General features: G+C 62.1%; 376 protein-coding genes, 5 tRNA genes and 28 pseudogenes (1 of these 409 cut by a window edge). 206 read left to right on the top strand and 203 right to left on the bottom strand.

Going from position 1 to position 461,373, the window contains the following annotated elements; genetic code table 11:
• Positions 1-5 precede the first annotated feature (5 nt).
• The 6 genes and pseudogenes from JFV30_RS18580 to ctlX all read right to left on the bottom strand — a co-directional run bounded on the left by JFV30_RS18580 (position 6) and on the right by ctlX (position 5,435).
• Complete coding sequence (locus JFV30_RS18580) at positions 6-851, bottom strand: ABC transporter ATP-binding protein (RefSeq protein WP_207201882.1); 846 nt, start codon at positions 849-851, stop codon at positions 6-8.
• A gap of 3 nt (positions 852-854) precedes the next feature.
• Complete coding sequence (locus tag JFV30_RS18575) at positions 855-1,568, bottom strand: ABC transporter permease (protein ID WP_010166736.1); 714 nt, start codon at positions 1,566-1,568, stop codon at positions 855-857.
• Entirely contained in the window at positions 1,565-2,266 is a 702-nt protein-coding gene (locus tag JFV30_RS18570) for an ABC transporter permease (protein ID WP_201124860.1), read from the bottom strand. The genes JFV30_RS18575 and JFV30_RS18570 overlap by 4 nt, the downstream gene beginning before the upstream one ends.
• A 138-nt stretch (positions 2,267-2,404) precedes the next feature.
• Positions 2,405-3,184, bottom strand: a complete 780-nt coding sequence (locus tag JFV30_RS18565) for an ABC transporter substrate-binding protein (RefSeq protein WP_010166754.1) — start codon at positions 3,182-3,184, stop codon at positions 2,405-2,407.
• 267 nt (positions 3,185-3,451) lie between these two features.
• Positions 3,452-4,497 (bottom strand): annotated as a pseudogene (locus tag JFV30_RS18560) (ornithine cyclodeaminase).
• 11 nt (positions 4,498-4,508) lie between these two features.
• A complete protein-coding gene (gene ctlX, locus JFV30_RS18555; RefSeq protein WP_010166758.1) occupies positions 4,509-5,435 on the bottom strand; it encodes a citrulline utilization hydrolase CtlX in 927 nt (308 codons plus the stop codon).
• A gap of 285 nt (positions 5,436-5,720) precedes the next feature.
• Here ctlX and JFV30_RS18550 point away from each other — a divergent pair, with 285 nt between their 5' ends.
• Entirely contained in the window at positions 5,721-6,617 is an 897-nt protein-coding gene (locus tag JFV30_RS18550; RefSeq protein ID WP_201124859.1) for a GNAT family acetyltransferase, read from the top strand.
• A 77-nt stretch (positions 6,618-6,694) separates the two neighbouring features.
• Here the strand turns inward: JFV30_RS18550 and JFV30_RS18545 are convergent.
• The 5 genes and pseudogenes from JFV30_RS18545 to JFV30_RS18525 all read right to left on the bottom strand — a co-directional run bounded on the left by JFV30_RS18545 (position 6,695) and on the right by JFV30_RS18525 (position 12,777).
• Positions 6,695-7,713 (bottom strand): annotated as a pseudogene (locus tag JFV30_RS18545) (branched-chain amino acid aminotransferase).
• Positions 7,714-7,817: 104 nt separating this feature from the next.
• The gene (gene lpdA / locus JFV30_RS18540; RefSeq protein WP_201124858.1) at positions 7,818-9,197 is read right to left on the bottom strand and encodes a dihydrolipoyl dehydrogenase; all 1,380 of its coding nucleotides are present in this window, start codon (positions 9,195-9,197) and stop codon (positions 7,818-7,820) included.
• Positions 9,198-9,200: 3 nt separating this feature from the next.
• Positions 9,201-10,481, bottom strand: a complete 1,281-nt coding sequence (locus JFV30_RS18535; protein ID WP_201124857.1) for a dihydrolipoamide acetyltransferase family protein — start codon at positions 10,479-10,481, stop codon at positions 9,201-9,203.
• The gene (locus JFV30_RS18530) at positions 10,482-11,540 is read right to left on the bottom strand and encodes an alpha-ketoacid dehydrogenase subunit beta (RefSeq protein ID WP_010166768.1); all 1,059 of its coding nucleotides are present in this window, start codon (positions 11,538-11,540) and stop codon (positions 10,482-10,484) included. It abuts the gene before it with no gap.
• 1 nt (position 11,541) lies between these two features.
• Positions 11,542-12,777 (bottom strand): 3-methyl-2-oxobutanoate dehydrogenase (2-methylpropanoyl-transferring) subunit alpha, encoded by a 1,236-nt coding sequence (locus JFV30_RS18525; RefSeq protein WP_010166769.1) that lies wholly within the window; start codon positions 12,775-12,777, stop codon positions 11,542-11,544.
• 195 nt (positions 12,778-12,972) lie between these two features.
• Between JFV30_RS18525 and bkdR the strand changes: the two genes are divergently transcribed.
• Complete coding sequence (gene bkdR / locus JFV30_RS18520) at positions 12,973-13,458, top strand: Bkd operon transcriptional regulator BkdR (RefSeq protein WP_003212855.1); 486 nt, start codon at positions 12,973-12,975, stop codon at positions 13,456-13,458.
• Between the two features lie 136 nt (positions 13,459-13,594).
• On the opposite strand, the gene JFV30_RS18515 is transcribed toward bkdR, so the two are convergent.
• Positions 13,595-14,458, bottom strand: coding sequence for an MBL fold metallo-hydrolase (locus JFV30_RS18515; RefSeq protein ID WP_201124856.1), 864 nt, complete (start codon positions 14,456-14,458; stop codon positions 13,595-13,597).
• Positions 14,459-14,544: 86 nt separating this feature from the next.
• Here JFV30_RS18515 and JFV30_RS18510 point away from each other — a divergent pair, with 86 nt between their 5' ends.
• The 6 genes from JFV30_RS18510 (at position 14,545) to JFV30_RS18485 (ending at position 22,000) form a co-directional block, all read left to right on the top strand.
• Positions 14,545-14,880 carry an ArsR/SmtB family transcription factor gene (locus tag JFV30_RS18510; RefSeq protein WP_010166774.1) on the top strand — a complete coding sequence of 112 codons (336 nt, stop codon included), beginning with the start codon at positions 14,545-14,547 and terminating at the stop codon, positions 14,878-14,880.
• A 52-nt stretch (positions 14,881-14,932) separates the two neighbouring features.
• Positions 14,933-16,177, top strand: a complete 1,245-nt coding sequence (locus JFV30_RS18505; protein WP_201124855.1) for an FAD/NAD(P)-binding oxidoreductase — start codon at positions 14,933-14,935, stop codon at positions 16,175-16,177.
• Positions 16,178-16,186: 9 nt separating this feature from the next.
• On the top strand, positions 16,187-16,993 hold the full coding sequence (locus JFV30_RS18500) for a sulfite exporter TauE/SafE family protein (protein ID WP_201124854.1): 807 nt from the start codon (positions 16,187-16,189) through the stop codon (positions 16,991-16,993).
• An 87-nt stretch (positions 16,994-17,080) separates the two neighbouring features.
• Positions 17,081-18,559 (top strand): DASS family sodium-coupled anion symporter, encoded by a 1,479-nt coding sequence (locus tag JFV30_RS18495; RefSeq protein ID WP_010166777.1) that lies wholly within the window; start codon positions 17,081-17,083, stop codon positions 18,557-18,559.
• Between the two features lie 640 nt (positions 18,560-19,199).
• Entirely contained in the window at positions 19,200-20,858 is a 1,659-nt protein-coding gene (locus tag JFV30_RS18490; RefSeq protein WP_010166787.1) for an MFS transporter, read from the top strand.
• Complete coding sequence (locus JFV30_RS18485; protein WP_201124853.1) at positions 20,855-22,000, top strand: HlyD family secretion protein; 1,146 nt, start codon at positions 20,855-20,857, stop codon at positions 21,998-22,000. Before JFV30_RS18490 ends, JFV30_RS18485 begins: the two co-directional genes overlap by 4 nt.
• Positions 22,001-22,151: 151 nt before the next feature.
• Here the strand turns inward: JFV30_RS18485 and JFV30_RS18480 are convergent, their stop codons facing one another.
• The 10 genes from JFV30_RS18480 to JFV30_RS18435 form a co-directional block, all read right to left on the bottom strand.
• Complete coding sequence (locus JFV30_RS18480) at positions 22,152-23,012, bottom strand: aldose 1-epimerase (protein WP_201124852.1); 861 nt, start codon at positions 23,010-23,012, stop codon at positions 22,152-22,154.
• Positions 23,013-23,108: 96 nt separating this feature from the next.
• Entirely contained in the window at positions 23,109-24,389 is a 1,281-nt protein-coding gene (locus JFV30_RS18475) for a TRAP transporter large permease (protein WP_201124851.1), read from the bottom strand.
• Positions 24,390-24,917 (bottom strand): TRAP transporter small permease, encoded by a 528-nt coding sequence (locus JFV30_RS18470; RefSeq protein WP_201124850.1) that lies wholly within the window; start codon positions 24,915-24,917, stop codon positions 24,390-24,392. It lies immediately after the preceding gene.
• A gap of 67 nt (positions 24,918-24,984) precedes the next feature.
• Positions 24,985-25,956 carry a TRAP transporter substrate-binding protein gene (locus tag JFV30_RS18465; RefSeq protein ID WP_201124849.1) on the bottom strand — a complete coding sequence of 324 codons (972 nt, stop codon included), beginning with the start codon at positions 25,954-25,956 and terminating at the stop codon, positions 24,985-24,987.
• Positions 25,957-26,007: 51 nt separating this feature from the next.
• Positions 26,008-26,883, bottom strand: coding sequence for an SMP-30/gluconolactonase/LRE family protein (locus JFV30_RS18460; protein ID WP_201124848.1), 876 nt, complete (start codon positions 26,881-26,883; stop codon positions 26,008-26,010).
• 30 nt (positions 26,884-26,913) lie between these two features.
• Positions 26,914-27,735: an NAD-dependent epimerase/dehydratase family protein gene (locus tag JFV30_RS18455; protein WP_010166800.1), complete on the bottom strand. Its 822-nt coding sequence runs from the start codon at positions 27,733-27,735 to the stop codon at positions 26,914-26,916.
• Between the two features lie 269 nt (positions 27,736-28,004).
• Positions 28,005-29,273: an OprD family outer membrane porin gene (locus JFV30_RS18450; RefSeq protein WP_201124847.1), complete on the bottom strand. Its 1,269-nt coding sequence runs from the start codon at positions 29,271-29,273 to the stop codon at positions 28,005-28,007.
• Positions 29,274-29,521: 248 nt separating this feature from the next.
• The gene (gene copD, locus JFV30_RS18445) at positions 29,522-30,379 is read right to left on the bottom strand and encodes a copper homeostasis membrane protein CopD (protein ID WP_201124846.1); all 858 of its coding nucleotides are present in this window, start codon (positions 30,377-30,379) and stop codon (positions 29,522-29,524) included.
• A 3-nt stretch (positions 30,380-30,382) separates the two neighbouring features.
• Positions 30,383-30,748, bottom strand: a complete 366-nt coding sequence (copC, locus tag JFV30_RS18440) for a copper homeostasis periplasmic binding protein CopC (protein ID WP_201124845.1) — start codon at positions 30,746-30,748, stop codon at positions 30,383-30,385.
• Between the two features lie 23 nt (positions 30,749-30,771).
• Positions 30,772-31,215 carry a GNAT family N-acetyltransferase gene (locus JFV30_RS18435; RefSeq protein ID WP_169389173.1) on the bottom strand — a complete coding sequence of 148 codons (444 nt, stop codon included), beginning with the start codon at positions 31,213-31,215 and terminating at the stop codon, positions 30,772-30,774.
• A 142-nt stretch (positions 31,216-31,357) separates the two neighbouring features.
• On the opposite strand from JFV30_RS18435, the gene JFV30_RS18430 reads away from it, so the two are divergent.
• Positions 31,358-31,978 carry a TetR/AcrR family transcriptional regulator gene (locus JFV30_RS18430; protein ID WP_003207828.1) on the top strand — a complete coding sequence of 207 codons (621 nt, stop codon included), beginning with the start codon at positions 31,358-31,360 and terminating at the stop codon, positions 31,976-31,978.
• Between the two features lie 104 nt (positions 31,979-32,082).
• On the opposite strand, the gene preA is transcribed toward JFV30_RS18430, so the two are convergent.
• The 3 genes from preA to hydA form a co-directional block, all read right to left on the bottom strand.
• Entirely contained in the window at positions 32,083-33,357 is a 1,275-nt protein-coding gene (gene preA / locus JFV30_RS18425) for an NAD-dependent dihydropyrimidine dehydrogenase subunit PreA (protein ID WP_201124844.1), read from the bottom strand.
• Positions 33,357-34,724: an FAD-dependent oxidoreductase gene (locus JFV30_RS18420; protein ID WP_201124843.1), complete on the bottom strand. Its 1,368-nt coding sequence runs from the start codon at positions 34,722-34,724 to the stop codon at positions 33,357-33,359. Before JFV30_RS18420 ends, preA begins: the two co-directional genes overlap by 1 nt.
• Positions 34,725-34,887: 163 nt before the next feature.
• A complete protein-coding gene (hydA, locus tag JFV30_RS18415) occupies positions 34,888-36,327 on the bottom strand; it encodes a dihydropyrimidinase (RefSeq protein WP_010166811.1) in 1,440 nt (479 codons plus the stop codon).
• Positions 36,328-36,928: 601 nt separating this feature from the next.
• Between hydA and JFV30_RS18410 the strand changes: the two genes are divergently transcribed.
• Positions 36,929-38,416, top strand: a complete 1,488-nt coding sequence (locus JFV30_RS18410; RefSeq protein ID WP_201124842.1) for an NCS1 family nucleobase:cation symporter-1 — start codon at positions 36,929-36,931, stop codon at positions 38,414-38,416.
• Between the two features lie 143 nt (positions 38,417-38,559).
• Positions 38,560-39,843: a Zn-dependent hydrolase gene (locus JFV30_RS18405; RefSeq protein ID WP_201124841.1), complete on the top strand. Its 1,284-nt coding sequence runs from the start codon at positions 38,560-38,562 to the stop codon at positions 39,841-39,843.
• 139 nt (positions 39,844-39,982) lie between these two features.
• Here the strand turns inward: JFV30_RS18405 and JFV30_RS18400 are convergent, their stop codons facing one another.
• The 3 genes and pseudogenes from JFV30_RS18400 to JFV30_RS18390 all read right to left on the bottom strand — a co-directional run bounded on the left by JFV30_RS18400 (position 39,983) and on the right by JFV30_RS18390 (position 45,761).
• Positions 39,983-41,401 (bottom strand): efflux transporter outer membrane subunit, encoded by a 1,419-nt coding sequence (locus JFV30_RS18400; protein WP_201124840.1) that lies wholly within the window; start codon positions 41,399-41,401, stop codon positions 39,983-39,985.
• Entirely contained in the window at positions 41,385-42,551 is a 1,167-nt protein-coding gene (locus JFV30_RS18395; RefSeq protein WP_201124839.1) for an efflux RND transporter periplasmic adaptor subunit, read from the bottom strand. The genes JFV30_RS18400 and JFV30_RS18395 overlap by 17 nt, the downstream gene beginning before the upstream one ends.
• Positions 42,541-45,761 (bottom strand): annotated as a pseudogene (locus tag JFV30_RS18390) (efflux RND transporter permease subunit). Before JFV30_RS18390 ends, JFV30_RS18395 begins: the two are co-directional and overlap by 11 nt.
• A 216-nt stretch (positions 45,762-45,977) precedes the next feature.
• Between JFV30_RS18390 and JFV30_RS18385 the strand changes: the two are divergent.
• The gene (locus tag JFV30_RS18385) at positions 45,978-46,388 is read left to right on the top strand and encodes a PA0061/PA0062 family lipoprotein (RefSeq protein ID WP_010166823.1); all 411 of its coding nucleotides are present in this window, start codon (positions 45,978-45,980) and stop codon (positions 46,386-46,388) included.
• Between the two features lie 4 nt (positions 46,389-46,392).
• On the opposite strand, the gene JFV30_RS18380 is transcribed toward JFV30_RS18385, so the two are convergent.
• Positions 46,393-46,554, bottom strand: a complete 162-nt coding sequence (locus tag JFV30_RS18380) for a hypothetical protein (protein WP_201124838.1) — start codon at positions 46,552-46,554, stop codon at positions 46,393-46,395.
• Between the two features lie 263 nt (positions 46,555-46,817).
• Here JFV30_RS18380 and JFV30_RS18375 point away from each other — a divergent pair, with 263 nt between their 5' ends.
• Positions 46,818-47,447: a peptidase C39 family protein gene (locus JFV30_RS18375; protein ID WP_201124837.1), complete on the top strand. Its 630-nt coding sequence runs from the start codon at positions 46,818-46,820 to the stop codon at positions 47,445-47,447.
• A 45-nt stretch (positions 47,448-47,492) separates the two neighbouring features.
• Here JFV30_RS18375 and pbpG read toward each other — a convergent pair whose 3' ends face one another.
• Positions 47,493-48,425: a D-alanyl-D-alanine endopeptidase gene (gene pbpG / locus JFV30_RS18370; RefSeq protein ID WP_029615757.1), complete on the bottom strand. Its 933-nt coding sequence runs from the start codon at positions 48,423-48,425 to the stop codon at positions 47,493-47,495.
• A gap of 208 nt (positions 48,426-48,633) precedes the next feature.
• Complete coding sequence (gene folD / locus JFV30_RS18365) at positions 48,634-49,488, bottom strand: bifunctional methylenetetrahydrofolate dehydrogenase/methenyltetrahydrofolate cyclohydrolase FolD (protein ID WP_010166832.1); 855 nt, start codon at positions 49,486-49,488, stop codon at positions 48,634-48,636.
• A 230-nt stretch (positions 49,489-49,718) separates the two neighbouring features.
• Between folD and JFV30_RS18360 the strand changes: the two genes are divergently transcribed.
• From JFV30_RS18360 to JFV30_RS18310, 11 genes are all read left to right on the top strand, one after another.
• Positions 49,719-49,795, top strand: a tRNA-Arg gene (locus tag JFV30_RS18360).
• 32 nt (positions 49,796-49,827) lie between these two features.
• Positions 49,828-49,903 (top strand) — tRNA-His (locus JFV30_RS18355).
• 53 nt (positions 49,904-49,956) lie between these two features.
• Positions 49,957-50,041, top strand: a tRNA-Leu gene (locus tag JFV30_RS18350).
• Positions 50,042-50,122: 81 nt separating this feature from the next.
• Positions 50,123-50,198 (top strand) — tRNA-His (locus JFV30_RS18345).
• Between the two features lie 403 nt (positions 50,199-50,601).
• Positions 50,602-51,912 (top strand): trigger factor, encoded by a 1,311-nt coding sequence (tig, locus tag JFV30_RS18340; protein ID WP_169389165.1) that lies wholly within the window; start codon positions 50,602-50,604, stop codon positions 51,910-51,912.
• Between the two features lie 92 nt (positions 51,913-52,004).
• Entirely contained in the window at positions 52,005-52,640 is a 636-nt protein-coding gene (clpP, locus tag JFV30_RS18335; RefSeq protein ID WP_003174822.1) for an ATP-dependent Clp endopeptidase proteolytic subunit ClpP, read from the top strand.
• Positions 52,641-52,752: 112 nt separating this feature from the next.
• Positions 52,753-54,036 (top strand): ATP-dependent Clp protease ATP-binding subunit ClpX, encoded by a 1,284-nt coding sequence (gene clpX, locus JFV30_RS18330; protein ID WP_003207856.1) that lies wholly within the window; start codon positions 52,753-52,755, stop codon positions 54,034-54,036.
• 151 nt (positions 54,037-54,187) lie between these two features.
• The gene (lon, locus tag JFV30_RS18325) at positions 54,188-56,584 is read left to right on the top strand and encodes an endopeptidase La (protein ID WP_201124836.1); all 2,397 of its coding nucleotides are present in this window, start codon (positions 54,188-54,190) and stop codon (positions 56,582-56,584) included.
• A gap of 146 nt (positions 56,585-56,730) precedes the next feature.
• Complete coding sequence (locus JFV30_RS18320; protein WP_003174819.1) at positions 56,731-57,003, top strand: HU family DNA-binding protein; 273 nt, start codon at positions 56,731-56,733, stop codon at positions 57,001-57,003.
• 230 nt (positions 57,004-57,233) lie between these two features.
• Entirely contained in the window at positions 57,234-59,108 is a 1,875-nt protein-coding gene (locus JFV30_RS18315) for a SurA N-terminal domain-containing protein (protein ID WP_201124835.1), read from the top strand.
• A gap of 264 nt (positions 59,109-59,372) precedes the next feature.
• Positions 59,373-59,768, top strand: coding sequence for an adenylate kinase (locus tag JFV30_RS18310; protein ID WP_342215124.1), 396 nt, complete (start codon positions 59,373-59,375; stop codon positions 59,766-59,768).
• 1 nt (position 59,769) lies between these two features.
• Here JFV30_RS18310 and nhaA read toward each other — a convergent pair whose 3' ends face one another.
• The gene (nhaA, locus tag JFV30_RS18305; RefSeq protein ID WP_169389162.1) at positions 59,770-61,104 is read right to left on the bottom strand and encodes a Na+/H+ antiporter NhaA; all 1,335 of its coding nucleotides are present in this window, start codon (positions 61,102-61,104) and stop codon (positions 59,770-59,772) included.
• Between the two features lie 116 nt (positions 61,105-61,220).
• The gene (locus JFV30_RS18300; RefSeq protein WP_201124834.1) at positions 61,221-62,399 is read right to left on the bottom strand and encodes an MFS transporter; all 1,179 of its coding nucleotides are present in this window, start codon (positions 62,397-62,399) and stop codon (positions 61,221-61,223) included.
• A gap of 127 nt (positions 62,400-62,526) precedes the next feature.
• Between JFV30_RS18300 and JFV30_RS18295 the strand changes: the two genes are divergently transcribed.
• Both JFV30_RS18295 and JFV30_RS18290 read left to right on the top strand, forming a co-directional pair.
• Positions 62,527-63,426, top strand: a complete 900-nt coding sequence (locus tag JFV30_RS18295; RefSeq protein ID WP_010166856.1) for a LysR family transcriptional regulator — start codon at positions 62,527-62,529, stop codon at positions 63,424-63,426.
• 89 nt (positions 63,427-63,515) lie between these two features.
• Complete coding sequence (locus tag JFV30_RS18290; RefSeq protein WP_010166859.1) at positions 63,516-64,346, top strand: DUF2242 domain-containing protein; 831 nt, start codon at positions 63,516-63,518, stop codon at positions 64,344-64,346.
• Here JFV30_RS18290 and aceE read toward each other — a convergent pair whose 3' ends face one another.
• Positions 64,347-67,016, bottom strand: a complete 2,670-nt coding sequence (aceE, locus tag JFV30_RS18285) for a pyruvate dehydrogenase (acetyl-transferring), homodimeric type (RefSeq protein ID WP_201124833.1) — start codon at positions 67,014-67,016, stop codon at positions 64,347-64,349.
• A 145-nt stretch (positions 67,017-67,161) separates the two neighbouring features.
• Here aceE and JFV30_RS18280 point away from each other — a divergent pair, with 145 nt between their 5' ends.
• Positions 67,162-67,632 carry a MarR family winged helix-turn-helix transcriptional regulator gene (locus tag JFV30_RS18280; RefSeq protein ID WP_010166862.1) on the top strand — a complete coding sequence of 157 codons (471 nt, stop codon included), beginning with the start codon at positions 67,162-67,164 and terminating at the stop codon, positions 67,630-67,632.
• Positions 67,633-67,810: 178 nt separating this feature from the next.
• Here the strand turns inward: JFV30_RS18280 and JFV30_RS18275 are convergent, their stop codons facing one another.
• The 3 genes from JFV30_RS18275 to JFV30_RS18265 form a co-directional block, all read right to left on the bottom strand.
• Positions 67,811-68,800, bottom strand: coding sequence for a transketolase-like TK C-terminal-containing protein (locus JFV30_RS18275; RefSeq protein ID WP_201124832.1), 990 nt, complete (start codon positions 68,798-68,800; stop codon positions 67,811-67,813).
• 330 nt (positions 68,801-69,130) lie between these two features.
• A complete protein-coding gene (locus JFV30_RS18270; protein WP_201124831.1) occupies positions 69,131-70,165 on the bottom strand; it encodes an AraC family transcriptional regulator in 1,035 nt (344 codons plus the stop codon).
• 4 nt (positions 70,166-70,169) lie between these two features.
• Positions 70,170-71,300 (bottom strand): carbon-nitrogen hydrolase family protein, encoded by a 1,131-nt coding sequence (locus tag JFV30_RS18265; protein WP_201124830.1) that lies wholly within the window; start codon positions 71,298-71,300, stop codon positions 70,170-70,172.
• A gap of 211 nt (positions 71,301-71,511) precedes the next feature.
• Here JFV30_RS18265 and JFV30_RS18260 point away from each other — a divergent pair, with 211 nt between their 5' ends.
• Positions 71,512-73,551, top strand: a complete 2,040-nt coding sequence (locus JFV30_RS18260; protein WP_169389152.1) for an NADPH-dependent 2,4-dienoyl-CoA reductase — start codon at positions 71,512-71,514, stop codon at positions 73,549-73,551.
• Between the two features lie 56 nt (positions 73,552-73,607).
• On the top strand, positions 73,608-74,507 hold the full coding sequence (locus JFV30_RS18255; protein ID WP_201124829.1) for a 1-aminocyclopropane-1-carboxylate deaminase/D-cysteine desulfhydrase: 900 nt from the start codon (positions 73,608-73,610) through the stop codon (positions 74,505-74,507).
• A gap of 183 nt (positions 74,508-74,690) precedes the next feature.
• On the opposite strand, the gene JFV30_RS18250 is transcribed toward JFV30_RS18255, so the two are convergent.
• From JFV30_RS18250 to JFV30_RS18240, 3 genes are all read right to left on the bottom strand, one after another.
• A complete protein-coding gene (locus JFV30_RS18250; protein WP_010166885.1) occupies positions 74,691-75,251 on the bottom strand; it encodes a cytochrome b in 561 nt (186 codons plus the stop codon).
• A 123-nt stretch (positions 75,252-75,374) separates the two neighbouring features.
• Entirely contained in the window at positions 75,375-76,202 is an 828-nt protein-coding gene (gene phnX / locus JFV30_RS18245; RefSeq protein WP_010166887.1) for a phosphonoacetaldehyde hydrolase, read from the bottom strand.
• Positions 76,203-76,229: 27 nt separating this feature from the next.
• On the bottom strand, positions 76,230-77,339 hold the full coding sequence (locus JFV30_RS18240; RefSeq protein WP_201124828.1) for a 2-aminoethylphosphonate--pyruvate transaminase: 1,110 nt from the start codon (positions 77,337-77,339) through the stop codon (positions 76,230-76,232).
• A gap of 112 nt (positions 77,340-77,451) precedes the next feature.
• On the opposite strand from JFV30_RS18240, the gene JFV30_RS18235 reads away from it, so the two are divergent.
• On the top strand, positions 77,452-78,309 hold the full coding sequence (locus tag JFV30_RS18235) for a LysR substrate-binding domain-containing protein (protein WP_010166892.1): 858 nt from the start codon (positions 77,452-77,454) through the stop codon (positions 78,307-78,309).
• Positions 78,310-78,435: 126 nt separating this feature from the next.
• Here JFV30_RS18235 and JFV30_RS18230 read toward each other — a convergent pair.
• Positions 78,436-79,307 (bottom strand): annotated as a pseudogene (locus JFV30_RS18230) (LysR substrate-binding domain-containing protein).
• 266 nt (positions 79,308-79,573) lie between these two features.
• On the opposite strand from JFV30_RS18230, the gene JFV30_RS18225 reads away from it, so the two are divergent.
• Together JFV30_RS18225 and JFV30_RS18220 are read left to right on the top strand one after the other, a co-directional pair.
• Positions 79,574-80,887, top strand: coding sequence for an MFS transporter (locus JFV30_RS18225; protein WP_201124827.1), 1,314 nt, complete (start codon positions 79,574-79,576; stop codon positions 80,885-80,887).
• A 110-nt stretch (positions 80,888-80,997) separates the two neighbouring features.
• Complete coding sequence (locus JFV30_RS18220; RefSeq protein WP_010166897.1) at positions 80,998-81,705, top strand: YebC/PmpR family DNA-binding transcriptional regulator; 708 nt, start codon at positions 80,998-81,000, stop codon at positions 81,703-81,705.
• A 125-nt stretch (positions 81,706-81,830) separates the two neighbouring features.
• Here JFV30_RS18220 and JFV30_RS18215 read toward each other — a convergent pair whose 3' ends face one another.
• Together JFV30_RS18215 and zapE are read right to left on the bottom strand one after the other, a co-directional pair.
• Positions 81,831-83,153: a leucine-rich repeat-containing protein kinase family protein gene (locus JFV30_RS18215; RefSeq protein ID WP_201124826.1), complete on the bottom strand. Its 1,323-nt coding sequence runs from the start codon at positions 83,151-83,153 to the stop codon at positions 81,831-81,833.
• A 10-nt stretch (positions 83,154-83,163) separates the two neighbouring features.
• Positions 83,164-84,279, bottom strand: a complete 1,116-nt coding sequence (gene zapE, locus JFV30_RS18210) for a cell division protein ZapE (protein ID WP_201124825.1) — start codon at positions 84,277-84,279, stop codon at positions 83,164-83,166.
• A 221-nt stretch (positions 84,280-84,500) separates the two neighbouring features.
• On the opposite strand from zapE, the gene JFV30_RS18205 reads away from it, so the two are divergent.
• From JFV30_RS18205 to JFV30_RS18175, 7 genes and pseudogenes are all read left to right on the top strand, one after another.
• Complete coding sequence (locus JFV30_RS18205) at positions 84,501-85,001, top strand: Csu type fimbrial protein (protein ID WP_446739861.1); 501 nt, start codon at positions 84,501-84,503, stop codon at positions 84,999-85,001.
• Positions 84,995-85,540: a Csu type fimbrial protein gene (locus JFV30_RS18200; protein ID WP_201124824.1), complete on the top strand. Its 546-nt coding sequence runs from the start codon at positions 84,995-84,997 to the stop codon at positions 85,538-85,540. The genes JFV30_RS18205 and JFV30_RS18200 overlap by 7 nt, the downstream gene beginning before the upstream one ends.
• An 18-nt stretch (positions 85,541-85,558) precedes the next feature.
• Positions 85,559-86,095, top strand: a complete 537-nt coding sequence (locus JFV30_RS18195) for a Csu type fimbrial protein (protein WP_201124823.1) — start codon at positions 85,559-85,561, stop codon at positions 86,093-86,095.
• 4 nt (positions 86,096-86,099) lie between these two features.
• The gene (locus JFV30_RS18190) at positions 86,100-86,600 is read left to right on the top strand and encodes a Csu type fimbrial protein (RefSeq protein WP_010166908.1); all 501 of its coding nucleotides are present in this window, start codon (positions 86,100-86,102) and stop codon (positions 86,598-86,600) included.
• 26 nt (positions 86,601-86,626) lie between these two features.
• A complete protein-coding gene (locus JFV30_RS18185) occupies positions 86,627-87,412 on the top strand; it encodes a fimbrial biogenesis chaperone (RefSeq protein WP_010166910.1) in 786 nt (261 codons plus the stop codon).
• A gap of 41 nt (positions 87,413-87,453) precedes the next feature.
• Positions 87,454-89,847 (top strand): fimbria/pilus outer membrane usher protein, encoded by a 2,394-nt coding sequence (locus tag JFV30_RS18180; RefSeq protein ID WP_201124822.1) that lies wholly within the window; start codon positions 87,454-87,456, stop codon positions 89,845-89,847.
• 82 nt (positions 89,848-89,929) lie between these two features.
• Positions 89,930-90,846: pseudogene (locus JFV30_RS18175) on the top strand (Csu type fimbrial protein).
• On the opposite strand, the gene JFV30_RS18170 reads toward JFV30_RS18175, so the two are convergent.
• Both JFV30_RS18170 and JFV30_RS18165 read right to left on the bottom strand, forming a co-directional pair.
• Complete coding sequence (locus JFV30_RS18170) at positions 90,843-91,595, bottom strand: anti-sigma factor family protein (RefSeq protein ID WP_201124821.1); 753 nt, start codon at positions 91,593-91,595, stop codon at positions 90,843-90,845. The pseudogene JFV30_RS18175 and the gene JFV30_RS18170 sit on opposite strands and share 4 nt — an antisense overlap.
• Positions 91,592-92,098: an RNA polymerase sigma factor gene (locus JFV30_RS18165; RefSeq protein WP_010166918.1), complete on the bottom strand. Its 507-nt coding sequence runs from the start codon at positions 92,096-92,098 to the stop codon at positions 91,592-91,594. The genes JFV30_RS18170 and JFV30_RS18165 overlap by 4 nt, the downstream gene beginning before the upstream one ends.
• 171 nt (positions 92,099-92,269) lie before the next feature.
• On the opposite strand from JFV30_RS18165, the gene JFV30_RS18160 reads away from it, so the two are divergent.
• Positions 92,270-93,352 (top strand): catalase family peroxidase, encoded by a 1,083-nt coding sequence (locus tag JFV30_RS18160; RefSeq protein ID WP_201124820.1) that lies wholly within the window; start codon positions 92,270-92,272, stop codon positions 93,350-93,352.
• Complete coding sequence (locus JFV30_RS18155; protein ID WP_010166924.1) at positions 93,349-93,888, top strand: cytochrome b; 540 nt, start codon at positions 93,349-93,351, stop codon at positions 93,886-93,888. Before JFV30_RS18160 ends, JFV30_RS18155 begins: the two co-directional genes overlap by 4 nt.
• Before the next feature lie 51 nt (positions 93,889-93,939).
• Here JFV30_RS18155 and JFV30_RS18150 read toward each other — a convergent pair whose 3' ends face one another.
• Together JFV30_RS18150 and JFV30_RS18145 are read right to left on the bottom strand one after the other, a co-directional pair.
• Complete coding sequence (locus JFV30_RS18150) at positions 93,940-95,091, bottom strand: M14 family metallopeptidase (RefSeq protein ID WP_201124819.1); 1,152 nt, start codon at positions 95,089-95,091, stop codon at positions 93,940-93,942.
• Between the two features lie 467 nt (positions 95,092-95,558).
• Positions 95,559-95,921: a DUF6124 family protein gene (locus tag JFV30_RS18145; protein WP_201124818.1), complete on the bottom strand. Its 363-nt coding sequence runs from the start codon at positions 95,919-95,921 to the stop codon at positions 95,559-95,561.
• 129 nt (positions 95,922-96,050) lie between these two features.
• Here JFV30_RS18145 and JFV30_RS18140 point away from each other — a divergent pair, with 129 nt between their 5' ends.
• Positions 96,051-96,698 carry a LexA family protein gene (locus JFV30_RS18140; protein WP_201124817.1) on the top strand — a complete coding sequence of 216 codons (648 nt, stop codon included), beginning with the start codon at positions 96,051-96,053 and terminating at the stop codon, positions 96,696-96,698.
• On the opposite strand, the gene JFV30_RS18135 is transcribed toward JFV30_RS18140, so the two are convergent.
• The 4 genes from JFV30_RS18135 to JFV30_RS18120 are packed head-to-tail and all read right to left on the bottom strand — an operon-like array spanning position 96,695 to position 102,236.
• Entirely contained in the window at positions 96,695-98,632 is a 1,938-nt protein-coding gene (locus JFV30_RS18135) for an acetyl/propionyl/methylcrotonyl-CoA carboxylase subunit alpha (protein ID WP_201124816.1), read from the bottom strand. The genes JFV30_RS18140 and JFV30_RS18135 overlap by 4 nt on opposite strands.
• Positions 98,629-99,435, bottom strand: a complete 807-nt coding sequence (locus tag JFV30_RS18130) for a gamma-carboxygeranoyl-CoA hydratase (protein WP_201124815.1) — start codon at positions 99,433-99,435, stop codon at positions 98,629-98,631. The genes JFV30_RS18135 and JFV30_RS18130 overlap by 4 nt, the downstream gene beginning before the upstream one ends.
• Positions 99,436-99,450: 15 nt before the next feature.
• The gene (locus JFV30_RS18125; RefSeq protein WP_010166936.1) at positions 99,451-101,058 is read right to left on the bottom strand and encodes a carboxyl transferase domain-containing protein; all 1,608 of its coding nucleotides are present in this window, start codon (positions 101,056-101,058) and stop codon (positions 99,451-99,453) included.
• Between the two features lie 14 nt (positions 101,059-101,072).
• Entirely contained in the window at positions 101,073-102,236 is a 1,164-nt protein-coding gene (locus JFV30_RS18120; RefSeq protein WP_003212472.1) for an isovaleryl-CoA dehydrogenase, read from the bottom strand.
• A gap of 145 nt (positions 102,237-102,381) precedes the next feature.
• On the opposite strand from JFV30_RS18120, the gene JFV30_RS18115 reads away from it, so the two are divergent.
• Positions 102,382-104,043, top strand: a complete 1,662-nt coding sequence (locus tag JFV30_RS18115) for an AMP-binding protein (protein ID WP_201124814.1) — start codon at positions 102,382-102,384, stop codon at positions 104,041-104,043.
• Positions 104,044-105,390: 1,347 nt separating this feature from the next.
• Here the strand turns inward: JFV30_RS18115 and JFV30_RS18110 are convergent.
• The 3 genes from JFV30_RS18110 to JFV30_RS18100 all read right to left on the bottom strand — a co-directional run bounded on the left by JFV30_RS18110 (position 105,391) and on the right by JFV30_RS18100 (position 107,704).
• Positions 105,391-106,290, bottom strand: coding sequence for a hydroxymethylglutaryl-CoA lyase (locus JFV30_RS18110; protein ID WP_201124813.1), 900 nt, complete (start codon positions 106,288-106,290; stop codon positions 105,391-105,393).
• Between the two features lie 12 nt (positions 106,291-106,302).
• The gene (locus JFV30_RS18105) at positions 106,303-106,701 is read right to left on the bottom strand and encodes a MerR family transcriptional regulator (protein ID WP_010166953.1); all 399 of its coding nucleotides are present in this window, start codon (positions 106,699-106,701) and stop codon (positions 106,303-106,305) included.
• Between the two features lie 67 nt (positions 106,702-106,768).
• Positions 106,769-107,704, bottom strand: a complete 936-nt coding sequence (locus tag JFV30_RS18100; RefSeq protein WP_010166954.1) for a LysR family transcriptional regulator — start codon at positions 107,702-107,704, stop codon at positions 106,769-106,771.
• 150 nt (positions 107,705-107,854) lie between these two features.
• On the opposite strand from JFV30_RS18100, the pseudogene JFV30_RS18095 reads away from it, so the two are divergent.
• Positions 107,855-109,083 (top strand): annotated as a pseudogene (locus tag JFV30_RS18095) (acyl-CoA dehydrogenase).
• 114 nt (positions 109,084-109,197) lie between these two features.
• Here JFV30_RS18095 and JFV30_RS18090 read toward each other — a convergent pair.
• Together JFV30_RS18090 and xthA are read right to left on the bottom strand one after the other, a co-directional pair.
• Entirely contained in the window at positions 109,198-110,538 is a 1,341-nt protein-coding gene (locus JFV30_RS18090; protein ID WP_201124812.1) for a substrate-binding domain-containing protein, read from the bottom strand.
• 97 nt (positions 110,539-110,635) lie between these two features.
• Complete coding sequence (gene xthA / locus JFV30_RS18085; protein WP_010166961.1) at positions 110,636-111,448, bottom strand: exodeoxyribonuclease III; 813 nt, start codon at positions 111,446-111,448, stop codon at positions 110,636-110,638.
• A 179-nt stretch (positions 111,449-111,627) separates the two neighbouring features.
• Between xthA and JFV30_RS18080 the strand changes: the two genes are divergently transcribed.
• From JFV30_RS18080 to JFV30_RS18050, 7 genes and pseudogenes are all read left to right on the top strand, one after another.
• Complete coding sequence (locus tag JFV30_RS18080; RefSeq protein WP_010166963.1) at positions 111,628-112,278, top strand: GNAT family N-acetyltransferase; 651 nt, start codon at positions 111,628-111,630, stop codon at positions 112,276-112,278.
• A 64-nt stretch (positions 112,279-112,342) separates the two neighbouring features.
• Positions 112,343-114,069: pseudogene (locus tag JFV30_RS18075) on the top strand (autotransporter assembly complex protein TamA).
• A complete protein-coding gene (locus tag JFV30_RS18070; protein ID WP_201124811.1) occupies positions 114,069-117,752 on the top strand; it encodes a translocation/assembly module TamB domain-containing protein in 3,684 nt (1,227 codons plus the stop codon). Before JFV30_RS18075 ends, JFV30_RS18070 begins: the two are co-directional and overlap by 1 nt.
• 145 nt (positions 117,753-117,897) lie before the next feature.
• Positions 117,898-118,371: a MarR family winged helix-turn-helix transcriptional regulator gene (locus JFV30_RS18065; protein WP_010166969.1), complete on the top strand. Its 474-nt coding sequence runs from the start codon at positions 117,898-117,900 to the stop codon at positions 118,369-118,371.
• Positions 118,368-119,831: an efflux transporter outer membrane subunit gene (locus JFV30_RS18060; protein ID WP_201124810.1), complete on the top strand. Its 1,464-nt coding sequence runs from the start codon at positions 118,368-118,370 to the stop codon at positions 119,829-119,831. Before JFV30_RS18065 ends, JFV30_RS18060 begins: the two co-directional genes overlap by 4 nt.
• 15 nt (positions 119,832-119,846) lie before the next feature.
• Entirely contained in the window at positions 119,847-121,064 is a 1,218-nt protein-coding gene (locus JFV30_RS18055; protein WP_201124809.1) for an HlyD family secretion protein, read from the top strand.
• 64 nt (positions 121,065-121,128) lie between these two features.
• Positions 121,129-122,660, top strand: a pseudogene (locus JFV30_RS18050) (DHA2 family efflux MFS transporter permease subunit).
• Between the two features lie 133 nt (positions 122,661-122,793).
• Here JFV30_RS18050 and lpxH read toward each other — a convergent pair.
• Together lpxH and JFV30_RS18040 are read right to left on the bottom strand one after the other, a co-directional pair.
• Positions 122,794-123,543 carry a UDP-2,3-diacylglucosamine diphosphatase gene (gene lpxH / locus JFV30_RS18045; RefSeq protein WP_201124808.1) on the bottom strand — a complete coding sequence of 250 codons (750 nt, stop codon included), beginning with the start codon at positions 123,541-123,543 and terminating at the stop codon, positions 122,794-122,796.
• Complete coding sequence (locus JFV30_RS18040) at positions 123,540-124,043, bottom strand: peptidylprolyl isomerase (RefSeq protein ID WP_010166979.1); 504 nt, start codon at positions 124,041-124,043, stop codon at positions 123,540-123,542. The genes lpxH and JFV30_RS18040 overlap by 4 nt, the downstream gene beginning before the upstream one ends.
• Positions 124,044-124,289: 246 nt before the next feature.
• Between JFV30_RS18040 and JFV30_RS18035 the strand changes: the two genes are divergently transcribed.
• The gene (locus tag JFV30_RS18035) at positions 124,290-125,990 is read left to right on the top strand and encodes a glutamine--tRNA ligase/YqeY domain fusion protein (RefSeq protein ID WP_010166981.1); all 1,701 of its coding nucleotides are present in this window, start codon (positions 124,290-124,292) and stop codon (positions 125,988-125,990) included.
• A gap of 18 nt (positions 125,991-126,008) precedes the next feature.
• Entirely contained in the window at positions 126,009-127,397 is a 1,389-nt protein-coding gene (gene cysS, locus JFV30_RS18030; protein ID WP_201124807.1) for a cysteine--tRNA ligase, read from the top strand.
• Positions 127,398-127,706: 309 nt separating this feature from the next.
• Here the strand turns inward: cysS and JFV30_RS18025 are convergent, their stop codons facing one another.
• Complete coding sequence (locus JFV30_RS18025; protein ID WP_201124806.1) at positions 127,707-128,258, bottom strand: dihydrofolate reductase family protein; 552 nt, start codon at positions 128,256-128,258, stop codon at positions 127,707-127,709.
• 161 nt (positions 128,259-128,419) lie between these two features.
• Between JFV30_RS18025 and lepB the strand changes: the two genes are divergently transcribed.
• Positions 128,420-129,088: a signal peptidase I gene (gene lepB / locus JFV30_RS18020; RefSeq protein ID WP_201124805.1), complete on the top strand. Its 669-nt coding sequence runs from the start codon at positions 128,420-128,422 to the stop codon at positions 129,086-129,088.
• 53 nt (positions 129,089-129,141) lie between these two features.
• Here the strand turns inward: lepB and JFV30_RS18015 are convergent, their stop codons facing one another.
• From JFV30_RS18015 to JFV30_RS17975, 9 genes are all read right to left on the bottom strand, one after another.
• A complete protein-coding gene (locus tag JFV30_RS18015) occupies positions 129,142-130,065 on the bottom strand; it encodes a sel1 repeat family protein (RefSeq protein ID WP_201124804.1) in 924 nt (307 codons plus the stop codon).
• A gap of 75 nt (positions 130,066-130,140) precedes the next feature.
• Positions 130,141-131,079 (bottom strand): alpha/beta hydrolase, encoded by a 939-nt coding sequence (locus tag JFV30_RS18010; RefSeq protein WP_201124803.1) that lies wholly within the window; start codon positions 131,077-131,079, stop codon positions 130,141-130,143.
• A 105-nt stretch (positions 131,080-131,184) separates the two neighbouring features.
• Positions 131,185-131,553 (bottom strand): Na+/H+ antiporter subunit G, encoded by a 369-nt coding sequence (locus JFV30_RS18005; protein ID WP_010166994.1) that lies wholly within the window; start codon positions 131,551-131,553, stop codon positions 131,185-131,187.
• Complete coding sequence (locus JFV30_RS18000) at positions 131,550-131,828, bottom strand: K+/H+ antiporter subunit F (RefSeq protein ID WP_003211751.1); 279 nt, start codon at positions 131,826-131,828, stop codon at positions 131,550-131,552. Before JFV30_RS18000 ends, JFV30_RS18005 begins: the two co-directional genes overlap by 4 nt.
• The gene (locus JFV30_RS17995; protein ID WP_010167000.1) at positions 131,825-132,313 is read right to left on the bottom strand and encodes a Na+/H+ antiporter subunit E; all 489 of its coding nucleotides are present in this window, start codon (positions 132,311-132,313) and stop codon (positions 131,825-131,827) included. The genes JFV30_RS18000 and JFV30_RS17995 overlap by 4 nt, the downstream gene beginning before the upstream one ends.
• Positions 132,310-133,992 carry a monovalent cation/H+ antiporter subunit D gene (locus JFV30_RS17990; protein WP_010167002.1) on the bottom strand — a complete coding sequence of 561 codons (1,683 nt, stop codon included), beginning with the start codon at positions 133,990-133,992 and terminating at the stop codon, positions 132,310-132,312. The genes JFV30_RS17995 and JFV30_RS17990 overlap by 4 nt, the downstream gene beginning before the upstream one ends.
• A complete protein-coding gene (locus tag JFV30_RS17985) occupies positions 133,989-134,333 on the bottom strand; it encodes a Na+/H+ antiporter subunit C (RefSeq protein ID WP_003192163.1) in 345 nt (114 codons plus the stop codon). Before JFV30_RS17985 ends, JFV30_RS17990 begins: the two co-directional genes overlap by 4 nt.
• Positions 134,333-137,254: a monovalent cation/H+ antiporter subunit A gene (locus JFV30_RS17980; RefSeq protein ID WP_201124802.1), complete on the bottom strand. Its 2,922-nt coding sequence runs from the start codon at positions 137,252-137,254 to the stop codon at positions 134,333-134,335. Before JFV30_RS17980 ends, JFV30_RS17985 begins: the two co-directional genes overlap by 1 nt.
• Before the next feature lie 139 nt (positions 137,255-137,393).
• Positions 137,394-138,314, bottom strand: a complete 921-nt coding sequence (locus JFV30_RS17975) for a DMT family transporter (RefSeq protein WP_201124801.1) — start codon at positions 138,312-138,314, stop codon at positions 137,394-137,396.
• Positions 138,315-138,406: 92 nt separating this feature from the next.
• Here JFV30_RS17975 and JFV30_RS17970 point away from each other — a divergent pair, with 92 nt between their 5' ends.
• The 6 genes from JFV30_RS17970 (at position 138,407) to JFV30_RS17945 (ending at position 144,280) form a co-directional block, all read left to right on the top strand.
• Positions 138,407-138,970, top strand: a complete 564-nt coding sequence (locus JFV30_RS17970) for a helix-turn-helix domain-containing protein (protein WP_201124800.1) — start codon at positions 138,407-138,409, stop codon at positions 138,968-138,970.
• A gap of 154 nt (positions 138,971-139,124) precedes the next feature.
• Positions 139,125-140,321 (top strand): SfnB family sulfur acquisition oxidoreductase, encoded by a 1,197-nt coding sequence (locus tag JFV30_RS17965; protein ID WP_010167018.1) that lies wholly within the window; start codon positions 139,125-139,127, stop codon positions 140,319-140,321.
• Between the two features lie 12 nt (positions 140,322-140,333).
• Entirely contained in the window at positions 140,334-140,660 is a 327-nt protein-coding gene (locus tag JFV30_RS17960) for an acyl-CoA dehydrogenase (RefSeq protein WP_169389123.1), read from the top strand.
• Entirely contained in the window at positions 140,660-142,039 is a 1,380-nt protein-coding gene (locus tag JFV30_RS17955; protein ID WP_169389122.1) for an LLM class flavin-dependent oxidoreductase, read from the top strand. Before JFV30_RS17960 ends, JFV30_RS17955 begins: the two co-directional genes overlap by 1 nt.
• 120 nt (positions 142,040-142,159) lie before the next feature.
• Entirely contained in the window at positions 142,160-142,747 is a 588-nt protein-coding gene (locus JFV30_RS17950; protein ID WP_201124799.1) for an AMP-binding protein, read from the top strand.
• 114 nt (positions 142,748-142,861) lie between these two features.
• On the top strand, positions 142,862-144,280 hold the full coding sequence (locus JFV30_RS17945; protein ID WP_201124798.1) for an FAD/NAD(P)-binding protein: 1,419 nt from the start codon (positions 142,862-142,864) through the stop codon (positions 144,278-144,280).
• 104 nt (positions 144,281-144,384) lie between these two features.
• Here the strand turns inward: JFV30_RS17945 and JFV30_RS17940 are convergent, their stop codons facing one another.
• From JFV30_RS17940 to JFV30_RS17925, 4 genes are read right to left on the bottom strand one after another with little or no spacing between them, the layout of a single operon-like run.
• Complete coding sequence (locus JFV30_RS17940; protein ID WP_201124797.1) at positions 144,385-145,650, bottom strand: efflux RND transporter periplasmic adaptor subunit; 1,266 nt, start codon at positions 145,648-145,650, stop codon at positions 144,385-144,387.
• Positions 145,640-147,121 (bottom strand): TolC family protein, encoded by a 1,482-nt coding sequence (locus JFV30_RS17935; RefSeq protein WP_010167030.1) that lies wholly within the window; start codon positions 147,119-147,121, stop codon positions 145,640-145,642. The genes JFV30_RS17940 and JFV30_RS17935 overlap by 11 nt, the downstream gene beginning before the upstream one ends.
• Positions 147,114-148,313 carry an ABC transporter permease gene (locus tag JFV30_RS17930; protein WP_201124796.1) on the bottom strand — a complete coding sequence of 400 codons (1,200 nt, stop codon included), beginning with the start codon at positions 148,311-148,313 and terminating at the stop codon, positions 147,114-147,116. The genes JFV30_RS17935 and JFV30_RS17930 overlap by 8 nt, the downstream gene beginning before the upstream one ends.
• Positions 148,310-149,017: an ABC transporter ATP-binding protein gene (locus JFV30_RS17925; RefSeq protein ID WP_029615767.1), complete on the bottom strand. Its 708-nt coding sequence runs from the start codon at positions 149,015-149,017 to the stop codon at positions 148,310-148,312. The genes JFV30_RS17930 and JFV30_RS17925 overlap by 4 nt, the downstream gene beginning before the upstream one ends.
• 363 nt (positions 149,018-149,380) lie before the next feature.
• Here JFV30_RS17925 and JFV30_RS17920 point away from each other — a divergent pair, with 363 nt between their 5' ends.
• The gene (locus JFV30_RS17920; protein WP_003211721.1) at positions 149,381-150,133 is read left to right on the top strand and encodes a TetR/AcrR family transcriptional regulator; all 753 of its coding nucleotides are present in this window, start codon (positions 149,381-149,383) and stop codon (positions 150,131-150,133) included.
• Positions 150,134-150,494: 361 nt separating this feature from the next.
• On the top strand, positions 150,495-154,367 hold the full coding sequence (locus tag JFV30_RS17915) for a hypothetical protein (protein ID WP_201124795.1): 3,873 nt from the start codon (positions 150,495-150,497) through the stop codon (positions 154,365-154,367).
• Between the two features lie 29 nt (positions 154,368-154,396).
• On the opposite strand, the gene JFV30_RS17910 is transcribed toward JFV30_RS17915, so the two are convergent.
• Complete coding sequence (locus tag JFV30_RS17910) at positions 154,397-155,251, bottom strand: alpha/beta fold hydrolase (RefSeq protein ID WP_201124794.1); 855 nt, start codon at positions 155,249-155,251, stop codon at positions 154,397-154,399.
• A gap of 105 nt (positions 155,252-155,356) precedes the next feature.
• Here JFV30_RS17910 and JFV30_RS17905 point away from each other — a divergent pair, with 105 nt between their 5' ends.
• Positions 155,357-156,220 carry a LysR family transcriptional regulator gene (locus tag JFV30_RS17905; protein ID WP_201124793.1) on the top strand — a complete coding sequence of 288 codons (864 nt, stop codon included), beginning with the start codon at positions 155,357-155,359 and terminating at the stop codon, positions 156,218-156,220.
• On the opposite strand, the gene JFV30_RS17900 is transcribed toward JFV30_RS17905, so the two are convergent.
• The 3 genes and pseudogenes from JFV30_RS17900 to JFV30_RS17890 form a co-directional block, all read right to left on the bottom strand.
• On the bottom strand, positions 156,221-157,282 hold the full coding sequence (locus JFV30_RS17900; RefSeq protein WP_010167040.1) for an FUSC family protein: 1,062 nt from the start codon (positions 157,280-157,282) through the stop codon (positions 156,221-156,223). It lies immediately after the preceding gene.
• A 164-nt stretch (positions 157,283-157,446) separates the two neighbouring features.
• Positions 157,447-159,071: pseudogene (locus tag JFV30_RS17895) on the bottom strand (NADP-dependent glyceraldehyde-3-phosphate dehydrogenase).
• A gap of 78 nt (positions 159,072-159,149) precedes the next feature.
• The gene (locus tag JFV30_RS17890) at positions 159,150-159,341 is read right to left on the bottom strand and encodes a hypothetical protein (RefSeq protein WP_201124792.1); all 192 of its coding nucleotides are present in this window, start codon (positions 159,339-159,341) and stop codon (positions 159,150-159,152) included.
• Positions 159,342-159,343: 2 nt separating this feature from the next.
• On the opposite strand from JFV30_RS17890, the gene JFV30_RS17885 reads away from it, so the two are divergent.
• Positions 159,344-159,571: an ArsR family transcriptional regulator gene (locus JFV30_RS17885; protein ID WP_201124791.1), complete on the top strand. Its 228-nt coding sequence runs from the start codon at positions 159,344-159,346 to the stop codon at positions 159,569-159,571.
• 28 nt (positions 159,572-159,599) lie between these two features.
• Positions 159,600-160,465: pseudogene (locus JFV30_RS17880) on the top strand (Dyp-type peroxidase).
• Between the two features lie 855 nt (positions 160,466-161,320).
• On the opposite strand, the pseudogene sodC reads toward JFV30_RS17880, so the two are convergent.
• The 4 genes and pseudogenes from sodC to JFV30_RS17865 all read right to left on the bottom strand — a co-directional run bounded on the left by sodC (position 161,321) and on the right by JFV30_RS17865 (position 165,700).
• Positions 161,321-161,841 (bottom strand): annotated as a pseudogene (sodC, locus tag JFV30_RS17875) (superoxide dismutase [Cu-Zn] SodC).
• A gap of 116 nt (positions 161,842-161,957) precedes the next feature.
• Positions 161,958-162,410 carry a winged helix-turn-helix domain-containing protein gene (locus JFV30_RS17870; RefSeq protein WP_201124790.1) on the bottom strand — a complete coding sequence of 151 codons (453 nt, stop codon included), beginning with the start codon at positions 162,408-162,410 and terminating at the stop codon, positions 161,958-161,960.
• Positions 162,411-162,482: 72 nt separating this feature from the next.
• The gene (locus JFV30_RS33285; RefSeq protein ID WP_242487108.1) at positions 162,483-162,779 is read right to left on the bottom strand and encodes a hypothetical protein; all 297 of its coding nucleotides are present in this window, start codon (positions 162,777-162,779) and stop codon (positions 162,483-162,485) included.
• Between the two features lie 26 nt (positions 162,780-162,805).
• Positions 162,806-165,700, bottom strand: a complete 2,895-nt coding sequence (locus tag JFV30_RS17865) for a type III effector HrpK domain-containing protein (RefSeq protein ID WP_242487107.1) — start codon at positions 165,698-165,700, stop codon at positions 162,806-162,808.
• A gap of 563 nt (positions 165,701-166,263) precedes the next feature.
• Between JFV30_RS17865 and JFV30_RS17860 the strand changes: the two genes are divergently transcribed.
• The 7 genes and pseudogenes from JFV30_RS17860 (at position 166,264) to JFV30_RS17830 (ending at position 171,967) form a co-directional block, all read left to right on the top strand.
• A complete protein-coding gene (locus JFV30_RS17860; RefSeq protein WP_003207273.1) occupies positions 166,264-166,425 on the top strand; it encodes a hypothetical protein in 162 nt (53 codons plus the stop codon).
• A gap of 125 nt (positions 166,426-166,550) precedes the next feature.
• Positions 166,551-167,443: pseudogene (locus JFV30_RS17855) on the top strand (SctD/MshK family protein).
• A 28-nt stretch (positions 167,444-167,471) separates the two neighbouring features.
• Positions 167,472-167,828 (top strand): hypothetical protein, encoded by a 357-nt coding sequence (locus JFV30_RS17850; RefSeq protein ID WP_010167059.1) that lies wholly within the window; start codon positions 167,472-167,474, stop codon positions 167,826-167,828.
• The gene (locus JFV30_RS17845; RefSeq protein ID WP_169389111.1) at positions 167,828-168,163 is read left to right on the top strand and encodes a tetratricopeptide repeat protein; all 336 of its coding nucleotides are present in this window, start codon (positions 167,828-167,830) and stop codon (positions 168,161-168,163) included. The genes JFV30_RS17850 and JFV30_RS17845 overlap by 1 nt, the downstream gene beginning before the upstream one ends.
• A pseudogene (gene sctV, locus JFV30_RS17840) lies at positions 168,160-170,297 on the top strand (type III secretion system export apparatus subunit SctV). Before JFV30_RS17845 ends, sctV begins: the two are co-directional and overlap by 4 nt.
• Positions 170,287-171,572, top strand: a pseudogene (locus JFV30_RS17835) (type II and III secretion system protein family protein). The pseudogenes sctV and JFV30_RS17835 overlap by 11 nt, the downstream one beginning before the upstream one ends.
• 14 nt (positions 171,573-171,586) lie before the next feature.
• Entirely contained in the window at positions 171,587-171,967 is a 381-nt protein-coding gene (locus JFV30_RS17830) for a hypothetical protein (protein ID WP_169389109.1), read from the top strand.
• 473 nt (positions 171,968-172,440) lie between these two features.
• Here the strand turns inward: JFV30_RS17830 and JFV30_RS17825 are convergent, their stop codons facing one another.
• Positions 172,441-173,205, bottom strand: coding sequence for a tetratricopeptide repeat protein (locus tag JFV30_RS17825; RefSeq protein ID WP_201124789.1), 765 nt, complete (start codon positions 173,203-173,205; stop codon positions 172,441-172,443).
• Positions 173,206-173,253: 48 nt separating this feature from the next.
• Here JFV30_RS17825 and JFV30_RS17820 point away from each other — a divergent pair, with 48 nt between their 5' ends.
• The 14 genes from JFV30_RS17820 (at position 173,254) to JFV30_RS17755 (ending at position 182,764) form a co-directional block, all read left to right on the top strand.
• Entirely contained in the window at positions 173,254-173,820 is a 567-nt protein-coding gene (locus JFV30_RS17820) for a type III secretion protein (RefSeq protein ID WP_201124788.1), read from the top strand.
• A 31-nt stretch (positions 173,821-173,851) separates the two neighbouring features.
• Positions 173,852-174,082, top strand: a complete 231-nt coding sequence (locus JFV30_RS17815; RefSeq protein WP_003208330.1) for a hypothetical protein — start codon at positions 173,852-173,854, stop codon at positions 174,080-174,082.
• Between the two features lie 9 nt (positions 174,083-174,091).
• A complete protein-coding gene (locus JFV30_RS17810; protein WP_169389107.1) occupies positions 174,092-174,529 on the top strand; it encodes a hypothetical protein in 438 nt (145 codons plus the stop codon).
• A gap of 4 nt (positions 174,530-174,533) precedes the next feature.
• Positions 174,534-175,316, top strand: a complete 783-nt coding sequence (sctJ, locus tag JFV30_RS17805) for a type III secretion system inner membrane ring lipoprotein SctJ (protein WP_201124787.1) — start codon at positions 174,534-174,536, stop codon at positions 175,314-175,316.
• Positions 175,313-175,930 carry a type III secretion protein gene (locus JFV30_RS17800; protein WP_201124786.1) on the top strand — a complete coding sequence of 206 codons (618 nt, stop codon included), beginning with the start codon at positions 175,313-175,315 and terminating at the stop codon, positions 175,928-175,930. Before sctJ ends, JFV30_RS17800 begins: the two co-directional genes overlap by 4 nt.
• A complete protein-coding gene (locus JFV30_RS17795) occupies positions 175,923-176,501 on the top strand; it encodes a FliH/SctL family protein (RefSeq protein WP_201124785.1) in 579 nt (192 codons plus the stop codon). Before JFV30_RS17800 ends, JFV30_RS17795 begins: the two co-directional genes overlap by 8 nt.
• A complete protein-coding gene (locus JFV30_RS17790; RefSeq protein ID WP_201124784.1) occupies positions 176,498-177,820 on the top strand; it encodes a FliI/YscN family ATPase in 1,323 nt (440 codons plus the stop codon). Before JFV30_RS17795 ends, JFV30_RS17790 begins: the two co-directional genes overlap by 4 nt.
• Before the next feature lie 16 nt (positions 177,821-177,836).
• A complete protein-coding gene (locus JFV30_RS17785) occupies positions 177,837-178,286 on the top strand; it encodes a hypothetical protein (RefSeq protein WP_201124783.1) in 450 nt (149 codons plus the stop codon).
• Positions 178,283-179,284: a type III secretion system cytoplasmic ring protein SctQ gene (gene sctQ / locus JFV30_RS17780; RefSeq protein ID WP_201124782.1), complete on the top strand. Its 1,002-nt coding sequence runs from the start codon at positions 178,283-178,285 to the stop codon at positions 179,282-179,284. The genes JFV30_RS17785 and sctQ overlap by 4 nt, the downstream gene beginning before the upstream one ends.
• Positions 179,281-179,934, top strand: a complete 654-nt coding sequence (gene sctR / locus JFV30_RS17775) for a type III secretion system export apparatus subunit SctR (RefSeq protein WP_003208316.1) — start codon at positions 179,281-179,283, stop codon at positions 179,932-179,934. The genes sctQ and sctR overlap by 4 nt, the downstream gene beginning before the upstream one ends.
• 10 nt (positions 179,935-179,944) lie before the next feature.
• Complete coding sequence (locus JFV30_RS17770; protein ID WP_010167085.1) at positions 179,945-180,214, top strand: EscS/YscS/HrcS family type III secretion system export apparatus protein; 270 nt, start codon at positions 179,945-179,947, stop codon at positions 180,212-180,214.
• 6 nt (positions 180,215-180,220) lie between these two features.
• Positions 180,221-181,033, top strand: a complete 813-nt coding sequence (gene sctT / locus JFV30_RS17765; protein WP_003208312.1) for a type III secretion system export apparatus subunit SctT — start codon at positions 180,221-180,223, stop codon at positions 181,031-181,033.
• 3 nt (positions 181,034-181,036) lie between these two features.
• Positions 181,037-182,083: an EscU/YscU/HrcU family type III secretion system export apparatus switch protein gene (locus JFV30_RS17760; protein WP_169389100.1), complete on the top strand. Its 1,047-nt coding sequence runs from the start codon at positions 181,037-181,039 to the stop codon at positions 182,081-182,083.
• 222 nt (positions 182,084-182,305) lie between these two features.
• Positions 182,306-182,764, top strand: coding sequence for an REP-associated tyrosine transposase (locus tag JFV30_RS17755; protein WP_010167089.1), 459 nt, complete (start codon positions 182,306-182,308; stop codon positions 182,762-182,764).
• Between the two features lie 381 nt (positions 182,765-183,145).
• Here JFV30_RS17755 and JFV30_RS33280 read toward each other — a convergent pair whose 3' ends face one another.
• From JFV30_RS33280 to JFV30_RS17695, 13 genes and pseudogenes are all read right to left on the bottom strand, one after another.
• Positions 183,146-184,390 (bottom strand): hypothetical protein, encoded by a 1,245-nt coding sequence (locus JFV30_RS33280; protein WP_242487106.1) that lies wholly within the window; start codon positions 184,388-184,390, stop codon positions 183,146-183,148.
• A complete protein-coding gene (locus JFV30_RS33275; protein WP_242487105.1) occupies positions 184,387-186,615 on the bottom strand; it encodes a hypothetical protein in 2,229 nt (742 codons plus the stop codon). Before JFV30_RS33275 ends, JFV30_RS33280 begins: the two co-directional genes overlap by 4 nt.
• 107 nt (positions 186,616-186,722) lie before the next feature.
• On the bottom strand, positions 186,723-187,454 hold the full coding sequence (locus tag JFV30_RS17745; RefSeq protein WP_201124781.1) for a UTRA domain-containing protein: 732 nt from the start codon (positions 187,452-187,454) through the stop codon (positions 186,723-186,725).
• An 82-nt stretch (positions 187,455-187,536) separates the two neighbouring features.
• Positions 187,537-188,910 (bottom strand): LLM class flavin-dependent oxidoreductase, encoded by a 1,374-nt coding sequence (locus JFV30_RS17740; protein WP_201124780.1) that lies wholly within the window; start codon positions 188,908-188,910, stop codon positions 187,537-187,539.
• Between the two features lie 25 nt (positions 188,911-188,935).
• Positions 188,936-189,766: an amino acid ABC transporter permease gene (locus JFV30_RS17735; RefSeq protein WP_201124779.1), complete on the bottom strand. Its 831-nt coding sequence runs from the start codon at positions 189,764-189,766 to the stop codon at positions 188,936-188,938.
• Positions 189,763-190,581 (bottom strand): ABC transporter substrate-binding protein, encoded by an 819-nt coding sequence (locus tag JFV30_RS17730; RefSeq protein WP_201124778.1) that lies wholly within the window; start codon positions 190,579-190,581, stop codon positions 189,763-189,765. The genes JFV30_RS17735 and JFV30_RS17730 overlap by 4 nt, the downstream gene beginning before the upstream one ends.
• Positions 190,582-190,720: 139 nt before the next feature.
• Positions 190,721-191,302 (bottom strand): nicotinamide riboside transporter PnuC, encoded by a 582-nt coding sequence (gene pnuC / locus JFV30_RS17725; protein WP_201124777.1) that lies wholly within the window; start codon positions 191,300-191,302, stop codon positions 190,721-190,723.
• Positions 191,303-191,317: 15 nt separating this feature from the next.
• Positions 191,318-192,154 carry a 5'-nucleotidase, lipoprotein e(P4) family gene (locus tag JFV30_RS17720; protein WP_201124776.1) on the bottom strand — a complete coding sequence of 279 codons (837 nt, stop codon included), beginning with the start codon at positions 192,152-192,154 and terminating at the stop codon, positions 191,318-191,320.
• 12 nt (positions 192,155-192,166) lie between these two features.
• Positions 192,167-194,313, bottom strand: a pseudogene (locus JFV30_RS17715) (TonB-dependent siderophore receptor).
• Positions 194,314-194,439: 126 nt separating this feature from the next.
• A complete protein-coding gene (locus JFV30_RS17710; RefSeq protein ID WP_201124775.1) occupies positions 194,440-195,312 on the bottom strand; it encodes a sulfurtransferase in 873 nt (290 codons plus the stop codon).
• Positions 195,309-196,427, bottom strand: coding sequence for a phosphotransferase (locus JFV30_RS17705; RefSeq protein ID WP_201124774.1), 1,119 nt, complete (start codon positions 196,425-196,427; stop codon positions 195,309-195,311). The genes JFV30_RS17710 and JFV30_RS17705 overlap by 4 nt, the downstream gene beginning before the upstream one ends.
• Positions 196,424-197,344, bottom strand: coding sequence for an ABC transporter substrate-binding protein (locus tag JFV30_RS17700; RefSeq protein WP_010167111.1), 921 nt, complete (start codon positions 197,342-197,344; stop codon positions 196,424-196,426). Before JFV30_RS17700 ends, JFV30_RS17705 begins: the two co-directional genes overlap by 4 nt.
• Before the next feature lie 119 nt (positions 197,345-197,463).
• Complete coding sequence (locus JFV30_RS17695) at positions 197,464-198,681, bottom strand: MFS transporter (protein ID WP_201124773.1); 1,218 nt, start codon at positions 198,679-198,681, stop codon at positions 197,464-197,466.
• A gap of 98 nt (positions 198,682-198,779) precedes the next feature.
• Between JFV30_RS17695 and JFV30_RS17690 the strand changes: the two genes are divergently transcribed.
• Entirely contained in the window at positions 198,780-199,721 is a 942-nt protein-coding gene (locus JFV30_RS17690) for a LysR family transcriptional regulator (RefSeq protein WP_201124772.1), read from the top strand.
• Here JFV30_RS17690 and JFV30_RS17685 read toward each other — a convergent pair.
• The gene (locus tag JFV30_RS17685) at positions 199,718-200,923 is read right to left on the bottom strand and encodes a DUF1835 domain-containing protein (protein ID WP_201124771.1); all 1,206 of its coding nucleotides are present in this window, start codon (positions 200,921-200,923) and stop codon (positions 199,718-199,720) included. The genes JFV30_RS17690 and JFV30_RS17685 overlap by 4 nt on opposite strands.
• 193 nt (positions 200,924-201,116) lie before the next feature.
• Between JFV30_RS17685 and JFV30_RS17680 the strand changes: the two genes are divergently transcribed.
• From JFV30_RS17680 to JFV30_RS17670, 3 genes are all read left to right on the top strand, one after another.
• Positions 201,117-201,581, top strand: a complete 465-nt coding sequence (locus tag JFV30_RS17680; RefSeq protein WP_201124770.1) for a metallophosphoesterase family protein — start codon at positions 201,117-201,119, stop codon at positions 201,579-201,581.
• A gap of 198 nt (positions 201,582-201,779) precedes the next feature.
• On the top strand, positions 201,780-202,457 hold the full coding sequence (locus JFV30_RS17675) for an ABC transporter ATP-binding protein (RefSeq protein ID WP_201124769.1): 678 nt from the start codon (positions 201,780-201,782) through the stop codon (positions 202,455-202,457).
• Positions 202,454-203,248, top strand: a complete 795-nt coding sequence (locus JFV30_RS17670) for an ABC transporter permease (RefSeq protein WP_010167123.1) — start codon at positions 202,454-202,456, stop codon at positions 203,246-203,248. Before JFV30_RS17675 ends, JFV30_RS17670 begins: the two co-directional genes overlap by 4 nt.
• A gap of 444 nt (positions 203,249-203,692) precedes the next feature.
• Here JFV30_RS17670 and JFV30_RS17665 read toward each other — a convergent pair whose 3' ends face one another.
• The 3 genes from JFV30_RS17665 to JFV30_RS17655 are packed head-to-tail and all read right to left on the bottom strand — an operon-like array spanning position 203,693 to position 206,898.
• Complete coding sequence (locus JFV30_RS17665; protein ID WP_201124768.1) at positions 203,693-204,739, bottom strand: L-idonate 5-dehydrogenase; 1,047 nt, start codon at positions 204,737-204,739, stop codon at positions 203,693-203,695.
• Positions 204,740-204,752: 13 nt separating this feature from the next.
• Complete coding sequence (locus JFV30_RS17660; protein ID WP_010167132.1) at positions 204,753-205,526, bottom strand: glucose 1-dehydrogenase; 774 nt, start codon at positions 205,524-205,526, stop codon at positions 204,753-204,755.
• Positions 205,527-205,545: 19 nt separating this feature from the next.
• Entirely contained in the window at positions 205,546-206,898 is a 1,353-nt protein-coding gene (locus tag JFV30_RS17655; protein ID WP_201124767.1) for a GntP family permease, read from the bottom strand.
• Between the two features lie 141 nt (positions 206,899-207,039).
• Between JFV30_RS17655 and JFV30_RS17650 the strand changes: the two genes are divergently transcribed.
• The 6 genes from JFV30_RS17650 to JFV30_RS17625 all read left to right on the top strand — a co-directional run bounded on the left by JFV30_RS17650 (position 207,040) and on the right by JFV30_RS17625 (position 213,108).
• Positions 207,040-207,912 (top strand): LysR family transcriptional regulator, encoded by an 873-nt coding sequence (locus tag JFV30_RS17650; RefSeq protein WP_201124766.1) that lies wholly within the window; start codon positions 207,040-207,042, stop codon positions 207,910-207,912.
• A 124-nt stretch (positions 207,913-208,036) separates the two neighbouring features.
• Positions 208,037-208,657 (top strand): glutathione S-transferase family protein, encoded by a 621-nt coding sequence (locus tag JFV30_RS17645; RefSeq protein ID WP_201124765.1) that lies wholly within the window; start codon positions 208,037-208,039, stop codon positions 208,655-208,657.
• Between the two features lie 188 nt (positions 208,658-208,845).
• Entirely contained in the window at positions 208,846-209,766 is a 921-nt protein-coding gene (locus JFV30_RS17640; protein WP_201124764.1) for a LysR family transcriptional regulator, read from the top strand.
• Positions 209,766-210,665, top strand: a complete 900-nt coding sequence (locus JFV30_RS17635; RefSeq protein WP_201124763.1) for a LysR family transcriptional regulator — start codon at positions 209,766-209,768, stop codon at positions 210,663-210,665. The genes JFV30_RS17640 and JFV30_RS17635 overlap by 1 nt, the downstream gene beginning before the upstream one ends.
• 2 nt (positions 210,666-210,667) lie before the next feature.
• Positions 210,668-211,633 (top strand): pyridoxamine 5'-phosphate oxidase family protein, encoded by a 966-nt coding sequence (locus JFV30_RS17630; protein WP_201124762.1) that lies wholly within the window; start codon positions 210,668-210,670, stop codon positions 211,631-211,633.
• Between the two features lie 134 nt (positions 211,634-211,767).
• Complete coding sequence (locus tag JFV30_RS17625; protein WP_201124761.1) at positions 211,768-213,108, top strand: PQQ-dependent sugar dehydrogenase; 1,341 nt, start codon at positions 211,768-211,770, stop codon at positions 213,106-213,108.
• Positions 213,109-213,992: 884 nt separating this feature from the next.
• Here JFV30_RS17625 and JFV30_RS17620 read toward each other — a convergent pair.
• Positions 213,993-215,362, bottom strand: a pseudogene (locus JFV30_RS17620) (efflux transporter outer membrane subunit); the annotation flags it as partial.
• Entirely contained in the window at positions 215,362-216,156 is a 795-nt protein-coding gene (locus JFV30_RS17615) for a helix-turn-helix transcriptional regulator (protein WP_201124760.1), read from the bottom strand. The pseudogene JFV30_RS17620 and the gene JFV30_RS17615, both read right to left, overlap by 1 nt.
• 500 nt (positions 216,157-216,656) lie before the next feature.
• On the opposite strand from JFV30_RS17615, the pseudogene JFV30_RS17610 reads away from it, so the two are divergent.
• The 5 genes and pseudogenes from JFV30_RS17610 to JFV30_RS17590 all read left to right on the top strand — a co-directional run bounded on the left by JFV30_RS17610 (position 216,657) and on the right by JFV30_RS17590 (position 252,256).
• A pseudogene (locus JFV30_RS17610) lies at positions 216,657-222,922 on the top strand (amino acid adenylation domain-containing protein).
• 1,055 nt (positions 222,923-223,977) lie between these two features.
• Positions 223,978-236,898 carry a non-ribosomal peptide synthetase gene (locus JFV30_RS17605; RefSeq protein ID WP_201124759.1) on the top strand — a complete coding sequence of 4,307 codons (12,921 nt, stop codon included), beginning with the start codon at positions 223,978-223,980 and terminating at the stop codon, positions 236,896-236,898.
• Entirely contained in the window at positions 236,895-248,312 is an 11,418-nt protein-coding gene (locus JFV30_RS17600) for a non-ribosomal peptide synthetase (RefSeq protein ID WP_201124758.1), read from the top strand. Before JFV30_RS17605 ends, JFV30_RS17600 begins: the two co-directional genes overlap by 4 nt.
• Positions 248,313-249,143: 831 nt before the next feature.
• Positions 249,144-250,298, top strand: a complete 1,155-nt coding sequence (macA, locus tag JFV30_RS17595) for a macrolide transporter subunit MacA (protein WP_201124757.1) — start codon at positions 249,144-249,146, stop codon at positions 250,296-250,298.
• Positions 250,298-252,256, top strand: a complete 1,959-nt coding sequence (locus JFV30_RS17590) for a MacB family efflux pump subunit (RefSeq protein ID WP_201124756.1) — start codon at positions 250,298-250,300, stop codon at positions 252,254-252,256. Before macA ends, JFV30_RS17590 begins: the two co-directional genes overlap by 1 nt.
• 60 nt (positions 252,257-252,316) lie before the next feature.
• On the opposite strand, the gene JFV30_RS17585 is transcribed toward JFV30_RS17590, so the two are convergent.
• Both JFV30_RS17585 and JFV30_RS17580 read right to left on the bottom strand, forming a co-directional pair.
• Complete coding sequence (locus JFV30_RS17585) at positions 252,317-253,018, bottom strand: helix-turn-helix transcriptional regulator (protein ID WP_201124755.1); 702 nt, start codon at positions 253,016-253,018, stop codon at positions 252,317-252,319.
• 185 nt (positions 253,019-253,203) lie between these two features.
• A complete protein-coding gene (locus tag JFV30_RS17580) occupies positions 253,204-254,448 on the bottom strand; it encodes a methionine gamma-lyase (protein ID WP_201124754.1) in 1,245 nt (414 codons plus the stop codon).
• A 124-nt stretch (positions 254,449-254,572) separates the two neighbouring features.
• On the opposite strand from JFV30_RS17580, the gene JFV30_RS17575 reads away from it, so the two are divergent.
• From JFV30_RS17575 to JFV30_RS17540, 8 genes are all read left to right on the top strand, one after another.
• Entirely contained in the window at positions 254,573-255,043 is a 471-nt protein-coding gene (locus JFV30_RS17575) for an Lrp/AsnC family transcriptional regulator (RefSeq protein WP_169389073.1), read from the top strand.
• A gap of 927 nt (positions 255,044-255,970) precedes the next feature.
• Positions 255,971-257,200, top strand: a complete 1,230-nt coding sequence (fmdA, locus tag JFV30_RS17570) for a formamidase (protein ID WP_201124753.1) — start codon at positions 255,971-255,973, stop codon at positions 257,198-257,200.
• 2 nt (positions 257,201-257,202) lie between these two features.
• Complete coding sequence (locus tag JFV30_RS17565; protein WP_201124752.1) at positions 257,203-257,550, top strand: FmdB family zinc ribbon protein; 348 nt, start codon at positions 257,203-257,205, stop codon at positions 257,548-257,550.
• 15 nt (positions 257,551-257,565) lie between these two features.
• The gene (locus JFV30_RS17560) at positions 257,566-258,609 is read left to right on the top strand and encodes an aliphatic amidase (protein ID WP_201124751.1); all 1,044 of its coding nucleotides are present in this window, start codon (positions 257,566-257,568) and stop codon (positions 258,607-258,609) included.
• Between the two features lie 3 nt (positions 258,610-258,612).
• Positions 258,613-259,569, top strand: coding sequence for an AAA family ATPase (locus tag JFV30_RS17555; protein WP_169389071.1), 957 nt, complete (start codon positions 258,613-258,615; stop codon positions 259,567-259,569).
• A 50-nt stretch (positions 259,570-259,619) separates the two neighbouring features.
• Positions 259,620-260,183, top strand: coding sequence for a DUF2239 family protein (locus JFV30_RS17550; RefSeq protein ID WP_201124750.1), 564 nt, complete (start codon positions 259,620-259,622; stop codon positions 260,181-260,183).
• A gap of 22 nt (positions 260,184-260,205) precedes the next feature.
• Positions 260,206-261,561, top strand: coding sequence for an MATE family efflux transporter (locus JFV30_RS17545; RefSeq protein ID WP_201124749.1), 1,356 nt, complete (start codon positions 260,206-260,208; stop codon positions 261,559-261,561).
• Between the two features lie 161 nt (positions 261,562-261,722).
• On the top strand, positions 261,723-262,748 hold the full coding sequence (locus tag JFV30_RS17540; RefSeq protein WP_201124748.1) for a hypothetical protein: 1,026 nt from the start codon (positions 261,723-261,725) through the stop codon (positions 262,746-262,748).
• 93 nt (positions 262,749-262,841) lie between these two features.
• Here the strand turns inward: JFV30_RS17540 and JFV30_RS17535 are convergent.
• A pseudogene (locus JFV30_RS17535) lies at positions 262,842-263,617 on the bottom strand (AraC family transcriptional regulator).
• Between the two features lie 116 nt (positions 263,618-263,733).
• Here JFV30_RS17535 and JFV30_RS17530 point away from each other — a divergent pair.
• Positions 263,734-264,618, top strand: coding sequence for an EamA family transporter (locus tag JFV30_RS17530; protein ID WP_201124747.1), 885 nt, complete (start codon positions 263,734-263,736; stop codon positions 264,616-264,618).
• On the opposite strand, the gene JFV30_RS17525 is transcribed toward JFV30_RS17530, so the two are convergent.
• The 14 genes from JFV30_RS17525 to JFV30_RS17465 all read right to left on the bottom strand — a co-directional run bounded on the left by JFV30_RS17525 (position 264,596) and on the right by JFV30_RS17465 (position 278,004).
• A complete protein-coding gene (locus JFV30_RS17525; protein WP_201124746.1) occupies positions 264,596-265,153 on the bottom strand; it encodes a GNAT family N-acetyltransferase in 558 nt (185 codons plus the stop codon). The genes JFV30_RS17530 and JFV30_RS17525 overlap by 23 nt on opposite strands.
• 63 nt (positions 265,154-265,216) lie before the next feature.
• Positions 265,217-265,705, bottom strand: coding sequence for an Lrp/AsnC family transcriptional regulator (locus tag JFV30_RS17520; protein ID WP_201124745.1), 489 nt, complete (start codon positions 265,703-265,705; stop codon positions 265,217-265,219).
• A gap of 165 nt (positions 265,706-265,870) precedes the next feature.
• The gene (locus tag JFV30_RS17515) at positions 265,871-267,256 is read right to left on the bottom strand and encodes an aspartate aminotransferase family protein (protein WP_201124744.1); all 1,386 of its coding nucleotides are present in this window, start codon (positions 267,254-267,256) and stop codon (positions 265,871-265,873) included.
• Entirely contained in the window at positions 267,253-268,740 is a 1,488-nt protein-coding gene (locus JFV30_RS17510) for an NAD-dependent succinate-semialdehyde dehydrogenase (RefSeq protein ID WP_201124743.1), read from the bottom strand. The genes JFV30_RS17515 and JFV30_RS17510 overlap by 4 nt, the downstream gene beginning before the upstream one ends.
• Positions 268,741-268,965: 225 nt before the next feature.
• Positions 268,966-269,991 (bottom strand): glycine betaine/L-proline ABC transporter substrate-binding protein ProX, encoded by a 1,026-nt coding sequence (gene proX / locus JFV30_RS17505; RefSeq protein WP_201124742.1) that lies wholly within the window; start codon positions 269,989-269,991, stop codon positions 268,966-268,968.
• A 72-nt stretch (positions 269,992-270,063) separates the two neighbouring features.
• Entirely contained in the window at positions 270,064-270,960 is an 897-nt protein-coding gene (locus JFV30_RS17500) for an ABC transporter permease (protein ID WP_029615998.1), read from the bottom strand.
• Positions 270,953-271,438, bottom strand: a complete 486-nt coding sequence (locus JFV30_RS33270) for a CBS domain-containing protein (RefSeq protein WP_274610280.1) — start codon at positions 271,436-271,438, stop codon at positions 270,953-270,955. Before JFV30_RS33270 ends, JFV30_RS17500 begins: the two co-directional genes overlap by 8 nt.
• Positions 271,439-271,461: 23 nt before the next feature.
• Positions 271,462-272,148 (bottom strand): ATP-binding cassette domain-containing protein, encoded by a 687-nt coding sequence (locus JFV30_RS33265; RefSeq protein ID WP_342215123.1) that lies wholly within the window; start codon positions 272,146-272,148, stop codon positions 271,462-271,464.
• 179 nt (positions 272,149-272,327) lie between these two features.
• The gene (locus JFV30_RS17490; protein WP_201124741.1) at positions 272,328-272,723 is read right to left on the bottom strand and encodes a carboxymuconolactone decarboxylase family protein; all 396 of its coding nucleotides are present in this window, start codon (positions 272,721-272,723) and stop codon (positions 272,328-272,330) included.
• Positions 272,716-273,528 (bottom strand): alpha/beta fold hydrolase, encoded by an 813-nt coding sequence (locus JFV30_RS17485; protein WP_201124740.1) that lies wholly within the window; start codon positions 273,526-273,528, stop codon positions 272,716-272,718. The genes JFV30_RS17490 and JFV30_RS17485 overlap by 8 nt, the downstream gene beginning before the upstream one ends.
• Positions 273,528-274,604, bottom strand: coding sequence for an LLM class flavin-dependent oxidoreductase (locus tag JFV30_RS17480; protein ID WP_201124739.1), 1,077 nt, complete (start codon positions 274,602-274,604; stop codon positions 273,528-273,530). The genes JFV30_RS17485 and JFV30_RS17480 overlap by 1 nt, the downstream gene beginning before the upstream one ends.
• A gap of 18 nt (positions 274,605-274,622) precedes the next feature.
• Complete coding sequence (locus JFV30_RS17475) at positions 274,623-276,134, bottom strand: aldehyde dehydrogenase (RefSeq protein WP_201124738.1); 1,512 nt, start codon at positions 276,132-276,134, stop codon at positions 274,623-274,625.
• 22 nt (positions 276,135-276,156) lie between these two features.
• Positions 276,157-277,104: a flavin reductase family protein gene (locus JFV30_RS17470; protein WP_201124737.1), complete on the bottom strand. Its 948-nt coding sequence runs from the start codon at positions 277,102-277,104 to the stop codon at positions 276,157-276,159.
• A gap of 300 nt (positions 277,105-277,404) precedes the next feature.
• Positions 277,405-278,004, bottom strand: a complete 600-nt coding sequence (locus JFV30_RS17465; protein ID WP_010172856.1) for an amino acid synthesis family protein — start codon at positions 278,002-278,004, stop codon at positions 277,405-277,407.
• Between the two features lie 189 nt (positions 278,005-278,193).
• Between JFV30_RS17465 and JFV30_RS17460 the strand changes: the two genes are divergently transcribed.
• From JFV30_RS17460 to JFV30_RS17425, 8 genes are all read left to right on the top strand, one after another.
• Positions 278,194-279,942 carry a helix-turn-helix domain-containing protein gene (locus tag JFV30_RS17460; protein ID WP_201124736.1) on the top strand — a complete coding sequence of 583 codons (1,749 nt, stop codon included), beginning with the start codon at positions 278,194-278,196 and terminating at the stop codon, positions 279,940-279,942.
• 67 nt (positions 279,943-280,009) lie between these two features.
• A complete protein-coding gene (locus JFV30_RS17455) occupies positions 280,010-280,510 on the top strand; it encodes a sigma-70 family RNA polymerase sigma factor (protein WP_201124735.1) in 501 nt (166 codons plus the stop codon).
• A 32-nt stretch (positions 280,511-280,542) separates the two neighbouring features.
• On the top strand, positions 280,543-281,517 hold the full coding sequence (locus JFV30_RS17450) for a FecR family protein (protein WP_201126216.1): 975 nt from the start codon (positions 280,543-280,545) through the stop codon (positions 281,515-281,517).
• 96 nt (positions 281,518-281,613) lie between these two features.
• On the top strand, positions 281,614-284,019 hold the full coding sequence (locus JFV30_RS17445; RefSeq protein ID WP_201124734.1) for a TonB-dependent siderophore receptor: 2,406 nt from the start codon (positions 281,614-281,616) through the stop codon (positions 284,017-284,019).
• A gap of 216 nt (positions 284,020-284,235) precedes the next feature.
• A complete protein-coding gene (locus tag JFV30_RS33260) occupies positions 284,236-285,216 on the top strand; it encodes a type III secretion protein (protein WP_242487104.1) in 981 nt (326 codons plus the stop codon).
• Between the two features lie 95 nt (positions 285,217-285,311).
• The gene (locus JFV30_RS17435; RefSeq protein WP_242487103.1) at positions 285,312-285,638 is read left to right on the top strand and encodes a hypothetical protein; all 327 of its coding nucleotides are present in this window, start codon (positions 285,312-285,314) and stop codon (positions 285,636-285,638) included.
• Positions 285,639-285,799: 161 nt separating this feature from the next.
• Positions 285,800-286,147: a hypothetical protein gene (locus JFV30_RS17430; protein ID WP_201124733.1), complete on the top strand. Its 348-nt coding sequence runs from the start codon at positions 285,800-285,802 to the stop codon at positions 286,145-286,147.
• Positions 286,137-286,751 carry a type III secretion effector protein gene (locus JFV30_RS17425; RefSeq protein ID WP_201124732.1) on the top strand — a complete coding sequence of 205 codons (615 nt, stop codon included), beginning with the start codon at positions 286,137-286,139 and terminating at the stop codon, positions 286,749-286,751. Before JFV30_RS17430 ends, JFV30_RS17425 begins: the two co-directional genes overlap by 11 nt.
• Before the next feature lie 45 nt (positions 286,752-286,796).
• Here JFV30_RS17425 and JFV30_RS17420 read toward each other — a convergent pair.
• The 8 genes and pseudogenes from JFV30_RS17420 to JFV30_RS17385 form a co-directional block, all read right to left on the bottom strand.
• Positions 286,797-287,947, bottom strand: a pseudogene (locus tag JFV30_RS17420) (MFS transporter).
• A gap of 285 nt (positions 287,948-288,232) precedes the next feature.
• Positions 288,233-289,456, bottom strand: a complete 1,224-nt coding sequence (locus JFV30_RS17415) for a sugar MFS transporter (protein ID WP_201124731.1) — start codon at positions 289,454-289,456, stop codon at positions 288,233-288,235.
• A 51-nt stretch (positions 289,457-289,507) separates the two neighbouring features.
• On the bottom strand, positions 289,508-289,855 hold the full coding sequence (locus tag JFV30_RS17410) for an L-rhamnose mutarotase (RefSeq protein WP_201124730.1): 348 nt from the start codon (positions 289,853-289,855) through the stop codon (positions 289,508-289,510).
• Positions 289,852-290,625, bottom strand: coding sequence for an SDR family oxidoreductase (locus tag JFV30_RS17405; protein ID WP_169389049.1), 774 nt, complete (start codon positions 290,623-290,625; stop codon positions 289,852-289,854). Before JFV30_RS17405 ends, JFV30_RS17410 begins: the two co-directional genes overlap by 4 nt.
• A complete protein-coding gene (locus JFV30_RS17400) occupies positions 290,622-291,482 on the bottom strand; it encodes an amidohydrolase family protein (protein ID WP_201124729.1) in 861 nt (286 codons plus the stop codon). Before JFV30_RS17400 ends, JFV30_RS17405 begins: the two co-directional genes overlap by 4 nt.
• Positions 291,483-291,519: 37 nt before the next feature.
• Positions 291,520-292,797, bottom strand: coding sequence for an L-fuconate dehydratase (locus JFV30_RS17395; protein WP_201124728.1), 1,278 nt, complete (start codon positions 292,795-292,797; stop codon positions 291,520-291,522).
• Positions 292,798-292,817: 20 nt separating this feature from the next.
• Positions 292,818-293,663 carry a fumarylacetoacetate hydrolase family protein gene (locus JFV30_RS17390; protein WP_201124727.1) on the bottom strand — a complete coding sequence of 282 codons (846 nt, stop codon included), beginning with the start codon at positions 293,661-293,663 and terminating at the stop codon, positions 292,818-292,820.
• 29 nt (positions 293,664-293,692) lie between these two features.
• Positions 293,693-294,433, bottom strand: coding sequence for an SDR family oxidoreductase (locus JFV30_RS17385; protein ID WP_201124726.1), 741 nt, complete (start codon positions 294,431-294,433; stop codon positions 293,693-293,695).
• A 234-nt stretch (positions 294,434-294,667) separates the two neighbouring features.
• On the opposite strand from JFV30_RS17385, the gene JFV30_RS17380 reads away from it, so the two are divergent.
• From JFV30_RS17380 to JFV30_RS17355, 6 genes and pseudogenes are all read left to right on the top strand, one after another.
• A complete protein-coding gene (locus JFV30_RS17380) occupies positions 294,668-295,429 on the top strand; it encodes a FadR/GntR family transcriptional regulator (protein ID WP_177090069.1) in 762 nt (253 codons plus the stop codon).
• Positions 295,426-296,415 (top strand): diaminopimelate epimerase, encoded by a 990-nt coding sequence (locus JFV30_RS17375; protein WP_201124725.1) that lies wholly within the window; start codon positions 295,426-295,428, stop codon positions 296,413-296,415. The genes JFV30_RS17380 and JFV30_RS17375 overlap by 4 nt, the downstream gene beginning before the upstream one ends.
• Positions 296,416-296,724: 309 nt before the next feature.
• Positions 296,725-298,767: a type VI secretion system tip protein TssI/VgrG gene (tssI, locus tag JFV30_RS17370; protein WP_201124724.1), complete on the top strand. Its 2,043-nt coding sequence runs from the start codon at positions 296,725-296,727 to the stop codon at positions 298,765-298,767.
• A pseudogene (locus JFV30_RS17365) lies at positions 298,767-299,608 on the top strand (DUF4123 domain-containing protein). Before tssI ends, JFV30_RS17365 begins: the two are co-directional and overlap by 1 nt.
• Positions 299,601-300,395: a hypothetical protein gene (locus tag JFV30_RS17360; RefSeq protein WP_201124723.1), complete on the top strand. Its 795-nt coding sequence runs from the start codon at positions 299,601-299,603 to the stop codon at positions 300,393-300,395. The pseudogene JFV30_RS17365 and the gene JFV30_RS17360 overlap by 8 nt, the downstream one beginning before the upstream one ends.
• 12 nt (positions 300,396-300,407) lie before the next feature.
• Positions 300,408-302,558 (top strand): lipase family protein, encoded by a 2,151-nt coding sequence (locus tag JFV30_RS17355; RefSeq protein ID WP_201124722.1) that lies wholly within the window; start codon positions 300,408-300,410, stop codon positions 302,556-302,558.
• Between the two features lie 2 nt (positions 302,559-302,560).
• On the opposite strand, the gene codA is transcribed toward JFV30_RS17355, so the two are convergent.
• The 7 genes from codA to JFV30_RS17320 all read right to left on the bottom strand — a co-directional run bounded on the left by codA (position 302,561) and on the right by JFV30_RS17320 (position 309,184).
• The gene (gene codA / locus JFV30_RS17350; RefSeq protein ID WP_201124721.1) at positions 302,561-303,796 is read right to left on the bottom strand and encodes a cytosine deaminase; all 1,236 of its coding nucleotides are present in this window, start codon (positions 303,794-303,796) and stop codon (positions 302,561-302,563) included.
• A 27-nt stretch (positions 303,797-303,823) separates the two neighbouring features.
• Entirely contained in the window at positions 303,824-305,041 is a 1,218-nt protein-coding gene (locus JFV30_RS17345) for a PucR family transcriptional regulator (protein WP_010172802.1), read from the bottom strand.
• The gene (codB, locus tag JFV30_RS17340) at positions 305,038-306,306 is read right to left on the bottom strand and encodes a cytosine permease (RefSeq protein WP_201124720.1); all 1,269 of its coding nucleotides are present in this window, start codon (positions 306,304-306,306) and stop codon (positions 305,038-305,040) included. The genes JFV30_RS17345 and codB overlap by 4 nt, the downstream gene beginning before the upstream one ends.
• A 202-nt stretch (positions 306,307-306,508) precedes the next feature.
• The gene (locus tag JFV30_RS17335) at positions 306,509-307,132 is read right to left on the bottom strand and encodes an NUDIX hydrolase (RefSeq protein ID WP_201124719.1); all 624 of its coding nucleotides are present in this window, start codon (positions 307,130-307,132) and stop codon (positions 306,509-306,511) included.
• Positions 307,133-307,142: 10 nt separating this feature from the next.
• A complete protein-coding gene (locus JFV30_RS17330) occupies positions 307,143-307,595 on the bottom strand; it encodes a GNAT family N-acetyltransferase (RefSeq protein WP_201124718.1) in 453 nt (150 codons plus the stop codon).
• 75 nt (positions 307,596-307,670) lie between these two features.
• Complete coding sequence (queD, locus tag JFV30_RS17325; protein ID WP_003190259.1) at positions 307,671-308,027, bottom strand: 6-carboxytetrahydropterin synthase QueD; 357 nt, start codon at positions 308,025-308,027, stop codon at positions 307,671-307,673.
• A 77-nt stretch (positions 308,028-308,104) separates the two neighbouring features.
• A complete protein-coding gene (locus tag JFV30_RS17320; protein WP_201124717.1) occupies positions 308,105-309,184 on the bottom strand; it encodes a patatin-like phospholipase family protein in 1,080 nt (359 codons plus the stop codon).
• 159 nt (positions 309,185-309,343) lie between these two features.
• Between JFV30_RS17320 and JFV30_RS17315 the strand changes: the two genes are divergently transcribed.
• The 4 genes from JFV30_RS17315 to JFV30_RS17300 are packed head-to-tail and all read left to right on the top strand — an operon-like array spanning position 309,344 to position 311,956.
• Positions 309,344-309,652 (top strand): PepSY domain-containing protein, encoded by a 309-nt coding sequence (locus JFV30_RS17315; protein WP_008432789.1) that lies wholly within the window; start codon positions 309,344-309,346, stop codon positions 309,650-309,652.
• Complete coding sequence (locus tag JFV30_RS17310) at positions 309,652-309,975, top strand: PepSY domain-containing protein (RefSeq protein ID WP_010172783.1); 324 nt, start codon at positions 309,652-309,654, stop codon at positions 309,973-309,975. The genes JFV30_RS17315 and JFV30_RS17310 overlap by 1 nt, the downstream gene beginning before the upstream one ends.
• Entirely contained in the window at positions 309,975-310,643 is a 669-nt protein-coding gene (locus tag JFV30_RS17305; RefSeq protein ID WP_017476155.1) for a response regulator transcription factor, read from the top strand. The genes JFV30_RS17310 and JFV30_RS17305 overlap by 1 nt, the downstream gene beginning before the upstream one ends.
• Positions 310,640-311,956, top strand: coding sequence for a sensor histidine kinase (locus JFV30_RS17300; RefSeq protein WP_201124716.1), 1,317 nt, complete (start codon positions 310,640-310,642; stop codon positions 311,954-311,956). The genes JFV30_RS17305 and JFV30_RS17300 overlap by 4 nt, the downstream gene beginning before the upstream one ends.
• A gap of 42 nt (positions 311,957-311,998) precedes the next feature.
• Here JFV30_RS17300 and JFV30_RS17295 read toward each other — a convergent pair whose 3' ends face one another.
• On the bottom strand, positions 311,999-314,146 hold the full coding sequence (locus tag JFV30_RS17295) for a methyl-accepting chemotaxis protein (RefSeq protein ID WP_201124715.1): 2,148 nt from the start codon (positions 314,144-314,146) through the stop codon (positions 311,999-312,001).
• A gap of 250 nt (positions 314,147-314,396) precedes the next feature.
• Between JFV30_RS17295 and JFV30_RS17290 the strand changes: the two genes are divergently transcribed.
• The 3 genes from JFV30_RS17290 (at position 314,397) to JFV30_RS33680 (ending at position 317,464) form a co-directional block, all read left to right on the top strand.
• A complete protein-coding gene (locus tag JFV30_RS17290; protein WP_169389406.1) occupies positions 314,397-315,716 on the top strand; it encodes a Na+/H+ antiporter family protein in 1,320 nt (439 codons plus the stop codon).
• 69 nt (positions 315,717-315,785) lie between these two features.
• Entirely contained in the window at positions 315,786-316,892 is a 1,107-nt protein-coding gene (locus JFV30_RS17285) for a cache domain-containing protein (protein ID WP_446739860.1), read from the top strand.
• Positions 316,856-317,464, top strand: a complete 609-nt coding sequence (locus JFV30_RS33680) for a methyl-accepting chemotaxis protein (RefSeq protein WP_446739859.1) — start codon at positions 316,856-316,858, stop codon at positions 317,462-317,464. Before JFV30_RS17285 ends, JFV30_RS33680 begins: the two co-directional genes overlap by 37 nt.
• 59 nt (positions 317,465-317,523) lie before the next feature.
• On the opposite strand, the gene JFV30_RS17280 is transcribed toward JFV30_RS33680, so the two are convergent.
• The 24 genes and pseudogenes from JFV30_RS17280 to JFV30_RS17165 all read right to left on the bottom strand — a co-directional run bounded on the left by JFV30_RS17280 (position 317,524) and on the right by JFV30_RS17165 (position 346,066).
• Positions 317,524-317,793, bottom strand: coding sequence for a helix-turn-helix domain-containing protein (locus tag JFV30_RS17280; RefSeq protein WP_201126213.1), 270 nt, complete (start codon positions 317,791-317,793; stop codon positions 317,524-317,526).
• 97 nt (positions 317,794-317,890) lie between these two features.
• Positions 317,891-319,354, bottom strand: coding sequence for an NADH-quinone oxidoreductase subunit NuoN (gene nuoN / locus JFV30_RS17275; protein WP_010172761.1), 1,464 nt, complete (start codon positions 319,352-319,354; stop codon positions 317,891-317,893).
• 7 nt (positions 319,355-319,361) lie between these two features.
• Positions 319,362-320,894 (bottom strand): NADH-quinone oxidoreductase subunit M, encoded by a 1,533-nt coding sequence (nuoM, locus tag JFV30_RS17270; RefSeq protein WP_010172759.1) that lies wholly within the window; start codon positions 320,892-320,894, stop codon positions 319,362-319,364.
• A 49-nt stretch (positions 320,895-320,943) separates the two neighbouring features.
• Complete coding sequence (nuoL, locus tag JFV30_RS17265; RefSeq protein ID WP_003219559.1) at positions 320,944-322,797, bottom strand: NADH-quinone oxidoreductase subunit L; 1,854 nt, start codon at positions 322,795-322,797, stop codon at positions 320,944-320,946.
• Positions 322,794-323,102 (bottom strand): NADH-quinone oxidoreductase subunit NuoK, encoded by a 309-nt coding sequence (gene nuoK, locus JFV30_RS17260; protein WP_003219560.1) that lies wholly within the window; start codon positions 323,100-323,102, stop codon positions 322,794-322,796. Before nuoK ends, nuoL begins: the two co-directional genes overlap by 4 nt.
• A gap of 2 nt (positions 323,103-323,104) precedes the next feature.
• Positions 323,105-323,608, bottom strand: coding sequence for an NADH-quinone oxidoreductase subunit J (gene nuoJ, locus JFV30_RS17255; RefSeq protein ID WP_003219561.1), 504 nt, complete (start codon positions 323,606-323,608; stop codon positions 323,105-323,107).
• A gap of 9 nt (positions 323,609-323,617) precedes the next feature.
• Complete coding sequence (gene nuoI, locus JFV30_RS17250) at positions 323,618-324,166, bottom strand: NADH-quinone oxidoreductase subunit NuoI (protein ID WP_003174725.1); 549 nt, start codon at positions 324,164-324,166, stop codon at positions 323,618-323,620.
• An 11-nt stretch (positions 324,167-324,177) separates the two neighbouring features.
• Positions 324,178-325,185, bottom strand: coding sequence for an NADH-quinone oxidoreductase subunit NuoH (nuoH, locus tag JFV30_RS17245; protein WP_201124714.1), 1,008 nt, complete (start codon positions 325,183-325,185; stop codon positions 324,178-324,180).
• Entirely contained in the window at positions 325,182-327,896 is a 2,715-nt protein-coding gene (gene nuoG / locus JFV30_RS17240) for an NADH-quinone oxidoreductase subunit NuoG (protein WP_201124713.1), read from the bottom strand. The genes nuoH and nuoG overlap by 4 nt, the downstream gene beginning before the upstream one ends.
• 135 nt (positions 327,897-328,031) lie before the next feature.
• Complete coding sequence (gene nuoF, locus JFV30_RS17235) at positions 328,032-329,387, bottom strand: NADH-quinone oxidoreductase subunit NuoF (RefSeq protein ID WP_010172750.1); 1,356 nt, start codon at positions 329,385-329,387, stop codon at positions 328,032-328,034.
• On the bottom strand, positions 329,384-329,881 hold the full coding sequence (gene nuoE, locus JFV30_RS17230) for an NADH-quinone oxidoreductase subunit NuoE (protein WP_003219568.1): 498 nt from the start codon (positions 329,879-329,881) through the stop codon (positions 329,384-329,386). Before nuoE ends, nuoF begins: the two co-directional genes overlap by 4 nt.
• A 2-nt stretch (positions 329,882-329,883) precedes the next feature.
• Complete coding sequence (gene nuoC / locus JFV30_RS17225; protein WP_003219570.1) at positions 329,884-331,668, bottom strand: NADH-quinone oxidoreductase subunit C/D; 1,785 nt, start codon at positions 331,666-331,668, stop codon at positions 329,884-329,886.
• Positions 331,669-331,740: 72 nt separating this feature from the next.
• On the bottom strand, positions 331,741-332,415 hold the full coding sequence (locus JFV30_RS17220) for a NuoB/complex I 20 kDa subunit family protein (protein ID WP_003219572.1): 675 nt from the start codon (positions 332,413-332,415) through the stop codon (positions 331,741-331,743).
• Between the two features lie 10 nt (positions 332,416-332,425).
• Complete coding sequence (locus tag JFV30_RS17215; protein WP_003219575.1) at positions 332,426-332,839, bottom strand: NADH-quinone oxidoreductase subunit A; 414 nt, start codon at positions 332,837-332,839, stop codon at positions 332,426-332,428.
• A gap of 1,352 nt (positions 332,840-334,191) precedes the next feature.
• Entirely contained in the window at positions 334,192-335,517 is a 1,326-nt protein-coding gene (gene aceA / locus JFV30_RS17210) for an isocitrate lyase (RefSeq protein ID WP_003219577.1), read from the bottom strand.
• A gap of 493 nt (positions 335,518-336,010) precedes the next feature.
• Positions 336,011-336,748 (bottom strand): secretin N-terminal domain-containing protein, encoded by a 738-nt coding sequence (locus JFV30_RS17205; RefSeq protein WP_201124712.1) that lies wholly within the window; start codon positions 336,746-336,748, stop codon positions 336,011-336,013.
• A 222-nt stretch (positions 336,749-336,970) separates the two neighbouring features.
• Positions 336,971-337,393, bottom strand: coding sequence for a GNAT family N-acetyltransferase (locus JFV30_RS17200; RefSeq protein WP_010172719.1), 423 nt, complete (start codon positions 337,391-337,393; stop codon positions 336,971-336,973).
• Positions 337,386-338,552 (bottom strand): ribosomal protein uL16 3-hydroxylase, encoded by a 1,167-nt coding sequence (locus JFV30_RS17195; RefSeq protein WP_003219582.1) that lies wholly within the window; start codon positions 338,550-338,552, stop codon positions 337,386-337,388. The genes JFV30_RS17200 and JFV30_RS17195 overlap by 8 nt, the downstream gene beginning before the upstream one ends.
• Before the next feature lie 84 nt (positions 338,553-338,636).
• A complete protein-coding gene (gene purB, locus JFV30_RS17190; protein ID WP_201124711.1) occupies positions 338,637-340,007 on the bottom strand; it encodes an adenylosuccinate lyase in 1,371 nt (456 codons plus the stop codon).
• Between the two features lie 124 nt (positions 340,008-340,131).
• Positions 340,132-340,755, bottom strand: a complete 624-nt coding sequence (gene hflD, locus JFV30_RS17185) for a high frequency lysogenization protein HflD (RefSeq protein ID WP_010172715.1) — start codon at positions 340,753-340,755, stop codon at positions 340,132-340,134.
• Positions 340,752-341,875 (bottom strand): annotated as a pseudogene (gene mnmA, locus JFV30_RS17180) (tRNA 2-thiouridine(34) synthase MnmA). Before mnmA ends, hflD begins: the two are co-directional and overlap by 4 nt.
• A 59-nt stretch (positions 341,876-341,934) precedes the next feature.
• A complete protein-coding gene (locus JFV30_RS17175) occupies positions 341,935-342,381 on the bottom strand; it encodes an NUDIX hydrolase (RefSeq protein WP_169389031.1) in 447 nt (148 codons plus the stop codon).
• A gap of 69 nt (positions 342,382-342,450) precedes the next feature.
• Complete coding sequence (locus JFV30_RS17170; protein ID WP_201124709.1) at positions 342,451-343,668, bottom strand: serine hydrolase domain-containing protein; 1,218 nt, start codon at positions 343,666-343,668, stop codon at positions 342,451-342,453.
• A gap of 172 nt (positions 343,669-343,840) precedes the next feature.
• Positions 343,841-346,066, bottom strand: a complete 2,226-nt coding sequence (locus JFV30_RS17165; RefSeq protein WP_201124708.1) for an NADP-dependent isocitrate dehydrogenase — start codon at positions 346,064-346,066, stop codon at positions 343,841-343,843.
• Positions 346,067-346,560: 494 nt separating this feature from the next.
• On the opposite strand from JFV30_RS17165, the gene icd reads away from it, so the two are divergent.
• Positions 346,561-347,817, top strand: coding sequence for an NADP-dependent isocitrate dehydrogenase (gene icd / locus JFV30_RS17160; RefSeq protein ID WP_010172708.1), 1,257 nt, complete (start codon positions 346,561-346,563; stop codon positions 347,815-347,817).
• A 45-nt stretch (positions 347,818-347,862) separates the two neighbouring features.
• On the opposite strand, the gene cspD is transcribed toward icd, so the two are convergent.
• Positions 347,863-348,147 carry a cold shock domain-containing protein CspD gene (cspD, locus tag JFV30_RS17155; protein ID WP_201124707.1) on the bottom strand — a complete coding sequence of 95 codons (285 nt, stop codon included), beginning with the start codon at positions 348,145-348,147 and terminating at the stop codon, positions 347,863-347,865.
• 224 nt (positions 348,148-348,371) lie between these two features.
• Here cspD and clpS point away from each other — a divergent pair, with 224 nt between their 5' ends.
• Positions 348,372-348,740, top strand: coding sequence for an ATP-dependent Clp protease adapter ClpS (clpS, locus tag JFV30_RS17150; RefSeq protein ID WP_003219604.1), 369 nt, complete (start codon positions 348,372-348,374; stop codon positions 348,738-348,740).
• Positions 348,741-348,769: 29 nt separating this feature from the next.
• Positions 348,770-351,040: an ATP-dependent Clp protease ATP-binding subunit ClpA gene (clpA, locus tag JFV30_RS17145; RefSeq protein WP_010172706.1), complete on the top strand. Its 2,271-nt coding sequence runs from the start codon at positions 348,770-348,772 to the stop codon at positions 351,038-351,040.
• A gap of 258 nt (positions 351,041-351,298) precedes the next feature.
• Here clpA and infA read toward each other — a convergent pair whose 3' ends face one another.
• From infA to aat, 3 genes are all read right to left on the bottom strand, one after another.
• Positions 351,299-351,517 carry a translation initiation factor IF-1 gene (infA, locus tag JFV30_RS17140; RefSeq protein ID WP_002553999.1) on the bottom strand — a complete coding sequence of 73 codons (219 nt, stop codon included), beginning with the start codon at positions 351,515-351,517 and terminating at the stop codon, positions 351,299-351,301.
• Positions 351,518-351,617: 100 nt separating this feature from the next.
• Complete coding sequence (locus JFV30_RS17135; protein ID WP_201124706.1) at positions 351,618-352,325, bottom strand: arginyltransferase; 708 nt, start codon at positions 352,323-352,325, stop codon at positions 351,618-351,620.
• Positions 352,326-352,380: 55 nt separating this feature from the next.
• On the bottom strand, positions 352,381-353,061 hold the full coding sequence (aat, locus tag JFV30_RS17130) for a leucyl/phenylalanyl-tRNA--protein transferase (protein ID WP_201124705.1): 681 nt from the start codon (positions 353,059-353,061) through the stop codon (positions 352,381-352,383).
• Positions 353,062-353,547: 486 nt separating this feature from the next.
• On the opposite strand from aat, the gene JFV30_RS17125 reads away from it, so the two are divergent.
• The 6 genes from JFV30_RS17125 to cysG are packed head-to-tail and all read left to right on the top strand — an operon-like array spanning position 353,548 to position 361,053.
• Positions 353,548-355,956 (top strand): DNA translocase FtsK, encoded by a 2,409-nt coding sequence (locus tag JFV30_RS17125; protein ID WP_010172485.1) that lies wholly within the window; start codon positions 353,548-353,550, stop codon positions 355,954-355,956.
• A 57-nt stretch (positions 355,957-356,013) separates the two neighbouring features.
• On the top strand, positions 356,014-356,637 hold the full coding sequence (gene lolA, locus JFV30_RS17120) for an outer membrane lipoprotein chaperone LolA (protein ID WP_010172483.1): 624 nt from the start codon (positions 356,014-356,016) through the stop codon (positions 356,635-356,637).
• 27 nt (positions 356,638-356,664) lie between these two features.
• Entirely contained in the window at positions 356,665-357,987 is a 1,323-nt protein-coding gene (locus JFV30_RS17115; protein ID WP_010172481.1) for a replication-associated recombination protein A, read from the top strand.
• On the top strand, positions 357,987-358,361 hold the full coding sequence (crcB, locus tag JFV30_RS17110; RefSeq protein WP_010172479.1) for a fluoride efflux transporter CrcB: 375 nt from the start codon (positions 357,987-357,989) through the stop codon (positions 358,359-358,361). Before JFV30_RS17115 ends, crcB begins: the two co-directional genes overlap by 1 nt.
• Positions 358,362-358,377: 16 nt before the next feature.
• Positions 358,378-359,658 (top strand): serine--tRNA ligase, encoded by a 1,281-nt coding sequence (gene serS, locus JFV30_RS17105; protein ID WP_201124704.1) that lies wholly within the window; start codon positions 358,378-358,380, stop codon positions 359,656-359,658.
• Positions 359,659-361,053, top strand: coding sequence for a siroheme synthase CysG (gene cysG / locus JFV30_RS17100; protein WP_201124703.1), 1,395 nt, complete (start codon positions 359,659-359,661; stop codon positions 361,051-361,053). It abuts the gene before it with no gap.
• A 107-nt stretch (positions 361,054-361,160) separates the two neighbouring features.
• Here the strand turns inward: cysG and JFV30_RS17095 are convergent, their stop codons facing one another.
• The 7 genes from JFV30_RS17095 to JFV30_RS17065 form a co-directional block, all read right to left on the bottom strand.
• Positions 361,161-362,156, bottom strand: coding sequence for a glutathione S-transferase family protein (locus JFV30_RS17095; protein ID WP_201124702.1), 996 nt, complete (start codon positions 362,154-362,156; stop codon positions 361,161-361,163).
• Between the two features lie 88 nt (positions 362,157-362,244).
• Complete coding sequence (locus tag JFV30_RS17090; protein WP_010172471.1) at positions 362,245-363,246, bottom strand: glycosyl transferase family protein; 1,002 nt, start codon at positions 363,244-363,246, stop codon at positions 362,245-362,247.
• Positions 363,243-363,578 carry a TusE/DsrC/DsvC family sulfur relay protein gene (locus JFV30_RS17085; RefSeq protein WP_201124701.1) on the bottom strand — a complete coding sequence of 112 codons (336 nt, stop codon included), beginning with the start codon at positions 363,576-363,578 and terminating at the stop codon, positions 363,243-363,245. The genes JFV30_RS17090 and JFV30_RS17085 overlap by 4 nt, the downstream gene beginning before the upstream one ends.
• Positions 363,575-363,868, bottom strand: a complete 294-nt coding sequence (gene tusB, locus JFV30_RS17080; RefSeq protein WP_010172468.1) for a sulfurtransferase complex subunit TusB — start codon at positions 363,866-363,868, stop codon at positions 363,575-363,577. Before tusB ends, JFV30_RS17085 begins: the two co-directional genes overlap by 4 nt.
• A complete protein-coding gene (gene tusC, locus JFV30_RS17075; RefSeq protein WP_201124700.1) occupies positions 363,868-364,218 on the bottom strand; it encodes a sulfurtransferase complex subunit TusC in 351 nt (116 codons plus the stop codon). Before tusC ends, tusB begins: the two co-directional genes overlap by 1 nt.
• A gap of 1 nt (position 364,219) precedes the next feature.
• Positions 364,220-364,612: a sulfurtransferase complex subunit TusD gene (gene tusD, locus JFV30_RS17070; protein WP_201124699.1), complete on the bottom strand. Its 393-nt coding sequence runs from the start codon at positions 364,610-364,612 to the stop codon at positions 364,220-364,222.
• Between the two features lie 89 nt (positions 364,613-364,701).
• Positions 364,702-365,373, bottom strand: a complete 672-nt coding sequence (locus tag JFV30_RS17065; RefSeq protein WP_169389020.1) for a Bax inhibitor-1/YccA family protein — start codon at positions 365,371-365,373, stop codon at positions 364,702-364,704.
• A 152-nt stretch (positions 365,374-365,525) separates the two neighbouring features.
• Between JFV30_RS17065 and JFV30_RS17060 the strand changes: the two genes are divergently transcribed.
• The 3 genes from JFV30_RS17060 to JFV30_RS17050 all read left to right on the top strand — a co-directional run bounded on the left by JFV30_RS17060 (position 365,526) and on the right by JFV30_RS17050 (position 366,460).
• Positions 365,526-365,616: transfer RNA gene (locus JFV30_RS17060), tRNA-Ser, on the top strand.
• A 225-nt stretch (positions 365,617-365,841) separates the two neighbouring features.
• Positions 365,842-366,048, top strand: a complete 207-nt coding sequence (locus JFV30_RS17055; RefSeq protein WP_010172460.1) for a hypothetical protein — start codon at positions 365,842-365,844, stop codon at positions 366,046-366,048.
• Positions 366,049-366,145: 97 nt separating this feature from the next.
• Positions 366,146-366,460, top strand: a complete 315-nt coding sequence (locus JFV30_RS17050; RefSeq protein ID WP_201124698.1) for a hypothetical protein — start codon at positions 366,146-366,148, stop codon at positions 366,458-366,460.
• 216 nt (positions 366,461-366,676) lie between these two features.
• On the opposite strand, the gene JFV30_RS17045 is transcribed toward JFV30_RS17050, so the two are convergent.
• Together JFV30_RS17045 and JFV30_RS17040 are read right to left on the bottom strand one after the other, a co-directional pair.
• A complete protein-coding gene (locus tag JFV30_RS17045; protein WP_201124697.1) occupies positions 366,677-368,005 on the bottom strand; it encodes an OprD family porin in 1,329 nt (442 codons plus the stop codon).
• A 148-nt stretch (positions 368,006-368,153) separates the two neighbouring features.
• Positions 368,154-368,399: a hypothetical protein gene (locus tag JFV30_RS17040; RefSeq protein ID WP_201124696.1), complete on the bottom strand. Its 246-nt coding sequence runs from the start codon at positions 368,397-368,399 to the stop codon at positions 368,154-368,156.
• A 244-nt stretch (positions 368,400-368,643) separates the two neighbouring features.
• Here JFV30_RS17040 and JFV30_RS17035 point away from each other — a divergent pair, with 244 nt between their 5' ends.
• The 3 genes from JFV30_RS17035 (at position 368,644) to JFV30_RS17030 (ending at position 370,165) form a co-directional block, all read left to right on the top strand.
• On the top strand, positions 368,644-368,970 hold the full coding sequence (locus JFV30_RS17035; RefSeq protein WP_010172451.1) for a DUF3592 domain-containing protein: 327 nt from the start codon (positions 368,644-368,646) through the stop codon (positions 368,968-368,970).
• Positions 368,971-369,070: 100 nt separating this feature from the next.
• Positions 369,071-369,268, top strand: coding sequence for a hypothetical protein (locus JFV30_RS33255; RefSeq protein ID WP_010172449.1), 198 nt, complete (start codon positions 369,071-369,073; stop codon positions 369,266-369,268).
• Positions 369,269-369,415: 147 nt separating this feature from the next.
• Complete coding sequence (locus tag JFV30_RS17030) at positions 369,416-370,165, top strand: hypothetical protein (protein ID WP_201124695.1); 750 nt, start codon at positions 369,416-369,418, stop codon at positions 370,163-370,165.
• A 12-nt stretch (positions 370,166-370,177) separates the two neighbouring features.
• Here JFV30_RS17030 and JFV30_RS17025 read toward each other — a convergent pair whose 3' ends face one another.
• From JFV30_RS17025 to xylA, 4 genes and pseudogenes are all read right to left on the bottom strand, one after another.
• A complete protein-coding gene (locus JFV30_RS17025) occupies positions 370,178-371,314 on the bottom strand; it encodes a sugar ABC transporter permease (RefSeq protein ID WP_010172446.1) in 1,137 nt (378 codons plus the stop codon).
• Positions 371,315-372,874 carry a D-xylose ABC transporter ATP-binding protein gene (gene xylG, locus JFV30_RS17020; RefSeq protein WP_201124694.1) on the bottom strand — a complete coding sequence of 520 codons (1,560 nt, stop codon included), beginning with the start codon at positions 372,872-372,874 and terminating at the stop codon, positions 371,315-371,317.
• A gap of 80 nt (positions 372,875-372,954) precedes the next feature.
• Complete coding sequence (gene xylF, locus JFV30_RS17015) at positions 372,955-373,956, bottom strand: D-xylose ABC transporter substrate-binding protein (RefSeq protein WP_169389012.1); 1,002 nt, start codon at positions 373,954-373,956, stop codon at positions 372,955-372,957.
• An 81-nt stretch (positions 373,957-374,037) separates the two neighbouring features.
• Positions 374,038-375,353, bottom strand: a pseudogene (gene xylA / locus JFV30_RS17010) (xylose isomerase).
• 153 nt (positions 375,354-375,506) lie between these two features.
• Between xylA and JFV30_RS17005 the strand changes: the two are divergent.
• From JFV30_RS17005 to JFV30_RS16995, 3 genes are all read left to right on the top strand, one after another.
• Positions 375,507-376,718, top strand: coding sequence for a substrate-binding domain-containing protein (locus tag JFV30_RS17005; RefSeq protein ID WP_201124693.1), 1,212 nt, complete (start codon positions 375,507-375,509; stop codon positions 376,716-376,718).
• Positions 376,719-376,772: 54 nt separating this feature from the next.
• Entirely contained in the window at positions 376,773-378,923 is a 2,151-nt protein-coding gene (locus tag JFV30_RS17000) for a phosphocholine-specific phospholipase C (RefSeq protein ID WP_201124692.1), read from the top strand.
• Positions 378,924-379,044: 121 nt separating this feature from the next.
• A complete protein-coding gene (locus JFV30_RS16995) occupies positions 379,045-379,332 on the top strand; it encodes a hypothetical protein (RefSeq protein WP_201124691.1) in 288 nt (95 codons plus the stop codon).
• A 22-nt stretch (positions 379,333-379,354) separates the two neighbouring features.
• Here JFV30_RS16995 and JFV30_RS16990 read toward each other — a convergent pair whose 3' ends face one another.
• Entirely contained in the window at positions 379,355-381,070 is a 1,716-nt protein-coding gene (locus JFV30_RS16990; RefSeq protein WP_201124690.1) for an amidase, read from the bottom strand.
• A 151-nt stretch (positions 381,071-381,221) separates the two neighbouring features.
• On the opposite strand from JFV30_RS16990, the gene JFV30_RS16985 reads away from it, so the two are divergent.
• Both JFV30_RS16985 and JFV30_RS16980 read left to right on the top strand, forming a co-directional pair.
• Positions 381,222-381,527, top strand: coding sequence for a putative quinol monooxygenase (locus JFV30_RS16985; protein WP_010172430.1), 306 nt, complete (start codon positions 381,222-381,224; stop codon positions 381,525-381,527).
• 86 nt (positions 381,528-381,613) lie between these two features.
• Positions 381,614-381,868, top strand: a complete 255-nt coding sequence (locus JFV30_RS16980) for a hypothetical protein (RefSeq protein WP_010172429.1) — start codon at positions 381,614-381,616, stop codon at positions 381,866-381,868.
• Positions 381,869-381,882: 14 nt separating this feature from the next.
• Here JFV30_RS16980 and JFV30_RS16975 read toward each other — a convergent pair whose 3' ends face one another.
• Positions 381,883-382,683, bottom strand: a complete 801-nt coding sequence (locus tag JFV30_RS16975) for an SDR family NAD(P)-dependent oxidoreductase (RefSeq protein WP_201124689.1) — start codon at positions 382,681-382,683, stop codon at positions 381,883-381,885.
• Between the two features lie 120 nt (positions 382,684-382,803).
• Between JFV30_RS16975 and JFV30_RS16970 the strand changes: the two genes are divergently transcribed.
• Positions 382,804-383,328 carry a MarR family winged helix-turn-helix transcriptional regulator gene (locus JFV30_RS16970; RefSeq protein ID WP_201124688.1) on the top strand — a complete coding sequence of 175 codons (525 nt, stop codon included), beginning with the start codon at positions 382,804-382,806 and terminating at the stop codon, positions 383,326-383,328.
• Between the two features lie 74 nt (positions 383,329-383,402).
• Positions 383,403-384,731 carry an LLM class flavin-dependent oxidoreductase gene (locus tag JFV30_RS16965; RefSeq protein WP_201124687.1) on the top strand — a complete coding sequence of 443 codons (1,329 nt, stop codon included), beginning with the start codon at positions 383,403-383,405 and terminating at the stop codon, positions 384,729-384,731.
• Between the two features lie 262 nt (positions 384,732-384,993).
• On the opposite strand, the gene JFV30_RS33525 is transcribed toward JFV30_RS16965, so the two are convergent.
• From JFV30_RS33525 to JFV30_RS16950, 3 genes are read right to left on the bottom strand one after another with little or no spacing between them, the layout of a single operon-like run.
• On the bottom strand, positions 384,994-385,515 hold the full coding sequence (locus JFV30_RS33525; protein WP_201124686.1) for a hypothetical protein: 522 nt from the start codon (positions 385,513-385,515) through the stop codon (positions 384,994-384,996).
• A gap of 60 nt (positions 385,516-385,575) precedes the next feature.
• The gene (locus tag JFV30_RS16955) at positions 385,576-386,214 is read right to left on the bottom strand and encodes a helix-turn-helix domain-containing protein (RefSeq protein WP_010172420.1); all 639 of its coding nucleotides are present in this window, start codon (positions 386,212-386,214) and stop codon (positions 385,576-385,578) included.
• Positions 386,215-386,218: 4 nt separating this feature from the next.
• The gene (locus JFV30_RS16950) at positions 386,219-386,377 is read right to left on the bottom strand and encodes a hypothetical protein (protein WP_201124685.1); all 159 of its coding nucleotides are present in this window, start codon (positions 386,375-386,377) and stop codon (positions 386,219-386,221) included.
• A gap of 216 nt (positions 386,378-386,593) precedes the next feature.
• On the opposite strand from JFV30_RS16950, the gene JFV30_RS16945 reads away from it, so the two are divergent.
• On the top strand, positions 386,594-388,741 hold the full coding sequence (locus JFV30_RS16945) for a TonB-dependent receptor family protein (RefSeq protein ID WP_201124684.1): 2,148 nt from the start codon (positions 386,594-386,596) through the stop codon (positions 388,739-388,741).
• Here JFV30_RS16945 and JFV30_RS16940 read toward each other — a convergent pair.
• On the bottom strand, positions 388,738-389,037 hold the full coding sequence (locus tag JFV30_RS16940; protein WP_169389003.1) for a DUF7693 family protein: 300 nt from the start codon (positions 389,035-389,037) through the stop codon (positions 388,738-388,740). The two genes, JFV30_RS16945 and JFV30_RS16940, sit on opposite strands and share 4 nt — an antisense overlap.
• A 375-nt stretch (positions 389,038-389,412) precedes the next feature.
• Here JFV30_RS16940 and JFV30_RS16935 point away from each other — a divergent pair, with 375 nt between their 5' ends.
• From JFV30_RS16935 to JFV30_RS16920, 4 genes and pseudogenes are all read left to right on the top strand, one after another.
• Positions 389,413-390,258 carry a DNA/RNA non-specific endonuclease gene (locus JFV30_RS16935; RefSeq protein ID WP_010172413.1) on the top strand — a complete coding sequence of 282 codons (846 nt, stop codon included), beginning with the start codon at positions 389,413-389,415 and terminating at the stop codon, positions 390,256-390,258.
• Positions 390,259-390,504: 246 nt separating this feature from the next.
• Positions 390,505-391,050, top strand: coding sequence for a sigma-70 family RNA polymerase sigma factor (locus tag JFV30_RS16930; protein ID WP_201124683.1), 546 nt, complete (start codon positions 390,505-390,507; stop codon positions 391,048-391,050).
• Positions 391,047-391,991 carry a FecR domain-containing protein gene (locus JFV30_RS16925; protein ID WP_201124682.1) on the top strand — a complete coding sequence of 315 codons (945 nt, stop codon included), beginning with the start codon at positions 391,047-391,049 and terminating at the stop codon, positions 391,989-391,991. Before JFV30_RS16930 ends, JFV30_RS16925 begins: the two co-directional genes overlap by 4 nt.
• A 90-nt stretch (positions 391,992-392,081) precedes the next feature.
• Positions 392,082-394,570: pseudogene (locus JFV30_RS16920) on the top strand (TonB-dependent siderophore receptor).
• 69 nt (positions 394,571-394,639) lie between these two features.
• Here JFV30_RS16920 and pdxR read toward each other — a convergent pair.
• Together pdxR and JFV30_RS16910 are read right to left on the bottom strand one after the other, a co-directional pair.
• A pseudogene (pdxR, locus tag JFV30_RS16915) lies at positions 394,640-396,051 on the bottom strand (MocR-like pyridoxine biosynthesis transcription factor PdxR).
• Between the two features lie 17 nt (positions 396,052-396,068).
• Positions 396,069-396,671, bottom strand: coding sequence for an FMN-dependent NADH-azoreductase (locus JFV30_RS16910; RefSeq protein WP_201124681.1), 603 nt, complete (start codon positions 396,669-396,671; stop codon positions 396,069-396,071).
• Positions 396,672-396,866: 195 nt separating this feature from the next.
• On the opposite strand from JFV30_RS16910, the gene JFV30_RS16905 reads away from it, so the two are divergent.
• The 3 genes from JFV30_RS16905 to JFV30_RS16895 all read left to right on the top strand — a co-directional run bounded on the left by JFV30_RS16905 (position 396,867) and on the right by JFV30_RS16895 (position 398,463).
• Positions 396,867-397,313, top strand: coding sequence for a carboxymuconolactone decarboxylase family protein (locus JFV30_RS16905; protein ID WP_029615984.1), 447 nt, complete (start codon positions 396,867-396,869; stop codon positions 397,311-397,313).
• A gap of 76 nt (positions 397,314-397,389) precedes the next feature.
• Entirely contained in the window at positions 397,390-397,710 is a 321-nt protein-coding gene (locus JFV30_RS16900) for a DMT family transporter (protein ID WP_169388998.1), read from the top strand.
• Between the two features lie 114 nt (positions 397,711-397,824).
• Positions 397,825-398,463: a hypothetical protein gene (locus JFV30_RS16895; RefSeq protein ID WP_010172397.1), complete on the top strand. Its 639-nt coding sequence runs from the start codon at positions 397,825-397,827 to the stop codon at positions 398,461-398,463.
• Positions 398,464-398,528: 65 nt separating this feature from the next.
• On the opposite strand, the gene JFV30_RS16890 is transcribed toward JFV30_RS16895, so the two are convergent.
• Positions 398,529-399,074: a hypothetical protein gene (locus JFV30_RS16890; protein WP_010172395.1), complete on the bottom strand. Its 546-nt coding sequence runs from the start codon at positions 399,072-399,074 to the stop codon at positions 398,529-398,531.
• Between the two features lie 213 nt (positions 399,075-399,287).
• Between JFV30_RS16890 and JFV30_RS16885 the strand changes: the two genes are divergently transcribed.
• Positions 399,288-399,617: a hypothetical protein gene (locus JFV30_RS16885; protein WP_029615983.1), complete on the top strand. Its 330-nt coding sequence runs from the start codon at positions 399,288-399,290 to the stop codon at positions 399,615-399,617.
• A 3-nt stretch (positions 399,618-399,620) separates the two neighbouring features.
• On the opposite strand, the gene JFV30_RS16880 is transcribed toward JFV30_RS16885, so the two are convergent.
• Positions 399,621-400,172: a DUF4262 domain-containing protein gene (locus tag JFV30_RS16880; protein WP_201124680.1), complete on the bottom strand. Its 552-nt coding sequence runs from the start codon at positions 400,170-400,172 to the stop codon at positions 399,621-399,623.
• A 172-nt stretch (positions 400,173-400,344) separates the two neighbouring features.
• On the opposite strand from JFV30_RS16880, the gene JFV30_RS16875 reads away from it, so the two are divergent.
• The 4 genes from JFV30_RS16875 (at position 400,345) to JFV30_RS16860 (ending at position 402,778) form a co-directional block, all read left to right on the top strand.
• Entirely contained in the window at positions 400,345-401,040 is a 696-nt protein-coding gene (locus JFV30_RS16875; protein WP_201124679.1) for a fumarylacetoacetate hydrolase family protein, read from the top strand.
• 36 nt (positions 401,041-401,076) lie between these two features.
• Positions 401,077-401,976: a helix-turn-helix transcriptional regulator gene (locus tag JFV30_RS16870; RefSeq protein ID WP_010172387.1), complete on the top strand. Its 900-nt coding sequence runs from the start codon at positions 401,077-401,079 to the stop codon at positions 401,974-401,976.
• A 90-nt stretch (positions 401,977-402,066) separates the two neighbouring features.
• Positions 402,067-402,513 carry a GNAT family N-acetyltransferase gene (locus tag JFV30_RS16865; RefSeq protein WP_201124678.1) on the top strand — a complete coding sequence of 149 codons (447 nt, stop codon included), beginning with the start codon at positions 402,067-402,069 and terminating at the stop codon, positions 402,511-402,513.
• 4 nt (positions 402,514-402,517) lie between these two features.
• Positions 402,518-402,778 (top strand): hypothetical protein, encoded by a 261-nt coding sequence (locus JFV30_RS16860; protein WP_169388995.1) that lies wholly within the window; start codon positions 402,518-402,520, stop codon positions 402,776-402,778.
• A 286-nt stretch (positions 402,779-403,064) separates the two neighbouring features.
• On the opposite strand, the gene JFV30_RS16855 is transcribed toward JFV30_RS16860, so the two are convergent.
• Positions 403,065-404,009, bottom strand: a complete 945-nt coding sequence (locus JFV30_RS16855; protein ID WP_010172383.1) for a sensor domain-containing diguanylate cyclase — start codon at positions 404,007-404,009, stop codon at positions 403,065-403,067.
• A gap of 243 nt (positions 404,010-404,252) precedes the next feature.
• Between JFV30_RS16855 and JFV30_RS16850 the strand changes: the two genes are divergently transcribed.
• Complete coding sequence (locus tag JFV30_RS16850) at positions 404,253-404,501, top strand: DUF1652 domain-containing protein (protein WP_010172381.1); 249 nt, start codon at positions 404,253-404,255, stop codon at positions 404,499-404,501.
• Between the two features lie 4 nt (positions 404,502-404,505).
• Here the strand turns inward: JFV30_RS16850 and JFV30_RS16845 are convergent, their stop codons facing one another.
• Positions 404,506-404,649, bottom strand: a complete 144-nt coding sequence (locus JFV30_RS16845; protein ID WP_166742173.1) for a hypothetical protein — start codon at positions 404,647-404,649, stop codon at positions 404,506-404,508.
• A gap of 269 nt (positions 404,650-404,918) precedes the next feature.
• Between JFV30_RS16845 and JFV30_RS16840 the strand changes: the two genes are divergently transcribed.
• The 5 genes and pseudogenes from JFV30_RS16840 to JFV30_RS16820 all read left to right on the top strand — a co-directional run bounded on the left by JFV30_RS16840 (position 404,919) and on the right by JFV30_RS16820 (position 407,067).
• Positions 404,919-405,239, top strand: a complete 321-nt coding sequence (locus JFV30_RS16840; protein WP_010172379.1) for a YXWGXW repeat-containing protein — start codon at positions 404,919-404,921, stop codon at positions 405,237-405,239.
• Positions 405,240-405,286: 47 nt separating this feature from the next.
• Positions 405,287-405,868 carry an RNA polymerase sigma factor gene (locus JFV30_RS16835; RefSeq protein WP_201124677.1) on the top strand — a complete coding sequence of 194 codons (582 nt, stop codon included), beginning with the start codon at positions 405,287-405,289 and terminating at the stop codon, positions 405,866-405,868.
• On the top strand, positions 405,865-406,296 hold the full coding sequence (locus tag JFV30_RS16830) for a hypothetical protein (RefSeq protein ID WP_201124676.1): 432 nt from the start codon (positions 405,865-405,867) through the stop codon (positions 406,294-406,296). The genes JFV30_RS16835 and JFV30_RS16830 overlap by 4 nt, the downstream gene beginning before the upstream one ends.
• A pseudogene (locus JFV30_RS16825) lies at positions 406,293-406,760 on the top strand (periplasmic heavy metal sensor); the annotation flags it as partial. The gene JFV30_RS16830 and the pseudogene JFV30_RS16825, both read left to right, overlap by 4 nt.
• A 97-nt stretch (positions 406,761-406,857) precedes the next feature.
• Positions 406,858-407,067 carry a YXWGXW repeat-containing protein gene (locus tag JFV30_RS16820; protein ID WP_201124675.1) on the top strand — a complete coding sequence of 70 codons (210 nt, stop codon included), beginning with the start codon at positions 406,858-406,860 and terminating at the stop codon, positions 407,065-407,067.
• A 217-nt stretch (positions 407,068-407,284) separates the two neighbouring features.
• On the opposite strand, the gene JFV30_RS16815 is transcribed toward JFV30_RS16820, so the two are convergent.
• Complete coding sequence (locus JFV30_RS16815; protein ID WP_201124674.1) at positions 407,285-408,184, bottom strand: LysR family transcriptional regulator; 900 nt, start codon at positions 408,182-408,184, stop codon at positions 407,285-407,287.
• Positions 408,185-408,290: 106 nt separating this feature from the next.
• Here JFV30_RS16815 and JFV30_RS16810 point away from each other — a divergent pair, with 106 nt between their 5' ends.
• From JFV30_RS16810 to JFV30_RS16755, 12 genes are all read left to right on the top strand, one after another.
• Positions 408,291-409,154: a VOC family protein gene (locus JFV30_RS16810; protein WP_201124673.1), complete on the top strand. Its 864-nt coding sequence runs from the start codon at positions 408,291-408,293 to the stop codon at positions 409,152-409,154.
• A complete protein-coding gene (locus JFV30_RS16805) occupies positions 409,151-409,855 on the top strand; it encodes a class II aldolase/adducin family protein (RefSeq protein ID WP_201124672.1) in 705 nt (234 codons plus the stop codon). Before JFV30_RS16810 ends, JFV30_RS16805 begins: the two co-directional genes overlap by 4 nt.
• Complete coding sequence (locus JFV30_RS16800) at positions 409,852-411,309, top strand: 2-hydroxymuconic semialdehyde dehydrogenase (RefSeq protein ID WP_201124671.1); 1,458 nt, start codon at positions 409,852-409,854, stop codon at positions 411,307-411,309. The genes JFV30_RS16805 and JFV30_RS16800 overlap by 4 nt, the downstream gene beginning before the upstream one ends.
• Before the next feature lie 8 nt (positions 411,310-411,317).
• Positions 411,318-412,094, top strand: a complete 777-nt coding sequence (gene dmpE / locus JFV30_RS16795) for a 2-oxopent-4-enoate hydratase (protein ID WP_201124670.1) — start codon at positions 411,318-411,320, stop codon at positions 412,092-412,094.
• Positions 412,095-412,105: 11 nt separating this feature from the next.
• Positions 412,106-412,906, top strand: coding sequence for a 2-oxo-3-hexenedioate decarboxylase (dmpH, locus tag JFV30_RS16790; protein WP_201124669.1), 801 nt, complete (start codon positions 412,106-412,108; stop codon positions 412,904-412,906).
• Positions 412,907-412,916: 10 nt separating this feature from the next.
• Positions 412,917-413,108 carry a tautomerase family protein gene (locus tag JFV30_RS16785; RefSeq protein WP_177089653.1) on the top strand — a complete coding sequence of 64 codons (192 nt, stop codon included), beginning with the start codon at positions 412,917-412,919 and terminating at the stop codon, positions 413,106-413,108.
• Between the two features lie 27 nt (positions 413,109-413,135).
• Complete coding sequence (locus JFV30_RS16780) at positions 413,136-414,047, top strand: acetaldehyde dehydrogenase (acetylating) (protein ID WP_342215165.1); 912 nt, start codon at positions 413,136-413,138, stop codon at positions 414,045-414,047.
• Between the two features lie 10 nt (positions 414,048-414,057).
• The gene (dmpG, locus tag JFV30_RS16775) at positions 414,058-415,077 is read left to right on the top strand and encodes a 4-hydroxy-2-oxovalerate aldolase (RefSeq protein ID WP_201124667.1); all 1,020 of its coding nucleotides are present in this window, start codon (positions 414,058-414,060) and stop codon (positions 415,075-415,077) included.
• A 233-nt stretch (positions 415,078-415,310) separates the two neighbouring features.
• Positions 415,311-416,660: an MFS transporter gene (locus tag JFV30_RS16770; protein ID WP_201124666.1), complete on the top strand. Its 1,350-nt coding sequence runs from the start codon at positions 415,311-415,313 to the stop codon at positions 416,658-416,660.
• A gap of 147 nt (positions 416,661-416,807) precedes the next feature.
• Positions 416,808-418,157 carry an OprD family porin gene (locus JFV30_RS16765; protein ID WP_201124665.1) on the top strand — a complete coding sequence of 450 codons (1,350 nt, stop codon included), beginning with the start codon at positions 416,808-416,810 and terminating at the stop codon, positions 418,155-418,157.
• Between the two features lie 10 nt (positions 418,158-418,167).
• Positions 418,168-419,118 carry a PDR/VanB family oxidoreductase gene (locus tag JFV30_RS16760; RefSeq protein WP_201124664.1) on the top strand — a complete coding sequence of 317 codons (951 nt, stop codon included), beginning with the start codon at positions 418,168-418,170 and terminating at the stop codon, positions 419,116-419,118.
• A 12-nt stretch (positions 419,119-419,130) separates the two neighbouring features.
• Positions 419,131-420,180: an aromatic ring-hydroxylating dioxygenase subunit alpha gene (locus JFV30_RS16755; protein ID WP_201124663.1), complete on the top strand. Its 1,050-nt coding sequence runs from the start codon at positions 419,131-419,133 to the stop codon at positions 420,178-420,180.
• On the opposite strand, the gene JFV30_RS16750 is transcribed toward JFV30_RS16755, so the two are convergent.
• Positions 420,143-421,042 (bottom strand): LysR substrate-binding domain-containing protein, encoded by a 900-nt coding sequence (locus tag JFV30_RS16750; protein ID WP_201124662.1) that lies wholly within the window; start codon positions 421,040-421,042, stop codon positions 420,143-420,145. The two genes, JFV30_RS16755 and JFV30_RS16750, sit on opposite strands and share 38 nt — an antisense overlap.
• Positions 421,043-421,160: 118 nt before the next feature.
• On the opposite strand from JFV30_RS16750, the gene JFV30_RS16745 reads away from it, so the two are divergent.
• From JFV30_RS16745 to JFV30_RS16735, 3 genes are read left to right on the top strand one after another with little or no spacing between them, the layout of a single operon-like run.
• Positions 421,161-422,165, top strand: coding sequence for an aldo/keto reductase (locus JFV30_RS16745; RefSeq protein ID WP_201124661.1), 1,005 nt, complete (start codon positions 421,161-421,163; stop codon positions 422,163-422,165).
• Positions 422,166-422,182: 17 nt separating this feature from the next.
• The gene (locus tag JFV30_RS16740) at positions 422,183-422,980 is read left to right on the top strand and encodes an SDR family NAD(P)-dependent oxidoreductase (protein WP_207201878.1); all 798 of its coding nucleotides are present in this window, start codon (positions 422,183-422,185) and stop codon (positions 422,978-422,980) included.
• 29 nt (positions 422,981-423,009) lie between these two features.
• Positions 423,010-423,426 carry an SRPBCC family protein gene (locus JFV30_RS16735; RefSeq protein ID WP_169388989.1) on the top strand — a complete coding sequence of 139 codons (417 nt, stop codon included), beginning with the start codon at positions 423,010-423,012 and terminating at the stop codon, positions 423,424-423,426.
• Between the two features lie 232 nt (positions 423,427-423,658).
• On the opposite strand, the gene JFV30_RS16730 is transcribed toward JFV30_RS16735, so the two are convergent.
• Together JFV30_RS16730 and JFV30_RS16725 are read right to left on the bottom strand one after the other, a co-directional pair.
• Entirely contained in the window at positions 423,659-425,056 is a 1,398-nt protein-coding gene (locus JFV30_RS16730; protein ID WP_010172362.1) for a sensor histidine kinase, read from the bottom strand.
• Positions 425,034-425,717, bottom strand: coding sequence for a response regulator transcription factor (locus JFV30_RS16725; RefSeq protein ID WP_003219726.1), 684 nt, complete (start codon positions 425,715-425,717; stop codon positions 425,034-425,036). The genes JFV30_RS16730 and JFV30_RS16725 overlap by 23 nt, the downstream gene beginning before the upstream one ends.
• Before the next feature lie 368 nt (positions 425,718-426,085).
• Between JFV30_RS16725 and JFV30_RS16720 the strand changes: the two are divergent.
• The 5 genes and pseudogenes from JFV30_RS16720 to JFV30_RS16700 all read left to right on the top strand — a co-directional run bounded on the left by JFV30_RS16720 (position 426,086) and on the right by JFV30_RS16700 (position 433,251).
• Positions 426,086-427,005: pseudogene (locus JFV30_RS16720) on the top strand (hypothetical protein).
• Positions 427,006-427,197: 192 nt separating this feature from the next.
• Entirely contained in the window at positions 427,198-427,545 is a 348-nt protein-coding gene (locus JFV30_RS16715; RefSeq protein WP_010172354.1) for a hypothetical protein, read from the top strand.
• A gap of 96 nt (positions 427,546-427,641) precedes the next feature.
• On the top strand, positions 427,642-428,880 hold the full coding sequence (locus tag JFV30_RS16710) for a TolC family protein (protein WP_201124660.1): 1,239 nt from the start codon (positions 427,642-427,644) through the stop codon (positions 428,878-428,880).
• Positions 428,873-430,141, top strand: a complete 1,269-nt coding sequence (locus JFV30_RS16705) for an efflux RND transporter periplasmic adaptor subunit (protein WP_201124659.1) — start codon at positions 428,873-428,875, stop codon at positions 430,139-430,141. Before JFV30_RS16710 ends, JFV30_RS16705 begins: the two co-directional genes overlap by 8 nt.
• On the top strand, positions 430,138-433,251 hold the full coding sequence (locus tag JFV30_RS16700) for an efflux RND transporter permease subunit (protein ID WP_201124658.1): 3,114 nt from the start codon (positions 430,138-430,140) through the stop codon (positions 433,249-433,251). Before JFV30_RS16705 ends, JFV30_RS16700 begins: the two co-directional genes overlap by 4 nt.
• Before the next feature lie 144 nt (positions 433,252-433,395).
• Here the strand turns inward: JFV30_RS16700 and JFV30_RS16695 are convergent, their stop codons facing one another.
• A complete protein-coding gene (locus JFV30_RS16695; RefSeq protein WP_201124657.1) occupies positions 433,396-434,511 on the bottom strand; it encodes a Gfo/Idh/MocA family protein in 1,116 nt (371 codons plus the stop codon).
• A 308-nt stretch (positions 434,512-434,819) separates the two neighbouring features.
• Between JFV30_RS16695 and JFV30_RS16690 the strand changes: the two genes are divergently transcribed.
• The 5 genes from JFV30_RS16690 to JFV30_RS16670 all read left to right on the top strand — a co-directional run bounded on the left by JFV30_RS16690 (position 434,820) and on the right by JFV30_RS16670 (position 440,179).
• Positions 434,820-435,860, top strand: a complete 1,041-nt coding sequence (locus JFV30_RS16690; RefSeq protein ID WP_010172346.1) for a WD40/YVTN/BNR-like repeat-containing protein — start codon at positions 434,820-434,822, stop codon at positions 435,858-435,860.
• Positions 435,861-435,875: 15 nt separating this feature from the next.
• Positions 435,876-438,251 carry an efflux RND transporter permease subunit gene (locus JFV30_RS16685; protein WP_010172344.1) on the top strand — a complete coding sequence of 792 codons (2,376 nt, stop codon included), beginning with the start codon at positions 435,876-435,878 and terminating at the stop codon, positions 438,249-438,251.
• A gap of 118 nt (positions 438,252-438,369) precedes the next feature.
• Positions 438,370-438,666, top strand: coding sequence for a DUF5629 family protein (locus JFV30_RS16680; protein ID WP_201124656.1), 297 nt, complete (start codon positions 438,370-438,372; stop codon positions 438,664-438,666).
• Positions 438,653-439,828 (top strand): lactonase family protein, encoded by a 1,176-nt coding sequence (locus JFV30_RS16675; protein WP_010172340.1) that lies wholly within the window; start codon positions 438,653-438,655, stop codon positions 439,826-439,828. Before JFV30_RS16680 ends, JFV30_RS16675 begins: the two co-directional genes overlap by 14 nt.
• Positions 439,829-439,984: 156 nt before the next feature.
• Positions 439,985-440,179: a hypothetical protein gene (locus JFV30_RS16670; RefSeq protein ID WP_201126272.1), complete on the top strand. Its 195-nt coding sequence runs from the start codon at positions 439,985-439,987 to the stop codon at positions 440,177-440,179.
• 118 nt (positions 440,180-440,297) lie between these two features.
• On the opposite strand, the gene JFV30_RS16665 is transcribed toward JFV30_RS16670, so the two are convergent.
• From JFV30_RS16665 to trhP, 4 genes and pseudogenes are all read right to left on the bottom strand, one after another.
• Positions 440,298-440,891, bottom strand: coding sequence for a glutathione S-transferase N-terminal domain-containing protein (locus JFV30_RS16665; protein ID WP_201124655.1), 594 nt, complete (start codon positions 440,889-440,891; stop codon positions 440,298-440,300).
• Positions 440,888-444,525, bottom strand: a pseudogene (locus JFV30_RS16660) (AAA family ATPase). The gene JFV30_RS16665 and the pseudogene JFV30_RS16660 overlap by 4 nt, the downstream one beginning before the upstream one ends.
• Positions 444,522-445,762: pseudogene (locus JFV30_RS16655) on the bottom strand (exonuclease SbcCD subunit D C-terminal domain-containing protein). The pseudogenes JFV30_RS16660 and JFV30_RS16655 overlap by 4 nt, the downstream one beginning before the upstream one ends.
• Before the next feature lie 258 nt (positions 445,763-446,020).
• The gene (gene trhP, locus JFV30_RS16650) at positions 446,021-447,340 is read right to left on the bottom strand and encodes a prephenate-dependent tRNA uridine(34) hydroxylase TrhP (protein ID WP_201124654.1); all 1,320 of its coding nucleotides are present in this window, start codon (positions 447,338-447,340) and stop codon (positions 446,021-446,023) included.
• A gap of 150 nt (positions 447,341-447,490) precedes the next feature.
• On the opposite strand from trhP, the gene JFV30_RS16645 reads away from it, so the two are divergent.
• Positions 447,491-448,552, top strand: coding sequence for an AI-2E family transporter (locus JFV30_RS16645; RefSeq protein ID WP_201124653.1), 1,062 nt, complete (start codon positions 447,491-447,493; stop codon positions 448,550-448,552).
• On the opposite strand, the gene JFV30_RS16640 is transcribed toward JFV30_RS16645, so the two are convergent.
• The 3 genes from JFV30_RS16640 to JFV30_RS16630 all read right to left on the bottom strand — a co-directional run bounded on the left by JFV30_RS16640 (position 448,549) and on the right by JFV30_RS16630 (position 449,609).
• Positions 448,549-448,728, bottom strand: a complete 180-nt coding sequence (locus JFV30_RS16640) for a hypothetical protein (protein ID WP_201124652.1) — start codon at positions 448,726-448,728, stop codon at positions 448,549-448,551. The genes JFV30_RS16645 and JFV30_RS16640 overlap by 4 nt on opposite strands.
• 100 nt (positions 448,729-448,828) lie before the next feature.
• Positions 448,829-449,023, bottom strand: a complete 195-nt coding sequence (locus JFV30_RS16635) for a hypothetical protein (RefSeq protein WP_010172323.1) — start codon at positions 449,021-449,023, stop codon at positions 448,829-448,831.
• A 232-nt stretch (positions 449,024-449,255) separates the two neighbouring features.
• On the bottom strand, positions 449,256-449,609 hold the full coding sequence (locus JFV30_RS16630; RefSeq protein ID WP_201124651.1) for a hypothetical protein: 354 nt from the start codon (positions 449,607-449,609) through the stop codon (positions 449,256-449,258).
• A 241-nt stretch (positions 449,610-449,850) separates the two neighbouring features.
• On the opposite strand from JFV30_RS16630, the gene JFV30_RS16625 reads away from it, so the two are divergent.
• A complete protein-coding gene (locus JFV30_RS16625) occupies positions 449,851-450,669 on the top strand; it encodes a shikimate 5-dehydrogenase (protein ID WP_201124650.1) in 819 nt (272 codons plus the stop codon).
• A 113-nt stretch (positions 450,670-450,782) separates the two neighbouring features.
• On the opposite strand, the gene JFV30_RS16620 is transcribed toward JFV30_RS16625, so the two are convergent.
• Positions 450,783-451,430, bottom strand: coding sequence for a YceH family protein (locus tag JFV30_RS16620; protein ID WP_003211232.1), 648 nt, complete (start codon positions 451,428-451,430; stop codon positions 450,783-450,785).
• 126 nt (positions 451,431-451,556) lie between these two features.
• Here JFV30_RS16620 and JFV30_RS16615 point away from each other — a divergent pair, with 126 nt between their 5' ends.
• Positions 451,557-452,066, top strand: a complete 510-nt coding sequence (locus JFV30_RS16615) for a DUF1993 domain-containing protein (protein ID WP_010172314.1) — start codon at positions 451,557-451,559, stop codon at positions 452,064-452,066.
• A 71-nt stretch (positions 452,067-452,137) separates the two neighbouring features.
• On the opposite strand, the gene sstT is transcribed toward JFV30_RS16615, so the two are convergent.
• Positions 452,138-453,358: a serine/threonine transporter SstT gene (sstT, locus tag JFV30_RS16610; RefSeq protein WP_201124649.1), complete on the bottom strand. Its 1,221-nt coding sequence runs from the start codon at positions 453,356-453,358 to the stop codon at positions 452,138-452,140.
• A gap of 215 nt (positions 453,359-453,573) precedes the next feature.
• Between sstT and JFV30_RS16605 the strand changes: the two genes are divergently transcribed.
• Entirely contained in the window at positions 453,574-454,728 is a 1,155-nt protein-coding gene (locus JFV30_RS16605; protein ID WP_169388975.1) for an MFS transporter, read from the top strand.
• A 4-nt stretch (positions 454,729-454,732) separates the two neighbouring features.
• Here the strand turns inward: JFV30_RS16605 and nhaR are convergent, their stop codons facing one another.
• The gene (gene nhaR, locus JFV30_RS16600; protein WP_201124648.1) at positions 454,733-455,635 is read right to left on the bottom strand and encodes a transcriptional activator NhaR; all 903 of its coding nucleotides are present in this window, start codon (positions 455,633-455,635) and stop codon (positions 454,733-454,735) included.
• Between the two features lie 134 nt (positions 455,636-455,769).
• Between nhaR and JFV30_RS16595 the strand changes: the two genes are divergently transcribed.
• The 4 genes from JFV30_RS16595 to mnmH all read left to right on the top strand — a co-directional run bounded on the left by JFV30_RS16595 (position 455,770) and on the right by mnmH (position 459,030).
• Positions 455,770-456,033: a hypothetical protein gene (locus JFV30_RS16595; protein ID WP_010172306.1), complete on the top strand. Its 264-nt coding sequence runs from the start codon at positions 455,770-455,772 to the stop codon at positions 456,031-456,033.
• Between the two features lie 28 nt (positions 456,034-456,061).
• Positions 456,062-456,808 (top strand): TerC family protein, encoded by a 747-nt coding sequence (locus JFV30_RS16590; RefSeq protein ID WP_010172304.1) that lies wholly within the window; start codon positions 456,062-456,064, stop codon positions 456,806-456,808.
• Between the two features lie 84 nt (positions 456,809-456,892).
• The gene (gene selD / locus JFV30_RS16585) at positions 456,893-457,927 is read left to right on the top strand and encodes a selenide, water dikinase SelD (protein WP_201124647.1); all 1,035 of its coding nucleotides are present in this window, start codon (positions 456,893-456,895) and stop codon (positions 457,925-457,927) included.
• Positions 457,927-459,030 carry a tRNA 2-selenouridine(34) synthase MnmH gene (mnmH, locus tag JFV30_RS16580; protein ID WP_201124646.1) on the top strand — a complete coding sequence of 368 codons (1,104 nt, stop codon included), beginning with the start codon at positions 457,927-457,929 and terminating at the stop codon, positions 459,028-459,030. Before selD ends, mnmH begins: the two co-directional genes overlap by 1 nt.
• Positions 459,031-459,158: 128 nt before the next feature.
• Here the strand turns inward: mnmH and JFV30_RS16575 are convergent, their stop codons facing one another.
• Both JFV30_RS16575 and JFV30_RS16570 read right to left on the bottom strand, forming a co-directional pair.
• Entirely contained in the window at positions 459,159-460,214 is a 1,056-nt protein-coding gene (locus JFV30_RS16575; RefSeq protein WP_201124645.1) for a permease, read from the bottom strand.
• 50 nt (positions 460,215-460,264) lie between these two features.
• On the bottom strand, positions 460,265-460,966 hold the full coding sequence (locus JFV30_RS16570) for a histidine phosphatase family protein (RefSeq protein ID WP_201124644.1): 702 nt from the start codon (positions 460,964-460,966) through the stop codon (positions 460,265-460,267).
• 242 nt (positions 460,967-461,208) lie between these two features.
• Here JFV30_RS16570 and JFV30_RS16565 point away from each other — a divergent pair, with 242 nt between their 5' ends.
• On the top strand, positions 461,209-461,373 hold the beginning of the coding sequence (locus tag JFV30_RS16565; protein ID WP_201124643.1) for a glutathione S-transferase N-terminal domain-containing protein. The gene runs 534 nt beyond the window's last position; only the first 165 of its 699 coding nucleotides appear in the window; its start codon is at positions 461,209-461,211; the stop codon falls past the right edge of the window.

Raw genomic sequence — 461,373 nt, 5'->3', positions numbered from 1 at the left:
GGTGTTCACTTCAATCGGTTGGAAAGAAATTGCTGCAAGCGTTCGCTGTTCGGCTGGTCGAGGATTTCGGCTCCGCCTTGCTCCTCGACACGGCCCTGGTGCAGAAACAGCACTTGGCTGGACACCTGCCGGGCAAAGCCCATTTCGTGGGTGACCATGAGCATGGTACGACCTTCCTCAGCCAACGTCTGTATGACTTTAAGGACTTCTCCTACAAGTTCAGGGTCGAGGGCCGAGGTGGGTTCGTCGAACAGAATGATCTCCGGTTCCATCGCCAGGGCGCGGGCGATGGCGACGCGCTGTTGCTGGCCGCCGGAGAGGAATGCCGGGTATTGATCCGCCACCCGGCCCGGCAGGCCGACCTTGTCGAGGTACATCCGTGCGCGTTTTTCTGCCTCGGCGGCGCTCACCCCCAGCACGCGGCGCGGGGCCATGGTGATGTTTTCCAGCACGGTCATGTGGCTCCACAGGTTGAAGTGCTGGAACACCATGGCCAGGCGGGTGCGCAGGTTCTGTAATTGCGCCTGATGCGGCGCGCGGGTGCCGGCGCGGCCTTGCTGCATTTCGATGCTGATGCCGTCCAGGGTGATGACCCCGGCGTCCGGCTGTTCGAGGAAGTTGATGCAGCGCAGCATCGTGCTTTTGCCGGAGCCGCTGGCGCCGATCAGGCTGATCACGTCGCCATTACGCGCGTTCAGCGAGACGCCCTTGAGCACCTCATGCTCACCATAGCGTTTGTGCAGGCCTTCGACCTGGAGTTTGACGTTGGCGTTCTCGGCCACGGCAACCGGTTTGGCGGCAGGGCGTACATCGGTGGGATAAGTGGCCAGGGCCTGCGCGGACTGATTCATGGGTTAGCCTCGGGTAGGAACAAGAAAGCGCATCCAGCGACGTTCGGCCAGTCGAAACAGGCCCACCAGTGCAAAGGACAGCAGCATGTACAACAGGGCCGCGATGCCAAAGGCCTGGAACGTCAGGAACGTTTCGGCGTTGGCGTCGCGGGCCACCTTGAGGATGTCGGCGATGGTGGCGGTGAACGCCAGGGAGGTGGCGTGCAGCATCAGGATCATTTCGTTGCTGTAGGCCGGCAGCGCACGACGCAGTGCGGCGGGTACCACCACAAACAGGTTCAGGCGCCAGCCGTGCAGGCCGTAGGCCTTGGCCGCTTCGATTTCGCCGTGGGGAATGTTGCGGATCGCCCCGGCAAAGATTTCCACGGTGTAGGCGCAGGTGTTCAGCACAAACGCCAGCAGCGTGCAGTTCAATGCATTGCGGAAAAACTGGTTGAGCAGGGCGTTGTCCTGCACCACCTCCAGGCCGTAGAGGCCGGTGTAACAAATCAGCAACTGGATATACAGCGGCGTGCCGCGAAACAGGTAGGTGTAGACCTCCACCGGCCAGCGAATCCAGAAGTGCTCCGACACTCGTGCGATGGCCAGCGGGATCGACAGGAAGAAGCCCAGTACCACCGAGATAATGAACAGCCACAGGGTCATCGCCACCCCGGAAAAGCCGTTGCCGTCGGTGAACAGGTAGGCCAGGCCGTATTGCTGGATCAGTTCGATCATCGCGCCATCCCCTTGATGCCGACGTTGTAGCGCCGTTCCAGGCGTTTGAAGATGCGGTTGGAGAGCGTGGTGATCACCAGGTACACCAGGCCCGCGAGGATCAGGAAGTACAGCGGGTCGTTGGTGGTCTTGCCGGCGTTTTGCGCGGCCTTGACCAGGTCCGACAGACCGATGATCGACACCAGTGCCGTGGACTTGAGCAGCACCAGCCAGTTATTGCCCAGGCCCGGCAGGGCAAAGCGCATCAGCTGCGGGAACAGCACCAGGTGAAAGCGCTGCCAGCGGCTGAGGCCGTAGGCGGTCGCGGCTTCCAGTTGGCCGGCCGGCACGCTGAGAATCGCCCCGCGAAAGTTCTCGGTGAAATACGCCCCGTAGATAAAACCGAGGGTGATGACACCGGCGGTGAACGGGTCGATTTCGAAGTAGGCCCAGCCGAGCATTTCGCTCAGGTCGTTCAGCCACAGTTGCAGGCTGTAGAAAATCAGCAGGATCAGCACCAGGTCCGGCACGCTGCGAATCAGCGTGGTGTAGAGCGTGGCCGGAACCCGCAGCAGCTTGACGCTGGACAGCTTGGCACCGGCGGCGATCAGTCCCAGGGACAGGCTCAGCACCAGCGCCAGGAACGCCAGCTTGACCGTCATCCAGGCACCCTGAGCCAGCAACGGGCCGAAGCCTTGCAAGTTGAGGAATTCATTCATGGAGGGGGGATCTCGATGGGGCGCAGACATTTACTGTGGGAGCTGGCTTGCCTGCGATGGCGGTGGGGCGGTTGGCATATGTGTGCCTGAACCACCGCCATCGCGGGCAAGCCAGCTCCCACAGGGGCTGAGTGGCCGTTACTCGTTGTAGATATCCTGATCGCCGAAGTATTTCTTCTGGATCTGTGCGTAGGTGCCATCGGCCTGGACAGCGGCGATGCCCTTGTTGATCAGTTCCACCAGGTCCTTGTCGTTCTTGCGCAGGCCCATGGCGATGTCGAGCGGCAGGGTCGGGTCCTTGAAGGCCGGGCCGGTCTTGAAGTCGGCGCCTTCAGGTTTGGACAGGAAGTTGAGCTGGGCTTCAAGCTTGTCGGTCAGGGTGGCGTCGAGGCGACCGTTTTGCAGGTCGGCGTAGTTCTGCTCCTGAGACTGGTACGCCTTGATCTGCGCGCCAAGTTTTGCCAGGTGCGCACGGGCATAGGCCTCTTGCAGCGAGCCTTGCAGCACGCCGACCTGTTTGCCTTTGAGGGATTCGGGGGTGTCGCCGAAGTCGGCGCTTTTGCGGGTGATCACCGAGGTCGGGCTGAGGAACAGCCGATCGCTGAAGTCGATGACTTTCTGGCGGGCCGGGGTCACGGCCATGGAAGACATGATGGCGTCGAACTTGCGCGCGCGCAGGGCCGGGATCATGCCGTCGAATTCGTTGTGGACCCACACGCATTTGACTTCAAGCTTGGCGCAGATGGCGTTGCCCAGGTCGATGTCGAAGCCTTGCAGGCTGCCGTCGGCGGCGACCGATTCAAACGGTGGGTATTCGGGGAAGACCCCAAAGCGGATTTCTTTCCATTCCTGAGCCTGGGCAGCCGTGGCGGCCAATGGCAGGAGCAGCGCAGCGAAAAGTGATCGGAGCGGAGTCATGTGTATTCCCTATATTTTGTAATTGATGTCAGGGCAGTAGAAAGTTGAAAGCTAAGGCGAGCTGGCTTTTGTGGCGAGGGATGTTTCTTGCCAGAGAGAATGCTTCAAGATGGTGCGTTTTTTGTGTCGTTTACCCCTGCCGCGGCGGGCGGAATGTGCTGTTAAAACGCGGGCCACAGCGGAAACGGCTGCGGCACCCGCTAAATCGGCTTGTCAGTCGACTTTTTCCGGGCTGCCCCTCACGCAAAGCGGCAGCCCAGAGCGGTCTCAGGCGCGCTTTTTCTGCTGTGCCACCGGTGCCTGGGCCAGGCGGGCAAACAGGTCCTTGGGGTCGGCGAGGTCCGGCACCAGTTCCAGTTCGCTGCCCACGTCCAGCGCCTTGGCCACGTCCAGCACGTAACGCAGGGCGGAGTAGTCTTCGATGGCAAAACCCACCGAGTCGAACAGGGTGACCTGGCGCGCATTTTCGCGGCCCGGGGCCTGGCCGTTGATCACTTGCCACAGCTCGGTGACCGGCGAATCTTCCGGCATGTGCTGGATCTCGCCTTCAATGCGGCTTTGCGGTTCGTACTCGACGATCACCCGCGCACGTTCGACGATTCGTCGGTCCAGCTCGGTCTTGCCCGGGCAGTCGCCGCCCACGGCATTGAGGTGCATGCCCGGCTCGATCATCTCGTCCGTCAGGATGGTGGCGTAGGCCTTGTCGGCGGTCACGGTGGTGACGATATCGGCGCCTTTCACCGCTTCGGCCACGCTGCCCGCCAGGATTACCTTGATCGCCGGGAAGGCTTTCAGGTTGGCGGCCAGCTTGGCGGTGGCCTTGGCGTCGATGTCGAACAGGCGGATTTCATTGATGCCCAGCATGGCGTGGAAGGCCAGGGCCTGGAACTCGCTCTGGGAGCCGTTGCCGATCAGCGCCATGCTGCGGCTGTTGTCCCGGGCCAGGTAGCGCGCTACCAGCGCCGAGGTGGCGGCGGTGCGGATCGCGGTGGTCAGGGTCATTTCGGCCAGCAGCACCGGTTTGCCGGTGTCCACATCGCCCAGGGCGCCGAAGGCCATGACGGTGAGCATGCCGCTCTGGGTGTTTTTCGGGTGGCCGTTCACGTATTTGAAGGCGTACAGCGACGCGTCGGACACCGGCATCAGCTCGATCACGCCCTCGGGGAGTGGTTGGCCAGGCGTGCGCATTTTTCAAAGTCCTGCCAGCGCAGATAGTCGGCGCGGATGTACTCGGCCATCTCGGTGATGCAGGTTTGCAGGCCTTTTTGCGAAACCAGGTAGCTCAAGTCGTTGACGTCGATATAGCGGGTCATGGGAAGACTCCTTATTGAAATGAGGGGCGGGCGGGCAGGTGCACTTCCGCCAACATGCAGCGGGCACTGCCGCCGCCGATGCGTTCGATGTTGTCGATGTTCACCACCACCGGCCGGGTATGGCGTTCCACGTGCTGGCGCTGGGCCGGTTTAAGCGAGCCCCAGGCGCTGGCCGACATCACCAGCAGCGGCTGGCCATCGCGGTCATGGACTTCCAGCATGTTGCCGGCGAAGGCTTCCAGCTGGTCGAAGTCCAGGGCGACGATGTCTTTGCCGGTGTCGCGCAGGGAACGTTCCAGGGCCTGGCGCTCGTGGTCGTCGGGCAGGGCTTGCAGGCACACCACAGAGAGGTCGCGGCCGACGCTCATCATCACGTTGCTGTGGTAGATCGGCGCCTGGTGGCGGTCGACGGCGTGGAACACGCAGACCTGGTAGTCCAGACGTTCGGCGAACTGGCGCAGGGCATCCTGATGGGTACGCCCGGAGTGGCAGGCGTAGCTGATGCGGTGCTGGCGGTCGAGGACCATGCTGCCGGTGCCTTCCAGGAACATGTTCTGTTGTTCGAGGTGGCTGAAGTCGATGGTGTTGTGGATCGCAAAGCGTTGCTCCAGCACTTGCAGCACGCCTTTGTCGCGTTCCAGTCGTCGGTTCTGGCCTTCCATCGGGTAGAGCACCAGGCTGCCGTCGGCGTGGCTGCTCCACCAGTTGTTGGGGAAAATCGAATCCGGGGTGTGAGGGGCGGGGGTGTCTTGAACCACCAGCACTTCCACGCCGTGGTGGCGCAGGGTGTCGACGTAGCCGTCGAACTCTTCCAGCGCTTTCTGCTGTGCGGCCACCGGGTCGAGGGGCGCGCGCTGGAAGCGGTTGTTGATCGCGGTGTCCGGGTTAAAGGCGAAGTGCGCCGGGCGGATCATCAGGACAGTGTTGGTGGTTTGCATGGGGGCACGGGTCCATGGGGTTGGGCAGTGAGGCTATTTTGTGCGGTGTGAAGGAAGAATCCCGGCTGAAGTGAGGGGGTGGCTCAGCCGGGAAAGCTGAAAAGTGGGGTGGGGCAGCCGAATCGGCTGTGGAGGTGAGTGGAGATCAAAATGTGGGAGCGGGCTTGCTCGCGAAAGCGGTGGGTCAGTTAATAAATTCGGTGGCTGATACACCGCCTTCGCGAGCAAGCCCGCTCCCACATTGGTATTGTGTTGCCTGAGGTTTTTTGTCTGGATGGAGAAACCATGCCCACTGAAGTTCGTCTCGCCCAAACCACCGATGCCGAGGGCATCAGCCAGGTCATCCTGGCGGCCCTGCATGACAGCAACGCCCGGGATTACCCGGCTGATGTGATTGCGCGGGTGGCGAGCAACTTTACCCCCGAGGCTGTGGTGGGATTGCTCGGGCGTCGAACGGTGCTGGTGGCCATCCAGGATGAGGTGATCGTGGCCACTGCCGCGCTGGATGCCAATGTGGTGCGCTCGGTGTTCGTCAATCCGGCGCTGCAAGGGCAGGGCATCGGGCGCTTGCTGATGATTGAGATCGAGTTGCGCGCCCGCGAAGCCGGGGTGACCTCGCTGCATGTGCCGTCTTCCCTGACCGCCGAGCCGTTCTACACCAAGCTGGGTTTTCACACGGTGCGCGATGTCTATCACGGCAATGAGCGCACGCTGGTAATGGAGAAGGCGTTGTCATCCCGCCATCCCATCGGCGCCTATCGCGACCGTGCGCATCGGGCGCAGGTGGTGGCGTTGTGGCAGGCGGCGTTTGGTTATGACGCGGCGCATAACCTGCCGGGCCTGGCGATCGACAAGAAGTTGGCGGTCAACGATGGGTTGTTCTTCGTGGCCACCGACAAGAAGGCGGTGATCGGCACCATCCTCGCGGGCTACGATGGGCATCGTGGCTGGCTGTATTCGGTGGCAGTGCACAACGACTATCGCCGCCAGGGCCTGGGCGCCTCGCTGGTGCGGCATGCGGAGCAGGCGTTGACCGCCTTGGGCTGTATGAAGATCAACCTGCAGATCACCAGCGGCAATGACGCGGTGATGGGGTTTTATGAGGCGCTGGGTTATGGCGCCGAGCCGAGGATCAGCATGGGCAAGAAGATCCTGGAAAATATTCCGATGGATAAGGCCTGAAGCTCGATTTTCCAAACGCTGGAAACAAAATGTGGGAGCGGGCAAGCCCGCTCCCACATTTTGTTTTGCGGTGTTGCTTAGACCTTGACGATCCAGCCCGCAGGCGCTTCGACGTCGCCGGACTGTACGCCAGTCAGCTCTTTGTAGAGCTTCTGGGTGACCGGGCCGACTTCTTTTTCGCTGTAGAACACGTGCAGCTTGTCTTTGTACTCGATGCCGCCGATCGGGGTGATCACGGCCGCGGTACCGCAGGCGCCGGCTTCCTTGAAGTCCGACAGCTTGTCGATCAGCACGTCGCCTTCAACCACTTCCAGGCCCAGGCGCGATTTGGCCAGCTCGATCAGCGACAGGCGGGTGATGCCTGGCAACACCGACGGCGAGTTCGGGGTGACGAACTTGTTGTCGTGGGTGATCCCGAAGAAGTTGGCCGAGCCGACTTCTTCGATTTTCGAGTGAGTGGCCGGGTCGAGGTAGATGCAGTCGGCGAAGTTGGCTTTTTGGCCAGGGAGCCGGGCATCAGGCTGGCAGCGTAGTTGCCACCGACCTTGGCCGCGCCGGTGCCGTTTGGCGCCGCACGGTCGTAACCGGAGATCAGGAAGTTGTGCGGGGTCAGGCCGCCCTTGAAGTAGGCGCCTACCGGGATGCAGAAGATCGAGAAGATGAACTCCGGCGCGGTGCGCACGCCGATGTTGTCACCGGTGCCGATCACGAACGGGCGCAGGTACAGCGCGCCGCCGGTGCCGTACGGCGGGATGAAACGTTCGTTGGCGCGGACCACTTCCTTGCAGGCTTCGATAAAGGCGTCGGTCGGCACTTGCGGCATCAGCAGGCGGCCACAGCTGCGCTGCATGCGCGCGGCGTTCTGGTCCGGGCGGAACAGGTTGATCGAGCCGTCCTTGCAGCGGTAGGCCTTGAGGCCTTCAAAGCATTGCTGGCCGTAGTGCAGGGCGGTGGAGCCCTCGCTGATGTGCAGCACGTTGTCGTCGGTCAGGGTGCCTTTTTGCCACTCGCCGTCCTTCCAGGTCTGGAGGAAACGCTTGTCGGTCTTGATGTAGTCAAAACCCAGCTTGTCCCAATTGATGCTTTCGTTACCCATGACACCCTCTATCTTTTGTCAACCGCCTGGTCGAAGGCAGGCTTATGGTTTATTTCTGGATGGGCGCAACAATACTTCATTAGCGGGGGGATTCGCATCCCCCTTCACATGTGTAATGCATGCCCCAGGGCCCGCAGCGCCGCTTCCTGTACCGCTTCGCCGAGGGTCGGATGGGCGTGGATGGTGCCCGCCACGTCTTCCAGGCGCGAACCCATTTCCAGGCTCAGGCCAAAGGCCGTGGACAGTTCCGAGACGCCAACGCCCACCGCCTGCCAGCCGACGATCAGGTGATTGTCGCGGCGCGCCACCACCCGTACGAAGCCGGTTTTCGACTCCAGGGTCATGGCCCGGCCATTGGCGGCGAACGGGAAGCTCGACACGATGCAGTCCAGCCCGGCGGCCTTGGCCTCGTCCGGGGTCTTGCCGACCACCACCAGTTCCGGGTCGGTGAAGCACACCGCCGGGATCGCTGCCGGGTTGAATTCGCGGGTTTTACCGCTGATCAGTTCGGCAACCATTTCGCCCTGGGCCATGGCGCGGTGGGCGAGCATCGGTTCACCACTCAGGTCGCCGATCGCCCACACATTGCGCATGCTGGTCTGGCAGCGGCTGTCGATCCTGATCGCCGAGCCGTTCATGTCCAGGTTCAAGGCTTCAAGGTTCCAGCCCTGGGTGTTGGGTTTGCGACCAACGGCAACCAACACCTGGTCGGTTTCCAGCGACAGCGTCTCGCCGCTGGGGTCACGCACTTGCAGGGTGTTGTGCTCAAAACCGGTGACGCTGTGTTTCAGGAACACCTTCACACCGAGTTGCTTCAGGGACTCGGCCACCGGCTGGGTCAGTTCGGCGTCGTAGGCCGGCAGGATCCGGTCCTGCGCCTCGACCACGCTGACCTCGGCGCCGAGCTTGCGATAGGCAATCCCCAGCTCCAGGCCGATGTAGCCGCCGCCCACCACGATCAGGCGTTTCGGAATGCGTTTCGGCGCCAGGGCTTCGGTGGAGGAGATGATCGGCCCGCCAATTGGCAGCATCGGCAGGTTGACGCTTTTCGAACCGGCGGCCAGCACCAGGTGCTCGCACTGGATGCGTTGGTCGCCGACGTCTACGGTCTTGCCATCGACGACCTTGGCCCAGCCTTGAATGACCTGCACCTTGTGTTTCTTCAGCAGCGCCGCAACGCCGGTGGTCAGGCGGTCGACGATGCCGTCTTTCCATTCCACGCTTTTGCCGATGTTCAGGGTCGGCACATCGACTTCGATGCCCAACGGTGAACCCAGGCTGTGGTGCACGGTTTGCTGGAACTGTTCGGCTACATGGATCAGCGCCTTCGATGGAATGCAGCCGATGTTCAGGCAGGTGCCGCCCAGGGACAGGCCTTCCACGAGGATGGTCGGGATGCCCAGTTGGCCAGCGCGAATCGCCGCCACATAACCGCCAGGCCCGCCGCCGATAATCAGCAGCGTGGTGTGCAATGTTTGAGACATGGGTTACTCCAGGAACAGGCTGGCGGGTTGTTCGAGCAGGCCACGGATGGCCTGGATGAATTGCGCCGCGTCCATGCCATCGACCACCCGGTGATCGAAGGAGCTGGAGAGGTTCATCATCTTGCGAATCACGATCTGGCCCTTGATCACCATCGGCCGTTCGACGATCCGGTTGACCCCCACGATGGCCACTTCCGGCAGGTTCAGCACCGGTGTGCTGACAATCCCGCCCAAGGCGCCAAGGCTGGTCAGGGTAATGCTCGAACCCGACAGCTCATCGCGGCTGGCCTTGCCATTGCGCGCCGCACTCGCCAGACGATTGATTTCTTGCGCCGTGCCCCACAGGTTGCGGGCTTCGGCGTGACGCACCACCGGCACCATCAGGCCGACATCGCTCTGGGTGGCGACGCCCACATGCACCGCGCCGAGGCGGGTGATCACCTGGGCTTCGTCGTCATAACGCGCGTTGATCTGCGGGAAGTCCCGCAACGCCACGACCATGGCCCGTACCAGGAACGGCAACAGGGTCAGCTTGCCGCGGGTGGCGCCGTGTTTCTCGTTGAGGTGCACCCGCAACTCGTCGAGGGCGGTGACGTCGATCTCTTCCACATAGCTGAAATGCGCCGCACGCCGGGTGGCGTCCTGCATGCGCTGGGCGATCTTGCGGCGCATGCCGATCACCGGGATTTGCTGCTCGTCGTTGCGTTCGGCGTACGGGTTGGAGGCCGCGGAGTTTTTCGCCGGACCCTGGAGCAAGTAAGCGTCCAGATCTTCATGCAGAATCCGGCCGGCCGGGCCGGAACCCTGCACCAGTCGTAGCTGGATGCCAGCATCCAGCGCATGTTTGCGCACGGCCGGGGAGGCCAGCGGACGGTCATCGGCCTCGCGGGCCACTGGGGCTTGTGCCGCCACCGCAGGCCTGGCGGCCGGTTTGGGCTCAACCACGGGCGCGGCCTTGGCTTCAACTTTTTGAGCCGGTGCAGGCGCAGGCGCGACGTCTTCAACCACCGCCGACAACGCCGACTCCCGGGTATTGCCCGCGCCTTCCACTTCGATACTGATCAGGATACTGCCCACCGCCATGACTTCGCCGGGCTCGCCGCCGAGGGAAATCACCTTGCCGTGCACCGGCGAAGGAATGTCCACCATGGCCTTGTCGGTCATCACATCCGCCAGCACCTGGTCTTCTACTACCAGGTCGCCGACCTTGACGTGCCACACCGACAATTCAACTTCTGCGATGCCTTCGCCGATGTCCGGCATCTTGATAACGTGCGTGCCCATTCAGACCTCCATAACCCGATGCAAAGCCGCGCCCACTCGGGTCGGGCCAGGGAAATACGCCCACTCTTGCGCGTGGGGATACGGGGTATCCCAGCCGGTAACGCGCTCGATCGGCGCTTCCAGGTAGTGGAAGCAATGCTCCTGCACCAGCGCCACCAGCTCGGCGCCGAACCCGCAGGTACGGGTGGCTTCGTGAACGATTACGCAGCGACGGGTTTTCTTCACGGAGTTGACGATGGTTTCCAGGTCCAGCGGCCACAGGCTGCGCAGGTCGATGACTTCGGCATCGATGCCGGTTTCTTCAGCGGCGACTTGTGACACATACACGGTGGTGCCGTAGGTGAGGATGGTCACGTCCTTGCCCGGGCGGGCGATGGCGGCCACATCCAGCGGCACGGTGTAGTAACCGTCCGGCACTTGCGCTTGGGGGTGCTTGGACCACGGGGTTACCGGGCGGTCGTGGTGGCCGTCGAACGGGCCGTTATACAGGCGCTTGGGTTCGAGAAAGATCACCGGGTCATCGTTTTCGATGGAGGCGATCAGCAGGCCCTTGGCGTCGTAAGGGTTGGACGGCATCACTGTGCGCAGGCCGCAGACCTGGGTGAACACCGCTTCAATACTCTGGCTGTGGGTCTGGCCGCCGTAGATACCGCCGCCGCAGGGCATGCGCATGGTCAACGGTGCGGTGAACTGGCCGGCCGAGCGATAACGCAGGCGGGCGGCTTCGGAAATGATCTGGTCGGTCGCCGGGTATACGTAGTCGGCGAACTGAATCTCGGCCACCGGGCGCAGGCCGTAGGCGCCCATGCCGACCGCCACGCCGACGATGCCGCTTTCGGAGATCGGTGCGTCGAACACCCGCGAGGTGCCGTACTTGTTCTGCAAGCCTTCGGTGCAACGGAACACGCCGCCGAAGTAACCGACGTCCTGGCCGAACACCACCACGTTGTCGTCTCGCTCAAGCATCACATCCATGGCCGAGCGCAAGGCCTGGATCATGGTCATGGTCGTGGTGGTCATGGCGGTTTCCAGCTGGATATTGTTGTTGTGATCGTTCATGTCAGATCCCCAACTCTTGACGCTGGCGCTTCAAGTGCTCCGGCATCTCTTTATAAACGTCTTCGAACATGGTCGCGGCGCTTGGAATCTGGCCACCGGCCAGGGTGCCGTACTGTTCGGCTTCTTTCTGGGCCTTGAGCACTTCGGCTTCAAGCTCGGCACTGACCGCCGCGTGCTCCTCTTCGGACCACTGGCCAATCTTGATCAGGTGCTGCTTGAGGCGGGCAATCGGGTCGCCCAGCGGGAAGTGGCTCCAGTCGTCGGCGGGACGGTATTTGGACGGGTCATCGGAGGTGGAGTGCGGGCCGGCGCGGTAGGTCACCCACTCGATCAGGGTCGGCCCCAGGTTGCGGCGGGCGCGTTCGGCGGCCCAGGCAGAGGCGGCGTACACCGCGACAAAATCGTTGCCGTCCACCCGCAGGGAAGCGATGCCGCAACCTACGCCGCGTCCGGCAAAGGTCGTGGCTTCACCGCCGGCGATGGCCTGGAAGGTGGAGATCGCCCACTGGTTGTTTACGACGTTGAGGATCACCGGCGCCCGGTACACATGGGCGAAGGTGAGGGCGGTGTGGAAGTCGGATTCGGCGGTGGCACCGTCGCCGATCCAGGCCGAGGCAATCTTGGTATCGCCCTTGATGGCCGAGGCCATGCCCCAGCCCACGCCTTGTACGAATTGGGTGGCGAGGTTGCCGGAAATGGTGAAGAAACCGAAGTCTTTTACCGAGTACATGATGGGCAACTGGCGGCCCTTGAGCGGATCACGCTCGTTGGACAGCAGTTGGCAGATCAGGTCTACCAGCGGCACTTCCCGGGCCATCAGGATGCTTTGCTGGCGGTAGGTGGGGAAGCACATGTCGTCGATGTTCAAAGCCAGGGCCTGAGCGCTGCCGATGGCTTCTTCGCCAAGGCTTTGCATGTAGAACGACATCTTTTTCTGACGCTGGGCGACCACCATGCGGTTGTCGAAGATTCGCGTCTTGAGCATGGCGCGCATGCCCTTGCGCAGAATCTCGACGGGCACACCTTCGGCCCATGGGCCCAGGGCCTGGCCCTGATCGTCGAGCACGCGAATCAGGCCCTTGGCCAGGTCGGCGGTGTCGGCGGGTTCTACGTCAATTGGGGGTTTGCGCACGGTGCCTGCGTCAGTCAGGCGCAGGTAGGTAAAGTCGGTCTTGCAGCCTGGGCGGCCCGAGGGTTCGGGGACGTGCAGGCGCAGTGGTTCATACTGCTGAGTCATGGCTTTCTACGCTCTATCTTGTGAATTTCTTGTAGTGGGCGCGGTAGCTGACAGTCCTTCTTCGGGTAGAAGAAATCTTGTCCTACAACAATCATAGGCTCGGCTCAGGAGAATATTTATCTCTGTTTCGTTGCGTTGGAGATCATTTGGGGATAAAAAAACTGCATAAACATAATAAACAGGTGGTTTTGTCTCATGCGCAAACTGGACCGTATCGATATCGGCATTCTGAACGCCCTTCAGGAGAACGCCCGCATCACCAACGCCGACCTGGCCCGCTCGGTCAACCTGTCGCCCACGCCGTGTTTCAACCGGGTCAAGGCCATGGAAGAACTGGGGTTGATACGCGACCAGGTGACGCTGCTGGACGCCGACCTGCTGGGGCTGCACGTCAATGTGTTCATCCATGTCAGCCTGGAAAAACAGAACGAACTGGCGTTGCAGCAGTTTGAAGGGGCGATTTCGGATCGCCCCGAAGTGATGGAGTGCTACCTGATGGCCGGCGACCCCGACTACCTGATTCGGGTGCTGGTGCCGACCATCCAGTCTCTGGAGCGCTTCATGATGGACTTCCTGACCAAAGTCCCGGGTGTCGCCAACATCCGCTCCAGTTTTGCCCTCAAGCAGGTGCGCTACAAGACGGCACTGCCGCTGCCGGCCAACGGCATCAATCTCGGTTAGTACACCCTGTTCATAAACAACACAGCCCAACTGTGGGAGCCGGGCTTGCCCGCGATGGCGGAGTATCAGCCACCCGATGCGCTGTCTGACACACCGCTATCGCAGGCAAGCCAGCTCCCACAATTGGCAGTGCATTTCAAAGTTGGTTGAGCGGAATCTTCAGGTACACCACACCGTTTTCTTCCGCCGGCGGCATCACGCCGGCCCGCACATTCACCTGAATCGCCGGCAGCAACAACGTCGGCATGCCCAACCCGGCATCCCGCGTGGTGCGCATTGCTACAAACGCCGCCTCATCCACCCCGTCATGCACATGAATATTGCCCGCCCGTTGTTCAGCCACCGTGGTCAGGCACTTGGCTGCGCGGCCTTCGGGCGGATAGTCATGGCACACATAAAGGCGGGTGTCAGGCGGGAAGGCCAACAGCTTGCGCATCGACCCATAGAGCTGGCGCGCATCCCCACCGGGAAAGTCGCAGCGGGCCGTTCCCACATCCGGCATGAACAGCGTGTCGCCCACCAGAATCAACTGGTCATCGATCAGGTAAGCCATGTCCGCCGGCGTATGCCCCGGCACGTGCAGCGCCTGGGCCTTCAGCGTGCCGATTTGAAAAACCTCATCCGGCGCAAACAGATGGTCGAACTGCGACCCGTCCACCCGAAACTCCGGCTCCAGGTTGAACAGGTTCTTGAACACCCCCTGCACCTTGCTGATGGACTCGCCAATCGCGATCTTGCCCCCCAGCTGTCGGCGCAGGTAAGGCGCCGCCGACAGGTGATCCGCATGGGCGTGGGTCTCCAGCAGCCACTGCACCTGCAAGCCGTGCTCGCGCACGAACGCGATCACCTGGTCCGCCTGGCCGGTGCCGGTGCGTCCGGAGGCCGGGTCGTAATTGAGCACCGAATCAACGATGGCGCAGGGGCCACCGTCCGTTTCATAGACGACGTAGGTGTAGGTCGACGACGCCTCGTCCAGAAAGGATTGAATCAACGCTGGCATGACGGTTGTCCCAAATAAGTAGTTACAATCACTTTACGTTTACACATAATGTTTTGAGCTTAAGTGACAGAGAGAGCCACACGCAAATGGAATCGAACCTGAGTGAAGGCGAAGTCGCGCAATTGCGTGCCTCCGCGTCCAAGGCCTGCGCCTTGCTCAAGGCCCTGGCCAATGAAGACCGGCTGTTGATTCTCTGCCAGTTGACCCAGGGTGAACGCAATGTCGGCGAATTGGAAACCATGACCGGCGTGCGCCAACCCACCCTGTCGCAACAGTTGGGCATCCTGCGGGACGAAGGGTTGGTGGCCACCCGTCGGGAAGGCAAATACATTTTCTACGGGCTGGCCAGCCACGAAGTGATTCAAGTGATGAAGACGCTGTCCGGCCTGTACTGCGGCGCAGTGATAAAAAGCTGGGCGTGACGCCGTACGGCAACGACCCTTGTGTGCACTTTTAAACGAAAGGCCATAGACCATGAACGACCAACACTGGGGACCTACCATCAGTGGCGATATCGTTGTCATCGGTGGCGGCTCGGCAGGCATCGGCCTGCTGGCCAGCCTGCTCAAGCGCGACCCGCACCTGAACATCATCCTGATCGAACCCAGCGACCATCACTACTACCAGCCGGCCTGGACCCTGGTCGGCGGTGGCGCGTATGACGTGACCAAGACCGTGCGGCCCATGGCCGACGTGCTGCCCAACGGCGTCACCTGGATCCAGGCAGCGGTCAGCGAATTGCTGCCCGAGGAGCACACCCTGGTGCTCGACAGCGGCCAGCGCGTCACCTGGAAAAACCTCATCGTGTGCCCGGGCCTGCGCCTGGCCTGGGAAAAGATCGAAGGCCTGCCGGAAACCCTCGGCCAACATGGCGTGACGTCCAACTACAGCTACGAGCACGCCGCCTACACCTGGCAACTGGTGCAGCAACTCAAGCACGGCAAGGCGCTCTTTACCCAACCGGCCATGCCGATCAAATGCGCCGGCGCCCCGCAAAAGGCCCTGTACCTGTCCTGCGATCACTGGCTCAGGCAGGGTGACCTGAAAAACATCAAGGTCGAATTCAACCTGGCCGGCGCTGCCTTGTTTGGCGTGCCGACCTTCGTTCCGCCGCTGATGAAGTACGTTGAAAAGTACTCGGCGCAGCTGGCATTCAACGCCAACCTGATCAAGGTTGACGGCCCGGCGCGCAAAGCCTGGTTTGAAATCAAGGACGCCGAAGGCAACGTGCGGGTCGAAGAGAAAACCTTCGACCTGCTGCACGTCGTCCCACCGCAAGTCTCCCCGGACTTTATCCGCCAGAGCCCTTTGGCCGATGCTGCCGGCTGGTGCGAAGTGAATCCCCAGAGCCTGCAACACCTGCGCTACCCGCACATCTTCGGCCTGGGCGATGTGTGCTCCACCACCAACGCCAAGACCGCCGCCGCGGTGCGCAAGCAAATCGTGGTGGTGGCGGAAAACCTGCTGGCCCTGCGCAAACAGGCGCCGATGCCCCTCAAATACGACGGCTACGGGTCCTGCCCGTTGACGGTGGAGAAGGGCAAGGTGGTGCTGGCCGAGTTCGGTTATGGCGGCAAGCTGCTGCCGACGTTCCCCCTCGACCCGACCGTGGCGCGGCGTTCGGCGTGGTTCCTCAAGGCGAGTTTCCTGCCGTGGTTCTACTGGAACGGCATGCTCAAGGGCCGCGAGTGGCTGACCCGTCTGGCCAAGGTGGATTGAGGCAACCCTATGCTGCTGGCAAGTGTTCTGGGCGTGTTGATGGGGTTGGTGATGGGCTTGACCGGTGCCGGAGGCGGCATTCTTGGCGTTCCGGCGCTGGTGTTGGGGCTGGGGTTGACCATGACCCAGGCCGCGCCCGTGTCGCTGTTCGCGGTGGGTGCCGCCGCCGCCGTGGGGGCCCTGGATGGGTTGCGCCATGGCCTGGTGCGTTACCGCGCGGCGCTGCTGATTGCGCTGCTCGGCGCGCTGTTTTCGCCGCTGGGGGTGTTCTTCGCCCATCAGATGCCGGAGAAGGTCCTGATGGGCCTGTTCAGTGCGCTGATGGTGCTGGTGGCCTGGCGCATGTTGCAGCGAGAGAAGCTGGAGGCCGGCCCGAGTGACCACGGCGCCGCGTCCTGGGGCCAGAAGAACTGCATGCTCGACCAACAGACCGGGCGCTTTTCCTGGACGGCCAAGTGCACCGCCACCCTGGCGGCACTGGGCGCGGTAACCGGCGCGGTATCGGGCTTGCTCGGTGTGGGCGGCGGCTTTCTGATCGTGCCGGCGTTCAAGCAACTGACCGACGTGCAAATGCGCGGCATCGTCGCCACCTCCTTGATGGTGATCAGCCTGATCTCGTTGATCGGCGTGATCGGCGCGTTTCACGCCGGGGTCAGTATCGAGCCGATGGGCTGGGTGTTTATCGGTTCGAGCATTGTCGGCATGTTGGCGGGCCGGCGCCTGTGCTCGGTGATCAAGGCGCGCACCCTGCAGGTGGGTTTTGCCACCCTGTGCGTGCTGGTGGCGGTGGGCATGCTGTGGCGGGCGGCCTTCTAAGCGGTCGGCACCTTGATACCCGTCAACACCCGTCGTGACGCTTTGCCTCATGCTGTCGGCCTGATTTAAAGGCCGACGGAGAACCCCATGAGCGCCCCCGCAACACCTGCTGCTTCTTTCAAGTTGCCCTTGGGCCTGGTCGTCGGCGTGCTGGTGATGGTCGGCGTGCTGCTGTTGCCCCTGCCGGCCGACTTGCCGGTGGCCGGGCACCGAATGCTGGCGATCCTCGCGTTTGCCGTGGTGGTGTGGATCACCGAAGCGGTCTCCTACGAGGCCAGCGCGATCATGATCACCTCCCTGATGGCGTTTTTGCTCGGCACTGCGCCGTCGCTGCAAGACCCCACGCACCTGATCGGTTCCAGCCCGGCCATCAGCATGGCGTTGACCGGGTTTTCCAACCCCGCCTTGGCCCTGGTAGCCGGCGCGCTGTTTATCGCAGCGGCCATGACCCATACCGGTCTTGATCGGCGCATCGCGCTGGTCACGCTGACCCGCGTGGGGACCAGCACCCGGGGCATTCTTGTCGGGGCCATTGCCGTGACCATCCTCCTCAGCCTGGTGGTGCCCAGCGCGACGGCTCGCAGCGCGTGTGTGGTGCCGATCATGATGGGGGTGATCGCCGCGTTTGGCGTGGACAAACGCTCCAATATCGCGGCCGGGATCATGATCGTCGTGGCCCAGGGCACCAGCATCTGGAACGTTGGCATCCAGACGGCGGCGGCGCAGAACCTGCTGACCGTCGGCTTCATGGACAAAATGCTGGGGCAGCGCGTGTCGTGGATCGACTGGTTGATCGCCGGTGCGCCGTGGGCGCTGATCATGTCGGCGGTGTTGTTGTTCCTGGTGCTGAAGCTGTTGCCGCCGGAAAGTGACAGCATTCCCGGCGGCAAGGAGGCGGTGGCGCAGTCGCTGGTGGACATCGGGCCGATGACCGGCCCGCAGAAGCGCTTGCTGACGGTGTCGGTGTTGCTGTTGTTGGCCTGGGCCACGGAAGGGCGGTTGCACAGCTTTGATACGACCTCGACGACGTATGCCGGGTTGGTGTTTTTGCTGATGCCGGGGATTGGGGTGATGACCTGGAAGGATGTGCAGTCGCGGATTCCGTGGGGCACGGTGATTGTGTTTGGTGTGGGTATCAGCCTGGGGACGGCGTTGCTCACGACGCAGGCGGGGCAGTGGTTGGGGTCGCAGGTGGTGGCGCACACCGGCCTGGATCAGGTAGGGCCGCTGGGGGTGTTTGCGATTCTGGGGGCGTTCCTGATCGTGATTCACCTGGGGTTTGCCAGCGCGACGGCGTTGACCTCGGCGCTGTTGCCGATTTTGATTGCGGTGTTGCAGACGTTGCCCGGGGAGTTCAGTCGCCTGGGGATGACCATGCTGCTGGGGTTTGTGATGAGCTACGGGTTTATCCTGCCGATCAACGCCCCGCAGAATATGGTGTGTTTGGGGACCGGGACGTTCACGGCGCGGCAGTTTGCCAAGGTCGGGATTCTGGTGACGTTGATTGGGTATGGGTTGATGTTGGTGTTTGCGGCTACGTATTGGAGTTGGTTGGGGTGGATTTGAGTGGGGGGGCGGTGTACATATCCGTTAGTTGGGTAACGGCGGCTTATGGTTTCGCTCTTACAGCGAGTCACTTTGCAAAAGCGGCAAAGTAACCAAAGCGCTCTGCCCCGCCTGTCGGCACCTCGCCTAGGCTCGGTGTTCCCTCACTCCGGCATTGCTCCGCGGGCCGCCGCGACGGGGCGTCCCTGCCCCGTCGCGGCTAAACCGGCGTCCTGCCGGTTTACCCGCTCCTCAATACCTACGTTCGGCCTCGGGCTTATTGGGGCAGTCAGATCAAGATCAAAAGCAAGAGCACAGCGGCCTACAGGCCGGCTTGAGTGGTAGAAGCCAGAGCAAAAGCCAAAGCGAAAACCAAATCTGAAACTGCTGCAGCTCTGCTTTTCTGTGGGAGCTGGCTTGCCTGCGATGCAGACAACTCGGTCTTTCAGGTACACCGAGGCGATGCTATCGCAGGCAAGCCAGCTCCCACATTTGACTGTGCCCGCTGTAAGAGCGGAACCAATAGCCGCCCTGACCGCAGCAACGGATATACACACCCACCAAACCCCCTCCCAAGATGGCAAGATGAACCGGACTCAGGTTAACTACTCTCTGAGTAAGGGTTTCACCGGCCTTGCACGTCGGTCATCAAGGTCACTGAATGGACAAATACACCCCCCACACCTGGCAGCCCCACGAACGCCCGAGCCTGCCGGGCTCGCCGTCGACGCCGCTGCATTCCACCCGCAAACGCTGGGCCTACGCCCTGGTCGGCGTGCTGGTGGCAATCACCGGCGGCCTCGGCAACTCGCTGGTGATCGCCAACCTGGTGTACCTGCAAGGCGCCTTGGGCGCTACTACCGCAGAAATGGCCTGGCTCCCCGCCGCCTATGTCATGACCAACGTCTCCATGAACCTGTTGCTGGTCAAATTCCGCCAGCAATTCGGCCTGCGTGCCTTCACCGAAGTGTTCCTGGTGCTTTACGCCCTGGTCACCTTCGGCCACCTGTTCGTCAACGACCTCAGCTCGGCCATCGCCGTACGGGCCGCCCACGGCATGGTGGGCGCCGCCCTCAGTTCCCTGGGCCTGTACTACATGATCCAGGCATTCCCCGCAAAATGGCGAATGAAAGCCCTGGTTCTCGGCCTGGGCACCGCACAGCTCGCGTTGCCCCTGGCCCGGTTATTCTCCGAAGACCTGCTGCAAATCGCCGAATGGCGCGGCCTGTACCTGTTCGAACTGGGCATGGCCCTGACCTGCCTGGGCTGCGTGTTTCTGCTCAAGCTGCCCCCGGGCGATCGCTTCAAGACCTTCGAAAAGCTCGACTTCCTCACCTTCGCGATCCTCGCCACGGGTGTCGCCTTGCTCTGCGCCGTGCTGTCCCTGGGCCGTATCGACTGGTGGCTGGAAGCACCGTGGATCGGCATCGCCTCCGCCTGCTCGCTGGTGCTGATCATGGCCGGCCTGGCCATTGAGCATAACCGCGCCAATCCGTTGCTGATGACCCGCTGGCTGGGCAGCGGGGCGATGATTCGCCTCGCGCTGGCGGTGATCCTGATTCGCATGGTGCTCTCGGAACAGTCCACCGGCGCCGTGGGCTTCATGCAGATGCTGAACATGAGCAACGAGCAGATGCGCACGCTGTATTGGGTGATGCTGGCGGGGGCGATTGCCGGCCTGGCCGTCAGCGCGCTGACCATCAACCCGGCGCATTTGCTGATGCCGCTGATCATTTCCCTGGCCTTCATGGCCGTGGGCTCGGTGATGGACAGTTTCTCCAGCAACCTCACGCGCCCGCAAAACATGTACATCAGCCAGTTCCTGCTAGGCTTTGGCGGCACGTTCTTCCTTGGGCCGACCATGGTGTTGGGCACGAAGAACGTGCTGACCAACCCCAGGAACCTGGTGAGTTTTTCGGTGCTGTTCGGGATCTGCCAGAACCTCGGCGGCCTGATCGGCGCGGCATTGCTGGGCACGTTTCAGATCGTGCGGGAGAAATTCCATTCCAGCATGATCGTCGAACACCTGACCTTGCTCGACCCGCGTGTGGCCGCGCGGGTGGCCAGCGGCGGCTCGGCCTATGGCGGGGTGATTGCCGACCCCGAGTTGCGTAACCTGATGGGCATTCGCAGCCTGGCCACGGCGGCCACCCGCGAGGCGAATGTGATGGCCTACAACGATGTGTTCATGCTGATCGCGATCATCGCCATCCTCACCATGATCTGGATTTTTATCCGCAGCCTCTGGCTGATGAGTACCACTAAAGCTGCCGCCAGTGCAGCGCCTCCCGTTCAACCCAGCGGCGCACTTTCTTCATGACCGAACCGACGACGACCACCACCAACGCCATCGCTTCCACGCCGGAAGGCACCGCACCGCCGAGCATGCCGGCCACCGAACCGCGCTCCTTGCGGGTGCGCATCATCTCCTCGATGGGCTTTGCCGCGATTGCGATTGTCGGCGTGCTGATCGTGCTTTACGCCTGGCAACTGCCGCCCTTCAGCAGTGCCGTGGAAACCACCGAGAACGCCCTGGTGCGTGGCCAGGTGACGATTATCGGGCCGCAGCTCAGCGGCTATGTGTATGAGGTGCCGGTGACGGACTTCCAGTACGTCAAGGCCGGGGATTTGCTGGTGCGCCTCGATGACCGCATCTACAGGCAGCGCCTCGACCAGGCCCTGGCCCAATTGGCGGTGCAGCAGGCGTCCCTTGCCAATGTGGTGCAGCAGCGCAACAGTGCCGAGGCTACCATCCAGCTGCGCCAGGCGGCCTTGATGGACAGCCAGGCCCAGGCCCGCAAAAGCACCGCGGATTTGCGCCGCAACGAAGAATTGATCAGCGACGGATCGGTGTCCAGGCGCGAGCTGGACGTGACTCGCGCCGCCAATGCGCAGACCATTGCGGCCGTGGCCCAGGCCCAGGCCAGCCTGGAAATCGCCCGGCAGGATTTGCAGACGGTGATCGTCAATCGCGGCTCGCTGGAGGCGGCGGTGGCCAGCGCGGATGCGGCGGTGGAACTGGCGCGCATCGACCTGTCGAACACCCGGATCATCGCCCCGCGTGACGGGCAACTGGGGCAGATTGGCGTGCGCCTCGGGGCCTACGTCAACAGCGGTGCGCAGTTGATGGCGCTGGTGCCGAACCAGCTGTGGGTGATCGCCAACATGAAAGAAACCCAGATGGACAACGTGCAGGTCGGCCAGCCGGTGACCTTCACGGTGGATGCCCTCAACCACCGCAAGTTTCACGGCACGGTGCAGCGCATTTCACCGGGCACCGGGTCGGAATTCAGCTTGTTGCAGGCGGATAACGCGACCGGCAACTTCGTGAAGATCGCCCAGCGCGTGCCGGTGCGGATCACCGTGGACCCGGGCCAGGAGCAGAGTGAGCGGCTGCGGCCGGGGTTGTCGGTGGTGGTGAGTATCGACACGGCGGGGCGTTTAAAAAACACCCCTCCCTGACACGCCGAAAGTCTCCATTGTGGAATGCATTCGATGTAGGAGCTGGCTTGTCGGGTCGCCGCATCGCTGCGATGGCATCACCTCGGTGTACCTGAAAGACCGGGTTGCCCGCATCGCAGGCAAGCCAGCTCCTACATGGGTGTGTGTGTGGTTAGAGGGGGCTGTATTGCAGGCTGAAACCCAGTTCTGCCGACTGTCCTTGCTCCAGCAACTTCAGCCCCGGCCTGCCCGGCAGGTGATGGGCATTCACCGGATGACTCACCGGCTCGAAGCAGAAAAAATCCAGCCCCGGCGGGCAATACAGCAGGTAGTAGTCGCTGCCGGTGGCCTGGCATTCCAGGGTGTAACCCAGGTCTGGCTGCTGGATCAGGCAATGCCCGTCCCATTGGCAAAAACCGTTATCCACCAGCGTCTCGGGCAACAACTTCAGCCGTTGGAAATCCCACTCGATGGGCACGGTAGCGAGCTCCGTCGGCAGTTTCGTTGCGTCACTCATCCACACCTGCGAAGCCTTGGCCTGCAACTGCGTTCCCGGCCTGCGGGGCAGATACGGATGCAATCCAAGCCCGTGCCACGCGGCTTTTTCCGCCAGGTGCGTGACGCGCAGGGTGATGCTCAACCGGCCGTCCCTCAACTGAAAGCGCTGCTCGGCGCGATACGCAAACGGTATGGTGCTGTCCAGTTGCAGCACCGCCTCGTCTGTCGACTGACGGACCACTTGCCACGCCTGTTGCCAGGCACTGCCATGAATCGGCAACGGGTCCAGCGGGCTGTTGGGCTCAAGGGCCAGCCATCCGGCAGGGTTAACAAAGCCACCCTCGGCCACCCGGTTTGACCAGGGTGCCAGCGGGAAGCACCCCAGCTTGCCCGGCAGGCCGCTGGCCAACGCCTGTTGATCGGTGTGGCGCAGCAAGGGCTGGCCGCTGCTGCGCACGGTCCAGTTGACGATACTCCCGCCGAACGCTGGCGAGAGCGTCAGGTGGGTCAGGTTGTCTTCGAGTTCAAGCATCATGAGTGTCAGCAGACCTATTGGATGATGAATGCTTCTGTGGCAGGTGAGCGTGTTGTGGTGAGGGAGCAAGCTCCCTCGCTACACACAGTGTGGGGCTTATAGCACCAACCCCGGCAACCACAACGACAACGCCGGAATGTAGGTCACGGCCATCAGCACCAGGAACAGCACGCCATAAAACGGCAGCAATGCCTTCACGGTCTTCTCGATGCTGACCTTGCCCACCGCCGCCCCCACAAACAGTACCGCGCCCACCGGCGGGGTGATCAGGCCGATCCCCAGGTTCACCAGCATGATCATGCCGAAGTGCACCGGGTCGACGCCAATGCCCAGGACCACCGGCAGCAAAATCGGCGTGAGGATCAGAATCAGCGGCGCCATGTCCATCACCGTGCCCAGCAACAGTAGCATGGCGTTGATGCACATCAGGATCACGTAACGGTTGTCCGAGAGGGTCAGGAACATCGTGGTGATCTTCGCCGGGATCTGCATCAGGGTCATGATGTAGCCGAAGCTGGCGGCGAACGCGATCAGGATCATCACGATGGAAATGGTGCGCACCGTGCGGTGCATCAGCTTGGGCAACTCGCTCCACTTGTAGTCGCGGTAGATGAACATGGTCACGAAGAACGCCCACAGCACCGCAATCGCCGCCGACTCGGTGGCGGTGAAGATGCCCGACAGAATCCCGCCGAGGATGATCACCATGGCCATCAGGCCCCACAGGGCTTCGGCACAGATTTTCAGCGCCTGTTTCAGGGGGATCACTTCGCCTTTGGGGTAGTTGCGCTTTTTCGCGAAGATCAGGCACAGCACCATCAGGCAGGCGCTCATCAGCAGGCCCGGAACCACGCCAGCCATGAACAGCGAGGCGATGGATACCGTGCCGCCAGCCGCCAGGGAATAGAGCACCGAGTTGTGGCTGGGTGGCGTCAGCAACGCCTGCACCGAGCCGCTCACGGTGACGGCGGTGGCGAATTCGCGGGGATACCCCTGGCGTTCCATTTCCGGAATCAGCACCGAACCCACGGAGGCGGTATCGGCCACCGACGAGCCGGAGATCGCCCCGAAAAACGTCGAGGCCATGATGTTCACCAGGGACAAGCCGCCACGCACAAACCCCACCAGCACCCCGGCAAACGCCACCAGCCGGCGCGACATGCCGCCCTCGGCCATGATCGCCCCGGCCAGCACGAAGAACGGGATCGCCATCAGCGAAAATTTGTTCACCCCGCCGGCCACCTGAATCATCAGGGCCTGGAACGGAATGTCGATCCACCACGCGCCGATCAGCGCAGAAAGCCCCAGGGCATAAGCTACCGGCATGCCGATCAGGATCAAAGCGATAAAGCTGCCCAACAGAATCAATGCGTCCATTCAGGCAGCCCCTTCACTTTCTTCAACCAGGTCGAAGCGCACGACCCGACGGTTGCTCTGGTCACCGAGCAGGAGTTTTTCCAGCACAAAAATCAGCGTGAGCAAGCCGCCAATCGGGATCGGCATATAGGTGATGCCCACCCGCAAGGTCGGCATGGCGCTCATGAACTGGTTCCAGGTGGACAGGCACAACTTGGTGCCCCAGATCGCCATGAACAGGCAGATGGTGCCCATCAACAGTTGCGAGGCGATGCCAACGACTTTGCGTTGGCCCGGTGGCAGGCGGTCGGTGACCATGGCCACCGACATGTGCGCCCCGGCGCGGTAACTGGCGGCGGCGCCGACAAAGGTGAACACCAGCATCAGCAGGATGGCGGTGGGCTCCGGCCAGCTTGAGCCGGTGCCGAGCACGTAACGGGCGAAGATGCCCCAGGGGATGATCAGGGCGACACCGAGAACGGCGAGGCCGGCGACCCAGATGCAGCTCATGTAAATGCGGTCGTTGATGCGCAGCAGTAAATTCTTCATGGCGTTCACCGTGACCGGGCGCGTCGGTGCTGACCGCGCCGGGCCTTTTCTATAAGGGGAGGGCGGGTTACTCGACGGCTTCGATGCGCTTGATCAGGTCGGCGTAAGGCGCGCCGTACTTGTCGCGGATCGAGGCGGTGGCCTCATAGAACGGTTTTTTGTCGATGTCGATGAACTCCACACCGGCGGCCTTGAGTTTGGCTTCACTGCTGGCGGACTTGGCGTCCCACAGTTCACGCTCCTGGATCTGCGCGGCCTTGGCGGTGTTTTTCACCAGCACCTGTTGCTCGGGGGTGAGCTTGTTCCAGGTGATTTTCGACATCACGATGGGCTCGGGCAGGATAAGGTGGCCGGTGAGGCTGTAGAACTTGGCGTTCTGGTAGTGGTTGTGTTCCAGCAGGGTGGGCGGGTTGTTTTCCGCGCCATCGATCACCCCGGTCTGCAGGGCACTGAAGATCTCGCCGGTGTCCATGGCAATGCCGTTGCCGCCCATGGCGTTGATGGTTTCGATGAAGATCGGGTTGCCCTGCACGCGGATCTTCATGCCCTTGAGGTCTTCGATCTTGCGCACTGGTTTCTTGGTGTAGATGTTGCGCGTGCCGCCGTCCATCCAGGCGAGGGCCACCAGGTTGAATTCCGAGTCGGTGATCTTGGCGAGGATCTCATCACCAATCTCACCGTCGATGACCTTGCGCATGTGCACCTGGTCACGGAACACGAACGGCATGTTGAACACGTTCACGTCCGGCACCACCGGCCCGACGATGCCGAGGCTGACCCGGGCCATCTGGATTGCGCCGACCTGGGCCTGCTCGACCACTTCCTTTTCCGAACCCAGCACGCCGCCGGGGAACATCTTGAAGGTCAGGCCGCCCTTGCTTTCAGCGACCAGGGTTTTACCCAGTTGTTCTTCGGCTACCACGGTGGGATAGCCGGCGGGGTGGATGTCGGCGAATTTGATTTCCAGCGCGTGGGCGGCGCTGCCGAGGGTAAAAGCGAACGGGAGTGCAGCGGCGAGCAAGGTGCGTTTGAAGTCCATGGGGTGTCTCTCCAGTCTTGTTATTGTTTTGTTCAAGGCACAGCGATGCAGCTAGAGGATGAAGCTGGGTTCCGGCATTCCTTGTACGCCAGGGTTGAGGGCGAAGACGCCGCCGGCGAGGGAGTGCGGGCTGTGATCGTCGCGGATCGAGGTGACGAACAGGGTGTCCATCCGGCTGCCGCCGAAGGCGCACATGGTGGGTTTTTTTACCGGTACGGCCAGGGAACGGTCGAGGCGACCGTCGGGGGTAAAACGGTGCACCAGCCCGGCGTCGTTGGCACAGATCCAGTAGCAACCTTCGGCGTCCACGGCAGCACCGTCGGGGCGGCCGAGGAACTGGTGCATGTCCACAAACAACCGGCGGTTGGACGGCGTGCCGCTGTCGATGTCGTAGTCGAAGGCCCAGATGTGCTGGATCAGCGGGTGTGAATCCGAGAGGTACATCGTGCGCCCGTCGGGGCTGAAGGCCAGGCCGTTGGGCGTGATGAAACCGTTGAGTGCGGTGTGCACGGGCTGGCCGTGCTCAACGCGGTACAGGGCGCCTTCGGCAGCATTGGCGCCCATGTTGAGCACCATGCTGCCGGCCCAGAACCGGCCCTGGCGATCACAGCGGCCGTCGTTCAGGCGCATGTCCGGGCGGGCGTGCTCGACGTTGGCCAGGAGCGCAGTGTCGAGCCTGCCGTCGTTGTGGGGCGTCAGCTGGAAAAAGCCGGTCTCCATGCCTGCGACCCAATTGCCTGCGTCGGTACGCGCGATGCAGGCGAGCATCTGTTGGGTTTTCCAGGCCTGCACCTGGCCGCTGGCGGCGCTCCAGCGTTGCAGTTCGCCGTTGGGAATATCCACCCAGTACAGGGCGTTTTCCCTGGGCACCCACACCGGGCATTCACCCACCGCGTTGCGGGCGTCGACAATCAGTTCTGCTTGCATGGCCACTCATTCCCTTGGGTTGGTCTGTGGTCAGTCGCCGAACGGGCCGGCCGCACAAAACGCGCCGCCCTGGTAGACCCGCGCCGGGTCGTCGGCCGCGGGCAGCGGTTGGGCTTCCACCTGTTTGCGGAACACTTCGGAGCTGTCACGCGGAGTGAACCCCAGGTGCGCGGCGAAGCGGTTGTCCCACCACACATCGAGGTTGTCCGACATGCCGTACACCACGGTGTGGCCGACGTTCGGTGTGTACAGCGAGCGTTCGAGCAATTGGGTCAGGTCGTCGAAGCTCAGCCAGGTGTGCATCATCCGGCGGTTCTGGGGTTCCGGAAACGAGGAGCCGATACGGATGCTGACGGTTTCGATGCCATAGCGGTCGAAGTAGAAACTGGCCATGTCCTCGCCATAGGACTTGGACAGGCCGTAGTAACTGTCCGGGCGGCGGGGGGAGTGGGCGTCGAGGGCTTCGTCCTGCTTATAGAAGCCGATCACGTGGTTGGAGCTGGCGAAGATCACCCGCTTGACCCCGTGACGGCGGGCGGCTTCATAGATGTGGAAAATCCCGCAGATGTTCGCACCCAGCACTTCCTCGAAGGAGCGCTCCACCGACACGCCGCCGAAATGCAGGATCGCGTCGACGCCTTCCACCAGTTGGTGCACCGCTTGTTTGTCGGACAGATCGCAAGGCAATACTTCTTCGCTGTCATCAGTGGCCGGGGCCATGTCGGCGATATCCGACAGGCGTAGCACCTTGGCGTAAGGGCGCAGCCGTTCGCGCAAGACTTTGCCCAGGCCACCGGCGGCGCCGGTGAGCAGCAAGCGGTTGAACGGGGTAGGAGCGGTTGTGGTGGTCATGGTGGTCCCGTTATTGTTGTAGGTTGTCGTATGACTAATCCGAAGTATCGTTAGGCTTTCCTACACTTGTCAACGCGCTATTGGTCGAAGTTGATAGAGGGTCATCGCTTCCTGTGGCGAGGGAGCTTGCTCCCGCTGGGGTGCGCAGCAGCCCCAAAATCCTGGGAGCGCTTCGCACTCCAGCGGGAGCAAGCTCCCTCGCCACAGCAAGCTCCCTCACTACAGCCAGCTCCCTCGCCACAAGAGCCTTTCCTGTTGTGTGTAAACCGCTATAGCAACGACAGCGGGTAACTGATGAATATCCGGTTTTCATCAAACTCGTTGGTACTGAAATCCCGGCGCATCGTTGCGTTGCGCCAGCGCACATTCAGGTCCTTCAGCGCACCGCTCTGCACGGTGTAGGCCAGTTCCGACTCACGGCCCCATTCCTTGCCATTGGTGATCGCCCCGGTGTGCACGTTATCGCCGCTGATGTAGCGGTTCATCATGGTCAGCCCGGGAATGCCCAGTACCACGAAGTTGAAGTCGTGCCGCACCTGCCAGGATTTCTCCTTGGCGTTGTCGTAGCTCGCGTTATAGCTGTCGTTGGCCAGGGTGCCGCCGCTGGTGCCGTTGACCCGCATCCAGGCGCTGTCGCCGGTGAGTTTCTGCAGGCCGATATAGAAGCTGTTGCCTTTGTATTTGGCCGAAAGCAGGGCGAACGCGGTTTTGTTGTCGAGGTCGCCGGCCAGGGCCTTGCCGTCTTCCTTGCCGGTGAAATAACCGAGGTTGGCGCCCAGGGTCCAGTCGCCCACGGGCTGGCTGTGGGTCAGGTTGAAATACTGTTGCTGGTAGATGTCGCTGAGTTCGGCGTACCACACGCCTACCTGGGTGCGTTTGTCGTTGAAGGTGTATTCGCCGCCGCCGAAGTTGAACCGGTCGGAGGTGAACGCGGCTTTGCCGTTGAGGAACATGTCATCCATGCTCGCGTCGTTGCGCGGGCTGTTGCCGCGGAACTGGCCGCCGTACAGGGTCAGGCCGGCAATCTCGCTGGAAGTGACCTGGCCGCCACGGAAGGTTTGCGGCAGCGAGCGGCCGTCATCCGAACGCAGGATCGGCAGCACCGGCATCCATTCGCCGACTTTCAATTCGGTCTTCGACAACCGGGTTTTCAGCGCCACGCCCAGGCGGCCGAAATTGTCGGCGGGGCGGCCATCGCTGCCGGTCGGCAACAACTGGGTACCGGCGGTGCCTTTGCCACCATCGAGTTTCTGCGAGTACAGGCCCAGCACGTCCAGGCCGAAACCGACGGTGCCCTGGGTGAAGCCGGACTTGGCGTCGAGGATAAAACTTTGCGTCCACTCTTCGGCCTTGGCCTGCGGGTGAGCGGCGTTGGTGAAGTTGCGGTTGAAGTAAGCGTTGCGCAGGTTGAGCGTGGCTTTGGCGTCGTCGATGAAGCCTTCTGCCGAGGCGGTAACGGGGAGGGTGAAGGCCAGGCTGCTCAAACCGATGGCGGCGAAGCGGGTGGTGCAGGAGAAATGGCGGACGTGTTGGCTCACAGTGACGCTCCCTTGTCTTTTGTTGTTTTTATTTTTTGTTATACGTTGTCGTACAACATTGGGGGCGATATTTGCGGGGTTTCAGGGGGTTGTCAATCGAAAGTTATACGATGACTTTGGTCGCGCCACCGATCAAATGTAGGAGCCGGCTTGCCTGCGATGGCATCACCTCGGTGTACCTGAAAGACCGAGTTGCCTGTATCGCAGGCAAGCCAGCTCCCACATTGAGCGTGCCCGGGCTATTTTTTTCAGCCGTTCAGAACCATGGGCGGCAAGGTGCCAAGCAACGAAACGGCGGCTACCGCTGAAACACCTAGTAACAGTTCCAGCCTCACGCTGGCCTTCAACGCTGGCAGTCGCTGCTCACAGTTATGGATCCGCAGGCGGTTCAACAGCGCCAGCGCGAGCATGCCGAATACCAGTAGTACCTTGATCAGCAGGATCAGGGCGAACCCGCTGAACAATGGCGTTGGCCAGAACTGCCCGGTGAGGACGCGCACGTTGATCAGGCCGGTCACCAGCAATCCCGTGACCAGGCCATAACCGACGCCGCTGAAGCGCTGCAGGATCGGCTCCAACGGATAGCGGGACGATTGCCTGAGGATCAACACCAGCATGAGCAAGCCACCCAGCCAGGCACCGACGCACACCAGGTGCACCACTTGGTTGAGGATCAGCAATTGCCCGGCCAGGCCATTGAGCATGGCGCCATGGCCCACCGGTGCGAGCGTCGCCAGCAACAATGCGCAGAGCGGCAGGCGCACCGCCTTCCACGGCGTCATCAGGGCGAGCACCAGCAGCACGTTCAGCACCAGGTGCCAGGTCCAGACCTGGCCGAAAAAGGTTTTACCCAGCACCAACTGCACCGTCGACCACTCCAGCGCGCCCAGCCCGACACCGGCCATGCTCGCGCTGATCAACAGCAGCCACGCCACCCCCGACACCAGTGCCAGCCACGCCAACCCTTGGGTGATGCGCAACAGGTGGCGGTCCAGCAGCGGTTGCGGCCCCGCGCCCAGCAACCAGGGCCTGAACACACAGGCCCCGAACATCAACAGCACCACGATGAAATGCAGGAAGCGGCACAGCACCAGCAGGGTGGCCATGGATTATTGGCCGACCTTGAAGCTGTATTCACCGTTGCTCTTGTGGGTATCCACCGAGACGGCGTTCCACACCACTTTGTAGGTGCCGGCGGCCAACGGTGCGGCCGGTGTCACCACCAGCACTTTCTTGTCGGCGTCCGGGGTTTCCAGGCCTTTGATCGCCACTTCAGTGCCGTCCTTGCTCAGGGACACCTTGGTGAAGGTCGCTTCAACGCCTTCGGAGAAGGTCAGGCGCAGGTCCTTGGGGGCGGTGACGCTGCTGTCGGCGGCAGGCTCCGCGCTTTTCAGGTGGGCGTGGGCAAACGCGGCCGAGGCGCCCAGCAGGGAGGCGAGCAGGGCGACGGTGGTGAGGGTCTTCTTGATCAACATTGTTCAATACCTTCAGGTGAGAGTCAGTCGTTCGGTAGAGCCATGTGCAACAAGGGGAAGGGCTTGCCTTCGCCGTCGACGGGCGAGCGGCCGGTCCGGGTAAAACCATAGTGCAGGTAGAAACCCACGGCTTGTGGATTCTGTTCGTTCACATCCACCCGCAGGGTGTCGTGGCGGGCACGCACAAAGTCCAGCAACTGGCGGCCGATGCCCTGGCCGCGTCGGCTCGGGTCGATAAACAGCATCTCTACGTTATTGCCGCCGGTGCCGACAAAGCCGGCAATGCCCTGGGCGTCTTCGTACACCCACACTTCAAGTGCGGGCATCGGCAGGTAGCAGTCGCGCACCAGGGGCAGCAGGCGCTGGATGTCGTCTTCGCTGAGAAAGTCGTGGGTGGCGCGCACCGAGCGTTCCCACAGTGCGCCAAGCACCGGGTCGTCGCACGCGTCTCGCTGTCGGATAGTCATGGAGAGGATCCTTCGAGGGGATGGCGATGCTAACCAATCCGGTTTCCACGGGGAAGGTTCTTGTACGAAGTTTCACAGTGGCGTGTCGCGCGGACTGGAGCGGATGGTAGTCTTGATGCCATGTTGTTGTCAGGGAGCCCGTATGGGCAATCACAAGATCGGTATTCGTCGGGTCAACGTCGAAAAGATTCTGCTGGCGGCTGAAAAGGTCTTCGCCGAGAAGGGTTATGGCAGCACCGCCATGGCCGACATCGCTGAAGAAGTGCAGCTGCCGCGCTCCAACCTGCATTACTACTTCAGCACCAAGAGCGAGCTGTACAGCGCGGTATTGTTCGACCTGCTGGAAGTGTGGAAGCAGGACGCCTTGTGCTTCGAGATGTTCGATGACCCACGGGTAGTGCTCAGCAGCTACATCCGCGCCAAGATGCAGCACTCCCGCAGCCGGCCTTACGGTTCGAAAGTCTGGGCGAATGAAATCATCCACGGCGCGCCGACCCTCGGTGAGGCGCTGGACGTGAGCCTGTACGACTGGGCCAAGATGAAGGAAGCGAAGATTCGCCAGTGGGTGGAAGACAAACGCATCCTGCCAGTGGAACCGTCGAGCCTGCTGTATATGATCTGGGCCTCGACCCAGCACTACGCCGACTTTGATCATCAGGTGAAAATCCTGAATGACCATCAGCCGTTGTCGGACATGCAGTTTGAGCGGGCGGTGCAGACGGTGACGAGTGTGATCCTGCGGGGGATCGGGTTGGAGCCTTGAGCCTTATCGTGACATTGAGGGCCTCATCGCAGGCAAGCCAGCTCCCACAGGGGAATGCATTCCAAGTGTGGGAGCTGGCTTGCCTGCGATAGCGATCTAAAGGCCTACACCGCTTCCCGGTAGGGATTGCGCGGATCCTGCGTCCAGTTCAAAAACGGCTTCCCGGTGTCCACCGGCACCATTTCGATACAGTCCGCCACCGGGCAGGTGATCTGGCACAGGTTGCACCCCACGCACTCATCATCAATCACCTCGTACTTATGCGTTCCATCCGCCTGCTTCAAGCTGGCGATCGCCTGGTGCGATGTGTCTTCACAGGCAATATGGCAGCGCCCGCAGCCAATACAGGCTTCCTGATCGATCTTGGCGATCACCTGATAGTTGATATCCAGGTACTTCCAATCCGTCGTATTGCCCACCGCCCGCCCGGAAAACTCCTGCAGGCTGCTGTAGCCCTGGCTGTCCATCCACCGCGACAGCCCGTCCTTCATCTCTTCGACGATCCGAAACCCGTGCAGCATCGCCGCCGTGCACACCTGCACCGCGCCGCAGCCCAGCGCGACGAACTCCGCCGCATCGCGCCAGCTGCCGATCCCGCCAATCCCGCAGATCGGCAAGCCTTGTGTCTGCGGGTCCCGGGCAATCTCCGCCACCATGTTCAAGGCAATCGGTTTCACCGCCGAGCCGCAGTAGCCACCGTGAGTGCTTTGGGTGCCGACCATTGGCAGGGCGACCATGCGCTCCAGGTCGACACTGGTGATGGAGTTGATGGTGTTGATCAGCGATACCGCATCCGCACCGCCGCGATACGCCGCCCGGGCCGCCACGCGAATGTCGGTGATGTTTGGCGTGAGCTTGACGATCACCGGCAGCGAGCAATAGGTCTTGCACCAGCGGGTCACCTGTTCCACGTACTCCGGCACCTGGCCCACCGCTGCGCCCATGCCGCGTTCCGGCATGCCGTGGGGGCAGCCGAAGTTCAGCTCGATACCGTCGCAACCGGTGGCTTCCACCAGCGGCAGGATGTGTTTCCACGACTCTTCAACGCACGGCACCATCAGCGACACGATCAGCGCGCGGTCGGGCCAGTCCTTTTTCACCTGGGTGATTTCCCGCAGGTTGATCTCCAGGGAACGGTCGGTGATCAGCTCGATGTTGTTGATGCCGAGCACTTCACGGTTGGCGCCAAAGTGCGCCGAGTAACGCGACGAGACGTTGACCGCGGCCGGGTCTTCGCCGAGGGTTTTCCAGACCACGCCGCCCCAGCCGGCTTCAAAGGCGCGGACCACGTTGTAGGCCTTGTCGGTGGGCGGCGCGGAGGCCAGCCAGAATGGATTGGGGGCTTTGATGCCGGCGAACACAATCGAGAGATCGGCCATTACGCAGCCTCCACATTCAGCATGAGTTGGGCGTGCATGGCTTCAGCGGCCAGCTTGCCGTGTTGCACGGCCTGGACGGTGAGGTCCTGGCCGAGGCTGACGCAATCGCCACCGGCATACACACCGGGGATGCTGGTGCGCAGCTGTTCGTTGACGAAGATACGATCGCCCTGGCGTTGCAGTTGGTGCGCCAGCGGGTCGTGCAGCGCCGCGTCATCGAAGCCCTGGCCGATGGCCTTGAAGATCGCGTCGGCGGCCAGTTCGAAGGTCTCGCCGGTGGCTTGCAGGCGGCCATCCACCAGGCGGGTGCGGGCGAAACGCATGCCGCGCACATGGCCCTGATCGTCGAGCAGCACCTCTTCGGGCTGGGCCCAGGTCAGCAGGCGAACCTGGTTGGCTTTGGCGATGTCCTGTTCGTGGCCAGTGGCGCCCATTTCGGTCAGGCCACGGCGGTACACCAGATTCACGTCACGGGCACCGAGGCGGGCCATTTGCACGGCCATGTCGATAGCGGTGTTGCCGGCGCCGAGGACGATGCAGCGGTCGGCCAGGGGCAGTTGGCTGAGGTCATCGGCCTGGCGCAGTTCGCGGATGTAGTCGGTGGCGGCGAGCAGGCCGGGCGCATCTTCGTGAGGCAGGCCGAGCTGTTTGCTGGCGGCCAGGCCGAGGCCAAGGAACACCGCATCGAATTGCTGGTGCAACTCGCTCAAGGTCAGGTTGTCGCCCAGGCGCTGGCCGTGGCGGATTTCAATGCCGCCGATTTGCAGGAGGAAATCCAGTTCCTTTTGCGCGAAGTCATCCACCAGTTTGTACTTGGCGATCCCGTATTCATTCAGGCCACCGGCTTTTTCCCGGGCTTCGAAAATCACCACGTCGTGACCGTGCAGGGCGCTGCGATGGGCGCAGGACAACCCCGCAGGCCCGGCGCCGACCACGGCGATGCGCTTGCCGGTGGGCGCGGCGCGCTGGAACGGGTGCTCGCTGAAGTGCGCGTTGTCCACGGCGTAACGCTGCAGCAGGCCAATCAGCACCGGGGCGCATTCTTCGGCGTTGTTGCGCACACAGGCTTGCTGGCAAAGGATTTCCGTCGGGCAGACCCGGGCGCAACTGCCGCCGAGGATATTCGCCGAGAGGATTTTCTGCGCGGCGCCCTGGACGTTTTCGGTGTGGATATTGCGGATGAACGAGGGGATATCGATCTCGCTGGGGCATGCGTTAACGCACGGTGCGTCGTAGCAGTAGAGGCAGCGCGAGGCTTCCAGTTGGGCTTGCCGGGCATTGAGCGGCGGCGCCAGGTCGGTGAAATGCGCGGCGAGTGCGGCCGCATCTTCAGGGGGGTGTGGAAGATGGTTCAGGGTCTGGATCACGGTATTGGCCTCACGGTTTTTGAGGTGCTGCCTCTGGTGGGCAGTGGTTTTTTTTATTGCCTGTACCGGCCTCATCGCAGGCAAGCCAGCTCCCACATTTGGAAGTATTCACCGCTCAAAAATGTGGGAGCCGGGCTTGCCCGCGATAGGCCGAAGGCCGCTTTCAGCGTTTCACAGCAACCGGCCTGGAACGCTCCGCCCGCTTGCTCAACTGCTCAAACACCGCCGGATACGCCGGCCGTTCGATGTACCGCCCCGCACCACGCTCGGCGCGCAAATCCCCATCGGCCCAGACCAGCTTGCCCTGGCTGATGGTGTGGCTTGGCACGCCGCGTACGGTCTTGCCTTCGAAGATGTTGAAGTCGACTTTCTGATGGTGAGTCTTCGCCGAAATGGTCCGGGTGCCTGCCGGATCCCACAGCACCAGGTCGGCATCGGCACCCACGCGAATCGCGCCTTTGCGCGGGTACAGGTTGAAGATCTTTGCGGTGTTGGTCGACGTCAGTGCCACAAACTCCTGCATCGACAAACGCCCGGTGTTCACGCCTTCGTCCCACAGCAGCGCCATGCGGTCTTCGATACCGGCGGTGCCATTGGGAATCTTGCTGAAGTCATCACGCCCGGCGGCTTTTTGCTCGGCGCAGAAGCAGCAATGGTCAGTGGCGGTGGTGTGCAGGTTGCCCGATTGCAGGCCGTGCCACAGCGCCTCCTGATGCCCGCGCGGGCGGAAGGGCGGGCTCATAACGTAGCCGGCAGCGGTCTGCCAGTCGGGGTGTTGATACACGCTGTCGTCCAGCAACAAATGCCCGGCCAAGACTTCGCCGTACACCGGCTGGCCCTTGCTGCGGGCGTAGGTGATTTCATCCAGCGCTTCCTGGGTAGACACGTGCACCAGGTACAGCGGCGTGCCGATGGTTTCGGCAATCCGGATCGCCCGGCTGGCGGCTTCGCCTTCCACTTGCGAAGGCCGCGACAAGGGATGCGCTTCAGGCCCGGTAATGCCCTGGGCCATCAGCTTGCGTTGGAGGTGGTACACCAGCTCGCCGTTTTCGGCATGTACCGTCGGCACCGCGCCCAGCTCCAGGCAGCGCTCGAAGCTCGCCACCAGGGTGTCGTCGGCGGCCATGATCGCGTTCTTGTAGGCCATGAAGTGCTTGAAGCTGTTGATGCCGTGGTGGCTGACCAGCTCGGCCATTTCCTCGCGGACCTGCTCGCTCCACCAGGTAATGGCCACGTGAAAACCGTAGTCCGACGCCGACTTCTCGGCCCAGCCGCGCCACTGATGGAAAGCTTCCAGCAGGGATTGCTGCGGGTTGGGAATCACAAAGTCGATGATCGACGTGGTGCCGCCCGCCAACCCGGCGGCCGTGCCACTGAAAAAGTCTTCACTGGCCACGGTGCCCATGAAGGGCAATTGCATATGGGTATGGGGATCGATGCCGCCGGGCATCAGGTATTGACCGCTGCCGTCGAGTATCTCGGTGCCGGCGGGAATATCCAGATCAGTGCCAATGGCGCGGATTAGACCGTCTGCGCATAAAACATCGGCTCGGTAACTTTCATCATGGGTAATAACGGTAGCGCCACGGATCAACAGCGACATGTCGAGTTCCTCACAGGCTTGACCGGCTTGTGCCAGTTCTAAGTGTTGTAATGCATCGCGCCGCTGGAGCGTTAATTCCTGTCAGCGGTGACAGGAATAGAAACTAGCCCGAGTTTTTCGAATGAGCAAGAATATTTTTCATAAGCTTATATCGGTATTAACTTATTGAATTTAAATGATAAAAAATCAAAATCACCAAAATGTAGCGACCTCTCACCATTTTGACGCACTTGACAGGTTCCCAATATGAGCAACATTTCTTATTGCAAATCAGACGCTTGAGACATGCCTCTTGACGGGGCCGGTAAATAAAAATAATTGTGTTGCACCAGATTGAGTCCTGAGGGTTCGGACAACTTCTGCGTTATTTGGCCTGAGTAACGCTGAAAGTAACGAAGGGCTTTTCGGTCGAGACAATAAAGCTGATAAACATCAGCGAGTTATATAAGCGGTGCGGGCGAGGTAACGGTTTACGGCACGGTTATTGAGTGCGGTGGCGGTTGGCCGGGTCCCGGATGTCATGTTGTCAACGAGGTACTCCGGCCATCCTGTGCGTGTCACGGGATGAGCAAAAATAATTCGAAAAAACCGTGGAGCGGCCATGCAACAGAACAGATCGCAAGTCATTCAGCGCAACGGGCTGTACGAACTCGACGCCGGCCCCGACGTCCTCGACAGCCCTCGCTACAACCACGACATGGCACCGACCAAGGTGCGCGAACGCACCTGGAACAAGTGGCACATCACCGCGCTGTGGATCGGCATGTCGGTCTGCGTGCCGACCTACACCCTGGGCGGCGTGCTCACCGCGTACTTCGGGTTGTCGGTGGGCGAGGCGCTGATGGCGATCTTGCTGGCCAATATCGTGGTGCTGATCCCGCTGACCCTTAACGCCTTTCCCGGTACCAAGTACGGCATTCCGTTTCCGGTATTGCTGCGCTCGTCCTTCGGGGTGCTGGGCTCCAACGTGCCGTGCCTGATCCGCGCGCTGGTGGCGTGCGGCTGGTTTGGCATCCAGACGATGTTTGGCGGACTGGCGATTCACCTGTTCCTGGGCTCGATTTTCGAGGGCTGGAAATCCCTCGGCGGCACCGGTGAAGTGATCGGCTTCATGATCTTCTGGACGCTGAACCTGTGGGTGGTGTTGCGCGGCGCCGAGTCGATCAAATGGCTGGAAACCTTGTCGGCACCGCTGCTGGTAGCGGTCGGCATCGGCCTGCTGGTATGGGCCTTGCCCAACGTCTCGCTGACCGAACTGATGGCGATCCCGCCCAAGCGTCCCGAAGGCGCGAGCCTCACGGGCTACTTCATGGCGGGCCTGACCGCGATGGTGGGTTTCTGGGCCACCTTATCGTTGAACATTCCCGACTTCAGCCGCTACGCCAAAAGTCAGAAAGACCAGATACTCGGGCAGATTTTCGGCCTGCCGCTGACCATGTTCCTGTTCGCCGCCCTCGGCGTGATCATGACCGCCGCCTCGGTGAAACTGGTGGGCGTCAGCGTCTCCGACCCGGTGACCCTGATCGGCCATATCCAGAGCCCGGTGTGGGTGGCCGTGGCGATGGCGCTGATCATCATCGCCACCTTGTCCACCAACACCGCGGCGAACATCGTCTCGCCCACCAACGACTTCCAGAACATCGCGCCCAAGCTGATCAATCGCACCACGGCGGTGGTATTGACGGGCCTGGTAGGCCTCGCATTGATGGCCCATGAACTGCTGAAAAAACTCGGGCTGATCATCTCCGACGTGAGCCTGGAAACCGTGTATTCCAACTGGTTGCTGGGTTACTCAAGCCTGCTGGGGCCGATAGCCGGGATCATGGTGGTGGACTATTTCATCATCAAGAAACAGCAACTGGACCTCGCGGGGTTGTACCGCGATGACGTGTACCCGGCGTGGAACTGGCATGGCTTCCTGGCCTTCGGCGTGCCGGTGGTGCTGACGCTGTTGTCGCTGGGCAGCGACGCATTCAGCTGGTTCTACAGCTACGGCTGGTTCACCGGTTCGGTGTTGGGCGGGTTGTTGTATTACGGCCTGTGCATGAAGCGCGGCGCCCGCGTAGTCGCCGTAAAAACACCTTTGTGAACACGGTCAATGTGGGAGCTGGCTTGCCTGCGATGGCATCGACCCGGTGTAACTGAAAGACCGAGTCGCCCGCATCGCAGGCAAGCCAGCTCCCACAGTTGACCGAGTCGATTCATATAAAAAAGTAGCCTGAGGAGATCCCCATGAACGCTGCCGCAGACGTTCTGCAATCCACCCATCAGCACATCAACCGCGACCGTTTGTGGCTGTCCCTGATGGAACTCGCCAAGCTCGGCGCTACGCCCAAAGGCGGTGTCTGCCGCCTGGCCCTTACCGACCTTGATCGCCAGGCCCGGGACCTGTTTGTGAAGTGGTGCGAGGAGGCTGGCTGCACCGTGACCATCGATGGCGTGGGCAATATCTTCGCCCGCCGGCCGGGGCGCAATCCCAAATTGCCGCCGGTGATGACCGGCAGCCATATCGACACCCAGCCCACCGGTGGCAAGTTTGATGGGTGTTTTGGTGTGCTGGCGGGCGTTGAGGTGTTGCGCACCCTCAACGACCTTAAGGTGGAAACCGAGGCGCCGCTGGAAGTGGTGGTGTGGACCAACGAAGAGGGCTCGCGCTTTCCGCCCTGCATGATGGGCTCCGGCGTGTTTGCCGAGAAATTTACCCTGGCAGACACGCTCGCCAAGACCGACGCCGACGGTGTAACCGTGGGTGACGCGCTGAATGCCATTGGCTACGCCGGCTCCCGGCCGGTGAGCGGGCACAAGGTGGGCGCGTATTTCGAAGCGCATATCGAGCAAGGCCCGATTCTTGAGGATGAAAAGAAAACCATTGGCGTGGTGCTGGGCGCCCTCGGCCAGAAATGGTTCGACCTGAAACTGCGCGGCGTCGAGGCCCACGCAGGACCGACGCCGATGCACCTGCGTAAGGATGCGTTGGTAGGTGCCGCTGCTGTGGTCGCCGCCGTCAATGCGGCCGCGCTGGGCCATCAGCCTCACGCCTGCGGCACCGTCGGTTGCCTGCAAGCCTATCCGGGTTCACGCAACGTGATTCCCGGCGAAGTGCGCATGACCCTGGACTTCCGTCATCTGGAACCGGCGCGCCTGGATTCGATGATTGACCAGGTGCGCAAGGTGATCGACGACACGTGCGCCAAGCACGGCCTGACGTTCGAGATGACACCCACCGCCGACTTCCCGCCGCTGTACTTCGACAAAGGCTGCGTGGATGCCGTGCGTGATGCGGCCAATGGTCTGGGGCTGTCGAACATGGACATTGTGAGCGGGGCAGGGCATGACGCGATTTTCGTCGCAGAACTGGGCCCGGCGGGGATGATCTTTGTGCCGTGCGAAGGCGGCATCAGCCATAACGAAATCGAGAACGCAGCGCCCGATGATTTGGCGGCGGGGTGTGCGGTGTTGTTGAGGGCGATGGTGGCGGCGTCGGTGGCGATTGCCGGCGGCAAACTGGCTGCCTGAGTACGTTCAGTCACTGCTATAAAATGTGGGAGGGGCTTGCTCCCGAAGGCGGTGTATCAGCCAGCACATCTGGTACTGACCCACCGCCTTCGGGAGCAAGCCCTCCCACATTTGAGCTAGGGTGTTCGTGAAATGGGTATCAGGCGTCAGGCTTCCAGCCGCCACCCAGCGCCGTCACCAAACCCACACTCGCTTGCAATTGCCGCGTCTGCACCGCCTGCAACGTCCTCTGCGCCTGCAAGGCCGCCGTCTGCGCCGTCACCACATCCAGGTAACTCACCGCACCCGCCTGATAACTGTTCATCGCCAGCGCCTGCGTGTGCTCGGCCGCATTCGCAGCGGCCTGTTCATCCATCGCTTCCTGCTGCAAATCACGCAATTGCCCAAGGTTGTCTTCCACCTCACGCACTGCCCGCAAAACCTGGCTACGGTAATGCGCCGAAGCCTCTTCAAACTCCGCCTTGGCCTGGCGTTCATTGGCACTCAACCGCCCGCCATCAAAGATCGGCAAGTTGACCAGCGGCCCCAGCGCCCAATACCGATTGGCCGCCGAGAACAAGTTGCCCACGCCCTGGGTCTGCCCGCCAATCAAGCCGGTCAAACTGAAGTCCGGGTACCACGCGGCCTTCGCCACGCCGATATTCGCGTTGGCCGCAAACACTCGTCGTTCCGCCGCCGCAATATCGGGGCGACGTTGCAGCAGGTGGCTTGGCAGCTGTTGTGGTATTCCCGGCAACGCGATCAGTTGCGTGCTCGGCGGCAGTTGGAATTCGCTGGCGGAGACGCCTACCAACTCCCCAATCGCATGCTCGGTGAGATTGCGCTGGCCACGCACGTCATCCAGCTGCGCCTCGGCTTCAGCCAGCTGGTTCTGTGCGCGGGTCAGGTCGAGTTCCGAGGCGATCTGCCCTTCGTACCGGCTGCGGGTCAGTTGCAACGCCTGGCCAAAATCGTCCAGGGAGCTGCTAAGGATCCGGCTCTGGGCATCCAGCCCGTTGAGCTGCACGTACAGCGTCGCCAACTGATGCTGCAGGCTCAGGCGTGCCACCGCCAAATCGTCCCCGGAGGCTTGTGCCTGTGCGTCACCCGCGGCCACCTGGTTGCGGATTTTGCCCCACAGATCCAGATCAAAACTCAGCGCAAAACCGGCCGTGTTGCTGTTGTACACCGAAGGCTGGGTATCACCCCGCAGCGGCCGGCTGTCTGATTGCCGCTGGCGCAACGGTTGTGCGCTGGCGGTGATTTGCGGGAACAACCCGGCATGCAGTTGGCTGGCGTAGGCCTGGGACGCATCGAAATGCGCCAGCGCCGCTGCGAGGTCCGGGTTGGCCTTGAGCAGTTGTTCCTGCAGGTCGTTCAGGCGCTGGTCCTGGTACAGCTGCCACCACTTCGGCGCCAGTTGGTCGGACGGCTGCGCGCTGTGCCACGGGCCGTCGCTGGTCTGTTCGCGGTACTTGGCCGGCAGGTCCAGGGTCGGTGCCTTGTAGGTGGGCGCCAGCGAGCAACCGTGCAGTGCTACCAATACCAGGGCCGCGAGGGGTTTAAGCCTTGGGCGCATGGGCACCTCCGGCGTCGGCCATTTGCACGGCGTCGCCTTCGCGCAACGCATCGGGCGGGTTGTCGACCACGCGGTCGGCGGGTTTCAGGCCCTGGTCGATCACCAGGCGTTCGCCCAGGTCGAGGCCGATGTGGATGTCTTGCAGGTGCACGTGATTCTTCGCATCCAGTACCGCGACCTGGGTGCCTTCGGCGCGGAAGATCAATGCGCTGGCCGGGATGCTCACGCCATGGGTATCGGCCGGGATGGCCAGGGTGGCTTCGGCGTAGTCGCCGGGCAGCAATTTGCCGTCCGGGTTGTCGGCTACGAACTGCGCAAGCAAGGTGCCGGAGCGACGGTCGATGGCGGTGGAATCGCCCATCAGCTTCGCGCTGAAGTGTTCGCCGGGATGCTCGGGTACCGTCAGTTGTGCGGCGAGCCCCGGATGAATCACCGCCGCATAGTTCTGCGGCACCGGTACGTAGAGGCGCAGTTGGTGGGTGTCGGCGATGTCGAACAGCTCCGGGTCGGTGTCACTGTCGGCCTTGATCAGTTGGCCGATATCGGTGTTGCGCGCGGTGATCACACCGGCGAACGGTGCGCGGATGGTCTTGTAGTCTTCCAGCGCCGAGAGCCGTGCATAGTCAGCTTCGGCAGCCTGGGCGTTGGCCTTGGCGGCCAGGGCATTCGAGGTTTTTTCATCGGCCTCCTGGCGCGAAACCGAATGGCTGTCCAGCAGGTTTTTCCAGCGGGTGGCGGTGGTTTCCGCCAGGCGTGCGTTGGCCTGTTCCTGCACCATGCGAGCGTGGGTTTGCGCCACTTGCTGGTCGAGGTCTGGGCTGTCGATTTCGGCGAGGATCTGCCCGGCCTTGACCTGGCTGCCGATGTCGACTTTCCAGTCTTTCAGGTAACCGCTGACCCGTGCATGAATCGGTGCCTTGCTCCAGGCTTCGAGGTGCGCGGGCAGGCGCAGGGTGTCGCCGGCCGCGTTCTGTTTGGGCTGGAATACCAGCACTTGCGGGACAGCGGCGGTTTCAGTCCAGGCGGTGACGGATTTCTCATGCATCGTACGGGCGTGCAGGCCGTTGGCGACCAACAGGGCGGCCAGTGTCAGGCCGCCGACACCCATGAGCATCAGACGCTTGCGCGAGGGTTTGTGATCAGACGACATGTGGGGTTTCTCCAGCAGCAGCGCGAATAGGGTGACGACCGTGGACCAGACTGAAGACCACGGGTACAAACAGCAAAGTGGCAGTGGTGGCGAGGATCAGGCCGCCGATCACGGCACGTCCCAGCGGCGCGTTTTGTTCTTCGGACAAGGCCAGCGGCAGCATGCCGATGATCATCGCCAGGGCGGTCATGCACACCGGGCGGAAGCGTGTGTAGCCAGCCTCCAGTGCCGCCTTGAGGGCATCGCCATGTTCGGCCAGGCGCTCTCGGCAGAAGCTCACCACCAAAATCGAGTTGGCGGTGGCCACGCCCATACAGAGGATGGCCCCCGTGAGTGCAGGTACCGACAATGAGGTGCCGCTGAGGAACAGCATCCACACGATGCCCGCGAGGGCCGCCGGCAGCGCGGTGATGATCACGAACGGGTCGGTCCAGGACTGGAAGTTGACCACGATCAGCAGGTAGATCAACACCACCGCACCGAGCAGGCCAAAGCTCAAACCGTTGAACGCTTCATGCAGCGCATCGATCTGCCCGTGCAGGCTGATGGTCGCGCCTTTGGGGCGCATCGGGGCCATGTCATTCAGCACCTTTTGCACGTCGCTGGCGACGCCGCCAAGGTCGCGGCCTTGCACGTTGGCGTACAGGTCCAGGGTCGGCTCGATGTTGTAGTGGGTCACCACCGCCGGGCTTTGCACGCGGGAGATCGTCGCCACGCCGCCGAGGATCTGCGACTGGCCATCGGCACCGGTCACCGGCAGCGCTTCCAGGGACGGCAGGCTGTCGAGGCGGTATTGCGGCGTTGCAGCCACGATCGAATACGACACGCCGTTGGCCGGGTTGAGCCAGAAGGTCGGTGCCGTTTGCGAACTGCCGGCCAGGGACGCAACCATGCTGTTGGTCACGTCACGCTCGGTAATGCCCAGGCCGTTGGCGCGCATCCGGTCCACGTTGACTTGCAGCGACGGGTAGCCGGTGGACTGCTGGATTCGCAGGTCGGCAATGCCCGGTATGTGCTTCAGGCGACGTTCCAGTTCGATGGCGTAGGCGCGGTTTTCCTCATCGCTGCGCCCGGAGATTTTCACGTCCAGTGGCGCCGGCGAGCCGAAGTTGAGGATCTGGCTGCTGATGTCTGCCGGGAGGAATGCGAACTGGCTGCCGGGGAAACTTTCGGGCAGCGCTTCACGCAGTTTTTTCACGTAGTCGGCAGTCGGTGCATGGTCTTTTTCAGGGTGACCTGGATGTCACCGTCCTGTGGGCCGATGGTGCCGCTGCTGCTGTAGGCCATGTCGATGCCGCTCAGCGGGATGCCGATGTTGTCGACGATGGTGTCCAGCTCGTCTGCCGGAACGATCTCGCGAATCCGCGCTTCAATCCGGTCAAACGCCGCAGCGCTTTCTTCGATCCGCGTACCCAGCGGCAAGCGCACGTGCAGGGCCATGGCGCCGGCGTCGGTGGCCGGAAAGAAGTCCTGGCCCAGGCTTGGCAACAGCAGGAACGAGGCGAGGATGCACGCCAGGAACCCCACGATGAACCGCTTGCGTGCGCCCAGGGCGAGGGTCAGCAGGCTGTGGTAAACGTCCCGCAGGTTGGAGAAGTGACGCTCGAAACCCTGCTGGAAATTCAGCACCGATTGCAGCACGGCGTTGCGTTGGGGTTTGTGCTGGTCGCCCTCGTGGTGGTTGATGAATGCATCTTCCGGGTGATGACCTTCGCCTTGCTCCGGCACATGAGGCTTGAGCAGGAACATCGCCAGGGTCGGCACCAGTGTCCGTGAGAGGATGAACGAACTGGCCATGGCGAAAATCACCGCCAGCGCCATCGGGCGGAACAGGTAGCCGGCGATGCCTTGCAGCATGAACATCGGCACAAACACGATGCAGATACACAGCAGGGACACGAACGCCGGGCCGACGATTTGCTTGGCGCCGTCGAGGATCGCGTCCTTCACCGCCTTGCCTTGTTCCAGGTGCCAGTTGATGTTTTCGATGGTCACCGTGGCGTCATCCACCAGGATCCCCACCGCCAACGCCAGCCCGCCGAGGGTCATGACGTTGAGGGTCTGCCCGGTGGCCGCCAGCAGCGCGATGGCCGACAGCACCGCGAGGGGAATCGAGGCGGCGATGATGATGGTCGAGCGCCAGCTGCCGAGGAACAGCAGGATCATCGCACTGGTCAGCAGGGCCGCGATGATGCCTTCCTGGGCCACGCTGCCCACCGACTGTTTGACGAACACCGAGGCATCGCCCAGCAGTGAGGTCTTCAGCGAAGGCGGCAGGGTTTCATTGATGCGCGGCAGCATCTGGCGGATGCCGTCGATGATCGACAGGGTGGAGATGCTGCCGTTTTTCAGGGCTGGCATCAGCACGGCACGGTGGCCGTCGACGCGCACGATGTTGGTCTGCGGCGGCGAGCCGTCACGCACGTGAGCCACCTGGCCGATGGTGATGATTGCGCCGTCGACCGTCTTGATCGGCAGGTCGTTGAGCTCATCAATCGCCTTGGGGCTGTTGTTGAGCAAAATCGTGTATTCGTTGGGGCCGAGTTTGGCGGTACCCACGGGGATGATCTGGTTCTGCAAGGCCAGGGCGTTGCCCACGTCTTGCGCCGACAGACCTTTGGCGGCCAGCGCCTGCGGGTCGAGGTCGAGGGTGATCTGGCGTTGCTTGCCGCCCATCGGGGTTGGCATGGCCAGGCCGGGGAGGGCACTGAGCGGCAGGCGGATGTTGTTCTGCACCAGGTCGCGGATCTTCGCTTCCGACAGGCTTGGGCTGGAGAATGCCATCTGCAGGATCGGCACCGTGGAGGCGCTGTAGTTGAGGATCAGCGGTGGGGTGATGCCCGGTGGCATCTGCTTGAGTACGGTTTGTGACACCGCTGTTACCTGAGCATTGGCGGTGCGGATATCCACGCCGGGCTGGAAGAAAATCTTCACGATGCCCATGCCGGGTAACGACTGCGATTCAATGTGTTCGATGTCGTTGACGGTGGTACTCAGGGAGCGTTCGTAGGTGTAGATCACGCGACCGGCCATGGCGTCCGGAGACAGGCCGTTGTACTGCCAGACCACCGCGACTACGGGGATGCCAATGTCGGGAAATACGTCGGTGGGGGTACGCAAGGCCGCCATGGGCCCAATGATGCAGATGAAAATTGCCAGCACGATAAACGTGTAGGGCTTGAGCAGTGCGGTCTTTACCAGCCCGAGCATGCCGTAACCTCCAAAGGAGTGGGATTGCAAACGCTCGCAGTCTTGACGGACCCACCTAACACGCACCTTTCAGCCAGGTGAAGGAAGATTTAGTTAACGGCTGAAGATCCTTTCATATGTATTCATTTGTTCAATAATGGTGACAGTACCAAGCTGGATACCGATCGAACGGAAGTCGTTTTGTCCGTTCACTCTTTATCCATTTGGAGTTCTGCCATGTCTCTTAAACCCTTGTTGTTGATCCCGGCCTTGAGTGCGGTCCTGCTGTTGTCGGCGTGCGCCGGCCCGATTCCGAAAGCGGACCCGAGCGAAGCCTGGATCGGCCTGCAAGAAGAGGCGCCCAACGACCTGATGGCCGAGCGGGTAGACGGGAAAAACATTGATGATGGCCGCTACTTCGAAGTGAAACCCGGCGCCCATCGCCTGGATGTCACCTTGTTTGAAGAAGAGGCGGGGGATGACAACCAGCAGGATTGTCGCGGGCATGTTACCTACGGCAACTTCAAGGCCGGCGAGCATTACACCCTGGTGGAATCCAGCCTCGGTACCACGGTACGCGCCGAGTTGAAGGACAGCCACGGCAAGGAATTGGCGCAGACGGAAGACTTCAGCTGCATGCCCGGCTAAGGCGTCAGGCGTGGTGCCCGGCGGGTTTGTGCAGCTTGCCGGGTGCTGCGGTTTTTACTTGAGGGTGATGGTGGCGACGGGTTACGCGCATCACGCCCCAGAGCATGGCGGCGGCGACGGCCAGCCAGCCACAGATCAAAAGCAGAATCGTTGTTGTCAGGCTCATAAGTGCCTCCTTTCGCCCGGTACAGGGCACACACTGTCTTCTCAATGGACAGTCTAGCTATCCGCAGGTTGCCTGCTATTGACCAATGGTCGTGTGCGTCCAACTTGTTTGCTCTATGGCGGGCCTTTTACTGCGGTACAAGGCTATACCCGCGCTCAAGAGCGTCCTATGATCAGGGCCCACGTCGGCCGTTGATCAAGTGAGTGACGAAGTTGCGGTTTCCCTCGAACATTAAAACCTCCTGGTGGGTCGCAGCCTGTTTCATGGGGCTGGCAGCCTGCTCCTCGCACCCAAAGCCCACGAGCATCCCGGGCCTGCCGGAGAGCGTCGAGCTCAAGGGCGTGCCGGCGTTTCGCGGTGAGACTTACCTCGGTGGCCCGGCTGCTCTGGCCAGCATGCTGTCTCAACAAGGCATTGTGATTACACCGGGCTTGCTGGATAAGCCGCTGCATTTGCCGGGCGCCGAGGCAGACCTTGAGCGCAACATGCAGGTGCTGGCCCGTGAATACGGGATGCTGGTGTACCCGCTGGACGACCAGTTGCCGGCGATGCTGGCGCAGGTCGCGGCCGGGTACCCGGTGATGGCGCGTATCACCCAGGGTTCGACCTTCTGGGCGGGGCCGCGGTATGTCGTGGTGGTGGGCTACAACAAGCAGAAGAGCATGGTGCTGCTGCGGTCGGGGTTGGCGCGTCGCATGCCCATGGACTTCAGCGCCTTTGAGTCGGCGTGGAAAGACGGCGGCAAGTGGGCCGTGCTGATTCAGCGGCCTACCCAGTTGCCGGTCAAGGTCGACGCCCAGCGCTGGCAGCAGGCGGCCAGCGCCACGGCCCAGGCGGGCCAGGAACAGGCAGCGGCCCAGGCGGTCAAGACTCTGGCCAGTCAGGCCAAATAAAAAACGGCGCTCAAGGGCGCCGTTTTTTATGCCGCTATTTACCTGTCAGCGGGACTCGGTCACCTGGACATTTGCCCGTGGGCGGTTCTTCAGGTTCTTGTCAGCCTTGTAGCGCAACGCCACGTCTGGCACGGAGCCGCTCTTGCCAGTCTCGACCCAGCTGCGGATACGGCTGGCATCGGCAAAGTGGGTGAATTTGCCGAAGGCGTCGAGGATCACCAGCGACACCGGGCGATTGCCCATGCTGGTGACCAGCACCAGGCAGTGGCCGGCCTGGTTGGTGAAGCCGGTCTTGGTCAACTTGATGTCCCAGTTGGCGCGGTTGATCAAGTGGTCGGTGTTGGAGAAGCCCAGGGTGTAGTTGGGTTTGCGGAACGAGACGGTCTTTTCCTTGGTGGTACTCAACTGGCTGAGCATCGGGTATTTGCGTGCGGCGGCCAGCAGCTTGCTCAGGTCGCGGGCGGTGGAGACGTTGTGGATCGACAGGCCGGTAGGTTCAACATAATGGGTGCTGGTCATGCCCAGCGCCTTGGCCTTGGCGTTCATCGCCGCGATAAACGCCGGGTAACCGCCCGGGTAGTGGTGGGCCAGGCTGGCGGCGGCACGGTTTTCCGAGGACATGAGGGCAATCAGCAGCATCTCTTTGCGCGGCATCTCGCTGCCGATCTTGACCCGGGAGAACACGCCTTTCATCTCCGGCGTGTCCTTGATGTTGATGTCGATGTATTCATCCATGTTCTGCTTGGCTTCCAGCACGATCAGGCCGGTCATCAGTTTGCTCACTGAGGCGATCGGCACGATGACATCCGGGTTGCTGGCATAGATGACCTTGTTGGTCTGCAGGTCCACCACCATTGCACTGCCGGAGGCGATGTGCAGGGTGGACATGTCGCGGGGGGCGATCGTGGTTTCGCTTGCGCTCGCGAAGGTGCCTGTAAATGCAAAAAATAGGCTGACAATGGAAAGATGAATTTTCACGCGGATGAACTCGCTAAAAAAGTAGGGATATACCGTTCTGCACGGACTTTCTGATAAATGCCGTTACATTTTAGGAGTATGGATCAGAAACTGTCGAATGTTCTTCTGAAAACAGATGAAACCCCTTAAAAACAAAGAAAAAAGTACTTTTTATCCGGCCAATAAAAAGCCCTGCGATAAGGCAGGGCTTTTTCAGAGCGGCTGGTTATTAGCTGTGCAGGGTTTCGGCTGCGTACAGGGTATTTTCCAGCAGGCAGGCGCGGGTCATCGGGCCAACGCCACCCGGTACCGGGGTGATCCAGCCGGCACGGGGCAGGGCGGTTTCGTACACCACGTCGCCCACCAGCTTGCCGTCGTCCTGGCGGTTGATGCCCACGTCGATCACGATGGCGCCTTCCTTGATCCATTCACCCTTGACCAGGCCCGGCTTGCCGGCGGCAACCACCACCAGGTCGGCGCGGCCGACGTGGCCGGCCAGGTCCTTGGTGAAGCGGTGGGTGACCGTCACGGTGCAGCCGGCCAGCAACAGTTCCATGGCCATCGGGCGCCCGACGATGTTGGATGCGCCCACGACTACGGCATCCAGGCCGTACAGATCGACGCCAGTGCTTTCCAGCAGGGTCATGATGCCCTTCGGGGTGCACGGGCGCAGCAGCGGGATGCGCTGTGCCAGGCGGCCGACGTTATAAGGGTGGAAACCGTCGACGTCTTTGTCCGGGCGGATGCGTTCGAGTAATTTGGACGCGTCCAGGTGCTCGGGCAACGGCAGCTGCAGCAGGATGCCGTCGATGGCCGGATCGTCGTTGAGGCTGTCGATCAGGTCGGTGAGGGCTTGCTGGGTGGTGTCTTCAGCCAAGTCGTAGGCTTTGGAAATAAAGCCGACCTCTTCACAGTCTTTACGCTTGTGCGAGACATAAACCTGAGAGGCAGGATCGCTGCCGACCAGGATCACCGCGAGGCCCGGCGTGCGCAGGCCTTGTTGGCTGCGCTCGGCGACTCGTTTGGCGATCTGCTGGCGCAGGCTGGCGGCGATTGATTTGCCGTCGATAAGTTGTGCAGTCATTACGCGTGATTAACCATCGAGAGGGGGAAGAAAAGTGCGCGCATTCTCGCATGCCATGGCGTGAGGGCAAAGGCGCTTGGTCTGCAAATTCCCCTAACCCCTTAAATAAAATGAATTTTTTATAAAAAGGATTTGACGGGTTTCGGGTCCATCTATACTATTCGTCGCACTTGTCGGGCACAGCCTAGCACTGGTTAGTTTGTAATCCTCCAAGAGTACAGATTAATAAGGCGCCCGTAGCTCAGCTGGATAGAGCATCCGCCTTCTAAGCGGATGGTCGCAGGTTCGAGTCCTGCCGGGTGCGCCATTAGGCAGCTTTGGCACAAGTAGCGCAATATGGTGGGCGTAGCTCAGTTGGTAGAGCACGGGATTGTGACTCCCGTTGTCGAGGGTTCGATCCCCTTCGTCCACCCCATATTCAAAGGGCGCCAGATTAACAGTCTGGCGCCTTTGCTTTAAGAGCTTCATGCGGATGTGGTGGAATTGGTAGACACACTGGATTTAGGTTCCAGCGCCGCGAGGCGTAAGAGTTCGAGTCTCTTCATCCGCACCAAATAAGTTTCGTGAAGGCCTGCTGGTCATCGCGAGGCTCAACAAATAGCCGTTTTGACAGGCTTTTTGGTCACGCAATATGGTGGGCGTAGCTCAGTTGGTAGAGCACGGGATTGTGACTCCCGTTGTCGAGGGTTCGATCCCCTTCGTCCACCCCATATTTCGAAAGGCGCCAGATTAATAGTCTGGCGCCTTTTTTGTTTCAGCGGTTTGAAGTTTCAACGCGGTCGCAGGTGCTGGGCTGCAAGGGCAGGGCGTTTCGTCGTATTTATGTTGCTCGATGATGCCGCGCTGCCCGCCGGCCTTGCTCGCAGGGTCGGTTGTCAGGGAGATGATCGGCAGCCGCTTCTATATATAGAAGGGTTGGCGCAGAGCCCTGGCGTGATGGGATGTATTTGCTACCGGGGCGAGGTGCATTCGTGCATTCGCACCTATAAATTGCCTGCTGCTTTTTTACCCGTTTTCAGTAGGGTGACTTCTTGAGTTTGACCCACTAGAATGCATGCCCTTGATTCTGGGGTCGGAAACGGCCGGCTAACGTCTGTGCAACGAGGAATATCCATGCAAGTTTCTGTTGAAAATACTTCTGCTCTTGAGCGCCGCATGAGCATCACCGTGCCGGCTGAGCGCATCGAGACTCAGGTCAACAAGCGTCTGCAGCAGACTGCCCAAAAGGCCAAGATTGCCGGCTTCCGTCCGGGCAAAGTGCCAATGAGCGTGATTCGTCAGCGTTATGAAGCTGATGCGCGCCAGGAAGCAGTAGGCGACGTCATCCAGTCTTCCTTCTACGAAGCTGTGGTTGAGCAGAAGCTGAACCCGGCCGGCGCTCCTTCGGTTGAGCCGAAAGTGCTGGAAAAAGGCAAGGACCTGGAATACATCGCAACCTTCGAAGTGTTCCCGGAGTTCACCGTTGCCGGTTTCGAATCCATCGCTATCGAGCGCCTGAGCGCTGAAGTGGCTGATTCGGACCTGGACAACATGCTGGAAATCCTGCGCAAGCAGAACACCCGTTTTGAAGTGGCCGATCGTGCTGCCCAGAACGAAGACCAGCTGAACATCGATTTCGTTGGCAAGGTAGACGGCGAAGCCTTCGCTGGCGGCTCCGCCAAGGGCACTCAGCTGGTGCTGGGTTCCAACCGCATGATCCCTGGTTTTGAAGACGGCCTGGTTGGCGCCAAAGCCGGCGAAGAGCGCGTTCTGAACCTGACTTTCCCGGCTGACTATCAGAACCTGGACCTGGCTGGCAAAACCGCCGAGTTCACCGTGACCGTCAACACCGTTTCCGAGCCTAAGCTGCCAGAACTGAACGAAGAATTCTTCAACCAGTTCGGCATCAAGGAAACCGGTATCGAAGGTTTCCGCACCGAAGTTCGCAAGAACATGGAGCGTGAACTGCGTCAGGCCATCAAATCCAAGGTCAAGAACCAGGTGATGGACGGTCTGCTGGCTGCCAACCCGATCGAAGTGCCTAAGGCCCTGCTGTCCAACGAAGTTGATCGTCTGCGCGTGCAGGCTGTTCAGCAGTTCGGTGGCAACATCAAGCCTGACCAACTGCCGGCCGAGCTGTTCGAAGAACAAGCCAAGCGCCGCGTTGTGCTGGGTCTGATCGTGGCTGAAGTGGTCAAGCAATTCGACCTCAAGCCTGACGAAACCCGCGTTCGCGAAATGATCCAGGAAATGGCTTCGGCCTATCAGGAGCCTGAGGCTGTTGTGTCCTGGTACTACAAGAACGACCAGCAGCTGAACGAAGTGCGTTCGGTTGTGCTGGAAGAGCAAGTTGTGGATACTGTTCTGCAGAAGGCTAAGGTGACCGATAAAGCGGTCTCTTACGAAGAAGCAGTCAAGCCGGCTGAAGCAGCACAAGCCGACTGATCGCTCAACTCGTTTGAAAATACACCCATAAGCCAGCCTCGCGCTGGCTTATGCGTATTCAAGACATGACTATTTGGGAGTAACTGCAGAGCATGTTCCGTAATTCGTATATTCAGCAGAACTCTGATATCCAGGCCGCTGGCGGCCTGGTCCCGATGGTTGTCGAGCAATCTGCTCGTGGCGAACGCGCCTATGACATCTACTCGCGCCTGCTCAAGGAGCGAGTGATCTTTCTGGTTGGTCCGGTAGAGGACTACATGGCCAACCTGATCTGTGCGCAGCTGCTGTTCCTTGAAGCGGAAAACCCGGACAAGGACATCCATCTCTACATCAACTCCCCGGGCGGCTCGGTAACGGCTGGCATGTCGATCTACGACACCATGCAGTTCATCAAGCCGAACGTATCGACCACCTGTATCGGTCAGGCGTGCAGCATGGGTGCTTTCCTGCTGACCGCTGGTGCTGAGGGCAAGCGTTACTGCCTGCCGAACTCACGCGTGATGATTCACCAGCCACTGGGCGGTTTCCAGGGCCAGGCATCGGACATCGAAATCCATGCCAAGGAAATCCTCTTCATTCGTGAGCGTCTCAACACGCTGATGGCCAAACATAGCGGGCACACCCTGGAAGAGATCGAGCGCGACACCAACCGTGACAATTTCATGAGCGCCGAAGCCGCACGTGAATACGGGTTGATCGACGCAGTGATCGAAAAGCGCCCCGCTTAATATAAGCAGCTCAAAATAGGGCTGGTCGGCAGGTCCGACCACCAGTGGGCTTGAAAAAGCCCTCAATAGCCTTCATCTTGTGTTGCAAGCCTATCGGATTTGGATCGAACGAATGACTGACACCCGCAACGGCGAGGACAACGGCAAGCTGCTCTATTGCTCCTTCTGTGGCAAAAGCCAGCATGAAGTACGCAAGTTGATTGCCGGCCCCTCGGTGTTTATCTGCGACGAGTGCGTCGACCTGTGCAATGACATCATCCGTGAGGAGGTGCAGGAAGCCCAGGCCGAAAGCAGCGCGCATAAATTGCCTTCGCCTAAAGAAATCAGCGGCATCCTTGATCAGTATGTGATTGGTCAAGAGCGTGCAAAGAAGGTTCTGGCCGTAGCGGTGTACAACCACTACAAGCGTCTGAACCAGCGTGACAAGAAAAGTGACGATGTCGAGCTCGGCAAAAGTAACATCTTGCTGATCGGTCCTACAGGTTCGGGTAAAACCCTGCTTGCAGAAACCCTGGCTCGCCTGCTGAACGTTCCCTTCACCATCGCCGACGCAACCACGCTTACCGAGGCCGGTTACGTAGGTGAAGACGTCGAGAACATCATTCAGAAGCTGCTGCAGAAATGCGATTACGACGTGGAAAAGGCCCAGATGGGCATTGTCTACATCGATGAAATCGACAAGATTTCGCGCAAATCCGACAACCCGTCGATCACCCGGGACGTTTCCGGTGAAGGCGTGCAGCAAGCGCTGTTGAAACTGATCGAAGGTACTGTTGCTTCCGTACCGCCACAAGGCGGCCGCAAGCATCCACAGCAGGAATTCCTTCAGGTTGATACGCGCAACATCCTGTTCATCTGTGGCGGTGCGTTCTCCGGTCTGGAAAAGGTTATTCAAAACCGTTCCACCCGTGGCGGCATTGGCTTCAGTGCAGAAGTACGCAGCAAGGAAGAAGGCAAGAAGGTCGGTGAATCGCTGCGTGAAGTCGAGCCTGACGATTTGGTCAAGTTCGGTCTGATCCCGGAATTCGTTGGCCGTCTGCCGGTCCTGGCGACGTTGGACGAGCTGGATGAGGCTGCGTTGATGCAGATCCTCACCGAGCCGAAAAACGCCCTGACCAAGCAATACGCCAAGTTGTTCGAGATGGAAGGTGTGGACCTCGAGTTCCGTGCTGACGCGCTCAAATCGGTGGCCAAGCGGGCGCTGGAGCGCAAGACCGGCGCCCGTGGTTTGCGCTCGATCCTCGAAGGCGTACTGCTCGACACCATGTACGAAATCCCCTCGCAGTCCGAGGTGAGTAAAGTGGTGATCGACGAAAGCGTTATAGAAGGCAAGTCCAAGCCACTGTATATCTACGAAAACAGTGAGCCGGCTGCCAAGGCTGCGCCAGACGCGTAAGCGTTGCACCGCCGAGCTGTACAAAATAAAGGGGCCTTCAGGGGCCCCTTTGTTTTTACTGCGTTTAACTGATGCCATTACGCTTGTTTTTTTTGCAGGCAGCCCCCATCTTGGTTTCAAGCTTACTTTCATCTGTCATAGAGGCGAAATCATGAAGACAACCATCGAATTGCCTCTCCTGCCGTTGCGTGATGTCGTCGTCTATCCGCACATGGTTATCCCGCTGTTCGTGGGGCGCGAGAAGTCTATCGAAGCCCTCGAGGCCGCGATGACGGGCGACAAGCAGATCCTGCTGCTGGCCCAGAGAAATCCTGCTGACGATGATCCAGGCGAAGATGCCCTGTATCGCGTTGGTACCGTTGCAACTGTCCTGCAACTGCTCAAGCTGCCTGATGGCACCGTCAAGGTGCTGGTGGAAGGTGAGCAGCGCGGTGCGGTCGAACGCTTCATGGAAGTGGACGGCCATCTGCGTGCCGAAGTGGCGCTGATCGACGAAGTCGACGCCCCTGAGCGCGAATCTGAAGTGTTTGTTCGCAGCCTGCTGTCCCAGTTCGAGCAATACGTGCAACTGGGCAAGAAAGTCCCTGCAGAAGTCCTCTCTTCCCTCAACAGCATTGATGAGCCAAGCCGCCTGGTCGATACCATGGCCGCGCACATGGCGCTGAAGATCGAGCAGAAGCAGGACATTCTCGAAATCATCGATTTGTCTGCCCGGGTCGAACACGTCCTGGCGCTGCTGGATGCCGAAATCGACCTGCTGCAGGTTGAGAAGCGCATCCGTGGCCGTGTCAAAAAGCAAATGGAGCGCAGCCAGCGCGAGTACTACCTGAATGAGCAGATGAAGGCCATTCAGAAAGAGCTGGGTGACAGCGAGGAAGGCCATAACGAAATCGAAGAGCTGAAAAAGCGCATCGATGCCGCCGGCCTGCCGAAAGACGCCATGACCAAAGCCACTGCCGAGCTGAACAAGCTCAAGCAAATGTCACCGATGTCGGCCGAAGCCACTGTGGTTCGTTCCTATATCGACTGGCTGGTGCAGGTGCCGTGGAAGGCCCAGACCAAAGTGCGTCTGGACCTGGCCCGTGCCGAAGACATTCTGGATGCCGATCACTACGGGCTCGAAGAAGTTAAAGAACGTATCCTCGAATACCTCGCCGTGCAAAAGCGCGTGAAGAAGATTCGCGGTCCGGTTTTGTGCCTGGTCGGTCCTCCTGGTGTAGGTAAAACCTCCCTGGCGGAGTCGATTGCCCACGCAACCAACCGTAAATTCGTGCGCATGGCCTTGGGTGGTGTGCGTGATGAAGCGGAAATTCGTGGTCATCGCCGGACTTACATCGGTTCGATGCCAGGAAGATTGATTCAAAAGATGACAAAGGTGGGTGTGCGCAACCCGCTGTTCCTGCTCGATGAAATCGACAAAATGGGCAGCGACATGCGTGGCGATCCGGCCTCTGCGTTGCTGGAAGTGCTCGACCCCGAGCAGAACCACAATTTCAACGACCATTACCTGGAAGTCGACTACGACCTGTCCGATGTAATGTTCCTGTGCACCTCCAACTCGATGAATATTCCGCCAGCCCTGCTGGACCGGATGGAGGTGATTCGTCTGCCGGGTTACACCGAGGACGAGAAGATCAACATCGCCGTCAAATACCTCTCGCCCAAGCAGATTGCGGCCAATGGCCTGAAAAAAGGCGAGATCGAATTTGATGCCGACGCGATCCGCGACATCATTCGTTTCTACACCCGCGAGGCCGGTGTACGGGGCCTTGAGCGTCAACTGGCGAAGATCTGCCGCAAGGCGGTGAAGGAACATGCGCTGGAAAAACGCTTCTCGGTGAAGGTCACTGCCGACCTGCTGGAACACTTCCTGGGCGTGCGTAAATTCCGTTACGGCCTGGCTGAGCAGCAGGACCAGGTGGGTCAGGTCACAGGCCTGGCGTGGACCCAGGTGGGCGGCGAATTGCTGACCATTGAGGCCGCGGTTATTCCGGGCAAGGGGCAATTGATCAAGACCGGTTCCCTGGGTGACGTGATGGTCGAATCCATCACTGCCGCGCAGACCGTGGTGCGCAGCCGCGCCAAGAGCCTGGGGATCCCCCTGGACTTCCACGAGAAGCACGACACTCACATCCACATGCCGGAAGGGGCGACCCCGAAAGACGGCCCTAGCGCTGGCGTAGGCATGTGCACGGCACTGGTATCAGCCCTGACCGGCATTCCGGTGCGCGCCGATGTGGCCATGACCGGGGAAATTACCCTGCGTGGCCAGGTACTGGCCATTGGTGGCCTCAAAGAGAAATTGCTGGCTGCACACCGGGGTGGTATCAAGACCGTGATCATTCCTGAAGAGAATGTTCGCGACTTGAAGGAGATTCCTGACAATATCAAGCAGGATCTGCAGATTAAACCGGTTAAATGGATTGACGAGGTCCTGCAAATTGCGCTGCAATACGCGCCGGAGCCCTTGCCAGATGTGGCTCCGGAGATAGTCGCGAAGGACGAAAAACGCGAGACTGACTCTAAGGAAAGAATTAGCACGCATTAATACGTTTAAGCCTGGGGGCTTCCTTGACAGCTTTTTAGAGCCCTTGTTATAAAGCGGCTCTTAAGTGTCTGTAGGCCATTCAGCACTGATTTTTGCTTTCACCAAAAAACTTAGAATCATACTCAATAGATATAAGGGGACTTAGAGTGAACAAGTCGGAACTGATTGATGCTATCGCTGCATCTGCTGATATCCCGAAAGCCGCTGCTGGCCGTGCGCTGGACGCAGTAATCGAATCCGTCACTGGCGCTCTCAAGGCCGGCGACTCTGTGGTACTGGTTGGTTTCGGTACTTTCTCTGTGACCGATCGTCCAGCTCGCACTGGCCGTAACCCACAGACTGGCAAGGCTCTGCAAATCGCCGCTGCCAAAAAACCAGGTTTCAAAGCCGGTAAAGCCCTGAAAGAAGCGGTTAACTAAGCTTCGTTCAAGCCTTACCCATCCGGGTCGGACGCAGGTCTGGCCTGGCAGCGGAGCGGCAGCTGACCCAAGTATCCATCGGGTCGCCACGCCGGGGGTGTGGGTTCAAACCCCCGTCCGCTCCGCCAGTTACGAGAAGGCGCATCCTCGGATGCGCCTTTCTTCTATCCGGACTCTACCCACGCTCCACGGTTGCCTAATTTTGAAGTTCAACCGTTTCTGGGGGACGCATGCTGCAGAATATCAGGGACAATTCACAAGGCTGGATTGCCAAGACCATTATCGGGATCATCGTCGCATTGATGGCGTTCACCGGTATCGAGGCTATTTTTCAGGCTTCGACCAACAACAAGCAGGACGTGGCCAAGGTCAACGGTGAAGAAATCACCCAAAGCGAACTGGGCCAGGCCGTCGACATGCAACGTCGTCAGCTGATGCAACAGCTGGGCAAGGACTTCGATGCTTCCTTGCTGGACGAAAAGCTGCTGCGCGACGCCGCCCTCAAAGGCCTGATCGATCGTAAGCTGCTGCTGCAAGGCGCGGCCGATTCGAAATTCGCTTTCTCCGAAGCTGCGCTGGATCAAGTGATCCTGCAGACACCGGAATTCCAGGTGGATGGCCAGTTCAACGCCGAGCGTTTCGACCAGGTGATCCGTCAGCTGGGCTACAGCCGTATGCAATTCCGTCAGATGCTGAGCCAGGAAATGCTGATCGGCCAGGTTCGTGCAGGCATTGCCGGCAGCGGTTTTGTCACCGATGCCGAAGTACTGGCGTTCGCCCGTCTGGAAAAACAGACCCGCGATTTCGCCACCGTCAGCGTCAAGGCCAACCCTGCGGCGGTGAAACTCACCGACGACGAGGTCAAGGCTTACTACGACCAGCACGCCAAAGAGTTCATGACTCCGGACCAGGTGGTCATCGACTACCTCGAGTTGAAGAAGGCTTCCTTCTTCGACCAGGTCGCGGTCAAGGACGATGAGCTGCAAGCCCTCTATCAGAAAGAAACCGCCAACCTCGCTGAACAGCGTCGTGCGGCGCACATCCTGATTGAAGTCAACGACAAGACAACGGACGAGCAGGCCAAGGCCAAGATCGAAGAGATCCAGGCACGCCTGGCCAAGGGCGAGAAGTTTGAAGCCCTGGCGAAAGAGTTCTCCCAGGATCCGGGTTCGGCGAACAACGGCGGTGACCTCGGTTTCGCGAGTCCTGGCGTCTACGACCCAGCCTTCGAAACAGCGCTGTATGCGTTGAACAAGGACCAGGTCTCGGCACCGGTGCGTTCTAGCTTCGGCTGGCACCTGATCAAGCTGTTGGGCGTTGAAGCACCGGAAGTGCCATCGTTCGCCAGCCTGAAAGACAAGCTGACCCGCGAGCTCAAGACCCAACAGGTTGAACAGCGTTTCGTCGATGCGACCAAACAGCTGGAAGACGCTGCATTCGAAGCTTCCGACCTGGCCCAGCCGGCGTCGGACCTGAAGCTGACCGTGCACACCTCTGCGCCGTTTGGCCGTGAAGGTGGCGAAGGTATCGCCGCAAACCGTGCCGTGGTCACCGCTGCATTCAGCCCTGAGGTACTGGATGAAGGTGCCAACAGCACCGCCATCGAGCTGGATCCGGAAACCATCGTGGTGCTGCGTGCCAAAGAGCACTTGAAGCCAACCCAGCTGCCGCTGGAAAGCGTTGCCACTGCCATCCGCGCCCAGTTGACCAAGGAGCGCGCAAGCGCTGCGGCGAAGACTCACGCGGACGAGCTGATTGCCAGCCTGCGTGATGGCAAGACACCGCTGAACCAGCCGGTTGATGGCCAGGCCTGGAAAGTCACCGAAGCGGCCACCCGTGGCCAGGAAGGTGTCGAGCCAGCGGTGCTGCAAGCCCTGTTCCGCATGCCAAAGCCTGCGGCCAAGGACAAGCCGACCTTCACCAGCGTGACCCTGCCAGACGGTAGCCTGATGATCGTGCGCTTGAACGCGGTCAACGAAGCGGCTGCACCGACCGATGACGAGAAGGCTCAGTACCGCCGCTTCCTCGCGTCCCGTGTCGGCCAGCAAGACTTCGCCGCCTATCGCAAGCAGTTGGAAACCAAGGCTGAGATCAAGAAGTTCTGATCTCGTTACCGCCTGAATGAAAAGACCCCGGCCTGAAGAGGCCGGGGTCTTTTTTTTACGTAGTATTCAGATACGTAGTCCAGGAGGCCAAACAGTGAGCAAACGGATTTATATCAGCGGGGCTTCGGGCGCAGGCGTGAGCACGTTGGGCGGCGCCTTGGCTGACAGGCTTAACCTGCCGCATGTGGATGTCGATGATTACTACTGGTACCCAACGGATCCTCCCTTTGAGAAATCACGCCCCCTGAAGAACGGGTCGCGCTGTTGACTCAAGCGCTGGCAGGCGGCCCTTGGGTGCTGTCCGGATCAATGGACGGCTGGGGCGCCGAGGTGATTCAAGAGGCGGACCTGGTGGTGTTCGTCGATACGCCAACGGCACTGCGAATAGAGCGCTTGAAGTCGCGGGAGTTGCAACGGTTCGGCACGCGGATCTTGCCGGGCGGGGATATGCACGAGAACCATCAGAAGTTTCTCATATGGGCCGAGAGCTATGAGGCGGGCAACCGGGCCGGGCGCAGCCGGCCCAGGCATGAGCGGTGGCTCAAGCAACTGACGACACCGGCCATTCGATTAAACGGGGAAATCGCGGTCGCCGAGAGTGTGACAAAGGTCGTCGCCGCGATTTCCGGTTTGACTCAACAGCCGTCAACCCACGATTGAGTCAGCGCGCAAACTTGAGCTTGCCCCAACTCAGGCCAATCACGGCGGCGAGGGACGACGCCGTCAGCACACTCAGCTTGGCAGCCGACAGCAGCGTCGGGTCGGAGAAGGCCAGCGACGAGATGAAGATCGACATGGTGAAACCAATTCCCGCCAGCAGGCCCACCAGGGCGACGCCGTTCCAGGTCACGCCCTCCGGCAATTGGCAGATGTTCAGTTTCACCAACGCCACGCTCGCCAGCATCACACCCAGCGGCTTGCCGAGCACCAGCGCCAGTATCACGCCCATGAATACGCCGTGGGGCAGCGGGTCGTCCAGGTTGAACCCCTGCAGGCTCACCCCTGCGTTCGCCAGGGCAAACAGTGGCATGACGCCAAAGGCCACCCACGGGTGCAAGCCCGCTTGAATACGTTGCACCGGCGGCAGCATTTCCCGCTGGGCCTGTCTCAGTTGCTTTAATGGTTTGGCGACTTGATGGGCACTTTCAGCCGATTGCGAAAGCCGCTCCATCAGCTCGTTGAACGTGCGCCCGATGGTGTCCAGAGGGCGTTCCCGGGTGGGCCTGGACGTGACGGGTGTCATCAGGCCCAGCATCACGCCGGCAAGCGTAGGATGCACACCGGTCTTGAGCAGGCCAAACCAGACAATCGCCCCCGGCAACAGGTACACAACCGCCTTGCCAATGCCCATCCGCTGAAAAATCAGCACCAGCGCCAGCCCGCAGGCCGCAATCACCAGGCCCATGTAGTCCAGGCTGGCGGTATAGAAAATCGCGATGATCAGGATGGCGACGATGTCATCAATGATCGCCAGCGCCAGCAGCAGGATGCGCACGCCGGCGGGGATGGATTTACCCAACAGCGCCAGCACACCCACGGCAAATGCAATGTCGGTGGCAGTGGGTACCGCCCAACCGCTGGCCGCTACGGTGCCATGGTTGAGCAGGGTGTAAATCAGCGCCGGCATCAGCACGCCACCCAGCGCAGCACCCAGGGGCAAGGTGGCCAGCTTCAGGTTGGCGAGTGCGCCGTCCCTGATCTCCTGGCGAATCTCGGCGCCCACCACCAGGAAGAAGATGGTCATCAGCCCGTCGTTCACCAGGAAGTGCAATGAGCGCGAGACGGTGAAGTCCCCCAGCCCGATGGTGAGTGGGGTGTTCCAGAAGTGTTCGTAGGAATCGGCAACGGGGCTGTTGGCCCAGATCAGCGCGATGATCGCCGCCAGCAGCAACACGATGCCGCTGACCGCTTCGATGCGTGAAAACCGTTCCAGCGCAGACAGGGCGCCTTCAACCAAAACCTGGGGGCGAGGAATAGCAGGGTGTTTATCAGGCACGACAAGTCTCCATTGGCGGCCCGACCAATGCTTATCCTTTAACCTGCGCTGTAGCGTATGCAGCAGCGCACCCGGTGCGATCATAAGAGTTAAGAAACATCACGTCACGTTTCTGTTTAAACATCGCTTAAACGAAGTGTCGCCAGCAGGGCCAGCACGACCAATGCGACGACGGCCCATGGAAACGACGTCACGCCCCAACCCTGCAGCAACATGCCGCCCAGCAGCCCGCCACCGGCGATGCCCAGGTTCCACACGGTGACCAGCATCGACTGCGCGGCGTCGGCTGAATCCCCGGCCGACTTGGCCAGCGCCGTCTGCAGCAATGCCGGAAGCCCGCCAAACGCCAGCCCCCACAACGCCACCGTGGTGTAGATGACGGCCGCCGAGGTGATCCAGAACGCCAGTGCCAGGGCCGACAATGCGAACATCCCGCAGCTGATCACCAATAAGGCGCGCAGCCGCTGATCAATCAGCGCACCCACAATCCAGATGCCCAGCAGCGCGGCCAGGCCAAATACCAGCAACACTTGGTCGATGTCTGCGGCCATTCCGGCGGGCACCAGGAACGGCGCGATATAGGTGTAGAGAATGTTGTGGGCCAGCACGTAGGTGAAGGTCACAAACAGCACCGGACGAATCCCCCGCAATGCCAATACCTGGCGCAGCCCCAGGCGTTTTTCCGCTCGCTGCCCGGCAAAGTCCGGAACCTGCCAGCGCACCCACGCCAGCAGCAGTACCGTAAGGCCGCTCATGATCGCGAAGCTCAGGCGCCAGCCCACCGTGGTGCCCAGGAATGTCCCGGCAGGCACGCCCAGTGACAACGCCAGTGGCGCGCCAAGCATCGCCACGGCAATCGCCCTCCCTTGCAGGTGCGGTGCAACCATGCGGCTGGCGTAACCGGCCAGCAGCGCCCAGAGCAACCCCGCGAACACCCCGGCGAAGAACCTGGCCACCAGGGTCAACAGGTAGTCGCTGGAGAACGCCGTCACGCTGTTGACCAAGGCAAACCCGCCGATGGCAATCATCAGTAACGGCCGCCGGCGCCAGCCACGGGTGGCGATGGTCAGGGGAATGGCCGCCAGCAACGAGCCGAGGGCGTAGAGGGTTACCAACTGGCCCACCAGGGCGTCGGACACTCCGAGACCGGCGCCCATTTGCGGCAGCAGGCCCGCCGGCATGGCCTCGGTGAGGATCGTGATAAAGCCGGCGGTTGCCAGTGCCAGCAAACCGCCCAGGGGCAGCCGTTCACGGCTCGCCGCAAGGCTCGGGGAAGATAAGGCGCTGTCGCTCATGTTTCGTGGCTCCGGGTTTCAGACGAAAGGGCAGGGAGCCAGAGTAGGGTGCTGCGCGGTGGAGAAAAACAGGCTAAGGTTCCGAACTTATCGGACGCCAACGTCCGCAATCCTCGGGAGCGAGACGATGGACAGCCTCGGCAGTATTTCAGTGTTTGTGCAGGTGGCGGAAACCCGCAGCTTTACCGAGGCCGGGCGCCTGCTGGGGGTATCGTCCTCGGCCATTGGCAAAAGCATTGCGCGCATTGAAGAGCGCCTGGGTGTGCGGCTGTTCCATCGCAGCACCCGCAGCATCACGTTGACCAGCGAGGGCGCACTGTTTCTGGAACGCTCCCGGCGCATCCTGGCCGAGGTCGAGGCTGCAGAACAGGAGCTGAGCCAGGCTTCCGCCACGCCCCGGGGCAAGCTGCGCGTCAGTCTGCCGCAAGTGCGCGGGCTGTTGATGCCGGTGCTCACCGATTTCATGCGGGCCTACCCCGAGATCGAGCTGGACGTGGACTTCTCCGACCGCATGGTGGACGTGATCGAAGAAGGTTTCGACGCGGTGATTCGCACCGGCAAGCCCGAGGATTCACGCTTGATGGCACGCCACCTCGGGAATTACCGCCTGGTGCTGGTGGCTTCCCCCGAGTACCTGCGCCTGCACGGCACGCCGCGTCAGCCCCGGGACTTGAACAACCACGCCTGCCTGCGCCACAAGTTCTGCGCCACCGGCAAGCTGGAAGCCTGGCCGCTGCGCCCGGAGCCGGGCATGCCGGAGCCGGTCCTGCGTGCACCGCTGGTCTCCACCACCATCGAATCGCTGATGCACGTGGCCCATGAAGGCCTGGGGATTGCCTGCCTGCCGGACTTTATGGTCCGGGAGTCGGTGGAGCAGGGCCGGCTGCAACGGGTGCTGGACTATTACCTGGAACACAGCGGCAGCTTCTGGATGCTCTGGCCATCAAGTCGCCATGCCTCGGCGAAACTGCGCGTGTTTATCGACCATATGGGCGAGCGGCTTTTTCCTGCAGACACCGTCCCGTAAGGCTGTGACGTTTTACCGACAGGAATTCGCGCGCCAAGGCCACGTTCTGTTGCACAATACCGCCCTGACTGTTTTCCTCAGGATTTTCGATGTCGACATCATTTCACTTGCGTAGCCTCGGGTTGGCGCTGGTGCTGGCGGGCGCTGCGGGCTGCTCGTCACCCAAGACCGCTATTTATGAACATGAGAATTTCGACGACTCCGGTACGTTTTCCCGTGATTACCCGGTCAGTGACACCGCGGCCTGCGAAGCGGCGCGGCGTGCGCTGTTGAGCCAGGGTTACATCATCACCAGCAGCGATCCGAAGCTGGTGGTGGGTAACAAGAGTTTCCAGCAGACCGGCGAGACTCACCTGCAAATCAGTTTCAACGTGGTGTGTGCCGACGATGGCAGCGGTGATCATCACTCGACGATGTTCGCCAACGCCTTGCAGGACCGCTATGCGCTGAAGAAGGTCAACAACTCCGCCAGCCTCGGCGTGGGTGTGTTGGGCTCGGTGTCGATGCCGATTGGCTCCACCGACGACTCCATGGTCAAGGTGGCCAGCGAGACCGTGTCTGCGCCGAAATTTTATGAGCGTTATTTCGCGCTGGTGGACGTTTTCCTGCCCCAGGAAGTGAAAAAGGCTGCGCATATTCCAGAGAAGCCCAAGGCTGACCTGGGCATCCCGGAACCCAAGGCAGCCCCGGCGGCTGACAAGGTCGAGGCGCCTAAAGAAGCGCCGAAAGAAGTGCCCGCCACACCGGCAGCCCCGGTGACGCCAGCGGTAGAGCCTGCGGCATCGGAGCCGGTTGCACCGCCGGCAGAACCCGCGCCGATTGCTCCCAAGGAAACCCCGGCCCCTGCGCCGCAGGCTACCCAGCCGACGCTGCCGGCGCCGACCGAAGCGATTCCGCCCCTGCCGACGCCTGCGCAGTAACTACACCGCTACGGGGTTGGCCTTGTCGACGTTGATCCCGTAGCGGCTGATCGCCTCCGCCACCCTGGCGCGACTGATCAGGCCGTCGTCCGCCAGCGCCTTCAGGGCCGCCAGCGCGATGAAGTAGCGGTCCACCTCAAAAAACTCACGCAAGGTTTCGCGGGTATCCGATTGCCCGAAGCCATCAGTGCCCAGCGCCACAAAGCGCCGGCCCGGCACGAACGGGCGGATCTGGTCAGCGAAGATCTTCATGTAATCGGTGGCGACCACCACGGGACCCGCTTGCCCCTCAAGGCACTGCTCGACATAGCTGGTACGCGGTTCGCTTTCCGGGTGCAGCAGGTTCCAGCGTTCCACGGCATGGCCTTCACGGCGCAACTCGGTCAGGCTGGTGACACTCCACACATCGCTGGCCACGGCAAAGTCATCGCGCAGCAAGTCAGCGGCGGCCATCACTTCCCGCAGGATCGAACCGCTGCCCATCAATTGCACCCTTGGTTGTGCGGCGTCCTCAGCCGCCTGTAACCGATACATGCCCTTGAGAATTCCGTCCTCGACGCCTTCGGGCATTGCCGGGTGCGGGTAGTTTTCGTTGAGCAGGGTGATGTAGTAGTAAATGTCCTCTTGCTCGACGTACATCCGGCGCATGCCCTCGCGAATAATTACCGCCAGCTCGAAGGCAAAGGTCGGGTCATAGGAAATGCAGCACGGAATCACCGACGACAGCACATGGCTGTGGCCATCGTCATGCTGCAGGCCTTCACCCATCAGCGTCGTGCGCCCGGCGGTCGCCCCCAGCAGGAAGCCCCGCGCCCGTGCATCGCCTGCGGCCCAGGCCAGGTCGCCGACCCGCTGGAAGCCGAACATCGAATAGAAGATGTAGAACGGCACGGTCATCAAACCGTGGTTGGCGTAGGAGGTGCTCGCCGCGATCCACGAGGAAATGGCGCCGGATTCATTCAGGCCTTCCTGCATGATCTGTCCGTCCTTGCTCTCCTTGTAGTAGGAAAGCTGGCCGGCATCCTGTGGGGTGTAGAGCTGGCCGACGGCGGAGTGAATGCCGATCTGGCGGAACAGGCTTTCCATGCCGAAGGTGCGGGATTCGTCCGGCACGATGGGCACGATCAGTTTGCCCAGGTTCGGGTCCTTGAGCAGCGTGCCGAGGATGCGCACAAAGGCCATCGTGGTGGAGATCGCGCGTTCGCCGGTGTCCTTGAGCTGGGTGGCGAAGGCGTCCAGTTCCGGGATCTTCAACGACTCGACCGCGCTGTGGCGGGCCGGTACGTAACCGCCCAATGATTGACGGCGGGCGGCGAAATAGCGGGCTTCTTCGCTGTCGGCAGCGGGCTTGAGGTAAGGGATTTCGGCAAGTTGATCGTCGGCCACTTCCAGCCCGAAGCGATCGTGGAAGGCTTTGACGGCCTCCGCGCCCATCTTTTTCAGCTGGTGGTTGATGTTCTGCCCTTCGCCGGCTTCGCCCATGCCGAAGCCCTTGACGGTTTTCGCCAGGATCACCGTCGGCTGCCCGCTGTGGCGCACGGCGGCGGCATAGGCGTTGTAGACCTTGTCCGGGTCATGGCCGCCCCGTGAGAGTTTCCAGATATCGTCGTCGGACATGTCCGCCACCAGCGCCAGCAACTCCGGGTATTTGCCGAAGAAGTGTTCCCGCACGTAGGCGCCGTTTTGCGATTTGTAGTTCTGATAGTCGCCGTCCACGCACTCCATCATGCGTTGGCGCAGCAAACCGCTGTTGTCCTTTTCCAGCAGCGCATCCCAGCCGCCGCCCCAAATCACTTTGATCACGTTCCAGCCAGCGGCGCGGTACAGGCTTTCGAATTCCTGGATCACCTTGGCATTGCCGCGCACCGGGCCGTCCAGGCGTTGCAGGTTGCAGTTGACCACGAAGATCAGGTTGTCGAGTTTCTCGCGCCCGGCCAGGGAAATGGCCGCCAGGGATTCCGGCTGGTCCATCTCTCCATCACCGAGGAACGCCCACACCTTGCGACCCTGGTGTTGCTTGAGGTCGCGCAATTCCAGGTAGCGCATGAAGCGCGCCTGATACGCGGCGGTAATCGGCCCAAGGCCCATGGACACAGTAGGAAATTGCCAGAAGTCCGGCATCAGCCGTGGATGCGGATAGGACGACAAACCGTCGCCACCGGCTTCCCGACGGAAGTTGTCCAGCTGCGCCTCGCTGATCCGGCCTTCGAGGTAGGCGCGCCCGTAAATGCCCGGTGCAGAGTGGCCCTGGATGTACACCAGGTCGCCATCGAAGCTGTCGGTGCGGCCACGGAAGAAGTGGTCGAAGCCTACGTCATACAGCACGGCGGCCGACGCGTACGTTGCGATATGCCCACCTACGCCTGAGTGCTTGCCGGCACGCAATACCATGGCCATGGCGTTCCAGCGGATAAACGCATTCAGCCGGCGCTCGGTGGACAGGTTGCCGGGGTAGGGCAACTGGCGATCAACCGGAATGGTGTTGACGTAAGGCGTGGTCACCCGCCCGTAGAAGTCGCCATGCCGCGCCACGTCGAAATCCAGCAACTGATCGATCAGATAATGCGCGCGCGGGCGGCCTTCGGTGGACAACACCGATTCGATGGACTCCAGCCATTCGCGGGTTTCCTGTGGGTCGTCGTCGAGGCGTACTGCAGTGTTCGGGGTCATGTCAGGCTCCAGGGTGGACGGGTTTCAGCGTGTGGGCTCTTTGTGGGAGCTTTGCGAATGTAGTTGCAATTGCAACTACATGACTGAATCTAGCGCGGGATGAGCTACTATTGCAACCTTCTTGAAATTCCCCGGATGGTGTTGCATGTCGTCGAAAGAGCCTGATGTCTGGTTCCGTTTTGTTCGGGCCCACAGGACGGTCATCCGTGAAATCGAACGGCGCCTGGCCGATGCCGGTCTGCCGCCTTACGCCTGGTACGACGCCTTGTGGGGCCTGGAAAGCGGCCCCGACGGCACCCGGCGCATGCACGAATTGGCCGATGTGCTGGCCATCGAACGCTACAACCTGACGCGCCTGGTCGACCGCCTGGAAAAGGACGGCCTGGTGGTGCGTTCGCGCTCCGACGGTGACGGGCGGGCAGCCTTTGTCTCGATCACCGAAGAGGGCCGGGTGTTGCGTAAAAAAATGTGGAAAATCTACGAAAGCAGCGTGGATGAGTTGTTTTTGTCCCAGCTCGACAGCGAGCAGCGCCGGGGCTTTGCCGAGGCGTTGGAACGCACCGCAGGGTTGGCGATGGAGGCGGGTGTGCAGACCCGGGGGCGGCGTAAGACCTGACGCAAAGACTCCAGGCGACGAAGATCCAGTGTGGGAGCGGGCTTGCTGTGGTGAGGGGGCTTGTCCCCCGTCGGGTTCACCACAGATTGATGGGGCTGCTTCGCAGCCCAACGCGGGGCAAGCCCGCTCACCACAGCAAGCCCGCTCCCACATTTGATCTGTGATGGATTACAGATCGTCATTTCAGGTGATACCGATGCAGGGCGGTTTCGACGTGTTCTGCTTCGATACATCCGTCATCCGCCAGTGCCTTCAACGCCAGCGTGGCAATCCAGTAACGACTCGGGGCTGACGCCTCTACCGAGCCCGCACCCAACGGTACAAACCGTGCATCCACATGCGCCGCGAGCTGATCGACGATCGGCTGCGGGTAGCCCGTGACCGCGATTACCGGCGCGGCATTGCCTCCCAGGCAATCCCGCAGATGGCAGCTGCGCTTCGGTGCCAAAGGGTGCAGGCGATTCCAGCGCTGCGCCGCCTGCGCCTCACGGGCCAGCTGTGTGTAGCTGGGGCAACTCCATAACTGCGCCTCGATGTTCCAGTCCAATTCGAGCAACCGGGCGGCGTGCACGACCTCTTCAAACGCCCGACCCGCACCCAGCAACCGCACCCTCAATTCACTCGTGTATGAGCGCCGCACCCGGTACATGCCCTTGAGCGCATCGTCCCGATCCTGCGGGCTCAGCCCCGGCCCATCGTGCTGATCGTGCAGAGCCAGGTAGAAAAAACCCGGCTTGCCCTCGACATACAACGTCTGCAAACCCGCCAGCACAATCGCCCGGGTTTCTGCGCCGGAGGCCGGATCATAAGGCGTGCACTGAGGGTTGCCAGCCAGCCACAGCGGCAGTGAAGGCGAGGGCAGGGTTGCGCTGTCGTTGCACAAGATACCCCGCTGGCGAGTCTCGCCGGACAGCGCCCGCAACTGCGCCGATGAAGCGGCCGTGTGCAGGTACAACATTGGCTTTTCCCCGGTATTGCGCGCGAACCAGGTGGGCCAACTCACCACGCGGCGGGAGCGCGACTGACCGCGAATCACCCACGCCTGCCGGCTGGACTCCAGGGTGTTGGCCATGCTCATCACGCTGTAGAGGGGTGAGCAGCGGGGCTGCTGCGCGGCGTTCAAGGCGTCGATACAGATCAGGGCGGAGCGTTCGGTGGCGGCAGTCATGGGCTGGGTCGCTTGGCAACGGATGCCCCTACCCTAATGGATTCTTGCTTATGATTGCAATTGCAATGATTGCAGTTGCATCTGAAATTCCTCCGGCTAAATCCAGCCAACACTGCTACGTTTAATCTTGAAGTGCAGGAACGTCATGCTCCGGACATTTTTTCGTCATGACGGCACTTTAGGCTGGTTGTGCAGGTCACTAAGCAACCCCTTTTCATAAAACAAGGAGTCAACAATGGACGATTACCAGGAAGAACTGCTCGAGTACCATGCCTTTGAACTGGATCCGCTGGATCCGGCCGATGATGCCACCGAGCTGTAAGACAGACATCAGGCGGAATGCCGCTGACTGCGGCGAAATTCCCCTGGGGTCTGGCTGTTCCAGCGCTTGAAGGCCCGTTGAAAGGCTTCCGCTGAAGCAAAACCGAGCAAATAGGCAATTTCACCGAACGCCAGTTCGGTATCGCGAATGTAGGTCATGGCCAGGTCGCGGCGAGTGTCGTTGAGAATCGCCCGGAACTGAGTCCCTTCTTCCGCCAGCTTGCGCCGCAAGGTCCAGGTCGGCAGTTTCAAACGCGCCGCCACTTCTTCCAGGTCGGGTTCCCGGCCACCGTTGAGCATCGGCCCGAGCAACCGGGTAATGCGCTCGCGCAGGCTGCGGGTGCGCGTCAACTGCTCCAATTCCCGTTCACACAACTGCACCAGTAATTGCCAGGTACTTGGGCAATGTTCCGGATTGCGCAGCGCCAGGGTCTGCTGGCTCAGGCGCAGTTGATTGTGCTCGGCACCAAACTGGATCGGGCAGTCCCCCAGCACGCTGTAGTGCTCGCTGTAGTCGGGGGCCTGGAACTCGATTTCGATACGCTGCGCCTGCACCGGTTGCGCACTCAGGCTCGACAATTGATGCAGCCAGCCGGCGATAATCGAGTCCACTACAAAACGGTTGTAGGCGTTGTACGGGCTGATGGAATAGAAGCGCAACCAGGCGCCGTCGGCATCCTCGTGAAAGCTTGATTGGCCGCGATAGTTGGAGCCGTACAAGGCTTCGAAGCGCGTCAGGGTGCGGGCGGCTTCGCGCACGGTGGGCGCCTGGGCCGCGGTAACACCGGCGAGACCCGCCTGGCTCAAGCGGCTGAGCTGGCCCATGCGCAGGCCCAGGCCGGGGTCGCCGGTGAGCTGGATAGCGGCGTGGCCCAGGCGCATGTAGCGCGGGATCGACAAGCGTGCACCTGCCTCGGCCAGGCGCGCCGGGTCCAGACCGTATTGCAGCAGCAGCGGTTGCGGGTCCAGGCCATGGCTGTGGATGGCATCGGCCAAGGTGTGGACAAAGCCCACCGACAAATCCCCCAGCCGCACCGGCTTCATCGTCTTACAGCCACACGTTCAGCAAGCGGGCGCCACGGGCATTGCCGTCGGCAAACACCTGGCCGTTGCTGCTGAGGAAACTTTGCCCGGCGCTGCCCATGTCAAAGAACTGCCCGCGCAGGAACACGCTCATGCCGGCGGTGGCCTGGCTGATGGGTTGCTGGCTGATCAGGGTCAGGCGGTGCCAGGCTTCGCCTTCGCTGAGTTCTTCGGGCTTGAGGCTGATCTCCGGTGGCGTCGACACGCTTTTGAAACCGCGCCATGGCTTGTCCCAGGTCTCGCGGCCAATCACGAACGCCGGCACCGCGACCAATTGCGCCCCTTGCTCGTTGAGCTTGCGGTAGTTGTCGGGGTACCAGCTGTCGCTGCCGATCAGGATGCCCAGGCGCCCGGCCGGCGTGTCGACCACGCTGACGGTGTTTTCGTCGCCGGGTTCGATAAAGCCGCGCTCGTCGAAAATCGGATACAGCTGGCGTTGTGGCTGGCCCACCGGCAAGCCATCGCGATCAAAGACCACGCTGGTGTTGTACAGCGCGCCATGGCCGATCTGCAGCTGGCCCTGGCTGATGCTCGGGTTGGGCAGGGCAATGGAGCCGGCCACCAGGGTCACGCCGAACTCCTTGGCCAGGCCGCCGAACAGCACCTGATAGTCACGGGCCATGGCCGGGGCCTTCATGCGCAGGTAGGCGTCGTCGATGCGGTCATCACCCTTGGCGCTGATCAGCGCCCGCAGGAACAGCAGCGGGTTGCTCGCCGACAACCAGTTCATCGCCTCCTTGAGATTGGTGGCCTGATACAGCTCGTTCTTTTCGCCGCTGACCATCAGCCAGGTGCCGATATGTTCCGGCAGTACCACGATGGTCTTGTCGTTGACCAGGCCCTGGTCCCGGGCCTTTTGCAGATAGGCTGCGAGTTTCAGGTGCAGGCGTTCCAGGCTCTGGTAATCGGCGGGGAACAGCTCCGGCTGGATGCCCAGCAGGTTGCCGCGGTCGGCGGGCACGCCTTCGTCGACGGCGAGGTTGATCCGCAGGTCGGACAGGTAATGGCCCACGGGGCGTTCCTGGGTCCAGACCAGATAGGCGGAAACGGCGGCGACCAGGGCCATGGTTAGGGTGAAGGCAAGAAGTTTACGCATGAGAAAAAGACAACGGACCGGGTACAGGGTTCGGTACCTAGGGTAGGGCCCATGTACGCAGTTGCCAAGGGGCCCTGCGCATTTGGATCAATAACTTGTCAGTTACAGTCATTGAGCGGCAACCGGCAGCCTCTTAGTCTGTGGGACATAAACCGATGGAGCGCCAGTCGAGCGCTCCACGTCCCGTGATGATCCGTTGTGGAGCTGTACCATGACCGCTGCTGCCTACCCGCACCTGCTGGCCCCGTTGGACCTGGGTTTTACCACCCTGCGTAACCGCACCCTGATGGGCTCGATGCACACCGGCCTTGAAGAGAAACCCGGCGGCTTCGAGCGCATGGCGGCGTATTTTGCCGAGCGTGCCCGTGGCGGCGTGGGCCTGATGGTCACCGGCGGCATTGGCCCGAACGATGAAGGCGGGGTGTATGGCGGTGCAGCCAAGCTGACCACCGACGAGGAAGCGCAAAAGCACAAGATCGTCACCCAGGCGGTGCACGAGGCGGGCGGCAAGATCTGCATGCAGATTCTCCACGCCGGCCGTTATGCCTACAGCCCGAAGCAGGTGGCGCCGAGCGCGATCCAGGCGCCGATCAACCCGTTCAAGCCCAAAGAGCTGGACGAAGAAGGCATCGAAAAACAGATCAATGATTTCGTCACCTGCTCGCTGCTGGCCCAGGTCGCCGAGTACGACGGCGTGGAAATCATGGGGTCGGAAGGCTACTTCATTAACCAGTTCCTCGCCGCCCACACCAACCACCGCACCGACCGTTGGGGCGGCAGCTACGAAAACCGCATGCGCCTGCCGGTGGAAATCGTGCGTCGGGTGCGCGACGCGGTAGGCCCGAATTTCATTATCATCTTCCGCCTGTCGATGCTCGACCTGGTGGAAGGCGGCAGCACCTGGGAAGAGATCGTGCAGTTGGCCAAGGCCATTGAACAGGCCGGTGCGACACTCATTAATACCGGTATCGGCTGGCACGAAGCGCGCATCCCGACCATCGCCACCAAGGTGCCGCGTGGTGCGTTCAGCAAGGTCACCGCGAAGTTGCGCGGTGCGGTGCAGATTCCGTTGATCACCACCAACCGCATCAACACCCCGGAAATCGCCGAGCAGATCCTGGCCGAAGGCGATGCCGACATGGTCTCGATGGCTCGCCCATTCCTGGCCGACCCGGACTTCGTCAACAAGGCCGCTGAAGGTCGCGCTGATGAAATCAACACCTGCATCGGCTGCAATCAGGCCTGCCTGGACCACACCTTTGGCGGCAAGCTGACCACCTGCCTGGTCAACCCGCGTGCGTGCTACGAGACCGAGCTCAACTACTTGCCGGTCAAGCAGATCAAGAAAATCGCCGTGGTCGGTGCCGGTCCTGCGGGCCTGGCGGCGGCCACCGTTGCCGCCGAACGCGGGCACCAGGTGACCCTGTTCGATTCGGCCAGCGAGATTGGCGGCCAGTTCAACATCGCCAAGCGCGTGCCGGGCAAGGAAGAGTTCTTCGAAACCCTGCGCTACTTCAAGCGCAAGTTGCAGACCACCCATGTCGAGCTGTGCCTGAACACCCGGGTCGACGTTGAGCAGCTGGTGGCGGGCGGTTACGACGAAATCATCCTGGCCACCGGCATTGCGCCGCGTACACCGGCAATTCCCGGCGTGGAAAACGCCAAGGTGCTGAGTTACCTGGACGTGATTCTGGAGCGCAAGCCGGTGGGCCATCGCGTGGCCGTGATCGGTGCCGGCGGTATCGGGTTTGACGTGTCGGAATTCCTCGTGCACCAGGGCGTGTCCACCAGCCTTGACCGCGAGGCGTTCTGGAAAGAGTGGGGCATCGACACCCACCTGGAAGCCCGCGGCGGTGTGGCCGGGATCAAGCCCGAGCGCCATGCGCCGGCACGCGAAGTGTTCCTGTTGCAGCGCAAGGCTTCCAAGGTCGGTGACGGCCTGGGCAAGACCACCGGCTGGATCCACCGCACGGGCTTGAAGAACAAGCAGGTGCAAATGCTCAACAGCGTCGAGTACCTGAAGATCGACGATGAAGGCTTGCACATCCGCATCGGCGCCGAGGGTGAACCGAAGGTGCTGGCGGTGGACAACATCGTGATCTGCGCCGGCCAGGACCCGCTGCGGGAACTGCAGGACGGCCTGGTGGCTGCCGGGCAGAACGTGCACCTGATCGGCGGTGCGGATGTGGCCGCCGAGCTGGATGCCAAGCGCGCCATCAACCAGGGTTCGCGCCTGGCGGCCGAGCTGTAAAACCCCCAAGGGGCGGTGGTAGACTACCGCCCCTTTTCTTGTGCAGAACTGCCCTCATGGGTCCTTTCGACTGGCTTCCCCACGCGCCCCTTGAACCCCTGAAGCTGGAGTGGATGGGGCCGGTGGAGGTCGCCGTGCTGCGCCTGGACCGCATCGACCCGCTGATCAGCGGCAACAAATGGTTCAAGCTCACCGAGCACCTGGCCCGAGGCCGGGCTGCGGGTGCCCGCGGGATCATCAGCCTGGGCGGCGCTTACTCCAATCACCTGCATGCACTGGCGGCAGCCGGGAAACGCTTCGGCTTTCCTACCGTTGGCCTGCTGCGTGGCCATCCGCAAGACACCCCCACAGTGCTCGACCTCAAAGCCTTTGGCATGCGACTGCACTGGTTGGGTTATGGCGGCTATCGCGCGCGCCATGAGCCGGGTTTCTGGCTGCCGTGGCGCGAGCAGTATCCACACCTGCATCCGGTGCCCGAAGGTGGCGGTGGCCTGGCGGGGGCGTCGGGCTGCGGGGTGTTGGTGAGTCAGGCGCAGGCGCAATTGAACGGCCTGGGCTGGACGGACTATCACGGTTGGTGGCTGGCAGCCGGCACGGGCACCACGCTGGCGGGACTGGTGCTGGCCGAGGCGGGCGCGCATCCGGTGTACGGCGCGCTGGCGGTGCCCGATGACCACGGGGTGGCGCAGCAGGTACAGGTGCTGGTGCACGAGGGTTATGAATTGCTGGACGCCAGCCGGGGCGGCTTCGCCAAGGTGGATCCAGGGTTGCTGGAATTTATCGACGCCACCGAGCAAGCCTGTGGCCTGCCGCTGGAGCCGCTGTACACCGGCAAGGCGTTGTTGGCTTTGAAGCAGCGGGTTGAGGCGGGGTACTTTGCCCCTGGCACCCGCCTGATCTTCGTTCATACCGGCGGCTTGCAAGGCCGCCGGGGTTTCCCTGTTGCGCCCGGTTAATGCAGGAGCTGGCTTGCTGGGGTGAGGGGCTTGTCCTGTGGTGAGGAGGCTTGCCCCCCGTCGGGTTCACCACAGATTGATGGGGCTGCTTCGCAGCCCAGCGCGGGGCAAGCCCGCTCACCACAGCAAGCCCGTTCACCACAGCAAGCCTCCCACATTGGAGCTGTGTCGCTCCTGGGGGGTTTACTGAATGCTCCCTCTCTTGCCAGGCATCATTCGTAGCGCTGTGTTGTCGCGCAGGATGTAATGGTGAACGATCGCCGCCAACGCGTGCAGCCCGATCAGCCAGTAACCGATCTTGCCGAACAGCACGTGCCAGTGCTCAATCTCCTTGGCCAGGGCCTTGTTTTCGGCGATCAGCGGCGGCAACTCGATACCGTAGAACATCACCGAATGCCCCTCGGCGCTGACAATCAGCCAGCCGGCGATGGGCATGCCGATCATCAAGGCATACAGCGCCATGTGCATCAGGGTGGCGAGGAGGGTTTGCCATTGCGGCGGCGCCGGCACGATCTTCGGCGCCACGCCCAGGCTGCGGGCGAACAACCGTAGCCACACCAGCACAAACACGGTCAGGCCGAACATGAAGTGCATTTCCACGATCAACGTACGGCCGCCGCTGCCTTTGGGAAACTGCCCGCGTAACTCAATGCAGGCGTAGACCACCGCCAGCAGCACCACCATCAGCCAGTGCAACGCAATCGACATGGTGCTGTAACGCGTATCGGAATTTTTCCAGGGCATCGCTTTCTTCCTCACTCATCAGGGCAAACCTCCGTTCTTTCGCGACGGAGTCCTTTCAATGTAAGCCTGTTTTACGAGGTTTGCCCGTGAGAGGAGGGTGCAGAGGCGATCTTTTGATCTCGATCAGTTGCCCTGCGGCATTTCGCCCCGTGCCAGGCGCTGGTTGATGTCGTCGATCACTGCCGGCAGGTCGGTGATGGTGTCGATCATGTAGTGCGGGCGCGAGCCTTCGAACAGGGCCTGGATGCGCTTGCGTTCGCTGGCGAGTGTGCCGGCGTCCAGGGCGCGGAACTGTTCGTAGGTCAGGCCCAGGGCGTTGCCCGAACAGGTCAGCGCCACGGTCCACATCCCGGCGCGACGGCCTTCGAGGATGCCCGGCACGGTGTCGTCGATCTTCACACAGGCCGCCACATCATCGATACCCAGGGCGATCACGTTGGCCAGCGCCTGGGCCGGCCATGGGCGGCCGTTGGGCACTTCGTCGGTTGCTACCACGTGGTCGGCCACGTAGCCGTTGGTGGCGGCCAGTTCGACGACCTTGTCCATCACCTGCTTGGGGTAGCCGGAGCACGAGCCGATCTTGATCCCTTGCTGGCGCAGATTGGCGATGGTGTCCAGGGCGCCGGGGATCAAGGCCGAGTGCTCGGCGATTTTCTCGATCTGCAACGGCATGAAGCGCTGGTAGATGGCGGTGACGTCATCATCGGTGGGCGTGCGGCCAAAGGCTTTGCGGTAACGCTCGGCCACCTGCGGCTGGTCGCACAGGGTGCGGATGTGGTCCCACTTGCCCATGCCCATCGGGCCACGGGCTTCTTCGATGGAGACCTGTACGTCGAACTCGGCGAAGGCTTCGACAAAAATCTGCGTCGGTGCGAACGAGCCGAAATCGACCACGGTGCCGGCCCAGTCGAGGATCGCGGCTTGAAGCTTGGTTGGGTTTGCGTAGTTCATGGTTCAGATCCTGTTGGAAGTTGGCAGTCAGATGTCGAGCACGTTCATTTCTTGCAGCACCTCGGCGACTGCCGCGACAGCTGCTTGCATTTCGGCCTGGTTCACATGGCCGATGCAGCCCACGCGGAAGGTTTCCACCTGGGTCAATTTGCCGGGATAGAGGATGAAACCCTTGGCCTTGACCCGTTCGTAGAATTCCTTGAACTGGTAGCGCGGGTCTTTCGGCGCGTGGAAGGTGACGATGATCGGCGCCTGGATCGCGGCGGGCAGGAAGCTGCGCAGGCCCAGTTCGGCCATGCCGTCCAGCAGCGCCTGGCAGTTGTCGGCGTAGCGCTGGTGGCGGGCGGGCAGGCCGCCTTCTTCGTTGTATTGCAGCAGGGCTTCGTGCAGCGCCGCCACCACGTGGGTCGGCGGGGTAAAGCGCCATTGGCCGGTCTTGGCCATGTAGCTGTGCTGGTCGAAGAGGTCCATCGCCAGCGAATGGCTGTTGCCTTGGGCAGCGGCCAGTGCCTGTTTCTCAGCGAACACAAAACCCATCCCCGGTACGCCTTCCAGGCACTTGCCGGAGGCGGCGATCAGTGCGTCGAACGGCACTTCACGGGCGTCGATCGGCAGCGCGCCGAAGGAACTCATGGCGTCGATGATCAGGCGCTTGCCGTGACGGGCGATGACCTGGGCGATCTCGGGCAGCGGGTTGAGAATCCCGGTGCTGGTTTCGCAGTGGATCAGCGCGACGTGGGTGATGCTCTTGTCGGCGTGCAACAGGCGGTCGACGTCGGCTGCGGTGGTGGGTTCGTCTTCGGCGGTTTCAAAGGTGCTGAACGCGCGGCCGAGCACTTCGCAAATCTTCGCCAGGCGCTTGCCGTAGGCGCCATTGATCAGCACCAATACCTTGCCGTCACGCGGGACGAGGGTGCCGATGGCCGCTTCTACCGCGAAGGTGCCGCTGCCTTGCAACGGCACGCAATGGTGGCTGTCGGTGCCGTTGACGATCGCCAGCAGTTGCTCGCACAGGCTGGCGGTCAGTTGATTGAAGCGGTCATCCCATGAACCCCAGTCGACCATCATGGCCTGGCGGGTGCGGGCTGAGGTGGTCAAGGGCCCGGGGGTCAGCAGGATCGGCGCGGCAGTACTCATTCTCATGTCCTCGCAAAACGTTGGGATGAAGCTACGGGGCATAAATTGCAGTTTGGCTTGTCATCAATCAAATTGTTTGTTGTTATGCGAGCTATCAGTGAGGCCGATAGCTATGAACCTGTTTCAACTGCGTGCGTTTGATGCCGTGGCCCGTGAGGGCAGTTTTACCCGGGCGGCCGAGCGGCTGTTCATCAGCCAGCCGGCGGTGACCGGGCATATCAAGGCGCTGGAGGAGCACTACCAGATCGCGCTGTTCCGACGTACTGCGCGGCAGGTGGCGTTGACCGAGGAGGGCACCAAGCTGGCGGCCATCACCCGGGCGATCTTCGGCCTGGTGGAAGAGGCGCAGACCTTGCTGGAGGCCAACCGGCAACTGCTCACCGGGCGCCTGGAAGTGGCGGCGGACGGGCCGCACATGGTCATGCCGATGTTGGCCCGCCTGCGGGAGCGGTACCCGGGAATTACCGTGAATCTGCGCCTGGGCAACGCTCAGGAAACCCTCGCCGCCCTGCTGTCGGAGCGGGCCGATGTGGCGGTGTTGACGGAGGTGGAACCGCGCAAGGGCCTGCACCTGCAGCCGTTGATCGAGTCACGGATTTGCGCGCTGGTGCCGGCCGGGCACCCGTGGCTGGCAGAGCCTGCGGGGATTCGGCTGGAGCAGTTGGATCAGGTGATCATGGTGCTGCGTGAGCCCAGCTCGATTACCCGCCGCACCTTTGACGATGCCTGCGCCCTGGCCGGCGTGCAGCCCAAGGTGTTGCTGGAACTGGACAGCCGTGAGGCGGTGACGGAAGCGGTGGCGGCTGAATTGGGAGTGGGCGTGGTGTCGTCGATGGAGGTCAGCCGGGACCCACGGGTGCATGCGATTCCGATCCACGGGGAGGGACTGGTGAACCGGCATGTGATCGGGTGCATGGAGCGGCGCCGGGAGTTGCGGTTGATTCAGGCGTTTTTCGAATTGGCGCCCTGAGTGGGGGTTGGCTGAAGATCGAGTTGGCCCTTTCGCGAGCAAGCCCGCTCCCACAGTTGACCGAGTTCTACCTATGGAATGCAGTCGAATGTGGGAGCGGGCTTACTCGCGAAGGGGCCCTCAACTTCACCGCAAACTCTCCCGCACAATCTCCAGAAACGTCGCCACCACCCGCCGCGAGCTCTGCTCTTTCAAGCACACCAGGGTTTCCTTCATCCGCTGAGTGCAGTCGCGGATCGGCATCGCATACACCCGCGAGTCCGCGCCAAATTCCGCAGCAGACACCACCCCCACGCCAATCCCCACCACCACCGCCTCCCGCGCCGCCTCCCGGCCTTCTACCTGAATGGCCGGGCGAATCCGCAGACCGGCCTGGTGCATTTCCTGCTCTAGCGTCTGGCGGGTGACCGAGCCGATTTCCCGCAGTACCAGCGGCGTATCGTCCAGGTCCGCCAGGCAGATGGACTCGCGGCCCGCCCACGGATGGTTACGGGAAACAAACGCGAGCAGTTGGTCATCGGGCAGCGGCAGTGACAGCAGCCGCTCGTCGTCCACATCGCGGCCCAGCAGCGCCAGGTCAGCCTGGTAGTGGTACAGGCGAAACAGCGATTCATCGGTGTTGCCGGTTTCGATCTTCACACTGATGCCCGGGTACAACTGGCAGAAGCGCGCGATCTGCGGCAACACATGCACGGGGGCATCCACCGCCAGGGTCAGGGTGCCGGTTTGCAAGGCGCGGGAATCCTGCAGCAGCTCTTCGGCTTCGGCGGCGACCGCAAACAGGCGCTGGGTGACGCTTAACAGCCGCTCCCCAGGTCGGTCAACCGCACTGAACGTTTGTTGCGATGAAACAGCAGTACGCCGAAGCGCTCTTCGAGCTTGCGCACCTGGTCGGAAATGGCCGGCTGGCTGAGGAACAAACGCTCGGCGGCCTGGGTAAAACTGCCGTGCACGGCCACCGCATGGAAGGCTTTGAGTTGGGCGTGGGACACCGACATCGCGAATCCTCTTACAAGCTCAGCTTATATTTGAAATACGATAAATCGATTTTACCTATTAGTCAGCCATTGCTTTGATAGCCCTCAGTCGCCGCGGGTCAAGTCCTGCACCTAAGGCGGCCATGGGTCTTTGCGTGCTTACCAGCAGGGCTCATCTGACCAGTACCGCGCCCTCCGAGGCGTCGGTATTGCAGTGCTCAACAATAAAAATACAGGCGTTTGCTTTTCATTCTGCCGGCACACTCACACCCGAGGTCAGAACCACCATGAATACTCCCTTGAGTAACATCAAGCGTTGGCGCGTGCAGATTTTCGCTATCACCTGGCTGGCGTACGCGGCCTTCTATTTCACCCGCAAAGCCTTTTCGGTGGCCAAACTGGGGATCGTCGACGACCCGAGTTTCCCGCTGGACAAGATGATGATGGCCAACCTGGATGGCATCTACCTCGCGGCCTATGCCGTTGGCCAGTTCACCTGGGGCATGCTCGCCGACCGTTTCGGGCCGCGTGTGGTGGTGCTCGGCGGGTTGCTGATTTCCGCCGCTGCCGCCTTGGTGATGGGCACGTTCGCCACGTTGCCGATCTTTATCAGTTGCATGCTGATTCAGGGCCTGGCGCAGTCCACCGGCTGGTCGGGGCTGTGCAAGAACCTTGGCAGCTTCTTCCCGGCGCAGCAGCGGGGGCGGGTGCTGGGCCTTTGGAGTTCTTGCTATGCCTTTGGTGGCCTGGTGGCGTCGCCGTTTGCCGGGTGGTGGGCCTATACGCTGATCGGCACCTGGCATGCGGCGTTTATCTCCAGTGCCGCGGTGGTCTTCGTGGTGGCGGTGCTGTTCTTCATCTTCCAGCGCAACACGCCACAGGATGTGGGGTTGCCGGCAGTGGAGCCCGAGCCGGAACAGACGGCCGCCGAGAAGAACGCCAGCGTGCTGGAACCGCTGCGGGCCATCTTGCGCAACCGCACCGTGTTGACCCTGGGGCTGGCGTACTTTCTGTTGAAACCGGCGCGTTACGCCATCCTGCTGTGGGGGCCGGTGATTGTGTATGAGCAGATGCCGTCGGTGGGCAAGGTCGGCGCGGCGATTGTGCCGACGGCGTTCGAGCTGGCGGGATTGCTGGGGCCGATCATGATCGGCATGGCTTCCGACAAGTTGTTCGGTGCGCGGCGCATGCCGGCCTGTGTCCTCAGCCTGCTGGCGCTGACCGTGGCCCTGGCACTGTTCATGGGCGCCTTGCACACTGGCAGCGTGGCGCTGGTGATGGCGCTGCTGTTTGTGATGGGCCTGACCCTGTACGGGCCGGACTCGATGATCAGCAGCACCGCCGCCATTGACTTCGGCACCGCCAAGGCCGGCGCGACGGCGGCGGGGTTCGTCAACGGTTGCGGTTCGGTGGGGGCGATCCTCGGCGGCTTGCTGCCGGGCTACTTTGACACGGTCACGGTGTTTATCGTGTTTGCCGGCGCCGCGCTGTTTTCCTCGCTGGTGTTGATGCCCTACTGGAATGCCAGGCCCGCAGTGCTGGCGCAGGTGGGCGACTTTGTGCCGGACCGTGAGCGCGCAATCAATCCCTTGCGCACCTGAGGGGCATGGCCGGTTTTTTGGTGGATTAGAGTGTTTCAGCGCTATAAACTCTGCCCCCAAAGCGCCGGCCAGTAGACGTCTCGGCGCGATGGACATCAAGAGAGTGAGTCATGGGCGCACAGTGGAAAGTCAAACATAAAGAAGCGGCATCCAATGCCAAGGGCAAGATCTTCGGCAAGCTGGTGAAAGAGATCACCATTGCCGCCCGCAACGGTGCCGACACCGCCACCAACGCACATTTGCGCCTGGTGGTGGAGCAGGCCAAAAAGGCCTCGATGCCCAAGGAAACCCTGGAACGCGCGATCAAGAAAGGCGCCGGTCTGCTCGGTGAGACCGTGCAATACCACCGCGTGACCTACGAAGGGTTTGCCCCGCACCAGGTGCCGCTGATCGTTGAATGCGTGACCGACAACATCAACCGCACCGTGGCGGAAATCCGCGTGGCATTCCGCAAGGGCCAGCTCGGCGCTTCCGGCTCCGTGGCCTGGGACTTCAACCATGTGGGCCTGATCGAAGCCTCGCCGGACAGCCCGGACGCCGATCCGGAAATGGCCGCGATTGAAGCCGGTGCGCAGGATTTCGAGGAAGGCGAGGAAGAAGGCACCACCTTGTTCATCACCGAAACCACCGACCTGGACGCCGTACAGAAAGCGTTGCCGGAGCAGGGCTTCACCGTGTTGTCGGCCAAGCTGGGCTACATCTCGAAAAACCCGGTGAGCGGTTTGAGCGATGAGCAGATGGCCGAAGTCGAAGCCTTCCTGGAAGGTTTGGACAACCATGACGATGTGCAGGATATGTTTGTCGGGTTGGCGGGTTAACGCTCATTTGATGTGAGAACCCGATCTAAATGTGGGAGCGGGCTTGCTCGCGAATACGGTGTACCAGCCAAGTATGTATTGACTGACACACCGCATTCGCGAGCAAGCCCGCTCCCACATTTGGTTTAGCGGAGTTTGGAAGACTGCAACAAGCTTGTGATTTCCTCAAACCCAGGCCGGGCAAGCACCTCCGGCTGGCAGCAGTTATCCCGCAAGGCTTCCAGTGCCACGCGGTTCTCCTCGCTCAACCCCGCATCAATCCGTTCCAGCAACTCCCCCAGCAACACCCCGAACGCCCGCACTTCGATACGCTGCAACGCCCGGGTTTCCAGGCTGTCGACCGTGGCATGAAACGACGCGGCGCCAAAGTCCCCAAGCAGGCACTCGCCGGCTTCATTCCACAGAATGTTATGGCCGTACAGATCGCCGTGGGTGATGCCTTGCTCGTGCAGGTGCGCCGCCACTGACGCGATGCCTCGCGCCATGCGCAACGCCACGTCCGCGCTGAAGCGGGTGGTGGGTTCGTAGATGTCACGGGTGCACGACGCCAGGCTCGGCAGGGCCGCGAGGTTGCGGTAGCTCGGGTCGATCAGTTGCATCACCAGCGCCGCCTGGCCTTCGGGATGGCCGACGACCCGGCCTTCCACCTTGATCAAATTGGCATGCAACCCGGCGGCGATGCAGGCGTGCATTTCGTGTAACGGCGAGCCGTCGCTGGTGATGCTGCCTTTATACAGTTTGACCGCGACCGCCTTGGCCGGCCCGGTGGGCGGGGTCCAGGACGCCTTGCGGATGATCCCCGAAGCGCCTTCGCCGAGCACCTCGCCCAGCGCCAACTCTGACCAGGGGATGTTCGGCGTCGCGTCATCGCGAGCCACTTCCACGGCCATTTCCACCGGGTTGCCGGCGTAGGCCAGCCAGGTCAGGCTCGGCAGGGTCAGCAACCAGTCCGGCAGGCGGGTCAGGCGGTTGGAGGCGATGCGGATCAGTTCGAGGTTTTTGCACTGGGCCAGGCTTGGCGGCAGGTGCTCCAGGTGGTTGCCGGCCAGCATCAGTTTTTGCAGCAAGGGCCGTTCACCCAGTTCGCTGGGCAACTGGCTGATGCGGTTGTCGGTGAGGATCAGCCAGCGCAGCAAGGGCGGCAAGGCGGCCGCCGGGACGCTGCTGATCTGGTTCGACTTGAAGCCGATCATGCTCAACTGTGCGCATTGGCCCAGGCATTCCGGCAGCTCGGTAAAGGCGTTTTCCGAACAGAACAGCACACGCAAATGCGGGAGGCGGTGCAGGTCATCCGGCAGGCTGCTGAGGGCGTTGCCGGTGAGGTTGAGGATTTCCAGGGAGTCGGCCAGGTCGAAGATTTCCCGGGGGAACTCGGTCAGCCCGCAGCGCAGGTCCAGGCGTTTGATACCGGCCAATTGGCCGGCCTTGAGTTGGGCAAGGGTATCCATGAACAGCGCGTCACTCGGCAATAGGGGCGTGAATGGCGCTCATGATAGCGGGTTGTGGCCCGATCTTCTGCAACTGCCCCAGGCGGCTGGCGGTGCGCGCCAGGTCGATGGCCTGGCCACCCAGGGATTGCTCCAGCGGCTGCTCGCCGATCAGCGTCAGTTGCTTGTCCTGGTCGTAAAGCACGTCCACCAGGTTGATAAAGCGTTGTTGGGCGGCAATCGGGCAATCCGCCAGGTGTGGCAGGCCATCGATGATCCAGCGGTCGTAGTCGCGGCACAGTTGCAGATAGTCCATGACGGCGGTCGGTTGCTCGCACAGGTCGCTGAAGGTGAAGGCGATGCTGCGGCCCTGGTGCGTGCGGGCAATCAGTTGCCGGGCACCGACAGCCAGGCTGACCGGGGCGTGATCCGCTGACGGCAGCCCCATGGCCTCGCGTTGCGCAGGTGTACCCGGCCAGACGAACTGGCCGGTGGTGAAACGCTGCTCGCCATGGGCCTGGGCCAGGCCGCGATAATCCTGGGGCGCGCTGACCTCCATCACGTCCATGCGCGCACTGATCAGCTCGATCACCGGCTTGAAGCGCTGGTGGTACAGCGGGTTCGGCAACAACCCGGCGGGCGGGTAATTGGAGGTTACCAGCACCCACACCCCGCGCCGGAACAGGGCCTTGAACAGACGGCTGATCAGCATCGCGTCGCCGATGTCATGCACGTGAAACTCGTCGAAGCACAACACGCGGCAGCCCTCGAGCAGTTCGTCCAGGGTCACGGCCAGGGCGTCGCGCTGCTGGCGATGGGTAAACATGCCGCGGTGCAGGCGGGCGAAAAAATCGTGAAAGTGCACGCGCTGCTTCTCGGCAATCGGCAGCGCCTGGAAAAAACCGTCCAGCAACCAGCTTTTGCCCCGGCCCACGGCACCGTGCAGGTAAAGGCTGCGGGGTGGGCGCCCGGCCAACAGGTGGGCGGTTTGCCGGGCCATGCACGCGATGACCTGCAGCTGGCTGGCGCTGAGGGTGTAGCCCTGTTGCCGGGCCTTGTCCTGGAAAAATGTCGTAATGCCGGGGGCGGAATCAGGCGCCGCAGGTTTACCCAGCAACCGTTTGAGCAGGGGCGGTAACGCAGCCAATGTCAGTCACTCTGTGTTTCGGTGGTCGCCCACTTTAGAGCGCCGGTTGCGGTTTGACCAATAGGGAAGCGCGGCACGAGCTATCTGGAAAAGGCATGGCTCAATGGGATCCAAACCAGTGACCTGACTGGCGGAATCCCCTTGAGTGACTACCCTCATACAAAGCAGTCACCCCTGTATAAGGATTTGGGGCAGTGAAGGGACACGCAGTCTTGGTAATCATGAGCGCGATGCTCTGCAACACGGTTTATGGCGGTCAGCTCCAGGTTGAAGTGCGCATCGACGTGCAGCGCGGTTGCCAACTGGTGGGCACCGCCCGCGAGGCCGGCATCGAGCAGCTCGGCGTGCTGGATTTTGGCAGCAGTTCCCGTCTGGATGACCCGGCGGGGCCGTTGAGTGCTGCCTTGATCAGCCAGCGCCAGCCACGCCTGGAGTGCAACCCGGATACGCCGTATCAGATGCGTGTCGACGGCGGCCTGCATGGCGGCGTGGGTGAGGTGCGTTACCTGGGCGCCGCTGCCCCTTCGATCAAACCCATTCCTTACCGCATTTATGCCGACGCGGCGCGTCGCATCCCCTTGGCCGTGGACGTACCGGTGAGTGGCCGCGTGCCTGATTCCGGCACGGTGGACCTGCCGCTCTATGGTCGCATTGAGCCTCTCAAGGAAGTCCCGGCGGTGGGGCGTTATTCCGACCTGCTCAAAGTGACGGTGACATGGTAAGCCGGGCCCTGGCCTGCATCGCGCTGGGCGGCCTGTTGCTCCTGGCGGAGGATGCCCAGGCGGCGGCGGTCACCGGGCAGATTCACGCGCGGCTGGTGATTACTGCCAGTTGCCAGGTGAGCAAAGGCACCGACAGCGCGCCGGTCAGCCCCGACGGAGGCTCGGCCTTGCTGGACTTTGGCAGCCACGGGCCCACCTGGGACAACCGCCTGGGTGCCAGTGTCAGTGACGGCGACAAGGCGGCGCTGGCGGTCTCCTGCAACCCGTCGGTGGTGAGCAGCTTCACCGTGACCATCGACGGCGGCGCTCATGGCGACGGCACCACCCGGCGCCTGAGCAATGGCCGGCAAACCATACCGTATCGGCTGTCGGCCGACCCCGCAGGCCGGAACACCTACAGCATCGGCCAGCAACGCAATTTCGTCGTGACCAAGGGCGCACAAGTACCGATCCCGGTATTCGGCTCGGTGGTGGCGAATACCAGGGCCCTACCGGCCGGCATCTACACAGACACCCTGACGGTGACTCTGGATTGGTAAACCTTGAGGATGGACATCATGCATGCACTTGTCTCGAAAGCAGTTTTTCCACTGATGGCAATGGTCTGGGTGTCGAGTGCCCAGGCGGCCACCACGGTCACCGGGCAGATCAGCTCGACCCTGATCCTGACCAACAGTTGCCTGGTCAACGGCGTCGGCGGCACCACCGGGTTGAACTTCGGTACGATCAATTTCGGTACCACCAACAGCCAGTTCACCACGCAGTCCGGCCAGGTGCTGGGCGGCGGCGGGGGAGCCTTGTCGATTCAGTGTTCATCGGGCACCTCGCCGGTGATCACTGTGGGGGCGGGGTCTCATGACGGCCAATCCACCGGCGGCACCCGGGCGCTGTACGACGGCGTCGCCAATTACGTGCCGTACGACTTCTACACCGACACCGGGCATTCATCGATCCTGGCGATCAACGGCACCATCAACCTGGCCCCGAGCACCGGCGTTGCGCAAACCGTGAATATCTACGGCCAGGCCGTGGGCAAGACGGGGCTGCCGGCCGGTACCTACACCGACACGGTGTCCGTGCAACTGACGTTCTAGTGCCATGAAACGGGCCTGCTGGGCGACGCTGGCGGTCATCACGGGTTGGGGGATGCCGTTGTCGTTGCTGGCGGTGACCAGCCAGACGATCCAGGTCAGCGCGACGATTGCCGCGGGCTGCCTGGTGGTGGGCGGCGGCACGAATTACGGCAGCCTGGCGTTCGGCAGCTATTCGTCGTTGTCGACCAGTACGGTCTCGGTGGCGCTGAGCGGCGGGGTAACGCTGCAATGCACGCCGGGCGTCACCTTGAACATGACCGTGGATGGCGGTTTGCACAACGTCGGTGGCCGGCGCATGCAGCTCAATAGCGGCAGTGCCCAAGTGGCGTATCAGCTGTTTCGGGACGCGGCATTTAGCCAAAGCCTGGGGATCAGCCAAAGCGTCAGCGTGAGCTACAGCAACGCAAACGCTATAACCCTGCCGATTTACGGCCGGGTGGTGTTACCGGGTAATCAGCCTGGGGGGACGTACAGCGACGTGCTGCAGGTGCAGCTGTCCTGGTAAGGCGATTGGCATAAGGAGTGAAATCTATGTTTGCAGCTTCCCGGCGGTATTGGGTTGCGGGTTTTATCGGTTTGGTGGCGTTGGGTGCGGGGCAGGCCCAGGCCGCCAGCTCAGTGCTGATCTGGCCCATCGACCCGGTGCTGGAGGCCGATCAACAGGCCAGCGCCTTATGGTTGGAGAACCGCGGCACAGAGACCGCCAACCTGCAGATTCGGGTGTTTGCCTGGAGCCAGGGCGGGTTTGACGAGCAGTACCAGAACCAGCGCGACGTGATCGGCAGCCCGCCGGTGGCGAAGATCGAGCCGGGGCAAAAACAACTGGTGCGCCTGACCCGGACCCGGGAAGTGCCGCCGGGCCAGGAGCTGGCGTATCGGATCATCATCGACGAAATTCCCGCGGCCGCCCCTGAAACGCCCGCCGCTGACGGCAAGACAGCCGCCGCGATCCGCTTTCAGATGCGCTATTCGGTGCCCTTGTTCGCCTACGGCGCAGGCCTTTGGAGCAAGGAAGACGCCACCCGCCAACGCGACCCCAAGGGCGCGGGCAAACCAGACCTGAGCTGGAAAAAAGTCAGCGTCGGCGGGCGCAATTACGTGGAGATGCGCAACCAGGGCGCGGTGCACGCGCGGCTCACCGATGTGGCGTTCAAGCAGGGCGGGCAAACCCGGCCGCTGGTGGACGGCCTGCTGGGCTATGTGCTGCCGGGGGCGACCATGCGCTGGCCGGTGCCGGAAGGGGTCGCTGGCGATCAGCCGTTGCAGGTGCGGGTCAATGGCGCAACGCAACTGGAGAGTCTTGCACCGGGACGGTAACGCAATGGAATAGGGCATGGAGCGGCCCTTGGTCTTAACGGATGGAGATGTCCATTGATGGACACAAAGCCTTGGTGAGCCATGATCGGGCTCGCAGTCTATGGCGATCGGTGTGGGTGGTGGGAGGCCTGTCTGGCCTGGCGCTTGCGCCGCTTGGCGTGGCCGCTCCGTTGCCACCGCCCCCCAGCAGCATGGAGGCTGTTGCCGATGCACAGTTGTTCCTCGAACTGGTGGTCAACCAGATGGACACCGGCCGGGTGGTCGCTGTGGATCAGCGTGCCGGCGGGTTGTTTCTGCCGGCGGCGACGTTGCGGGATGTCGGCATGAAACTGCCGGCTGAGATCACCAGCGAGGTCGCGCTGGACCACGTGCCCGGCCTGCACACTGACTATGACAGCCAGGGCCAGCGCCTGATGCTGACGGTGCCGCCGGCGTGGTTGCCGGAGCAGTTTATCGGCCACCGCAATAACTATCCGCGCAGCGAGGCGCTCACCAGTTTTGGTGCGTTGCTCAACTACGATGCCTACCTCAATGACACCGATGATGCCGGCACTTACCTGGGCGTCTTCAACGAACTGCGGCTGTTCGATACGTGGGGCACCCTGTCCAATACCGGCCAATACCGCACCACGTTTGGCGGCCAGACGAATGGCAGCGCCCTGAACAATGGCTATCGGCGCTATGACACCACCTGGCGCTTTTCCGACGATGAGCGCCTGCTGACCTACGAGGCGGGCGACGTGATCAGCGGTGCGTTGCCATGGAGCAGTTCGGTGCGCCTGGGCGGGGTGCAAGTGTCGCGGGACTTCGGCGTACGCCCGGACCTGGTGACCTATCCCTTGCCACAGTTTGCCGGGGAGGCGGCGGTGCCGTCGTCGGTGGACCTGTTTATCAACGGCTACAAATCCAGCAGCGCCGACTTGCAGCCGGGCCCTTACACTCTGACCAACGTACCGTTTATCAACGGTGCGGGGGAAGCCGTGGTGGTCACCACCGATGCCCTGGGCCGGCAAGTGTCGACCACGGTGCCGTTCTACGTCACCAGCACCCTGCTGCAAAAAGGCTTGTCGGATTTTTCGGTGGCGGCCGGTAATTTACGTCGGGACTACACCCTTCGGGATTTTGGCTACGGGCCCGGCGTGGCCAGCGGCACGTTCCGTTACGGGGTCTCGAACTACGTCACCCTGGAAAGCCATGCCGAAGCCTCGGGCGACCTGACCCTGGGCGGGCTGGGCGGTAACGTACGGCTGGGCAACTTCGGCGTACTCAACACGGCCCTCAGCCAAAGCCAGTTTGACGGCGAGACCGGCCAGCAACTGAGCTTCGGTTATCAATACAGCAACCAGCGCTACAGCCTGTCGTACCAGCGGGTGGAGCGCCGCGATCAGTATGCCGACCTGACCCTGGTCGACACCCCTTACGCCAGCCTCAGCAAACGCAGCGAACAGGTGACCCTGAGCCTGAACCTCAACGATTACGGCAGCATCGGCGCCGGCTATTTCGATGTGCAGGCCGCCGATGATTCACGCACCCGGTTGTTGAACCTGACCTGGAGCAAGCAACTGTGGCGCAACACCAGTTTCTATCTGTCGGCCAACCGCGAGGTGGGCGATAGCAACTGGGCCATGCAGGCGCAGTTGGTGATCCCGTTCGACATCTACGGCAGCCTGGCCCTGAGCAACGAGCGCAGCCAGGCCGGCGAGAGTCGCCAGCGCGTCAACTACAGCCGTGCGGTGCCCTCCGAGGGTGGTGTGGGCTACAACCTGGGTTACGCCAGCGGCGACGGGCCGGCGTATCGCCAGGCCGACCTGACCTGGCGCATGCAGTCGGTGCAATTGCAGGCGGGCGTGTACGGCAGCAGCGACGCCGAGACTCGTTGGGCGGACGCCAGCGGCTCGCTGGTGTGGATGGACAAGCAAGTGTTCACGGCCAACCGGGTCAATGACGCGTTTGTGGTGGTGAGCACCGACGGTTATGCCGGGGTGCCGGTGCTGTACGAAAACCAGTTGGTGGGTGAAACCGATCGCAACGGGCATCTGCTGGTGCCGTGGAGCAGCGCTTACTACCGCGGCAAATATGAAATCGACCCGCTGAACCTGCCGGTCAACGTGCAGACCCCCAACGTCGAGCAGCGCGTGGCGGTGCGGCGCGGCAGTGGCTACTTGTTGGAGTTCCCGCTGCGTCGGGTGGTCGCGGCCAGTATCACCCTGGTGGATGCCCAGCATCAGGACCTGCCGCTGGGCAGTCAGGTGCGCCATGAACAAACCGGGGCGCGGGCGGTGGTGGGTTGGGATGGCCTGGTGTACCTGGAGAACCTGGCGGCCCACAACACCTTGCAGGTCACTGTGGGGGAGGGGCGTACCTGCCAGGCGACGTTCGACCTGGATATCAACGAGGAGCAGGTGCCGCTGATCGGGCCGCTGGTTTGCCAATGACATAAGGAGTGTGAGTGTGCGGGGCAAGGAATGGATAGTTGGATGGCTGGTGCTGGTGGGCCTGGGGGTTTCGACCCCGGCCATGGCCGCGTGTACGGTGCCGGGAACCACCTCGCCGGCCAGCTTTGGCTCGATCAGTTCGATGACGGTACGCACCGCCGCCCAGACCAGTTCTACCACTAATGCCGGCTTGAACTGCGGGGCCACGCTGATCTCGCTGCTGGCGGCCAGTGATCACTTCTATGCAACCATCACCTCGGCGACCAGCGGCATGGTGGGGCCTACCGGGGATGTCATCGGTTATACGATTTACGGCAATAACAGCACCAGTTACCCGATTGCCCGTGGCGTCCAATTCGATTTCGGTGCTACCGGCATTGCTCAAAGCGTTGGCCTGGTTTCCGGGCCGGGCACCAAAACCTTGCCGCTTTACCTGAGCTCGATCACGGGAAGCAATGTGGCTGCCGGGCTCTACACCGAGACACTCAGCATCGCCTGGGTCTGGAACTATTGCTCGGTCCTGGGGGTTGGGACGCTGTGTGTCTTCCGGGATTCAGGCACGGGTACGGCTAATCTGACGGTCAGCATGACGGTGAGCAACGACTGCCAGATCACCGCGCCCAATATCAGTTTTGGCAGCGCGCCAGTGATCAGTGGTTTTTCCAGCGTGAACGGGCAGGCCACTATTACCTGCACCAAGGGCAGCGCGTACACCGTGGGTATCAGCGACGGGCTGAACCCGGTGAGTGTGGGGGCCAGCGGCGGATGGTCTCGGGGAGCAACTTCCTGAATTACGACATCTTCAAAAGCGCCACCACCACCCGCTGGGGCAGCGTGACCACTTCCCGGCGCGCCAGCTCCACGGCGGAGGTGAATCCCGGGAACGGCCTGGGCACCGGCAGCCAGGTGTTCAACTACAACGCGGCGATCTACCCCAACCAGGCCACACCACCGGCCGGCACCTACACCGATAACGTGGTGCTGGATGTGGGGTTCTAGAAGCGCATCGTCTGCTTGAGCAATTGTGTGGTCGACGGGTCTTGCGGGCTGACCATCGCATAGTTGTAGCCCGCGCCCGACCAGTACTCGGCCTGCAGCCCGTCGGCACTGCGGCTGCCCCGGGGCAGGAATTTGTTTTCCGGGCCTGGCGGGCGAATGTAGAAACTGATGCGCCGCCCTTGGGGGTCTTCATACAGCACCATGGCCGCCGCGCCTTGTTCGGTGCTGAGCAGGCGCCCGCTGACCGCCTTGAACCCGGCCTGGCTCAGGTCTGGCAGGCGGGAGGCCTGGTTGAAGTAACGGTCGAGCCAGCCTTGCATGTCGCCATCGCTTTGCACGTGGTAGTCGGCGGGCAGGATGCCGTCCTGGGCGAACAGGCGGTAGGCCTGCATCGCGTCGGTCATGGGCAACACGTTGTCGGCCAGGGTTGCCTGGCGGGCCTGCCAGCCGCCGAGGCCGCCCACGCTCACGGCGATCAACAGCACCGCAGCGGTCGCGAGGTGACGGCGTGACTGGCGTTTGACCCGCTGGCGAATCAGGGCCGGGTCCAGCTCGGGGTTGGCCGGCTGTTGCAGTGCGCCGCTCAGGGACGCCCGCAGGTGCTGCGCATCCTGCTGCCAGGCATGCACCTGGGCGGCGACCTCCGGGTGGGCCGCCAGCCAGGTTTCGAGCTGACGGCGGTCGGCGTCCAGAAGCTGGTGATCGACGTAGGCATGCAAATCGCGTTCGCTGGGAGGCAGGCTGATCATTTGAGTATCCGCAGGGCTGGGCTGGTGATTTCGCCGTCGCTGAGCTGGCGCAGGGCCTGGCGTGCACGGGACAGGCGCGACATCACGGTGCCCACAGGCACCTCGAGGATGTCGGCGACTTCTTTGTAGCTCAAGCCTTCCACCGACACCCACAGCAGCAGGGCACGTTGTTCGGTGTTCAATTTATCGAAGGCTTGCAGGGTCGATTGCGCGATGACCGTGCGCTCGACCGACGGCTGCGAATCATCGCGTCCGGTGAAAAACTCCAACATGCGCGTGTACCGCCGGGAACGCCGGTGGGCGTCGAGAAACTGCCGGTACAGGATCGAGAACAGCCAGGCGCGCAAGTCGCCTTCGAGGCGCTTGTCGGCCCAACTGATGATCGCGCGTTCAAGGCTGGCCTGTACCAGGTCGTCGGCACTGCTGCTGTTACGCGTCAGGGACACGGCAAAACGCCGCAACCTGGGGATGAGTTCACGTAACTGTTCGTCGAGTTCGTGCATGGGATTCTGGCTAGTCACTACGCTGGGACTAGGAAGACGTCCGGCGTTGAAGGTTATTCCAGGCCAATAAAAATAAACAGCCGGCCAGGGAATAGAGTGCGCTGGCGTACGTCCCAAGTGTTCCGACCTTATGTTTCACCCACTCAAGGCCTTGGGCCCTGGAGTTATTTCATGGTAGATCACTCATCACCGCCCCGTCCGCCGCTGAGCACCGCAAGCCTGATAATTCGGTTGGCCAGCATCGGCGTGGTGGTTGCCGTCGTGGCCGGGGCGTTCGCCTACGTCAATGGCAGCCTCGACCCACAACGCCTGCGTCCCAAAACCCTGGTCAATGCCCTGGAAACCAACAACGGTTTGCACCCTGGTTACCGTCGCAACCATGCCAAGGGCGTGTGCGTGGCCGGTTATTTCGAGAGCAGCCCCGAGGCGCGGCAGTACTCCAGTGCCCAGGTCTTCAGTGAAGCACGCACGCCGGTTATCGGGCGGTTTGCGCTGCCCAGCGGCAACCCTTATGCGCCGGACAGCAGCGTACCGATCCGCAGTTTCGCCCTGCAGTTCAGCTTGGCTAACGGCCAGCAATGGCGCACCGGGATGAACAGCATGCCGGTGTTCCCGGTGGGCACGCCCGAGGCGTTCTTTGCGATGCTCAAGGCCGGTGCACCAGACCCGGCCACCGGCAAGCCGAACCCGACTGCCATGCCAGCGTTTTTCGCGGCGCATCCCGAGACCGCGCCGTTCCTGGCCTGGGTCAAGACCGCCAAGCCGTCCGCCAGCTATGCCACCGAAACCTATAACGGTATCAACGCGTTTTACCTGGTGAACGCCAGTGGCCAGCGCCAGGCCGTGCGTTGGGGCGTCGTGCCACAAAGCCAGGATGCACCGGGTGCCACGGCGCCAGCCGGCAGCGATTTCCTTGAAAAAGACCTGGCGCAGCGCCTGGGAGCCGGCCCTTTGCGCTGGCAGTTGAACGTCACCCTGGCCAACCCGGGCGACCCGGTGGACGACGCCAGCAAGACCTGGACCGGCGAGCACAAAGTGCTGAACGCGGGCACCCTGGTGCTGGAAAGCAGCCAGCCGCAAATGGACGGCGACTGCCGCGACATCAACTTTGATCCACTGATTCTGCCGAGCGGTATCGAAGCCTCGAATGACCCACTGCTGGCCGCCCGTTCGGCGGCGTACGCCAGTTCTTACTTGCGTCGCACCAGCGAAGTCAGCCAGTTGCACAGCGCCCCACAGGAGTCGAAGCCATGAATGCTCAACCCCGGTTTTTCGCCCCGCTGGCGCGGCTGCTGCATTGGCTGATGGCGTTGATGATCATCGCCATGCTGTTTATTGGCGCGGGCATGGTGGCGTCGGTGTCGGAGCGCCATGAGTGGCTGATCCATCTGCACAAACCGTTGGGCATTGCGATCCTGGCGCTGGTGATCGTGCGCTTGGTCGTGCGTTTTTCCACGCGTCAGCCGCCGCTTCCCGCGGACCTGCCGCTGTGGCAAGCGCTGGCGGCCAAGGCGTCCCATGTGGTGCTGTATGCCCTGATGCTGGTGTTGCCGCTGCTGGGTTGGGCGATGATTTCGGCGGCCGGCGATCCGGTGATGCTCAGCAGTTCGGTGCAACTGCCGGCGCTGGTCGGCGCGAATGCGCCGTTGTTTGCGGTGTTGCGCAAGGCTCACGGGTATCTGGCGTATTTGCTGTTTCTGACGGTGCTGTTGCACCTGGCGGCGGCGCTGTTCCACGGTTTGATCCGGCGTGACGGCGTGCTGCAAAGCATGACTGGAACCAAGGACTGACACCTTGCCCGGCGACCGCTGCGATTGCGTAGCGGTCGCCGGGTGCAGGGATCAGCGCAGTACGCCGACGATGTCCGCCACGGTGCTCAGCACATCCTTGCCCAACTGCATCGAGCGTTTGCCCGACCAGCCGGTGTGCGGGTTGGGCGCGTCGTCGTTGTCCTTGAAGGGCATTTCCAGGGTCAGGGACAGGCAGTCGAACTTCTCGCCGACGCTGTTGCACGCCAGCGTCATGTTGGCTTCCCCCGGCAGGTCGCGGGTGTAGCCGTGCACGGTCTGGAAGTCGCGGGTGAGGCCGCTCAGGTGGCTGCGGAAGTGTTTCTCCAACTGCTCGATGCGCGGCGTGTAGCCGGGGTTGCCTTCGCAGCCGGCGGTGAACACGTAGGGGATTTCTTCGTCGCCGTGGATATCCAGGAACAGGTCAACGCCGTACTTTTCCATTTGCTGCTGGACGAACAGCACTTCCGGGCTGATCTCCTGGCTCGCGCTTTGCCAGGCCCGGTTAAGGTCCTGGCCCATGGCGTTGGTGCGCAAATGGCCATGGAACGCGCCATCGGGGTTCATGTTGGGCACCAGGTACAGGTCGGCGGCGGCCAGCAGTTTTTTCAGCTCGGCGTCACCGTCCTGTTGCAGGCGTTCGATGATGCCTTCCATAAACCATTCGGCCATGTGCTCGCCGGGATGCTGCTGGGCGATGATCCAGACCTTGCGCTTGTTGGCCTCGCCTTTGCCCCGGCGCAGCAGCGGGATAACACGCCCTTCGACACTTTTGCCGGTGGCCAGCAATTGCGTGCCGGCGCGGTTCAGCGCCTGGTCGATCAGCCAGTCATGGCGTTCGCGGCTGTAGGGTTCGAAGTAGGCGAACCAGGCCTGTTTTTCCCGGGTTTCGAGGGTGATGTGCAGCGTCTCGCCATCAAAGCGGGTGGGTACCCGAAACCAGTTGATATGGTCGTAGGACGCCACGGCGTTGTAACCACTCCAGGCGTGCTTGTAGGAAGAGTGGCCGGCGTTGCTCAGGCGAAAGGTGTGGCTGTGGCCCACGTGCATGCCTTCGGCCTTGAAGTGAAACCACTGGAAGTGTTGGCTGCGTGTATCGGGCTTGATGGCCAGCAGCAACTGGTGGGCATCACTGGCGTCGAGCACCTGGATATTGCCGCTGTCGAAGTCGGTGCTGATCTTGATGGAGGTCAAGGCCACGGTCATAGTCTGGTTGCCTGAATATGAGTGTTGTGGCGGGCATTTTACACCGGAGCGGGGTAAAGCCTGGATGCAATTTTTTGCGGGGGGAAGAGGGGGCGTCGTCCATGACGCCGCAGCAGCTTAGAATCTATGAGATTGATTCTCAAGTGCTATTTTTGAAAGAACCGGGCCAGAGCGCCGGATCGACTTTCTTTTGGCGATAGTCTTTTGCTACCATGCGCGCCATCAAGCAACACACAGTCTTCATTAGCCTGAAGCCACGCCAGGAAAAACTGGCAAAAAAAAGACCCGGCCAAAGAGCCGGGTCAAAAACCGTGATTAGCCTGATGAGGAGATATTCCAAGAGTCCGACCTAAGGTCTCTTGGTCTATCGACTGATCTCGCGATCAGCTAGGTCCAATAATAATCATTATCATTTGCAAGTCAAATGTTTTTATCCGCCAGATAGAAATATTTTTCCTTCGCGTCTGTTACATCCTGGCCGAGTGTTCGGCCTCCCGGGTCGAAAGCCGTAGCGACCGCTCCACCATCACCTTCGCCATATCAATCAAATAGACCACTGAAAACGCCAGGTCCCGGCTGTTGCCGTGGCTGCTGTTTGCCGATTCGTAGGCAGTGGCCGCAGCACTGCGCAGCAGGTCGGAGGCGTGCACCAGCGCTTCCTCATCACTGATGCCCGGTTTGACTGTAAACAAGGTGTCGTCAACGGACGGCGTGGCGAGATCCTCTTTCAAGTAATAGTCCAGCGCGCGTTGGGCAGCGCCGCTGCTGCGCATGAACAGCAGCTCGTCTTCGTCGCAGGTTTCGGGCAGGGGATACGGGGTTGTGGTCATGAAGTCGGTGCTCTGGGTGGATGTCGAAAGCCTGCAACCGATATTAGTACTAATCGTATTTATGGCGTTTTATTGATTACTACAAACTGTTTATTGTCGCTGCGAGTACACAACGTATTGTCAGGCCCCATGGATAAATGGATAGCACTGGTCAAGGCCAGCATGAAAGACCGCAAGGTCACGCAGGATCAATTGGCCTCACGCCTGGGCATGTCTCAGGGCGGGGTCGGCCATTGGCTGAACAAGCGCCGGGTGCCGAGCCTTGCCGACATGAATCGGGTGATGGACGAACTGGGCCTTGGCGACCTTGAGGTCGCGCTGGTGGTTCGCGAAAAAGCGGTCGCACCGGTGGAAGAAGAGTTGGAGCCAACGCCGCACTACAACCCCCATTACCTTTACCCGGTGAGCGAAGGGAAAGGAGGGTACCCATTGCAGGAAGAATCCCGGCCATACGGTGCTGCACGTTTCCGGATGAGCGACTATCAGGCCCGTGGCAAGGCATTCTGGCTGCGGGTGATCGGCGATGCCATGACCGCCCCCGCCGGCTTGAGTATCACCGAGGGCATGATGGTGCTGGTGGACCCGGCCATCCAGCCCGAGCCGGGCAAACTGGTGGTGGCCCAATGGGCATTTAATCCCCAGGCTACCTTGCGCAAACTGGTGAAGGACAGCGGTCAGCTTTACCTGGTACCGCTCAACCCGACTTACCCGAAAATGCTGTTCAGCGAGGAGTGCCGCATCATCGGTGTGGTGGTACAGGCGGTCACAAGGTTTTAGCTCGCGGCTTCCAGTTCCACGAGTGCGCTGCCTTCACTGACCATTTCACCTTCCTGGCAATACAGCGCCTTGACCACCCCGGCATGGGGCGCGCGAATGCTGTGTTCCATCTTCATGGCTTCCAGCACCACCAGTTGCGTACCGGCTTCCACCGTTTGGCCGACGTCCACCAACACCCGCACGATGCTGCCGTTCATCGGTGCGGTCAGGCCGCCCTGATGGGACTGGCTGGCGTCGACGGCGGCGATCGGGTCGAACAGGCTGACGCTGTGCACTTCGCCGTCCCAACGCAGAAACAGGCTGCCGCCCTCGCGCACCGCCAGATGAGAGCGGCGCACACCTTGCCGGTCGATCAGCAACTGCTCGCCACGCAACTGGGGCGGGTTGACGCCGGCTTGCAGGGTGACCAGGCGATCCTGGCCGTTGCAGCTCAAATGCAGGGAAACCTCGGCGGGCAACCCGGCGCGAAAGCCACGGGTGTCGGCCCAGGGTGAACTGGAATCAGTGCTCGGCCGGGTTTGCATGAACGCCTGGCCCGCGGCCTGCCAGAACTCATCACTCAACTCGCCGGGGGCCGGTAGCAGCTCATCCTGATAACGCGGGATAAACCCGGTATCCAGCTCGGCAGCCGCAAACGCCGGATGGCCGATGATGCGCCGCAAAAAGCCCAGGTTGGTCTTCAAGCCACCCACGGCAAATTCATCCAGCATACCCAGCAGCCGCAGACGCGCCTGCTCGCGGTCTTCGCCCCAGGCAATCAGCTTGCCCAGCATCGGGTCGTAGAACGGTGACACGTTGTCGCCTTGTTCGACGCCGCTGTCCACCCGGCGCCCCGGCCCCGGCGTGGATTCGCGGTACAACGCCAGATGCCCGGTGGCCGGCAGGAAATCATTGGCCGGGTCCTCGGCGTACAGCCGCACTTCAATCGCATGCCCCCGCAGTGGCACCTGCTCCTGAGTCATCGGCAGTGGCTCGCCCTGGGCCACACGAATCTGCCAGGCCACCAGGTCCAGGCCGGTGATGGCTTCGGTCACCGGGTGTTCCACCTGCAGCCGGGTGTTCATCTCCATGAAGAAAAACTCGCCCCGCGCGTCCAGCAGAAACTCCACCGTGCCCGCACCCACATAACCGATGGCCTGGGCCGCACGAACTGCCGCCTCGCCCATGGCCTTGCGTTGCTCGGCACTCAGGCCCGGCGCCGGTGCTTCCTCGACGACTTTTTGGTGGCGCCGCTGGATCGAACAATCGCGCTCGTTGAGGTACAGGCAATGCCCATGCTGGTCGGCGAACACCTGGATTTCCACGTGACGCGGCTTGAGCAAATACTTTTCCACCAGCATCTGCGCATTGCCAAACGAGGACAGCGCTTCACGCTGGGCCGAGGCCAGGGCTTCGGCCAGTTGGCTGACGTCCTCGACCACTTTCATGCCCTTGCCGCCACCGCCCGCCGTGGCCTTGAGCAGCACCGGGTAACCGATGCGCTCGGCCGCCTGGCGAAAGGTCTCCAGGTCCTGGGCGTCGCCGTGGTAACCCGGCACCAGCGGCACGCCGGCGGTTTCCATCAATGCCTTGGCTGCAGACTTGCTGCCCATGGCATCAATGGCCGAGGCGGGCGGGCCGAGGAAGATCAACCCGGCGGCTTCAATGGCGCGGGCGAACCCGGCGTTCTCTGACAGAAACCCGTAACCCGGGTGAATGGCCTGGGCGCCGCTGGCCTGGGCCGCGGCGATCAGCTTGTCGATTTGCAGGTAACTGTCGGCGGCCTTGCTGCCGCCCAGGTCCACACGGATATCCGCCTCGCGGGCATGCCGTGCGTCACGGTCCGTGGCGCTGTGCACGGCCACGGTGGTCAGGCCCATGGCCTTGGCGGTGCGCATCACCCGGCAGGCGATTTCGCCGCGGTTGGCCACCAATAAAGTGGTAAGCGTCTTCATGAACGCGGCTCCTGGGACTGCCAGTTGGGCGCACGTTTTTGCAAAAAGGCGCGCAAGCCTTCCTGGCCTTCGGCGCTGACGCGGATCCGCGCGATGGAGTTTTCGCAGTAGCGACGCAGTGCCGGGGTGAGCGCCCCATGGCCGACCTCACGCAGCAAATCCTTGCTGGCGCGCATGGCCGCCGGGCTGTTGAGCAGCAGATTGGTGACCCACCGTTCAACCTGCACATCCAGATCGGCCGTCGGATAACTCTCCGCCAGCAGCCCGATTTCCCGTGCGCGCTGGCCCCCAAAGCGATCAGCCGTGAGGGCATATCGACGGGCTGCGCGCTCGCCGATCGCCTGCACCACGAACGGGCTGATCACTGCAGGCGCCAGGCCAATACGCACTTCCGACAGGCAGAACTGCGCCTCATCAGTGCCGATGGCCATGTCGCAGCAACTGATCAATCCCAGGGCACCGCCATAGGCCGCGCCCTGAACCACGGCCAGCGTCGGGATCTTCAGCTTGGCCAGGTTGTACATCAACTCCGCCAGTTCCCGGGCGTCGTCCAGGTTGGTGTGGTAATCCAGCTCGGCCGACTGCTGCATCCAGGCCAGGTCGGCGCCGGCGCTGAAGTGTTTGCCGCGCCCGCGCAGTACCAAGAAGCGCAGGGCCGGATCGCCCTGGACCTGGTCGAGGGCGATGATCAGTTCGCGGATCATTTCGGCGTTGAACGCGTTGTTCTTGGCTTCACGACTGAGCCACAGGGTGGCAAAGCCACGCGGATCGGTGACCAGTTCGAGGGTGTTGAAATCGCTCATGGGGTGCAGCTCCATTTACATGCGGAACACGCCGAAGCGGCTCGGCTCGATGGGGGCGTTCAGTGCGGCGGACAAGGCCAGGGCCAGCACGTCGCGGGTCTGCAACGGGTCGATGACGCCGTCGTCCCACAACCGTGCGCTGGAGTAGTAGGGGTGGCCCTGGGTTTCGTACTGGTCGAGGATCGGCTGCTTGATCGCGGCTTCCTCTTCGCTGCTGAAACCCTGGCCTGCGCGCTCGGCCTGTTCGCGCTTGACCTGCACCAGCACGCCGGCCGCCTGTTCGGCACCCATCACGCCGATGCGTGCGTTGGGCCACATCCACAAGAAGCGCGGGTCGTAGGCGCGGCCGCACATGCCGTAGTTACCGGCGCCGAAGCTGCCACCGATGATCACGGTGAATTTCGGCACCTTGGCACAGGCCACGGCCGTCACCAGCTTGGCGCCGTGCTTGGCGATACCGCCGGCCTCGTATTTCTGGCCGACCATAAAGCCGGTGATGTTTTGCAGGAACAGCAGCGGAATCCCGCGCTGGCAGGCCAGCTCGATAAAGTGCGCGCCTTTCTGCGCGGCTTCGGCGAAGAGAATGCCGTTGTTGGCCAGGATCGCAATCGGGTAGCCGTGCAGGTGCGCAAAGCCGCACACCAGCGTAGTGCCGAACAGGGCCTTGAACTCATCGAACACCGAACCGTCCACCAGCCGCGCGATGACTTCGCGCACATCGAACGGTTGCTTGGCGTCGGCCGGGATCACGCCGTACAGCTCTTCGCTGGAATACAGCGGCGCAACCGGCGTGCGCTGCTGCAACTGGCCCAGTTTGCGCCAATTGAGGTTGGCCACACTGCGCCGGGCCAGGGCCAGGGCGTGCTCATCGCTGTCGGCGTAGTGGTCGGCCACCCCGGAGATCTTGCAGTGCACATCGGCACCGCCCAGGTCTTCGGCACTCACCACTTCGCCGGTCGCCGCCTTCACCAGCGGCGGGCCGGCGAGGAAGATGGTGGCTTGCTGGCGGACCATGATCGCTTCGTCCGCCATCGCCGGCACATAGGCGCCACCGGCGGTGCAGGAACCCATCACCACCGCGATTTGCGGAATGCCCTGGGCGCTCATGTTGGCCTGGTTGAAGAAGATCCGCCCGAAGTGCTCGCGGTCCGGAAACACTTCATCCTGGCGCGGCAGGTTGGCGCCGCCGGAGTCCACCAGGTAGATGCACGGCAGGCGGTTCTGCTCGGCGATGGTCTGGGCGCGCAGGTGTTTCTTGACGGTCAGCGGGTAGTACGAGCCGCCTTTCACCGTGGCGTCGTTGGCGACGATCATGCATTCGACGCCCTCCACACGGCCGATCCCGGCAATCACGCCGGCCGCGGGCACGTCTTCGCCATACACCTGATACGCCGCCAGTTGGCTGAGCTCAAGGAACGGCGAGCCCGGGTCGAGCAAACGATTGATCCGCTCGCGCGGCAACAGCTTGCCCCGGGACGTGTGGCGTTCCTGGGCCTTGGCGCCGCCGCCTTGCTGCACCTGGGCGAGCAGGCTGTGCAGGGCGTCGACCTGTTGGAGCATCGCCGCACTGTTGGCGGCGAATTCCGTCGAGCGCGGGTTGAGCTGGGTGTGCAGGGTTGCCATGGGGCGCGCTCCGTTCAGCGGGTTTCGTTAAACAGTTCGCGACCGATCAACATGCGCCGGATCTCACTGGTACCCGCACCGATTTCATACAGCTTGGCGTCACGCAGCAGACGACCCGCCGGGAATTCATTGATGTAGCCATTGCCGCCGAGAATCTGGATCGCGTCGAGGGCCATCTGGGTGGCGCGTTCGGCGCTGTAGAGGATCACCCCGGCGGCGTCCTTGCGCGTGGTTTCGCCGCGCTCGCAGGCCTGGGCCACCGCATACAGGTAGGCACGGCTGGCGTTGAGTTGGGTGTACATGTCGGCGACCTTGCCCTGGATCAACTGGAACTCGCCGATGCTCTGGCCGAACTGTTTGCGGTCGTGGATGTAGGGCACGATCAGGTCCATGCAGGCCTGCATGATCCCGGTGGGGCCGCCGGACAGCACCACGCGTTCGTAATCGAGGCCGCTCATCAGCACCTTCACGCCGCCATTCAGGGCGCCGAGGATGTTTTCTTCCGGCACTTCGACGTCATCGAAGAACAGCTCGCAGGTGTTGGAGCCGCGCATGCCGAGCTTGTCGAACTTGTTGCTGCGGCTGAAGCCCTTCGAATCGCGCTCGACGATAAACGCGGTGATGCCGTGGGCTCCCTTTTCCAGGTCGGTCTTGGCGTAGATCACGTAGGTGTTGGCGTCGGGGCCGTTGGTGATCCAGGTCTTGCTGCCGTTGAGCACGTACACACTGCCACGTTTATCGGCGCGCAGCTTCATCGAGACTACGTCTGAGCCGGCATTCGGCTCGCTCATGGCCAGGGCGCCGATGTGTTCGCCGCTGATCAGCTTGGGCAGGTACTTGAGTTTTTGTTCGTGGGTGCCGTTGCGGTTGATCTGGTTGACGCAGAGGTTGGAGTGCGCGCCGTAGGACAACGCCACCGAAGCCGAACCCCGGCTGATCTCTTCCATGGCCACCACGTGGGCCAGGTAGCCCAGGCCGGCGCCGCCGTATTCTTCCGGCACGGTGATGCCCAGCAGGCCCATGTCGCCGAACTTGCGCCACATGTCGGCGGGAAACAGGTTGTCGATGTCGATCTGCGCAGCGCGCGGCGCCAGTTCCTTGGCCACGAAGGACTGCACCTGGTCACGCAGCATGTCGATGGTTTCACCGAGGGCGAAGTTCAGGGAGGGGTAACTCATGGACGGGCACCTTTTAGCGTTGTTTTTGTGTGGCCGATACGCCGGGGAGGGCGATCACCTTTACGTTAACGTAAGCTTGCGTTGCAGGACTGTCAATCGTAGTTTACGTTTACGTCAACCTACAAAAAAGACAACAGGGGTCGTTATGGATCAGACGAATCAGAGTTACAGCCGTGGCAGGCAGGACAAGACCTTGCTGGCCATGACTATTGGCCAAGCCTTCGATAACACGGTTGCGCAGTACCCTGACGGCGAAGCGCTGGTGGTGCGCCATCAACCGCGTCGCTACACCTGGCGGCAACTGGCCGAGACGGTTGATTTGCATGCACGTGCGTTCCTGGCCATGGGTATGCAAACCGGCGACCGCCTGGGCATCTGGGCTCCCAACTGCGCGGAGTGGTGCATCAGCCAAATTGCCAGCGCCAAGCTCGGCGTGATTCTGGTCAATATCAACCCGGCGTATCGCAGCAGTGAGCTGGAGTACGTCCTCAAGCAATCCGGTTGCCAGTGGCTGGTGTGCGCCGGGTCATTCAAGACCTCCGATTACCACGGCATGTTGCAGGAACTGAAACCCGACCTGCGCGGCATCATCAGCCTCGATGCCAACCCGCCCCCGGGGTTCACGCCCTGGTCACAATTGGCGGCCCTCGGCGCAGGCGTCCCGCCCGAGCAACTGCACACCCGCCAGGCCAGCCTGCACTTCGATCAACCCGTCAACATCCAGTACACCTCCGGCACCACTGGCTTCCCCAAGGGGGCCACCCTCAGTCACCACAACATCCTCAATAACGGCTATATGGTCGGCGAAAGCCTGGGTCTGACCGCGCAAGACCGCCTGGTGATTCCGGTGCCGCTGTATCACTGCTTCGGCATGGTGATGGGCAACCTGGGCTGCATCACCCACGGCACGACCATGATCTACCCGAATGACGGCTTCGACCCGCTGCTGACCCTGACCGCCGTCGCCGAAGAACAGGCCACCGGACTCTACGGCGTGCCCACCATGTTTATTGCCATGCTCGATCACCCGCGCCGCGGCGAATTCGACCTGTCGCGTCTGCGCACCGGGATCATGGCGGGCGCCACCTGCCCGATCGAGGTGATGCGCCGGGTCATCAGCGAGATGCACATGAGCGAGGTACAGATTGCCTACGGCATGACCGAAACCAGCCCGGTGTCATTACAGACCGGGCCGGATGACGACCTGGAGCGGCGCGTGACTACCGTTGGGCGTACCCAGCCGCAACTGGAGAGCAAGATTATCGATGAGGCAGGCAACACTGTGGCCCGGGGCCGGATAGGCGAGCTGTGCACCCGGGGCTACAGCGTGATGCTTGGTTACTGGAACAATCCTGAGGCCACCCGCGGGGCCATTGATGAGGCGGGCTGGATGCACACCGGCGACCTGGCCACCATGGATGAGCACGGTTACGTGTGCATCGCCGGGCGCAACAAGGACATGATCATTCGCGGCGGCGAGAATGTGTACCCGCGGGAGCTGGAGGAGTTTTTCTTTACCCACCCGGCGGTGGCGGATGTGCAGGTGATCGGGATTCCCGATGAGCGCTACGGCGAGGCGATCGTCGCGTGGATCAAGTTCCACCCCGGGCATGTCGCCAACGAGCTTGAGCTGCAGACATGGTGCAAGGGGCGGATTGCGCACTTCAAGATGCCGAAGCATTTCAAATTTGTGGATGAGTTTCCGATGACGGTGACGGGGAAGATTCAGAAGTTTCGGATGCGGGAGATTATGATTGAGGAGTTGAAGGAGGGTGAGGGGGGCTCTGGGTGTATATCCGTTATTTAGGTAACGGCGGCTTATGGTTTCGCTCTTACAGCGACTCACTTTGGAAAAGCCCCAAAGTAAGCAAAGGGCTCTGCCCCGCCTGTCGGCACCTCGCCTAGGCTCGGTGTTCCCTCACTCCGGCGCTGCTCCGCGGGCCGCCGCGATGGGCCATCCTTGGCCCAGCGCGGCTAAACCGGCGTCCTGCCGGTTTACCCGCTCCGCACCACCTGCGTTCGGCCTCGGGCTTATTGGGGCAGTCAGGGCCAGATCAAGATCAAAAGCAAGAGCACAGCGGCCTACAGGCCGGCTTGAGTGGTAGAAGCCAGATCAAAAGCCAAAGCAGAGCTGCTTTTCTGTAGGAGCCGGCTTGCCGGCGATGGCATCACCTCGGTGTGTCTGATGTACCGAGTTGTCTGCATCGCCGGCAAGCCAGCTCCTACAGGGGATCGTGCTCGCTGTAGATTTTGATCTTGATGTTGCCTTTGCTTCACACCACTCAAGCCGGCCTGTAGGCCGCTGTGCTGTTGATCTGCTTTTGATCTTGATTTTAGGCGCCCCGTTAAACCACGCTGGCCGAACGCAGGTAGTACGGAGCGGGTAAACCGGCAGGACGCCGGTTTAGCCGCGACGGGGCAGGGACGCCCCGTCGCGGCGGCCCGCGGAGTAATGCCGGAGTGAGGGCACACCGAGCCTAGGCGAGGTGCCGAGTGGTGGGGCAAGAGCCTTTTGGTTACTTTTGGGCTCTTTTCAAAAGTGACCCGCTGTAAGAGCGGAACCCATACCAGCCGTTACCCAAAAAACGGATATACACGCAAATCACCTTCCACGAGAAAGCACAAAGGGGACCCGAGGGTCCCCTTTAATTTGTCGTTGCGTGCTCTTTTTTTATTATTGAGGGGCGGTCTGTTGTTGTTTTTGGCAACCGTGGCCCTTTACCGCTGTTTTTGGCGACCCCCATCCGGGGTCAAGAGCAAACGTATTTTTTTGAGCGCTGATCTGCTTCTTCGCACGCGATCCAACCAGAGGGTAGCTACCTTGAGGTAGTTTTTTGTTCTTCTCTATCCGGTTGCGGGTTTCGGCTAGCCGTACCCTGCAAAGCACATCTTCTCCAAAAAAATCTGTTAGCTGCGTCTCTGCCGTGTTGTTTTTGTTATGTCAGAGTCGTTACGTCTTATTTTTATTAGGTTTGGTGCTTTTTATTCTTGTTATGCAATAGAGATAGCAGGAGCCGTGCCAACTTTATAAAGTCCTTTAAAATCAATGGTTTGATTTTTTGGTGGGAAATTTCTTTCAGGAAATGCGACAAAATATGTTCCCGTGTTACCCGATGTGTAGCCGCGAGGTAACACATCGTCACGGGAGCGGTACTCAGGTGGCGTTACGGGCTTTGGCCACGCGTGAACCGGTGGGGCGGCCCAGTACCGTACAGATCTGCTGGCCGGCCAGAATCAGCTTGTCCATGTCGATACCCGTCTCGATGCCCAGGCCATTGAGCAGGTACAACACATCTTCAGTGGCGACGTTACCGCTGGCACCCTTGGCATAGGGGCAGCCGCCGAGGCCCGCGATAGAGCTGTCGAATACCTGGATACCTTCCTCAAGGCTGGCGTAGATATTGGCGATGGCCTGGCCATAGGTGTCGTGAAAATGCCCGGCCAGTTTGTCCCGTGGCACCTGCGCGCCGACCACCTCGAACATCCGCCGGGTGGCGCCCGCCGTACCGGTGCCGATGGTGTCGCCCAGGGACACTTCATAGCAGCCCATCGCAAACAGCTCCCGGGCTACCGCCGCCACTTGCTCCGGCGCGACCTGGCCTTCGTACGGGCACCCCAACACGCACGACACATAACCCCGCACGCTCACGCCATGCTGCCGGGCCGCGTCCATGATCGGCGCGAAGCGCTCCAGGCTTTCGCTGATGGAGCAATTGATGTTGCGTTGGGAGAACGCCTCGGACGCTGCCGCAAACACCGCGACTTCCTTCACACCGGCGGCCAGGGCATCTTCAAAGCCCCGCAGGTTTGGCGCCAGCGCACCGTATATCACCCCGGGCTTGCGCTGGATCTGCGCAAACACGTCGGCGGACCCGGCCATTTGCGGCACCCACTTGGGCGACACAAAACTGCCGACTTCGATGTAGCCCAGGCCGGCGGCGCTCAGGGCATCCACCAATTGCACCTTGTCGGCGACGCTGATGGGTTGCGCTTCATTCTGCAGGCCGTCGCGGGGGCCGACTTCCACCAGGCGCACATGAGAGGGGAGGGACATGGCAGCTACCTTTTATGAATGGCCAACCTGGCTCTGAATGGTCTGTTCCAGCGCCTGGGTGCAACGCTCTTCGGCGGTGTCCAGTTCCAGTTTCATCTGTTCGATGTCCAGCAACTGTTGCTCCAGCTGTTCGCGGCGCTCGGCGATTTTCGCCAGCATGCTGTGCAGCTGTTTCTGATTGCCGCTGGTGGGGTCGTAGAGTTCGATCAGCTCCCGGCACTCGGCCAAGGAGAACCCGATGCGTTTGCCCCGCAGGATGAGCTTCAGGCTGACCTTGTCCCGCGGCGAATAAATACGCTCCTGGCCCCGGCGTTCCGGGGACAGCAGGCCTTGTTCTTCATAGAAGCGAATGGCGCGGGTGGTGATGTCGAGCTCGCGGGCGAGGTCGGAGATGCTGTAGGTCGTGCTCATGGGGGCGCTCAAGGAGTGTCTTGAGCGTTAAGCTAAAGGTTGCTTGACGTTAACGTCAAGCAACACATCACGCCTGCTGCTTATCCAGCTTCTTCTCATGAGCCGTCACCTGCTGGCACAACTCGATCATTTGCTCGCGCATCCAGCGGTTGGCGGGGTCCTGGTCGGTGCTTTCGTGCCAGTACAGGTGGGTTTCCACCATCGGCACATCATTCACCGGCAGGTTGAACCAGTGCAGTTCATGGCGCCGGGCAAAGCGCTCCGGCACGGTCATGACCATGTCGGTCTGCTGCAGGACTTGCGAGGCCATCAGATAATGTTGGGAGCGCAGGGCGATCTTGCGTTGCAGGCCCATCTTGCCCAGCGCCAGGTCCACGTGGCCCAGGCCATTGCGCCGGCTGGAGATATGAATGTGCGTCAGGGACAAGTAGTCATCGAGGGTTAGCTTTTCCTTGCCCGCCATCGGGTGGCCCTTGCGCATGGCACAAACGTAGCGGTCTTCCATCAGCTTGACGTGGCGCACTTGCGGGTCGGTGTTGAGCGGCGCATCCACGGCAAAATCCAGGCGACCGGCGGCCAGTTCCTTGGTGGTTTCCCGGCGTTTGGACAGGAAGCTCTCGATCACCACCGTCGGCGCCAGGCGGCGCAGGCGCTGGAACAGCGGCGGCAGAATCACCGCTTCGGTAAGGTCGGTCATGCTGATGCGGTAGGTCTTGGCGGCCTGCTGCGGGTTGAAAATCCGGCTTTCCTGCACTGACACCCGCAGCAGCGACAGCGCATTGCGCACCGGGCCGATGATGTTCTGGGCCATGGGGGTGGGCACCATGCCCTGGGCGGTGCGCACGAACAGCGGGTCGTTGAACGTCTCCCGCAGGCGTGCCAGAGCGTTCGACACCGCTGGCTGGGTAATCCCGACAATCTGCCCGGCGCGGGTCAGGTTGGCTTCGGTGTAGATCGCGTCAAAGACGATGAAAAGGTTGAGGTCGACCTTGCTCAGATTCATTTCGCTGCGCTCTTATTGTTAGGTGTCCATACGCCGATCATATATCGGTGATGAATGTTAATACACGCCGAGAATAGGTTAGGTAAATTATCAACGCTGATCTAGCATCAATTTCATGACCTAAACAACCTTCCAAAAAGGGAGCTGCTCATGGATTTCGCCTATTCGCCCAAGGTTCAGGAACTGCGTGAACGCGTCACCGCTTTCATGGACGCTTACGTCTACCCGGCCGAGCCGGTGTTTGAACGCCAGGTCAGCGAAGGAGATCGCTGGCAGCCCACCGCAATCATGGACGAGTTGAAAGCCAAGGCTAAAGCCGAAGGCCTGTGGAACCTGTTCCTGCCGGAGTCCGAACTGGGTGCCGGCCTGACCAACCTCGAATACGCACCCCTGGCCGAAATCATGGGCCGCTCCTTGCTGGGGCCGGAGCCGTTCAACTGCTCCGCACCCGACACCGGCAACATGGAAGTGCTGGTGCGCTACGCCAACGAAGAGCAGAAACAACGCTGGCTCGAACCGTTGCTGCGGGGCGAGATTCGTTCGGCGTTCGCCATGACCGAGCCGGACGTGGCTTCTTCCGATGCCACCAACATGGCTGCCCGTGCGGTACGTGACGGCGACGAGTGGGTGATCAACGGCAAAAAATGGTGGACCTCCGGCGCCTGCGACCCGCGCTGCAAGATCCTGATCTTCATGGGCCTGAGCAATCCGGATGCGCCGCGCCACCAACAGCACTCAATGATTCTGGTACCGGTGGATGCGCCCGGTGTGAAGATCGTGCGCCCGCTGCCGGTGTTCGGCTACGACGACGCCCCCACGGCCACGCCGAAGTGCTGTTTGAAAACGTCCGTGTGCCGTACGAAAACGTGCTGCTGGGCGAAGGCCGGGGCTTTGAAATTGCCCAGGGCCGCCTTGGCCCGGGCCGTATCCACCACTGCATGCGCTCCATCGGCATGGCTGAGCGTGCCTTGGAGCTGATGTGCAAACGCTCTGTCAGCCGTACCGCCTTCGGCAAGCCGTTGGCCCGTCTTGGAGGCAACATCGACAAGATCGCCGACTCGCGGATGGAAATCGACATGGCGCGCCTGCTGACCCTGAAGGCCGCCTACATGATGGACACCGTGGGCAACAAGGTCGCGAAAAGCGAAATCGCGCAGATCAAGGTGGTGGCGCCGAACGTGGCGTTGAAGGTGATCGACCGGGCGATCCAGATCCACGGCGGGGCGGGGGTTTCCAACGACTTCCCGCTGGCCTACATGTACGCCATGCAGCGCACCCTGCGCCTGGCCGACGGTCCGGACGAAGTGCACCGGGCGGCGATCGGCAAGTTCGAGATCGGTAAGTATGTACCGCGGGAGATGATGCGCAGCGGGCAGTAAAACCGAGGTGTCTTCATCGCAGGCAAGCCAGCTCCCACAGAGGGATGCAGTCAACTGTGGGAGCCGGGCTTGCCCGCGATGAGGCCAATCCGGGCAATAAAGATCGTTAAGTCCTCAATACACCCAAACCTCCACCCGCCGGTTCTTGATCCGCCCCTCATCCGCCGTATTTGCCGCCACCGGCATCTCGGCGCCAAAGCCGCGGATATCCCTCAGCACCACGCCACTTTTAACCAACTCCCTGCGCACCGCCATCGCCCGCAGTTTCGACAGCAGCGCCGCCCGCTGCGCATCATTTTTGGCATCCCCAAACCCCACCAGCGTTACCTGCTTGTCCAGCTTGCGATGGCTCTTTATATAAGCCACCACACGCGTCAAATCCTGACGCGCCTTGTTGTCGAGGCTGGCGCTGCCTTCCTCAAACCGGAAGTTCACGGTCAGCCGTTGTGCCTGCCGGGCAATCCCCTGGTAATCCTCGGGCATCGGCGCCCGCGGCTCCACGGTCATGGCCTGCACCTGCTGTGCGATAAACCCGTTGGCGGCGACGATCGCCTGGCCCTTGCTGCTTTGCGCAAAGTCCACCAACGCCTTGGCCCACGGATTCTGCGCAACCGGCGGCAGATAGAAAAACAACCGGCGTGACAACGGGTAATCCTCGGTGGCAATCAGGCTGTTCAACGGCAGCATCGGCTGCGAGTCACCGTCGACGATGGCCACTGCCTTGGCCTGGCGCACGTAGGGCAAGCCGATAAAGCCGATACCCTGGGGATCGTGGTTGACCGCATCCGACAACTGCTCACTGGACTCGAACCGTTTGGCGCTGGCCTCCAGGGATTTGCCGCGACGGCTGAGCACCAGCTCCTTGAACGTATCGTAGGTGCCGGACTGATCATCCCGCGCGTACACCTGAATCTTGCCGCCGATACCGCCCAGTTGTTCCCAGGTCGAGACGTCGCCGCTGAAAATCTGCGCCAGTTGCTCAGTGTTCAATGTATTCAGCGGGTTGCGCGGGTTGAGGATGATCGCCAGGCCATCAATGGCGATGACTTGTTCGGCCTCCGGGCTTTTCAGGTCGCCCAGGGGTTCCAGCTCCACCAACTCGCTGTCTTTTATCGGCCGGGACGACGCCGCGAGGTCGGCGTTGGCTTTTTTCAGTGCGGCGAACCCGGTGCTGGAACCATGGGCGGCCACTTCTATCGTCACCTGTTGGCCCTGGCGAGTCTTGCCGACGATCTGCTGTTCGTTGGCCTGGTCAGACGGCTCGCTGTGCACGCCTTGCAAACCTTGTTGCTCCATCAGTCCCTTGACCAGCGCCGGGCCCAGTGCCGCGCCAATGGTATTGGAACCCTGGATGCGCAAGGCCGGGCCGTGATCGGGGAAGGGCAGCGGGGTGGAAAAGGCGGTGAGGGGGAATGCGCTGAACAGGGCCAGCAGGGATAGAACGCGCAGCATCATGCCGGCACCTTCTCAAGCCAAAGGGAGTGCCGCGAGATTAAGTCAGGCAGGTTGCATAAATATGACGAGGGCCGGTTACCCGGCCCTCTATGCCAGATCAGCTCAGTTCCAGCCAGATCGGCGCATGATCGGAGGGTTTTTCCATGCCACGCAGGTCGTAGTCCACACCGGCGTCCTTCACCCGCGGCAACAGGCCTTGGGAGGCCATGATCACGTCGATCCGCAGCCCGCGCTTGGGCTCGTCTTCAAAGCCGCGGCTGCGGTAATCGAACCAGCTGAAGCGGTCGGCCACGTCCGGGTTGAGGTGACGGAAGCTGTCCACCAGGCCCCAGTTCTTCAGACGGGCCATCCACTCGCGCTCTTCCGGCAGGAAGCTGCACTTGCCGGTTTTCAGCCAGCGCTTGGCATTGTCGGCACCGATGCCGATGTCGCAGTCTTCCGGGGAAATATTCACATCGCCCATCACCACCACGGCCTGGTCATTGCTGAACTGCGACTCCAGCAAGGTTTGCAGGTCTTCGTAGAAACGCTGCTTGGCCGGGAACTTGGTAGGGTGGTCGCGGCTTTCGCCCTGTGGGAAATAGCCGTTCATGATGGTAATCGGGTTGCCGTTGGCATCGGCGAAAGTGCCCCAGATAAACCGGCGCTGGGCGTCTTCTTCGTCACTGGCAAAGCCTTTGTGCAGTGCCAGCGGTTCCTGGCGCGAGAGCAGGGCGACACCGTAGTGGCCTTTCTGCCCGTGGTAATACACGTGATAGCCCAGGGCCTTGATCTCATCCAGCGGGAACTGGTCGTCGTGGACCTTGGTTTCCTGCAGGCCGATCACGTCCGGCTGGTGTTTCTCGATCAGTGCCGCCAGCTGATGAGGGCGGGCGCGCAGCCCGTTGATATTGAAAGAGACGATTTTCATGGTCGGCAGTCCAGTCTGGCAAAAGGGCGATGCTAGCCGACAAGTCGGACGGGGGCCAGCGTGGCGGTAGGAGTTGGGCACTGCTAAGGTCTGAAAGGAGGGAACGAGTCGGTTGCTGTGGGCTCGTACTAACAAGAGCGCAACCTTTTTGAGTCAGCGCCCAGGGGAGATTCACTGCTATGCCGGACACCTCGACTGCCATCGCCCAGATTCACATGCTCGACAGCGGCTATTCCCGCGAAGCCCGTTCCCTGCTGTACCAGGCCTATCGCCATGAGCCGACGTTCGCCTACATCTTCGAAGCCGAACGTCCCGGCTACGAACAGCGGGTGCGCGCCACGGTGCGTGAGCTGGTCAAGCAGCACTTTTTCCAGAACCTGCCGGCCATTGGCCTGCTGGTCAACGACCGGTTGATCGGCATCGCCCTGATCGCGCCGCCCACGCGACGCCTGGGCATTACCGAAAGCTGGGCCTGGCAATTGCGCATGTGGCTGAGCACCGGGGTGCGTGGCACCCGGCGCTACCTGGAATATCACCAGGCCGTGTTGGCGTGCCTGCCCTCGGACTCGGTGCATGTGCTGCCGCTGCTGGGGATTCACCCGCAATTCCAGGGCAAACACTACGGCGAGCAATTGCTCGAAGCGGTTCACAACTGGTGCGCCGAAGACCCGCATTCTTCCGGCGTGGTGTTGGACACGGGGAATTCTCGCTACCTGGAGTTCTATAAACGCCAGGGCTATGAAGAGATCGGCGAGGTGGCTGTAGGACCAGTCCTGGAGCACGTGTTCTTTCACGCAAATCCGCAGGTGTTACAGGCTGCAACGGTTTAAGACAGAATTATTCAGACAAATCCGGGTTCTAACCCGCTCCCAAGCTCGTGTAGCATCCCGGCCTATGAAGTTTCCAGGAAGATTTACCAGCGGCTTGATTCTGCTGTTCACGAGCTGCGGCGCCTTGGCGCAAAGCGAATTGGATGTGCGCATCAAACCTTCAAACGACGCGTTGAAAGCCAACATCGAAGGCTATATCGGCGGGGTCGGCGATCGTGACGAAGAAGCCCTGCAACGGTTCAGCCGTGGTGCCGAGGAACAGGCCCGCAAGGCTGCCCAGGCGTTGGGTTTCTACCAGCCGCAGATCGCCAGCGATGTGAAGGGCGGCAAGAACCCGCGCCTGATCCTCACCATCGACCCCGGCGAACCGGTGCATTTGCGCAATGTGACTATTAGGGTCGATGGCCAGGCGGCCGACCTCAAAGCCTTTCGCGTGCCCGCCAGCGACGAACTCAAACCCGGTGCCGTGCTCAACCACGGCAACTACGAAGACGCCAAGCGCGTCATCCAGAACCAGGCGTCACGCTACGGCTTTTTCAGCGGGCGCTTTACCAGCCAGAAACTCTCGGTCGACCCCAAGGCGGGTGTGGCCGATATCGAACTCATTTATGACAGTGGCTCACGCTACACCTTGGGCAAGGTCAGCTTTGCCGGCGATACGCCGTTTGATGAAGACCTGCTGCAACGCATGGTGCCGTTCAAGAGCGGCGCACCCTACGACTCCGAACTGATCGCCGAACTCAACCAGAACCTGCAAGGCAGTGGCTTTTTTGAAGGCGTACGCGTGGACGCCGCACCTGCTGCGTCGACGAACGACGTGATTCCGGTGGCCGTGCAACTTGAGACCCGCAAGCCCCGCACCATGGGCCTGGGCCTGGGTTACTCGACCGACGTCGGGCCGCGTGGCAAGGCCAACTGGACGCGCCATTGGGTCAACCCCCAGGGCCACAGTTATGGTTGGGAAGCCGAGCTGTCGGCGCCCCGGCAGAACGTCGGGCTGTGGTACGACATTCCCTGGACCCGCCCCTGACCGACAAACTGCGTTTCGCCGGCGGCTACCAGAATGAAGAAATCGCCAACACCGACACCCTGAGTAAACTGCTCACCCTCGGGCCCGAGTGGCACAGCAAGTTGCCCAGCGGCTGGACGCGGGTGATCTCGCTCAAGTGGCAGCGCGAAGAATATCGCCTGGGCAATGACTCGGGCCTGAGCACGCTGCTGATGCCGGGCATCAGTTACTCCTACCTGCGCAGTGACAACCGCATCGACCCGCACAACGGCTATCGCCTGTTGTTCGACGCCAAGGTCGCCAAGGAAGGGCTGGGTTCCGACACCAACCTGCTTTACGGCACGGCGACCATCAAGGGCTTGACCACGTTGTGGGACAACCACCGCTTCCTGGCGCGGGCGCAGTTTGGTGGCAGTGCCACCAACGGCTACAAATCCGTGCCGCCGTCGTTGCGGTTTTTTGCCGGTGGCGACCAGAGCGTGCGCGGTTACGAGTACCAGACCCTGTCGCCGGAGAATGACCGTGGCGACCGCATCGGTGGCCGCTACATGGTGGCCCTGAGCGCCGAGTATCAATATTCCATCGCCGAAAAATGGCGGATCGCGACCTTTATCGACCAAGGCAACTCGTTCAACACCCTGGAAATGCCGAGCCTGAAAACCGGTGTGGGTGTGGGCGTGCGCTGGGTGTCGCCGGTCGGTCCGATCCGCCTCGACCTGGCCCATGCCCTCGAAGATCCGGGCGGCATTCGTTTGCACTTTTCCATGGGGCCTGAGCTGTGATGCGTGGTTTGAAAATAGCGGGGCTGGCCGTGCTGGCGGTCCTCGCGGTGATAGTGCTGGCGCTGTGGACGGTGCTGGGTACCCAAGTCGGCAGCCGTTGGGTGCTGGGCCAGGTGCCGGGGTTGACCGTGGAAAATTTCCAGGGTCGCCTGGGCGGGCAGTGGAGTGCCGACCATCTGTTATGGCAACAAGACAGCAGCCGCGTAGAGCTGCAAGCACCGAAGTTCGACTGGTCGCCGGCGTGCCTGATGCGCATGACGGTGTGCATCAACCAACTGGATGTGGAGCAGGTGAGCCTGCAATTTCCACCCAGCGCGGAAGAAAGCAGCGGCCCGATCACTCTGCCGGACCTGAAATTGCCGGTCGCCCTTCAGTTGGGTGACATCCGCGTCGGCAGCCTGCTGTTCAACGGCAGCGAAGAACTCCAGGGCCTGCAACTGGCGGCGCACTGGACCGCCGCCGGCATGCAGATTGACTCGGTGCACCTGCAACGGGATGGCCTGGTACTCGACCTCTCCGGCCTGTTGCAGCCCACCGGCAACTGGCCACTGACCGCTGCCGGTAACCTGAGCCTGCCTTATGCACCGGACGGTGCGCCCTGGACGTTGGCGCTCAAGGTCGATGGCGATTTGCTCAAAACCCTCAAGCTCGACGCCGACAGCAGCGGCTACCTGCCGGCCAAGCTCAGCGGCGAGTTACAACCCCTGATGGAAAACCTGCCGGCGCAGTTGCACATCACCGCCGATGGCTTCAAACCCGGCGCCGACTTGCCCGATACCCTGCAACTCAATCAGTTGGACCTGACGGCCAAGGGCGACCTGAGCAACGGTTACCAGTTGCTGGGCAAAGCCGTCCTTCCGGCGGAGAAAGGCCCGGTGGACTTGCTGCTGCAAGGCAAGGTCGACGCCAAGGGCGCGCAGATCGCCGGGTTGGACTTGAATGCCGGTGACCAGCAGAGCCTCAAGCTCAGTGCCAATCTGGACTGGCAGCAAGGCTTCAGCGCCGACGCAAAAATCGACTGGCTGGATTTCCCCTGGCATCGCCTGTACCCGGTCATCGATGAACCTCAAGTAGCCTTGCGTACCTTCAATGGCGAAGTTTCCTACAAGGACGGCAACTACCTGGGCAACTTCAAGGCCGACCTCGACGGGCCGGCAGGCAAGTTCAGCCTGGCCAGCCCGTTCAGTGGCGACCTCAAGCAAGTGTTCCTCCCCGAGCTGAAACTCGCCGCCGGCCAGGGCAAGGCCGAGGGCCACCTGAACCTGCAATTTGCCGACGGTATTGCCTGGGACACGGCACTCGACCTGTCGGCCATCAACCCGGCGTACTGGGTTGCCGAGCTGCCCGGCACCCTCGCTGGCCCGCTGCGCAGCAAGGGTGAAATGAAAAACGAGCAGCTCAAGCTCAACGCCGACCTCGACCTCAAGGGCCGCCTGCGCGGCCAACCTGCCGTGCTCCAGGCCAAGGCCGAAGGCGCAGGCGAGCAGTGGACTCTTGGTACGCTGGACATCCGCCTCGGCGACAACCGCATCTACGGCAGCGGTAGCCTGCAACAGCGGCTGGCCGGGCAGGTCGACATCAAGCTGACGCGCCTCGCCCAACTCTGGCCGCAACTGCGCGGGCAGATGAACGGCCGTCTCGACGTCGCCGGTACCCTGCACGCGCCCCAAGGCAAGCTCAACCTGGTTGGCCAGCAACTGGCGTTTGAAGATAACCGCCTGCAAAACCTGACCCTGGACGCGAACCTGGATAATGCCCAACGCGCCAAAATCGACCTGAAGGGCAGTGGCATTCAGGCCGGTGAAACCCAGGTCGGCACCTTCACCGCCAGCGCCCAGGGCGATATCAAAAGCCAGAAAGTCCAGCTCGACCTGGCCGGCCCGCTGCTCAAGCTGGCCCTGGCCCTGGACGGCAACCTCGACAAAGGCAACTGGCGAGGGCGCCTGGCCAGCGGCGATGTGCAGGCGGGTGGCCAGGACTGGAAGCTGCAAGCCCCGGCTAAAATTGAGCGCGTGGCCGATGGCAAGCTGACCTTTGCTGCCCACTGCTGGGTATCCGGCTCGGCGAGCCTGTGTGGCGAAGACCAGCGCCTGATGCCCGAGCCCAAGCTGCGTTATCACCTCAAGCAGTTCCCCATCGACAGCCTGGCGGCGTTTTTACCGAAAGACTTCGCCTGGCAGGGCAAGCTCAATGCCGACGTGCAACTCGACCTGCCGGCTAGCGGCCCCAAAGGCGTGGTGTCGGTGGATGCCAGCGGCGGCACCTTGCGGGTCAAGGACAAGGACCAGTGGCTGGACTTCCCCTACGACACCCTGAAGCTGGAAACCACCCTCAACCCCACGCGCATCGATACCCAGCTCAACTTCCGGGGTGGCAAGCTTGGCGAGTTGCGGTTGCAGGCGCAGATCAATCCGCTGCCGAAGAACAAACCGATCACCGGCAGTTTCACCCTGACCGGCCTCGACCTCGCCGTCGCCCGGCCGTTTGTGCCGATGGTCGAGAAGCTCAACGGCAAGCTCAACGGTAACGGGCGCATCGGCGGCGGCCTGCTGGCGCCTCAGGTCAACGGCAGCATCAACCTGGTGGGCGGCGAAATCTCCGGTCCGGAACTGCCCACCAGCTTCGAAGGCCTGAATATCCAGGCGCTGATTGCCGGCGAAAGCGTGCAGCTCAATGGCGGCTGGCGCAGCGGCAAGGCCGGGCAGGGCACTATCAAGGGCCAGATCGATTGGGGCCAGGCCCTGGCGGTGGACATCGCGCTGCAAGGCACGCAACTGCCGGTCACCGTAGAACCGTACGCGGCCCTGGAAGTGGCGCCCGACCTGAAAATCAGCATGAAAAACGACAAGCTGGCGATCTCCGGCAAGGTGCAGATCCCCAAGGGCGAGATCACCGTGCGCGAACTGCCGCCGTCGACGGTCAAGGTCTCGGATGACACGGTGATCGTCGGCAGCCAGACCGAAGAGGGCAAGCCGCCGATGGCCATGGCGATGGACATCGATGTGGAGGTGGGCAAGGACAGGTTGAGCTTCGCCGGCTTCGGCCTCACCGCCAACCTGCAAGGCCACGTGCACATCGGCGACAACATGGACACCCGTGGCGAACTGTGGCTCAACGACGGCCGCTATCGTGCCTACGGCCAGCGCCTTACGGTGCGCCGCGCGCGGTTGCTGTTCGCCGGGCCGATTGACCAGCCGTACCTGGATATCGAGGCCGTGCGGATAACCACCGAGCCGTCCCGGACAGTCACCGCCGGTATTCGTCTGAGCGGCAGTGCCGAGCAGCCGACGACGCAAATTTTCTCGGAGCCGGCCATGGCCCAAGAGGATGCGTTGTCGTATCTGGTGTTGGGGCGTTCACGTACCACCACCGGCGAGGACAACAACATGCTCGCTGAAGCAGCGCTGGGCCTTGGGCTAATGGGCAGCGCCGGGGTGACCTCGGACATTGCCAAGAACCTGGGGCTCCAGGACTTCGAACTCGACACCCAGGGCAGCGGCACCAACACCGCCGTGGTGGCCAGCGGCAAGATTTCCGAGAAGCTCAGCCTGCGGTATGGCGTGGGGGTGTTCGAACCGGCCAACACCATTGCTTTGCGTTACCTGCTGAGCAAAAAGGTGTACCTGGAAGTGGCCAGCGGCGTGGCCAGCTCCCTGGATATTTTCTACAAGCGGGATTTCTGATCCGTACACATTAAAGGTGGGAGCCCGGCTCCCACCATTTATCCGCTAATTAGCAAGCAACCTAACTATTCGTTTGACATTCGCTGCCTAGGCAGTAACATCGTGACATACATTCACTGCTTAGGCAGTTAATAGGTTGGTCACGATGAAGCACTTCACCCCCGAAAACTTCCACAACTGCCACCTCGGCCTGCTGCTGGGCCGTGCTGCGCTGCTCAAAGACAAGATCATCGACACCCACATGGAACCCCACGGCATCACCGCCGCACAGTTCAAAGTGTTGATCATCATGGCCCAGTACGGCGTCGACACCCCCGCCGAGCTGTGCCGCAACCTGTCGTTGGACAGCGGCTCCATGACCCGCATGCTCGACCGCCTGGAACAAAAGGACCTGCTGGCGCGCAAGCGTTCCGAGCAGGACCGGCGCCAGGTGCAGTTGGTGCTGACCCCGGAAGGCCAGCGCGTGGCCGACATGCTGCCGGAGATCGGCGCCCAGGCCCTGAACCAATTGGCGGGCGCGCTGGAACCGGGTGAATTGCAAACCCTGGAAAAAATCTTGAAGAAAATTCTGATAGCTGCGGGTGACCCCATCACCATTCAGCGGGTAGGTAGTGCATGAACAATCGCTCCTTGCGTGCCGGCCTCAGCCTTGTGCTGGTGGCCATGACTATGGCCGGTTGTGCCAATTTCAGCGGCTTGAACACAGAAGGCAAACGCCTCGAAGCCAACAACCTGCAAACCGGCAAATCCCTCAGCGGTGTGACGTTGTCGAGCGCCGCCTGGCCCACCGCCGACTGGTGGAAAAGCCTCGGCGACCCACAACTCGACGGCGTGATCCAGGAAGCCCTGCAAAACAGCCCCGACATGCAAGTGGCCAGCGCCCGTGCCCACCAGGCCGAAGCCGCCGCCTATGCTGCCGACGCCGAGCGCATGCCGACCCTGGACGCCAGCGCCGGTGTCAGCCGTTCGCGCCTGGCCAAGGACCAGGACCCATTGGGCCAGGGCGATGCGTACGCCACCGTGCGTAACATCGGTGCCAGCTTCAATTACAACTTCGACCTGTGGGGTGGCCAGCGCGCCGCCTGGGAAGCGGCCCTGGGCCAGGCCCGCGCCGCCGAAGTCGACCAGCAGGCTGCGCGCCTGACCCTGGCGGCCAACGTCGCCAAGGCCTACAGCGACCTGGGCCAGGCCCATATCGTGCGTGACCTGGCCAATGATGACCTCAAGCGCACCCGGCAAATGCTCGACCTGGGCCAGCGTCGCCTGAACTCCGGGATCGACAGTCAGTACCAGTACCAGCAAACCGAAAGCCTGGAAGCCAGCTCCCAGTCGCAACTGATCGATGCGGAAAAACAACTGCAGAGCGCCAAAATCGCCCTCGCCGTGTTGCTCGGCAAAGGCCCGGACCGCGGCAGCGAACTGGTACGCCCCAACGTGCTCAAGCCGAGCGCCGTTGCCGTGCCGTCGGTGTTGCCTGCCGAGTTGGTGGGCCGTCGTCCGGACCTGATCGCCGCGCGCTGGCGTGTGGAGGCGGCGAGCAAGAACGTCGCGGCCAGCAAGACCCGTTTCTACCCCAACCTCAACCTGAGCGCGAGTGCCGGGGCCGAGTCGTTGCTGGGGGATGCGATGTTCGGTTCGGCCAGCCGCTTCTTCAGCATTGCGCCGACGATCTCGCTGCCGATCTTCGATGGCGGCCGCCTGCGCGCCGACCTCGATGCCCGCGACGCCGACTACGACCTGGCCGTGGCCCAGTACAACAAAACCCTGGTGCAAGCCTTGGGCGACATCGGCAACACCCTCGTGCAGTTGCGCGAGACTGGCCGGCAGATCCAGGCCCAGCAACACGCTGCGGACATTGCCCAGCAGTCCTACGACACCGGGGTCCAGCGTTACAGCTCAGGTATCGGGAATTACCTGGACGTGCTCAGCATCGAACAACAACTTCTCCAGGCCCAACGCCAGTTGGCCACCCTGAATGCCGAGCAAATCGATCTTTCGATTCAATTGATGCAGGCCCTGGGCGGCGGTTTCCACGCCGATAACGTGGCCTCGACCACCCCAGCCACGCGCACTGAATAATTCAAGGTACTTGTCATGGCCACTGCCGAAACCAGCAACAACGCTCCTGAAACAAACAAGGGTGAACAACCCAACACCAGCAACCCGCGCAAACGCAAAGTCATGCTGTTTGTCCTGGCGCTGATCGTCATCCTCGGCGCCGTGGGCGTGTGGGGTTGGTACGAATTCTATGGCCGCTTCAGCGAAAGCACCGACGACGCCTACGTCAACGGCAACGTGGTGGAAATCACCCCGCTGGTGACGGGCACCGTGGTGAGCATCGGCGCCGACGACGGCGACCTGGTCCATGAAGGCCAGGTGCTGATCAACTTCGACCCGAACGATGCGGCGGTGGGCCTGCAAAGTGCCCAGGCCAACCTGGCCCGCACCGTGCGCCAGGTGCGGGGTTTGTACAGCAACGTCGATGGCATGAAAGCCCAGGTGCTGGCGCAACAAGCCAACGTGCAAAAGGCTCAGGACAACTACAACCGCCGTAAAAACCTCGCCGCCGGCGGGGCGATTTCCCAGGAAGAACTGTCCCACGCCCGCGACGACCTGACCTCGGCGCAGAATGCCTTGGCCAACGTGCAACAACAGTTCAAGACCACCAGCGCCCTGGTGGATGACACGGTGATTTCGTCCCACCCGGACGTGCAGGCCGCCGCCGCGCAGTTGCGCCAGGCTTACCTGACCAACGCCCGCAGCACCCTGATCGCACCGGTCACCGGCTATGTGGCCAAGCGTACCGTGCAACTGGGCCAGCGGGTTCAGCCGGGCACCGCGCTGATGGCGGTAATCCCGCTGGATCAACTGTGGATCGACGCCAACTTCAAGGAAACCCAGCTGCGGGATATGCGTATCGGCCAGCCGGTGGATATCGAGTCTGACATCTACGGCAGCGACGTGAAATTCAGCGGCACCGTCGACAGCCTTGGCGCGGGTACCGGCAGCGCGTTTGCCTTGCTGCCGGCGCAGAACGCCACCGGTAACTGGATCAAGATCGTGCAACGGGTGCCGGTGCGCATTCATGTGAACGCCGAAGAGTTGGCCAAGCACCCGCTGCGGGTGGGCTTGTCTACCGTGGTCAACGTCGACCTGCATGACCAGAGCGGCCCGGTACTGGCCCAGCAGGCGCCGCAAAAGGCCTCGTTCACCACCAACGTGTACGACCGCCAGTTGGCTGAAGCCGACGCCATGATCACCCAACTGGTCCATGACAACAGCGTTGCCGCTCCCAAGGCTGCCCAGCGCTGATTCGCCAATCCATCAGCTGCGGCCCCGGCGGCCGTAGCGCCCATCATGTTGCACAGGATTCGCGATGAGTAACGCTAACGCCTCCTTCACGCCGCCCAGCTTGCTGATGGCCACCATCGGCCTGTCCCTGGCGACCTTCATGCAGGTGCTCGACACCACCATCGCCAACGTGGCGTTGCCGACGATTTCCGGCAACCTCGGCGTGAGTTCGGAGCAGGGCACCTGGGTGATCACCTCGTTTGCCGTGAGCAACGCCATCGCTTTGCCGCTGACCGGCTGGCTGAGCCGTCGCTTCGGCGAGGTGAAGCTGTTTTTGTGGGCCACCATCCTGTTTGTGCTGGCCTCGTTTCTCTGCGGTATTTCCACCTCGATGCCCGAACTGATCGGCTTTCGGGTGCTGCAAGGCCTGGTCGCCGGCCCGTTGTACCCGATGACCCAGACGCTGCTGATTGCGGTCTATCCCCCGCCAGGCGCGGCATGGCCCTGGCGTTGCTGGCGATGGTCACGGTGGTGGCGCCGATTGCCGGGCCGATCCTCGGCGGCTGGATTACCGACAGCTACAGCTGGCCGTGGATCTTCTTTATCAACGTGCCCATCGGTATCTTTGCGGTGATGGTGGTGCGTTCTCAGCTGAAGAAACGCCCGGTGGTCACCAGCTACCAGCCGATGGACTACGTCGGCTTGTTGAGCCTGATCGTCGGCGTCGGTGCCTTGCAGATCATCCTCGACAAGGGCAACGACCTGGACTGGTTCGAGTCGAACTTCATCATCATTGGCGCGGTGATCTCGGCCATCGCCCTGGCGGTGTTCGTGATCTGGGAAATGACCGACGAGCACCCGGTGGTCAACCTGCGGCTGTTCGCCTACCGCAACTTCCGTATCGGTACGATTGTGTTGGTGCTGGGGTATGCGGGCTTCTTCGGGATCAACCTGATCCTGCCGCAATGGCTGCAAACCCAGATGGGCTACACCGCCACCTGGGCGGGCCTGGCGGTGGCGCCGATCGGAATTCTGCCGGTGCTGATGTCGCCATTTGTGGGCAAGTACGCGCACAAGTTCGACCTGCGCCTGCTGGCCGGGCTGGCGTTCCTCGCGATTGGCTTGAGTTGCTTTATGCGGGCGGGCTTCACCAATGAAGTCGACTTCACCCACATCGCCCTGGTGCAGTTGTTCATGGGCATCGGCGTGGCGTTGTTCTTCATGCCGACCTTGAGCATCCTGATGTCCGACCTGCCGCCGGCACAAATCGCCGACGGTGCGGGCCTGGCCACGTTCCTGCGGACCCTGGGCGGCAGCTTTGCGGCGTCGTTGACCACCTGGATCTGGATTCGCCGGGCGGACCAGCACCATGCCTACATGAGCGAGAACATGACCACCTACGACTCGGCCACCCGTGATGCCTTGCAGGCGCTCGGCGGGGCAGGGCACAAGGCGTATGCGCAACTGGACCAGATCCTCACCAGCCAGGCGTACATGATGTCCACCGTGGATTACTTCACGCTGCTGGGGTGGATGTTCATGGCGTTGATCGTGATTGTTTGGCTGGCGAAACCGCCGTTTGCGGCGAAGGCGGGGCCGGAGGCTTCGGGCCACTGATCGAAAGGCCGAGCTCGGTCAATGTGGGAGCTGGCTTGCCTGCGATGCAGACACCTCGGTACATCAGGTACACCGAGGTGATGCTATCGCAGGCAAGCCAGCTCCCACATTTGATCGGTGTTGTGTCTGCGAGTCAGGCGCCGGGCAGTGCCAATTGTGGATTGACGAAATCAAAGGCTGCCAACTGAAACCCTTGCTCATCCACCTGCAACGCCCACCCTTGCTTGTCCCAATCCCCCAGCACAATGCGCTTGGCCGCCTGCTCGCCAATCTGCAACTTGTGAATCGCCGGGCGATGGGTGTGCCCATGCACCAGGGTGCGCACGCCGAACTGCTGCATCACCCTCGGCACTTCCTCGGGCGTCACATCGACAATATCGTTGGCCTTCATCCGCACCTGGGCGCTGCTTTCACTGCGCAGCTTGCGCGCCAGCTTGTGCCGGGTGCGCAAGGGCAGGTGCCGCAGGATGAACAGGGTGATGGGGTTACGCAGGATGCGGCGCAGCTTCATATAGCCGACGTCGCGGGTACACAGGCTGTCGCCGTGCATCAACAGCACGGGTTCGCCTGCGAGCTGCACCACACTCGGGTCCTTGAGCAAGGTGGCGCCTGCCGCTTTGCAGAACGCCTTGCCGATCAGGAAATCCCGGTTGCCATGCATGATGAAAATCTGGGTGCCACTGTCGCTCAGCTCGCGCAGAGCCAGGCAAATCGAACGCTGGAAGGGCGTCATCCCATCGTCGCCAATCCAGGCTTCAAAGAAGTCCCCCAGAATGTACAACGCCTGGGCGGAACGGGCGCGGCCGTTCAGTAAATCCAGAAACGCCCGGGTGATGTCCGGGCGCTCCTCTTCCAGATGCAAATCTGAAATCAGCAATATCACTCAACGATCTCGGCTTTCTCGACGATAACGTCTTCTACCGGTACGTCCTGGTGACCTGCCTTGCCGGTGGTTTGCACACCTTTGATCTTGTCGACAACGTCCTGGCCTTCGGTGACTTTACCGAATACCGCGTAGCCCCAACCCTGCACGTTCTTGCCGCTGTGGTTCAGGAAGGCGTTGTCGGCCACGTTGATGAAGAACTGCGCGGAGGCCGAGTGCGGCTCCATGGTACGGGCCATGGCGACGGTGTACTTGTCGTTGGAAAGGCCGTTGTCCGCTTCGTTCTGGATGCTTGGACGCTTGTCTTTCTTTTCTTTCATGCCAGGCTCGAAACCGCCGCCCTGGACCATGAAGTTGCCGATGACACGGTGGAAAACAGTGTTTTCGTAGTGGCCGGCTTTAACGTACTCGATGAAGTTGGCGACGGTGATCGGCGCTTTCTCGGCGTTCAGCTCGATGACGATGTCACCGTGGTTGGTGGTCAGTTTGACTTGAGTCATGTTCACTACTCTTTCAAGGAATTCGTGGGTTTGGGCGTTTTGCGCCTTACCTGCTTGGCAAAAACCGCAACCAAGGCGCGCAGTTTAGCGTGACCTGCGGGAATTTCGAGGTGGTTTTTTACCGCCCATGCAATAAATGCAGCAGTTTTTGGCCACGCTCTGTCAGGGGCTTGACAGCATCGGCTATGATAAGCCCTTTGTTTGTCGGCCTCACCCGGCCAAGTACTTCGTCTGTTCAAGGATCCTATGAGCAAGCCCACTGTCGACCCTACCTCGAATTCCAAGGCCGGACCTGCCGTCCCGGTCAATTTCCTGCGCCCGATCATCCAGGCGGACCTGGATTCGGGCAAGCACACGCAGATCGTCACCCGCTTCCCGCCTGAGCCCAACGGTTACCTGCACATCGGCCACGCCAAGTCGATCTGTGTGAACTTCGGCCTGGCCCAGGAGTTCGGTGGCGTCACGCACCTGCGTTTCGACGACACCAACCCGGCCAAGGAAGACCAGGAATACATCGACGCCATCGAAAGCGACATCAAGTGGCTGGGCTTCGAATGGTCCGGCGAAGTGCGCTATGCCTCCAAGTATTTCGACCAGTTGTTCGACTGGGCTGTCGAGCTGATCAAGGCCGGCAAGGCCTACGTCGACGACCTGAGCCCGGAACAGGCCAAGGAATACCGCGGTACCCTGACCGAGCCTGGCAAGAACAGCCCGTTCCGCGACCGTTCGGTGGAAGAGAACCTGGACTGGTTCGCCCGCATGCGCGCCGGTGAGTTCCCGGACGGCGCCCGTGTACTGCGTGCCAAGATCGACATGGCCTCGCCGAACATGAACCTGCGCGACCCGATCATGTACCGCATCCGCCACGCCCATCACCACCAGACCGGTGACAAGTGGTGCATCTACCCGAACTACGACTTTACCCACGGCCAGTCGGACGCCATCGAAGGCATCACCCACTCCATCTGCACCCTGGAGTTCGAAAGCCACCGTCCGCTGTACGAATGGTTCCTCGACAGCCTGCCGGTACCGGCGCACCCGCGTCAGTACGAGTTCAGCCGCCTGAACCTGAACTACACCATCACCAGCAAGCGCAAGCTCAAGCAACTGGTCGATGAAAAGCACGTGTTTGGCTGGGACGACCCACGCATGTCGACGCTGTCGGGCTTCCGCCGTCGCGGCTACACCCCGGCGTCGATCCGCAACTTCTGCGACATGGTCGGCACCAACCGCTCCGACGGCGTGGTGGATTTCGGCATGCTCGAATTCAGCATCCGCCAGGACCTCGACGCGAACGCCCCGCGCGCCATGTGCGTGCTGCGTCCGTTGAAAGTCGTGATCACCAATTATCCGGAAGACCAGGTCGAGAACCTCGAACTGCCGCGTCATCCGCAGAAAGAAGAACTCGGCGTGCGCAAGCTGCCGTTCGCCCGTGAAATCTACATCGACCGCGATGACTTCATGGAAGAGCCGCCAAAAGGCTACAAGCGCCTGGAGCCGAACGGCGAAGTGCGCCTGCGCGGCAGCTACGTGATCCGTGCCGACGAAGCCATCAAGGACGCCGATGGCAACATCGTCGAACTGCGTTGCTCCTACGACCCGGACACCCTGGGCAAGAACCCGGAAGGCCGCAAGGTCAAAGGTGTGGTGCACTGGGTGCCGGCTGCGGCCAGCGTCGAGTGCGAAGTGCGCCTGTACGATCGTCTGTTCCGCTCGCCGAATCCCGAGAAGGCCGAAGACAGCGCCAGTTTCCTGGACAACATCAACCCTGACTCGCTGCAAGTTCTCACAGGTTGTCGTGCCGAGCCATCGCTTGGCGACGCACAGCCGGAAGACCGTTTCCAGTTCGAGCGCGAAGGTTACTTCTGCGCGGATATCAAGGACTCGAAACCAGGTGCTCCGGTATTCAACCGTACCGTGACCTTGCGTGATTCGTGGGGCCAGTGATTCTTTAAGGAAACTGTTGTGCTAACGATCTACAACACACTCAGCAAGACCAAAGAAGTCTTCAAGCCGCTGGATGGCAACAAGGTGCGCATGTACGTGTGCGGCATGACCGTGTACGACTACTGCCACATCGGCCACGGCCGCAGCATGGTTGCCTTCGACCTGGTGACCCGCTGGTTGCGCTTCAGTGGTTATGACCTGACCTACGTGCGCAACATCACCGACATCGACGACAAGATCATCAATCGCGCCAACGAAAACGGCGAGTCGTTCGACGCGCTGACCGAGCGCATGATCGCTGCGATGCACGAGGACGAGGCCCGCCTCAACATCCTCAAGCCGGACATGGAGCCGCGTGCCACAGACCATATCCCTGGCATGCACGCGATGATCCAGACCTTGATCGACAAGGGTTACGCCTACGCCCCGGGCAATGGTGACGTGTACTACCGCGTCGCCAAGTTCATGGGCTACGGCAAGCTGTCGCGCAAGAAAATCGAAGACCTGCGCATCGGTGCGCGGATCGAAGTCGACGAAGCCAAGCAAGACCCACTCGACTTCGTGCTATGGAAAGGCACCAAGCCGGGCGAGCCGAGCTGGGAATCGCCGTGGGGCGCCGGGCGTCCGGGCTGGCACATCGAATGCTCGGTGATGTCCACCTGCTGCCTGGGCGAAACCTTCGACATTCATGGCGGCGGCAGCGACCTTGAGTTCCCGCACCACGAAAACGAAATCGCCCAAAGCGAAGCGGCCACCGGCAAGACCTACGCCAACGCCTGGATGCACTGCGGCATGATCCGCATCAATGGCGAGAAGATGTCCAAGTCCTTGAACAACTTCTTCACCATTCGTGACGTGCTGGAGAAATACCACCCGGAAGTGGTGCGGTACCTGTTGGTGTCGAGCCACTACCGCAGCGCGATCAACTACTCGGAAGACAACCTCAAGGACGCCAAGGGTGCCCTGGAGCGTTTCTACCACGCGTTGAAAGGCCTGCCCTCCGTGGCGCCTGCGGGCGGCGAAGCGTTTGTTGCACGGTTTACCGAAGTGATGAACGACGACTTCGGCACGCCGGAAGCCTGCGCGGTGCTGTTTGAGATGGTGCGCGAGATCAACCGCCTGCGTGAGAGCGATCTCGACGCGGCGGCGGGGCTTGCGGCACGTTTGAAAGAGCTGGCGAGCGTGCTGGGCGTGTTGCAGATGCAAGCCGATGACTTCCTGCAAGCGGGCGCTGAAGGGCGTGTGGATGCGGCTGAAGTGGATGCACTGATCCAGGCACGTTTGACTGCCCGGGCCAACAAGGACTGGGCGGAGTCTGACCGTATCCGTGACCAACTGACCGCGATGGGTGTGGTGTTGGAAGACGGGAAGGGCGGGACGACGTGGCGGTTGGCTGATCAGGCTTGATCGGTAATTGCTGAATAAAAAACGCCCCGACTGGTTCGGGGCGTTTTTTTTCGCCTGCCTACCCGTTATTCAGGTAGCGGCGCTTAGAGCGTGTCCCGGACGGAGCCGCTGTGCGGGGACATGGTTGACACATGCAGGGGCGGGCAAACCCGCTCAGGATCAAACGCAGAGCTGCATAATGTGGGAGCGGGCTTGCTCGCGAAGAACCAGAGGGCGCCGCGTTCATCCAGTCAACAGGCGTTATCGTTAACGACCTTCGCGAGCAAGCCCGCTCCCACATTTCGACCGTGTTTGCCGTTGCTTCTACCATCAGCGCTTGCCACTGACCTCATACCGGCTTTGTACAAACCCATTGTCCGACGCATACGTGGCGATATGCCGAAGCTCATGCTCGCTACCTGATTGACTGAACAAGGGAATCCCCTGGCCCAGCACAACCGGGATACGCGTGATAATCAGCTCGTTGATCAAGCCCGCCTCAAGAAACGCCTGGATCGTCTGGCCTCCGTCGATGTACAGGTGTTTCATCCCGCGCTCGGCTAACTTGGCCACGAGGCGGGTTACATCCTGGCTCACCACCTCAACCTTGCCCTTCAACTGCGCAGGCAGCTCAACCGTTTGATGAGAGAGCGCGATGACCGGCGTGCCCTCGTAGGGCCACTCAGGAAAGGACAACACTTTTTCCAGGGTCTTGCGTCCCATCACCAGCGCATCCACCGTGGCGATGAAGGCTTCATAGGTCACGCCGTTCAGTTCGGCGCCTTCGTACTCTGGCCGATGAAGCCACTCAATATCACCGTCTGGCCGGGCAATAAAACCGTCGACGCTGGCTGCAATAAAGACCGAGCATTTGATATCCATGGGGGGTGACACTCCTTTTCTGTGGGCTTGAAAACAACGGCTGCCATTGTCCGGCAACGCTAATGTTAATTTAATCTTCCGGTGTAATAAGCGACCATTGCCAAAAATAACCACGGGCTGCCCGGCCTGTGCCGATGCCCTTTTTTGTGATGCGAGGATGTATGCGCCGTTGGTTAATCCGCTACCGTTACGCAATCATTTTCTGGCTGTGCTTCGGCGTTTTCCGTACGTCCCTGGCCGACTGGAACCCGATCCCGTCCGGTTCCATGCGCCCCACGTTGCTTGAGGGCGATGTAGTACTGGTCAATCGCGTGGCGTACGACCTCAAGCTGCCCCTCACTGATATTTCACTGGCCAAGCTGGATAACCCCCGGCGGGGCGACGTGGTGACGTTCTCCTCACCCAAGGACGGCATCCGTTTGATCAAGCGTATCGTCGGCATTCCCGGCGACACCCTGGAAATGCGCGATGAGGTGCTGTGGGTCAACGGCACGCCGGCCATCTACAGCAATGGGCAGGACATCCGCGAGCCTATCGCGCCTGGCCAAACAGTTCCGGGGATCAAGGTGACGGAGCGTGCGAACAGCAGCCAGCGCACGGTGCAGTTCATGCCGACAGTACGGGCGCTGCGCAATTTCGGCCCGGTGGTGGTGCCGGCCGACAGTTATTTCATGTTAGGTGACAACCGTGACAACAGCGATGACTCCCGCTATATCGGGTTTGTGCCGCGTCGGCTGTTGATCGGGCATGCCCACCATATCCTGGCGTCAGCGCAGATCCTGGATCACTGGATGCCACGACTGGGCCGATTTGGCGCGCCGATTTTGTAGCGGGGTGATCAGTGCTTGTGCCTTTTATCAATCTTTAATGGACCGGCGCTGACTCATTTCAATTCACTGTAGGTCAATCTGAACTCTGACAGGGCAGGGTGGCTGGCCCTCCATTCGCGGCCAAATGCCTTGGCCGCTTCTATTTGTTCAGGACTTAACGTGCTGGCCAGTTCCCGCAGTCGAGTGGCGGCCTCAGTGTGCCGCGGGTTTTGCCGGGTGCTATCCATCACCAGCCAATACAGGCCATAGGCGTGAGTGAGGTTGACGGGGTAGTCATAGCGGCTGAGGCTTGGGTCAGCGCCACCCGCCAGTGCGGCCGCATAGGTCATCACGCTGTTGAGTTGGCTGGCCGCCAGCCTTTTTTCCAGGTAGGTGCGCTGGTATGCAAAGTTGCGGTAATAAGCGGGCATGTTGCCAAGCCAGTACATCGCAGGCGGAAAGCCTTTCGAAGCTGATTGCCTCAACATTGAATCGCGCTGGCGGTCTGAGTCCGGTGTCTTGTCGAGTAACAGCGCTGCGATGTAATAAGCCTCTGCGCAGCCGGCATCGCCTGCTTTTCTGAGCCACGATTGATCCTGGGTCAGCTCATACATCTGTAGCATCGCGTCGCCGTCACCAGCATCGGCCGCCGCTTGGGCAAGGAGCCTGGCAGTGGCCAGCGAGCTATCGTCGCCCAGGCGCATCAGCGCGTATACATGCTCCTGCGCAGCGGCCAGGCGATACCATGCCTGAGCGTTGGAGCTGTCAGTGCCCTCCCGGCGCCTTATAGCGTCGCCCAAGATGAATTGGGATTGGGCATCCCCAGCGGAGGCGGGGATGGTCAAGTGCGTTTCGCACTCTACGAATTCGCCGAGTTGATACAGTTCGAGGCCCTTGCGCTTCGCCGCCCGCTGCTGGACGTTCAATTGGGAAATCAGTGCGCTCAAGGATTTGAGCAGATCAAACAGTTTGGTCAGTGCATCGGAATGCGAATACATGGTCATTACCTGCAAGTAGGAGGAGCGTTATCCGGTCAAGGTAAGCGGGCCTCCTGATGCAGCGGTGGCAGATAGTTATTGGGGGGAGTGGCGGCCCCGTATCGCCTGGTCCAGGAACAGGGCGGCGTTCTCCAGCGCCTGCATGCCCTCGGGCAAAATCCCCGCAAACAGATGCCAGACATGGAACATGCCGGGCCACACCTCCAGCGACACACGCACCCGGTTTTCCCCCAGGTGGGTGGCCAGGCGCATGGCATCGCTGAGCATCACTTCGTTCTCGCCGATCTGTACCAGGATCGGCGGCAATCCTCTTACGTCGGCAAAGACCGGCGATGCGTCGGGGTTATTCGGCAGCACGCCATTGAGAAACGCCTTGGCGAGCAGTGTCAGCCCCGCGCGGGAGGCTTGCGGGTCGAGGCCGTCACGGCTGTCGAGGGAGGCGCCGGTGTGTTCCAGGTTGGCCCACGGCGACAACGCAGCGCCGCCGGCGGGCAACGGCAGGCCTGCGTTGCGGGCCTTGACCATCACCGACACGACCATCGCACCGCCGGCCGAGTCCCCCGAGAACACGATGGACCTGGGGTCGTTACCCTGGTCGAGCAACCAGCGATAGGCCCGCAATGTGTCATCGATGGGCAGTGGAAACGGATGCTCGGGCGCCAGGCGGTAATCCGGCAGGTAGACCTTTGCGCCCAGCAGTTTGGCGAAGTGGCCGGCAAGGCTCAGGTAACCCCGTGGGCTGCCGCCGACATAACCACCGCCGTGGATGTACAGCAACACCCGATCACCCTCAAGCCCGTCAGGCACCACCACCATGCCCGGCACACCGCCCATGTCGACCTCTTGAAAGCGCACACCGGCGGGAATCGGATGAGCGCACAGCACCTGCTCGTAAGCCTTGCGCTGCTCATCGAGGGTGAGGGTGGTTGTTTGGCCGGTGAGAAAGGGCCCGAAGTCAGCGGCCGATGCAACCCAGGCATCGAGACGGGCCTGGACAAGGGGAGTGAATGCCATGGAAAGAACCTCATAAAGTGATCCCGATACCGGGATTAGCGATTGAGGTTCTATTTTATGGATTCTATTGGAGAACGAATTTCACCACTGAAGCGCCTGGCGGGATCAGCTGCCGCTGTCAGTCCGGCGGCTGCTGACTTCAGCCGGCACATCATCCCCGGCCATACGCTTGCGGAACAACGCAGTCCGTGCCAGCAGCAACGTAGTCACCGGCACCGTGATCGACAGCAGAATCGGAATCAACCAACCGTGCAGCACCGGCCCGGATTTGAGCGCCGAAAAGTAGACAATCGACGCCAGCGCCACACACCAGGCGCCCAGCGTCGAGGCCAGCGCCGGCGGGTGCATGCGCTGGAAGAAGTCCTTCATCCGCAACAACCCGATCGCTCCGATCAGCGCAAACACGCTGCTCGTCACCAGCAAAACCGCGACGATCACTTCAACCCACAGCGGCAACACATCGACATTGATCATTCGATCACCTCACCGCGCAGCAGGAATTTCGCCAGGGCAAACGACCCCACAAAACCAAACAGCGCGATCAGCAGCGCCGCTTCAAAATACGTGTCACTTGCATACCGGATGCCCAACACCAGCATCATCAGCATGGCCAGGATGTACAGGTAATCCAGCGCCAGAACCCGGTCCTGGGCCGAGGGGCCTTTGAACAGGCGAACCAGCGTCAGCACCATGGCCAGGGAAAACAGGAACAGGCTGAACAGGATCGCATTGGAGAGCAGGGCGCTCATTCGAAGATCTCCATCAGGGGCCGTTCGTAGGCGTGTTTGAAGTGCTCGATAAACTGCGCTTCGTCATCCAGGTCGAACACGTGGATCAGCAGGATGCTGCGGTCCAGGGCCAGTTCCGACCACACGGTGCCGGGCGTCACGCTGGTGATCATCGACAGTACGGCCAGGCCGTTGGCGTCTCGCAGGTCCAGGGGGACCTTGATAAAGCGCGAACGCGGTGGCCGCGAGCCGCAGACCAGGATGCCCCACGCTACGGCGAAGTTGGAGACGATCACGTCGCGGCCCACCAGGAAGAACAGGCGGATCATCACGCCCGGCCGGCGGATGCGGATCGGCAGCGGGCGCAGCGGCGCCATCATCAGTGGCGCGGCAACGCCGAGGATCGCCCCCAGCAGCAGGTTGCCGGGGCTCACGGACAGGTTCAGCACCAGCCACAACAACCACAGCGCCAATGACAGCCACGGGGCAGGGAACAGGCGTTTCATGGCTGCACCTCCACGACGGCGGCCTTGGCTTCAGGGCTCGGTACCGGGCGTGTTGCCATGACCGCCATCACATAGTGTTCCGGGTTGTTCAGGCTTTCGGCGGCGGCCTGGGTGTAGCGCATCAGCGGCTCGGCCTTGAACGTCAGGGCGATGCTCAGGCCCAGCAGGAAGAAGATCGGCACGCATTCGAAGCGGCGCAGCAGTGGCGACGGACGCTCTTCCGGGGTCCAGAAGCGCTGGATGCCGAGGCGGGCGAAGGCGATCAGCGAGGCCAGACCGGAGAAGATCAACAGCGCCACCAAACCCCAGGCGGCCGGGCGGACGGGCTCGTCGATGGCATTGCCCAGGCCCATCGGGTTGATCAAGGCGCTGAGCAGGCTGAGCTTGCCGATAAACCCCGACAGCGGCGGCATGCCGATGATCAGCAGGGCGCAGGCAATGAAACTCAGGCCGAGAAAGGCGACGGTCCAGGGAATCACCTGGCCGACCACGGCTTTTTGTTCGTCGTCGAGGTTGGTGCCGGGCGGTGGATGCAGGGATTCCATGGCCTTGGGCAGGGCTTCGATTTCATCGTCCAGCGGCACGTCGTTGGCCGAGCGTGAACGCTCGATCAATTCGGCCAGCAGGAACAGCGCGCTCAACGCCAGGGTGGAGCTGACCAGATAAAACAGCGCGCCGGCGGTCAGGCTTGGCTGGGCAAAACCCACCGCCGACAGCAGGATCCCGGCGGACACCAGGATGCTCAGGCTGGCCATGCGTTCCAGGCGTTGCGCGGCGATCATCGCCAGCGCCGCGCAGACGATGGTGGCCATGCCGCCGTAGATCAGCCAGTCGCCACCGAACAGCGCGGAGGCGCCGGCCTGGCCGGAGAACAGCAACGTCCACAGGCGCAGCACGGTGTACACGCCAACCTTGGTCATGATCGCGAACATCGCCGCCACCGGCGCGCTGGCCGAGGAGTAGGCGGGCGCGAGCCAGAAGTTCAGCGGCCACATGCCGGCCTTGGCCAGGAACGCAACGGCGAGGATCGCCGCACCGGCGTGCAGCAAGCCACGATCGGCTTCCGGCACCAGGGGGATTTTCAGCGCCAGGTCGGCAAAGTTCAGGGTGCCGGTGACGCCGTAGATCAACGCCGCGCCAATCAGGAACAAGGTCGAGGCCAGCAGGTTGATCGCGATGTAATGCAGCCCCGACGATACCCGCGCCCGTCCGGAACCGTGGAGCATCAGGCCGTAGGACGCCGCCAGCAGCACCTCGAAAAACACGAACAGGTTGAACAGATCAGCCGTGAGGAAGGCGCCATACAGGCCCATCAACTGAATCTGGAACAGCGCATGGAAGCTGGTGCCGGCGCGGTCCCAGCGGGCCATGGCGAACAGCAGGGCGCTGACGCCGATGATCCCGGTGAGCACCAGCATCATGGCCGACAGTTGGTCCACCACCAGCACGATGCCGAACGGCACTTGCCAGTTGCCCGGCAGGTACACGCCGATGGAGCCGGGGCCGCCTTTCTGGGTCCAGTACAGCAACAGCACGGCGATGCCCAGGCCCACCATGCTGGAGAACAGGTTGATCCGCGCCTTGAGCGGGCGGTGTTTCTCGCCGAGCATCAGCATCAGCGCGGCGGTCAGCAATGGCAGCAGGATCGGCGCGATGATCAGTTGATTCATCCAGGTCATTCCTTGGGCTCCCGGCCGTCCACATGGTCAGTGCCGGTCAGTCCCCGGGACGCCAGCAGCACCACCAGGAACAGCGCGGTCATGGCGAAGCTGATCACGATCGCCGTCAGCACCAGCGCCTGGGGCAGCGGGTCGGTGTAGTTGAGCAGGTCTTGCGGCACGCCATCCTTGATGATCGGCTCCTTGCCGATAAACAGGCTGCCCATGCTGAAGATGAACAGGTTGACCCCGTAGGAGAGCAGGCACAGGCCCATCACCACCTGGAACGTCCGTGGTCGCAGGATCAGCCAGACGCCGGAGGCCGCCAGCACCCCAATGGCAATTGCGATGACTTCTTCCATCAGGCGGCTCCTCCTTGGCTGGCAACGGCTTTGGCCTGGTTGCTGGGTTTATGGGCGCGCACCGATTGGTGGCCCAGGGCGGTAAGCATCAGCAAGGTCGAGCCGACCACCATGGCGTACACGCCGACGTCGAAGAACAACGCGCTGGCGACGTGGATATCCCCCAGCACCGGCAGGCTGAAGTGCCAGGTGTGGGTGGTCAGGAACGGGTAGCCCGCGAGCAGGGCGCCCAGCCCGGTCAGCGTTGCGGACAGCAAGCCAAAGCCCATCCAGCGCATCGGCCGCAGGCTCATTTGCGCCTCGACCCACTGGGTACCGGCGACCATGTATTGCAGGATGAACGCCACCGACATCACCAGCCCGGCGACAAAACCGCCGCCCGGTTGATTGTGGCCGCGCATGAACAGGTAGAACGAAACGACCAGGGCAATCGGCAGCAGCAGGCGCACCAGCACGGCCGGGACCATCATGAAGCCCAGGGCGGTGTCGCTGGCCTGGCGCGGGTTGACCAGGTCGGTGGCCACGTCGGGTGCCAACTGGCGCTGTTGCGCGGGCAATTCCATGCTCTCTTTGGAAGGGCGGAAGCGGCGCAGCAGCGCGTAGACGGTCAGCGCCACGGCGCCGAGCACGGTGATTTCCCCCAGGGTGTCGAAGCCCCGGAAGTCCACCAGCATCACGTTCACCACATTGCTGCCACCGCCTTCGGGCAGGGCGCGGCTGAGGTAGAACGAGGAGATATCGTTGGGCGTCTGGCGCGTCAGCATCGCGTAGGAGAGCAGCGCCATGCCGCCGCCGACCACGGTGGACAGGAGCAAGTCCCGCAGGCGGCGGATGCGTGCCTTGCGCAGCGAACTGGGGAGTGGCGAGACTTCTTCGATCCGCCGTGGCAGCCAGCGCAGGCCCAGCAGGATCAGCACGGTGGTGACCACTTCGACCACCAGTTGGGTCAGCGCCAGGTCCGGCGCGGAGAACCAGACGAAGGTCACGCAGGTCATCAGGCCGCACACGCTGACCATGGTCAGGGCTGCCAGCCGGTGGTACTTGGCTTGCCACGCGGCGCCCAGGGCACAGGCGATTGCCAGCAGCCACAGGGTGACGAACACGATGGAACCCGGGATTTTCGGCCGGTCACCCCAACTGATGCCGCTGTGCAGCATCGGGATCAACCCGGCGATCACCGCTGCCAGCACCAGCAGGAACAGCTGGGTTTGCAGGCGCTTGGTGCTGATGCGTTTTTCGATCTTGCGCACCCCGCGCATCATCACCACCAGGCAGCGCTCGAACCCGCGCTTGCCGTTGAAGTAGCTGATGATCGGCGGGTATTTGAAACGGCCCAGCTTGAGTTGCTTGCGCAGCAGCAGGTAGAGCACCACGCCGCCGGACATGGCCACCAGGCTCATGATCATCGGGGCGTTCCAGCCGTGCCAGATGGCGAGGCTGTATTCCGGCAGTTCGCCGCCGACCACCGGCAGGGCGGCTGCAGCGAGGATCGAACCGACCACCTGGGCCGGGAAAATCCCCACCAGCAGGCAGGTAAACACCAGCAACTCCACCGGCGCGCGCATCCAGCGTGGCGGCTCGTGCGGGGTGTGGGGCAGGTTGGTGGCCTTGGGGCCGAAGAACACATCCACGGTAAAGCGCAGGGCATAGGCCACGCTGAAGGTGCCGGCGATGGTGGCGATCACCGGCAGGGCGATTTCCACCCAGGCGGTGGCCGAGATGAATACGGTTTCGGCGAAGAACATTTCCTTGGACAGGAAACCGTTGAGCAGCGGCACGCCCGCCATGGACGCACTGGCGACCATCGCCAGGGTGGCGGTAAACGGAATCAGCTTGAACAGGCCGCTGAGCTTGCGGATGTCACGGGTGCCGCTTTCGTGGTCGATGATCCCCGCCGCCATGAATAGCGACGCCTTGAAGGTGGCGTGGTTGAGGATATGAAACACCGCGGCGACGGCGGCTAGCGGGCTGTTGAGGCCCAGCAGCAGGGTGATCAGCCCGAGGTGGCTGATGGTGGAGTAGGCCAGCAGGCCCTTGAGATCGTTCTGGAACATGGCGCAATAAGCGCCGAGCAGCAGGGTAATGGCGCCGGCACCGCCGACAATCCAGAACCACTCTTCGCTGCCGGACAGCGACGGCCACAGGCGGGCCAGCAGGAACACGCCGGCCTTCACCATCGTCGCCGAGTGCAGGTAGGCCGACACCGGTGTCGGTGCAGCCATGGCGTGGGGCAGCCAGAAGTGGAAGGGGAATTGCGCGCTTTTGCTCAGGGCGCCGATCAGTACCAGCGCGAGCATGATGGGGTAGAGCGAGTGGGCACGGATCTGGTCACCGGCAGCCAGGACCTGGTCCAGGTCGTAGCTGCCGACGATATGCCCGAGCAGCATCACCCCCGCCAGCAGGCACAAACCGCCTGCGCCGGTGACCATCAGCGCCATATAGGCGCCACGCCGGGCATCGGCGCGGTGGTGCCAATAGCCGATCAACAGGAAGGAGAACAGGCTGGTGAGTTCCCAGAAAAACACGATCTGGATCAGGTTGCCGGAGATCACCAGGCCGAGCATGGCGCCCATGAAGGCCAGGAAAAACGCGAAGAAGCGCGGCACCGGGTCTTCTGGCGACATGTAATAACGGGCGTACAGCGACACCAGGGTCCCGATGCCCAGCACCAGCATCGAGAACAACCAGGCAAAACCGTCCATGCGCAGCACGAAGTTCAGCCCGAGGCTGGGCAACCACATGAATTCTTCGCGAATCACGCCACCGTGGGCGATCTGGGGGTAGAGCAGGGCGACTTGAACCGTCCCGACCAGGGCCACAAGGCCGGCCAACAGGGACTCTGTGTTACGTGCGTTGTGCGGCAGCAAGGCCGCCAGACAGCTGCCGATAAAAGGCAGAAGCAGTAGAACTATCAGGGACATAGGCTTCTAATCTGCGGGAGTTTGGGATGCATCATACGTGCCGGATTCTTGATCACCAAACGGCAAGATGTGGCAGGATCCTACAAGGTAGGCTGAAAAAGGCTGTTTGGCATTGTTTCAGATGTCCCAAGCACAGACCTTAACCCTGACGCTCCTGTTCCATCTCTTCTGCCAACTCGACAGCCTTCTGCCCCCGCGTCTTCATCTCGCTGACAATCACCGCGGCCACAATCAACGCCGCCCCCACCATGGCAATCGGCGGGAAGCGCTCGCCGGCAATCCGCCCGACCACGCCGGCCCACACCGGCTCACCGGCATAAATCAGGGTAGCCCGCGTCGGCGAGACGCTTTTCTGCGCCCAGTTCATTGCCACCTGAATCACCGCGCTGGTCAGCCCCAGGCCCACCGCGCTGAACAACAGCAACCAGGAAAACCCCGGCAGCGCCTCGCCCATCGGCACCACCATCAGGAACGACAGCACCGACGCCGTGGCCAGTTGCACCACCGTCACCCGGCGCACATCCACCTGCCCGGCAAAGGCGCTGATCATGATGATCTCGGCGGCAATCGCCACTGCACCGATCAACGTGGCGATTTCACCGGGACTGAAGTTCAGCGAGGCGCCCGCCGGGCCGGTCAACAGCATCAACCCGGTAAACGCCAGCATGATGCCGATGGTGGGCATCAACCCCGGCCGCCGTCCCAGCACCAGCCATTGCAGCAGCGGCACAAACGGCACATACAACGCGGTAATAAACGCCGACTGGCTGCTCAGGATCGTCTGCAAGCCAATGGTCTGCAACCCGTAGCCGAACATGATCGCCACGCCGATAAAGCACCCGGCCTTCAGCTCAAACAGGGTCAGGCCCCGCAGGCTACGCAGGGAGAACGCCCCGACGATAAGCGCCGCCGCCGCAAACCGCAGGCCGACAAAAAACATCGGGCCGCTCACCGCCATGGCGTGCTGCACCAACAAAAAGGTGCCGCCCCAAATCATGGTGATCACCACCAATACACATTCGGCTCTGCTGAAACGGGAAAACAACGAGGAGGTGGTCATGGCGGCTCGGTCTTGCACAGGAGGGGCGCGGACCGCACAATGCGCCGCAAGCTGGGCAGTATACTGCGCAACCCCACCCTGTGAGCAATATAGTGCACAAAGAAAATCCGCAACGGGCTTCGGTCCTGCAACACGTCAGCCAGAACGTCCGGCGCCTGCGCCATGCGGCAGAGTTGAGCCAGACGACCCTGTCCGAAAAGTCCGGCGTCAGCCGGCGCATGCTGGTGGCGATCGAGGCGGGGGAGAAAAATGTCAGCCTGTCGACCCTCGACCGGGTGGCCGAAGCCCTGGACGTAGCCTTCAGCGACCTGATCCAGGCCCCGGATGCTCCCGATCACAGCCGCATCAACGAACTGGCCTGGGCCGGTGAAATCCTCGGCAGCAAGGCCGTGCTGCTGGCCAAGGCCACCGCTCGCCGCGAGGTTGAACTGTGGGAGATGCGCCTGGAGCCGGGTGATCGGTATATGCCCGAACCGGACCCCGAGGGCTGGAGCGTGCAGTTGTTTGTGTTCGAAGGTGTGCTGACGCTGGTGCTGGATGGCGAGGAAAAACATGTCGCCACCGGTGAGTTCCTGATGTTCGCCAGCCGCCAGCTTCACGCCTATCGCAATGATGGTGACGTGGCAGTGCGCTTTGTGCGCAACGTGGTGATCTAACTGTTGGCAGCGCAACAGTGGTTGGACACTTTGCTGTTTTGAACCGCCCGCTATACCGCTGAATTGCCGGCAACCTGCTGATTTTATTGGTCATTTGATTCAGGCACGACTCCTGCAATTACTCCAGTATCTCTCTGGAGCCTGGAGTCGGCCCATGTCAGCCCAACCCCAACACCCTGCCCACATCATCCGCTCGGACGCCGAGGCCATCGCCGTTGCCACCGAGTTGGCCAAGCGTTTTGCCGTGGAAGCGGGCGTACGCGATCGCGAGCGGCGCCTGCCGTTGGCCGAGCTGGACGAATTCTCCGCCAGTGGCCTGTGGGGCATCACCATTCCCAAGGCCTACGGCGGCGCCGGGGTTTCCTATGTGACGGTGGCCGAGGTGATCAAGCTGATCTCTGCCGCCGACCCGTCCCTGGGGCAAATCCCGCAGAACCACCTGGGTGTGGTGGACATCCTCCTGCAAACCGCCAGCGAGGAACAAAAGCAGCATTACTTCGCCAAGGTCTTGCAGGGCTACCGTTTTGGCAATGCCTTCTCCGAAGCCAAGAGCAAAAACGCCGGCACGTTTGACACCCAGGTGCGCTTCGACGGCGACAGCGCGTACATCAACGGCGAGAAGTTCTACTGCACCGGCGCGCTGTTCGCCCATATCGTGCCGGCGGTGGGGGTCAACGAAAATGACCAGGCGTTCATCGCCTTTGTCGAACGGGATGCTCCCGGCCTGCAAGTGATCGACAGCTGGGACGGCTTCGGCCAACGCACCACCGCCAGCGGCGGCGTGACCCTCGACGGCGTGAAGGTGCCGTTGAGTGCGGTGATCCCTGCCCACCAGGCCTTCGACCAGCCCACTGCCAACGGCCCCATTTCGCAAATCATCCAGGCGGCCGTCGACACCGGCATCGCCCTTGGTGCCCTGGAACAAGCCAAGATCTTTGCACGCCAGGCCCGGCCCTGGATCGACAGCCAGCAGGATCACGGCTGGCAAGACCCGTTCACCATCGCCGCCATCGGCGATCTGGAATGGCGGGTCCACGGCACCGAAGCGATCCTCGCCAAGGCAGGCGTTGCCGTCGACCAGGCCCTGGCCAACCCCAATGAAGACACGGTGGCCAACGCCTCCCTGGTCGTCGCTCAAGCCAAAGTGCTGTCGACGGAAACCGCGTTGCTTGCCAGCAGCAAACTCTTCGAGTTGGCCGGTACCCGCTCGGTGTCCGGCAAGCACAACCTCGACCGCTTCTGGCGCAATGCGCGCACCCACACCCTGCACGACCCGGCCCGCTGGAAATACCACCTGATCGGCAACTTTGTGCTCAACGGCGTCAAGCCTGCACGCCATGCCTGGAACTGAGGAGCTTTATCCATGACCGCACTGAATCAGGCGCGCCAACTGCTGGAAAGCACCCGGCGCTTTGTCGAGAAAAGTGATGACCCCTACGTGATCAGCCGCTTTGGCGATTTGCAGATTCGCGTGGACGTAGCGGCCGCCTTGTTTGAGCGTGCCGAAACCCACCCGAGCCCGGTGGCCCTCACCGAAGCGCAGATCGCGGCTGCCGAAGCCCTCATCGCCGCGAGCAATGCCGAATTCGAACTCACCGGCCAACGCACCGCATTGCCACCGACCCTCGATGACCCGTTGCGCTGGAAATACCAGATTGTCGGCAACTACCACCTCAACGGAGTGCTTTGATGTCCCGTGAAATCCGCTTGAATGCCTTCGACATGAACTGCGTTGGCCACCAATCCCCCGGTTTGTGGGCTCACCCGCGAGACCGCTCGTGGCAGTACAAGGACCTGGAATACTGGACCGACCTGGCGAAAATCCTTGAGCGTGGCAAGTTCGACGGCCTGTTCATCGCCGACGTGCTGGGCATCTACGACGTCTATAACGGCAACGGCGACGCGGCGATTCGCCAGGCGGCCCAGGTGCCGGTCAACGACCCGTTGTCGCTGATCGCGCCCATGGCACTGGTCACCGAGCATTTGGGTTTTGGCCTGACGGCTTCGCTGTCCTTCGAACACCCGTATCCGTTCGCCCGGCGCCTTTCCACCCTCGACCACCTGACCAAGGGCCGCGTGGGCTGGAACATCGTCACCTCGTACCTGGAAAGCGGCGCGAAGAACCTCGGCCAGAAAGCCCAGACCGAACACGATGCGCGCTACGACTACGCCGAGGAGTACCTGGAGGTCTGCTACAAACTCTGGGAAGGCAGTTGGGAGGAAGGCGCGGTTCTGCGCGACCGCGAGCGACGGATTTTCAGTGACCCAAGCAAGATCCACGAGATCCGCCACGTCGGTAAACACTTCCAGGTGCCTGGCATTCACCTCTGCGAGCCTTCGCCACAACGCACGCCCGTGCTGTACCAGGCGGGTGCCTCCAGCCGGGGCAAACAGTTCGCCGCCGAGCAGGCCGAGTGCGTATTCGTGGCCGCGCCGTCGAAAGTGCTGCTGAAGAAAACCGTCGCCGATATCCGCCGGCGTGCGGCAGAAGCCGGCCGTGATCCGAAGAAAATCCTGATCTTCAACTTGCAGACGGTGATCGTTGGCGAAACCGACGCCAAGGCCAAGGCCAAGTTCGAGGAGTACAAATCCTACGTCAGCTACGAAGGCGCGATGGCCCTGATCTCCGGCTGGACCGGTATCGACTTCAGTCAGTTCAAGCCCGATGAACCCCTCAAGCATGTGCACACCAACGCCATTCAATCGGCGGTGGAAGCGTTCTCCACGGCCGACCCGAACAAGGTCTGGACCCCCAACGAACTGGCGGACTGGGTCGGCATCGGCGGCTTCGGCCCGTTGTTCGTCGGCGGCCCGGAAACCGTGGCCGACCTGTTGCAGGAGTGGGTGGAAGAGACCGATGTGGATGGTTTCAACCTCGCCTATGCGCTGACCCACGAGACCTTTATCGACGCGGTCGACTGGCTGGTCCCGGAGCTGCAGAAGCGCGGGGTGTACAAGACTGAATATGCCCAGGGCACGCTGAGGGAGAAATTGTTCGGCGAAGGCGCACGTTTGCCGGACAACCACCCGGGTGCCAGCTATCGCGACCTTAAAGCCACAGCGATCTGACGGGGGAAACCACATCAATGTGGGAGCTGGCTTGCCAGCTCCCACAGGTGATCTTCATCAAGCCAACGACTTCGGCCAGCGGACCACCGCATGCTTGTTTCACCAATAGGAGCATTACCTATGAGCGTGCATGAACTTGAGCTTCCGCTGGCGGTGGAATGGCCCGCTGAACGGGTCACGGTGTTGCCCAGGGCGTTGGTGCAGTTGCACCACTGGGCGCAGGTAACGCCGTTGCACAGTGCCCTGCGCCACAAGCGTGACGGCCAGTGGTATTCCTGGCGCTGGATTGATGCACTGCGCGATGTCGAGCGTCAGGCCGATGGTTTGCGTCAGCAGGGCTTTACCGACGATTCGCGGCTGGCCCTCAGCGGGGCTTTCGAGCCTCATTTATTGCTGCTGGCCCTGGCCGCCCAGGTCATCGGTGGCCAAATCCTGACCTTGGCTGACGACCTGGAGCCTGCCGCCTTGCAGCAACAGCTGTGGCGCATTCGGCCTACCCACGCTTATATCCAGGGGGTGCAGCCGGTGGGCGTTGTGCAACGGGTCGACCCCGTGGACACGTCACAACGGCTCTGCCGCTGGTGGCAGCCTTCCGGCAAGACCGAACTGTGGAGCGAGGAGAGCACCCACGGGCAAGGCGGCCTGGCGGCGGTGCTGGCGCAATGGCTGAACAGCGGCCAGAGTCTGGGGTTCCCGCAGTCGGGCTGAGCTATGCAGGCCGGGCTATGCGGGCCAAGCTAGGCGCCCCGGGTCGATGTGCTGGATACTGCACGGGGCGATTTTTACCACAACCATTCAGGCAGACAGTAAGGGCGCAATTTCATGAGTGAAACCGAACGCGGACAGGCGACGAGCGCCATTCGCAACGCTGATGTGCTGATTGTCGGCGGCGGCCTGAGCGGGACGATGCTGGCGGTGCAGTTGCTGCGCCTGCCGGGCAAGCGGCAGATCCTGGTGATCGAACCGCGCCAGGAACTGGGGCGCGGCGAGGCCTACAGCGCGGTGGAACTGGGCCACACCTTGAACGGCAACGCCGCACGCATGAGCGTCGACCCGGACAACGCCGATGACCTGACCCAGTGGCTCACCGCCTACATCGCCGACGGCGGCTGGCCGGAGTCAGACCAGCAACACGTGCCCATCAGCGAACTGTTTCCGCCCCGCAGGATTTTTGGCTTGTACGCGCAACAACGGCTGGCTGAAGCCAAGGCGCGGTCGGCCTCGACCGTCGAGCATGTCCGCGCCGAGGTGACAGACCTTGAGGTGGACGAACACGCCACGTTGCTGACCTTGAGTGACGGCCAGCAACTGCGCGGTGCCGTTGCGGTATTGGCCACCGGCATGTTCCCGGCGGCCCGCACGCCCCAGACCGAATCCAGCGGCTTGAACGCGGCTGCGGTCGACCCGTGGGACGTGCAGGCCATGACCCAACTGGACCCGCAATCCACCGTGTTGATCATCGGTTCCGGGCTGACCATGGTGGACGCCGTGGTGTCCCTGGAACAGGCCGGTCATCGTGGGCCCATCGAGATCTTTTCGCGTCACGGCCTGTTGCCCCATGTGCGCCGGCAGCCGCCGGCCTGGGTCGATTTCCTGGGCGAAGACCACCGCCTGCGCAGCCCTCGGCAATTGCTGCGGGAAGTGCGGCGCCAATGCCGGCTTGCGCTGGACCAGGGGATTGACTGGCAAGCCCCGCTGGACACCGTGCGTGCCCACATCGGGCGTTTGTGGAGCCAGGCCAGCGAGGGCGAGAAACGCCAGTTCGTGCGGCATGTTCGGCCCTGGTGGGAAAGCCATCACCACCGCTCGCCGCCCTTGAGTGCCGAGTTGGTGGCGCGGCTGCATGGGGAGGGGCGGTTGCGGATTCAGGCGGCATCGTACAAGGGGCTGGTGCCTTCAGACGGTGATGTCACGATTCGCCTGCGTCGTCGTGGTGAACAGGACGTGGTGCAGGTATCGGGGGCGGCGCTGATCAACTCCAGCGGGATTGAATACGACTGGCGGCGCGTGGCCCGGCCGTTGCCCCGGCAGTTGCTCAAGCGCGGGCTGATCCAGCCCGGGCCGTTGGCGCTGGGGATTGCGGCGGATGTGTCGGGGGCGGTGCTGGATGCCCACGGGCAGGTCAGCCGGCGGTTGTTTGCGATGGGCCCGCCGTTGCGGGGGATGTGGTGGGAAAGTACCGCGGTCACGGACGTGGCGATTCAGGCCAAGGCGCTCGCCGCCAGGTTGGCGCACCTCTAAATCTAATGTGGGAGCTGGCTTGCCTGCAGTAGCGGTGGGTCAGCTCCATTTTTATCAACTGATAGGTTGCGATCGCAGGCAAGCCAGCTCCTACAGGTGGGGGTTCATGGCCCGACCTTCACAAACCCCGGCTTCAACCCGAACACTTCAACCCCCTGCGCCGTCGACTGCCCGGTCGTTACCGTGACCCGCTCCACCGGTTTATCCATCGCTGCCCGATATTCCACCGTCATGACCCCGTCCCCGCGACTGATCGCCTGGGCCGGCACCACAATCGCCTGGTCATTGTTGTAGGTCACAATGGTCAACCGCGCACTCATCCCCAGCCGCACCCGTTGCAGCTGTTGCGGGGTCAGCTTGGGGATCGACAGGGTGACCGGAAACTGCGCGCTGCCCTGGCTGTCGCTGGCAATCGCCAAGCCACTGACCACACTGACCGAACCCGTCAGCCGCTCGCCGTCAAACCCGTCACCCAGCACCTCCACCGCCTGCCCTTGGTGCAACTGGTTGATGTCCAGCTCCGACACCCTGGTGACGATTTTCAGCTTCTCGATATTCGCCAGCCCAAACAGCACCTGGCCCTGGCTGACCTTGCTCCCGGCCTGGACCGGCGCGTTGTTGTTGCCGCCGCCCGGGCCTGACGAATTACTGCCCGGCGCCGGCACCACGATGCCGGAGAACGGTGCCTTGACCTCCTTGCCATCGAGCAGCGTGTGCAGGGCGTCATATTTCACCGTGGCATTGGTCAGCTCCATATCGGCGATCTGCCGGTATTCGCCTTTGCCTTGTTCGATCGCCTGTTGCAGTTCGCCGCGGGCGGCCACCAGGTCGAGTTGTTGCTGGGCGGTCTGCTGTTTCAGGTCGTCGAGTTCGTTGCGGGGGATGATGCCGCGCTTGAACAGGTTTTCACTTTCGGTGAGTTTGCGCTGGGTGTTGCTGGCGGTCATTTCGGCGGTGCGCAGGCTGCGACGGGCACGGCCGACTTGTTGGCCGCTGTCCCAGTCCTGCATTTCCTGAACGGTGCGCCGGGCCTTGAGCTGCGCGGAGAGGGCTTCGCGCAGTTGCACTTCGAGGGTGGCCGGGTCCATGCGCAGCAGCACCTGGCCGGCCTCGACCCGCTGGCCCTGTTCCACCAGGTTGGCCTGCACATTGCCGTCGAAGGGCGCCGTGAGGGTGATGGTGGTGTCGGGCTCGATCTTGCCCACCAGGCCGATCTGGTGCACCAGTGGGTCGACTTTTACCTCCAGCCATTGCTCGGCATTGCCGGGCTGATTGGCGGCCGGGCTTTGATGGCTGAGCAGCGTGATGCCGACACCGGCCACCAGCACAATCAACACGGCACCCAGCAGGCGCTTTTTATTAGTAGTCATTGAGGGCGATTTCCCAACTTTCCAGCGTCATGCCCAGGGTCAGGTCGAACTGAGTCTGGGCGTTCAAATAGGCAATCAACGCATTGAGCCGTGAGTTCTCGGCGTTGCGCAGGTCGTTTTCGAAACTCAATACCTGGAAGTTGGTGGAGCGCCCGGCGCTGAGTTTTTCCCGTTCGATTTCGATTTTGCGCCTGGACAGCTCCACCGCCCGCTGGGAGATTTCATACTGACGCCAACGGGTGCCCAGGTCGCGTACCACATCGTTGACGTCGCGCTCCAGTTGCTGGCGGGCGTCGGCAATGATGATTTCCTGGTTTTCCACGTCGACCCGCGCATGCACCTCGGCCTGGCGGGTGCTGATATCGCCGATGGGAATCTGCACCTGCACGCCGGCGTAGCTGTCCCAGCGCCGGTTGCTGTTGTAGCCGTTATCGTCGTTGGTGGCGGCCCGGATCTGGTTCGCGCCGGCCACCAGGTCCACTTGCCAGCGCCCGGAGTCCTTGGCGATCACAAGGTTGAGGTCGGCCTGCTGGCTGCCGAGCAGGGTGGCGAGGTATCCCGGTTGCTGGTTCTGCGCCAGGACGAAAGCCTGGTGCTTGTCGATGTCCATGCGCTTGGCTTCAAGGGCCTCGGTGGCGCGGATCGGCGTCGACAGGTCGAGGGCCAGCAGGCGCAGCAGGGCCAGGCGGCTGGTGTCCAGTTGGTTCTGGGCTTCTTCGACTCCCAGTTGCTGGGTGGCGATATCGGCTTCAGTCTGCACAATCTCGAATTCGGCCATGCGCCCGGCACTGATCAGCGCCTTGTTCACTTCCAGCAAGGTGTCGGAGCGCTTGAGCGCGTCCTGCACGATGCTCAACTGTTCCTGGGCCCGCAGCAACTCGCGGTAGGTGGTGATGATGTTGCTGATGGTCTGCGCCACGTTGGCCTTGAGGTTCAGGCGGTTGGCCTGTTCCGACAGGCGTGACAGGCGCAGCGGGGCGGTGGTGGCGTCCCAGCCGGCACCGCGCATCAGGGGCTGGATCACCGACAGGTCGAGGCCGTCGCTGCGGAAGCGTCCGGCACGGTCGGCGTTGTTCAGTTGCTGGGTCCAGTTCATGCTCAAGCGCGTGCCGTACTCGCCGAGCAAGGTGGCGTTGGGGGCCAGGTTGGCGTTGCGGGCGCTGTCGTCGGTGCCTTTGGTCGCGCGGTAATAGCTGTTCAGGGTCAGCTTGGGGTTGAAGGTGTCTTCGGCCACCCGCAGGTCGAATTTCTGCGCCACCCGTTGCAGGTACGCGCTGCGAATCGCCGGGTTGTTGCGCAGGCCCAGGTACACCGCGTCACCCAGGGTCAGGGTGGTGGACTGGGCATTCAGCGATACGCTGCGTTCATAACCACTGCGAGTGGTGCTGGGCGCCGAGGGGCGAATCACCACATCGGCGGCCATGCTGTGCAGGCTCACCAGGGCCAGCGATAACAGCAGCCGTTTATTCATCGCGCAGGGCCTCCACCGGCTGCAGCCGTGAGGCCGACACTGCCGGATAGATCCCGAAAAACAGCCCTACCAGCAACGTGCTGCCCACCCCGAGGGGCAGTGCGGCGACCGCCAGGGAAAACTGCCAGCCGGACAGCCAGGCATACAGATAGGCGGCGGTCATGCCCAGCACCGCGCCGCATAAGGCACCGACAGCGGTCAGGGTGACGGCCTCCAGCAGGAACAGGTTGCGAATGTCCCGCTGGCGCGCACCGAGGGCCATGCGAATCCCGATTTCCCGGCGCCGCTCCGAGACGTTCATCAGCATCACGTTCATCACGCCGACGCCGCCGCCCACCAGGGAAATCGCGCCCAGGGCCAGCAGCAGGTAAGCGAAGGTGCGGCTCTGCCGGGTCATGCCATCGATCATTTGCTGGGGCACCTGAATGTCGACATTGTGGTCGGTGATCTGGTTTTGCAGCGCCGCCGCGGCGTCCCGGGCGACACGGTCCATGTCCTGGCCGGGAGTGGCGCGGATAATCACATTGCCGATTTGCGGGCTGAAGTAGATCCGGCGCATGCCCGGGGCGGGGACGAACAGCGATTCGTTGGCCTGTACGGGGATCAGCATTGCCCGGGGCTGGTTGTGAAGAATGCCCACCACCAGGTAGAGGTAATCGTTGATGCGCACCCGGTCGCCCAGTTGCAGCGGGTCGCCGGGGGCACTCAAGGCCTGGACCACCTGTTCGCCGACGACCGCGTAGGTTTCGCCCGCATCGAAGTTCGACAGGAAACGCCCGTCGCGCACCGACAGGCGCATGGCGTCCTTGAGGTCTGGCGTACTGCCGACGAAGCTCGCATTGAAGGTGCGGCCATGGAACACCACCGGACCGCTGAACATCGAAATCGCGCCAATATGGGCGATGCCGGGCACGCTGCGGCGCACCGCTTCCAGGTCCAGGCTGGCAGGCATGGGGGCAATGCTGGTGCCCTTGGGCGGGAACTGCACCACCAGGGTGTCGGTGCCCATGTCCTTGAATATCATCGCCGCGTCTTCGGCGGCGTTGTGCCCGATATTGATCAGCGCCACCACCGAAGAGCTGCCGATGACGATGCCTAAAAGGGCCAGGATCGAGCGCTTGCCCAGGGTGCGCAGGCTGACAAACGCCTCGTGCAGCAATTGGCTCAGGTTTTGTTCGACCCGCAGGCTCATAGGCGCCCGGCCTCTTGCACCACACCATTGCGCACCAGGATCTTGCGGTTCAGGCGCTCGGCAATGTGCGGGTCGTGGGTGACGATAATCAGCGTCACCTGCTGCTCGCGATTGAGCGCCAGCAGCAGGTCCATGATCTCCTGGGCGGTGCTGCTGTCGAGGTTGCCGGTGGGCTCGTCGGCGAGGATCACCGAGGGGTTGCCCACCAGCGCGCGGGCGATGGCAACCCGTTGGCGCTGGCCGCCGGACAGGTCGGCCGGGCGATGGTGGGCGCGTTCGGCCAGGCCCACCTGGTCGAGCATGCGCAGGGCCTGTTCCACCGAGGCATGCCGCGACACACCTCGGTAGCTCAGGGGCAGGGCGACGTTGTCCAGGGCACTGAGGCGCGGCAGCAGGTTGAAGCTTTGAAAGACGAAACCGATTTGTTGATTGCGGATCGCCGCCAGCTGATCGGGACTGGCGCTGAAGACGTCATGGCCGGCAAACCGGTAGTGGCCGCAGTCGGGTAGGTCGAGCAGGCCGAGAATATTGAGCAGGGTACTTTTGCCGGAACCGGACGCGCCGAGAATGCCGCAGCTGTCACCGGTTTCGATGGCCAGGCATACATCATTGAGAATCGACAGGTGCTGACCGGCCAGCTGATAGCTTTTGCCGATGCCTTGCAGGGAGATAAAGCCTGGGTGCGCGGGGGTATCTGTCATCATGACTACGCCTGCAGTCTCGACAGTACCGTGCTTCCCCTGAAAATCCTTGTAACAAGTTCAGGAGCTGCCTGGCACACGTCACGGACTGGTTTTATTTCTTGTTTTTAAAATATTGTTTGAATACTAACCGCGATCCAGCCGTTCCGCCAGCCATGGATATAGAGCGGTTTTACCCTTTGAAACGATTCTTTAAAGGGGCGTTTCAGGCGCGGGAAAAATCCATCAGCTACCCTCAACGAGCCCGTTGCTGCTGGCTTTGAATAGTATGGCGCAGTGTCACTACTTGCTTTCGGGCAGCGGCCCCGGTATAAAAAATCAAATTAATTTTTAAAACAATATTTCCGCAGTGGAACCCCAACCCCTATGGTCGCGAAGAAACTCAGCGCTCCAAACGTTACCAAGACCCGATTGCTGGATGCGACAGAGGCTCTTTTCATCAAATACGGCTATGACGCCGTTTTGTTGCGGCAGATAACCGAGAGGGCTCAGGTCAATCTCGCTGCGGTGAATTATCACTTCGGGGACAAGGATTCCCTGATGAAAACCCTGCTGATGCAGCGCCTGGAGCCGCTCAACGAGCAGCGCCTGGAATTGCTCGCCAGGTGCGAAGCCGAATCCGACGGCCCGCTGGACTGCGACACCTTGCTCGGCGTGCTGTTCGCCCCGGCCATGGGCCTGGAGCGCAGCGACCCGGCGAGTGGGGAAGGGCGTTCATTCATCCGTTTCCTGGGTCGGGTCTACAGCGACACCTCGCCGTTTATCCAGGAATACCTCAAGGTGCATTACCAGCCGGTGTTCCAGCGTTTCTTTGAAGCGTTCGCCCTGGCGCTGCCGGACTTGCCGCGCAACGAATTGGGGGTGCGCCTGCAATTTGCTCTCAAGGCGATTTCCGGGGTGATGGCCGGCACCGAGCTGCGCTTGCTGATGAACTCCATGAGCCTGGGACGCCCGGCCACTGATGCCGAGGTGATGGCCAAGCTGATTACCCTGGTGTCCGCGGCGATTCGCGTGCCACAGCAAAGCCCGGAAGCCGAAACGGCCCTGGCGCGGGTGCTGGATACGCAACGTGCTATCCGCGAGCAGGCCGCGTCGCCTGTCAACAAGGTGGCTCGCTGAACCCTTCAAGACCGGCTTGCAATGAGCCGGTCTGCCTCTGCACCCTCTATACAAACAACCTTGCGAACACTCAAATCCCGGGCAAAAAAAACCCGCTGGGGCGGCGGGTTTTTAAGTGCAACATTTGTAACGGATGAGGCTTTACCCTACGTCTCCGGATGTGAATAAAACGTGAAAAATATGTAAGAAAAAGTGTGAATGTGCGGGGTTGGTATTGACTGCGCTTTCTCTGAAATAGCTCATCGACTTCCGCCATTCGTCGCCACTGTCAATTCTGACAGGTAGACGCTAGGAAGGGCCGGGTGTTTGATTTCTTCAGTCGCGTGTTCTGTCTGCACGCTGTTTAATCTGGAGAACAACCATGTCGACCAAGCCTGCCGCTCCCAGACCTACTCCCGTCACCAAGCAACCTGCCACGCCCAAGCCATCTCCTACTCGGCCGGGTGTGATGATCATGGACGATTTGGATCCTCCCTATACGTCTCCACAGCAGGCAACACCGGTAGAAGGTGCGGATTACGGACTTGGGGTTCGCCATTTTCCTGCTTTGGGAACGACTGGCGAGAAATTTATCACCTTCGGGTTTGAGCGTTGGACCGGGCTCCGTGAGGGGGACGAGTATCGGGTATCGATGGGTGGCGTCACGCCCTCTCCGAACGTCGTCCAGGCGGGCGAGGTGACCGCCCAACGATTTTTCTTCGATTTTCCTTACGCCAGCTTGAACGTGGACCCGGCCATAGGCTTTGCGTTCATTCCAGACGTATACGGTGAGGTTGTGAGGGTCGGCTCGGGCACTCCCAGCACTTCGCTACCCCAGACCGTACTGGTCAAGGAAACCCACCCCGGCGGAGAGGACGACCGGCCCTTCGAGACCTGGCACTCCAAGCTTGAACTGATCCTTTCGGACACGGTGATTGGTGCCGGGCAAAGCCTTACTGCAACCATCAAGGCCTGGGAGCACATGCGTGAGAACGACGCGCCGATGCTCTATTTTGGACGCTTGCGTTTTGAGGTGCCCCTGGTCACCGCTGCACAGATAGGTCAGGACCTGGTAGTGGATATTGGCGCGGACTTTTTTGCAGCGCTTGGCAGCGGCCACCATGCTGCGGCGTTCTTTCTCTATGATGAGGTACTGAACAGCTCGGGTCCGGTACAGCCTTGGTGTAAGCCAGTGCCTCTAGAGGTGAACCTGAGCGTGACGCTGCTTGATGAGCCTTTCATCATTGAGGCAGACAATAGCCAGACAATACTGGATGCCGATGCATTGGGCAGAGAACCGGCACATGCCGAGGTGGAGATTCGGCGCGGCGGCCCGTTTCTGGTGGGCGATACCGTTTTGCTGACGGTGCAGGGTACGACGCCTGATGGTGTATTTGTCTATGAGTCGCTGTCGCTGGACGTGACCCGGGTTCCTGAATTTCTCGAATTTCCCATCCGCAACGAGCTGGTCAGATCCCTTTTGCTGAGCTCTATGACGGTCTCTTACGTGAGACAAAGGGCAGGGCTCGACGATGCGCCCTCCAGAAGGGTGGCGGTCGCCGTTGTCGGTCGTCGTTACGATTTGCCCAGGCCCAACGTCAGGGAGGCCCACGGTCCCTTCATTGAGCCGGACCTGCCACGCATTACCGTGGAAATGCCCGATTACCAGCCACCCGGCACCACGGGGGATAACCTGGAGGTTGTCCTCCAGGGCTTACGTGTGGATAACAGCTCCGAGCGGGTGTCCTCCTCGCGGCTGGCCGGCAACCCGCCACGCACCCGTGATTTCCCGACGGCCGACTACATGCGCCTGGAAGGGTTGAGAGACGCCAACGTGCACTACATTGTCACCGGGCTGATCAGCCCCGGGGTAGTGGGTACCCGTGAGTCGGAGCGCCGGTGGGTGCAAGTCGGCCGTCCGCCTCGGGATCTGCCTGCACCGGTGATCTGGGAGGCGCTTGATGGCAACGTCGACCCCAGTACGCTCGGCAGTGTCGGTACCCTTGAGTTGCGTGCGCCATTCAGACAAGGCGATATCGTTATCATCCGCTACACCGGCTCGTCCAGTGGTGTTGTGCAGGAGGAATATACGTTGTTCCTGGATGCCAACCCGTTGTATTTGGATATTCCTAGGCAGCTGTTCCTCGACAATATCGACGGCACCCTCACCGTCAGTTACCTGATTGATCGTTTCGGGGTTTATCGGTATTCCGAAGAGCTGGTGGTGACCGTCGGCACCGCGTTGGGTGAGTTGTTTCTGCCCGAGGTGTTGGAGGCAACCACTGGGCCTGATGAGCTTGATCCGCTGGTAGTCTGGCCGGGTGGTGCAACCGTGCGGGTGCGGTATGACGAGATTAAGCCCCGCGACGACATCGAGGTCAGATGGGAGGGGTTGCCCGGCGAAGGCTCCCACTACGAGGTCAAGGATAACCAGAGTGGGGATTACATCGACTTCACGATCCCTACCGATCCGATCGGCTACAACCTCCACCCCCATGGGCGGGATATCAGGGTGTCCTTTGCGGTGACTCGGAACGGCTTCTCTACCGACTCGCCTGTGCTGACGTTGCACCTGCTGACGTTGCACAATGTGCCGGGACCGCTGATCGACAGCATTGGCGACGCCGCAGTGCTGGAAGTCCCCTTGCTTCAGGACTTCGACGAGACCCGTGTGCCAGCCTGGCCGTATGCCAAGCTCGAGCAGCGCATGTGGCTACGTTATCTAGGCACCCAAGATACGGGCGCGCCGTATGACAACGAGGTCTACCGGGCACGGCCCGTCAGTGCCGCAGAGGCCCTCAACGGGATCACCAGCGAAACACCCGTGCTGAGATTGCGCAACCTGCAGGAATGGTCGGCATTGACCATCAGCTTCTGGGTCGCATTCGACCACAGCGGCGATATTAATAACGCGGTGTTGTTCGAGGTCCGGCACCACATGATAGAGCTGTTGGGCGCCACCTTCCCGTACCCGCAAATCAAGGATTCGGATCCTGCGGATGCGCAGGAGGTTTCCATCGACCCGGTGGTAGTGGAAAACAAGTGCCAGGTGCTGGTGAGTTACCCGAACATGAACCAGGGCGGCACCGACAAGATCACTCTGCACTGGATCTATTCGGACGGGACCGTCGAGGATATCGGGACGCAGGACGGGCTGGACGGTGGCACGGTGACGTACAACATCAGCAACGATGTCCTCGCCGCTAGTGTCAACAGCAGGATTCACCTGCAGTATTCGGTGGTACTGGGCAGGGACGGCACCACCCGTGTTTCCGAGGAGCAGACGGTCAACGTGGGAACCATCCTGCCAGCCAATCTGGTCCGTGTACTGATCAATGGCGTGGCCAATGGCGGCAGCCTGAACCCTCCCGGGCTGACCGGCAATGCTGTCGCCACCAGCCCGAGATGGCGCCTGAGTCTGCCGGGGCAGCGATATTGGCTGAGACTCACCACCAACAGTCCCGGCGTTGAACCGCTGGTGGTCCGCACGAACGAACCGATCAACGCGCAGCAAGCAGCCAACGGTTTGGCGAACATTCAGATCAGTCGTGACTGGCTGTTGAGACAGCCCAACAATGCACGAATCAAGGTGCAATGGAGCGTGACGTTCAATCGCAGTGAAGATGAGTTTGATGCGGTGGAGTTCCCCACCACCGAATACACGATCAGCCTGACCAGCCCGCTGGTTTTCGACCAGAGCGGTGTCAGTCTGGCTGGGCGTGGGCGTACTGTCATTGCGCCGGGTTACCCGAACCTCTTGCCCACCTTTGGTGCCCATAACTCGTATCGACGGGTGCCGACAGGCGGTACACCACCCTACTTTTACACTTCCAGCAACACAGCAATTGCCGTCGTCGACTCCACTGGGCTTGCCACCGTGCGGAATAACGGAACGGTGACTATCACGGTGCGTGATTCGTCCGTACCTGCGCAGACACGCAGTTATACGATCCAGTTCACCGGTGTGGTACGGGTTTATGAATTGGGATCGGGCAACCCGGCTGAACTGCTCAACCGGGCAGCGAGTCGGGGCCAGCGCTTTGCTGATATTGGTGAGTTGCGGGAGGTCAATGCGGCTTACGGAAGTCGCTGGCCAACAGGCAATGGACAATATTGGTCCAGCACAGGTGCAGGAGGCAATATCATTACAGGTTTCTACGCTTATACAAAGAACATCGCCAACGGCAATGAGCAGACTGTCAAAGACTTCTGGGGTACACCTGCTCTCTATGGCTTAGGGATCGTCTACGGATAGCCTTTCCCGGCCCTGTCGGGGCAGCCTGTTTAACCGCAGGCTGCCCCTTTTTGTTTCCGGCTGATAAAGGCCAATAGATGTTCACTCACCGGTGCCGGCGCATCCTCCATCAAAAAGTGCCCGGCATTTTCCACCACCTGCAGCACCGCTCCCGGAATATCCGCTTGTAGCCGATGTGCATAAGCCAGCGGCTGCCACTCATCTTCGGCGCCCCACAGAATCTGCACCGGCAAATCCATGCCCGGCAGGCGCTCGGAAAAATCAGCGGTGTACCGTGAATCGTAATGCGCCACCTGATGCTGGTAGAACGCCGGCTGGCCGACCACGCCGCTGATCGGCGCCAGGTACGCCTCCAGCAACTCACCTTGCATCACGCGTTTGTCGTACACGGCCATGGCCAGTTGGCGGATCATCAGTGCCCGGTGTTCGTCGGGTGCCATGCGCGCATGGTCGCTGAACCGCTGGTGAATCCCGCGCCAGGTGGGCGATGGCCACGAGTCGTAGCTGGGCGCGTCGGCGATCGTCAATGAGCGCACCCGTTGTGGATGCTCCAGGGCAAACAGCAACGCGATGACGCCACCAATGTCATGGCCGACCAGGTGCACGCCCTCAAGCTCCCAGTGATCGAGTAATTCACCGATCAGCTGGCTTTGCGCCGCGACGGAAGTGTCCGCGTGGTGCGGGCGCTCCGAAGCGCCAAAACCCAACAGGTCAAACAGGTGCACCTGCATTCCGGCGGCCGTCAGGCGCGGCACCACATTACGCCAGATGATGGAGTGGGCGGGTGTGCCGTGCAGCAACAGCACCGGCAGCCCATCGCCATGCCGGCCTGTGGCAATGCGCCAACCGTTGATCAAGGCGACTTCGTTCAGCAGGGCAGTCATGTCAAATCCTCGCGGTGATGAAGGCTTTACCCTAAAGCGCTGCTGGTCATGACACCAATGACAACTTACTCTCTGAGAATCCAGTTTTTGTCATAGGTCTCGATCATGAACCAGCGACTGCCCATCGATGTGCTGCGCGCCCTGCAAACCGTAGTGGAAACCGGGAGTGTCACCCGGGCGGCCGAGCGCCTTAACCTCAGCCAGTCGGCGGTCAGCTGGAAGATCAAGCGCCTGGAGAAACAGCTGGAGCGACCGTTGATCCAGCGCGACGGCCAGCGCCTGGTGGCCAGCGACGATGGCGCGCAATTGCTCATCCACGCCCGGCGCATCCTTGAGGCCCACGATGCCGCACTGGCGCATTTCAACCCGGTGCAACTGCACGGCACCATCCGCCTGGGCGCCACCGAGCAGGTGCCGATGGCCGAGCTGTCGAACCTGCTGGGCCAGTTCTCACGACAGCATCGCCAGCTGGATGTGCGGATCGTGGTGGAACAGAGTCACGTACTGCGCCAGGCCCTGGTGGACCGCGAGCTGGACCTGGCGCTGCACCAGGATTTCACCCACCGCGTCGAAGCGCGTGACCAGTTGTTGTGGAGCGAGAACGTGCATTGGTGCACCCGGCCCGGTTGGCAACACGCACCGGATGATTGCGTGCGGCTGATCACGTTCGGGCCTGGCTGTTTTTACCGGCAACTGGCCCAGGAACGCCTGAGTGCCTTGGGCATTCCCTGGCAGGTGGCGGTGGAGTGTGGTTCGGTGGAGGGTGTGGTCTCGGCCATCGCTGCCGGGCTGGGCGTCGGCCTGCTCAGCAGCGACCACCTCGACAAACGGGTGGCGGTATATCGCCCCTTCGAGCAGCAGATGGCGCTGCCTGAAGTGGCCAATGTATTGCGCTTCGCCGAGGACAGCCCCGAGCCCCGGCTACAGGCGTTGCAGCAACTGCTGGTGCAGGCGCTGCACCGGGGCTGATCAGATTTTCCAGTGGCTGGCAGTCTTGGCCAGGCGCTGGCGCATGTCATCAATGTTGGCGGCCAGTTGCAGGGTCAACAAACGGTAACCGTCCAGCGCGTTGACCACCGGCACTTCAAAGGTCTGCTCGTGGGGCGTCATATTGCTCGGCCGCTCCAGCCGTTCGGTTACCCCTGACTTCAAGGCCCGCGCCATGCCGATCAACTGCACCCGTATCTGTCGATGCTCGCTCTTCAACGCCACCTGCATCCGTGCCAGAGCCTCCTTGTCCCGTGGGTCGGGCCGGGTGTTGCCGAGGATCTCCAGGGTGCTGATGCACATGCGCAGGTGCCGCTGGATGATGTCCAGCTCGGTCATGGAAATCCGCACTTCCTTGGACACCGACGGCATCAGCGAACGCAGTTGCAGCATGGCGGCGTTAAGCCGATTGAGCAGCTTGAGGTGTTCATCATCGGTCACCGACTGGCCGCTGATGATCCGGCTGTAAATCGCCGCGCAATCGCGCAAGGCACTGGCCAGGTTGTAGCGCCAGGAATACACCGCATACAACGGCAGGGCGAAGGAAAACGCCAGGGCCAGGACGATGCCGATCAGGATGTCCACCGTGCGCCACAACCCATCCGACAGCGGGTTGTCACCATGGCCGGCGACGATAAACACGGTGATCGCCGACAGCAGTGCGATGTACCCGCCCTTGCCGATGGCGTGATAGGAAAAGAACCCGCACACCACCGACATCAGCAGATAGGTCAGCAGCGGCTGGCCCAGGTACGTCTCCTGCACCACCAGCAGCAAGCCGACGCTGGCCCCGATCAACGTACCGTAGGCACGCTCGACGGCTTTCTTGCCGATATTGCCATGGTGCTGCAAACCGCCGATCACGATCAGCATCGTCACCGAGGCCCATTCACCGTGGGGCAGGTTGATGCCGGTGGTGAGCAGGATCGTGGCGAGCAACCCAATGGAAACGCGTACCGCGTGGATCAACTTGGCATGACGGTAGCGCCGGTACGGGTCCAATAGCGGACGCAGCAAGCGGCGGGCGAAGAGGGGCAAGTGCAATGAAAACGGTCTCAAGGTGGCCTCGGTCGAACAGGCGCCGTCGACTCAGGGTGGGAGCTGGCTTGCCTGCGATAGCGGTGTCACAGCCAACATCACTGTTGGAGGTGAGTCCGTCATCGCAGGCAAGCCAGCTCCCACAGGCGTTCGGCGACCTATTTCAGGGTTTAGAAAATATAGTCAGTGGTCAAAAAGCTCGACGTCCGCTCCTGCAAAATGTCGCTCACCAGTTCCTTGTTGCTCGCCTGGAACTTGGTCGCCACCAGGGTACGGATCGAAAACACCCGCAACGCGTCATGTACCGACAGCGTGCCCTCGGCCGAGTTCTTGCGCCCGTTGAACGGGAAGCTGTCCGGCCCGCGCTGGCACTGGGCGTTGATATTGATCCGGCCCACCTGGTTGGCGAACGCATCCACCAGCCGCCCGACTTCACCCGGGCTGGTGCCGAAGATGCTCAGTTGCTGGCCGAAGTCCGATTCCAGCACGTAGTCGATCACCGTCTCCAGGTCGCGGTAAGGCACGATCGGCACCACCGGGCCGAATTGCTCTTCGTGGTACACGCGCATCTGCGGGTTCACCGGGTACAGCACCGCCGGGTAGAAGAACGAGCCACGGCTGGCGCCGCCATTCTCGTTCACCACCTTGGCGCCGTGAGCCAGCGCGTCGGTCACCAGGCCGCCGAGGTAGTCGACCTTGCCTTGCTCGGGCAGCGGCGTCAGCGACACACCGTCTTCCCACGGCATGCCGGGCTTGAGGGTGGCCAGCTTGTGGTTGAATTTCTCGATAAAACTGTCGACCACATCCTCGTGCACAAACAGGATCTTCAGTGCGGTACAACGCTGGCCGTTGAACGACAGGGAGCCGGTCACCGCTTCGCTGACCGCATTGTCCAGGTCGACCTGTGGCAGCACGATCCCGGGGTTCTTCGCGTCCAGGCCCAGCGCCGCGCGTAGACGGTGCGGTTTTGGGTGCAGCTTCTTCAAATCGCTGGCGGCCTTGTTGGTGCCGATAAACGCAAAGATATCGATCTTGCCGCTGGCCATCAGCGCGCTGACGGTCTCGCGGCCGCTGCCGTAGATCACGTTGATTACGCCGGCGGGGAAGCTGTCGCGGAACGCCTCCAGCAACGGGCGAATCAGCAATACGCCGAGCTTGGCCGGCTTGAATACCACGGTGTTGCCCATGATCAGCGCCGGGATCAGCGTGGTGAAGGTCTCGTTCAGCGGGTAGTTGTAAGGGCCCATGCACAACGCAACGCCCAGCGGTACGCGGCGGATTTGCCCGAGGGTGTCCTGTTCCAGCTCGAAGCGGCTGGAGCGGCGATCGAGTTCCTTGAGGGCGTTGATGGTGTCGGTGATGTAGTCGCAGGTGCGGTCGAATTCTTTCTGCGAGTCCTTGAGGTTCTTGCCGATTTCCCACATCAACAGCTTCACCACCGCGTCGCGCTGTTCACGCATGCGCCGCAAAAGGCCTCGACGTGCTGGATGCGATCCACTACGCGCATGGTCGGCCAGGCGCCCTGGCCACGGTCGTAAGCGGCCACGGCGGCGTCGAGGGCCGTCAGGGCAGTGTCGGCGTCCAGCAGCGGGGTGCTGCCGATGATTACCGGCGTGTCACCGTCGGCGCCGCGCAACTGCACCGGGCTGCGCACCTCGGCCAAGGGGCCGTGCCACACATGCAACTGGCCGCCAACCAGGTAATCACGTTGTTCAATGGGCGCTGCGAGCCGGAATTGCTCGGGAATCTCGGCGGCAGTGGGAAACAGCTGGGCGAGCAGGTTGTCGGTGGTCATGTCGCTACCCCTGGAGTGGTTGCAAAACGTGACTAGAGATTCACCCATCAACCGCCCGTGTGGCAAGGGCTAGACGCATTACGTCCAGATATGGCCCGCCAACAGGCCGCCGAACAGCGCCACCCCCAGCGCCGCGCCCACCTGTCGGGCGGCGTTGAGGGTTCCGGCGGCGATGCCGGCGCGGTGCTTGTCCACGGCGCCCATCAAGGCGCTGGTGGCGGCGTGGGTGATCAACCCGGCGGCCAGGCTGCCCAGGCTGCCCAGGCTCACCAGTGGCGGCGCAACAGTGCCTGGACTGGACCGAGCGCACCCATCACCTGGCCGGGCCGTTGGGCGTACACCTGCTGAATGCCCTGTGCGAGGCCGACTGGCTGCGCCGCTCGAAAAACTCCCATGCGGTGCTGGTCACACCCAAAGGCTGGGCGCAACTCAAGGCGCAACTGAACCTCGACCCGCGAACCCTGGAAAACCTTGAGCACAACCCGGCACTGGCCGGTTAAACTGCGCGGCTTTCTTGAAGGAGTTCACATGAGTCAGTACCAGCCGGGCATTCTTGCCGCACCGGTGCCGTTGCAGGCACGCCATCTGTTTTTTGCCATTGAGTCCCTGGAGGCTGTACCTGCCGCACTGGATGCGCTGGTGCACTTGGCAGACGCGAATGCAGTGGTGGGTTTCGGTGAGCCGCTGGTCAATGCCCTGGGCGCCCGGGTTGACGGGTTGCGGGCGTTCCCTCACGTGAGCGGGCCGGGGGCGGAGAATCCGTCGACCCAGCAGGCGTTGTGGGTCTGGCTGCATGGTGTGGATCGCGGTGAGTTGCTGTTGCGCAGCCGCGCGTTTGAGAAGGCTTTGGCACCGGGGTTTGCCTTGGTTCAGATGACCGAGGGTTTTCGCTACAAGACCGGGTTTGACCTGACCGATTATGAGGATGGCACTGAGAATCCCCATGACGATGCGGCGGTTGAGGCGGCGGTGGCGGAGGGTGGGGCGAGTTTTGCGGCGATCCAGCAGTGGCAGCATGATCTGGATGGGTTTGCGGCCTTGCCGGCCCTGGAGCGGGATCACATTATCGGTCGCCGCCATGGTGATAACGAGGAGCTGGAGGATGCGCCGGAGTCGGCGCACACCAAGCGTACGGCTCAGGAGAGTTTTACCCCTGAGGCGTTTGTGGTGCGCCGGTCGATGCCTTGGGCCGAGAACGGGCAGGCGGGGTTGATGTTCCTGGCGTTTGGGCATTCGTTTGATGCGTTTGAAGCGCAGTTGCGGCGGATGAGTGGGCTGGAGGATGGGATTGTTGATGGGTTGTATCGCATCAGCACGCCGTTGACTGGGGGTACTACTGGTGTCCGCCGGTGCTTGAAGGGCGGTTGGATTTGAGTTTGGTTTTTTCAGGGTGAGTACATATCCGTTATTTAGGTAACGGCGGCTTATGGTTTCGCTCTTACAGCGACTCACTTTGGAAGAGCCCCAAAGTAAGCAAAGGGCTCTGCCCCGCCTGTCGGCACCTCGCTGTGGCTCGGTGTTCCCTCACTCCGGCATTGCTCCGCGGGCCGCCGCGACGGGGCGTCCCTGCCCCGTCGCGGCTAAACCGGCGTCCTGCCGGTTTACCCGCTCCTCAATCCCTGCGTTCGGCCTCGGGCTTATTGGGGCAGTCAGAGCCAGATCAAAATCAAAAGCAAGAGCACAGCGGCCTACAGGCCGGCTTGAGTGGTAGAAGCCAGATCAAAAGCCAGAGCGAAAGCCAAATCTGAAACGGATGCAGCTCTGCTTTTCTGTGGGAGCTGGCTTGCCTGCGATGGCATCACCTCGGTGTGTCTGATGTACCGAGTTGTCTGCATCGCAGGCAAGCCAGCTCCCACATTTGACCGTGCCCGCTTTAGATTTTGATCTTGATCTTGATGTTGCCTTTGCTTCACACCACTCAAGCCGGCCTGTAGGCCGCTGTGCTGTTGATCTGCTTTTGATCTTGATCTTAGGCGCCCCGTTAAACCACGCTGGCCGAACGCAGGCTTTGGAGCGTGGGTAACCCGGCAGGACGCCGGGTTAGCCGCGCTGGGCCAAGGATGGCCCATCGCGGCGGCCCACGGTCCAAAGCCGGAGTGAGGGCACACCGAGCCTAGGCGAGGTGCCGAGTGGTGGGGCAAGAGCCTTTTGGTTACTTTTGGCTGGGCCGGCATTCCGGCTCTTTTCAAAAGTGACCCGCTGTAAGAGCGGAACCCATATCAGCCACAACCAAAATACCCCCGGCCAACTCAGATCACCCCACACACCAATCGCTCACCCCCACCACCCAAAGGCTTGGGCATGTCGGAGTGGTTATCCCCCCGGCATGAATCATCAACGCCCGGCCCTTGATCTGCGCAATGGCCTTCAACCGCGGCGCCAACACCGGGTTAGTCGAAGTCCCGTCCATATTCAAATACAGCGCCGGCAAATCCCCCAGATGCCCCTCGGCATACGGCCCCAAATGCTTGCCCGTTTTCTGCGGGTCAAAATGCCCACCGGCGGCCAGCGCCGCCACCTTCACGCCATCCTTCACACCCGCCTCACAGCTGCCGTTCTCATGGATATGAAACCCATGCACACCCATCGGCAGGGACTTCAAGTCAGGAGTGAAAATCAGGCCGTACGCCGACTCACTGATGGTCACCGTACCCACAGGCTGCGGCGCGCCATCGGCACTGACGAGGTTGACCGGAACTTGCAGGGTCGCCGCCTGAGCGGTGCCAATGACGAGGAGGCTGGCCAGGCTGAGCCAATGAATGCGATTCATGAGAAGTTTCCCGAAAAGTTGATAAAAGTGAGCAGTCTCGGGAAACACAACGACCAGCCCGGCCAAATAATTCCGCTGGAAAAAACATATTTTTCCAACGGAATAATCACCACGGCTCAGCTGTTAAGCCTTTCCTGCTGCACACTGTGCACCGGCTTTACCTCACTGCCCACACAGCGGCGGCAGCTATAAACCCCCAGCACCACCGGTTTTTTCAGCGCCTCGCGCTCCACCCAGGTCGGTGCGACAAACCGATAACCCTGGCCCGTCGCCGTCGCGATATAGACCGAGTCATCGTCCCCCAACGCCCGGCGGATCGCCTTGATCTGCGCCCGCAGGTTGCATTCCTCCACCACCAGCCGTGGCCAGGCGATGTCCAGCAGTTGGGTTTTCTCCAGCAGTTCTCCAGGCCGCGAGGCGAGGGCGATCAGCAAGGTCAGGGCGCGGTTGCCCAGGCTCACCGGTTCACCGTTTTTCAGCAGCAGATGACGTCTGGGCAGCAGTCGATAAGGACCAAAGTGAATTTCAAAAGCGCTGTCTTCAAGGTGGCTGCGTTGTGAATACGTCATGTGATTAACCTTTGTGCGTGTTCAAGACACAGCCCCGCGCGGCTCCCTTTCGCGCAGGGCTGCAAGGGAGGGTCAGGTGTTGATCGCCGGGATCGGGTCTTCCGGATAGTCCCCGGGCTCTGTCGGGCCGCCGGTCAAGCCGTATTGCTTGAGCACTGGCGCCAACTGGCCGTAGAACGCGTCCTGCGCCTTGCCATGGGCGTCGGCCAGGGCGAAGGGCAGGAAGGCGCTGCCGATGCCGCCGAGAATAGCCGTGGCGCCGCCGAGGATGCCGCTGATGGTCCCGGCCACCGCGCCGATTTCCGTGGCGCCGTATAACCCGGCACCGGCTTCCACCAGGCCGGCCACCGCCGCACCCGTGCCGAGCACGCCGGTGGCGACGGAGAAACTGCCGGTCAGGTAATCACCTTTTTCAACGAGTCGACACCGCCAATCACCCCGATCACACCGCCGATTATCCCGCCCGCCGAGCCGATGATCTTGCCGGCCGCGCCGAGGTTGGCGATTTGCTGCGGGCTGAGCGGGCCCTTGCCCACCGGCACCTTGCCGGGGAAATCCCCAATGGTGCCGCCGTCCGGACGGTTGACCCAGGTGATGCCGTAGCCCGCTTCCTTGGCGTATTTGGTGCCGCCTTCCATTAACAGCCCGGCAAATTGCAGCCCGGCGGACACTCGGTTGGCGTCCGCCACCGGCGTGTTGCTGCCGCTGGCCGAACGGGCCATCAGCACGCCGCTCATCAGCACCGCACTGCCGATGTGCAGCAGGCCTTGCTTGAACGCCGGGCTGACGTCGCCGAACTTCATGCCTTCGATGGCCTTGGGCAGCGCGTCGGCAATCTTGTCGCCCTGGCGCCCGATGTCCCATACCGAACGCAGCATCGACACCACCTGCGCCGGGTCGATCTTGCCGCCGTCGGAGGTGACGAACATCTCGGGGTCTTTCTGCTGGGCGTCGTTGATTGCGGCGGTCACCTTGGCTTCGTCGAAGTTGCCCTTGCCGTCCCCCAGGGTGATGTTCAGGGTGTCGGTGGTCGCGCCGCCGAGCAGCGCATCGCCGAGGGCTTCGTTGAAATTCACCTGCAAGGTGGCCGCGTCATCCGCCGAGGCTTTGTCGCCAAGGAAGGCCTGGGCCGAGGCGGTGCTGGCGGCGAAGCTGCTGGCCGCCACGGTCGGGTCCATGCCGCCGGCCACCGCGTCGGTGAAGGCTTTGCCGGTCACCAATTCGTTCTTGTAGTACTGCTGGATGTTGTCGCTTTGCCCGGCCTTGTCCGCGATGCCGGTCAGGTCCACATGGCCGTTGCCCCCCAGCGCCAGGTTGGCGATGGTCGTATCGTTGGCGGCGTTTTGCAGGCCCATGCCCATGTCGATCTGCTTGCCGTTCTGGTCCTTGGCATTCAGGTTGTCGGTGAGGTTTTTGCCGGTCTCGATATCGTTGGTGTAGTAGTTCTGCATCGCGACTTTCAGGGTCGGGTTGCTGTCGACGATGTCGGCCAGGGCCGGGCCGCGATTGTTTTGCAGGAAGCCTTGCACATCCGGGTCGGCCGAGAGGGTTTCGATGCCGCTTTGCAGCTGTGCCTTGATCTTGTCTTCGTTGGGGTTGAGGCCGTAGTTGGGCGAGGTGTACTTGTCCATCAGGCCGGCGTGGGGCACGTAATCGCTCACCAGCAGGCGGGTTTGTGCATCGGTCAGTTGCACCAGTACCGCGGCTTTTTGTTCGCCGCTGTAGTTCTGCGGGTTGGCCAGGATGTCGGCGGTCAGGCCCGAGGTGTCGACACCGGCCACGGCATCACGGGTGGCGGCACCGTCGAGGAAGGTCAGGGTGTCGCTGTCGGTTTTCGGCGCCTGTTTTTCCAGCCAGGCGCCGATGTTGTCGCGGGTGCCGATGCCGTCCGACTTGCCGGTGGCCGGGTTGTCGCCGCCGGTTTCCAGGGCGTGGAACATCCCGGGTTTCGACCACATCGCCGCCGCGCCGGTCAGCTCGGTGCTCAGGGCCGAATCGCTGCCCAACGCTGCGAGGTTGTCGCTGCGCAGCATGCCGTCATTGCTGCGCTGGTTGGCGTCACCGGGGCGCATCGCCGAACCGGCGCCGGCGGCCAGGCTCTCGTTGGCCATCAGGATCGCCGCCGACTTGGCGTTTGCCTTGGCCAGGTCGCCCGGGTGGCTGCCGAGGAAACTGCCATAGGATTTCGACGCGGCGCCGAGGTCCTTGCCGGCGTTGTCGATGAAGTGGTCGACATCCGAATGGGTAATGACGTTGTCGGCCTTGCCGCGCCCGCCGGTGTCCAGCGCGGCCATCAGACTCGGGCTGCTGGCCACGTACTTGAGCACGGCCTGGGCTTCCGGCGGCAGGGTGGTAGGCGGGTTGGCGAAGTCGATCGGTGCACCGTGCAGGCCCCAGGCGTCCCAGTTTTGCGAGAGCAATTGGGCAGCCGCCTTGGGGCGGTTCAGGTCCAGTTCTTCCTTGGTCGGCGTGCCGCTGGTGTTGCCGGTGATGGTGTCCCAGTCCTTGGCGCCCGACACGCCGAACGACGAGGTGTCGATCCAGGAGGTGTCCGAGGCGCCCGCCGCACCGGTGCTGCCGGCATACAGTTTGGCGACCTGGTCGTACAGCGCCGGGGTGATGTCCTGGGACACGATCACCTTGTCGCCGGAGGCGGTGGTGTAGCGAATCAAGCCTGGCCCGACCTCTTCTGGCGGGCCGATGTTCGCCGCCGGGTCCATGGTTTCGGTGGGGCCGGCCAGGCGGTAGCCGTCGGCCTGGCTGGCGTTGATCGCGAACAGCTTGGCCGAGTCGCCGCTGACCTGGGCAAACAGCGCAGGGGTCTCCTTCTGGCTGACCACGATTTTGTCGCCAGCGCTGGTCTCGTAGCGGATCAGCCCCGGGCCCAATTCGGTGGTGCTGCCGATCGCCTTGTAGTTGTCCAGCCCCGGCGCCACGGTGCTGGCGTCGGCTTCCTTGTAGCCGGCGCTTTTGCTGTCGGCCAGGTTCTTTTCAAGGGTCGCATCGCTCTGCTGGGCGTTGTACTGGTTGACCAATTGCTCAAACAGCCTGGGGTTGTCGATCTGCTTGAGGGTCACCGGCTTGTCGCTGCCCAGCGGGGTGTAGGTGATGCTGTTGTTCACCGGTGCCTGGACGTTCTGATAAGGCAGCGGGATGGACGGACCACGGATTTTCGAGGGGTCGAATACCGGCTTGTCGACGGCGGTGAACAGGGCTTTTTCAAACGTGCTCCGGGAGCCATCCGGGCCCTTGTTATCGGCAGGATCAAGGCCATTCGGGATCGCAGTCATAGATCACCTGGAAGTTGTTTTATATAAGTCGATATTTAGTGCAAGTGCACTAACTTGGGCGGGCGAAAGTTGCGAAGTGTTATGGAGCAGGCCCGCGCCGAGCTATCAAACGCGATGATCAAGTCGGTTTTGTTACAAATGGCAATATCTGCGAAGTTGGGCAAATGGCTATTAGTTAAAAGTGTGAAGTTGTCGGCTTATTTTCCGAATAATAATGGGCGATCAACGGTTTTGCGTGGAATCTGGCGGCATCGAAGTGTTCAAGAACGTTCATTTTGGATGGAGAAAGCCCCGTAATCATTGGGTTTCAGCGTTTATCGGTTTTTCAATAAAAGTTCCACATCGGCGTGGTGATGAGATTTGCTCAACGGCACGTTGAGCCGGTTTTTTCACAGCGTCCGCCGTCAACGTTTCACAAGCTTTCACAGCGAAGGCGTTTTATTCGTGAGTAGTATGGTTCCCATGCAAACCGACGGCTGCATTGCCAACTCACTGTCTGACGCGGGGAGTTCGGTTCGGTTTGCATACCGCTTAACTTCCCTATCGATGCAAGGAGATTGAACATGGCTACTACTCCACCAGTAAGTGCAGGCGGCGCCGACGACGCTATCGCGAAGATGGAAGCAACTTTCAACATGGCCATTGAGAAGTCGGCCAAGATCACCGAGATCAGCACCGCGAAAAAAGCAGAGCTCGACGCCACCAAACAGCGTCCGCAGAACTGATTCGCCATGCGGGCAGCGCCGGCGCTGCCCGCATACCTGCCTCGTCCTGCTTCACCCCGTTGCACCGTTGTTGATCGGCACAGGTGCCGTTGCGGCCTGTGATTCTCAAGGGGGCAAACCCAACCATGACAGCCTTGATTTCCCTGGGCCTGCCCGCCGTGAACGGCGCGCCGACCCTGCTTGTGACCCACGGTTTGCACCAGGGCAGTTCCCTGATGCTCGACCAGCCGGTCTACACCCTTGGCGCCGCACTGGCCGCCGACCTTCAGCTCAGCGATCCCGGGATCGCCGAGTTGCACCTGCGCCTGCGTTTTGACGGTGCCCAGGTGGCCGTCGAAGCCCTCGGCGGCGACGTACTGATCACTGGCACTGCCGGTGATATCCGCATTCCCCAAGGCAGCGGCCATCGCGCGCGGCTGCCGCTGCAACTGCGCATCGGCACGGCGGGTGTGAGCCTGGCGCTGCCGGGCAGCGCTGAAAAACCGCCTGCGGTGACGCGCACCTTCACCCCTGGATCATCGCCACCGCCTTGCTGTTTGTGTGCGCCGGCGCCCTGGCTTTTCGCAACGATCCGCCTCAAGCGCAAACCGCAAGGCCGGTCGCCGAAAAAGCTGCGGCCAAGCCTTCTCGCGCCGAAGCCAAGGCCTGGTTCGAAGGGCAATTGCAGGCCGCCCACCTGGACGCCGTCAAGGTCAACGACATCGACGGCCAACTCAACGCCACCGGCTCCTTCGAGCGGGCGCAAAAGCCCCAGTGGGTCGCCCTGCAACAAGCGTTCGACCAGCGTTACGGCCAGCAGATCGTGCTCAACCCGCGGGTCGCGGTGCGCGCGGATGCAGCCCGGCCACGGGTGCGCTTTCAAGCGGTGTGGTTCGGCGCCAATCCCTACGTGATCAATGACAGCGGCAAGCGCCTGTACCCCGGCGCGGCCCTGGCAGACAACTGGGTGCTGGAACGCATCGAGAACAATCAGGTGATCCTCGCCCGTGGCGAAGAACGCTTCACCTTCACCCTATGACGCTGCTTTTTTCAGCTAAGGCCCCGGGATGAAAGTCGAACCCCGTCCGTTGATTCCCAGTGAGGTGCGCAGCGCACCGGTCGAGGCGATTCGCCCGGTCAACTCGCGCCAGGCCACTGCTTTTGAAGCGGTGCTGAAAACCCGCAAGGTCCAGTCCCGGCGCTCCCTGCGCAGCGACCTGGAAGAGCTCACCAGCGCTGCCGGCGTCGACTCGCTGCTGTTTGGCAGCGCTCGTTCCCTGGAGCTGCTGGAACACGTGATGCAGCACCTGTTGCCGAACCTCGACGCCGAGCCGGAAATCAAGGCACTGGCCCACGACCTGATCAGCGAGGAAATCGAGATGCGCCGCACTCTCGAACAACAGCGCTCGGAGGTCCAGGCCTGATGCCCCGGGATAACGACGACGCAGTGCAATTGCTCAAGGGCATCGGCGAGTTGTACCGGCGCAACGGCCAGTCCCAGCGCGCCCTGGTGATGCTGCTGATTGCCGTGAGCGTGGCGCCCAACGACGGCCTGCTGCTGCGCTCGCTGGTGCTGGCGTTCACCGACAGCGGTGACGCCACCCGCGCACTGTCGGCCCTGGACCGCCTGGTGGCGCTGGAAGGCGAGTCCGCCAGCCTGTTGCTGCTGCGCGCCCGCGCACTGTGGTACGGCGAACGCAAGGACGAAGCGCGCCAGTGCTTCAAACGCTACCTGGCTGCACGGAGAGTGGCGCCATGAACCTGCTCAACCGCCTGAACGGCATCGCGCGTATGGCCGCCCAGCGTACCGACGTGATCATCGTCGCGTTCATGCTGATGGCGATCGTGATGATGATCATCCCGCTGCCCACCTACCTGGTGGACATGCTGATCGGCCTGAACATCGCCCTGAGCATCCTGATCCTGATCGTCGCCTTCTACATCGGCCATTCGGTGGAATTCTCCGCGCTGCCACCGCTGATTCTGCTCAGCACCCTGTTTCGCCTGTCGCTGTCCATCACCACCACCCGCTTGATTCTGCTGCACGGCGACGCCGGGCATATCGTCAAGGCCTTCGGTGACTTCGTGATTGCCGGCCAGGTGGTGGTGGGCATGGTGGTGTTCCTGATCATCACCGTGGCGCAGTTTGTGGTGATCACCAAGGGTGCCGAACGGGTCGCGGAAGTGGCGGCGCGCTTCACCCTGGATGCGATGCCCGGCAAACAGATGAGCATCGACAACGACCTGCGCAACGGCGATATCGACCAGGCCGAAGCCCGCCGCCGGCGTTCGCGCCTGGAGCGTGAAAGCCAGATGTTCGGCGCGATGGACGGGGCGATGAAGTTCGTCAAAGGCGATGCGATTGCCGGGTTGGTGATCCTCGCGGTCAACCTGCTGGGCGGCATGCTGATCGGCATGATCGAGCGCGACATGGCCTTCGGCGCGGCGGTGCACACCTATTCGCTGCTGACCGTGGGTGACGGTTTGATCGCACAGATCCCGGCGCTGTTGATCTCCGTGGCAGCGGGTACCGTGGTCACGCGGGTCAACAGCGACGGCGAGGCGGGCGACCTCGGCAGCGAGATTCTCAAGCAGTTGGGCGCCAGCTACCGGGCCCTCGGTTTGACCGCATTGATCATGGTCGGCGTCAGTGTGATCCCGGGCTTTCCGACCTGGGTGTTCCTCGGGTTGTCGCTGGTGTTCGGCGGCGCGGCGTTCGTGATGTACCGCCGGCATACCCGTGAACATCAGGTAGAGCCTGAAGCCCTGATCGAGACGCTGGAGCCGGTGGTCGAAGCGCAGGCCGAGCAGGACTACGGCGTGGCGCCCGACACCCGCGTGCTGCTGACCCTCGGCAGCGCCCTGGCCCTCAGCGCGCCGCGCCAGTTGCTGACCCAGCGCATTGAGGCGCTGTGTCACGACATCCGCAGCGACCTCGGCGTCGACGTGCCGGTGCCGGGCGTGCACATGGACGCCAAGGCCACGCCCGGCAGCTTCCGGGTGTCCCTGGAAGGCGTGCCGGTGAGTGAAGGCGAGATGCCGGTCAACTGCCTGCTGTTGCAGGACGATCCGGTGCACGTGCAACTGTTGGACATCACCACGCTGTACGCCGATTCACCGCTCAACGGCCGCGCTGCGCACTGGATCGAACGCCAGCACGAAGACGTGTTGCGCAACGCCGGCATCGGCTTCCTGCTGCCGGACGAAGTCCTGCGCGGCGTGCTGGAACGCAGCCTGCGCCGCTACGCTGCAGACTTTTGGGGATCCAGGAAACCCGCCTGCTGCTCGAACGCACCGAAGCCACGTACGGCGAACTGGTCAAGGAAGCCTTGCGCCTGGTGCCGTTGCAGCGGGTGGCCGAAACCCTGCGCTTGCTGGTGGGCGAGGGCGTGTCGATCCGCAATCAACGGGCCTTGCTCGAAGCCATGGTGGAGTGGGGCGCCCGGGAAACCGATGCCGGCCGCCTGGCCGAACACCTGCGCGCTGCGTTGGCACGGCAGATCAGCCACCAGTACGCCGACCGCAATCGGGTGATTGGCGCATTGGTATTGGCGCCCGGTCTGGAAGACCAGTTGCGTGCGTCCCTGCGTCGCCAGGAACCCAGCCGCGAAGTGATCCCTGAAGAGGTCAACCGCGCCTTGCTCGCCCAACTGCGCCAGGCCTGCGACAAAACCACCGAAGCCAACAGCGCGGTATTGCTGGTGCACCCGGAATTGCGCCGTAGCCTGAGTCGCCTGGTGCTGCGCGGCGAACTGGAGCTGGCGGTGTTGTCGTTTCGCGAGCTGGCCACTGAATACAACCTGCAAGCGCTGGTGACCATCAGCCTCACCGATATCTCCAACCGCCGTGCACCTGCCGCGGCTTCCGTCACTTCCCTGGCGTCTGCCTCATGATCCGTTTTTGTCTGTTGTTGCTGACGTTGACCTCGTTTTTTGCAATGCCCAGGACATCGCCAACGGTGCCCAGGGCTCTATCAGCCTGGCTTCCGGTGAAGGCCGGATCCTTCATTTTGTGGCGCCCGTGGAGTCGGTGCTGGTGGCCGAACCGGGGATTGCCGACCTGCAAGTGGTGTCGCCGGGGGTGATTTATATCTTCGGCAAGGCCCCGGGCAATACCAGCCTGATCGCCCTCGGCGGCGACGGCAAACAGCTCGCCAGCCTGACCCTGGCCGTCAGCAGCGCGACCCAGGCGGTGACCGCGCCGATGCAGGAATTGCACCCCGGCAATGGCGCGCAGATCAGCGGTGCCGGCAACCGCCTGATCGCCAAGGGCACGGTGCGTTCGGTGGGCGAAGCGACGGACCTGAACGCGCTGCTCAACCCCCAGGGCCAGGGTTTCCAGAGTGCGGTCAACACCACGGAATATGCCGGTGCGGCCCAGGTCAATTTGCGTGTCAGGTTCGCTGAAGTATCCCGCTCGGAACTGCTGCACTACGGCGTGAACTGGAACGCGATGTTCAGCAACGGCACCTTCTCCTTCGGCCTGATTACCGGCGGGCCGCTGGCAGCAGCCACGGCTGGTGGCCTGGCGGCAGCGGGCAGCGGCTCGGGCAACACCAATATCGACGGCATGCTCGACGCGTTGCAGGCCAACGGGATCCTGCAAATTCTGGCCGAGCCGAATATCACCGCCATGACCGGGCAGACCGCGAGCTTTCTGGCGGGGGTGAAGTGGCGATTCCGGTGCCGGTGAATCGGGACCTGGTGGGCATCGAATACAAGTCCTTCGGCGTGTCGCTGCTGTTCAACCCGACGCTGCTGCCCAACGGCCGGATCGCCCTGCAAGTGCGCCCGGAGGTCAGCAGTGTGGTGAGTGGCGGCACGGTGGATTTCGGCAATTTCCATGTGCCGTCGTTCAGCGTGCGCCGCGCCGATACGCGGGTAGAAGTGGGCAGCGGGCAGACCTTTGCGATTGCCGGCTTGTTCCAGCGCGAGAGCAGCCAGGACATCGAAAAGCTGCCGTTGCTGGGCGACTTGCCGATCCTGGGCAACCTGTTTCGCTCCAAGCGTTTTCAGCGCAACGAAACCGAGTTGGTGATTTTGATCACACCGTACCTGGTGGAGCCGGTGCGCAGTCGCACCCTGGCCACACCGCTCGACGCGCAGCCCGCGACCGCTGCGGCAACGGGGCCGCGCAGCGGTGGGGCGTTTGGTTTCTACATGAATTGATGAGGGGGCATGGCATGAAAGTTTCGCGTTTGTTGATGTGTTTGCCCCTGTTGGTGATGGGCTGCAAGACGCATCTGGCGCCGGTGTATTACTCGCCGCAGTATCAGGCGGACGGGTTGCCGAGCCAGTGCCAGCAGCCGCCGGCCAAGGATGAGATCGGGCTGGATGAGGATTTCAAGGCGACCTTGCCGTTGGGCTGTGCCAACAATCTGAATCTGATGCAGATGGTGGAGCAGCGCCAGGATTTGAATCAGGGGCGGGCCACCGGGCCTGCGATGGCGGCGCCGGTCGGGCGGGCGGCGCAGGTGTATATCGAGGGGTTTGACCGGGAGCAGTTGCAGCGGCGGCAGGCTCAGCAAGAGGCCAAGGCTGGCGCACCGGGAGGCGAGCAATGACTCCCCGTGCACATTCCCCCTGTAGGAGCTGGCTTGCCTGCGATAGCGGCATTCCAGCCCCAGCAGATCTATCTGTCACACCACCATCCAAATGTGGGAGCGGGCTTGCTCGCGAAAGCGGTCTTGCAGGCGACCAGGATCTTGAAGCTTACCGTGTACATATCCATTCCTGCGGTAACGGCCACTTAGGGTTCCGCTCTTACAGCGGGTCACTTTTGGCAAACGCCCCAAAAGTAACCAAAAGGTCTTTGCCCCACCACTCGGTGCCTCGCCCAGGCTCGGCATGCCCGCAATCAGACCCGATTCCGCGGGCCGCCGCGACGGCCCGTCCCTGGCCCGTCGCGGCTAAACCGGCATCCTTGCCGGTTTACCCGCTACACCGTGCCTGCTTGCGGCCATCGTGGTTGACGGGGCCTGATAGATCAAAAGCAAGATCAAAAGCAGTGCAACAGCAAGATCAAAAGTTGTTGGGTTTAGTGCGTATCCACCAGCCCCAACTCCCGCGCCTGGGCAACCGGGTCGCTGATGGCTTTGATGCGGTTGGCTTCGGCAACCAGCCGTACTCGCTCAGCGGCCGGAATGTCGTCCAGCGGCAAGCTGGCCACCCGTTGTTCGTAACCCGCCAACACCAGCACCAGCAGTTCATTGCGCTGATGCCGTGGCAACGCGCGGGGCGATTGGGTGACCGGGGCGATGGTGTCCAGAGCCTGTTGCGCCTGGCCGCCAAGGGCGTAGGCCAGGGCCAGGTTGCAGCGGCTGTCGAGGTCGTCGGGTTGCAGGCTCAGGCTTTTGGCGAATGCGGTTTGTGCCGTCACCGCCTGGCCGTTCAGCACGTGGGCAATGCCCAGCCGGGTGTAGGCGACCGGCGAGTGGCTGGCCTCGGCGGCTTGTCCCAGGGCCGTCACGGCGCGCTGGGTTTTGCCCAGTCGCAGTTGCGCGGTGCCCAACCCCAACAAGGCGTCGGCGTTGTGGGCCTGAAGGCCGAGGGCCTGCTGGAAGGCGCGCTCGGCACCGGCCGCATCATTGCCGTCGAGCCGCGCCTGGCCGAGTTTGAGCCACAGGTCGATGCCGGCGCCCGGTTGCTGGGCCGCACGTTCATACAGCGCCGCCGCGCTGGCGTAGTCGCCACGTTTGTTCAGGTCGTTGGCCAGCTTTACCGAGCGGTCGGAATCGCTCGGCGCGGTGCTGGAACAGGCGGCCAGCAGCAGGCTGCCGGCAAGCAAAAAGTGTTTGGTCATCGTCACAACTCGTTGGGCGAAGGCGGACGCCATGTAAGCATATTTTCCATGGCGCTCCTATGTCTGTCGGTGCTGTTTGGCGCCTCGATCGCCCACGCCGACGAAGAGCCCGAATGGTTCGCCAAACCCTACGCCTACGTGCTGGTGGACCAGGACGTGCGCGCCGCCCTCGAAGAGTTCGGCCACAACCTCGACATCCCGCTGGTGCTCTCCGACAAGGTTCGCGGCAAGGCCCGCAGCACCGTGCGCGCCGCCACCGCCGGGGAGTTCCTGCAGACGCTGTGCAGCACCAGCGGCCTGACCTGGTACTTCGACGGCAACCTGCTGTACCTCAATGCCAGCGACGAAATCACCACCAAGCTGTTCAAGGCCAGCGCCCTGAACCTGGACCAGTTGCAGGCTTATTTGAACAACCTCGACGTCTTCGGCCAGCAGTTGTCGATGCGCAACGGCCCCGAGGGCGATGAAGTCTTCGTCTCCGGGCCGCCGCCGTACCTGGCGCTGGTCCAGCAGCATGTGGATCACCTGCAACCCAAGGCCGCCGCGCCCGTTGTGGCACGTGAGCACGGCGTGCGGGTATTTCGCGGCGCCCAGGTGAGCACCGAAACCCCTTGATTCACCCCAACCCCAGCAAAGGAGCATGACCATGTCCGTAACCGCCGTAGACAGCAACCTCGCCCCCGGTGGCGCCAGCCCTGAAGCCAAGTTCAACGCCGCGGTGGATAACGCCAAGAGCGCCGACAAACCGGAGATGACCGACGCCGAGTTCACCGATGCCCTGATCACCCAGGCGGTCACCATCGGTGGTCAATTCATCATCATGCCCAAGGCGCAGGAAATGCTGAATGACGCCATGTCCGATGACGACGAAGAGTAGGGCGCACCCATGACCATCAGTCTCGCAGCCAGCGCCACGGCCTTGCCGCCGTCCGCCGGCGCGGGGCCCGCCGGGGCCTCGCAGAATCTGTTCGAGCACATGGCCAATACGGCCAAGGGCATGCCCGAAGGCGCGAGCCCCCATCAGATCGGCTCGGGCCTGATGGAGCGCCTGAACAGTTTTATCGACCGCTCCCGGACCTTTTCCGAGCGCGCCGATTTGCTCACCAATAACCCGTCGGCGCCACCCCAAGTGGCCGCTGCGGACATCCGCACCTCGGGTGCCTCTTCCACTGCAGAACCGGGCAAGAAAGTCGCCGAGCAGCAGGTCGACCAGATCGTCCATTCACTGGGCAAGATGTTCGACTACTCCATCGAAACCCAGATGGTGGTGCGCGGTGCGACGCAGATTTCCGGTTCCGCCAACACGCTGCTCAAGGGTCAATAACGCCATGCCAAGCCCGAATCGTGCCCTGCGCCTGCTGCTGATCGGCCTGCTCGCCAGCCTCTTGCAGGCCTGCGACATGGACCTCTACACCAACCTCAGCGAGCGCGACGCCAACGCCATGGTCGCCGTGTTGCTGCGCGACGGTATTCCCGCGACGCGCAAGGTGCAGGACAACGGCCAGTTGAAAGTGGTGGTCGACGAACAGCGTTTCGCCGAAGCCATGACCCTGCTGGATAACGCTGGGCTGCCGCAGCAGAGCTTTTCCAACATGGGCGAGGTGTTCAAGGGCAACGGCCTGGTGTCGTCGCCGGTGCAGGAACGGGCGCAGATGATCTACGCCTTGAGCGAAGAGCTGTCCCACTCGGTGTCGCAGATCGACGGCATCGTCTCGGCGCGGGTGCACGTGGTGCTGCCCGACAATGACCTGCTCAAGCGCGTGATCTCACCGTCGTCGGCCTCGGTGCTGGTGCGCTACGACCCGGGCACCGACATCAACACCCTGATCCCGCAGATCAAGACCCTGGTGGCCAACGGCATTTCCGGCCTGAGCTACGAGGGCGTGTCGGTGACGGTGATCAAGGCCGCGGTGTCCGTCAGCCAGAACCCGGCCCAACCGCGACTCGCGCGCTTCATGGGCTTGTGGCTGCTGGAAGACAACCTCAACCAGGCGCGGTTGTTGTTCGGCGGTTTGCTGCTGGTCGCCCTGGGCGCCGGTGGCGTGCTGGCCCGTCAGTATTGGGCGCGGCGCCAGTCCCAGGCGTTGTATGTGCTCAAGGAGGGTGAATGAGCCTGGTTGAACGTTGGCAGGGCCTGATCGCCCAGCCGTTGCAGTTCGTGCGCCAGCAGAGCCTGGGCGAGTGTTTCGGCGAAGGCCTGCCGGCCGAGGTGCTGCAAGCCCTGCACGGGCAGGCGCGGTTTCAGTCGCGGCTGGAGCAGTTGCTGGCCGGCCATTATCAATTGGCGCCGCTGGCGCATCTGGTCACCCCGCCGGCTGCCGATTTACCGGTGTTGCTGCTGAACCCGGCGCAATTCGAGCGGCTGCCGAGGCTGTGTGGCGCGATCTGGCATGCCTCGACCCTGAGCCGGGAGATCCGCCGCGAGGTGGTCAATGAGCTGCGCGAAGGCCTCGGCCAGGCAGCTTTTGCCCTGGCCCTGGCGCACCGCCAGTTAGGCGGCGCGGCCGACCTGTTGCGTGAGCCCGCCGAGTTGATCGACGCCATCGACCGCGATGGCCTCACCTGTGTCGCGGCCTGGCTGCAGGCCCAGCCCGCCGAATTGCAAGGCTGGCTGCAACTGCGGTTTGTCGCGCCGAAAGGTTATAGCGGGCGCTTGCCCCGCGACCTGGAAATTGTCCAGACCGTCGCCGCCCGGTTGCTCGCCGAGGAGCTTGCCCATGAGTGAATTACCCAGCCGTCCCGCCGCGCGGATTTTGCGCGCCGAAGAAGCGGCGTTGTGGACCGATGGCTTTGCCTTTGTGCAAGCCGCCAGGGACCACGCCGAGCAGATCAAGGCCGACAGTGACCAGTGGCTGTACAGCGCGCGTGCTGAAGGTTTTGAACGTGCACGCAAAGAAGGCGCAGAGCAGGTCGCGCAGTTGCTGCTGGAGACCCAGGCCCAGGTGCAGCATTACCTCGCCGGGCTGGAAGCGTCGCTGGCGGACCTGGCCCTGGGCATCGTGCGTGAAGTGCTCGGCGAGCTGGACGACACCGACCGTGTGGTGCGTTGCACGCGCCAGGCCCTGAGCGCGTTTCGCCAGGGCCAGGCCTTGACCTTGTGGGTGCCGCCCGCCGAAGTGAATGCCTTGCGCCAACAACTCCTCAAGGACGGCATCGCCGTGGAGGCCGACGCGCAACTGAGTGCCGGCCAGGCCCGCCTGAGCAGCCCGGCGGGTTCGGTTGAGCTGGGGCTGGAGGCCCAACTGCAGACCTTGCGCCGCAGCCTGTTGCCCTTCGCCGAAGAGGGCGTGGCATGAACCTCAACCACTTGCTGCCGCGCCTGACCGAGCGGCTGTCCCAGGCGCGCTTGCGTCCGATGCAGGGCACCGTGCTGAGTATTCGCGGGGTGTTGTTGCGGGCCAGTGTGGCCGGTGCGAGCATCGGTGAGCTGTGCCACCTGCGCGATCCGGTCAGCGGCCGCAGCCTCAGTGCCGAGGTGATAGGCTTCGATGGTGACGAAGCGATCCTGTCGCCTATCGGTTCCATGGAAGGCCTGTCGACCCGCACCCAGATCATCGCCACCGGTGAAAGCCTCGGCGTGGCGGTGGGGGATGCGCAACTGGGGCGGGTGATCAGCCCCATGGGCGAGTTTCTCGACGGTGACGGCGTGCCGCCGACCCTGAACTTGCAGACCTATCCCTTGCATGCCGAGCCACCGGCGCCGTTCTCCCGGCAATTGATCGTGCGTTCCATGGCCCTGGGCATTCGCTCCATCGACGGCTTGCTGACCCTCGCCCAGGGCCAGCGCATGGGCATCTTCGGCGAGCCCGGCGTGGGCAAATCCTCGTTGCTGGCGAGCATCATCCGCAACAGCGAGGCCGATGTGATTGTGATCGGCCTGATCGGCGAGCGGGGCAGGGAAGTGCGCGAACTGCTGGACGTGCAACTGGACGCCCAGGCCCGCGCACGTACGGTCGCTGTTGTCGCCACGTCTGATCGTCCCGCCGCCGAGCGGGTGCGTGCGGCCTTTGTCGCCACCACCCTGGCCGAGTACCACCGCGACCAGGGCCGTAACGTGCTGCTGCTGATGGACAGCCTCACCCGGTTCGCCCGGGCCCAGCGCGAGATCGGCCTGGCGGTGGGTGAGCCGCCGACCCGGCGCGGTTATCCGCCGTCGTTTTTTGCCACCTTGCCCAAGCTGCTGGAGCGCGCCGGGCCGGGCCCCAGCGGCAGCATCACCGCGCTCTATACCGTGCTTACCGAGGGTGATGCCGCCAGCGATCCGGTGGCCGAGGAAGCGCGTTCGATCCTCGACGGGCATATCGCCCTGAGCGCCGAACTGGCCCAGCGCAACTACTTCCCGGCGGTGGACGTGCTGCGCAGCCGCAGCCGGTTGATGGAGCAGGTGGCCGGTGAAGAACACAAGCGCCTGGCAATGCGCATTCGCGAACTGATGGCGCGCTACGGCGAAATTGAAATGCTGATCCGCGTTGGCGAGTACTCCGCCGGCAGCGACCCGCTGGCCGACGAGGCGATCACTCGCCACAGCGCGATCGAAGCCTTCCTGCGCCAGAACGCCGACGAGCCCAGCAGCCCCGAACACACCTTGATCCGCATGCGCCAGGTGCTGGCATGACGATGGAGAGCAACCCATGAAGACCGAACAACTGCGCACCCTGCAAACCCTGCGGGTGCTGCGTGAACAACGGGCGGCCAGCCAGTTGGCGGCGCAACAGCAACGCTGCGTGCAAACCCACGGCGCCTTGACCGACGCCAAGGAGCAATTGCGCCTGCACCGCGAAGCCGTTGCCCGAGAAGCCGGCGAGATTTACGCCTCGCTGACCGAAGGCCTGTCGGTGGCCAGTTGGCAGGCGGCCCAGGATCGCCTGCGGGGCTTGTCCGACGATGAGCAACTGCTTGAGGGTGACGTCAGCCACGTATCCGGCACCCTGCAAATCCAAGAGCGTGAGCGCGACCTGTTCCGTCAGGAACGCCTGAACCGCCAGCGCCAGTCCGACGCCTGGCAAAGCCTGCTGGACGGCCGCGAAAGCAGCGAGCGGGTCGCCGGTGAATTGCGCGAAGAGCAAGGGCTCGGCACATGATCGTGGCCCTTGCCGACCCGCTGGCGCCCTGGCTTGAACACTACGACCCGGCGTTGCTCGCGGTGCATAACCAACTGCACCGCCGGCGCCACGCGTGGCAGGGCGGGTGCGCCGGCCAGGACCTGAGCGTCGCCTGGGCCGCCGATCCCCAGCCGCTGAAAACACCCCGGGATGTATGGCTGCTACTCGGGCAATCCCCGGCGCGCCTGCGGCTCTCGGCCGACACGGTGGAGCAGGTGCTGGTGCCGTTGGCGTTGCAGTTCGACGCGCAGGTGCTGCCGTCATTGCCGCGCTCGTTGCTGCTGGAGTTGGCGGTGCTGGATTTGATCGAGCGCCTTGAGCAGTTGCTCGGCCACCCGGTGCAGTTGCTCGATGCCAGTGACGATCAGCGGCCTTACGCCGTGCACCTGGCGCTGACCTTGACCTTCGGCAACAGCCCACCCATGGCCGCCCAGTTGGACTTGAGCGAAAGCGCCGCGCTGCTGGTGGCGCAGATGCTGGAGCAACACGGCCAGATTGAGGCCGACCCTTTACCCGCGCTGCGCCAGACCCTGGCGGTGGTGGCCGGGCGGCAATGGCTGAGCCTCGGCGAATTGCGCAGCTTGCAGCCTGGCGATGTGTTGATGCTCGAACCCGGCAGTGGCTGGTTGCTGGACCTTGAGGGCCGCCTGCAAGCCCGCTGCCAGCGCGACGGCTCGTCGCTGCAGCTACAGGAATCTTTGAAATCGCCCCTTTTGGACATGGAGAACACAATGACTGATGTCGATGCCGCCGCGGCCCTGGACGATTTGCCCCTCAAGCTGGTGTGCCAGGTCGGCAGCCTGGAACTGACCCTGGCGCAACTGCGGGAACTGGGCGCGGGCAGCCTGCTGCAACTCAATACCCCCACGGTGGATGGCGTCGACCTGATGGTCAACGGCCGCCGCGTCGGCCAGGGCCAACTGGTGAAAATCGGTGACGGCCTGGGCGTACGCCTGCTGAGTTTCGCCACCCCATGACCGGTTATCAGCCGAACCTGATCGAGATCATCCTGGTGGTCGCCACCATCGGGTTGATCCCGTTGGCGGTGGTGACCCTCACCGGGTTCATGAAAATCTCGGTGGTGCTGTTCCTCATCCGCAACGCCCTGGGCGTGCAGCAGACGCCGCCGAACCTGGTGCTGTACGGCATCGCGCTGATTCTGTCGGTGTACGTCACCACGCCGTTGATTGGCGACATGTACCGCCAGGTGGAGGGGCGCGACCTCAATATCGAGCACGTCGAGCAACTCAAGGACCTTGGCGATGCCTTGCGCCCGCCGTTGCAGGCGCACCTGGCGCGCTTTGCCAACGAGTCCGAGCGCGGTTTTTTCGTGCAGGCCACCGAGACCATCTGGTCGCCGGAAGCCCGTGCCGACTTGCGGGATGACGACCTGGTGGTACTGATCCCGGCGTTCGTCAGCTCGGAACTGACCCGGGCCTTCGAGATCGGGTTCCTGCTGTACATCCCGTTTCTGGTGGTGGACTTGCTGGTGTCCAACGTGTTGATGGCGATGGGCATGTCGATGGTCTCGCCGAACCTGATTTCGATCCCGCTGAAAATCTTCCTGTTCGTGTCATTGAGCGGCTGGTCGCGCCTGATGCACGGTTTGATTCTGAGTTACGGCTGAGGCACGACCCATGGGCCAGGACGTTTTCCTGTCATTGATGAAACAGGCACTGATGACCGTGCTGATGCTCTCCGCGCCGGCGCTGGGGGTCGCGATTATTGTCGGCTTGAGCGTGGGGCTGTTCCAGGCGCTGACGCAGATCCAGGACCAGACCCTGCCCCAGGTGGTGAAGCTGGTGGCGGTGTTGCTGACCATCGTGTTCCTGGGCCCGGTGCTGGCCGGGCAAGTGGCGGAGCTTGGCGGCCAGGTGCTGGACAACTTCCCCTTGTGGACGCGCTGACCGCCCATGGATGCCAGCCTTACCGCGCAGTTTCTCGAAGTCGCCTACCCGGTGATCAGCTCGGCCTCGCTGGCGGCGTGCCGGGCCATGGGCGTGGTGGTGATCACCCCGGCGTTCAACCGCCTGGGGCTGACCGGAATGATTCGGGGTTGCGTGGCCGTGGCGATTTCGATCCCGATGTTCATGCCGGTGTTCGACGCCATGACCTCGATGCCCAACCACGGCAGCCTGTTTATCGCCGGGTTGCTGATCAAGGAGTTCCTGATCGGCATCCTGATCGGCCTGTTGTTCGGCATCCCGTTCTGGGCGGCGGAAGTGGCGGGGGAGTTGATCGACCTGCAGCGCGGTTCGACCATGGCGCAACTGGTGGACCCGCTGTCCACCGGGGAATCGAGTGTGATGTCCACCTTGCTGACGGTAATGCTGATCACACTGTTCTTCATGTCCGGCGGTTTTATCCTGATGGTCGACGGCTACTACCACAGCTACCAGTTGTGGCCGGTAACCGCGTTTACCCCGGTGTTCGCCAGCTCGGCGTTGCTGGCGGTGCTGTCGATTCTCGACCAGATCATGCGGGTCGGGGTGCTGATGGTGTCGCCGCTGATCATCTCGCTGCTGGTCACCGATTTGATGCTGGCGTACCTGTCGCGGATGGCGCCGAACCTGCATATTTTCGACCTGTCGTTGCCGGTGAAAAATCTGTTTTTCTCGATCCTGATGGTGATCTACATCGGCTTCCTGATTCCGTTGATGCTGGACCAGCTGGCGGAATTTCGCGGCACGGTGGAGCTGCTGAAAACCCTGGCGGGCATGGAGTAGGGCATGGGCGATACCAGCGAAGAAAAATCCCAGCCAGCCACGGACAAAAAACTCAAGGACGCGCGCAAAAAAGGCCAGGTCGCCAAGAGCCAGGACCTGGTCTCGGGCATGGTCATCCTGTTTTGCACCCTGTGCATTTCCATCCTCGCGCCCCGGGCCCAGGCCCAGGTCACGGCACTGATCGACCTCACCGCACAGATCTATATCGAACCCTTCGCCACCGTGTGGCCACGGGTGCTGGACCATGCCGAGCAACTGGTGATCGGCATCACCCTGCCGGTGATGGCGGTGACGACCGGGGTGGTGATCCTGACCAATATCATCACCATGCGTGGCTTTGTGTTCTCCGTGGAACCGATCAAGCCCGAGTTCAAGCGCATCAACCCGGCGGAAGGCTTCAAGAAGCTGTTTGCCTTGCGCAACTTTGTGGAGTTCATCAAGGGCCTGATCAAGGTGCATGTGCTGGCCGTGGCGTTCTACGTGGTGGGGCGGCATGCGTTGCAGGCGCTGATGGAGTCCTCGCGGTGTGGCGCCGGGTGTATCGAATCGACGTTTTTCCTGGTGCTCAAGCCGCTGGTGTTCACCGTGCTCGCGGCCTTCATCCTGGTGGGCGGGGTGGACGTGCTGATGCAGCGCTGGCTGTTCGGCCGCGACATGAAAATGACCCGCAGCGAGACCAAGCGCGAGCGCAAGGACATTGATGGCGACCCGCTGATCAAGAGCGAACGGCGGCGTCAGCGCCAGGAGATGCAGGCGTTGGCCACCAAACTGGGGCTGGGCCGGGCGTCGATGATGATTGGCACCACCGATGGCTGGGTGATTGGCGTGCGTTATGTACGTGGCGAGACACCGGTGCCGGTGGTGGTATGCCGGGCCGCGCCGGAGGAAGCGTTGGGGATGTTGCAGGAAGCGTTTGACCTCGGCATACCGCAGGCGCCGGACAGGGGGTTGGCGGAGGCGATTGCCAGGAAGACCGTACCGGGAGACCCGGTGCCGGATGCGTCGTTCCAGGCGGTGGCGGACTGGCTGGTGGCGGCGCGGTTGATCTGATCGCTGCGTCTTGCATTGATTGGCTGTTGTGGTGAGCGGGCTTGCCCCGCTCACCACAGAAAGCCCAGCCCACGACAACAGTCCTGCTTACCACGGAGGGGAGGCGGCACTCAGTTCCATGAACCCACGCATCAGATATATCCAGTCACCTTGTGCCACTGGCTCACTGGCAACCACACGCTAGCGTTAATGCTCTTTAGGACCTTTTCCTGGAGCAATGGAATGCGCCCCACCCCCCAATCTCATCGCTTGCGCCAGGGCCGTTACTCAGAGCCCGGACGCAGCTACCTCATCACCATCGTCGTCCATCACCGCCAGCGGCTGTTCCACGATTTGTTCCTTGGCCGTCTACTGGTTGCCGAGTTCCGGCGGGCTCAAGAGTCAGGGCTGGTCGACTCCCTGGCCTGGGTGATCATGCCTGATCATATCCATTGGTTATTCGAGCTGAAGCAACAAACGTTGGCCGATGTAGTGCGCCGTACCAAATCCCGCAGCACGTTAACCATCAATCAGCGCCGTCACAGCAAAGAGCGGGTGTGGCAGCCGGGTTATCACGATAGGGCTGTGCGGGCAGAGGATGACATTCGCAAAATGGCTCGCTATATCATTGCCAATCCGTTGCGCGCCGGGTTGGTTGAGCATGTAGGCGACTATTCGCTTTGGGATGCCTGCTGGATCTGATGCTTGGGATTAGGCGTGTGGTTGGTGGCGCTGTTGTGGTGAGCGGGTTTTTGTGGTGAACCTGGCTTTCTGTGGTGAGGAGGGCTTTCTGTGGTGAGGGGGGCTTTCTGTGGTGAACCTGGCTTTCTGTGGTGAGCGGGCTTGCCTCGCGCTGGGCTGCGAAGCAGCCCCAAAACCTGACACCCCAATTTGCCTGGCAAGACGCGGTATTCTTGATAGGGCCGCTTCGCAGCCCAGCGCGGGGCAAGCCCGCTCACCACAGAAAGCCAGGCTCACCACAGAAAAGCGGCTCACCCAGAAAGTCAGGCTCACCACAGAAAGCCCAGCTCACCACTGGAAGCGCCCGGGGACATTCGATCTTCCGGGTGTCAGGAGGTTAAGTCAGGGTTTATCCACATCATGATACTCACCCCCATACCCATCCCCCACCCGCCAGATAATGTCGTGGTTCTCATTGGTCCATTCGGACGGTTTCAGCGAGTACTTGTAGTCCTCTGAATTGCGGTTGTTCCCGTCGCCGATAAAGTCCGGATGGTCCCGCCGATGGTCGCCTCCGCGAATGCTCGAGCGCGCATCCCACTCTTCCTTGCGGAAGTCAAAAATACTCTGGTCCTGTGGCGCATCCCGCTGGCCCCAGTCGGACAGGTACGTCTGCAACCACACATACGCCTCATCACCGTTGGGCTTGAGCAACCCGTCCTGCTTGAAGTCCTGGATCTGGTTCCAGTTCTGCATCGAGATCTTGTGCAGTTTGTGGGACTGCACCGTGCTCAGGATCGCCCCGACAAACGACAACGCGCCGGAGATCAAGAAGCCCACCGGCCCCAGGAACGGAATGATCCGCCCGGTCACCCCCAGGGTGCCCAACACACCGCCTGCCGCGCCCACCAGGCTGCTGACGCCACCGGCCATGGACAGTGAGCCGGAGGCAATTTTCACCGGGTCTTTCTCGCGCACACCATCACGCAGGGTAAACGCCGCCTGGACCACGCTGATCACGCCGCCCGCCACGTCGGTGGCCATGCCGATCACCTTGATCGCGCTGCTGGCGAACTTCGCGCCAAACCCCGCACCGGCCACGCCGCCCCGGCTGGCGATGCCTTTTTCGATGCCTTCCTGGACCTTCTTCGCGCCTTCATCACTCCAGCCGCCGCTGTTGAGGGCCTTGCCCACGTCCTTGCCGTCGTCCATGGCCTGGTCGACGATCTCGAAGTACTTCTTCTGCACCGCCTCGGCGTCCTTGGGCAGGGCGTGGTAACCCTCGCCGGGCTTGGCCCAGAGGTCGGGCAGGGAGCGGTCGAAGCCCATCAGTTTGTAGGCGTTGGTGCCGCGCAATTTGTCGTAGACCTTCAAGCCCAGCGTGGCGAAGTGCGAGCCGGTGCCCAGGAAGCCGAGGAAGTCGTTGGCGATGCCCAGGCGCTTCATCGGCGTATCCGCCAGCTTGCCGCCCTGGCCGGCGAGTTGGTAAACGATACGGCCCATGCCGATTGCGCCACCCACCGAGCCGAGTACGCCGTTGTCCTTGAGGAAGTTGAGGTTCTTCACGAACGCGCTGCGGTTCTCTTCGCTGAGGCCGGGCATGATCTCCTTGCTCACGGCCTTGTCGATGTCGCTGAAGCTGATCACGCCATTTTTCTGCCAGGTGTCGCCGAGGAAATCATCGCCTTGCCGAAGTCGGCGGCGGCGTTTTTGTCCTTGAGCAGCTGGTCGACGAACTTCGAATACACCCCCAGCGCCTGGCGCGGCAGGCCGTCGGCGCTGCCCTTGAGCATCGACAGGATCGCCATGGTGTTGTCGGTGGTGGCCAGCGCAGTGTTGTCGTCGGAGATCTTGGTCGGGTCGTCCATCAGCTTTTCAACGGCGTCGGTGTAGCCGTCGATTTGCAGGTTTTGCAGGAAGCTGTCGGCCTTGGCCGGGTCGATGTCGGCCAGCGCGGTGTAGGCGGTCTGGATCTCCTGGGTGGCCAGTTCGGTCTTGCCGCTGTCCTGCAGGGACTTGATGTATTTGGTGAAGTTCTCCGAGGAGGTGCTGTCGATCAGCTTCTGCCTGGTCTCATCGACCTTGGCCTGGCCGCCGTCGACCTTGCCCAGCGCCGCGTCGTGGTTGGCCTTGATGTCGTGCTGGATGGTCGAGTCGCCGAGCAGGTCGTTGATGGTCTGGTCGATGGCCTTGGTGTCAAAGATGTTGTCGCGTACGTCCCGCGAGGTCACGTCGATGGGCGTGGTGGCGATGCCCTGGTTGCCGAACCCGTGCTCGGGAATGATCGACATGCCGTTGTCGGCCATGCTTCGGGCTTCCACCGCCCGCAGGAACTTGGCGCGCGGGTCGTCCTTGCCGATGCTGCCGTCCTTGACCCCGGCGCGGTAGCTGTCCACCAGGGTCTTCATCGACAGGTCCTGCACCGACAGCGGGTTGCCGCTGTCATCTTTCTCGGTGGTGGTCAGGTTGTCGACGGAGACGTCCTTGAGGGGCGGCAGGCCGTTGTCGGTGCGCAGCTTGTCGACGTCGGTGGTTTGCGCGGCGATGTCGCTGCGGTAGCCGGAAATCTGTTCGAACATCTGCGGGTTGCTGTCTTCCGACACCACGATCTTCTCTTCGCTGCCCCCCGGCTTGTGCTGGGTGAAGGCGATCAGCCCCGGGCCATAATCCCCGGCGCCGCCGACGCTCATGATGTCTTCGGTAGAGGCCAGGTAAGCGTCCGGGCCTGCGAGGGTGTAGCCGTCGCCCTTGGCTTTTTCGATGCCGGCCAGGGTTTGACCCTTGGTGGTGTAGGCGGCAAAGGCTTCGGGGGTGATGTCTTTGGACACCACCAGCAATTTGCCGTCGGCCTGGTTGACCACCAGGATGCCGTCCATGGGCGCGTCGACCTTGCTGATGTCGCCCAGCTTCAGGCTGGCCTCGTCCTTGCGCAGCAGTTCTTGGCCGGGCAGGGACTGGGCGTTCTTGATGTAGTCGAAGGCTTGCGAGCCTTCACTGGCATGCACGGCATGCAGGAAGTTGTAGAAGGTGCCGCCGGCGTTTGGGTTCGGGTTGCTGAGGTCGGCGTCGGGTTGCGGCAGGTCGGCTTCGGACTTGCTGATCGCGTATTTGTGGCCCTGATGTTCAAACAGGATCACCCCGGCGCCGCTGTCTTCGGAGACGACTTTCAACTGGCTGAAATCAAGGTCCCCCGGCAGGCTGGTGACTTCCTCATAGCCCTTGGCCTTGCCCTCATTGAGGGCCTGCTTGGTCACCCCGGCCTGGGTGTAGGTGCTGAACGCCTGGGGCGTGAGCTGTTCGGAGATGACCAGGGTCTTGCCGTTTTCCAGGCTGACCTTGAGGATGCCGTCTTCGGCCTTGCCCACGGATTTGATATTGGCCAGGCGTACGCCGTCGCCGTCTTCGCGCAGCAGTTGCTGGTCGGGGTTCTTCAGGCTTTCGACGATGGCCTTGCCGGCCGGGGTGCCCTGGGTTTCGGCCAGGGTCTGGAGGAAGGTGTACAGCGGGGTGCCTTCGTCGGGGCCGCCCTGGTTGACGGGGGCCACGGCATGGCCGAAGCGCAGGTTTTTCAACACATCGAACCCGTCCTGGGCGTTGGCCGCACCCTCGGCGCTGATCTTGTATTTGGCGCCGTCCTGTTCGAAGTAGATCACCCCGGCGTCTTTGTCTTCGGAGATGACCTTGAGCTTGTCGATGTCGAGTTTGGCCGGGAGGGCGGTGACCTCCTTGTAGTCCTCGGGTTTGACGGTTTTGTCGCCCGGCCCGGTACTGGCAAGGATTCTGGCTTTGTTCAGGACGGCGTCGAAAACGCGCTCGGGCGCTTTGGGTTGATCGACGCGGGGAGAGGCGGATTTTTCGGGGCGGGTGATCATCGGTTCAGTCCATGTGATGGGGCGCACGAGGACTCGATATTAGGGGCTGGCAGCGGGTGAAAACGGGTTTGTTGGCAACAAGTCACAAGCTTTCACAGGTGTGAAATTCACGTCCCGGGGTAGCGCGTCTCCATCACGATCGACAACGCATCCGGGCGCCAGAACTCCTGGTCGAACTCCACCGGCTGGTCATCCTCGCCAAAGTTCAAGCGCTCCAGGTACACGCTGGTGGACCCCTGCGACAATTGCAGCAGCTCTGCCTGTTCTTCATTCACCGTGCCAATGTGCATCTCCAGCTCACACCGCGATTGCACCCGGGAAAACCGCTCCCGCAGCAGTTGGGTCAGCGAGGTATTCAAGTCGGCCTCCAGCAGCCCCGGGCACCAGCTTGCCAGCAGCGCGTTGAACTCCAGCAGCACCGGCCGCCGGTCAATCCAGCGCCGCCGTTGCAGGAAAAACACCGGCTCATCCGCCGAGGCGAGGCCCATCCGCCTGGCCAGCCAGTCGCCCGCCGGGCGCAGCTCTGCGTGCAGGCATTCGGTGCGGGGCGTACGGCCCTGGGCACTTACGTAATCCATAAAACCGCTGATGCGCGTCGGTTCATAGCGGATACGCCGGGGGCTGACAAACCAGCCGCGACGGTTTTCCCGGTACACCAGGCCTTCCGCTTCCAACTGCTGCAAGGCCTGGCGCAAGGTGACCCGGGTGCAGCCGAAGCGCTCGATCATCTCCCGTTCGGACGGGAATTTCTCATCGGCCTGGGGCACGCCCGCCGCAATATCGTTGGCGATTTGTTCGCGAATGCGCTGGTAGTGCGGTGAAATCGGGTCGAAAGGCATCCTGGGGTTCCGTGTGCAGGCATGACGTGGGCGTGACTCTACCGTTCCTGTTGGCGCAGGTCACGCAGTGCCCACCAGCACCTTACTCAAAGCGGAACGAAGCCCCATGGGCCGAGGCTGGCAAGCGGTCACTGCCCTCGGCGCTGAGCCGCGAACGCAGGGTGCCGGTCTGCGGCGTGGTGCGATACAGCCCACGTTTTTGCAGGGCCGGGATCACCAGTTCGACAAAGTCATTCAGCGAGCCGGGGCTGATCAACGGGTTGAGCATGTAGCCGCTGGTGCCGGAAATTCTGGCGTGTTCCTCGACTTTTTCCGCCACCTGCTCCGGCGTGCCCACCAGGATCAGGTCGCTGCCCCGCGTCACGTTGGCGAAGCGTTGCTTGACCTCGCCGGCGGTCAGCGGTTGGCCGCTGCCATCGGGTTTCATCACGTAGGAGGTCATGCCTTCGGTGTGGGTGGACAGTGCTTCGCTGTCGGCGTAGCGGCTGATATCGATACCGGTGTCGCCCGCGTAGCTCACCAACTGCGCCTGCAGGTGATAGTTGCTTTGCAGGGTCTCGTATTTCTTTTGTGCTTCGATGGCGGTGGGGGCGGTGACGATGCGCAACACGGTCAGGGATTTGACGTCTTGCTGCCTGCGCCCGCGGGCCTCGGCCTGGCGCCAGATATCTTCCAGCCCCTGGCGTATCTCCAGCGGGTTGGATTTGGCGATAAACACCAGCTCTGCATGTTTGGCCGCGAACTGCCGGCCACGGCCCGACCAACCCGCCTGGATCAGCAGCGGCGTGCGTTGCGGCGAGGGTGACGTGAGGTGCGGGCCGGCCACCCGGTAATGGTCGCCGGCATGCTGGATCGGTCGAACACGCGCGCCATCGGCATAGGTGCGTGCGAGTTTGTCGGCGAGCACCGCGTCATCGGCCCAGCTGCCTTCCCAGAGCTTGTACACCACGTCGAGAAACTCTTCGGCGCGTTCGTAGCGGTCGTCGTGCTTGATCATCTGCTCCAGGCCGAAATTGCGTGCGGCGCTGGACAGGTAAGAGGTGACGATATTCCAGCCGATACGCCCGTCGGACAAATGGTCCAGGGTGCTGAAGCGCCGGGCGTGGGTGAATGGGTGTTCGTAGGTGGTGCTGACCGTGACGCCAAAGGCGAGCTTTTCGGTCAGGGCCACCAGTGCGGGAATGATCGTCAGCGGGTCGTTGGCCGGCGCTTCCACCGCCCATTTCAACGCCGCCGCTTCGGACCCGCCAAACACATCGTAGAAGCCCAGCACATCGCCGAAGAACATCAGGTCGAGGTTGGCTTCATCTGCCGTGCGGGCCAGGTTCGACCAGTACTTGAGGGTGTTGATGCCCAGGCGTTCATCCGCCGGGTGGGTCCACAGGCTGGGCGCGCCGCCGCAGCCGACACTGGCTTGTTCGTACAGGCCGAATAACAACGGGGTTGGATCAGACATGGTGCTTCCTGCAGGTAAAAAGCGGTTATCGCCCGTGAAGGTAGGCCTTGCCGTAGTGCCGCTCCAGGCGCGCCTGGATCAGTTCCAGGCCAATGGAGAGCAGCCAGTAGATGACGGCAGCGGTGGTGAGCATTTCGATATAGCGGTATGAGGAGCGCCCGTAGGACTGCGCGAGGAACATCACTTCCCAGACGCCCATGACCGAGACCAGCGATGAGTCCTTGAGCATCGAAATGAACTGGCTGGTGGTCGGTGGAATGATGGTGCGCATCGCCTGGGGCAGCACGATCTGCCAGAACGTCACCGCCGGGCCCATGCCCAGCGCCGCCGCAGCATTACGTTGGCCCTGGGACACTCCGATGATGCCGGCGCGAAAGATCTCGCTCAGGTACGCCCCGTAGTTCAACGACAGTGCAATGATCCCGGCGCTGATGGCGCCCGGCACTACGCCCAACTGGGGCAGGCCGAGGTAGATCAGCAAAATCTGGATCAGCAGCGGCGTGCCGCGAAAGAACGAGGCGTAAAAACTGGCAATCCCGAACGCCACCGCGCTGTTCGACAAGCGCGCCAGGGCCGTCGCAAACCCCAGGGCCAGGGACAGCCAGATCGAGCAGAAGCACAGGAACAGCGTCAGCGCCGCACCCTGCAGAAAGCCGTTGGGCGACAGGTGCAGGCCCACCAGGTTCTGCCACTTGGCCGCGACGATCGCAAACTTCAGGTCGAAGCTCATGAACAGCCCGGCGAACAGGCACAGCATCACGCCCCAGGTCAGCCACAGGCGCACCTGGAAGGGCAACCACTGGCGTTTGACGGGCGGCGGTTTCACCACAGAGGGCGGGGTGGGGAAAACGCTCATTGGGTGATGTCTGCGCCAATCCATTTCTGGGAGATCTTCGTCAGCGTGCCGTCGCTTTTAAGGTCGGCCAGCACTTGGGTCAGTCTCGCGTCCCATTGGGGGTCGCCTTTTTCGGTGGCGACCACGTTGGGCTCGCTGTACAGCTGTTTGCCGACGACCTTGAAGCGTGGGTCATGCTTGATTCGCTCATTGGCGGTCACCAGGTTGGTGAGCATTGCGTCCAGGCGTTTGCCGGTGCCGAGCGCCAAGTCCTGGAAGGCCACGATTTCATTGTCGTAAGGCACGGCTTGAATCTGGCTGAACGGGTATTCGATTGGCGTGTTGGCGCCTTCGATCACCAGGTCTTTGTTCAGGTAGGCCTCGTAGGTCGAGGCGCTGCCGACGCCGACTTTTTTCCCGGAAAGGTCACTGGCCGAGTGAATGGAAGATTCATCGGCGTTGACCACGATGACCGCCGGTGAGGCGTAATACTCGACAGGAAAATTGAACACTTGGCCACGGGCGGCACTTGGGGTCATGGAGCAGATGCACACGTCATAACGGCCCTGCCAGCGGCCAGCGGCGATCACTTCCCAAGAGGGTGTTTCCAACTTCAGGGTGACGCCAAGTTTGTCAGCCACGGCCTTGGCCACGTCGACGTCGAAGCCATCCAGCTGGTTTTGTTCATTGAGAAAAGAGAAGGGCGGATAGTTCTCCATCAGCACGCCAACCAACTGTCTGGATTGCGTGATGCGATCCAGCGTTGCCCCGGCGAACACCGCCGGGCTGGCCACTGACAGGGCCAGGCCCAAGGTCACGACAGTACGTAAATTCATAAATATACCCATGGGATTTTTTATATTTAAACGCGATAAGGGCTTTATGTTTAATGATTTTATGTACTGTAATGCGTTGTTTTAGTTATATGTTTTCCCAACTGTTGGCCTGGCAACAGTTGGGAAACAAACACCGTGTTCAAGCAACTGAAAGTTGCTGTTCCTGTTGGCGCAAATCACGCTGCCAGGACACCAGCCCATACGCCGCCAGCACCACAAACCCGGCATACAACGCGGCGGTCAATTGCAAATCCTTGTACACAAACAATCCCACGTAGACCGTATCCAGCACGATCCACAGCCACCAACTCACCACGTACTTGCGCGTCGCCCACAGGCTGGCCACCAGGCTGAAGGCAGTCAGCAGCGAGTCCAGCCACGGCAATGCGGCATCGGTGAAGTGGTGCATGGCGGCGCCCAGCAGCAGGGCGCCGATCACACCTGCGAATAAATGACGCCAGGCTTCCTGGACTGGCAGACGCTCGACGCGCACCTTGCCCGCGTCGATGCGCCCGGTGCTCCAGCGCCACCAGCCGTAGCCCTGCAACACGGCGAAGACCAGTTGCAGGAGCATGTCGGAATACAGCTTCACGTCGAAGAAGATCCAGCCGTACAACAACACCGCGACCACACTGACCGGCCAGCACCAGCGCACCCGTCGGGCGGTGAGCCACACCCCGGCGATATTGAAGATTACAGCGACTATTTCCAGCGGCGTCATACGGTTTCCCCAGGGTCAATTTTGCAGGTGCAGCGCCTGTTGCTTGAGCTGGCGCTTGCGTTCAAAGGGCAGTTTTTCCTGATCGCCATACGGCGCGCTGTACCAGTTGCCGTAGGTCGGGTTGGGCAGCACGAACCAGCGTTGGCCGAGCCAGCCAAGGTAGGGTTCGGCGGCCTTGCGCTGGGCCTCCAGGGTGTTGTGTTCGGCCTGCACGAAATCCCCCAGGGAGTCACCGGCCAGGATCAGCACACGGGCGTGCTGGGCGACCCATTGGCGGCGGCAGTTCTTGCCGTAGCCGGCCTGTTCGCAGCCGCCAATCGGGGTGCCGGAGGCCAGTACCTGCTGGTCGCTGTCTACCGGAAAGCCCCGCAGGCGCAGGTTGTTGACGGTGGCCTGGACCTGGCTTTGTTCACGGTTGGTGATGTAGTACACCGTGATGCCTTTGTGCTTGGCCGCCTGCAGGAACGCGACGGCGCCGGGCAGCGCCTGGGCCTTGGCCTGGTCGACCCAGGTGTTCCAGCGGTCGTAGGAGTAGACCTGGTTATTGACGACGTCCCGGGCATTCAGCGGGATGTTGTCGAGCACGGTTTCGTCGATGTCGACAATCACCGCCGGCGGCAAACCGGAGAGGTTGCGCGGGGGCAGGGGCAGGGCGTCCCAGTCCGGGGTGTTGAGGGCCACGTCCAGTTGCCGGGTGGCGTTGGCGAATACCTGGCGGTAAATCAGCTCGTGCTCGATCGAGGTCTGGGTCCACAGCACCGCATCCAGCTGGTCGCTGGCGGGCGGTTGCTGCTGGCAGCCGACCAGGGCAGTCGAGAGCAGGCACACACTGGCAAAAATCAGATTACGCATGAACAGTCAGCCTCAAAAATTGACGGTGGCGGATAACCGCGCGGTGCGTGGCGCGCCCAGGAACAGGTAGCCATCGCCCGCCGATTCACCCACATCGCGCCAGTAGCGTTTGTCGAACAGGTTGTCGACAGTCAGGCGCAGCACAGTATCGTAATCACCGACTTTGGTGCTGTAGCGACCACCCACATCGAACACCGCATAGTCGTCGACCTTCACGCTGGCCTCGCGGTTTGCGTACTTGCTGCCGCTGTATTGCACCCCGCCGAGCAGGGCCAGGCCCTTGATTCCGGGAATGCTGTAGTCGCCGTGCAGGCTGGCGCGCAGCTTGGGCACGTTGATCGCCTGGTGGCCATCGTAGTCGTCAGTGCCGCTGCCACTGACCCGGGCGCGTATCGCCGCGACGCTGGCCGACACTTGCAGGTTATCGGTCACTCGGCCGTTGGCGGAGAGTTCCAGGCCCACGTTCTTCTGCTTGCCTTGCTGCACAAAGGTAATGGTGCCGTCATCGTTGGGGCGGTTGTATTGCAGGTCCTGGGTGATCTGGAACAGTGCGGCGGTCAGGCTCAGGCGCTGGAAGTCGCGCTTGATCCCCACTTCCAGCTGGCGCGAAGTAGTCGGCGGCAATACCTCATCGGCGTTGCTGCTGAACCACGCAGCCGTACCGCCCAGGGACAGGCCCTTGCTGTAGCTGGCGTACAGGGTCGTGTCCGGGCGCGGCTTGTAGATCAGCGCCACCTGAGGCAGGAACACGCTGCGCTGGGTATGGCGGGTGGTGTCGCCGGCCTGGTCGTAGGTTTCTTCGTCGAGGCGCACCTGGCGCCCGCCGAGGATGGTTTGCCACTGCTCGTTGAAGCTGATGCGGTCGCTGGCGAACAGCCCGTATTGGCGGCTGTCCAGGCGCCGGTAGGTATGGCCCAGCGGCCCCTGGTAGGGTTCAAGCACCGGCGGTTTTTCGTAGATATTGCCTTCGCCGATGTACTCGTTGACCGACTGGCGACGGTCCACCAGGCGGCGGAACGCAGTGGTGCCGAAGGTCAGGTCATGCTTGAGAAACCCGGTGTCGAATTGGCCATTGAGCGCGGCCTGGGCTTCTTCGTTGCTGCGGGTGTCGTCAGGGCTGCGGTAGTCCGAGATGTCGTAGTCGCCCTCGGCGCTGAAGTGGTTGGGCACTGCGGTGTTGGCGCAACTGGCGGCGCCGTAGCAGCCCCAGGCGAAGGTGCTGTAGTCGTCGATCACCACGCGGCTGCGGGAGGCGCTGAAGCTGGCTTTCCAGGCCTCGTTGAAGCGGTATTCGAACAGGCCGTCGAGGTTCAGCGACTTGATGCGCACCGGGTTCGACCAGCTCTGGTAGCCCAGCAAGTCCCGTGGCGACACGTTGTGGGGCACGGTGGTGCCGCCGAGCAATTGATAACCGGGCACCGAGCGTTGCTCGCGGTTCTGGTACTCGGCGTTCAGTTGCAGCAGGGCGTTGGGGCTGATGTTCCAGTCGAGAGCCAGGGACGCAAAATCCCGCTGGCCGTCAGCGTGGTCGACGTAGGAGCGGATGTCTTCGTGGGCCAGGTTGACCCGCACGCCCACCTGCTGTTCGGCGCCGAGCCAGCCGCCGACGTCGGTGGCCAGGTAGCGCTCGCCGTGTTCGTTGGTGGACACGGTCACCGAGCGCACATTCTCCGGGCGCTTGCTCACGTAGTTCACCAGGCCGCCGGGCTCGGACACGCCGCTTTGCAGCCCGGACAGGCCCTTGAGCACTTCCACTTGCTGCTTGTTTTCCAGTGCGACGTTCTGTTCGCCGGTGATGGTGCGGCCGTTGATCTTGTAGCTGCTGGCCGGGTTCAGCGAGAAGCCGCGTACCACGAAATTCTCGTAGTAGCCCACCGGCGCGTAGCTGTCGCCGACCGAGGCGTCGTTCTTCAACACCTCGCTCAGCAGGCGGGCTTGCTGGTCTTTCAGGCGGCCTTCGGTGATCACCGCCACCGACGCCGGGGTGTCCAGCAACGGCGCGTTATCGAAGCCGGCGACGGCGGCTTTTTGGCCTGGTAATCGGTGGCCTGTTCGCCGACCACCGTGACGGTGTCCAGGGTCGCCTCCTGGGCATGGGTGGCCGTGGCGGCGAGGGTGATGCTCAGGGCGAGCAGGGTGTGACGGTACGGTGTTGCCATAAAAGGAGCGCTCCAAGGGCCTGCCCGCTGGCACATCACGCTTTATCGGGCGCAAAAGGGCCCAGCGCTGCGCAACGGACAGGTTGCCAGTACGAAATTAAAAAGCCGGGGTCGCCACAAAGGGCGTCAGGCCGGAGCTGCTCCGGTAGTCATTGGTAGGCGTGCATCGGCGGCCCATTCCTGGAGCGAGCCGTCGTAGAGTGCGATGTCCTGGCGACCCAGCAGGGTCAGGGCCAGGGCGTTGGCCGCCGCGGAAATTCCGCCGCCGCAATAGAGCATCAATGGACCGTCGCTGTGCAGCAGCGTGGGTCCGATGGCCAGGGCCAGGGCGTCCTTGGGCAGGTAGCGACCCTGGGCATCAAACAGCGTGCGTGCCGGCAGGTTGTGGCTGCCGGGGATGTGCCCGCGTCGGGCGTAGCGAGTGGGTGCAGTGCCTTCGAACAAGGCGGCGCCCAATGCGCAGACCAGTACGCCGGGTGAGTCCCCTGCGACCACTGCTTCAACGCCTGCGCGGTCGATCCACAGTGGCGCATAGGCGTTGATTGGCCAGGGTTCGACGGCGCTGGTTGTTGCCGGCTGTCCGTTGTGTTGCGGTAATCCCGCCCGTTGCCAGGCGTTGAAACCACCGTCCAGCACCGACGCATCAATGCCCAGCCCGCGCAACATCCACCACAGGCGCGCGGCCCAGAAACAGTCGGCGCGGTCGTAGATCACCACGTTGCTGCCAGCGCCTGCGCCCAGGTCGGCCAGTGCCTGAACCAGGGCTTGCGGGGTTGGCAGGGCGAAGCTGTAGCTGGCGTGCGCGTCGGCAAAGGCGGTCAATAAATCGGCATGCCGTGCGCCGGGGATATGCGCTTGCAGCCAGCCGGCATGGCCACTGGCGACCCGGTAATCGCCGTCAAAACGCGGCGACGGCAGCACCACGGTAGCGTCCAGTATCACCAGCCCTGGCTCCCCGAGGCGGGCATGCAGCCAATCGGTATCGACCAGGATGCTCATACGGATTTGCGCCGGATATGACCGAGCAAGCGTTGCCCCTGGGCACCGGCAAACCACTGCAAATGGCCCAGCAGGTAGGCGTGATAGGCCACATCGGCGCTGCTGGTAGAACCCACCACGCCGTGGTAGTACGCGACCTCGGACAGGGCGAAATCCACATGCACCAACGGCAGCAGGGCGCTCAGGGTGTGCAGGTCTTGCGCGCTCAGTGGCCGGATTTGGTGGTAGCCGGCAAGCAGTGCGTCGACGCTGTCGAGGTCCGCGACGGCCGGGCCACCACTGTCCAGGTCCAGCCAGGGCACGGCATTGCGTTCGATGGCGGTGGCCAGGTCGTAGAGCGCGAAGGTGCGGTCGGCGAGGCCGAAATCCAGCACGCTGGACACGCTGCCGTCTTCATTCCATAGCAGGTTCGAGGCGTGCCAGTCGTTGTGGGTCCAGAGCGTCGGTTGCTGTTGCAGCAAGGGTTGCAGTGGTGCGTGCCAGGGCAACAGCAGCTCGGTGAGTCGTGCGTGCCAATCCTTGTCGGCCAGGTACTCGGTGAGTGCCGGGGTGTTGGCGATCGCGGCCAGTGGCGCGGGTTGTTCGATCAGCCGGGCGTTGGCCAGCAGCACTTGGGTTTGGCGGCGTGGCGCGGTGTAACCTTCGGCCGCGTGGTGCAGTTGAGCCAGGGCAACGCCGGCCGCCAGGGCGTGTTCGGTCGTCTGGAACGGCGACCACGACAGCGCATCCCGGTACAGGTCCAGGCCCTCGGCGACACGATGAATCTCGTAGGTCCATTCGCCCTGCGTCGTGGCCGTCGCCCCGTGGCAGTTGGGCACCACTGCGGCAACCGGCGCGCCCTGGCGATGCAGGTGAGCGATCAGGCGGTGTTCTTCTTCCAGCCACGCCGCGTGCCGCACCTGTTGGTGATGCCGTTTGACGAACAGGGTCGCGTTGCTGGTAGTGATCAGCCCGGCAGCGGAAAACGGTCGCGGGCTGTGCCAATGCAAACTGCGCAGTTGCCCGAGGTGCGGGTACTCGCGCAGCAGGTGCCGGATATCCGCTTCGTGCAGCGCTGGCCAGTCGGCAGCCACCGGATCAAGCCCCAGGCCATGGGCCGTGCGTTGTGGGTTCATGCCGCCGCTCCGGGCAGATAGGCGTTGCTGGTTGCCCCTTGCCATACCTGGGGATTGTCGAGCACCGCGTGCTCGTGCAGCCACTCGGCGTAAGGCTTGAGCAGCGCCTGGCGTTGCTCGCCCCAGCGGCCGTCATGCAGCCAGGTCGGGGCGATTTTGTGCAGGGACGCGCTGAGCAATTCCGCCGGGAAATACGGTGTGGTGTGCTCGTAGGCCGCCAGCGCAATCGCCGGCTCCTCGGCCACGGCGAGATAGCCCCGGGCAGTGGCCGCGAGGAAATCACGCACGCACTCGGGCCGCTCGACGAGGGTCCGTTCATGGGCGCCCAACAGGTAGCTGTGATACGCCGGTGCACCGATCTCATCCACCGGCAACACCACCCGGCGCTCGGCCTCGATAGGGCTGTGCATCAGGGCTTCCCAGGCCCAGTAGCCACCGAAACTGGCATCGGCGATGCCTTCGGCCAACTGCTCGGGGCGTAGCTCACGCACGCCGCTGTCCACCAGGATCACGCCATCGGGATCGCCACCGTCGTTGCTCACCAGATGGCGCACCATCGCCAAACCCCGTGGTGTGGGATTGAGCGCCAGGCGCTTGCCCACCAGGTCCCGAGGACGCTGGATACCGGAGTCGGTCAGGGTTTGAATCGACTCAAGCCCCGCATGATTGATCGCCGCGATGCCTTGCAGCGCTTGCCCCAGGCCGCGCCGGACCAGCAGCCGGTTGCTCGGGAAAATGCCGAAGTCCGCTGCGCCGGTCAGCAGGTGTTCAAGGGTGTCGCCACGATAGGGATCGTGCACCACCAACTCCACATCCAGGCCCAGCTCGGCGTACCAACCGCGTTCCCGCGCCAGGTACAAACCCGCCGAATTCGGCCAGGGATGAAAGTACTCCAGCATTACCTTTACCGACACCATCGCTTGCTACTCCAGCTTGCAGTCTTGTGATGGGGGCGATTTATAAGGGAGCAATCTGGTATATACCAATATCGTTTTTTGCTATGGATATGCCCTAAACGTTGAACGCAGGCATCGCACTATGCACGTGGCAGCGCCGATTCAGTGTTGGGTGAGTGCATCCGGCGCTGGGCAATCCACAGGGCGGGCATCAGCAGCGCCAGTAACAGCCACGGAAACCACGCGGGTCCGCGAGTCGCCAGTACCACGCCGCCAATCACTCCACTGCCGGCAAATGCCAGGTTGAATGCAGTCACCAGCATCGACTGCGCCACATCGGCACCGTCCCCAGCCGTTTCCGCCAGGGCGGTCTGCAGCAAGGTCGGTGCACCACCAAAGCTCAAACCCCATACGGCCATGGCGATGCAGGTGAGGATGACGGGTAAATGGCCGAGCCCGAGCATAAGCGTTACCAGGGCAAACGCGACGAGACTGAGCAGGACCAGCCGCCGAAGCCAGCGATCAATCAACACACCGGTGACCCAGATGCCAAGCAGTGCGGCGAGGCCGAAAATCAGTAAGGCGGCGTCCACGTGCTCGCCCAGACCGACAGACGCCAGGAACGCCGCGATGTAGGTGTAGAGAATGTAATGGGCCATGATCCAGAGCATGACCACCAGCAGCACAGGCCGCACGCCGGGTGTTTGCACAACCGTCGACAGAGGCAGGCGGCGGTCGGCTTTTTGCCCGGGATAGTCGGGCACGTTCACGCGTATCCACAGCATGAGCATCAGGCTGGCCGCCGAGAGTATCCCGAACACACTGCGCCAGCCCGACAGCTTGCCGAGCCACGCCCCCAGCGGTACGCCCACGGCCAGCGCCAGGGGAATGCCGAGCATGGCCACGGCCATCGCGCGCCCTTGCAACGGGCGTGGTGCCATGCGCCGGGCATAACCCGCCAGCAGGCTCCAGGCCAGTCCGGTGGCGAGGCCCACCACCAGGCGCGCCGCCAGGGTCAGGCCGAACCAGGGCGATAGCGCGGTCACGGCATTGCACACAAAAAACACGCCGACAGCCAACAACAGCACACGCCGACGGCGCCAGCCCTGCAGGGCCAGTGTCAATGGAATAGCCGCCAGCCCCGAACCCAGCGCGCAGAAGGTTACCCATTGGCCGGCCCAGGCTTGCGACACATTGAAGGCTTGGGCGATCTGGGGTAGCAGGCCGGCGGGCATGGTTTCATTGGCGGTGGCAATAAAGCTGCTGAGGGTCAGCGCCAGCAGGGCGATCAGCGGAAGCCGTTCAGCCGTGGGAGGGGTAGCCGTTTCGGCTGCCGATAGCGCGTCGATGTCGGTCATGACCTGTACTCGTTGGAAGGCAAGGACGCGAGTGTGGTGGCTTGTAGAGAAATTGATAATTGGCCTACCATTTGATGAACTTTCAAATCTGAATTGAAATGGCCACAGACCGATTGGGTGATATGCGTTTGTTCGTCGAGGCGGCAGCCTTGGGCAGTCTCACGGCTGCCGGGCGCAAGCTGGCGTTGTCGCCTGCTGCCGCCAGCGCACGGCTGATCAAGCTTGAAGCGGCACTGCGTACCAAACTGTTCGAACGCACCACCCGCCAGTTGCGCTTGACTGACGAAGGCCGGTTTTACCTGCAGCAGTGTGCGATTGCGTTGGCGGCGATTGATGAGGCCGAGGCAGGGCTTCAAGCCAGCCAGCAAGAGGTGCGTGGCAAGGTGCGGATTTCTGCGTCGGCGGATTTTGGCCGGCATCTGCTGAATGACTGGCTTGAAGCCTTCAGCCGCCAGCATCCGCAGGTGAAGGTGGCGTTGACGTTGTCCGACTCCATGTCGAACCTGGTGCAGGACGATGTGGACCTCGCCATCCGCTTTGGTGCCCTGCGTGACAGCTCGCTGGTTGCGCGACACCTGGCGCCCAATTGGCGCGTGCTGTGTGCCTCGCCTGACTACCTGGCGCGGCACGGCGAACCGCAAACGCCGGCGGACCTCGCTCGGCATCAGTTCATCGTGCTGGTGACCGGGGCGGGGCCGCTGAACACATTTCACTTCAGGGTGGATGGCCAGGCCCGGGACCATACGGTGGCGATGGAGCAGGCCTGGGAAACCAACGACGGCGCCCTCGCGCGCGCCTGGGCGCTGGCCGGCCATGGCATTGCGCGCAAGACCATTTGGGATGCGGCTGACGATATCCGTGAGGGGCGGCTGAAGGTCCTGTTGTCGGAGTTCAGCGTGCGTGAGGCGGGTGTGTATGCGTTGTTGCACGGCACTCACTACCGCTCGCCCCGTGTGCGTGTGCTGCTGGATTTTTTGGTCGAGCGCTTCAGTCACGCAACAGACGAACTGTTGCATGACATAGAGGCACCGCGCCTTTAGTTGCGCCAGGCGGGAACCAGATGCTCGTCAATCATCCAGTGAGGTTTGCCTGGGCGGATGCAGGTGCCGCCGATCCAGCGCTCATGGGTGGCGTGATCCGGCCAGTAGGCTGCGCCGTTCAGAACCTGGCGACCCAGTGCAGTCAATGCCAACACCCGTTGAGGCCATGGCAATTGAGCCTCGGACTCGATCAACAGCGGATTCTCGCCATCAATCAACGGCCGCATCAGCGCATGAAACATCATGTCCCCCAGGTACGGCAGCGGCTCACGCTTGGCCATCAACTCGGCAAACACCCTGCCGAACGGCACGGGACCGGCCTCGTCCACGTAGTGCAGGGCCAGGCGTTCGGTCAGTGATAAACCGTCCTGCGTCCCCGGAAATTCCTGCAACTGCCGGCGCAACGCCGGGGCCAGGAAGGGCAGGGATGGGTGGTTGCCCTGGGCCAGTTCCGCGAGTTTGACCGGCGAGCTGGCGCAATACGCCAGCCAGGCCTGTCGCGCCAGTTGCAGCATGTCCTCGTCGACCTGTCGGCGCTGCGGCCACAACCACGCCAATATGTCGGGTGCCAGTTGGCCGATGCCGATAAAACGCTGCACGCCGGGGATACGGTCGACTTCGATCAACTCAAGCTTTTCAGGCAAGCGCTCAAGCCCCGCCAATGCGCGAATCAGGAACAACTGATCGTACGCATCCGCCTCACACCACAACACGCTGTGCCCGGCGCTGCCCAGCTGTTCAAGATGGGTGTATTCGTCTGCGTGCCGGCGCGCCACTTCGGCCTCATCCATGGCAAACACCTGGCTGATGTAGCGGCTGCGTATGGCCTGGTATTGGTCGGCTGGCAGGTCCTGGACAGGGCCCATGCACAATGGGTCAATCAGCATCCGGAAGCGGCCCTTGAACCCCGCCAGGCCCAGGCTGTGGGCGATGTCGTTGCCGCAGCGCCAGTGGGTGGTGCGGGCTTCATCGCTGGCGTCGAAACCCGGATGGCGGGCGGCAAAATCCACCGCATCGACGTGGGCCTTGAGCTTGGGCCAGCTGGGGAAGCCGAGTTCCTTGGCGATCAGCCATTGAGCCTCTGACAAGGTCGGGGTTGCGGCGGTATCGGCGTTTTTCAGGCGCTGCAAAAGCTCCTTGGCGCGCTTGCGTTGCTGCTCAAGGTTGATACGGCCGTTGGTGGACGAGAATGATTGCGACATACGATCTCCTTGCACAAACCTTGTCCGCTTTAAGGTTGGGAGTCGTAGAAATGTGATATTCAGTCAAGGTCTTGGGCGCAGCCCTTTCCGCGGATGGTGGCGTAGATGGCGCCAGGCGGGAAATATAGGCAGTGCACTGTTGGATTGCAAGCCGCCCGGCGGACAGCGCCGGTGTCGTGCACAGGAGACGTTCATGAAAGTTGGTGTGATTTCCGATACCCACGGCCTGCTCCGCGCCGAAGCCCTGGCCGCCCTGGAGGGGTGCGAGCAGATTGTTCACGCCGGGGATATCGGCAGCCCGGAAATTCTTGAGCTGCTGGCCTCGATTGCACCGTTGCATGTGGTGCGCGGCAATAACGACCTCGACGCGGCCTGGGCAGAGCATCTGGCTGACCGGCTGGATTTCGACCTGAATGGCTGGCGGGCGCTGCTGGTGCATGACATTGCCGATGTACCGAAGGCGCTTGATCCGGGCATCAGGCTGGTGATCACCGGCCACTCCCACAAGCCATTGATCGAGTGGCACGGCGAGCGGCTGTTTCTCAACCCCGGCAGTGCAGGGCGGCGGCGTTTCAAATTGCCGGTGACCCTCGCGTTGCTTGAGGTGCGCGAGAAATCCATCAAGCCGCGCCTGGTGTCGCTGGAGCCCAAGCGCTGAGGAACACCTGTGGCGAGGGGGCTTGTCCCCCGTCGGGTTGCGAAGCAACCCCAGCAAATTCAGCGAGTTTTTTCAGGTGTACCGGAGTTGCCTTATTGGGGCCGCTTCGCAGCCCAACGGGGGACAAGCTCCCTCGCCACAGGGTTGCTTATCCTGCTTGGCCATTGTGTATAAACCAGAGGTAAGGATTTCAATTCCATGAGCGTATTAGTCGAAACCCGGGCGCTCACGCGGATGGACGAGCGCCGCCAGCTCCAACTGCTGCACCCGACGAACTTTCAGCTGCACCGCGCCGACCGCCTCTCCATCACCGGTTCATCCGGCTCCGGCAAAAGTGTGTTCCTGCGGGCGCTGGCCCTGCTCGATGCACCGACCTCCGGGGATATCCTCTGGAATGGGCAACCCATCGCCAACGTACAGATCCCGCAGTACCGCAGCCGCATCAGCTACCTTTCCCAGCGTCCGGCGCTGATCGAGGGCAGTGTGGAAGACAATCTGCGTTTCCCCTACAGCCTCAAGGCCTTGCATCACCTGAGTTTCGACCCGCAGGCGGTCAATGCGCTGCTGGCCCACGCAGGAAAAGAGCCGGGCTTCCTGGCAAAAAATGCCGGGGATTTATCCGGCGGTGAGTCCCAGGTGGTGTCGCTGATCCGCACCCTGCAACTCAATCCCGATGTGCTGTTGCTGGACGAACCCACCGCCGCCCTCGATCCGGCGTCATCCCGGGAAGTCGAGGCGTTGATCAACGCCTGGGCCGAAGCCGATAACGACCACGCCTATGTCTGGGTGTCCCACGACCTTGAGCAGGCGCAACGCATGAGCACCACCCGCCTGCACATGGACGCCGGCGTGCTGACGAGGACCGTGCAGCCATGAACTATCACGACCTGACGGCCCTGGACATGGCCATCGCCGCCTCGCTGATCCTGATCAATGGCGCGCTGTCACTGCTGTTGCGCCTGGGCCTGGAACGCCAACTGTTCTGGGCCGCCGTGCGCACGGTGGTGCAGTTGCTGGCGATCGGTTACCTGTTGGGCTGGGTCTTTGAATTCGCCTACTGGTACGTGGTGCTGCCGCTGATGTGCCTGATGACCCTGATCGCCGGCCTCTCGGCAGCCGGGCGCGGCAAGCGCACCTACGCCGGCCAGCGGGCCGACAGCATCGTGTCGGTGTGGGGCAGTTCGTGGCTGGTGACGGCCATCGGCCTGTTCGCGATCATCCGGATTCACCCGTGGTACGAGCCGCAGTATGCGATCCCGATCCTCGGCATGATTCTCGGCAATACCCTCACCGGCGTGTCCCTGGGGATTGAGCGTATGACCCAGGAACTGACTTCGGGGCGCAATACCATCGAGATGATCCTGGCCCTGGGTGGCTCACGTTGGGAAGCGGCCCAGGACGCGATTCGCCAGGCCGTGCGGGCCGGGATGATCCCGACCCTGAACCAGATGACGGTGGTAGGGATTGTCAGCCTGCCGGGGATGATGACCGGCCAGGTGCTGGCCGGGGAAAGCCCGGTGGACGCGGTGCGGTACCAGATCGTGATCATGTTTTTGATCGCCGCGTCGTCGGCGCTGGGCACGGTAGGTGCGGTGTTGCTGACCTACCGGCGGTTGTTTTCTCCGGGGCATCGGTTTTTGCGTTATCGGCTTGAAGAGCGGGTGTGAGTTGGGTGGGGGCTTTTGTGTACATATCCGTTATTTAGGTAACGGCCGCTTATGGTTTCGCTCTTACAGCGACTCACTTTGGAAAAGCCCCAAAGTAAGCAAAGGGCTCTGCCCCGCCTGTCGGCACCTCGCTAAGGCTCGGTGTTCCCTCACTCCGGCGCTGCTCCGCGGCGGCCCGCGGAGTAATGCCGGAGTGCGGGCACACCGAGCCTAAGCGAGGTGCCGAGTGGTGGGGCAAGAGCGTTTTGCTTACTTTTGCGCTGTTCAAAAGTGAGCCGCTGTAAGAGCGGAACCAATCTCAGCCATCACCTAAATAACGGATATACACCCAGCCCATCCCCAAACACCCCCATCCACCAGCCAAATCGCCGCCGCTGTGATGCAGGGCCAGGTGGCGCGGGACAATATGTCCGAACACAGGAACGTCGGTTTGGATGGCCCGGCTCAATCACCCACGCCGAAATCCAGCAGCACCTTCATCGCCTGGCTCTTGTCCGCCGCCAGTTCAAAGGCCTGAACCGCCTCGCTGAACGGCACGGTATGGGAGATCACCGGACGCACATCAATCACCTGGCGGTTGAGCAAATCCACCGCCTGGGCAAACTCCGAATGGAAGCGGAACGTGCCGCGCAAGTCGATCTCCCGGCTCACCAGCATATTCAGCGGCAGCGAGACTTCACCGCCCAACCCGACCGTCACCAGCACGCTGCGCGGGGCCATGCATTCGAGGCCGTTGCGCAGGGCCTGGGCGCTGCCGGAGACTTCGAACATCACGTCGAAGTAGCCTTTTTCTGCGGTGTAGCGCTTCAACGCGTCGGCGTCTTCCGCCAGGTTATGGGTGCGGCTGGCGCCCATTTTTTCGGCGCAGGCCAAGGGGCCGGCGGCCAGGTCCACTGCGACGATTTCTCCCGCGCCCGCTGCCCGAAGGCTACCGATCAACAGGTTGCCGATGGGGCCACAGCCGGTGACCAGCACCCGTTTGCCGAAGACCGCCCCGGCGCGCTGGATGGCGTGCAAGCCCACGGACAACGGCTCGGCCATCGCACCTTCGGCAAGGCTGACATGATCGGCCAGCAGGTGCGCCTGGTGGGTCTCGATCACCAGACTTTGCTGAAACGCGCCTTGCACATGGGGAAAGGGCATCGCACTGCCGTAAAAACGCATGTTCAGGCAATGATTCGGCAGCCCTTGATGGCAATAACGGCAGCCGCCACAAGGCCGCGACGGCGAGACCGACAAGCGTTGGCCGATCGTGAAGGGCCCGTCCTCACGGCCCACGGCCTCGATCACCGCCGACACTTCGTGGCCCAGCACCATCGGCTCGCGCAGGCGCACGGCGCCGAAGCCGCCGTGCTGGTAGTAATGCAGGTCCGAGCCGCAAATCCCGCCCCGGGCAATGCGCACCCGCAGTTGGTCGGGGGCGAGTGCCCGGGGTTCGGTTTGCGGTTCTACCCGCAGGTCTTTTGAGGCATGGCAGACGATAGCGTGCATGAAATTCTCCGGGTTACAGCGAGGCGGTGATGCCACCGTCCACGTACAGGATATGACCGTTGACGAAGCTCGCCGCGTCGCTGGCCAGGAACACCGCAGCGCCGGCCAGTTCGGCCACGTCACCCCAGCGTCGGCTCGGCGTGCGTTGCACCAGCCAGTCGCTGAACTCGGGGTTGGCCACCAGGTTGGCGTTCAGTTCGGTCTTGAAGTAGCCGGGGCCGATGCCATTGACCGTCAGCCCGTGGGGGCCCCAATCGATGGCCATGCCTTTGGTGAGCATCTTCAGCGCGCCTTTGCTGGCGGCATACGGCGCGATGCCCGGGCGGCCCAATTCGCTTTGCACCGAGCAGATATTGATGATGCGCCCGCGCTTGCGCGGGATCATCGCCCGGGCCACGGCCTGGCCGACGAGGAAGGCGCTGTCGAGGTTGGTGCTCATCAACTCGCGCCAGTGGGTTTCGCTGTAGTCCTCCAGCGGCCCGCGCCGTTGCATGCCGGCGTTGTTCACGAGGATGTCCAGCGGGCCCAGGCGCTCTTCGATATCCGCCACGGCGGCCAGCACCGCCGCGCCGTCGGTGACGTCGAACGCCTGGGTGTGCACCTCAAGGCCTTCCGCCGCCAGCAATGCGGCACTGTCACGCAAGGTGCTGCGGTTGCGCCCGTTGAGCACCACCCGTGCACCGGCCTGGGCCAGGCCACGGGCAATGGCCAGGCCGATACCGGCGCTGGAGCCGGTAATCAACGCCAGGCGGCCGTCGAGGCGGAAGTTGTCTAAAACGCTTTGCATGGGTCGATCTCCTAAAGCTTCACACCACCAACGACAGCAGCATGATGAACCCCAGGGCGGCGAAGGAGAGCACGGTCTCCATCAGCGTCCAGGTCTTGAATGTCTCGACGACGGTCATGTTGAAGTACTGCTTGACCAGCCAGAACCCGGCGTCGTTGACATGGGACAGCACCAGCGAACCGGCGCCTGTGGCGAGCACCAGCAGCTCCCGGTTGACCCCGGGCATCAAGCCGATCACCGGCGCGACAATCCCGGCGCCAGTGATGGTTGCCACGGTGGCCGAGCCGGTCGCTACGCGAATCACCGCCGCTACCAGCCACGCCAGCAGAATCGGTGAGATCTCGGCGCGCACCGCCATATGCCCGATCACGTCGCCCACGCCGCTGGCCACCAGCATCTGTTTGAAACCACCGCCGGCGCCGACGATCAGCACGATGGCAGCGGTGGGTGCGAGGCTCGAATCCAGCAGCTTGCTCAGTTGCTCCCGGGAAAATCCCCGGGCGGCCCCAAAGGTATAGAACGCCAGGAGCAAGGCGGCGAGAAGGGCGGTGATCGGGTGGCCGATCAGGTCCATCCACACGCGGAAGGTGCTGTCGGCGGCGAACGCCACATCGGCGAAGGTCTTGAGCAGCATCAGGAACACCGGCAGCAGGATCGTGGTCACGGTGATGCCGAAACCCGGCAGGTTCTCGCTGGAGGATTCCTTGGCCAGTTGCTCCATCAATTCCGGGGACGGGCTGCCCGGCACGTAGCGTGAGATCAGGTTGCCGAACAGCGGCCCGGCGATGATTGCCGTGGGCAGGCCGACCACCAGCCCGTAGAAAATCGTCTTGCCGATATCCGCGCCGAAGATCCCGATGGCCAGCAACGGCCCCGGGTGCGGCGGCACCAGGCCGTGCACCACCGACAATCCGGCCAGCAGCGGCATGCCGATCTTGATCAGCGACAGCCCGGTACGCCGGGCCACGATGAACACCAGCGGAATCAACAGCACAAAGCCGATTTCAAAAAACAGCGGGATGCCCACCAGGAACGCGGAAAACATCATCGCCCAGTGCACCCGCTGTTTGCCGAAAGCGCGGATCAGCGTGCGGGCAATCTGGTCGGCGCCACCGGAATCCGCCATCAGCTTGCCGAGCATGGTGCCCAGGCCGAGGATGATCCCGACAAACCCCAGCACTCCGCCAAAGCCGTCCTGGAACGCTTTCATGACCTTGTCCACCGGCATGCCGGAGGTCAGGCCGAGAAAACCGGCGGCGAGGGTCAAGGCGACGAAGGGGTGAACCTTGAAATGGGTGATCAACAATATCAATCCGATAATCGTGACCAGCGCGTCCAGTAGCAGATAGGTGTCGTTAGCCATGCCGAGCACGGTGCCTCCTTGTTCTCATTGTTATAGGCCAAACCCTGTCATATCGTGTATGACGGGCCTTACTTCACCGCAGCCCGGGTTCAGCGTCCAATTTTCATTTGTGATCGGGTGATCAAAAACCGTGATAACCGGAGCCTCCTGATGGAACTCAAGCACCTGCGCGCCTTCGTCGTGCTCGCCCAGGAACTGCATTTCGGCCGGGCCGCCGCGCAGCTGTCGATCGTGCAACCGGCCTTGAGCATGCAGATCAAATTGCTCGAAGACGGCCTGGGCGTGCGCCTGCTCGACCGCAACCGGCACTCGGTGACGCTGACCGAAGCCGGGCGGGTGTTTCTGCCCGAAGCCCAGGCCACCCTGCACCAGGCCGCCCGTGCCGCCGATGCCGCCCGGGCGTCGAACCGTGGGGAAATCGGCCGGGTGCGCCTGGGGTTTGTCTCGTCGGTGTTGCCGGAATTGCTGCCGGGGTTGATTCGCGCGGTGCATCAGCGCTACCCGCGCATTGAACTGGAGCTCAAGGACATGCCCGGCCCGGACCAGGCGACGGCGTTGAAAAACGGCCAGCTGGATTTTGGCCTGATGCGCTTGCCGGCGACCTATCCCGGCGTGCACACCCGGGCGGTGCTGCAAGAAAGTTTTGTGGTGGCCTTGCCCAGCGATCATCCGTTGGCGGCGCAGGACGTCATCCAGCCAGACGACTTGCTCAAGGTCCCGGTGTTCATCCTGGCCCGGCGCTATGCCCCGGGGTTCTACGACGAGTTCGTTCAGGCCGTGGGCGTGCCCCTGGAAATCGCCTCTGAACTTGGGGAGTTCACCACCATGCTGGCGCTGGTCTCGGCCGGGCTGGGCGTGGGTGTGCTGCCGTTGCAGGCCGCCCGGGCGCTGCCGGCCAATTGTGTGTCCCGGCACCTGCAGTTGGGTGCGTTCCAGGCCAGGACCGGCCTGGCCTGGACCGAACTCGACAGCGCGGTAAAAACCACCTTGTTCAACCTGATCGACGAGTTGTTTGGCGAGTGATTGTTTCACCGGGTGAAATGCTGGATTGCAAAAGCTGGCTATTCTGTTGCGTGCCGTAGCGGCGGAAGATGGCGCCATCGACACGATCACCGGGTCGAGTCCCTGGCACACCGCGGAGCCTGTCATGATCAAACTCTACCAATACCCATTGTCCGGCCATTCCCACCGGGTCCAATTGATGCTGTCGCTGCTGGGCGTACCGGCCGAGTTGGTGCTGGTCGACCTCAAGCAAGGCGCACACAAAACCCCCGAGTTCCTGGCCACCCTCAATAGCTTTGGCCAGGTGCCGGTGATCGATGACAACGGTGTGGTGCTGGCGGACTCCAACGCGATCCTGGTGTACCTCGCCGGCCACTATGGCAACCCCCAGTGGCTGCCGACCGAGCCCTTGGCCCTGGCCCGCGTGCAGCGCTGGCTCTCGGCCGCAGCGGGGCCACTGCACGTCGGCCCGGCTGCCGCCCGATTGGTCACGGTGTTTGGCGCGGCGCTGGATGCCGAGGCAGCCATCAACCGCTCCCATGCCTTCCTCAATGTGGTGGAGCAACAGTTGGCGCAGAGCCGCTTCCTGACCGGCGACCTGCCGTCGATTGCCGATATCGCGCACTACACCTACATCGCCCATGCGCCGGAAGGTAACGTCGCGCTGACCGACTACCCGCACATTCGTGCCTGGCTGGGCAGCATCGAGGCGCTGCCGGGGTTTGTCGGCATGCAACGCACGGCCGTAGGTTTAACAAAGGATTAAAGGTTTTTGTGGCGAGGGAGCTTGCTGTGGTAAGGGAGCTTGCTGTGGCGAGGGAGCTTGCTCCCGCTGGAGTGCGCAGCGCTCCCAAGATTTTGGGGCCGCTTCGCAGCCCAGCGGGAGCAAGCTCCCTCGCCACAACCGCTCCCAAACCACAGGGTTGGTGCATGACATTCGATTAAAGGGGACCCATGGACCGTTTCCAGGAAATGCAGATCTTCCTCGCCGTTGCCGAAGAGCAGGGTTTTGCCGCGGCGGCCCGGCGCCTGAATATCTCGCCCCCCAGTGTGACCCGCGCGATCGCCGCGATGGAGGCGCGTATCGGCACGCAGTTACTGTCGCGCACCACCCGCAGCCTGCACCTGAGCGAGGCCGGCCAGCGTTACCTGGACGATTGCCGACGTATCCTCGCCGAACTGACAGAGGCCGAAGAGGCCGCCGCCGGCAGCTTCTCGGTGCCGTGGGGACACCTGACGGTCACCGCGCCGGTGTTGTTCGGCGAATTGTTTGTCGCGCCGGTCCTGGGGGAATACCTGGACCTGTTTGCCCAGGTCAACATCAACGCCTTGCTGGTGGACCGCGTGGTCAACATGACTGACGAAGGCGTGGATGTGGCCGTGCGCATAGGGCATTTGCAGGAAACCGGCCAGCAGGCGATCAAGGTCGGCGAGGTGCGCCGCGTGGTCTGCGCCGCGCCGGCGTACCTTGAGCGGCACGGCCGGCCGCTGCACCCCGGGCAACTGCGAGAGGCGAAGATTGTCACGTCGTCTTCCAGCCAATTGGTCAGCGAATGGCAGTTCATCGAAGGTGGCCAGCCGCTGAACGTGGCCGTTGATCCACGCCTGGTGGTCACCGCCAACAACGCGGCCATCAACCTGGCGCGCCTGGGCTGGGGCGTCACGCGGGTGCTGTCCTATCAGGTGGCCAGCGATGTGCGTGCCGGCGCACTGGAAATCATCCTGCAAGACTTCGAGCCACCGGCATTGCCGATCCACGTGGTGTTCCAGAACAGCGCCCGGGTACCGGCGAAGGTCAACACCTTCGTGGACTTCCTGGTCAGTCGGCTGGGGCAGGATGCAGCGCTCAACCCCACGATGCAGCGGCCTGCCTGATGGACCGCTATCGCGACATGCAGATTTTCCAGGCGCTGTCCCGGCAGCCGAGCCTGGCGGCGGCGGCCCGCGGCCTGGGCATCTCGGGGCCCACGGTGATCCGCGCGATTGCCCGTCTGGAGGCGCGCTTGCGCGTGCAATTACTGGAGCGCAGCACCCGGGGCATTCGCCTCACCGAAGCGGGCGTGAGGTTCATGGCGGACTGCTCGCGGATCCTTGACGGCGTGAGCGCCGCCGAAGCCTCTGCCAAGGGCGCGCACGTGCAGGCCGAGGGCAATCTGCGGGTGTTTTTCCCGTTTCTGTTCAGCCGTTATGTGATGGCGCCGCTGTTGGCCGACTACCTGGAGCGCTATCCCGGGGTCCGGGTGTTTGCCCACTACCACGATCATTTTCCGAACCTGAATGAAGACGGCCTGGACGTAGCGGTGGTGGTGGGAGAACTGCCTGGATCATCCCTGATCGCGAGGCCTGTGGGCCATGTGCGCAACATCGTCTGCGCCAGCCCCGGCTATCTGCACACCCATGGTGAACCGCTGCAACCCGAGGCGCTCAAGCAACATCGGCTGGTCGCAACCCAGGCGTATTCGGATTGGGTGCAATGGGATTTCCAAGGCACCAGCATCAAGGCCCGGGCGCGCCTCGGCTGCACCACGGTGCAGGGCGCGATCAATGCGGCGGTGCAGGGGGCCGGGTTGATCCGTTGCCTGAGTTATCCGGTCCACGAGCACTTGGCCGGCGGCCAACTGCGTCGGGTATTGCAGGCCTATGAACCGCCGCCGCTGCCGGTGCATGTGGTCTACCGCGAAGGGCGCAATGCGTCGATGCGGGTGCGCAGTTTTGTTGATTTCAGCGTGGCGGCATTGCGTGAACAACCGGCGTTTCATCCACCGAGGGCTTGAGCATGAATCATCTGGACGCGTCTCCCGTATCGCCATGGCATGCCGGCGAACGGCAACTGCAGCAAAGTGCCGGCGTGGCCGAGCGCATGGAGGTGATTGGCGCCAAGGTCATACGTGATCATTTGCCGGAACAGCATCGGGCGTTTTATGAGTTGTTGCCCTATCTGGTGGTGGGTGCCGTGGATGCTCAGGGGCTGCCCTGGGCCACGCTGCTGGAAGGCTCGCCGGGGTTTGTCCACTCGCCCGATCCTTACCGTCTACGCATCGACAGCCTGCCTGCCGTGGGTGACCCCGCCGCGGCCGGTTTGAAGAGTGGCGCGGCCGTTGGGCTGTTGGGCATCGATCTGAACACGCGGCGGCGCAACCGCATGAACGGAGTCGTGGCTTCGGCGGGCGCCGATGGTTTTGCCGTGGAGGTGGTGCACACCTTTGGCAACTGCCCGAAGTACATTCAGCTGCGTGCGGTGGCCCCGGATGCCTCGGGGCGGCGCCCGGCTGAAGGTGCAGTCCAGCGTGCCAACTCGCTTGATGACGCCGCACGGGCGGTGATTCGCAATGCCGACACGTTCTTCGTCGCCAGCTATGTGGACCTGGAAGGCGATGCGGCCAAGCGTTCGGTGGACGTTTCACACCGGGGTGGCAATACCGGGTTTGTGCGGGTGGACGGTGATGTACTGACGATTCCCGACTTTACCGGCAACTCGTTTTTCAACACCTTGGGCAATTTGCAGGTCAACCCGGTGGCGGGGTTGTTGTTCGTGGATTTTGCTTCGGGTGATGTGTTGCAGGTTGTCGGGCGTGCCGAGGTGATTCTGGGCGGGGCGGAGTTGGCCACGTTCGAGGGCGCGGAGCGGTTGTGGCGGGTGACCGTGGAGCAGGTGGTTCGGCGGGAGGCGGCGTTGGCGTTGCGTTGGCAGTTCGAGGGTTTTTCTCCCTACAGCCTGCCGTTGGGGCCCTGGAAAGCCTGACAGGCGTTGCCGAGCCACTCGTGCGACTGAGTTAAAACTCAATTGCGCGGGAGGCGGTGTTTGGTGCCGGGGAATGACGCAATACTTCGTCGGGATTTTGCCTGCCCAATGATGGGCTGTACCGAGGTTTCCCAATGAATGCACCAAGCCGCCTTGCGCTGCTGATCACCGCCACTGCTGCCCTCAGCGCTTGTGGTGAGTCCTCCAAACTGCCGTTTCAGGCGGGTGTGGGGCCAAGCCCGCAACTGCCCGAACCCACCACCTCGCTGATCCCGACGCTCAAGGTGTCCAAGGCCGTGGGTTGGCCGGAACATGCCCAGCCCAAGGCACCCGAGGGATTCACGGTGACGGCGCTGGCCGCAGACCTTGACCACCCGCGCTGGGTGTACACCTTGCCCAACGGTGACGTACTGGTCGCCGAGAGTAACCATCCGCCCATGCCTGAAGGGGCCACCGACGGCGGCACTGGTCTGCTCGCCTGGGCGCGTCGTACGGCGATGGGGTTTGTGATGGGCCGGGTGGGTGCCGATGCGCCGAGTGCTGATCGCATTACCCTGCTGCGGGACGCTGATGGCGATGGGCATGCCGAGGTGAAAAGCATTTTTCTCAGTGGTCTGACCTCGCCGTTCGGCATGGCATTGGTGGGGGATGAGTTGTATATCGGGAATGCCGATGCGGTGGTCAAGGTGCCTTATGTTCAGGGCCAGACTCACATCGATGCGACCCCGATCAAGGTCACCGATCTGCCGGCCGGGATCAATCATCACTGGACCAAAAACGTTCTCGCCAATCCTCAGGGCACCAGGCTTTACGTGACCGTGGGGTCCAACAGCAATGTGGGTGAGAGCGGGCTTGAAGCCGAGGACGGGCGTGCTGCGATCTGGGAGGTGGACCTTGGCAGTGGCCAGAAGCGGCTGTTTGCCAGTGGGTTGCGTAACCCCAATGGTCTGGCGTGGAAGCCTGGCTCTACGCAATTGTGGACGGTGGTCAACGAGCGGGATGAGATTGGCAGTGACTTGGTGCCGGATTACCTGACGTCGGTGCAGGATGGCGCGTTCTACGGTTGGCCGTGGAGTTATTACGGGGCGCATGTCGATAGCCGGGTGCAGCCGCCGCGTCCGGACAAGGTGGCCCAGGCGATTGCGCCGGACTACGCGCTGGGGACGCATGTTGCGCCGTTGGGTTTGACCTTTTCTGATGCGCGGGGGATGCCTGCCGTGTTCGCTGATGGGGTGTTTGTGGGGGAGCATGGGTCCTGGAACCGTAATCCGCAGGCGGGGTACAAGGTGGTGTTTGTTCCGTTCAAGGACGGTAAGCCTGCGGGGACGCCTGTTGATTTTCTGACCGGGTTTTTGAATGGTGATGGGGAGGCTCAGGGGCGTCCGGTGGGGGTGACGCTGGACGGGCAGGGTGCGTTGCTGGTGGCGGATGATGTGGGGAACACGGTGTGGCGGGTGGCGCGGGTGAAGCCCTAAGGTTTTGCTGATGTTGGGGGCATATCCGTTATTTTTGTTATGGCGGGTATGGGTTCCGCTCTTACAGCGGGTCACTTTTGAAAAGCCCAAAAGTAACCAAAAGGCTCTTGCCCCACCACTCGGCACCTCGCCTAGGCTCGGTGTGCCCTCACTCCGGCATTACTCCGCGGGCCGCCGCGACGGGGCGTCCCTGCCCCGTCGCGGCTAAACCGGCGTCCTGCCGGTTTACCCGCTCCGTACTACCTGCGTTCGGCCAGCGTGGTTTAACGGGGCGCCTAAGATCAAGATCAAAAGCAGATCAAGAGCACAGCGGCCTACAGGCCGGCTTGAGTGGTGTGAAGCAAAGGCAACATCAAGATCAAAATCTACAGCGGGCACAGTCAAATGTGGGAGCTGGCTTGCCTGCGATGCAGACAACTCGGTACATCAGACACACCGAGGTGATGCCATCGCAGGCAAGCCAGCTCCCACAGAAAAGCAGAGCTGCATCCGTTTCAGATTTGGTTTTCGCTTTGGCTTTCGCTTTTGCTCTGGCTTCTACCACTCAAGCCGGCCTGTAGGCCGCTGTGCTCTTGCTTTTGATCTTGATCTGGCTCTGACTGCCCCAATAAGCCCGAGGCCGAACGTAGGGATTGAGGAGCGGGTAAACCGGCAGGACGCCGGTTTAGCCGCGACGGGGCAGGGACGCCCCGTCGCGGCGGCCCGCGGAGCAATGCCGGAGTGAGGGAACACCGAGCCTAGGCGAGGTGCCGACAGGCGGGGCAGAGCCCTTTGCTTACTTTGGGGCTTTTCCAAAGTGAGTCGCTGTAAGAGCGAAACCATAGGAGGCCGTGACCGAAGAAACGGATATGCCCCCGCCCCCGCCCCATCAGCCCCCACATCCCACCCCCACCCAACGCCGTATACAAATTCACCTCCGCCACCAACTGCGCCAACCGATCAACAATCAACGCCTGCTGCGAATTGAACAACGACCGCTGCGCATCCAGAAACACCAGATTACTGTCCACCCCACTGCGATACCGGTGCTGCGCCAGGTCGTAATACTTCTGGTTGGCCCGAACAAAATCCCGCTGCGCCGCCAGCTGATCGTTGTACGTTTGCCGCGCCGCCAGCCCATTCGAGACCTCTTGAAACGCCGTCTGAATCGACTTCTCATACTGCGCAACAAGGATGTTCTTCTGGATCTTCGCGTAATCCAGGCTGGCCCGCAGGCTGCCCGCATTGAAGATCGGCAGATTGATCTGCGGCTGAAACGCCCAACTCCCCGAGCCCCCTGGAACAACCCCGACAAGTCCTTGCTGGAAGTGCCCGCGTTGGCCGTCAGCGTGACCGACGGAAAAAACGCCGCCCGCGCCGCGCCAATGTTGGCGTTGCCCGCCTGAAGCTGGTACTCCGCCTGGACAATATCGGGCCGCCGTTGCAGCAGGTCCGACGGCAACCCGGCCGGCACCCGGGCCAGCAGGTCGTCGGACAGCGGTCGTGCCGGCAGCGAATCCGGCACCGGCCCACCCACCAGCAACGCCAGGCTGTTGAGGTCCTGGGCGACCTGGCGCTGATAGCGGGCGATGCTCGCCCGCGTACTCTCGACGCTGGTCTGGGCCTGGATCACATCGATCGACGTCGCCTTGCCTGCGGTCTTGCTGCGGGAGGTCAGGCGCAGGCTGTGTTCGTCCGAGGCCAGTGTCTGTTGGGCCAGGGCCAGCAGTTCCTGGTCGGCGCGCCAGGTCAGGTAGGCGTTGGCAACGTTGGCCACCAGGCTCAGTTGCGCGCTGCGCCGGGCCTCTTCCGTGGCCAGGTATTGCAACATCGCCTGTTCACTGAGGCTGCGCACGCGGCCGAAAAAATCCAGCTCGTAGGCACTCACGCCGAGCGTCGCCGAATAGGTGGAGGTGATCGCGGACTTGCCGGTACCGGTGGCGCGTCGCGGGACTTTTTGCCGGTTTTCGGCCGCCGTGGCAGACACCGCGGGGAACAGGTCCGCGCGCTGGATACGGTATTGCGCCTGGAACGCTTCGACGTTCAGCGCCGCCACCCGCAGGTCACGGTTGTTGACCAGCGCCTGGCCAATCAACTGCCGCATCACCGGGTCACGGAATAACGGTTGCCAGTCGGGCCCGGCGACCGAAGGACCCACTTTGTCAGCGTTGTACTGCGGGTATTGCGCCGGCGTGGGCGCCTCGGGCCGCTGGTAATCCGGGATCAGCGAACACCCGCCAAGCACGCACATCACACCGAGCATGAGTTTTTTCATCACGCGCCAACCATCCATTTGGCCAGGCCATGCCGGCCACTGACACCCAGTTTGGCCGCCGCGCGCTTGAGGTAGGTTTCGATGGAGCTGTTTTTTACGCTGAGCTTCTCGGCCATCTGCGGCACGGTCCCACCGGTCAACAACCCCAGGCAAACCTCTTGCTCCCGCGCCGACAAGGTGATGTCACTGAGTGACAGGCGTTTATAGAATTCGCGCTGCAATTGCGACTGCTCCAACGGGGTTTTAGAGGGCTCGGGCGCCACCAGTGGTACTTGGCGGTTGATCTGCGCGTGGCGCTCCATCAACGGCAGCAAGGTCTCCGAAAGGCTCTTGAGAAACGACAGCTCGGCCAGGGAAAAGGCGCGTTGGGTGTGGGGCCGATAGAACGAAATCACGCAGCGCCGATTGGCCTGGCGCGAGACCAGGTTGCACTGGTGGGAGGTGCCCCGGGCGTGGGTGCTGTTGGCCTTGGCATTCATCTGGATCAGCAGCGGGTCGTTCATGCCGAGCATTTTTTTCAGCAGCGGATGGTCGTCGCGGTGATGCAGGGTGCGCGGTGGTGGCAAGTCCTGCTTCAACCCATCGCTGCCGAGTAACTTGATATCGAGCACACAGGCCTGGTGCTCGTCGAGGGTCCATTCACTGAGGTCCACCAGGTGCACCGGCACCAGCTTGTCGACCAGTCGCAGCATGTTCGCCGCAAAGTGTTCAGTGCCGGTGCTGGAAATCAACTCCCCCAACTCGAAATAAAAATGCGGACTTTCCACATTCCGAATACTGCTGGTCAGACTCATAGCCATCTCATCCTTGATGTCGAAAACCGTCAACGGTTGCCCCGTACGTGTGCAGGCCTCCCGTTCTCCTTGAACCTGGGTCGGTGCTCGAGGCTTTATTTAGCCACGGGGATTTGTCCTACGTATGTAGCGGAAACGAGGGACACAACCTGCCATAAAAAACGCGCCATTATTTCGTCATGTCTGACAGTGAAATAAGGCGAGGGGGTGCGCCTCGAATATTTTAGAGTTTATTAACTATTTGAAATAAAACAGTTTTATTGGCTTTTGTGAAATTCGTCGGCAGTCAGGCATCGGCCAGATGTAGCCAATCTCCTACATTCATTTAATCGTTTCAGCACTGAACCATCAGCCAACCCCGGCGCGGTACCCGGCTGTCCGGGTTTCGGGTGACATACGGGCCTTGGGGGCGATGCTTAAATTCCATTGATTTCGCCTCAATGGGGCGTTGTGCGCCTTATCGACACCTCACATGAGAAGGATCTTATGACGTTTTTCCCCTGACCGCCGCCCAGCGGGATATCTGGCTGGACCAACTGCGCCTCGGCGATTCGCCGCTGTACAACATCGGCGGTTATGTCGACCTCACAGGCCCGGTGAACCCCGAATTGATCCAGCGCGCCATTGAGCGACTGGTGTCCAGGCATGATGCGTTGCGTACGGTGTTGCAGGTGGCGGCCGATGGTTTTCCCCGGCAGGCGTTTGCCGAGGTGATGGCGGTATCGGTGCCGCAGCATGACTTCTCGCGGCTGCCCGATCCCCAGGCTGCCGCCCAGGCCTTGCTGCAGGAGCAAATGGCCCGGGCCTACCGTCTGGTGGATGAGCCGTTGTTCCGCTTCTTCCTGGTCAAGCTTGATGACTTGCATTACCGCCTCGGCACCCAGGCCCACCACCTGATTCTCGACGGCTGGGGCTTCGGCCAGATGCTGCAATCCCTGGCCGGTATCTACAGCGCTCTGGAGCAGGGCCGGCAACCGGACCTGTCGGCGCCGTCGTATATCGATTTCATCGACAGTGATGAACAGTATCGCGAGTCGCCCCGTTACGCCCGGGACCGCCGCTACTGGCTGGACAAATACCGGGTTCTGCCCGAGCCGCTGCTGACCCCCCGTTATCAGGCCAGGGGCCAGGCGCCGAGCAACACCCTGGTGGCGCCATTTCCGGCGGCGCTGCTCAACCGCATGGCGCGTGTGGCGAACCGTCACCAGGCCTCCGCGTTTCATGTGTTACTGGCCGCCCTGTACCTGTACTTCAGCCGCACCGGCCAGCGTCAGGAGTGGGTAGTGGGGCTGCCGATCCTCAACCGTTCCAATGCGCAGTTTCGTTCGACCCTGGGGCTGTTCACCCAGGTCAGTGCGGTGCGTTTGCAGTTCAGCGAAGACATGCCTTTCAGCGCGTTGGTGCGCGGTGTGCGGGACCAGCTCAAGCAGGATTTCCGGCACCAGCGCTTCCCGCTGAGCGAGATGAATCGCGAGCTGGGTTTGCTGCGCGCCGACCGTGGCCAGCTGTTCGACCTGTCGGTGTCCTATGAACAGGATGACCATGAGTTCCGCTACGGCCAGGCATCGGCCCGGGCGATCAAGGTGTCGAACCACCATGAGCCATTGCCCCTGGCGATTCACTTGCGCAGCAATCGCTACCACGACACGGCGTGCCTGCATTGCGTCTACAACGAGGCGTATTTCCAGCCGCACGAGGTGCAGGCCCTGGCCGAACGCCTGGTGTATGTGCTGGAGCAGGGGCTGGAAAATACCGAACTGACCCTGGCGGATTTCTCCCTGGTAACGCCTGAGGAAACCGCGCAGTTGCAACGCTGGAACGCCACTGCCCAGGCGTATCCTGCCGCGCAGACGCTGCACGGGCGTATCGAGGCCCAGGCCGCGCTGGCTCCGCAGGCGGTGGCGGCGGTGTATCAAGGCCGGCGCCTGACGTATGACGAGTTGAATCAACGGGCCAATGCCCTGGCCCATCAGCTGCGGGGGCTGGGGGTGAAGCCGGACGACCGTGTGGCGATCGTCGCCCGGCGCGGCCTGGAAACGCTGGTGGGGTTGCTGGGGATTCTCAAGTCCGGCGCCTGCTATGTCCCGATAGACCCGGCCCATCCCGCTGAGCGCCTGAACTACCTGCTTAATGACAGCGCGCCGGTGGCGGTGCTGACGCAGACGGAGTTGCTGGCGAGCTTGCCGGTATTGCAGGTGCCGGTCATCCACCTGGACCAGGCCACGGCCCGGTCGGCGAGCAACCCGCAGGTGGCGATGACGCCCGCCAACCTCGCGTATGTGATCTACACCTCGGGTTCCACCGGCCTGCCCAAAGGCGTGATGGTGGAACACCACACCGTGGCCAACCTGGTGGACTGGCATTGCCAGGCCTTCGACATGCACCCAGGCAGCCACACCGCCAGCGTGGCCGGTTTCGGTTTTGATGCGATGGCCTGGGAAGTCTGGCCGGCGCTGTGCGTGGGCGCGACCCTGCACCTGCCGCCGGCCCACGACGGCGCCGAAGACATCGACGCGCTGCTGGACTGGTGGCGCGCGCAACCGCTGGACGTGTGCTTCCTGCCCACGCCGGTGGCCGAGTATGCGTTCAGCCAGAACATCGAACACCCGACCCTGCGCACCTTGCTGATTGGTGGCGACCGCCTGCGCCAGTTCAACAAGGCCCGCCGTTTTGCGGTGATCAACAATTACGGCCCCACCGAAGCCACGGTGGTTGCCACCTCAGGGCTCGTAGAGGTCGGGCAGCCGCTGCACATCGGCAAGCCCATCGCGAATGCCACGGTCTATCTGCTGGATGAGCGGCAAAGACCGGTGCCCATCGGTGTTGCGGGCGAGTTGTACGTTGGCGGCCAAGGCGTGGCCCGGGGCTATTTGAACCGCCCGGAAATGACCGCTGAACGTTTCCTCGACGATCCTTTCAGCCCCGGCCGTATGTACCGCACCGGCGACCTGGCGCGCTGGTTGCCGGACGGCAATATCGAGTACTTGGGCCGCAACGACGATCAGGTAAAAATCCGTGGTGTGCGTATCGAGCTGGGTGAAATCGAATCCGCTGTGGCCGCCTATGAGGGCGTCACTGAAGCCGTGGTCCAGGTACGGGACGGGCAACTGCTGGCCTGGTTTACCGAACACACCGCGGTGGAGATCCATTCGCTGCGTGCCTGGCTGCAATCGCGACTGCCGGATTACATGGTGCCGCTCGCCTACGTAAAGCTGGACGCGTTACCGCTGACCGCCAACGGCAAGCTCGACCGCAAGGCCTTGCCCGCGCCCGATGCAGAGGCGTTTGTCAGCCGAACCTACGAGGCTCCACAAGGCGCCATGGAAAATACCCTGGCGCAGATCTGGGCCGAGGTGCTGCACGTCGGGCAAGTGGGGCGCCATGATCATTTCTTCGAGCTGGGCGGCCATTCGTTGTTGGCGGTCCAGTTGGTGCAGCGCATGCGCCAGGCCGGGTTGCAGGCGGATGTGCAGGTGCTGTTCGGCCAGCCGACATTGGCCGCGCTGGCGGCAGCGGTCGGCGACGGCGCCGGCTTCGATGTGCCGCAAAACCGTGTTCCTTCGGGCTGCACGACGATCACCCCGGACCTGCTGACGCTCGCCGAGCTGGACCAGCCGACGATCGAACGTATCGTCGCCGCCATTCCCGGCGGCGCCCCCAACGTGCAAGAGATCTATCCGCTGGCGCCGTTGCAGGAGGGCTTGCTGTATCACCACATCACCGACGAGCGCGATCCCTATCAGCAACACGCGATGTTCAGCTTCGCCCGCCGTGACCAGCTGGATGCCTTCGCCCAGGCGCTGCAACAGGTGATCGACCGCCATGACATCTTGCGCACCAGCCTGGTATGGGATGCCCTTGAGCAACCGATGCAAGTGGTGTGGCGCGAGGCGCGCCTGCGCGTGGAACCGGTGAGCCTTGAGGGTGATTCAATCGTCGAGCAACTGCGCGAACGTCAGCGCCCGCTGGATTTGCGCAAGGCCCCACTGATGGCCCTGGACTACGTTGAGGACCCGTTGAACCGGCGCTGGGTGGGCATGCTGCGCTTCCATCATCTGGTGAATGACGCCACGTCGACCCAGGTGCTGATGGCGGAAATCCAGGCGCACCTGCAAGGCCAGCAACAGCAACTGCCGGAACCGGTGCCCTATCGCAATGTGGTCGCCCAGACCCGTTCACCGGCACGCCAGGCCGGGCACGAGGCATTCTTCCGCGAGCGGCTGGCGGACGTCGACGAGCCGACCCTGGCCTTCGGCTTGCAGGAACGCCAGGCGGATCGCCACGAGACCGAAGAAGCCCATGTGCTGCTGCCCGACAGCCTTGGCCAGTTACTGCGTGAGCAGGCTCGCAGCCTGGGCGTCAGCGCGGCGAGCCTGTTTCACCTGGCGTGGGCCCAGGTACTGGGGCGCGTTTCGGGGCGTGACGACGTGGTGTTCGGCACCGTATTGCTGGGGCGTTTGCAGGCCGGCGAAGGTGCGGACCGTGCCCTGGGCATGTTCATCAACACCTTGCCGCTGCGGGTACGGCTGGCCGGATTAACGGTGCGCGAGGCGATCAAGGAGACGCAGCAGCAACTGAGCGCCTTGCTCGCCCATGAACAAGCCTCGCTGGCGTTGGCCCAGCGTTGCAGCGGCGTCACACCGCTGTTCAACAGCCTGCTGAATTACCGGCATGCCTCGGCCGAGGCGTTGCAGGCGCTGCAGCCCGGCATCGAATTGCTCAGCAGTGAAGACATCCTCAGCTACCCGCTGATGCTGTCGGTGGACGACCTTGGCAGCGCTTTCCGGCTCAAGGCCAAAGCGCCGCGCAAGGTCGGCGCGCAACGCCTGCTGGACTACCTGGGCACGGTGTTGTCGGGCTTGGTGGAGACGCCCGAAGCGCCGCTGTTCGAGGTGCAGGTGCTGCCCGCGACCGAACTGCAACAGCAACTGGTGGATTTCAACGCCACCGAAACCGATTACCCCGAGGACCTGACCGTTCACGCCCTGTTCGAAGCCCATGCCCGGCACACCCCCCACGCGGTGGCGGTGCAGGCCGGCGAGCACCAACTGACCTACCGTCAGCTCAACGAACGCGCCAACCGCCTGGCCTATCACCTGCGCGAGCGCGGGGTGCAGCCGGACTCGCGCGTGGCGCTGTGTGTCGAACGCGGGCTGGACCTGGTGGTGGGGTTGCTGGCCATCCTCAAGGCCGGCGGCGCCTATGTGCCGCTGGACCCGGGTTATCCCCGCGAGCGCCTCGCTTACATGCTGCAGGACAGCGCGCCGGTAGCATTACTGGTGCACGGCGCGACCCGCGAGTTGCCGGGGGAAGTGTCGATACCGGTGATCGACTTCGACCACTGCGCCTGGCACCAGGCGCCCGAGGGCAATCCTTTGGTGCCCGGCTTGAGCGTCGGCAACCTGGCGTACGTGATGTACACCTCCGGCTCCACCGGCACGCCCAAAGGGGTGATGATCGAACACCGTGGCCTGGGCAACCTCATGCACTGGGGTTCGCAACTGTGCCCGAATGCCGAGGGTGGCGCGTTGTTGCAGCGGGCGCCGTTCAGCTTTGACGGTTCGGTGTGGGAGCTGTTCTGGCCGCTGACCAATGGCATGCGCCTGGTTCTGGCACGCCCCGATGGTCACCGCGAGCCGGCGTATCTGGCGCAGGTGATTCGTGAGCAACAGATCAGCGTGATCAAGTTTGTGCCGGCGATGTTGCAGCAATTTCTGGAGCTGGAAGAGTCTGCGCTTTGCACCAGCCTCACCGACGTTTTATGCGGTGGCGGGGAACTGACCGAGGCCTTGGCCCGTGGAGTTCAGGCACGGTTGCCCAAGGTGCGCTTGCACAACGTCTATGGACCCACCGAGGCCACGGTAGACAGCAGCGCCTGGACCCTGGAACCGGGAGCGCCGGTACCTGCGGTGCAGTTGCCGATTGGGCGGGCCATCAACAATACCCGGCTGTATGTGCTGGACGAGCACGACCGGCCGGTGCCGATGGGATGCAGCGGGCAGTTGCACATCGGCGGTGTTGGCGTGGCCCGAGGGTATCTGGGGCTGGCGCAGATGACGGCCGAGCGGTTTATCGATAGCCCGTTTGTGGCGGGGGACCGGTTGTATCGCACCGGGGATCTGGTGCGGTATTTGCCGGGCGGGAATCTGGAATTCCTGGGGCGTAATGACTTCCAGGTGAAACTGCGCGGGGTGCGGCTGGAGCTGGGAGAAGTTGAGGCGCGGTTGGCGGCGCACCCTGCGTTGCGGGAGGTGGCGGTGTTGATTCGGGATGAGCGGTTGGTCGCGTATTTCACGGTTCGTGAGACGGTGCCGAGTCTTGAAGCGTTGCGGGTTTACATGGTGGAGGGATTGCCGGAGTACATGGTGCCTTCGGCGTTTGTGCGGATGGAAGCGTGGCCGCTTAATCCGGCGGGGAAGCTGGATCGCAAGGGGTTGCCTGAGCCTGGGGTGGAGGCTGTTTTGAGTCGCGCCTATGAGCCGCCGCAGGGGGAGGTGGAGACGGTGATTGCGGGGGTGTGGGCGCAGGTGCTGAAGCTGGACCGGGTAGGGCGCCGGGATCATTTTTTGAGTTGGGAGGGCATTCGTTGTTGGCCGTGGGGGTGGTGGCGCGGATGCGTAAGGCGGGGTTGGAGGTGGATGCTCGCTCGTTGTTCAGTCAGCCGACGGTGGTGGGGTTGGCGGGGGTTGTGGGGAGGCGGGTGGAGCGGGTGGAGGTGGTGCCTTCTGTGGGGATTCCGCAGTTGGGGCGGCGGCGCAGGATTTGAGCTTTTACCGTGTACATATCCGTTTCTGCGGTAACGGCCGCTATGGGTTCCGCTCTTACAGCGGGTCACTTTTGAAAAGCGCAAAAGTAACCAAAACGCTCTGCCCCGCCTGTCGGCACCTCGCCTAGGCTCGGTGTTCCCTCACTCCGGCATTGCTCCGCGGGCCGCCGCGACGGGGCGTCCCTGCCCCGTCGCGGCTAAACCGGCGTCCTGCCGGTTTACCCGCTCCTCAATCCCTGCGTTCGGCCTCGGGCTTATTGGGGCAGTCAGATCAAGATCAAAAGCAAGAGCACAGCGGCCTACAGGCCGGCTTGAGTGGTAGAAGCCAGATCAAAAGCGAAAGCAGAGCCGCTTTTCTGTAGGAGCCGGCTTGCCGGCGAAAAACCTGAGAGCGCCGCGTTGAATCAGTATGCCCGCGTCATCGTTAACGACCATCGCCGGCAAGCCAGCTCCTACAGGGGATCGTGCCCGCTTTAGATTTTGATCTTGATGTTGCCTTTGCTTCACACCACTCAAGCCGGCCTGTAGGCCGCTGTGTTCTTGATCTGTTTTTGATCTTGATCTTAGGCGCCCCGTTAAACCACGCTGGCCGAACGCAGGCTTTGGAGCGTGGGTAACCCGGCAGGACGCCGGGTTAGCCGCGCTGGGCCAAGGATGGCCCATCGCGGCGGCCCACGGTCCAAAGCCGGAGTGAGGGCACACCGAGCCTAGGCGAGGTGCCGAGTGGTGGGGCAAGAGCCTTTTGGTTACTTTTGGGCTTTTCAAAAGTGACCCGCTGTAAGAGCGGAACCCATAGCGGCCCTGACCAAAAAAACGGATATGCCCCCAATTCAAGCCGCTCCAATAAATACGAAAGTTCCCCACCCCCATCCCCTTTGTCCCCGCTTCCCATGTCACCCCCCACCCCCGAATCCTCTAATTTCCCAACCCTGCGGGAAGCCTCCCGGCCTTTGACCGCGCCCGCGCTTTAAACCGGGCCTCCCAGGCACTTACGCGACAGCTGAAAACGGACTTTCTCCTCAACCGTATCCGACTCAAAAAAGCAGGTTACCCCCATGCAGTTCAGCAAATTATTGGCAGCTCTTTCCACCCACCCGATCCGCCTGCAAATGGAAGACGGCGACCTGATCATCCTGGGTGACGACGACGCGCTGGATGACGCCCTATGGGACCAACTGATCGCCCACAAACCCCAACTGCTCGACCTCGTCGCCCAACACGGCGGCGACTGGCTCAGCCCGGCCTATCGCATCACCCCGGCCATGCTGCCCCTGGTCAACCTCGACCAGCCGGCCATCGACCGCATCGTCGCCGGCATCCCCGGCGGTACGGCGAAGGTGCAAGACATTTACCCCCTGGCCCCGCTCCAGGAAGGCATGCTCTATCACCACTTGTCCGCCCACCAGGGCGACCCCTACGTGCTCCACGCGCAGTTCGTGTTCGATAGCCGCGCCCGTCTTGAAGCCTTCGCCGAGGCCCTGCAATGGGTTATCGACCGCCACGATATCCTGCGCACCTCGATGGCCTGGGAACGCCTCGACGAACCCCTCCAGGTGGTCTGGCGCAAAGCCTCGCTGGTCTGCGAAGAAGCCCATCTCGACGGCGATGCACTGACCCAACTGCAAGCCCGCTACGACGCCCGTAATTACCGCATGGACCTCGGCCAGGCGCCGCTGCTGCGCCTGGTGTTTGCCGAAGACCCGCGCAACCAGCGGGTGGTTGCGATGCTGCTGTTTCACCACACCATCCTCGACCACACCGCCCTCGACGTGGTGCGCCGCGAGATCCAGCTGCACCTCGCCGGGCAGACCGAACAGGCCGGCGCACCGGTGCCGTTTCGCAACTACATCGCCCAGGTCCGCCACGGTGTCAGTGAGCAGGCCCACGAGGCATTCTTTCGCGAGATGCTCGCCGACATCGACGCGCCCACCTTGCCGTTCGGTCTCCAGGACGTGCAGGGCGATGGCCATGGCATCGATGAAACCCGCATCGCCGTCGACAGCGATCTAAGCCGTCGCCTGCGGGCCCAGGCAAGACCGTTGGGCGTCAGCCCGGCCAGTGTGATGCACCTGGCGTTGGCCCAGGTACTGGGCAAGGTCTCCGGCCGCGAAGCCGTGGTGTTTGGCAGTGTGATGCTCGGGCGCATGGGCGCAGGCGAGGGCTCCGATCAGGCCCTGGGTATGTTCATCAACACCTTGCCTCTACGGGTCGATGTGGGTGCGCAAAGCGTGCGCGACGGGGTGCAAACCACCCACAAGCGCCTGACCGAATTGCTCAACCACGAACACGCCTCGCTGGCACTGGCCCAACGTTGCAGCGGTGTGGCCGCACCCACGCCGTTGTTCAGTGCGATCCTCAACTATCGTCACAGCGATGCCTCGGACACTCAGGCCGTGATCGACATCGCCGAAGGCATTCAGGTGCTGGGCGCCGAAGAACGCACCAACTACCCGCTGACGGTCAACGTCGATGACCTGGGCGAGGGCTTTGCCTTCACCGTGATGGTGGACGCCGCCATCGGCGCCGCGCGTGTTGCCGATTACCTGCACACCGCCCTGGAAAACCTGGTGCTGGCTCTGGAACAGACGCCAGACGCATCGCTGCACAGTCTGAGTATCCTGCCCGCTGCCGAACGCCGGCACCTGCTGCACGGCCTCAACGCCGATACCGGGGACTACGCCGATTCAGCCCTGATCCACCAGCAAGTCGAAGCCCATGCTGCCAGCCATCCCGAAGCGGTCGCGCTGCGTTTCGAGCACGAACGCCTGAGCTACCGCGAGCTGAACGAGCGCGCCAACCAGGTCGCGCACTGCCTGCTCAAGCACGGCATTCGCCCCGACGACCGGGTGGCGATCTGTGTCGAGCGTGGCCTGGAAATGATCATCGGCCTGTTGGGTATTCTCAAGGCTGGCGCGGGCTACGTGCCGATCGATCCGGCCTACCCGCTGGACCGCATCCGCTACACCCTGCAAGACAGCGCGCCGTTGGCGGTGCTGGTGCAGGACAATACCCTCCACCTGGTGGGCGACGTCACACCGATTGATCTCAACAGCCTGCAGCACGAGCCCATCGTTAACCCCAACGTCGCGCTCAGCCCGTCGAGCCTGGCCTATGTGATCTACACCTCGGGTTCTACCGGCCTGCCCAAGGGCGTGATGATCGAACACCGCAACGTCGCGCGGCTGTTCAGCGCCACCGAGCACTGGTTCACCTTCAACGCGAATGACACCTGGGCGCTGTTTCACTCGTTTGCCTTCGACTTCTCCGTGTGGGAAATCTGGGGGGCGTTGATGCACGGCGGGCAGTTGCTGGTGGTGCCGCAACTGGTCAGCCGCTCGCCGGACGAGTGCTATGCGCTGCTGTGCGAAGCCGGAGTGAGCATCCTCAACCAGACGCCGAGTGCGTTCCGCCAGTTGATCGCGGCGCAGGGCCGCAGCCAGCAGTTGCATTCGTTGCGCCAGGTGATTTTCGGCGGTGAAGCCCTGGAGCCGGGCATTCTCAAGCCGTGGTACGCCCGGGTGACCAACGCCGGTACGCGCCTGGTCAACATGTACGGCATCACTGAAACCACCGTGCACGTGACCTACCGTGCGTTGGAGGCAGCGGATGCACAGTTGGTGGGCGTCAGCCCGATTGGCGTGCGCATTCCCGACTTGCAGTTGTATGTGCTGGACGCCCGCCGCGAGCCGGTGCCGATGGGCGTGGTGGGGGAGTTGTACGTCGGCGGTGCCGGCGTGGCGCGGGGGTATCTCAACCGCGACGAGCTGACCGCCGAGCGCTTTCTGGCGGACCCGGCGACCGGCCAGCGCCTGTACAAGACCGGTGACCTCGGCCGCCTGCTGGCCGACGGCAGTGTCGAGTACCTGGGGCGCAACGATGACCAGGTGAAGATCCGTGGTTTCCGTATCGAACTGGGGGAGATCGAAGCGCGCCTGGCCACCTGTGATGGCGTGCGCGAAGCCGTGGTGATTGCCCGCGAAGACGAGCCGGGCGACCAGCGCCTGGTGGCGTACGTGATTGCCCAACAGGGCCGCACGCCCACTGCCGCCGAACTGCGGGATCATCTGCTGCAGTCCCTGGCCGAGTACATGGTACCCAGCGCCTTCGTGCTGCTGGACACGTTCCCGCTCACCACCAACGGCAAGCTCGACCGCAAGGTCTTGCCGGCACCCGACGCCGAAGCCCTGGCCCGTCGTGGTTACGAAGCGCCACAAGGCAGCGTGGAAACCGCGATTGCCAATCTGTGGCAAGACCTGCTGAAGGTCGACCGGGTCGGGCGCCAGGACAACTTTTTCGAGCTGGGCGGCCATTCGCTGCTGGCGGTCAAATTGATCGAACGCATGCGCCAGCTGGAACTGAGCGCCGATGTGCGGGTGCTGTTCGGCCAGCCAACGTTGGCTGCGCTGGCCGCTGCGGTAGGCGGGCAACATGAAGTGCAGGTGCCTGCCAACCTGATCAGTGAAGCGACCCAGCGCATCACCCCGGACATGCTGCCGCTGGTGGACCTGGACCAACCGGCCATCGACCATATCGTCGCCAGTGTCCCGGGCGGTATCGGCAATGTGCAGGACATCTACGGTCTGGCCCCGTTGCAGGCCGGCATTCTGTATCACCACCTGGCGACCACCGAGGGCGATCCCTACGTATTGCAGGTGCAGTTCAGCTTCAACGGTCAGGAGCCGGTCGAGGCGTTTATCCGTGCGCTGCAAAGTGTGATCGAACGCAACGACATCCTGCGTACCGGCATTGTCTGGGAAGGCCTGGACGAGCCGGTGCAGGTGGTGTTGCGCCAGGCGCTGCTGGTGGTGGAGCAGATTGAGGTCGACCCTTCCAGCGACGTGCTCGCGCAACTGCAACAGCGCTTCGACCCACGCCACTACCGCCTTGACCTGTCCCGCGCCTCGCTGATGCGCTTTGCCTACGCCGAGGATCAGGGCCGCCATGTCGGCATCCTGCTGCTGCACCACATCTTGCTGGACCACACCGCGCTGCACGTGCTGGTGGAAGAAATGAGCGCGAGCCTTGCCGGCCACACCGAGCAACTGCCGGACGCCGTGCAGTACCGCAACTACGTGGCCCAGGCACGCCTCGGTGTGAGCGCCGCGCAGCATGAGGCGTTCTTCAGCGAGATGCTCGGTGATATCGACGAGCCGACCCTGGCCTTCGGCTTGCAGGACGTGAACCGTGACGGCAGCGGTGTGCGGGAAGCGCACGTGCCGCTGGATCCGGCCCTCAGCCTGGGCCTGCGCGAGCAAGCCCGGCAGTTGGGTGTGAGCGCCGCGAGCCTGGTGCACCTGGCGTGGGCGCACGTGCTCGGCCAGGTGTCGGGCCAGGACGATGTGGTCTTCGGCACCGTGCTGCTGGGCCGCATGCAAGGCGGCGAGGGCGCCGACCGGGCGCTGGGGATGTTCATCAACACCCTGCCGCTGCGGGTCAGCGTCGGCCCGGTGGGTGTGCAGGCCGGCGTACGCGCCACCCATGCGCGGCTGGCACAGTTGCTGGGGCACGAACATGCGTCCCTGTCCCTGGCCCAGCGTTGCAGTGGGGTGTCCGGTGCGTTGCCGCTGTTCAGCACCTTGCTCAATTACCGCCACAGCGCGCCGGGTGAAGCGCCGGGCGCCAGCCCGTTCGCCGACGCCGGGATCGAAATCCTCAGCTCCGAGGAGCGCAGCAACTACCCGCTGGTGCTCAACGTGGATGACCTGGGCACAGGCTTCGCCCTGACCGTACAAGGCGTGGCCGAGGTGGATGTGCAACGCGTCGGCGACTACATGCTCAGTGCCTTGCGCAACCTGGTGACGGCGCTGCAACAGGCGCCGACCACGCCGCTGCATCACGTGTCGATCCTGCCCGCCGCCGAGCGGCATCAAGTGCTGGTGGACTTCAACGCCACTGCCCGTGCCTACCCGGCTGCGCACACCGTGCACGGGATCTTCGAAGCCCAGGCCCTGACCAGTCCGGACGCGCTGGCAGTGGTGCACGGCCACGTGTCACTGACCTACCGCGAACTCAACCTGCGGGCCAATCGCCTGGCCCACTACCTGATCGATCAGGATGTAAAACCCGGCGACAGCGTGGTCATTGCGTTGCCGCGCTCCATGGATTTGCTGGTCAGCCAGTTGGCGGCCCTCAAGTGTGCGGCGGTCTACGTGCCGCTGGACGTCAATGCGCCGGACGAGCGCCAGGCTTTCATGGTGCAGGACAGCCATGCCAGGTACGTGCTGAATGACCTCGCCGCGCTGAACCTCGACACGCAGCCGACGCACAACCCGAACCTGGCCCAGTCTGCCGAAAGCGTCGCGTACATCATGTACACCTCCGGTTCTACCGGCGCGCCCAAGGGCGTGCAGGTGCCGCACCGCGCCGTGACCCGGTTGGTGATCAACAACGGCTACGCCGACTTCAATCACCGTGACCGGGTGGCCTTTGCCTCGAACCCGGCGTTCGATGCAAGCACCCTCGATGTGTGGGCGCCGCTGCTCAATGGTGGCTGCGTGGTGGTGGTCGAGCACGCCACGCTGCTGTCCCAGGCCGCGTTCGCCGCGTTGCTGCAGGAGCAATCCGTCAGCGTGTTGTGGATGACCGCCGGGCTGTTCCATCAGTACGCCGACGGCTTGATGCCGATGTTCCGCCAGTTGCGCTACCTGATCGTCGGCGGCGATGTGCTCGACCCGCAGGTGATCGGCCGGGTGCTTGAGCATGGCGCGCCGCAGCACCTGTTGAATGGTTACGGCCCCACCGAAGCCACGACGTTTTCCACCACGTACGAGATCAAGGCGCTGGGCAAGGGCGGCATTCCCATTGGTCGCCCCATTGGCAACAGCCGCGCCTACGTGCTGGACGCGCGGCAGCAGCCGGTGCCGTTGGGTGTGGTCGGCGAGCTGTACATCGGCGGGGCGGGCGTGGCCAAGGGGTACCTGAATCAGCCGCAACTGACCGCCGAGAAATTTATCGTCGACCCTTTCGGCGATGGCCTGCTGTACCGCACCGGCGACCTGGCCAGTTGGCAGGCGGACGGCACCTTGCTGTACCAGGGCCGCAATGACCATCAACTGAAAATCCGTGGTTTCCGGATCGAACCCGGTGAGATCGAAAGCTGCCTGGCGGCCGTTCCCGGCGTAAAAGACACCGTGGTGCTGGCCCGTGAAGACGAGCCTGGCGACAAACGCCTGGTGGCTTACTACACCGCCCAGGCGCCGTTGGGCATTGATGCGTTGCGCGCACACCTGCAAAGCCGACTGCCGGATTACATGGTGCCGTCGGCCTATGTCTGGCTGGAGCTGTTGCCGCTGACGGCGAATGGCAAGCTGGACCGCAAGGGCTTGCCGGCGCCGGATCAGGCGTCGCTGCTCAGCCGTGGTTTCGAAGCACCCGAGGGCGAGGTGGAAACCCTGCTGGCGCAGATCTGGCAGGACGTACTGAAGGTTGAGCGCGTCGGGCGCTTTGATCACTTCTTTGAACTCGGCGGCCATTCCTTGCTGGCGGTGAGCCTGATCGAGCGTATGCGCCAGGCCGGCCTGAGCGCGGACGTACGGGTGTTGTTCAACCAGCCAAGCCTGGCGGCCCTGGCCGCGGCGGTGGGCAGTGGACGGGAAATTGTCGTGCCGGCCAATGGGATTGCGCCGAACTGCCAGCGCATCACGCCGTCGATGCTGACCCTGGTCACGCTCGACCAGCCGGCCATCGAGCGCATTGTGGCCACGGTGCCCGGCGGCGCGGCCAATGTGCAGGACATCTACCCGCTGGCACCGTTGCAGGAGGGCATTCTTTACCACCACGTCAGCGCCGAACAGGGCGACCCTTATTTGCTGCAATCGCGCATGGCGTTTGACAGCGTCGAGCGTTTGCAGGCCTTTATGGGCGCGCTGCAAAAGGTCGTGGCGCGCCACGATATCCTGCGCACCGCCGTGGTGTGGGAAGGCCTGGACAGCCCGGTGCAAGTGGTCTGGCGCCATGCCGAGCTGGTGGTGCAGAACGTTGCGCTGGACCCGGCCGACGGCGACGTGATCGAACAACTGCATGCGCGCTTCGATGCCCGCCACTATCGCCTGGACCTCACCCAGGCGCCGCTGCTGCGCATGGTCTATGCGCAGGACCCGGCCAACCAGCGCGTCGCAGCCATCCTGCTGTTCCATCACCTGGCGCTGGACCACACCGCCATGGAAGTGGTCGGCCAGGAAATGCGTGCGTTCCTGTTCAATCAGGCCGATGCATTGCCGGTTGCGGCACCGTTTCGTACCTACGTGGCTCAGGCCCGTCTGGGTATCAGCGCTCAGGAGCACGAACAATTCTTCCGGGAAATGCTCGCCGACATCGACGCGCCCACGCTGCCCTTTGGCGTGCAGGATGTGCAGGGCGATGGCCGGGACATTGAAGAGGCCGAACGGCCGGTGGACGCGGCATTGGCGCTGCGGGTTCGCGAGCAGGCCCGGCAACTGGGGGTCAGCGCTGCGAGCGTGATGCACCTGGCGTGGGCCCAGGTGCTCGGGCGGGTGTCGGGCCGTCAGGACGTGGTGTTTGGCACCGTCTTGATGGGCCGCATGCAAGCGGGCGAGGGCGCCGACCGGGCGTTGGGCATGTTCATCAACACCTTGCCGTTGCGGGTGGAAGCGGGTGCCAGTGCCGTACGCGCCGGGGTCAAGGCAACCCATGCCCGGCTCAGCGCACTGCTCGGCCATGAACATGCATCCCTGGCGCTGGCCCAACGTTGCAGCGGTGTGCCCGCCTCGATGCCGTTGTTCAGCGCCTTGCTCAACTACCGCCACAGCACCCCGGGTGAAATGGCCCGCGACGGCCAGGGTATCTGGGAAGGCGTGCAGTTGCTCGGCGGCGAAGAGCGCAGCAACTACCCGCTGACCTTGAGCGTGGACGACCTGGGCGCGGGCTTCGGCCTGACGGTGCTGGCCCTGGAGTCCATCGGTGCGCAGCGCTTGTGCGACTACATGCACAGCGCACTGGAGCAACTGGTGGCCGCCCTTGAGCAAACCCCGGAAATGCCGCTGAATCAGCTGTCGGTCCTGCCGGCCGCCGAACGCGAAATGCTGCTTCGCACCTTCAACGCCAGCGTGCGCAACTACCCGCAAGGGCAGACCCTGCACGGCGCCTTCGAAGCCCAGGCCGAACGCCGGCCGCACGCGATTGCGCTGATCCAGGACGGCCAGCCACTGACCTATCAGGCCCTCGACCAACGCGCCAACCAACTGGCCCATCATCTGCTGGGACTGGGTGTGCAGCCCGACGATCGCGTGGCGATCTGCTGCCGACGTGGCCCGCAGATGCTGGTGGGCCTGCTGGCGATCCTCAAGGCGGGCGCCGCCTACGTACCGGTCGACCCGGCTTACCCGGCCGAGCGCATCGCTTACCTGCTGCAAGACAGTGCCCCGGTCGCGGTACTGGCCGAGGAGAGCACCCGTGGCGTGCTCGGTGATGTCGCCATCGTCGACCTGCACGGCACTTACGCCAACGCGACCCGTCCCCACGTCGCCGGCCTGACCCCGGCGAATCTCGCCTACGTGATCTACACCTCCGGCTCCACCGGCCAGCCCAAAGGGGTGATGGTGGAGCATCGCACCGTGGAAAACCTGGTGCATTGGCACTGCGAAGCCTTTGACCTGCATGCCCACAGCCACACCAGCAGCGTGGCCGGGTTCGGTTTTGACGCGATGGCCTGGGAAGTCTGGCCGGCGTTGTGCATCGGCGCGACCCTGCACCTGCCCCCCGCCCATGTGGGCAATGAAAACATCGACGAACTGCTGGCCTGGTGGCTGGCGCAGCCGCTGGACGTGAGCTTCCTGCCCACGCCGGTGGCCGAGTACGCCTTCAGTCAGAACCTGGAGCACCCAAGCCTGCGCACCCTGTTGATCGGCGGTGATCGCTTGCGCCAGTTCAGTGTCGAGCGACGTTTTGCGGTGATCAACAACTACGGCCCCACCGAAGCCACGGTGGTCGCCACCTCTGGCCGCGTGCACGCCGGCCAGGCGCTGCACATCGGCAAGCCGATGGCCAATGCCACGGTGTACCTGCTCGATGAGCAACAGCGCCCGGTGCCGGTGGGCGTGGCCGGCGAGCTGTTTGTGGGCGGCAGCGGCGTGGCCCGCGGGTACTTGAACCGCCCGGAGATGACCGCCGAGCGCTTCCTCGACGACCCGTTCAACCCGGGCCGTATGTACCGCACCGGTGACCTGGCGCGCTGGCTGCCGGACGGCAACATCGAGTACCTGGGCCGCAACGATGACCAGGTAAAAGTCCGTGGTGTGCGCATCGAACTGGGAGAAATCGAAACCCGCCTGGCCGCCGTCGATGGCGTCAAGGACGCCGTGGTGCTGGTGCGCGACGGCCGGTTGGTGGCCTGGTTCACCGAACACACCCCGTTGGACATCGAAACCCTGCGCGCCGAGCTACACAACCGGTTGCCCGAGGCGATGGTGCCGGTGGCCTACGTAAAACTCGACAGCTGGCCGCTGACCGCCAACGGCAAGCTCGACCGCAAGGCCCTGCCGGCGCCGGATCAGGCCGCCATGCTCAGCCGGGACTACGAGGCACCGAGCGGCGAAGTCGAAACCACCCTGGCGCGGATCTGGGCCGAGGTGTTGCAGGTGGAGCAGGTCGGGCGCCATGACCATTTCTTTGAACTGGGCGGCCATTCGTTGCTGGCGGTGAGTTTGATCGAGCGCATGCGCCAGGTCGGGCTGAGCGCCGATGTACGGGTGCTGTTCAGCCAGCCGACACTGGCCGCCCTGGCAGCCGCCGTGGGCAGTGGTCGGGAAGTGGTGGTGCCGGTGAATTCGATCCCGGCCGATTGCCAACGCATCACGCCGTCGATGCTGTCGTTGGTGGCGCTTGATCAGCCGACCATCGACCAGATCGTCGCCAGCGTGCCGGGTGGCGCGGCCAATGTGCAGGACATTTACCCGCTGGCGCCGTTGCAGGAAGGGATTTTCTATCACCACATCAGCGCCCAGCAGGGCGATCCGTACCTGCTGCAATCGCACCTGGCGTTTGACAGTGTCGAGCGTTTGCAGGCGTTTGCCCGGGCGTTGCAGTCGGTGATCAACCGCCACGATATCTTGCGTACCGGCGTGGTCTGGGAAGGTTTGCAACAGCCGCTGCAAGTGGTGTGGCGTGAGGCCCGGCTGTCGGTGCAGGCGGTACAGGTGGGCGCCGGTGATGTGCTCGCGCAGTTGCATCGCCAGTTTGATCCTCGCCATTACCGTGTACCGATGTCCGAGGCGCCGCTGGTTCGCCTGGTGTACGCCGAAGACCCGCTGCAACAGCGGGTGGTGGCTATCTTGCTGTTCCACCATATCGCCCTCGACCACACGGCGCTGGACGGCGTGCGCCACGAGATGCAAGCCAGCCTGCTGGGCCTGCCCGGCATCACGGATGTGGCCACGCCGTACCGCAATTACGTGGCCCAGGCGCGCCTGGGTGTGAGTGAGCAGGAGCACGAAGCGTTCTTCCGCGAGATGCTGGGTGACCTCCATGAGCCGACGCTGCCTTTCGGCCTTCAGGATGTGCAGGGCGATGGCAGTGCCATCGAGGAAGCCCGTGAAGGGTTATCGCCAGACTTGACCCGGCGCCTGCGGGCTCAGGCGCGGTTGCTCGGCGTCAGCACGGCCAGCCTGTTCCACCTGGCCTGGGCGCAGGTCCTGGCCTGCACGTCGAGCCAGGCCAGCGTGGTGTTTGGCACGGTGCTGCTGGGCCGGATGCAGGGCGGCAAAGGCAGCGACCGGGCGCTGGGGATGTTCATCAATACCTTGCCATTGCGGGTGGACGTCGGCGGCATCGGCGCACGTGCGGCGGTAAAGGCCACCCATGGCCGACTGACCACGTTGCTGGGGCACGAGCATGCGTCCCTGGCACTGGCCCAGCGTTGCAGCGGTGTGGCGGCGCCATTGCCGTTGTTCAGCGCCATGCTCAACTATCGCCATAGCGACAGCCAGCAAGCCCCGGTATCGCCGGCCTGGCAGGGCATCGAAACCCTGGCCAGCGAGGAACGCACCAACTACCCGCTGACCCTGAACGTGGATGATCAGGGCGACGGTTTCCGGTTGACCGCGATGACTCCCGCGCAGATCGGCGCGCAGCGGATCTGCGGTTATATGCAGGCGGCGTTGCACGGCTTGGTCGAAGCGCTGGAGCACGCCCCGCAACGGCCGCTGGATCAGCTGTCGATCCTGGGCCCGCAGGAGCGCGAGCAACTGCTGTCCGGGTTCAATGCGACCGAGGTTGCCTACAACCTCGATCAAACCCTTCACGGCCTGTTCGAAGCCCAGGTTGAACGCACGCCCGATGCGCTGGCGGTGAAGGCGGGTGACCAACACCTGAGCTATCGCGAGCTGAACGAGCGCGCCAATCAGTTGGCCCATCATCTGCGTGATCAAGGCGTGCAGCCCGATTCGCGGGTGGCGATTTGCGTCGAGCGTGGCCTGGAAATGGTCGTCGGCCTGTTCGCGATTCTCAAGGCGGGCGGCGGTTATGTGCCGCTGGACCCGGCGTACCCGCTGGAGCGAATCGCCTACATGCTGCAAGACAGCGCCCCGGCGGCGGTGCTGGTGCAGGGTGACACCCGCTCGTTGCTGGGTAACGTGACGGTGCCCGTGGTGGACCTGGGCCGGAACACCTGGCAGCACCAGCCTGCCTCCAACCCACAGGTTCCAGGGTTGACCGCGCAGCATCAGGCCTACGTGATCTACACCTCCGGCTCCACCGGCCAACCCAAGGGCGTGATCAACGAGCACGCGGGGGTGGTCAACCGCCTGCTGTGGATGCAGGACGCCTACGGCCTGACCGCCCGCGACGCGGTCTTGCAGAAAACCCCGTTCAGTTTCGACGTGTCGGTGTGGGAGTTCTTCTGGCCCTTGTTCACCGGCGCGCGGTTGGTGATGGCGCGTCCCGGCGGGCACAAGGATCCGGCGTACCTGTGCGAAGTCATCGAGGCGGAGCAGATCACCACCTTGCACTTCGTGCCGTCGATGCTCGATGTGTTCCTGGCCCATGGCGATGTCTCCCAGGGCGCGGGGCTGCTGCGGGTGATGTGCAGCGGTGAAGCCTTGCCGGGCAGCCTGGTGCGCCGCTTCAAGCAGCAGCTGCCAGGGATCGGTTTGTACAACCTCTATGGCCCGACGGAAGCGGCGGTGGACGTGACGGCGTGGAACTGCGCCAGGCCCGTGGTGCCGGACAACACCCCCATCGGCAAGCCGATTGCCAACACCCGCATGTACCTGCTGGACGCCCGGTTGCAGCCGGTGCCATTGGGGGTGGTGGGCGAGCTGTTCATCGGCGGCGTCCAGGTCGCTCGCGGCTACCTGCACCGCCCGGAACTCACGGCTGAACGCTTCCTCAAGGACCCGTTCAGCGCCGGCCGCCTGTACCGCACCGGTGACATCGGGCGCTACCTGCCGGACGGCAATATCGAGTACCTGGGCCGCAACGACGACCAGGTGAAAATCCGTGGCCTGCGCATCGAACTGGGGGAAATCCAGGCACGCCTGACCGAATACCCGCAGGTCAACGAAGCGGCGGTATTGGCCCGGGACGAACGGCTGGTGGCCTATTACACCGGCGTGCAGGCTGATATCGAACACCTGCGGGCACACCTGCTGGCGCGCTTGCCGGATTACATGGTGCCGGCGGTGTTTGTGCATCTGGAGGCCTTGCCCCTGAGCCCCAATGGCAAGCTCGACCGCAAGGCCCTGCCGGCGCCGGGTGTGGAGTCGCTGATCGTGCGTGAGTACGAGGCGCCGGTGGGCGACACCGAAATCTTGCTGGCGCGGCTGTGGGCCGAGCTGCTGAAGGTGGAACGGGTAGGGCGCTTTGACAACTTTTTTGAACTGGGCGGGCACTCGTTGCTGGCCGTCAGTTTGATTGGACGCTTGCGTCAGGAAGGCATGGAAGCCGATGTGCGGGGCCTGTTTGAACAGCCAACCCTGGCCGGCTACGCCGCAATTACCGAACGAATGGAGATCGTCCTGTGAGCATCATCGAACTGTTGGCGACACTCAAGGCCAAGGACGTGCAACTGGCGCTCAAGGGCGACCAGCTGTCGGTGCAGGGCAACAAACAGGCCCTGAGCGACCCGGCCCTGGTGGCCTCGCTGCGTGAACACAAGCCCGCGCTGATCGAGCTTATCCAGGCCGGCGAATACTCGGCCACCAAGGCCGGTGAAGTGGAGGTGCCGGCCAATGGCATTCCCGTGGGCGCCCAGCGAATTACCCCGGCGATGCTGACGCTGTCGAGCCTGAGCCAGGCCTCGATCGACCGCATCATCGAGACCGTCGACGGTGGTGTCGCCAACGTGCAAGACATCTACCCGCTGGCGCCGCTGCAGGAAGGCATTCTTTATCACCATGTGAGTGCCGGGCACGGCGACCCGTACATCATGCAGTCGCAGTTCGCCTTCGACAGCCTTGAGCGTTTCAAGGGGTTTGCCCAGGCGTTGCAGGGCGTGATGGACCGCCACGATATCCTGCGCACCGCCGTGATCTGGGAAGGTCTGGAGGAACCCTCGCAAGTGGTGTGGCGTACGGCCCGATTGCCCGTGCAGGTGATAGAGCTGAACCCTGCCGACGGTGATATCGCGGCCCAGTTGCATGCACTGTTTGATGGCCGGCATTACCGCCTGGACGTCACCCGTGCACCGCTGGTGCGGCTGGTCGGTGCGTGGGACGCAGCCCGCCAGCGCATGGTCGCCTTGCTGTTGTTCCACCACATGGCCCTGGACCACAGCGCCCTGGACGTGGTGCGCCACGAAATGCAGGCGTACTTGCAGGGCCGCGCGGATCAGTTGGGCCACGCGGTGCCGTTTCGCAACTACGTGGCCCAGGCGCGCCTGGGGGTCACTGAACAGCAGCATGAAGCGTTCTTTCGCGAGATGCTCGGCGACATCACCGAGCCGACCTTGCCGTTTGGCTTGCAGGATGTGCAGGGCGACGGCCAGGATATTGCCGAAGTCGACTGGCCGTTGCCGCCGGCGCTCAACCAGCAACTGCGGGCCCAGGCGCGCCAGTTGGGGGTCAGCGCCGCCAGCCTGTTCCATGTGGGTTGGGCACAGGTGTTGAGCGCCTTGGCAGGCAAGGCGCAGGTGGTGTTCGGTACGGTGCTGATGGGCCGCATGCAGGGCGGTCATGCCACGGACCGGGCCCTGGGGATTTTTATCAATACCTTGCCGTTTCGGGTGGATGTCGGCACCGAGGATGTGCGCGCCGGGGTCAAGGCCACCCACGCCCGGCTGACCACTTTGCTGCGTCATGAGCATGCCGCCCTGGCCCTGGCCCAGCGTTGCAGTGGCGTGGCCGCGCCGACGCCGCTGTTCAGTGCGTTGCTCAACTACCGCCACAGCGGCGCGGGCACCAGCACTGAAGCGCAGTCAGCGTGGCAAGGCATCGAGATTTTGAGCTCCGAGGAGCGCACCAACTACCCGTTGACCCTGAGTGTGGATGATGTGGGGGACGGTTTTATCCTGCGCTTGCTTGCGAGCACCCAGGTTGATCCGCAGCGGGTGTGCGGTTATCTGCAAACCGCTTTGGAAAACCTGGTGCAGGCGCTGGAACAGGCGCCCGCCACCCCTCTGAACCGCCTGTCGGTGCTGCCCGAGTCCGAGCGGCGGCACTTGCTGGAGCAGCTCAACGCCACAGCCGTCGACTTTCCTCAGGGCACCACCCTGCACGGGCGCATCGAAGCGCAAACCCTGCGGACCCCGGACGCGGTGGCTGCGGTGTATGAAGGCCGCCAGCTGACCTACGCCGAACTGAATCAACAAGCCAACCTGCTGGCCCATCATCTGCTGGCACTGGGGGTGAAACCCGACGATCGCGTGGCCATCGTCGCCCGGCGTGGTCTGGACACCCTGGCCGGGTTGCTGGCGATCCTCAAGTCCGGCTCCTGCTACGTGCCGGTGGATCCATCGCATCCGGCCGAGCGCCTAAGCTACCTGCTTATCGACAGCGCACCGGTCGCGGTGCTGACCCAGCAGGCACTGCTGGAACGCCTGCCCGCGCTCGACGTGCCGGTGATCAACCTGGACCGCTTCACCTGGCATCACCATTCGGCCAGCAACCCGCACGTCGCGGTCACACCGTCCAGCCTGGCCTACGTGATCTACACCTCCGGCTCCACCGGCCTGCCCAAGGGCGTGATGGTGGAGCACCACACAGTGGCCAACCTGGTGGACTGGCATTGCAGCGCGTTTGACCTGTGTGCAGGCCGGCATACCGCCAGCGTCGCCGGGTTCGGTTTTGACGCGATGGCCTGGGAAGTCTGGCCGGCCTTGTGTGTGGGCGCGACCTTGCACCTGCCGCCGGCCCACGACGGCGCCGAAGACATCGACGCGCTGCTGGACTGGTGGCGCGCGCAACCGCTGGACGTGTGCTTCCTGCCCACCCCGGTGGCCGAATACGCGTTCAGCCAGAACATCGAACACCCGACCCTGCGCACCTTGCTGATTGGTGGCGACCGCCTGCGCCAGTTCACCCGGGCCCAGCGTTTCGAGGTGATCAACAACTACGGCCCCACCGAAGCCACGGTGGTTGCCACCTCCGGCCGGATCGAGCCCGGGCAGCCGTTGCACATCGGCAAACCCGTCGCCAATGCCACGGTTTACCTGCTGGACGAACAGCAGCGCCCGGTGCCGCTGGGGGTGGCCGGTGAGCTGTATGTGGGCGGCAAGGGCGTGGCGCGGGGTTACCTCAACCGCCCTGAGATGACTGCCGAACGCTTTCTGGATGACCCGTTCAGCCCGGGCCGCCTGTACCGCACCGGCGACCTTGCGCGTTGGTTGCCGGACGGCAATATCGAGTACCTGGGCCGCAACGACGACCAGGTGAAAATCCGTGGTGTGCGCATCGAACTGGGGGAGATCGAAACCCGCCTCAACCAGTTGCCCGGTCTCCAGGAAGTGGTGGTACTGGCCCGTGAAGACCAACCCGGCCAGCCACGGCTGGTGGCTTACTTCACCGAAAATCCGCAGTTCGAGGCCCTTGAGGTGGGCGAGATTCGTGCCCATCTGGTGGCGCACTTGCCGGATTACATGGTCCCGGTGGCCTACGTAAAACTCGACGCATTGCCCCTGACCGCCAACGGCAAGCTGGACCGCAAGGCCTTGCCAAAACCGGACCTGGCTGCCGTCTTCACCCGCGAATACGAGGCGCCCCACGGCGACATCGAAACCGTCCTCGCGCAGATCTGGGCCGAGGTGTTGCAGGTGCAGCGCGTCGGGCGCCAGGATCATTTCTTCGAACTGGGCGGCCATTCGTTGCTGGCCATGCGCATGGTGTCCCAGGTGCGTCAGCAACTGGGAGTCGACCTGGCGCTGGGCGAGTTGTTCGCCAATCCCGAGCTGGCAGCGGTCGCGCAGGTCTTGGCCCAGTCCGGGCGCAGCACCTTGCCCGATATCCTGCCGGCACCTCGCGACGCGGTCCTGCCGTTGTCGTTTGCCCAGCAACGCCTGTGGTTTCTGGCGCTGATGGAAGGGGCCAACACCGCCTACAACATCCCCATTGGCCTGCGCCTGCGCGGGCAGTTGCATGTCGAGGCGCTGCAACGGGCTTTGGCACGGATCGTCGCGCGGCATGAGACCTTGCGCAGCCGTTTCGCCCAGCAGGACGATGACGCCCAGGTGCTGATCGTGCCGCCTGAAGAGGTGATGCCCCTGCAAGTGCAGGACCTGCGTCGTCACCCCGAAGCGCAACAAGTGCTGGACGCGTTGATCCAGGGCGAAGCCTCGGCACCGTTCGACCTGCAACGCGGCCCGCTGCTGCGCGGGCGCCTGGTGATCATGGCGGACGATCATCACGTGTTGCTGCTGACAATCCACCATATCGTGTCCGATGGCTGGTCCATGGGCGTACTGACGCGCGAGCTGATGGCGTTGTATCAGGCCTTCAGTCGCGGTGAAGCCGACCCGTTGCCGCCGTTGCCGATCCAGTACAGCGACTTCGCCGTATGGCAGCGCCTGTGGCTCAGCGGCGACGTGCTGCACCGCCAAAGCAGCTACTGGCAACAGACCCTGGCCGGTGCGCCGGCCTTGTTGATGTTGCCCACCGACCGTCCGCGTCCGGCCCAGCAGGATTACGCCGGCAGCACTGTCGAGGTGCGCCTGGATGAACGCCTGACCGCCGGGCTCAAGGCCCTGAGCCAGCGCCATGGCACCACGCTGTACAGGGTGATGATGACCGCGTGGGCCTCGTTGCTGGCGCGGCTCGCCGGGCAGCAGGAAGTGGTGATCGGCTCGCCGGTCGCCAACCGCCAGCGGGCCGAGGTGGAAGGTTTGATCGGGCTGTTCGTCAACACCCTGGCCGTGCGTATTGATACCTCGGGCGAGCTGAGTGCCGAGGCGCTGCTGGCGCGGGTCAAGGCGCTGACCCTGGACGCCCAGGCCCATCAGGACTTGCCGTTTGAACAGGTGGTGGAAATCACCCGGCCGCTGCGCAGCCTGGCCCATAGCCCGCTGTTCCAGACGATGTTGACCTGGCAGGACAGCGACGCGCCGGTACTGGCCCTCGGCGATTTGAGTCTTGAAGGGATCGTGGAGGACAGCCACTTTGCCAAGTTCGACCTGTCCCTGAACCTCGGCGAGGCCCGGGGCGAAATCCGCGGCACGCTGGAGTACGCGATCGCGTTGTTTGATGAGTCGACGATGCAGCGTTATGTCGGCTACTTCACCCGTGTGCTGCAGGCGATGGTCGATAACGATCAGGCGGTGCTGGAGCACGCGGATTTGCTGGAGGATCAGGAGCGCGAGCACCTGTTGTTCGACTTCAACGACACCGCCGTGAATTACAACCTCGACCAGACCCTGCACGGTATGTTCGAAGCCCAGGTGGAGCGCACGCCCGATGCGCTGGCGGTGAAGGCGGGCACCCGGTGCCTGAGCTATCGCGAGCTGAATCAGCGCGCCAATCAGTTGGCCCATCACCTGCGCGAGCTGGGCGTACAGCCGGATTCGCGGGTGGCAATCTGCGTCGAACGCGGCCTGGAGATGGTCATCGGGTTGTTTGCGATTCTCAAGGCGGGCGGTGGTTATGTGCCGCTGGACCCGGCGTACCCGCTGGAACGTATCGCCTACATGCTCAAGGACAGCGCCCCGGCCGCCGTGCTGGTGCAGGGCGACACCCGTTCGCTGCTGGGTGAGGTAACGGTGCCCGTGGTGGACCTGGACTGGACCACCTGGCAGCAACAGCCGCTGATCAACCCGCAGGTCGACGGATTGACCGCGCAGCATCAGGCTTACGTGATCTACACCTCCGGCTCCACGGGCCTGCCCAAGGGCGTGATCAACGAGCATGGCGGGGTGGTCAACCGTTTGCTGTGGATGCAGGACGAGTACGGGCTCACCGCGCAGGACGCGGTGTTGCAGAAAACCCCGTTCAGCTTTGACGTGTCGGTGTGGGAGTTTTTCTGGCCGCTGTTCACCGGCGCCCGGTTGGTGATGGCGCGCCCTGGCGGGCATAAAGACCCGGCTTACCTGTGTGAGGTGATCGAGGCGGAGCAGATCACCACGCTGCACTTTGTGCCGTCGATGCTCGACGTGTTCCTGGCCCACGGTGATGTCAGCCAGAGTGCCGGGCTGGTGCGGGTGATGTGCAGCGGTGAAGCCTTGCCCGGCAGCCTGGTGCGCCGCTTCAAACAGCAGTTGCCCGGCATCGGTTTGTACAACCTCTACGGCCCGACTGAAGCGGCAGTGGACGTGACGGCGTGGGACTGCACCGGGCCCGTTACACCGGACAACACCCCCATCGGCAAACCGATTGCCAACACCCGCATGTACCTGCTGGACGGGCAGATGCAGCCGGTACCATTGGGCGTGGTGGGCGAGTTGTTTATCGGCGGTGTGCAAGTGGCGCGGGGTTATCTGCACCGTCCCGAACTCACCGCCGAACGCTTCCTCAAGGACCCGTTCAGTGCCGGCCGGATGTACCGCACCGGCGACGTCGGGCGCTACTTGCCGGACGGCACTATCGAGTACCTGGGCCGCAATGACGACCAGGTAAAAATCCGTGGCTTGCGCATCGAACTGGGCGAGATCCAGGCGCGACTGCTGCAATACCCGCAACTCCACGAAGCCGCGGTGGTGGCCCGGGATTCACGCCTGGTGGCGTACTACACCGGCGTGCAGGCCGACATCGACGCGCTGCGCAACCACCTGTTGGAACACCTGCCGGACTACATGGTGCCGGCAACCTTCATGCACCTGGATGCCTTGCCGCTGAGCCCCAATGGCAAGCTCGACCGCAAGGCACTGCCGGCGCCGGGCCTGGAATCGGTGATCGCCCGGGAGTACGTGGCGCCGGTGGGCGAGACCGAAATCACCCTGGCCGGCCTGTGGGCGGACCTGCTCAAGGTGGAGCGGGTGGGCCGTCACGACAACTTCTTCGAACTCGGCGGCCACTCGCTGCTGGCCGCCAGCCTGATCGGCCGCATGCGCCGGGCCGGGCTGTCGGCGGATGTGAAGGTGTTGTTTGGTCAGCCTACGCTGGCGGCGTTGGCCGCTGCGGTGGGCGGTGGCCGTGAAGTGGCGGTGCCAGCCAATGGCATTACGGCGGATTGCACGCGGATCACCCCGGACATGCTGACGCTGGTGACGCTTGAGCAACCCGCCATCGACCGCCTGGTGGCGAGCATTCCCGGCGGCGCGGCCAACGTACAGGACATCTACCCGCTTGCGCCGTTGCAGGCCGGGATCCTGTACCACCACCGCGCGGTGCAGCAAGGTGATGCGTACCTGTTGCAGGCACAGTTCGCCTTTGCCAGCGTCGAGCGCCTTGAAGCGTTTGCCCAGGCGTTGCGGGCGGTGATCCAGCGCCAGGACGTCTTGCGCTCGTCGATGCACTGGGACGGGCTGGAAGAACCGGTTCAAGTGGTGTGGCGCCAGGCGTCGTTGCAGGTCGAGGCGATTGACGCGGCGGGCGATGTGCTGGGGCATTTGCAGGAGCGCTTCGCTCAGCATCGGCTGAACCTGGCCCAGGCACCGTTGATGCGCCTGGTGTACGCCGAGGACCCGGCCAACCAACGGGTGGTCGCGTTGTTGCTGTTCCATCATGTGGTGATGGACCACGTTGCCCTGGAAGTGCTGCAGCACGAAATGCAAGCCTGCTTGCTGGGCCGGTGCGAGCAGCTGGGGGCGGCGGTGCCGTATCGCAACTATGTGGCGCAGACGCGACTGGGCATGCGTGAGGAAGAGCACGAAGCGTTCTTCCGCGAAATGCTCGGTGATATTGATGAACCGACCTTGCCACTCAACGCCGCGGATGAACCGAAGCATGCACGCCTGAGCGTCGACTCGCTGTTGAGCCAGCGCCTGCGTACTTTGGTGCGTCATCTGGGGGTGAGTGCTGCGAGCCTGATGCACCTGGCCTGGGCTCAGGTGTTGGGCAAGGTTTCCGGGCGCGAGCAGGTGGTGTTCGGCACGGTATTGCTGGGCCGGTTACAGGGGGGTGAAGGGGCCGAACGCGCGCTGGGGGTGTTCATCAACACCCTGCCGCTGCGGGTCGATCTAGGTGAGCGCAGCGTGCAATCGGCGCTGATGGCGACCCACGCGAGCCTGACCCAACTGCTCAGTCACGAACATGCGCCGTTGACCCTGGCCCAGCGTTGCAGCGCGCTGCCGGCCAATACGCCGCTGTTCAGCGTGCTGTTCAACTATCGCCACAGTGCACCGCACGCCGGCGGTGAGGCTGAGGCCTGGCAGGGCATGCAAGTGCTCAAGGCCGAGGAACGTACCAACTTTGCACTGTCGCTGAGTGTGGATGACCTGGGCGACGGGTTTGCCTTTGATGCCATGGGGCAGGGCGCGCCACGCCTCTGTGAGTACCTGCATGTCGCCCTGGAACAGCTGGTGCAGGCCCTTGAACAGAACGCCGGGGTTGCGATCCGCCAACTGTCGATTCTGCCGTCGTCGGAGCAGGAAAAGCTGCGGGTGGCATTCAACGCCACCCAACGTGAATGCCCTCACGAGCACACCGTTCAGCGCTTGTTCGAAGCCCAGGCCCAGGCGCGCCCGAACGCCATCGCCGTGGTGCATGGCGAGCACGCCTTGAGTTACGGCGCGCTGAACACCCGCGCCAATCAGTTGGCCCATCACCTGCGCACCCAGGGCGTGCAGCCCGGCGACCACGTGGCCCTGCTGCTGCCGCGCTCGGTTGACCTGCTGCTCAGCCAACTGGCGATCCTCAAGTGCGCAGCCGCCTATGTGCCGCTGGACATCAACGCCCCGGCCGAACGCCAGGCGTTTATGGTGCAGGACAGCGGCGCGGTCTGGCTGTTGACCCACAGCCGTGAGTCCATTGATTACCCGGCACGGCGTATCGACGTCGACACCCTGGCGCTGGACCCGCAACCGAGCCACAACCCCGACCTGTCACAGTCCTCTGAGCGCGTGGCGTACATCATGTACACCTCCGGTTCCACCGGCACCCCCAAAGGCGTGCTGGTGCCACACCGGGGCATCACGCGGCTGGTGATCAATAACGGCTACGCCGATTTCAACGCCCATGACCGTGTGGCGTTCGCCTCCAACCCGGCGTTCGACGCGAGCACCATGGACGTGTGGGGGCCCTTGCTCAACGGCGGGCAGGTGCGGGTGATCGACCATGCCACGTTGCTCGATCCAGGCGCTTTTGGTCGCGCGCTGAAGGCGGGCGGGGCGACGATCCTGTTCGTCACCACCGCGCTGTTCAACCAGTACGTGCAGCTGATTCCCGACGCCCTGGCCGGGCTGCGCATTCTTTTGTGTGGCGGCGAACGGGCTGACCCGGCGGCGTTCCGCAGCTTGCTGGCCCAGGCGCCGGCGGTGCGTCTGGTGCACTGCTACGGGCCGACGGAAACCACCACCTACGCCACCACGTATGAAGTGCAGGCCCTCGCCGCCGATGCCGAAAGCGTGCCCATAGGCCGGCCGATTTCCAATACGCAAATCCATGTACTGGACGCTCACTTGCAGCCGGTACCGCTGGGTGTGGCCGGGGAAATCTGCATCGGTGGGCACGGCGTGGCCAAGGGGTACCTGAACCGGCCTGAGCTGACGGCCGAAAAGTTTGTCGATGACCCGTTTGGCGAGGGTTTGCTGTACCGCACCGGTGACCTGGGGCGCTGGTCGGCGGATGGGCTGCTGGAGTGCATCGGGCGTAACGACGATCAGGTGAAAATCCGTGGCTTCCGCATCGAGTTGGGCGAAATCGAAGCACGCCTGGCGACCTGCGTGGGCATCAAGGAGGTGGTGGTGCTGGCGCGGGAGGATGAACCGGGGGACAAGCGCCTGGTGGCGTATTACACCGGCGAGCCGCTGGCCATCGATGTGCTGCGCAGCCACCTGCTGCAGCACCTGCCGGACTACATGGTGCCGTCGGCCTATGTCGCGTTGGAAAAAATGCCGCTGACGGCCAACGGCAAAGTCGACCGCAAGGCCCTGCCGGTGCCCGCGCTGGAGGCGCTGGCCAGCCGCGTATTCGAAGCCCCGGCGAATGAGCTGGAGCAGACCCTGGCCCGACTCTGGGCCGAGGTGTTGAGGCTGGAACAGGTCGGTCGGCATGACAGTTTCTTTGAGCTGGGTGGGCATTCGTTGCTGGCGATTCGGCTGGTCAGCCTGATGGAAGAGGCGGGGCTGGCGGTGTCGCTGGCAGAGCTGTTCCAGCATGCCAGCGTGGCCTCGGTGGCCTCGATGCTCGGCCAGCGCACAGTGTGGGCGCAGGACAGCGCGCTGATCACCGTGCGCGCCGGCGGCAGCCAGCCACCGTTGTTCCTGGTGCATGAGTTCAGCGGCATGGACGTGTACTTCCCGGCGCTGGGTCGGCATCTTCCGGGTGACTACCCGATCTACGGCTTGCCCGGCGCGCCCCTTGGCGAGGCGCAGTTGCAGACCATGGAAGGGTTGGCGGCGCGGCTGGTGGGGATCATTCGTTCAGTGCAACCCCATGGGCCGTATCGCCTCGCGGGTTGGTCGTTCGGCGGGGTGTTGGCCTATGAAGTGGCGATGCAACTGCAGGGGCTGGACGAGCCGGTGGCGTTCCTTGGGTTGATCGACAGCTATGTGCCGCGCATGACCGACCAGGGCAAAGCGCGCTGGGCCGGGCCGGATGCCCTCAAGCGGCATTTGCGGCTGCAGTGCACGGCGTATTGGAAGGCACAGGGAGGTGTGGATGAACTGGCGAGCCTTGGGCAACTGGACGCGGAAATTGGACAGCTGGACTTTGCGGGGTTGCTGCAACGTTGCCGCGATCGGCATCTGTTGTACGCGCAGATGGCGGCGGCAACGGACGCGGATCTATTGAGCTTTATCGAACGGGAAGTCGGGCACGGGCATGCGTTGGCGCATTACAGCCTGTTCCCGATGCCACTGGCGGTACACTTGTTCAGCGCTGCCGAGCGGCCGACGGAACTGTCGCGGCGCAGCCTGGATCTGGGATGGGATGAGGCGCTGGCCGTGGGCCAATTGCGCCGCATTGAAGTACCGGGGGATCACCAGAGCATGATGCAGGCGCCGCATATCCAGGCGCTGGGGCAAGCGTTGGGCGAGGCCCTGGCGTTGAGTGAGGCACCGGGTGTGGTGGTGCACCAGCCGTTGTTGCGGATCCAGGGCGGGCGCACCGGGCAGGCACCGATCTTCTGCGTGCCGGGAGCGGGGGACAGCGTGACCGGGTTTGTGGGCCTGACCGAGGCGTTGGGCCGGGACTGGCCGGTCTTTGGTTTGCAGCCGCGCGGGCTGGATGGGGAGGCGGTGCCTCACAGCCAGGTCGAGGCGGCGGCGCGTTGTTATTTGCACGCGCTGGAGCAGGAGTGCCCGCAGGGGCCGGTGCATTTGGTCGGGCATTCGTTTGGCGGTTGGGTGGTGTTTGAGATGGCCACGCGGTTGCAGGCCCAGGGGCGTGAGGTGGCGTCGTTGACGTTGATCGACAGCGAGGCGCCTGGGGGAAATGGGGTGGAGGGCAGGCCCTATACCACGACGGCGGCGTTGTTGCGGTTGGTGGAGTCGATGCAGATCGCGTCGGGTAAGTCGCTGGGGATTGATGCGGTGGATTTTGCCGGGCGCGATGAAGTGGAGCAGCGGCGGTTGTTGCATGGGGGGATGGTCGGGGTTGGGCTGTTGCCGGCGCGGTCTTCGGTGGACGCGATGGATGGGCCGGCGCGGACGTATGCCTCGGCGTTGCGCACGGTTTATCGGCCTGTCCGGCGGTATGACGGGCCGGTGCGGCTGGTGTTGGCGGAGGATCCGACCCTGGATGCGGCGGGGAATCTGCGGGAGCAGGGGTTGATGGTTGAGGGGTGGCGCGGGCATGTTGGGGGGTTGGAGGTTTGGTATGGGCCCGGGAATCATTTTTCGCTGCTCAAGGCGCCGAATGTGTTGAGTTTGGCGGCTTGGTGGCGGGATGGGGTTTTTGTTGGGGAGCGGGTTTTGTGAGTGTACATATCCGTTTCTGCGGTAACGGCCACTTAGGGTTCCGCTCTTACAGCGGGTCACTTTGGAAAAGCCCCAAAGTAACCAAAGGGCTCTGCCCCGCCTGTCGGCGCCTCGCTAAGGCTCGGCGTTCCCTCACTCCGGCATTGCTCCGCGGGCCGCCGCGACGGGGCGTCCCTGCCCCGTCGCGGCTAAACCGGCGTCCTGCCGGTTTACCCGCTCCTCAATCCCTGCGTTCGGCCTCGGGCTTATTGGGGCAGTCAGATCAAGATCAAAATCTACAGCACAGCGGCCTACAGGCCGGCTTGAGTGGTAGGAGCAAAGGCAAGAGCGGCTTTTTTGTAGGAGCTGGCTTGCCGGCGATGCAGACACCTCAGTGCATCAGGCAGACCCATTTGATGCCATCGCTGGCAAGCCAGCTCCTACAGGTGACCGTGCCCGCTTTAGATTTTGATTTTGCTTTTGCTTCACACCACTCAAGCCGGCCTGTAGGCCGCTGTGTTCTTGATCTGCTTTTGATTTTGATCTTAGGCGCCCCGTTAAACCACGCTGGCCGAACGCAGGTAGTACGGAGCGGGTAAACCGGCAGGACGCCGGTTTAGCCGCGACGGGGCAGGGACGCCCCGTCGCGGCGGCCCGCGTAGTAATGCCGGAGTGAGGGCACACCGAGCCTGAGCGAGGTGCCGAGTGGTGGGGCAAGAGCGTTTTGGTTACTTTTGCGCTTTTCAAAAGTGACCCGCTGTAAGAGCGGAACCGATATCAGCCGTTACCAAAAAAACGGATATGTACCCCGAGCCAAAAGCCGGACAACTTCAACACCTCTCATGGTCATTTATGGAAAAGTCAAAGTATCGAAAAGCAGGATTGGCCCTGGTGTTGACCGTCGCAGCGGGCCTGATCATCTATACCGTGCAGGCCCCCGCAGACGCGCCGCAATACCTGACCGCGACCGCCGAACGCAGTGACATCGAAAACGCCGTCCTGGCCACCGGCCTGCTGGAAGGCGTCAAACAGGTCGACGTCGGCGCCCAGGTCTCCGGCCAGCTCAAGTCCCTGAAGGTCAAGGTCGGCGACAAGGTCAAGAAGGGCCAATGGCTCGCCGAAATCGACCCGTTGATCCTGCAAAACACCCTGCGCAAAGCCGAGGTCGATGAAGAAAACCTCCAGGCCCAACGCCGCGCCACCGCCGCTCAACTCAAGGAAACCAAATCCGTCTACGAACGCTATCAGGGCCTGCAAGAAGACGAATCCGTCTCCCGCCAGGACTTCGAGACCGCCGAGTCCAACTATGAAGTGCAGCGCGCCAACCTGCTGTCCCTCGACGCCCAGATCAAAAGCGCCCATATCCAGATCGACACCGCCAAGATCAACCTGGCCTACACCCGCATCGTCGCGCCCATCGACGGCGATGTGGTGGGCATCGTCACCCAGGAAGGCCAGACCGTGATCGCTAGCCAACTGGCGCCGGTGCTGCTCAAGCTCGCCGACCTGGACACCATGACCGTCAAGGCCCAGGTCTCCGAGGCCGATGTGATCCACATCAGCCCCGGCCAGCAGGTGTACTTCACCATCCTCGGCGAGGCCGACAAGCGCTACTACGCCAAGCTGCGCGGCACCGAACCGGCCCCGCAAAACTTCCTCGAAACCCAGACCGCCGGCACGCCCAAGCAAAACACAGCCGTGTTCTATAACGCACTGTTCGACGTACCCAACCCCGACCACCGCCTGCGCATCGCCATGACCGCCCAGGTGCGCATCGTGCTCGACACCGCCAAGGCGGCGCTGACGGTGCCGGTGGCCGCACTTGGCCCGCGTAATGCCGACGGCAGTTTCCCCGTGCGGGTGGTGGACGCCAAGGGCAAGGCCAACACGCGGCAGGTGCAGACCGGCATCAACAACAACGTCAAGGTGCAGATCCTCGATGGCCTGGCCGAAGGCGACAAAGTGGTGATCGGCGACCCGTCGCCCGCCGTGGCGGGGGCTGATTGATGACTCAGCCACTGTTGGAGCTTAAAGGCATCGTCCGCAGCTTCATGGCCGGTGACCGCGAATTCATTGCCCTCAAGGGTATCGACCTGACCATCCATGCCGGGGAAATGGTCGCGATCACCGGGGCCTCGGGTTCGGGTAAATCCACCCTGATGAACATCCTCGGTGGCCTCGACTACGCCACGGCCGGCAGCTACAAGATCAATGGCATCGAAACCCGCACCCTGGGTGATGAGCAACTGGCGGAGCTGCGCCGCGACTACTTCGGTTTTATCTTTCAGCGTTACCACTTGCTGGCGCATCTGAGCGCGTTGCACAACGTGGAGATGCCGGCGATTTATGCCGGTACACCGGAAACCGCGCGGCATAGCCGGGCAGGGGAGCTGCTGACGCGACTGGGTTTGTCGGGGCATCTGACCCATCGCCCGAGTCAGCTGTCCGGCGGCCAGCAACAGCGGGTGAGTATCGCCCGGGCCTTGATGAACGGCGGGGAGGTGATCCTCGCCGACGAACCCACCGGCGCTCTCGATACCCACAGCGGCAAGGAAGTGATGCGCATCCTGGCCGAGCTGCACGCCGCCGGGCACACGGTGATCATCGTCACCCACGACCCGAAAGTGGCGGCCAATGCCCAGCGGATCATTGAGGTGCGCGATGGGGAGATTGTCAGTGACCGCGCCAATGACAGTGTCGGCCTGGACCTGCCCACCGAGGCGCCCATCGAGCCCAAGCGCAGCGGTGCGCGCAAGTTGGTGGCGAGCCTCGGGCTGTTCAAGGAGGCCTTCAACATGGCCTGGGTCGCGCTGATTTCCCATCGCATGCGCACCTTGTTGACCATGCTCGGTATTGTCATCGGCATCACGTCGGTGGTGTCGATCTCGGCCATCGGCGAAGGCGCCAAGCGTTATGTGCTCAAGGACATCCAGGCCATTGGCAGCAACACCATCGATATCTTTCCCGGCAAGAGTTTCGGTGACAGCCGTGCCTCGGCCATCGAGACGCTGTTGCCGTCGGATGTGGACGCGCTGAACCAGCTGTATTACGTCGACAGCGCCACGCCGGTGGTGGGGCGCAACCTGTTGCTGCGCTACGGCAACATCGACCTGGACGCCCAGGTCAACGGCGTCAGCGACCGCTATTTCCAGGTCAAGGGCCTGAAGCTCGAGGCCGGGATTACCTTCAGTGAAAGCGACGCCCGGCGCCAGGCCCAGGTGGTGGTGATTGACCACAACACGCGCCATCGTCTGTTCGGCCCTGGCGTGGATCCGTTGGGCCAGGTGATCCTGGTGGGCAGCCTGCCGTGCACGGTGATCGGGGTGACGGCGGACAACAAAAACATGTTCGCCGCCAGCAAGGCGCTGAACGTGTGGGTGCCGTATGAGACGGCGGCGGGGCGGCTGTTGGGCCAGCGCCATCTGGACAGCATCACCGTGCGCATCAAGGACGGCCAGCCCAGCAAGGTGGTGGAAGAGAACGTCACCAAGCTGATGTTGCAGCGCCACGGCACCAAGGATTTCTTTACCAACAACCTCGACAGCATCATGCAGACGGTGCAGAAAACCAGCCGTTCCCTGGCGTTGCTGCTGTCGTTGATTGCGGTGATTTCATTGCTGGTGGGCGGCATCGGGGTGATGAACATCATGCTGGTGTCGGTGACCGAGCGCACCCGCGAGATCGGGATTCGCATGGCGGTGGGCGCACGGCAATCGGACATTCGCCAGCAGTTTCTGGTGGAAGCGGTGATGGTCTGCCTGATTGGCGGGATGATCGGCATCTCGCTGTCATTCGCCATTGGCTATCTGTTTTCGTTGTTTGTGAAAGAGTGGGAAATGGTGTTTTCCCTGGGCTCGGTGGTGACCGCGTTTGCATGCTCGACGCTGATCGGGATTGTGTTCGGGTTTGTACCGGCGAGGAATGCGGCGCGGCTGGATCCAATCGAGGCCTTGGCGCGGGATTAGGCCGGGCAGAGATCAAAAAATGTGGGAGCGGGCTTGCTCCCACATTTGTTCCTCGGTGTTCTAGAGAGCTGTGTTTTCTTCTGCGGAATACATCCATCGCATCAACGAATGCCGGCCGCTGATGCCCATCTTGATCGCCGCTCGCTTGAGGTAGCTCTCGATGGTGTTGACCTTCAATGCCAGTTGCTCCGCCAGTTCCGGTGCGGTACGCCCGGCCAGCAGCCCTACGCACACCTCAAGCTCGCGGCTGGAAAGGGCCAGCCCCGATTGCGCAAGGCGTTCTTCAAAGCGCCGGCGCAAGGTGTGGATGCCTTGTTGCTGCGGTGCTTCGCTGTCCGGGCCAGTGGGTTGCAGGGCACTGATATGCTTTTCAACCATGGGCAGCAGCAGGGAGGAGAAGTCTTGCAGGATGATCCGTTCCTGCTGGGAAAAACTCTGTGACGGGTTGGCGCGATACACCGACAGCACGTAGCTGACGTCATCCTTGCGCCGGGTCAGGTGCAGTTGTGCGGCGGCCTGGGCCTCGTCCAGTTCGAGCACCGGGTCGGTGTACACCGGGCTGATGCCCTGCACGCGCGCACTGCCGGCCTTGCGCGGGGCGTGTGCCTTTGAACTCACGGGCATCTGGGTGATGTGCGTGGCGTCGACCGCCAGTTGGGTGAGGATCAGGTCGTGCAGCATGCGCGGGAAGTGCCGGCTGCCGGTGCTGGCGATGACTTTGCCAATGTGAGGGAACAGGTGTGAGTTCATCATTTCATCCATGAGTTTCAAGGAGGGCGGCGTACAGGGCAGTGATATCCATGACTGCCGCCTCGTATGCTAGTACAGGCTGTCGCAAACGGGCCAATGAATGGATCAAATTTTTTGCGGTGCAGGGCGCAACGGGAAAAGCCCGACCTTTTCAGGCCGGGCTATTGATAAACGTCGCGCCTGCTGGTGAATTTACTTCAAGCGTGATGAACGTTTTGTTGCATCGCCCGGGATTTGGGCTTCACGGCGCAGGCGTTCAGTGCCTGGGCAACGTCGGCGAGCAAGTCGGCGACATCTTCCAGGCCGGCGGAAAGCCGCACCAGCCCTTCGGAAATCCCGTGGTGGGCGCGTTGTTCCGGGGTGTAGGTGGAGTGGGTCATGCTGGCCGGGTGCTGGGCCAGTGACTCGGCGTCCCCGAGGCTTACCGCCCGGGTGAACAGCTTCAGGGCGTTCATGAAGCGTCGGCCCATGTCGATGCCGCCCTTGAGTTCAAACGCGATCATGCCGCCGGACTGCTTCATCTGCCGCGCGGCCAATTCGTACTGCGGGAAGGAACGCAGGCCGGGGTAGGTCACCCATTCCACCAGGGGATGGGCCTGCAAGGCTTCGGCGATGGCCAGGGCGTTGCTGCAATGGCGGTCCATGCGCAGGGCCAGGGTCTTGAGGCCGCGCATCAACAGGGCGGCGTCCTGGGGCGACATCACCGCGCCGGTCAGGTCCTTGAGCCCTTGCAGGCGAATGCGCTGGGCCAGGGCCTGGCTGCTGACCGCGATCCCGGCGGTGATGTCGCCATGGCCGCTGAGGTATTTGGTGGCCGAGTGCACCACCACGTCGGCGCCCATTTCCAACGGGCGTTGCAAGTAGGGTGTGCAGTAGGTGTTGTCCACCACCACGGTGATGCCGGGTTGCTGGTGGGCGATCTCGGCGACGGCGGCGATGTCCACCAGTTGCAGGTTGGGGTTGGCGGGGGTTTCGAAGTAGATCATCCGGGTGGCGGGGTTGATGGCCTCGCGCAGGGCGTTCAGGTCGGTGAGGTCGACGTGGCGCACCTTGATGCCGAATTCGCCGATGCCGTGGTGCAGCAGGGCGAAGGTGCAGCCGTAGAGCGTCTGGCTGACGATGATCTCGTCACCGGGGCGCAGCAGGGTCCAGAACGTCGCGGCAATCGCGCCCATGCCGGAGCTGAAGGCTACGGCCGCTTCGCCGTTTTCCAGGGTGGCCATGCGCGCTTCCAGCAGGGCCAGGGTGGGGTTGGAGATGCGGGTATAGAAGTGCCCACTCTCTTCACCGGCAAAGCAGGCGGCGCCGTATTCGGCAGTGGGGAAGGCGAAGGTTGCCGACAGGTAGATCGGCGGCACGAGGGCGCCGTGGTGGTCCTGGGGGTCGTAGCCGTGGTGGATGGCACGTGTGGAAAAGCCGAACGTATTGTGTTTATTTTTCATGGTCGGACGCTCCTTATTTCCTACAATGCTATGCTTATAACTGCGGCCGAACGTTCCATAGTTTGCCGGGAAAACCCGGTAGATTGGGATGAAAAACAATAAAAATGACGTTTCGAGGCAAGATATGCCTGTTCATCTGGATCGGACTGACAAGGCGCTTTTAAACGCTTTGCAGGGTAATGCGCGGTTGACCGTGGCGGAGTTGGCGGAGCGGGTGTCGCTGACCACTTCGCCGTGTTGGCGGCGGGTGAAGAACCTTGAAGACAGCGGGGTGATCGGTGGTTATCAGGCGATCCTGTCGCCCAAGGCGCTGGGGTATGGGGTGACGGCGTTTGTCAGCATCATGATGGACACGCACACCCGCGAGGTTGCCCGGGCGTTTGAGCAGCGGTTGCTGGAGATTCCCGAGGTTGTGGCGTGCCATAACGTTTCCGGGCGGTATGATTTTTTGCTGGAAGTGGTGGCGAAGGATCTGGAGTCGTTTGGGGAGTTTGCGCGGGAGGTGTTGCAGAGCTTGCCGTGTGTTAAGGAGATTTATTCGAGTTTTTCTTATAAGTCGGTGAGGCCGTTGCGGGTGATTCCTTTACCGGAGTGATGGTGTACATATCCATTTCTGCGGTAACGGCTGATATGGGTTCCGCTCTTACAGCGGGTCACTTTGGAAAAGCCCCAAAGTAACCAAAGGGCTCTGCCCCGCCTGTCGGCACCTCGCCTAGGCTCGGTGTTCCCTCACTCCGGCATTGCTCCGCGGGCCGCCGCGACGGGGCGTCCCTGCCCCGTCGCGGCTAAACCGGCGTCCTGCCGGTTTACCCGCTCCTCAATCCCTGCGTTCGGCCTCGGGCTTATTGGGGCAGTCAGAGCCAGATCAAAATCAAAAGCAAGAGCACAGCGGCCTACAGGCCGGCTTGAGTGGTAGAAGCCAGATCAAAAGCGAAAGCCAAATCTGAAACTGATGCAGCTCTGCTTTTCTGTGGGAGCTGGCTTGCCTGCGATGCAGACAACTCGGTTTTTCAGGTACACCGAGGCGAGGCCATCGCAGGCAAGCCAGCTCCTACAGGGGATCGTGCTCGCTTTGGATTTTGATTTTGCCTTTGCTTCACACCACTCAAGCCGGCCTGTAGGCCGCTGTGCTGTTGATCTGCTTTTGATCTTGATCTTAGGCGCCCCGTTAAACCACGCTGGCCGAACGCAGGTAGTACGGAGCGGGTAAACCGGCAGGACGCCGGTTTAGCCGCGACGGGGCAGGGACGCCCCGTCGCGGCGGCCCGCGGAGTAGTACCGGAGTGAGGGCACACCGAGCCTGAGCGAGGTGCCGAGTGGTGGGGCAAGAGCCCTTTGGTTACTTTTGGGGCTCTTTTCCAAAAGTGACCCGCTGTAAGAGCGGAACCCATATCAGCCATCACCCAAAAAACGGATATGTCCCCCCACCCCAAAGACGCATACGTCATCCAACGTATTCCCCGCCCAACCCCATCCCGCGAGACTGCTCCCGACAGCCAACCCACCCTCCGGGAGCACCTCGATGACCGACACCCTGATCAAAGTCGACCTCAACCAACCCGTCACCGAAAACGAGCAAATCCACAACCGTTGGCACCCGGACATCCCGATGGCCTGCTGGGTCAAACCCGGCGATGACTTCATCCTCGAAACCTACGACTGGACCGCCGGCGCCATCAAGAACAACGACGACGCCAGCGACGTGCGCGACGTCGACCTGTCCACCGTGCATTACCTGTCCGGCCCGGTGGGCGTACACGGCGCCGAACCCGGCGACCTGCTGGTGGTCGACCTGCTCGACATCGGCGCCAAGGCCGATTCCCAGTGGGGCTTCAACGGTTTCTTCTCCCGCCAGAACGGCGGCGGCTTCCTCACCGACCACTTCCCCAGCGCACAAAAAGCCATCTGGGATTTCAAGGGCATGTTCACCAGCTCCCGGCACATCCCGGGCGTGAACTTCGCCGGCCTGATCCACCCCGGCCTGATCGGCTGCCTGCCCGACCCGGTGATGCTCGCCGACTGGAACCGCCGCGAGCAGGAACTGATCGACACCAACCCGACCCGCGTCCCACCCCTGGCCAACGCGCCGCTGGCGGCCACTGCACACATGGGCAAGCTCAAGGGCTCGGCCCGTGACGATGCCGCCACCACCGGTGCCCGCACCGTGCCGCCCCGTGAGCATGGCGGCAACTGCGATATCAAGGATTTGTCCCGCGGTTCGAAGATCTATTTCCCGGTGTACGTCAACGGCGCCGGCCTGTCGGTGGGTGACTTGCACTTCAGCCAGGGCGACGGCGAAATCACCTTCTGCGGCGCTATCGAAATGGCCGGCTGGGTGCACATGAAAGTCGAGCTGATCAAGGGCGGCATGGCCAAGTACGGGATCAAGAACCCGGTGTTCAAGCCAAGCCCGATCACTCCCAACTACAAGAATTACCTGATCTTCGAAGGCATCTCCGTCGACGAACAGGGCCAGCAGCACTACCTGGACGTCAACGTCGCCTACCGCCAGGCCTGCCTCAATGCGATCAACTACCTGACCAAGTTCGGCTACTCGCCAGCCCAGGGGTATGCGTTGCTTGGCTCGGCACCGGTGCAGGGACATATCAGCGGCGTGGTGGACATTCCCAACGCCTGCGCGACGTTGTGGCTGCCGACCGAGATCTTCGAGTTCGACATCAACCCCAACGCCAGCGGCCCGACCAAATTCCTCGACGGCAGTATCGACCTGCCCATCGCCCCGGACCTGTAGCCATGCCGACCTACGAATATGCCTGTGAGTCCTGCGGCACCTTCACGATGCTGCGGCCCATGGCCCAGCGTCACGAACCCAGCCAGTGCCCGTATTGCGACGGCCCGGGCGGGCAGTTGCTGCTGTCGGCGCCGGCGCTGACCACGCTGTCGGCCAACCAGCGCAAGGCCATCGCCGGTAACGAGCGCAGCGCCCATGCGCCACAAACCGTCGGCGAATATCAGGAGGCGCGCAAGCACCCGGCGGGTTGCAGTTGCTGTGGCACCAGCAAACCGGTGGTGCCGAGCAAGGCCAACCCGCTGGGGCTCAAGACCAAGACCGGGCCGCGGCCTTGGATGATCAGTCACTGACCGAGGAGATTTGCGATGCGCCATGGCGACATTTCCAGCAGCCCGGATACGGTCGGCGTTGCTGTCGTGAACTACAAGATGCCGCGCCTGCACAGCAAGGCCGAGGTCATCGATAACGCGAAGAAGATTGCCGACATCATTGTCGGCATGAAGCAGGGTTTGCCCGGCATGGACCTGGTGGTGTTCCCCGAATACAGCACCATGGGCATCATGTATGACCACGACGAGATGATGGCCACCGCGGCGAGCATTCCCGGCGAGGAAACGGCGATTTTCTCGGCGGCCTGTCGCCAGGCCAACACCTGGGGCGTGTTTTCCCTGACCGGTGAGCGCCACGAAGAACACCCGCACAAGGCCCCGTACAACACGCTGGTGCTGATCAATAACCTGGGGGAGATCGTCCAGCGTTATCGCAAGTGCATTCCGTGGTGCCCGATCGAGGGTTGGTACCCGGGCGACCGCACCTACGTGTGCGACGGGCCCAAGGGCATGAAGATCAGCCTGATCATCTGCGACGACGGCAATTACCCGGAGATCTGGCGTGACTGCGCAATGAAAGGCGCCGAGCTGATCGTGCGCTGCCAGGGCTATATGTACCCGGCCAAGGAGCAGCAGGTGCAGATGTCCAAGAGCATGGCCTGGGCGAACAACTGCTATGTGGCGGTGGCGAATGCGGCGGGGTTCGACGGGGTGTATTCGTACTTCGGGCACTCGGCGATTATTGGTTTCGATGGCCGTACCCTGGGGGAGTGCGGCGAGGAAGAAATGGGCATTCAGTACGCCCAGCTCTCGGTCTCGCAGATCCGCGATGCGCGGGCCAACGACCAGTCGCAGAACCATCTGTTCAAGCTGCTGCACCGTGGCTACACCGGCATGCACGCCTCGGGCGACGGGGACAAGGGCGTGGCGGATTGTCCGTTCGAGTTCTACCGCACCTGGGTGCTGGACGCGCAAAAGGCCCGGGAGAATGTCGAGGCATTCACCCGCAGTACGGTCGGTGTCGCCGAATGCCCGGTGGGGCAACTGCCCCATGGCGGTCAAGAAAAAACGGCGGGTTAAGGCATGCGGTTTACCTTTGAACCGGCCCAGGTCATGGCCTTGCTGCGCAGCCGGATTGTCGGCCAGGACGCAGCCCTGGCCCAGGTGGAAGGCTTGCTCAAGGTGGTCAAGGCCGACATCGGCGAACGGGAGCGGCCGTTGAGCGTCAACCTGTTCATGGGGCCGACCGGGGTCGGCAAGACGGAAATCGTCCGGCTGCTGGCCCAGGCATTGCACGGGCGGGCCGACGGGTTCTGCCGTATCGACATGCACACCCTGGCCCAGGAGCATTACGCCGCCGCCCTGACCGGCGCACCGCCGGGTTATGTCGGCAGCAAGGAGGGCATCAGCCTGTTCAACAGCGAACTGATCCAGGGCAGCTACAGCCGCCCCGGCATCGTGCTGTTCGACGAACTGGAAAAGGCCAGCCAGGAAGTGGTGCGCAGCCTGCTGGGCATTCTTGAAAACGGCCAGCTGACATTGGCGGGCGGCGCTCGCACCCTGGACTTTCGCAACAGTCTGATCTTCATGACCAGTAATATCGGCGCACAGCAGGCGCGTCGGCATCGGCAGCGTTTTGCTCCGCTGCGCTGGTGGGGCCGTGGTGAAGCGGGGGTGCTGGAGGACGCCTTGCACCGCCATTTCGAGCCGGAATTTCTCAACCGCATCGACCGCATCCTGATGTTCGAGCCCATCGACCATCAATGGCTTGAAGCGCTGCTTGAGGTGGAACTCGGCAAGCTCAATCAACGCTTGGCGGCGCAGCAACGCTCGCTGGTGCTGGATGACTCGGCGCGGGCCTGGCTGTGCCGCGACCATGACGCGCGCTTTGGTGCGCGCGCCCTGGGCCGTCGGCTGCGGGTCGAGCTGGAACCGGCGATTGCCGAATGCGTATTGCGCGAACCAAGTGTGGGGCCCATGGGGGCGACGGTCGGCAGCGATCGTTTGGTAGTTTCGCAACAGGCGACTTGCATCCCCTGAATTTCAGGCTAATATAACCCGGGTAAAATAATATATTCCGGGTAAAAGTCATGAGCGCATCACACTGCACTGCCTTCCTTGGCCACCAACGCGTGGCCGCCGGCTCTTATGCCGACGTCGCCAAAAACCTGAAAAGCGTCGATCTGTCGGCGGGCAGTTTGCTGGTGTTCGATGACGCCAGCGGTGTCCAGGTCGACTATCCCTGGCCAGCCGGTTACGCACCCCAGCAGCCGGCGGTCGCGGTGACGGAGCCCGAAGTGCCAGCGTCACCTTCCGTAGGCCGACCAAAGCTTGGCGTGGTCGCGCGTGAAGTGACCCTGCTGCCCCGGCATTGGGAGTGGCTGGGGCAACAACGCGGCGGCGCCTCGGCGGCCTTGCGCCGGCTGGTGGATGAAGCGCGCAATGCCCATGCCGAGCACGATCAGCGACGCCAGGCGAAGGAATCCAGCTATCGTTTCATGAGCGCCATCGGCGGCGACCTGCCGGGGTTTGAAGAAGCCTCGCGGGCCCTGTTTGCCCAGGACTGCGCTGATTTTTCCAACAAGATTGCGCACTGGCCGGTGGATGTGCAGCTGTACCTGGCCTGGTTGTCACGCAACGCTTTCCCTGCCTAATTGCATCGAGATCCGAACCTTCATGGAAGTCACCCAGCAACGACCGTTGTGGCAGATCTACCTGATCTTTCTGGCACCCATGGTGCTGTCCAATTTCCTCCAGAGCTTTTCCGGCACGCTCAACGGCATCTATGTCGGGCAGATGCTCGGCACCCAGGCGTTGGCGGCGGTGTCGGGGATGTTCCCCATCGTGTTTTTCTTTATCGCCCTGGTGATTGGCCTGGGGGCCGGTGCTTCGGTGCTGATCGGCCAGGCCTGGGGCGCCCAGGAAACCTCGATGGTCAAGTCGATCACCGGCGCCACCCTGACCCTTGGCGCCCTGATCGGGGTGATCGCAGCGGTGCTGGGCAGCGTGTTCGCCCGCCCGGCCATGCTCGCGCTGGGTACACCGGTGGACGTGCTGGACGACGCGGTGGGTTATGCGCAGATGATGATGCTGATCATGCCGCTGCTGCTGGTGTTCATCCTGTTCACCCAACTGCTGCGGGGCGTCAGCGACACCGTGTCGCCGTTGCTGGCGCTGGTGGTGTCGACCACCGTGGGCCTGGTGCTGACCCCGGCGTTGATCAAGGGCTGGCTGGGTTTGCCGCCGATGGGCATCCAGAGCGCGGTGCTGGCAGGGCTGGTGGGCAATGCCCTGGCGATGACCTTTCTGGTACTGCGCCTGCGCCATAAAAACCACGTGATGGCGCCGGATCGCGAGTTGATGGCGGCGTTGCGGCTGGACCGGGTGATCCTCGGCAAGGTCCTGCGTATCGGCCTGCCCACCGGGTTGCAGATGGTGGTGTTGTCGTTGTCGGAGCTGGTGATTCTGGCGCTGGTCAACAGCCATGGTTCCCAGGCGACAGCGGCGTATGGGGCGGTGACGCAGATCGTCAACTATGTGCAGTTTCCGGCGCTGTCGATCGCCATCACCGCGTCGATTCTTGGGGCGCAGGCGATCGGGGCCGGGCGACTGGAGCGGATCGGGCCGATCCTGCGCACCGGGATCCTGATTAACCTGTGCCTGACCGGCGGCTTGATTGTGCTGGGGTATGGGTTGTCGCACTGGTTGCTGGGGTTGTTCATTACTGACGTGGATGCGCGGGTCAAGGCCGAGCACCTGCTGCACATCATGCTCTGGAGCATCCTGGTGTTTGGGTTTCAGGCGGTAGTGGGCGGGATCATGCGGGCCAGCGGGGTGGTGCTGGTGCCGGTGGGGATTTCGATCTTTTGTGTGTTGGGGGTGGAGTTGCCGGTGGCGTACCTGCTCAATGCGCGGTTCGGGCTGGAAGGGGTGTGGATGGCGTTTCCGGTGACGTACCTGGCGATGCTGGGTTTGCAGACGGCGTATTACCGGTTGGTCTGGCGGCATAAACAGATAAAACGGCTGGTGTGAGGGAGGGGCTTCCTACTGGGGGATGAAGTGTTTTCTTGCGGGGCGCTGTACAGTTTCGGAACTCTTTTTGGTTGATCGCCACACAGGTTTTGCCCATCCCGTTCGGTAGGCATCAGCCTCGGATGGGCGAGACAACGTCTAATCTATTGGAGAGTTAACCCATGAGTACTGTTGGCCAGACCTATCAAACTTTCGCCCCGCCTCCACCCCCTCAGGCCACGCCAGCGCCAATGCGATCGACGGCCTATGACACCACCACGGTCGACGACATTGCCGATGCTTTTGTAAAGAACAGCTCCCAGTTCGTGGATAAAAAAACCGGCAAAGTCAGCCTGGAAAAACTAATGCAGGTTGGTGACCGCAAGAACACCGGAAATGCTGCGTCCGACAACATCACGGCGCTGGCCCTGGCCGTTCTCCAACGTAACCTGTTTGATGGTGACTTGATCGACAGGAGCGAAGAATTCCTTAGGACCGGTGGTAGAAGCGAAAAACCTAAAGAGCCTGACCCCAAAAAGAACTTGCCGGTTGCTGGAAAGGGCGATGGCCTGCAACGTCAAAGGGTTGAGAACTCTGGCAAGGGTACGGAGCAGGCAAATCCGTATGCGGGTAAAAGTAATGCGCAACTTGCCGATTCTGCGCTGGCCCGCTTCAGTTCACTGGCAGACGCTGACGGCGCCTTAACCGATAAATCCCTTGCCTCGGTCGCGTCCGGAACGCGCTCGGATGGTACTCCAGCGTCCACGGCCGAGATCAACCTGGCCAATGCGCTATTGGACCAGCCGGGTCTTTTCAGTGGGCTTGATGGCGATAAGAGCGGGAAGTTTGACGGGAAAATATCCAGGGATGACCTTGGGGCGTTCAAGTATAAATCCATGAAGCCCGACGAGTTGCTCAACGGCATAAAAGATCACTTTGGAGACATCCTCGGGGAGGGCGGTGATCCAAACTATCTCAACGTCGGTGAGCTGGAGCAGGCGGCGGGTATAAAGGAATCCCCTAAAACCTATACGTCTGAGGTGACGGCTCTGGCCAGGGAGCTTCTTGCACGGACACAGCTTCTTCGGGAGTTGGATATCGGGATTAATGGCTCTGGCACCGGACCTGGTTACCAAGACAACAGGTTTGACATGGATAACATCAATCATTTGCTCAAGAAATATTCGCCCGAGCAAAAAACTGCCTGAGTACGTTGACAGGCAATGCCCAGGTTGATCGCTCCCGCACGCCGTGCGGGAGCTCGACGTGGGCGAAGGATCAACACCGATACGGCGGGTTGCCTAAGCACGCGTCCCGGCGAAATAACGACTGGGCACCTCACCCAACAGGCGCTTGAACACCGTCGCAAACGCGCTCGGGCTGCTATAGCCCAGGTCCAGCGCCACCCTTGTCACCGGTTCACCCTTGCCCAGGCGCACAATCGCCGCCAGCAGGCAGGCTTGCTGGCGCCATTGCAGGTAGCTGATGCCCGTGGCCTGGCGGAACTGCCGGGTAAAGGTCCGGCGACTCATCCCCGCGCCGAGGGCCATGGCATCAATGCTGACTTCCAGTGAGGGCTCGGCCAGAAACGTCTCACAAGCCTTTGCCAATCGCGGCTCGGCGGGCAACGGCGCGCAGAGTGGCAGCACCGGCATTTGCGCGATTTCGTGCAGCAGCAAACCCATCAGGTAACTGTCGCGCCCCCCCGCCGCATAACGCGCAGGCACCTCAACCGCCTTCTCCAGCAACTGCCCAAGCAACGGTGATACGTCCAGCACCTGACACGCCTGGGGCAGTGCCAGCCGCCGCGCCGCCCGCGGGCGAATATAGGTATTGAGCATCGTCACTGGCCCGCGCATCAGCATGGCGTGTGACACATGGGGCGGTACCCAGATGGCCCGGTGCGGCGGCACCACCCAGTTGCCGGTGGCGGTGTAGACGGTGATGACACCCCGGCTGGCGTAGGCAAACTGCCCGCGCGGGTGGGCGTGGGCGGGGAACAGCTCGCCGTCGGCATAGTCGATCGTGGTCACGACCACGTCGCGGGGGTACTTTCGTAGGGATGAATATCGGGCATGGCCTGATTCTAGCCTTTGTTGACCCACAATCGCAGGCGGGCCATCACGGTTTGCGAAAAAATTGCCCGAATGCATGGCCTCTCGCCGTGCCACCGAGCAAACGGACCCCGTCACCATGAAGCACAAACACCTGTTACTGGCCGTCCTGGTGACGGCTGTGTGGGGACTCAACTTCCCCATCACCAAGCTGGGCCTGGCCGAGATCAACCCGCTGTTGCTGACGGCCCTGCGTTTCTCCCTGGCGGCGTTGCCCTGGGTCTTTCTGGTGAAACGACCGCAGGTTGCGCTGAAGTGGCTGGCGGCCTACGGCTTGATATTCGGGGTGGCGATGTGGGCCCTGATCAACCTTGGGATCGCCATGGGCGTGCCGCCCGGCAGCGCGTCGCTGCTGATTCAGTTCAGCGCATTTTTCACGATGGGCTGGGGTGTGCTGCTGTTCCGCGAAAGCCTTTCCCTGCCGCAATTGATCAGCGTGCTGCTGGCGGCCATGGGCTTGGTGGGCATGCTGGTGGGCGTACAGGGGGCGGCCACGATGCTGGGGTTTGCCCTGGTGCTGTTCAGCGCGCTGGCCTGGAGCATCGGCAATATCATCATCAAGGTTTCCGGCGTGCGGGAGATCTTTGCATTCGTGGTCTGGGCCAGCCTGTTTGCACCGCTGCCGCTGGTGCTGTTGACGGGGTGGCTGGACGGCCCGCAAGCCTTTATCGCGTTGCCGGCCCAGTTGAACGGTGTGGCGTTGTTCTCGCTGGCGTTCCAGGTGTATGGCGCGACGCACTTCTGCTACTGGGGCTGGAACTTGCTGCTGCGCGAGTACCCGGTGTCCCGGGTGGCGCCCCTGTCACTGCTGATCCCGGTGTTCGGCATCCTCAGCTCGATGCTGATTCTGGGCGAGCGCCCCGGGGTTTCGCAGTGGCAGGCCATGGGCCTGGTTCTGCTGGCCTTGTTCGTGGGCCTGAAAAAGGGGCGCCCGTTGTGGGTCAGGCAGGGCGGTCACGCTTGAGCAGGCCATACAGTGCGCTGTCCGAGACCTCATCGCCCACCACCCAGCGCTCGCGCAACAGGCCTTCGCGAACAAACCCCAGGCGCTCAAGCAGTTTTGCCGAGCCCAGGTTGCGCGGGTCGATGTCGGCTTCCAGGCGACGCAGCCCGGCGGTAGTGAACCCGTGGTCGATCACGGCGTGGGCGGCTTCGCTCATGTAGCCCTGGCCCCAGTGCTGGCGGTTCAGGGTGAAGCCGATTTCGGCGCGGCGGCATTGCTCGTCGACGTTGAACAGGTCGCAGCTGCCGATCACCTCGCCGGTGGCCAGCAACTCCACCATGCACACCAGGTCTTCACCGGCAACCGACGCTTCCATCAGTTGGCCGAAGCGTTCGACGGCCTGCTCGGTACGGGTCATGGTGGGGAAGGAGAAGTAGCGCATGGCCTCGGGGTCGGACCAGATCGCAAACAGCGCGCGCCAATCATCCTGATGGGGAGGGCGCAGGCCCAGGCGCTCGGTAGTGAGGAGAACAGGGGCGAAAAAAGGCAGGGTCATAAGGTGCTCGTCCGTGAAAGTCACGGGCGCAATCCTGCCGGGATTGCGGGGGTTGTACAAGGGTCAGGAGAAGGCCGAGTCGTCCAGCGCCTGGGCCGGCAATGCGCCGGTGGTCTTGATGGTTTTGGTGACGATGTAAGTGAAGTAGCGCTCGATGGCCAGGTCTTCCATCAGTAGCTGGTCGATAAAGCGTTGGTACTGGTCGATGTCGGCAGCGCGGATCATCGCGATGTAGTCCACGCCGCCGCCGGTGGCGTAGCAGAACTCCACTTCGGGGGCGTCGCTCATGCGTTGTTCGAAGCGACGCATGTCCTGGGCGGTGTGCCGGGCGAGGGTGATTTCCACCAGCAGTTGCTGGCTCTTGAACACCTGGTTCCAGTCGATCACGGCGCGATAGCCTTTGACCAGGCCGGCGCTTTCCAGTTTGCGTACGCGCTCCCAGGCGGGCGTTACCGAGAGGTTGATGGCCTCGGCCAGGCTCGACTTGGTGATGCGCCCGTCCTCGGAGAGGATGCGCAGGATTTTCAGGTCATAGCGGTCAAGCTTGTGCATTGCGAACAGACTCTGAAGCGGGCGGGTAAATATCAGGCCACTAAAGGGTGGGAGCTGTCGAGCTTTGGCGAGGCTGCGATGGCGGTGGATCAGGCGCATCAATGTTGGCAATGCCGACGCCATCGCAGCCTCGCTAACGCTCGACAGCTCCCACAGGCTACCTCATCAGCCCAACACTTCGCCGGCCACCTGGTCGATCGCGCCCTTGGTGATGTCGACAATCAGGTCGGCCTCGGCCTTGGTCAGGATCAGCGGTGGTGCAAAGCCGAGGATGTCGCCATGGGGCATGGCCCGGGCGATCATGCCGCGTTCCAGGCAGGCGGCCGAGACTTTCGGGCCGACTTTCAAGGCAGCATCGAACGGCGTGCGCTGCTCCCGGTCGGCCATGAACTCCACGGCGGCGAGCATGCCGTCACCGCGCACTTCGCCCACCAGCGGGTGGCCTTCGAGGGTTTCGCGCAGGCGACGGTTCAGGTAGCTGCCGACTTCATCCGCATTGGCGGTGAGGTTTTCCCGCTCCAGGATATCCAGGTTGGCCAATGCCGCCGCCGCGCAGATCGGGTGCCCGGAGTAGGTCCAGCCGTGGCCCATGGCGCCTTCGTGGGTCGAGGCCTTTTCAATCACGTCCCACACCTTCTCACCGATGATCACCGCCGACAGCGGCGCATAGGCGCTGGTCAGGCCCTTGGCGGTGGTGATCAGGTCCGGGCGCATGCCGTAGCGCTGGCTGCCCATTTTCGAGCCCAGGCGGCCGAAGGCGCAGACCACTTCGTCGGCGATCAACAGCACGTCGTATTTGTTCAACACCGCCTGAATCGCTGCCCAGTAACCGGCCGGCGGCACCACGATGCCGCCGGTGCCCATCACCGGTTCGCCAATGAAGGCGGCGACGGTGTCGGGGCCTTCGGCGAGGATCATTTTTTCCAGCGCATCGGCGCAGTAACGCACGAACGCCGCCTCGTCCATACCCGCCGGAGCCTTGCGGTACCAGTGGGGGCAAACGGTGTGCTGGATGCCTTGTTCCGGCAGGTCGAAATGCTGGTGGAACGCCGCGAGGCCGGTGAGGCTGCCGGTCATGATGCCCGAGCCGTGGTAGCCGCGATCACGGGAGATGATTTTCTTCTTCTGCGGGCGGCCCAGCACGTTGTTGTAGTAACGCACCAGCTTGATCTGGGTTTCGTTGGCGTCGGAGCCGGACAGGCCGTAGTAGACCTTCTTCATGCCTTCGGGCGCCCAGTCCATGATGCGGCTCGACAGCTCGATGATCGCCTCGGTCGAGTGGCCGACATAGGTGTGGTAGTAGGCCAGTTCCTTGGCTTGCTTGTAGATGGCGTCGGCGACTTCGGTGCGGCCGTAGCCGATGTTCACGCAGTACAGGCCGGCGAATGCATCGATGAATTCGCGGCCCTCGTGGTCGCGAATGCGGATGCCCGAGGCGCTCTGGATGATGCGGCCCTTGAGTGCGCCGCTGGCGTGATCATGGGCGTGGGTGGACGGATGCATGAAGTGCGCACGGTCTTGTTCGAACAGGCTTTCGAGTGCTTGGCTCATGGTTGCTCTCCTTGGAATTGGCCTTGGTGGTGCAGGCAAAAGTATTTGGTTTCGACAAAGGCTTCGAAGCCCTCGGCGCCGCCTTCACGGCCCAGGCCCGAGTCTTTCATGCCGCCAAAGGGAATCGGGTGACCGGTGAATTTCACCCCGTTGACCGCGATCATGGCGTGGTCGAGGCGGCGGATCAGCGGGTAGATCAGGTCCAGGCGGTTGGAACAAATGTAGGCGGCCAGGCCGTATTCGGTGTCGTTGGCCATCTCGATGGCGTGTTCGATCGAATCGAATGGCATTACCCCGGCAATCGGCGCGAAGTTTTCTTCACGGTAGATGCGCATCTGCGGGGTCACGTCGGCGAGCACCGTGGGCTGGTAAAACAGCCCGCCCAAGGCGTGGGCTTCGCCGCCTGCCAGGCGTTGTGCGCCCAACTCCAGGGCGTCGGCCACGCGCTCGGCGGTGACGTCGAAGGCGGCCTGGTGCATCAGGGGACCGATGTCGACGCGTTGCTCTTGGCCGTCGATCACGGCCGGGCCGACCCGCAACTCACGCACGGCGGCAGCAAAACGGCTGAGGAATTCGGGGTAGATCGAGCGATCGACCATGATCCGGTTGGCGGCGCAGCAATCCTGGCCGGAAGTCTGGAACTTGGCTTCGACCGCGACCTTCACCGCGTGCCCAAGGTCGGCGTCGGCGCACACAATGAACGGCGCATTGCCGCCCAGTTCCAGTGCGACCTTTTTCACGTCCCGGGCCGCGGCTTGCAGCACGAGCTTGCCGACCCGGGTCGAGCCGGTGAAGCTCACCGAGCGCACGCGGCTGTCCTGCACCAGGGTTTGCATGGCCATCTGCGGTTCGCCCAGCACCACGTTGAACACCCCCGGCGGGAAGCCGGCTTCCTCGGCCAGTTGCGCCAGGGCCAGGGCCGAGTACGGGGTTTCATGGGCCGGCTTGACCACCACCGTGCAACCGGCGGCGAGGGCGGCGGCGGCCTTGCGGGTGATCATGGCCGAGGGGAAATTCCACGGCGTGAGCAGGGCGCAGACGCCCACGGGTTCCTTGACCGTGCCCAGGTGCGCGCCGGGGATATGGCTGGGAATGTTCTGGCCGTAAAGGCGGCGGGCTTCTTCGGCGAACCACGGGATGAAGCTTGCGGCATAGGCGATTTCGCCCCGGGCTTCGGCAAGCGGTTTGCCTTGCTCCTGGCTGAGGATGCGGGCGAGGTCTTCCTGGTGTTCGAGGATCAGTGCTGCCCAGCGCCGCAGGAGTGTGGCGCGGGTATCAAGGCTCTGTTCGCGCCACGCGGCAAACGCGCGGTGGGCGGCGTCGATGGCGGCGACGATCTGGGGTTTTTCCAGCAGCGGCACATGGCCGATCAACTGTTGGTTCGCCGGGTTATGTACGGCCACGGTGCTGGCACTGGCGCTGTGGACCCAATGGCCGTCGACGTAGCACAGGGCCTTGAACAGCAGCGGGTGGTTGTAGGTCATGGGGTTCACTCCGGTTCGTCTGAGTGGGTGTAATGCTAGGGCAGGGGCGCAGTCGGGATTGGTGGTTTGGTGGGGGTGGGGCAGCGGGTTCTTTCTGATTGCGCCCGCCAAAACAGTTTTTTTGCGGCGGCTGAAAATCAACTGTGGGAGCTGGCTTGCCTGCGATGGCGACGGTGAATTCAACATCGCTATCGCAGGCAAGCCAGCTCCCACATTGAATCGGTGCTACTTGGCGGTTTGTGCGGTGGCTATCCAGCCGTCAAAGGTCGCTTTGTTTTCTTTCATCCAGTCCTCCGCCAGTTTGCGAATATTGCGTTCGCTGGAGCCGTCGGCGCTGATGGTTTTTTCCCAGTAACTCCAGGTGGCCTGGGAGAACGTCATCTGCTCCACCAGCTTCTTGATCGCCGGGTTCGCCGCGATGAACTGCTTGTTGCCGATCGCGTACCAGTTCCACGCTGCCATGGCCATGCGGCACGGATCAGCCCCACCGGCACACCCGGCAACCCCGGGCGTGAGTGCCGACGTGGTGCTCGGCACATTCCCCGGCAATGCATCAAACGGCGTCGGCAGCCATACCACGTCCTTGCCCGGCACCATGGTGTTGGTCATCCACGACGGCGCCCACGCATAGAAAAACACCGGCTCGCCACGTTTCAGGCGGGCGACGTTTTCGAACATCAGCGCTTCGTACTTGCCGCGCACCGGGTTCACCGTGTCCTTGAGGCCGAACTTGTCGAGCTGGTAATCCACCACGTCGCCACAGCCCCAACCCGGGTCACAGCTGATCAGGTTGGCCTTGCCGTCCTTGCCAAACAGCCCGGCGATTTTCGGGTCTTTCATTTGTTCCAGGCTGGTAATGCCATACGCGTCGGCGGTTTTCTTGTCGATCATGTAGCCGTTGTAGCCGGCGCCGGTAATGAAGCCCGAGCCCACCACTTCGGTACGGTCCTTCACCTTGTCAAAGCTGGGTTGCAGCATCGGCAAGGTCACGTCCATCGACAGGTCCAGGTCACCCTGGGCGGCGGCGGGGAAGAACAACGTGGTGTTCACGGTGCTCAACTTGCTCGCGTAACCCAGGCGCTTGGTGGCCTCGATCGCGATTTTGGTCAGTACGTAGTTGCCGCCGGTGCTTTCCGATTGCACGAAGCGGATGGTCTTGCCGGTGCCTGGCAAATCCTCGGCCCACACCTGCGTACTTGCCAGGTACAACACTGCTGCAAATCCAAGCAAGGCTTTGAATGGATGCATCATGATTTCCTCTTTTTTTTCTCGTTATGGTCAGGGTTGGCAGTCAACAACGGGCATTCATGATTTCTTGTAGTTTTAAGCGTTTACCGGGTTCGGATTCAGCAGGCGCTTGAACAGCGACTTGCGCTTGCGCACGGTCGGTTGCGCCAGGTTCTGGGTGATTCGGTCGAGCATCATTGCCAGCAGCACAATGGCAATCCCGCCCACGGCCGCGCGGCCCACGTCCATCCGCCCCAGGCCTTGCAGCACTACCAGGCCCAGGCCTTCGGCGCCGATCATTGCCACCACCACCGACATCACCATGGCCGTGAGCACGGTCTGGTTGAGGCCGCCGAGGATGGTCGGGATCGCCAGGGGCAGCTGGATCTCCCACAGCAATTGGCGTTTGTCCGCACCAAAGGCGTGGCCGGCTTCCACCAGTTCGGTGTCGACCATGCGGATGCCCAGGTAGGTAAAGCGAATCAGCGGCGGGCAGGCGGAGATCACCACCGCCACTTCACCCGACACGGTGCCGACGCCAAACAGCATCACCACCGGCACCAGGTACACGAAGGTCGGTGTGGTTTGCATGATGTCGAGGATCGGCCGCATCACGCCCCACACCCGCTCGCTGCGGGCGCACCAGATGCCCACCGGAATGCCCACCACCATGCAGATCACAATCGCCGTGGTGATCAGCGACAAGGTGGTCATGGCCTCGTCCCACACCCCCAGCGCTGCGATCACCACCAGGGCCACGGCGCTGAACATCGCCACCCCCAGGCTCGCGGCGCGATAGGCGATCAGGAACATCAGCAGCACCATGATCGGGAACGGGATCGCATGGATCACCGTGTCACTCAGCCCCAGTAAATGCTCCACCGGCCAGCGGATCGCCTGGAACATCGGGCGCAGATGAATCCCCAGCCACTCCACGCCCTGGCTGATCCATTGGTCTACGGGTAAAACCGCGAGGTCTTCTGAACTAAGCATGCTGTGCAACCTCCGCAGCGGCAGGGCGCGGGGCCGGGACGCTGGCTATGCAATCAAGAATGTGCGCGCTGTTGAGGGTGCCGACGAACAGCCCGTCGCCGTCCACCACCGCCACCGGCAAACCCGGTTTGAGCAGGCGTGCGACTTCCACCAGTTTGGCGCTGGCCGGCACGCACACAAACTGGCTCGACAACCGTTGCAGCGCATCGGCACCGCCGCCCACGGCCAGCAGCGCCGCCGAGTCCAGCACGCCGACGGCCTTGCCACTGGTGTTGAGCACAAAGGCTGCCGCGCTGTCATTGCCCACCACCCGGGTGTCGCCCTGTACCAGCAGCGTGTGTGCCTGCTCCATGATTGAGCGCGCGTCGAACAACCGCGAACGGTCCACCTCCCGGGTGAACGCCGCGACGTAATCGCTGCCCGGGTCCATCACGATTTCCTGGGGCGTGCCCTCGCGCACCACTTGGCCGTCGGCCATGATCGCGATGCGCGTGCCCAGCTTCAGGGCTTCCTGGAAGTCGTGGGTGATGAACAGGATGGTTTTTTCAGGGTGCGTTGCAGGCGCAGCAACTCGTCCTGCATCTCGGTGCGGATCAGCGGGTCGAGGGCGCTGAAGGCTTCGTCCATAATCAGCACGTCGGCGTCGGTGGCCAGTGCACGGGCCAGGCCGACGCGCTGGCGCATGCCACCGGACAGTTCGTGGGGAGGGTGATCGGCCCACTTGGCCAGGCCCACGATGGCCAGCACTTCCAGGGCGCGTTTGCGCCGCTCCGCCGCCGAGACACCCCGCAGCTTGAGGCCGAACTCGGTGTTCTCGATCACGGTCTTGTTCGGCAGCAGGGCGAAGTGCTGGAACACCATGGAGATGCGTGTGCGGCGCACTTCCCGCAACTGGTTTTCGTCGAGGGTCACCAGGTCTTCGCCGTCCAGCAGGATCTTGCCCGCGGTCGGTTCGTTGAGGCGGTTGATGCAACGCGCCAGGGTGGATTTGCCCGAGCCCGAGAGGCCCATGATCATGTAGATCGCACCGCTGGGGATCGACAGCGATACGTTGTTGAGGCCGACCACGGTGGCGGTCTCGGCCAGGATCCGGTCTTTGCTGGCCCCGGCGGTCAAGAGCTGCATGGCTCTGTCGGGCGTGGAGGAGAAGACCTTGTAGAGGTTCTCAATCTTTAGTCGTTCGCTCACCAATTGCCTCCAATTGTTGTTTTGCTATCTGCGGAAAACTTCATCAATAGAAATTTTTGGGCTACTGGCAGTTAAAAATCTTCGAGCTATGACGACGCAAGGTGCAGTCGCAAAAATTTCTTGTTGGGGTGCCAAGGCACTTACAGCATGAGCGGTGTGGCGAGTGCAAGGGTTGGGCGTCAACCGGTCGTGGTATCCGATGGAGTCATGCTTTCCCGGGCTTTACGGGCCACGCGAAACGCCTCGACACCCGCCGGCACACCGCAGTACACCGCGATCTGCACCAGGGCGGCACGCAGTTCGTCGTCCGTCAGGCCGTTGCGAATGGCGCCGCAAAAATGCGTGCCGAATTCGTCCATGCGCCCCAGTGCCGCGAGCATGCCGAGGTTGAGCAGGCTGCGTTGCTTGAGGTCCAGGCTGTCGTCGGTCCAGACCATGCCCCAGCAGTACTCGTTGAGCACCGCCTGGAAGGGCCGGGAAAAGTCATCGGCGCGGCCCAGGGCCTGGTCGACGTAGCGATCGCCGAGGACCTGGCGGCGAACGCTTTCGCCTTGGGCCTGCAGTGATTTATCCATGATGGGTCTCCGAATCGGTTAGAAAATCGCGTATCAGGGCGGCCACCCGTTGCGGCGCCTCGATCAGAATGCAATGGCGCAGCCCCGGCAGAATCTGCAATTGCGAACCCTCGATGCGCGCATGCATGAACGCGGCCATGCGCGGGTTGGAGCCGGCATCGTCGGCACCGGTGGCAATCAGGGTGGGGCAGTGGATCCGTGACAGTTGCTCGCCGAAATCCGACTCGGCGAGGATGCGATACGCCGCGGCATAACAGCCGGGGTCATTCTCGGCATTCAGTTGGCGCAGGCGGGTGACGGCCTCGGGATGGCGTGCCTGAAAGTCCTCGGTCAGCCAGCGCGACAACGACGCCTCGTAGTGGGCCACGGGCTCCCCGGCCTGCAAGGCGGCGAGCCGCGCCTGCACCCGCTCGCGCTCCTCGGCGTTACGCCCGGCCACGGTGGACAGCAGCACCAACCGGCGCACCCGCGCCGGGTGCGTCAGGGCCATGCGCTGGGCGATCAACCCGCCCAACGAGAACCCGGCCAGGTCGAACTGCTTGAAGCCCACGTGATCCGCCAGGGCCAGCGCCTCACCCACCAAGTGATCAATCTCGTAACGCCCGGGTGTACGTGACGACTGACCGTGGCCGCGCAGGTCGAAGGTCAGCACGGTGAATTGCTCCTGCAAGCCGGCCACCGTCTCGGCCCACGCTTCAAGGCTGGAGCCCACGCCATGGATGCACACCAGCGGGCGCGGCCCATGCCCGTCCAGGCGGTAGTTGAGCGTGACGTTGGCCACGCTTAAACGTTGTGCCTGGCCCATCACGCGCTGACCTTGTCGCGTTGTTTGGCGCGTTCGCGCTCGGCGAAGAACGGCATCACTTCATCGATGAACAGGCGCAGGGTCTGCTTCTGCAGTTCGAACGGCAGGTTGAAGGTCAGGCCCAGGCAATACTGGTCGACACCGGCGGCTTCGTAGTCGAGCAGTTTTTCGATGATCTCCTCGGGGGTGCCGAACATCAGGTTGCGCCGCAGGTTTTGCGGGTTGTAGTTGTCTTTGCCGCGCACGCTTTCAAACGGCACCGGCTCGGGGAAACCGTTGTGCACGGTGCCGATGTTCTGCATCAGGTTTTCGAAGGCGCGGCCAAAGTCCATGCTGTGCTTGACCGGCAGTTCCCAGTCGTTGGCATTGGCGTACACGCAGGTGCGGCGCTGCATCATGAAGCGCGGGCGCGGCACGTGGGGGTTGTCGGCCACCGCCTTGTTGAACTTCTCGCCGAGCACAGCGATTTCGGCTGCCGGCAGCGAGAGCGGGGTGGACAGGATGTTCGCGCCGATGCTCACCGCCCAATCAAAGGTGCCCGGGTCCCGTGCGGCAACCCAGATCGGTGGGTGGCCTTTTTGCAAGGGCTTGGGCACGGCGGCGGTCTGCGGGAATTTCCAGTAGTGGCCGTCGTGGGCGTAGTCACCGGTCCAGAGCTTTTGCACCGCCGGTACCAGTTCCTTCATGTAGCCCACGCCTTCCTGCTGTTGCAGGCCGGGGGTCATGCGGTCGAATTCGTACTGGTAGGAGCCCCGGGCAATCCCGAACTCCAGCCGGCCTTGGGTCAGGTGATCACACAGCGCGGCTTCGCCCGCCAGGCGGATCGGATGCCAGTAGGCCGCGGCGAGGGTCGCGGTGCCCAGGCGGATGCGCTCGGTGTGCTGGCCGAGCCAGGTCAGGGTCTGGAACGGGTTGGGCGCGATGGTGCATTCCAGGGTGTGGTGCTCGGAGGTCCACAGGGTTTCAAAGCCGCCGGCATCGGCGATCTTTGCCAGCTCCAGCAGGTTGGCCATGACGGTCTGCATCGGCACGTCCGGCGAGAAGCGTTCCATGCTCAGGGATACGGCGAATTTCATAAGGTGCTCCTTGAATAATCAGCGCAGGCGAATGACGAAGGGGTCCTGCATTTCGCCGGAGTAATCGATGACCACGTTCTTGGCCCGGGAAAACTCGCGCATCACGTCAAAGCCGCCGCGACGGCCATAACCGCTGTGTTTGAAACCGCCATTGGCGGACATGTAGGCCGAGCTGCGGTAGGTGTTGATCCACACCGTGCCGGCGTCGATGCGGTTGGCAAAACGCATTGCGCGGTCGATGTTCTGGGTCCAGATGCCGGAGGCCAGGCCATAGTGGGTGTCGTTGGCCAGGCTGAGCATTTGCTCTTCGGTGGTGAAGGGCATCACGCCCACTACCGGGCCGAACAATTCGTCGCGCATGAACGGCATGTCGTTGCTGGCGTTGGCCATCACCGTCGGTTCGAAGTACCAGCCTTCGGACAGGTTCGCGGCGTTGGGGCGCTTGCCGCCGACGGCGATCTGCGCGCCCAGGTTGGCACCGCTGGCGATGTAGCCTTCGAGCTTTTGCAGTTGGGCTTGCAGGGCCAGCGGACCGATGTCGGTGTGTTCCTCCATCGGGTGGCCGACGGTGATCTGTTGAGTGCGGGCGACCAGGGCTTCGACGAATCTGTCGTAGATCGGCGCCTCGACAAAACAGCGCGAACCGGCCACGCAGCTTTGCCCGGCGGCGGCGAATATCCCGGAGACCACGCCGTTCACGGCGGTGTCGATATCGACATCGGCAAACACCACGTGAGGGGATTTGCCGCCCAATTCCATCTGGCAGGGCACCAGGTTGTTGGCGGCGTTGCCGGCGATGCGCCGACCGGTCTCGGTGCTGCCGGTGAACACGTATTTGGCGATGTCCGGGTGGCGGGTCAATGCATCGCCGGTGATGGCGCCGTTGCCGGTGACCACGTTGACCACACCTGCCGGGAAGCCGGCTTCGATGATCAGTTCGGCCAGGGCCAGGGTGGAGGCGCTGGCGTGTTCCGACGGTTTGATCACCACGGTGTTGCCGATGGCCAGGCACGGCGCGAGGGTGCCGGTGAGCAGCATCAGCGGCGAGTTCCACGGGGTAATCATGCCGACCACGCCCAACGGCTCGCGGCTGCTGTAGTTGAGCTGGTTGAGCTTGTTGACCGGAATCACCTCGCCTTGCAGCTTGTCGGCCATGCCGGCGAAGTAGATGTAGGCATCGGGCAGGGCGCTCATCTGGGCGCGCATTTCCCGCAGCAGCTTGCCGTTGTCGCGGGTTTCCAGCAGGGCCAGTTCTTCGGCGTGCTCGGCCACCAGTTGGGCCAGGCGGTACAACAATTTGCCTCGTGCGGTAGGCGTCATGTTGCGCCAGTGCGGGTCGTTGAAGGTCTTGTGGGCGGAATCGACGGCGCGGGCCACGTCGCCCGAATCGGCCTGGGCGAACTGGTACCAGGGCTGGCCGGTGGTGGGGTCGAAACTGTCGACGTAGGTTTCGCTGGCAGGCGCAACGAAGCGGCCATCGATAAACAGGTTGAGGCGGTTGCCCTCAAGGGCGCTGACCGTGGTTTTCATGCAGGAGTCCTGTAGGTGCGTGTCAAAGGGGCGCGTTTTCGAGCATCGCGATGCGGCCGCTGGCGGCGGAGCCGGTGTAGATGCCGAACTGCTGGTTCTGGCGCTCGCGGGCATAACGGCGCACCACCGAGCGCAGTTCATTGACCGGCATCTGTTCGAAGGGCAAGTCGTCCAGCGGGAAGAAACGCAGGGTGTCGGGCAGCTCGGCGTCGAACGGGCCGAGCTGGGCGCGGTAGATCAGGTAGCCGGGGTCGGTGTCGTCGACATCGAAGGCCGAGTACAGGAAGGTCGATTCCTGCTCCACCGGCAGCGAGCTGTGACCTGCGTCGATAAAGCCTTTGCGCTTGCCGGCCACCGGCAGCGTCCAGCCGCCTTGGCCATCGGCGCGGAACAGGATCCCGCCGCCGGCTTCGATCAGGTAGCCGATGATCATCTTGTGGGAGTCCAGCCAGCTGGCGGGCAGCGGGTCCTGGATGTTGGCGTAGCGGCCCCGGCAGAAACACAGCGGCAGCTTGGGGCTGGTGCCGAAGGCGCGCACCTGGCCGATCAGCACCAGGTGGTCGCCGGCTTCGATGCGCTGGTGCACGCTGCAGTCGAACCAGGTCAGGCTGTCGGTGAGGATCGGTGCGCCGGTGTGCACCGTGTCGTGGTTGACGGTGTGGAACTTGTCCGGCGACTTGGAGGCAAAGGTGCCGGAGACGTCGACCTGGCCTTCATGCAGCAGGTTCACGGCAAACTGTTCGGTACCGGCAAACGCGGCGTAGCTGGCGGCGGACTTGCCCACGCACACCAGCAGCAGCGGCGGGTCGAGGGACACCGAGGTGAACGAATTGGCGGTCATGCCACGAGGGTTGCCGTCGGCGTCATGGGTGGTGATGACGGTGACGCCGGTGACGAAGGTGCCGAAGGCCTGGCGCAAGGCGCCTGGATCGACGGCTGCAACGTTGGCGCTGATCACGGTGCTCGGCATCGGGGTACTCCTTTGTTCTTGTGGTGTGAAGCAAGCCTACGAGGAAGGGAAACCGTGGGCTTGCGTCGAAAAATGGTAACGAAGGTGAAAGTTTTGCTTCGCTTCGCAGTGCTCCGGCATTTCTATGGCAAATACATCAACCCTGTGGCGAGGGAGCTTGCTCCCGCTGGGCTGCGAAGCCGCCCCACAAAGGCAACCGGGTTCTTTCAGGCGGACCATGGCGGGACTCATGGGGCCGCTCCGCGACCCAGCGGGAGCAAGCTCCCTCGCCACAATTGAGCGTCGTTTTTCAGTCAGACGTCAGTCCTTCGGCTGTTCCGCTTCCATCTCCGCCATGTCCTGGTAGCGGTCGGCAATCCGTGGGTGGGCGCGGGAGCCATCGCTGGCGCCGATGGCGATCAGCACTTCGTCGGGGCCCGGCGCATCGGCGACCTGGAAGTTGGCGGTGAGAAAGTGCGAGCGCTTGCCGGTTTCGCTCTTGTGCACCATCGGCAGCGAGAGCAGGGCGCCGGGGGCGTTGCGGGTGTTGGTGAAGCTCAGGTAGGCGGTGCCTTCCACGGCCTCGCGGAACAGGTTGCCGAAGCGCAGGGTGTGGATCAGGCCCGAGGCATGTTCGATTTCACCGTTGACCCCCACAGCGGCTGCCTTGCCGAAGGCTTCGACCTTGCCGCCGGGCATCAGGGCGATCAGGCGGCGGGTCATTTCATAACCCAGCCCCGGAGCCAGGCGCAGGATCTCGGGGCGCAGGTTTTCGACGAAGCCCTGGCCGGCCCAAGGGTTTTTCAACACGGCGGCGACCACGATCAGGGTGATGGGTTTGCCGGCGTCCTTGCCGCCTTCGATAAAGGTTTCTTCGATAAAGGTGCAGTACTTCCTGACGCCCAGATTTTCCAGATTCATGATGACTCGTCGCCCTTGTGGCTGTTGGTTGTGGCCTTAGGCTAGGAGCATCGGCCAACAGCGTCTTCCATGGTTTGCGAGTGCAAATCCGCTGGACATTGCTCTGAACCGGCGCAAGTATCGGGCGGGCCTGGCAGGCAACGTGGCTGCCGTGACCTCCTTGTTCGGGTGAGTGCCTTGAATCGAGAAATGCAGATACTGTCGTTGCGCGATGTGGCCAGTCAGATCAACTCCGGCGGTGATCTGCAGTCGATGCTGCACCAGTTGGTGTACGCCAGTTGCCGCCACACCCACTGGACCATGAGCTCGATCATGGCCATCGACATGGACGCCGGCTTCGGCCACGTCATCGCCCGCCACGACCCGACCCTGGTGCAGCGCCCGCTGGTGGATTGCTGGGAGCTGTCGTCCAGCCCGGTGATGACCGCCCTGCAACGCAACGAGGCGGTATTCATCCGCGACGTGCGCGAATGCGAGTACCCCGGCTACCGCCGTGAATCCCTGGAGCGCGATTACCGCACGGTGATGGTGATGCCGATGAACTGCACCGACTTCGACGGCCGGCCCATGGTGCTCAGCGTGATTTCCCGCACGCTGATGGACGTGTCGGAAGAAGACCGGGTGTTCCTTGGCATGATCATCCACCTGGGCGCGATTGCCGTGGAGCGCCAGCGCCAGCTGGAAGCCGAGCGTCGCGCCGCCGAGCGCCTGCAGCAGGCGTTGCATGTGCACACCACGATGCTGGAGCACGTGTTGGGCGGCGGCTCGGTGACGTCGTTGTCGCTGATGGTGGGCGACCAGTTGCCCAACCCGGTGATCGCCGTGGACTTCACCGCCAACCAGGTGGTGGCGGGGCGCTCGCCGGATACCGCCTTGTTCGACGATAACGCCTGGCAGGCCGCGGTCGCCGGGGTGCTCAGCGTGCAGATCACCAAGGCTGCCCAGGAAAGCTTGCGCAGCGCCCTGCGCAACACGGTCAACCTGTTCCTTGACGATGGCCAGCGCCAGTTTACGTTGAGGGCGCAGATCGAACCGTTGATGGTCGACCACGAACTGGTGGGCGCGCTGGTGTTGTTCCCGGTAGCGGTGCCGGTCAACGAGCTGGATTTGCTGATGCTGGAAAGCGCCAAGTTCGCCTTGAGCGTGCAGATGATGCGCAGCTTTATCCGCTTTCGGTTTGAAACCCGCACCCAGACCGAGTTGCTGTTCGAAGTGCTCGAAGGCCGCTGGCGCGATGCCGATGACATCCAGCAACGCGCCCGACGCCTGGGCATCAGCTTCAGCACGCCACAGCAGATGATCATCATCGACTACGGCGCCAAGGCCCGGGAGGCGAAGAACCTGCACCACAACGTCGCCCGCATCCTGCAACGGGCGGGGATGCAGGCCACGGTGATCATCGTCGACAACGGGCTGGTGTGCCTGGTGCCGGCGGAAGGCGAGCGCTTGAGCAAAATCAAACGCCAGATTGCGGATGACCTGGCGCACTACCTGGGTGCCGAGCCGATCCTGCTGGCCAGCGGCGTGTGCCGGGTGTTGGCGGATTATCCGGCTGCGTGGGAGCGCTGCCGGCGGCTGATCGAGATTGCCCGTTCGTTCGGCCGCAGCGGGCCGATCTCCGATCAGGATTTCGGGCCGATCCCGATCTTCGTCGCGGCCGTGGGCGGCGAGGATATTCGCACCTTCGTCAACGACAGCGTCGGCGCGATGCTCGCCCATGACCGCAAGCACCAGACGCCGTACCTGGAAACCCTGACCGCGTACCTGCGGGAAAGCTGCCGCAGCCAGGCCTGCGCGGACGCGATGGGGGTGCATGTGACGACGCTGCGCTACCGGCTGGCGCGGATCCAGGAGTTGTTCGGGATTGATGTGGAAACGCCGGAACGACGGTTTGCCACGGAGTTGGCGATTCATTTGCAGCGGGTGATTGATAGCTGACGGGTAGCATTGCTCCACTTAATAGGAAGCATTACTATTCACGTCCCGCCTCCCCAGTGCTCCCTTGATGATTCCTCAGCCGCCCCGCAGACCAGGCTTTTTCGAGCACTACGAAGAGTTGATCGGGACCTGGACGCGCCGCCTGAGAAACCGTCAGCAGGCCGAAGACCTGGCCCACGACACCTTTGTGCGGGTGCTTGAGTCCAGGTCCACCGAGGTTACGCAACCTCGCGCCTATCTGCATCAAACGGCGCGCAATATCGCCGTTGACGCTTATCGCCGCGAGGACCGTCGGGAGGCGATGGCCCTGGAAGCCTTTGATCAGAGTTCGCCCCACAGTGGCGACCCGGAGCATTTCATGCACGCGATCCAGCTGGCAGACTCCATCGAGCGGGCGCTGGCCGAGCTGCCGCTCAATTGCCGCAAGATTTTCATCTGGCAGAAAATCGAGGGCCTGACCCAGCAGGAAATCGCCGAACGCCTGGGCCTGTCTAAAAACATGGTGGAAAAGTATATGATCCGCACCCTGCGGCATCTACGTGACCGCCTGGATGCGATGGCACCATGACCAATGCCCGCTTTGAAACAGGATCTTCCATGATGGATACCCGTGAGTGTGCCTGCGGCAGTGCGACGGCCCGCGACGAGGCGGCGCAGTGGTTTGTGCGTGTGCAGGACAGCCAACTGAGCGTCGAAGAACGCGAGCGTTTTGATGCCTGGCGTGCGGAGCATGCCGAACACCAGTATGAATTTGATGTGCTGCAAGGCTTGTGGAGCGCCACCGACCTGTTGCCCAAGGCGCGCTTGCAGGCGTTGTGCGATGCCCCGGAACCCCGTGCAAAGCGCCGGCCCGTGCTGCGTTATGCAGTGGCGGCCAGTGTGCTGGCGGTGGCCCTGGGCCTTGGGTTGTTCAGTGGCCTGGATCATCCGGCGACGTACAACGCCGAGTTCCGCACCGCATTGGGGGAGCGCCGGCAGGTGGCGTTGCCCGACGGCTCGCTGATGGATTTGAACAGCCGCAGCGTGGTGGCGGTGCACTATGTAAAAGGCCAGCGCGGCATTGAACTCAAGCAGGGTGAGGCGATGTTCAGCGTCGAGCACGACACCAGCCGGCCTTTTGTGGTGGCGGCCGGGGCAGGGCAGGTGACGGTCACCGGTACGCGTTTCGACGTGCGCCGCGATGACGACCAGACCCGCGTGGTGGTCGAGGCCGGCACGGTCAAGGTGCAAGGGCGCTCACCCGATGAAATCGTGATGCTCACGGCCGGTCGGGGCACCCATGTGGATGCCCAGGGTCAGGTGGCGACTGCCTACGCGGTCAACCCCGAAGAACTGACGGCCTGGCGCACTGGCAAACTGGTGTTCAACAACGCCACCCTCGCTGAAGTGGCCCGGGAAGTCTCGCGTTACCGCGAGCAACCGTTGCGGGTCAGTGCGCCTGCGGTGAGCAACCTGCGGTTGACCAGCGTGTTCAAATCCACCGACACCGACGCCTTGCTCAAGGCCTTGCCGCACATTCTTCCGGTGGCCCTGCGCACCTTGCCTGACGGTAGCCAGGAAATAATTTCACGATAGATTCAGGTTTTTTCCGAGTTCTTCGTCTTCTTGTGCAACTGCAACTGGTTTGCATTAACAGCCGCACTCTCTTGCGATCACAGGACTCCGTTCGACGTGAAAAAACTCGCCGTGAAAAACAATAAATCATCCCGCTGGGCACCCCTTGCCCTCGCCCTGGCCGTCAGCGCCGCACTGCCGGCGGCCTATGCTGACGACGCGATTCATATCCAGGCCCAGTCCCTGGGCTCGGCCTTGAGCCAGTTGGGCCAGCAAACGTCCCTGCAAGTGTTTTTCAGCCCCGACATGGTGGCCGGCAAACAAGCCCCGGCCGTGGACGGCAACCTGTCGCCGGAGCAAGCCCTGCGCCAATTGCTGCAAGGCAGTGGCCTGGATTACCAGATCGATGCCGGCTCCGTGACCTTGCGCCCGCTCGCCAAGGGCACCGGTGAGGCGGGTTCGCCGCTGGAACTGGGCGCCACCGACATCAAGGTGGTCGGCGACTGGCTGGGCGACGCGAATGCCGAAGTGGTGCAGAACCACCCCGGCGCGCGTACCGTCGTGCGCCGTGAGGCCATGGTGGAGCAGGGCGCGATGAACGTCGGTGACGTGCTGCGGCGTATCCCCGGTGTGCAGGTGCAGGAAGCCAACGGCACCGGCGGCAGTGATATTTCCCTTAACGTCGGCGTACGCGGGCTGACGTCGCGCCTGTCTCCGCGCTCCACTGTTTTGATCGATGGCGTACCGGCGGCATTTGCCCCGTACGGTCAGCCGCAGTTGTCGATGGCACCGATTTCCTCGGGCAACCTCGACAGCATCGACGTGGTTCGCGGCGCGGGTTCCGTGCGCTATGGGCCACAGAACGTCGGCGGCGTGATCAACTTCGTGACCCGTGCCATCCCGGAAAAGTTTTCCGGTGAAGTCGGCACCACGCTGGAAACCGCCGCGCACGGCGGCTGGAAACACATTGAAAACGCCTTCATCGGCGGCACCGCCGACAACGGTATCGGTGCTGCATTGCTGTATTCCGGGACCAAGGGTGACGGCTACCGCGACCGCAACAACTCCAACGACATCGACGACGTGATCTTCAAGACCCACTGGGCGCCGACCGATCAAGACGATTTCTCGCTGAACTTCCACTACTACGACGCCAGCGCTGACATGCCCGGTGGCCTTACCCAGAAGCAGTACGACGCCAACCCGTATCAATCGGTGCGTGACTGGGACAACTTCAATGGCCGGCGCAAGGATATGTCGTTCAAGTACATCCGGCAGATCGACGACCGCACCCAGGCTGAAGTGCTGACCTACTACTCCGACAGTTTCCGCGGCAGCAACATCGCCAACCGCGACCTGAAGACCCTGGGTTCCTACCCGCGCACCTACTACACCTTCGGCATCGAGCCGCGGGTGTCCCATGTGTTTGACGTGGGGCCGAGCACCCAGGAAGTCAGCGTCGGGTATCGTTACCTCAAGGAAGGCATGCACGAGCAGGCCACCAGCCTGGCGCTGGTCAACAACGTGCCGACGCCCGTGGGCCAGAGTGACGGCCACGTTTACCAGGACCGTACCGGTGGCACCGAGGCCAACTCGTTCTATATCGATAACAAGATTGATATCGGCAAATGGACCGTCACCCCGGGCATTCGCTTTGAGCAGATCCGCACCGAATGGCACGACCGCCCGGTGGTGGGCCTGAACGGCGCGATGGTTCAAGAGAAGCGCCGCGAGATCCACAACAACGAACCGCTGCCGGCCCTGAGCGTGATGTACCACGTCTCCGATGCCTGGAAACTGTTCGCCAATTACGAAACTTCCTTCGGCAGCCTGCAGTATTTCCAGCTGGGCCAGGGCGGTAACGGCAACCAGACCGCGAACGGCCTGAACCCGGAAAAAGCCAAGACCTACGAAATCGGTACCCGCTACAACGACAACGTCTGGGGTGGCGAAGTGACGTTGTTCTACATCGACTTCTCGGACGAGCTGCAATACGTCAGCAACGATGTGGGCTGGACCAACCTCGGCGCCACCAAGCACGAAGGTATCGAAGCCTCGGCCCACTACGACCTGTCGAACCTGGACCCGCGCCTCGACGGCCTGACCGCCAACGCCGGCTTTACTTACACCAAGGCTACCTCCGAAGGCGACGTTGCCTTCAAGGGCCGCGACTTGCCGCTGTACTCCCGTGAAGTGGCCACCGTTGGGCTGCGCTACGACGTCAACCACTGGACCCACAACCTGGACGTCTACGCGCAGTCCGGCCAGCGTGCGCCGGGCACCGGTACCACCTATATCACCCAGCCGACGGCCGACGGCCAGTACGGAGATATTCCCGGCTATGTTTCGGTCAACGTGCGCAGCGGTTATGACTTCGGTGCGCAGCTGTCGAACCTGAAGCTGGGCGTCGGGGTCAAGAACGTCTTCAACCAGGAGCACTACACCCGCTCCAGCGACAACAACTCGGGGATTTACCTGGGCGAACCGCGCACATTCTTTGTGCAGGCCAGCGTAGGGTTCTGATCCCTGGTATCGGTAGTTCTTTGTGGCGAGGGGACAAGCTTCCTCGCCACAGCCTTTCTTCCTACTCTTTTGCGAACGATTTTCTGCGTCCGCAGGAACTGAATCCGACAGGTCTGCCACACAAGGAGGTGCCCACTTTCCATGGGATACCTTGCATCGTCGAGGTGCCTTTGATCCGAGAGTGAATCGTGTCAATACGCCGAACCGGAGATGCTTATGTCGGTACCCTCACTCAATCAATCCCTTACCAGTTCCTCCAATACACCCGAGCAGCCCAAGGCCGATACCGTCACCTTGACGCTGGCACGCTTACCTTCCGGCCAAGAGTCGGTCGCCGTCAGTTTCGGCACCCCGGATAATAAAGCCGGCCCGATGTTCGCCGGCCCGCAGGCGCAGAGCACTGTGGATCCCCGGGGCTTCGCCCCCGGCTCATTCCCGGCATCAAATCCCAACAGCTTCCTGGGCGGGCTGATCGGACAGTTGCAGGGGCTTCTGAATAGCCTGACGTCGATGTTCAACCCCTTCCGTCCCGGCCCCGGTTATGGCCGTCCTGACCCTTTCAATCCACACCGGCCAGATCCCGCGTGTTGCCGTCCAACCCCTGGCAAGCCCGAGCCTGGCTTCGGTCGCCCGGACCCCCACTATTCGAGGCGCAGCAACGATCAACTGGGGGAGTTGCTCAAGGACAACTTCAACGCGTTCAGGGCGCCGGGCAAGTCCTACGTCACTCGGGAAAGCCTGGAAAGCATGGCGGGCAAACGGTTGACCGGTAACGAGGCCAGTGACCAGAACATCCTTTTGGCCCGGGAACTGCTGCGCCGTCCCGAGGTGATGCAGGCCTTTGATCGAAGTGGCGGGACCGGCAATCCGGATGGTCGAATCACCCGGCAAGACCTCGACGCCGTGCTCAACTCTGACAACCCGTTGAAGTACCAGAGCGACAAACAGATCGCCGAGCAGATGTTGAAGGACTTCAATGCCCTGAAGGGCGGTTTCTGGAGCAGCTCTATCAGTATCAAAGACCTGCAACGCATGGCCGCATCGCCTTTGACCGGGAACCCAAGGCAGGACTCGCTCATCCAGTTGGCCCGGGAAGTTACCCAACGCTCCAGCCTGTTGAAGCAAATGGACAATATCGGCAGCCGGGATAACGACGGCAAGATCGTCAAGGACGCCCTGCGCTGGTTGTCGCGCTAAACCCGTTTTAACCCGATCACGCCACGAACCCTTCGTGGCGCGATTTCCCGCGTTGATCATTCCACTGTGTTTAAACTCCCCGCCAGGGCTCAGACATGAATTCAACGTCGTTTGGATCGCGCAATCCCGGCTCCCGGCCAGCCTGTAATCCGCCGGCGGGCACAGCGGCCTTGCCGCCGGGCAACACACATGAAGAGGGTGCCGAAGCCCGGCGCGTGAAGAACTTCACGGGGCAGCGCAAGTTTCAGGCCCCGGCTGCTGATGACTTCATCAAAGGCATGTTGCCCCAGGGGCAGTTGCCGGCCACCCAAACGTCTGTGCCAAGCCCGTTGTGCTCGGTGATGGCGACTCTGGTCGATGCGATCAAAGGCCTTTGGCAGGCGGTGAAACCGGCGCCGCCGCAGGTACGAAAAGCTGACTGAGTTTTCGGTTTTTACATGCTGTCATTGGAACACTTCGCGACTGCGGAACCATTGCCGCCCGCGCACCACACACCTTTGGCCGGTTGGTCGCGCGCGCGATACGGCTGTCACCGGGTGTGATGAACCGGCAAGCGTGGATCTAAAATTGGTGGAGATAAAACATGAGAATTGATGGCGGGTCAGGCTACCTGCAGCCTGGCGGTACAGGCCGATTTGACGCAACACCGGATGAGGGACTGCGCACTGCCCACGCCGCTGCAAGTGAAGCCACGGATGCTGGCCGACAAGCCAGTCACTCACCCGGCGCCACGTCTGTTCGTTCTTCCGGGTACCGGCCACCGTTGCGGTCGGCCAAGCCCTACGAAGTCGTGCCGCATCATCGAACGCTGCAGAACGGTGTTGCCCCGCGCGCCGGCCAGCCCAATCCCAACCTTCACCTGCCGGACAGCGAGTTGGTGAAAGCGTTGAAAATCAGTTTTGCCACGCTGAAAGAACTCCATGAAACGTGACGGACTGAGGCTGTCTTCGCTGCAGCGAATCGCCGCCAAAAGAGTCGGCGACAATCAGAAGTTCGACCGCGCGATTTTATTGGCCAAGGCGCTTGTCCAGCGCCCGCGCCTGATCGATGCGATCACCGATCAGGACGGCTACATCACCACGCAAAGCCTGGCGCAGGCCGAAAGTGTGGTGTTCGGCAACAGCGATCCGAGTGCCTTCAGCCCGGACCCTTTCCACGCCAAGAGCAACGCCGAGCTCGTGCGGGTGTTCAAGGCGATGTTTACCGAGTTGCGTGACAGGTCCCGGGACCGCAAGGGGCTCTTTGAACACATCGTCTACGTCAACATCGAGTTGCTGGTTGCCATGAGCAAGGACCCTGACGAGCTCGATGGTCACGGCGAACTCGTTCTGGACCCCGCCACAGGGCTGGCGCGGAAGAAATACGATGAACAGCAGGTGTATATGGCGAAGAATATTGTCGACCGCCCCGGGTTGCTTCGGTCACTGGAAAGCGCCCATGGCAGCGGTCTTCGGATGTTTGGCGGTCATCATCAGGCGGGCTGGCTCAGCAACAAAACCCTTGATCGCTGGCTTGAGCACCACAAAAACCGATAAGCCCCGGGTGGCGCCTCACGGTAGGAGGCGGTAGGGGAATGCCGGTTATACCCGCAGTATCTTTCCGCTGATTGCCACACCGATCAGCAACACCGCAATCAGCACAAAGGCCGTACTCAGACTGCTGCCGTGGGCGATAAAGCCGATGACCGCAGGGCCGGCAAGAATGCCGGCATAACCCAGGGTGGTGATGGCGGGCACCGCAATGTGTTCCGGCATGACGGTCTGCTTGCCGACGGCGGTGTACAACACCGGGACGATGTTCGAACACCCGGCACCTACCAGCGCATACCCCAGCAGGGCGGTTTCCCACGCAGGGAACAGCGTGGCCAGCAGCATGCCGGCCGCGGCGAGGGCGCCGCCGAAGACAATCACCCGGGTGGCGCCCAGTCGGCGAACAATCCTGTCGCCGGTCAGGCGCCCGACGGTCATGGTCAAGGCAAAGGCTGCGTAGCCCAGGCCCGCATAGGCTTCATCCAGGCCGCGCTCGGCACTCAGGAACACCGCGCTCCAGTCCAGCACGGCGCCTTCGGCGAGAAACACGATGCAACACAGGCAACCAATAAACAGCACCACCCCGTGGGGCACGGCAAAGGCCGGCCCGGAGCTTTCACTGCCGTAGGGCAGCAAGTGCGGCCCGGCCTTGAGCAAGGCCACCGCCATCACGACGATGACGGCGAGGGTGGCCTGGAACGGCGACCAGCCCAGCCCCAGCAGCCCGCTGACACCTGCCGCACCGACGATCCCCCCAGGCTGAACAACCCATGGAAGCCCGACATCATGGTTTTGCCGCTGGCCCGTTCGACGATCACCGCCTGCAGGTTGACGGTGGAATCCACCATGCCCAGCCCGGCACCAAATACAAACAGCGCGGCCATCAGCAACGGAATGGAAGAGACGGTGGCCAGCATCGGCAGGCCGAGGCAGATCAAAATCGTCCCGCCGGTGGCCACGCGCCGGATACCGTAGCGCGATGCCAGGGCCCCCGCGACGGGCATGGCGATCATCGAACCCACCCCCAGGCACAGCAGCAACAGGCCGAGGGTGCCCTCATTGAGTTGGGCGCGGGCCTTGGCATACGGCACCAGCGGTGCCCAGGCGGCGATGCCGAAACCTGCGATAAAAAAGGCAATGCGGGTCGACATTTGCTCCAGCCGCCCGGGTACCACGGGCGCTGGGGTGCTGATGGCAGTCATGAAAAATCCTTGGTTTTGCGTTCAACGAACGATGTGCAGCGCAACATCCTTGCACATCAGGCCGTATCGAGCGAGCCGGGTTCCCTTGGCGTGCCTGAACAGCGAGCCAACCATTTTTTCAGAAGCATGGAACGCGATTGGCCTTTCCAGCCACTATCAGCGTGTAGGACGAGTAATCGTTTGATGTGCGAGGTGGCCTGGAAGGTGCGTAATCCCCGCGAGAACTGGCGAACCCCGGGCTTCTTGCGGCGGATTACCACCTTCCAGGCCGACCCTCCAACGTCTTCATTGATGGCGCAGGCGACTACGGGCATACACCGCCACAATCACGAAACATCCCATCGGCAACAGGTACGCCAGCGCAACCGTGCTGTTGTCCGCCACCTTGCCCATCAGGTAAGGCATCAGCGCACCGCCGACAATCGCCATGATCATGAACGAACTGCCGCGCTTGGTATGGGGGCCGAGGTTTTTCACGCCCATGGCGAACAGCGTCGGGAACATGATCGACATGAAGAAGAACACCGCAATCAGCGCGATCACCGAGATGCCCTCCAACCCAATCACCACCAGCGCGCACAACGCGATGTTGATCAGCGCATAAATCAGCAACAGCTTCTGCGCGCTGACGCGGCCCATCAACCAGGTACTGAAAAAACGCCCGAACATGAAGGCCAGCATCGCGATCGACAGCAGGTAGGCCGCGTGCTGGCTGCCCATCTGCGCCCAGTGTTCGGTGACGTAGTTGATGAAAAATGCACCGACCCCGACCTGGGCCGCCACGTAGAAAAACTGCGTGATCACCCCGCCGACGAATTCCGGATACTGCCACAGCCCCTTGCCGGCCATGGGTTGCAGTGCCTGCTCCTGGGCGCGTAGATCCGGCAGCGGCGTACGGGCGATCAACAGCGCCACCAGCAATACCAGAACGGCGATGACGACATAGGTGGTCTGCAACGAACTCATGTCCGAAGCCGGTGTGCTGCCGGCGCTGAAGAACATCGCGCCGCCAATCAGCGGGCCGAAGAACTGACCCAGGCCGTTGAAGGATTGCGCCAGGTTCAACCGTCGCTCGGCGCCCTGGGGGTCACCCAGCACCGTGGCATAAGGGTTGGCCGCGGTCTCCAGGCAACCGAGGCCGCAGGCGATGACGAACAGCGCGAACAGGAAAAATGCAAAGCTCGCCGCCGCTGCCGCCGGCATGAACAGCAATGCGCCCACCGCATACAGGCACAAGCCCAGCAGGATCCCCGCCTTGTAGCCGTGGCGGTCCATCAACAGCCCCGCCGGCAGGGCGATCAGGAAGTACGCGCCGAAATACGCGCCTTGCAACAGCCCGGACTGGGCCTTACTGACGTGCAGGACTTCCTGGAAATGCTTGTTCAGGACGTCCAGCAAGCCGTAGGACAAGCCCCAGAGGAAGAACAGACTGGTCACCAGCATCAGTGCCCAGCGGTAGGTCGGCACGGCGGGTGTGCCGGCTGCCACAGGTGTGTCTTTGCTTAACATGACGCTTCTCCTGTTGTTTTTATGGGATCAAGGCGTGCGATGCAGCGGATGTCAGGGTTGGTCGGTGAGGCTGAAAATCTGTGTCAACGGCTGCCATTTGCCGCCGGGATCGGTCCACGGCGTGGGCGCCTGGAAACGCCACATCAGGGCCTCCCAGGCTTGCACGTTGGGGTTGGCGCTGGCGGCCTGGTCGAGGGCTTCGAAGCTGAACCCGGCCGTGGTGTCCATGACCATGAACAGCCGCGTGCCCAGGCGCCAGATCTGCATCTGCAGGATGTGCTGGCCGCGCAGATGCGCGGCCACGGCGGGCCAGATGCGTTGATGCAACTGCTGGTACTCGGCGATCAATGCCTCGTCGTCGATCAGGTCCAGGGCAAGGCAGTACCGTTGGCCGATCATGTCAGCGCCCGGTCGAGGTGGGTGTAGCCGCCGTCCACCACCAGCCATTGCCCGGTGGTGTGGGAGGCGCGGGGTGACAGCAGGAAGAGCACGCTGTCGGCAATTTCCTCGGGGGTCGTCATCCGTTTGCCCAAGGGGATTTTCTCGACGATGGCGGCGAGCTTGGCCTCGGGGTTGTCGAAGCCATCGATCCAGCGCTGGTACAGCGGCGTCAGTACCTCGGCGGGCACCACCGCATTGACCCGGATGCCGAATTCCAGCAAGGAGGCCGCCCACTCCCGGGTCAGCGACAATTGCGCACCTTTGGCCGCGGTGTAGCCGCTGGTGCCGCCCTGGCCGGTGAGGGCCGTCTTGGAGCTGATATTCACGATCGCCCCGCGACTGGCCTTGAGAGCATCGAGGCACAGGTGGGTCATCAGGTAGTAATGAATCAGGTTCTTTTCCAGGGACTCGACGAAGGCTGCACGGCCTGCTTCCAGGCCCACGCCATCGTTGACCCCGGCGTTGTTCACCAGGCCGTCGATGCGCCCGAAGCGTTGCAACACTTCGTTGACCGCCGCGCGGCAGGCGTCCTCATCGCGCAACTCGACACGGATGAAGTGGCTTTGACCCTGTTGTTCAAGCTCGGCCGCGAAGGCAGCCGACAGCGGTTGATGTCCGAAAATCACCGGGATCGCGCCTTCGGCGATCAGCCCCAGGGAGATGGCGGCGCCAATCCCCGAGCCGCCGCCGGTGACGATAATCACGCGGTCCTGCAAATGCAGATTCATGGGCAGTTTCCTTCAAGGTGATAGACCCGCTGGGCGGTGCCGCCCCAGATGGCCTGCTGTTCATGGGACGACAGCGGGCCGAGGGTCTGTTGCAGCAATTGGCAGGTGCCCTGGTATTCCCCGGCCAGCAGGCATACTGGCCAGTCCGAGCCGAACATCAGGCGGTCGGCGCCAAACAGCTCCAGCGCCAGTTCTATGTAGGGGCGCAGGGCACGGGCGTTACGCTGATCGGGCCCGGCTTCGGTGAGCAGGCCCGACAGCTTGCAGCTGACGTGGGGCAGGGCGGCCAGCGGTGCCAGGTGTTCGGCCCAGCCGGCCGGGCCGTTGGCGATATCTGGCTTGCCCAGGTGGTCCAGCACCAGGTGATGTTGGTCGTGGCGCTGGCACATGGCTGTTGCGGCGTCGAGGTCGGCGCAGCGGATCAGCACCTCGTAGACGTAGCCTTGTTGTTGCAGGTGCCGCAGGCCACGGGAGAATCCTGGATCTGCCATAAAGCGCGCGGGCGTGGGTTCGTCCTGAATCTGATGCCGAAAGCCCTTGAGTCCTGGTGCGTCGCGCCACTGTTCCAGGTGCTGCTCAAGGGCTGGGTCGCACAGGTCGACCCAGCCGACGACACCGAGTATCCACGGGTGCTGGCGTGCCATTTCCAGCAGCGCATCGGTTTCCTGCTCGCCGGCGCGGGCCTGCACGGCAATGCAGCCATCCAGGCCGGCAGCGTCGAGCAATGGCCGCAAATCCTGTGGGAGAAAGTCCCGCCGCAGGTCAGCCTCAGCCTTACCGATCCACGGATAATCAGCGGCCCGGTAGCGCCAGAAATGCTGGTGCGCATCGAGCCTCAGGGGTGATGGGGACGACATTATTATTGTGCTCCGTCCATTCAAATTGTGTTTCAGCTCACGGCCGGTGGCGGTATTGCTCCCGGGACGCGGCTTTCATCTGGATCGAAAACCCCGGTGCCGTCGGCGGCAGATAGGCAGCGCCGCGTACCACGCAAGGTTCCTCGAAATGCTCGTGCAGGTGGTCGACATACTCGATCACGCGGCCTTCGTGGGTGCCGGCGATGCACAGGTAGTCGATCATCGACAGGTGCTGCACATACTCGCAAAGCCCGACGCCGCCGGCATGGGGGCATACCGGCAGGCCGAATTTGGCCGCCATCAGCATCACCGCCAATACTTCGTTGACCCCTCCCAGGCGGCAGGCGTCAATCTGCACCACATCGATGGCCTCGCGCATGATCAATTGCTTGAAGATGATCCGGTTCTGGCACATCTCCCCGGTAGCGACCTTGACCGGCGCCACACCCAGGCGAATTTTGCGATGGCCTTCGATGTCGTCGGGGCTGGTGGGTTCCTCGATAAACCATGGCTTGGCAAACGCCAATTCGCGCACCCAGTCGATGGCGGTGTCGACTTCCCACACCTGGTTGGCGTCGATCATCAATTGGCGATCCGGCCCCAGCACTTCGCGGGCGATGCGCACGCGGCGCAGGTCATCCTGCAAGTCGTGGCCGACTTTGAGCTTGACGTGGTTGAACCCGGCATCCACCGCTTCCTGGCACAGCCGGCGCAGCTTTTCGTCACCGTAACCGAGCCAGCCGGCCGAGGTGGTGTAGCAGGGATAGCCATTGGCTTGCAGGTCGGCCATGCGTTCAGCCTTGCCTTCGGCGCGTTGGCGCAGCAAGGCCAGGGCTTCGCTGGAGGTGATGCAGTCGGTGATGTAGCGGAAGTCGATGCAGCGCACCAGTTGTTCCGGACTCATGTCGGCCACCAGGCGCCACAAGGGTTTTCCTTCGGCCTTGGCCCACAAATCCCACGCGGCGTTGACGATCGCGCCGGTGGCCAGGTGAATGGCGCCCTTGTCGGGGCCGATCCAGCGCAACTGGCTGTCGCTGGTGACATGGCGCCAGAAGCGGCCCATGTCTTCGGCGATCCATTCCAGCGTCAAGCCCACCAGCAACGGCTGCATGGCCTGGATCGCCGCGCAGCAAATCTCGTTGCCACGGCCGATGGTAAAGGTCAGGCCGTGGCCTTCAATGGCCGGGTTGTCGGTCTGCAAAATCACATAGGCGGCCGAGTAGTCCGGGTCCGGGTTCATGGCGTCGGAACCGTCCAGGGACTGGGACGTGGGAAAGCGGATATCTTCGACGCGAATCGCGGTAATGGTGGTCATGAACGGCTCCTTGGCTCTTGTCAGGCGTCGACCGTGGTCTGGTTCTGTTCACCCAGGCCTTCGATGCCCAGGCGGATCTTTTGCCCAGGCTTGAGGTAGACCGGCACGGGCTTGATCCCCAGGCCGACACCGGGCGGAGTGCCGGTGGAAATCACATCCCCCGGTTGCAGGCTCATGAACTGGCTGAGGTAGCTGATCAGTTTGGGAATCTGGAAAATCATCGTGCGGGTATTGCCGTTCTGGTAGCGATGGCCATCGACTTCGAGCCAGATCGACAGTTGATGCGGGTCGGCGATTTCATCCCGGCTGACCAGCCACGGGCCCAGCGGGCCAAAGGTGTCGCAGCCTTTGCCCTTGTCCCAGGTGCCGCCGCGCTCCAGTTGGAATTCACGTTCGGAGACGTCGTTGATCACGCAGTAGCCGGCCACGTGCTGCATGGCCTGGCTTTCTTCGATGTAGCGGCCGCCCTGGCCGATCACCACACCGAGCTCCACTTCCCAGTCGGTCTTGGTGGAGTGGCGGGGGATTTCGATGTTGTCGTTGGGGCCGACGATGGCGCTGGTCCATTTGTTGAAGATGATCGGTTCGTCGGGTATCGGCGCGCCTGTTTCGGCGGCGTGATCGGCGTAGTTCAGGCCGATGCAGATGAATTTTCCCACTTGGCCGACACAGGCGCCCAAGCGCGGATTGCCCGGTACCAGGGGCAGGCTCGCGGGGTCGAGGTCTTGCAGGCGAGCAAGGTTTTGCGGAAGCAGGGCTTCGCCTGCGACATCACTGATGTGAGCGGACAAGTCGCGCAGACGACCGTCAGCGTCCAGCAGGGCCGGGCGTTCCTGGCCTTTTTCACCGTAGCGCAGCAATTTCATGAGCAATCCTCTTATTGGGAAGTGGGCGGTCAGTTGCTCCAGCCGCCGTCAATGATCTGGGTGGTGCCGGTCGTAAACGCGCTGGCGTCAGAGCCAAGGTACAACGCCAGTTGGGCGATTTCCTGGGGCGTGCCCAAGCGTCCCATCGGTTGGCGCGCGGTGAAGGCGGCGTACACCTCATCCTGCTGGCGGCCTTCACGGCTGGCTTGTTCGATGATGCGTTGCTGCAGCGAAGGGGACTCCACGGTGCCCGGGCAGATGGCGTTGCAGCGAATGCGTTGGGTGACAAAATCGGCGGCGACGGATTTGGTCAGGCCGATGACCGCAGCCTTGCTGGCGCAGTAGGCAAAGCGATTGGGCACGCCCTTGAGGCTGGAGGCCACCGACGACATGTTGATAATCGAGCCGCCGCCGGCCGCCAGCATTCCCGGCAGAAACGCGCGGATCATGCGGTACATGGCGGTGACGTTGAGGTCCAGAGCAAATGCCCAGTCGCTTTCCGGGCATTCGAGGATATTGCCGGCGTGCACCACGCCCGCGCAGTTGAACAGCACATCCAGCGGGCCGATCTCGGTGGCGAGGCGTTGGATGGCGCTGGCGTCGGTGACATCCAGCAACACCGTTTGCGCGCCTGGCAGGTCAGCGAGCGCCTGTTGATTGATGTCGGCTGCGATCACTTCGGCGCCAGCCGCCAGATAGGCTTCGACGCTGGCACGGCCAATGCCCTGGGCGGCGGCGGTGATCAGCACGCGTTTACCGGTGAGGTCCATGACAGACTCCCTAGATTGTTATTATTGGCTCAATGGTCAGGCCATTGAGGGCGTAAAACGCCTGCATCTGTGGCATAGCGAACCGTGGTGGGTTTGCTATGATCAGCACACTGGAAACGATCCAATGGTCAGGCCATTGATCCAATTTTTAGCATGGGTCTTCCCGGTCAACAAGCGGCTTTTTCGCCAGTTGACCCCTTTGACCGTGCCATGCATGAATCGAGCTGAGCCTAGATGCCATTTCAAGTGATTGATAACCAACGTCTTTATCGACAGATTGCCGACCAGTTGCGGGCGTTGATCGACAGTGGAGAATTTCCGCCGGGCAGCCGCCTCCCGGCGGAGCGCGAGCTGGCCAAACTGTTGGGCGTGAGTCGCGCCTCCGTACGTGAAGCAATGATTGCCCTGGAGGTGATCGGCCTGGTGGACGTGCGTGTGGGCAACGGCGTGCTGGTCTGCGAACCGGTGCAACCGACTGTCAGCCAGGAACCGGTGATGGCCCAGGCCACCCGGGATCAATGGAAAGAATTCGATCCGGAACTCAACCTGCACGTCGACTTCAACGCCGAGATTCCACCGTTTTCCCTGCTCCAGGCCCGTCGCCTGATTGAACCGGAAGCCGCCGCCCTGGCCGCCAAACACGCCACCGACGAAGAGCTGGCTGGAATCCGCGAGGCCTTCGAGCGTAACGTGCAGGACAACCGCGAAGGCTCCCATACCCACCCGGGCGATCGCCTGTTTCACATCCGCATCGCCCAGGCCTCGGGCAACCCGGCGTATGCGCTGATGATTGCGCACTTGTTGGGGCATCGTTACGGCAGCATGTTCCAGCGGTTGCAGGCGCATTACACCTCGGACGACATGCCGCATCGCTCGGAAGATGAGCACCGCAAGATCCTCGACGCCCTGGAGCAGCGGGACGTGGAAGGTGCACGACAGGCCATGCGCAAGCACCTGGAAGAGGTGGTACGAATCTTTATGCGGACTGCGCAATGACCGTGTTCTACGACGCCCGCGGGAATATCTACGGGGTGGTCAGCCCGGAGTTGTTACGCAGCCAGGGTGTTGAGCTGCCTGGTCGTGCCGACTTGGCCGCTGCCACCCGCGAGGGTTGGGCGCTGGCGGCCATTGCCTCTGAATGTGGCTGGGGTGATTTGCCGCGCCCGGCAGAGGCCAAGGAGCATCGCTGTGACGGTTTGTTGGTGGGGCCGTTTCAGGCCGAGCCGCCCTTTGACGTGTTGATTGTTAACACGGATGGGTCATTGGCCGAGCGCAGTGGCAATGGCCTGACGATTTTTGCCCAGTCGTTGACCGACCAGGGATTGATGGCGCAAGGCTGTGACCTGCGGGTGCATCACGACAAGCCCGATGCACTGTCTCCGGTGATCACGCGGGTTGAGCCTGCGGTGTACGAACAGGTCCAGGGCTTTTGGCTGGCGCTGGGGCGGCCTGAATTCGGGCCCTTGGCGGTAGGGGCGGTTGGCGTTGGCCTGGTATCGCTTGAGGGGACCGAGGTGAGCCATGTCGCGCAACTGGCTGCACTCAACCCCGAGTGGAATCACAGCCGGTTTGTTCGGGTGGGCAACCCTCATTGCGTGACGCTGGTGCAGGACACGTTGGCGTTGCCGGACAACGCGCAGATGCATCGGCCCGCGTTGTTCGATCCGCTGAGGGCAGTCGCTTTTGCGCCGCCTGCCGGGGCGGGTCAGCCCTGTATTTCCGGTGTCAACCTGCAATGGGTCGCCCGGGATTCAGGCAACCGTGTTATCGCACGCGTATTTGAGCGCGGCGAGGGGCCGACGGCGTCTTCCGGGACCAGCGCCAGTGCCGTGGCATGCGCCGCCTGGTCTGTAGGATGGGTGACCGCGGGTGAAGTGGCGGTGGTAATGCCGGGCGGTACGGCACCGGTGCGGTTGCGAGCGGAGGCGGGCGAGTTGCTGAGCGTCAGCCTCTTCGGGACTGCGCGGCTGCAATCGCTTTGAAGTAAGGAGTGGCTGGCGTATTTTTTTGTCAGCCGTTTCTTTATAAGTAAGTGTCGTTGGCGAATAGCCGTGTAAGAGTATTCCTGTAGCGAATACTGGCTGTTTAACTACATTTCCGTAATTGATAAAAGACCCTTCCAGTATCGATGTACGAATCTTCTTTTTTATTTTGAAGCGGCCGAATGTCGCCTGAAATCGCTAGTATTCCTGGGGTTCAGGCACTTTTTATCGGCTTCGAATTGAGTGGCTTTATCTTCGTTTTACGCGGGGAATTATTTCAGTTCGACAATGAATGGCGGGTAACAACGGATGTTCGATACGCTTGTTTCGTCACGCTTTAAACTGATTGTTGCAGGCATAAACCAGACGTTTCAGGTGCTGGCTTTTAAAGGCAGCGAAACGATTGATCAACCTTTTTTCATTGAAGTGCAGTGGGTCAGTGAAAACCCCGGCCTGGATCTTGAGGCGCTGCTTCACCAACCGGCCTATCTGGATTTTGGTGAGGCGGGGGAAGGCCTTCACGGGCAAATCCATGCCATTGGCCGGGAAGACCCTGGCCGGCGACTGACCTGCTATCACCTCACGCTTGCGCCACGCCTTGCGCATCTGGCCCATCGTTGCGACCAGCGGATTTTCCAGCAGCGCAGCGTGCCGCAAATCATCGCGGCGGTGCTGGAGCAGCACGGCATTCTTGCCGATGCTTATGCCTTTGAGCTGGGGCCGGTGGTGTACCCGCCCCGCAGGTTCTGTGTGCAATATGCAGAAACCGATCTGCATTTTATCCAGCGTTTGTGCGAAGAAGAGGGCATCCATTACCACTTCCGCCACAGTACGGAGGCCCACGTGCTGGTGTTTGGCGATGACCAGACGGTGTTTCGACGTTTGCCGGCGCAGCACTATTGTGCGGCGGGTGGCCCTGCTGCCGACGCACGGGTGATCCAGCGTTTTGATGTGCGCCTGGCCACACGCAGTGCTCAGATTGTGCGGCGGGACTATGACTTTGAACACCCGTCGCTGCGGCTGCAGGAGCAGGCCGGCGCTTCCCCGGCGCTTGAGGACTATCAATACCCTGCGGGATTCACCGGCCATCTGCGCGGCTCGCAGTTGGCCCGGCGTGGCCTGGAGCGTCATCAGCGAAACCGTCACCGGGCGTTGGGCCGCAGTGATCAGCCGGCCTTGCGCAGCGGGCATTTCCTGACGCTGCGGGGCCACCCCGACCTGTCTTGCAATGACTTGTGGTTGATCACCAGTGTGCGTCACGAAGGCTATCAACCGCAGGTGCTGGAGGAGGCCGTGGTGGATGGCGTAGCGTTCCAGGGCTATCGCAATCGATTTACCGCAACGCCCTGGCGCGCGATTCACCGCCCGCCGCTCAAGCATCCCAAACCGCGCATCAGCGGCAGCCAGACCGCCACGGTCACCGGCCCGGTGGGTGAGGACGTGCATTGCGACGCCCACGGGCGGGTGAAAATCCGCTTTCACTGGGACCGGCTCGACAAGAGCGACGACAAGAGCAGTTGCTGGGTGCGGGTGGCATCCGGTTGGGCGGGTGAGCGCTTTGGCGCGGTGATGATTCCGCGTGTGGGCATGGAGGTATTGGTGACGTTCCTGGAAGGTGATCCGGACCGACCCGTGATCAATGGTTGTCTGCCTAACGCTGTGCAAACGCCGGCTTACCCCTTGCCACAACACAAGACCCGCAGTGTTTTGCGTAGCCGCAGCACGCCGGGTGGCACGGGGGCTAACGAGCTGCATCTTGAGGACCGCGCTGGCCAGGAACTCATCTACCTGCGCGCCCAACGCGACCTGGAGCAGCAGGTCGGCCACGACAGCCGGCTGGAGGTCGTGGGCGAACGTCGGGAAACCATCCACGGCTTGAGTACGACCACCCTGGGAGACGAGGAACACCGCAGCATCGCCGGCGACCGCAAGGTTCGGCTTGGGGCTGATGATCACTTGCACGTGCAGGGCAACAGCCAGACGCATGTCGGCCAGACCCTGGTGATCGAAGCAGGGCAACAGGTCCATCTCAAAGCGGGCGCCAACCTGGTGATCGATGCCGGTGCGCAGTTGAGCTTCAAGGCGGGTGGTGAGCATTTGCTGATTCAGGCCGGAGGGATTTTCAGCAGTCGGCCGATCACGTTGGGCGGTGTGCCTGCTGGGACCCTTACAGCAAGTCCTGTTGGGCCGGGTGACGTGACTGCCTCGCCCGCATTTGTAGCGGAGGGGCCAAAGGTTTCGGTTACCCAAGGCGCAATCATGGAGCTGGCCAGACGACTGGATGCGGACTTCTGTCCGGTGTGCGAGCGCTGCCGCGAAGGTTTGTGCGATTCCACGGGGAGGGCGGCCTGATGGAGATCTCGCCTGGCCAGTGGATGGCTCAACAGCAGCAGGCGGGACGTCGCCTGTGCCTGGTTCTACAGGATGAAAACGACGCACGCGGGGCACTGCTGGCGACACGCTCGGTGGCTGAGTATCGCAGCCTCTACGTTGAAACCGTCGCATCGGAAATGGCGGCGGATGGGCCGATGCTCCTGTTGCTCGACCATGTCAACGAACCCGGGCTGGTGAGCTTATTGCAAAACCCTCAGCGTAATTGGGGCTGGTTGGGCAGCTTGCCTGATGATGACTTATCGGGTGTTACCCGGCATTGGCGCGACAGGTTGGTGGTGGGGGTGGCGGCCAGCCAGGCGCTGTACCGCTTCCACGATAACCGCACCTTGGCGCGGGCCTTGGTTCACCTGCCTGCTCAGGACTGGCCTGTTTTTCTCGGGCCGCTGATCAGCGTGTGCTACTGGCAGGGCGAGCGTTGGTGTTGCGTCGATAATCCGGCTCCGGGGGTGTATCCGGTACCCGATCCTGCACCGTGGCTAGAGGTGCCGAATCCACAGGCGGGAGCGATTCTGCAGGCCAATATCCTGCGTTATCTGTTGGCTGAGTACAGTGAGGCGCTCAGTCAACTGGCTGAATTTCAGGACCCTAGAATCTGGCTGGAACAGGTGCTGGAGCAGGCGCGGGCCTGGCAATGGGAAAGGCCGGAACAGCTGGAGTTCTTGGTGGTGCGGCGGTTGGTGGAAGCCACTGGGGACGTACTTATCCGATGGCAGCCGATGCGGGGGAAGCGGCGGAGGACCATTTTCAGCGGGTGGTTGAAGAATGGCGTCGGGTGGAGCGGGAGCAGCAGGATGCGTAGGGGATTTATGTTGAGCGTGTGTCGAGGGGTATTCGTTTGCAGCGTGCTGGCTGGTTCCGGTTGTGCGATGAAACCAGTGGATAGTTTCACCCTGGAAGTCGACCTGCCGGCGAATTTTCGCTTCAAGAGTGATGCAGCTTATCGACCGGCAACGGGTGAGATCTGCACCTTACCCAAGCGCCGGGGCAAGCGGCCGGAGGACAAGGTTTTTGACACGGTGGGCAAGCCGGTGGCCAATCGGGTGAGCTTTGAAGTGCCACTGACGGAGACGGTGGATGGGTGTCCGTTAGTGTTGCGCAGCATTACGTTTGATATGTACGCGAAGTGGGGAGAGCGCTCGACGGATATCGGAGGGGATTTCGCATTCATCAATGTGCTGGATCGGTTGGAAGAAGGTATGGCCGGGATGCCTGAGTCGGGTGTTCAAAAACTGCCCGGACGATGTCAGTGGTTATTCCGAACAGTCGGCCCCAAACGGGCCATTAGCAAGGTACTCAAGTGTAACTCGCTGGACGCAGTAGGGAATCTGCGAAAAGCAAGAGCAGGTGGAGCGGTGCAACGGGATGAGTTGAAAGATAAGACGTTGAGGATGGCCCTGGAAGTGACGACGGAGGAATGGCCTTACATGGGAGATAACTGGGTTCGATTCCCTCAAGGTTGGAAACGCTGTATGGGCAAGAGCCTGGAGGATCAATACGCGTTCTGTCGCGGGAATACTACCGATTTCAAATCCATCAAGATGCCTGATGGGCGTGAATGCGACATATATCCCACTTGTGCCGAATAAGGATATTCAGACATGCCTCTTGAAGAATGGAAGCGACCTTTTTTTAGCGAAAAAATGCCAGTTTGTGCATTACGCGGATGTTGGTTGAGTTTTTGTCTCGTGGATGAGTCAGGCGATGGTAAAGCCTATGGAGGTCTTGCATACGAGGTTTTCGACAGTGCAGGCCAGCAATACAAGGGGCGTTTGAACGGCGACGGATTTGCAAAGCTGGAGAATCAATACCGCGGTCCTACGGTGCTGATCTTCGAAGCAGCCTATGGAAGGCGCGACGATTATTACTCTACGTTACAGAGACGCAGCCGTTATCCATTACCCATCACCGAACTTCAAGTTCGAGCGGAACAAACGCGCTTTGTCCGGGCTGATGGTGAGCGTACCGAGCGAAACCCCGCTCAGCAAAAGGCCGGCAGGTTTTACCAAGTCGAAGTGCGTGATTTGGTCAGGCATGCAGCTCACTTACCACCCTTGGCGCCCAGGATATTTCGTCCCCAGCGACATGCGCTAAAGATGATGGCTGATCTTGGATTTGGGCCGTCCCAGTCGACCTTGGCAGGAGTTGTGTTGTTTCCCAATCAACATACCGTGCTGGAGATACGGCCGTTGCGAGCGCTACGGCCGGTGTTGTCTATCGACGACCAGTTCTGTGCCTTGAATCTGTATCAGTTGGCCTTGATGGCTACCTTGAGTTACTGCGACTTTGGACAGGAGCCACGCACACAGCCAGTAGATCAGGTCTGCTTCCCCTTGGGTCCCAGTGTGGGGCGCTTCTTTTCCGAAGAACTTTCGGGTTACCAAGAGGCTTGGAAAGTTGACGCTGAGCAAGTGCAACGCTTTTATCCACTGTACGAAGACGTGCCCTATTCGAAACGGTTTGAGGTTTTGCCCTTTGATCCGGAATTGTATGAACAGAATCGCCCGGCACAGGGGGAGGCTCAGGAACACCCGGCGCGTCTGCATTTTTTCGATGATCAGAAGCACGGCACTGATACTCAGGCATTTATCAGCCATCACGATGAGGTGATTCTGATTTCCGTGCGGGGCACGGCTGGTGGCGCTGATGCACTGCGGGATGCAAACGCGCACCAGGTAGCTTTTAGTGATGGTTTTGGCAAGGCTCATGAAGGGTTCTATAAGGCTTATAGAGCTATGCGTGATTTTGTTCTGTTTTACCTCGATCAGTTTTATGTGGGGCAGCGCGTCTTAATCTGTGGACACAGCCTGGGCGGAGCCATAGCACTGCTATTGGCTGAAGGACTGCGGCGAGCTCCCGATCGTGACTACAACATCCTTCTCTACACCTACGGCGCCCCCCGAGCGGGCGACTCCGAATTCACCGACGGGGCCTCGGCTCTGGTGCATCACCGCATAGTCAACCACAACGACCCTGTCCCGAGTGTCCCTGCACCCTGGATGAACACCACCGCCAAAATCTGGATACCTGGCGCCGTGGTGCTGTTCAGCAACCCTGCACCCGGGGGCCTGCTGTTTGCCCTGGGCCTGGTACGCCTGACCGGCAACCCTTACCAGCACCACGGTGCACAGCAGCACTTCATGCCGATCCTGCTACCGGACGGTACACAGTCCTCCGTCTTGTGGACCCCCGGCTGTGAATCCATTGAGGACGCGGCTTGCAAGCGCGCATTGCGGCTCAATGGCGATATGCCGGATCGCGCCAACCTGATCAAACAGCTTGTTCAGAATGGTCATCACTCCATGGTCGTCGGCTACATCCCCGCTGCTTGGGCCACGTTGCGCCGTTGGCAGCAAACCCTCGAGACCCATGGCACCCTCGTGACTTCCCGTGAATTTGAACTGATCGACAAAGCCCTGTTCACCATGCAGCACCAGTTGCGGGAACAACGAAAAAAACTGGATCTGCACCGTCCAGCCAACCAGCGTGGCTACGAACACCACGAGCCCTTGAGTCAGGAAGTCGATCGGCTGAAAGATAGTCGCGACCGTTTGGAAACCCTCCGCTGGCGCCGCCTCCAGGCCCGCGACGTCTACGGCAGCCACACCTCATCCCCAACCCTGCAAACCAGCCTGAAACGCTGGTTCACCCACCCGAAAAACCGCGAACTCAACCAAGTGGCGAGTATCCCGCCACCACCGGATGACGGCTGGGGAAAGCCGCAGACCCTCGATATCGACTCAATCACATGAGCCTACAAAAACTCCACCTGCGCAGGCCGGCGCTTCATCAGTACCTTGCCTCCCCGAACCGAATACAACGGCAATCCCTGGCTGCGAATCACTTCATAGTCACTGTCCGCCGACAGGATCAACAGGTTCGCCGGACGTCCCGGTTCCAGGCCGTAACGATCCCCCAGGGCCATGGCCTTGGCGCTGTTGTCGGTGACCAGGTCCAGTGCGCTTTGCAGGTTGCGATAGCCAAGCATGTGGCAGATATGCAACCCGGCTTCCAGCACCCGCAGGATGTTGCCGTTACCCAGGGGGTACCAAGGGTCGACGATGGAGTCCTGGCCGAAGCACACGTTCATGCCGGCCTCCAGCAGTTCGTTCACTCGGGTCACGCCCCGGCGTTTCGGAAAGGTGTCGAAGCGGCCCTGCAAGTGAATGCTTTCGGTGGGGCAGGAGACAAAGCTGATGCCCGAATGCCCCAGCAGGCGGAAGAGTTTGGCGCAGTAGGCATTGTCGTAAGAGCCCATGGCCGTGGTGTGGCTGGCGGTCACGCGGGCACCCATGTCGCGGCTGCGGGCTTCTTCGGCCAGCACTTCGAGAAAGCGCGAATGGGGGTCGTCGGTTTCGTCGCAGTGCACGTCCACCAGGCAACCGGTGCGCTCGGCCAGGTCCATCAGGAATTTCACCGAACTCACCCCTTGGTCGCGGGTGTATTCAAAGTGCGGGATACCGCCGATCACGTCGGCGCCCAAGCGGATGGCTTCTTCCATCAGCTCGCGTCCATTGCGGTAGGACTCGATGCCTTCCTGGGGAAACGCTACGATTTGCAGGTCGATCAGGTGGGTGCTTTCCTCGCGTACTTCGAGCATGGCCTTGAGCGCGGTGAGGTCCGGGTCGGTGACGTCGACGTGGGTGCGCACGTGCTGGATGCCATGGGCCGCCAGGGTCTGGATGGTTTTCCTGGCGCGGGTCTTGGTGTCTTCCAGGGTGATGGTGGCTTTGCGTTCGCCCCAGCATTCGATGCCTTCAAACAGTGTGCCGCTCATGTTCCAGCGCGGTTCGCCGGCAGTCAGGGTGGCGTCGAGGTGAATGTGTGGTTCGACGAAGGGCGGCACCACCAGGTTGCCGGCGGCATCCAGATCGTCGGGCCCCGCTACGGGGGCGGTGGCTTGTGGGGTGATGCTGGCGATCCGGCCGTGTTCCAGGTGCAGATCATGCAGGCCTTCACGGTTGCGCAGGCGGGCGTTGATGATGTGCATGGGCAAGTTCCTCTTGGCAAAAAACAATCAGGCAGACAGCCGCCAGATCATCAGCGCGATGCCGATGTCCAGGCGATCATAAGAATTATCCAGCGTCAGCCCGCACAGGGCTTCGATGCGCTGGACGCGGTGCGTCAGGGTGTTGCGGTGAACCGCCAGCCGCTGGGCGGCGGCCACAAGGTTACCATTCTCGTGGAACCAGGCCTCCAGGGTTGGCATCAGGCTTGGGCCATGGTGCTGGTCGTGGCGCAACAGCGGCCCGAGGCGTTCGTTGAGAAACTGGTCGAGCAGCGCGCGATCACGTACGCCGCTGAGCAACTTGAGCACGCCCAGCTCATCGTAGACACACAGCCCGGCACGCTCACTGAACCGCCGCGCAGCCGCCAGTGCCTGGCGCGCTTCGTCCACAGCCTGGGCCAGGCGAGCGGGCGGGTGCGCGGCGGCACTCAGGCCGACAAACAGTTTCAACGGTGCCAGGCGCAGGTTCAGCGCTTTCAACCAGCCCGCCAACAACTGGCGGTTGGCCAATGCCGCACTCGCGTCCATCGCGGGCATCAGCATTGTCCACTGCCCGGCACGCCCCAGCACGGGCAAACGCGACGGATGCTGTGCAGAAAACTGGCGCAAGCGACGGGTAATCCCATCGTGTTGACGCGCAAGCTGCGCCTCGACCACCGGCGCTTCACCTTGGGCAAACAATGCATCGCTGCCGTCCAACTGCAGTTGGACAAGCTGCCACTGCCCGGCCAACGGCATGCCCAGCTGTGCGGCACGGTGCAGCAGCAAATCCAGGGATTGATAATCACCGGCCAGCAGGCGTTCCAATACATCATGCCGCGAACGCCCCAGCTGTTGCGACTGGATCAACGCCGAGCCGATAGCCTGGGTCACCAGCACCATCTTCAGCGAGTACGGCTGCTCGATCAGCGGCATACCCGCCTCTTGCGCGGCTTCCAGCAAACGCTGGGGAATTGCCTGGATATAGTCCGGCCCCGTGAGGATCACCAGGCCGGCGACCTGGCGCTGACAGGCTTCGTCCAGCAACACCAGCAGGTTGGCCTCATCCCGTGGGTGATTGATGCCGGTGACGAACACCAGTTCGCCGCCCAGCACCCATTCGGCGATGCCGCTGTTTTCTGCGACATAGGGCCATCGCACCGCATTTTCGAGGCCGGCTTCCCCGGCCCGCAGGCACATCGACTCCAGCCCGGGCAGGGCCAGCACATCGGCGATGGTCAGGCTCATGCCTGGGCATCAGCCAAAGGAGCCCGCACCCGCAGGACGCTGGTCAGCACGATGTAGGTCAGTGATGCAGCCACAATCCCCACCAACGGCGCCACCCACGGGGAGTGAAAGGCCAGCACCGTGCCCACGGCGTAGGCGATCAGCCCAGGCCAGTTGAATGCCGGCAGGCGCGTCTCGGCCAGGCGCGGGTAGTGGCCGCGATAGCGATAGAAGAAGTCTGCCATGATCACCCCGCCAATCGGCGGAATCACCGTGCCCAGCAGGATCAGGTAGGGCACGAGCATGTCGTACATGCCCAGCAATGCCAGCAGCGTACCGATCACCGCGCCGGCCAGGGTCACCGTTTTGCGGCGTTTGGTGCGCAGCAGGTTGCAGCCGGCGACGGCGAAGTTATAGATGGTGTTGTCCTGGGTGCTCCAGATGTTCAGGAGCAGCATGGCCATGGCGGCCATGGCAAAACCTTGCAGCAGCAACACTTCGACTACGTCCGGTTGCTGGTAGACGATGGCGCCGTAGGCCCCGATCAGTACCATCAGGCCGTTGCCGATAAAGAAGCCGATCAGGCTGGCCAGCACCGCGACCTTGGCCGAGCGCGAGAACCGTGTCCAATTGGTGGCCTGGGTCGCGCCGCTGACGAAGGTACCGAACACCAGCGTGATGGCGGTGGACAGATCCAACTCACCGGTCGGCACCACCGCCAGCAGCCCATTGAGGCCGCCGACCTTGACGGTGGCCACCCACATCGACAGAAACAGCAAAATGCCCATGGCCGGCACGGCGATGTAGGACAGAATCTCCAACCCGCGATACCCCACGTAGGCCGTCGCGCAGAACACCATGCCGAACAGCACCATCAACCCCAGGACGCTGCCTTGGCTCAACTCGAAGTACTTGCCCAGCACCACCGCTGCGGTGGCCGTGCCCCAGGCGTACCAGCCGATCTGGGTGAAGCCGAGGATCAAGTCGCTCAGCTTGCTGCCCACTTCGCCAAAGCAGAAGCGCCCCATGAGTACTGAATTCAAACCGCTCTTGAACGCGATGTAACCCAGCCCTGCGGCGTAGATACCCAACAACAGGTTACCCAGGGCCACGACGCCGAGCATTTGGGTGAAGCTGAAGGCCACTCCCAATTTGCCGCCGGCGAACATGGTGGCGGTAAAAAAGGTAAAGCCCAACAGCACCATGGCGGTTGAGGCCAGGCCTTTGCGGGCATGCATGGGCACCTCGCTGAGAGGGTAGTCATTGCCCGGTTCGTTCTGCGTCATGTGCCTTTCTCCCTGAATGAGTGACGCAGGCCTATTGCACCCGTCGTGCCAACTGCCAGGCAGTGACGGGCGCACGGTCAGCACTGTGCAGGTTGCACAGTATTTATAGCCAAACAGGGAGAACGCGCAGGCGGGATTGGTCTTTCTGCCCAATCAGGCGCGAAAGCGGTGCAGGGGTGATACAAATTGGATCACCCGTTATTCAATCGAAGAGGGTGTAGGGGGTCTCGCCGCGATGAAACGCAAAGGCGGCCTCAAGGTCGCTTTCAATGGTGCGGCCACGGGAGAGCGGCGGCAGGTCATCGAGCCTGAAGAAGCCGACTTCCGTGGTTTCGAAACCGGCTGCCGGCGCCACTTGATCAACCCGCTCGCACAGAAAATAGAGTTTGTAGAAGTCCCGGATATCGGGCCGGTACAAGCCCTTGGCCTTGTGGGTGACGCTGTACAGCGCCCGAGCGGTGACCGTCAGCCCGGCCTCTTCGCGGATTTCCTTGATGATGTTTTCAGCCGCCGACAGACCAATGTCCGCATAGCCCCCGGGCAACGCCCAGCAACCATCCGTCAACTCACGCACCAACAGGATCCGGTCACCCTCAATCACCGCACCCCGTACATCAATCATCGGCGTCGAATAGCGCTTGGCAAAGTCCGGCACCAGCCCGGTGATGCGCTCCAGCGGCACTTCGCCCAACTGCGCCAGCATGCTGTGGGCGATCTGGGCGATTTCCTCAAGGCGCTCGCGCTCGAAGTCATCGGTGCAGAAGTGCAGCCCCGTGGAGGCCAATGCTTGCAGGCGCTTGGCCTGGGCCAGCCAGGTGTTTTCCATGGGAGCTCCTTCAGCGAGAGGCAGTGAGGTCTTTTTGCATGTAAACCCGACGCAGGCCGTTTTCCTCGGCGCGGTGGGTTTCCACATACCCTTTGCGGGTGTACAGCACGATGTTTTCAGTCATCGCTTCGTTGGTATAGAGGCGGATGGAACCTTGCCTGGCCTGGCGTTCCGTGAACTCCAGCAATAGGCGCCCGTAACCCAGACCCTGGGCGCCGGGGTCGACGGCGAGGTTATCCAGCAGCAGGTACTCGTCGTTATGGATCAGTACGACAAAGCCGTGCACCTGGCCCGCATTTTCCAGTACGTGCACCCGTGCAGCAGCGACCTGTTGGCGATAATCATCCAGCATCGGCCCAGGCTTGCGCCCGATGCGTTCGATATAAGGGGAGTAGGCGGCGTGGACGATGGCCTCGATGGCGGTGATATCGTCAACGGTGGCGGGGCGGATAATGGGTGGCATCGCTGTGGGCCTCCAGAAATCACTTGTGGCGAGGGGACAAGCCCCTCACCACAGTGGTTTTTCTACATCACCGGCTCATTCGCCGCGATAAATGCAGCCACTGGTGCAGGTCTCATGGATGCGAATCGCGCTGAGTTCCGGCAACAACGGTTTCAATTCATTCCAGATCCACTTGGCCAGCACTTCGCTGGTCGGGTTCTCAAGGCCCGGGATGTCGTTGAGGTAGTTGTGGTCGAGGCGTTCGTAGAGCGGCTTGAAAATCGCCTTGATCTCCGAGAAGTCACGGATCCAGCCGGTATGCGGGTCGAGGTCGCCGCTGAGGTGGATCGCCACCTTGAACGAATGGCCATGCAGGCGCCCGCACTTGTGGCCTTCGGGCACGTGGGGCAGGCGGTGGGCGGATTCGAATGTAAATTCCTTGAAGATTTCCACAGTATTTTTCAGCTCGGTCAGGTGTCTGGCAGGCGGCGAGTTTAACAGCTTGATCCCTTGCCGCGCATACCGCTTGATCAGAGAGCCAGCAGGCGTTCGCCCAATTGCCCGTTATCCGCCAGCTGCAGGAATTCATCCCCCAGCCGCTGGCTTTCGCTCATTGCGGTTTGCCAGTACTTGTTGCGGCCCGGGTCATCGCCCATGAAGCGCTTGAAGTCACTGCGGTCTGGCAGTTTGCCGTGGGGCAGGCGGGCCAGGTATTCCTTCGACGGCGCCAGCAGCAGTACATCCTGCAGGCCCTGTTGATTGGCACGGCGCCACGGCAAGCCTTTGTCGAACCAGCCGGGGATGACCCGGTCGGTGAAGTGCGGGTACAGCACGATGTCATCGCCGTGATAGGGCAGGTCGAGGTGGTAGTCCAGCAGGCCGCCGTCGCGGTAAGTGCCTGCACCGGCGCCCGGCAGGTCACGCACGCCTTGCATCACCATGGGGATCGAGCCGGACGCCAGCAGCGCCTGGCGCAGGTTGCCCAGTTCCAGATTGAGGAAGCGCGAGGGGAAATCCTTGAGGGTATGCAGCGGTGGCGCCTGGCGTGGGTCGTGGACGATCAGCCGTTCGAAGTGCCGGGACAATCGCGCGCGGCCCCGCAGGTTGTCGGCGATCACCGAGGACAGTCCCAAACCAAGACGGCCGCGATGATCGTCGGCGAGCAGGCCGTGGCTTTTGACCACCATGATGTTCAGCCGATAGTTCGGGTTGTCGAGCACGCGGGCATCGCGGCCGGCCAGCAGGTCATCGAGCATGCGCACGCAGCTCTGGCTGACTTCGGCCATCGTCACGCCTTTGGCGAAAGTTTGTTCGTTGTACCGCCGGCCCAGGTCGAGCAGGCCTTGCACCGGGTCGGGCAGGCAGGCACTGGCAAACCGCCAGGAGCCGATCGAGGCGCCGATCAGTGCGCGTTCCCGGGGCGCGCGGGGCAGCCAGTCACCGAACAGCGCCAGGTCCAGGCCCTGGATGCCCAGGGCTTTTGGACCCCCCGCGGCGCCGGGCAGGATGCCCACGTCCGCAGGCGCAAGCCCCTGTTCGCGAATGCGTGCGAAAGCGCGTTTACCGGCCTTGAGGGTCAAGGCGGGGAACTTCATATGGATAGCAGTCATACCGGTCTCATCGACAGCGAGCAGGGCAGTATAGAAAATCCTGCCCGGTTGCAGGCAACGGTCTCGCAGAGAATTGCCATGGTGGCAATTCAGTTTCAGTTAAGTTGGATCCAGTACGGTGAGCCCCGTAGGCAAAATATCCTGAAACGGAGACTCACCATGAAAACCCTCACAGCCTTGATCGCCAGCAGTATCATCGCCCTCACCGCAGGCGTCGCCCAGGCTCGCGACCTGGGGCCGGACGAGGCACTGAAGTTGCGTGACGCTGGTACCATTGTGTCTTTCGAGAAGCTCAATGCCATCGCACTGGCCAAACATCCCGGCGCCACCGTGCATGAAACCGAGCTTGAAGAGGAATACGGCAAGTACCTGTATCAGGTTGAACTGCGCGACGCCCAGGGCGTTGAGTGGGACCTGGAATTGGACGCTGTCACCGGGGCCGTCCTCAAGGATCATCAGGATACGTAATGAAGGTAAATCTACGCACCAGCGTTCAAGTGGCGCTGGTGCTCCTGGCATTTTGCTCAAGCCTGGCCGCTCGGGACCTGGGCCAGGACGAAGCGTTGCGCCTGCGCCAGAAGGGCGTGATCGCGCCGCTCGAGCACCTGCTGGGGCCCGCATTCGAGCGTTACCCGGGCGCCAAGTTGCTCGACGCCGAGCTTGAAGAGCACAAGGATCGTCCTGTGCGCTATATCTATGAAATCGAACTGTTGACGGTGGAAGGCGTGGTGCGCGAGATCGAACTCGACGCCAACACCGGCCAGTTGCTCAAAGACAAGGAAGACGACTGATGCGCCTGCTCCTGGTGGAAGACCACGTACCCCTGGCCGATGAGCTGATGGCCGGGCTCAATCGCCAGGGCTATGCCGTGGACTGGCTGGCGGACGGGCGCGATGCGGTGTATCAGGGGCGCAGCGAACCCTACGACCTGATCATTCTCGACCTCGGCCTGCCGGGGTTGCCGGGGCTTGAGGTGTTGACGCAATGGCGTGCCGCTGGCCTGGCCACGCCGGTGCTGATCCTCACGGCCCGCGACTCCTGGGCCGAGCGCATCGAAGGGCTCAAGGCCGGGGCCGACGATTACCTGAGCAAACCGTTTCATCCCGAAGAGCTGCACCTGCGTATCCAGGCCTTGCTGCGCCGTTCCCATGGCCAGGCCAATCAGCCCACCTTGCAGGCCGCCGGCTTGCACCTGGATGAAGGGCGCCAGTGCGTGATGCGTGACGGCGAGGAGATCCAGCTGACCGCCGCCGAGTTTCGGTTGTTGCGTTACTTCATGCTGCACCCCGAGCAAATCCTTTCAAAAAGCCACTTGGCCGAACACTTGTACGACGGCGAGACCGAGCGTGATTCCAATGTGCTGGAAGTCCACGTCAATCACCTGCGCCGCAAGTTGGGCCGCAGTGTGATCGAGACCCGGCGCGGCCAGGGTTACCGGTTTGGCGCCAGCCCGGCATGAGGTCGATCCAGCGGCGCCTGAGCCTGGGATTGATCAGCGTGATGGTGATCGTCGGCCTGGTGTTGGCGCAGACCAGTTTGTGGCTGTTTGAAGTGGGCCTGCAACGGTACCTGGAATCCGGCTTGCGCAACGACAGCGAGAACCTGCTGGTGGCGCTGGTGCGCGGGCCTACAGGTGTTCAACTGGATGAGCAGCGGCTGTCACCGGCCTATCAGCGGCCGTTTTCCGGGCACTATTTCCGGATCGATTTTGGCGACACTCACTGGCGTTCGCGCTCGTTATGGGACCAGGAACTGCCGCAACTGCCCCAGGCCGGGCTCAAGGGCAACCTGCAATTGGGCCCGGAAGGCCAGCAACTGCTGGTGTTGCGTTCCGACTACAAGCGCTTCGGCCAATCGATTTCCATCAGCGTGGCCCAGGACTACACCCCGGTCAGGGAAAGCTTTCGCCTCATGCGTCAGATTGGCCTGGTGCTCGGGCTGGCAGCGCTGTTGCTGATCCTGATTCTGCAACGGGTCACCGTGCGCCGCGCGTTACGCCCGCTGGAGACCGCGCGCAACCAGATCGCCCAACTGCAACAAGGCCAGCGCTCGCAGCTGGACACCCAGGTACCGGTGGAACTGGAACCGCTGGTGGCGCAGATCAACCATTTGCTGGCCCACACCGAAGACAGCCTCAAACGCTCACGCAACGCCCTGGGCAACCTCGGCCATGCCTTGAAAACCCCGTTGGCGGTATTGCTGAGTGTGGCGTCCAGCGAGCAGCTCAAGGACCATCCACAGCTCAGCAAGCTGCTGCGCGAACAGTTGGAGCAGGTGCAGCAACGACTTAACCGCGAACTCAATCGTGCCCGTTTGGCCGGCGAGACGCTGCCCGGTGCCTTGTTTGACTGCGATGGAGAATTGCCGGGGTTGCTGGCGACCTTGAACATGATCCATGGCGAGCATCTGGATTTGAGTTACCGCGCACGCCCAGGCTTGCAGTTGCCGTGGGACCGCGAGGACTTGCTGGAACTGTTGGGCAACCTGCTGGACAACGCCTGCAAATGGGCGGATGCCGAGATTGTGTTGAGCATCAGCGAAACCCCGGAAGGCTTTCGGTTGGCCGTGGAGGATGACGGGCCGGGGATTCCCGAAAGCCAGCGTGACCAGGTTTTCAGCCGTGGCACCCGGCTGGATGAGCAGACTGATGGCCACGGCCTGGGGCTGGGGATCGTGCGGGACATTGTCGACGTGTGGGGCGGGGTGCTGCTGTTGCAGGAAAGCGAGCTGGGCGGGCTGAAGGTAGTAATCGATCTGCCACGCCGCCACTAAACGGGAGGTGAAGGAACGGGTTCCTTCACCTACGGCGTATCATCAAACCCTGAACTGATCCATCAGGCCCTGCTGCTGGTTCGCCAGGCTGTTCAACGCCTGACTGACCCGTGCCGACTCATTCGCCTGCTCGGACAACGACTCCGTCACATCCCGGATCGTCGCCACGTTGTTGTTGATCTCCTCGGCCACCGCGCTTTGCTCTTCGGCGGCGCTGGCGATCTGCAGGTTCATGTCGCTGATCACCGTCACCGCATCGCCGATCTGGCGCAGAGCGGTCACCGCCTGGCCCACCTGTTCGACGCTGCCCTGGGCCTGTCGGTGGCTGTTGCTCATGGAACCGACCACGTCCTGGGTGCCGCTTTGCAATTGCTCGATCACCAGGCGGGTTTCCTCCACCGACTCCTGGGTACGCCGTGCCAGGTTGCGCACTTCGTCGGCGACCACCGCAAAACCGCGACCGGCCTCACCGGCGCGGGCGGCTTCGATGGCGGCGTTCAACGCCAGCAGGTTGGTCTGCTCGGCAATCGCACGAATCACTTCCAGCACCGATCCGATCTTCTCGCTATTGGCCGCCAACCCTTCAACCTGGGTCATCGCGGTGCTCATATCGGCCGCCAGATGACCGATGCTGGTGGTGGTGCGGTCGATCACGGTCAAGCCTTCGCGGGTGGCCTGATCGGCATCGCGGGCGGCTTGGGCCGCTTGGGCTGCGCTGCGGGCGACGTCCTGGGCGGTGGCGCTCATTTCGTGGGAGGCGGTGGCGACCTGGTCGACCTGGCGGTATTGCTGCTCCATGCCGGCGCTGGTTTCGGTGGCAATGGCGGCCGACTGGTCGGCGGTGCCACGGGCGTCCTGCACCGAGCGTTTGACCTGGGCAATGATCGGTTGCAGCTTGTCGAGGAAACGGTTGAACCAGCCTGCCAACTCGCCGAGTTCGTCGTGCTTGTCGTAGGCCAGCCGACGGGTCAGGTCGCCTTCGCCGCTGGCAATGTCTTCCAGCATGCGCGCTACGCCGAGGATCGGACGCGTCACGCTGCGAGCCATCAGCCACACCAGCAACAGGCCGACGATCGCGGCCAACAGGCCCAGGCTCAGTTCCAGCAGGGTGCCCTTGGCGTTGTCGGCGTCCAGTTTGACCTTCAGGGCTTCGGCCGGCGCGACCAGGACTTTTTCCGGCACATCCAGCAGAACGCCCCACGGTTTGCCGTCAGGGATTGGCTGGAACGGTGCCAGCACCTTGAGTTGATGGTCGGTGCGCACACTGCGGGTCTGGGTGCTGGTCGCCAGCGAGCTGATCAACTGTGCGCCGTTGGCCGTGTCGACGGTGTCCAGGCGCTGGCTGAGTTTGCCGGCGTCCGGGCTGTAGCCGGCCAGCAGGCCCACCGGGCTGATGATGCTGACGCTGGTCTGGCCGTCGTAGAGTTTCTGGCTGGCGCCCTGGCTGACCGCCTGCAGGCTGTTGAGGTTGATGTCTACCGACAGCGACGCGATGACTTTTCCGTTGACCATCAGCGGGAACACGATGCTGGTCATCAGCACCTTTTGCCCGTCGATGACATAGAAGTACGGCTCGATCACGCAGGGTTTGAGGGTGGTGCGCGGGCACGTGAACCAAGCGTTGGCTTTTTCGCCGCTGGGTCCGATGCTGGTGTCGGACATGTCGCTTTCGGGCAGTGACATTGAGGTCAGTTTGCCTGCGGTCGGCTGGGACCAGTACAGCGCAAAGCGGCCCTTGTCGTTGCTGCCCAGCTCTGGCTGGTTGGCGAACAACTCGTCCTTGCCATCCAGTGCGTTGGCTTCGAACACCAGGGACAGGCCCAGCAGGTCCGGGTTGGCTTGCAGCGCGGCTTTGACCTGGCGAGTCAGGTCTTCGCGCAGGTCGAAGGCATCCAGGAAGCGTTTCTCGGCCTGTTCGCGCAGGAACAGCACCTGCCGGGAAAAGCCGTGGCCGTATTGATAGGCGTCCATGAACTGCTGGCGAATCCCCAAGGCCTGGACTTCACCCTGGGCTTCGATGCGGGCCTGGGCGGCTTCGTCGAGCATTTCCATGCTGGAGGCCTTCACCAGATCGGAACTCTGCGCCATGCGGTACAGCGACAGACCCACCAGCAAGGTCACGATGCCCAACAGGCAGAGACCGGCCAGCAGGGTGATTTTCCATTGAATGGACAGCTGTCTGAGCGACATGGAGCCTTCCTTAACCTTTCGATACGACAGAGACGATCTGCCTGTATCGGCCGGTCAGGATTTTTCTTTATTCAAACGTTCAATTTAAAGCTGTTTGTGGGGTGAGGGGCTTTGACATGCTTGCCTGCCTGCTGCAAAGTGCGCGCCCTCTAATAAAACTCCTTTAAAACCTGATGTGCGGCAGCTGTCCCCGACAGCAGCCCGGGCAGGTGCGTGCTTTTTTTATGTTTTCTGTCTTGAGGTAACGATGATTAATGCAGTAATCGCCGCGGTCGGCACCATGCTGGTGCTCAGCCTGTCCCGCGTGCATGTGGTGATCGCGATCATTGTCGGTGCACTGGTGGGTGGCCTGACCGGCGGCCTGGGCATCGATGCAACGCTCAAGGCGTTCAACAGTGGCCTGGGTGGCGGTGCGACGGTGGCGCTGTCTTACGCGCTGCTCGGCGCTTTCGCGGTGGCGATTGCCAAGTCCGGCCTGGCTCACGCGTTGGCAGACAAAGCCTTGCTGCTGGTCGACCGTCAGGAAGCCACGGGCGGCAGCCACGTCAAATGGCTGTTGATCGGCTTGCTCTGGGTGGTGGCCATCGCCTCGCAGAACATCTTGCCAATCCACATCGCGTTTATCCCGCTGCTGGTACCGCCGCTTTTATACGTGCTGACCAAGCTGCAGCTGGACCGTCGGCTGATCGCCTGCGTCATGACCTTCGGCCTGATCACGCCCTACATGTTTCTGCCGGTGGGCTTCGGCAACATCTTCCTGAATCAGATCCTGCTGGCCAACGTGGCCAAGAGCGGCGTCGACATCAGTCAGGTCAATGTCACCCATGCCATGGGGCTTCCGGCGCTGGGCATGGTGGTCGGCTTGCTGGTGGCGGTGTTTATCAGCTACCGCAAGAAGCGCGTGTACGACCTGGAGAAGATCGAGCGGGTCGAGCAGGTGGCCGTGCAATACAACCCGCTGACCCTGCTGGTGGCCGGCCTGGCGATTGCGGCGGCGTTCATTATCCAGCTGTGGCTGGACTCGATGATCATCGGCGCCCTGGCCGGGTTCCTGATCTTTTCGGTGTCGGGCATTGTGCGCTGGCGCGACACCGATGACCTGTTCACCGAAGGCATGAAGATGATGGCGATGATCGGCTTCATCATGATCGCCTCGTCGGGCTTTGCCGAAGTGCTCAAGGCCACCGGCGAAGTGCAGACCCTCGTGCAAGCCTCGGCGGCGTTTATCGGCCACAGCCGGGGTGTGGGGGCGTTGCTGATGCTGCTGGTGGGGTTGCTGGTGACCATGGGCATCGGCTCGTCGTTTTCCACGGTGCCGATCCTGGCGGCGATCTTTGTACCGCTGTGCGTGCAGTTGGGCTTCAGCCCGCTGGCCATCGTGTGCATCGTCGGCACGGCCGGTGCACTGGGCGATGCCGGCTCGCCCGCGTCGGACTCGACCCTGGGGCCGACCTCGGGTTTGAACATCGACGGCCAGCATCACCATATCTGGGACACCGTGGTCCCGACCTTCCTGCACTACAACATTCCGCTGCTGGCGTTTGGCTGGTTTGCCGCGATGACGCTCTGAGGGATTGTCCTACAGATTTATTGTAACTAGCCGTTAACCTCTTAAGGTGTCCCTTAAGAGAGAAGAGCCATGCGTCTGAGTCTAAAGGCCAAAGTACTGTCCCTTGCTGTCCTGCCCGTGTTGTTGTTTGCCGTGATCATCAGCCTGACCACGGTGTGGATCCTTCAGGAGCAGGCCCGCAAGGAGGTCGAAGAAACCCGCCAGAACCTGCTCAACGACGCCAAGACCACCTTGCGTGGCTACGTCGAGGTGGCACTGACCACCATCAAGCCGCTGTATGACGCGGCCGCTCAAGGCGATACGACGGCGCGGGCGCAGGTGGTCAAGCTGCTGTCCAACACCAGCTATGGCAAGGACGGTTATTTCTTCGGCTACGACTCCGAGACCATTCGCCTGTTCAAGGGCAACAGCCCCGACGGCGTCGGCAAAAGCTTCAAGGACAACCGCGACCCGAATGGCGTCTACGTCAACCGCGACCTGGTGAAAGTCGGCAAGGATGGCACCCACTACTTGCAATACAGCTCGACGCAGCCCGGCCAGACCGAGCTGGTGCCCAAGCTTGGCTACACCGAATACCTGCCCAAGTGGGACATGGTGATCGGTACCTCGGTGAACCTGGACGGCATTGACGCCCAGGTCGCCGAGGTTCAGGCCAAGGTGGAGAAACGCATGGAAGGCGTGGTGCTGAGCATCATCGGGATCGCCGTGGTAGTGCTGTTGGTGATCGCCGCCGTGGGCATGCTGGTGGCCAACACCATCCTGCGGCCGTTGCACCTGATGAAGATCAACCTCGACGACATCGCCGCCGGTGAAGGCGACCTGACCCGCCGCCTGGCCATCACCAGTCAGGACGAACTGGGGGAACTGGCCGGCTCGTTCAACCGCTTTGTCGACAAGATCCACGGCCTGGTGCGCCAGATCACCGAGATGACCTCCCAGCTTACCGGCCTGGTAAGCCAGGTCGCCGAGCAAGCCAGCCGCTCGGAGAAAGCCATGGAGCGCCAGCGTCACGAGACGGACCAGGTGGCCACCGCCATCAACGAAATGTCCTCCGCCGCCCATGAAGTGGCCCGCAGTGCCCAAGGCGCGGCGGTGGCGGCGCAACAGACCGACGCCGAAGGCCAGGCTGCGAAAAAGTCGTGGACGGCAGCATCGCGCAGATTCACGCGCTGGTGAACGACATCCGCAGCAGCGGCGTGTCCCTGGACAGCTTGCAGCAGGACGTTTCGTCGATTGTCAGCGTGCTCGGGGTGATCCGCTCGATTGCCGAGCAGACCAACTTACTGGCCCTCAACGCTGCCATTGAAGCCGCACGGGCAGGGGAGGCCGGTCGTGGGTTTGCCGTGGTCGCCGACGAAGTGCGGGCGCTGGCCAGCCGCACCCAGCAAAGCACCCAGGAAATCCAGGGCATGATCGACCGCCTGCAAAAAGGCACCGAAGCCGCCGTGGAATCCATGCGCCGCTCCAGCGACGCCGGAGACGGCACCTCGGCCCAGGCCAACGAAGCGGGCGCGTCCCTGGACACCATGGCGCAACTGATCGGCACCATTAACTCGATGAACGCTCAGATCGCCAGCGCCGCCGAAGAACAAACCGCCGTGGCCGAAGAGATCAACCGCAGCGTGCATCAGATTGCGGTGGCGGTGGACAGCGTGGCGGATGAAACCCAACAGGGCGCCCAGACCTCCCGCAGCCTGGCGGACCTGGGGCAGCGGTTGGGGCAGTTGGTGGGGCAGTTCAGGATTTGATTGCAGGCTTGAGCCGTCGGCAACGTCCTGTCGCCGACGGGCTTGGCTGGATTGATCGATCAGGTCAACAGCGCCAAACGTTCTACCGTCTCCGGAAACTGCGCCACCAGCCGAATCAAGGTTGCCGCCTGAGCATTGGGTGTGGCCCGGCCTTGCTCCCAATTTTCCAGGGTCCGGGTGTTGGTGCGCAGGTACATCGCAAATACCGAGCGCGACAGATTGAGTTGTTGGCGCACAGCGACTACTTCGTCGGCAGTGAGCGGTGCCAGCTTGCTCAACTGCACCTTGTGGCTGCGCAGCGTTACCTGGCCTTGTCGTTCATCTGCCAGCGCGTCGAAGCCTTCATCGCGAGCAAGCTTGCTCCTAAAGCGGAAAGCAAAACGGCGCCCTAAGGCGCCGTTTTGCTTGCTGCGTTTAACTAAGCGATCAACCCGCCATCACCGCATGCTGCACCAGGGTGAGCAACGGTTGTGGGTACACACCCAGGAAGAACGCCAGCAGGGCGATTGCCAGCAGCATCACGCCGCCCGCTTTCTGTTCCCAGTGCAACTCGGCGTCCACACGGCGCAGGTTTGGCTCGATCAGGTACAGGGTCACCATCACGCGCAGGTAGTAGAACACGCCGATGGCACTGCCCAGTACCAGCGAGGCCACCAACCACCATTCGTGGGCTTCAACACCCGTCGCCACGATGTAGAACTTGCCGATGAAGCCGGCGGTCAGCGGGATGCCGGCCAGGGACAACATCATCACGGTCAGTACGGCAGTCAGGTACGGACGGCGCCAGAACAGGCCGCGATACTCGTACAGAGCGTCCGCGTCACGGCCTTTGTAAGGCGAGGACATCAGGGTGATCACACCGAATGCACCGAGGCTGGTGATCACGTAGGTGACCAGGTACACGCCGATGGCTTCCATCGCCAGGCCCTTGCTTGCCACCAGGGCGATCAGCAGGTAACCGAAGTGCGCGATGGACGAATAACCCAGCAGACGCTTGAGGTTGTTCTGAGTCAGCGCCAGCAGGTTACCGAACAGGATCGACGCGATCGCGATGATGGTCAGCACGTTGCTGAGTACACCGGTGTTGGCCGCAGGGGAGATCTGGAACAGACGCACCATCACCGCAAACACGGCGACTTTCGACGCGGTAGCCAGGAACGCAGCCACCGGCGCCGGGGCGCCTTCGTACACGTCCGGGGTCCACAGGTGGAACGGCACCAGCGACAGCTTGAACGCCAGGCCGATCAGCATCATGGCCAGGCCCAGCTGGGCGATGGGCGCAGGGCTGCCGGAGGTCGCCAGGGCGTGACCGATACCGCTGAAGCTCAGGCTGCCGGCTTCTGCGTAGAGCAGGGCCATACCGAACAACAGGAACGCGGAACCGGCGGCCGACAGCACCATGTACTTGATGCCGGCTTCCAGGGAGCGCTTGTTGAAGAAGGCATACGCCACCAGGCCGTAGACCGGGATCGACAGCAGTTCCAGGCCGATGAACAAGCCGGCCAGGTGCTGTGCGCTGACCAGCACGATACCGCCGGCCGCAGCCAGCAGGATCAGCAGGTACAGCTCTTCGCGGTTGCCCGGGTAGCCGGTGCCGCCTTCGCCGAGGTAGGCGTGGGCGAGGGTGACGCAGGCCAGGGTGGCAACCAGGATCAACGCGATATACAGCAGCGCGAAGTCATCGACCATCATCAGCGGGGTCACGGCCAGTGGCGCGACCTTGAGTGCCGGGATAATCGACAGCAGGGCCAGGTTCAAACCAGCACAGGACAGCAGGAACGTTTGTGAGTGATTGCGGCGCCAGGCGATCGCCAGCATCACCACCACGATGGTGAGGCTGGTGATCAGCAGCGGCGCAAGCGCGATAAAGTGTTGGATCGTGAATTCCATAGCGCTCTTACCGGGCCGAAGCGAGTTGAGAGAAGGCGGTGCCGAACCACTGCTGCACGCCATGCATCGTTGCGGCAGAAGTATCCAGGAACGGTTGCGGGTACACGCCGATGAACACCAGCAGTACCGCAAGGCCGAGCACCATGATCAGTTCGCGAGCATCCATCCCTTGCAGGACGGTGTCGGACTTGGCCGGGCCGAAGTAGGCGCGGTGGATCATGATCAGCGAGTAGACCGAACCGAACACCAGGCCGGAGGTAGCGATTGCACTGATCCACGGGGTTTGCACGAAGGCACCCATCAGGATCAGGAACTCACCGATGAAGTTACCGGTACCCGGCAAGCCCAGGGAGGCAGCGGCGAAGAACAGGCTGATGGCCGGCAGGTAGGCGATACGCGACCACACGCCACCCATCTCGCGCATGTCACGGGTGTGCAGGCGCTCGTACAGTTGGCCACTGAGGATAAACAGTGCCGCGGCCGACACACCGTGAGCCAGCATCTGGATCACGGCGCCTTGCAGCGCCAGTTGGCTGCCGGAGTAGATGCCGATCAGTACGAAACCCATGTGGGAAACGGACGAGAAGGCAATCAGACGCTTGATGTCGGTTTGGGCGAAGGCCAGGAATGCACCGTAGAAGATCCCGATCAGACCGAGGGTCATGGCGATCGGCGCAAACTCGGCCGAGGCATTCGGGAACAGCGGCAGGGCGAAACGCAGCAGGCCGTAGGCCGCCGTCTTCAACAGGATGCCGGCGAGGTCTACGGAACCTGCGGTCGGCGCCTGGGCGTGAGCGTCAGGCAACCAGGAGTGGAACGGCACCACCGGCAGCTTCACCGCGAACGCGATGAAGAAGCCCAGCATCAGGATGTACTCGGTGGTCAGGGACATCTTGGTTTTCAACAGGTCGGCGTAGTTGAACGTGATCACGCCCGTGCTGTTGAAGTTGACCAGTACCAGGCCCAGGATCGCCACCAACATGATCAGGCCGGAAGCCTGGGTGAAGATGAAGAACTTGGTCGCCGCGTAGATCCGGGTTTTCTTGCCGTCCGAAGAACTGTGACCCCAGAGCGCGATGAGGAAGTACATCGGCACCAGCATCATTTCCCAGAAGAAGAAGAACATGAACAGGTCGAGGGCGAGGAACACGCCGACAACGCCGCCCAGGATCCACATCAGGTTCAGGTGGAAGAAGCCCACGTGACGCTGGATCTCTTTCCAGGAGCAGAGTACCGAGAGGATACCCAGCAGGCCGGTCAGCAGGATCATCAACAGCGACAGGCCGTCGAGGGCCAGGTGCACGTTGATGCCGAAGCGCTGGATCCACACGTGCTTGAATTCAAGCGCGAAGGTGGGATCGACACCCGGTGCCGGAGCAAATGAATAGTCGCCATGGGCCCACAGCCAGAGGCCGAGCGCGAGTTCCAGGGACATGGTCAGCAACGCAATCCAGCGGGGGAGGGTGGCGCCGAAGCGTTCACCCATCCAGCAGAGCAGGCCGCCGATAAAGGGGATCAGGATTAGCCAGGGCAGAATCATGACGGGCTCGTTTCCTTTCGCAAGTTCGCAAAGTTCGCAATGTGCATAGTCAGACCGCGACCACGATGATGGCGCCGATTACCAGGACGGCACCGGCCGCCATGGAAGCTGCATACCAACGCAATTGGCCGGTCTCGCTGCGGCTCAGGGCGGTGTGACCGGCCTTGGCGGCACGCGGGATCAAACCGATGGTCTGGTCGAGCGGGTCTTTGCGCAGTACGTGGCTGATCGCAAGGTAAGGCTTGACGAACAGTTTGTCGTAGATCCAGTCGAAGCCCCAGGCAGCGAACCACCAGGCCGAAAGGAAGCGGCCAATGCCACTGTTGGCGATGGCGGTGACGAAGCGGCGCTTGCCGAGGAACAGCAGGGCCGCCAGCAGGATACCGGCGATGGCGATGGCACCCGAGGCGATTTCCAGGCTGTGCTTGGCGGCGCCGCCGGCATGGCCAGCGCTCTCCGGCAGTACACCGGCCAGAGGCGGGGTGATCATGGCGCCGACGAAGGTCGACAGGATGATCAGCACCGACAGTGGCAGCCAGTGGGAAATGCCGTGGCCTGCGTGGGCTTCAGTCTTGGCTTCACCGTGGAACGTGATGAAGATCAGGCGGAAGGTGTACAGCGAGGTCATGAACGCACCCACCAGGCCGGCGTACAGCAGGCCGTGGTTACCGCTGGCAAAGGCTTCCCAGAGGATTTCGTCTTTCGAGTAGAAACCTGCGGTCACCAGTGGCAAGGCCGACAAGGCCGCGCCGCCGACGATGAAGCTGGCATAGGCCAACGGCAGTTTCTTCCACAGGCCGCCCATCTTGAAGATGTTCTGCTCGTGGTGGCAGGCAACGATCACCGCACCGGAAGCAAGGAACAGCAGGGCCTTGAAGAAGGCGTGGGTCATCAGGTGGAAGATCGCGCCGTCCCAGGCACCCACGCCCAGGGCCAGGAACATGTAGCCGATCTGGCTCATGGTCGAGTAGGCGAGGATACGCTTGATGTCGGTCTGAACCAGGGCAGCAAAACCGGCCAGTACCAGGGTCACGCCACCCACCAGGCCAACCAGATGCAGAATCTCCGGCGCCAGGGTGAACAGGCCGTGGGTACGGGCAATCAGGTAGACACCGGCGGTCACCATGGTTGCGGCGTGGATCAGTGCCGAAACCGGGGTAGGGCCGGCCATCGCATCCGCCAGCCAGGTTTGCAGCGGCAGTTGTGCGGATTTACCCACAGCGCCACCCAGCAGCATCAGGGTCGCCAGGGTGATCCAGAAGTCGCCGACCTGGAATTTCTGCGGTGCCAGCACCAGCAGTTCCTGGATGTTCAACGTGCCCACTTGCTGGAACAGGATGAACAGGCCGATGGCCATGAACACGTCGCCGATCCGGGTCACGATAAAGGCTTTGAGTGCGGCGTTACCGTTGTTGCGGTTGCTGTAGTAGAAACCGATCAACAGGTACGAGCACAGGCCCACGCCTTCCCAGCCGAAGTACAGGAACAACAGGTTATCGCCCAGCACCAGGAACAGCATGCTGGCGATAAACAGGTTGGTGTAGGCGAAGAAGCGCGAGTAACCCGCTTCACCGCGCATGTACCAGGACGCGAACAGGTGGATCAGGAAGCCTACACCGACGACCACGCCGAGCATGGTGATCGAAAGGCCGTCGACGTAGAGGGCGAAGTTGGGCTTGAAGCCCTCCACCGACATCCACTGCCACAACACCAGGGTGTAGTGGCCGCCTTCCGGCGGTGCGACGTTGAATTGCCAGATGACGTAGGCGGCGACAATCGCCGACAGGCCAATGGACCCCACACCGACCAGGGCCGAGAGGTTTTCCGACCAGCGTCCACGGGAGAACGACAGCAGCAGGAAACCGATCAGGGGAAATACGAAAGTCAGAAAGATCATGTTCATCCGCGCATCTCACTGGCAGCGTCGATATCAAGCGTGTGGAAGCGACGATACAGTTGCAGCAGGATCGCCAGGCCAATACTGGCCTCGGCGGCTGCCAGGCTGATCACCAGGATGAACATCACTTGTCCATCCGGCTGGCCCCAACGGCTACCGGCCACGATGAACGCGAGTGCCGCGGCGTTCATCATGATTTCCAGGCTCATCAACACGAACAGAATGTTGCGGCGAACCATCAGGCCGACCAGGCCAAGGCAGAACAGGATGCCGGCAACCGCCAGACCATGCTCCAAAGGGATAGCAGGCATCGTCATTGCTCCTTGGCTTCGTTGCGGCCCAAGTGGAAGGCGGTGATGGCTGCAGCGAGCAGCAGCATCGAAGCCAGTTCGACCACCAGCAGGTACGGGCCGAACAGGCTGATGCCCACGGCTTTCGCGTCTACGGTGGTGTGGCCGATGGCCTGGCCGCTCTGGTGAGCGAACAGCACATACAGCAGCTCACCCAGCAGCAGGGCTGCGAGGATCACCGGGCCGAGCCAGATGCCGGGCTTGAGCCAGACGCGTTCCTGGGCGACCGAAGCCGGTCCCAGGTTGAGCATCATCACCACAAACACGAACAGCACCATGATGGCGCCGGCGTAGGCGATCACTTCCAGCACACCGGCGAACGGTGCGCCGAGGCTGAAGAAGGTCATGGCCACGGCGATCAGCGAAATGATCAGGTAGAGCAGGGCGTGCACGGGGTTAGTGTTGGTGATCACGCGAAGCGTGGACACCACTGCAATACCCGATGCGAAATAGAAAGCGAATTCCATCTTTCTTCCTTAAGGCAGCAAGCTCTTCACGTTGATCGGCTCGGCTTCGTTTTGTGCGGCGCCTTTCGGCTTACCGGCAACGGCCATACCTGCAACACGATAGAAGTTGTAATCAGGGTTTTTACCGGGACCAGAGATCAGCAGATCTTCTTTCTCGTACACCAGGTCCTGACGTTTGAACTCGGCCATCTCGAAATCCGGTGTCAGCTGGATCGCGGTGGTCGGGCAAGCTTCCTCGCAGAGGCCGCAGAAAATGCAGCGCGAGAAGTTGATGCGGAAGAAGTCCGGGTACCAGCGACCGTCTTCGGTTTCAGCTTTCTGCAGCGAGATGCAACCCACCGGGCACGCCACGGCGCACAGGTTACAGGCCACGCAGCGCTCTTCGCCGTCGGGGTCGCGGGTCAGGACAATGCGGCCGCGATAACGCGGCGGCAGGTACACCGCTTCTTCCGGGTATTGCAGGGTGTCACGTTTGCGAAAGCCGTGACCGAACACCATCACCAGGCTTCGCAACTGGGTACCGGTACCCTTAACGATGTCGCCAATATATTTGAACATGGGTCAAATCCTCACTGAACCGCGCCCGCTGGCGTGTTCAACAACACAACGGCAGCAGTCACCAGCAAATTGATCAGGGTCAGCGGCAGGCAGAAGCGCCAGCTGAAATCCATCACCTGGTCATACCGTGGACGCGGGATGGAAGCGCGCAGCAGGATGAACAGCATGATGAAGAACGCGGTCTTCAGGAAGAACCAGAAGAACGCCAGCTGCGGCAGGATGCCGAATGGACCGTGCCAGCCGCCGAAGAACAGCGTGACCAGCAGGGCCGAGATCAAGATGATGCCGATGTACTCACCTACGAAGAACATGCCCCACTTCATGCCGGCGTATTCAATGTGGTAACCGTCGGCCAGTTCCTGTTCCGCTTCCGGCTGGTCGAACGGGTGACGGTGAGTCACGGCGACGCCAGCGATGAAGAAGGTACAGAAGCCGAAGAACTGCGGAATGATGAACCACAGGTTCTGCGCCTGGTACTCGACGATGTCGCGCATGTTGAACGAGCCCACCTGCACCACGATGCCCATCAGCGCGAGGCCCATGAACACTTCGTAGGAGACGGTCTGGGCCGAAGCCCGCAAGCTGCCCAGCAGGGCGAACTTGTTGTTGCTCGACCAACCGGCGAACAGCACCGCGTAGACCGACAAACCGGCCATGGCGAAGAAGAACAGCATGCCGATGTTCAGGTCCGCCACGCCCCAGGTCGGGGTGATCGGGATGATTGCGAAGGCAATCAGCAAGGCGCTCATGGCCACGACCGGTGCCAGGGTGAAGATCACCTTGTCGGCAAACGGCGGGGTCCAGTCTTCCTTGAAGAACATTTTCAGCATGTCGGCGGCGATCTGGAACATACCAAACGGGCCAACGCGGTTCGGACCATAACGGTCCTGCCACCAGCCCAGCAGGCGACGTTCGACGAAGCTGAGCAAGGCGCCCGCCACGACCACGGCCAACAGGATCACGATGGCCTTGACCACCGCGATGATCACGTCGATCACTTCAGGGGTGAACCAGGTCATTGAGCTGCCTCCTGCAGACCGTCAACGGTAAGGCCGAAGATCGCTGGAGGAATCCCCGCGAGGCCTTTTGGCAATGCAACCAGGCCAGCACCCAACTCTTCGTTGATGCGCAGCGGCAGACGCAGGGTCTTGCCGGCAACGTTCAAGCTGAGCAGGGCACCGTCGTTGACGCCCAGGCGGTCGGCTTCGGACTTGGCTACGGACACGTAGGCGGCCGGAATGCGCTCTTGTACCGGCGCGGCTTTGGAAGAGGTCTCTTCGCTGCCGAACAGGTGGAAGAACGGCACAACCTGCCAGGTACCCTGGGCCGGGTTGAACGGACGCGGCACGCTGGCGAACCAGTTCAGCGAGTCACCGGTGCTTTCGATCAGGCGGGTGCCCGGGTCGCCAGCGCGGATGTGACCACCGACTTCGTCCTGGAACTTGTTCCAGGCCTGTGGCGAGTTCCAGCCCGGCGACCAGGCGAAAGGCACCTGCTGACGTGGCTCGGCCGAACCCGAGTAACCTTCCATGGAGAAGGCGAACGCGGTGTCGTTGTCTTGCGGCGTACGTGGCTCGTGCACGCTGATGTCCGCACGCATGGCGGTACGGCCGGAGTAGCGCAGCGGTTCGCGGGCGAGTTTCATGCCCTTGATGCGGAACGCGGCGGACGGCGCGGCGTCGACGATACGGGCCAGTTGCGGTGCGGCTGCGGCTGCGGCGGCTGTCACGTGGTCGAGCTGGGTCCAGTCGATCGGCTGGTTCAGCAGGGTGGCGCGCAGGGCATGCAGCCAGCGCCAGCCTTCGTGAACCAGGATGCTGGCGTCCATGTACTTCGGATCGAACACCTGGAAGAAGCGCTGGGCGCGGCCTTCCTGGCTGACCAGGGTGCCGTCGCCTTCAGCAAAGGTGGCGGCGGGCAGTACCAGGTGGGCGCGGTCGCTGGTGGCGGTTTTCTGGTGGTCGGCAACGATCACCACTTTGGCCGCGTTCAGCGCTGCGTCGACCTTGGCCGAATCCGTGCGGGTGTACAGGTCGTTTTCCAGCACCACGATCGCATCGCTGCTGCCATCGGTCACGGCTTGCAGCGCCGCGTCCAGGGACTCGCCACCGAGCATGGCCAGGCCGAGGCTGTTGGCTTCCGGCACGATCAGGCTGATGGAGCCGTTCTTCTCGCGCAGCTTCAAGGCTTTGGCGATGTTGGCGGCGGCTTCGATCAGTGCCTTGGAACCCAGCGAGGTACCGGCAATGATCAATGGGCGCTTGGCGGCCAGCAGGGCGTCGGCGATGCGCTTGGCCAGCTCAACGGCTTCAGCGTCCAGGCCTTCAACGGCAGGTGCGCTGGCGTCGAGGGCGTGGGCCACGGCGAAACCGATGCGGGCCAGGTCGTCCGGTGCTGCGTGTACGCATTCTTCAGCGATGTCGTCGAGCTTGGTTTCAGCCAGCGATGCGATGAACAGCGGGTTCAGCGCGTGCTGGCCGATGTTTTTCACCGCAGCGTCGAGCCAGGGCTGGACGCGCATGGCGTCGGCCATGTCTTCGGCCTTGCCTTTCACCGACTGGCGCAGGGACAGGGCGACACGGGCAGCGGTCTGGGTCAGGTCTTCACCGAGGACGAAGATCGCGTCGTGGTCTTCGATGTCGCGCATGTTCGGAACCGGCAGCGGGCTGTCGTTCAGAACTTGCAGCACCAGGCGGATACGCTCCAGTTCACCGGCTTCGATACCCGAGTAGAAGTGCTCGGCACCCACCAGCTCGCGCAACGCGTAGTTGCTTTCGAGGCTGGCGCGGGGCGACCCGATACCGACGATGTTGCGACCGCGCAGCAGGTCAGCGGCTTTATCCAGCGCTTCGTCCAGGCTCAGCTTGGCGCCGTCGGCCAGCAATGGCTGACGCGGGCGGTCTTCGCGGTTGACGTAGCCGTAGCCGAAACGGCCACGGTCGCACAGGAAGTACTGGTTGACCGAACCGTTGAAGCGGTTTTCGATCCGACGCAGTTCGCCGTAACGCTCGCCCGGCGAGATGTTGCAACCGCTGGAGCAGCCATGGCAGATGCTCGGCGAGAACTGCATGTCCCACTTGCGGTTGTAGCGCTCGGAGTGAGTCTTGTCGGTGAACACACCGGTCGGGCAGACCTCGGTGAGGTTGCCGGAGAATTCGCTTTCGAGGGTGCCGTCTTCAACGCGACCGAAGTACACGTTGTCGTGGGCGCCGAACACACCGAGGTCGGTGCCGCCGGCGTAGTCCTTATAGAAGCGCACGCAGCGGTAGCAGGCGATGCAGCGGTTCATCTCGTGGGAAATGAACGGGCCCAGTTGCTGGTTCTGGTGGGTACGCTTGGTGAAGCGATACCGGCGCTCGTTGTGGCCGGTCATCACGGTCATGTCTTGCAGGTGGCAGTGACCGCCTTCCTCACACACAGGGCAGTCGTGCGGGTGGTTGGTCATCAGCCATTCGACGACGCTGGCGCGAAACACTTTCGCTTCTTCGTCTTCGATGGAGATCCAGCTGCCGTCGGTGGCAGGGGTCATGCAGGACATGACGATACGACCACGGGTGTCGTTCTCGTCGGTGTACTGCTTGACCGCGCACTGGCGGCAAGCGCCAACGCTGCCAAGGGCGGGGTGCCAGCAGAAATATGGAATGTCGAGGCCTAGCGACAGACACGCCTGTAACAGGTTGTCTGCCCCATCGACTTCGAGCTCTTTGCCGTCTACGTGGATAGTGGCCATGGTTCAAAGTTCTTCGTTGGCCCGGTGTCAGCGGGCGTGGCTAATGGAATCTTGTTATTCATGTGCATCAACACAGCCTTGAAGGCGTCAGCACATGAGAAAGCGAAGGGCACGGACCCTTCGCCTTTTTAAGCGTTACGCGCCGACTACAATCGGCCTTGCCAGAGGCGGGACGGCGGCGCTTTTGGGCGCAATGCCGGCTTCGAACTCCGAGCGGAAGTATTTGATCGCGCTGCCCAATGGCTCCACGGCGCCCGGTGCGTGAGCACAGAAAGTCTTGCCAGGGCCGAGGAAACCCACCAGACCCAGCAGGGTCTCGATATCGCCTGGCTGACCTTCGCCTTTCTCGAGGGCCATCAAGAGCTTCACGCTCCATGGCAAACCATCGCGGCACGGGGTGCAGAAACCACAGGATTCGCGGGAGAAGAACTGCTCCATGTTGCGCAGCAACGACACCATGTTCACGGTGTTGTCCACGGCCATGGCCAGGCCGGTACCCATACGGGTGCCCACCTTGCCGATGCCGCCGGCATACATTTGTGCGTCCAGGTGCTCGGGCAGCAGGAAGCCGGTACCGGCGCCGCCTGGCTGCCAGGCCTTGAGGGTGTAGCCGTCGCGCATGCCGCCGGCGTAGTCCTCGAACAGCTCGCGCGCGGTCACGCCGAATGGCAGCTCCCACAGGCCCGGGTTCTTGACCTTGCCGGAGAAGCCCATGAGCTTGGTGCCCATGTCTTCGCTGCCTTCGCGGGCCAACGATTTGTACCACTCCACGCCGTCGCCGATGATTGCCGGCACGTTGCACAGGGTTTCAACGTTGTTCACGCACGTCGGCTTGCCCCACACGCCCACGGCGGCAGGGAAGGGTGGCTTGGAGCGCGGGTTGGCGCGGCGGCCTTCGAGGGAGTTGATCAACGCGGTTTCTTCACCGCAGATGTAACGCCCGGCGCCGGTGTGCACGAACAGTTCGAAGTCGAAACCCGAACCGAGGATGTTCTTGCCCAACAGGCCTGCAGCCTTGGCTTCTTCCACGGCACGGTTCAGGTGCTTGGCGGCGGTGGTGTATTCGCCACGCAGGAAGATATAGCCACGGTAGGTTTTCAGCGCGCGGGCACTGATCAGCATGCCTTCGATCAACAGATGGGGCAGTTGCTCCATCAGCATGCGGTCTTTCCAGGTGTTCGGCTCCATTTCATCCGCGTTGCACAGCAGGTAGCGGATGTTGATGGATTCGTCTTTCGGCATCAGGCCCCACTTAACGCCCGTGGGGAAGCCTGCACCGCCGCGGCCTTTGAGGCCGGCATCCTTCACGGTCTGGACGATGTCGTCCTGGGCCATGTCGGCAAAGGCTTTGCGCGCGGCTGCGTAACCGTTCTTGGCCTGGTACTCGTCGAGCCATACAGGCTCGCCGTCGTCACGCAGGCGCCAGGTCAGCGGGTGAGTCTCGGCCGACCGCTTGATGCGGTTGGCAGGACCGAAGGAAGTCAGGGTCATGGGTAGCCCTCGAGCAATTGGGTGACGCCAGCAGGCTGCACGTCACCGAATGTGTCGTCGTCGATCATCAACGCCGGCGCCTTGTCACAGTTGCCCAGGCAGCACACCGGCAGCAGCGTGAAGCGGCCGTCCGGAGTGGTTTGGCCCAGGCCGATGCCCAGCTTGCTCTGGATCTCGCTGACCACGGACTCGTGGCCACCGATGTAGCAGACCATGCTGTCGCACACGCGAATGATGTGGCGGCCGACCGGCTGGCGGAAGATCTGGCTGTAGAACGTCGCCACGCCTTCAACGTCGCTGGCAGGGATGCCCAGGATCTCGCCGATGGCGTAGAGGGCGCCGTCCGGCACCCAGCCACGTTCCTTCTGGACGATCTTCAAGGCTTCGATCGACGCCGCGCGCGGGTCTTCGTAGTGATGCAGCTCGTGCTCGATGGCCGAGCGCTCGGTTTCACTCAAGGTGAAACGGTCTGTCTGGATAAGCGTGCTGTTCATGCTTAGCGGTCCACGTCGGCCATAACGAAATCGATACTACCCAGGTACGCAATCAAGTCCGCGACCATTTCACCTTTGATCACCGAAGGGATCTGCTGCAGGTGCGGGAAGCTTGGAGTACGAATCCGGGTGCGGTAGCTCATGGTGCCGCCATCGCTCGTCAGGTAATAACTGTTGATACCCTTGGTCGCTTCGATCATCTGGAAGGATTCGTTGGCCGGCATGACCGGGCCCCACGAAACTTGCAGGAAGTGCGTGATCAGGGTTTCGATGTGTTGCAGCGTGCGCTCTTTCGGCGGCGGCGTGGTCAGCGGGTGATCCGCCTTGTACGGGCCTTCCGGCATGTTGCGCATGCACTGTTCGATGATCTTCAGGCTCTGGCGCATTTCTTCGACGCGCACGATGCAGCGGTCGTAGGCATCGCCGTTGGCCGCCAGCGGGACTTCGAATTCGAAGTTCTGGTAGCCGGAGTACGGGCGCGCCTTGCGCAGGTCGAAATCGCAGCCGGTGGAACGCAGGCCAGCACCGGTGACGCCCCATTCCAGGGCCTCTTTGGTGTTGTACTGGGCGACGCCGATGGTCCGGCCCTTGAGGATGCTGTTGTCCAAAGCGGCTTTCTGGTACTCGTCCAGACGCTTGGGCATCCAGTCGATGAATTCCTTGACCAGGCGCTCCCAGCCACGCGGCAGGTCGTGCGCCACACCGCCGATGCGGTACCAGGCCGGGTGCAGGCGGAAACCGGTGATGGCTTCGATGACCTTGTAGGCGCGCTGACGGTCGGTGAAGGTGAAGAACACCGGGGTCATGGCGCCGACGTCCTGGATATAGGTACCCAGGAACAGCAGGTGGCTGGTGATCCGGAAGAACTCGGCCATCATGATGCGGATGGTATCGACCTTGTCCGGCACCTTGATGCCCGCCAGCTTCTCGACCGAGAGCACGTACGGCAGGTTGTTCATCACGCCGCCGAGGTAGTCGATACGATCGGTGTACGGGATGAAGCTGTGCCACGACTGACGCTCGGCCATCTTCTCGGCGCCACGGTGGTGGTAGCCGATGTCCGGTACGCAGTCGACGATTTCTTCGCCGTCCAGCTGCAGGATGATACGGAAGGCACCGTGAGCCGAAGGGTGGTTCGGGCCCAGGTTGAGGAACATGTAGTCCTCGTTGGTGCCGGAGCGCTTCATGCCCCAGTCTTCCGGACGGAAGCGCGCAGCCTCTTCTTCAAGCTGCTGCTTGGCGAGGGTCAGGCTGAATGGATCGAATTCGGTGGCGCGGGCAGGGAAGTCCTTGCGCAGCGGGTGACCTTCCCACGTTGGCGGCATCATGATGCGCGACAGGTGCGGGTGGCCCGGGAAGTCGATGCCGAACATGTCCCACACTTCACGCTCGTACCAGTTGGCGTTAGGCCAGATACCGGTCACGGTCGGGACGCTCAGGTCGCTCTCGGAGAGGGCAACCTTGATCATCACGTCGCTGTTACGTTCCAGCGACATCAGGTGGTAGAACACGGTGAAGTCGGCGCCGCTCGGCAGTCCCTGGCGCTTGGTGCGCAGGCGCTCGTCCACGCCATGCAGGTCATAGAGCATGACGTACGGCTTGGGCAGGTTGCGCAGGAAGCTCAGGACTTCGACGAGCCTGGCACGCGCCACCCACAGCACCGGCATACCGGTGCGTGTGGCCTGGGCGGTGAAGGCGTCAGGGCCAAAACGGTTATTGAGTTCGACGACCACATCCTGGTCGTCTGCCTTATAAGGCGGGATGTACAGAGCACTGCCTGTAGTCATGGTTTTTTATCGCTTTCGGTCAACGTAAAGAATGAAGCCAGGTTTTCGTTCTATAAAAGAAGCGGTGCTGGATCAGACTTCGTCGGGGCTGCGCAGGTTGGTGACCTGAATACGCTGTTCGCGGCGCTGTTCCTTTTGTGACGGCATCTCGGCGCGGTATACGCCTTGATCTCCGACAACCCAGGAAAGTGGGCGACGCTCCTTGCCAATCGATTCCTGCAACAGCATCAAGCCTTGCAGAAATGCTTCAGGGCGGGGCGGGCAGCCAGGCACGTAGACGTCCACGGGCAGGAACTTGTCCACCCCCTGAACCACGGAGTAGATGTCGTACATGCCACCGGAGTTGGCGCACGAACCCATGGAGATAACCCACTTTGGCTCGAGCATTTGCTCGTAGAGACGCTGAATGATCGGCGCCATCTTGATAAAGCAGGTACCGGCGATAACCATGAAATCCGCCTGACGCGGCGAGGCCCGGATAACTTCGGCGCCAAAGCGCGCGATGTCGTGGGGCGCCGTGAAGGCGGTGGTCATTTCCACATAGCAGCAGGACAGACCGAAGTTGTACGGCCACAGGGAGTTTTTACGCCCCCAGTTGACCGCGCCACTCAGCACGTCTTCCAGCTTGCCCATGTAGATGTTTTTGTGGACTTGGTCTTCTAACGGGTCGGAAACGGTTTCCCGTTCGCCGATGGGGTACTGCTCGTTAGGAGCATCCGGGTCGATCCTGGTGAGATTGTATTGCATCGCCAAAGCCTCATTGTTTCAGCTTCGCTTGCCGCTTGCGACGAGCTTCCGGAGCCCAATCAAGGGCGCCCACTCGAAATAGGTAGACAAGGCCTGCCAACAGAATTGCTATGAAAACGAGGGCTTCGACGAATCCGGTCCAGCCGCTTTCGCGGACGGACACAGACCAGGCAAAGAGAAAAAGGGCTTCGATGTCGAAGATCACGAAGAGCATCGCGACCAGATAGAATTTGGCTGAGAGCCGCAAGCGGGCGCCACCTGTAGGTAGCATGCCGGACTCGAACGGTTCGTTTTTGCTGCGGCCCCAGGCTTTTGACCCGAGGAGGCTGGAGACACCGAGCATGAAGGCGCAAAGGCCGACAACACCGAGGAGGAAAATGGCAAAGCCCCAGTTGTGGGCCATGAGTCCTGTCGCTTCGGTCATGCTGGAAATCCTTAACAGAGAGCAAAGGTCTCTGAGCTCGAAAAAGTAACGATGCAGTGACGATATGTCGCAGCGCAATCAATCGCGGTGATTTTATGGCTAAACACCGGGCAAGTAAAATTCCTATAGCGAAATTATTCGATGGAATAAGGACATAGTGCACCTTCTTGGGGCTGTAGCCCTTGTGCTGCGGGCATTAGCGGGCATTTCACCAATTATGTTTTGTTTAAGCTGTAAAGAAGTTTTCATGCTCTAAATGATAATGAATATTGTTTGCGTGGGTTTTAAACAGCTGTTCGGGGTTTAACGGGGGAAGTTGCTGTTACTTGTGTGGGGGATGCTAGTTGGTAAAGCGGATCTTTTAACTGGTTTTTTAGGTGGGGGTACCGCTCTGGATCAATGTTTTGATCGAAAATTGGGGGGTGGGTGTACATATCCGTTGTTGCGGTAACGGCGGCCTAGGGTTTCGCTCTTACAGCGACTCACTTTGGAAAAGCCCCAAAGTAAGCAAAGGGCTCTGCCCCGCCTGTCGGCACCTCGCCTAGGCTCGGTGTTCCCTCACTCCGGCATTGCTCCGCGGGCCGCCGCGACGGGGCGTCCCTGCCCCGTCGCGGCTAAACCGGCGTCCTGCCGGTTTACCCGCTCCTCAATCCCTGCGTTCGGCCTCGGGCTTATTGGGGCAGTCAGAGCCAGATCAAGATCAAAAGCAAGAGCACAGCGGCCTACCGGCCGGCTTGAGTGGTAGAAGCCAGATCAAAAGCAGAGCTGCTTTTCTGTAGGAGCCGGCTTGCCGGCGAAAAACCTGAGAGCGCCGCGTTCATTCAGGACGCCAACGTCATCGTTAACGACCATCGCCGGCAAGCCAGCTCCTACAGGGGATCGTGCCCGCTTTAGATTTTGATTTTGCTTCTACCACTCAAGCCGGCCGGTAGGCCGCTGTGCTGTTGATCTGCTGTTGATCTTGATCTTAGGCGCCCCGTTAAACCACGCTGGCCGAACGCAGGTAGTACGGAGCGGGTAAACCGGCAGGACGCCGGTTTAGCCGCGACGGGGCAGGGACGCCCCGTCGCGGCGGCCCGCGGAGTAGTACCGGAGTAAGGGCACACCGAGCCTGAGCGAGGTGCCGAGTGGTGGGGCAAGAGCCTTTTGGTTACTTTTGGGCTCCTTTCAAAAGTGACCCGCTGTAAGAGCGGAACCAATAGCAGCCTTAACCGCGAAAACGGATATGTACACAATCCACCTGCACGTTAAAAACGGCGCAAAAAAAACGCCCCGAACCAGTCGGGGCGTCAGATCGTGCGGCATTGCGGTTAGGTCTTCCTTGGGGCCGCAATGGCCGTGTACTCAGTGACTCAGTGGAACTGCTCTTCTTCAGTCGACCCAGTCAGTGCAGTCACAGACGAGGTACCGCCCTGGATCACGGTGGTCATGTCGTCGAAGTAGCCAGTGCCCACTTCCTGCTGGTGCGCCACAAAGGTGTAACCCTTGGCCGCGTCAGCGAACTCCTGCTCCTGCAGCTTCACGTAGGCAGTCATGTCGTTGCGGGCGTAGTCGTGCGCCAGGTTGAACATGCTGTGCCACATGTTGTGAATGCCGGCCAGGGTGATGAACTGGTGCTTGTAGCCCATGGCAGACAGTTCGCGCTGGAACTTGGCGATGGTCGCGTCGTCCAGGTTCTTCTTCCAGTTGAAGGAAGGCGAGCAGTTGTAGGACAGCAGTTGGTCCGGGTATTCCTTCTTGATTGCTTCAGCAAAGCGGCGAGCTTCGTCCAGGTCCGGCTTGGCGGTTTCGCACCAGATCAGGTCGGCGTACGGCGCGTAGGCCAGGCCGCGAGCGATCGCCTGGTCGAGACCGGCGCGCACTTTGTAGAAGCCTTCCTGGGTACGTTCGCCCGTCACGAACGGCTGGTCGTACGGGTCGCAATCCGAGGTCAGCAAGTCAGCCGCGTTGGCGTCGGTACGGGCCAGGATGATGGTCGGAGTCCCAGCAACGTCAGCCGCCAGACGAGCAGCAGTCAACTTTTGAACAGCTTCCTGGGTAGGCACCAGAACCTTGCCGCCCATGTGGCCGCATTTCTTCACCGAAGCCAACTGGTCTTCGAAGTGAACGCCGGCAGCGCCTGCCTCGATCATGCTCTTCATCAGCTCGTAGGCGTTCAGTACGCCGCCGAAACCGGCTTCAGCGTCTGCAACGATCGGTGCGAAGTAGTCGATGTAGCCTTCGTCGCCCGGGCCTTTACCGGCTTTCCACTGGATCTGGTCAGCGCGGCGGAACGAGTTGTTGATGCGCTTGACCACGGTTGGCACGGAGTCCACCGGGTACAGCGATTGGTCGGGGTACATGGATTCAGCGGAGTTGTTGTCCGCTGCCACTTGCCAGCCGGACAGGTAGATCGCCTGGATACCGGCTTTTACCTGTTGAACCGCTTGGCCGCCAGTAAGGGCGCCCATGCAGTTGACGAAATCTTTTTCGGGACGGAAGGACGGCTTGGCACCCTGGGTGACCAGCTTCCACAGTTTCTCGGCGCCGAGTTTTGCAAAAGTGTGCTCAGGTTGAACCGAGCCACGCAGGCGGACGACGTCAGCAGCGGAATAAGCGCGGGTCACGCCTTTCCAGCGTGGGTTTTCAGCCCAGTCTTTTTCAAGGGCTGCAATTTGCTGTTCGCGTGTCAGTGCCATGGGGAAAAACCTCGTCGCATAGGTCTAGGTGGAAAATTCCATTTGCCAGCCACGTATCGGTGCGTGGTTATGGCTGCTCGCTGACCAGAAGCTTAGGCGGTCAAGTCAGGTTTGGCGGGGAGGGCGACGGGATGAACGATTGGCTCAAGGGGGAGTTGAGCAGGTAAGGGCGAACTGCGAACGGTCTTCGGGCGTCGTGGGCCTTTGTACGATCCATCAGTGTGTTGCCGGGTTACCTGGTTAGCTTCCGTCCCTCGGGACAACTTCGTTCCAGTCGCAACCTCGTCAAACACACCTTGTGGGCGGTACAGACACGAATCGGCTCAGGTGGGTGGCTTTGAGCGACGATCCGAAGGCCCTTGCCAGGGCCCCTGATTAGCGGGAGCGAGGCCATCATGCCCATGCTTTTTTGGATCGTCAAATGTTTTGTAGTGCTTTTTTTCAAGCACTACATCTTTAGTCTAATACGACTCGCTAGTCAGTTTTTGGTGCTTCAGTTCAGGGTATCGACTTTGACCCGCAAGGTCAGGTCATCACGCCCCTGAGTAGAGTAGCTGCGGGTTGTAGTGCTTTTGTCGGCCTGGGTCTGGCGATTGATCCCGGCCAGGGTGATCCACTCGCCCAGCCGTCCGCTGACGGTTGTGTCGGTACTTTGCACGTTCACTACATCGGGACGTTCCTGGCTCATGCGGTCACGATTGGTACTGATGCTCAGGTGCACGGTCTCTCCGGTGACGCTGGCGGTGACGTAGAAGCCCTGCGTCACGTTGCGATACTGGGTCTGGTTTTGCGGGCGACCGTAGGCATCGGGCTGGGTGGTGGTGAGCGGCACGCTCTGGCCGACCTGGATCAGCGCGGGCACACCTTCGCTGGCCTGGATCTGCTGGATCCCGCCGTCGCGGCTTTCAGTGCTGTAGGTGATCACCTGGGTTTGATTGTTGCCGTTGCTTTGCTGGTTGTTCTCGTTGGTGTCGACCGTGATCAGCAGGCGTTTGGACGGCGTGTCCAGTTGCGAGAGCAGGGCGCGCAGGCCCTGGATCTTGTCCGGCTCGGCATTCACGATCAGTTGGTTGCCGTAGGCGCTGACGGTGCCGTCCTTGCCGATAAAGTTCTGTGCCACGGGCAGCAGGTCGGCGCTGGTACGGTTGCTCAGGGGCACGACTTCGGTGGCGGCCATCACCGAGAAGCTGGTGGCCAGGAGCACAGTGGTGAGCAGGGTGCGTAGGGACATGTCCGTTATCTCTGCGAGTCATTTAGGCTAGATAGTGCCAGTTTGTCGGCTTTGTAGCCCGCAAGTTGAATCCTGGACGGCAAAAGGCCCTGGCATCGGTGGATGGCAGGGCCTTTTGGGGTGTTGCTGATACCGCTATCGCAGGCAAGCCAGCTCCCACATTTGGAATGCATTCTCCTGTGGGAGCTGGCTTGCCTGCGATGGGAGCGACTCGGTCTAAAGTCAGCCCTCGCGCACCATATCAACGTGAGGAATCCCGACTTCCAGGAACTCATCGCTGACAATCTTGAAGCCCAGGCGCTCGTAAAACGGCGCTGCATGGACTTGTGCACTGAGGATCTGCCGGGTCTGGCCGCGTTTCTCGGCCACGCCGATCACCGCTTCCATCAGCTTGTCGCCCACCTTCAGGCCGCGCCAGTCCTTGAGGACCGACACGCGCCCGATCTCGCCGGTGGGCAACAGGCGGGCGGTGCCGATGGGAAAGTCGCCTTCGAACGCGAGGAAATGCACAGCCCCTGCGTCGTCTGCATCCCATTCCAGCTCCGGTGGAACCGATTGTTCAGCGATAAATACCGCTTCACGAATGCGCCGTATCTCGGCGATATCCTTTTGCCAGTCCGCGACACTTACGTGAATCTTATTCATCGGCAAACCCCAGGCTCCCTTGCTTGACCAGTTCCCACAGCAGGGCGCAGCCATCTTCATCCGCCAGCCATGGGCCGAGGTTGTCGATGTGCAGGGCGTCGGCGGCGCAAACCAGCTTCAGCAGTTCCCGCAGCTTGCCCGGCAACAGGCGGCTCTGGCCGCTGGCGAACAGCAGCAGGTCGTCGTCCACTTCGGACCAGGCCAGGCGGGCGCTCGGGTTGCGGATCAGCACGGCGCCGTTTTCCAGGCTGCCCAGCAGGTCTTCTTCTTCCACTTCCGGGCCGGCGACCAGTTCCGGGTAGCGCGGCTCGGTCATGAACTGGCCGAACCAGGTCAGCAGCATGCGCTCGTCGCTCATGTGCTCGGCCAGCAGGCTCTTCAGGCGGTCGAGGGCGTCGCCCTGGATCTGGTGCGGGTCGCTGACCGGCTGGGCATCGGCGTCGGTGTAGCGCTCTTCGTCCGTCAGGTACTGGCTGAGGAAGTCGGTGAAGTGGGTCAGTACTTCAGCCGCGCTCGGGGCGCGGAAGCCTACGGAGTAGGTCATGCAGTCATCCACGGCAACACCACAGTGGGCCAGGCGTGGCGGCAGGTAGAGCATGTCGCCCGGTTCCAGCACCCATTCGGCGGTCTCTTCGAATTCAGCGAGGATGCGCAGGTCCGCGTGTTGCAGCAGCGGGCTTTCGGAGTTGCACATCTGGCCGATCTTCCAGTTGCGCTTGCCGGAACCCTGCAGCAGGAACACGTCGTAGTTGTCGAAGTGCGGACCGACGCTGCCACCGGGGGCGGCGTAGCTGATCATCACGTCGTCGATGCGCCAGCTTGGCAGGAAACGGAAGTTTTCCAGCAGTTCGGCCACTTCCGGCACGAACTGGTCGACGGCCTGCACCAGCAGGGTCCACTCGCGCTCGGGCAGGGTGCTAAAGGCATCTTCGGCGAACGGGCCGCGACGCAACTCCCACGGGCGTTCGCCGTGTTCGATGATCAGGCGCGACTCGACTTCTTCTTCCAGCGCCAGGCCGGCCAGCTCGTCGGCGTCGATCGGGCTTTCGAAATCAGGAATGGCCTGGCGGATCAGCAACGGTTTTTTCTGCCAGTAGTCGCGCAGGAACTCGCGTGCCGTGATGCCGCCCAGAAGTTGAAGAGGAATGTCAGGATTCATGTGTAACCTATTGAAAAAAAGCACTTTTCAGACGGGAATAAAAACGCCCGGCGCTGCCGGGCGTCTCAAAGGGTCAAGCAGCTATCAGATGCGTTTGGCTTGGGCCACAGCGTTGCCGATGTAGTTAGCCGGGGTGAGCTGTTTCAGCTCAGCCTTGGCGGCGGCTGGCATGTCCAGGCCGTCGATGAACGTTTGCAGGGCTTCGGAGGTGATGCCCTTGCCGCGGGTCAGCTCTTTGAGCTTCTCGTACGGGTTTTCAATGGTGTAGCGGCGCATCACGGTCTGGATCGGCTCGGCCAGGACTTCCCAGCAAGCGTCCAGGTCAGCGGCAATTTTCTGCGCGTTGAGCTCCAGTTTGCTGATGCCTTTGAGGCTGGCTTCGTACGCGATCACGCTATGAGCGAAGCCCACACCGAGGTTGCGCAGTACGGTGGAGTCGGTCAGGTCGCGCTGCCAGCGGGAGATCGGCAACTTGCTCGCCAGGTGCTGGAACAGGGCGTTGGCGATGCCGAGGTTGCCTTCGGAGTTTTCGAAGTCGATCGGGTTGACCTTGTGCGGCATGGTCGACGAACCGATTTCACCGGCAATGGTGCGCTGCTTGAAGTAGCCCAGGGAGATGTAGCCCCAGATATCGCGATCGAAGTCGATCAGGATGGTGTTGAAGCGCGCAATCGCGTCGAACAGCTCGGCGATGTAGTCGTGCGGTTCGATCTGCGTGGTGTAGGGGTTGAAGCCCAGGCCCAGCTCGTCTTCGATGAAGGCGCGGGCGTTTTCTTCCCAGTCGATTTCCGGGTAGGCCGACAGGTGAGCGTTGTAGTTGCCTACGGCGCCGTTGATCTTACCCAGCAGCGGTACGGCCGCGACTTGAGCGATCTGACGCTCCAGGCGGTACACCACGTTGGCCAGTTCTTTACCCAGGGTGGTCGGCGAAGCCGGCTGGCCGTGGGTGCGCGACAGCATCGGCACGTCGGCGAAACGGATCGCCAGCTCGCGGATGGCGTCGGCGGTCTGGCGCATCAGTGGCAGCATCACGTCATCACGGCCTTCGCGCAGCATCAGGGCGTGGGACAGGTTGTTGATGTCCTCGCTGGTGCAGGCAAAGTGGATGAACTCGCTGACCTTGGCCAGTTCCGGCAGCTTGGCCGCTTGCTCTTTGAGCAGGTATTCGATGGCTTTTACGTCGTGGTTGGTGGTGCGCTCGATCTCTTTGACACGCTCGGCGTGCTCCAGAGAGAAGTTTTCCGCCAGGGTATTCAGCACAGCGTTGGCTTCGGCGGAGAACGCCGGCACTTCGCTGATGGCGGGGTGAGCGGCCAGGCGCTGGAGCCAGCGCACTTCAACCAGAACACGAGCACGGATCAGGCCGTATTCGCTGAAAATAGGGCGCAGGGCCTGGGTTTTGCCGGCGTAGCGGCCGTCAACAGGGGAAACCGCAGTGAGCGAAGAAAGCTGCATGGGGTGTTCTCGGACAGTCGGGCAACGAAATGGGGCGCGTATCATACATGAAAAAATCCGCCGGTCCGTTGCCAACTGACCGGCGTATTACGCGTGAGGCTATAAAAAAATCGGTTGCGGCGACTTATTCGTTGCGCATCAACGGGTAAAGCTCTTTAAGCAATTTGCGACGGCTGATCACCAGCTGCCAGCGATGACCGCCCAACTGGCGCCACAACCGCGCCGAACGAATACCGGCCAGGAGCAAGGCGCGGATTTTCGAGGCGTTGTTCGGTTGTTGCAGGTTGCGCATGTCGCCGTGCACCTGGATCCGCTGGCGCAAAGTGCTCAGGGTGTCCTGGTACAGGGCGCCACAGGCCGCGATCACGTTTTCGTGGGCCGGGCCGAAATGCTCGACCTGGGACTGGATCTGCGGCAGGCGCTTGCCGATGGTTTCCAGCAAATCGTCGCGCTTGGCCAATTGACGCTCCAGGCCGAGCATCGACAGGGCGTAGCGCAGTGGCTCGCGCTGCAAGGTGCTTGGGTCGCGCTCCAGGGCGCCGACCAGTGCGCGATAACCTTCACGCAGGGCCAGGTCGTCGCCGCCGTAGACTTCCAGGGTGTCCTTGGGGTCGCGGATCAGCAGGCTGCCGAGCATGCAGGTCAGGCCGGCCTCGGTGACCTGGCCGGTCTTGGCGATCTTGTCCACCAGCACCGCGGCGAGAAACACGCCGCCCAGTGCCGTCAGTTGCTCCTGGGTAGGGCTCATGCCTGGCTGCTCCAGGGTTCGGCAACTTCGATCACACCGCCCCCAGGCAAATCTCTCCGTCATAGAACACTACCGATTGGCCGGGCGTTACGGCGCGCTGCGGGTCGTCGAAGGTGGCGCGATAGCCGGTGGCGGTTTTTTCCAGGGTGCAGGGCTGGTCGCTCTGGCGATAGCGCACTTTGGCCGTGAGGCGGCGCGGGCTGCTCAGGTCGACCGGGTTGACCCAGTAGATGTCGGAGGCGAGCAGGGCGCGGGAGAACAGCCATGGGTGGTCATTGCCCTGGCCGACGATCAACTCGTTGTGCTCCAGGTCCTTGACCAGCACGTACCACGGCTCTTCGCCGGCGTCTTTCAAGCCGCCGATGCCCAGGCCCTGACGCTGGCCGATGGTGTGGTACATCAAGCCGTGGTGACGGCCGATGATTTCGCCTTCGGTGGTCTTGATCTCACCCGGTTGCGCCGGCAGGTACTGCTTGAGGAAGTCGCTGAAACGGCGCTCGCCGATAAAGCAGATCCCGGTGGAATCCTTCTTCTTGGCGGTGGCCAGGCCGTGTTTCTCGGCAATCGCGCGCACTTCGGGTTTTTCCAGCTCGCCCACCGGGAACAGGGTCTTGGCGATCTGTTCGCCGCCGACGGCGTGCAGGAAATAGCTCTGGTCCTTGTTGGCGTCCAGGCCCTTGAGCAATTCGGTACGGCCATCGATATCGCGACGGCGCACGTAGTGGCCAGTGGCAATCAGGTCGGCACCGAGGATCATTGCGTAGTCGAGGAACGCCTTGAACTTGATCTCGCGGTTACACAGGATGTCCGGGTTCGGCGTGCGACCGGCCTTGTATTCGGCCAGGAAGTGCTCGAACACGTTGTCCCAGTACTCGGCGGCGAAGTTGGCGGTGTGCAGCTTGATGCCGATTTTGTCACAGACGGCCTGGGCATCCGCCAGGTCGTCCATGGCGGTGCAATATTCCGTTCCATCGTCTTCTTCCCAGTTCTTCATGAACAGGCCTTCCACCTCATAACCCTGCTCCATGAGCAGAACGGCGGAAACGGAAGAATCCACGCCGCCGGACATGCCGACGATGACGCGCTTCTTTTGTGTGTCAGAAGGGGCTGGATCACGCATAGGATTTCAACGGGTGTCTTTAAAAAGGACGCGATTCTAGCAGGCTCGCGTCTGCAAGGCTAAAGAGAAGGGCGGATCAATTCGAGGCTGTGGCGTTGGCCGGCCAGATAATCGTCGATGCAGCGGATAATCAGCTCGCTGCGCCAGTCCTCGCGCAGGGCCATCAATTCGTCGCGGGTCAGCCAGCGGGCGCGCACGATGCCGTCGTCCAATTGATAGTCCGGGTGGTGTTTCAGGGCCTTGGCGGTGAAGCACACCCGCTGATACGTCACGCCGTTGCTGGGGGCGGTGTACAGGTAAATCCCGACGATCCCGGTGGCTTCGACGTCCCAGCCGGTTTCTTCGAGGGTTTCGCGCACGGCGGCCTCGGTCAGGGTTTCGTTCGGGTCGAGGTGCCCGGCGGGCTGGTTGAGCACGGCGCGGCCGCCCTTGAGTTCTTCGACCATCAGGAAGCGGCCGTTGTCTTCGACGATGGTGGCGACGGTGATGTGGGGTAGCCAGGTCATGGGGCGTCTCGCAGAGCTGATAACAGAGGGGCATCATACAGGGGCGCCCGCCGAGGGCGCCTCTGCCGGTTACTTCGCGGCTTTGGTAATGGCGTCGAAGGCCACCATATCGTCAATCACTTCGCCGCCGGTGGCCTTGGTTTGCGCTTGCCATACGACGATCACCACGTTTTGCGTGGGATTGATGTAGACAAACTGGCCGAAAATCCCGGCAGCCGTGAAGGCTTTGTCTGCCTTGGAGGCGGCGGTCCAGGCGGGCCACCACATGGAGGCGAAGTCGCCGTACGCCGGGTCGGTGCCGGTGGTGGCGCTGGCGAAGCTCATCCAGCCTTTGGGTAGCACCTGTTTGTCGCCGGCTTTGCCGCCACTGAGTACGAATTGCCCGAAGCGTCCGTAATCTTCGAGCGTTGCGCTGATGCCGCTGCCGCCCACCTCGTTGCCATTGGGGCCGTCGAGCCACCAGTTGGCGTCGGTTTGCATGCCGTACGGCGCCCAGATTTTCTCGCTCAGGTAGTTCGCCAGTGGCTTGCCCACGGCGGCGCTCACCAGTTGGCCCAGCACTTGTGTCTCTCCGGTGCTGTAGTTGGTGCGGGTGCCGGGCGGCGCGGCGCTGGGCAAGCTAGCCATGAACTTGAGGGCGGAACCGGGCACTTGTTCGGTTTGCAGCTTGAGCATCATGCGTCGGTCTGACGTCGGGTCAGCGTATTTCTCACTCCATTTGACTCCGGAGCGCATCGCCAGCACCTGGCGAACGGTGGCCTGGTCGTAACCGCTGCCGGCGAGTGCGGGCAAGTAGTGGGTGACTTTGTCATCAAGGCTTTTGATCGAGCCGTCCTGCAGTGCGGCGCCCACGAGGGTCGAGGTAATCGACTTGGCCACTGACATCGACATCCATCGGGTGTCTGGCGTGTTGCCCTTTTCGTAGCGTTCAGTAACGACCTGGCCGTTCTTGATCACCAGCAGGCCTGTTACCCGGTTGAGGGTGACGTAATCGTCAAGGCTATAGCGTTTGCCTTCATAGTCGAATGCCACCGGGCCCAGCGGCTGGCTGCTGCGTGGCAGTGGAAACGGATGGCCACCGGCCTTGATGGTGCGTACCGGGAACAGTCGATCGATATTGCGGAAGGTGCTGACGGCGGCTTTTTCGCTGAGCTTGCCGTCGTACATGGTTTGTACGTCGCCGATCGGTTCCTGAGCGTGCGGGTAGGGGCTTGAAGTGCCTGCGCAGGCCGTCAGCAAGGCCAGTGCCGAGGAGCAGGTCAGTACCTGTAGGAGGTTTCTTGGCATGGGAACGTCCTTATTTATTGTTTTTCGTGGGGTGGAACAATAAGAAGACAAAGCAAGGACTGCGCCCGTTCCTGAAAAGCAGGCAAAAAAAATCCGGAATCCTTTCGGATTCCGGATTTTCCTGTCGCACAAGGATTAGCTAGCGATCCTCATGCGGCGGCACCGTAAAGCATCAAACCAGCGCAGCGATTGCCGCGTTGAGGGTGTTGCTTGGGCGCATGGCTTTGCTGGTCAGCTCCGGGTTCGGCGCGTAGTAGCCGCCGATGTCCACTGGCTTGCCCTGGACGGCGTTGAGTTCGGCAACGATGGTCGCCTCGTTCGCGGTCAGGGTTTTGGCCAGTTCGCCAAACTGCGCTTGCAGTGCAGTGTCTTCGGTCTGGGCAGCCAGGGCTTGAGCCCAGTACAGCGCCAGGTAGAAGTGGCTGCCGCGGTTGTCGATGTTGCCGACTTTGCGCGATGGCGACTTGTTGTTGTCGAGGAACTGGCCGGTGGCCTGGTCCAGGGTCTTGGACAGCACCAGGGCTTTCGGGTTGTTGTAAGTCACACCCAAATGCTCGAGGGAAGCTGCCAGGGCCAGGAACTCGCCCAGGGAATCCCAGCGCAGGAAGTTCTCTTCAACCAGTTGCTGCACGTGCTTGGGAGCCGAACCGCCGGCGCCGGTTTCGAACAGGCCGCCACCGTTCATCAGCGGCACGATCGACAGCATCTTGGCGCTGGTGCCCAGTTCCATGATCGGGAACAGGTCGGTCAGGTAGTCGCGCAGTACGTTGCCGGTCACCGAGATGGTGTCCAGGCCCTTGCGGGTGCGCTCCAGGGTGAACTTCATCGCGTCGACCGGCGACATGATGCGGATGTCCAGGCCTTCGGTGTTGTGGTCTTTCAGGTACGCCTGAACTTTCTCGACCACGACGCCGTCGTGAGCGCGCTGTGGGTCCAGCCAGAAGATGGCCGGGGTGTTGCTGGCGCGGGCGCGGTTGACGGCCAGTTTGACCCAGTCCTGGATCGGCGCGTCTTTGGTCTGGCACATGCGGAAGATGTCGCCGGCTTCAACAGCCTGTTCCATCAGCAGGTTGCCCTTGCTGTCGGTGACGCGGACTACGCCGTCAGCCTTGATCTGGAAGGTCTTGTCGTGGGAGCCGTACTCTTCGGCTTTCTTCGCCATCAGGCCAACGTTTGGCACGCTGCCCATGGTGGTTGGGTCGAAGGCGCCATTGGCCTTGCAGTCTTCGATCACTGCCTGGTAGATGGTGGCGTAGCAGCGATCCGGGATCACGGCCTTGGTGTCGTGCAACTGGCCGTCGGTGCCCCACATTTTGCCGGAGTCACGGATCATCGCAGGCATCGATGCGTCGACGATGACGTCGCTCGGTACGTGCAGGTTGGTGATGCCTTTGTCCGAGTTGACCATGGCCAGGGACGGACGAGCGGCGTACACCGCCTGGATGTCGGCTTCGATCTGCGCTTGCTGATCGGCCGGCAGCGCCTTGATGCGAGCGTACAGGTCGCCGATGCCGTTGTTCAGGTTGAAGCCGATCTGTTCCAGCACGACAGCGTGCTTGGCCAGTGCGTCTTTATAGAACTCGGCAACGATCTGGCCGAACATGATCGGGTCGGAGACCTTCATCATGGTGGCTTTCAGGTGAACCGACAGCAGTACGCCTTGTTTCTTGGCGTCTTCGATTTCAGCGGCGATGAAGCTGCGCAGGGCTTTCTTGCTCAGCACGGCGCTGTCGATGATCTCGCCAGCTTGTACGCTGGTTTTTTCTTTCAGGACGGTAGCGGTACCGTCCTTGGCGATCAGTTCGATTTTCACGGCATCAGCGGTTTCGATCTGTACGGCTTTCTCGCTGCCGTAGAAGTCGCCATTGCTCATGTGGGCCACGTGGGACTTGGAGTCCGCAGCCCAGGCGCCCATCTTGTGCGGGTGCTTGCGTGCGTAGTTCTTGACCGACAGCGGTGCGCGGCGGTCGGAGTTGCCTTCGCGCAGTACCGGGTTCACGGCGCTGCCCTTGACCTTGTCGTAACGTGCACGGGTTTCTTTTTCCGCGTCGGTGGTTACGGTTTCCGGGTAGTCCGGCAGGGCGTAGCCCTGGGCCTGCAGTTCCTTGATCGCAGCTTGCAGCTGAGGGGTCGAGGCACTGATGTTCGGCAGCTTGATGATGTTGGCTTCAGGCGTAACGGCCAGGTCGCCCAGTTCGGCGAGGTGGTCCGGGATAGCCTTGGGGCCCAGTTGCTCGGGGAAGCTTGCGAGGATGCGCGCGGCCAGGGAAATGTCGCGGGTTTCCACGGCAATATCAGCGGAAGCGGTGAAGGCCTCTACGATAGGCAGCAGTGAATAGGTGGCGAGGGCTGGGGCTTCGTCGGTGAAGGTGTAGATGATCTTCGAGCGGGTGGGCATATTCGGATTAACTCTCTTCTTTGCTGAAAGCATGCGCAGAAACTCGAGATGCGCCGGGTAAAGCGCGTTCGTTCAAAGTCATCCATGAGCGAAATGTCGAAGTTTCTTCGCGGTGATGTTGGGTTGCATCAGTCGAGCGTCAAGCGGGTGAACTACTGTAGTAGCTCGGCTTTTCTGGCGGAGGGCGTCTGTCTAGAGCGGTCGGCCGTCGTGACTCTTTGGTCAGCGGCGGCATTATACATAGGTCGCTATGCTTACGCCGAGCCTTCATACAAAAGGTGTGTCGTCCATTGGTCTAAAGGTCGCAGGCAGCGGGTTACGCCGAAAGTCGCATGATGTGCTCAAGATTGGCGCTTTGCCCTTTGCTTTCAAGCTTGTAGGCCGCTAAATGTGCTGTTTTCGACGCAAATGTGCAGGGCCTGAGGTTTCAGTCCTCATTTATCTGGAGTAGGCTCGAACGCAGCCAGATGTTCAATCCATAGATGGAGTTCAGCATGGGATACAAGAAGATTCAGGTTCCGGCAGTCGGCGACAAAATCACCGTCAATGCAGACCATTCTCTCAATGTTCCTGACAACCCGATCATCCCCTTCATTGAAGGTGACGGTATTGGCGTCGACATCAGCCCGGTGATGATCAAGGTGGTCGATGCAGCTGTTAACAAGGCTTATGGCGGCAAGCGCAAAATCTCCTGGATGGAGGTTTATGCCGGCGAAAAGGCCACTCAGGTTTACGACCAGGACACCTGGCTGCCCCAGGAAACCCTGGATGCGGTCAAGGATTACGTGGTGTCCATCAAGGGCCCGCTGACCACCCCTGTCGGTGGCGGCATCCGTTCGCTGAACGTGGCCCTGCGCCAGCAACTCGACCTTTATGTGTGCCTGCGCCCGGTGCGCTGGTTTGAAGGCGTGCCAAGCCCGGTCAAGAAGCCTGGCGATGTGGACATGACCATCTTCCGGGAGAACTCCGAGGACATCTACGCCGGCATCGAGTGGAAGGCGGGCTCCCCGGAAGCGATCAAGGTCATCAAGTTCCTGAAGGAAGAGATGGGCGTCACCAAGATTCGTTTCGACCAGAACTGCGGGATCGGCGTCAAGCCGGTGTCCCTGGAAGGCACCAAGCGCCTGGCACGCAAGGCCTTGCAGTATGTCGTGGATAACGACCGCGACTCGCTGACCATCGTGCACAAAGGCAACATCATGAAGTTCACCGAAGGTGCCTTCAAGGAATGGGCCTATGAAGTGGCGGCCGAAGAATTCGGCGCGACCTTGCTGGACGGCGGGCCGTGGATGCAATTCAAGAACCCGCGTACCGGCAAGAACGTGGTGGTCAAGGACGCGATTGCGGACGCCATGCTCCAGCAGATCCTGCTGCGTCCGGCCGAATATGACGTGATCGCCACCCTTAACCTTAATGGTGACTACCTGTCTGACGCCCTGGCGGCGGAAGTGGGCGGTATCGGTATCGCACCGGGCGCCAACCTGTCCGACACCGTGGCAATGTTCGAAGCCACCCACGGTACCGCGCCGAAGTATGCCGGCAAGGACCAGGTCAACCCGGGTTCGCTGATCCTGTCAGCGGAAATGATGTTGCGTCACATGGGCTGGACCGAAGCGGCCGACCTGATCATCAAGGGCACCAATGGTGCGATTTCTGCCAAGACCGTGACCTATGACTTCCATCGCCTGATGGACGGCGCGAAGCTGCTGTCTTCGTCGGCGTTCGGGGATGCGCTGATTTCGCACATGTAGGCTTATACGCGGGCACAAAAAAACCGGCCCTGAGGCCGGTTTTTTTTAGAGCGTTTGCTCAGCGGCTGATCGGGCCGGCTGTTTTTTTGGTTTTTGAGCGACGTCTTCTTTAGGTGTGCTGGCGCTGACGGGAGCACCGATATTCACTGCATGCAGGCCTTTGGGTCCCTGAATGATCTCGAAGGAAACCGCTTGCCCTGCTTTCAGTGTCTTGTAGCCATCCATCTGGATAGCCGAGTAATGCGCAAAAAGGTCTTCTTCCTTGCCGTCTTCAACCACGAAGCCGTAACCCTTGGCATTGTTGAACCACTTGACCTTACCGCTTGCCATGCCCATATCCCTCTGCACCAGACTCCATCACTGGAGTATCATCCAGTTTATCCGTCCTAACCCGAATAAATAAGGTTGACTGCGCGGACCTTTTTTACCCACTGTGGGTTCTATTGGTTGTAACACTGATTTGCCGATAGTCAAGGCGACCAGTCGGTCAGGGTTGAAATTCTGACAGGCCGCCCCCACCACTGTATTTGAACCACTGACGAACCTTTCTTTCCATGCATGCAATCAGCCAGATTCGACTAACATTCAATCAGGATCGCCCGGATCATCAAGAGGATGACGACGGTTCTGCAGGCATTGCTGTTCAGGAGGCCAAGCCTGCTTTACAGGCGCCGCCGATGTACAAGGTGGTTTTGTTCAATGATGACTACACACCGATGGATTTCGTCGTCGAAGTGCTCGAGGTGTTTTTTAACCTGAACCGCGAGTTGGCGACCAAGGTAATGCTGGCCGTTCACACAGAAGGACGGGCAGTATGTGGAGTGTTTACCCGCGACATCGCCGAGACAAAGGCCATGCAGGTCAACCAGTACGCCAGGGAAAGCCAGCATCCGCTACTCTGTGAAATCGAGAAGGACGGTTAACTCCGACCACTTGGGTATGAGGTGAAGCTATGTTAAACCGCGAGCTCGAAGTCACCCTCAATCTTGCCTTCAAGGAGGCCCGTTCGAAGCGTCATGAATTCATGACCGTCGAGCACCTGCTGCTGGCACTTTTGGATAACGAAGCTGCCGCCACCGTACTGCGTGCGTGTGGTGCCAATCTCGACAAACTCAAGCATGACCTGCAGGAGTTTATCGACTCCACCACGCCGTTGATCCCCGTTCATGACGAGGACCGCGAGACCCAGCCAACCCTGGGCTTCCAGCGGGTACTGCAGCGTGCCGTTTTCCACGTACAGAGCTCCGGCAAGCGCGAAGTCACAGGGGCCAACGTGCTCGTGGCGATCTTCAGCGAGCAGGAAAGCCAGGCTGTGTTCCTGCTCAAACAGCAAAGCGTTGCCCGTATTGATGTCGTCAACTACATCGCCCATGGCATTTCCAAAGTGCCAGGGCATGGCGATCACTCAGAAGGTGAGCAGGATATGCAGGATGACGAGGGCGGTGAGTCTTCTTCTTCGAGCAACCCGCTGGATGCTTATGCCAGCAACCTTAACGAACTGGCGCGCCAGGGGCGGATCGATCCGCTGGTAGGGCGTGAGCTGGAAGTTGAGCGCGTGGCGCAGATCCTGGCGCGTCGTCGCAAAAACAACCCGCTGTTGGTCGGTGAGGCAGGCGTGGGTAAAACCGCGATTGCCGAAGGCCTGGCCAAACGCATCGTTGATAATCAGGTGCCAGACCTGCTGGCCAACAGCGTCGTCTACTCCCTTGACCTGGGCGCGTTGCTCGCCGGGACCAAGTACCGTGGCGACTTCGAGAAGCGCTTCAAGGCGTTGCTCGGCGAGCTGAAAAAACGCCCGCAGGCGATCCTGTTCATTGACGAAATCCACACCATTATCGGTGCCGGTGCTGCTTCCGGTGGCGTGATGGATGCTTCGAACCTGCTCAAGCCGCTGCTGTCTTCGGGTGATATCCGTTGCATCGGTTCGACCACGTTCCAGGAGTTCCGCGGGATCTTCGAAAAAGACCGTGCCCTGGCGCGCCGCTTCCAGAAAGTCGACGTGTCCGAGCCTTCGGTTGAAGACACCATCGGCATCCTGCGCGGGCTAAAGGGGCGTTTCGAAGCGCACCACGGTATCGAGTACACCGATGAAGCGCTGCGTGCAGCCGCCGAGCTGGCGTCGCGCTACATCAATGACCGGCACATGCCGGACAAGGCCATCGACGTAATCGACGAAGCGGGTGCCTACCAGCGCCTGCAACCGGTCGAGAAGCGTGTGAAGCGCATCGACGTGCCACAGGTCGAGGACATCGTGGCGAAGATTGCGCGGATTCCGCCAAAACACGTCAACACTTCCGACAGGGAGCTGCTGCGTAACCTGGAGCGCGACCTCAAGCTGACCGTGTTTGGTCAGGATGCGGCCATCGACTCGCTGTCCACCGCGATCAAGCTGTCCCGTGCGGGCCTCAAGTCGCCGGACAAGCCGGTCGGTTCGTTCCTGTTCGCCGGGCCTACCGGTGTCGGCAAGACCGAAGCCGCGCGGCAACTGGCGAAGGCCATGGGCATCGAGCTGGTGCGTTTCGACATGTCCGAGTACATGGAGCGTCACACCGTGTCGCGCCTGATCGGTGCGCCTCCGGGCTATGTCGGCTTCGACCAGGGCGGCCTGTTGACCGAGGCGATTACCAAGCAGCCACATTGCGTGCTGTTGCTCGATGAAATCGAGAAGGCGCACCCGGAAGTCTTCAACCTGCTGTTGCAGGTGATGGACCACGGTACCCTGACCGACAACAACGGGCGCAAAGCGGACTTCCGCAACGTGATCGTGATCATGACCACCAACGCCGGTGCCGAAACGGCCGCGCGGGCTTCCATTGGCTTTACTCATCAGGATCACTCTTCCGACGCCATGGAAGTGATCAAGAAGAGCTTCACGCCGGAATTCCGCAACCGCCTGGACACCATTATCCAGTTTGGTCGCCTCAGCCATGAGGTCATCAAAAGCGTGGTGGACAAGTTCCTCACCGAGCTTCAGGCGCAGTTGGAAGACAAGCGCGTGCAGCTGGAGGTTACGGATGCGGCGCGCAACTGGCTGGCGGAAGGTGGCTACGACGCGGCAATGGGCGCTCGGCCAATGGCTCGCCTGATCCAGGACAAGATCAAGCGCCCACTGGCGGAAGAGATCCTGTTCGGCGAACTGGCAGACCATGGTGGCGTGGTGCATATCGATCTGAAGGACGGCGAGCTGACCTTCGATTTCGAAACCACGGCTGAAATGGCCTGATAGCTGACTGCAACAAAGCAAAAGGCGCCGAGAGGCGCCTTTTTGCTATCTGGATAAATGGGTGGGTCGAAACCTATCGACCGGTGAAGATCAACTGTAGGAGCTGGCTTGCCTGCGATGGCAGTGGGCCAGTCAAGCATGCAGTAACTGACAGACCGCTATCGCAGGCAAGCCAGCTTCCACAGGGTCATGTGGCGACTGTTAAATGGCGCGCACACAAAAACGCCCGGCATAACCGGGCGTCTTGTATTGACTTGATTAACGGGCGCGGTAAGTGATGCGCCCTTTGCTCAAGTCATAGGGCGTCAGTTCGACGCGCACTTTGTCACCGGTAAGAATACGAATGTAGTTCTTGCGCATCTTGCCGGAGATATGCGCGGTTACGACGTGCCCATTTTCCAACTCCACACGAAACATGGTGTTGGGCAGGGTGTCGACGACAGTGCCTTCCATTTCGAAGCTGTCTTCTTTCGACATGCAGTAAAGCCCTCGGTATCCAGTGAATGGCCCGGTGCAACTGCGCCAGGCAAAAGCGGCGTGCATTGTGCCCGAAAAAGGGTGTTTAAGCCAAGAGGTTCTAGTTCAAGGTGACCCATCTTTGGTTAATTAGCAGTTCTATGGGCCGATATTGGGTCTTGTAGTTCATCTTTTTGCAGTTTTTGATCCAGTATCCGAGGTACACCGCCTCCAATTCCATGCGCAAGGCCTCGCCGATTTGCCACAGGATCGCAAAGCGCCCCAGGCTGCGACGCTCCTCACGAGGCTCGTAAAAGGTGTAGACCGCCGACAGGCCATTGGGCAGCAGGTCGGTGACGGCGACCGCGACCAGGCGTCCCTCAAGGCGAAACTCGTAGAAGCGCGAGAAGGGCAGGTCGCGCACCAGGAACGTGGAAAACTGGTCACGGCTGGGTGGGAACATGTCGCCGTCGGCGTGGCGTTGTTCGATGTAGCGTTGGTAAAGGTCGAAGTATTCTTCACTGAAGCCGGGTTTGGCGGCGGTGACGGTCAAGTCGGCATTGCGCTTGAGAATGCGTTTCTGATTTCGGTCGGGCAGGAACTGCGCCACCGGGATCCGCGCCGGTACGCAAGCGTTGCAGTTCTGGCAGTGGGGCCGGTAAAGGTGGTCGCCACTGCGCCGGAAGCCCATCTCCGACAAATCGGCATACACATGCACGTCCATCGGCTGGCTGGGGTCGAGGAACAGCGTGGTGGCCTGCTCATCGGGCAGATAGCTGCAAGAGTGGGGTTGAGTGGCATAAAACTTCAAACGCGCCAGCTCGGTCATGATCAACCCTCGGATAAGCTTTGAAATAAGTGTAAGCCAGGTGCGGGGAAGTCGCCTAGGAAACCCACGGAGCAGAGCTGGTTTGGTCCAAATGGTCGCGCAGGTAACCGGCAAAGTCGCTGCGGGGAATGGCACGGGCGCCGAGGCTGTGCAGGTGGTCGGTGGGCATCTGGCAGTCGATCAGCACGAAGCCCCATGCCTGCAATTGCCTGACCAGGGTGGCGAAGCCGAATTTCGAGGCGTTGTCGGCACGGCTGAACATCGATTCGCCAAAAAACAACTGGCCCATCGCCAGGCCGTACAGGCCGCCCACCAGTTCGCCCTCGTCCCAGACCTCCACCGAGTGCGCATAACCGCGCTGGTGCAGCTGCAGGTAGGCGCTCTGCATGGCTTCGGTGATCCAGGTGCCGTCGGCATAACTGCGCGGGGCCGCACAGGCCTGGATGACGGCGGCGAAGTCCTGGTCGAAGGTCACGGTGTAGCGCTGCTGGCGCAACAGTTTGCCGAGGCTGCGGGAAACATGCAGTTCGTCGGGGAACAGCACGGTGCGCGGGTCGGGCGACCACCAGAGAATGGGCTGGCCTTCCGAGAACCAGGGAAAGCAGCCATGGCGATAGGCCTGGATCAATCGGTCTGCCGAAAGGTCGCCACCGGCGGCGAGCAGGCCATTGGGTTCGCGCATGGCCTTGGCCAGCGGTGGGAATGTCAGGGTGTTGCGTTGTAACCAGGTCAGCATGGCATCCAGGCTTACGGAAGGGGAGGGCGGAAACGGCGATGTTGCCCGTTGCAAGAGCTGTGATTATTGTCGACGAAACGCTCTGGGGCTACCCCGAACATGGGATCGGGCCAGATAAGCATGAAGGGGTGTTTCTGCAACTCTATGCCGGGGCCGTGGTCGTAATCGCGTACGCCGGTCGGCAAGCTAGCCTGGATTGGCAAAAACAGCTCATAAGCCTTTGTCAGTAAAGACAATGCATGCTCAAATTGAACGTTATGAAACCGAACATTGGCTATGCTGTGTAACGTGGGGCCAAGTGCGTGGCATCGCGCGCGCAAACCCGTACAATGCGGCCATTCAGGCGTTATCGCCGTTTCATGAATCAGTTGCAGAGTGTTAAAAGTAGCTTCATCGGCACTCGTTCATTTTTACCTGCCCGGATTGGGCAGTGTTTTGCAGTCATTCAATAGATGGACGCGCTAAAGGCGCAGGAAAAGACCCGTTTTGAAGAAATCCGCCGCAACACCTAAAGCCGCAGTCGTGCCCGCCTGGCGCCAGCACCTGCACTACCGACTCAAGGAAGGTGCACTGATCGCCATCGGCGCCCTGTGCCTGTTCCTGATGATGGCCTTGCTCACCTATGGCAAGGACGATCCGGGCTGGAGCCACAACAGCAAGATCGAAGACGTGCAGAACTTCGGCGGCCCGGCCGGCTCCTACAGCGCCGATATCCTGTTCATGGTGCTGGGTTACTTCGCGTATATCTTCCCGTTGCTGCTGGCGATCAAGACCTGGCAGATCTTCCGCCAGCGTCATGAGCCGTGGCAGTGGAGTGGCTGGCTGTTCTCCTGGCGCCTGATCGGCCTGGTGTTCCTGGTGCTGTCGGGCGCGGCGCTGGCCCATATCCATTTCCACGCACCGACCGGTTTGCCGGCCGGTGCCGGCGGCGCATTGGGCGAAAGCCTGGGCGACCTGGCCCGCCGGACCCTGAACATCCAGGGCAGCACCCTGATGTTCATTGCGCTGTTCCTGTTCGGCCTCACCGTGTTTACCGACCTGTCCTGGTTCAAGGTCATGGACGTGACCGGCAAGATCACCCTCGACCTGCTCGAACTGTTCCAGGGCGCGGCCAATCGCTGGTGGTCGGCCCGGGTTGATCGCAAGCGCATGGTTGCCCAACTGCGTGAGGTGGATACCCGTGTCAACGAAGTCGTGGCCCCGAGCACGCCGGACCGGCGTGAACAGGCCAAGGTCAAGGAACGCCTGATCGAACGCGAACAGGCCCTGACCAAGCACATGTCGGACCGCGAGAAGCAGGTGCCGCCGGTGATCGCCCCGGCGCCGACCAAGGCGCCCGAGCCGAGCCACCGCGTGCAGAAAGAAAAGCAGGCCCCCTTGTTTGTCGACAGTGCCGTGGAAGGCACCTTGCCGCCGATCTCGATTCTTGATCCTGCGGAAAAGAAACAGCTCAACTACTCCCCCGAGTCCCTGGCGGCCGTCGGCCATCTGCTGGAAATCAAACTCAAGGAATTCGGCGTCGAAGTCTCGGTGGATTCGATCCACCCGGGCCCGGTGATTACCCGTTACGAAATCCAGCCGGCTGCCGGCGTGAAGGTCAGCCGTATTTCCAACCTGGCCAAGGATTTGGCGCGTTCGCTGGCCGTGACCAGCGTGCGGGTGGTGGAAGTGATTCCGGGCAAGACCACCGTCGGTATCGAGATTCCCAACGAAGACCGGCAGATCGTGCGCTTCTCCGAAGTGCTGTCGACCCCGGAATACGACAACTTCAAATCGCCGGTCACCCTGGCCCTGGGCCATGACATTGGCGGCAAGCCGGTGATCACCGACCTGGCGAAAATGCCCCACTTGCTGGTGGCCGGTACCACCGGTTCCGGTAAGTCGGTGGGTGTGAACGCGATGATCCTGTCGATCCTGTTCAAGTCTGGCCCGGATGACGCCAAGCTGATCATGATCGACCCGAAAATGCTTGAGCTGTCGATCTACGAAGGCATTCCGCACCTGTTGTGCCCGGTGGTGACCGACATGAAGGACGCCGCCAACGCCCTGCGCTGGAGCGTCGCCGAGATGGAGCGGCGCTACAAGCTGATGGCGAAGATGGGCGTGCGTAACCTGTCGGGCTTCAACGCCAAGGTCAAGGAAGCCCAGGACGCCGGCACACCGCTGACCGACCCGCTGTACAAGCGCGAAAGCATTCACGACGAAGCGCCGCTGTTGACCAAGCTGCCGACCATAGTCGTGGTGGTGGACGAATTTGCCGACATGATGATGATCGTCGGCAAGAAGGTCGAAGAGCTGATCGCCCGTATCGCCCAGAAAGCACGGGCTGCCGGTATTCACCTGATCCTCGCTACCCAGCGTCCGTCGGTGGACGTCATTACCGGTCTGATCAAGGCCAACATCCCGACCCGCATGGCGTTCCAGGTGTCGAGCAAGATCGACTCCCGGACCATCATCGATCAGGGCGGCGCCGAACAGCTGCTGGGCCACGGTGACATGCTCTACATGCCGCCGGGCACCAGCCTGCCGATCCGTGTTCACGGCGCCTTCGTCTCCGACGATGAAGTGCACCGTGTGGTGGAAGCCTGGAAACTGCGTGGCGCCCCGGAATACAACGATGACATCCTCGCGGGCGTCGAAGAAGCCGGCAGCGGCTTTGACGGTGGCAGCGGCGGTGGCGACGATGATGCCGAGACCGATGCGCTCTACGACGAAGCGGTGCAGTTCGTCCTTGAGAGCCGCCGCGCCTCGATCTCCGCTGTACAGCGCAAGCTGAAGATTGGCTACAACCGCGCAGCCCGCATGATTGAAGCCATGGAAATGGCTGGCGTGGTCACCTCGATGAACACCAACGGCTCGCGCGAAGTCATAGCGCCAGCGCAGATGCGTGACTGATTACGTGCCGCGTGGCAACACGCGGCACGCCTTGCAAACGAATCTATGAGGACTCCCATGCGTCTTATCCGCATGCTGTTGTTGCCGGCACTGGCCCTGACTGCTGTTTCGGCTCACGCTGATCCGGCTTCCGTTGCGAGCCTGACCAACCTGCTGGACAAATCCAAGACCCTGACCGCGCGCTTCTCCCAGTTGACCCTGGACGGTGGCGGCACCCAGTTGCAGGAAACTGCCGGCGAAATGGCCGTGCAGCGTCCAGGGCTGTTCTACTGGAAGACCGACGCGCCTAACGACCAGACCATCGTGTCCGACGGCCAGAAAGTCACCCTGTGGGACCCGGACCTTGAACAGGCCACCATCAAGAAGCTGGACCCGCGCCTGAGCCAGACGCCAGCGTTGCTGCTGTCGGGCGATGTGTCGCAGATTAGCCAGAGCTTTGACATCACCTCCAAGCAGGCCAGCAACGTCATCGACTTCACGCTGAAGCCGAAATCCAAGGACACGCTGTTCGACAGCCTGCGCCTGTCGTTCCGCAACGGCGTGATCAACGACATGCAGTTGGTTGACAGTGTCGGCCAGCGCACCAATATCCTGTTCACCGGGGTCAAGGCCAACGAGCCGGTGGCCGCGTCCAAGTTCAAGTTCGACATCCCGAAGGGTGCCGACGTGATCCAGGAATAAACTGCCTAGAGGTTTCAAACGCTGCCCATGGACCTGTTTCGAAGTGACCCGATTGCTCAGCCTCTGGCGGCGCGCCTGCGCTCGACCAACCTGGACGAGTACGTCGGGCAGGAACACCTGCTCGCTCGCGGCAAGCCTTTGCGCGAAGCCCTGGAGCAGGGTGCGCTGCACTCGATGATTTTCTGGGGGCCGCCGGGCGTGGGTAAAACCACCCTGGCGCGGCTCCTGGCGAAAGTCTCGGATGCGCACTTCGAAACGGTTTCGGCGGTGCTGGCAGGGGTCAAGGAAATTCGCCAGGCGGTGGAAGTCGCCAAGCAGCAGGCTGGGCAATACGGCAAGCGCACCATCCTGTTTGTCGACGAAGTGCATCGCTTCAACAAGTCGCAACAGGATGCATTTTTGCCGTACGTCGAAGACGGCACGCTGATCTTTATTGGCGCCACCACCGAAAATCCGTCCTTTGAACTGAACAACGCCTTGCTGTCCCGGGCGCGTGTCTATGTGCTCAAAAGCCTCGATGAAGCAGCGATGCAAAAGCTGTTGCAGCGCGCGCTGAGCGAAGACAAGGGCTTGGGCAAGCGGCAGCTGAGTGTCAGCGAGGAAGGCTTCAAGATTCTGCTGACCGCTGCTGATGGCGATGGTCGACGCTTCCTCAACCTGCTGGAGAACGCTTCCGACCTGGCCGAGGACGGCAGCGAAATCGGCGTCGACCTGCTGCAAAGCCTGCTGGGCGACACCCGCCGGCGTTTCGACAAGGGCGGCGAGGCGTTCTACGACCAGATTTCCGCGTTGCACAAGTCGGTGCGCGGCTCCAATCCCGACGGTGCGCTGTATTGGTTTGCACGGATGATCGACGGTGGTTGCGACCCGTTGTACCTCGCCCGGCGTGTGGTGCGCATGGCCAGCGAAGACATCGGCAACGCCGACCCGCGCGCCCTGAGCCTGTGCCTCGCGGCCTGGGAAGTGCAGGAACGCCTGGGCAGCCCGGAAGGCGAGCTGGCGGTGGCCCAGGCCATCACCTACCTCGCCTGCGCGCCGAAAAGCAACGCGGTGTACATGGGCTTCAAGTCCGCCCTGCGTGCCGCCGCCGAGCATGGCTCGCTAGAAGTGCCGCTGCACCTGCGCAACGCGCCGACCAAGCTGATGAAGCAGCTTGGCTACGGCGATGAATACCGTTATGCCCACGATGAGCCGGACGCCTACGCGGCTGGCGAAGATTACTTCCCGGATGACCTTGAGCCGCAGCCGTTCTACCAGCCGGTGCCCCGTGGCCTGGAGCTGAAGATCGGCGAAAAGCTCAATCACCTCGCCCAACTAGACCGGCTTAGCCCGAAACAGCGGAGAAAGTAGTGCTCAGAACGATTCTTGCCGTGTCCGTGGCCGGCATCGCTGGTACATTATTGCGTTTCGCCACCAGCACGTGGGTCAGCGCCAATTGGCCAAAGCATTTTTATGCGGCGACCCTGGCGGTCAACCTGGTGGGCTGTTTGATCATCGGCTTGTTGTACGGGTGGTTTCTGATTCGCCCGGAAGTGCCGATTGAAATCCGGGCCGGCTTGATTGTCGGCTTTGTAGGCGGTCTGACGACCTTTTCATCCTTTTCACTGGACACGCTACGCCTGCTGGAAAGCGGGCAGGCACCGGTCGCCTTCGGGTACCTGGCCATCAGCGTGTTCGGCGGGCTGCTCGCCACCTGGGCTGGCCTGTCCTTGACCAAACTTTGATAAACGAGAGACCGACATGCTCGATTCCAAACTGTTACGTAGCAACCTTCAGGACGTAGCGGACCGCCTGGCATCCCGTGGCTTTAGCCTGGATGTTGCGCGCATCGAAGCGCTGGAAGAACAGCGCAAGACCGTCCAGACCCGCACCGAAGCACTGCAGGCTGAGCGTAATGCGCGTTCCAAATCCATCGGTCAGGCCAAGCAGCGCGGCGAAGACATCGCGCCGTTGATGGCGGATGTCGAGCGTATGGCTGGCGAGTTGGCTTCCGGCAAGGTCGAGCTGGACGCGATCCAGACCGAGCTGGATTCGATCCTGTTGGGCATCCCGAACCTGCCGCACGAATCCGTGCCGATCGGCGAAGACGAAGACGGCAACGTCGAAGTCCGTCGCTGGGGCACGCCAAAATCCTTCGATTTCGAGATCAAGGACCACGTCGCCCTGGGCGAATTGACCGGTGGCCTGGATTTTGAAACAGCGGCCAAAATGTCCGGCGCACGCTTTGCCTTGCTGCGCGGCCCGATCGCGCGCATGCATCGTGCCCTGGCGCAGTTCATGATCAACCTGCACACCGGCGAACATGGCTACGAAGAGGCCTACACCCCGTACCTGGTTCAGGCGCCGGCGTTGATGGGCACCAGCCAGTTGCCGAAGTTCGAGGAAGACCTGTTCAAGATCAGCCGCGATGGCGAAGCCGATCTGTACCTGATCCCGACCGCCGAAGTGTCGCTGACCAACATCGTGGCCGGGGAAATTCTCGACGCCAAGCAACTGCCGATCAAGTTTGTTGCCCACTCGCCCTGCTTCCGCAGTGAAGCCGGTGCCTCGGGCCGCGACACCCGCGGCATGATCCGCCAGCACCAGTTCGACAAGGTCGAGATGGTGCAGGTGGTCGAGCCCTCGACCTCCATGGAAGCACTGGAAGGCCTGACCGCCAACGCCGAACGGGTCCTGCAACTGCTGGAGCTGCCGTACCGCGTTCTCGCGCTGTGCACCGGCGACATGGGTTTCAGCGCCGTGAAAACCTACGACTTGGAGGTGTGGGTGCCGAGCCAGGACAAATACCGCGAGATTTCGTCGTGCTCCAACTGCGGTGATTTCCAGGCCCGTCGCATGCAGGCGCGTTTCCGCAACCCGGAAACCGGCAAGCCTGAGCTGGTGCACACCCTCAACGGTTCGGGCCTGGCGGTAGGCCGTACCCTGGTGGCCGTGCTGGAAAACTACCAGCAGGCCGACGGTTCGATTCGCGTACCTGAGGTGCTCAAGCCGTACATGGCGGGCGTTGAGGTCATCGGCTAAATGGAATTTCTGCCGCTGTTTCATAACCTGCGCGGCAGTCGTGTGTTGGTCGTCGGTGGCGGGGAGATTGCGTTGCGCAAATCCCGGCTGCTGGCCGACGCCGGCGCGTTGTTGCGGGTGGTTGCTCCCCAGATTGAAGACCAGTTGCGTGAACTGGTACTGGGCAGTGGCGGTGAACTGATTTTGCGCGGTTATCAGGAGGCTGACCTCGACGGCTGCACCCTGATCATCGCCGCGACCGACGACGAGCCGCTGAACGCGCAAGTGTCCAGCGATGCCCGGCGTCGTTGCGTACCGGTGAATGTGGTGGACGCGCCGGCGCTGTGCAGCGTGATCTTCCCGGCGATTGTCGACCGTTCGCCATTGGTGATCGCAGTGTCCAGCGGTGGCGATGCGCCGGTGCTGGCCCGCTTGATTCGCGCCAAGCTGGAAACCTGGATTCCATCGACTTACGGCCAATTGGCCGGGTTGGCTGCGCGGTTTCGTAGCCAGGTCAAAGGCTTGTTTCCGGATGTGCAGCAACGTCGCGCGTTCTGGGAAGACGTGTTCCAGGGCCCGATTGCTGATCGGCAACTGGCCGGGCAGGGCGATGAAGCCGAGCGACTGCTGGTAGAGAAAATCAATGGCGCGCCGCCGCATGCGCCGGGCGAAGTCTACCTGGTGGGCGCTGGCCCGGGTGATCCCGACCTGCTGACCTTTCGCGCCTTGCGATTGATGCAACAGGCCGATGTGGTGCTATACGACCGTTTGGTGGCGCCGGCGATTCTTGAGCTGTGCCGTCGCGATGCCGAGCGGGTGTATGTCGGCAAGCGTCGCGCCGACCACGCGGTGCCGCAAGACCAGATCAACCAGCAACTGGTTGACCTGGCCAAGCAGGGCAAGCGCGTGCTGCGTCTGAAAGGTGGCGATCCGTTTATCTTTGGTCGTGGTGGTGAAGAGATCGAAGAGCTGGCGGCCCATGGCATCCCGTTCCAGGTGGTGCCGGGCATTACTGCGGCCAGTGGTTGTGCCGCGTATGCCGGTATTCCGCTGACTCATCGCGACTATGCGCAATCGGTTCGCTTCATTACGGGGCACTTGAAGGACGGGACTTCGGACCTGCCGTGGAGTGATCTGGTAGGACCTTCGCAGACCCTGGTGTTCTACATGGGCTTGATTGGGTTGCCGATCATCTGCGAACAGCTGATCAAGCATGGCCGTTCAGCGGATACGCCGGCGGCGTTGATCCAGCAGGGCACAACGTCCAACCAGCGAGTGTTTACCGGCACCCTGGCTGACCTGCCACGCATGGTGGCGGAGCATGAGGTTCATGCGCCGACCCTGGTAATCGTGGGAGAAGTGGTGCAGTTGCGTGAGAAGTTGAAGTGGTTTGAAGGCGCTCAGTCCGAGGTCTGACACCAATCCTGTGGCGAGGGAGCTTGCTCCCGCTGGACTGCGCAGCAGTCCCATCTGGGGTCGCTTCGCGACCCAACGGGAGCAAGCTCCTTCGCCACAGGGTGTTTTCAGCTCAAGATGCCTTTCCCGCTCAACCTCGCCCGATCATGTTCCGCCTCAAACCTCTGCAACGGCCCCTTCGGCACAATCCCCGTCGGATTAATCGTGCGGTGACTGGCGTAGTAGTGCCCCTTGATGTGGGCAAAATCCACCGTCTCGGCGATCCCCGGCCATTGATACAGTTCCCGTAGCCAATTCGACAGGTTCGGATAATCCGCAATCCGCCGCAGGTTGCATTTGAAGTGGTTGTAGTACACCGCATCAAACCGGATCGCCGTGGTGAAAAGCCTTACATCGGCTTCGGTCAGGTATTCCCCCGCCAGGTAACGATGCTCTCCCAGATGCTGTTCAAGGTGATCCAGCTCGGCAAACACATCATCAAACGCCGCTTCATAGGCCTTCTGCGATGTAGCGAAACCTGCGCGGTACACGCCGTTGTTCACGGCGGGATAAATCCGCTCGTTCAGTGCGTCGATGGTTGAGCGCAGGGCCTCGGGATAGAAATCCAGCTGATTGCCCGTCAGTTCATTAAACGCACTGTTGAACATGCGAATAATCTCCGCCGATTCATTGCTGACAATCCGTTTGAGCTTCTTGTCCCACAACACCGGCACCGTCACGCGCCCGGTGTAGCTGGCGGTGTCAGCCGTGTAGCGCTGGTGCATGTAGGTGAAGTCGTCGAGCTTGTCGCCGCTGGAGCCATGGGTCTTGTCGAAGGTCCAGCCGTTTTCCAGCATCAGCCAACTGACCACGGACACATCGATCAGGCTTTCCAGGCCTTTGAGCTTGCGCAGGATCAGTGTGCGGTGTGCCCAGGGGCAGGCGAGGGAAACGTACAGGTGATAGCGGCCGGCTTCGGCTTTGAAGCCGCCTTCACCGGTTGGGCCGGGCTCGCCATCGGCGGTTACCCAGTTGCGGCGTTGCGCCTGTTCCCGTTGGAAGGCGCCGTCTGCGCTACTTTCGTACCACTGGTCATGCCAGCGTCCTTCGATCAGCAAACCCATGACTGACTCCTTGGCTAATAAGCGTTGGAGTGCAGTCTAAAGGTCTGGGTTCGAACAAAAAGCGCAAAGGCTGGGGGTTAATGATCGACTAAATCGATCTGTCCCGGGCGTCCCAGTACTGCTGGGCCAGTTCGAACGCCTGCTCCCGCGGGTGTCCAAGGCCACGCAAGGCCAACGCCATAGTGGCGATCAGTGCCAGTTGCGGGTAGCTGTCCTGCACGTCGCCGCGCCACAGCGCCTTCAGGTGCTCGGGCTCCAGAGCGGCAGGCTTGACGTGGCGCTGGGCGGAGAGGGCGGGCCACTCTTCATCCCAGCTTTCGCCGCCGGTGGTGCCGTACAGGTGGCTGATGGTGTCCGGGTTGATCTCAATCTCCCCGCCGTCGCCCTTGACCACGATGGTGTTGTCGCCGAGCAGGCCGCTGGCATCGCGATGCACGCCCTGGTAGCCCGGATGGAAGATGCTTTGCAGGCCGCAGCGGGCGCTCAACGGGTTGAGGATGCGCGCCAGTGAGTGGATCGGCGAACGCAGGCCCAGGGTGTTACGCAGGTCGATCATGCGCTGCAGTTGCGGCGCCCAATCTCCCAGGGGGATAAACGCCAGGTTGCCCTGTTCAAGGGCTGCCTCGACCTGTTGCCAATTGCGGCACAGCGGAATCTGCAAGCCTTCCAGCAACTGCTCGGTATAGAGCCGGCCCGCTGTATGCGCGCCGCCGCCGTGCATCAGGATGCGCACGCCGTTCTGCGCGAGGCACTTGGCTGCCAGCAGGTACCACGGCAGGTGGCGTTTCTTGCCGGCGTAGGTAGGCCAGTCGACATCCACGTTGAGCGACGGCGCATTCAAGCGCTCGCGCACGGCTTCGGTGAAACCCGCCAGCTCTTCCGGGCTTTCTTCCTTGTGCCGCAACAGCATCAGGAAGGCGCCGAGCTGGGTGTCTTCGACCTTCTCATCCAGCAGCATGCCCATCGCCTCACGAGCTTCCTCACGAGTGAGGTTGCGGGCGCCGCGCTTGCCTTTGCCGAGGATCCGCACGAACGGCGCAAAGGGGTGTTCGGCGGGTGTTTCAGTGATCAACGGGGCAAAATCAGTCATAAGCAATTCGTCGGCCTGGGCAGGCCCGCCAGCTTGGCGGCGAGTTTGGCGGGAGTGCCTTTGAACAGTCGGTTGAGGTGCAGGCTGTTGCCCTTTTCCGGGCCCAGCTTCAAGGCGGTGTACTTGATCAGCGGGCGGGTGGCCGGCGACAGCTGGAATTCGGTGTAGAAGCCCCGCAGCAGCTCGAGGATTTCCCAGTGTTCCGGGGTCAGCTCCAGCTCTTCGGCGGTGGCGAGGGCGTTGGCCACGTCGCTGGACCAGTCGCTCAGGTGGGCGAGGTAGCCGTCCTTGTCCAGTTCCAGGGTGCGTTCGCCTACGGTCAGGGTGTTCATAGCCAGGTGTTGACCTTGTCGTAATCGATCGACAGCTGGACGAAGGCCGGGTAATCGACGCTGGCGGCCCAGTCAGGTACCGCAAGATTACGCGCCTGGCTGTCTTCGGCCAGCACAAACACCTTCAGGCCCTTGGCTTGCAGGGCCTGGCAGGGGGCGCTGGCGGGTTGCAGGGCATAGGCGCCGTCGCCGCACAGCAGGATTGCGTCCCGGGTGCCACAGAGGCGCAGGCAGCTGTCCAGCCGGCTATCGGTAAAAGGAGAGTGGGACACCACATGCAAAGTCGACATCAGAGGGTAATCACCTGGTCGTAACGGTCAATCATCTGTGAGATCTGTTCTCTGCTCAGCGGCTGTGCGCTACCGGAGGAGGTCAGGCCGCGTACCGAGAGGCTATGGCTGCAGGCAAACACATCCTCAACCCCGAATAACTCCAGGGCCTGGAGGTTGGCATTGAGGTCTTTCTGTTGCACGGCCTTGGCATCCTGGCTCGCGGCCAGTTGAAACACTCCGTCATCCAGAAACAACAGGCCAATCGGCAAATCAAACGCGCCGCCGGCCAGCACGATATCCAGCGCTTCGCGGGCGCTGGGGCCGGACCACGGTGCCTGTCGGCTGATCACCAGCAAGGATTTCGACATGTCACGGGCCTCCGAAGCAGATCAAGCGGTCAGCGGCCTGGGTGGCGTCATGCAGTTGCCCAAGCCCGGACAGCGCCCAAGGCGCCTCCAGGTTCACCGCGCTGCGTTGATAGCGGGTGGCCTCTTCGGCATTCAATACCCCACGGCGCAGGGCCGCAGCAATGCACACCACGCCATCGAGCTGATGCTCGCTGACAAACTCGCGCCACTGGCGTGCGATGTCCTGCTCGTCCTGCGGCGCAACAATGTTATTGGACGCGCTGTAGACGCCATCCTGATAGAAAAACAGCCGCACAATCTCATGCCCGCCCGCCAGCGCTGCCTGGGCGAACAGCAAGGCACGGCGCGAGGAGGGCGCATGGGGGGCTTCGAAAAGCGCAATCGCAAACTTCATGGAACACTCTGAAGGCAAAACCTGTGGCAATGATAAAGCCGCAGGCAACAAAAAGCCCGCCGAAGCGGGCTTTTTGCATGTGGCTGCGATCAGTCGTCGCGGCCCATGATGCCGAAGATCTGCAACAGGCTGATAAACAGGTTGTAGATCGATACATACAGGCTGATGGTAGCCATGATGTAGTTACGCTCGCCACCCTGGATGATCGCGCTGGTCTGGAACAGGATGCAGGCTGAGGAGAACAGCACGAAACCGGCGCTGATCGCCAGTTGCAGGCCGCTGATCTGGAAGAACATGCTTGCCAGTACGGCGGCCAGCAACACGAAGAAACCGGCGGTGATGAAGCCACCCAGGAAGCTCATGTCCTTGCGGGAGATCAGCACGTAAGCCGACAGGCCGCCAAATACCAGGGCGGTCATGGCAAATGCCGAGCTGACCACTTCCGCGCCGCCGGCCATGCCGAGGTAACGGTTAAGGATCGGGCCGAGAATAAAGCCCATGAAACCGGTCAAGGCAAACGCCGACACCAGGCCCCAGGCCGAGTCGCGCAGCTTGTTGGTCAGGAAGAAAAGACCGTAGAAGCCGATCAGCACCACAAAGATGTTCGGGTAGCCGACGCGCATCTGCTGGGCGACGAAGGCCATCACGCCGCTGAACGCGAGGGTGAGAGCGAGCAAGCCGTACGTATTGCGCAGGACGCGGCTAACCTCTAGCTGCTCAGCCTGCGCGTTTCCATTCACTGCGTAATTCTGTTCGCGCATGGCGACACTCCTTCAGTTTTGAAACATTCAGTCGCAAGGATCATAACAGACGCTCTGTAACAAGCTATGGCGAGAGTTTGACAGTGTGTTTCATTCGGGTATTATGGCGCCCGCTGAGACAGGATGGGCTACGCTAATCCTGTGTTGCACAAGGGAAATTGGCAGAGTGGTTGAATGCACCGGTCTTGAAAACCGGCGAACGTTAATAGCGTTCCCAGGGTTCGAATCCCTGGTTTCCCGCCAAGATTCACTCAAGAGCCCCGCTATTGCGGGGCTTTTGCGTTTCTGGCATCCGGCAAAGCTGGCAGCCTGACGGCTGATCGTTTCCGCATCATTTCAGGCAGTTTCCGCAACTGCGCAAAACTGGAGCCCGGAAATCATGGCTGAAAGCAGCGACATGCACCGTACGGCGTGGCGGGCGAAAGGTGTTTGAGTTAGGATCTCCGCGTTTTTCAAGGATGAGGCGCAATGAACAAACTCAAGGCCATAAATGCGGCCGCAAATCGCTTTTTCAGTCGATTTTCTCGTAGGCAGTTTTTCTTGGCTTTCGTCGTAGTCACCGCAGTCAACTACTGGCTGGCCTATAACGTCTCCGGCTATAAATCTGTCTATCTGGCCATGGTCGGAGGTTTTTTCTTCGGCATGATGTTCGCGAAATTCGAGCCCGATAAGTAGTCTCGAATCACGCTTTTCAGCTTCACTGATTCGCCAGATCTGGATTTTCCAGTGCTAATTTGCCGAGTTACCCCCCGACACACACATGGAGAGTGCAATGACCCGATACTTCAAAAGTCCAGACAGTGACCAGGTTGAAGAGGTCGATGCGTTCCAGGTTCTGGCAATATTGTTCCTGGGCCCCCTCTATCTTTGCTTCGCCGGCCTTTGGCGCCATTTGTTAATCTGGGCGATTGCTATAGGTGTGGGGATGCTTGCAGGCCCACCTTGGGCAGCCATACCTATTGCTGGGCTGCCCATCACCTACTGTTTTTTGATCCGTAAAATCGTGGCAGATGAGTATTTGAAGAAGGGCTGGGTAGAAGTGGCTGATCCAAAGCTTACCCTCGAGAAAGAAGTTTCAGACGCTTAGTCTCTCGCAGATTTTCACGCAAAACCGCACCCCTTGCAGAATAAGACCTGTAGCTTGGTGGGTAGCTAGGAACTCTTGAAAACCGGCGAACGTTAATAGCGTTCCGAGGGTTCGAATCCCTGCATTCCCGCCAAGACTTACTCAAAAGCCCCGCTATTGCGGGGCTTTTGCGTTTCTTAGGTTTGGGTAATGAATGGACTGCGCAAGCCCGTCTTTTTAGAAGATATTCAACGGATACTCGGTAATCAGCCGCGTCTGTACCAAATGCCCCCCGGTGGATGCATCGCCATCGTGCCAGGCTTCCCGCAGGCGGAAGGACAGTTTCTTGGCCGGACCACTCTGTACGACGTATTTCACTTCGGCGTCGGTTTCGTGTTCCTGGTCGTTGGCACCATAGAACCCGGTGTAGGCCGAATTGCCGGGCGTATGCGTTCCGTCGATGCCGGAGCCGCGGATATGACGGGCCATGAAGCTCAGGCCGGGGGCGCCAAAGGTGCTCATGTCCAGGTCGTAGCGCATCTGCCAGGACTTCTCGCCCGGGCCGTTGAAGTCGGAGTACTGCACCGAGTCAGCCAGGTTGATCGAGTTGCCATAGCGGCCCGCGCCGACACCGGCATTGGTCTCCCCAAAGCCGACATAGTCGAACGGCTCGTCACCATGCACCTTCTGTCCGGCCAGGGTGAAGGTCTGTGCACCCAGGGTGTAGGCCGCCGCCAGCGAGGCTGCGGTGGTGTCGATGGTCCCGGCCTTGGCGCTGCCGTCGTCCAGTGTGCGATAGAGGTTGAAGTCCACCGCGACGGATTGGTCAGCGGTCAGTGGATGAACAAGGTTCAAGTTGACGTAGTACTGATTCCAGACGTCTTCCAGGTGCGCCCCGTACAGCGACGCAGTGAATTCCTTGCTGAACTGGTACTTGCCCCCCGCGAAGCTGGCCGACGGCGCACTCACACCTGCATAGCTGGCGAGAATGTCGCCGCTGCGCGACGTGGTGGTGGTACCCGTGCCCGAGGTGTAATGGCCGGCTTCCAGGTTCAGGCCGGTGATTTCATGACTGTCGATCTGGAAGCCCGATGCGGTCTGTGGCATCAGGTAGTTATCGGCGGTGGCGAACACGGGCGAGGTGGGCTGCAAGTCGCCGACCTTGAGGGTGGTGTTGGAAATACGCAACTTGATGTCTCCGCCGGCCTTGGCGAGGCCATGGTCCGGGTTGCCATTGGCGTCGGATGGAATGTTCGGGCCGCCGGCACGGTCGGTGTTCCCGTCGATGCGCAGCGCCAGGTCGGCAAACGCATCGATGCCGATGCCGACGGTGCCTTGGGTAAAGCCCGAGCTGTAGGTCGCCATCAGCGCCTGGCTCCAGTCACGGGTATGGCTGCCGTTGCCGTTCTGGTTCCAGAACAGGTTGCGGTTGAGGATATTCAAACTGCTGTCGGCGACAAAACCCTTCGAGTCGGACTGGTCGCTTGCATAGCTCATGGCCGGCAAGGCAAATGCCAGTGCCACTGCCAAGGTATTGAGCTGAAGTATCGGTTGACGTTTTTTCATTATTTTTGCTCCTGTGCACGAGTTCGTGTTGGAGCATTAAGGCGACAGCCCAGGCCATCAACAAATGAAACTGGATGAATGTTTTGATATCCCTTTTGCCGAATCCCGGGCAAATAAAAGCCCGCGATGGGAGCGGGCTTAAAGGTATTCACGCTCGTACAATCTTTCCCGCCTTCACCTCATCCGCATAGCCGCTGAGCTTTTCCTGCTGGGCTGCGAGCAATGCGCCCATCTTCATCAGGGCGATCGCGTCGTCTGGTGAGTTGGCGACCCCGGCGATAGTGGCCAGCTCATTCACCGACCAGGCGATCACGGCCATTGCGTCCTCGAGGTCGTAGAACAGCTCCTGCTGTGCGGTCCTTGGGCCGTCGAGCTTTTCTATCAGTGTTGCCATTTACCCGTGCTCCCTTCAGTGCCGTCAGCTTAAACATCGTCGGGCCAATCCTCCTGCAAGCCGGAAGACACGGCAATCGCGATTTTCCCTTGAATACCATTGTTGGGGCTTTCCAGGCGAGAGTCATGGAGTGTCCACTCTCGATCCAGCCTGTGTAAAAGCGCTTTCTCGAACCCTTGCTAATCTTTCTGAAGATTTCACCACGAGGATCGTCCATGCAGCGCTGTATCTCAGGAGAGAACCCATGAGTGCCAAGGACATACCTGAAGGGCAAGTGGTCCAAGGCTACGTCACCTTTGTCGGGAGTGAGGCATCGTGGGCCACAGGGCAGTTCATGAGCTTCAGCTATAGCGTCAATGGTCAGCATTTTCACAAGTCTCTCAATGAGACGGTTGACGCTTGGTCAACAGCAACGCTTCGTAAAGCCACCGACGGCCTGCAGGTAGGCGACCGCGTGTCGGTCTGGTGCTCTCTCACCGACCCGGGCGTGTGCTGTATCGGCGAAAAGCCTGCCGAGAAACCACGGATCTTGCGCTTGATGGAGACTCTGGGATCGTTAGGGCCGTTATGAAATTGAGCCACACCGTTCGTCCATCGCCCGGCACTCCCAAGCCCGCACCGTTTCTCATGTTCAAGCACGGACACCCCGTGCGGCAGAACGGAGAGCCAGCATGGAAATTGACGAGAAGGCCCCAGGGAATCAATCCCAGCAGGGCGTAACGCGCGGTACAGACAATGAAACCGGTCATGAACCTCGGCGGGACCACGCCGAGGCGCCTCTACCCCCGGACGACGACGCCCCTTTGGAAGAGGACATGTCTGACGTAGACGCCGCCGATTCTGTCGCGAGTGAACACCCCGACAACTGATGCCCCAGACAAGCCCGACCCCAGTGTCGGGCTCTGCTGTCGTCAACATTCCTGCGGCCCCCACCGCACTTTTTCCCATTCTTCCGATCTATCTCTGTCCCGACCACACTAATTCCCGCGTGGACAGCAGACCCAGACCTGGTGCCGATGGATCGCACGTTACTTGTTTTTATCACTCGATGGATGCGCCAGCCGCTGGTGCTGGCGGCGGTTTTGATGCTGTGCGCCAACGGTTGCAGCCAGCAACAGGGGCGCGATATTGCCAAGCAGTTCAGCAACGGCAAGCCCGATGAATTCTTCCAGACCAGCGTCGATCGCATGGCAACACTGAGCATGCGCGACAATCTGCAAAGCCTGTATTTGCTGATGAGCAAGCTCTACCTGCGCAACCCCAACCAATGGCGTCAATCGGGTTACACGGACGCTGTAACCGCCGCCCGGCAAATCCGTCAGGCCATCGAACTTCGCCAGCCGCTGCCCGCCCTTGGGGATCGCCGTGACCTGGTGGCGCTGAGTTACTCCTTGAGCCCGGAGTTTCGCGGCGATCGGGTGGGTGCCTTTATCTACGCGATCGGCAGCATGCTCGTGACTGCACACGGCGGGCGCACCGAGTTCTATATAACCGACTCGATCAACCCACAGTTCGTCAGCAATGCCGCGCGTAACATCGAGAAGGCAACCTGGCTGCTCAGCCAGCGCCAGGATACCAATGGCTCGCTGTTGCTGTTCTCCAACGAGATCTCGGAGGCGGGCAGCAACCTCAGTTTCGCGGTCGAGTTCGGCAAGATCGTTGCGCGCCTCGACCTGTTGACCCAGATGCTCGACGAACGCTATCGACGCATTGGCCTCAACTACGCGCAGAGCCTGTTGCTGATGAATTTCCTGCCGGTGCAGTAACGCGCCGCGTACTCAACGACGCCCGGTCCGCGTGCTCACATCCACCCACACCGCCAGCACCAGGATGCTGCCCTTGACGATCATCTGCCAATAACTGTCCACGTCGAGCATCGACATGCCGTTGTCCAGGCTGCTGATCACCAGTGCACCGAGCAGGGCGCCGTACACGGTGCCCGAGCCGCCGCGCATCGACGTGCCGCCGATGAAGCAGGCCGCGATGGCGTCCAGTTCGCCCATGTTGCCCGCCGACGGTGAACCGGCGGCCAGGCGTGCAGTGTTGACCAGCCCGGCGAGGGCGCACATCACGCCCATGATTCCGAAGATCCACAGCTTGACCGCCTGCACGTTGATCCCCGACAGGCGCGTGGCTTCCATGTTGCTGCCCACCGAGTAGATGCGGCGGCCAAACACGGTCTGACTGGTGACGTAGCTGAACACGCCCAGCAGCACCAGCAGGAGCAGCACCGGCACGGGAATCCCGTCGTAGCTGTTGAGGGTGTAGACGAAGCCCGCCAGCACGAAACCGATCAGCACCACGCGCACGCTGTCGCGCAGCATCGACGGCAGCGCCAGCCCGTGCAGGGCGCGGTTGTGGCGTTGGCGCCAGGTCAGGAATACCGCCAGCCCGAACAGCAACACGCCAAGAATCACCCCCACCACCGTCGGCAGATAGCCCTGGCCGATGTACACCAACTCGGGCGATACCGGTGCAATCGTGGTGCCGCCGGTAATGCCCAGCAGCACCCCGCGAAACGCGAGCATGCCGCCCAGCCCGACGATGAACGAGGGGATACGCAGGTACGCGGTCATGTAGCCGTTACCCAGGCCAATCAGCAAGCCGCAGAGGGCGACGATGGCCAGGTTGAGCGGCAGCGGAATGTGATAGACCACATCCAGGATCGCCGCGACGCCACCGAGCAAACCGAGCATCGAGCCCACCGACAGGTCGATCTCGCCACTGATGATCACCAGCACCATGCCGCAGGCCAGGATGCCGGTGATGGACATCTGCCGCAGCAGGTTCGACAGGTTGCGCGGGGTCAGGAAACCGCCTTCGGTCTGCCAGCTGAAAAACACCCAGATCAGCACCACGGCGATCAACAGGGCGAGCATTTTGTAGCGGGTGAAAAGCTGTTTGACCTGATTCATTTACGCGGACTTCCGATCATTATTATTGTCATGCCCGTTCGGTTGGCTGAGGGCGGCGGCGAGCACCTGTTCCTGGGTCAGGCCCTGGTTGATGAAGTCGCCGCGCAACTGGCCTTCGCCGATCACCAGCACCCGGTCGGATACGCCCAGCACCTCGGCCAGTTCCGAGGACACCATGATGATCGACACGCCTTCGGCCGCCAGCGCGCCCATCAATTTGTAGATCTCATATTTGGCGCCCACGTCCACGCCACGGGTGGGTTCGTCGAGAATCAGTACCCGGGGCTGGGTCAGAAGCATTTTCGCCAATACGGCTTTCTGCTGGTTGCCGCCGGAGAGGCTGGTGATCGGCAGGAACGGGTTGGCGGTCTTCAGGTGCATGCGTTTGATTTCCTGCTCGACGCTGCCCAGTTCTGCCTCGGCGTCGATACGCGTCAGGTGCGAGAAACTGTCCAGCACCGCCAGGGTAATGTTTTGCCCCACGCCCAAATCCGGGACGATGCCCTGGCGCTTGCGGTCTTCCGGGACCATGCACAACCCCGCGCGAATCGACTTCAGCGGCGTGCGGGTGTCGATGGGTTTGCCCTCCAGCCACACCTCGCCTTCGTAGCGCCCGGGATAACTGCCGAACAGCGCCGACACCAACTCTGTGCGACCCGCGCCCACCAGCCCGGCGATGCCGAGGATCTCGCCCCGGCGCAGGCTGAACGAGACATCGTCCACGCGCTTGCGGCCCGGGTTGTCGACGTCATAGCAGGTGATGTTGCGCGCCTCGAACAGCACCTCGCCCACCGTGTGAGGTTCGGTGGGGTAGAGGTTGCTCATCTCGCGGCCGACCATCTGGGTGATGATGCGCGACACGTCCATGTCGGCCATGGGGGTGGTCGCGATGTGTTTGCCGTCGCGGATCACCGCAATGGTGTCGCAGATGGCCGAGACTTCATCGAGCTTGTGGGAGATGTACACGCAGGCAACGCCCTTGGCCTTGAGGCCACGGATGATGTCCAGCAGCACCTCGATTTCCGAGCGGGTGAGGGCCGAGGAGGGTTCATCCAGGATCAGCAGGCGCGCCTGCTTGTTCAGCGCCTTGGCGATTTCCACCAGTTGCTGATAGCCGCCGCCGTATTGCGAGACGGGCAGGGCGACGTTCATGTCCGGCACTTTCAGTTCGCGCATCAGGGCTTCGGCGCGGTGCATCATGGCGGGGTAGTTCATGCGCCCGCCGGGCAGTGTCAGCTCGTGACCCATGAAGATGTTTTCGGCCACCGAGAGGTCAGGCACCAGGGTCAGTTCCTGGTGGATGATCACGATGCCGCAGGCTTCGGTTTCGGCGATGGAATGCGCGCGCAACGGTTGGCCATCCCAAAGGATTTCGCCGTCCCAGGTGCCATGGGGATACACCGCCGACAGCACTTTCATCAGGGTCGATTTGCCGGCGCCATTCTCGCCGCACAAGCCCACGCATTCCCCGGGTTTTACCTTGATGTCGATACCATTCAGGGCTTTGACGCCACCGAAGGATTTGACGATGTTGTTCATTTCCAGCAAGTAGTCGGACATGGCGGGCACTCATTGCACAGCGAAAAGGCGGGGTGGCATGCAGGAGCGGCCTCAAGCCGCTCCTGCAGTGAGCCGTACGCTTACTGCCCGGCGATTTGCGCTTTGGTGTAGAACCCGTCTTCTTCCAGCACGTTGACGTTGTCTTTGGTCAACGCGGTCGGCTTGAGCAGGATGCTCGAGACCTGTTTGCTGCCGTTGTCGTACTGCGAGTTGTAGGCCGGTTTCTCGTCCCGCACCAGTTGCACCGAGAGCTTGGCCGCCTCGGACGCCAGCAGCTTCAGGGGCTTGTAGACGGTCATGGTCTGGGTGCCGGCGATCACGCGCTTGATCGCGGCGAGGTCGGCGTCCTGGCCGGAGACCGGCACCTTGCCCGCCAGTTTTTGTGCCGCCAGGGCCTGGATCGCGCCGCCGGCGGTGGCGTCGTTGGAGGCGACGATGCCGTCGATCTTGTTGCTGTTGGCGGTCAGGGCGTTTTCGACAATGCTCAGGGCTTCGGTGGGGTTCCATTCCTTGACCCATTGCTGGCCGACGATCTTGATGTCGCCCTTGTCGATGGCAGGCTGCAGTACTTTCATCTGACCCTGGCGCAGGATCTTCGCGTTGTTGTCGGTAGGGGCGCCGCCGAGCAGGAAGTAATTGCCTTTAGGCTGCGCGTTCAACACGCCCTGGGCCTGCATCTCGCCGACTTTTTCGTTATCGAAGGAGATGTAGGCGTCGATATCGGCATTCAAAATCAGCCGGTCATAGGACAGCACTTTCACCCCGGCTTTTTTCGCTTCGGCCACCACGTTGTTCAGCACCGTGGCGTTGAACGGCACGATCACAATCACATCGACGCCCCGGGAGATCAGGTTTTCGATCTGCGAGATCTGCCGCTGCTCGTTGGCATCCGCCGACTGCACATAGACCTTGGCCCCCAGTTGCTCGGCGGCGGCGGTGAAGTAATCACGGTCGCGGGCCCAGCGCTCAAGGCGCAGGTCGTCGATGGAAAAGCCGATTTTCGGATGGGCAGGATCGGCCATGACCGAATGGGAGAGCAGTGCCAGAACGCTGGTGAATAAGACAGTTTTCAGGTGTTTCATGATGGTGAGTCCCTTTTATTGTTGTTTAGACGCACTTCTGGACCTGGAGCGTGTTGCACACGAAACGCTAGAGCGTAGCGGTCATGGGTAGATAAAGCGATTCACCACGCCTTCGAGCATCTCCTGGCGGCCGCTGACCGCTTGCGGGTTGAGTTGGTGGCTGAAGGCATGCTCGGCCAGCGACTCCAGGCTGAAGTCGCCGCCGAGCACGGCGCGCCCGAACGACTTGTCCCAGCCGGCATAACGCTGGGCCTTGAACTGCTCAAGGGCATCGTTCTGCACCATGGCGGCTGCGCGTTCCAGGGACAGCGCCAGCACATCCATCGCCGCCACGTGGCCATGGAACAGGTCCACTTCGTCGAGGCTTTGGCGACGCACCTTGGAGTCGAAGTTGTAGCCGCCGCCTTTGAAGCCACCGGCCTTGAGCACCTCGTAGGTCACCAGGGTCAGTTCCTCGACGCTGTTGGGAAACTGGTCGGTGTCCCAGCCGTTCTGTGGGTCGCCACGGTTGGCGTCGATGCTGCCGAAAATGCCCAGGGAAGCGGCGGTGGCGATTTCATGGTGGAAGCTGTGGCCGGCGAGGGTGGCGTGGTTGGCCTCGATGTTGACCTTGATCTCTTTCTCCAGGCCGAACTGGTGCAGGAAGCCAAACACGGTGGCGGTGTCGTAGTCGTACTGGTGCTTGGTCGGTTCCTGCGGCTTGGGCTCGATAAACAGCTCGCCGGTGAAGCCGATTTTGTATTTGTGCTCGACCACCATGCGCATGAAGCGCCCGAGTTGCTCGCGCTCGCGCTTGAGGTCGGTGTTGAGCAGCGTCTCGTAGCCTTCGCGGCCGCCCCACAGTACATAGCTGGAGCCCTTGAGGCGGTGAGTGGCGTTCATCGCGCTGAACACCTGGGCTGCCGCATAGGCGAACACTTCCGGGTTCGGATTGCTGGCGGCACCGGCGGCAAAGCGCGGGTTGCTGAAGCAGTTGGCGGTGCCCCACAGCAGCTGGATGCCGGTCTGTTCCTGATGGTGTTCGAGCTGGTCGACCATCCGTGCAAAGTTGTCGCGGTATTCCGCCAGGCTTGCGCCTTCGGGGGCAACGTCGGTGTCGTGGAAGCTGTAGTAATCGATGCCCAGCTTGGAGAAAAACTCGAACGCCGCCTCGGCCTTGCCGCGCGCCACCTGCAGCGCTTCCCCGGTTGCTGCCAGGGCCGCTGGAAGGTGCCGGAGCCGAACATGTCACTGCCGGGCCAGACGAACGTGTGCCAATAACACGCGGCCATCCGCAGGTGCTCGCGCATCGGTTTGCCGAGGATCAGCTTGTTCGCATCGTAGTGCCGGAAGGCCAGGGGAGAGGTGCTATCAGGGCCTTCGTAGAGGATTTTTTCGACAGCGGGAAAGTAGGGCATCGCCAGATCCTTGTTGTTATGAGTACACGTTAACCTTGCCTCGATACTAGCAACGGCCCCCGGCCAATCGATTATGAAAATCACCAGAGCGGGGTTCGATTTTGAGTGGCTTTGGGCGCATAGTTGGGCGATACCTCGCGAGGAGCCGCCCCTGTGAAAACTGTCCCGCCTGTGCACCGGATCGCCCTGCTGTTCAATGGCAACAAGATCTACGATCGCGGCATCATCACCGGGATCGGCAACTACCTGAGCAGCACGCGGGTGTCGTGGGATCTGTTTCTGGAGGAGGATTTTGTGTGCCGGCTCAAGGGCATCGAGCGTTGGCACGGCGACGGCATCATTGCCGACTTCGACGACCCGGCGATGGGCCCGGCGCTGGCGGGCGTGCATTTACCGGTGGTGGCGGTGGGCGGGTCTTATGAGGATGAACGGGCTTACCCCCGGCATATCCCGTACGTGGCCACCGACAATTTCGCCCTGATCAGGCTGGCCTATGAACACCTGATCGAAGCCGGGCTGACGCGCTTCGCCTGCTTCAGCCTGCCGGAAGCGGATATCAACCGCTGGGCCCAGGAGCGCGAAAAAGCCTTCCGCCGCCTGCTGGAGCGCGATGGTTTGCCCGTGGAGGTGTATCGCGGGTTGGGTACCAGCGCGCCGCTGTGGGACTCGGCGGTGGAGCAACAGATTGCCTGGCTGCACAGCCTGCCCAAGCCCATCGGCATCATCGCGGTCAGCGACGCCCGCGCCCGGCAGTTGCTGCAAGCCTGCCTCACGGCGGGCATCCCGGTGCCGGAGCAAGTGGCACTGATCGGCATCGACAACGACCCGCTGACCCGCACCCTGACCCGCGTGCCACTGAGCTCGGTGATCCAGGGCACCGAAAAAATGGGCCGTACTGCCGCGCGGCTGTTGCACCAGATGTTGCACGGCATGCCCTCGGCAGGCAGCCAGATCCTGGTGCCGCCGGAAGCCGTCAACGTGCAGACCTCAAGCCTGCACCAACCCCTCGGTCATCCCTACGTGATGCAGGCGTTGCACTTCATTCGCCAGTACGCCTGCCAGGGCATCAAGACCGCCCAGGTCGCCAACTACGTCGGCGTGTCGCGCTCATCCCTGGAAGCGCATTTTCGCAGCGAACTGAACCGCAGCGTCCACGACGAAATCCTGCGCTTCAAACTCGCGGCGGCGGTGGCCGGCCTGGAAAATACCGGGGCGGGCATCGCGGATATCGCCTACGACTGCGGGTTCAAATCGGCGCAGTACCTGCACACGGTGTTCAAGCGCGAGTTCGGGTGTACGCCGAGGGAGTATCAAGTGGGGCAGGTTGAACGCGATTCGAGCGATGTCATTTCTTTGTCGCCTTGAGTCCCTATTTTGTCCTGAGCCTCGCTCCAGAACTTCAAGGGATTGAATCGTCTTATGCCGACTCTTACACGCAGGACACTGCTGCAAGCCGCCGCTATCGGATCCGCCTACACCCTGTTGCCCGACTCCATTCGCCAGGCCCTGGCGATCCCCGCCAACAACCGCACCGGCACCCTCATGGACGTCGAGCATGTGGTGATCCTGATGCAGGAAAACCGCTCATTCGATCACTACTTCGGCACCTTGCCCGGCGTGCGCGGGTTCAGTGACCGTTTCACCATTCCACTGCCGGGCGGGCACCGGGTGTGGGAACAGCAGGGCGTGGGGCGGCGGATTTTGCCCTATCACCTGGACAGTTCCCGTGGCAATGCCCAGCGGGTCAGCGGCACGCCTCATTCCTGGGTGGACGAGCACGCCGCCTGGGGCAGTGGCCGGATGCATGCCTGGCCGACGTTCAAGACGCCCACGTCGATGGGCTACTACCGCGAGCAGGAAGTGCCGTTCCAGTTCGCCCTGGCCAACACCTTTACCCTGTGCGATGCCTACCATTGTTCGGTGCACGCCGGCACTAATCCCAACCGGCTGTTCCACTGGACCGGCACCAACGGCCCGACCGGTGCGAACGTCGCGGCGGTGGTCAACGAGTGGGACGGACCCGGTGCGGTGAGCGTGGGCTACACCTGGAAAACCTACCCCGAACGCCTTGAAGAAGCCGGCGTGAGCTGGAAGGTTTATCAGTACTTGCCGGATAACTTTGGCGACAATCCCCTGGCCGGTTTTCGGCAATTTCGTGCGGCCAGCGTTGCGGCTGGCAACCCTGCGGTGCCACCGAAGGACTTCAAGGACTTCGTGCCCTACAGCGACCCATTGAATGCCCGCGTGCCGCTGTACAAGGGCAACGGCAACACACTGCCGGCGGTCAGCGGCAGCGACCTGGAAGCGATCATCCAGGGCTTTCGCAGGGACGTGAACGACGGTCGCCTGCCGCAGGTGAGTTGGCTGGTGGCCCCGGCCGATTACTCCGAACATCCCGGGCCGTCCAGCCCGGTGCAGGGTGGCTGGTTCACCCAGGAAATCCTCAAGGCGTTGACCGCCAACCCGGAGGTCTGGAGCAAGACCGTGTTGCTGGTCAACTACGATGAAAACGACGGTTTCTTCGACCACGTGCCGTCACCATCGGCCCCGTCCAAACGGCTGGACGGCAGCTTTGCCGGCAAGTCCACGGTGAAGTTCGACAGCGAGATCTTCACCCATCCGGCGCCACCCGGTTCAACCGAGCAACCCGCGCCGGACGGTGGGGTGTACGGGCCCGGTCCACGGGTGCCGATGCTGGTGCTGTCGCCGTGGAGCCGGGGCGGTTGGGTCAACTCCCAGGCGTTCGACCACACCTCTGTGCTGCAATTTCTGGAAAAGCGCTTCCACGTGCGCGAACCCAATATCAGCGCCTGGCGCCGGACCGTATGCGGCGACCTCACGTCAGCCTTCAACTTCGTCAACCCCAACACCGAAACCCTGCCGCCGCTGCACACCATCAGTCGCCAGGCCGCCGACACCCTGCGCCAACGCCAGGAACAACTGCCCCAGGTCGTCGTGCCAACCGTGGGCCAGCAACAGGCACCGTTCCAGGCCCGCATGGCGCGGCCCTCCCGGGCGCTGCCGTACCAGTTGAATGTCGAGGGTTCAGTTGACCGTCGCGCCGGTTCCGTGAGCCTGGACTTCTTCAACCATGGCGAACAAGGCGTGGTGTTCCACGTCTACGACCGCCTGCACCTGGATGACATACCCCGCCGCTACACCGTGGAAGCCGGCAAGCACCTCAGCGACACCTGGCAAGTCGCAGGGGCCTACAAACTCTGGCTGTTGGGGCCGAATGGCTTCCACCGTGCATTCAAGGGAAATCTGCTGCGACGTGAGCCCGAGTTATCCCTGGCCTATCACGGCGATACGTTGCTGCTGACCCTGGTCAACCCTGGTAAGCGCACCGCGTCGGTGACCATCGAGCGCTGCCCCTACACCAAACAAGGGCCCTGGTTGCTGGAGATTGCCGGCGGCAGCACCGTGCAGCGCACGTTCTCGTGCCAGCCGAACGGTGGTTGGTACGACTTCAAGTTGCGTGACGAACACGGTTGGGTGCGGCGGGTGGCGGGGCGGATTGAAACCGGCGCGCACAGCATCAGCGATCCGTTGATGGGGAAGCGCGGGTAAGGGCGATTTCGTAAGCCCTTTCTCTGTTTCTCGTAGGAGCAGGGCTTTCCCCCCCAGCAGCGCTTGAAACAAAAACCACTCGGCCATAGCCTCACGCTTTTCCTGAAACTGAGGCCCTGCAGTGGGTAAGCGAAAAACGGTTTGGCCCACGGAGCGGGAAGTTCGACTGCGCTTTATCCTGCTGGCAATCATTGAAACCGCCTGCCATCGAGGCGTTCCCATCGAGCGGCTGTTGCTCTCTTACATCCTGCTGCGCAACAAGCCGAGCCCGGAGCAGTTGTGGGAGGCAATCAGCGACACGTTGCTGCTCGACGAGATGCGCGGCTTTCGCTTTGAGCCTGGGTCGGAAGCCGATCAGTTGATGCGCAAACTGGGCGACGATGCTGCTATGAAAGGGATTGGAGCCTGAACGGTTCCAATCCCTTTTTGGTTTACGGCTTGCCCGCCACCAACTTCGGCGTGCGCGGCGGCACAAGACGCTTGCTCCCTGTCGACTCATACGCCGACGCCAATTGCAGCAGCGCCGAATCGTCATACGCACGGCCGGCAAAGGTCAGCCCCACCGGCATGCCGATATCCGCCATAACGCCCATGGGCACCGTCACGGTCGGCACGCCGAGGTGGCGGATGGCGAGGTTGCCGTTGGCCACCCACACACCGTTGCTCCAGGCGATATCCGCCGAGGCCGGATTCACGTCCGCATCCGCCGGGCCCACGTCGGCGACGGTGGGGAAGATCACGGCGTCCAGCCCCAGCGTGTCCATCCAGTCTTCAAGGTCGATGCGTCGTGTCTGTTCCAGGCCGCGCAGGCCGTCGGGCACGGTGCTGATCTTGTCCCACGGCGTGATGCCGCGCTCGGCCATGCGCACGTACTCGTCCATGCCGGCGGCCAGGTCGTCTTCGCGGTTGGGCAGGGTGCCGGGGTCGTGGGGGAAGATTTTCGGGCCGTCGACATCGGCCAGGCGGTTCAGCGTGGGGTCGTTGTTGGCGCGCAGGAAATCATCGAACGCCCAGGCCGACAGTTCCCACAATTCATCGTGGAGAAATTCCTTGGACACCAGGCCACGGGTAAACACTTTCGGCGCGCCGGGGCGGTCGCCTTCGCAATTGGAGACCAGCGGGAAATCCACTTCGATCACTTGAGCGCCCGCCGCTTCGAGGGCTTTGCGCGCGGCTTCCCAGAGGTCAATCACCGAGGCCCGGGTTTTGATTTGCTGGCCGGTGGGGCCGCCGATTCCCGGGTCGTCGCTGGTGCCTGCTTCGGGGTCGGCGTTGATGTACATGCGCGGCACGCCGAAGCGTTTGCCAGCAAGTGCATCGCCGGTCGCGGCCAGGGCGCCATAGGACTCGGGGCGTACCGACGCCACGCCGGGGATCGGCACCCAGGGTTGCATCCGCCACAGGTCGCCGCGTGTGTCGGGGTCTTCTGCGACTACGATGTCGAGCACTTCAAGCAGGTCGGCCATCGTCCGGGCGTAGGGCACGACGACGTCCATGGTCGGGGTCAGCGGCCAGTTGCCGCGCACCGAGATCACGCCACGGGACGGGGTGTAGGCACACAGGCCGTTGTTGGAGGCCGGGCCGCGTCCGCTGGACCAGGTTTCTTCCGCCAGGCCAAATGCCGCGAAGCTCGCCGCGGTGGCGGTGCCGGCGCCGTTGGAGGAACCCGAGGCGAACGGTGCGGTGAGGTAGTCGGCGTTGTACGGGCTCTCGGCCCGACCATACACGCCGCGCTGCATGCCGCCGTTGGCCATGGGCGGCATGTTGGTCTTGCCCAGGCAAATGGCGCCCGCTGCGCGCAGCCGCTCGATGGTGAACGCATCGCGGCAAGCGGTCAGGTTCGCGAACGCCGGGCTGCCGGAAGCGGCGGTGAGGCCCTTGACCAGGTAACTGTCCTTGGCTGTATAGGGAATGCCGTCGAGCGGCCCCAGGGTTGTGCCGCTGGCCCGGCGAGCATCGGCTGCCCGGGCTTCCTCCAGTGCTTGGGGGTTGCGCACCACTACTGCGTTGAGGGCGGTGGGCGTGTTGGGCACGTCGTAGGCGTCGATCCTGGCGAGGTAGGCCTCTACCAGCTCCACCGCCGTGGTCTGGCCGGACTCGAGCGCGGCGCGCAGTTGGGCAATGGAAACTTCGGTTACTTCGATCACGTGGTTATCGCCGGGTGCAGAAAAGGGGAGGGCTTGAGTGCTGACTCAATCCATTCAGTGAAAGTAGCTTACTGATAGATTTTTCATAGCGCCAGAGCATGGCATCCCTTACTGTGGCCCCTCAATTCCCTTATCGATAACGGTGCTGTTTATGTCCGATGAAGTGCGGCTTGTCGTCATCATCAATACCCAGCCTGGGCGGGGCGCGGACCAGTTGGCCGCGTTTGCCGGGCTCGCTCCGCTGGTGCGGGCCGAAGCGGGTTGCATCCAGTACGACCTGCATCCGGTGGAAGGCAACAGCGACAGTTTTGTGTTGATCGAGACGTGGGCGTCAAAGGCAGCGCTCAAGGATCACCACGCAGCGCCCCACATGCTGGAAGCCGCCAAGCACAACCCGACATTTCGTGCCGGCCCCTCCAACGTTCTGGTGCTGGAACCCGCCGTCCAGACGCTCTGACTTCAATCCGGTGGCTCAAGGGTTTATCATGGCCCCTTCATTTTTTGCTGCCCGGAAAGATTTCGATGTTGTTTACAAGGACTGTCATGGCGAGCGCACTGCTCGCCGTTCTGGCCACCCAGGCCCACGCGTCCAACCTGGACCTGACCTACGAGGCACCCGTCCTCAGCGCTGTACCCCTCACGCCGCAGGCTGAGCCCAAGCCGCGTTTCCCGGTCAAAAGCCTTGCGCCGGTGACCGTGGAAAACAGCTGCACCGGCCGCGAGTGCACCTACGAAGGCGACATCAGCCTGCCCCGTGAGGAGCAGACCGTGCGGCGCATTTCCATCGGTATTCAGTAAGACCTGCGGGCGCCTCAGACAATCCCGTACCGAGGTGCCGGTTTACCCGTCTGCGTGGCCGCGAACAACGCGCCGCGCGCGGCATCGTATGTATCCCACAACCCGCCATCGGCTACCGACGGCCAGGTGATCGACTCGCCCTGGTCAAGCCCGGCCAATGCCGCGTCCACCAGATTTTCAGTGGTCATGACCGACTCTTTTTGCAGTGCGGAAAGCGGAATGCCCGACTCGTCCCAAATCTCGGTAGCGGTGGACGCCGGCAACACGATCTGCACCTTCACCCCGGTTTCTGCCAGCTCTGCCTGCAAGCCACGGCTGAACGCCAGGACATAGCTCTTGGTGCCGCTGTATACGGAACTGACCGGCAGCGAGTGCACGCCCAATACCGACGCCACGTTGATGATCACACCTTCATTACGCACCAGCATGCCGGGCAGCGCTGCGTGGGTCAGGCGGGTGAGGGCGGTGATGTTCAGGGCGATCTGGGTCATGGAGTCCTCGACCGAGGACTGTGCCAGCGGGTGCAGGCGGGCCAGGCCGGCGTTGTTCACCAGCACCTGGATCGCCGGGTTGCCGGCGAGCAGGCTTTCTACGCGAGCCAGGTCCGCAGGGTTGACCAGGTCGGCGCCGATCGTCTGCACCTGACGTCCGTGGGCCTGGGTGATCTTCGCCGCCAGGGCTTTCAAACGGTCTTCACGACGAGCGACCAGGATCAAATCGTAGCCGCGAGCCGCCAATCGGTCGGCATACACCGCACCAATACCGGAGGACGCGCCCGTGATGAGGGCAACTTTTGTGGAAGCGGGGGTCGACATGAACGGCTCCAATAGATGAGTACTCAACCAATATTGTTGAGGGCTCAAGTTATAAGCTTGGGATTTGTCCTTGTCAATGGTTTAGTACTCAATCATTCTAGCGCCATGGAGGAGCTGAAAATGCCAACAGAGAAGATCAACACCGATAAAGCACGCGCCGACCTTTTGGATTTACTGGGCGACGTGGCGTGCACCAACAACGCGCTGCGCCGTGCTGCCAGGCGCTTGGGTCAGCTGTATGACGAAGCGCTGGCACCGATTGGCCTGAAGGCCACACAGGTCGGCTTGCTGGGTGAAATCACGCGGTTGGCGGCGGTGGATGAGCAGGGTGGGCCGACGTTGCAGGAACTGGCCGGACGCCTGGCGATCCTGATGTCGGCGCTGACCCATGCCATGAAGCCGCTGGTGCGCGACGGGATTGTCGAGCTGCGCCCGGACGCCCTGGACAAGCGCACCAAACGTTGCGTGCTCACACCCAAGGGCCAGGCACTGTTCAGTGAGGCGCTGGTGTACTGGGCCTCAGCCAATAACCGGGTGGAGCAAGTCCTGGGACATGATTCGGCGGCGCAACTGCGGGGCATGGCGGATCATGTTGCCTCCGAAGAGTTTCTGGCGGACTACCACAGCCGGTCAGTCCCGGCATAAGCCAGATCCTTTCGTTATTAGACAGACGCCATTCGCCCATCCGATGCTGAGCCCCTCTCGACCAGGGGCTTTCCATGACCACTCCACGCCAACTGAAACTGGGTGCGTTCATGCGCCCGGTCAGCATCCACACCGGCGCCTGGCGCTATCCCGGCGCTTACCGCGACGCCAACTTCAACTTCACGCACCTCAAGCACTTTGCGCAGACCCTGGAGAAGGCGCGTTTTGATGCCTTCTTCATGGCCGACCATCTGGCCCTGCTCAACATGCCCATCGAGGCGTTGAAGCGCAGCCACACGGCCACCTCGTTTGAGCCGTTCACCCTGTTGTCGGCCCTGAGCCAGGCCACCGAGCACATCGGCCTGGTGGCCACGGCCTCGACCACGTACGACGAACCGTTCCACATCGCCCGGCGCTTCGCGTCCCTGGACCATTTGAGCAACGGTCGCGCCGGCTGGAACATCGTCACCACCGCCAACCCGGATGCCGCGCAGAATTTTGGCCTGGAACAGGCCTACGCCCACGACGAACGCTACGCCCGGGCGCGGGAGTTCTACGATGTGGTGACCGGGCTCTGGGACAGTTGGGCCGATGACGCCTTCATCCGCGATGCCGACAGTGGCGTGTACTTCGACCCCGACAAGCTGCACACCCTCAATCACCAGGGCCGCTACCTCAACGTGCGCGGCCCGCTGCACATTGCCCGGCCGGTGCAGGGCTGGCCGGTGATCGTGCAGGCCGGTGCCTCGGAGCCCGGGCGGCAACTGGCGGCAGAAACCGCCGAGGTGATTTTTGTCGCGCCGGGCACGCTCGAGGAGGGGCGCAGGTTCTATGCCGATATCAAGCGCCGGATGCTGGCGGTGGGGCGGCATCCCGACCACCTGAAGATTCTGCCCGGGGCGTTTGTGGTGGTCGGCGATACACAGGAAGAGGCCCGCCGAATTCGTGCTCACCTCGACAGCCTGGTGCATTACGAAAGTGCGATTGCCTCGCTGTCGATAGCACTGGGCACCGATGCAACCCAGTTTGATCCTGACCACTACCTGCCGGCGATTCCCGAAACCAACGCCAGCCAAAGCTCACGGGAGCGGGTGCTGGCCCTGGCTGATCGGGAGCAATTGACGGTGCGCCAACTGGCCCAGCGCCTCGGCGGGTATGCCGGCTTGTCGTTTGTCGGCACGGCCCACAGCATTGCCGATGAGATGCAGCAGTGGCTGGAGGAAGAGGGCAGCGATGGCTTCAACATCATGTTCCCGTGGCTGCCGGGCGGCCTCGATGATTTTGTCGCCAAGGTAGTGCCCGAATTGCAAGGGCGCGGGATCTTCCGGCGGGAGTACGAAGGCTCTACCCTGCGGGAAAACCTCGGGTTGCCACGACCGGCGAACCGATTCTTCGCCGGGTGAACGGGTATTTTTACCGTGGTTAGATCGTTTATTTCCTTCTGATTGGAGGCCATTCCCCAATCGCATATCCATCGCGCCGGTTCAGCCCTGATAACGGAGCTGTCCGGCGTGATCGCGCCATAGGGTCTGTTATCACGGAATTATCGGCTGCCTCGCTCCGATAAATCCCCATCCAGCATCTATTCTTGCTGCTGGGCCAGCGCCTTGCGCCGTTGTACGGCATCTCTAGAATCGGCCCCAGAACTTACTCATTTCCTGTCGATTACGGAGTTTCGAACATGATGAACGCCATGCAGATGCCAATGAACAACGCGATGCCAATGATGCCGATGATGGGCATGCCGATGATGATGGCCACCATGACCTGCAAGATGACCGACGAGGCCATGATGTGCACCATGAAGCCGGCCGCGGGCATGGACATGGCGATGTTCAAGAACAACGCCGAAATGATGGCGATGATGATGAACTGCGGCATGCCGATGATGATGCAGTGCGCCAACATGTCGATGATGTGCATGTCTGAAGACGGCATGGCGATGATGAACAGCATGTCTGCCATGAACATGCCGATGATGATGCCGATGGGCATGCCTATGCCGATGATGAAGTGCGTCATGGAATGCAAGATGGAAGCAGACAGCATGACCTGCAAGATGATGCCGATGCCAGGCATGAGCATGGACATGATGAACAACTGCTGCATGCTGATGATGAAGATGATGAACGACTGCGCCATGCCGATGATGATGAGCTGCAACGGCATGCCGATGATGTGCTGCACCTGCTGATTCGTTTGGCGTAAAACCAGAAAGCCCCGGCGAGTGCCGGGGCTTTTTGCGTTTCAGTCCAGGCGTTCCGGGTAGGTGATCACCAGGAACGCCACCGCCTCGCTGTCTGCCGGATTGCGGTAGCGGTGGGGCTGGTCGGCGTAGAACAAAATCGAGTCACCGGTGGACAGCAGGTAGCGTTCTTCGTTGACGCTGACTTCCAGCACGCCCTGGGCCACCACCAGGTTCTCCTGGATGCCCGGCCCATGGCCCTCTGAAATCTCCTCGCCGAGGGCCTTCAGGCGTATCTCGTAGAACTCCGACTGGCGCGCCATATCGTAGGGAAACAGCGCGCGGCTGATGAAGGTGCCGTCGGCACTCACCAGGCGTTTGCTCTGTTGCGCCGGCAGCAGTTCAACCCCTTCGAACGCACGGTTTTCCAGGAAGGCCGCCACCGACACTTTCAAACCCTTGGCAATCTTGCACAGCACTTTGATCGACGGCACGCTGCGCCCGGATTCAATCTGCGCGAGCATCGCCCGGCTCACGCCACAGTTGCGCGCCAGGGCATCCAGCGACAGGTAGCGTTTACTGCGCAGGCGTTGCAGGTTATGGGCGACGCACTGGCCGATGGCGTCGTCGTCGCCGCTGTTGCAGTCTTTGGATTTGGAGGGGAGGTCGGGCACTTCGGGAATCGCATGCAGGAAATTCATCGCCTCACGCCCGGCGGGTATCGCTGGAGGTGGTGACGTGTGCGGTAAACACCGCGACCCCGGCCCGTGCCGCGTACATCGCCCACATCAACTCAGCCGCTGCGCGAGCCTGGCGGCGTTTGCGGTGGAGGGTGAAATCGATGACGGTGGCAGATGCTTGCATGACGAAAATCTCTGGGGACTCAATGGCCCTACAGTAATCCGTACTACTTATTTCCATAAATACTGAGTTTGCATTTGGTAATTCGATTTTGGACTTAACGCCGAATCACGGCTGTCCGTTCATTAGGGGTGACCCGGAGAGCCTCACCGGCATCCCACCACAGACCTTGCGCCGGACCAAGCCCGTCGCAAAAACGAATTCCAAGGATTTACCCCCATGCCCCCCGCGTTTCTGTTCCCCGCCCGAAAAGCCTGGCCCTTGCTCGGCTTTGGCGCTGCCCTGAGCTTCAGCCCGGTCTCCCAGGCCGACGACACGCTGCAACTGGCACCCGTCGAAGTCAGCAGCGCCGAACTCAGCGCCGATGAACTGGCTCAGGCTCAACTTAAAAGCGTGCCCGGCGCCACCAACTACATCGACATGGGCAGCGTCGACCAGGGGCGGGTGAGCACCAACGAGGACGTGTTCAAATACCAGGCTGGCGTGTACGCCAAGGCGGCGAACAACGAAGGGGTGAAGCTTTCGATCCGTGGCTCGGGCATCAACCGTGGCCCGGGTGCCCACGCTTCCGGCCTGTACGAGACCTTCGACGGCCTGCCGCTGACCGGCCCGGGTGGCACGCCCTACGAGCTCAAGGACCCGTTGTGGCTCAGCCGCGTTGAAGTGCTGCGCGGCGCCAACGGGTTTGACCAGGGCGCCCTGGCCCTGGGCGGGGCGGTCAACTACGTGACCCACACCGGCTACGACGCCCCCACGTTGCAGGTGCGCTACGAAGCCGGCAGCCATGGCTACGCCCAGCGGGAAATCAGCTCGGGGCAGGTGCTGGGGGACGCCGACTACTACCTCAGCCTTACCGACTCGCACTACGACGGCTTCCAGAACCACAGCGCCGGCAGCGGCAAAGGCATGGCGGCCAATTTTGGCTACCGCTTCAACCCCGACCTGGAAACCCGCTTCTACTTCCGCTACCGCGAAACCGACAACGATTCCCCCGGCAAGCTGACCCGCGACCAGATCAGCCACGATCCACGCGCCGCCGCCGCCCTCAACGTGGCGCGGGATTCGAAACGCACGCAGCCGGGCTCGACCTGGATCGCCAACAAAACCACCTTGCACCTGGACGACAACGCCCGGATCGAGGTCGGGCTGGCGTATCACGACTACCCGATGGACCTGCGCGAGGGCACCAACCGCCTCAAGGTTGCCTACACCGACGTCAGTGGCACCGTGAATTACATCCGCCAGGACACGCTGTTCGGGCGCGACAGCAAGACCACCCTCGGCCTGCGCACCACCCAGGCGATGCCGAATAACGGTGGCTCGGAGTTCGTACGGATCCCGACCGGCAATACGGCTGGCTACGCGCCCGGCACCAAGACCCGCGACTACAGCTACCTGGGTTCCGACAGCGTGCTGCATATCGGCAATGACCTTGAGTTGGTGCCGGACCTTTGGCTGACCACCGGCCTGGCGGCGATCTACACCCGTCGTGAAACCGAAGTCAGCTACCCAGAGACCCACACACCGGTCAGCCAGCACGATTGGGATTACTCGCCACGGGTGGGCCTGCGTTATGACTTCAGCCCGCAACTGCAGGTGTACGGCAACCTGAGCCGTTCGGTGGAGCCGCCCCATGCGTGGTCGATGATCTGGGGTTCCAATCTGTATTTCCCCAAGGGCAGCGGCCCGGCGAGCGGCCTGCAACGTGAAGGCGTGAAACTGAAAAACCAGACCGCCACCACCCTGGAAGTCGGCGGGCGCGGTGAAGCGTGGTTCGGCCAGTGGGACCTAGCGCTGTACCGTTCCGAGGTACGCCACGAACTGCTCAGCGTTGAAACCCAAGCCGCAACGTCCACCACGTCTGCGATCATCGCCGAATCCAACGCCAGCCCTACCGTGCACCAAGGCGTGGAACTGAGCCTGATCAGCCCGCTGTGGGACGGTGGCCGCACCGGCCGGTTTGACTTGCGTCAGGCCTACACTTACAGCGACTTCCACTACCGCAACGACGACCGCTTCGGCGACAACACCTTGCCCGGCATCCCCAAGCACTACTACCAGGCGCAACTGCGCTACAGCCACCCGAGCGGTTTCTACACCAGCCTCAACGGCGAGCATTCATCGCGGGTGGCCGTGGACTACGCCAATTCCTACTACGCGGCGGCCTACACCCTACTCGGTGCGACGCTCGGGTATGACGCGCCGAAGCACGACTGGCAAGCCTGGGTCGACCTGCGCAACCTGACCAACCGGCGCTACGCGAATACGGTCACGCCGGGTTATGACGACAAAGGGATGGACGTGGCGCGGTCGACGCCGGGGGATGGCATGGGCGTGTACACCGGCGTTTCCTGGAGCTGGCGTTAAAGCAGGGCCTCGATTTGCGCCTGCTCCCAGGCACTCAGCAAGCTGACCGGATCGGTGCCGAAACGCTGCCAGTTCTCGGGGCTGCCGGTCCTGCCGTCGGGGGATTCGCAGGAGAGACAGCCGCGAAGTACGCCATCGTGCGCCAGCAGGGTGATCTGCCAGCCATCGGCGCGAAACAGTGTTCCCTCGATCTCGATCGGGGACGCTGCAACCTGCACGGTGCGGGTGCCAAGGGCGATGTCCTTGAGCAACTGGTAAGCCTCCCGCGCAGAGACGGTCGAGGGGGATGGAGTCATGAAAATCAGCCTTTTTCGGGGGCGTGCAGTGTCGCGTTCCCGCGAGGGTGTTTCAAGTTCAGGGCCCCCGTCCACGAGCCGGTTTTTTTGCTTTTAGTGCTGGTTTTTTTGTAACAATTACCTGTATAAGATAAAGCCTGCTCCACTGAAAGATACTTCTTCAGGAGCAGTTAGTTCCTTGCGCCACCGGCGTGGGTACTTAAGCGGGTACGCACATGGAATGTCGCCGTACGCGCAAACACAGTTATCCAACTGTCAGCAATCAACTTGATAGTGTTGTCATTTCATCACGAAGTGGCTTTCGCACTGCCGGGATCAATTGCGCCCGTTTTATCGCTTTAAACTTAATTAATCGGTTGTAAATGGAGTATTACCATGCAAAGGAAAGCACTGTTCAAATACGTCGCGTTGTTGTGGGTGCCGCTGATGGCGGGCTGTATCAGCACCCAGCCTTCACGGGTGCCGGAGCGCGCTATCCAGGCGCCTGTGGAGCAGGCCGCCGCAGTCGATAACTGCTCCCAGGGCTGCCCTTCCGGCGGTGGGCCGCTGACGTTGAATCGCCAGGCCTACACCCTCAATAACAATGCCTCGACCAAGTTCGCCAACTGGGTGGCCTACCGGATTACCAAGTCCACACCAGCCAGCGGAAAACCGCGCAATTGGCAGACCGATCCGGACATTCCTGCGGGCGAAACCCTTGACCCGGTTGACTATAACGGCGCCAACGTGGCACTGAAGGTCGACCGCGGGCACCAGGCAAACCTGGCGTCGATGGCCGGCGTCGCCGATTGGCAGACCCTCAATTACCTGTCCAACATCACCCCGCAAAAGTCCGATCTGAACCAGGGACCGTGGGCACGCCTGGAGGATCAGGAGCGCAACCTGAGCCAGGACGCCGCAGTGGATGAGGTGTATGTGATGACCGGCCCGCTGTATGAGAAATTCATTGGCAGCTTGCCGGGGACTAATAAGGTCCACACGATTCCCAGTGGTTACTGGAAGATTGTTTCTGTGGGCAAGTCGCCGCAAGACGGACTTTATGCCTCGTTCATCATGAATCAGGAAACACCCAAGGGCGCCAACTTCTGTGACTATCGCGCAACGGTCGAACAGATTGAGCAACGTTCCGGGCTGACATTCTGGAGCGCGTTGCCGCAAGCGGTGCAAACTGCACTTAAGTCAAAGCAGGGGCAACTGCCTCAGAGAATTGGCTGCAAGTAAGCGCCATGTTCTAAACGTTAGTCGTTAGTTATCATTCACCCATTAAGTTGGCAGGCGCGGGAGTGCGTGCCAACTAAGGGTCGTTATCACTCAGTAAGATTTTAACCCGCAGTCATTACCTACCTGCATCCGGCTCGCTGCACCTCACGCACGGTGGCTTCGGTCGCCGGGCCTCTTGCTCCCCCTTCGTTTTACTGTCATCGTTCGCGCAATTGGTAATCTTTCTTGTTTGAGAAATTTTTGCGCATGCATGACTTTCCTGTAGCTCAGGGTGATACAGCCCGTCGCCAGCAGACCATCGCCACCCTCTACAGCGACCACCATTCCTGGTTGCACGGTTGGCTGCGCAAGAAACTTGGCTGTTCGCAACATGCGGCAGACCTGGCCCACGACGCTTTTATCCGCATTCTGCTGCTGGCCGAACCGCACACCATCAAGGAACCTCGGGCGTTTCTGGCAACGACGGCGGGGCGCCTGATGATTGATGGCGCGCGGCGGCGGCGGATCGAGAAGGCCTATATGGAAGCCCTGGCGATTCAGAGTGAAGACGCCGGCATGCCCGATCCGGCGGCGATTCATGTGGCGCTCCAGGCCCTGGAGCGCATCGCCGAGATGCTCACCGGCTTGCCCGCCAAGGCCCGCGAAGCCTTCTTGCTCAGCCGTCTCGACGGGCTGACCTACAGCGAAATCGCCGCACAACTGCAGGTGTCACCCAGCACCGTGAAGAACTACATTTCCAGCGCGCTGGTGCACTGCTATCACACCCTGCACGGGGCGGACCCGCTGTCGTGAGTTCCGAGCAGATCATCAGTGAAGCCGCCCGCTGGCTGACGTTGTTGCACGACGACCCCGTGACCGAGGCCGACCGCGCGGCGTTCGAGCGTTGGCGCCAGGCCGACCCACGGCATGCCGTCGCCATCGAGCGTATGCGCAGCCTGTGGGGCAGCCTCGACGAACTGCCCGCCGCGCCGGCGCGCATCGCCCTGAACCGCGCATTTGCGCCGCAGAAAACCAGGTTTGCCGCCCGGGGCACCCAGGCCGTCGCGCTGCTGGGTGTGTTGTTGTGCGGCTGGGCCGGCTTTGAGCGGATGCCGGTGTGGATGGCCGACCAGCGCACCAGCGTGGGGGAGCGGCGCCAGGTGGCATTGACGGACGGCAGCCAGGTGCAACTCAACAGCAACTCGGCGCTGGACGTGAAGTTTGATGGCCATCAACGGGTGATCGACCTGTTGCAGGGCGAGATGTGGGTCGAGGTGGCCACGGACGCGCAACGGCCGTTCGTGGTGCACACCGACCAGGGCACGGCCACGGCGTTGGGCACGCGATTCCTGGTGCGCAAGGCCGAAGACGGATCGACCGTGGTCACCGTGATCGAGTCCACCGTGGCCGTCAAAGGCAACCGTGCAGGCGAGGTGAAAGTGCCGGCGGGGCAGACGTCCACGCTCCGTGACGGACAGGCCGGCGAGCCGCACGCCATCGGCAATGCCGACCCGGATGCCTGGACCCGCGGCCTGCTCAAGGTCGATGACCAACCCCTGAGCGAGGTGCTGCAAACCCTCGCCGGTTACCGCCATGGCCTGGTGCGCTTTGACCCGCAGGCCCTGCAAGGGCTGCGCGTGTCGGGGGTATTCAAGCTCGACGACACCGGCGCAGCGCTGGCGTCACTGGCGGATAACCTGCCGATCAAGGTGGAGTACTTCACCGATTTGGTGGTGGTGATCAAGCCGCTGTAGAAAAATCTGAATAAAAACCGCTCTCATTCATACCCGATTTTCCGACATGACCGTCATGACTAATAGAACCCCCATTTCCCAGGACTTCTCATGTCGCGCCTTGCTCGTCCCTTACCGCCACTGGCCCTTTCAGTGGCGATGGCATTTGCCGCCGTACCTCTGCTGACCCCTCAAGCGTCCTACGCGGCGCAAAGCGCTGCGTTCTCCATTCCCGCCGGCGACCTGAGCCGGGCCCTCAACAGCCTCGCCGAAGAGGCAGGCCTGGTGTTGGCGTTTGATTCCAGCCTGACCCGTGGCAAGCACAGCAATGGCCTGAACGGGCAGTACAGCACCGACGCCGCCCTGGCCCAATTGTTGGCCGGCAGCGGCTTGCAAGCCCTGAAGATTGCCGACAACCGCTACCGCCTCGAAGCCATCCCGCCCAGCGATGGCGCCATGGAATTGCAGGCCACCACCATCAGCGGCGCCTATCAGTCGGAAAGCCCCACCGGCCCGGTGTCCGGCTACGTGGCCACCCGCAGCCTGTCGGGCACCAAGACCGACACCGCGCTGATCGAAACCCCGCAGTCGATCTCGGTGGTCACCAAAGACCAGATGCGCGCGCAGAACGCCGAAAGCCTCAACCAGATTTTGCGCTACAGCGCCGCCGTGATCCCGGAAACCCGGGGCTCCACCGCCTCGCGCCTCGACCAGTTGACCATCCGTGGCTTCGCCCCGGCCACCTACCTCGACGGCCTGCGCATGCCGTCGAGCCGGGACGCCTTGCCGCAAAAAGACGCCTTTGACCTGGAGCGTGTCGAAGTGCTGCGCGGGCCGGCGTCGGTGCTGTACGGGCAGGGCACGCCCAGCGGTGTGATCAACATGGTCAGCAAGCGCCCCTGGACACACCGTTCCATGAGGTCGGCGTGGAGTACGGCACCTTCAACAAGAAGCGCACCACCTTCGACTTGAGTGGCCCGCTGGACGATCAAGGCGTGTATTCCTACCGCGTCGCCGGCTTGTTCGACGATGCCGACGGGCAGATCGACCACACCGAAACCCGTCGCCAGTCCCTGTCCACCGCCTTTACCTGGCGCCCGGACGACAACACCTCGCTGACCTTGCTCGGGCATTTCCAGAAGGACCCCAAGGGCGCGTCCTACGGTTCGATGCCGGCCTGGGGCTCGGTGCTGCACAGCCCGACCGGACGCAAGATCGACGTGGATTTCTACGATGGCGAGAAAAGCTTCGAGAAGAGTGACCGCGAGTATTACTCCATCGGCTACGCCTTCGAACATCATTTCAACGATGTCTGGACCGTGCGCCAGAACGCCCGGTACCTGCGCAGCGAAGGGCAGTACCGCAGCCTCTACAGCAACTACCTGGAGAGCGACTACCGCACCATTCGGCGCTCGACCACTGCCAGCGACGTGAACATCGACGCCTACGCCCTCGACAACCAGTTGCAGGCCAAATTCGACACCGGTCCGTTGCAGCACACCGTGCTGATGGGCGCCGATTACCAGAACACCAGCACCGACACCAAGTCGGGCAGCGGCGTGTACACCGCCGGGCCTACGCTGGATATTTTCAACCCGGTCTACGGTGCGGCAGTGCCGGTGCCGGCCTACACCAGCGACGCCACCTCGCGCAGTGAGCAAACCGGCGTGTACCTGCAGGAACAGATGAAGTGGGACAAGTGGGTGCTGTTGATGGGCGGGCGCTATGACTGGGCTACCACCGACAACAGCACGCTGGCCATGACCACCCAGAAAAAGACCAAGTCGTCCCAGGACAGCAAAGCCTTCACCGGCCGCCTGGGCCTGGTCTACCTGTTCGATAACGGCCTGGCGCCGTATGTCAGCTACTCGGAATCCTTCCAGCCGCAATCCGGCACGGGCTACGGCGGTTCGACGTTCCAGCCTACCGAAGGCAAACAGACGGAAATCGGCATCAAGTACCAGCCGCCGGGCAGCAACAGCTTCATCACGGCGGCCATTTTCGACCTGCGCCAGACCAACGTGCCGACACTGGACCCGGACGCTTCCCACCTGTGCAACGGCTCGCGCTGCCAGGTGCAGGATGGTGAAGTGCAGTCCCGTGGCTTCGAACTGGAAGGCAAGGCCAGCCTGAACGACAACCTGGACATTACCGCGGCCTATGCCTACCTGGATAACCGCATCAGCAAGTCCAACAACACCGTGCGTTATGCGCCCATCAGCGACATCGGCGTCGGCCCGGCCATCGCGGCCGAAGGCACCACCACCTACGCCGTACCGCGCCATACCGCCTCGGCCTGGGCGGACTACACCCTGCACGACGGCACGCTGAAAGGCTTCGGTGTCGGGGCGGGTGCGCGGTATGTCGGTTCGTCGTGGGGCGATACCGCCAACACCCTGAAAGTGCCGGGCTACACCTTGTTTGATGCGGCGGTGCACTACGACATTCCGCACATCAACCGCCAGGGTGACAACCTGCGCCTGGCGGTGAACGCCACCAACCTGGCGAACAAAGAGTACGTTGCGTCCTGCTATTCGTACTCGTGGTGCTGGTATGGCTCACAGCGCACCGTGCAGGCGAGTGCCACGTATCAGTGGTAAATAAAAAAGGCCTTGGCGAAAGGATTCGGGAGCAGCAGCGCCAAGGCCAAAAAACAGAGCGTTCGCCGATCAGGCCATGAGCGTATCCAGGATGCGTTTCCCAAGGGCCTCGGCGGCGGCTTCGGATTCTATATTGGCAAAGCCCAGCAGCAGGCCGGGGCCGGTCTGGCCTTGAATGTTCCAGTCGCTCAAGGCTTCTGCATAAATCCCGGCCTGCGCCAGGCGCGCCACGCACAGGCGGTCTGACTGTTGCGCGTTCAGGCGCAGGATCAGGTGCATTCCGCCCGGTTGGGCATCAATCGAAATATGCGCGCCCAAGGCCCTGCGCAGGCCCCTGGCGGTGGCTTCCCGACGCTCACCGTAGAGTTTGCGCATACGCTGGATATGCCGCGCAAAATGCCCTTCGGCCATAAACGTCGCGACGATCGCCTGGGTCAACTCCGGGCAACCGCCGAGGAAGGTCTGGCTGACGTGTTCGAAGCGTTCCACCTGCGCCGCCGGCACCACCAGGTAGGCGAGGCGGATGCCGGGAAACAACACCTTGCTGAAGGTCCCGGCGTAAAGCACCCGGCCGTCGCGGTCCAGGCTCTTGAGGGCCGGCAGCGGGCGGCTCACGTAGCGGTATTCGCCGTCGTAGTCGTCCTCGATGATCCAGGCCTGCTGGCGGCTGGCCCAATCCAGCAGTTCCAGGCGCCGGGGCAACGCCAGCGAGACGCACAGCGGGCTTTGATGGGCCGGCGTGACCACTACGGCGCGGGCGCCTTTGCCCGGTTGCACGGCCTGGGACACCTGCATGCCGTCCTGGTCCACCGGTACCGGTATGGCGTGGATATTCAGGTAATCCAGCAACGGTCGGGTGAACAGGTAGCCCGGGTCTTCCACCAGCACCCGGTCGCCCGGTTCCAGCAGCGCATGGGCGATCAGGCCCAGGGTGTTGCGGTAGCCCGAGGTGACGAAGACTTGCGCAGGCGAGCAATGGATACCCCGGGCGACCTGCAGGTAGCTGGCAATCGCCGTGCGCAGGGAGTTCAGGCCGTAGACGCAGGGGTTGGCCATGTCTGCGACCTGGGTGGCACGCACGCAGCGGGCGGCTATTTTCGACCAGATCTTGCGCGGGAACGCATCGAGTGCCGGCAGGCCCATTTGAAACGGCAGCACGGCGGCCTTTTGCCTCACGGCGTTGTGATCGCTGGCGGTGGCGGGGCGCTCCGGCAGGCTGGACTTGATCCCTTCCGCCACCACGGTGCCGGCCTGGCCACGGGCCTGGATATAGCCTTCGGCTGCCAGCAGCGAATACGCCGTGTCGATGGTGCCCCGGGCCAGACCCAGCTCCTTGGCCAGGGCCCGGGCCGCCGGTATGCGTTCCCCGGCTTGAGCAGACCGTCGGCAATCGCGCTGCGGAACCGCCAGTAAAGTTGCCGGTAGATCGGCTCGGCAGAGCCGGCGTCCAGCGGTGAAAAGGCCTTGATCGAAGTGCTCATCCGGCGGCGGGTCCTGTTCAGGTGGCGAAGTAGTCGTGCAGCGCCTGGTCGGTCTGGAGGCGGGTCTGGGCCAGGGTTTCCGGGCGTGAAGCGGTGCCTTCGACGGTGAAGAAGGTCACGTCATGCAGGCCGATCATGCCCAGGATGGTTTTCAGGTACGGCGTCAGGAAGTCCGGCTGGTGCGCACGCTCCCCGGAAAATCGCCCGCCCGAGGCCACGGCGACGAACACGGGCCGGTCCTGCAACAAGCCAACCTTGCCCTGGGCCGAGATATCGAAAGTGCGGCGCACCCGCGCAATGTGATCGAGCCATAGCTTGAGGGCTGCGGGCACCGAGTAGTTATGCATGGGGGTGGCAATCACCACGATATCGGCCAGTTCCACTTCGCGAACAAGCTGCTCGGACTGGGCCATCGAACCCTCTGATGAGACATCCACCGGCGACTGCTGGGACGTTGCATAAGCCTCGTCCACCGGCCCCAGCGCATTCCCGGCGATAACGCGCCGGGTCACCTCGGCAGCCGGGTGCCGCTGGCGCAGGCATTCAATGATCTTGTGGGAGAGCGCAGTGCTCTCCGACGCTTGCCCGCGAGGGCTGGCACTGACATGCAGAATATTCATGGGGCGGTGCTTCCTGGATGGATGGCCCTCAGTCTACGAACCCCATGACCCAGGCCAAAGGGCCAAGAATCAAGATTCAGAGTAGGCCATGCCGGCGCATTCATGGCCTGGTGTTCAAGCCAGATCATGGATCTTTTGGAGTAGGCCATGGCGCCGCAAGATGGCGGCTTCATCCCACTGTTACAGGATTTCACCATGACAACGCGTCTCGACTACTCCAAAGCTTCCCCTGAAGGTTACAAAGCGTTCGGCGGGGTTTACGTCTACCTGCAGAACAGTGGCCTGTCCAAGGAGCTGATCGACCTGGTCTACCTGCGGGTTTCCCAGGTCAACGGCTGCGCCTTTTGCATCGACATGCACTCGCGGGACCTGCTCAAGCAAGGCCTGGCCGTGGACAAGCTGGTGCTGGTGCCGGTGTGGCATGACGCTGGCGCTGTCTTCACCCAGCGTGAGCGCGTGGCGCTGGCCTTTGCCGAAGCCGTTACCGCCAGTGATGTGTCCGACGCGGACTACGCGGCGGCGGCCGCCGAGTTCAGTGACAAAGAGCTGGCTGATCTTACCTACGGCATCGCCTTGATGAATGCCTTCAACCGACTGGGCATCACCTTCCGCACCACGCCAGCGGCTGCCGCCAAGGCCTAAGCCGAAGCGGATTCGCGGTGGCGAGGCGGCTGGGCCCCTCGCCACACACCCATTGAGTTTCCTGAGGGTTCACCCTATGGCATGGCTACTCCTCGGCTTGGCCGGCATCCTTGAAATCGCCTTCGCGTTCGCGATGAAGGCCTCGGATGGCTTCACCCGATTCACCCCCGGACTGCTCACCGTGGTGACCGGCGTTTCCAGCGTGATCCTGCTTTCGATGTCGCTGCGCACCCTTCCAGTGGGCAGCGCCTATGCGGTCTGGACGGGAATCGGCGCCGCCGGCACTGCGATCCTCGGCATGGCGTTGCTGGGCGATTCCACCGCGCCGTTGCGGGTGCTGTGCATCGTGCTGATCCTGGCAGGCGTGATCGGCCTCAAGCTGGTCTCGGCCAATTAGTGCCGGTATGAGCAGGTATTTATCAGAGATGGCCTTTTAACATTGCGGCTCACTCTTTATCATCCGCCCCAGCACTCCGGCCATGGAGACGCTCCATTCACTAAGGAAGTCGTAATGCACATTGGAAAAATGCTGGGGTTGGCCCTGATCACGTTGTCGATGAGCGGCTGCGCCAGTTTCACGAAGGACGAAGTAGCACCGGTCACGCTGCCGTCGAAGGCCAGCTACGCCAACAAACCTAACGTCTACGTAGACTTCAAGTTCTACCAGGGCGAGCCGACCAACGCCGCCGCCGCCGAGGTTCCGCAAGCGCGGGAAATGCTCAAGCCTCAGCTGCAGAAAGTCTTGACCGACTCCGGCCTGTTTGGTCGCGTTACCCTGGATGAATTCCAGAAGCAGCCGGGCGATTACAACCTGCGCCTGAAGGTCTACAACCATCCACCGGGTGGCGGCCAACTGGCCCTGGCGTTTATCAGCGGCTTTACCTTCACCATCATCCCGGCGCTGGGGACTGATCAGTACACCATGAAGCTGGAGTCGGTGGACGCACAAGGCCAGACGCTGAGCACCGGCACCAACCATGACGCGATCAATACCTGGATGGGTATCTGGTTTATCCCGCTGATGGCCAACACGCCAAAAGACGCAGTGACCGACACCTTCACCCGCCAGGTCAATGCCCTGCTCAAGCAAATGGTCGACGGCAATAACCTGAAGTACTCGGCACTGGATGCCGGCGTGCCACGGGCGTGACACGTTGCAAGCAATAAGCTGAAACAGCTGCGAGGGCAGGGTGACCGGCCCTCGCAGCCCAGGCCTTACTTCAGCGCCTGGATAAACAGCGGGTCGCTGTACAGCGACTTGAGCAAATCCCGCACCATCGGGTTGTAGGCATTGGCAGCATTCGGGATCGCAATGAACCCGAAGAACGAACTGGACCAGGTGTGATTCACCTCCTTGGTCGCGTCGTACACCACGTCAGTCCCCTTGAGCAGCGTAAACCGTGCGGCCAGCGTGCCGTTGCCGGAGCCCATGCCTGCCGTCAGCGAATTCTTCACCACCAACACTTGCAGATGACGTTCGGCTTGCGGGTTCAGCAGGCCTGCCAATTGCAGTTCCTGAGTGATTGCGGCCTGGATATGCGCCGGGATACTGCCGCTGGGTGAGCGGATTGGATTGGCACGTACCGTCAGCGAACCTTCGCCCGACGCAGCAGTGACCTGGGCATTGCTGACGGGTTGCAGCGGGGCTTTTTGCTTGAGGATCTGGACGTTGTCGAAGTTCGGCTCGTATTGCGTCATGGTGACGCCGCAACCTTGCAACAGCAGCGCGAGCAATGGGGTCAACAGTAGAAGCTTTTTCACGGCGTTTCCTTGCGTGAGTGTGGGAGAGCGCCGCGATTATCGTCAGGCAATGGCCGGTCGGCAACAAATAGTGGCAAAAGGCCTTAAAACTTGCGTAGGCGCTTGACCCGGTGTCCTGCCGGGAAAATCATCGAGAAGGCAATTTGCTGGCCCCTTTGTAACAAAATCCTCGCCAAAATCACTTTTATTTTCAGGTGGTTAGGCGGGATGCAAATGCGCAAGGTTGGAATCATGCTGATCGCCTGTTCCCTGGCGGGTGGGGCAGTTTCGGTTCAGGCACGGGAGCTGCGGGACAACGACAAATACATGTGCAGCTGGGGCGCGGGCACGGCGGCCCGGGCGCAGGAATTGAAGCTGTCGGGGGTGTCGCTGTATGCCGCGCGCCAGAAACTGAAGACCTACCAGTTCAAGAAACCCTGGATGCACATGATGGCCATGGGCATCACCGAGCAGACCTACGACAGCCGTTCGCGGGTCAAGCCCGAGGTGATTCGCCAGAGTTTTTACCAGGATTGTGTGCGCTACAAGCTGGCGCGCAAGTAACCCCTACTTGTCCAGCAGCACCTGAAACCGTGAGAACGACTGGTCGTAGGTCGGCTCCCACGGAAAGCGCCCTTGCTTGTCCGGCCAGACCATTTGCAGCGCGGGGAAATCCGCCTGGACCGAACCGTAGAACCAGCCGGCATAACCGAGGTATTCGCGGTAGTGCTGGCGGGCGACAGGAATGAACGCGATGCGCATGCCTTCGGCAATATCGTCATAGGGCGTGTAGGTTTCATAGGCGGCTTTCGCGCCGGCAAAGCGGATCGCGGTGATGTTCAGCAACTGCTGTGCAATCTGCGGTGGCAGCCCGAATACGATGATTTCCGGCTGGCCGAAATTTGCGTAGAACCCCAGCGAGTAGGCAAACGACGGCTCCCCGTCTTCGGCACGCACATGTACATGATGCCAGCCGATTTTCTTGATATCCGCCAATACCTGTTCGTCGTACTCCGAATCTGCCTTGGGCAACTGGAATCCCGGGAGCGGGGCCTTGGCCGACGTGTTCATCGAGAACAATGAGGCGGCGAAGAGGGCGACGGCGCGAATGATGTTCATCAGAGTCCTTTCTGCGGGATCGTTGGGTGAAAGCGCGATGAGGCTAGCAGCGTTGGGTTCGGTCGGCAAAGTGATCGATGCACCGCTCAGTGCAAAATCTGCGTAAGGCTGTCCAACTTCGCCCTGGCGCCAGTGCGCATACTGGCCCCAGGTAAACGAAGAGGCACCTGCCATGACCCGCTACGTCATCACTCCCAACGAAATCCCGTCCCTCGCCATCCAGGGCGACGACGCTCGCTTCCCGATGCGCCGGGTGTTCTGTGTGGGGCGCAACTACGGTGAACATACCCGTGAAATGGGCCACGACCCCGACCGCGAGCCGCCGTTCTTTTTCATGAAACCGGCCGATGCCGTGGTGCCCGCCGAGGGCGTGATCGCCTATCCACCGCTGACCGCCGACCTGCACCATGAAGTCGAGTTGGTGGTAGCCATCGGCGAGGGCGGGGTGGACATTGCCCCGGAAGATGCCCTCGCGCATGTCTGGGGTTACGGCTTGGGCATCGACCTGACCCGCCGCGACCTCCAGGCCCAGGCGAAAAAACAGTCGCGGCCCTGGGAATGGGCCAAGGCCTTCGATGAGTCGGCACCTTGCACGGCGTTGCAGCCGGTGAGCGCCGTCGGCCACCCGGGCACTGGGCGAATCTGGCTGAAGGTCAATGGCGAACAACGCCAGGTGGGCGACCTGGCGGACCAGATCTGGTCGGTGGCCGAGGTGATCAGCCATGCGTCCAAATCCGTGGCGCTGAAGGCTGGCGACCTGATCTTCACCGGCACTCCGGCGGGCGTCGGCACCTTGCAACCGGGGGATGTCGTGACCGCCGGAATCGACGGCCTGACCGAGCTGGGCTTCACCCTCGGCCAGGGTTGACGCTACAGTGGTGCCCAGGCTTCCCGAGAACGACGTATGCCCGGCACCCGCATCACCACCTATGGCATGGAACAGCGCAGCGACCGCTCTGACTTCTACATCCGCGACAAGCGGGGCAGGGCGGCGCTGACCAGTCCCCATCGCCACGAATATTTCCAGATCCAGATCAACCTCGGCGGCGACACCGTGCAGCACATCGGCGGTGCGGTGCGCCCGTTCCCGAAAAAGGCCCTGGCCTTTATCCTGCCTCATCGCCTGCACGTGATTCCCCATCCCGAAGACGGCGACTTCATGCTGATCAATTTCAGCCAGGGGTTTTTCCTGCCGCAACTGACCTGCGACCCGCTGGACCTGGAAGACATTCCCATCGGCCAGGCCCCTGAGCTGTCGCCGTTCCGTTTCCAGGAACAACTGGATTTCATCCTTGAAGACGCGGCATTCGAGGAAGTCAAAACCTGGCTGGAACACATGCGCACCCTCGACGCCCACCGCAGCTTCGGCGCCCGGGAGCGGCTCAAGGGTTACCTGTTCCAGTTGATCGGGCTGGTGTGCCAACAGTACGCCGAACCGCTCCAGGCCTTCGCCGCCAACAACGCCACCCGCCGTGGCCGCAAGGACGCCCTGGCGCGAGTGCAAGGCTACATCCGTGAGCATCTGCACGAGCCGTCGCTGAACCTCACCGAAGCGGCGGCGGCCGCCTTTCTGTCGCCCAACTACCTGACCCACCTGCTGCGCAAGGAAACCGGCAAGCCGTTTTCCCAACTGGTGCTCGACCGGCGCATGCAACTGGCGCGCACGCTGCTGCTCAACAGCCCGCAGAGGATCGGCGCAATCGCCGACCGTTGCGGGTTTACCGATGAAGCGTATTTTTCCCGGTGTTTCCGCAAGGCCCACGGGCTGGCGCCGGGGCAGTTCAGGCGGCGTGAGCAGGATTAACGCGTCATTCGCTGACTGTTTTACAAATCCAACACAACCCATGTGTTTCAATTTACATACAATTGAGCGTCTCATTGGGAGGCGGTGCACATGGGTACGGTTATACGGGTGGCAACCCCGGACGATATCGAGGCCATTTTCGAGATTCGCACGGCGGTGGTGCAGAACCATCTGAGCCGCGAGCAGATGGCCGAGCTGGGTATTACCCCGCAGGTCGTCGCCGACAGCATGCGCGAGGCTCCCTGTGTGTGGCTTGCCGAAGTGAAGGGTACGCCCGTCGCGTTCTCGATGGTCGATCTTGCCGAAGGCGAGGTGTTTGCGCTGTTTGTGTTGCCGTCCCACGAGAACCTCGGGTTAGGCCGCCAGTTGATGGCAGTGGCCGAGGCGGCGTTGTTCGAACGCCACGACACGCTATTCCTGATCACCGACGGGCGCGATCAGGTCCGGGCCAATGGCTTTTACCAACGGCTTGGCTGGTCAGTGGTCGACACAGCCGAGGGCGACGACGTTCGCTATCAGAAACACAAGGTGCAATGAGTGTATGAGTGAGCTGGAACCCCCTCCATCCAACGCCTTCCGCTATTTTGTCGTCGGGGTTCTGTGTGTGGCGGTGATGCTGGGGGCCTATTTCGTTCGGCTCAATGCCCAGGTTGACCGGCAGCGGGAAGAAGCGGCTGAGCGCCTGGCGTTGTGTCGTCAGGCGGCCGCCGTTTCGCGTGCCTCTCCTCAGGACGAATTGGTGCTGGTGGATCCGTGCAGACACTTGAGTGAGCATTACCTGAAGAAGCCCACGCACTTTTAATCAATAACCTTATTTTTATCGCGGAATTAAGCAGCGCAAGTTTGTTTAATTTAGGGAGTTATTGCACCAAAAAGTGGCATTTTTAATAATCGGATCCATTAAAAATGTGTGGTTATTGAATGACTTAGCGCTGTTTTAATCCGACGAAAGGTTGAAAATTATCTTGTTACAAGTTTTCCCGCTGGGTAATATAGCCGGGCGTTCACCTCCCACGGTTTATGCATTTTTAAATCCCAAGTTTCCATCAGCTACTTGGGATTTTTTTGCCCGCGATTTGACCTTTGTATCAATTCGCCACGTCGGCAAACTCCGCGCGCATCCGGCCATTGCGCTTGGCCTGGTACAGCAGCTTGTCGACCGCTTCGACAAACTCCAGCGCCGCGCTGCCCGGTTTTACCGTGCAGGTGCCTACCCCAAGACTCAGCGTCAGCAGGTCGGACACCGCCGAATGCCCATGCCCGATCTGTTGCTGGCGTATCAGGTGCAGGCAACGTTCGGCCACGCGCCGGGCGGATTCGGCATCGGTTTCCGGCAGCAACCACACAAACTCTTCACCGCCGATGCGCGCAATGAAGTCTCGCGGCCGGTTGGCCGCCTGCGACAGCGTGCGTGCCACCTGGCGCAGGCATTCGTCGCCCTTGATATGGCCGTAGAGGTCGTTGTACTGCTTGAAATAATCGATATCCAGCAGGATCAACGACAGCGGCAATTGGCTGCGCTGGGCACTGGTCCATTCGCGTGCCAGCACGGTGTCGAACATGCGCCGGTTGGCGATGCCGGTCAGGCCGTCCTGGAAGGAATACTCCTCCAGCTGTTTCTGCAGGCGGATCAAGTGCTCTTCAGTCTTCTTGCGCTCGCTGATATCGAACATGAAGCCGATCAGCGCTTGCACCTCGCCGTCCTTGCGCTCCACGTGCACCACGTCGCGAATCCACACGTACTCGCCGCTGGCGGTCAGGGCCCGGTAATCGGCTTCGTGGTCGACCCCGGCGCGGGACTGCGAGACGCAGAAGTTGACCACGTATTCGCGGTCGTCCGGGTGCATGCGTTCCACCCAGTCATCGACGGTGGCCCAGCTCTGCGGGGTCCAGCCCAGCAATGTCTCGATTTGCGGGCCGATGTAACTGAAGGTCATGGTTGCCCAGTCGATCCGCCAGGGAATGGCCTTGGTCGATTCCAGCAAGGTCTTGTACACGGCACTGTCGGGTTCGCTCGGCGGTTCGATGCTCATAAGGGACGCTCTTGATGGCGGCAAAAACCCAGAGCATCTGGCCATCATCGGCAGGAATCAAGTGCTTCGCGCGGCATCGGATGAGAGGTCGTGGTGTGGTTTTTCTGGCGTCAGCCGGCCAGCGCTTTTAGCCAAAATGAGCACTGAGTATCACTTTTGACTTAATTCCCCGGCAGGTTGAAAAAGCTCATCTACCCTAGACGGATCACGTCCACCGAGTCTGGTCCAGCGAAGGGTGCCCGCATGGTCTCGATAGCCGAGTTTCGCCACATCATGGAGTCGGGCTTCCTGCCCCTTGCCTGTGACTGCTCGTTGAACAGCGACGGTTCGCTGCGCATCAATATCTTCGACCCGGTCTCCGGCCGCGTCGACCTGCTGTTGACCCGTGTCTCGCCCCAGGGTCTGGACAGCATCCGTTCCATCTCAAACCTGATAGGCGAACTGCGCACCGAGATCAAGGCCGGGCGCAGGGGGTTTGCGGCGGTCAGTTAGTCGATCAGGAGATCGCTTGTGCCGTCGGGGTCGTGACTACCCCGTAACCGCGCCAGCAGCAATGCTCGCGGTGCCCCGGCAGGAACACGCAGCCGCCAAGGTTCATGAGCAGGACGGCGGCAACCAGCAGTGAAATTCGACGAGACATGGTGATTTCCTCAAGGTAGTGAACGTTGCCGCTCAACAGGCAGGCCTGCGGATTGCCAACGGTTAACCCTTGAACGCGACCGCCTGGCCAAATCCGTCGCGGCTTTTTGCATATTTCATCAAACCCCCGCAAACCCTGGGCAATACTGGCCCTGTCTGGCGTGCTCGCGCGTCGCGAAAAAAATCATTTTTGACGCGACGGATTTCCCCGGCACCCGCCGTTCAACCCTACAGCTGCGATCACTGGCGATCGCCGATGAAGGAGTTGTCATGAGAGTTGCACGACCGCTGGCCACATTACGTTATGCCTTGTTGCTCCCGCTGGCCCTGGCCGCCCTGGTCAGCACGCCGACCTTTGCCCAGACCGAAGTGATCATCCGCGATGCGCCGCCGCCGATGCGCGTCGAGGCGGTTCCCGTCGAGCGTCCTGGCTACGTGTGGGACCGCGGGCACTGGCGCTACGAAGGGCGTGGCTACGTGTGGGTGCCGGGCCATTGGCAGCCAGTGATGCGCAACGCCCGTTGGGAACCTGGCCACTGGGAGTCGCGCGGCCCCAACTGGTTCTGGATCGAAGGCCACTGGATTCGCTGACCAGCCCGTCAACCTGACCCTTAGCCACCGGACCGAGACTTGCCCTATTGAAAGACACTGATCCGGACGTTGAGCTGTTGGCCCGCATCGGTAACAACGAACCGGCGGCCATCAACGAAATGGTGACGCGCAAACTTCCACGTTTGTTGGCGCTCGCCAGTCGGATCCTCGGGGATGCCGACGAGGCCAGGGACGTGGCCCAGGAAAGCTTCCTGCGTATCTGGCGCCAGGCTGCGAACTGGCGCAGCGGCGAAGCGCGCTTCGACACCTGGTTGCACCGCGTGGTGCTCAACCTGTGCCATGACCATTTGCGTCGGCGCAAGGAGCGCCCGTTGAACGACGAGGAGGCCATGAACGAAGTGGTCGACAGCGCGCCTGCGCCCGATGAGCAACTCGAAGCGGTTGCCCGCAGCGAGCATATGGCGCGGGCGTTGGCGTCGCTGCCTGATCGCCAGCGCGAGGCGATCGTGCTGCAGTACTATCAAGAGCTGTCGAATATCGACGCCGCGGCGCTGATGAACATCAGCGTCGAGGCACTGGAGAGCCTGCTGTCACGGGCCCGGCGCAACTTGCGCAGTTACCTTGACGACACACCCGGGCCCGCCCGCCCAGGAAGGGGAAAACCATGACGCCCGAACGATTTGCCCAATTGGCCGAGGCTTACGGCGGCCACTTGCACCGTTGGCCCCGGGCCGAACAGGCCGAGGCCCAGGCACTGCTGGACGCAGGCGATGACGGCGCACTGGAGGTGTTGCATCAGGCACGCTGGCTCGATGGCCAGCTGGATGGCTATCAACTGGCGCCGGTCGACCCGGCGCTGGCCCGGCAGATCCGCCAGTCGTTTCCCCGGCGCCCGTCCTTCTGGGCGCGCTACGCCGGCTGGCTGTCGCCCGCCGGTTTCGTCGGCGTGGGCATTGCCGGGATCGCCGCCGGAATCCTGGTGGCGTCCTTGAGCGTGCCGCTGCCCATGCTCGGCCCTGAAGTCCTGCCGAGTGTCTTCGACCAGGGCGACGCCGAAGTCGTCTTCACCGTCAACGCCGAGGAAAGCGAGCAATGACCCCGTCACCCAAATACCTGAAGCCGCTGCTGGTTGTGTCGGTGTTGTTCAACGTGTTTTTGATCGGCGGGGTCGGCGGTGGCCTGTACCACTGGCTGGCGAATACCAAACCCGCCGAGGCCGTGGTGAACCAGCATGGCTTGCGCCAGGCGATGGTCAAGCTGCCGCCGGAACGGCGCAAGGAATTGCGCCAACTGCTGCGTCAGAATCGCTCGGACAGTCAACCGCTGGTGCTGGCCGGGCGCGAGGCGCGGCTGGATGTAATCAAGCAACTGGAAGCGCCGACCCTGGACCGCGAGGCATTGGTGACCGACCTGGGCAAAGCCCGGGAAGCGGACATGGCGCTCCGGGCGTTGGTGGACAACACCCTTGCGCAGTTCGCCAGCACCTTGCCCCGGGATGAGCGCCAGCGGTTGGTGGAAGCGTTGTATTTGAAGGGGCAGGCGAAGGGCCAGGTCGCCAAAAGAACTGAGACGGGCGACGGATTTTCCCGGGTGGCAGCGTTTAACCCGGGTAAGCCCGCCACTCAGGCGCTGGCCAGTCTCATTGGGGAATCCTGCCATGTCCCGCCTATTAAAAGCCACGCTCGCCGCCACGTTGATGGCGGCTGCGTTATCCGGTTGTATTGTCGAACCTGTTCACCCGCGTCGTCCGCCCCCCTTGGTTGAAGTGGTGCCGGTGGCACCGGCGCCGGGGTATCAGTGGGTGCGGGGGCACTATCGCTGGGGGAATGGGCAGTGGTTATGGGTGCCGGGGCATTGGCGGTATTGATCCTTCACCACTGTCAGCCACAACACCGAACCCCTGTGGGAGCTGGCTTGTCGGGCCGCCGCATCGCTGCGATGGCATCACCACGGTCTAGCTGACAGACCGCGGTGCCTGCATCGCGGGCAAGCCCGGCTCCCACATTTGATCGGGGCAGGCGGTTCAATACGCATGCCCCGATACCCTCAGCGCGGCTGCAAACAATCCACCGCTCGATCCACCATCACTCCCCCCCAAACAACTCCACTACCTGCTTCCTCAACCATAGATGCCGTGGATCCTTCTGATTCCGCGCATGCCAATGGTGTTTCAAGCTGTACGGCGGGATCTCCACCGGTGGCTCGATCAGCCTTACTGATGAATACCGCACATACAGATTGGCCACTGTGCGGGGCAATACCACCACCAAATCCGAGCGTTCGATAATCGCCGCCATGCTCATGTAATGGGACATTTGCAGCACGATCTTGCGTTCGATTCCCTGCTCGGCCAGGAAGCTTTCATACATTTCCTGGCTGCGGCTGCCGTCACGTACCTGCAGGTGTTCCAGCTCGCAGAAGTCTTGCAGGGACATGCGTGCGTCGGTAATCCGGTGGTCTTGTCGGATCAGGCACACCAGGTCGTGGGAGAACAGCCGCTGCTGGTAGATGTTTGGCGCATCCAGGTCGGGGAAGTAACCCAAAGCCGCATCAACCTTGCCTTCGCGCAGGGCTTCCAGCAGGTCTTTTGGTCCCAGGCTCAGGCAGCGGATTTTCACGTGGGGCGCCTTGCTGCGCAGGCGGTCGAAGAGGGCGGGGAGAAACACCACTTCACCGATTTCGCTCAGGCAGAAAGTGACTTCGTCGCGGCTTTCGGCCGGGTCGAACGTGGGGCTCGGGAGGATTTCCTGGTCGATGGTGGCGATCACTTCCCGGGTGCGCTCGACGATGCTGCGCGCCCGTGGCGTGGGCTCCATGGCGGTGCCGCTGCGCACAAACAGCGGGTCGCCCAACGAGTGGCGCAAACGGGATAGCGCCGCACTCGCCGCGGGCTGGCTCATGCCCAGGCGCTTGGCTGCGGCCGTGACATTGCCGCAGTCGTGAATGGCCAACAGCACCCGTAGCAGGTTCAGATCTGTGCGCATGACTATAACCAAATCAAATAGATTGAATAACCAGAATTCGCTTCTGCTATTTGTGCCCGACGGCGAGGATTGTGTCCAGACAAGAATAAAACCAAGAGGCACCTTCATGATCAATCTGCATGACATCCGCTATGTGCGTCTGGGCACGGCGGACCTTGCCCAGGCCAAGTTGTACGCCACGCAGATGCTCGGCCTGCAAGTGGCCCGCGAGGCCAGCGGCGCTCTCTATTTTCGCTCCGACAGCCGCGACCACACCCTGTGCTACTACGAAGGCGACCCCCGGGAAACCACCACCGCGTTCGAAGTCACGAACTGGAATGAACTCGACCACGCCGCCCAGCTGCTTGAAGACAACGGTTATGCCGTGCGCCACGGCAGTCGCGAAGAGGCCGAGGTGCGCCATGTCAACGAGCTGATCCACTTTCGCGATCCCAGCGGCAACAACATCGAACTGGTGCTGCGCCCCCACGCCAGCGGCAGCCGCTATTTCGCCAGCCGCGACGCCGGCATCACCGGCTTCAGTCATATCGGCCTGCGCACCACCAATGCCAAGCGCGATGAAGCCTTCTGGACCCAACTGGCCAATGCCCGGGTCAGTGACCGCATCGGTGAAGCGCCGCTGCTGCGCATCGATGACGTGCACCACAAGATCGCCCTGTTTCCCTCCAGCCATGCCGGCGTGCAGCACATCAACCACCAGGTGGAAAGCATCGATGACGTGATGCGTGCCTGGTACTTCCTGAAGGAACGCGGGATCAAGATTCTGTTCGGCCCGGGTCGCCACCCAACGTCGGGGGCGATGTTCCTGTACTTCGAAGGCCCGGACGGCATGACCTACGAATACTCCACCGGGGTCAGCCACATCGCCCCGGAAGACGACGCCAGTCACCAGCCCCGGCAGTTTCCCCTGGCCACCACGTCGTTCTGTGCCTGGGGCTCGAAGCCGGATATTCCGGAGTTCAAGTTATGACCACGTTAAGCCAGCAGGCCGAAGTGCGGGTTGCCGCCCGCGCGTTGGCCCGGGCCGGTTTTGTCCACGCCTACGGCCATTGCAGCCTGCGCCTGGATGCCGACAGTTTCCTGGTGTGCGCCGCCAAACCCATGGGCCTGATCCAGCCCGGCGAGCCCGGCACGGTGGTGCCGGTGCACGGCCCGCTGCCGGAAGGCGTGCTGGGCGAAGTGCGCATCCATCAACAGATCTACCAGCGCCGCGCCGATGTGCAGGCGGTGATTCGCAGCATGCCGATGCAGGTGATGAGCCTGTCGTGCGCCGGCCTCACACCACAGCTGCGTCACGGCATGGGCGCCTATTTCAAAAACGGCGTGCCGCTGTGGGATGACCCGCAACTGCTGCGCGACGACACCCAGGCGGCGGCACTCGCCGAGCAACTGGGCGACGCCCAGGCCCTGGTGATGCGCGGCAACGGCGCGATCGTGGTCGGCGGTTCGCTGGTGGAAGCGCTGACCCTCAACTTCTACCTCGAAGACGCCGCCCGCATCGAACTGCAACTGCTGGCCGCCGGTCTGGCCGACCAGGCGCCACGCCTGAGCCTCGAAGAGGCCCGGCAGCGGGCGACCAACAGCGGCCGGATCTTCGAACGCATGTGGGACTACCTGACGGCCGGCGATGCCGAGCTGAACCTGATAACAAGAGAAGAGCGCCAACCATGACCAAGCATTTTCACAACTTTATCGACAACCAATGGGTTGAAGGCGTGCGTACCTTCGACAACCGCAACCCTGCCGACAACAGCGTGATCGGCCACGTCCACGAAGCCGGCCGCGAGCAAGTGGACGCCGCCGTCAACGCCGCCCGTGCCGCGCTGAATGGCCCGTGGGGCAAGATGACCGCCGCCCAGCGCACCGCCTTGCTGCACAAGGTGGCCGACGGTATCGAACAGCGCGCCGAAGAATTCGTGGCCGCCGAAGTGGCCGACACCGGCAAGCCCCATGCCCTGGCCAGCCACCTGGACATCCCGCGCGGCGCCGCCAACTTCAAGGTCTTCGCCGACCTGATCCGCAACGTGCCCACTGAAAGCTTCACCATGGACACCCCCGACGGCGGCAAGGCGGTCAACTACGCCGTGCGCAACCCGCGCGGAGTGATCGGGGTGATCTGCCCCTGGAACCTGCCGCTGCTGCTGATGACCTGGAAAGTCGGCCCGGCCCTGGCCTGCGGCAACACCGTGGTGGTCAAGCCCTCGGAAGAAACCCCGGCCACCGCCACCTTGCTCGGCGAAGTGATGCGCGACGCCGGCGTACCGGCGGGCGTGTACAACGTGGTCCACGGGTTTGGCGAGCACTCGGCCGGTGCCTTCCTCACTGAACACCCGGACGTCGACGGCATTACCTTTACCGGCGAAACCGGTACTGGCGAAGCGATCATGAAGGCCGCGTCCAAGGGCGTACGCCCGGTGTCGCTGGAACTGGGCGGCAAGAACGCCGGGGTGATTTTTGCCGATGCAGACCTGGATAAAGCCGTGGCCGGCATCGCCCGCGCCGTGTTCGAAAACAGCGGCCAGGTGTGCCTTGGCACCGAGCGCGTCTACGTGCAGCGCCCGTTGTTTGCAGCCTTTGTTGCTGCCCTCAAGGTGCGCGCCGAAGCGATCAAGGTCGGCCCGCCGAATGAGCCGGGCGTGACCATGGGCCCGCTGGTGTCTGTCGGTCATCGGCAGAAAGTCTTGAGCTACTACCAGCAGGCTGTCAAAGACGGCGCCACCGTGGTCACCGGCGGCGGCATCCCGGACATGCCTGCCGAACTGGCCGAGGGCGCCTGGGTACAGCCGACCATTTGGACCGGCCTGTCGGAAGACTCTGCGGTGGTGCGCGAAGAAATCTTCGGTCCGTGCTGCCACATCGCGCCTTTCGATGATGAAGACGAAGTGGTACGCCTGGTCAACGACACGCCCTACGGCCTCGCCGCCAGTGTGTGGACCACCAACCTGCAAGTCGCCCACCGCATGGGCGCGGCACTCGACGTGGGCATCTGCTGGATCAACTCGTGGTTCCTGCGGGACCTGCGCACCGCCTTCGGTGGCGCCAAGCAGTCGGGCATCGGCCGCGAAGGCGGGGTGCATTCCCTGGAGTTCTACACCGAACTGCGCAACGTGTGCATCCGCCTGTGAGTACCGCCATGACGAACTTCAATCACCTCGGCGCGCAGTTGCACCAAGCGCTCACCGACAGGAAACCACTGGCGCCGCTCACCGAGCAATTCCCTGAATTGAGCGTGGCCGACGCCTATCAGATCCAGCTGGCCATGCTGCAACCGCGCCTCGATGCCGGGCAAACCGTGATCGGCAAGAAAATCGGGGTCACCAGCCAGGTGGTGATGGACATGCTCGGCGTCGACCAGCCGGACTTCGGCCACCTGCTCAGCGGCATGCTGGTCAACGACGGTGCGGCATTGGCTTGCGCCGACTTCATCGCGCCCAAGGCCGAGGGCGAGATTGCCTTCGTGCTCAAGGACGACCTGATGGGTCCCGGTGTGACGGCGGCTGATGTGATCCGTGCCACGGCGTATGTGATGCCGTGTTTCGAGATCGTCGACTCGCGGATCAAGGACTGGAAAATCAAGATCCAGGACACCGTGGCAGACAACGCTTCAGCCGCAGCGTTTGTGCTGGGTGACGGCGCTGTCGATCCCCTGGATATCGACCTGGCCTGTGTCGGCATGACCCTGGAAAAGAACGGCGAAATCGTCGCCACCGGTGCCGGTGCCGCCGCCCTTGGCCACCCGGTGAATGCCGTGGTGTGGCTGGCCAACACCCTGGGACAACTGGGCATCGGCTTGAAAAAAGGCGAAGTGATTTTGTCCGGCTCCCTGGCCGCCATGGTCCCGGTGCAACCCGGTGATCAACTGCGCATGAGCCTGGGCGGTATTGGCTCGGCTTCCGTTCGTTTTGTTTGAAGGACACCCCCATGAATCTGTCAGCAACCACCATCGCCGAACTGGCCACCCACCTGGAAAACGCCGAGCTTAACCGCGAAGCCGTGGCCAAGATCACCGACGCCCATCCCGACATGGACTGGGAAGATGCCTATGCCATCCAGGACGCGATCCGCGCCAACAAAGAGGCACGCGGCGTGCGCATCGTCGGCCTGAAAATGGGCCTCACCTCGTTTGCCAAGATGAAGCAGATGGGCGTGACCGAGCCGATCCACGGCTTCATCACGGACTACGGCTCTTGCGCAGATGGCTCGGTGATCGACGTCGACTCGCTGATTCATCCCAAGGTTGAAGCGGAAATCGCCTTCGTGCTCAAGCACCCGCTGAAAGGCCCGGGCGTGCATGTGGGCGACGTATTGGCGGCCACCGACTTCATCCTGCCGGCTGTCGAAGTGATCGACTCGCGTTATGAAAACTTCCGTTTCGACCTCAAGAGCGTGATCGCCGACAACACCTCGTCTGCGCGCTTTGTCACCGGCGGTCAGGCCCGCAGCCCGCTGGGCCTCGACCTGAAATGCCTCGGCGTGGTGATGGAGAAAAACGGTGAAGTGGTCGCCACCGCCGCCGGTGCCGCCGTGCTCGGCCACCCGGCCCAAAGTGTGGCGATGCTTGCCAACATGCTCGCCGCCCAGGGCAAGGAATTGCCCGCCGGCACCTTCATCATGACCGGCGGCGTCACCGAAGCCATCGCGGTAGAGGCGGGTGATCAGATCACCGTGCGCTACCAGCATCTGGGCAGCGTTTCCATGCGCTTTGCCTCCACGTCTGCGTGAGGAAACCACCATGCCGATCATGCAAGTTTTTCTGATGGAAGGCCGCGACGACGAGCAGAAGGCGCGGCTGATCGAGGCGTTGACCCATGCTGCGATCGAGTCGATCCAGGCCCCGCCGGAATCGGTGCGGGTGATCATCACCGAAGTGCCGAAAACCCAATTCGGTATCGCCGGTAAAACTGCCAAGGCTTTGGGGCGCTGAGATGAGTGAACATAAAAGAAAGTCGCAATCATCGGCTCCGGCAATATCGGCACTGACCTGATGATCAAGATCCTGCGCCACGGCAAGCATTTGCAGATGGCGGTGATGGTCGGTATCGACGCGGCCTCCGACGGCCTGGAACGGGCGCGGCGCCTCGGCGTGGCAACCACCCACGAGGGCGTTGAGGGGCTGGTGAAGCTGCCGGAGTTTGCCGACATCGACTTCGTGTTCGACGCCACCTCGGCCACCGCCCACGTGCAGAACGATGCCTTTTTGCGCCAGCACAAACCCGGCATCCGCCTGATCGACTTGACCCCGGCAGCCATCGGCCCGTACTGCGTGCCGGTGGTGAACCTCGACGCCAACCTGTCGGCACTCAACGTCAACATGGTGACCTGCGGTGGCCAGGCGACGATCCCGATGGTGGCGGCGGTGTCCCGCGTGGCCAAGGTGCACTACGCGGAAATCATCGCTTCCATCAGCAGCAAATCCGCCGGCCCCGGGACCCGGGCGAACATCGACGAGTTCACCGAAACCACCGCCCAGGCCATCGAAGCCGTAGGCGGGGCGGGCAAGGGCAAGGCGATTATCGTGCTGAACCCGGCCGAGCCGCCGTTGATGATGCGCGACACGGTGTACGTGTTGTCGGAAGCGGCGGACCAGGGCGAGATCGAAGCCTCGATCGAGGACATGGCCAGCGCCGTGACCGCGTATGTGCCGGGTTATCGCCTCAAGCAAAAGGTCCAGTTCGAAGTGATCCCCGCCGAGGCACCCCTGAACATTCCGGGCCTGGGGCGTTTCAGCGGCTTGAAGACCACGGTGTTCCTCGAAGTCGAGGGCGCCGCCCATTACCTGCCAGCGTATGCCGGCAATCTCGACATCATGACCTCCGCTGCGTTGGCCACCGCCGAACGCATGGCGCAGTCGATGGCTTTGTGAGGCAGACGACATGACTTTTGATCCCGGCAAGAAGCTCTACATCAGCGACGTCACCCTGCGTGACGGCAGCCATGCGGTGCGGCATCAGTATTCGATCGACAACGTGCAAACCATCGCCCGCGCGCTGGACAAGGCGCGTGTCGACTCCATTGAGGTGGCTCATGGTGACGGGCTGCAAGGTTCCAGTTTCAACTACGGCTTTGGTGCCCACACCGATCTGGAGTGGATCGAGGCGGTCAGCGATGTGATCAGCCACGCCAAAGTCGCCACCCTGTTGCTGCCGGGCATCGGCACCGTGCACGACCTCAAGGCCGCGTACAACGCCGGGGCGCGGGTGGTGCGTGTGGCCACCCATTGCACCGAGGCCGACTGCGCCCGCCAGCACATTGAATACGCGCGCACCCTGGGCATGGACACCGTGGGTTTCCTGATGATGAGCCACCTCACCAGCCCACAGAACCTGGCGCTGGAAGCCAAGAAAATGGAGAGCTACGGCGCCACCTGCATCTACGTGGTGGATTCCGGTGGTGCCATGAGCATGCAGGACATCCGCGAGCGCTTTCGTGCGGTAAAAGCCGTGCTCAAGCCCGAGACTGAAACCGGCATGCATGCGCACCATAACTTGTCCCTGGGCGTGGCCAATTCCATCGTGGCCGTGGAGGAGGGTTGCGACCGTATCGATGCGAGCCTTGCCGGCATGGGCGCCGGTGCGGGCAATGCGCCGCTGGAAGTGTTCATCGCCGCGGCCGACCGCATGGGCTGGAACCACGGCACCGACCTGTATGCGCTGATGGACGCCGCCGACGACATCGTGCGGCCGTTGCAGGACCGCCCCGTGCGGGTAGACCGCGAGACCTTGGCGCTGGGTTATGCCGGGGTGTATTCGAGTTTTTTGCGGCACGCTGAAGTGGCGGCGGCGCGGTATGGGTTGAAGGCCGTGGACATTCTGGTGGAACTGGGCAAACGCCGGATGGTAGGCGGGCAGGAGGACATGATTGTTGATGTGGCGCTGGACTTGCTGGAGCGCTGATCTCACCTGCTGATGGAGAACCCAATGTGGGAGCGGGCTTGCTGTGGTGAGGGGGCTTGTCCCCCGTCGGGTCCACCACAGATTGATGGGGCTGCTTCGCAGCCCAGCGCGGGGCAAGCCCGCTCACCACAGCAAGCCCGCTCCCACAGGTTGAGCGGATTTCAAATCAAAAAATCAGCGTTGCAGTGCACTTGATTCACCCCACAGACAAATCCAATAAAAGGGGAACATCCATGAACGGCAAGACTGCCAACATAGGCGCAATGATCGATAACAACAGGATTTCCGGCTACCAGGTCATGGTGCTGGTCCTGTGCTTCCTGGTGGTGCTGGTGGACGGTTTCGACACCGCCGTCATCGGCTACATCGCTCCGGCCCTGCGCCAGGAGTGGGGGCTGCAACCCGCGCAGTTGTCTCCGGCGTTTGGCGCCGGGTTGCTCGGCTTGATGGTCGGCGCCTTCATCTTCGGGCCGGTGGCCGATGCCTACGGGCGCAAGAAGGTGCTGCTGGTGTCGGTGCTGATTTTCAGCCTCGGCACCCTGGCTTCGGCGTACTCCACCTCCATCGACATGCTCACCGCACTGCGCTTTCTCACCGGGATCGGCCTGGGCGGGGCGATGCCGACGTGCATCACCTTAAGCTCCGAATACTCGCCGGCCCGGCGGCGGATGATCATGGTTACCTTGAGCTACAGCGGGTTCACCACCGGCCTGGCGCTTGGCGGCGCGGTGGCCAGCCAGATCATCCCGGTGTTCGGCTGGCGCGGGGTGCTGATGATCGGCGGGATTGTGCCGCTGCTGTTGCTGCCATTGCTGGCCTGGCTGCTGCCGGAGTCGGTGCGCTTTATGGCGGCTCACGCACGGCATGCCGAGGCGCTACGCAAGGTGATGGGGAGGATCACCGGCCGCACCGACCTGCACGACATCACCTTCATTGAACCGCAAAGCCCGGTGGCCGTGCGCTCGCCTATCTCCCAACTGTTTATCGAAGGCCGCGCCCTGCGCACGGTGCTGTTGTGGGGCACGTTCTTCTGCTCGCTGTTTGTGTTCTACCTGCTGACCAGCTGGTTGCCGAGCATTCTCAAGGACGCCGGCTACGACATCGCCAGTGCCGCGCGCATCGGTGCGATGGTGCCACTGGGCGGCACGGTGGGTGCGATTCTGATGGCCTTGCTGATGGACCGCGTGAGTCCGTATCGCGTGCTGGGCCTGGCCTACCTGGGCTCGGCGCTGGTGATTGCGCTGGTGGGCTTTGCGCTGGCCGACGCGTTCTGGCTGGGGCTGACGGTGTTCATGGTCGGCTTCGGCGTGGCGGGTGCGCAGAACGGTTTGAACCTGTTGTCAGCCAGCATCTACCCGACAGCGGCGCGGGCCACCGGCGTGAGTTGGGCCATGGCCAACGGGCGGGTCGGCTCGATCATCGGTTCGGTGCTGGGGGCGTGGTTGATCGCGCAACTGGGCCAGCCGTCAGTGTTTTTTATCGTGCTGGCGATACCGGCGCTGCTGGGCTCGATTGCGATCTTTTCGCTGCAGCGCATGACCGAGCGCCGCAAGGCACCTGAGGTCACTGCACTCCCGACTTAACTGTTTTTCGGTAGGAGCGGGCTTGCCCGCGAAGAACGCCCGGGTAGCGCGTTCGTTCAGGATGCCAGCGTTATCGTTGACGACCTTCGCGAGCAAGCTCGCTCCTGCATGACTCCCAAACAACAATAAAAGTAATGGGTACCCCCAATGAAAAACTCCGTACTGAAATCGGCGCCTTCGTGCGCGCGCGTTTTGCCCCTGGTGTTCGCGGTGGCCGCTGTTTCCCACGCCAATGCCGAAGGTTTTATCGACGACTCCCACGCGAAAATCGAAGCGCGCAACGTCTACTTCAACCAGGACAATCGCAGCGGCCCGGCCCAGCCTTCGAAGCTGGAAGAGTGGGGCCAGGGCTTCATCCTCAACTTCACCTCCGGCTACACCCAGGGCCCGGTAGGGTTTGGCTTAGACGCCCTGGGCATGCTCGGCATCCGCCTGGATTCCGGGCGCGGCACCCACGGCAATCCCAACAGCGTCAGCCAGGGCGGGTTTGTGTTTCCCACCGACAGCGATGGCCGGGCGGTGAGTGATTTCGCCAGCCTGGGCGTGACGGGCAAGGTGCGCGTGGCCAAGACCGAATTGAAGGTCGGCACACTGATGCCGAAACTGCCGGTGGTGGTCTACAACGACGGCCGCCTGTTGCCGGAAACCTTCCAGGGCTGGCAGGCCACGTCGAAGGATTTCGACAACCTCACCCTGATCGGCGGGCGCTTGAGCGGAGTCAAAAGCCGCAACTCCTCGAACAACGAAGACCTCGCCATCAGCGGTGCGGGTGGCCCGGCCGGCAAACGCAGCAACCAGTTCTATTACGCCGGCGTCGACTACACCCCGCGCCCCGACCTGTTGTTGCAGTACTACTACGGCGACCTTGAAGACTTCTATCAGCAGCATTTTGTCGGCCTGGTGCATAACCTGACCTTGCCGGTGGGCAGCTTCAAAAGTGACCTGCGGTTTTTCGACAGCAGCTCCGATGGCCGCAACGGCAGTGCCGCGGGGCGGGCCGAGGGCTATCGCAGCACCGGTTATCACAACAACGGCGAAGTGGATAACCGGGCGCTGGCGGGATTGTTCACCTACAGCCTGGCGGGGCATGCGGTCAGCCTGGGGTACCAACACCTCAATGGCTCCAGTGACTTCCCGTTTCTCAACCAGGGCGATGGCTCGGCGACGTACCTGATCACCGACCGCCAGACCGGCGCGCGTTTCCAGCGTGCGGGCGAGAACACCTGGGTCGCGCAGCACGCGTTTAATTTCGCCACGATCGGTGTGCCGGGGCTGAGTTCGCAGGTGATCTACCAGCGTGGCGGCGACATCAAGTCGGACCAGGGCAGCCAACATGAATGGGAGCGCGACCTGGTGCTGACCTATGCGTTCCAGGGCCCGACGTTGTCCGGGTTTGGCGTGCAGTGGCGCAACGCGATGTTGCGCAGCACCGTGGCGACCCAGCGCGACCTGGATGAAAACCGGCTGTACGTGACTTACACCCACGCACTGTTTTGAAGGGGCTGTCATGCGCGATTTTCTGGATGTACGTATCGCCCGGCGCCAGGAGGAAGCCGAGGGCATCATCTCCCTGGAACTGGTGGACCCGGCGGGTGGCTGGCTGCCGCCGTTCGAGGCCGGTGCGCACGTGGAAGTGCAGATTGCACCGGGCCTGAGCCGTCACTATTCGCTGTGCGGTTCGCCCCAGGACCGCCGCTGTTATCGCCTGGGCATCCTGCGTGAGCCGGCATCGCGTGGCGGTTCGGCGCAGATCCATCAGGGGTTTGTACCCGGCACGTTGATTCGCATCAGCCTGCCGCGCAATCAATTTCGCCTGGAGGAGCAGGCGGCTCACTCGGTGCTGCTGGGCGGCGGGATAGGCATCACGCCGATCCTCGCCATGGCCTGGCGGCTGCATGCCCTCGGCGCTTCCTTCGAGCTGCATTACTGCGTGCGCAGTCGAGCGCGCGTGGCGTTTGTCGAGCAGTTGGCCCAGGCACCGTTTGCCGAGCGGATCACCCTGCATGTGGATGAAGACGGCCGGCGCCTGGACATTCCCACGCTCTTGAAGGGCCCTGACGCGCAACGCCATCTCTACGTGTGCGGCCCCGGCGGGTTCATGGAGGCGGTGATGGGTGAGGGCAAGCGCCAGGGCTGGGGGGCGCAGAACATTCACACCGAATACTTTGCCGCCGAGGTCGACTCCACGGGCAGCGGTTTTACCGTGTACACCGCGCGCTCCGGCCAAACCTTGCAGGTACCCGAGGGGCAGAGCATCGCCCAGGTGTTGTTGGAGGCCGGCATCGAGGTGCCGCTGTCGTGTGAGCAAGGGGTGTGTGGCACCTGCCTGACCCCGGTGCTGGAAGGCATTCCCGATCACCGCGACCTGTTTCTGACGGACCGGGAAAAGGCCGCCAACGATCAGATGCTGGTGTGCTGCTCACGGGCGAACAGCGCGTTTCTGCGACTGGATATTTGAAGGAATCCGACGATGAGTTTTTTACGTAACTGCTGGTACATGGCCGGCTGGGCGGACGAATTCGTGGCGGGGCAGATGCTCCCGCGAACCTTGCTCAACGAGCCGATCGTGATGTTCCGCGACAGCCTCGGCGGGCTGCAAGCCCTGCACGACCGCTGCCCCCATCGCTTTGTGCCGTTGCACCTGGGCGTATTGGCCAATGACCGCATTCAGTGCGCGTACCACGGCCTGAGTTTTGATTGCAGTGGATCCTGCGTGCACAACCCCCACGGCAACGGCGCGATTCCCAAGGCGGCGCGGGTGCGCACCTACCCGATGCACGAACGCCACGGCATGGCCTGGATCTGGATGGGCGACGCGGCCCTGGCCGACCCGGCGATGATCACCGACTACACGCCCATGGACCCGCAAACCGCCTATCTGGGCAAGAGCTACCTGCACGTCAAGGCCAACTACGTGCTGGAGACCGACAACATCCTGGACCTGAGCCACATCGAGTTCCTGCATGGCAGCTCGCTGGGCAGCGACGCCGTCGCCCAGGGCGTGATCGAGGTCGAGCAGCACGGCGACACCGTGCATTCCCGGCGCACCACCCACGACGAGCAACTGACCCCCGAGCTGGCGCGCTTGCGTGGCGTGCCGCCGGGGCAACGGGTGGACCGCTGGCTCGACGTGCGCTGGAACGCGCCGTGCAACATGTTGCTCAACAGCGGTCATACCCCGAGCGGTCTGGGCCGTGAGCAGGGGCGTTCGGTGTACGTGACCCATATCTTCACCCCGCACACCGACGCCAGCACCCATTACTGGTTTGCCATTGCCTTCTCAAAAGAGCTTGGAGAGGAGGGGCGGCGCCTGGCCGACGAAAATATCCAGTGGCTGCGCCAACCGTTCACCACCGAAGACATGCCGATGCTGGAGGCGCAGCAACAGGTGATCGGCGATCAGGATTTCTGGGCGCTCAAACCCGTGCTGCTGGCCAGTGACGGCGGCGCGGTACGGGCGCGGCGCTTGCTGGAACAGATGATCAAGCAGGAACAGATGCCTCCGTCAGGACTTTCCTGAACGTCTCCACCAACGGCCGCAAATTGATCCGGTGCCACGCCGCCCACAGCGGTGTGGTATAGGTCAGCCACGGCAGTTCCCGCAGCACCACGCCCGGTGGTGCATTGCGGCTCAAGCCCTTTTGCACCATCGCCACACCCAACCCCGACGCCACCAGTCCCAACGCGGTAAACGGCTCGCTGGCTTCCATCGGAATCTGCGGGGTGAAACCTGCCCGAATGCACGCCGCGACGAAGTCATCCGCCGGGTTCGCCCCGGGTTTGCGTTGTACGCCGATCCATTGTTGCTCGGCGAGGTGTTCGGGCAGCAGTTCGCTGAGGCTGGCCAGCGGATGCTGCTCGGGCAGCGCCAGCAACATTGGATCGTCCAGCACTTGCAAGGCAATCAGGTCCGGGTCATCTGCTGCCGGCGGTTCACCTACCAGGGCGATGTCGAGGCTGCGCTGGCGCAAGCCTTCCAGTTGCTCAATGGAGGGCAGGTTGTACAGGGCGATATGCACGTTGGGCCGCGCGTCACGCAGTACCTTCAGGGCGTTGGGCAGCACGCCCGCGTGCATGGCATTTTCGATGTAGCCGATGCACAACCCGCCTTCTTCGCCTTTGCCCAGGCGCCGACCCAACGATTCCAGGCGGTTGGCGTGGGTCAGCAGCGCCTTGGTTTCGGCAAGGAACGTCTGGCCATCGCGGGTCAGGCGGATGCGCTGTTGGCTGCGCTCGAACAGGGTCAAACCCAGGCGCTCTTCCAGTTGGGCGATTTGTCGGCTCAGGGGCGATTGGGAGATGTGCAACCGTTCGGCAGCACGCCCCACGTGTTCTTCTTCAGCGACTACAACGAAGTAGCGCAGTTGGCGAAAATCGATCATGTCAGACCTGTAAGGACTCAAGTTGGTCGCAGTATGTCTTGGACGGTCCGATCTCTGCAATCTACGATCTGCTCAACGGTCAACACAGCGACCTTGAACAATCTTGAGGATTTACCCCATGAGCTTGAAAGACAAACTGCCCGGCGTGCTGGGTTTTGGCACCGCCCCGTTGGGCAACATGTTCCGTGCAATTCCTGAAGACGAGGCGCAAGCCACTGTCGAAGCGGCCTGGAACCAGGGCGTGCGTTACTTCGACACCGCGCCGTTCTACGGTTCGGGCCTCTCGGAAATTCGCCTGGGCCAGGCCCTGTCGAAGTACAACCGCGACGACTATGTGCTCAGCACCAAGGTCGGCCGGGTGATCCTGGATGAAGTGGAAGAAAGCGCCCGCGACCTGGGCGAGAAAAGCGGCGTGTTCGAACATGGCCGGCCGAACAAGATGGTCAACGACTACAGCGCCGACGCCACCCTGCGTTCCATCGAAGACAGCCTCAACCGCCTGCAAACCGATCGCCTCGACATTGTGTGGATTCACGACATCGCCCAGGACTTCTACGGGGACCAATGGCTGGACTACTTCAATCAGGCGCGCACCGGGGCTTTCAAAGTGCTGACCCGCCTGCGTGAAGAGGGCGTGATCAAGGCCTGGGGCCTGGGCGTCAACCGCGTCGAGCCGTGCGAATTGACCCTGGACCTCACCGAAGCTCAGCCCGATGGCTTCCTGCTCGCGGGCCGCTACACCTTGCTCGACCACGAACGTGCCTTGCAGCGCCTGATGGACGCGGCCCTGGCGCAGAACGTCGAGATCGTGGTCGGCGGCCCTTACAGCTCGGGGATCCTGGCCGGCGGTGCACATTTTGAATACCAGAAAGCCAGCCCGGCAATCATCAGCAAGGTCGAGCAGATCAAGGCGATTGCCGCCGCCCATGGCGTCAGCGTGAAAGCCGCGGCCCTGCAATTCTCCCTGGCCCACCCGGCGGTGGCGGCAGTGATTCCGGGTGCCAGTCGTCCGGGTCGAATTGCCGAAGACGTCGCGGCGTTGTCAGAGAAGATTCCCGCAGCCTTTTGGCAGGCCCTGCGCGAGGCCCGATTGATTTCGGCCCGTGCACCGCTGCCGTTCTAACCACAGGAACGCGAACGATGAAAATTGATATCAGTGGCAAAGTCGCAATCGTCAGTGGCAGCACCGCCGGGATCGGTCTGGGCATCAGCCAGGCCCTGGCCCAATCCGGCGCCACGGTGGTGGTGATCGGGCGTGAATCGGGCAAGGTCGACGAGGCGCTGGCGACGATTCGCCAGGCCGTACCCGGCGCTGACCTGCGTGGATTGGTGGCGGACCTCGGCACGCTGGAGGGCGCTGAAAAACTGTTCGCCGCCGAGCCGCGGGCCGACATCCTGGTGAACAACCTCGGGATCTTCAACGACGTCGATTTCTTCGACGCACCCGACAGCGAGTGGACGCGTTTCTACGAGGTCAACGTGATCTCCGGCGTGCGGTTGTCGCGGTATTACACGCCGGGCATGGTCAAGCAGGGCTGGGGCCGGGTGATCTTCATATCGTCTGAATCCGGCGTGGCAACCCCCGCCGACATGATCAACTACGGCGTCACCAAAAGCGCCAACCTGGCGGTGTCCCACGGGCTGGCCAAACGGCTGGCGGGCACCGGGGTGACGGTCAACGCGATCCTGCCGGGCCCGACCTTTACCGATGGGCTGGAGCACATGCTCAAGGACGCCGTGGCCAAGTCCGGCCGCAGTGCGCGGGACGAGGCGGATGTGTTTGTGCGCAATGCGCGGCCGACGTCGATCATCCAGCGCGCAGCGAATGTGGATGAAGTGGCGAATCTGGTGGCGTACATTGCTTCACCGTTGTCCTCTGCAACCACCGGTGCCGCGTTGCGGGTCGACGGCGGCGTTGTCGACAGCATGGCAATCTGATTTTTCTTGAATGGTTTGGAGTGTGAATCGTGGCAAAAGCATCTGCTGTTATTGAAATTCCGGTTTCGGCCGAACAGGTTTGGCAATTGGTGGGCGGCTTCAATTCGCTGCCGGATTGGCTGCCCTTTATCGTCAAGAGCGAGCCGAGCGAAGGCGGGCGTGTGCGTCATCTGCAAACGGCGGATGGCGGTGTGGTGGTGGAGCGGTTGCAAAGCTTTGATAACGTCGCACGCACCTACAGCTACTCGATCAGCGAGTCGCCGTTTCCAGTGAGTGAATACCTGGCGACCTTGAAGGTCGAAGGGCTGACTGCCCGTTCTGCCAAGGTGACCTGGTCGGGCGTGTTTACCCCGGTGGCCGGTGTGACGGACGCGGCGGTGGAGGAGTTGTTTGCCGGTGTGTACAGCGGTGGGCTTGAGGCGCTGCGGGGCAATTTTCCGGGCTGAAATAGTTGCTTGGGATTAATGAAAATCAAAATGTGGGAGCGGGCTTGCTGTGGTGAAGGGGCTTGTCCTGTGGTGAGGGGGCTTGTCCTGTGGTGAGGGGGCTTGTCCCCCGTCGGGTTCACCACCGATTGATGGGGCTGCTTCGCAGCCCAGCGCGGGGCAAGCCCGCTCACCACAGGACAAGCCCGCTCACCACAGCTGGCCAGCTCCTACATTGGGTTTGTGGTGTTCTTCAGGCTTCTGGCATCAGTTGTTGGCGGCATTCGAGGATCAATTTCGCGCCGCCACTTTCGCTGCTGCCCACTTCCAGTTTGAAGCCGTGCAGGTTGATGATCGCGGCCACAATCGACAGCCCCAACCCAAACCCGCCTTGTTGTTGATTACCTTCGTCCACCCGGTAGAAACGCTGGAACACTGCGGCACGTTCCGCTGCAGGAATCCCGGGCCCGGAGTCGAGCACTTCTATGCGGGTGCTGCCGGCATCGTTCACGCCCCGCAGGATCACTTCACCGCCCGGTGGGGTGAATTTGATTGAGTTGCTCAGCAGGTTGGCCAGGGCTTCGAACAGCAAGGCGCGGTCGCCGGTGATCCACGGTAACGAGGCCGGTACTTCCAGCAGCAATTCCATCTCGCCTTCTTCCGCCAGCGGCAGGTAGAAGTCGTGGAGTTCCTGCAGCAAGGGCAGGGGGTCGAGCACCAGGAAGCCGGAGCGGCGCTGGTGGTCTTCCAGTTCGGAAATCCGCAGCAAACCGCGAAAGCGCGCCATCAAGGTGTCGGTCTCGGCAATGGCCGCGTCCAGTTGCAGGGCGTGGGGCGCATCTTCATCGGCCTGCTGCTGGATCCGGTACAACTGGGCCCGCAGGCGGGTGAGCGGGGTGCGCAGGTCGTGGGCGATGTTGTCGCACACGCCCTTGACCTCGTTCATCAGCTTCTCGATGCGATCGAGCATCGCGTTGACGATGGCCGCCAGCATGTCCAGTTCATCGCGTCGGTCCGACAGCGGCAAGCGGTGAGTCAGGTCGCCGGCCACGATGGCTTCGGCGCTGGCCTGGATCCCGCGAATCCGCCGTAACGGGCGTCGCCGGAGCAGGTGCCAGCCGGCCGCGCCGGGAATGATCGTCAGGGTGATCCCCCACAACAACGCATGCAGGATGATCCGCGTCACGCCAAACAGCGAGCCGTTGGCGCGCACCAGGATCAGCCAGCGCCCGTCTTCGGTGTGGGTGGCCACGGCGTCGCAGCTGTCGCGGGGCAGTTTCGGGTCGTCGGAGTTGATGCAGTTGGCCAGGGCATGGATGTGCCCGTCCATCGGCAGGTCCGGCGGTATCACGCGGATAGGGCCGCTGATGGGGTTGAACTGATCGTCGAACAGCCCGTAGGCGTCCACGCCCTTCATGTCGAAGGTCATGCTGGTGGTCAGGGCTTCCACCAGTTCTTCGCCGTCAAAACGCTGGAACAAGTGTTGGCGCTGCATCAGCGAGTGGCGCGAGAGGTCGCCCAGGTAACCGGACACCTCGTAGTACAGCACGCCCATGAGGATGCAGCTCCAGGCCACGAACAACGAACTGTAGAGCGCCAGCAGCCGGCTGCTGGAGGAACGCCAGCCTTTAGAGGGGTTCAGCAATGACATACCCGGAACCTCGTACCGTGCGGATCAGCGGCGTGAGGCCCGGCGGGTCGATTTTTTTGCGCAGGCGACCGATGTGCACATCGATCAGGTTGGTGCCCGGGTCGAAGTGATACCCCCAGACTTCCTCGAAGATCATCATCCGCGACAGGATTTGCCCGGTGTTGCGCATCAGGAATTCCAGCAGTTTGTATTCCGTCGGCAACAGGCTCAGGGGCTGTTCGGCGCGGCTGGCTTCACGGCTGATCAGGTTCAGTTCCAGATCGGCCACACGCAGTGCGGTTTCGAACTCCTTGACCGTGCTTTTGCGGCGCAACAGCACTTCGACGCGGGCGGCCATTTCGTCGGAGGCGAACGGTTTGGTCAGGTAGTCATCGCCACCGGCCCGCAGGCCGCGTACCCGTTCATCCACGTCGGAGAGGGCGCTGATCATCAGGATCGGTGTCGACACGCCAATGGTGCGCAGGGTGGTGACGATGGCCAGGCCATCCAGTTCCGGGAGCATGCGGTCGAGGGTGATCAGGTCGTAATCACCGCTGACGGCACGGACCAGGCCTTCGCGGCCATTGTCTACCCAGTCTACGTCCAGTCCATGGCTACTCAGCTCGGCAACGATCTCGCGGGCCGTTACGGCGTCGTCCTCGATGGTCAAAATGCGGGTCATAAGGATTACCTGGTGAGCGATTCACACTGAAGTACGGGCATTTTGCCAAGAAATGATAGCCCGCTTCCTAAATAAAAATTTATGTAGGCATAAACGACACAATTCACCTTACCCCGGTGAATCTGAACGAATGCTGTGCGCGCAGGATTTTTTGCGCTTCATCGCTGACGCACGGGTTGTTTCCTACGAGGAATGCATAACGCCCGCCGCGCCGGGGCATTTCTTGCAAGTTGCATGGTTCAAATTAGTTCAAATTACTTAAATCGTTGAATTATATTAAGTTTTAATTTCATGGCTCCTGGCACGTCGCCTGCACTGTCCCTTTTGAGACTTGTAACACTATTTTTCATGCCTGGAGCAAAACAACAATGATCACATCCTCATCCACGCTGCAAGAGTCGAGCGCGCTCTCCGGGGTTTCCTGGGGGCGATATTTGCCGGGGCCGCTGCTGCGGCTGCGCTGTCCTTGATATTGGTACTGCTGGGCTTCGGCCTGGGCTTTTCGGCGGTGTCGCCGTGGGCCGACAGTGGCATCAGCGCCAAGGGGCTTGGCATTTCCACCATTGTCTGGCTGGCGGTTACGCAAATCATTGCGTCGGGGATGGGCGGTTACCTCGCCGGTCGCCTGCGGGTGAAATGGGCCAACATGCACGGCGATGAGGTGTACTTTCGCGACACCGCCCATGGCTTCCTGGCCTGGGCCGTGGCGACACTGGTGACGGCGGTGCTGATCGTCGGTTCGGTCAGCAGTGTGGTCAGCGGTGGTGTAAAGGCCGGAGCCAGTGTGGCCTCGGGTGCTGCCAGCGGCATGAGCCAGGTGGCGGGTGCGGCGACCAAGGGTGAGGACTTCGGCTATTACGTCGACAGCCTGTTCCGCGATGATCGCCCGGCAGCCGTCAGTGATGACGCGGTGCACGGTGTGGTCGCCCGCATCTTTGCCCGTACCGTGAGCAACAACGGCCAGTTGGCACCGGAAGACCGTGCGTACCTTGCGCAGTTGATCAGCCAGCGCACCAACCTCAGCCAGGCTGATGCCGAGGCGCGTGTCGACCAGGTCTACGGCCAGGCTCAGAAAACACTGGATGACGCCAAGTTGAAAGCCAAGCAAGCCGCCGACACTGCTGCGAAGGTCGCTGCCTATACGTCGCTGTGGACCTTCGTGGCGCTGTTGATCGGTGCGTTTTTTGCCAGCCTCGCTGCGACTTTTGGTGGTCGTCGCCGGGACGCGGTGGTGTATCTGGAAACTGATGCGTACACCACTTCCACTTCGCTGCCACCTGTTCGTTAATTCAAGGAGAACGTCATGCGCTCATTACTGCTGTTTTTCCTCGGTGTGCCTATCCCGGTCATTATCCTGATTGCGATCTTCATGCACTGATCCTGCTGTCTGTTTGACCCAAGCCGCGCCTGCTCCAGCAGGTGCGGCTTTTTTTTGTTTGTTAATTGTTGCTTAACCGCCTTTTGGCTAAGCTCCCGTCCCATGAGCCGCTATCTGCGTTTTTTCCTGGTCCTGCTGTTGAGTCTCGCGCTTCCTCTGACCGGGATGGCGGGCGTGCCTTCGAGCACCGAGCCGTGCCCGATGCAAATGTCCGACATGCAGATGATGAGCGATATGTCCCCGGACTGTTGCGCGGACGGTGCGGGCCACGCCGACCACGGAAAAAGCTGCAAGCCCGGCCAGGAATGCAAGACCGGCGGCATGCTGCAGTTGTCCATGCCAGTGCTCAAGTCGCCCGTTGCTGTGTCCAGTCCCGTGGTTGCCGGCCTGGGTTCTGATTTCATCCCCGACCGCACGCCGTCCGGCGTCTGGCGCCCGCCCCGTACCTGATTCCTGTTGCACCTGAAGACTCGTCCCTGACCCGGGATGGCCTTGCTGTGGGCCGCGTAAAGCGGTGCGCAGCGCAACAGAACAGGAACCTTCAAGATGAATTCCCTATGCGTGCGTGCCCTGGTGGTGGGCGTGCTGGCGTGGCCGACGCTGGCGTCTGCGCTGACCCTGGATGAAGCCCTGCGCCTGGCGCAGAACAACGCGCCGTCGCTGGCGGCTGAATCCGCAAAATTGCAGGCTGCCACCCAGGCGGCGATTCCGGCAGGAGAACTGCCGGACCCGAAACTGGTGGTGGGCCTGCAAAATTTCCCCATTGGCGGGCCCAATCGCGGCACGCTGTATGGCGATGACATGACCGAGCAAATGGTCGGTATCCAGCAACAAGTGCCCAGCCGCGACAAGCGCAAGGCGCGGGTGGCGTTGGCCTCGGCCAGCGTGGACACGGCGGCCGCCGAAGGCCGGATCGAACGCCTGAACGTGCGCCAGGCCACCGCCCAGGCGTGGATTCGCGCCTATGCGGTGGAGCGCAAGGAAGCGCTTTTCAAGGACTTCTATCAGCAGAATCGCCTGCTGCAAGACACCGTGCGGGCGCAATTGGCCGGTGGTCGTGGCCAGCCGTCCGACGCCGTGATCCCCCGGCAGGAAGCCGCTGACCTTGCCGAGCGCGAAGATGAGCTGACCCAGCAACGGGCCCAGGCCCGCGCCGCCCTCAAGCGCTGGATCGGACCCGCCGCCAGCGAAGCCCCCAGCGGCCAGTTACCGAACTGGACAATCGACACCCACGGCTTCACCCACAACCTGCACCAGCACCCGGAGCTGCAAGCCTTTGTGCCGCGTACCCGCGAGGCCGAAGCCCGGCTGAGCGAGGCCAAGGCGCAGAAGACTTCGGACTGGAGTTGGGAGGTGGACTACCAGCACCGTGGCCGTGAATACGGTGACATGGTCAGCCTGCAATTCACCTTCGACCTACCGATCTTCCCCGGTCGCCGGCAGAACCCCGGCATCGCCGCCAAGCAGGCTCAACTCGACCAGCTGGACGCCGAGCGCGAAGCCAAGACCCGTGAACACACCCAGGAACTCGAAGACGACCTGGCCAACTATCAGCGCCTGGACCGCGCCGTGCAGCGCAGCCAGGACAGCCTGGTGCCGCTGGCCGAGGAGAAGGTAGCCCTGAGCCTGGCGGGTTACCGCGCGGGCAAGGGCGACCTGATGAACGTGGTCAGCGCCCGCCGCGAGTGGGTCGAGGCGCGCTTCAAACAGATTGATGCCATTGAGCAGCGCGCCCTGACCGGCGCCCAGCTGTATTTCGCTTACGGGGAACCCGCCAATGAATAACCGAATCGTGAACGCGGCGCTGCTGGGCGGTGTGTTGCTGTTGGGGCTGGGTGGCGGCTACTGGCTGGCACAGAAACCGGCCATGACGGGCGCGATGCAGGCGCCGGACGAGAAAAAGGCGCTGTACTGGTACGACCCGATGTACCCGCAGCAAAAGTTCGACAAGCCGGGCAAGTCGCCCTTTATGGACATGCAGTTGGTGCCGCGTTATGGCGGTGAGCAGGGCGCGGCTGCGGATACGGCGGCGATCAGTATCGATCCGAGCCTGACCCAGAACATCGGCGTACGGCTGGCGAGTGTCAGTCGTGGCGTGTTGGCGTCGAGCCTTGAGCTGTCGGGGATTGTTGCCTTCAACGACCGCGATGTGGCGGTGGTGCAGGCGCGCGCTGCAGGATTTGTCGAGCGGGTTTACGCCCGGGCGCCGGGTGATGTGCTTAAGGCTCACGCGCCCCTCGCCGACATTCTGGTACCGGAGTGGGCCGCCGCTCAGGAAGAGTTCCTGGCCCTGCGCCACAGCGATCCCGGCCTGTTGGCCGCCGCCCGCCAACGCCTGCGCCTGAGCGGCATGCCCGCCGGGTTGATCGCGCAAATGGAGCGCAGCGGCCGCGTGCAATCGGTGATGACCATTACCAGCCCGTTGGGCGGCGCGTTGCAAACCCTGGACGTGCGCGAAGGCATGACCGTCGCGGCCGGCCAAACCCTGGCGCGGGTCAATGGCCTGGGCACCGTGTGGCTGCAAGTCGCCGTGCCTGAAGCCCAGGGTGCTGAGCTGGCCGTTGGGCAAACCGTCGAGAGCCGTTTTGTCGGGTTGCCGGGGCAAGTCGTTAAAGGCACCGTCGCGGCGATTCTGCCGGCCACCGCCCTGGACAGCCGTACCGTGCAGGTTCGGGTCGAGTTGCCCAACCCTGACGGCCGGTTGCGGCCTGGCATGACCGCCCAGGTGCGCCTCGCTCAATCCACCGGCCAATCGGTGCTGTTGCTGCCGAGCGAGGCATTGATTCGCACCGGCAAACGCGTGCTGGTGATGGTGGCCGAGGAGGGCGGACGTTATCGCCCGGTGGAGGTCCAGGTGGGCGCGGAAAACCAGGACCAGAGCGTGATCGTCGCCGGCTTGCAGGAAGGCCAGCAGGTGGTCGCCTCGGGTCAATTCCTGCTGGATTCTGAAGCAAGTTTGAAGGGAATTACCGCTCCGGCGTCCGACGGTTTTAAAAACGATGCCTCCATGGACGGCATGAGCCTGCAACCGGGAGCCCGGCCATGATCGCCCTGTTGATTCGCTGGTCGGTGGCCAACCGTTTTCTGGTGTTGCTGGCCACGCTGTTTGTCACGGCCTGGGGTCTGTGGTCGATCCAGAACACCCCGGTGGACGCCTTGCCGGACCTGTCGGATGTGCAGGTGATCATCCGCACGCCGTACCCGGGCCAGGCGCCGCAGATTGTCGAGAACCAGGTCACCTACCCGATGACCACCACCATGCTCTCGGTGCCGGGGGCGAAGACCGTGCGTGGCTTTTCGTTCTTCGGCGACAGCTACGTCTACGTGCTGTTTGACGAAGGCACCGACCTGTATTGGGCGCGCTCGCGGGTGCTGGAATACCTGAGCCAGTTGCAGGCGCGCTTGCCGGCGTCGGCCAAGCCGGCGCTGGGCCCGGATGCCACCGGTGTCGGCTGGATCTACCAGTACGCCCTGGTGGACCGCACCGGAAAACATGACCTGGCGCAGTTGCGCTCGTTGCAGGACTGGTTCCTCAAGTTCGAACTCAAGACCCTGCCCAACGTCGCCGAAGTGGCAACCATCGGCGGCCAGGTCAAGCAATACCAGGTGCAGATCGACCCGTTGGCCCTGGCCAGTCGCGGTATCACCCAGGCGCAAGTGGTGGAGGCCATCGGCAAGGCCAATCAGGAAACCGGCGGCTCGGTGCTGAACATGGGCGAGTCGGAATACATGGTGCGCGCCTCCGGGTACCTGAAAACCCTGGAGGACTTCCGCGCCATTCCCCTGCGGCTCGACGCCAACAACGTGCCGGTGACCCTCGGGGACGTGGCGACGATCCAGCTGGGCCCGGACATGCGCCGGGGCATCAGTGAGCTGGACGGTGAAGGCGAGGCGGTGGGCGGCGTGGTGATCCTGCGCAGTGGCAAGAACGCCCGCGAGGCCATCGCGGCGGTGAAGAGCAAGCTGGAGCAACTGAAAACCAGCCTGCCGCCCGGCGTGGAAATCGTCACCACTTACGATCGCAGCAAACTCATCGACCGCGCCGTGGACAACCTCAGCCACAAGCTGCTGGAGGAGTTCCTGGTGGTGGCGCTGGTGTGCGGGATCTTCCTGTGGCACCTGCGCTCCTCCCTGGTGGCGATCATCTCGTTGCCGGTGGGGGTGTTGATGGCCTTTATCGTGATGCGTTTCCAGGGGATCAACGCCAACATCATGTCCCTGGGCGGGATTGCGATTGCCATCGGCGCGATGGTCGATGGCGCGGTGGTGATGATCGAGAACGCCCACAAGAAGATCGAGGCCTGGCACCACGCGCATCCGAACCAGGAATTGAAGGGTGAAGAACACTGGAAAGTCATCACCGATGCAGCGGTGGAAGTGGGGCCGGCGCTGTTTTTCTGCCTGCTGATCATCACCTTGTCGTTTATCCCGGTGTTCACCCTGCAAGCCCAGGAAGGCCGGTTGTTCGGGCCGCTGGCCTACACCAAGACCTACGCCATGGCCGCAGCGGCGGGGTTGTCGGTGACCCTGATTCCGGTGCTGATGGGTTACTGGATTCGCGGGCGCATCCCCGACGAGCAACGCAACCCGCTGAATCGCGGCCTGATCAAGCTCTACCAACCGGCCCTGGAAGCCGTATTGCGCTGGCCGCGGATGACCTTGCTGGTGGCGTTGTTAATGGTCGCCAGTGCGCTGTGGCCGGTGTCGCACCTGGGCGGTGAATTCCTGCCGCCGCTGGATGAGGGCGACTTGCTGTACATGCCTTCGGCGCTGCCGGGGTTGTCGACGCAAACAGCCGGTGCCTTGTTGCAGCGTACCGACCGCCTGATCAAGAGCGTGCCGGAAGTTGCCCATGTGTTCGGCAAGGCCGGTCGCGCGGAAACCGCCACCGACCCGGCGCCGCTGGAAATGTTCGAAACCACCATCGAGTTCAAGCCGCGAGACCAATGGCGCCCGGGCATGACCCCGGAAAAACTGGTGAAGGAACTCGACCGTGTGGTGCAGGTGCCGGGGCTGACCAACATCTGGATTCCGCCGATCCGCAACCGCATCGACATGCTCGCCACCGGGGTCAAGAGCCCGATTGGCGTGAAGGTCGCAGGTACCAGCCTGATGCAGATCGACGCCGTGACCCAGGCCGTGGAAAAGGTCGCCAAGACGGTGCCCGGCGTCAGCTCGGCCCTGGCTGAACGCCTGACGGGCGGGCGCTACATCGACGTGGATATCGATCGCCCGGCCGCCGCCCGTTATGGCCTGAACATCACCGACGTGCAGTCCATCGTCTCCGGGGCGATTGGCGGTGAAAACATCGGCGAGACGGTCGAAGGGCTGGCGCGGTTTCCCATCAACCTGCGTTACCCGAAGGAGTGGCGCGACTCGGTGAGCGCCCTGGGCAACCTGCCGATCTACACGCCGTCGGGCAGCCAGATCACCCTGGGCACCGTGGCGAGGATCAAGGTCACCGAAGGCCCGCCCATGCTCAAGAGCGAAAACGCCCGGCCTTCCGGCTGGGTGTACATTGACGTGCGCGACCGCGACCTGGCGTCGGTGGTGAAGGACTTGCGTGAGGCGATCAACAGCCAGGTGCAGTTGCAACCGGGCATGAGCCTCAGCTATTCGGGGCAGTTCGAGTTTCTGGAACGGGCCAATGAACGCCTGAAACTGGTGGTGCCGGCGACTTTGCTGATCATCTTCGTATTGCTGTACCTGACGTTCCGCCGGGTGGATGAGGCGTTGCTGATCCTCGCCACGTTGCCGTTTGCGCTGACGGGTGGGGTGTGGTTGTTGTACTGGCTGGGCTTCAATTTGTCGGTGGCCACCGGTGTCGGGTTTATTGCGTTGGCGGGGGTGTCGGCGGAGTTCGGTGTGATCATGCTGCTGTACCTGAAAAACGCCTGGGCTGAACGCCAGGGAGGAGGGGACCAGGCGTTGCTGGACGCCATCACCGAAGGCGCCGTACTGCGCGTGCGCCCCAAGGCGATGACCGTGGCCGTGATCATCGCCGGGTTGTTGCCGATCCTGTTGGGCGGCGGCACCGGTAGCGAAGTCATGAGCCGAATTGCCGCGCCCATGATCGGCGGCATGCTCACCGCGCCGCTGCTATCGCTGTTCGTCATCCCGGCGGCGTACCGCCTGATGCGCCGCCCCCGAACCTGATGGCTTACACATAACCTGATGGCTTACACATAACCTGTGGCGAGGGAGCTTGCTCCCGTTGGACTGCGCAGCAGGCCCATTTTTGGGGCCGCTTCGCGCCCCAGCGGGAGCAAGCTCCCTCACCACATTTAATCCTCTACAAATTCAGACCTCCTCAATCCTGACCCAGCGCTCCTCCCGAGCCGCCACCCGAATCGCCGTCGCCAGCCGCTCCACCTCCCACGCCGCCGCAAAATCCGTCCCGTCGCTGCCCTTGCCAGCCAACGCCATCAACAACTCATGCACCTCCAGGGTCTTCAACTCGTTGTACCCCAACTGATGCCCCGGCGCCGGGCTGAACGCCGCGTACCCCGGCAACGAAGGCCCCGCCAACAGCCGCTGAAACCCCTCCTGCCCAACCCGGAACAACTGCAATTCATTCAACCGTTCCTGATCAAACAACAACGTGCCCCGCGTGCCACTGATCTCAAAGCTCAGGTGGTTCTTATACCCATGCTTGAGCCAACTACTGCTCACCGTCCCCCGCGCGCCATTGGCAAAGCGCAACAACGCATGCACCTGATCATCCACCACAATTTCCCGCAGCGTCTCGCTCCCCGCCGTGGCAGGCCGCTGCCCATGCACCGTCTGCGTATCGGCACACACACTCAGCACATCCCCCACCAAATAGCGCGCCATGGACAGCAAGTGGCTGCCCAAATCCGCCAACGCACCGCCGGCATGCCCGACCTCACAGCGCCACGACCAGGGCGACGCTGCATCCGCCATGAAATCCTCGCTGAATTCCCCCTGAAAACTGATGATCTCCCCCAACTCGCCGCTGTCGATCAACTGCCGGGCCAAACCAATCATCGGGTTGTGCTGATAGTTGTAACCCACCCGCGTCACCACCCCGGTTTTGCTTGCGGCATCACGCATGGCGCTCGCCTGCTCCAGGCTGACCGCCAGCGGTTTCTCGCAATACACCGCCTTGCCCGCCGCCAGCGCCGCCATGGCCATCGGGTAGTGCAGATGATTGGGGGTGGTGATGGCGACCACATCCACCTTGGGGTCGTCGATCAATTGCTGCCAGTCGCCATGGGCCCGGGCAAACCCCCAGTCCGCGGCGCAACGGGTCGCGCGTTCGGTGTCGGCATCGGCCAGGGCGGCCAGGGTGAGCTTCACCGGCAGCTCGAACACCGCCCGCGCGTTATTGAACGCCAGGGCGTGGGCACGCCCCATAAAGCCTGTGCCAATCAGGCCGATTCCGAGTTCGCGCATCGCCAGGTTCCTTCGAATTATTGTTGTCAGAAGCCTATTTATGGAATAAATATTCCCAATATTCAATAGATAGAATAAAAATTCATTTATTTTGGCCAATCACTCCGGCTGATGCAGTTATATTCACCTCACCCCCAAATCCCCTCCAGTTAACAAAACATAACGTAGCGCCGATTGTCAGACGATTCCAAAGCCCGCTAGGATGGCCCAGCTTCCCCAAGGCGCTCTAGATTGCAGGTTTCAGGGCTCCGAACGGCAAGACGACCTAACAATAATAAATGGGAGAAAGGTCTATGAGTGAGCCTGTCATGGGTGTGGTGTTTTTCCGCCCGAAGGCCACGCGCAGGGTCGCATTGCTGGCCACAGCGCTCTCGTTGCTGGGGGCTGTCGCGTTGTCGACACCCGCCCACGCCGCCACCGAAACCACCGCCGCCGCGGTGTTTGCCATTGATTCCCCCAAGGCTGCCAAAAGCCTGATGATCGACGTGGTGCACGCAGGCAAACGCCTGGTGGCGGTCGGTGATCGCGGGCACATTCTCTATTCCGACGACCAGGGCGCCACCTGGACCCAAGCCAAAGTGCCCACCCGGCAACTGCTGACGGCGGTGTTTTTCGCCGACGACCAACACGGCTGGGCGGTGGGCCATGACGCACAGATCCTCGCCAGCACCGATGGCGGCCTGACCTGGACCCAGCAATTCCAGGACCTCAAGCGCGAAGCGCCGCTGCTCGACGTCTGGTTCAAGGACGCCAGCAACGGCTTTGCCGTGGGCGCCTATGGTGCGCTGATCGAAACCACCGACGGCGGCAAAACCTGGGACGACGTCAGCGACCGCCTCGACAACGAAGACCAATACCACCTCAACGCCATCGCCCACGTCAAAGACGCCGGGCTGTTTATCGTCGGCGAGCAGGGCAGCATGTTCCGCTCCCCTGACGAGGGGCAAACCTGGGAAAAACTCGAAGGCCCCTACGAGGGTTCGCTGTTCGGCGTGATCGGCACCGCCCAGGCGCAAACCCTGTTGGCCTACGGCCTGCGCGGCAACCTGTTTCGCTCCACGGATTTTGGCAGCACCTGGGAGCCGGTGGAGTTGAACGCCACCCGTGGCGCGCTGGAGTTCGGCCTGTCGGGGGCGACCCTGCTGGACGACGGCTCCATCGTGGTAGTGGGCAACGGCGGCAGCGTGGTGGTCAGCCACGACGACGGCCTGACCTTCAGCGTATTCAATCGCCCGGACCGCATTTCGCTGTCGGCGGTCACGGCGGCGGGCAACGGCAACTTGATTCTGGTGGGGCAGGGTGGCGTTCGCGTCGCAACGCCGACCGGTGCCGAGCTGATAAAACAATAAGAAGGCGGGGACAGCATGAGCAGTCATCACAACGACAAGGCCACGTTTCTCGAGCGCCTGATTTTCAATAACCGCCCGGCAGTGATCACGCTCTGCCTGTTGGTGAGCATTTTCCTGTTCTGGCAGGCGACGTTGATTCGCCCGTCCACCAGCTTCGAAAAAATGATCCCGCTGAAGCACCCCTTCATCGAGAAGATGATGGAACACCGCAACGACCTGGCGAACCTGGGCAACACGGTGCGCATTTCGGTGGAAGCCAAGGACGGTGACATCTTCACGAAGGAGTACATGGAGACCCTGCGCCAGATCAACGACGAGGTGTTCTACATCTCCGGCGTCGACCGCTCCGGGCTCAAGTCCCTGTGGAGTCCCAGCGTGCGCTGGACTGAAGTCACCGAGGAAGGCTTTGCCGGCGGCGAAGTGATCCCGCAGAGCTACAACGGCTCGCCGGAAAGCCTCGACCAGCTGCGCAATAACGTGCTCAAGTCCGGGCAGGTCGGGCGCCTCGTGGCCAACGACTTCAAGTCGAGCATCGTCGACATTCCGCTGCTGGAGTCCTACCCGGACCCACAGGACCAGGGCAAGTTGCTGGCCCTGGACTACCGCAAGTTCTCCCATGAACTCGAAGACAAGATCCGCGACAAGTTCGAAGCGCAGAACCCCAACGTCAAGATCCACATCGTCGGGTTTGCCAAGAAGGTGGGCGACCTGATCGACGGCCTGGTGATGGTGGTGATGTTCTTCGGTATCGCCTTCGTCATCACCCTGGTGCTGCTGCTGTGGTTTACCAACTGCCTGCGCAGTACCGTCGCGGTGTTGAGCACCACGCTGGTGGCGGTTATCTGGCAGCTTGGGTTGATGCATGCCCTGGGTTTCGGGCTGGATCCCTACTCGATGCTGGTGCCGTTCCTGATCTTCGCCATCGGCATTTCCCACGGCGTGCAGAAGATCAACGGCATCGCCCTGCAATCCAGCGATGCCGACAACGCCCTGACCGCTGCCCGGCGTACCTTCCGCCAGCTGTTCCTGCCGGGCATGATCGCGATCCTCGCCGATGCGGTCGGCTTTATCACCCTGCTGATCATCGACATCGGCGTGATCCGCGAACTGGCCATCGGCGCCTCGGTGGGGGTGGCGGTGATCGTCTTCACCAACCTGATCCTGCTGCCGGTGGCGATCTCCTATGTGGGCATCAGCAAGCGCGCGATCGCCAAGAGCAAGAAGGATGCGCACCGCGAACACCCGTTCTGGCGCCTGCTGTCGAAGTTCGCCAGCCCCAAAGTTGCCCCTGTGTCGATCGCCCTGGCACTGGTCGCCTTCGGTGGCGGCCTCTGGTACAGCCAGAACCTGAAAATCGGCGACCTCGACCAGGGCGCCCCGGAGCTGCGCCCGGACTCGCGCTACAACAAAGACAACAACTTCATCATCAGCAACTACTCCACCAGCTCCGACGTATTGGTGGTGATGGTCAAGACACCGCCGGAAGGCTGTTCGCGCTATGAAGCCATGGCGCCCATCGACCAGTTGATGTGGAAGATGCAGAACACCGAGGGCGTGCAGTCGGCCATCTCGTTGGTGACCGTGTCCAAGCAGATGATCAAGGGCATGAACGAGGGCAACCTGAAATGGGAAACCCTGTCGCGCAACCCTGACGTGCTGAACAACTCCATCGCCCGCGCCGATGGCCTGTACAACAACAACTGTTCCCTGGCGCCGGTGCTGGTGTTCCTCAACGACCACAAGGCCGAGACCCTCGACCGCGCGGTGCATGCGGTGCAGGACTTCGCCAGGGAGAACAACAAGGACGGCCTGGAATTCATCCTCGCCGCCGGTAACGCCGGGATCGAGGCGGCCACCAACGAGGTGATCAAGGAATCCGAGCTGACCATCCTGATCCTGGTGTACCTGTGCGTGGCCACCATGTGCATGATCACCTTCCGTTCCTGGGCGGCGACCCTGTGCATCGTGCTGCCGCTGGTGCTGACCTCGGTGCTGGGCAACGCGCTGATGGCGTTCATGGGCATCGGCGTCAAGGTCGCGACCTTGCCGGTGGTGGCGCTGGGCGTGGGGATTGGCGTGGACTACGGCATCTACATCTACAGCCGCCTCGAGAGTTTCCTGCGGGCCGGCCTGCCGTTGCAGGAAGCGTATTACCAGACCCTCAAGTCCACCGGTAAAGCCGTGCTGTTCACCGGCCTGTGCCTGGCCATCGGCGTGTGCACCTGGATCTTCTCGGCCATCAAGTTCCAGGCCGACATGGGCCTGATGCTGACCTTCATGCTGCTGTGGAACATGTTCGGCGCGCTGTGGCTGTTGCCGGCGCTGGCACGCTTCCTGATCAAACCCGAGAAGCTGGCGGGGCAGAAGGGCAATTCGTTGTTTGCCCACTGATCCATCGCTGTTTGCCAAAACGCCGTGGCCTGTGCCACGGCGTTTTGCATTGCGCGGGCTTAGGCCGATGCAACGATTTGACCTATCATGAGGTCTTTCCTCTTGATGATTGATGGTTATGACTGCCGACACCCCTACCTTGCTCAACGCGTTTGAAGACTGCCAGATGGTCGAAATCGATGGCCTGCATACCTTCGATTTCAGCCTGGATGACCAGAAGTTACTGATCATCTGCATGGACGGTCGTGCCGAGAAGCGCTGGAGTTTCAGCCTGGAGCAGGTCAAGGCGGCGACCTTTGATCAAACCTTGCAAAGCTGGACCCTTACCGGTGACTCGGGCGAACACCGCCTGGTCTGCATGAGCGGCGTTACCGGCAACAATAATGACGAGGATGAAGCGGATGATGATGCGTAAATTCTGGCCCCTGCTGATGGCCGGCAGCGTAGGTGCGATGTCGGTCCAGGCCGCGCCGGTAGACACCTTTGAATTGCTGGTGGGCAGCTACACCGCCGGCACCAGCGAAGGCATCTACCGCCTGCAGTTCGACAGCCGCACCGGGCAGTTCAGCGGCCAGCCGGTGCTCGCCGCCAAGGCGGCCAACCCGTCGTGGCTGACCCTGTCCAAAGACCAGAAGCACCTGTTTGTGGTGAATGAAAACGGCCCGGGGCAAAAAGACCCGGTAGGGCGCGTGAGCAGCTACAGCATCGACCCGAAAAACCATCAACTGACCCTGATCAACCAGGTGCAGAGCCTCGGTAACGAGCCGACCCATTCCAGCCTCGCCAGTGATGGGCGCTACTTGTTCGTGGCCAACTATTCGGTGCTGGAAGACCCGGGCGGAAGCCTGGCGGTATTGCCGGTAGACGCCGAAGGCAAGCTGTCGCCGCCGGTGCAACTGAGCGGGCACCCGGCCAGCCGGGTCAACCCTGAACGCCAGGCGTCCAACCATGTGCATTCGGTGGTGTCTTCGCCGGACGGCAAATACGTGTTTGTCCAGGACCTGGGTGCGGACAAGATCTTTGCCTACCACTACGACCCCAAGGCCAACCATGAACTGCCGCTGACCCCGGCCGACCCTGCGTTTGTGCAACTGCCTCCGGGCAGCGGCCCGCGGCACCTGCTGTTCACCGCGGATGGCAAGCACGCCTGGCTGACCACCGAGATGAGCGCGCAGGTTGCGGTGTTCGACTACAACGAGGGCAAGCTGACCCAGAAGCAACTGGTCAACTTCGCTGACGGCCAGCCTGTGTCCGACAAGGCCGGCGCCGCGTTGCACACCTCAAGCGACGGCAAGTTCCTCTACGTGAGCAACCGTGGCACCGCCAACCAGATGCTGGTGTTTGCCATCGACCCCGCCACCGCGCAGCTGAAGGAGATCCAGCGCCGCTCGGTGGAAGGTGATCATCCCCGGGAATTCGCCCTGGACCCCAGCGGCAAGTTCCTGCTGATTGCCAACCAGAAGAGCAACGAGATTGTGGTCGTCGAGCGCGACCCCAAGACCGGCCTGTTGGGCAAAACCGTGCAGAAACTGGCGATTGATGCCCCCAGCGACCTCAAGTTCCTGGTGCGACACTAAGCCACAGGCCCCGCCATGCGGGGCCTGACTCCTTGTATTAATCGTATTAATAGCGGCTAGTGGTTCAATGAATTTCTAAGGCTAACCCCTCGGGCGTAAGTTTGGTTCCAAGGCCAGCACAGGCCACCCAGCCAACCGAACACAAGGGTTACCGACATGAACTTCAATCTCTTCTCGATCATCGCCGCTTCTGCTGTTTCCGCCACTGTTGCGTTGCCTGCCAGCGCCAGCGTCGAGATCAGCAGCAAAAAACCAGCACCAGCGCCTACACCCAGAAATACCTGCAACAAAGTGCCAACTTCTACGCAGCGCTGGACCACAAAATCCAGAACTGAGCGCAATACTCTTTAAGAGCAGGCTTGTTGTGGCGAGGAGCTTGCTCCCGCTGGACTGCGCAGCAGTCCCATTTTTGGGTCGCTTCGCAGTCCAGCGGGAGCAAGCTCCCTCGCCACAAAAGCTGGCTCTGACCTCAGGGTTTTGCCATCACCGCGACAAACAACGACGACTCCAGAAACCGCTGCAACCACGCCTGCAACCGCGGATACGGCGCCCGTGCAAACCACTCCCGATCCACATGGGCAAACTGCCGCACAAACGGCGCCAGTGCCACATCCGCCAGGCTCAAGTGCCCGGCCAGCAAATACTCCCGCCCGGCCAGCAACCCCTCCAGCTTCAACAAAAACACCTCACCCTCGGCCCGATAAACCTCCATCGGCTGCTCCGGATAACGCTCGGCATACTTGTATCGATTCAATTGATACTTGAAGCCCTGATCGTTCTCGTCAATCAGCGCCTGCGTCGCCCCATCCTCCTCAAGCAACCACCCCTCAGGATCATGCTGCGCCAGCGCCCAACGCATAATTGCCAGGCTCTCATCGATCACCCGGCCCTCCACACTCAGCACCGGCACCGTGCCCTTGGGTGACAACGCGAGCATCTCAGCCGGCTTGGCCTTGAGGCTGACCTCGATGATCTGTACCGCCACCCCCGAGTACCGCAGGGCCATTCGCGCCCGCATGGCATACGGGCAGCGGCGGAACGAATACAACACCACGTCGCTCACTTGACCTCCAGAGTGCTCAAGCCGTTGCCCTGGCGCTTGACCTGAATCTGCACCGGAATCCGCTCGTGCATTTCCTGCACATGGGAGATCACCGCTACCTTGCGGCCCTGGGCCTGCAAGCCGTCGAGGGCGTCCATCGCCAGTTGCAGGGATTCGGGGTCGAGGCTGCCAAAGCCTTCGTCGATAAACAGCGATTCGATCTTCAACGTGCTGGACGCCATCGACGCCAGGCCCAAGGCCAGGGCCAGCGACACCAGGAACGTCTCGCCGCCGGACAACGAGTGCACCGAGCGCAGTTCGTCGCCCATCTCCGTGTCGAGCACCAGCAAACCCAGCATGCTGCCGCCGCGTTTCAGGCGGTAGCGGCGCACCAGTTGGCGCAGTTGCACGTTGGCGTGGTGCACCAGCAGGTCGAGGTTGTAGGCCTGGGCGATCTTGCGGAAGGTATCGCCGGTGGCCGAACCAATCAGCGCATTCAGGCGCGCCCAGCGTTGCCATTCTTCGTAAGCCTTGGCGATCTCGGCTGCCAACGCCTGGTTGGCATCCTGGCGACGCTGGTCATCGGCTTGTTGGGCGCGCAGTTCGGCGCAGTGTTTTTCACCAATGGCCAGCGCGGCGTTGAGCTCGGCCAATGCGCTGTCCAGTTGCCCGGCTTCAAGGTTGCCGTTGTGCAGCGCCTGGTGATCCTTGAGCCGCTGTTCGCGCTCCTGCAGCAACACCTTGGCCTGCTCGATGGCTTTTTCGCTGTGTTGCAGTTGCTGGCGCAGCTCGGCCACCTGCGGTTCGTCGAAGGCCACCAGGCGTGCCAGGCCGGCGTCATCGAGTTCCGGGTTCAGGGCGCGCCATTCGCTCAGGCGCGTGCTGAGGGCCAGATGCTCGGCGTCCAGGGACTGTTGGCGTTCTTGCAACGACTTGAGGTCGGCGGCCAGCTGGATCAGTTGGTTGCGGGTGTCCTGCAACTGCTGGTTGGCCTCGGTCTCATGCTGGCGCGCCTGCTCGACGGCCTGGTCCAGGTGCTGCTGCCAGTGTTCGGCGCTGGAGTTTTCCCCAGCAGGGCGGCGAGTTTTTCCTCGGCAGCCTGTTGCAGGGTGCTTTGTTCGGCGAGCTGTTTTTGCAAGGCCTCCAACTGCTGTTGGCGATGTTGCTGGCGGTCCTGTTCCTTGTCGATGGCCTGCTGGCGCTGTAGCTGCTCGGCCAGTTCTTCTTTCTGGTTATCCAGTTGCTCCAGGCGCTGGCTGACCTGTTGGTCGAGCAACATGAAGGTCGCCGCCGGCTCGCTGCGCAGGCCATCGAGGGTCTCGGCCGGCAACAGGCTGGCGAAGGCTTGGAGTTCTTCGTCCAGGCGTTCGCGGTCGTTGGACAGTTCCCGCTGCTGGTCGATCAGCAATTGGCGGGCCTGCTGGCTGGCGTCCTGGGCGGCTTGCAGTTGCTGCTGCATGCGCCCGGCGTTTTGTTGCAGGTTGAGCAGGGCGCCCTGGCGTTGCTCATCCTGAGCCAGGCTTTGGCTGAGCTGGCTCAGTTGCTGGGCGAGCCAGGCATCGCGCTTGGCCGCGTCCTGGTTGAACAGCGAGGCGGACAGCGGGTGGGCTTCAAGATTCGAGGAAGAGATTTTTTGTTGAGCGGCAAGTTGTTCCTGCTGGCTCAGGAACTCCTTTATCTGGCCGTTCACTCCTCCCAAGTCGCCCCGCAACTCAATGAGTTTGCTGTTGAGGGCGTCGACTGCCTTCTGAGCGACGGCCTCTTCATTTTCATCATGCCGATCCATGCTTTGCAGCAGGGCTTCAGGTTGATGGTATGGATGTTCGTGGCTGCCACAAACGGGGCAAGGCTGGTCGTCCTGTAGCTTTGCACGTAACTCTTCGATACTTTCACTACGTGCGTGGCGTTGGCGATCCAGCAGCTGCTTGGTAACGGTCAGGGTCTGTTCGGCGGTTGTTAGCTCTGTCTTGGTTTGAAAGCCGGACTGTATCAGCGCTTCCCGATGCTGTTGGGCAGCACTTAGCCTCTCGCCCAATGCCTGTAGCTGCTTATCCAGTTGTTGATGGTTGTCCCACAGCCGCGCCAGGTCTTCAAACGCCCGATGTTGCTTGCGATTATCCTGTAGCAGGCTGCCCAATAGCTGGATCTGCTCGGCCACCGCATGGGGCTCGGCGCCGGCTTCGTAGTACAGCAGGTCGAGGGCTTCACGTTGCTCGGTCCATTTTTCACCGAGACGGGTGGCGCGTTCTTCCAGTTGCGGCAGTTCAGCCTGGCCTTTATTCAGACGATTGCCGATCAGCATCAGCTGTTGCAAGCGGTCGCGGTAGGCGCTCCAGGCGTCACTCAAGGGCGCGAGGGCGGCGCTGCGTTCAAGTTCTGCGGCCAGCCGGTTCAGGCGTTCGGCGACAACTTTTTGCTTGTCGAGCAGGCCGGTCAACGCCGCCTGGCCTTCCACGCAGGCGGCTTCGCCCAGCTGTTTTTCTTCACTGCGCCGGGCCAGCTCACGGGTCAGGTGGGCGAGGGTGGTTTGCTCCTCGAAAGCCTGGCGCAGCAGGGGCACTGCGTCGGTTTGTTGCTTCAGCGCCTGAGCGAGGGCGGCGTGCACGTCCGTCTGTTGCTGTTGCAACTGAGTCTGGCGAGTGTGCAGCGCGGCTTGTTGCTCAAGGTGCTGCTGGATCTGTGCGGCGAGCGGCTGCAGTTGCGTCGTCAGTTCAGCCTGACGGGCGAAGTGGTGACGTTGCGGCGCAAGTTGTTCCAGGCGGCTGAGGTCCAGGCGTTGCGGGCCCTGGCTTTCCCAGTGTTGCTGGGCCTGTTGCAGTTGCTCGACGGCGCCTTGCTGGCGTTCCTGCCATTCCCGCAGTTCCTTGAGCCAGGTGTGCTGCAGCTCAAGTTGCTTGAGTTGCGCCTGCCGGGTCTTGAGCTGCTGCTGGGCGGCGGCCAGTTGTTCGTCCAGCTCGGCGCGGGCTTCAGGGGCCAGCGGGGTCACGCCGGTGGCCTGGTCTTGCAGGTGTTTGTGAGCGTCCCGGGCGTCCTTGGCCTTGTCGAAGGCGCGGCGGCCGAGTTGGGTGTAGAGCGCGGTATCGGTGAGCTTTTCCAGCAGTTCGCTGCGCTCGTTGTCGTTGGCCTTGAGGAACGCGCTGAACTCACTTTGCGCGAGCAACACGGCGCGGGTGAACTGCTCGAAGTTCAGGCCCAGGGCCAGTTCCAGCTGGGTCTTGTATTCGGTTTTCTGACTGGCCAGCAGTTGCTCGCTGTCCAGGTCAATCAGGCTTTGCCGGCTGGCTTGCAGCTTGCCGCTGGCCTTGTCCCGGGCGCGGTTGGCTTCCCAGCGGGCGCGGTAGCGACGGCCACTGACGCCGACAAAATCCACTTCGGCGTAACCACCACCGGTGCCCCGACGAATCAGGGTGCGTGGGTCACCGATGGAAATATCGGTGTCGGCATCCGGCATTTTTGCCTGGCCGGTATCGCCCAGGCGCGGCACGGCGCCAAACAGCGCCAGGCACAGCGCATCGAGCAGGGTACTTTTGCCGGCGCCGGTGGGCCCGGTAATCGCGAACAGCCCGGCGCTGGCCAGGGGCTCGGCGGTAAAGTCGATTTCAAACGGCCCCGCCAGGGAGGCGAGGTTTTTCAGGCGAATGGCGAGGATCTTCATGGCTGTTCGCCCTCCTGTTGCACTTCCTGGAGCAGCACGGCGAAGTCCTTCAGGGTCTGTTCGTCCACTTCACTGCCGTAGCTTTCCTGCCAGGCGCGGCTGAACAATTCCTGGGGGTGAGCTGGTCGAGTTCGATCAGGCGGTCCTCCTGGCTGTCTTCGCGGCTGCCCGCGCCTGCATATTCAGCGGCGATGCGCACCAGGCGCACGGCCTTGCCTTGCAGGGCATTTTCCACTTGCTGGCGCAGGTCGGGTTGCGGCTCGTCGAGGCGCACCCGCACTTCGAGCCAGGGTTGGCGCTGGGTTTCGGCCAGCAGGTCGATGTCGGGCAAGTCGGCCAGTTGCTTGAGGATGTCGGCCAGGGGCGCGGCTTCCAGGCGTTGCAGGTTGACCGAACGGGGGATAAGCCGGGATTCGACGCTGACCAGGGTTTCGCCGTCCAGCTGCACGTCGAGGATCTGATGCGGGTAACCGATCTCTGAAAATGACAGCGGAATGGGTGAGCCGCAGTAGCGAATCCGCTCCTCGCCATTTACCCGCTGGGGCTTGTGCAAATGACCGAGGGCCACGTAGCTGACGCTGGCGTCGAACAGGCTGGCGGGCAGTGCTTCGGCATTGCCGATGATCAGGCTGCGCTCCGAGTCTTCCGACACCGAACCGCCGGCCATGTGCGCGTGGCTGATGGCAACCAGCGCCTGGCCCGGCTGGCGCTTGGCGTTGGCGGCAGCGATCAGCCATTCATGCACCTGGCCGATGCCCCGCAGGTAATCGTCCCCCAGTTGTGCGCCGGTCACTTCGGCGGGGCGCAGGAAGGGCAGGGCCAGGCACCAGCCGGCGATTTCACCGTCGGCGCCGGGCAATGGAATCAGCAGCCGCTCGACATCCAGTTGCCCGTCATCCAGCCACAACACCCGGCCCAGGGCGTGAGTGCGCAGGCGACGCATCAACGGCGCCGGCAATTCGATACGCGAGCCGGAGTCGTGGTTGCCGGCGATCATCACGATGGTCAGCGCGGGGTTTTGCTCGTGGGCGCTGATGATGAAGTCATACAGGCGCTCCTGGGCCTTGAGCGGCGGGTTGACCGTGTCGAAGATATCGCCGGCGATCAGCAGCACATCAGGGCGGTGCAGGCCCAGCTGGCCCAGCAGCCAGTCGAGGAAGCAGGCGTGTTCGAAGTCGCGTTCCTGGCCGTGCAGGTTTTGCCCAAGGTGCCAGTCGGAGGTGTGAAACAGACGCAAGGCGATCTCCGTAAAAAAGAGGGTGACCGCTCAAGACAGGATGGCGGTACGCAGAACCGCTAATTCTACTGTGCTAATGAACCTATTGCGCGTACGCCCTGCTTTTTGTGGCGAGGGAGCTTGCTCCCGCTGGGGCGCGAAGCGGCCCTTATCCGGCTGATGCGGTTTTCCAGGAAGAAGCGCATTTGGCTGTTTTGGGGCTGCTTCGCAGCCCAGCGGGAGCAAGCTCCCTCGCCACAATTAAGGTGTCTGGCGAAGTTAAACGTCGCGCATCAAAAGCCCGAATCTCAGGTCCATTTCCGCCGGGATCGGCAGATACACCGTATGCCCGTCGCCCGGCGCGACTTCGATGGCCTCGCCCTTGGCGTTGTGCAGCGTGGCCAGGTCAAAGTGGAAATTCCCGGCCGGGGTCATCAGTTCCAGGTGATTGCCCACGGCAAACCGGTTCTTCACCTTGACCTCGGCCAGCTCGCCGCGCCGCTCACCGGTCAGCTCGCCGACGAACTGTTGGCGTTCGGACACCGAGCTGCCGTTCTGGTAGTTCTGGTATTCATCGTGCACGTGCCGGCGCAGGAAACCTTCGGTGTAGCCGCGCTGGGCCAGGGACTCGAGGTTGGTCATCAAGCCCCGGTCGAAGTCGCGCCCGGCCACCGCATCGTCGATGGCCTGGCGATACACCTGGGTGGTGCGGGCGCAGTAGAAGTGGGATTTGGTGCGGCCTTCGATCTTCAGCGAATGCACGCCCATGCGCGTCAGCCGCTCGACGTGCTGCACCGCCCGCAGGTCCTTGGCGTTCATGATGTAGGTGCCGTGCTCGTCTTCGAAGGCGGGCATCTGTTCATCAGGGCGGTTGGCCTCCTGCAACAGGAACACCTGGTCGGTGGGGGCGCCGAGGCCCAGGGTCGGTTCGGGCGCGTACTGCTGCACGATGTCGCCCGTGGCGTTTTCCACGGCGGGAGTGGCCTGGTATTTCCAGCGGCAGGCGTTGGTGCAGGTGCCCTGGTTGGCGTCGCGCTTGTTCATATAGCCCGACAGCAGGCAGCGCCCGGAATAGGCCATGCACAGCGCACCGTGCACAAACACTTCCAGCTCCATGGCGGGCACGTGCTGGCGAATCTCGTCGATTTCCTCCAGCGACAACTCCCGCGACAGGATGACCCGGCAGATGCCTTGGGTCTGCCAGAACTCGACGCTGGCCCAGTTCACCGTGTTGGCCTGCACCGACAGGTGGATTGGCATGTGCGGGAAGTGCCGGCGCACCAGCATGATCAGGCCCGGGTCGGACATGATCAGCGCATCCGGGCCCATGGCGATCACCGGGGCCAGGTCCTTGAGGAAGGTCTTCAGCTTGGCGTTGTGCGGTGCGATGTTGACCACCACATAGAAACGCTTGCCCTGGGCCTGGGCTTCGTGGATGCCGAGGGCGAGGTTGGCGTGGTCGAATTCGTTATTGCGCACCCTCAGGCTGTAGCGCGGTTGCCCGGCGTAGACGGCATCGGCGCCGTAGGCAAAGGCATACCGCATGTTTTTCAGGGTGCCGGCGGGGGCGAGCAGTTCGGGGGCGATGACGGGGGGCATGGGTTCGGGTCGCAAAAGGGCGGCAGGGTAGCTGTGCATGCCGCGCCGTTTATTGATCCAGGTCTAAGAAGTAGGGCACTCGCAGGATTTGCGGTGGACTAAACATCAGGGTGCACATGAGTGTCCTGCGTTTATTGAGATGGATCGGCCATGAATCAAACCAACCTGCAATTCAAAACCCTGCTGTTACTGCTCGTTCTGGTGACCATCGCGTTTATCTGGATTTTGCTGCCGTTCTACGGTGCGGTGTTCTGGGCGGTGATCCTGGGGATCATCTTTGCGCCGATGCAACGGCGCTTCCAGCAACGGTTTGCCTGGAACCGCAACCTCACCTCGCTGGCGACCCTGATGGTGTGCCTGGTGATCGCGATTTTGCCGGTGATCATCACCAGCGCCTTGCTGGTGCAGGAGGGTGCCACGCTTTACAAGAACATCGAGAGCGGCAAGCTCGACGTTGCCGGGTATATCGAGCAGTTCAAGAACTTCCTGCCACCGTACTTCCAGCACCTGCTGGACCGCTTTGGCATGGGCAACCTGGAAGGCCTTCGGGAGAAAATCGTCAAGAGCGCGATGCAGGGCAGCCAGTTTTTCGCGACCCAGGCGTTCAGCTTCGGCCAGGGCACGTTTGATTTCCTGGTGAGCTTTTTCATCATGCTGTATTTGCTGTTCTTCCTGCTGCGGGACGGTCCGGAGCTGGTGCGTAAAGTGCGTACCGCCGTGCCGCTGGCCGAACCGCAAAAACGGCGCCTGCAGCTGAAGTTCAACCGGGTGGTACGGGCCACGGTGAAGGGCAACGTATTGGTAGCGGTGACGCAAGGCGCGTTGGGTGGCTTGATCTTCTGGTTCCTGGACATTCCCAGCGCGTTGCTCTGGGCGGTGTTGATGGCGTTTCTGTCGCTGCTGCCGGCGGTGGGCGCGGGGATTGTGTGGGGGCCGGTGGCGGCGTATTTCCTGCTGAGCGGGTCAATCTGGCAAGGGGTGGTGCTGGGGCTGTTCGGGGTGTTTGTGATCGGGCTGGTGGACAACGTGCTGCGGCCGATCCTGGTGGGCAAGGACACCCGGATGCCCGACTACCTGATCCTGATCTCGACCCTGGGCGGGCTGTCGGTCTTTGGCCTGAACGGTTTTGTGATCGGGCCGCTGATTGCTGCGTTGTTTATGTCCAGCTGGGCGTTGTTTGTCGAAACCAAGCCGCGGGTGCAACTGCCTTAGGCATGAAAGCGATGCGCCATCTTGGCTGACAGGGCCTGGGCGGCCGGCAATGAAGTGAGTGGGCCGCTGATGGCTTCGCCATCGCGAACCAGGTACCAGCAGGCGAGCAAACCCAGCTCCCGCAGAGGTGCGGGAACGGCACTGCCGATGACGGACATGATTTGGATAGTGGGCATGACGACCTCCGATACGCTATGGAGGTGACATTACGGTGCGCAGGCCTTAAGGGAAAATTAACCTGCTCGATAGTCGACATCACTGTTATCGAGCGGTCCTTCAGTCGACAACCTGGTCCAGCATGTGCACCACTTCCTGCTCACTGAGCAGGCCCTTGCGCACCAGGTTTTCCGCCAGCAGGGACAGGAACTTGGCGTTGCGATGGCCTTCCAGGGCCTTGAGCTCGGTCAGCACGCTATAGACCTTGCTCGACGTGCAGAGGCCGGCGGTGCGATGGGGGTTTTGCGTGGGCATGGTCAGTCGTCCTTGTTGTTATTGCCTGGACAGGGGTGATAGTGGAAGCCTTTTGAGACACAAACATGACAGCGCAAGGCCCGATCGGGCAAGCACCTATTGAGATCAATGATGTGGGATTTGGCCACAGGCATTGTCCTTATAACGACCTTGGCGAGATTTATTCAGACCTGCAGGCCAAAAAAAGGCCCCGCTTTTAGGGCGGAGCCTGTTCTGGTGTGTCAGTTCATGCTTACCAACCGCGACCGTAATAGCCGTGTGGAGGGCCGTAGTAGCCGCGCGGTGGGCCGTAATAGACCGGCGCCGGGCGGTAATAAACCTGTTGTTGCACATACACAGGCGGTGGCGGTGCGTAGTAGACCGGCGGCGGAGCGGAATACACCGGCTGCGGCTGGACATACACCGGCTGTTGCACATAGACCGGCTGCTGCTGGCTGGCAACGATCGAGCCGCCTACCACTGCACCGACAACGGCACCCAGTGCGAGCGGAGCACCCCAACCACCACCGTGGGCGGAGGCCTGTCCTGCTATAGCGAGTGCACCGATAAGCAAGGCGATCTTGGGGATTTTACGAATCATGGTCATTCCTCGGTTAGCCCCTGCGCTTGTGGTCTGCAATCAATAGACTCAAGGATTGTCGCGGGGATACTTTTAAGACAGCGTATTTCTAAAAAACAGCACAGCCGATAGGTAAAGGTTGTGTAAGGTCTGTATCGGCTGGCTTACACAAGCGGCCGGGCACAGTGCGTATGATCCACGACAACCCGCAGGCGCGGGTATTCCGTCTATCCGAAACCGCCTCTGGAAGGGCTTCAAGGAGTTACCGATGCAGATGAACCCCAACAAGGACACCCAACTGTGCATGTCACTGTCGGCACGCCCCGGGAATTTTGGCCTGCGCTTTCATAACCATCTGTACGAGCAGTTGGGGCTGAATTTCTACTACAAGGCCTTCAGCAGCCAGGACTTGCCGGGCGCCGTCGGTGGTATTCGCGCGTTGGGCATTCGTGGGTGTGGCGTGTCGATGCCGTTCAAGGAAGCCTGCATTGCCCTGGTGGATGAGCTGGACGATTCGGCGCGGGCCATTGCGTCGATCAATACCATCGTCAACACCCATGGGCATTTGAAGGCCTACAACACCGACTACATCGCCATTGAGCAACTGCTGAAGAAACATGAAGTGCCCAAGGACTCGACGTTCGCCCTGCGCGGCAGCGGCGGCATGGCCAAGGCCGTGGCCAGTGCCTTGCGCGATGGTGGCTACGCCAATGGCGTGATCGTGGCGCGCAATGAAGCCGCAGGCCGGGCGCTGGCCCTGAGCCTGGGGTATGAGTGGCAGGCGGAGCTGGGGGCTTTGCGCCCGCAGATGCTGGTCAACGTGACGCCGATTGGCATGACCGGCGGGGCCGAGGCGGATCAGTTGGCGTTTGAGGCCGAGGCCATTGATGGTGCCCAGACCGTGTTCGATGTGGTGGCCATTCCCTCGGAAACCCCACTGATCCTGCGAGGACGCGCCCAGGGCAAGCGGGTGATTACCGGCCTGGAAGTGATCGCCATCCAGGCGCTGGAGCAGTTTGTGCTGTACACCGGCGTACGGCCGACGGATGCGCAGTTTCAGGCTGCGGTGGCGTTTGCACGGGCGTGAACAGTGCGCATATCAAATGTGGGAGCTGGCTTGCCTGCGATGGCGGTGGGTCAGTCATCCTTTTAGTGGCTGATCCACCGCCATCGCGGGCAAGCCCGGCTCCCACAGGTTGATTACTCAAGCCGGGACAGGCGCTCTTCCAGCGCCGCAATCCGCGCTTCCAGCTCTTCGATACGCTCCAGCGAAACGCCACTTCCCGCGCCACGCTCCACTGGATTGCCACGTGCCGCCAGGATCGCCTCGATATCGGCAGGGTCCCCAAGGGCATGCATATACCGGTCTTCCCGCTGCCCCGACTGACGCGGCACCAGCAGCGCCAGCCCACGGGCAATCAGGCGCTCCAGTTGATGCACCACCTGCTCGGCGTCTTCAAAGTCGTGCATGCGCCCGCTGCGGGTCAGCAGTTCGTTGACCGTCTGCGGCCCCCGCAGGAACAGCAAACCACTGAGAATCACCTGGGCCGGCACCAATTCCAGTGCCTTGTCGACCCGATGCTCCCAGCGATCGGCGCGGCTGCCCATCACCAGCCGGGTAAAACCGCGACCTTCCAGCGCCCGCAGGCTCTGGCCCACCTGGCCCTGGCTGAGGTTCATCACGGGCTCGCGGCTGGTTTTCTGGTTGCAGGCGATCACCAGCGCGTTAAGGGTCAACGGATACGTTTCGGGGCTGGTGGCCTGTTTTTCGATCAGGCAGCCAAGGATGCGGATTTCCGTGCTGTTCAGGCGCGGTTCTTCAGAAGTCGTGTCGTGCTCGGTGGTCATCGCGCTTTCCCTAATGCAGTGAGCCCACTAGCCTAATCCTGAAAAAATAAAAGACAAGCGGCGCCGGCTGCCGGCATGTCTATAATCGCCGCTGTTTCAAACCCTGCCACAACTGTCGAGACTGTCATGACTATTTCCCTGTACGCCGCTTCCCTCCCGGTCTTCAAGCAAATGCTCAACGCCCTGAGCGATGTGCTGAACAAGGCCGAAGCCCACGCCACCGCCAAGAACATCGACCCGAACGCCTTCCTGCAAGCGCGCCTGTACCCGGACATGTTCCCGCTGGTGCGCCAGGTGCAGATCGCCGTCGACTTCGCCAAAGGCGTTTCTGCCCGCCTGGCTGAAATTGAAGTACCGAAATACGACGACACAGAAGTCACCTTCGCCGACCTGCAAGCGCTGATCGCCAAGGTCCTGGCGTTTATCGACACCATCACCCCGGCCCAGGTCGACGGTAAAGAAGGCATCGAAATCGTCACCCGCCCTGGCACCCCGAAAGAGAAGCGCTTCAGCGGCCAGTCCTACCTGCTGACCTACGGCCTGCCGCAGTTCTTCTTCCACGTCACCACCGCATACGCCTTGCTGCGTCACAACGGTGTGGAAGTGGGCAAGCGCGACTACATGGGCGCGTTCTAAGCCTTCAGGCGTAAAAAAGCCCGGGGCGGTTCATTCAAGAACCGCCCCGGGCTTTTTTGTGCGCGTAATGTTTACGCGGCTTGCTCTTCCTTGCCCAGGCACGCGGCCGCAGTGAACAACACGTCGGTGGACGAATTCAGCGCGGTTTCCGCCGAGTCCTGCAACACCCCGATGATGAAGCCCACCGCCACCACCTGCATGGCGATTTCGCTGGGAATGCCGAACAGGCTGCACGCCAGCGGAATCAACAGCAGCGAACCACCGGCCACACCCGACGCGCCGCAGGCACACACCGCAGCGACCACGCTGAGCAGCACGGCGGTGGGGATGTCCACGGCAATGCCCAGGGTATGCACGGCGGCCAGGGTCAGCACGGTGATGGTGATGGCCGCGCCGGCCATATTGATGGTGGCGCCCAGCGGGATCGACACCGAGTAGGTGTCTTCATGCAGGCCCAGGCGCTTGCTCAATGCCAGGTTGACCGGGATGTTGGCCGCCGAACTGCGGGTGAAAAACGCGGTGATGCCACTTTCCCGCAGGCACATCAGCACCAGCGGGTAAGGGTTGCGGCGCAGTTTCCAGAACACGATGGCCGGGTTGATCACCAGCGCCACGAACAGCATGCAGCCGATCAACACCAGCAGCAGGTGCGCGTAGCCCAGCAGAGCGCCGAAGCCGGAAGTGGCCAGGGTGGAGGCCACCAGGCCGAAGATCCCCAGGGGCGCGAAACGGATCACCATGCGCACGATCAGCGTGACGCCGTTGGACAGGTCGCCCAGCACCGTGCGGGTGGTGTCGCTGGCATGGCGAATCGCTATGCCCATGCCGATGGCCCAGGCCAGGATACCGATGAAATTGGCATTCATCAGCGCGCTGACCGGGTTGTCCACCACGCTGAGCAACAGGCTTTGCATCACTTCGCCAATGCCGCCGGGGGCGCTGACGGCCACATCGTGGGTGGCCAGCACCAGTGAGGAGGGGAACAGCGTGCTGGCGATCACCGCGACCACGGCGGCCGCAAAGGTGCCCAGCAGGTACAGGAACAGGATTGGCCGGATATGGGTTTCCTGGCCGTGCTTGTGGTTGGCGATCGAGGCCATCACCAGCACAAACACCAGGATCGGCGCGACAGCCTTGAGCGCCGAAACAAAGACTTTGCCGATAAAGCCGGTGGCCTGCGCGACGTCGGGTAACAACAGGGCCAGCAGGATACCGGCGATCAAACCGATGACGATTTGAGTGACCAGGGTGACGGACATCAGTCGTTGGAAAAGGGAAGGGGCAGCAGTCATAAAAAGGTTGTCTCTAGTTTTTTTAATAGATGCAGCTAAGGCAGCGTGAATCTGGCAGGGGCGAAGTCTAGCATCTGTAGGAAACGTCTATTCCGGGTGCGGCGTTCCGTCGCCACGCTGCGACACATTCTGTTAACATTGCCCATCCTCTTATTTCTTCTCTATCAGCGGGCCTTCCGGGCTTTCGTTGATGTCGCTGTTTTCTGGAGTTTTTAATGTTGTTTCCGATCCTGCTGCTGTCAGCCGCCGGTTTTACCGTGCTGACCACAGAATTCATCATCGTCGGCCTGTTGCCTGCCATCGCCCGGGACCTCGACGTGAGCGTGTCCCAGGCCGGGTTGCTGGTGACCCTGTTCGCGTTCACCGTGGCGGCGTTTGGCCCGTTCCTGACCGCGTATTTCGCGCGGTTCGAGCGCAAGCGGCTGTTCATCACGATCCTGATCATGTTCGGCCTGGCCAATACACTGGCGGCACTGGCGCCGAATATCTGGGTCATGTCCCTGGCCCGGTTGATCCCGGCCCTGGGGTTGCCGGTGTTCTGGGCCCTGGCCAGTGAGACTGCGGTGGACATCGTGGGGCCGGATTACGCCGGCCGCGCGATTGAGAAGATTGGCTTCGGCATCGTGTGTGCCACCGTCTTCGGGATCCCGGTGGGCACGCTGATTTCCGATATGTTCGGCTGGCGCACCGCCTTTGGCATTCTCGCGGTGGTGGCGTTTGCCAAGGCCTTGCTGCTGTTTATCTACCTGCCGAAGACCCGTGCGAAGAACGATCAGGTGAGCTTGCGCTCGCAGTTCAAGATCTTGCGCAGCCCGTTGATGCAGGGCCATATCCTGCTGTCGATCCTGGTGTTCAGCGGCATGTTCACCGCTTATACCTACCTGGCGGACATTCTTGAGCGCCTGGCGGGTTTCGACGGAACCGTAGTGGGCTGGTGCCTGATGGGCTTTGGCGCTGTCGGCCTGATCGGCAACTCATTGGGCGGGCGCATGGTCGACCGTCATCCGCTGATCGCGTCGATGGTGTTCTGCGGGTTCATGATTGCCGGCATGGTGGCGTTGGTACCTGCGATCCACTCCACCGTCGGGCTGGCGGCGGCGATGGCCGTATGGGGCGTGACCCAGGCGGCGTTGTTCCTGGTCAGCCATGTGCGGCTGATGAAGGCCGCGCCCCATGCGCCGGCATTTGCCGCGTCGCTGAACATTGCCGGGGCCAACCTGGGGATTGGCCTGGGGGCGTTGGTGGGTGGGCATGTGATCGACACCCTGGGCCTGGGCAGCCTCGGTTTTGCCGCCGCCGGTTTTATCCTGCTGTCGATCCTGCTGGCGCTGTGGCTGATGACTGCCAAGACCCGCGCCGTCAGCGCCTGAGCCTTCAGGGCAGGGTGGTGAACAGCTCCCGTCTTGCACCTTCGGTAATCGCCACGATGCCGAGGTGCTTGACCTTGCGCTCCACCGAGATCGCATAAAACGACTCGGTCACCGCATCGGTCTGGCCGATCAGCGCCACGCCGTACTGGCGTTCCACCTCGTCGGCAATCACGCTGGGCGCGATAAAAATCCCGCTGCCGGATTGACCGAAGGCCTGCATCAAGGCGCTGTCATCGAACTCCCCGACAATCCGTGGCTGAATCTGCTGCTCGGCAAACCAGCGCAGCAAACGGCTGCGCACCACCGTCTCTGCCCCCGGAATCAACAGCGGCGCGCCCTGCAGGCACTGTGGGAAATCACCGCGATGCTGGTCAGCCAATGCCTGGGTCGCGAAAAAACTGATCCCGCATTCCCCCAGTTTCTGGCTGTAGCCCTTGATGTCCAGGTGCGAGGGCATCGGGCTGTCGGAGATCACCAGGTCCAGGCGCTGGATCGCCAGGTCCGCCAACAAACGCTCAAGCTTGTCTTCACGGCAGGTGATGCGGATCGGCTCGCTCAATTCCATGGTCGGCGCAATCAGCCGGTAGACGATGGACTTGGGCACCACGTCCGCCACGCCGACCCGGAATAGGATCTGCTGCTCATTCGGCTGGGTGCGCAACATCGCCTCAAGCTCATTGCCCAGCTGGAACATCTGCTCGGCATAGGGCAGCGCCTGGCGCCCGGCTTCGGTCAGTTCCAGCTGGCGCCCGACCTTTTGAAACAGCGCCACACCGAACGTCTGCTCCAGCAGGCTGATCTGGCCGCTGATGGTCTGCGGCGTGAGGTTCAGTTGCTCGCAGGCACGCACGATGCTGCCGGTCTTGGCGACGACCCAGAAGTAGTGCAGTTGTCGGTAATTGAGCATGGCGACCAACACTTCGTTAAAACCGAAGTATAAACGAAAAAAATACGAATTTTCCTGAAGTGTTTGCCTGCATAGAATGCGTCGCTATCGAGGGGCCACTACTTGGACCCAACGGTTCTAACGAGGAACGCATCATGAAACTCAATTCCCTGGGCGCAACGGCGTTGCTTGCGCTTTCATTAGTCATGCTCAGTGGCTGTGACCAAGCGGAAAAAAGCGCGCAACAACTGCTGGGTAAAGCCACCGAGTCGGCCAAGCAAGTGATTGACGACACCCACCAGGCTGCCGAACAGGCATTGAGCGACGCGACCAAGGGCTTGATCGCGCCGCCGGAAGGCAAGCAGGACAAGGAGGAACAGGAAGGCAACAGACCTGAGTCCACCTCGCAAGAAACCTAATACCGGCACATCACACCAGGATTGACCTATGGATTACCTTTTACAACTGGCCGCCAGCCCGACCGCGTGGATCGCACTGGCCACCCTGATCGTCATGGAGATCGTGCTGGGGATCGACAACCTGATCTTTATCTCGATTCTCACCAACAAGTTGCCGCTGAAGCACCGGGCCAAGGCCCGCCGCATCGGCATCAGCATGGCATTGATCCTGCGTCTGGGCCTGTTGAGCACCATTGCCTTCATCGTGCAGCTGACCGAGCCGGTCATCGACATCCTGGGGCAGTCGTTCTCCTGGAAGGACATGATCCTGATCGCCGGTGGCCTGTTCCTGGTGTGGAAGGCGACTACCGAGATCCATCACAGCATGGACCCTGAAAAGGAGCACGTGGACACCGGTGCGCCGAGCGTGACCCTGGGCTTCGCTTCGGCGATTGGCCAGATCCTGCTGCTGGACATGGTGTTTTCCATCGACAGCATCATCACCGCCGTGGGCATGACCGAGCACTTGCCGATCATGATCATTGCCGTGGTGGTCTCGGTCATCGTGATGCTGGTGGCGGCCGAGCCGTTGGCCAAGTTCATCAACGACAACCCGACGATTGTGATGTTGGCCCTGGGCTTCCTCATCATGATCGGTATGACGCTGATCGCCGAAGGTTTCGGCGCCCATGTGCCCAAAGGCTATGTGTATGCGGCCATGGCGTTCTCGGCGGCTATCGAGTGCCTGAACATGATGCGACGCAACCGGCATAAACGGCTGGCTGCCAAACACTAAGTGCTGAACCAAAAGGCCGACTGCATGCAGTCGGCCTTTTGCTGTCTGTTAGACTCCCGCCACTTGACGCCTTGAGGGACACCCATGAACGAGCCGATTCGCCTGACCCAGTACAGCCACGGTGCGGGCTGCGGTTGCAAGATCTCACCTCAGGTACTGGAAGTGATTCTCGCCGGCAGTGGCGCACAGAACCTCGACCCCAAGCTATGGGTAGGCAACGCGTCGCGCGATGACGCCGCCGTGTACGCCATCGACGACGAGCGCGGTGTGGTTTCCACCACCGATTTTTTCATGCCGATTGTCGATGATCCCTTCGACTTCGGCCGCATTGCCGCCACCAACGCCATCAGCGATATCTACGCGATGGGCGGCGACCCGCTGATGGCCATCGCCATTCTCGGCTGGCCGGTCAATGTGCTGGCCCCGGAGATTGCCCGGGAAGTGATCCGCGGTGGTCGCTCGGTGTGTGACGCTGCCGGGATTCCGCTGGCCGGCGGCCACTCCATCGACGCCCCCGAGCCGATCTTCGGCCTGGCCGTCACCGGGTTGGTGCAAAAACGTCACATGAAGCGCAACGACACCGCCACCGCCGGTTGCCAGCTGTACCTGACCAAACCCCTGGGCATCGGCATCCTCACCACCGCTGAAAAGAAGGGCAAGCTGCGCGAGGCGGATGTGGGCCTGGCCCGTGACTGGATGTGCACCCTCAACAAGCCCGGCAGCCGTTTTGGCAAGCTGGCCGGTGTCACGGCCATGACCGATGTCACCGGTTTCGGCCTGTTGGGCCACCTGGTGGAAATGGCCGACGGCAGCCATCTGACCGCCCGCATCGAATACGAAAAAGTCCCACGCTTGCCCGGGGTGGAGTACTACCTGGAGCAGGGCTGCGTACCCGGCGGTACCTTGCGCAACTTCGACAGCTACGCCAGCAAGCTGGGGCGCCTGAACGAACTGCACAAGCGCGTGCTGTGCGACCCGCAGACCAGCGGCGGCCTGCTGGTGGCGGTCACCGCCGAAGGCAATGCGGAATTCCTCGCCGTGGCGGCGGAACTGGGCCTGAACCTTGAGCCGATCGGCGAGCTGGTTGAGCGACAGACCAACGCGGTAGAGGTGTTCTGATGCCTGTCGACATCACCGATTACCGCGACATCTTTCTCAACGACCGGCCGATGATGGATACCCGGGCGCCGGTCGAATTCATCAAGGGCGCCTTTCCCGGCGTGATCAACCTGCCGTTGATGACCGACGATGAGCGCCAACGGGTGGGCACCTGTTACAAGCAGCAGGGCCAGCAAGCGGCGATCGTCCTTGGCCACGAGTTGGTGTCGGGGGCGATCAAGGCCGAACGTATCGAGCACTGGGCCCGCTTTGCCCAGGCCAATCCTGACGGGGTGCTGTACTGCTTTCGCGGCGGGCTGCGCTCGCAGATTGTCCAGCAATGGCTGAAAACCGAGGCGGGTATCGACTACCCGCGAGTGGGCGGTGGCTACAAGGCCATGCGAACCTTCCTGCTCGATACCGTTGAAAAGGCCACCGCTCAGTGCGACTTCGTGTTGCTGGGCGGCATGACCGGCACCGGCAAGACCCAAGTGCTTGGCCAATTGAGCAACGCCCTGGACCTGGAAGGCCACGCCAATCACCGCGGTTCCAGCTTCGGCAAACGTGCTACCGCGCAACCCTCCAACATCGACTTCGAAAACCGCCTGGCGGTGGACCTGCTGAAAAAACGTGCCGCCGGTATCGAACAGTTCGTGGTCGAGGATGAGAGCCGCATGATCGGCAGTTGTGCGCTGCCATTGCCCTTGCACAAGGGCATGCAGGGCTTCCCGATGGTCTGGCTGGAAGACAGCGTTGAAGGCCGTGTGGAGCGTATCCTGCAGGATTACGTGGTGGACCTCTGCGCCGAATTCATCGCGGTGTTTGGCGACACCGGCCAAGACGTGTTTGCCGAGCGTCTGACCCAGAGCCTGGGCAACATCCACAAGCGCCTGGGCGGTGAGCGGTTTGCGCGGTTGCACGCGATCATGCAGGAGGCCCTGGCAGAGCAGGCCCGCAGCGGTGCGGTGGATTTGCATCGTGTTTGGATCGAAGGGCTGTTGCGTGAGTATTACGACCCGATGTATGCGTTCCAGCGGGAGAGCAAAGGGGCGCGTATCGAGTTTGCCGGGGAGCAGGGCGCTGTACTGGAGTACCTGCGTGAGAGGGCTGTTCGGCGGGAGTAATGGGTTGGTTTTACCGGCCCCTTCGCGAGCAAGCCCGCTCCCACAGCAGACCGCGTTTATCCTGTAGGAATGCGGTCGAATGTGGGAGCGGGCTTGCTCGCGAAGAGGCCCTCAACCTCACCCAATAACTACAGAATAAACGCCCCGATCAGCCCACACACCACGCCCATCAGCATGGTCAGGCCGGCCACGGTCACCAGCACCCGCGCATCGAAATCCTTGCGCAGCATCAGCAGCGACGGCAGGCTCACGCTCGGCAGGGTCATCAGCAAGGCCACCGCCGGGCCGGTGCCCATGCCGAGGGTCATCATGGTTTGCACAATGGGGATTTCGGCGGCGGTCGGGATCACAAACAGCGTGCCGACTATCGCCAGTGGCACCAGCCACACCAGGCTGTTGGCCATCGCGCCGTCAACGTGGGGAAACAGCCAGACCCGCGCCGCGCCCAGGACCAGCACCGCCAGGATGTACACCGGAATCGTGCTCCAGAACAGCTGCCACAAGGTACGCAGCCAGCGGCTCAGGAACGGTTCGGTTTCGCTCTGGCTGGCTTGGGCCACGGCGTCCAGCGCGGCTTCCGGCACCTGCTCCGGCCGCGCGATGCGCTGCGCCACCAGCGACACGCCCACCACCAGCACGACACCGGCCACCAACCGCAACGCGGTAAAGCCCCAGCCCAGCACGAAGCCCATGAACACCAGTGTCGCCGGGTTCAGCACCGGGTTGGCGATCCAGAACGCCAGCGCCGCGCCGACCGACACGTTTTGCCGACGCATACCGGCGGCCACCGGTGCGGCGCAGCAACTGCACATCATCCCCGGCAAGGCGAACAGGCCTCCACGCAGGGTGGAGCCCAGCCCGGCGCGGCCAAACAGACGCAGCAGCCAGTCCCGCGGGATCAGGACCTGCAGCAATGAACCGAGGATGACCGCCAGCACCGCGGCTTTCCAGATCGCCAGGAAATACACCTGGGCATAGGCCAGGGCGGCAGCCAGCGGTGAGCTTTGCTGATCGTTGAGAATCGAGGCGCCGATACTGTGGTTATCCGCCGCGATAAACGCCTTGGCGTAGTAGGGCGACCATTTCACGTAGTAGAGGCCGATACAGGCCACCAGCAGGAACAGGGCTGGTTTCCACCAGAAGGACCAGCCCCGGGCGGGCTGGGTGGAGGCGAGGTTGGACATGTGGATGATCCGCAGGTGAGTCAATAGCGCCGCATCATACGCTGTGGAGCTCAGATCTCCGCACTGACCTGTGTTGCATCCGGGCACGTCTGCTGGCCGTTATCCAGGCCTTGCTTGTAGTTACGGCTGAGCAGGCTGGCCTTGCCGTTGTGCCAGGTGAGCGTCAGCACGTACAAGGTATCGAAATCGCTGCCGGACCAATCGTCGGTAATGACGTGTTTTTCGCCGACGGCCTCACTCGCCACCTTGTTGATCAGGTCCGGCAGGTAGCCGTGGGACCAGGCAGTGTAGATGACGGCGTTGTGGTACTTGTCTTCCACCAACTCGTCCGCGAGGGCACTGGTGTCATTGGCCGAGAACTTGATGTTCACCGGCAACCCGAGTTTGATGGCGCTGGGGCTGATGGTCATCAAGGGTCGGATATAACTGTAGGAGTTGTCTTTCTCGCCTTCCTCGACATTGCGGGTCGGGTTGGGCGCGAACACGAAATTGGCCTTGCCGAATTTTTCGGGCAGTACGGTGGCCAGGTTCATCGCGCGGTTCAGGCCCTGGCAGTTGAGCTGGCCGAGGCCTCCGACGGGTTTTTCGGCGTGGCGCAGGAAGACCAGGGTTTGCACGCCGTCGACCTGTTGGGCGCGGCTGATTCTGGATTCGAGGGTAAGGCCGACAGCGGTACCTACCAGCAATACCGGCAGCATGATGTAGGCGTAGCGTTTAAGGCGTTTCGCAAGGCACAGAGGCTTGATAGTCATGATGGTTCTAAGTCTCGGTGCGGGGAATCAGGGCGAACAAGCCCAGCCATCGGGCGCTTTCTAAGAGTGCGCCCAGGCAGTTTGGTTCGTTTCTGAGGGGAGATGGGGCGGCATCCTTGCCGTTTGCAGGAGATTAACCGGCTGATGTTGCGGATTTAAGACGGATGCAGGACGCGCATCGAGCCACTACTATCAGGGTTTTTATCAGGGCCTGTTTCAAGGCGCTTATCAGGAGTTTCACGATGAACTCACTTTCCGACTTCCCCATCACCGCCAAATGGCCGGCCCGGCATCCCGAGCGCCTGCAGCTCTACTCGTTGCCGACGCCGAACGGGGTCAAGGTGTCGATCATGCTGGAGGAGCTGGGGCTGCCCTACGAGGCGCACAAGGTCAGCTTCGAGACCCAG

This window comes from Pseudomonas sp. TH32, assembly GCF_016650855.1.
Taxonomy (GTDB): domain Bacteria; phylum Pseudomonadota; class Gammaproteobacteria; order Pseudomonadales; family Pseudomonadaceae; genus Aquipseudomonas.
The sequence above is the reverse complement of the archived record's forward strand: the minus strand, read 5'-3'. Positions and strand labels throughout refer to the sequence as shown.

Excerpts from the sequence above, each read along its gene's own strand:
- JFV30_RS18580 (WP_207201882.1), bottom strand. The coding sequence starts at position 851 with ATGAATCAGTCCGCGCAGGCCCTGGCCACTTATCCCACCGATGTACGC.
- JFV30_RS18575 (WP_010166736.1), bottom strand. The coding sequence starts at position 1,568 with ATGATCGAACTGATCCAGCAATACGGCCTGGCCTACCTGTTCACCGAC.
- JFV30_RS18570 (WP_201124860.1), bottom strand. The coding sequence starts at position 2,266 with ATGAATGAATTCCTCAACTTGCAAGGCTTCGGCCCGTTGCTGGCTCAG.
- JFV30_RS18565 (WP_010166754.1), bottom strand. The coding sequence starts at position 3,184 with ATGACTCCGCTCCGATCACTTTTCGCTGCGCTGCTCCTGCCATTGGCC.
- ctlX (WP_010166758.1), bottom strand. The coding sequence starts at position 5,435 with ATGCAAACCACCAACACTGTCCTGATGATCCGCCCGGCGCACTTCGCC.
- JFV30_RS18550 (WP_201124859.1), top strand. The coding sequence starts at position 5,721 with ATGCCCACTGAAGTTCGTCTCGCCCAAACCACCGATGCCGAGGGCATC.
- lpdA (WP_201124858.1), bottom strand. The coding sequence starts at position 9,197 with ATGTCTCAAACATTGCACACCACGCTGCTGATTATCGGCGGCGGGCCT.
- JFV30_RS18535 (WP_201124857.1), bottom strand. The coding sequence starts at position 10,481 with ATGGGCACGCACGTTATCAAGATGCCGGACATCGGCGAAGGCATCGCA.
- JFV30_RS18530 (WP_010166768.1), bottom strand. The coding sequence starts at position 11,540 with ATGAACGATCACAACAACAATATCCAGCTGGAAACCGCCATGACCACC.
- JFV30_RS18525 (WP_010166769.1), bottom strand. The coding sequence starts at position 12,777 with ATGACTCAGCAGTATGAACCACTGCGCCTGCACGTCCCCGAACCCTCG.
- bkdR (WP_003212855.1), top strand. The coding sequence starts at position 12,973 with ATGCGCAAACTGGACCGTATCGATATCGGCATTCTGAACGCCCTTCAG.
- JFV30_RS18515 (WP_201124856.1), bottom strand. The coding sequence starts at position 14,458 with ATGCCAGCGTTGATTCAATCCTTTCTGGACGAGGCGTCGTCGACCTAC.
- JFV30_RS18510 (WP_010166774.1), top strand. The coding sequence starts at position 14,545 with ATGGAATCGAACCTGAGTGAAGGCGAAGTCGCGCAATTGCGTGCCTCC.
- JFV30_RS18505 (WP_201124855.1), top strand. The coding sequence starts at position 14,933 with ATGAACGACCAACACTGGGGACCTACCATCAGTGGCGATATCGTTGTC.
- JFV30_RS18500 (WP_201124854.1), top strand. The coding sequence starts at position 16,187 with ATGCTGCTGGCAAGTGTTCTGGGCGTGTTGATGGGGTTGGTGATGGGC.
- JFV30_RS18495 (WP_010166777.1), top strand. The coding sequence starts at position 17,081 with ATGAGCGCCCCCGCAACACCTGCTGCTTCTTTCAAGTTGCCCTTGGGC.
- JFV30_RS18490 (WP_010166787.1), top strand. The coding sequence starts at position 19,200 with ATGGACAAATACACCCCCCACACCTGGCAGCCCCACGAACGCCCGAGC.
- JFV30_RS18485 (WP_201124853.1), top strand. The coding sequence starts at position 20,855 with ATGACCGAACCGACGACGACCACCACCAACGCCATCGCTTCCACGCCG.
- JFV30_RS18480 (WP_201124852.1), bottom strand. The coding sequence starts at position 23,012 with ATGATGCTTGAACTCGAAGACAACCTGACCCACCTGACGCTCTCGCCA.
- JFV30_RS18475 (WP_201124851.1), bottom strand. The coding sequence starts at position 24,389 with ATGGACGCATTGATTCTGTTGGGCAGCTTTATCGCTTTGATCCTGATC.
- JFV30_RS18470 (WP_201124850.1), bottom strand. The coding sequence starts at position 24,917 with ATGAAGAATTTACTGCTGCGCATCAACGACCGCATTTACATGAGCTGC.
- JFV30_RS18465 (WP_201124849.1), bottom strand. The coding sequence starts at position 25,956 with ATGGACTTCAAACGCACCTTGCTCGCCGCTGCACTCCCGTTCGCTTTT.
- JFV30_RS18460 (WP_201124848.1), bottom strand. The coding sequence starts at position 26,883 with ATGCAAGCAGAACTGATTGTCGACGCCCGCAACGCGGTGGGTGAATGC.
- JFV30_RS18455 (WP_010166800.1), bottom strand. The coding sequence starts at position 27,735 with ATGACCACCACAACCGCTCCTACCCCGTTCAACCGCTTGCTGCTCACC.
- copD (WP_201124846.1), bottom strand. The coding sequence starts at position 30,379 with ATGGCCACCCTGCTGGTGCTGTGCCGCTTCCTGCATTTCATCGTGGTG.
- copC (WP_201124845.1), bottom strand. The coding sequence starts at position 30,748 with ATGTTGATCAAGAAGACCCTCACCACCGTCGCCCTGCTCGCCTCCCTG.
- JFV30_RS18435 (WP_169389173.1), bottom strand. The coding sequence starts at position 31,215 with ATGACTATCCGACAGCGAGACGCGTGCGACGACCCGGTGCTTGGCGCA.
- JFV30_RS18430 (WP_003207828.1), top strand. The coding sequence starts at position 31,358 with ATGGGCAATCACAAGATCGGTATTCGTCGGGTCAACGTCGAAAAGATT.
- preA (WP_201124844.1), bottom strand. The coding sequence starts at position 33,357 with ATGGCCGATCTCTCGATTGTGTTCGCCGGCATCAAAGCCCCCAATCCA.
- hydA (WP_010166811.1), bottom strand. The coding sequence starts at position 36,327 with ATGTCGCTGTTGATCCGTGGCGCTACCGTTATTACCCATGATGAAAGT.
- JFV30_RS18410 (WP_201124842.1), top strand. The coding sequence starts at position 36,929 with ATGCAACAGAACAGATCGCAAGTCATTCAGCGCAACGGGCTGTACGAA.
- JFV30_RS18405 (WP_201124841.1), top strand. The coding sequence starts at position 38,560 with ATGAACGCTGCCGCAGACGTTCTGCAATCCACCCATCAGCACATCAAC.
- JFV30_RS18400 (WP_201124840.1), bottom strand. The coding sequence starts at position 41,401 with ATGCGCCCAAGGCTTAAACCCCTCGCGGCCCTGGTATTGGTAGCACTG.
- JFV30_RS18395 (WP_201124839.1), bottom strand. The coding sequence starts at position 42,551 with ATGTCGTCTGATCACAAACCCTCGCGCAAGCGTCTGATGCTCATGGGT.
- JFV30_RS18385 (WP_010166823.1), top strand. The coding sequence starts at position 45,978 with ATGTCTCTTAAACCCTTGTTGTTGATCCCGGCCTTGAGTGCGGTCCTG.
- JFV30_RS18380 (WP_201124838.1), bottom strand. The coding sequence starts at position 46,554 with ATGAGCCTGACAACAACGATTCTGCTTTTGATCTGTGGCTGGCTGGCC.
- JFV30_RS18375 (WP_201124837.1), top strand. The coding sequence starts at position 46,818 with ATGGGGCTGGCAGCCTGCTCCTCGCACCCAAAGCCCACGAGCATCCCG.
- folD (WP_010166832.1), bottom strand. The coding sequence starts at position 49,488 with ATGACTGCACAACTTATCGACGGCAAATCAATCGCCGCCAGCCTGCGC.
- tig (WP_169389165.1), top strand. The coding sequence starts at position 50,602 with ATGCAAGTTTCTGTTGAAAATACTTCTGCTCTTGAGCGCCGCATGAGC.
- clpP (WP_003174822.1), top strand. The coding sequence starts at position 52,005 with ATGTTCCGTAATTCGTATATTCAGCAGAACTCTGATATCCAGGCCGCT.
- clpX (WP_003207856.1), top strand. The coding sequence starts at position 52,753 with ATGACTGACACCCGCAACGGCGAGGACAACGGCAAGCTGCTCTATTGC.
- lon (WP_201124836.1), top strand. The coding sequence starts at position 54,188 with ATGAAGACAACCATCGAATTGCCTCTCCTGCCGTTGCGTGATGTCGTC.
- JFV30_RS18315 (WP_201124835.1), top strand. The coding sequence starts at position 57,234 with ATGCTGCAGAATATCAGGGACAATTCACAAGGCTGGATTGCCAAGACC.
- JFV30_RS18300 (WP_201124834.1), bottom strand. The coding sequence starts at position 62,399 with ATGAGCGACAGCGCCTTATCTTCCCCGAGCCTTGCGGCGAGCCGTGAA.
- JFV30_RS18295 (WP_010166856.1), top strand. The coding sequence starts at position 62,527 with ATGGACAGCCTCGGCAGTATTTCAGTGTTTGTGCAGGTGGCGGAAACC.
- JFV30_RS18290 (WP_010166859.1), top strand. The coding sequence starts at position 63,516 with ATGTCGACATCATTTCACTTGCGTAGCCTCGGGTTGGCGCTGGTGCTG.
- aceE (WP_201124833.1), bottom strand. The coding sequence starts at position 67,016 with ATGACCCCGAACACTGCAGTACGCCTCGACGACGACCCACAGGAAACC.
- JFV30_RS18280 (WP_010166862.1), top strand. The coding sequence starts at position 67,162 with ATGTCGTCGAAAGAGCCTGATGTCTGGTTCCGTTTTGTTCGGGCCCAC.
- JFV30_RS18275 (WP_201124832.1), bottom strand. The coding sequence starts at position 68,800 with ATGACTGCCGCCACCGAACGCTCCGCCCTGATCTGTATCGACGCCTTG.
- JFV30_RS18270 (WP_201124831.1), bottom strand. The coding sequence starts at position 70,165 with ATGAAGCCGGTGCGGCTGGGGGATTTGTCGGTGGGCTTTGTCCACACC.
- JFV30_RS18265 (WP_201124830.1), bottom strand. The coding sequence starts at position 71,300 with ATGCGTAAACTTCTTGCCTTCACCCTAACCATGGCCCTGGTCGCCGCC.
- JFV30_RS18260 (WP_169389152.1), top strand. The coding sequence starts at position 71,512 with ATGACCGCTGCTGCCTACCCGCACCTGCTGGCCCCGTTGGACCTGGGT.
- JFV30_RS18255 (WP_201124829.1), top strand. The coding sequence starts at position 73,608 with ATGGGTCCTTTCGACTGGCTTCCCCACGCGCCCCTTGAACCCCTGAAG.
- JFV30_RS18250 (WP_010166885.1), bottom strand. The coding sequence starts at position 75,251 with ATGCCCTGGAAAAATTCCGATACGCGTTACAGCACCATGTCGATTGCG.
- phnX (WP_010166887.1), bottom strand. The coding sequence starts at position 76,202 with ATGAACTACGCAAACCCAACCAAGCTTCAAGCCGCGATCCTCGACTGG.
- JFV30_RS18240 (WP_201124828.1), bottom strand. The coding sequence starts at position 77,339 with ATGAGTACTGCCGCGCCGATCCTGCTGACCCCCGGGCCCTTGACCACC.
- JFV30_RS18235 (WP_010166892.1), top strand. The coding sequence starts at position 77,452 with ATGAACCTGTTTCAACTGCGTGCGTTTGATGCCGTGGCCCGTGAGGGC.
- JFV30_RS18225 (WP_201124827.1), top strand. The coding sequence starts at position 79,574 with ATGAATACTCCCTTGAGTAACATCAAGCGTTGGCGCGTGCAGATTTTC.
- JFV30_RS18220 (WP_010166897.1), top strand. The coding sequence starts at position 80,998 with ATGGGCGCACAGTGGAAAGTCAAACATAAAGAAGCGGCATCCAATGCC.
- JFV30_RS18215 (WP_201124826.1), bottom strand. The coding sequence starts at position 83,153 with ATGGATACCCTTGCCCAACTCAAGGCCGGCCAATTGGCCGGTATCAAA.
- JFV30_RS18205 (WP_446739861.1), top strand. The coding sequence starts at position 84,501 with ATGAGCGCGATGCTCTGCAACACGGTTTATGGCGGTCAGCTCCAGGTT.
- JFV30_RS18200 (WP_201124824.1), top strand. The coding sequence starts at position 84,995 with ATGGTAAGCCGGGCCCTGGCCTGCATCGCGCTGGGCGGCCTGTTGCTC.
- JFV30_RS18195 (WP_201124823.1), top strand. The coding sequence starts at position 85,559 with ATGCATGCACTTGTCTCGAAAGCAGTTTTTCCACTGATGGCAATGGTC.
- JFV30_RS18190 (WP_010166908.1), top strand. The coding sequence starts at position 86,100 with ATGAAACGGGCCTGCTGGGCGACGCTGGCGGTCATCACGGGTTGGGGG.
- JFV30_RS18185 (WP_010166910.1), top strand. The coding sequence starts at position 86,627 with ATGTTTGCAGCTTCCCGGCGGTATTGGGTTGCGGGTTTTATCGGTTTG.
- JFV30_RS18180 (WP_201124822.1), top strand. The coding sequence starts at position 87,454 with ATGGAGATGTCCATTGATGGACACAAAGCCTTGGTGAGCCATGATCGG.
- JFV30_RS18170 (WP_201124821.1), bottom strand. The coding sequence starts at position 91,595 with ATGATCAGCCTGCCTCCCAGCGAACGCGATTTGCATGCCTACGTCGAT.
- JFV30_RS18165 (WP_010166918.1), bottom strand. The coding sequence starts at position 92,098 with ATGCACGAACTCGACGAACAGTTACGTGAACTCATCCCCAGGTTGCGG.
- JFV30_RS18160 (WP_201124820.1), top strand. The coding sequence starts at position 92,270 with ATGGTAGATCACTCATCACCGCCCCGTCCGCCGCTGAGCACCGCAAGC.
- JFV30_RS18155 (WP_010166924.1), top strand. The coding sequence starts at position 93,349 with ATGAATGCTCAACCCCGGTTTTTCGCCCCGCTGGCGCGGCTGCTGCAT.
- JFV30_RS18150 (WP_201124819.1), bottom strand. The coding sequence starts at position 95,091 with ATGACCGTGGCCTTGACCTCCATCAAGATCAGCACCGACTTCGACAGC.
- JFV30_RS18145 (WP_201124818.1), bottom strand. The coding sequence starts at position 95,921 with ATGACCACAACCCCGTATCCCCTGCCCGAAACCTGCGACGAAGACGAG.
- JFV30_RS18140 (WP_201124817.1), top strand. The coding sequence starts at position 96,051 with ATGGATAAATGGATAGCACTGGTCAAGGCCAGCATGAAAGACCGCAAG.
- JFV30_RS18135 (WP_201124816.1), bottom strand. The coding sequence starts at position 98,632 with ATGAAGACGCTTACCACTTTATTGGTGGCCAACCGCGGCGAAATCGCC.
- JFV30_RS18130 (WP_201124815.1), bottom strand. The coding sequence starts at position 99,435 with ATGAGCGATTTCAACACCCTCGAACTGGTCACCGATCCGCGTGGCTTT.
- JFV30_RS18125 (WP_010166936.1), bottom strand. The coding sequence starts at position 101,058 with ATGGCAACCCTGCACACCCAGCTCAACCCGCGCTCGACGGAATTCGCC.
- JFV30_RS18120 (WP_003212472.1), bottom strand. The coding sequence starts at position 102,236 with ATGAGTTACCCCTCCCTGAACTTCGCCCTCGGTGAAACCATCGACATG.
- JFV30_RS18115 (WP_201124814.1), top strand. The coding sequence starts at position 102,382 with ATGGATCAGACGAATCAGAGTTACAGCCGTGGCAGGCAGGACAAGACC.
- JFV30_RS18110 (WP_201124813.1), bottom strand. The coding sequence starts at position 106,290 with ATGTCCCTCCCCTCTCATGTGCGCCTGGTGGAAGTCGGCCCCCGCGAC.
- JFV30_RS18105 (WP_010166953.1), bottom strand. The coding sequence starts at position 106,701 with ATGAGCACGACCTACAGCATCTCCGACCTCGCCCGCGAGCTCGACATC.
- JFV30_RS18100 (WP_010166954.1), bottom strand. The coding sequence starts at position 107,704 with ATGAATCTGAGCAAGGTCGACCTCAACCTTTTCATCGTCTTTGACGCG.
- JFV30_RS18090 (WP_201124812.1), bottom strand. The coding sequence starts at position 110,538 with ATGATGCTGCGCGTTCTATCCCTGCTGGCCCTGTTCAGCGCATTCCCC.
- xthA (WP_010166961.1), bottom strand. The coding sequence starts at position 111,448 with ATGAAAATCGTCTCTTTCAATATCAACGGGCTGCGCGCCCGCCCTCAT.
- JFV30_RS18080 (WP_010166963.1), top strand. The coding sequence starts at position 111,628 with ATGCCGGACACCTCGACTGCCATCGCCCAGATTCACATGCTCGACAGC.
- JFV30_RS18070 (WP_201124811.1), top strand. The coding sequence starts at position 114,069 with ATGCGTGGTTTGAAAATAGCGGGGCTGGCCGTGCTGGCGGTCCTCGCG.
- JFV30_RS18065 (WP_010166969.1), top strand. The coding sequence starts at position 117,898 with ATGAAGCACTTCACCCCCGAAAACTTCCACAACTGCCACCTCGGCCTG.
- JFV30_RS18060 (WP_201124810.1), top strand. The coding sequence starts at position 118,368 with ATGAACAATCGCTCCTTGCGTGCCGGCCTCAGCCTTGTGCTGGTGGCC.
- JFV30_RS18055 (WP_201124809.1), top strand. The coding sequence starts at position 119,847 with ATGGCCACTGCCGAAACCAGCAACAACGCTCCTGAAACAAACAAGGGT.
- JFV30_RS18040 (WP_010166979.1), bottom strand. The coding sequence starts at position 124,043 with ATGACTCAAGTCAAACTGACCACCAACCACGGTGACATCGTCATCGAG.
- JFV30_RS18035 (WP_010166981.1), top strand. The coding sequence starts at position 124,290 with ATGAGCAAGCCCACTGTCGACCCTACCTCGAATTCCAAGGCCGGACCT.
- JFV30_RS18025 (WP_201124806.1), bottom strand. The coding sequence starts at position 128,258 with ATGGATATCAAATGCTCGGTCTTTATTGCAGCCAGCGTCGACGGTTTT.
- lepB (WP_201124805.1), top strand. The coding sequence starts at position 128,420 with ATGCGCCGTTGGTTAATCCGCTACCGTTACGCAATCATTTTCTGGCTG.
- JFV30_RS18015 (WP_201124804.1), bottom strand. The coding sequence starts at position 130,065 with ATGTATTCGCATTCCGATGCACTGACCAAACTGTTTGATCTGCTCAAA.
- JFV30_RS18010 (WP_201124803.1), bottom strand. The coding sequence starts at position 131,079 with ATGGCATTCACTCCCCTTGTCCAGGCCCGTCTCGATGCCTGGGTTGCA.
- JFV30_RS18005 (WP_010166994.1), bottom strand. The coding sequence starts at position 131,553 with ATGATCAATGTCGATGTGTTGCCGCTGTGGGTTGAAGTGATCGTCGCG.
- JFV30_RS18000 (WP_003211751.1), bottom strand. The coding sequence starts at position 131,828 with ATGAGCGCCCTGCTCTCCAATGCGATCCTGTTCAGCCTGTTCCTGTTT.
- JFV30_RS17995 (WP_010167000.1), bottom strand. The coding sequence starts at position 132,313 with ATGAAACGCCTGTTCCCTGCCCCGTGGCTGTCATTGGCGCTGTGGTTG.
- JFV30_RS17990 (WP_010167002.1), bottom strand. The coding sequence starts at position 133,992 with ATGACCTGGATGAATCAACTGATCATCGCGCCGATCCTGCTGCCATTG.
- JFV30_RS17985 (WP_003192163.1), bottom strand. The coding sequence starts at position 134,333 with ATGGAAGAAGTCATCGCAATTGCCATTGGGGTGCTGGCGGCCTCCGGC.
- JFV30_RS17980 (WP_201124802.1), bottom strand. The coding sequence starts at position 137,254 with ATGTCCCTGATAGTTCTACTGCTTCTGCCTTTTATCGGCAGCTGTCTG.
- JFV30_RS17975 (WP_201124801.1), bottom strand. The coding sequence starts at position 138,314 with ATGACCACCTCCTCGTTGTTTTCCCGTTTCAGCAGAGCCGAATGTGTA.
- JFV30_RS17965 (WP_010167018.1), top strand. The coding sequence starts at position 139,125 with ATGTCAGCCCAACCCCAACACCCTGCCCACATCATCCGCTCGGACGCC.
- JFV30_RS17960 (WP_169389123.1), top strand. The coding sequence starts at position 140,334 with ATGACCGCACTGAATCAGGCGCGCCAACTGCTGGAAAGCACCCGGCGC.
- JFV30_RS17955 (WP_169389122.1), top strand. The coding sequence starts at position 140,660 with ATGTCCCGTGAAATCCGCTTGAATGCCTTCGACATGAACTGCGTTGGC.
- JFV30_RS17950 (WP_201124799.1), top strand. The coding sequence starts at position 142,160 with ATGAGCGTGCATGAACTTGAGCTTCCGCTGGCGGTGGAATGGCCCGCT.
- JFV30_RS17945 (WP_201124798.1), top strand. The coding sequence starts at position 142,862 with ATGAGTGAAACCGAACGCGGACAGGCGACGAGCGCCATTCGCAACGCT.
- JFV30_RS17940 (WP_201124797.1), bottom strand. The coding sequence starts at position 145,650 with ATGACTACTAATAAAAAGCGCCTGCTGGGTGCCGTGTTGATTGTGCTG.
- JFV30_RS17935 (WP_010167030.1), bottom strand. The coding sequence starts at position 147,121 with ATGAATAAACGGCTGCTGTTATCGCTGGCCCTGGTGAGCCTGCACAGC.
- JFV30_RS17930 (WP_201124796.1), bottom strand. The coding sequence starts at position 148,313 with ATGAGCCTGCGGGTCGAACAAAACCTGAGCCAATTGCTGCACGAGGCG.
- JFV30_RS17925 (WP_029615767.1), bottom strand. The coding sequence starts at position 149,017 with ATGATGACAGATACCCCCGCGCACCCAGGCTTTATCTCCCTGCAAGGC.
- JFV30_RS17920 (WP_003211721.1), top strand. The coding sequence starts at position 149,381 with ATGGTCGCGAAGAAACTCAGCGCTCCAAACGTTACCAAGACCCGATTG.
- JFV30_RS17915 (WP_201124795.1), top strand. The coding sequence starts at position 150,495 with ATGTCGACCAAGCCTGCCGCTCCCAGACCTACTCCCGTCACCAAGCAA.
- JFV30_RS17910 (WP_201124794.1), bottom strand. The coding sequence starts at position 155,251 with ATGACTGCCCTGCTGAACGAAGTCGCCTTGATCAACGGTTGGCGCATT.
- JFV30_RS17905 (WP_201124793.1), top strand. The coding sequence starts at position 155,357 with ATGAACCAGCGACTGCCCATCGATGTGCTGCGCGCCCTGCAAACCGTA.
- JFV30_RS17870 (WP_201124790.1), bottom strand. The coding sequence starts at position 162,410 with ATGACGTATTCACAACGCAGCCACCTTGAAGACAGCGCTTTTGAAATT.
- JFV30_RS17865 (WP_242487107.1), bottom strand. The coding sequence starts at position 165,700 with ATGACTGCGATCCCGAATGGCCTTGATCCTGCCGATAACAAGGGCCCG.
- JFV30_RS17860 (WP_003207273.1), top strand. The coding sequence starts at position 166,264 with ATGGCTACTACTCCACCAGTAAGTGCAGGCGGCGCCGACGACGCTATC.
- JFV30_RS17850 (WP_010167059.1), top strand. The coding sequence starts at position 167,472 with ATGAAAGTCGAACCCCGTCCGTTGATTCCCAGTGAGGTGCGCAGCGCA.
- JFV30_RS17845 (WP_169389111.1), top strand. The coding sequence starts at position 167,828 with ATGCCCCGGGATAACGACGACGCAGTGCAATTGCTCAAGGGCATCGGC.
- JFV30_RS17830 (WP_169389109.1), top strand. The coding sequence starts at position 171,587 with ATGAAAGTTTCGCGTTTGTTGATGTGTTTGCCCCTGTTGGTGATGGGC.
- JFV30_RS17825 (WP_201124789.1), bottom strand. The coding sequence starts at position 173,205 with ATGACCAAACACTTTTTGCTTGCCGGCAGCCTGCTGCTGGCCGCCTGT.
- JFV30_RS17820 (WP_201124788.1), top strand. The coding sequence starts at position 173,254 with ATGGCGCTCCTATGTCTGTCGGTGCTGTTTGGCGCCTCGATCGCCCAC.
- JFV30_RS17815 (WP_003208330.1), top strand. The coding sequence starts at position 173,852 with ATGTCCGTAACCGCCGTAGACAGCAACCTCGCCCCCGGTGGCGCCAGC.
- JFV30_RS17810 (WP_169389107.1), top strand. The coding sequence starts at position 174,092 with ATGACCATCAGTCTCGCAGCCAGCGCCACGGCCTTGCCGCCGTCCGCC.
- sctJ (WP_201124787.1), top strand. The coding sequence starts at position 174,534 with ATGCCAAGCCCGAATCGTGCCCTGCGCCTGCTGCTGATCGGCCTGCTC.
- JFV30_RS17800 (WP_201124786.1), top strand. The coding sequence starts at position 175,313 with ATGAGCCTGGTTGAACGTTGGCAGGGCCTGATCGCCCAGCCGTTGCAG.
- JFV30_RS17795 (WP_201124785.1), top strand. The coding sequence starts at position 175,923 with ATGAGTGAATTACCCAGCCGTCCCGCCGCGCGGATTTTGCGCGCCGAA.
- JFV30_RS17790 (WP_201124784.1), top strand. The coding sequence starts at position 176,498 with ATGAACCTCAACCACTTGCTGCCGCGCCTGACCGAGCGGCTGTCCCAG.
- JFV30_RS17785 (WP_201124783.1), top strand. The coding sequence starts at position 177,837 with ATGAAGACCGAACAACTGCGCACCCTGCAAACCCTGCGGGTGCTGCGT.
- sctQ (WP_201124782.1), top strand. The coding sequence starts at position 178,283 with ATGATCGTGGCCCTTGCCGACCCGCTGGCGCCCTGGCTTGAACACTAC.
- sctR (WP_003208316.1), top strand. The coding sequence starts at position 179,281 with ATGACCGGTTATCAGCCGAACCTGATCGAGATCATCCTGGTGGTCGCC.
- JFV30_RS17770 (WP_010167085.1), top strand. The coding sequence starts at position 179,945 with ATGGGCCAGGACGTTTTCCTGTCATTGATGAAACAGGCACTGATGACC.
- sctT (WP_003208312.1), top strand. The coding sequence starts at position 180,221 with ATGGATGCCAGCCTTACCGCGCAGTTTCTCGAAGTCGCCTACCCGGTG.
- JFV30_RS17760 (WP_169389100.1), top strand. The coding sequence starts at position 181,037 with ATGGGCGATACCAGCGAAGAAAAATCCCAGCCAGCCACGGACAAAAAA.
- JFV30_RS17755 (WP_010167089.1), top strand. The coding sequence starts at position 182,306 with ATGCGCCCCACCCCCCAATCTCATCGCTTGCGCCAGGGCCGTTACTCA.
- JFV30_RS33275 (WP_242487105.1), bottom strand. The coding sequence starts at position 186,615 with ATGATCACCCGCCCCGAAAAATCCGCCTCTCCCCGCGTCGATCAACCC.
- JFV30_RS17745 (WP_201124781.1), bottom strand. The coding sequence starts at position 187,454 with ATGCCTTTCGACCCGATTTCACCGCACTACCAGCGCATTCGCGAACAA.
- JFV30_RS17740 (WP_201124780.1), bottom strand. The coding sequence starts at position 188,910 with ATGTCTGATCCAACCCCGTTGTTATTCGGCCTGTACGAACAAGCCAGT.
- JFV30_RS17735 (WP_201124779.1), bottom strand. The coding sequence starts at position 189,766 with ATGAGCGTTTTCCCCACCCCGCCCTCTGTGGTGAAACCGCCGCCCGTC.
- JFV30_RS17730 (WP_201124778.1), bottom strand. The coding sequence starts at position 190,581 with ATGAATTTACGTACTGTCGTGACCTTGGGCCTGGCCCTGTCAGTGGCC.
- pnuC (WP_201124777.1), bottom strand. The coding sequence starts at position 191,302 with ATGACGCCGCTGGAAATAGTCGCTGTAATCTTCAATATCGCCGGGGTG.
- JFV30_RS17720 (WP_201124776.1), bottom strand. The coding sequence starts at position 192,154 with ATGCGTAATCTGATTTTTGCCAGTGTGTGCCTGCTCTCGACTGCCCTG.
- JFV30_RS17710 (WP_201124775.1), bottom strand. The coding sequence starts at position 195,312 with ATGAGCATCCTGGTCGATACCGATTGGCTGCATGCCCGCCTCGGGGAG.
- JFV30_RS17705 (WP_201124774.1), bottom strand. The coding sequence starts at position 196,427 with ATGAACCCACAACGCACGGCCCATGGCCTGGGGCTTGATCCGGTGGCT.
- JFV30_RS17700 (WP_010167111.1), bottom strand. The coding sequence starts at position 197,344 with ATGGTGTCGGTAAAGGTAATGCTGGAGTACTTTCATCCCTGGCCGAAT.
- JFV30_RS17695 (WP_201124773.1), bottom strand. The coding sequence starts at position 198,681 with ATGACCGACATCGACGCGCTATCGGCAGCCGAAACGGCTACCCCTCCC.
- JFV30_RS17690 (WP_201124772.1), top strand. The coding sequence starts at position 198,780 with ATGGCCACAGACCGATTGGGTGATATGCGTTTGTTCGTCGAGGCGGCA.
- JFV30_RS17685 (WP_201124771.1), bottom strand. The coding sequence starts at position 200,923 with ATGTCGCAATCATTCTCGTCCACCAACGGCCGTATCAACCTTGAGCAG.
- JFV30_RS17680 (WP_201124770.1), top strand. The coding sequence starts at position 201,117 with ATGAAAGTTGGTGTGATTTCCGATACCCACGGCCTGCTCCGCGCCGAA.
- JFV30_RS17675 (WP_201124769.1), top strand. The coding sequence starts at position 201,780 with ATGAGCGTATTAGTCGAAACCCGGGCGCTCACGCGGATGGACGAGCGC.
- JFV30_RS17670 (WP_010167123.1), top strand. The coding sequence starts at position 202,454 with ATGAACTATCACGACCTGACGGCCCTGGACATGGCCATCGCCGCCTCG.
- JFV30_RS17665 (WP_201124768.1), bottom strand. The coding sequence starts at position 204,739 with ATGCACGCTATCGTCTGCCATGCCTCAAAAGACCTGCGGGTAGAACCG.
- JFV30_RS17660 (WP_010167132.1), bottom strand. The coding sequence starts at position 205,526 with ATGCAAAGCGTTTTAGACAACTTCCGCCTCGACGGCCGCCTGGCGTTG.
- JFV30_RS17650 (WP_201124766.1), top strand. The coding sequence starts at position 207,040 with ATGGAACTCAAGCACCTGCGCGCCTTCGTCGTGCTCGCCCAGGAACTG.
- JFV30_RS17645 (WP_201124765.1), top strand. The coding sequence starts at position 208,037 with ATGATCAAACTCTACCAATACCCATTGTCCGGCCATTCCCACCGGGTC.
- JFV30_RS17640 (WP_201124764.1), top strand. The coding sequence starts at position 208,846 with ATGGACCGTTTCCAGGAAATGCAGATCTTCCTCGCCGTTGCCGAAGAG.
- JFV30_RS17635 (WP_201124763.1), top strand. The coding sequence starts at position 209,766 with ATGGACCGCTATCGCGACATGCAGATTTTCCAGGCGCTGTCCCGGCAG.
- JFV30_RS17630 (WP_201124762.1), top strand. The coding sequence starts at position 210,668 with ATGAATCATCTGGACGCGTCTCCCGTATCGCCATGGCATGCCGGCGAA.
- JFV30_RS17625 (WP_201124761.1), top strand. The coding sequence starts at position 211,768 with ATGAATGCACCAAGCCGCCTTGCGCTGCTGATCACCGCCACTGCTGCC.
- JFV30_RS17615 (WP_201124760.1), bottom strand. The coding sequence starts at position 216,156 with ATGAGTCTGACCAGCAGTATTCGGAATGTGGAAAGTCCGCATTTTTAT.
- JFV30_RS17605 (WP_201124759.1), top strand. The coding sequence starts at position 223,978 with ATGCAGTTCAGCAAATTATTGGCAGCTCTTTCCACCCACCCGATCCGC.
- macA (WP_201124757.1), top strand. The coding sequence starts at position 249,144 with ATGGAAAAGTCAAAGTATCGAAAAGCAGGATTGGCCCTGGTGTTGACC.
- JFV30_RS17590 (WP_201124756.1), top strand. The coding sequence starts at position 250,298 with ATGACTCAGCCACTGTTGGAGCTTAAAGGCATCGTCCGCAGCTTCATG.
- JFV30_RS17585 (WP_201124755.1), bottom strand. The coding sequence starts at position 253,018 with ATGGATGAAATGATGAACTCACACCTGTTCCCTCACATTGGCAAAGTC.
- JFV30_RS17580 (WP_201124754.1), bottom strand. The coding sequence starts at position 254,448 with ATGAAAAATAAACACAATACGTTCGGCTTTTCCACACGTGCCATCCAC.
- JFV30_RS17575 (WP_169389073.1), top strand. The coding sequence starts at position 254,573 with ATGCCTGTTCATCTGGATCGGACTGACAAGGCGCTTTTAAACGCTTTG.
- fmdA (WP_201124753.1), top strand. The coding sequence starts at position 255,971 with ATGACCGACACCCTGATCAAAGTCGACCTCAACCAACCCGTCACCGAA.
- JFV30_RS17565 (WP_201124752.1), top strand. The coding sequence starts at position 257,203 with ATGCCGACCTACGAATATGCCTGTGAGTCCTGCGGCACCTTCACGATG.
- JFV30_RS17560 (WP_201124751.1), top strand. The coding sequence starts at position 257,566 with ATGCGCCATGGCGACATTTCCAGCAGCCCGGATACGGTCGGCGTTGCT.
- JFV30_RS17555 (WP_169389071.1), top strand. The coding sequence starts at position 258,613 with ATGCGGTTTACCTTTGAACCGGCCCAGGTCATGGCCTTGCTGCGCAGC.
- JFV30_RS17550 (WP_201124750.1), top strand. The coding sequence starts at position 259,620 with ATGAGCGCATCACACTGCACTGCCTTCCTTGGCCACCAACGCGTGGCC.
- JFV30_RS17545 (WP_201124749.1), top strand. The coding sequence starts at position 260,206 with ATGGAAGTCACCCAGCAACGACCGTTGTGGCAGATCTACCTGATCTTT.
- JFV30_RS17540 (WP_201124748.1), top strand. The coding sequence starts at position 261,723 with ATGAGTACTGTTGGCCAGACCTATCAAACTTTCGCCCCGCCTCCACCC.
- JFV30_RS17530 (WP_201124747.1), top strand. The coding sequence starts at position 263,734 with ATGAAGCACAAACACCTGTTACTGGCCGTCCTGGTGACGGCTGTGTGG.
- JFV30_RS17525 (WP_201124746.1), bottom strand. The coding sequence starts at position 265,153 with ATGACCCTGCCTTTTTTCGCCCCTGTTCTCCTCACTACCGAGCGCCTG.
- JFV30_RS17520 (WP_201124745.1), bottom strand. The coding sequence starts at position 265,705 with ATGCACAAGCTTGACCGCTATGACCTGAAAATCCTGCGCATCCTCTCC.
- JFV30_RS17515 (WP_201124744.1), bottom strand. The coding sequence starts at position 267,256 with ATGAGCCAAGCACTCGAAAGCCTGTTCGAACAAGACCGTGCGCACTTC.
- JFV30_RS17510 (WP_201124743.1), bottom strand. The coding sequence starts at position 268,740 with ATGACCTACAACCACCCGCTGCTGTTCAAGGCCCTGTGCTACGTCGAC.
- proX (WP_201124742.1), bottom strand. The coding sequence starts at position 269,991 with ATGATGCATCCATTCAAAGCCTTGCTTGGATTTGCAGCAGTGTTGTAC.
- JFV30_RS17500 (WP_029615998.1), bottom strand. The coding sequence starts at position 270,960 with ATGCTTAGTTCAGAAGACCTCGCGGTTTTACCCGTAGACCAATGGATC.
- JFV30_RS33270 (WP_274610280.1), bottom strand. The coding sequence starts at position 271,438 with ATGGCCGACGGCCAAGTGGTGCGCGAGGGCACGCCCCAGGAAATCGTG.
- JFV30_RS17490 (WP_201124741.1), bottom strand. The coding sequence starts at position 272,723 with ATGGATAAATCACTGCAGGCCCAAGGCGAAAGCGTTCGCCGCCAGGTC.
- JFV30_RS17485 (WP_201124740.1), bottom strand. The coding sequence starts at position 273,528 with ATGGGCCAGGCACAACGTTTAAGCGTGGCCAACGTCACGCTCAACTAC.
- JFV30_RS17480 (WP_201124739.1), bottom strand. The coding sequence starts at position 274,604 with ATGAAATTCGCCGTATCCCTGAGCATGGAACGCTTCTCGCCGGACGTG.
- JFV30_RS17475 (WP_201124738.1), bottom strand. The coding sequence starts at position 276,134 with ATGAAAACCACGGTCAGCGCCCTTGAGGGCAACCGCCTCAACCTGTTT.
- JFV30_RS17470 (WP_201124737.1), bottom strand. The coding sequence starts at position 277,104 with ATGCCGAGCACCGTGATCAGCGCCAACGTTGCAGCCGTCGATCCAGGC.
- JFV30_RS17465 (WP_010172856.1), bottom strand. The coding sequence starts at position 278,004 with ATGAATCTGGAAAATCTGGGCGTCAGGAAGTACTGCACCTTTATCGAA.
- JFV30_RS17460 (WP_201124736.1), top strand. The coding sequence starts at position 278,194 with ATGCAGATACTGTCGTTGCGCGATGTGGCCAGTCAGATCAACTCCGGC.
- JFV30_RS17455 (WP_201124735.1), top strand. The coding sequence starts at position 280,010 with ATGATTCCTCAGCCGCCCCGCAGACCAGGCTTTTTCGAGCACTACGAA.
- JFV30_RS17450 (WP_201126216.1), top strand. The coding sequence starts at position 280,543 with ATGGATACCCGTGAGTGTGCCTGCGGCAGTGCGACGGCCCGCGACGAG.
- JFV30_RS33260 (WP_242487104.1), top strand. The coding sequence starts at position 284,236 with ATGTCGGTACCCTCACTCAATCAATCCCTTACCAGTTCCTCCAATACA.
- JFV30_RS17435 (WP_242487103.1), top strand. The coding sequence starts at position 285,312 with ATGAATTCAACGTCGTTTGGATCGCGCAATCCCGGCTCCCGGCCAGCC.
- JFV30_RS17430 (WP_201124733.1), top strand. The coding sequence starts at position 285,800 with ATGAGAATTGATGGCGGGTCAGGCTACCTGCAGCCTGGCGGTACAGGC.
- JFV30_RS17425 (WP_201124732.1), top strand. The coding sequence starts at position 286,137 with ATGAAACGTGACGGACTGAGGCTGTCTTCGCTGCAGCGAATCGCCGCC.
- JFV30_RS17415 (WP_201124731.1), bottom strand. The coding sequence starts at position 289,456 with ATGTTAAGCAAAGACACACCTGTGGCAGCCGGCACACCCGCCGTGCCG.
- JFV30_RS17410 (WP_201124730.1), bottom strand. The coding sequence starts at position 289,855 with ATGATCGGCCAACGGTACTGCCTTGCCCTGGACCTGATCGACGACGAG.
- JFV30_RS17405 (WP_169389049.1), bottom strand. The coding sequence starts at position 290,625 with ATGAATCTGCATTTGCAGGACCGCGTGATTATCGTCACCGGCGGCGGC.
- JFV30_RS17400 (WP_201124729.1), bottom strand. The coding sequence starts at position 291,482 with ATGTCGTCCCCATCACCCCTGAGGCTCGATGCGCACCAGCATTTCTGG.
- JFV30_RS17395 (WP_201124728.1), bottom strand. The coding sequence starts at position 292,797 with ATGACCACCATTACCGCGATTCGCGTCGAAGATATCCGCTTTCCCACG.
- JFV30_RS17390 (WP_201124727.1), bottom strand. The coding sequence starts at position 293,663 with ATGAAATTGCTGCGCTACGGTGAAAAAGGCCAGGAACGCCCGGCCCTG.
- JFV30_RS17385 (WP_201124726.1), bottom strand. The coding sequence starts at position 294,433 with ATGGACCTCACCGGTAAACGCGTGCTGATCACCGCCGCCGCCCAGGGC.
- JFV30_RS17380 (WP_177090069.1), top strand. The coding sequence starts at position 294,668 with ATGCCATTTCAAGTGATTGATAACCAACGTCTTTATCGACAGATTGCC.
- JFV30_RS17375 (WP_201124725.1), top strand. The coding sequence starts at position 295,426 with ATGACCGTGTTCTACGACGCCCGCGGGAATATCTACGGGGTGGTCAGC.
- tssI (WP_201124724.1), top strand. The coding sequence starts at position 296,725 with ATGTTCGATACGCTTGTTTCGTCACGCTTTAAACTGATTGTTGCAGGC.
- JFV30_RS17360 (WP_201124723.1), top strand. The coding sequence starts at position 299,601 with ATGCGTAGGGGATTTATGTTGAGCGTGTGTCGAGGGGTATTCGTTTGC.
- JFV30_RS17355 (WP_201124722.1), top strand. The coding sequence starts at position 300,408 with ATGCCTCTTGAAGAATGGAAGCGACCTTTTTTTAGCGAAAAAATGCCA.
- codA (WP_201124721.1), bottom strand. The coding sequence starts at position 303,796 with ATGCACATCATCAACGCCCGCCTGCGCAACCGTGAAGGCCTGCATGAT.
- JFV30_RS17345 (WP_010172802.1), bottom strand. The coding sequence starts at position 305,041 with ATGAGCCTGACCATCGCCGATGTGCTGGCCCTGCCCGGGCTGGAGTCG.
- codB (WP_201124720.1), bottom strand. The coding sequence starts at position 306,306 with ATGACGCAGAACGAACCGGGCAATGACTACCCTCTCAGCGAGGTGCCC.
- JFV30_RS17335 (WP_201124719.1), bottom strand. The coding sequence starts at position 307,132 with ATGGAAAACACCTGGCTGGCCCAGGCCAAGCGCCTGCAAGCATTGGCC.
- JFV30_RS17330 (WP_201124718.1), bottom strand. The coding sequence starts at position 307,595 with ATGCCACCCATTATCCGCCCCGCCACCGTTGACGATATCACCGCCATC.
- JFV30_RS17320 (WP_201124717.1), bottom strand. The coding sequence starts at position 309,184 with ATGACTGCTATCCATATGAAGTTCCCCGCCTTGACCCTCAAGGCCGGT.
- JFV30_RS17315 (WP_008432789.1), top strand. The coding sequence starts at position 309,344 with ATGAAAACCCTCACAGCCTTGATCGCCAGCAGTATCATCGCCCTCACC.
- JFV30_RS17310 (WP_010172783.1), top strand. The coding sequence starts at position 309,652 with ATGAAGGTAAATCTACGCACCAGCGTTCAAGTGGCGCTGGTGCTCCTG.
- JFV30_RS17305 (WP_017476155.1), top strand. The coding sequence starts at position 309,975 with ATGCGCCTGCTCCTGGTGGAAGACCACGTACCCCTGGCCGATGAGCTG.
- JFV30_RS17300 (WP_201124716.1), top strand. The coding sequence starts at position 310,640 with ATGAGGTCGATCCAGCGGCGCCTGAGCCTGGGATTGATCAGCGTGATG.
- JFV30_RS17295 (WP_201124715.1), bottom strand. The coding sequence starts at position 314,146 with ATGTCGCTCAGACAGCTGTCCATTCAATGGAAAATCACCCTGCTGGCC.
- JFV30_RS17285 (WP_446739860.1), top strand. The coding sequence starts at position 315,786 with ATGCGTCTGAGTCTAAAGGCCAAAGTACTGTCCCTTGCTGTCCTGCCC.
- nuoN (WP_010172761.1), bottom strand. The coding sequence starts at position 319,354 with ATGGAATTCACGATCCAACACTTTATCGCGCTTGCGCCGCTGCTGATC.
- nuoM (WP_010172759.1), bottom strand. The coding sequence starts at position 320,894 with ATGATTCTGCCCTGGCTAATCCTGATCCCCTTTATCGGCGGCCTGCTC.
- nuoL (WP_003219559.1), bottom strand. The coding sequence starts at position 322,797 with ATGAACATGATCTTTCTGACTTTCGTATTTCCCCTGATCGGTTTCCTG.
- nuoK (WP_003219560.1), bottom strand. The coding sequence starts at position 323,102 with ATGCCTGCTATCCCTTTGGAGCATGGTCTGGCGGTTGCCGGCATCCTG.
- nuoJ (WP_003219561.1), bottom strand. The coding sequence starts at position 323,608 with ATGGAATTCGCTTTCTATTTCGCATCGGGTATTGCAGTGGTGTCCACG.
- nuoI (WP_003174725.1), bottom strand. The coding sequence starts at position 324,166 with ATGTTCAAATATATTGGCGACATCGTTAAGGGTACCGGTACCCAGTTG.
- nuoH (WP_201124714.1), bottom strand. The coding sequence starts at position 325,185 with ATGACCTGGTTCACCCCTGAAGTGATCGACGTGATCATCGCGGTGGTC.
- nuoG (WP_201124713.1), bottom strand. The coding sequence starts at position 327,896 with ATGGCCACTATCCACGTAGACGGCAAAGAGCTCGAAGTCGATGGGGCA.
- nuoF (WP_010172750.1), bottom strand. The coding sequence starts at position 329,387 with ATGACCCTGACTTCCTTCGGTCCTGCCAACCGCATCAAGCGGTCGGCC.
- nuoE (WP_003219568.1), bottom strand. The coding sequence starts at position 329,881 with ATGAACAGCACGCTTATCCAGACAGACCGTTTCACCTTGAGTGAAACC.
- nuoC (WP_003219570.1), bottom strand. The coding sequence starts at position 331,668 with ATGACTACAGGCAGTGCTCTGTACATCCCGCCTTATAAGGCAGACGAC.
- JFV30_RS17220 (WP_003219572.1), bottom strand. The coding sequence starts at position 332,415 with ATGCAATACAATCTCACCAGGATCGACCCGGATGCTCCTAACGAGCAG.
- JFV30_RS17215 (WP_003219575.1), bottom strand. The coding sequence starts at position 332,839 with ATGACCGAAGCGACAGGACTCATGGCCCACAACTGGGGCTTTGCCATT.
- aceA (WP_003219577.1), bottom strand. The coding sequence starts at position 335,517 with ATGGCACTGACACGCGAACAGCAAATTGCAGCCCTTGAAAAAGACTGG.
- JFV30_RS17205 (WP_201124712.1), bottom strand. The coding sequence starts at position 336,748 with ATGTCCCTACGCACCCTGCTCACCACTGTGCTCCTGGCCACCAGCTTC.
- JFV30_RS17200 (WP_010172719.1), bottom strand. The coding sequence starts at position 337,393 with ATGAATAAGATTCACGTAAGTGTCGCGGACTGGCAAAAGGATATCGCC.
- JFV30_RS17195 (WP_003219582.1), bottom strand. The coding sequence starts at position 338,552 with ATGAATCCTGACATTCCTCTTCAACTTCTGGGCGGCATCACGGCACGC.
- purB (WP_201124711.1), bottom strand. The coding sequence starts at position 340,007 with ATGCAGCTTTCTTCGCTCACTGCGGTTTCCCCTGTTGACGGCCGCTAC.
- hflD (WP_010172715.1), bottom strand. The coding sequence starts at position 340,755 with ATGAGCCCTACCCAGGAGCAACTGACGGCACTGGGCGGCGTGTTTCTC.
- JFV30_RS17175 (WP_169389031.1), bottom strand. The coding sequence starts at position 342,381 with ATGACCTGGCTACCCCACATCACCGTCGCCACCATCGTCGAAGACAAC.
- JFV30_RS17170 (WP_201124709.1), bottom strand. The coding sequence starts at position 343,668 with ATGCCAAGAAACCTCCTACAGGTACTGACCTGCTCCTCGGCACTGGCC.
- JFV30_RS17165 (WP_201124708.1), bottom strand. The coding sequence starts at position 346,066 with ATGCCCACCCGCTCGAAGATCATCTACACCTTCACCGACGAAGCCCCA.
- icd (WP_010172708.1), top strand. The coding sequence starts at position 346,561 with ATGGGATACAAGAAGATTCAGGTTCCGGCAGTCGGCGACAAAATCACC.
- cspD (WP_201124707.1), bottom strand. The coding sequence starts at position 348,147 with ATGGCAAGCGGTAAGGTCAAGTGGTTCAACAATGCCAAGGGTTACGGC.
- clpS (WP_003219604.1), top strand. The coding sequence starts at position 348,372 with ATGCATGCAATCAGCCAGATTCGACTAACATTCAATCAGGATCGCCCG.
- clpA (WP_010172706.1), top strand. The coding sequence starts at position 348,770 with ATGTTAAACCGCGAGCTCGAAGTCACCCTCAATCTTGCCTTCAAGGAG.
- infA (WP_002553999.1), bottom strand. The coding sequence starts at position 351,517 with ATGTCGAAAGAAGACAGCTTCGAAATGGAAGGCACTGTCGTCGACACC.
- JFV30_RS17135 (WP_201124706.1), bottom strand. The coding sequence starts at position 352,325 with ATGACCGAGCTGGCGCGTTTGAAGTTTTATGCCACTCAACCCCACTCT.
- aat (WP_201124705.1), bottom strand. The coding sequence starts at position 353,061 with ATGCTGACCTGGTTACAACGCAACACCCTGACATTCCCACCGCTGGCC.
- lolA (WP_010172483.1), top strand. The coding sequence starts at position 356,014 with ATGCGTCTTATCCGCATGCTGTTGTTGCCGGCACTGGCCCTGACTGCT.
- JFV30_RS17115 (WP_010172481.1), top strand. The coding sequence starts at position 356,665 with ATGGACCTGTTTCGAAGTGACCCGATTGCTCAGCCTCTGGCGGCGCGC.
- serS (WP_201124704.1), top strand. The coding sequence starts at position 358,378 with ATGCTCGATTCCAAACTGTTACGTAGCAACCTTCAGGACGTAGCGGAC.
- cysG (WP_201124703.1), top strand. The coding sequence starts at position 359,659 with ATGGAATTTCTGCCGCTGTTTCATAACCTGCGCGGCAGTCGTGTGTTG.
- JFV30_RS17095 (WP_201124702.1), bottom strand. The coding sequence starts at position 362,156 with ATGGGTTTGCTGATCGAAGGACGCTGGCATGACCAGTGGTACGAAAGT.
- JFV30_RS17090 (WP_010172471.1), bottom strand. The coding sequence starts at position 363,246 with ATGACTGATTTTGCCCCGTTGATCACTGAAACACCCGCCGAACACCCC.
- JFV30_RS17085 (WP_201124701.1), bottom strand. The coding sequence starts at position 363,578 with ATGAACACCCTGACCGTAGGCGAACGCACCCTGGAACTGGACAAGGAC.
- tusB (WP_010172468.1), bottom strand. The coding sequence starts at position 363,868 with ATGTCGACTTTGCATGTGGTGTCCCACTCTCCTTTTACCGATAGCCGG.
- tusC (WP_201124700.1), bottom strand. The coding sequence starts at position 364,218 with ATGTCGAAATCCTTGCTGGTGATCAGCCGACAGGCACCGTGGTCCGGC.
- tusD (WP_201124699.1), bottom strand. The coding sequence starts at position 364,612 with ATGAAGTTTGCGATTGCGCTTTTCGAAGCCCCCCATGCGCCCTCCTCG.
- JFV30_RS17065 (WP_169389020.1), bottom strand. The coding sequence starts at position 365,373 with ATGCGCGAACAGAATTACGCAGTGAATGGAAACGCGCAGGCTGAGCAG.
- JFV30_RS17055 (WP_010172460.1), top strand. The coding sequence starts at position 365,842 with ATGAACAAACTCAAGGCCATAAATGCGGCCGCAAATCGCTTTTTCAGT.
- JFV30_RS17050 (WP_201124698.1), top strand. The coding sequence starts at position 366,146 with ATGACCCGATACTTCAAAAGTCCAGACAGTGACCAGGTTGAAGAGGTC.
- JFV30_RS17045 (WP_201124697.1), bottom strand. The coding sequence starts at position 368,005 with ATGAAAAAACGTCAACCGATACTTCAGCTCAATACCTTGGCAGTGGCA.
- JFV30_RS17040 (WP_201124696.1), bottom strand. The coding sequence starts at position 368,399 with ATGGCAACACTGATAGAAAAGCTCGACGGCCCAAGGACCGCACAGCAG.
- JFV30_RS17035 (WP_010172451.1), top strand. The coding sequence starts at position 368,644 with ATGAGTGCCAAGGACATACCTGAAGGGCAAGTGGTCCAAGGCTACGTC.
- JFV30_RS33255 (WP_010172449.1), top strand. The coding sequence starts at position 369,071 with ATGGAAATTGACGAGAAGGCCCCAGGGAATCAATCCCAGCAGGGCGTA.
- JFV30_RS17030 (WP_201124695.1), top strand. The coding sequence starts at position 369,416 with ATGGATCGCACGTTACTTGTTTTTATCACTCGATGGATGCGCCAGCCG.
- JFV30_RS17025 (WP_010172446.1), bottom strand. The coding sequence starts at position 371,314 with ATGAATCAGGTCAAACAGCTTTTCACCCGCTACAAAATGCTCGCCCTG.
- xylG (WP_201124694.1), bottom strand. The coding sequence starts at position 372,874 with ATGTCCGACTACTTGCTGGAAATGAACAACATCGTCAAATCCTTCGGT.
- xylF (WP_169389012.1), bottom strand. The coding sequence starts at position 373,956 with ATGAAACACCTGAAAACTGTCTTATTCACCAGCGTTCTGGCACTGCTC.
- JFV30_RS17000 (WP_201124692.1), top strand. The coding sequence starts at position 376,773 with ATGCCGACTCTTACACGCAGGACACTGCTGCAAGCCGCCGCTATCGGA.
- JFV30_RS16985 (WP_010172430.1), top strand. The coding sequence starts at position 381,222 with ATGTCCGATGAAGTGCGGCTTGTCGTCATCATCAATACCCAGCCTGGG.
- JFV30_RS16980 (WP_010172429.1), top strand. The coding sequence starts at position 381,614 with ATGGCGAGCGCACTGCTCGCCGTTCTGGCCACCCAGGCCCACGCGTCC.
- JFV30_RS16975 (WP_201124689.1), bottom strand. The coding sequence starts at position 382,683 with ATGTCGACCCCCGCTTCCACAAAAGTTGCCCTCATCACGGGCGCGTCC.
- JFV30_RS16970 (WP_201124688.1), top strand. The coding sequence starts at position 382,804 with ATGCCAACAGAGAAGATCAACACCGATAAAGCACGCGCCGACCTTTTG.
- JFV30_RS16965 (WP_201124687.1), top strand. The coding sequence starts at position 383,403 with ATGACCACTCCACGCCAACTGAAACTGGGTGCGTTCATGCGCCCGGTC.
- JFV30_RS16955 (WP_010172420.1), bottom strand. The coding sequence starts at position 386,214 with ATGAATTTCCTGCATGCGATTCCCGAAGTGCCCGACCTCCCCTCCAAA.
- JFV30_RS16950 (WP_201124685.1), bottom strand. The coding sequence starts at position 386,377 with ATGCAAGCATCTGCCACCGTCATCGATTTCACCCTCCACCGCAAACGC.
- JFV30_RS16945 (WP_201124684.1), top strand. The coding sequence starts at position 386,594 with ATGCCCCCCGCGTTTCTGTTCCCCGCCCGAAAAGCCTGGCCCTTGCTC.
- JFV30_RS16940 (WP_169389003.1), bottom strand. The coding sequence starts at position 389,037 with ATGACTCCATCCCCCTCGACCGTCTCTGCGCGGGAGGCTTACCAGTTG.
- JFV30_RS16935 (WP_010172413.1), top strand. The coding sequence starts at position 389,413 with ATGCAAAGGAAAGCACTGTTCAAATACGTCGCGTTGTTGTGGGTGCCG.
- JFV30_RS16930 (WP_201124683.1), top strand. The coding sequence starts at position 390,505 with ATGCATGACTTTCCTGTAGCTCAGGGTGATACAGCCCGTCGCCAGCAG.
- JFV30_RS16910 (WP_201124681.1), bottom strand. The coding sequence starts at position 396,671 with ATGAATATTCTGCATGTCAGTGCCAGCCCTCGCGGGCAAGCGTCGGAG.
- JFV30_RS16905 (WP_029615984.1), top strand. The coding sequence starts at position 396,867 with ATGACAACGCGTCTCGACTACTCCAAAGCTTCCCCTGAAGGTTACAAA.
- JFV30_RS16900 (WP_169388998.1), top strand. The coding sequence starts at position 397,390 with ATGGCATGGCTACTCCTCGGCTTGGCCGGCATCCTTGAAATCGCCTTC.
- JFV30_RS16895 (WP_010172397.1), top strand. The coding sequence starts at position 397,825 with ATGCACATTGGAAAAATGCTGGGGTTGGCCCTGATCACGTTGTCGATG.
- JFV30_RS16885 (WP_029615983.1), top strand. The coding sequence starts at position 399,288 with ATGCGCAAGGTTGGAATCATGCTGATCGCCTGTTCCCTGGCGGGTGGG.
- JFV30_RS16880 (WP_201124680.1), bottom strand. The coding sequence starts at position 400,172 with ATGAACATCATTCGCGCCGTCGCCCTCTTCGCCGCCTCATTGTTCTCG.
- JFV30_RS16875 (WP_201124679.1), top strand. The coding sequence starts at position 400,345 with ATGACCCGCTACGTCATCACTCCCAACGAAATCCCGTCCCTCGCCATC.
- JFV30_RS16870 (WP_010172387.1), top strand. The coding sequence starts at position 401,077 with ATGCCCGGCACCCGCATCACCACCTATGGCATGGAACAGCGCAGCGAC.
- JFV30_RS16865 (WP_201124678.1), top strand. The coding sequence starts at position 402,067 with ATGGGTACGGTTATACGGGTGGCAACCCCGGACGATATCGAGGCCATT.
- JFV30_RS16860 (WP_169388995.1), top strand. The coding sequence starts at position 402,518 with ATGAGTGAGCTGGAACCCCCTCCATCCAACGCCTTCCGCTATTTTGTC.
- JFV30_RS16855 (WP_010172383.1), bottom strand. The coding sequence starts at position 404,009 with ATGAGCATCGAACCGCCGAGCGAACCCGACAGTGCCGTGTACAAGACC.
- JFV30_RS16850 (WP_010172381.1), top strand. The coding sequence starts at position 404,253 with ATGGTCTCGATAGCCGAGTTTCGCCACATCATGGAGTCGGGCTTCCTG.
- JFV30_RS16845 (WP_166742173.1), bottom strand. The coding sequence starts at position 404,649 with ATGTCTCGTCGAATTTCACTGCTGGTTGCCGCCGTCCTGCTCATGAAC.
- JFV30_RS16840 (WP_010172379.1), top strand. The coding sequence starts at position 404,919 with ATGAGAGTTGCACGACCGCTGGCCACATTACGTTATGCCTTGTTGCTC.
- JFV30_RS16830 (WP_201124676.1), top strand. The coding sequence starts at position 405,865 with ATGACGCCCGAACGATTTGCCCAATTGGCCGAGGCTTACGGCGGCCAC.
- JFV30_RS16820 (WP_201124675.1), top strand. The coding sequence starts at position 406,858 with ATGTCCCGCCTATTAAAAGCCACGCTCGCCGCCACGTTGATGGCGGCT.
- JFV30_RS16815 (WP_201124674.1), bottom strand. The coding sequence starts at position 408,184 with ATGCGCACAGATCTGAACCTGCTACGGGTGCTGTTGGCCATTCACGAC.
- JFV30_RS16810 (WP_201124673.1), top strand. The coding sequence starts at position 408,291 with ATGATCAATCTGCATGACATCCGCTATGTGCGTCTGGGCACGGCGGAC.
- JFV30_RS16805 (WP_201124672.1), top strand. The coding sequence starts at position 409,151 with ATGACCACGTTAAGCCAGCAGGCCGAAGTGCGGGTTGCCGCCCGCGCG.
- JFV30_RS16800 (WP_201124671.1), top strand. The coding sequence starts at position 409,852 with ATGACCAAGCATTTTCACAACTTTATCGACAACCAATGGGTTGAAGGC.
- dmpE (WP_201124670.1), top strand. The coding sequence starts at position 411,318 with ATGACGAACTTCAATCACCTCGGCGCGCAGTTGCACCAAGCGCTCACC.
- dmpH (WP_201124669.1), top strand. The coding sequence starts at position 412,106 with ATGAATCTGTCAGCAACCACCATCGCCGAACTGGCCACCCACCTGGAA.
- JFV30_RS16785 (WP_177089653.1), top strand. The coding sequence starts at position 412,917 with ATGCCGATCATGCAAGTTTTTCTGATGGAAGGCCGCGACGACGAGCAG.
- dmpG (WP_201124667.1), top strand. The coding sequence starts at position 414,058 with ATGACTTTTGATCCCGGCAAGAAGCTCTACATCAGCGACGTCACCCTG.
- JFV30_RS16770 (WP_201124666.1), top strand. The coding sequence starts at position 415,311 with ATGAACGGCAAGACTGCCAACATAGGCGCAATGATCGATAACAACAGG.
- JFV30_RS16765 (WP_201124665.1), top strand. The coding sequence starts at position 416,808 with ATGAAAAACTCCGTACTGAAATCGGCGCCTTCGTGCGCGCGCGTTTTG.
- JFV30_RS16760 (WP_201124664.1), top strand. The coding sequence starts at position 418,168 with ATGCGCGATTTTCTGGATGTACGTATCGCCCGGCGCCAGGAGGAAGCC.
- JFV30_RS16755 (WP_201124663.1), top strand. The coding sequence starts at position 419,131 with ATGAGTTTTTTACGTAACTGCTGGTACATGGCCGGCTGGGCGGACGAA.
- JFV30_RS16750 (WP_201124662.1), bottom strand. The coding sequence starts at position 421,042 with ATGATCGATTTTCGCCAACTGCGCTACTTCGTTGTAGTCGCTGAAGAA.
- JFV30_RS16745 (WP_201124661.1), top strand. The coding sequence starts at position 421,161 with ATGAGCTTGAAAGACAAACTGCCCGGCGTGCTGGGTTTTGGCACCGCC.
- JFV30_RS16740 (WP_207201878.1), top strand. The coding sequence starts at position 422,183 with ATGAAAATTGATATCAGTGGCAAAGTCGCAATCGTCAGTGGCAGCACC.
- JFV30_RS16730 (WP_010172362.1), bottom strand. The coding sequence starts at position 425,056 with ATGTCATTGCTGAACCCCTCTAAAGGCTGGCGTTCCTCCAGCAGCCGG.
- JFV30_RS16725 (WP_003219726.1), bottom strand. The coding sequence starts at position 425,717 with ATGACCCGCATTTTGACCATCGAGGACGACGCCGTAACGGCCCGCGAG.
- JFV30_RS16715 (WP_010172354.1), top strand. The coding sequence starts at position 427,198 with ATGAGCCGCTATCTGCGTTTTTTCCTGGTCCTGCTGTTGAGTCTCGCG.
- JFV30_RS16710 (WP_201124660.1), top strand. The coding sequence starts at position 427,642 with ATGAATTCCCTATGCGTGCGTGCCCTGGTGGTGGGCGTGCTGGCGTGG.
- JFV30_RS16705 (WP_201124659.1), top strand. The coding sequence starts at position 428,873 with ATGAATAACCGAATCGTGAACGCGGCGCTGCTGGGCGGTGTGTTGCTG.
- JFV30_RS16700 (WP_201124658.1), top strand. The coding sequence starts at position 430,138 with ATGATCGCCCTGTTGATTCGCTGGTCGGTGGCCAACCGTTTTCTGGTG.
- JFV30_RS16695 (WP_201124657.1), bottom strand. The coding sequence starts at position 434,511 with ATGCGCGAACTCGGAATCGGCCTGATTGGCACAGGCTTTATGGGGCGT.
- JFV30_RS16690 (WP_010172346.1), top strand. The coding sequence starts at position 434,820 with ATGGGTGTGGTGTTTTTCCGCCCGAAGGCCACGCGCAGGGTCGCATTG.
- JFV30_RS16685 (WP_010172344.1), top strand. The coding sequence starts at position 435,876 with ATGAGCAGTCATCACAACGACAAGGCCACGTTTCTCGAGCGCCTGATT.
- JFV30_RS16680 (WP_201124656.1), top strand. The coding sequence starts at position 438,370 with ATGACTGCCGACACCCCTACCTTGCTCAACGCGTTTGAAGACTGCCAG.
- JFV30_RS16675 (WP_010172340.1), top strand. The coding sequence starts at position 438,653 with ATGATGATGCGTAAATTCTGGCCCCTGCTGATGGCCGGCAGCGTAGGT.
- JFV30_RS16670 (WP_201126272.1), top strand. The coding sequence starts at position 439,985 with ATGAACTTCAATCTCTTCTCGATCATCGCCGCTTCTGCTGTTTCCGCC.
- trhP (WP_201124654.1), bottom strand. The coding sequence starts at position 447,340 with ATGCCCCCCGTCATCGCCCCCGAACTGCTCGCCCCCGCCGGCACCCTG.
- JFV30_RS16645 (WP_201124653.1), top strand. The coding sequence starts at position 447,491 with ATGAATCAAACCAACCTGCAATTCAAAACCCTGCTGTTACTGCTCGTT.
- JFV30_RS16640 (WP_201124652.1), bottom strand. The coding sequence starts at position 448,728 with ATGCCCACTATCCAAATCATGTCCGTCATCGGCAGTGCCGTTCCCGCA.
- JFV30_RS16635 (WP_010172323.1), bottom strand. The coding sequence starts at position 449,023 with ATGCCCACGCAAAACCCCCATCGCACCGCCGGCCTCTGCACGTCGAGC.
- JFV30_RS16630 (WP_201124651.1), bottom strand. The coding sequence starts at position 449,609 with ATGACCATGATTCGTAAAATCCCCAAGATCGCCTTGCTTATCGGTGCA.
- JFV30_RS16625 (WP_201124650.1), top strand. The coding sequence starts at position 449,851 with ATGCAGATGAACCCCAACAAGGACACCCAACTGTGCATGTCACTGTCG.
- JFV30_RS16620 (WP_003211232.1), bottom strand. The coding sequence starts at position 451,430 with ATGACCACCGAGCACGACACGACTTCTGAAGAACCGCGCCTGAACAGC.
- JFV30_RS16615 (WP_010172314.1), top strand. The coding sequence starts at position 451,557 with ATGACTATTTCCCTGTACGCCGCTTCCCTCCCGGTCTTCAAGCAAATG.
- sstT (WP_201124649.1), bottom strand. The coding sequence starts at position 453,358 with ATGACTGCTGCCCCTTCCCTTTTCCAACGACTGATGTCCGTCACCCTG.
- JFV30_RS16605 (WP_169388975.1), top strand. The coding sequence starts at position 453,574 with ATGTTGTTTCCGATCCTGCTGCTGTCAGCCGCCGGTTTTACCGTGCTG.
- nhaR (WP_201124648.1), bottom strand. The coding sequence starts at position 455,635 with ATGCTCAATTACCGACAACTGCACTACTTCTGGGTCGTCGCCAAGACC.
- JFV30_RS16595 (WP_010172306.1), top strand. The coding sequence starts at position 455,770 with ATGAAACTCAATTCCCTGGGCGCAACGGCGTTGCTTGCGCTTTCATTA.
- JFV30_RS16590 (WP_010172304.1), top strand. The coding sequence starts at position 456,062 with ATGGATTACCTTTTACAACTGGCCGCCAGCCCGACCGCGTGGATCGCA.
- selD (WP_201124647.1), top strand. The coding sequence starts at position 456,893 with ATGAACGAGCCGATTCGCCTGACCCAGTACAGCCACGGTGCGGGCTGC.
- mnmH (WP_201124646.1), top strand. The coding sequence starts at position 457,927 with ATGCCTGTCGACATCACCGATTACCGCGACATCTTTCTCAACGACCGG.
- JFV30_RS16575 (WP_201124645.1), bottom strand. The coding sequence starts at position 460,214 with ATGTCCAACCTCGCCTCCACCCAGCCCGCCCGGGGCTGGTCCTTCTGG.
- JFV30_RS16570 (WP_201124644.1), bottom strand. The coding sequence starts at position 460,966 with ATGACTATCAAGCCTCTGTGCCTTGCGAAACGCCTTAAACGCTACGCC.